Genomic DNA, 461,373 nt, shown 5'->3' on the forward strand with positions numbered 1-461,373 from the left:
AAAGCATCGCAATGAGCCTTTTATCCCCGTTGATCACAGGGAGCTGGTCGATACGTGCCCGCTTCATCTTCAGGGCACATTCGCTGACCTCCGCATTCAGAGGAACAGCGACGACGTTCTTCACCATTGCGTTCTTGACCGCCTTCTTCGGCAGCTGCACCTTGCTGATACTGTAACTGAGCGTATGATTGTCCCTGATACTCTCCCAGGTCCACTCATCATCGTCAGTTCCATTGGAGAAGTCGCTGACCCCGACACTGTCCTCGATCACCGTCGACCGGATCAGGTCGCGTTCAGAGATGATCCCTTTGAGGGTATTCTCGGAATCGAGGATCGGAATTGCATCGAACCCGGAGATCTCCATCACCTTGCCGACGACGGTCAGGGGGGTTTCTTCCCAGATCGCGAAGGTCTGGCTCGTATAGGTCCCCTTGATCACGTCAGTGATCTTCATATGTGCAATCGCATGGATCAGGTCTGAGACACTGATCAGCCCGATCAGGGAGTCATCCTCAACAACCGGAAGCCTGCGGATATTATGCTTGACCAGCAGCCGTGCGGCATCCCGAATCGTTGCACCGGGCCCGATCGTGATCGGGTCGGGTGTCATCAGCAGACCGAGTTGCGTCTCGTCTGGCTTTCTGAGCAGATCCTTCCGGGTGATGATCCCGATCAGACGCCCTTCCTTGATCACCGGAACGCCACTGATCCCGGTCCTCTTTAAGATCTTCAGGACATCGTCGCGGTTGCCTGGAATCTCCACACTGACCACATCAGAGGTCATGTAGTCCTGTACAAGCGCCTCCGTTATTCTCTCACCACCATTGTCGTTATCCTGCTGTTCATCACAACAAATGAACTGACACTCCCGAGGAGCAACCGTTCGATGTTACTCTTTCCGAGGGACCCGACAACGATCAGATCTACTGATATCTCTTCGGCAAGGGTGATGATCTCCTGGCCGGCATGTCCCTGTTTCAGATGGATGGTCATCTCAACCCCGACATCAGCAGCTTTCTTCGTTGCAGCGGAGAGAATCTCCTTTCCTTCCTTCTCCAGAAGGCTGTACATGACCTCCCAGGTATTGTCTACCGGGAGCGATGAGAAGAGACCGATCTCGACGACATATATCGCATGAAGTTCGGCATTCCAGGTCTTCGCCTCATCGATAGCCCGCTCCAGAGACTTCAGACTCTGACTCGACCCGTCTATTGCTACAAGTACTTTGTGGAACATATACACCTCTGGAAAACAGCCAAGTACTATTCCTTTTTTTGTTTTATAAGAGTATTGGACAGAACAGACCGGTCGACCCTTCTCACGATGCTCGTCACCATATCCTGGGAATGGATTAAACTCGTATTATGAGTATTTATCAATAAGAACTCTGCAGCACTCCCTTCTTTGATGTAAGGAGAACTGCCGGTCAGCAATGCTCCGTCGATCGCCGCATGCAACAATACGCGCGGATCTATCTGGTAGATCATCGATGTGAACGCCATCTCAGAGAAGAGGTCAGGTTCAACGAACATCACATTGTCGGTCCCGAGCAGTACCCTGCAGCCGGCATCGATCATCCTTCTCAGCGGCGGGTGATCCCGGGAGTCGGTGACCCCCAGCATCCAGTTTGAACGCGGACAGACAGCGATCGGTATCCCCTGGTCCGCGGCCTTTCTCAACTGTCGATCGGTGGCATGGGTCATATGGATCAGCAGGTCCGGATTATAACTGAGTGCTCTGTCGACATCAAACCGATCCCGTTCACCTGCATGGAATGCGACAAGTTTTTTGGCTATACGGGATCTGCTGACCGTTCCCTCGACATCCGGGCAGTCCCGGACGCTTGAGATTCCTGCCCCGTCGGCCACAGCCTCCCCGCCGTCCCGCCCGAGGATCACCGGTCGGCACGGGAGTCCTGTCGCGGCCTCCTTCAGAGCGGTCACCCCCTCGGTACCGCCCTCACGGAAATCGGCAAACCCGTGTATCCCGGCACTGATCATCCGCTCGATGCTCTGGTGCATTCCACAGGTCAGCGACTGGTGGCTCGCCGCCCGGAGCAGTCGGTGCTTGAGCCCGTCTGGCGGGGTCACCAGGTCAGTCAGATCGCCTTTTGCTGGACAATCCATCGCGATCGTATCGCCGAGATGGGTGTGGGCATTGAAGAAGGACGGGCAGATCCAGATCTCAGGTGCGGCACGAACCTCCTCTATCCGGTGGATGATCCCATTCAGGACTGAGATCTCCACGCACCGCTCCTCGAGGTCCTCCCCGATCAGTGCTCGTCCGCAACAGGTCTCTTCTGACATCTCGTTCCTCGGTGATTATTTAATATATTGATAAGGTGAAATATATCGGTATGGCAAAAAAGAAAGGCGGACGGTTGATCTCATCTGCCGGTCTTGTCAACTACTATGAGAGTGAAGACCGCAGGGCAATCCATATCGATCCGATGATAGTCATAGCGGTGGCAGCCGCAGTCGGTGTCATCATCTTTCTCCTGAACTATCTTGTAAAATAAGGGTATCCCTTTTTTCACAAATTTGTTATTCCTTCTGCTCATTTGCAGCCTGACTGGTCAGCGCCCTTCGAGTCAGATCTTCGTTCCGGTTGAAGTACAGGTTGTCGTGTCCTGACCAGGTCTCGCATCCCCTCACAACGACCACCGGCACACCGTTGTTGCTCTCGCCCATCACAAAGTTGGCGAACCCTGCAATCTCATCGATCACGGCTTCTTCGGTGATTGCAAGTTCATGACCGAAGAGATCGGTATCCCCACGGAAGTCACGGATCGCGGTCATCCCGCTCCAGCCGATCGCATGGCCCGTCTGCCCGCGTCGAAAGGACCGTCCGCAGGTGTCGGTGATGATCACCCGGATCTTCCTGCCAGTCAGTGCCTGCACCTGCTCCTGCACCTCGGCTGCGGCGCCCATCGGGTCGGATGGGAGCAGAATCACCTTTCCATCCTCGATGTTGGAATGGTCGACCCCGGCCCTGACCCCGATATGCCCGCATGTCAGGGCAGAGAGGATGAACGGTTCTTCAAGGATCAGTTCCTCTGATGCATCCAGCACCGCCTGCACAAACCGGGGATCTTCCCCGTTTCGTGCTGCCAGATGCTCTGCCTGTGCTCCTGGCTGTATGGTCGAGAGGTCCCGGGTATTTCCCTTCGCCTTGGAGTAGACGGTCGAGGCGATCACCAGGATGTCGCCGTCCAGAAGGGGGATCGAATCGGTGATCATCTTTTCGAGGTTATCCCCTGCTCTGATCAGAGGAAGGCCCTCCACCGGAAGGACGGTGATCGGTTGCATGGGTAGATTATCTGTCTGGATCCCGATAAATGGATAAGTTCCCTGCTGGGTATGATCGACCTCTGGAGTATTCTAACCTGTCCGGTTGCTTTTTGGCCGACACACCTTCTGTCAGAACACCCCTCCTCTGTCGATGGAATTTCTAGGGCTGATCTTCATCAGCGCGGTGATGAAGATTCTCCTGATACATATCTCCACCGGTCCTGACCTTCACCAGATGGTCTACCTGGTGGATTAAGGGATCCCCAGGTTGTTTGGGCTCATCCTCTTCAAAATTATAGCCGGACATCGCCTCTTTTCAGAGTTCGTTGAATTAGAGTTTTATTGTGGTAATCTCGTGGCAGGGTCATATCATCTTCGAGGAGTATCGGAATGAACTCATGATGCAGGTAGACCATGCCGGCGTATGCCAAATTTATAAACACTCATAGAAGAGAATTTTTATGAAATGGAGGGTCAGATGACTCACGTGGATCTCAAAGACTACAGAACATATCTAATTCCACTGCTCGTTGCTGTCTTTACGGCATTTGCGCTCTGGATCCGGATCCTGCCCGCTCTGCACATGGGCAGCTCCGATATTCTCAACTTTGTCGGCAGCGACGATCCGATCTATAATGTCAGGCTCGCCGAACTGATGGTCAATAACTTCCCGAACTATCCCTGGTTCGATCCGATGACCTACTTCCCGCAGGGGACGCATATCTTCTGGGGACCCCTCTTCACCACGATCATCGCTTCACTCTGTATGCTGACCGGGGCCCACACCAGTTCTGCGATCATCTTCGTCGCACTGCTGGTCCCGCCGCTGATGGCCGCGGCCATGGTTCCGATCACCTATAAGATTGGAGCAGTGCTCGGGAACTGGAAGACCGGTCTGTTCGCCGCGGCGTTCATCTCGGTGGTCTCAGGCCAGTACTTCTATCGTTCCCTCTTTGGGTACAGCGATCACCATATCGGCGAGGTCCTCTTCAGCACAATCTTCTGTCTGGCCTACATCTATGTGGTCCGGTACACTAGAACCCATACCGTTGATCTGGCAGACCGGTCGACATTGATGATGCCAGCTCTTCTCTCAGTTGCTGCCGGGATTGCCTATTTCCTCGGCCTGTTGCTGATGCCGACGATGATCCTGTTCGCGATGCTGGTTGGGATCTTCACGATCGTCCAGTTCATGATCGATGTCTATCGGAAGCATGAGACCTTTTCGCTATTGTTGATCAATACGATCACCTTCGGCGTGGCGATCATCTGCTTCCTGATCTTCGGCGTGAAATCATCAGGATTTGGGTTTGCTGCATACACCCTCGGTCACCCTATCGCGTATCTTTTGTTGATCGCGATGACGGCAGTGCTGTACCTGCTCGCCCAGAGACTTCACCTCAAGGAGGTCTACTATTATCCCCTGGTCCTTGCCGGTATTGCAATCGTCGGCGGGTTGATCCTGTTCCTCGTCATGCCTCAGGTCTATGGAGCGTTGATGGATAATCTGCTCGGCTTCTTTGGACAGAACTACATGTCCACCACCATCCAGGAGGCCCGGGGGTGGAGTGTTGAAGCGGCCTGGTCGACGTTCCATTTCGGCCTGCTGCTGATGTTCCTCGGGTTTGGCGTGCTCTTCTACCGGTGCTGGAACGAGCACCGCCCTGAGCACCTCTTCGTCCTCATCTGGTCGGTGGTGATCCTCTTTGCAACGATGCAGCACATCCGGTACGAGTATTACCTCGCTGCAAACATTGCGATCGTCGGAGGGCTTGCTGCCTCTACCTTCCTGGAACGCGGGTGGAAGGATATATCCCTGTTGCTCGGGATCAACGGCAAGAAGGCTGAAAAGCCGGCCCTGGTTGCTGATGTTGCCGGAGAGTCCCCAAAGAAACAGAAGAAGGCGCCGGTGAAGGCGAAGCATGTCCCTACCGCGTCAAGGGTCAACACGGTGAACCTCGGGATTTTTGTGGCGATCATCATCGTTTCCCTTCTGTTCGCCTACTGCTCGCTCTTTGCGGTGGATCTCAATAAAGACGGTTCCTCTGACTTTGTCCCGGCCTACTCGACAGCGAACTCCAATGTCTTTTCGATGAACGGGGACTGGCGTGAGGCGCTCGAATGGATGAAGGCCGAGACTCCCGATACCGGCATGGATATGAAGAAGATCTACAACGCAGAGAACTTCACCTATCCGCAGCAGGCCTATGGCGTGATGTCCTGGTGGGACTACGGTCATATGATCACCTACATTGCGCAGCGGATGCCGAATGCAAATCCATTCCAGGAAGGGGTCGACGGACCGACTGGGGCTGCCGCCTACTTCATGGCCACCAATGAGTCTGATGCTGACAAGATCCTCGATACGCTCAAGACCCGGTTTGTGGTGACTGATATCGAGATGGATGTCAGCAAATTCTGGGCGATGTCGACCTGGTACAACAGCACCGCTGCGTCGACCCCCTATCAACCGACGATGCTCACCACGACCTCATCGAGTTCGAGTTCGTACCAGACGGTGACGATCAACAACCAGTTGTATTATATGACCATGATCGCCCGGCTTCACACCTTCGATGGCTCGATGACCGATCCGACGACAGCCTACTACATCGAGTACAAGGACGCGGCCGCTGCCAAGACCAATTACCCGGTGATCACCAAGGCCGAGAGTCAGAACGCGACCGAAGCCCAGAAGAATGCCGATGCGTACAATCTCAAACCCGCAGCAGGCATGCATGCGATGGTTGGGAACCCGAACAACTTCCTGCCGGTCGGGCAGGTTCCTGCACTGCAGCACTACCGGCTCGTGCATGAGTCCTCCACCAATGGCGCTCAGAGCCTGATGGGTACTCAAACGGGAGTGCCTGACATCAAGTATGTGAAGGTCTTTGAGTACGTGAAGGGAGCGCATATCAAGGGAGATGGTGTGATCGAGGTGCCGGTCGTTACGAACACCGGCAGAACCTACACCTACCGACAGCAGAGCGTGAACGGTGAGTTCATCGTTCCGTATGCCACATCGGGCAACCCCTATGAGGTCAAAACGACCGGGTCGTATCATATCGTCGGCTCGGACAAGTCGTACGACGTGACCGAGTCTGATATACAGACCGGAGCCACGGTCGCCTGAATGCCCGACTTTCCTCTCTTTTTTTTGATTACTGTCGTGTATCACCACAGTCCTTTTCATATGATCCGGAAGAAGATCATCATTGATTTTTATCATTGGTGGAACCCAGCGATGGAGATACTCTGATGTTTTGGATCTCTCTCATTTTCGTCATGCTTGGTAATTGAAGAGAAGGAAATGGTTCTCTTCCCTTGTCGGTGCAGCCTCCCAGAATCATCGGTTACATATCAGAAGAGAAGAAATATCGGAATTTCTTAGAGGAGAGATGTATCGACACCACGTCAGCGTATCTTGGAAGGGTCAGTCCCAGTCAGGAAGAATAGAATGGTGTGGATCTTCGACAAGACCCCAGCAGAAATGTTCACGTAAAAAAAGAGTATAATATGAGAAAAATTGAGTATTACTATCCGACCACGGTCGGGTAGCCGGCATCCTTCCATTTACCAATGCCGCCCTTCATATTATAGATCTGAGTATAACCGAGGTCCTGCATGATCTTGGCCGCTGTGGTGCTCCGCGTCCCGCTCTGGCAATAGACCAGGTAGGTCTTTGACATATCCATCCCCTTGCTCTTCATCTGGTCGCGGAAGACTCCAGCAGTGACGTCACGGTTGATCGCCCCGCTGATATGTTCTGCCTGGAACTCGGCCTGCGTCCTGACATCGAGGATTACCAGCTGATCGCTGTTGCTGTTCTGCTGTATCAGGGCGCTGGCCTCCTGGGGGGTGATATCGCGGATCGTTGAATTCTGGGAACTGTTCGCATCTTGTGAGGTGGTGCCCTGCAGTGCAGTACACCCGGCAAGGGCCACCACCACACCGATGAGGACAAGCACCAGGATCATTGAAAGTGCCGGCCTGGTCTTCATTGTATCAGTAGTAGTCTATCACCTGTTCACATAAGTCATTTATCTGTCGAGGATCGCTGAAGAGATCCCTTAAATACAGGCGTCACCCCCTATAGATCAGGGTGAAATAACGTGGATATCATCTCAATTGTTATCATTGCAGTCATTCTCCTGATCATCATCGGGCTTGTCCTGTATGTGGTCGGGATCTATAACCGGTTCTTCAATCTGAAGAACTCGGCCGAAGCGACGCTTGGACAGATCCGGGTCGCGATGAAGAAACGGCTCGATATGATCGAGCAGCTGCTCGGCTCAGTGAAGAGTTATGCGGCGTTTGAGAAGGATACGCTCGAGAAGGTGACCGGTCTCCGGGCCAGTGTCCTGAAGGCTTCTCCAGGGGAACTGAACGCCATCGAGCAGCAGTCCCGCTCCTTACTCGGCAGCCTCTATGCAGTCGCAGAGAACTATCCTGACCTGAAGACGTCGACGACGGTGCAGGAACTGATGAGTGCGATCAAAGGGGTGGAGGATGAGATCGCCCGGCAGCGGTACACCTATAACAATATCGCCCAGCAGTTGAACACGATGACCGACACGATCCCCTCCAACATCGTCGCACGGATGATTGGGATGCAGAAACTTGAGTATCTGCAGTTCGAAGAGGCCATTGAGAAGGCACCGAAGATTGAGTTCTAGACGGGGCTTGTGGTGAGTGAAACACGGCAGCTCGTGGTCCTCCTGGCGATCACCCTTCTCATCGGGTGTGCTGCCCTCGGGATCACGACATATCTCCCTCAGATGACCGAGGGAAACCTGGTTGTCGATCAGTACAGTGCAGTCTACTCTCCCAACGGGACACTCGTCGAGGAGTACACCTACCAGGTCAAAACATCGGGTTCCTACCGGATGCTCTATCGTGACTTTGACGATCAGTTGACCACTGTTCTGACCAATACGTCACATATTCAGTTCGTGGGGATGAAGGGGCCGGCCGGGTTGACCGGGTATGTCAGGGACGCCTCCGGCACGGTGACTCTGTATGATCCGGATACCGGGGCAGCGATCTCGTCGGCTCCCGGAAGTGGACTGATCGCTTCGCTTGCAGAGAAGAACGAGGTCGGGATCTTCAACCCCCAGTACTTTTCGGCCGGCACCTACACCGTACAGTTTGTCTATTCGGTAATGCCGCCGGTGGAGTATGATGCATCGGCGGTGCATATCAACCTGAAACTCGCCCGCCTGCACATCCCATACCGGAACGTGGCGATCACGCTCCCTTCGGACCAGGTCCAGCATGTCTATGCCTACCCGCCAGGACTCAAGGAGTCGCAGTCCGGATCGACGATCAATCTGGTCGGTTCGGCGGGCAAGGACGAGACGATCGCCGTCGAACTCCTGCTGAATCGGGACGCCCTCTCGACAGTGACTGGGATCCCATCGGTGGTGGAAGATGTATCTGGAAAGGCTGCGAGTGCGAGTTTCTGGTACAACGTCCCGTACACCCTCTCGCTCGTGCTGAAGGTAGTGGGTGGAGCGATGGTGCTCCTGATGCCGCTGCTGTTGCTGCTGATTTACCGCAGGTTCGGGCGGGAGAAGGTCTTCACCGTCCCTGAATACCTGAGCACAACGCCGAACAATACGATCAAGCCCTGGGCGGTGAACCTGCTCTTCAACAAGAACGCCGGTTCGTTCGATCAGGACGGATTCTATGCGACCCTGCTCGACCTCCACCGGAGAAAGATGGTGCATATCACCGAGCATCCGGATGAGAAGGCCAGCGGCGACGGTGGGGTGAAGATCGAGGTGCTGCAGAGCACTGCAGATGACAACTACGAACAGCGGGTGCTCAATTACTTGAATTTTGTGGGGGTCGACGGCGTGGTCGAGACCGGCCGAATCGCCACGATGGCTGAGCAGGCGAAGAAGGACACGAACCTGGCTGGGACCGTGGTAAAGTTCCAGACCGAGCTGACCAGCATCACCTCCTATGCCGATGCCAGGACCTTGAACCGGTATGTCGCAGACGGAAAGGTACATGTTCTCCCGCTGGCCCTGGTGGCCGCGGTGCTGGCTGCAGTGATCGTCGCCGTGATGGTCCTGCTCCCGCAGGGGCAGTCGCTGATGGTGATCCCCCTCTTTCTCTGGCTGGTCGTGCTGGCGCAGGCCGGCATTGCACTGGCCACGCCGGCCACTCTCTTTGGGACCTGGAAGGCGGATACCTACAAGGAGAAACTTGAATGGGATGCCTTCCGGCACTTCCTCTCAGATCTTGCGATGATCAAGCAGTACTCGCCTGCTGATCTCTCGATGTGGGGCGAGTGGCTGGTCTACGGGACGGCCCTTGGTGTCGGCGACCGTGTCGCGGCGGCGATGAAGGATCTGAAGATCTCGATCCCCAACGACGATATCGCTCCGTTCCATCTGAATATGGCCTTTGCACCGATCATCTTCTTCGCACCCCCCAGCCAGGGTTCTGGCGGAGGATTCGGCGGTTTTGGTGGCGGTGGCTTCGGCGGTGGTGGCGGATTCGGCGGCGGTGGCGCTGGAGGCCGATGAAGACCTCCCTTCCATCCCCGATTTTTTAACGAATTAAAAAAAGATTTTTATGAGATCTTCTGCCTTCTTCTCTGATCACTTGAAGTATGGTTCGCGCTGCATCACTGCTTTGGAGAAACACGCTTTGAGTTCTTCTCCATGAAGCCCGCGGATATCGATCAGATTGTCATTCCTGAGCAGACACGGTTTCAACTTCCCGTCCGAGGTCAGACGGAGGCGGTTGCAGAACGAACAGAACTCGGTGTTATGGAGCGGCCGAACCACCTCGACTTCGGCACCGTCGATCAGATACTTCTTCCGATGGTGCATCCGCCGCGTAACCACCTCGTCGGCCTTGCCGGCGATCAGTTCTTCGAGCCCTTTTACATCTCCATGGTACGGACAGTTCCGGAACTCCATCAGTTCGATCAGTTGCAGGATCAGGTTCTTGTCTCCCCTGACAAAGTCGATGAACGAGTCGATCTCATCCTCATTGATATTCTCGAGCACGACCATGTTCAGCTTCACCGGGGTCAGCCCGGCGTCGACCGCCGCCTCGATCCCTGCAAATACATCCGACAGGCAGTCCTTTCCGGTGATCTGCTTATAGCGTTCCGGGATCATTGTATCAAGGCTGATGTTCGCCCGGGAAAGGCCAGCATCGTGCAGGTCGTAGGCCTTATCGGCCAGATGCGTCGCATTGGTGGTGATGGAGGTCTCGATTCCGGACGGTACTGCCTGGATGATCGAGGTCAGATCCTCTCTGAGCAGCGGCTCTCCCCCGGTGAACTTTACACTTCGGACTCCGAAATCTGTTGCAACCCGGATAATCTCACCGATCTCCTCTGCAGAGAGTTGAACTGAGGGATTCACCTCACCCTCTGCATGACAGTAGATGCAGTTCAGATCGCAGGCCTGGGTCAGGCTGACCCGAAGGTTCGTGACCGGTCTATTGAATGTGTCCCTCAACATCTCCTGAACTCCCGATAAAGTTCTTTGCAACGATATAGATCTCTGTGGACCCGCGCCTGGTCGATTTGGTATGGAAGGTCTTTACTACGTAGAAGTGTTTTTTGACCTCTTCAAGGAGTTCATGGAACATCTCTCCCTGGAAGGACTTCATCGCCATATTGCCGCCCTGCTTCATGGTCCTGGCCGCGAACATCAGCGCATCCTCCCCGAGACCTATCGCTCGTGCCTGGTCGTAGCACTTGTGCCCGCTCAGCTTCGGAGAGGCATCACAGAGCACCACGTTCACAACCCCGACCAGGTCCTTCACCTGTTGCTGGACCTCTGATGTGGTCAGATCCCCGACAACTGTCATGACCCCATCGATCGAGGGTATCGGGTTGAGGTCCACCCCCAGCACCTTCCCTTTGGTCAGCGTCCGCTCGACCTGCAACCAGGATCCTGGTGCAGCCCCGAGGTCGACGATATTGTCATCTTCTCTGATGATCGAGAACCGTTCCTGGATCTCCTGGAGTTTGTATGCTGCCCTGGACCGGAACCCCTCGTTCATCGCTCTTCGATAGACTTTGTCTTTTCCCCACTGTGAACCCATATTGACTGACCTCAACCTCTGTCTTTTTCCAGAGTTGATACAGAACGGAGGTATTGTCAAAGCCCGACGATTGTCATCTCATTCGGGCTTCTTCAACAGTGGTGAGCGCAACGCCATGTATCGTGCACGCACAGATTTTCATCTGGTATTTGTACACGTTTTTGATACACGTCTCATTTCGATCCGGTCAAAAAATGCTCGCGCATTGCCTGATTTGTCTGAAATGTTGCGTTAACCACAATATTTTCTCCGATATTATTAAAACTATGATTATATAGTTTATAATAGAGTTTGTTAAGGGAGTTCATGATGTTGGATGCTACTATAGATGCAGACGTCTTCAGAGAGTCGGTGGATGCGATCGCAGCGCTGGTGACCGAATGCCGCCTGCATGCCACAGAGCAGGGACTGCGGACCAGGACTGTCGACACGGCGAATGTTGCGATGATCTCGCTTGAGCTGGATAAGGATGTCTTCGAGTCATATCAGGCCACCTCCAGCGAGATGGGCATCGATATTGTGAAGATCAAGAATGTCCTCTCGATGATGGGCAAGGGGGATCCGGTTCACCTTGCGCTTGCAGAGGAGAGCAGGAAACTGGAGGTCAGTTTCCAGAGTTATCAGTATTCGATCACCCTGCTCGACACCAATACCATACGCAAGGACCCGAACGCCCCGACGATCGAACTGCCCGGCAAGGTGGTAATATCCGGGGCGGCGCTCAGTGCAGCAATCAAAGCCGCCTCAGTGGTATCGGACAAGATTGCACTTGGGATCGACCCTGAAAAGGGGATCTTCTATATGGAGGCTGAGGGGGATACCGATCATATCCGGCTCGAACTCGGGGATGACAAACTGATCTCTCTGGTGCCGGTGCAGGCCCGCTCGCTCTTCTCGCTCGATTATCTGAAAGATATGGGCAAGACGATGAGCAAGGCCGAGAAGGTCGAGATCAGCCTCGGCATCGACCACCCCGTGGAGTTCACCTTCGATATTGCGGACGGCAAAGGGCACGTGATGTACCTGCTCGCCCCCCGTATCGAGGCAGACTGATATGCAGGTCCGGCTCGATATCAAGGACCTTGCACGATACCCATTTTTAAAAGAATCACAGCAGTATGTCGGGACGCAATCGGAGTCCCTCGACCAGTTTCTCGCCGGCAGCCAGGGGGGACTGGCGCTGGGGAAGGCCGCTGACCGGGTGAACCTGGCCATCACTTTTCGCAGATCAAAGGATGAAGGAGAGAAACGTCCTGAGGTCCCTGCGGACGATATCCATGTGAAACTTGAGATCTTCAGTTACGGGCTCGCACGGGTGCTGGTCTCCTGCATGAAGGACCGGACGCTGATCGACCGGCTGGCGAGGTATGAGGCACGGCGCGCCGCCCAGTTCCTGGCTGATGAAGATCCTGATAAGAAGGCCTACGTCGCAGAGAGCCTGGGGATGGATCTCAATGAGGCCCGGATGCCGCTGGTCGCCTACGTCGACCTGGTCGCGCCGCTCCGGGACGAACGGTGGCGCCTGGTGAACCGTTCGGTGCATTCCGGGTCGGTCCTCCTCAGGGGTGATGATGAACAGAGGGAGATCGATGAACTGCTGGCCGAACGGATCCGCGTGGTGCTGCTCAGACAACTTCCGCTTCAGGTTCCGCCTTCGGTCTGTGAACAGGTCAGGCCGATCACCGAGCACCTGAACGCCACCTACCAGCAGCAGATGCTGCGGGACCTCGGTCCGATCGACGAGGGACGGTATCCCCCCTGCATCAGCGCCCTGATCACCGCGGTGACCGAAGGAAAGAATCTGACCCATCCGGGGAGGTTTGCGATGACCGCTTTTCTGCACACAATCGGGATGTCCTCGACCCAGATCGTCGAACTGTACTGTCGGGCACCCGACTTCGACCTGCAGACCACGATGTATCAGGTCGGACATATCACCGGCGGAGGGGGTACCGAGTACTCGCCGCCGTCGTGCGCCACGATGCAGACCAATGGGATCTGCATCGGGAAGAATGCGCTCTGCTCCAGGGTGAGCAGCCCGCTCGGGTATTACCGGCGAAAGAAAGAGTGAAAGGGGAGATCGAAGATCTCAGGCGATCTTATCGTTGATCACATACCCTGCCCCGCTCATCACGAGCAGGAACCCGGCGATCGCGACCAGATATGCAATGGCATGGGGCATGACCAGCGGTAGCCCGACGATCAGAACGACAAAGATTCCAAAGGCAGCGAGCCCGGTGATCAGATCCAGCAGCGGTCCATCCATCTGAGTAGTATCATCGTTGCAGGGATAAAAATTCTTTCTGCGACAAATATCCTTTTAGGATCGCGATCAATATCAGCATCATGGAACTTGTTGATACACTCCGAACGTTTCTTGAGTCTGGTGATGACTGGGAACGCAAACAGACCTCTGTACCGGGGCTTTCGATCATCAAACTGCCCAAGACCCGGACGCGCCCCGCCTCGCTCGCCCTCGAATTGAATCCGGTCGGTGAGAACGGTCTGCCCATGAAGAGGAAGGGATATATGGTGATGAACACCACCGAGCTCGCTGCCCTCCGCTCCCTGGTCACCAACGAGAAGGTCGATTCTCTCTTTACCGCGATCACGGAAGTCATGCCTGAAAAGCGATCTGTACGAGCTGTGAGTGATAGTATCCTTGAGATCTGATGGTTCTTCCTTTCAACCGCACTATGCGGTGAGGTCGTTGCACCTTGGCTACCTGTCACCAGCCGGAATTCCGGAGGCCGGGTCACTCCTGGTGATCGTGCAGGGCGGTCAGGTGCTGGTGGACGAGCAGGTAAACTCGATCTTCTTCCCGTTTGGATCCCCTGCGATCCCCGCTGTCGACCAGATGGTCGGGATCGGCTGGGTGAACGACCAGCCCTGTTATGTGGCCCCGGCTCCCGAGATCTCCGCCCGTCCAGGTACCCGTTTTGTCGACCTTCGTGAACTCTTCAATCTGGTGGACGAGGAGTCGCTCGGGATCGCTGGCAGGGCCGTACAGATCACGGCGTTTCTGGCGACCCGTCGTTTCTGTGGCAGGTGCGGGGCACCAGCCGCTCTCGCCGACCAGGAACTGGCGATGGTCTGTCCGGTCTGCGGGCAGACCGAGTATCCACGCCTCTCTCCGGCGATCATTGTGTTGATACGGGATAACGACCGGTGCCTGCTCGCACGCTCCCCCCGGTTTCCCGAAGGGATGTACAGTGTGATCGCCGGTTTTGTCGAGCCTGGCGAGACGATCGAGCATGCAGTTCACCGAGAGGTGCAGGAGGAGGTCGGGGTCAGTATCCGGTCTGTGCAGTACTGGGGTTCTCAGCCCTGGCCGTTCCCCAACTCGCTGATGATCGGATTCACCGCCGAGTATGCAGGTGGCCAGATTGCCATCGATAATCGGGAGATCGAGGCTGCGGGCTGGTTCCACCGGGACGATCTGCCGCAATTGCCCGGACCGATGAGTATCGCCTATGCGCTGATCAATGATTTTTTAGAAGAGGGCCGGTAACCGGCGCCTGATGGCCGGGCCTGAGTCGGGTGACGATCAGGGCCGAAACGGCCCCTGCATCCGGCGGGTTCCGGCCATCCGCACCGCAGCCTGTCTGGATGGATCGAAGGCCGGGTCATCGAAGAGGTCTGCCGGGCCGATCAGTCTACCCCTGTTCAGAGCGAATCCGAACGCCGTGATCCGCGAAGGGCTGGTTGCTTTTGTGGTGTGAGCGTCACAGATGCTGACCGGCATCAGGGTCATCCCTGCCATCAGGTGGGGGGAGAGGAAGGGTGCAAGCACCTCGTCGACCGACGGAAACGATCCCTCAGTTCTGATGATGATCGCCCCTCCTGTCCTCTCTATGCCGGCCACCGCTGCTATGGTGCCATCCTGTTTTAGTACCCTGATACCCTTCATCTCCTCGTCTGTGAGGCATCCTAGGAGTTGGTATGTCTCTCCTGGGGTGGTATAACGGTGCTGTACCCCGTCCAGCAAGGTCAGTTCGAAGACGAACCCTTCCCGTAAGCACGGGTCGCTGACCAGCCGTGTTGTCATGAGTGGGTCAGCGAAGATACGGTACAGGATCTGGGCGACCGTCCTTCCCGTGTCCGTCATCAACACCAGCACCGGCTCGTGCTCCCGCTCGGTGAGGGTGAGTTCGAGGGTCAGGGAATTACCCTGTGATGGACAGAGGTGCAACTCCGTCGCCTCGTTCTGGCCGGCCGTAAAGGTCCGTTCGATCAGATCATCTGGTATCGCACCGGTCAGGATCAGTCCGAGCAGGTCTCCGCAGTGGATGATCCCTGAGTCAGTGACCGTCCCGGCCTTCACCTGCTCCTTTACTACTCGTGCTGCCCGTTCGAGCACCTTCGGATGGATCCGGGCATGCCCCGGGTACCCCCCGACCGCTCGTACAGCCACGGTGATTGTGGAAATTTCCTCTCCTCCCATGGGTTTCAGGTGCAGAGCGTCCCGTTCACCTTCTCGATCAGCCCCTTTGAGCCGACGTAGAGGGGAGTCTTCTGGTGGGGTTTCTCCGGGTTGATCGTCAGGACGTTCATCCTGCCGTCACAGATCGCTCCCCCTGCCTGGGTTGCGATGAACCCGATCGGGTTCGCCTCGAACATCAGCCGGAGCTTGCCCCGCTCCTTTCCTACCACGGCCGGGTAACAGTAGATCCCGCCGTACTTCAGGATCTGATGAAAGTCTGCGACAAACGAACCGGAGTACCTGAGTTTGTACCCCTCCTGCTCGCAGGTGTCGATGAACCGGGCATGCTCCTCGGTCCAGACGGTCCGAAGCCCGCCAGAACCGTACAGGTTTCCCTCCGGCATTTTGACGTCTGCTTCGAGGAGCACGTACTGGTTGTTGTTATCGAGGGCAAAGATCTGGACCCCCTCGCCGACGGTCAGGGTCAACACAGTCATTGGACCGTAGAGCATATACAGTGCGGCACGCATCTTCTCGCCTGGCTGCATCACGGTGCCGTGGTCGTAGATCCCGACGATCGTGCCGACCGCCAGGTTCACCTGAATCAGTGACGAACCATCGAGCGGGTCCATCACGACGGCGTACTCCCCGTGGGACTCTGGGATCTTCAGAATGTCGTTCTGCTCCTCAGATGCAACCTCTCTGACCAGACCCGATCTCTGCAGTACCTCGGTGATATGCCGATCCGCCCAGGTGTCCATGGCGGCCTGCTCCTCTCCTGACTGGTTGGTGGTACCTGCATAGGTCTGGTTGGTCAGGAATGCCTCCCGAATCGGGGTGGCCTGGGCGGCGATCAACCGGACCAGTTCTTTCAGTTCCTGTTCGGCACCGGTGCCATCGAGGTACTCTTCAAGGGTAATCATCTCTTCTCCCACTGTTCCTGCTCTCTTATGCAGCAGGGCTGGTCCCCTTACAGATCTTGATCGCTTCCTCAACCGGGATGTCCTCAACGGTCACTGCGTAGATGGCGTCGCACATCCGAACCGCATCTTCAAGGGATTTCTGGTGAATGTTCCTGCCGGTGGCGTTCCCGGCGGTCCCTCCGATATGGATCTGATCGTACAACTGCTGCAGGAATACCTCCTCTGATACGCTCGAACCGCCTGCACAGACAACCTTCGTCTTTCCAGCGGCCTTGGTCGCCTCCTGCATCAGTTCTGAGGAGACTGCACCCTCCTTCTTTGGTGCATTCACCTTGACGAAATCACTGCCAAGGGCGGATGCGACACCGACTGCCCCTGCGATCAGGTGCGGATCCTTCTCGTCCTTCACCGCCTTTCCGCGGGGGTAGATCCAGAGGACGGTGATGAGGCCGTGCTGGTGAGCCTCATAGACGATCTGGGCTGCCTGCCGGAGCATCTCCGGTTCCTTCTCGCTGCCCAGATAGATGGTATACCCGACAGCGGTGATATTGAGCCCGCTTCGGTCACGGAAGTCCACGATCTGCTGGATCGAATAGAGGGCCGTGCTCATCGGATCCTTCTGCTCAGGTTTGACCAGGTGTGTCTTGGAGTTGACCTTGACGAGATACGGGACCTCAGGATAGTCCGCTCCATAACGTGCAATCAGCCCGAGCTGCGTTGCAAAGACTCCAATCTTCCCCTGTGCTGCGATCCGGAAGAGATGTTCTGGGTCCGCGTCGTCGGGATGGATCTTCTCGCCATAAAAGTCATCGTTCAGATGTTCGACCTTCTGGTCCCCGGCAAAGAGCATCAGCCGTCCGGTCTTATGAGTGATCGTCTCATAGTTCCTGACATAGGTGGGACGAACACGCTTTGGCACATCCAGTGGTACGAAGACAGTCTCTGACATACAGACCCAGTTTTTCTCTCTTTACTAATCTAATTAACTCTTCTTTGGAATTGCATCAAAGGACTGTATGGAGAGGGGCACCAAAAAAGATAGAGTATTGATAAATGGATATCCTGGTCAATCGGTCGATGTTCCCTGTTCCTGTTCGTCGCCGGGTCTTCTTCTCCCAAGCATGATCTCCAGGATTCCGTGCTTGAATGATGTCTGCATTGGGACCAGGTGACGGTGTGGAAGGTTTGCCTCCGACCGATAATGCAGGTGATCCTGATCTGCAATGATCTGAAGAGACTGTTCCGAAAGAGCCATCCTGATATTTTCTACATTCATACCTGGCAGTTCGGTGACCACGATCACCGTGTCATCGATGGTCGTGATCTCGGCCTCTCTCTCAATGACCTCATCTGCTGGTGGAAGATCGAGGATTGAATCGGCAGGGGCGTAGATCACCCGAAAGCCGAAGGCAACCGGCACCCGTCCCCTCCTGTTCTGGAGGGTATAGGTGACCAGTTGCCGAATCAACTGCTCGACTTCATCGTCCTGGTCCAATGGCGACGTGCTCATAATGATGTCCTGTGCTCACCCGGTCCCGTCAAGGTGCCCCTTCACCTGTGCTGTTCTCTCCTTGATCAGACCGAAGTCCTTCGTCTGTCTGTATAACGCTGTTCTGAGATCTTCTATCTCGCTCTTCTGGCTATCAGGTACCGTGGTGCCGATCCCTTTGAGTTCGGCACGCTTGATGACAGCGGCCGCATCCTCAAGGATCATCCTCTGGTCCTGGTTGAAGAGGATCTCCCAGGACTGCCGTTCGGACTGCTCGGTCGTATCGCGGTCCAGGGATCCGTTGACCTTAAGGAGTGCGTCCTCAAAATGCTTTCCGGTGATCCTGACGTTCCCGATCGCTTCGGTCCTCTCCAGTTCGGTCTTCCCGGTCATTACGCCGATGAACTCACGCATCGCTGAGAGCTTCGCCTCCCTGACCAGTGCCTCGATGTCTGCACCCACGAACCTCTCGGTCTTCTCAACCAGATCGTCGATCTTCACATCCCCTGAGAGGATCGCCTCGGCATGCCGCAGGTAGACCTCGAAGATCTTCTTCCTCCCCTCCCTGTCCGGCGGTGGGACGTAGAGGTGCCGGTCGAGCCGGCCTGGCCGCATCAGCGCCTTGTCGATCATGTCGGGCCTGTTGGTGGCTGCCAGCACCACCACGTTCTTCAGTTCCTCGAGCCCGTCCAGCTCGGTCAGGATCTGGCTGACCACACTCTCGGTCACATGCGAGGAGCCCGTGTAGGATCCCCTCGACGGCACCAGGGCATCGATCTCGTCGAAGAAGATGATCGACGGAGCAGCCTGCCGGGCCTTTCTGAAGATGTCCCTGACCCCCTTTTCTGATTCACCGACCCACTTTGAGAGGAGTTCGGGCCCCTTCACCGAGATGAAGTTGCACTGGCTCTCGTTGGCGACCGCCTTTGCCAGCATCGTCTTGCCGGTGCCTGGCGGGCCGAAGAGCAGAATCCCCTTCGGGGCACTGGTCTCGAGCTTCTCAAAAACGTCCGCGTACTTGAGCGGCCACTCCACCGTCTCGGTCAGGTCCTTCTTCACCTGTTCGAGTCCGCCGATGTCCTCCCACTTCACGTCCGGCACCTCGACCAGCACCTCCCGCATCGCACTCGGGTCGACATGTTTTCTCGCCTCGGTGAAGTCGGCATTGGTCACTTTCAACTGGTCGAGCACCTCGTCCGGGATCCCCTCGTCATCCTTGATCTTCGGGATCACCTTCCGAAGGGCGTGCATCGCGGCTTCCTTGACCAGCAGGGCGATATCGGCACCGACGAATCCATGCGTGGTCTCTGAGAGATCCTTGAGGTCCACATCTTCGGCGAGGGGGACACCCCTGGTGTGGACCTTGAAGATATCCTCCCGGCCGTTCCGGTCAGGGATCCCGATCTCGATCTCTCGATCGAACCGGCCGCCCCGCCGGAGTGCCGGGTCGAGCGCATCCGGAAGGTTGGTGGCCGCGATCACGATCACCTCGCCACGCCCCTTCAGCCCGTCCATCAGGGCGAGCAACTGGGCGACCACCCGGCGTTCGACCTCGCCCTTGGTATCCTCCCGCTTGGGTGCGATCGAATCGATCTCATCGATGAAGATGATCGTCGGGGCGTTCTGCTGGGCCTCCTCGAAGACCTGGCGGAGGTTTCCCTCGCTCTCACCATAGTACTTGGAGATGATCTCCGGACCTGAAAGGGTGATGAAGTGGGCGTCCACCTCGTTGGCCACCGCCTTCGCTATCAACGTCTTGCCAGTGCCGGGCGGCCCGTACAGCAGCACCCCCTTGGGCGGCTGGATCCCGAGCTTCTCAAAGATCTCCGGGTGGCGGAGCGGCAGTTCGATCATCTCCCGAACCTGCTGCAGTTCGCGGCCGAGCCCGCCGATATCCTCGTAGTGGATGTCCGCCGTCGCCGCTTCCTTCTTTCCCTCCTCCGGTTTGTAGGGGGTCTCCTTCAGTTCGATGGTGGTCTCATCGGTGACGACCACGATCCCCTTCGGTGTGACTTTGGCGATCACAAAGGTGAGAGGATTTCCGATCACGTCGACCCGCAGACTCTGCCCTTCCATCACCGACCGACCATGCAACAACCTCCTCAGGTACTGTTCGCCACCGACGAGCCGGATCGGCTGGGTCGGCTGGATCACAACCTTGGTTGCGACCGAGGCCTGCACCTTCCTGATCCTGACGGTCTCGTCGACCCCGGTTCCTGCATTGGATCTTATGTTCCCGTCGATCCGGAGGATCCCTCTGCCGGTGTCCTCCGGAAATCCCGGCCAGACGATGGCGTTCGCCTTCCTCTTGCCCTGAATCTCGATTACATCCCCGCTGACGAATCCGAGCGCTCTCATCACGTCCATCGAGACACGTGCGATACCCCGGCCGGCATCATCCCGTGCGGCTTCCTTCACCACGACGTTGACATAATCATTATCTGCCATAATTATCATCACCTGAATCTATGATTTACCTTAAGTTAGTGTATTATTTTATATAACAATTTCTTATGCTGCATTCTTTCTGCAACAGATGGTTCCCTGCTCTGTTATGATCCAGTCCATCCGAATATCGTTCTCATCGGCAGGGAGAGATGAGACCTCCTGGCATGAGAAGGCCAGCCCGATCGTCGGGATATCCTGATGTCGAGCAAGGAATCGATCATAGTACCCGGCGCCGTATCCGAGTCTGTTCCCGGCGGAGTCGAAGGCCAGCATCGGCACGATCACCACCTCTATCGCCGATGGGTCGGCAGGGATCTCATGGCCGATCGGTTCCGGAACCTGGAAGGTCGAGGGGACCAGCACGGCCGGGTCGACAAGGCAGGAGAGCCGGAGCGAGCAGTCCTCCCGCTGGATGATCGGTACCACCACGGTCTTCTCTTCTTTGAGCAGCCATTTGATCAGCGGCATCGTGTCGACCTCCGGGCACTTGGAGGCATAGACCAGCACTGTCTCTCTCTCTTTGAGAATCGGGATCAGATGGTCCCGGATCCTTCTGCTGTAATCGCTGATCTGCGCCTCGTCGAGCGTTGCCCGCTGGATCTTCGCCACCTGGCGCAGGGCCATCTTAGAGTCAGACATCTATGGTAGTGTATCCGGTCAGTCTCTGATAAACCCCTCTTTTTTCTATTCTGCGTACTATTATGGTACCTGTACGATCATCTCTTATACTGAGGGTTCCTAGAATCTTCTAACGAGACCTTTTTGGAGGATTTCATGACCAGTATACAGGAATCATTACCTCGCGGCACGGCCGCGCTCGATCAGGCGATGGCAGGAATCACTGCAATCCCTGGCTATGATGAGACCGCCTATCACCTCCCGATCTCATTTGCGGTCACCGGGACCGTGGTTGAGGATGCCTCCTCGGCAGATGAGGCTTACCAGAAGTCCGGAAAGAACCCGCTGATCGCCTGGGAGTGTCTGCATGCCTCGCTGCATCAGCCGCTGGAGGAGCCGTACACCGGGTTCATCGCCGACGCAGTGATCCGGAAACTGGGCTACTCGCTGGTCGACGGTTCGATCCTCGGGCTCGCCCTGATCGTCGGGACCCCACAGGGAAAAGACCTGGCTGCTGCGATCGCCCGGGAACTGCAGGAGAAGTACATGCTCACCTTCCTGGCCGGCGATGTGGTCAGTTCTCTCTCTGGGGCGGGTGTCAAGGTCGGACTCGACTATCGACTGATCCCGCTCGGTCCGTCGGTCTCGCATGGCATCCACTTCGCCGACCTTATCGCCCGGGTCGCGATGATCTTCGGCGGGGTCGCGCCGGGCGATGCGGGACGGCTGCTTACCTACGCTAAGGAACGGGCCAAGGCCGTCGTCTTCGCGTTCCCGGGGATGACCGACCAGGAGATCGCCTGTATCGATGCACTCAGGATCCTCGGGATCCCGATCATCAGCCTCGGCGGCTACGAAGGCGGGGAGTGGATCGCCCCGACGCCCACCGAGGCGGTCAAGCAGGGGATGGATCTGCTCGGGATCCGGGTCACGGTCACCGCGATTCCGATCCCGATGGCCTGTTCCCCGGCCTTTGAAGGGAAGAGCATCCGGAAGGAGGAGATGTATGCCGAGTTCGGCGGCGGAAGGTCCCCGGCGTTCGAACTCCTCCGGGTCCGCCCGGAAGCAGAGGTCGAGGATGGAAAGGTGACCGTGATCGGCCCTGAGATCGAGACGATTCCGGAAGGATCGGCCGCCCCCCTCGGGATCGTGATCGAGGTCGCCGGCAAAACGATGAAGAAGGAGTACGAGCCGGTGCTCGAGCGGCGGATCCACAACTTCGTCAACTATGGCGAGGGGTCCTGGCATGTGGCGCAGCGGGACCTGATCTGGGTGCGGCTCTCCAAGGAGGCTGTCAAGAATGGTGTCCGGGTCGAGCACATCGGAAAACTTCTCGCCAGCAAGTTCCGGATCGACTTCCCCGACCTCCTCGATGCGGTGCAGGTGACGCTGATCACCGATCCCGAGCAGGTGCTGACGGCAAAGAAGGAGGCAGAGGCGATCTACGATGAGCGGGATGCACGGATCAAAGGGATGAAGGACGACGACGCCGATACCTTCTACTCATGCACCCTCTGTCAGACCTTTGCCCCTGATCATGTCTGTGTCATCACCCCCGAACGGCCCGGACTCTGTGGTGCGATCTCCTGGCTCGACGGGAAGATCGCCTATGAGATCTCCCCGGCCGGCGCCAACCAGCCTGTCCAGAAGGGAGGGCTGATCAGTGCGGAGAACGGTGAGTTCGAAGGGGTGAATCGATTCGTCAGAAAGGCCTCGCATGGGGCGATCGAACGGTGCCAGCTGTACAACTTCATGGAGTACCCGATGACCGCCTGCGGCTGCTTTGAGGTGATCGCACTGGTGCTGCCTGAGGTGAACGGGATCATGGTCGTGAACCGTGAGTATAAGGGAGAGACCCCGTCAGGGATGTCGTTTTCAACCCTTGCCGGCACCATCGGCGGCGGGGTTCAGACCCCCGGGTTTGCCGGGATATCCAAGAGTTATATTCTCAGCGATCGGTTCCTCCAGGCAGAGGGCGGCATCGATCGGCTGGTCTGGATGCCCTCGGTGCTGAAGGAGGAACTGGCGTCACGGCTGAAGGAGAGGCTGAAAGCCCAGGGGAAGGGCGACCTCTTTGAGAAGATCGCAGACGAACGGAATGCAGAGACCATCGAGGCACTGACAGAGTTCCTTGCCGGTGTCGATCACCCGGCACTGACGATGGATTCGATACTGTAGGAGACGGTACCTGAAATGACAGATACAACATCATCTGAATGGGAAGGAGCGATCGGCACGGTCACCCTCGGGGCGACTGCCGGGGAAGGAGGAACCCGAACGGTCTCGTACCGAATCGGGGGCGATCAGGGGCTGCCCTACACCGGTGCCTTCCGGCCGGGCGAACACCAGCCGCTGATCGTCTTTGAGATCTGTGACGACCCCTCGATCTGGTCGCCGCTGGTGAAGAACGCGGTCGGTGACCAGGTCAACGATCCCGGGGACTGGGCTGCTACAGTTGAGAAGACGTATCGGGCCGACATGGTCCGGCTGGTGCTGACCAGTACCCGGCGTCGTGGGTTCGAGGACTTCCCCTCTATAAACCGGACCGTCGAGCAGGTCCTTTCGTCGACAGGCCTTCCGCTGTCGATCGAAGGGCCCAGCGAGCCGGCGATCGAGAGCGAGGTCTTTCAGCGGTGCGGGGAGGCCGGTCAGGGCGAACGGCTCCTCCTCGGCACCGCCGAAGCGACGCGGTACCGGTCGGTGGCGGCAGCAGCCCTCACCTATCACCACGCGATGATCGCCCAGTCCCCCATCGACATCAACCTCGCCAAGCAGTTGAACATCCTCCTCCGCGAGGTCGGGGTTCCTGCAGATCAGATCGTGATCGACCCGTACACCGGGGCGCTCGGCTATGGGTTTGAGTACTCGTACTCGGCGATGGAGCGGATCCGGTTCGCGGCCCTGAAGGGGGATTCGGATCTGGCGATGCCGATGATCTGTGCGGCTGGAGATACGCTGAACGTCAAGGAGATCCGGGACGCACCTGCGGATGAACAGGATCAGATGGCGATCCGCTGGGAGGTCTACTCCAGTCTCGCGGCTGCGATCGCCGGGGCCGCGGTCCTCTGTGTCCGCCATCCGGGTTCGGTCCCGGTGCTTCGGCAGGCGCTCGATGCCCTCTGGGTCTCCCGGCAGGAGGTGAAGGCCGATGGCACTTAAGGCTCTCGATATCTACAAACTGCTTCCGAAGAAGAACTGTAAGGAGTGCGGCGTTCCGACCTGTCTGACCTTTGCGATGAAACTCGCATCAGGAAAGGCTGAACTCGACCTCTGTCCGTACCTGGATGAAACAGCCCGGTCTGTGCTCGGGTCGTCGACGCGACCGCCGATTCGGAAGGTGAAGGTCGGGGTTGGGGAACGGTCTTTCACCATCGGGGACGAGACGGTCTTCTATCGGCACGAGAAGACCTTCTATCATCAGCCGGGGATCGTCTTCTCGATCACCGACGAGATGGACGACGGCTCGATCCGGGCGGTCGTCGGGCGGGTCAGGGACGAAAAACTGACCCGGGTCGGCGCCGACCTGATGATCAACGGGATCGCGGTCGAGCATACCGCAGCAGACCCTGCTGCGTTCGGCCGGGCTGTTGCGGTGATCGAGGAGATCGCCGATCTGCCTGAGGTGCTGATCACGACGGACCCGGTGGCCCTGGAGGCTGCACTGGGGCAGTGCGGTGGGTTCCGGCCGCTGATCGCTTCGGCGACGGTGGAAAATTACGTCGCCTTCGCCGCCCTGGCCAAGAAGTTCGGCTGCCCGCTCGCCGTCAGTGCGCCCGACCTCTCTGCGATGAAGGACCTGGTCACGAAGGTGATCGCCGCCGGCGTCGAGAACCTGGTTCTGGATATTGTTCCGGCCTCGCCCGGCGCATTCATCGCCACCTCCTCCCTGGTGCGGCAGCAGTCGCTGGCACGGTCCGTGCCTGAACTCGGGTACCCCGTGCTCTATACTACTGCCACCAGCAGTTCTCCTGACGCTGCGATCGTCGCCGGGATCCTGAAGTATGCCGGGGTGATCGTAACGGCACCGCTCTCGAAGGCTGAGACCTACGCAGCCCTGACTCTCCGGCAGAACATCTATACTGATCCGCAGAAGCCGATCCAGATGAACCCCGGACTGTACCGTATCGGGTCGCCGGGAATGGACGCCCCAGTGCTGATGACGGTGAACTTCTCGCTGACCTACTTCACCCTTCAGGGATACCTGGAGGGGACCCGACTGCCCTGCTTTATGCTGGTCGTCGACACCGAGGGGCAGTCGGTGCTGACTGCAGTGGCTGCAGGGAAACTGAACGAGACGCTGGTTCGTGACTCACTCAAGAAGTTCGACGTCGAGTCCCAGGTCTCTCATAAGAAGATCATCATCCCGGGCTATGCCTCCCCGCTCTCCGGTGCGATCGAGGATGCGACCGGCTGGAAGGTGCTGGTCGGGCCGCGGGACGCAGCAGAGATCGGCGAGTTCCTTGAGAAGGAGTGGAAGGCGTAGATGCCGATCGTCACCTTTCTCCCGTCTTATCGGAAGGCGGAGGTCGAGTTCGGGGCTACGATCCTCGATGCCGCCCAGCGGGCAGGGCTGAACATAAACGTGGTCTGCGGCGGCCAGGGCAAGTGCGGTAAGTGCATCGTCTACCGTAAGAGCGGGAGGGTCGCCTTTGAACGTCAGCAGTACAGCCGGTTCTTCTCGCATGGAGAACTGGAGAAGGGGGCTCTGCTGGCCTGCGAAGCGTTTGTGAATGGGGACCTGGAGATCGTGGTCCCTGAGAGCTCGCTGATCCAGGAGCAGAAGATCCTGATCGAGGGGCTCGACCTGACGACCGCTTTTCGGCCGTCGGTGATGAAGTATCATGTGACTCTCTCGCCGCCGACGCTCGAGGACCCATCCCCTGACCTGACCCGGCTGCTGGACGGGCTTGAGAAGGTGCACGGTCCCACCACCGATCTGATCTTCGTCCCGCTCGGGGCGCTCAGGTCGGTGCCGCAGATCCTCCGGGACGGAAACTGGGATGTGACCGCGACGGTGGCGCTGATGCCGCCGGGCCGGTTCTGGTTGATCGACCTCGAAGAGGGGGACACTTCGCAACGGCTCTATGCGGCTGCGATCGACCTCGGGTCGACGACGGTCGTGGCCTGTATCTGGGATCTGGTCAAGGGGAAGGTCGTCGGTATCGCTTCCAACTATAACCGGCAGATCAGTTGCGGTGAGGATATCCTCTCCAGGGTGAACTTCGCCCGAAAGAACGGCCTCTCCAAGCTGCAGACACTCGCCACCGAGAGCATCAACGCGGCTCTGACCGCTGCAGCCAACAATGCCGGGATCGACCGGGACGACATCTACGAGGTGATGGTCGCCGGGAATACCGTGATGACTCACATGCTCCTTGGGATCGATCCGGCCTACATGATCGCCGAGCCCTATGTCCCGGTGATGCGCCGATCGATCAACACCGAGGCTGCGTCGATTGGTATCTTTGTCGCCAAGAATGCGGGGCTCTTCGTATTCCCGGGGGTCAGTGATTATATCGGCGGGGATATCGTCGCCGACGTGCTCGCCTGCAGGATGGGCGAGCGGGAGGAGATCTCGCTGATGATCGATATCGGTACCAACTTCGAGGTGGTGCTCGGGAACAATGAATGGATGTTCTCCTGTGCCGGGGCTGCCGGCCCCGCCCTGGAAGGGGGGGAGGTCCTCTTTGGGATGCGGGCCAACCCAGGGGCCATCGAGAAGGTCACGATCGACCCCGACACACTGAAACCGACCTACTCGACGATCAACCAGGTGAAGCCGAAGGGGATCTGCGGGTCCGGGCTGATCGACCTGCTCGCCGAGTTGCTCACCGCCTGCGTGATCGATCGGAACGGTCTGATCGATACGACGATCGAGAATCCACGGGTCAGGAAGGGTGAATATTTCGCAGAGTATGTGGTGGTCTGGAAAGAGGAGGCCGGCACTGAGAAGGACATCGTGATCACTCAGAACGATATCAAGAATCTGATCATGTCCAAGGCTTCGGTGCTTGGGGCCTGTACGACGCTGATGAAGGTGGCCGGGATCACGCATGAGGAGATCGATACGATCTACTTCTCCGGGGGTTTTGGGAACTACCTGAACAAGCAGAGTGCCATCACGATCGGACTGATCCCGGAGGTTCCGCTCGACCAGATCAAGAACATCGGGAACGGAGCGCTGATGGGTGCGAACATCGCCCTGATCAACCGCGACCAGCGGCGGACTCTCGAGTTGATCGCCCGGAACATCGCGTATATCGAGTTGAACGCGGAGCCCTCCTTCATGGACGAGTACACCCAGAGCAGTTTTCTGCCGCACACCGACCTCTCGCTCTTCCCGAACGTCTCGACCCTCCTCGACCGGTGCCGGCTGAACCATCCGCATCATTCGTTGAACGGGGGTGTCTGATATGGCCTCTCATATCCCTTCTCCCTGCTACCTGTCGACCGGGATCGGTGCGTTGCCGCATATGAACCCGGAGACGGCATGCAGGGATGTGCTGGCGGCGTTCCCCGAGGTGCCCTATATACCGGTGCTTCCGAACCGGGGGCTGCTCGAAGGGATCGTCTTCAACGACTCCGGGCCGCTGCCCGGCCGGGTGATCACCGAGGAGAGGCTCTTCATCGACACCGTGGGCGATCACTCCGCCGCGATGGAGCAGATCTATATGGACTTCGTCGAGGGGAATGTGGCACCGTATTCGGCCGGTGAGGAGTACGTCTCGGCTCTATATGCGATGAAGCAGCACCCGCTCGACGGAACGACCATGGTGAAGTGCCAGGTGACCGGCCCGGTCACGTTCGGCATGCAGGTGGTGGACGAGCAGAAGCGGCCGATCCTCTACGACGAGACCTATGCCGACCTGCTCGGCAAGATGCTCGGCCTCCGTGCCCGGTGGTTCGAGCAGGAACTCCGGTCGATGGGTGCTCCGGCGACGCTGGTCGTGCTGAACGAGCCGTACCTCGCCTCGCTCGGCTCATCGGTGGTGCCGGTGGACGCCAGCACGGTGCAGGCGGAGTGGGAGGACATCGCCTCGATGCTCGACGGGGGGCTTGGGGTTCACTGCTGCTCGAACACCGACTGGAACTTTGTGATGGACCTGGACCCGGCAGTGCTCTCGCTGGATGCGTATGCCAACGCCCGGGAGTTCCTCCTCTACTCGGACCGGATGGTCCGGTACATGGAGGATGGCGGGGTCGTGGCCTGGGGGATCGTCCCGGCCGACCACCGGATCTTCGCGCAGGAGACGGTTCAGTCGCTGACCGAACGGTTCCTGGCGATCCGGATGACCTGCGCCGACCTGATGGATGTGGGGGTCTTCGACCGGCAGTCGATGATCACGCCGAGCTGTGGGATCCGGTTCGCCGATGAGGCCGGCTCCCGGGAGATCATGCAGGCTGCAGCGACGATCGCACGGACGATGCAGAACACGATGGATGAGTGAACGATGGCTGAGATGACAGTACCCAACAGAACAATCACTACGGAACAGAAAACAGAGACCAGTACGAAGGCCAGACCATTCATGATCGCCCTCTCGGGCAAGGGGGGGACCGGCAAGACGACGGTCTCCTCGCTCCTCGTCGACAGCCTGATCCGGGCCGGTGAACGGCCGCTGCTGGCCGTCGATGCCGATCCGAACGCGAACCTGCACGAGGCGCTCGGGCTGACCGTCACTGAGACGCTCGGTTCGATGCGGGAGGAGGCCTTTTCAAAGGCGATCCCTGCCGGGATGTCCCGGCACCAGTATGTTCGGTTCCGGTTCAGACAGGTGCTGGTCGAAGGGAAGGGTGTCGACCTGCTGGCGATGGGCAGGCCGGAAGGGTCTGGGTGTTACTGTTTCAGCAACGATCTTCTCACCGAATCGATCGAGTCCCTGCAGCAGGACTACCGGTTCATGCTGATGGACACCGAGGCCGGCATGGAGCACATCAGCCGGGGTACGCTCGGCAGCCCGGATGTGCTGCTGATCGTATCCGACCCCGGCGCCCGCGGGATGCGGACCGCCACCCGGATTCGGGAGATTGCGCTCTCGCTCGGTCTGCCGGCCGACCGGATGTACCTGGTGCAGAACAGGGTCAAGGCTGGAGTTCCCTGCACTGACGACGGGCCGGTTCCTCTGATCGCCTGTGTCCCAGAGGATCCTGCGATCGAGGCCGCCGATCTGGCCGGGGTTCCGCTGGTCACGATCCCCGACGGATCGCCGGCACGGGTGGCTGTCGCTGCGCTGGCCGAACGATTGCGCGAGATGGCGGCCGGCCGACGGGCGTGAGTCCCCTGGGCTCAGCCCGGTCATTACTTTTAATAGGATAGAATGAGGATATTATGAGGTAGCGCCGTTGTGGCTTAGGGGTATAGCGGCTGATTCGTAATCAGCAGGTCGAGGGTTCAAATCCCTCCGACGGCTTCATTGATTGCATTTTTTTCTCTATGATATCTTTCGCATGAACCTCGATCCTGAATAATTTCTAATTGTTAATTCTATCACTGATATGCATACCTGGGGGATTTTCCCTGCATTAATACCTGTCAAAGAGATGAATCTCTATATGAGATCATTGGGGGCGAGTCGATCCTGTTTGACCAGAATCTCCTGATGGGGGAATGCGGCATCACCGGTCCTGGGTGGATATGGTCATCAGAATCAAAGGGGTCTCTCGGGTAGTTTGTAAGCGATTGATATGTTGAAAAATGGTAAAATTCGTTGGATCCCGTTAGATCTGTTTGTGTGGTTGGGGGCGCCTCTTGTCGCTCACTGTAGTGGATTTTGGGACTCTCTGTATCCTGAATTATTTGTGGTATATTACATAAAATACGCCGAAATTGAGAATAAAATCTTGTTTTTTCAGTTTTATGGATGAATCCAATGATGCCCTATTTTAAATATGCGCAATGCATATTGTCATAATGAACTGCATTGCATATTTGCTGCGCACGGCAGTTCTTGGAGCGTATCGAATATGATAAAGCATCGCATCATAATCGCACTGATTGCTGCAGTCCTTCTCATTGGATTGACAGGAGCAGCCAGTGCAACAAGCGTTGACATTGCTGCAATCAATAGTCAGGAAAGGAATTCCGCACAGTACTTCTGTGATGGATCGAATGATCAGATTGAGATTCAGGCGGCTATCAATGCCGTATCTTCAAACGGTGGTGGGGATGTTCTTCTCCGTGACGGTACCTTCTCTATTTTGGGGGATATCACACTTCCCAATGGTGTGAATCTTATCGGCAGGGGTGCAGGCACAACAACTCTCAAGTTTATCAGTGAGGGTTCGGTTCAGGTCAATGGAAATAATTCCGTCCGGAACCTTCAGTTAACAGGGCCGACTGGGTTCTTCATAACCGGCAGTCATGTCACGTTCAACACCGTGACTGTCAGAGACTATTCCCTAAAGAGAGGTGCATTCTATATTTATGCGAATGACCAGGCTCTGAGTGACTTCGCCTTCACCACCTGTCGTGCATCCGATGGTTCGTCGAGTGGATTTATCAATGCCGGCCAGGGATCATCGAGCAGTATATCTGGGGTTACCTACACTGATTGCAGTGTGATCAATGCGGGCCGGATGTCTCAGTTCGATCCGTGGGTAAGTGGTTTTGACCTCGCTGAGCTGACCACAATCAGCAATGTTCTGGTTCAGAACTGTAAGGCAAATGGTTGCTGGGAATCCGGGTTCTACCTGGCAGATGGTGTGACTGCGAACAATGTAATTATCAGAGACTCCTCCAGCGTTGACAACGGACAGAAGAAGACCCGTGATATCCCCGCTTCAGGTGCAGGGTTCTTTGGTGGCAGTTCGACCATGCAGTTCATCAACTGTGTCTCGCAGGGCAACCAGAACGGGTTCACCCTTAAGACTGGAACAACCATTATCGGATGTAAGGACACTGGATCAAAGAATGGATTTGTAACGACAGAAAATTCAGAGATATTGATGGCCGATTGCTGGTCTGATAAGGCTCAGCAGTGGGCGCTTCAGGCGCTCAGTTCCCATGATGTGACCGCTACGAACTTTAAGGTCACCAACCCGAGTTCCAACCCGGCCCCGGCAATTCTGGCGGGAAATACTGAATATCCATCCTATAATATGAATATTCAGATTGCTGGAAGTCCGGTATCAACAGCAGTTCCAACCACTGTGTCAACTCCAGTACCGACTGCAATTCCAACCACTGTGTCAACTCCAATACCGACTGCAATTCCAACCACTGTGTCGACTCCAATACCGACTGCAATTCCAACCACTGTGTCGACTCCAATACCGACTGCAATCCCAACCACTGTGTCGACTCCAATACCGACTGCAATCCCAACCACTGTGTCGACTCCAATACCGACTGCAATCCCAACCACTGTGTCGACTCCAATACCGACTGCAATTCCAACCACTGTGTCGACTCCAATACCGACTGCAATCCCAACCACTGTGTCGACTCCAATACCAACTGCAATCCCAACCACGGTGGCCACGATCGGACCTGTCACCAATGGTGTTGAAGCAGCAGCGTATGCGAATGCCGCATACACTCAGGGGAATACTCGCCTCGCCCAGATGCAGCAGGCCTATCGGGCATGGGTTGTTCCCTCTCGACCGGACCTCGTTAAGATTGCCACGAATGTCAGGTCATCGGGGCTGAAAGGCGATGGTGTCACCGACGATACTGCTGCCCTCCAGTCGCTCCTCACCAACCTCCCATCCGGGTCGACGATCTACTTCCCTCCCGGTCATTACCGGATCGATGGACCCATCAGCATCAACAAACCCTTCACCCTGTTCGGTGAATCGGGAACCGTGTTCGACTGTGAAAAAGCGACACAGTATGTCTTCACCCTGAATGCCAAAGGCACGTCCGCATCGCCGATGACGGGCATGACCATCACCGGAATCGTCTTTGAAGGTCCCGGGATTGAGACAGACCCGGCGATGATTGATGCATATTATCTCCAGAACTTCCATGTATCCTATGTAAAGTTTCATAATATCGGATATGCTGCAATCCGCGTGAACACCTGCACTGATGTGACGATTGAAAAGTCGATCTTCGATAACGTCTTCCAGTCTGGACTGGGATATGGGGTCAGCATCACCGACCGCAGCGATCGAATATACATCCATGACAACTTCTTTGTCACCAAGGGAAGGCACAGTGTCACAACCGGAACCAGCCAAACCGACCTGCCGGTGGCAGATTATGTCCAGAGCGTCACGGTTGAGAACAATTACTTCGAAAATACGACAGAAGGAGCAATCGACGCCCATAAACCGACCACCGGTCCCTATGTCATAAAGGGTAATGTCATGAACAACTGTGTCAAAGGGGTAGAACTCGGCAGTGGTACGGCACAGATCAGCGACAATGTGATCGTAAACTGCAAAGGTGGTGTTGTATTAACAAACGTATACGCCGACCCAAATAATCTGCCAGCCAAAGTTGATCAGATTGTTGACAATACCATGATCAATATCCTCTATGAGGCCATAGATGTCGACCGGACCAATATCCTGATTCAGGGAAATGTTGCGAAAGGCACGGGTAACGGCGGGACTGGGATCTACCTCGAACCCTATGTCCCGAACGTCTGCAATATCAACGGGAATGTAATAGAAAGTTATGCTCGTGGATTTCAGGCAAGTGCGCCCAGCTCAACAATTTCACTGGTGAACAACTTCCTCAAGAGCAGTGGAAGTTATCAGACCTTCTAATTCTTTTGGCAGGTTCTTCAGAATCGATCCTTTTTTTCTATAAGTCTCTGATCACAGACCTCCCTGATGCAGGGGATCTGGTGTATTGTTCCTTTTTTACAGGGTCGACTGTCTATGTCTCCAGAAGTTCAAATCAATTGTGCACGCATAGTTCTCATTTGCTCTGATTGACGAGTATCTGATGACAATTGTACGCTAATGGAACTGGTTCGTTTTCTTCATCGGAGATGAGTTCTGGCAGAGTGTCATGGTAGAGGCATCTCCTCTGTGGGGACCAGAACTCTATCTTGGGAATGCATCTCTCTTGTGGAGATTGTCGACGGAGTTTCCGCTGATTCTGGCGTGGTGTGGAATTGACGTGCTTGGTGCGCGAACTGAGTATTAATAATCTCGATAGGATCCATCACTATCCATTCATGATAAACGGGGCCTATTTGCGTTCTTCTGGATTTCCACGTTTTGGATGCATTATGAGTCCCTGAGTCGTCCAGGTTATCTCTGTTGTTCATCTTCTTTAAGGAAAGGTTCTATTCGTAAAAGTTGGGATGAAAGGGATAAGGTTATAGATCTTATATTCCTATTGTGTCTTATTATATCTTTTTGGATCTTTTTATATCATTGTAGTGTTTAACCTAATATATCTGACAGGTCTCTCAGAATGACTCAGATCCTCTAAGGCACGTGTTGTTCTGCCTCTTTGGGCTCTATAACATCGTGGCCCCGTGGCCCTCCTCATGAGTTGTGAAGGCATTGAACTGACCTCAATGATTATTGGACGATGATTCTGATGAATGAATATACGGGTTCTCTGGTAATTATGACTGCAGTATTCATTCTGCTTGTTACAGGTTCTTCGGCTGCTTCAGTATCTATTGAGAAGGATCAGGAGGTACTGTCTGGCCAGTCTGTGATTGTCAGTATACCGACAACCTTGCCAACCGTGCCGCTCACATTTGGACCGGTAGATGATGCTGTTGAGGCAGCAGCGTATGCGAATACCGCGTATACTCAGGGGAATGCCCGCCTTGCCCTGATGGAGCAGGCCTATCGGGCATGGGCCGTTCCGTCCCGACCTGATCTCGTTGAGATTGCCACGAATGTCAGGTCATCAGGGCTGAAGGGGGATGGTGTCACCGACGATACCGCTGCCCTTCAATCGCTCCTCACCAGTCTTCCATCCGGGTCGACGATCTACTTTCCTCCTGGCCATTACCGGATCGATGGGCCTGTCAATATCGATAAACCCTTCACGCTGTTTGGGGAGTCGGGAACCGTATTCGACTGTGAAAGAGCGACACACTATGTCTTCACCCTGAATGCCAGGGGCTCGTCCACGTCGACGATGACGGGTATGACCATCACCGGGATCGTCATCGAAGGCCCCGGGATTGAAACCAACCCGGCGATGATTGACGCCTATTATCTCCAGAACTTCCATGTATCCTACGTAAAGTTTCATAATATCGGGTATGCTGCAATCCGCGTGAACACCTGCACTGATGTCACGATTGAAAAGTCGATCTTCGATAACGTCTTCCAGTCCGGACTGGGATATGGGATCAGCATCACCGACCGCAGCGATCGGGTATACATCCATGACAACTTCTTTGTCACCAAAGGAAGGCATTGTGTCACAACCGGAACCAGTCAAACGAACCTGCCGGTGGCAGAATATGTCCAGAGCGTCACGGTCGAGAACAATTATTTCGAGAACACGACAGAAGGAGCAATCGATGCTCACCTCCAAACGACTGGTCCCTATATCATCCGAGGAAATATCATGAGAAACTGTGTCAGGGGAGTTGATCTTGGGAGCGGACTAGCGAAGATCACTGATAATGTGATGATCAACTGTAAAAGTGGAGTTGTTTTAACAAATAAAAACGTAGACCCGGATAATCTGGGGTCGAAAGTTGACAATATTATTGACAATACGATGATCGATATCCTCTACGAAGCCATAGATGTGGACCGGACCAATATCCTGATTCAGGGGAATGTTGCGAAAGGCACGGGGAGCGGGACAGGAATATACCTTGAGCCCTATGTCCCACAGACCTGCTCTATCATTGGAAATATAATGGAAGATTATACTCGTGGATTCCATGCAAGTCTGCCAGGTTCGACGATCTCACAGGAGAATAATTTCCTAAAATCTGGAGAAAAATACTATAGTCTCTAATTTTTCCAGATGGTGTTATGATCGGGTAGTCCTGGCATTGCCCTATTGATCCGCTCAATGAGACCTTTGAGAGGCTGTATCGTATTTATGGTACCATCTATGTGTTCTGATTGAACAGCACGGCACATCTCCATCCCTGTCTTGGATGAGGTACGATGTATGATAATGGATAACGAACAAGGTGGAGGGGTCCAGTCTTGTTTTGTTCAGCTCATGAATCTGATACAATTCAGGCATGAAACGTGATCGATCTGTTTCTTGAAACAATTCCACCAGATCTCTCCCCGCCTTCATTCAACCTGGATACCTGTGGCAAATTTCATTGGGTGTGGAGAATACAGCCCCTAATTTGAGAGCATTTTGAATGAAGTGGTCCAATGATGCTATATATGCAGGCGATAACCTTCCAGGATGAGCTTGAAGGGTCATGACCCCTCCTCCTCTCTGTTTAAGTTCAATCAAACATTCTGTCCAGATTTCCCCAATTTTTAATGCTTCATTTGGAGAGAACCTGGGTCCCTGGGAATCAACGATGAGAGAATAGTCCGTAATTCCCTGCGTTGGAAACTCCAGCACTTTCGGAGTGATGTAGAAGGGGAAAGGTAGAGATTTATTGTATCCATTATAGACTGATCCGATGATCTTCAAAAAAGGTCTTGCAATCGGATAAGATTTTGTGTATATATATCTTTTTTCATAGAACGGAATGCGTTTAAACACTATCTCAAATCTTTTCTTGCTACAGTCATATTTTAACCCGGCTTTTTCAACTGCAAGGTAGGTATTTTGATTATGGCAATGCAATGGAGATCGGAAGCCTTCAATATTCAGGTCGAAATCGTGATAAAATGACTTAATCATGGTCTTCAGTCGCTCGATCTGGATGGATAGAGATTGATGAAAACCTATGTGAACATCTCCATGTCCTCCAATCACATGGTGCTGTTTGATAATATATTCTATGCGTTCTGGATACTCTTCTGCACCTTTAGAGGTAATGAATAACTCTGCTCGAATGTTATTTTTATGTAATATCGAAAAGTATCGCGCCAAACATTCAATGGTTTCTGAACAGAAATCATCAATATCACCAGTAATACAAACAATCAACTCACCATGTTCAGGCGTATCCCTCTTTTTTTCTAACATATATACCTCAAAACCAATATCTAATCACCGATCTTTAGCGTAAAATACCTGCTCCGATCGTTTTCGACGTTTTTTGCGATTATATCTCCTTTGACCGGTTGACCCCTGGCGAACTATCCTGTTCGAGTTTTGAACTATGGGGCTGTTCCCTTCTCATGGTACTACCTCGGTGACGCGACATTCATTCAGGTCATTCCATTGATTGTATCACAGATAGTCTCGAGCATCGGGTTGGTAATATTCGGGTGAACCGGGACGGAGAGGACTTCCCCGCATAATCGTTCTGCAACCGGGCACGATGGAGATTTATTTGAATCAAGGTACACGGGCTGCCTGTGGATGGGTATTGGGTAATGGACTGCTGTCCCAATTCCGTTGTTGTGCAGGTTCTGAATCAGTTCATCTCTGTTCAGCGAACATTTGTCTGTCACCCTGATCACATACTGATGATATACCGGATCTGTTTCTGGTAAGTGGACTGGGGTGACAAGACCGGGGAGATGAATATGAGTGTCCAGGTAGGTAGCGTGAACGATCCTTTTTTTGTTGAACCCGGGTAGTTTTTGCAACTGTACCCTTCCGATCGCACCCCCGATATCAGTCATTCGATAATTGTACCCAATCATCGTATGCAGATATTTCTCACTCTGACCATGGTTGATGAAACGCCGAATGGTTCCTGCGTATCCATCATCATCGGTCGTGATCATTCCCCCTTCACCAGTCGTCATGTTTTTGGTCGGGTAGAAGGAGAAACAGCCGGCCTTCCCGAACCCCCCAACGCTCTTATTGTGGTACCGGGCGCCATGGGACTGGGCTGCATCTTCGATGAGAGCGATATTATGATCTTCGCAGATGTCAGAGATTGGATTGATATCGAATGGCTGACCGAAGAGGTGTACCCCGATCACTGCTCTGGTCTTTTGAGTGATTGCTTCCATGACACATTCTGGGTTGATATTGAAGGTCGTGGGGTCTACATCGACAAAGACCGGTTCTGCTCCACAGATCGATGCACAGCTCGCTGTGGCAAAGAAGGAGAAGGTCGGTACAATCACCTGATCGCCGGGTCCAATTTCTAAACCTGCTAATGCAGCATGAAGGGCTGCAGTGCCGCTATTAACTGCGATTGCATGACGAACACCACAAAAATCTGCAAATTCATGCTCAAATGCTGCCACTTCAGAACCCTGAGCCAGCATCCCAGTTTTTAAGACCCTCATCACTGCTTCGATCTCTTCATCTCCTGTTGTCGGTTGGGCTATGGGGATCTGTATCATAATCGCCTCATCTCCTCAGGGAGTGGTCGAAGGCGTGCTGGAGCACCTATGGCAAGCATTCCTGCCGGGACATCCTTTGTAACGATCGATCCGGCTGCGACTGCCGCCCCTTCTCCAATATGTATACCAGGCAGGATTGTGACGTTCGCTCCTATTGTTACTCTATCCTCAAGCACCGGTCCCTTGAGTTCTGATCTTTTGGAAGGAGGGTAGCGGTCATTGGTGAGGATGGAATTAGGTCCGATGAAGACATCGTCCCTGATTATGGTGTCGGTTGGAAGAAAGACCATGCTCTGGAGATGCACATTTTTACCCAGTACGCAGTCTCCTTCAATGACGGTTGATGTTCCAATTGCCGTATTATCTCCAATTGATGTATTTTCCCGGATTATTGTATTATGTCCGGATGAAAAATTATCTCCAATGATAACATTGCAATAAAGAATTGTTCCGGTTCGCAAGATAGCATTCTTCCCGATTATCGTTCCCTGATACTCCTCTACACCAAGATATTCTCTTGAAGGGAACCCCAAGATGACCGGTTCGAAGATCTGTGCACCGTCACCCAGGATATTACGCCCATATTGGATCATAACTCACCTGAATTCCAGTGATATCCTTTATAGTAATTGAAGGTATGGGTGATTCATCATATCCCTTTTTCCGCAATCTTGACTATGTTTTCTCCGATATCTCTTATATGCACATCCCTTTTTGGTATTAACTCTTAAAATATGGGTGGATTTGAACTGCATAGAGTTGGATGTCGAAGCGCAATCTACAGAAGTGAAGCAATCCTTTTCAGAAAAGTTAATAGACCTGGTCGTATATTGTTCTCTGGAGACTGGAACTATGTTGGGAATAGGAGTGATATCCATTGAGAATAGGTCTCATCCGGTCTTCTTGGATACCTGGAGAAAGATACTGCTTATTGCTGGGTTTTGCCTGATCATCTTCAATATCAAACTTCTGTATTATCAACAACCTCCCGGTTATGTCGTTGATATCTATTCTGTTCTTCCACTGTATTTTTATGGTGCATCGATTCTCTGTTTCTTTTTCGCCTCGTTCGCGTTGTTTTCAAAACAGGATATCGTAAAAGAACTGGGTATATTATTATTGATCATTAATCATGCGGTCATTCTCATGATCCCCTACATGCTCGGGTATTATTCCATGGGGCGTGCCGATGATATTTCTTATATCGGTGAATATGTTCATATTAGCCAAACTGGTTCTATTCAGGGATGGGATATCTATCCTGCGGCCCCCATTTTAGGTGCCGCGCTCAAAACTCTGACTGGACTTCCTGTAAATTATATATCCTTCATAATGCCGATTTTATTTTCCTTTATCTTTATCGGAGGACTCTATCTGTGCTGCCACTTCTTCCTAAAAGAAAGGATAATATTGAATATTGCGATAATCGCCTCTTTTATTCTCTACCTTGGCCCTTATAACTTTCTTAACACTCCCCATGCGATGTTCTTTGCATACATGCCCCTCTATATTTTTGTCCTGAGCCGTTTCATTCAAAACTCAACATTCGAAAATGCCCTGTTAATTTTTATTCCGACGATCTTAGTTCCTTTTATGCACCCCTTCATCGTCTTCTTCATCTCTTATCTGCTTCTGGTATTGATCGTAGTGGGTGGCCAGCTCAATCGTATATTCCCTGGAAATTATCGATATGCCAGCAGACCTTTATTAGTATTAGTAATCGGGTTTCTCTCCTGGTTCATCTATTCACAATCCCTCCTTGGTAATTTCGCACAACACTATCAGAGTTTCATTGAAAACTCCATCGAACCGGTATTATTTGAAACAACAGATAAATTATCACAGATAAATGTCGATATATTCAAGATAGTAAAACTCTTATTTGTTTATTATTCTCGTTATTTTATCCCATTATTAATCATCATTCTTGGATTTGCGTACCTCTATGTGAATCGTGACAAAATGTCAGATCGTCTTAAAAAATCGATGTTTTTTTTTGCATTCTTCTATATCGTGTTTCTGTTCGCTGAGGTAATTCTCTTTCTGAATCCATTCGTTGCACATCAACCGGATCGTATCACCAATTTGAATTTTATGGTATATGCTCAGGTTCCTCTGTGTGCTCTCTCCCTCTATGTCTTATCCCAAAAAATACATTCAATCAACAGGCGAACGATACTGCTTGTACTCCTTCTTACCGGAATATGGAGCCTGAGTCTCTTTGGTGTATTTAACTCACCAAATATTTTCAAGGCAAACGACGGGCTTACCTATAATGAAGTTGAGGGCATGACGTGGTTTTATGAGTCAAAGGAATATGTGAATACCATCGTTCCCATGAGCCAGATTGAGCGGTTCCGGGATTTATTTGATGAAAAAAAAGGACTTGACAAGAACATTGCTATGCCCGAGATATCAGATCATTTCGGTTACCAATCATCAGATAACTCAACATTTGTTGATCTCAATCTAAAACAAGGGCAACAGAGTAATGTTGTTCTGTTAACAATTGATGAACTCCTTTATCAGAAGGTGCCTGGTTATATGGAGGTTGGCAGATTCAATGCAGATGATTTTATCAGATTAAGAGAGGATCCATCGATAAATTTGGTTTATCAAAATAAAAACATCGAGATCTATACGACGGTATAATCTTTTTTATCGCCTCTCCTCTGTAAAATTTCTGTCTGGCATTTAAGGCCGGTATCTGCCAGATTATCGCCAGATCCCGGTTGGATTCAGAACTATCTACAACTCCCCGCCTTTCTGCTCTTTTTCCGGTAGGATGGAGAGTTGAATGGTGATCTGCTGATCTGATTCCTTAAGTCGAATCCTGTCGATCTGAACCCCCTGGTGAAGTCCAGTCACACATATGCAGAGGACGAGGCTGCAGATGGCGCAGGGAGCGAGTTCGCAGCACCGGGGGGATTCCTGCTGAACGCAGGCACAACCAGCATAGAGGGAGGTGCCGGCAAGGGTGATGGTCAGATTATCTCCAGTTCGGTAGGCCTCAACCCGTTCTGCGATCTCAAGGAGGTCTTCTCCGACCTCTGTTATGCATGCGAATAACTCCTTTTCGTCCCCGGGAACGTGAAGTCCGTGTCTCTGCTGGAGATAGGCGAAGAGGGTGCTTCCGGCAGGGCGAGTCAGTACTCCGTTCATCTCTCGATCAGTAATAAAGGTCTGATCTCCATAAAACTCAAAGGGAACATATTGACTGACCGGATTCCATTGACTGATCGTTCCACCTGTCGCCTCTGGAACAAGTATACAGGCATTTCCCTGGATCCCGAGGTCAGTCAGTATTCGCGAGAAGCTTACGATCTGGTCGACACCAAGATAACTGACATACTCAGTATCCATTCCGGGCTTCGAAAGGAAGGTGATGATCAGGATGCCGGTCAGGAAGCAGATGACGCCGGCCAGCACGAGGACGGCGCTCGGAAGATCCCCCCGCCCCTGAATGATCACAATTCCGAGCAGAAGGGCGGAGACAGAGAAGAGGAGACCTGGCAGAAGAAGGTTCCCTCCCTTTTCAAATCCTTCTTTCATGCTGACCTTCATGCTGATCCTCCATACCTTCTCTTCAACCGGTACTCCTGAAGGCTGATACCACCTACAGTCACCAGTGCGATGGCAGAGAGGATGATGGCAGGGACGATCATGTGATGGAATTGTGAGATCCACAGCGTTATCATCCCCGCTCCGAGAAGGAACAGAACGAATCCCATGGCCTGGCCTCTCTCCCTGAGCGCCCCATCTGGAATGATCAGGGCAAGGAGCAGGAGAATCTGTACCAGGAGAGCGAGGGGCATCGAGATCCATCCTGTTGCCACCACACATGCCTCTCCAGCACAGAGGGTATAAAACCAGAACCTGGTGAAGTCCTTCCCGATGCACAAGGAGAGGAGGAGGAGAACGGTCGCTGGAATCATCCCGATAGACCACTCTGGATGCGTGAATGATGTAGTGAATCCAATCATTCCTGCGGCAAATACGATGATCGAACTGATGAGACGAGCCTTCATCGCATCATCTCCAGGGTTACATGATCAAACGCGAGGAAGTCCGTCATTCTCCTGCAGCGGGGACTATCGGGGAGTGAGAGCGAAACCCTCGTCCCAAACTTCAGTGTGGTGAGAAGCAACATCCAGATGTGGCTGAGATCTCCCTCACAGAACCCGAAATAATAGACCCTGGAGTTCCGCGAAGCCTCGACGATACGGTTCAGTTCCCACTCAAAGGATGTGGGTCCAGCTACCTGAGTCGAGGAACGGAGAAGACCTTCCACCCGATTATGATAGATCCTGACCTCTTCCGAGAGATCTGATTGGTCGGTTCTGGTTAAGGAAGAGAGAGTCCGGGCGGCATAATACGATCGGTACAGGCGATGAAGGCGATCGAAAGGGGCGAATCCCCCCACCATCTGCTCCATTGCCCGGATATCCCGGCTTTTATTCTGCATGTTTAGGATATTCGGTCCGGATATGACCACCAGCGAACATGAACCATACTCCTGGATTGCGTGTTCAATGGCACTGGCGACTGCTGATGTGAGCATCTGCCGAACCCCGTCACTCCCCGGGATGATCTCATCCGGTCGGTCGGCGACGATGAGGGGTGTATCATCTGCTGTATCTCCATGGACTCTGATATATTTTTTATTGAACTTTGCAGTGAGTTTCCAGTCGACAGAACGGAGGTTGTCTCCTGCCCTGTATTCTCGAAATGACAGGATGCCCGTTCCTTTGAAACCGCTGTTTTGATGATCGTTCTCTCGCGGACCGAACCCATATCCCTTCATCAGAGCAAAGGTGGGCGACACCTGAACAAACAGTTCCGGTGCCTGGAATGCCTTCTCCCCCATGATGACGATATTGGAGAAGAACCGATCGTCAATCCGGCATTTGATGCCGCCGAATGACAGAAATCCTGAAGAGGAGAGGGATAATTGATACGTTCCCATCAGAGTCTCTCGGTCGACACCGCCTGCAGTGAATACTGTGTTCCCTTTTATCATCTGACTGTTTTTTGGTGGAATATCGCTGATTTCCACCCGGCACGATGAATGGTTCTTCAGTGTAACGGTTCCAGAGACCTCGAGCATCGTTCCCTGCCGGATCACCGATTTATCCACGGTTCTTGTGAAGTTGAGGGATGAGAGGATATCTGTCACGGAACGAGAGAAGACGATCACACGATATAGGAGGAAGAGTCCGAGAACTGATGAAGCGATGAGACAGGAACGATCGTCAAATATCAGTGCACAGAGGAGAAGTGCTGAAGCGAGGATGATGATCCCCCAGGCCCTCCGCGTGGGCTGCATGATCTCACAACACCTCGATTGACGAAAGGATCTGTTCTATCACCGATATTGGGGTAATCCCGCCGATCTCGGCCACCCTGTCCAGAACTATCCGGTGCTGAAGAACAAACGGTGCGATCATCTTTACATCATCAGGGATGACGTAATCCCTCCCCTGAAGCGCTGCATACGCCCGACTGCCGCGGATAAGATAGATTGACGCCCGTGAACTGGCACCTGTCCGGAGGTCGCCATGTGATCGGGTCGCCATCACGATATCACGGATGTACCTGAGCATCGGTTCCTCCACCCTGACATGCGTCATCGAGTTCTGGAGGCGCTGAATTACTGCTGGGTTCAGTACGGGGCGGATCTGCCGGCTATACGTATCCCAATCCAGGGATCCTGTTGATTCGCGATGGATGAGTTCGAGTTCCTCATCGGCATCCAGGTAACCAATGGGTATGCTGAACATAAACCGGTCCTTCTCTGCTTCAATCAGGGGAAAAGTACCTTCGAATTCACTTGGATTATGCGTTGCGACAGCGAAGAATGGTTCATTGAGCGCGTGGGTCTCCCCATCGATGGTCACCTGGCGTTCGCTCATCGCTTCAATAAATGCGCTCTGTGCCCTCGGGGTCAGTCGATTCAACTCATCGATCAGCAGGAAATTGGTGAAAATCGGTCCTTTTTTGAGATCAAACTGTTGTATCTCCTGATCGTAGATCCGCACCCCGAGGATATCTGCCGGCTGGATATCGACAGCGCATTGAATTCGTTTGAATTCACAGTCTGAAAGGTGTGCGATAGATTTTACGATTGTTGTCTTCGCAGTTCCCGGTATCCCTTCGATCAGGACGTGTCCCCGACTGAGCAGTGCCACCATCAGCAGATCCAGGGTCAACTGGTTCCCGACCAGGAATGTTCTGACCTGTTCAACGATCTCATTGTACACATCTGTAAGTATTATCTGATCCTCATCATTCTGTGTCATTTTTCAAAACCTTCTTCTCTTTTTGACCGTTTGTTAAACACCCATGCAATAATGAGCACCAGACTTCCAATCAGGACGAATTTTACAGGATAATTTGATCTACTGGAGTAGAACCAATTAAGGATTTCTGTCGTCTTCCCGGTTGCAGAATGACGGGTGTCGACGAGGATGGGTGGTTGAATCCCAATGATATTCTCAATGAATCTCTGGTTGCTCCACTGGTCTCCACTGCTCACCATCCCATTGATGAAGATGCTCGGATCAGCGATCACAATCAGTTCTCCGTCTCCAAAGGTCTCATTCGCCATGATCGTGTACTGCCTGAAGTTCTCATCGTTGTCGGGATGGTGATCTCCATCGGTATCGATCCAGCTCAGGCGACTCGTCGCCATCAGGGGATTCCCGCCGAGGATGGCAGCAGGGCGATCCAGACAGAGTGTGTCGACCCCCCTCAAAAGGGTGTGACTCTGATTGGGGTAAGCGAGTACCGAAGTCGATTCAGTATATCCGGTATCAATACTTGAGAGGTTGTCCTGGAGAAGGGTGATTCCACTGTTCATCCCTTGCAGGAGAGAGTTTCCTGTTCCAAAATCATCTGCCAGGATGAGTGTGTTTCCTCTCATGAGGAAGGTTCTGATCGCTTCAGCCTCGCCTCCTGTGTAGTCCCTGGTCGGGGCGATGATCAGGAGTGTTGCGTTGCTGTATGAGTTCAGTGTGGAAACGTCGGTCACGTCTGTTCCGTCAATTTTTCCAAAGAATTGTGATGTTCCGTTCCACTGGACGTTGGTACTGCTGAAGTCGATCGGTGTGGTGGTGAGATACCAGGTGAGGGAGAGTATGGCGATGCCGATGATGATCGCCACAACTCCCTCCTCTGTCTTAATGATGGTCACCTCCCAACCATGAGAGGATAGCCTGGAACCACGAGATGATGGGTTCTTGCCCTTTATCCGGGAGGCGCATGCCACCGTACCTGATCTTTTCGTAGGTGTCAATGAACGAACGCATATCCTCTCCCCCCCCATCATGCCTGAGAAGACGCATGAGTTCACGGGGAGTCAGTGCCGGGATAAAGACTCTGGGATGAACGTGTGCTGCCAGTGATACCAGGTATTGATAGAGATGATGCATCGCGTCCGATTGTTCATCTGCAAACAGTCTCTGCGACTCTGCGATCACGTCATCCGGGTGCAGGTCATCCCAGGGGCTGGTTATACGTCCTTCTGAATGAATGGGATTTTCCATCATTCGATCTCCAGATGGCAGTTCTCGCACCTGAGGAAGCCAGAATCTTCTTCGGTGAATGTATCGTGAGGCCCCACCGACTGCGAGCAGGACGATCCCGCCCATCAGAAGATATTTCAGTATCTCCACTCCTATCGACTGGGCTGATATCGGGGCTTTGACAGATATCTCAGCGCTCTCTGACTGGTTCAGGGGAAGATCCAGACTTTCGAACCGTGCTTTCATCTGATGATCTCCCGGCGGCAGAGTAATATTTGTATGATACTCCCCGGATGGATTGGTGAGAACATCGGTTCTGCCGGCGCTGTCCCAGCTAATTCGTACAGGAGCTCCCGTAACCGGTATGTCCGAGACCGTCCTGAGGGTCCCGGCTATCGTGATGTTCGTACTGTCTCTCTGCTCTTCCTCTCTGATGGTGAGCACCGTGTCAGATGGAATAATATTAAATTCACTCTCTTTCGCCGGAAAGATACTACTTCTGGCATACGCAATGTGAGTTCCAGCGCTGAGGTTGCTCATTACGAGTGATACCTGGTAGGTGCGATCCGGGTTTGGGGTAATGATGCTCCATGGTGCTCCATCGACGCCAATCTCGATATTCTGATCGATTCCATCCAGATTCTGCAGGGTTCCTGAGGCATTGATGATCTCACCGTACGAAGCGGATGTCTGTGACAGACCAAAGGTGAGCACTCCTCTCTCATTGAGTGGGATGGACCCCGGGTTTTGCTCAACCACCTGATTGTCCACCGTCAGATTTCCAGCATTCTTCTCGAATTCAGTCGTATCGAGATCGAATTTTTTTGAAAGGCTGGTGAATGATGAGTTTGGTAACCCTCTGTAGGTTAGAGCATTCTGTCTGATCCTCTGATTGAGCGAATTTTCTTCAAAATTCAGGGTTGTCAGATCGCCAGACGAATTCTGGCTCCGAACCTGAGCCTCAAGCGTTTTGATCTCCTCTAACTGTTTTGTGTCATTGACGAGTAGGGTCAGATTAATTCGGTTTTCGTAATTCTCCTGTCGCCAGATCTCAAGTTCACTATCAGACAGGTTCAGGTCGACCACTGCCTGGTCGAGTGAGTGCGAAAGATCCAGGTATTCCCTGAGATCGCGTTCTGCTGCATTGGTATCGTTATGGTTCATATTGAGGACAACTGAGCCACTCAGATCGAGAATCTCCTGCATCATGGGCATGACCTTCTCATATCTTTCAACTGAGAACTTCTGCATGGCACCAGGGTTGATATGGGATCTGGTGCTGTCTGCCCCTGATGGGGAGTACAGGATAGGAGTAAAGGCGAAATGAATGATGAGAACGAGCACGAAGACTGTGGAGACGACCGTGATCGCAAGGGGTAATTGTCTCTTCATAGGTTCAGGATCACCTTCACTTTCACTGCAATGATGATCCCAAAGAGCATGATACCTATCGCGACGAGATACCTGTTTTTTTGGACTGATGGGGGCGTACTGAACTTCATGCTCGTCAGCTCAACAGCGACAATCAATCCAATCAACCAGAGAACAAAAAAGAACTCGAGGTTTATCGTTCCGGAGAGGATCATGAAGAAGGCGATAAGCAGAGTCCATATCGTCAGAGCGACAATTGCCATTTTCTTCCTTACAGATCCCATGAGGACGCCATCCTTCCGAAATTGATAGATTCGAATGCTATCGTTTTGTTGCTTACGACAAGGTACTATTTTAGTGTATTGTTATTGATGGGCAGAACTCTCTCCGAGGTGTACATCCCGAAGCGATCCTGATGGAGTGCTATGCCATGGGGCCCTCGCTTCCCTCTTCAGTGCGGAACTGAACCGATTTTGGTCACCTGTATTGATGGATAGAAGAAGACCCTGATGGCCTTAATGCAGGTCTGACAGATTGTTTAGAGAAAGTGAGGTGTTTTGAAAGATCCTGATGCCTTTTACCTGAGGAATCATAACTGGTTTTATTTGAATTCCTGGGATAACAATCTCATCCGGTCCTCAAAGAAATTTAATTATTGTGGCGGCCAGATCGTGACCCAGAGATGCAGGTTATGGATACTCTGGGTGATCCTGTCCAGCCCTTCTACGGTATCATCCGGGAGAGACTCATTGAACAGGAGAAATTCAACTTGGTTATATCCATCTTTTTCAGGTGAGATATTATACGGTAGGATACGTGTTTCGTTATGGGAAACTGAAACATTAAACCGATCGAGACGGTCCATCGCCACCAGAGTTGATCGATTCGTTGATTCATTGAGCGTCATATTCACGAGATATGTCTCTACCGTATAGGTGATTGGACGGTATTCGTGATTGGTGATGCCGATAAAGAGGGATGTGTTCTCTCCGACCGTCAGATCTTTGGGGTAATCAGCGATCTTCTGATCGTCTCCGAGAATAAAAAAACCTGTGAACTTCTCTCCTTCTTTTGGGAGAGCAACCGCAAAGATCACGGTAACCACTGCGGCGACAACTGCAATGACGAGGATTATGGAGATGACCCGGTCGATGCGGGAGTTCTCGCCTTCTATAAAAAGATCCGCTGATAATTTTTGTCGAAGTGCACCGAGCGGAAGGGTCAGACGCTCCTCCTGCGGTAGTTTGGCCCTCCGGTAATGAGCTATCAGACAGAGGCAGATGGTGAGAAGGCTGATACAGATCATCATGGGGGTGAGGTGAATGCCCCAGGGGGTATAACTCAGCCCCAGGCCGAGAAGTGGTATGATTGCTATGGATATGCCAAAGGAGAGAATGATGCGTATGATCCCGTCAAGATCCCTGGCACCTGGAAAGAGGCTGGCGATCAGGATATATCCTGGGATGAAGAGGACCATCGGCAGGCTGAAGATGACCCGAACGAACGATTCGTTTAAGTAAGGGAGGTATAATGCGAGGAGCGTCCCTGCCAACCAGAGTTCGCAGATCACGAGATCGGCGGTCTCTCTCGTGGTGACAAATGCCTCGATAATCGTATCGTAAGGGTTTTGCATCCGCGCCATGTATCTGAATTGTGGTTTGATCTAATATATATGGCATGTCCCAGGGTCTGTGTCTTGACACATTTCCTGTTTTTTAAAAGAACCGGTACTTGGTATCAGGATCACGTAGTTTCTCTTCTGTACCATACAGGGGATGGTTGTTCTTATCCCCACGCCCGATACCCTTGTATACGAATCCCCGGGTTATGAAGGGATCCGGGTCAATAACATTCCTGCCATCCACAATCACCGGATGGTCCTGCCCACACAGGGCTTTGATCTCATCCGGCTGGAGTGTGCTGTAGCGATCGTGGCCGGCGAAGATCACCACGGCATCCGCCCCGCTCACCACGGTTGTGAGATCCCGCTCCACCGGTCCCCCCGGGAAGGACACCACCCAGGGGTCGTGAACCGGGACCATCGCCCCGGCTTCCATCGCACTCTTCCAGAAGGGCTCTGCAGGTGTGTTCCGTGCATCATCTGAATTGGAGATGAACGCCCAGCCGAGGAGTGCAATCCGGGATCCCTTCACAGTCTTTCCGATCCGTTCCAATCCCTGTCGGGTGAGCGTGAACATGTGCTGGGGCATAAAGTCATTGATATTCCGGGCCAGTACAAAGAGCGAATCTTTGCCTTTGGGATAATCGAGTTCTTTACCCATGACTCTGGCCCCTCGTTCAAGGTGATAGGTATCCTTGGTGAGGCAGTGGCCTCCCACGCCGGCTCCCGGCCAGAGGATGGCCCGAGTAATCCCATCTCCTTTTAAGGAGGCGATCCCCTCCCGAACATCATAGACATTGATCCCCATCGCCTCGCAGTAGAGTGCGAGTTCGTTCACTGCTGCGATCTGGAGATCCCGGAAGGTATTCTCTGCAGTCTTGGTCACTTCTGCAGCCGATGCTGTCATCGGAATTGTCCGTCCGCTGGTTAGCACCGGGGAGTAGAGTTCCACAGCGCGTGTCGTACTGGCCTCGTCGATCCCACCGACGATTCGATCATGCTCCTGGATATTGCGGATCAGCCTGCCGACCATCACACGCTCAGGGGCATGGGCAAGAGCAAAATCCTGGCCGGCTCTCATCCCGGACTCTTCCTCCAGGATCTGTCGGGCGATGCCCGTGGTGGTTCCCGGGGTGATTGTCGACTCCAGGACGACGAGTGCACCTGGTGAGATGTATCGACCGACCTGCCGCAATCCCTCGAAGAGGGCAGAGAAGTCAGGGATCAGATCCTTTGGATCGGCGAATGGGGTCTGGATCGAAAGCGTCACCGCGTCACAGTCCGCAATCTTCGAAAAATCCGGGGTGCAGATAAACTTCTTTTTTGTCACGACCTCGTGGAGTAACTCGGGCAGGGCCGGTTCTTCGCCTTTTAGTGGACTCTCTCCACGGTTCAGCATCTCGATCTTGTACCCGGAAGATGGAGACGCCCGCTGGAATCCATAGACCTGCGTGAACGCTTCCGAGGCGGCGAAGAGGACTGCAGCTGGAATACCGACATATCCCATCCCAACAACTCCGACAGTGTGGATGGGTCCCCGTTGGGCGAGAGAAGAGGATAGGAGTGCATTCATCATAAGAACCTCCTATCCCGTTAAATTCTGTGATATCTTCTCTGCCACCTGCAGATCGAGCAAGGCCTGTTCAGGGGTGACCACGAACGGTTTCTTCGCAGATGCGCAGGTGAGAAAGGTGATCAGTTCTCGTCGTAATGGCTCCTGTTTGGGGACCAGCACCTTCTCAATGATGTTCTCCTGCATATAGCGATCATTGTCGATATTGTACTGTCCTGGTTTTCGGTACACTGCGATCTCCTGGCTCATGTAATCACCCTCGATCGTGCAGTCCTCCTCTTCGATATAGATCGAACGGATCTTCTTGGATGCCTTCCTGCTTGCAGACATGTAGATGGTCGTCCCGTTCATCTTGCAGAGTGCGCCACAGGCATCCACCGTCCCGGAGCTCTGTAACCGGTAATTCCCGTTGTTGAAGAGGTTGAAGACGACATCAATATCATGGATCATCAGATCCTCGACGACCGAGGTTCCCGATATCCGTGCCGATGCAGGGTTATGCCGGTTCGTTTCAATGTACAGGGGTTTCTTGACAATCCGGCGGAGTTCATCAACAATCGGGTTAAAGCGTTCGATATGACCGACCCCCACCGTCAGGTCCCTGGGGATCAGGGGAAGCAGTTTCTTTGCAAGAGTAGCAGAACTGCAGATCGGTTTCTCAATTAAAGCATGGACCCCTGCCGCAAAGACAGCAGTTGCTACGTCATGATGATACTGGGTCGGGACACAGATACTGACGGCGTCGACCTGATCCAGGAGTTTTTCGACCGTTGGGCAGATCCTTCCCCCATTTGAGTGTGCAACCTCTTCTGCGGCTTTGGTGTTCAGGTCGGTCACCCAGAGTGAATCGACCTGTTTGAGTTCTGAGTACAGGCGGGCGTGATTTCTTCCCATCACTCCAACGCCAATGACACCAACATTCATTCAAGTCACCCCTTTGAATATTTCACAGAATGTCACTGCATATCTATTGTTATCAATACCGATCAACCACCGGAAAATAGTTTTTTCTCTCATGGAAACGCCTCACGTCTGTGGCTGGTAATGGAGCCAATCTATTTATAACTAACCATTACCAATTCAATTTTATTTACCGTCCAATCAAACCAATCCCTGAGTTCACGATCTGGGAACGAGTATACGCTCATTGTGGAGGTGAAGACGTGAATTGGGTTTGGGATCTCGTGAAGAGTTTATAATCTGGTACGACGATTGACCGTCAGGTCGTCTATTTTTTTGGGCCGTACCCTGATCGATCTTTTCTTGAAAGTGTTTAAATATTAATACGTATATTTCCCTCCATTCTTTGAGCCGTATTGAGGTCCCCACTATTCCGAGAAAAAAAGGATCATATGATCTCTCTGGAGACCTTGGCGGTTGCGGGTGGTGGTGTCGTATGGATATGGAAAGAATACCGATTCGTGCTGAAGTTGCGGGGACTGCTGCATATACAGGGACTTTTGTGCCCAACGCACTCCCCAAGTATGAGGAACCCACATATCGAGGAAAACGGATTGCAGTCGTTGTTCCTGCGTACAACGAGGAGTTACTGATTGGCGAAACACTTGGAAAAATTCCTGATTTTGTTGCCCGGGTATATGCCGTGAACGATTGTTCAACCGATCAGACCCAGAAGATCCTTGATTCATTCGCTTTACACGATAAATCCCTCATTCCACTACGGCATGATGTGAATAAAGGGGTTGGTGCTGCGATCGTCACAGGATATAAAAAAGCATTGGAGGACGGGATGGACATTGTCGCAGTGATGGCAGGAGATGACCAGATGGATCCATCATTTCTGCCAGATCTCCTTGATCCCATTGTCGATAACAAATGTGATTACACCATGGGCAACCGGTTGATCAGCACCCCCTACCAGAAAGGGATGAGTTTCTGGCGATTTTTTGGCAACAGCACCCTCACCATGCTCACCAAGATCGCTTCCGGCTACTGGCAGATGATGGATCCCCAGAACGGGTACACCGCGATCTCCAGACGCTCGCTCGAACAGATCAACCTCGATGATGTCTACCCTCGTTATGGATACTGTAACGACCTGCTTGTCAAACTCAATGTCAATGGTTTCCGGGTCATCAATGTCCCGCATCCGGCACGGTACGGTCTGGAGAAATCGGGGATCAACTACAGCACATATATTCTGAAGGTTTCAAGACTGCTGCTCTGTGACTTTCTCTGGCGGTTAAAGATGAAGTACCTTGTGCTGAGTTTCCACCCGCTGGTCTTCTTCTATGGGGCAGGAACTTTATTTTTAACCATCAGTGTAATTGGAGGCCTGTATTCGTTTTATTATAAATTTATCCAGCATCAACCGATCTTTATTCCTCTGGTGTTGTCTCTCATCATCTTTGGAATAGGGTTACAGGCGCTCTTCTTTGCGATGTTTTTCGATATGCAACAGGAGATGGAGGAGAACCGGTGGTATACATAATCCGATGGACTCATCGAGTCATGACTCGACCCTGAGATGATCCTCACGTGATCGGGTCACCCTTTTTTTGCATCCTTGACAGGATGTTCAGAGATCCGTGATAGAAGAGAGGGTTTTGTTTGAGAATGAAATGGATGAATCTGGAGAGGTGAGTGGTAATTATCGGTTGAGGAGATACCTGATTCTCCGGTTCATCCATATTTTGAGATGAACTCATGGGTGGTCTCTGTTAGTCTCAAAAAATATGATGATATCTTCCAATTCAGGGTTTGTTATGTGGTGGCAGAGTATTGAAACGAGACATTCTGATAACTACCATTATTGTTCTTAAGATAATTATTCACCAGTGAAATTGATGGACTCGGTTTACTCGCCTGGAATCCCTGGATATAATTTTCCATGACATTCCCGATAATATCACAGATCTTGGGGACATAGGGGTCGAGGTAGATTCCCGATCCACTGTTCATGCCTTTCGCAACATTCCCCTGAATCAGGATATTGGTCCGGTCCACAACCATGGCCTCATAGAGGATATTGATCATCGTATTGTTCACAATCCTATCCACTTTCGGCCCCAGATTATCCGGATCGACGTTCATATTGGTTAAAACGATTCCACTCTTACAGTTGATCATCACATTATCGGTGATCTCTGCTGAACCATTCCCAAGGTCGACTCCCCGGGCACAGTTGTTCATGACATTTCCCCTGATGATATAGGGTCCTGTCGTCACCTTCTGGGCACTGACCGCCTGTTCTGTCGTGTTTTCGAAATAATTGTTCTCGACCGTGACACTCTGCACATATTCTGCCTCAGGCAGATTTGAGGTACATGTACCCGTTGCAACTCCCTGCCTTCCCCTGGTGACAAAGAAGTTGTCATGGACGTATATCCGATCGCTGTGGTCGGTGATACTGACCCCATATCCCAGTTCGGACTGGAAGACATTATCGAAGATTGACTCCTCAATCGTGACATCAGTGCAGGTGTTCACGCGAATTGCTGCATACCCGATATTATGGAACTTTACATAGGATACATGGAAGTTCTGAAGATTATATGCGTCAATCATCGCCGGGTCTGTCTCAATCCCGGGACCTTCAAAGACGATCCCGGTGATGGTCACGCCCTTCAACCTCGACGTGGATGAGCCACCAGCATTCAGGGTGAAGACATACTGTGTCGCTCTTTGACAGTCGAATACGGTACCCGACTCCCCGAACAGGGTTACCGATCTGTTGATACTGATGGGCCCATCGATCCGGTACTGACCGGGAGGGAAGTAGATCGTCGAACCGGATGGGAGTTTCGTAAGGAGTGATTGAAGGGCGGCAGTATCGTCGGTGACACCATCCCCCTTCAGCCCTGATGACCTGACATTCGTGGCAATCTTAACGAGATCAGGTCGGGACGGAACGGCCCATGCCCGATAGGCCTGCTGCATCTGGGCAAGGCGGGCATTCCCCTGAGTATACGCGGTATTCGCATACGCTGTTGCCTCAACCGGATTTGTAACAACAGGTGCACTTGTTGTTCCCGATATCGTCGGTTCGCTGACAGTTGCTTGTTGATCGGACGCTGACTGATTGCTTTCAATAGTTACTGGAATAGCAGAAGAACTCGTAACTAGCAGGACGAACACCGCAACCACAATTATCAAAGATTTGATATATCCATTCATAACAATTACCTTCACCACCTCACTATGCGCAATTGTATTTATTATTATCCAAAACACTGCTGTGTTTCTTAAATTATGAAGGTTTTTCGTTCAAGAAAATGGACGTCGCGGCGTTTTTACCATTCGGTTATGCCAAATAAAAGATGGTAGAGGCGGTTGCATGATGGTGCTTGCGAAAGCGTGACCTTCCTCTATCGGGATGGGAATCTGCAGCACTACAGCAGAAGAACTTAATATGTGGTGTGCTATTACCATCCAATTATTTCAGAGATTCTGTCATCTGATTCAGGAGAGAACTCCGGATTGTATATAGAGGGAAACCCGACCAGCGATCTGATTCCATGGCCCTAAACTCGCCCCCCAAAAAAGATACTACCAACAGCCGTTTTGCCGCCCAACTCCCCCTGAACCTCGCGGCAAACATCGCCTACTTCCTAGTCAACGTTGTCATCGGGGTCCTCCTTGTACCATATTTCATCAGTACCCTCGGTGTTGCGGCCTATGGGCTCATCCCGCTGGCGACCTCGATCACCGGGTACGTGGCGATCGTGGTCCAGTCGCTCAACTCCGCCGTCACCCGGTTTCTCACCGTCGACCTTCAACGGGATGACTTTGCGGCAGCGAATCGAACATTCAATACCGCCCTCTTCGGCCTCTCTGCGATCATTCTCCTGATGGTTCCGGTCGTCCTCGTGGTAGCATGGTTTGTCCCGACGATCTTCAGCATCCCGGCCGGACAGGAGAACGACGCAGTCCTCCTCTTCCTTGGAGTATCGGCCGCTTTCATAATAAGGTCCTGGAGCGGGAACTTCACGGTTCAACTCTTCGCTTACAACCGCCTCGACCTTCAGAACCTTGTCAACCTCACTAATGTCCTTGTCCAGACCGGGTTTATCGTCCTCTTCTTCGTCCTCCTCGGTCCGAATCTCGCCTTCATCGGCGGGGCCTATCTGGCCGGAGCCATCATAGCATCTGGTGTTTCGATCGTCCTTGCCCGACGAGTCTCTCCAAATCTTTATGTCTCGATCCGCTCCTTTGATCGCAGAAGGGTTCGGGATCTCTGCGGGATGGGGTGGTGGTCGGTGGTCGACCAGATTGGTTCCCTTCTCTTTCTCCAGATCGACCTCATCGTCGTGAACCTTTTCTTTGGGGCGACATCTGCAGGGGAGTACGCGATCGCCCTTCAGTGGGTGGTGCTCCTGCGGGCGATCTCAGGTGTGCTCGCCGGGGTGCTGACCCCGATGTTCCTCACCTATTATGCGAAGGGGGAGATCGAGACCCTGATCCGGGTCTCGAAGAGTGCCGTCAAACTGATGGGGCTCGCCATGGCACTCCCGATAGGACTGGTATGCGGTTTTGCTCCGCAACTCCTCACGGTTTGGGTTGGTCCCGACCTGGTTTTCCTCGCTCCTCTCATGATCCTCCTGACGATGCATCTCGCTGTAAATCTTGCAGTACTCCCTCTCTTCTCGATAGAGGTTGCCTATAATCGGGTGCGGGTGCCGGGGATCGTAACCCTCTTTGGAGGAATCGGAAACTTCACCCTGGCGATCTCCCTCGCCCTGTTCACTGGTTGGGGGTACTATGGTGTTGCTGTTGCGGGTGCGATCGTGCTCACCCTGAAGAACACCCTCTTCACCCCCCTGTACTCGACCCGAATCCTCGGTGTTGGTGTTCACACCTTCACCCGATCGATGCTCCCCGGGATCGGCGCCGCCATCCTCCTCGGAGTTCTGGCTACTGTCCTGGGCACGCTCTTCTCCCTCACTGCTCTGATCCCCCTCACCATCGCTGGCGGGTCCCTCGCTCTGGGATACCTTCTCCTCGTATGGAGGTTCGGACTGTCATCATTTGAACGCGGGTTGTTTGGATCTTATCTCCCCGAGAACCTTCGGAGGTTTCTTCAATGAAATCCTCGGTTATTGCCACAGTGGTTGAGAACGGTCTCTGCATCGGCTGTGGTCTCTGTGCAGCCCTCTGTCCGACCGGATCGCTGACAATGCAATGGAACCTAAACGGCGAGTACAACCCGAAAGAGACGAAGCCGTGCACGATCGCGTGCGGCCTCTGCCTGAGGATCTGCCCCTTTGCCGATACGGGTGAAGACGAGGATTCGATTGGGAAAGGACTCTATGGGGGTGTGCCGGGGATCGACCACCGTCCGGAGACCGGCTACTACCTTGCCGTGTACAGGGGTTACTCGGAGCGGTATCGGCCGGCAAGTTCCTCGGGTGGGGTGGCAACCTGGATCCTGGACTCTCTGCTCGCTGCGGGTGTCGTCGACCATATCGTCTGTGTCGTTCCCACCGGTGACCCGGAGAGACTCTTCGCTTTTCAGGTCTTCGAGACTCGGGAGGACGTGCGCTCAGGCGCCGGCTCGGCATATTACCCGGTTGAACTGTCTGCAGTCGTCAGACATATCCTCGAAACACCGGGACGGTATGCCGTCACCGGCCTGCCCTGCTTCATCAAGGCGATCAGGCTCGCACAGCAGAGAAACGCAACGTTACGGGAGCGAGTCGTCGTCTGTGTCGGCCTCACCTGCGGGCAACTGAAGAGCAGGCACTTCACTGATTACATCGCCTCCCTTGCTGGGGTGACGGGGAAGGTGACGGGGGTGTGCTACCGGGGGAAGAGCCCGGACCAGCCGGCGAGTAATTATCACTATCGTTTCACCACCGCTGACAGGAATGAACGAAAGATATTCTGGAACGATGGGATTGCCGAGGCATGGACAAATCTCTGGTTCACTCCGAAGGCCTGCTGTTACTGTGACGATATCTTCGCCGAGTGTGCCGATGTGACCTGTATGGATGCCTGGTTGCCGGAGTATTCGAGGGATTATCGAGGGACAAATCTGGTGATTATACGGTCGCCCCTGCTCCAGGATCTCATCTCAAGGGGTATAATGGATGGAGAACTACAAGCAGATCCTGCTCATATTCAGGATGTCATCCGCAGTCAGGCTGGGGTTATAGAATTCAAGCGGCGCTCTCTGACATATCGATTGCATCTTGGTTTGAAGAGAGGGGAGAAGGTCCCGGGAAAGCGGGTTGGCCCCGAAAGACCGCCTCGTTTCATTCAGCGAGAGGTCGTTATGAAAGACCATGTGCGTGCGTCAGTTCAGAGCCTGTGGATAAAAAACCCGAGTGCAGAACACCTCAGAGAGAAGATGTGGTTGAGTATGAAACTGTTAGCATTCAGAAGCCGAATGATCAGGATAATAACATTGCCGATGAGAGGAACGAGACATATTTATCGTACGAAAATCCCGGGAATTTTAAAGAAAAATTCCATTAATGATTCTTATATACAATCCCCCTCCCATGCGACGATACTTCAAAACGCCCGCGAATCTTTGAATATCCCGACATATGATGGATCAAATCAGATGGTTCATCCCTCGGTCATAGATTTTCTTGCAGAGCACGGTCTCCCTCAGTGGGGAGGTTTCCGCTTCTGGATGGTGATCACACCGTATCCCTATGGTAATGATGCCTCCGAGAATCCATCCATCTATACCAGTAACGATGGAATAAACTGGTTTGTACCACCCCGTATCAACAACCCGATTGATTATGCACCCGGAGGATGGGATCAGGGGTTCAATAACGATCCGGATATGGTGTATGATCCCGACCAGGATGAGATTCGTGTCTATTTCAGATTTGCATCCACCGATCACCTGAACGTGAAACTCGTCAGAATATCGAATGATCACGGTGTCAGTGAACCAATTACGGTGATATCCCAATCTCCATGGACTCAATCGGATAATACCCACCGTTCGCTCTGTATCTGGAGGGAATCATCCCGTCGATGGCATATGTGGGGTGGGGGAGGAACAAAAACTCCGCCATACAATCTCTTCTATCGGTTCAGCGAGGACGGGATTCATTGGGAATCCCCCATCATCTGTCTGAATGATGAAGGGAATGATCCCTTTCAGGCTCTGGGTTACTCAAGCTGGCATATCTCCTGTAAACCCAATTATTGTGAAGATCGGATAGAATTTTTAAGTTATGCAACACCGGTTTCATCAGAAGGTAAAGGAGTCCTTCTCTATGCCGAATGCTCTATGGGGAGTCCAACGCTTTTTCGAACTCCGATTGTTCAACCTATCCTACGCCCCTCGGAGTATGGTTGGGACAACGGCACCCTCTATCGGTGCAGTTTTTGCATAACCAACACGGGGGGTTGTTATTATTACCGAATCTGGTATTCTGCAGAATCCCATAACAATATCTGGAAACTGGGGTATACCGGGGGGTATATTGGAACTGAATACAATAATGACCAGAAATCACCGGTTCATGAAAAGAATGGAGAACCAACGTCTTGTCATGGGAGATTCCGTGATTCCATCCAGGATCTGCATTGTTCTTTTCATTCGAGGGACACGGGAGGTGATTTCTGATGGATGAAGAAAGACCATTATTTCTTCTTGCAGGGAATGGCCCCTATGCAAACCGTGGGTGCGAAGCGATCGTCCGGGGAACGACGAAGATCCTTCGGGAGCAGTTCAAGGATCCCCGTTTCATCTGCTTCAGTCACTTCCAGTCTGAAGAGCAATATCAAGAACAGTCTCTTTTGGAGACCGACGGGGCGATCGTCCACCTCGCCTCCAGTCTGCTCAATAAAAGATGGGTGATCCAGAATTTCTGGAAACCAGAGACCTGGCGCAGGGTCTTACACTACTCTCTTGACCGTGATGCCTTCTCCTATGCCGACATGCTCCCGCATCTAGGTGAAGCGACTGCCGTCCTCTCTGTTGGAGGGGATAACTATTCTCTTGACTATGGAATGCCGGCCCGCTTCGTCGCCCTCGACGATCTTGTGCTTGCGCATGAACGGGTTCTGGCGATCTGGGGGGCTTCAGTCGGCCCGTTTGGTGCAATGCCTGACTATGAACGATATATGGGCGACCATCTCAGGAGGATCCCTGGCATCTTTGCTCGTGAGTCGGCCACCATCGAATACCTGAAGAGCATCGGAGTTAAGGAGAATGTGTATCCTGTTGCAGACCCGGCATTTCTCATGGATCCGGTGCGGCCGGAGGAGGAGATGCCCATCGAGGAGGGTGCGATCGGTCTCAACCTCAGTCCATTGATGGCGAAGTTCGTCACTGGTGGCGATCTGGAACGGTGGAGAGTGATGGCGGGAGCGATCATTGCGGAAGTGGCAGGAAGAACGGAGAGACCAGTCTATCTGATCCCTCATGTGGTAAATCTTGATTCAAATGATTATTCTTTTATGCAAAGCGCACTATCCGAGATTCCGGGGGAAAAAAAGAATATTACCCTGGTCCCTCCCCGATACACTGCCGCTGAGACGAAGTGGGTCATCAGTCAGATGACACTCTTTGCCGGGTCACGGACGCATTCAACGATCGCCGCCCTCTCGTCGGGTGTGCCGGCCCTGAGCTTTGCGTACAGCATCAAGGCTCAGGGGATCAACAGGGATCTCTTTGGTCATAATGACTACTGTGTGGATCCCCATGATCTCGATGTGGAGAGAACTACCGATCGGATCGTGTCGATGCTGGATGAAGAGGCTTCGATCCGGATGGAATTGCGAGAGCGTATTCCTGGTGTTCAGAAGCTGGCACGAGATGCTGGAATAGGGCTGAAACGACTGATCGGAGAGGAGTGATATGCCAGATATACCCACTGTCTCGGTTGTCATCCCCCTCTATAACAAAGAGCCTTATATCGCCCGTGCACTGAACTCGGTCCTTGCCCAGACCGTTCAGGACTTTGAAGTGCTCGTCGTCGACGATGGCTCCACCGACGGCGGGGTGAAGGTCGTCAGAGGGATGAGGGATCCGCGGATCCAGCTGGTTCAACAGGAGAACTGTGGGGTTTCTGCTGCGAGGAATAGGGGAATTGAGGAGTCGAGGGCGGCGTTGATCGCATTCCTGGATGCGGATGATGAGTGGCTGCCTGCCTTTATCGAGACAATTGTGCGGTTACAGGCATTGTATCCTGATGCCGGCCTCTTTGGGACAGCATATGAGGTCGATTTTCCTGGTTCTATGGTGCCGAGGATCTATAGGAAAAGCCTGGGAGATAGGCTGCTTTCATCATATTTTGGTGCACTCGTACAGTTTGGATCCATGATCTTCAATTCATCTTCGTTTGCTGCTCCAAAGGATGTTCTTATGGATGTGGGGGGCTTCCCCTCTGGTGTACGATGGAATGAAGATGGTACGCTGTGGGGGAAGATTGCACTTCACTATCCTGTCGCCTATAGCCCCGATGTTTGTTCTATTTACCACCAGTACTCAGCAAACAACTCTTCTGGAATTACAGAATATCTGAAGAATCCATTTCTTCAGTATATTTCCACCATTCCCCCTGAAAAAATGATGAATCGTGACGATGCAGGAGACCTCATGGAGTACAGCGATCTCTGTCGACTTGCAACCATTTCATACAATATCAACTCCGGTTATGGGAAAAGAGCAAGGGCGGAGTTATTATCGGTGACATCCCCTCGCTATACCTGGAAAAAGTACAAACTTCGGGCTATTTCGTATCTTCCCCCCCCAATAATGGGAATGATACGTAACCATGCAAAAACCCTGTCGTACCTGAAGAGAAAAATAATTCACACGTGATTTTAAAGACAACGTCATGAGTAGTTGATGGTTGTTTGGACACGACTTCCTCTCAAAAACAAACCGTCTTTCTGCTCGATCAGTGGCATCGGTCAATATGGGATTCCCCCATGGTAGCGGGTCAATAACAATTCTTTGAAACCCGACAGGTTCACCTGGAGACGATCGATATCCCTCTGGTGTGCGCCAGTTCTGGGGATGTCACTTTTTATTAAAGGACAATTCCTGTAAAATTGGGAATTTTTAAATATTAATACGTATATTTCCCTCCACTCCAACATATCTTCATCCGAGGATATGATCTCAAATGAAAATGAGGTCGGTGCACAGGGATCTTCTCGGACGAGAAATCTGCCTGGAAGAGAGTATGGATCTCTAATCTCCCTGAACGATCGGCCTCTTGAGGACTGGTTCATCATGAATAAAAGGAATGCAAGTCTTTCGGTAACTGTTGATATTGAGGATTGGTATCATATTCCTTCAGTCTGTGGCTCCTCATTTTCTACCTATCCAGATGTAGATGGTTTTTTTAAGCACTGGCATGGGCGCTATGATTACTTGACAGAACCAACCATGCGGGTCTTGACCCTCCTTGACCGCTATCATATCACGGCAACCTTTTTTGTCGTGGCTGATGTTGTTGAACATTATCCTGGATTGGTTGAATCAATTGTCGATCAGGGACATGAAATTGCCTGTCATGGATTACATCACGAATGCAAGATAGATTCTGTAACAAAAAAACCTCGTTTTGGAAGGGACGATTTTGAGGAGAGAACCAGAAAAGCAAAGCGAATTCTGGAGAAAGTATCTGGCGAGAGGGTGGTTGGTTACCGGGCTCCGAATGCACTCATCGGTGGATGGATGCTCGATTCCTTGGAGAAAATAGGTTTTCTTTATGATTCATCAGTATGCGTCAATTCATTTTACAATAAGACTGATTCTATGTTGAACGGTGTATCCACAGATCCATACCATCCGAAAATTCATGGTTTGGAATCGACCATAAATTCTGATAGATCTTTTATTGAATTTCCATGGGCACATTTAGATATTGGAATGAAAATTCCCACATCCGGTGGACCTATGTTGAGATTTTTGGGTGCACACATTATTCAAAAAGGGATTCATCAGAGTTTAAGCCGTGGTCATACTGTATTTTATTTTCATCCCATCGATCTTTCCCATGAAACATTTCCAAAAGTTGGCAATAAAAGGCGATTTTACTGGATTATTAAAGGGAGCGTTGTTGAAGATCGAGTGAAACAAATACTGGATGGCAATAGTAGCGTACAATATACTTGTTTAAGAGATTATGTGGAGGACGGATATGGATTATAATCTATCGTATGTTTCAGATAACCATTGTCAAAAATGGGATGATTTTCTTCAAAAAAATGATGATAGCAATGTATTTCAGCAATTCGGATGGAAAGAAATTATTCGGAAGGTTTATGGTCCTAAACCCTATTATCTGGTAGCAGAGGATGAGTCTGGCACAATCTGTGGAAGTCTGCCCTTATTCCTTGTAACCGGTCTTCTCTTTAAGAAAAAATTAATATCCGTCCCTTATGTACCTTATGGTGGAATCTGTTGTACTGATGATACGGTACGAGAAAAATTGCTCCTTGAAACGCTCTTATTAGTTGAAAAATTGAAGATTGATAACCTTGAGATCCGATCCGATCATTGTCAAATCTCTCCTTTTGATGACATCAACTCCCCCCTGTCGATGTATACCAATTATTCAACTTTTTTTCTGGACCTGTCAAAAAGTGTAGATCAGGCCTGGGCGGATATTGGTAAGAATAAAAGGAATAGGGTTAGAAAAGGAGAAAGCCTGGGGCTTAAATATGAAATATGTAATGGAGATAATGATTCGATCGATGAATTTTACGAAGTGTACTCTGTGAACATGAGAAGATTGGGCACCCCTGTGCATGATAAACGATTCTTCAGGGCAATCTCCAGTACGTTTAAAGATACAATGTATGTAGCGAACGTGTTATTTCATAACGATGTCATTTGTTCTCAGATTCTATTGGGGTATAAGGATATCTTAATCTCTGGGTGGGGTTCGTCATTACCTGAGTGCCGGAAATTTTCTCCAACCAATCTCTTGGACTGGAACTCGATAAACTTTGGGCATGAAAATGGCTACAACTGGTTGGATTTTGGGAGAAGCCCGGTTAATTCTGGAAATTATAATTATAAAATGAGATGGGGTGCTCGGGAAGTTCCATTACATTATTACTACCTGAAAAAAAAGGGATATATCTCAAATCAAAATAAATATTCACATCTATCGAGATACTGGAGTAAAATTCCCCTGTCGGTTACAAAGATTGTTGGACCTCTGATAAGAGGAAAAATTGAATGAGGTGATAACTGGGCATCATGACCCTCCTTCACCAATCTGTCATTTCCAATTGGTATACCTTATTTTTGATTATCGGCTCACTTCGTTTTGCTCCTTATCACTGTTTCTGGCACCGCCTTCCTCTGTGAAATAGATATATATACATATTTTGAGTTCATCTCACTACTCATCCTACGCTTCTCATATCGGTGGAGTGCAGTAGTACTCAATGATATGAGGGCTGCGGAATACTATGAGTTTGGGACGGCCTCAATGACTGCTGTTAGGTGGTTCTGATGGATGGGCATAGTAGATCCATTATACTTGTTGCCGTTATGTTCATTCTGATTGCTGTTGGGTTCTCTACTGTATCAGTTATTATTGATGTGCCTCAATTTCTGTCAGAACATATCGAAAATGTCGATAATCCGATCACGATGGGTTCTCTATTTACCACTGTTGAGGCGGTGACAAAAGCGAATACTGCATATACCATGGGGAATACCCGCCTTGCCCAGATGCAACAGGCCTATCAGGCATGGGCCGTTCCCTCTCGACCGGATCTCGTTAAGATTGCCACCAATGTCAGGTCATCCGGGCTGAAGGGGGATGGTGTCACCGACGATACTGCCGCCCTTCAATCGCTCCTTACGAAACTCCCATCTGGTTCGACGATCTACTTCCCTCCCGGTCAGTACCGGATCGATGGACCGATCCGCATCAATAAACCAGTAACTCTGTTCGGGGAGTCGGGAACCGTATTCGACTGTCAAAGAGCGACACAGTATGTCTTCACCCTGAATGCCAAAGGCTCGTCCGCGTCGAGGTTGAAGGGCGTGACCATCACCGGGATCGTCTTTGAAGGCCCCGGGATTGAAACCGATCCGGCGATGATTGATGCCTATTATCTCCAGACCTTCCATGTATCCTATGTAAAGTTCCATAATATCGGGTATGCAGCAATTCGCGTGAACACCTGCACTGATGTCACGATTGAGGAGTCAATCTTCGATAACGTCTTTCAGTCCGGACTGGGATATGGGGTCAGTATCACCGACCACAGCGATCGGATATACATCCATGACAACTTCTTTGTCACCAAAGGAAGGCATAGCATCACAACCGGAACCAGTAACACAAACCTGCCTGAGGCAGAGTATGTGCAGAGTGTCACGGTCGAAAACAATTATTTTGAAAATACAACCGAACAGGCGGTCGATGCACATAAACCAACCGCTGGACCCTATATCGTCAAGGGCAATGTCATGAACAACTGTGCCCAGGGAGTCGACCTCGGGAATGGTTCAGCGGAGATCACCGATAATGTGATGATCAACTGTAAGAGTGGAATCGTTTTAACCAATATGAACGTTGATCCGGATAATCTGGGGCCTAAAGTGGATCGGATTGTGGACAATACGATGATCAATATCCTCTATGAGGCCATAGATGTCGACCGAACCAATATCCTGATTCAGGGAAATATTGCGAAAGGTACGAAGAGCGGGTCTGGAATAATAATCGCGGAGTACTCCCCCGACTCCTGTAAAATTGTTGGAAATATATTGGATGATTTTAATCGTGGGATCCAGATCGGTATTCCCGGTCCAGGGATTTCATTGGAAAATAACGCTGAAATTTCAACTCAGTAGCAACCCTCGGTGTTCCAAAATGGTATAATCAAAAAACCTCGTTCTTGAGGGTATATTTTTAAATTAATTATAAATATTCGAACCGATATGTTACCATAACCATGATATGATATTCTTTGGACTTATGAGTAAACCTTAAAAAAACGTACCTGATCGTTTAAGGAATTGACATTTGATCTGAAGATACAAATGCATGATAGTGAAGGTGTGATGAATGAATATTTTGATAAATATCGGCCATCCAGCGCATGTCCATTTTTTCAAATATTTCCTCTGGGAAATGCAGAAGAAGGGACATAACTTGGTGGTATATGCTGTTAACAAAGACGTCTCATTGGACCTTCTGAAGAATTATCATATCGGCTATGAGCTCTATGGAGACATCAGTTCAAATTTTTTTGGTCAAATCCTTGAGATTATCAAAGGGGATTACAAAACCTACAATATGCAAAAAAAATATGATATTGATATTATGATTGGGATTGCAGATGCATTCGGAGCTCATATCTCAAAGATTACGCATGCAAAATCCATTGTCTTTACCGATACCGAGCATGCCACATTGATAAATGCAATTACGTTTCCGTTTGCAGATGTTATCTGTACTCCAGCCTCCTATAAAAAAAACCTTGGTAGAAAGCAGATCCGATATAATGGATATCATGAACTGGCCTATCTTCATCCACATTACTTCATACCCGACCCGTCTGTCCTCACAGAACTCGGCCTCACTGAGGACGATCCGTTCATCATCGTCCGCTTCGTCTCCTGGAAAGCGAGTCACGACGTCGGCCAGCACGGTGTTCGAGACCGGGTTGGACTGGTGAAGGCACTGGAGAAGTATGGCCGGGTGCTCATCACTTCAGAGGGTGTGTTGCCTGATGAACTGAAGCCTTACCAGATCTCGGTCCTGCCGGAGAAGTTGCATGACCTGCTGTACTATGCTACGTTGTACGTGGGAGAGGGTGGGACGACGGCGTCGGAGGCTGCAACGTTGGGAACCCATGCCATTCACATCTCTACAACCGGAAAGTATTGTGGAATATTCTCCGATTTAAACAGGTATGGATTGCTCTGGACATCGGAGAGCGATGAGGATACGATTGAAAAAGCGATTGAACTCCTTCAAGACCCAGATCTCAAGGATCTGGGGCAGAAGAAACGGAACCGTCTGGTTGATGAGAAGATCGATGTGACAGCCTTCATGGTCTGGTTTGTCGATCATTATCCCGAAAGTGCAGGGATCATGAAAGGAAAGACCGATTTTCCGAATGATGATGCATCGAGAAGGCTATTATGAAGATCTTAGTTCTGTCTCCTCATACTGATGACGCTGAGCTTGGTTGCGGTGGTACGATTGTCAAACTCTTAAATGGTGAAAATGAGATCTATTGGGTTGTTTTTTCGACTGCTGAGGACTCCTTACCCGATGGACTTCCTAAGGATACCCTGAAAAGAGAATATCGTACCGTGACCCGGGACCTCGCACTCAGAGAGGAGAACTGCAAAGTTTTTGATTTCAAGGTACGGAACCTCCATCAATATCGTCAGGAGATACTTGATGATCTGGTCAGGATCCGGAATCAGTTTAATCCAGATATCGTCATCGGCCCATCATTGAACGATCTCCATCAGGATCATCAGGTCGTTGCACATGAGATGGTCAGAGCCTTCAAGACCACGTCGAGCATCATCTGTTACGAACTGCCCTGGAATCATGTCACCTTTAATACACAGTTTTTTTGCAGGTTGAGTACCGATCAGATCGAGAGAAAGTGCGAGATTCTGAGGAACTACCAATCCCAACTTCTTAAGGGGAGGCAGTATTTTTCAAAGGAATTCATCTTCGGCCTGGCAAAGACACGAGGAATTCAATGTAATGCAGAATACGCTGAGGCTTTTGAGGTTGTACGATGGATGCTTTAACAGTTCTTGTTACCGGTGCCGGGGCTCCTGGAATAAAAGGTACGCTCTATTCTCTAAGAGAAAATTTTGACCAGAGAACCATTCGGACGATCGGAACGGATATCAAACCGGAGGTTATTGGAACATATCTGTGCGACAGATATTATCGCATTTCAAGACCTTCACAAGCGGATTATCTGGACCAGTTGCTCTCAATCTGTGAAGATGAGGAAGTCGATGTAGTATTACCTCAAAACACTCTTGAATTGTCTGTTCTGGCCGAGAATAGATCTTCATTTTCCAGTATCGGGACGTCTATTGCCGTTTCAGATGCTTCTGCAATCTCTATCGCCAACGACAAATTTAAACTCATGAAACTGGCCGAGCGGATCGGTATCCCCGCTCCGAAATGTTCTCTTGTGGATACTTTTGATAGCCTGAAAAGATCTGCCGAAGCGTTGGGCTGGCCTGAAAAACTGGTCGTTGTTAAACCGCCGCTCTCCAATGGTTCGAGAGGGGTACGCATCATCGATGAATCCCTTGATCTCAAAAAGTTGTTCTATTCAGATAAACCGACGTCTCTTTTTTTGAAGATGAATAATCTCTATGACATATTAGGGTCAAGTTTCCCACCATTATTGGTTATGGAATATTTACCCAATGCAGAGTACACCGTCGATATCTTGAAAGCTCGGAAGTATACGATCGCTCCACGGAGGCGAGATATCATTCAGTCGGGCATCACGTTCCAGAGTACACTTGAGTATCATGAAGAACTGATCGACTACTCGCAGCGACTCAGTGAAGCCGCTGGATTGGAGTTTGCGTTTGGTTTCCAGTTCAAGATGGATGAGCATAACATCCCCAAATTGTTGGAATCCAATCCCCGTGTCCAGGGCACGATGGTTCTTTCAACATTTGCAGGTGCCAATATCATCTATGCTGCTGTAAAACATGCGTTGGATGAAGATGTTCCTGATTTTCAGATCCAGTGGGGGACAAAGATCATCCGATACTGGGGAGGTGCGGGGATTCAGAACGGAGATGCTATGGCATTCTTATGAAGGCCTGGAGAAAATATTCCCCCTATCTGTTGTCTGGGGAATGGCACATTCATACGAGTTATACCGATGGCCATAACTCTGTCGACGAGTATTGCAGGAGAGCAGGGGAACTGGGAATCCCTCTTGTTGCGTTCACCGAACATGTACGCAGAGACCTGAACTATGATTTTCATGCATTTCTCGATGCTGTTGATCGGGCACGGGATGAGTACGATCTGATCATCCTCTCTGGATGTGAAGCGAAGGTTCTCCCCGGTGGGACACTTGATGTCGACCATGATCTCCTGATCCAGGTCGATTATCCGATATTTGCTTTTCATTCATTTCCAAAAGATTTCGACCTCTACCTCGATGCACTTTACGCAGTCCTGAGCAATCCCTATGTAAATGCCTGGGCGCATCCAGGTTTATTTCTCAGAAAAACAGGATTTCAGATGCCTGAAGATGAATTGGATACAATCTTTCAGAAGCTCAAAGATAATGATGTCCTGATGGAATTGAATAAAAAATATACCCTTCCTCCGGCTGAATGGATCAATTCTGGTAAGAACTATCCATTGAATTTTGTCAGAGGCAGTGATTGTCACAGGGTTGAGGAGATTGGATGAGGGAGCATCAAATATGTGCAGCGTCGTGTACTGAGCACCCTCATTCTTTGGTCTTCTCTGGAGGTTGGGTGGAAGGAACGTTTCAGAGCCTCGCCGGTGGTTGTGATGGGGAAGGATCTGTCTGATGAAATGAAGATATCGCTCTCTCACGGATGGGGAAAACCAGAGACTATATTAATTGTAATGCTTCTAATGAACAACATCCTGGCAGGAAACGTATGGAGATATCATGTGCGGTATTAATGGGTTTTCATGGGAGGATTTCAGTTTAATAACTGAAATGAATCAGATAACGAAATATAGAGGACCGGACGACCAGGGGGTGTACTGTGACCACTCGGTCTCATTGGGACATGCACGACTTTCGATCATCGATCTCTCCGAACATGGTCATCAACCCATGTCCAATGAAGATCAGTCTGTATGGCTGGTCTACAACGGTGAGATCTATAATTTTCAATCGTTACGTGCTGACCTCATCGAAAAAGGCCATCTTTTTAAGAGTAATACCGATACTGAAGTGATAATCCATGCCTATGAGGAGTACGGACTCGATTGTGTAAAAAAGTTCAATGGCATGTGGGCCTTTTCCCTCTTCGATCTGAAAAACAATACGATTGTTCTTGGTCGCGATCAATTTGGTATCAAACCACTTTATTACTATGCTGACGATGGGAAGATCATCTTCTCATCCATGATATCGGCACTCCTCTGTCATACCATTCAGGTCTCTCCTCATGAACGTGCAATAATGGAGTATCTTGCGCACAATTTGGAAGACCATACCGATTATACCTTCTTCACCGGTGTAAACAAAGTTCCTCAGGATTCATTATTAATCTACGATCTCTCAAAGAAACAATATCGTTTACATAAGTGGTACTCTCCTGCTAAGAGGAAAGAAGCAGATATTCAGACAATTCGTGAGTCCTTCGTCGAGAGCATACGATTGCGAACGATCGCTGATGTACCGATAGGAAGCTGCTTGAGTGGGGGCATCGATTCCTCTGCGATTGTCAGTATACTCAACACGTTGCTATCTGATCGATTCAATACCTTCTCCCTTGTCGTTCCTGGCTTTTCACTTGATGAGAGCAAGTATATCCTCGAGGTGGGAAAGAATAACAACGTTCAACAATACTTTACACAGATATCCGAAGATAATTTTTTAAAGGAGTTTCGGGACTTTGTTCTTTCCCAGGAAGAGCCGGTGACCGGCTTGAGTCCCTATGCACAGTACTCTGTTATGAAACTCGCTCATCAGCACAAAGCAAAAGTATTGCTCGATGGTCAGGGTGGAGATGAAATTTTTGCAGGCTACAGTTATTATTTTGCTTACTATTTCTATGAATTATTACGTGGAGGAAATTTTTTAACCCTTGGACGAGAGATGCGAAAATACCGAAAAAATTTTAAGGATCTCTATTCCCTCAAGATGTTCGGATTCCTGCTGCTCCCCGAATTTCTCAAATATCGATTCTGGAAGATAATTACGCCATCCTGGATCAATCATGAGTATTTGATGGAGAAATGTGATGGAGAGATGGACCCCCGATGGCGAAGGATGACACTTCCTGAGGGTCTTTCTCTCACCCTCTACTCGACGGCGATTCCCCATCTCTTACGATGGGAGGACAAAAATTCGATGCGATGGAGTATAGAGAGCCGACCGCCATTTCTTGATGTCAACCTGGTTGAGGCTGCCATGTCCCTCCCTTCGGATAAAAAGATTGCACATGGACGAACCAAGGTGATCTTTGTAGATGCAGTCAAAGACTGCCTCCCCGCGATGATCAGGGATCGAACTGATAAGGTTGGGTTTGCCGCTCCGACCGATGAATTTTTCAGAAAGGAGGAGATCATTGATTTTTGTAAAGGAATTATCTACTCGGATAGTTTCAAGAGCCGGCCGTACTGGAACTGGGAGGAGGTTGAGAACCACTATACCCGGCATCTTCAGGGTACGATCAACATCGGTGATACCATCTGGAAATGGATCAATCTTGAGATCTGGCTGCGAGAGTTCTTCTCTGAACCTGCTCAAAAAACCGGTGATATCATCTCAAACGGAAGCGTCGAAGCACAGCCCGGGATGCCGGTTGGGGTCATCCCGGCGAAGAGCAGTCTCTGATCGGGGCTTTTCGGTGGTGATCGTGAACAATGGTGAACAGGGTTGATGATGAAGGGGAACTGTCCTGGGGGCGCTCGAAGGTGGAGCACCCAGGGGGTCGTCTGGATGATCCCCTCTTGACTGACGGGATAAAAGATAAAAATTTGTTCGTGATCTGCCATTCCTATAACTATTTCCAGAAGGATCCCTTCGATCTGATCGCTCCGCATGTTGCATCGATATACGTATCCGTGAGGACAAATCCATTTGCGGAGATCGGGAAACACCTTCCTATCTTAAGGAATGAGATTTTTTCCTCGGTTGATAAAATCGATCGGACCAATACCCCGGAGAATACACACGTCTATTCCACTCCCATCTGGTACCTTCCGACGGACAGGGGATACAAAAACCTGGGTCAGAAACAGTATAATCGGGTTACGTCACTGATACAGAAGAAGGAGATAATCTACGATCTCATCCACTGTCATTTCGTCTGGTCTGCAGGCTATGCCGGCGCTCGACTCAAGGAGGAGTTTGGCGGTCCCTTCGTGGTCACCGCACATGGCTACGATATTTACTCACTCCCGTTCATGGATGACGAATGGCGTGAGAAGATCGAGTACGTGCTGAACACTGCCGATCATATCATCACGGTCAGTCAGAGCAACCTCGCGTGTATCAATAGATTGAACGTCTCCACACCGGTTTCTGTCATACCGAACGGCTTTCGAAGTGATATCTTCTATCCACGCGATGCCGTTTCGTGCAGAACTCTCCTCAATCTCCCCCACGACAGGAAGATTGTCCTGACCGTGGGGTATTTTGACCCGATAAAGGGTCATACCTATTTGATCGAAGCCGCCCGAGAGATTATTTCAAAGCGAAAGGACGTTCTCTTCGTAATTGTCGGTCTCGGAAAGCTCCAGACGACCCTTGAGGATCAGATTCGATCCCTTGGGCTTGAAGATCACTTCCTGTTTGCAGGGGGCAAGCCTCACAGCGAGATTCCCCTCTGGATGAACGCATCCGATATCTTTGTCCTGCCGAGCCTCAATGAAGGCAATCCTACTGTCATGTTTGAGGCTCTCGGTTGTGGGTTACCGTTTGTGGGGACGAGGGTCGGCGGGGTGCCGGAGATCATCACATCTGAGACCTGTGGTCTGCTGGTTGAGCCTGCCGACCCGAAGGGTCTGGCGGAGAAGATTCTGCTGGCGTTGGAGAAGGAATGGGACCGGGAGGCGATCCTCGCCTATGCTGATCAGTTTGCCTGGGAGAGTATTGCAGAGCGGATCATCGGTGTATACAACCAGGTCCTGGAATGAACCGGTAACATCATCCTGGCTACTTCAGGTGTGGGAGAGGGACTTGGACCTGAGAAGGTCTTAATAGATTGAGATCCTCAAGGTCCTCAGGGTGGTTTTGAATGGGGCATGTATTCAGTACGACCTGTGTCCTGGTGCTGGTGTGCTGCGGCGTTCTGGTCGCGGCGGTATCTGGGGAGTATGTGTACTCGGCTCAGTGGGGTAGTTCCGGTGCCGGGATCGGGCAGTTTGATCATCCTGGTGGCGTTGCCGTCGACAGTGCCGGCAATGTCTACGTGGCGGACACTGAGAACGATCGGATCCAGAAGTTCACCTCCTCAGGCACGTTCGTAACAGTGTGGGGGAGTTCTGGCACCGGGATCGGACAGTTCGCCCATCCGGACGGAGTCGCCGTCGATGGTGCCGGCGCTGTCTACGTGGCGGACACTGAGAACGATCGGATCCAGAAGTTCACCTCCTCTGGTTCCTTCCTTGGAGGATGGGGTAGTTCCGGCTCGGGGGCTGGGCAGTTCAACGCTCCGACCAGCCTCGCTGTCGATGGTGTGGGAAGTATCTATGTTGTCGATTCGTGGAACGATCGGGTCCAGAAGTTCACCTCTTCCGGTTCCTTTCTCGCAGCGTGGGGGAGTCACGGGTCCGGGGTTGGAGAATTCGACGAGCCCTTTGGCATCGCGGTCGATGGAACCGGCAATGTCTACGTAGCCGATACGTATAACAACCGGGTTCAGAAATTCACGTCCGCTGGCCTCTTCGTCTCCACCTGGGGCACCTCCGGCACCGGGACCGGACAGTTCAACTGGCCCTGGGGTGTCGCTGTTGACAGTGCCGGCGCCGTCTATGTGACTGATGTGTGGAATAACCGGATCCAGAAGTTCACGTCTGCCGGTCTCTTTGTCTCCACCTGGGGCACCTCCGGCACCGGGCCCGGACAGTTCACCTGGCCGTATGGCATCACGATCGATGGGGTCGGCCAGGTCTATGTGACCGATGAATGGAACAATCGGATCGAAGTTTTTGTTTCATCTGGAGAACCGACCCCGACGCCGGTCCTGGTCACGGTCATCCCAGGTGGTGTGGGGGTCCCGACCAGTCCCGATAATGACGGGCTCTTCTGGGATCTGAACGGGGACCAGAGGGTCGATTTCAATGATGTGGTGCTGTACTTCAACCAGATGGATTGGGTCGCGGATAATGAACCCATCAAAGCGTTTGACTTCAATAAAAACGGTGTAATCAACTTTGATGATATCGTTCTCCTCTTCAATCGTCTGTAGAGCGTGATCCCTTACTACTCTCTTCTCTTTTTTTGGTATTTTTTGGTATCAGAGTATGAGGCTGCCGATATCGGCCGATCAACGCGCAGAGAGTTTTCGGGTTGGTTCATCTGTCCTCTCTCCATTTTTGATCTTGTGGCCGGCAAATTCCATTCTGGATGAAAAAAACGGTTTATTCCAGCAAAAGCGGTATATACGAATATTGCTGATGGAGTTACTATTCAGAGATCTCGTGGAGTTATGGTCGTCCACTGGATGGGGAGATGGAGGCGGGAGTTAATGAAGACTGTTTTTGTACGGGCTGAGCGCTGTATCGGCTGCAGGCACTGCGAGGTGGCCTGTGCCGTTGAGCACTCTGCGAGCAGAGAACTGTTTGGCGCACGGAACGAGGAGCCGATCTCAAGACCACGCGTTCATGTTGAGGTTGTTGACTACCTGACCTTCCCGAACCGGTGCCGGCACTGCGACCCGGCCCCGTGTATGCAGGTCTGCCCGACCGAGGCCCTGTACCGGGACCTGTCGACCGGTTCGGTCGCGATCCACTACAATCGGTGCATCGACTGTGCCGTCTGTGCGATGGCCTGTCCGTTCGGGGTGATCCGGTTCCAGCGGGTGCGGCAGGTGGACCTTCCCCGCGACGTGAATGCAAAGTGTGACAACTGTATCGACCGGCAGCAGAACGGTGTGATTCCTGCCTGCGCCGAGGCCTGCAAGACCGGGGCGCTGGAGTTCGGAGAGGTCAACGACCTGATCGAAAAGAGCAGCCATGACTTCTCGATGAAACTTCTTCTCTCCCGGGAACCGGCCAGGGAACCGGTTGGCGAGGTTCCCTCGATGCCCGAGAACATCCGGGCGTTCCGGGAGATCATGGGAACACTGGCGGATTTATAATTCCGGAGAGCGTGGAGGGTGAACACAATGTATGATCCAATTGCGATAAAGAAGGTGGCAGAGAAGCGGGCGCTGGACAGGACCAGCCAGATGATGATCGAGAAGACGATCGAAGACGGTGTCGAGACCGCCTGGGACCGGCTGCAGGCGCAGCAGCCGCAGTGCGGGTTCGGGCAGCTCGGGCTCTGCTGCAACAACTGCTCGATGGGACCCTGTCGGATCGATCCCTTCGGCGGAACGCCGACGCGGGGTGTCTGCGGGGCGACGGCGGACACGATCGTGGCGAGGAACCTGCTCGACGACCTCGCCGTCGGTGCGGCCTCCCACTCGGATCACGGCCGGGAGGTCGTCGAGACGCTCCTCCATACCGCAGAGGGGAAGGCCCAGGGTTACCAGATCACGGATGCGGTGAAGTTGCACCTGATCGCCGAGGAGTACGGGATTCCGACCGAGGGCCGGGATGACGCAGCGATCGCCGGCGACCTCGCCCGGGGGATGCTCGAGGAGTTCGGATCGATCAAGAACCGGATCCAGCTGGTTGACCGGGCCCCGGAGAAGACCCGGAAGGTCTGGCAGGATCTGAACATCACTCCCCGGGGCGTGGACCGGGAGGTCGTGGAGGCGATGCACCGGGTGCATATGGGGGTCGACGCCGATTATCTGAACATCCTGCTGCATGCGATGCGGACCTCGCTCTCTGACGGCTGGGGCGGGTCGATGATGGCGACCGACTGCTCCGATATCCTCTTCGGGACCCCGACGCCGGTCACTTCCTTGGCGAACCTGGGCACGCTCAGCAGGGATAAAGTCAATATCGTCCTCCACGGACACAACCCGGTCCTCTCCGAGATGATCCTCAAGGCGGTGGAGGAGCCGGCGGCCAAGGAGGCGGCCCGGGCGAAGGGTGCGGCCGGCATCAACCTGGTGGGGATGTGCTGCACCGGGAACGAGGTGCTGATGAGGCACGGGATCCCGATCGCCGGCACGATCCTGGACCAGGAACTGGCCATCGCCACCGGAGCCGTGGAGGTGATGGTGATCGATTACCAGTGCATCTTCCCGTCCATCACGGCGACGGCCAGCTGTTATCACACGAAGGTCGTGGCGACCAGTGAGAAATCCAAGGTGCCGGGTTCGATCTACAAGGAGTTCAGGCCCGAGACGGCGCTGGACACGGCCAGGGAGATCGTGGGGATGGCGATCGAGAACTTCGCCGCCAGGGACCCGAACCGGGTCAGGATCCCGGACCGGCCGGTCCAGATGATGGCCGGGTTCTCTGAGGAGGCGATCAGAAAGGCCCTCGGAGGTACCTATAAACCTTTGATCGATGCGATCGTCGCCGGCACGATCAAGGGGGTTGTCGGGGTTGTCGGCTGCAACAACCCGAAGATCAAACAGGACTCAGGACATATCGCCCTCGGCAGGGAACTGATCAGGCGGAACATTCTCGTCGTCGAGACCGGGTGTGCGGCCATCGCGAGCGGAAAGGCCGGCCTGCTCGTCCCCGAAGCGGCGGACCTGGCCGGGGACGGGCTCAAGGCGGTCTGCAAGGCCCTGGGGATCCCGCCGGTGCTGCACATGGGCTCATGTGTCGACTGCTCCCGGATCCTGGTGATGGCCTCGCATGTGGCGGACGAACTGGGCGTTGGGATCGGCGATCTGCCGCTCGGGGGGGCCGCCCCCGAATGGTACTCGCAGAAGGCGATCGCGATCGGGACGTACTTCGTCTCGTCGGGTGTCTACACGGTGCTCGGGATCCCCCCGAAGATCTTCGGCAGCCAGAACGTCCTCTCCCTCCTCGCGAGTCAACTCACAGGCGTGGTGAACGCCTCCTTCGCAGTCGAACCGGACCCCGTCAAGGCGGCCGACCTGCTCGAGGCGGAGATCGATCGGAAGCGACAGGCGCTCGGGATCTGACCGCCAGAACTATTCCTTTTTTTGCGAGGAGACGATGGAAGAACAGGTACTCGATCAGATCATCGCCCGCTACGCCTCTCCCACCGGAAGGGTGCTCGGGATACTCAGCGAAGTCCAGCACCAGGAAGGGTATATCCCCCGGGACGTGCTGGAGACCCTCTCGCAGAAACTGGACCTCCCGCTCTCGGACCTCTACAGTCTGGTGACCTTCTATGCCCTCTTCAGCCTGAAACCAGTGGGCGAGCATGTGATCACAGTCTGCATGGGGACGGCCTGTCATGTGAAGGGGGCGGTTTCCCTCCTCGAGACGCTGCAGGACCTGCTGCACCTGGAGGGCGAGGCCGCCGATGAGGACGGGAAGTTCTCCCTCACGACGGAGGACAACCGGTTCACGCTGGAGATCGCCCGGTGTTTCGGCGCCTGCAGCATCGCGCCGGTGCTGCGGGTCGACGGGAATCTCTACGGGTATGTCACCCCGGAGAGCCTCCCCGGGATTCTTGAAGGATACGGGTGGCAGCGATGAAGATCAAAACAGCAGACGATCTTGAGAATGTCCGGCAGGCCGGCCTCCGAAGACTGATTCCGGACCGCCCCCGTATTGCCGTGGGGCTGGCCACCTGTGGAAAGGCAGTCGGTGGCGACCAGGTCTACGACCGTCTGCGCCAGACGATCGAGTCAGAAGGGCTGGACATTGCCCTCACCCGGGTGGGATGTTTCGGCTACTGCCGGGAGGAGCCGCTGGTGAACGTCGCGATCCCTGGAAAGCCGCTCGTGATCCTGCACCGGGTCACCGTCGACGACGTCGAGGCGATCATCCGGGCGGTCCTGAACGGAGAGGTGCCTGTAGAACTAGCCCTATGCCGGATCCCGACATGGGACCCGATCATCGGACCCCCGCTGGTCTTCGGGGACGGGTTCCCCGACATTCCGCTCTATGCCGACGTCCCGTTCTTTCGATACCAGCAGAAGGTGATCCTGCGGGCCGCCGGGCTGATCGATCCCGGGGATATCGAGGAGTATATCGCCGTGGGCGGCTACTCGGCCGCCCTATCGGCCCTGACGACGATGGAGCCGGAGGCCGTCATCGATGTGGTGGAAAAATCCGGGCTGCGGGGCCGTGGCGGCGCCGGCTTCCCGGCCGGGCTGAAGTGGCGGATCACGCGAAAGGAGACGGCTACGGAGAAGTACATCATCTGCAATGCCGACGAGGGCGACCCCGGGGCTTACATGAACCGGAACGAGATGGAGAGCGATCCCCACATGCTGATCGAGGGGATGATCCTCGGCGCCTACGCCATCGGCGGGGTGAAGACGGGGGTGATCTACATCCGGGCCGAGTATCCGCTGGCCATCGAACGGCTGACGAAGGCGATCGAACAGGCACGGGAGTACGGGCTGCTCGGCGACGACATCCTCGGCACCGGGTTCAGTTTCGACCTGCACCTCGCCATCGGTGCCGGGGCCTTCGTCTGCGGGGAGTCGACGGCGCTCGTCGCCTCCATCGAGGGGAGGACCGGCCGGCCCCATCCCCGGCCGCCCCGGCTGACCGACAAGGGGCTCTGGGGGAAGCCGACCGACCTGAACAATGTCGAGACCTGGTGCAACGTCCCGGTGATCGTCAGCCGGGGCGCCGGCTGGTACGCGGCGATCGGGGCCCCGGGCAACACCGGCACCAAGGTCTTCTCCCTCGTCGGCAAGGTCGACCGGGTCGGGCTGGTGGAGGTGCCGCTCGGGACGACCCTCGAGCGGATCGTCATCGATATCGGCAACGGCGGCGCTGGAGGGAAGGCGGTGAAGGCCGTGCAGACCGGCGGCCCCTCGGGGGGATGCATCCCGGTCCGGCTCTTCGATACGCCGATGGACTACGAGAGTCTGAACCGGGTCGGCTCGATCATGGGCTCCGGCGGGATCGTCGTGATGGACGAGGATACCGGCATGGTCGACATCGCCCGGTACTTCATCAACTTCGCCATCGGAGAGTCCTGCGGGAAGTGCGTCCCCTGCAGGGAGGGGTTGAAGCACACTCTATTATTGTTGAACCGGCTCCTGGCCGGCAAGGGGACCGGGCAGGATCTGGAGACGCTCGCCCTCCTCGCCGACACGGTCGCGAAGACCTCGCTCTGCGGCCTCGGGCAGTCTGCGCCGAACCCGGTGCTGACCACCCTCGAGTACTTCAGGGACGAATACGAGGGGTTGATCGAGCGATGATGCACAGGGAGGTCTGCTGATGGACGAATCGAAGCGGTTGGTGACGGTGACGATCAACGGGGTGGATTGCCGGGCTGAGGAGGGCGAGATCCTCCTCTCGGTGGCGACCCGCGAGGGGATCGCGATCCCGCACCTCTGCTATGAGGAGGCCCTCGACCCCTACGGCGCCTGCCGGCTCTGCATGGTCGAGGTGGAGAAGCGGGGGAAGCGAGAGATGACCACGGCCTGCACGCTGCGGGCCCTCGACGGGCTGACGGTGGTGACCGATACCCCGGAGATCGAGCGGCACCGGCGGATCATCCTTGAGCTCTACCTCGCCCAGGCCCCGAAGGCGGATCGGATCAGGGAGATGGCGGCCCGGTACGGGGTGACAAAGACCCGGTTCATCCGGAAGGTCGACCCCACCGATCCCCTCGGAAACCGGTGCGTCCTCTGCGGGCTCTGCGTCCGGGCCTGTCACGAGCTGATGGGTGCCGGTGCGATCAATTTCATCAACCGGGGGGCCTACACGGTGGTGAACACCCCCTTCTTCGAGGCGAATCCGGTCTGTCTGGGCTGCGGGGCCTGTGCCCGGGTCTGTCCGACGGACGCGGTCAGGATCGAGGATATCGATGGCGAACGGGTGATGCAGTCCTGGGGTTCGACGAGGGTGTCGCTGGCGCAGTGCCGGGTCTGCGGGGAGTACTTCGCGCCGGCCTCACTCGGCGAGCGGATAGCCGCACGCATCGATCCGCCCCTGCGTGACGACCTGCACGGGGTCTGCCCTGCCTGCAGGGCGAAGGGGATAGCACGAAAGGAGATCCTGGCGCAGACCGGGGGAGTGATCAGGCATGTGTGAGGAGCATCAGCATTCGAGCCGCGAAGACGGAACTGTTCAGAGCGATGATCATACAAAGACAGAGCAGGGATTCCGGGTCGTCATCACCGGCAAGGGGGGCGTGGGGAAGACCACGCTGACGGCCCTCCTCTCCCATCTCTTCACAGAGCGGGGGTTCACGACGCTGGCCGTCGACGAGGACCCGCAGATGAACCTGCCCTACGCGGTGGGGGTTCCGCCGGACGAGAGCGATCGGGTCGTCCCGCTGACGAAGAACCTCGACTATGTGGAGGAGAAGACCGGCGCCCGTCCCGGGGCGGGATGGGGGTTGATGCTCTCCTTAAACCCCGACGTCTCCGATGTCGTGGAACGGTTCGGTGTCGAGGGGCCGGGCGGGGTGAAGATCCTCGTGATGGGGACGGTCGTCGCAGCGGCCGCCGGCTGCCTCTGTCCGGAGAACGCCCTCCTCGAGTCGGTGATGCGCTACATCAACCTGCGGGAGCACGAGGTGATCCTGATGGACACCCAGGCCGGCGTCGAGCACTTCGGCCGGGCGATGGCCGAGGGGTTCGATCAGGCGGTGCTGGTCACCGATCCGACCTTCAACGCCGTGCAGGTGGTGAAGCATGCCGCGACCCTGGCCCATGAACTGGGGATCCCCACCATCCACCTGGTCGTCAACCGGGTCAGGTCCGAGGGGGATATCCGGAAGGTGCAGACGATCCTCGGCGACTCGCTCGACCTCATTTCAGATCAGTTCTACCTGCCGTACGAGGAGGGGCTGCTGGCCTGCGAGCCGGATGTCCGTCCCCTGCTGACGAGCAGTCCGCCCTCGCCGTTCATCGAGCAGGTGGCCGGCCTGCAGCGGGCCCTTGAACGGGATGGGATGGTTGGTCATTCAGATCACCATTCCTGACTTGGGGGAAATTTGCATTCCGGAATGGATTTGAGATTGGAGGTGGTGCAGGTGAATTATCCTTTTAATTGCGAAGGACATTTTTCTGTTAGATCGGTATTTGGAAAATTGTTTGATCTAGATTTTCGTAAATAATTAGACTCCTTCAGGGCGTTTCATGTGGCATGTTTCTCCTAAATTTTGCCAGATCTTATCCTGGAATCCCCAATGAATTCATAAGACCTACCGATCCAGGTTTGCGATCGAGTCGTCGTACAGGATGCGTAACCAGGTCAAACCTAGGACATCAGCCCGAAATCCGGTGATCCGATATCTCTTTGCTATCATCTCGTTTCTTCTCAAAAACATCTGGATAGCAGTGCTTTGGACACGATTCTCACCCGTGAAACAAGGTCCTGGAACCATTGAGATGGGCGCGTTCAGATTTGATCAGTTCAAGTTGTTTGTCGGGGAGGCTGTACGAGTAACCTTAAAGGTCGTGGTAAAAATTTCTGCCCTCAGAAACCCAGTATAACTGAAGGAGACTTGGAACACTGATGAATGAAAAAGACACGGAGAAAAATTAGTTAAGTACTGAGTTCAGACTCTCAATTTTGCCCATCTAATCCATATAATTTGATAAAATTTAAATGAGGTATCAAAATCTAAACATTACTTGTATACCCCATTTATGACAAAACCAGCCCAAAAATATGGATTGACAAATGGTCCAGGAATTGGATTCCCTCTTTTTGATATACAAGATGAAGAGTTGGCTTGATCCTGGTTTTCATTTGGTTCTTGTATTATACACGAGTAGTCCCTATCAATATCAAGAGAGATATTTCCGTTACACATAAAGTTCACAACTTCCTGATTCGTTGCATTACGAATAAATATTTGCGCCTCTCTCAATGCACAAACAGGAGATAAACCGTCTATTAAGTGTGAAGAATACAATTTCATCATCAACATACTGGTAGCTACATCATTCACTGCCCAGAGAGAACTAATAACACAGGAAGCACCAGCATGCAGAAAACCTGCAGATATACCAATATATTCATCAGGGATTTTTTGATACTGAGGAATGCCTGATTCACACACAGATAATGTTACCATTCTAGCAGCTGCAATATTGAGGTCAGATAAAATATCTGCAAGTGTCCACATCCCATCTTCAAGTACTAGACCAGATTGCATAACATTTTCCTTCACAAAATAACCATGGGTGGAAAAGTGCAGGTATTGTTTATTTTGAGCAAACTTTACCACCATATCCTTGACTGCGTTTTTATCTTCGAGTGATTTAACTTTGTCAGCACCAAAAAGACTGGTGATTGCTTTACATTCAACTGTTGAAAAATAGAGATTATTATGGTTAGGTTTTACCATTAGCAATCGATCCTTTTCAGATTTCTGGATCGGTTTCATTTTTTTTATAATACTAATTGTCGTTATACTTGGAGCATACGATATCGTGTAATCATCAAGAAAAGCACGTAATAACCCATTTTCTATCCGATAAGCTGCATGGAGCGGAAGAAGTTTTAAAAGTCCGGGTGGAGTTATCAGAATTGGAGTTCCCAATTGGACATCCAGAGATTTGAGATGGGTAAAGATGGGTCCGATAAATTGATCCCATAATCTTTTTGAAATATCCCCTATTGTTGAGATCCAATCCTCAAGAGCCTTCCTTTTTATTTCTTCACAATTGGACTCAAGTGATTTGACCCTTCTGTTGTACGTTTGTAGCCACCCTGTATGATTCTCGTTGCCATGCATGAGTACATGAAGAGCTGTACTATCAAACTCATTTAACCTCAACACATTATGAGGGGCGATTGTGATGGTTCCAGAGGGTACGATGAAAACTGCTCCTCCCTGGGATGTAATCAGCGGAACTACAATTGCTCCTTTTTCGGGGATTTCAGCGAGGATTGTCGTAAGATCTGGATTTGTCCAAAGAAAATCCGGATTATTCACCTTGATCTCTTTCACAAGTGCTTTCAGTTTATTTCGAGCCTTTTTTATCCTCTTCGATGACATGGGATCATATTTATAAAAGTTTCTTGTAAAATCCAAGGGCATTTCTGTCATACTCTCTTTTAATTCTTTTCGTATCTTAATGAAACGCAGTTGCTTATCAGAAGGTATATTGTTTAGGTCTTGCCCAATTATCGAGAGAGTCTCATTAAAAAGACGGGTCTTCCCTTTTTCACAAGTTACTAGAGCTTCAGGCAGATGTCCCATTGATATCTGGCAATACGCAAGATTTGAATAAATATTTGCAATTTTACCAACTTCATTTTGGCGTCCTCTCTCTGTGTACGCTTCTATGATGAGGTTATCGCTGATCTCACATGCTTTGTAATATGCGATACAGGCATCATTCCAGTTTTGCAGTTGAAAATATGAATCTCCAATTTTTTTCCAGGTATCCCTATGTTCTGCTGGATGATCATCATATGTCCAGACTTTTTGTGCTAACTGAAAGTGCGATACTGCTTCCTGAATATTTTCTTTTTTATTCCCGGCAATTCGATTGGAATATGCGATACCCAGATTATACTGTGTTCTGGCAAATTCATGAGGATAGGCCTTTAAAGTGTAAACTTCTCCAATTAATGAGTAAATATCGATAGATGTTTCAATATTATCAGAAGGATCACCAAAGTTAAGGTTTTCGAATGCAATTGCGAGATAATTTAGAGTTGATGCATATTTTTCAGGGTCAGTCTCTGTGGTAAATACTTTAAGGGCCCAATTTGCATGGATTATGGCCAATTTAAGATTTTCAGCCCTCTCTTCTCTCTCATCTGTAACAAGGAAGAGATAGGCCATGGCTAAATTGCTATGGATCACAGCCATTTTCTCCATAATCGCGTTTTTTGTGTACACACTGAGAGCATTATTGAGATGAGTGATAGCAGTCTTAAGGTTAGTATCAGAATTTTCTTTTTGTTTCTCGAGAAAAGCCAATCCAAGATTGTTATGTGTTATTGCCCAATCATTAGGAAACTCATCCTTGTTTAAATGGTCTAGAGCAAGATTTGCATGATAGATAGCTGTATCGATGTTATCTGTCTCTTCCCCACAAATCTTATTAAGATAGGCAGTTGAAAGAGTGTTCTGAATTCTGGCATAGTCCAAAGCATATCTATCAGGAATAAATACCTTAAGAGCATTCTTTGCATGTTTAATTGATCTCTCGATATTTTTGACCTTATTTCCTCGGATTCTCTCCTTATAGGCTATTCCCAAATTATGTTGTGTTCTTGCCCATTCTTTAGGGGATGCTTTTCGTTTCCTCACTTTTAATGCTGATATTAGTAGAGTAATTGCAATCTCAATATTATCTGCTTTTACACCATAACACCGATTTATATAAGCGATGGCTAGATTATTTTGTGTCATTGCCCAATCTTCAGGATATGCACTTTGGGTGAATACCTTTAGGGCAAGTTTGTAATGACAAATAGCCTTTTCAATATTATCTGCAGAGCTCTCATTGATACGTTCCGTGTAGGCACCAGCTAGATTACTCTGTGTTGTTGCCCATTCTTCAGGAAACTTTTCTTGAGTGTAAACTTCAAGATTCTGCAAATAGTATTGAATCCTTTCTTCAATATACTCTTTTTTATCATTCATGATACTTACCCACTGTATCGATGTGCCTGTTGTTGATATTTCTCAAAGGCTTATTTGTAAAATAAAATTACAACATCTGATTCAGGCATTATGAAAGAGATTTCAGTTTCAATAAATCCTAATTTAAAGAAACGATGACTCAAAGAAACTCATATATCCTTAATATTCAATCATAAAGTCATTCAAAAAGGGTTGCTTGTTCTTATGGTCGGGCTTTAAAGATCTCATCGGTTATTTTTTTGGCTGCTCGTTCTCCACTCTCTTGAGAAAAACCGTACTCTGAAAATATTTTTTGTATAGTCTCTTTTATCTCTCCACTCTGGGTTTTAAAGCGAGACTTTACATACTCAACGTTTATTTGGTTACAAATAAATTTATCAGCAACGTGGAGAACAATAGCACATACCATTGCCTCAAACCACGGTTCTAAAGAACCAATATCAGGTACAGGACATCTCTCTTGTTGATAACTACGAACAAATTCAGCGCTAACCTCTTCTCTTAGGCTTTGATCACAACTACCGAAGATCTCTATTGAAATCTTCTCTACTATAGAGGTAGATATTGTTAAAACCTCATTGGGAGAAAATTTTTCCATACATAGAATTGAAACAGAATTTATTATAATTTATCATTTAAAAATCTGTTAAAAAAATAATCGATTTACTTAATTAAAAATTTAAGTCATAAATTAGCTAAGAACTGATTATCATCAATGCTATGCTCATGAGGGTTGCGGGATCCGATGCCGTGGAAGTCTATACGGCAGGCGAGCGGCTCATCATGTTCGCGATCATTCCACTCATCGGGATCGAGATGGCGGTCGTATCAGTCGCCGGTGCTGCTTATGGCGGGAGACACTACGACAAGCTCCGGGTCATTCACCACTTCTCGATCCTTCTGGGACTTGTCATTGCTCTGTGCACAAGCATAATCACGTGGCTCTTCTCGTCGCAAATAGCCTCGATTTTCACCTATTCTGTCGAGACAGCATATCTTGCTCCGTCCATTGCAGCATTCCTGGTTGTCATGTGTTTCTTTTATCCGTTCCTTCCACCGGGTATGATGTCAAGCTCGATCTTTCAAGGTGTGGGCAAGGGTATGACTTCATTTGCGATCACGGTCTTGCGTGAACTTGTCTTTGTCATTATATTTGCTTGGATTTTCGGGTTCGTTCTCGGTTTTGGCGAGTTGGGGATATGGTGGGGGATAACCGCGGGGGACATTCTTGGATGTGTCGTGGCTTATGTCTGGGCCCGGACGTATTTCCAGAGGCTTCGGGCCAACACCTGAAGAATGCTGCAATCTGAGGAAATCATGCCGGATCTCTTCATTCAAATAATTTTTCGGCCAGATCGGGGTTTTATCTTTAGGTCATCTTCATGTTCGTTCCCAAGGATATCTGAACAGTTACGGACTTTCCAGTTATCCGCCTTGAGAGACATTCTTGTCTAGGTTCCTAATCACTAAACAAAGGAGGCTACTCTTTCAGTCCATCAGCAGTTTCGAGGCGTCACTGGCTACTGCAGAGATGCTGAACCGGTACTTTGGGGAGAAGGATCAAAAAGACAGCATCGAACAGATCCTGGAAGGGGCAACCTATTGTTCTGATCTCTTCTATCGAAAGAGAGTGGATGAACTGGACCAGCAGATTCTGGATCTGGGTCCGGAGGCCCCTGCAGAGAAAGTGAAGGAACTCCAGGCAGTTTGGGACGCCTACGCGAAAAATATCGTGAACGACCTGATGAAGAAGAAAAAATGAGATCACCAGGGTTGGAGTGCCTGAATGGGTGTCGTCTGGTTTGTGAGACCATATTAGCCGGCCTGTCAAGAAGAACAATCATCATTATACTCAATCATTTGGCGAGTCAAGCACGCCTGGATCCTTTTTCCCTATGAACGACGCAGGCTTATCAGTTCGACCGTTCTGTCTGTTTCCTTGACCTGCAGGTTCAGGGAATGGGCCGCCGATCAGAGATGTATGCCCATCTGTATCCTGGAAATATATATGGCTCCGCCGGCAACAGGTTGATGTGGTAACCTGCCCCGGAGACCTCTCACAGAGAAGGACCACCACCCTCCGGGCAGTTTATTATCACAGTACACCCGGTCACATCTGCAGGAAGAAGAGGGACAGATCAGCATTCTCTCACGAAGCGATGTCTTGCCGACCGATCGGGCATATGGATAGCCAACAGGAATCGACAGCAGAAGTACCAGAACCGGACAAGCATAACTATCAGGACCCTTCAGCAGGTTTTCGAGCGTACACCGAGGCTCTCAAACCAGAAGTGCTGAAGGGTCAACCAGTACATCTGGATACATAATAACCCTGAAAAATTCCCATTCCCACACCTTTTCCGATATGTACAGGTCCAATTCAGGACCTGTATGTCTCACATTGTTCACCTGGAGTTCGTCCTGAAAACTTATCTTCACCGATCCCTCTGGGCCTCCGTCTGCCTCTCCTCGAATGGACGATGATCTCTGGAATCATATGCTTCCAGCAGGCCGTCCTCGTGCCGATGAGGAGATCAGGGGCCTACTCTGGCAGTGCAGCCTTCGCCTTGTTCAGCCAGTCGACTGATGCAGCCAGGTCGGTATCAGATTCACGTTTCGGGGATGCGGCCTCCGCATTCTTGCCGGCCTGCGTGAGCGTGATACTTGTTGCCCACGCTTTCCAACCGGTCGAAGCGTTATTCAGGTGGCGAACATAATCGTCCCGAGCAGTGACATAGGACGAAGAGACCTGCATCCCGTGAAACACTGGACTCTCTTTTGTGGCGTAATCTGAAATGTTTGTTGCGAGATCTGCGGCTTTCACATGGTCACCGGCATTTTCAGCGGCAATGGCATCGTTTGCCATCTGTCCAATGGTTGCTTGAGATGTCTTCATCGAATCAGTAAACGCCTGATCCCCTGAACTGACACAGCCAGAGACGACGAGGCTGGCCATGAGAAGCAGGAAGAGTAACCCAGAGATGTAACGCATCGGCGAATATATCGCGTGCTTCATGATAAGTATGTCGAAATGTAGCAGGGAGCATCGGAAGATGTTTGAAGAGATCTGGGAGATGAATAATATACCTTTTGACCTGGTATGGTGATTGATGAACTGTAGGGTGGAATGTAAAACGTCCGGGTTACCGTGCTGGAGGATCTGATCGTCTCAGGTGGAGCGATCAGTAATCTCTCAGATGTGCCGGTATCTCATGATCCTTCCTCGAAGATCGCGGTTCTTCATAGTATCTCTCCTGAAGGGGAATGTCGAAATCACTGTACGATCGACGGTCCGTTTCCTTGACCTGCTGGTTCAGGGGTTGGACCGTTGATCAGAGGAGTATACCCACTGGTATCCTGGAAATATATATGGCACCGCCGGCAACAGGTTGGTGTGGTAACCTGCCTCGGAGACCTCTCACAGAGAAGGACCACCACTCTCCGGCAGTTCATTATCACAATTCACCCGGTCATATCTGCAGGAAGAAGAGAGACAGCCACTATGGGATTACTCTCACGAAGAGATGTCTTGTCGACCGACCGGGGGATATGGATAGCATCAGGAATCGATAGCAGAAGTACCAGAACCGGACAGCACATCATTCAGGACCCTTCAGCAGGTTTTCGAGCATACACCGCGGCTTTCAGACCAGAAGTGCTGAAGGGTCAACCAGTGCAACTTGATAAAATAATACATGGAAAATTCCCATACCTTTTCTGAGATGTACTCGTCCGTTCAGGACCTGTACATCTCAATTTTCACCACGTTCTTCCTAAAAAATTATCTCTCCTGATTCCTCGTGTCGACGAACGGGGTCCGGTCAATGGCATCCTATCCACGAGTCTCCACCAGGTGAGCCAGTGACATCCGGTCTCATCGTCGTTTTTGGACGAGTCGTCTGAATAAACGTTTTTACGCATTCCAACCGATATCCTCCTGAATTATTCAATCTCTCATAGTGATGCACATGGTAAAAAATCAGGAACCCTCTATCCGGCTTGTCACGCAGGACGATATTCCCAATCTGGCATATCACCATCGGGCGATGTTAGAAGAGATCTGGGTGAAGAAGAACAGAGCCTCAGACCCGGCACTCCTATCTGCCCTTGAAGAAGAATACACCAGAAAATTGGCTGATGAATTGAAGAGTGGAACGTGTATCGCCTGGGTCACCGTGCTGGAGGGTCGGATCGTCTCGAGTGGAGCGATCAGTATTCTCTCAGATGTGCCGGTACCTCATGATCTCTCCTCGAAGATCGCGTTTCTCCACAGTATCTATACCGAAAAATCGTATCGAAATCACCATTATGCTCAGGGGATAACCTGTGAAGCGACCCGGTACTGCAGACAGCAGGGAATCAAGCGACTCTATCTCTTTTCCAGCGATGACGGGCGGAGTATCTATGAAAAGAACGGGTTTATGCCGGTTGATAATGTCATGATGCTCTATCAGTGAAACCGGAGGGACTGGTGTGGTGCCCCTTCGTGGTATCTTTAGTTGAAGAGAACTCCCCTTCTCAGTTTTTACCCGTGCGATCGGGCGGTCCGTTTCCTTGACCCGCTGGTTCTGGAGTTGGACTGCCGGTTAGAGGAGTATGCCCACTGATTGGAAATTTATATGGCACGGCCGGCAACAGATTGGTGTGGTAACCTGCCCCGGAGACCTCTATCGACCGGCTAAAGGAGCTCTCCGGCCGGACCTATCTCTGCCAGTCCGGATGTTGCTGGCTTTACGTCACCGTGAACCTGTTTGAAGGAATCCTATAGAGGTCTTTATCAGGACAGTCGGGAGCGGAGGCTGCGGCGCAAACAGCAGTGCCCTTGGCCATGCGATCAGTACGGGTCTCGATAATGGCGTACCATACGGGAAATTCGTAAAACCGTTTGCGAAAGTGAATTGTATCACGTCCATCAAGAATCCCACCTCGGAAGGACATTCCTGCGTGGAGTTGTCGGAAAATGCATCGAACTCTCGGCAAAAAACCAGAGCATTCCGACCCTCAATGACTGGAGCATTAGAAAGACCTGAGTGAAACAGCTCTGCCCCAAGTGCCGCGAACCGCTGGATTTCGGCGAGGGTTGCAATCAGGGGATCTGTAAACACTGCGGTTGGTCTGGATGCAGTTGATAATTCCTGTGTATCGCCAGTAATTCGTTGATAAATATTTAGTTGGGTTGCCAGGAAAAATGTCTGAGGTAAATATGACCCTGCTGGAAATTTCAAATCCGTATAGGCCACTCAATTATGCAGTTAGTTCCGGCAATGGACGACGGCCCCCTCCCTCGATCTGATCCCGGCCCCGCCCCACTGCATGCGACCGGCAAGCCGATACCAACACTCTTCAGCGCCCTGGTCCGGAGAAGCACGACGGCTCCCTCCCAATCCGGCCCTGGGTCCATCAACCAAAAGAGAGGACGGATCCGTACCACACGCATGCATCCCCAACCAGGACCATTCGTAATTTCTCAATTCGATACGCATATTTCATTATAACCCAGATGAATTATACATTTACACGAACGTCGAAAAAATACGATCTGTATGAAGGACTGACCGAATGACTGAAAAATATTCTGCAGGAAAAACCGGCAGACCAGCAAAAGTCCCGGGTGAGAAACATACCCGGGAGAAGATTTTCGACGCTGCTGTCGATCTGTTCGCAGAACGCGGATTCGACAGGACATCTGTTCGAGATATCGCAAAGGCCGTTGGGGTCACGGAAAGTGCGGTCTACCGGCATTATCCCGGTAAAGACGCAATTCTTGAGGCAATTTTTGTCTTCATGGAAAACCGGGTATATACTCCCCTGTCACCGGTCCACGAGGCTGGTGAACTGGATAATAGAACAATCTTCCGCGACATGCTGGAAGGTCTGCCCCGGTTCATCATGGCTGACCCTGTCCTCGTAAAGACCGCACATATTATGTTCACCGAAATGTACCATAATGAAAAAATACGAGATTACGTGAAGAAGGAATATGGTAAGAGAGCAGATGATTATACAGAAAAACTGTTCAGGAAACACGTGATGGATGGAACGATCCGGCCTTGTGACACCAGGGCACTGGCAATTCTTTTTAACTCGTTCCGCTTTGCCTGGATGTTCAAGACATTCATTCTTGATTATGGAGAGCCGATGGACATCGGCAAGATGGAAAAGAGCTTACAAGCCCCTATCAAATTATTCGAAGACCTTTTGAAATCTGAACATAGTCTCACTCGTGTCTGAATTTTTTAATTGATTTCGGTTACGATCTCGTAGTGACCATGGTGACACAGCCATAACCGATAATCTTCAGGAACATTCTATAGGTACAGTCCCTATCAAACGATGCCTGCGAATTGGTCATCGGGAAAAAGAATTGAGCCGGGACTTCTCCGGCATCGTAAAGTAAGTGATCGTTAACTTTTTTATACTACTTAGTCCCCAATAAGTAAGTGAGCGTTTACTTATCGGATTTTTTCCGGGCCCTGACATCCGGGACAAGGGATGAAAGACGAGATGAAACCGCGATCAACGGGAGAAATACTATGAAGATACTTGTCATCATGGGAAGCCCACGGAAGGGTAATACGTTCCGGGCATGTGAAGAGTTCCGTGAGATCCTGCAGCAGGATTGCGCAGCAGAATTTGAATACCTCTGGCTTAAGGATAGGCACCTGCTACCCTGCAAGGGATGTCTTTCCTGTTTTAGCCGTGGAGAAGAAAAATGTCCCAACCGCGACGAAGTACCTACGTTAGAACAAAAATTGCTAGAGGCTGACGCCGTAGTCTTCGCATCACCGGTCTATGGTTTCAATGTGACCGGACTGATGAAGACCTTCATTGACCGCTTCAGCTATGTCTTCCATAGGCCCCGGTTCTTTGACAAAAAGGCATTTGTTCTGGTAACGGCTGGTGTACTCGGGCTCAACGATGCTATCAGTTACCTGGAAAAGGTTGCCGGGTTATGGGGATTTGAAGTTGTGGGAACAACCGGGCTGATCATGACAAATGATAATCCGCCCCGTTCCCTTGCGGAAAAAAATAAAAAAATTCTGACGAAGGCCGCAAAGGAATTTTTAACCGCTTTACAACGCAACAAACGAAAAAGTCCGGGAATTATGGATGTGATCGTATTCCATTCCGGGCGGGCGGCGTTCTCACAACTGGAAAAGGTATCACCCTTTGATTACCAGTACTGGAAAAATAAAGGTTGGTTTTCACCTGGCAGACAATATTTCGTCGACATACCAGTCAACCCATTATTCCTGGCGGCCGGGAGAATTGCTGGATGGATGACGATACGACAGATTCGAAAGGATACTGTACTGGATTGACAACGTGGATGGTTCAGGTGCATCTTCGTAAATTATTTAATATCGGTCCGCCTCACGTATATGTCCCGACCCTTCCATACAGGCCATTCATCAGTGCCCTCAGTACCATGGATGAAACGACGGCCTCGGTACCAACCCGGTTCCGGGTCCGCTCAATCAGTGCAAACCCGACCCCACCCTCATCTGCATCCCAGGCACTGCCCTCTTTTTATATATCCCTGGATGAGGAAGAGAGTAAGTCCCCGCTGATCATTCTCCGATGGAGAAATTTCAGGAGTGGATTCCGGAAAATCCACTCCTGAAATATTCGGCAGTGGAAATGGTGTCAATACCCAAAGATATTCTTCGAACTTGGTCCCGGAATTTCAGGCAGAGGAGCCCTACGATCCCGATCGATGCGTCCCGATGCCCACCTCCTGCTGGAAGGGACTGCCGGTCGCCCACCCGATCGATTCAGCGACCCGGTCGGCGAAGAGCAGGTGGCCGATTCCGCCCCAGATCATGGAGAGGCCGAGGCCGCAGACGAGCTGCCACATCAGGACGATCTCCAGTCTTCGGTGCGCATCAGCAGTCTTCCGCTCTTTTGCCAGGTGCAGCAGGGCGACGACTGCCCCAATTAGTGGAAAGAGAAACGTCCAGATGATCTCAAAAAGATTCAATGGTGGAACTGAAGATGGACGAAAACGTAACGCTGCTGTTCTGATCCTGCGTTAAGATCCCGCTTCCTTCAACAACGATCCGGGGTATGAGGGATCCCCTTCAGAACAGGGATCCCTGGTACCCCCCTGGAATCATCATTCTGGATTCCAGGGAGGTTCCGGATAAATCCTTACAGTGCGTTGAACACTATCACGACATCATCGAAATCGATCCGGCCGTTCCTGTTGAAGTCAAAGGCTCTGACCGGTTCATTGTCGGCTATCCAGTCCATCTGGTTGAAGAAGAGGACTACGTCGTTGAAATTCAGAACCCCATTGCCGTCGATATCCTCATAGAGCCCGTCGTTGTTGAGGTCCCGGGGGGCGGTTACCGACGGGGGTACCGGTTGCATCGGAGAGACGATGGCCGAGACCTTTTGTGTACTGCTGAATCCTGCGGCATTGAACGCCTGCAATGTTGCCGAGTAGATTCCCACGGTGGTATAGGTGTGCGACGGACTCTGTTGTGACGATCCAGCGGGTTGGAGCCGCCACGTGTCGTTCCGGATGGTGGAGTCGTCCAAACCGCCCATGAGTACGATACTTCCGTCCGGCATCGCTACGCTGGTGTGATGGAATCTTCCCGACCAACCGGCATTTTGTACCTGCGCCCATGTTTCGCCCTTGTCGGTCGACCGCCACAGATCGTTCAACAGGGCGGTGTCGTTCAAACCTCCCATGAGTACGATGCTCCCGTCCGGCATCACTACGCTGCTGTGACTGTACCGTGCCGACCACCCGGAACTCGCGTTCACGAGCGTCCACGTTCTGCCGTTATCAGTCGACCGCCATACGTCGTTCAGGGGGGTGGTGTCGTCCCAACCGCCCATGAGTACGATGCTTCCGTCCGGCATCGCGACCGCTGTCTGGCAGTCCCGCTCAGACCATCCGGAGTTCGGGTTCATCAGCGTCCAGGTTTTGCCGTCATCAGTCGACCTCCACGTATCATTTGTGAGATTCCCGCTCTCATCCCTACCGCCCGCGAGTACGATGCTTCCGTCCGGCATCGCTACACTGCTGTGATAGAATCTTCCTGACCACCCGGAGTTCGCGTTCATCAGCGTCCATGTAGCGCCGTCATCGGTCGACCTCCATGTGTCGTTCATATAGGTGGATTCATTACCACCGCCCATGAGTACGATGCTTCCGTCCGGCATCGCTACGCTGCTCAGTCCGGCCCTTGCCGGCCACCCGGAACTCGCGTTCATCAGCGTCCACGTAGCGCCGTTATCGATCGACCTCCATGTATCATTCAAAATGGCTCTTGATTCATTACTATAGCCTCCCATGAGTACGATGCTCCCATCCGGCATTACCACGCTGCTGTGACTGAATCTTTCCGACCACCCGGAATGTGCATTCTGCTGCGTCCACGGTTGGGTATACGTCTCATCACCGAAGAACCATGACCAGCCGGTTGGACTGCCGGTCGATGTATCGGTGAAGTTGACGGTCAGGGGTACAGTGCCGTTGATCGGCGTGCTGCTGAATGCTGCTGTCGGGGCACCAGCAGCGCTGACCGTGCCGACTAGCAGCAGAAGAACAGTGATTAACAGACATGCCGTCATCAGAGGCATGTTCTTCGGATGATATATCATAGGGATTGAATGGAATCCAGGATAGATATATATTATTCCGGATTTCGTGATGGTGCGTAAAACCCGAGTAGATCCTCATGTCGGAGAAATGGGTGTTCTCTACGAGATTTGCTTTTGAAGACGATGCCTGATTGAGAGACGGATCGTGAGGAATGGATGCGGAAAAGAGAAAGTCCGCGTTCCTCCTGGTGCGGTCAGGGGGGACCATCCCCCGATCACTTCCACTCCCTGCGAGGAGGGCCGGCGGTGTTCAGATCTCCTGTATCAGGCGACTCGCTGTATCCTTCCGTCGACGGTTCTGTTCACCGGCTGGGGGAGCGATCCGATATAGTCTGTCAGGGCATCGATATCCTCCTGGCCGAACGTGACGTTCTTCCCTTCGGTGAAGGTCGTGTAACCGTCACCGCCGGTGGCGAGGAAATCATCCGTCGCAACGGTGTAGGTCGCGTTCAGGTCGAGCGGAAGATCATGTACCGTCACATTCGTCACCCTGCTGCCGGCAGGTCTGGCTGCATCATAGGAATACACCAGCCCTGAGACCATGAGATTGTGCGGGGGAAGGGGCTCCTGCCACTGCTCTTCAAGGATCTGCCGGATCTGGTCGCCGGTCATGGTCATCGACACGACCGTGTCGGCGAAGGGCTGGACTGAATAGAGGTTGCCCCAGGTGATCGTTCCTCTTGTAAGATCGGCCCGAATCGACCCGGCGCTCACGAACCCCACATCCGCCTTCATCGAGTTCCGGAATTCATCTGCGATCAGGTCCCCGAGCGCTGATTCCCCTGCTGGGTTCTGATCCCGGGTGATATTTTCGGCTGCTTCACCGATTGTTCGGTTCACGATCGGTGCGATCGTCTTCTCATCGTCGGCCAGGAACGCAGCGGTGGCGGGGTCCGGGCTGGTGCCCGGGGACTGATCCGCATAGACCGGGACGATCCGTGCGGATTTGTTCGTGATCTCCCTGCCTGTCCGGTCGATCGTGAGGTCGACATCGGCGAAGCCCGTGCTGTACATGTATGCCTGGGTGACGAGCACCTGGTTTCCGCCGGCGTTCTTCAGATAAGCGTTGGTGAACTCATGCGTATGACCGGAGAGGACCACGTCGACATCGCTGTCGAGCCGGGGGATGATCTCGGCCACCCGCCCGGTCACGGTTCCGTTCGCCTGGGTGGGACCGTCGTAGGGGGTCTGGTTGCCGCCCTCGTGCAGGAGGACGACGATCGCATGGACGCCCTGCTGCTGAATCTCCGGGATGTACCGATTGATGGAGTCGGCTTCATCCAGGAAGGTCACATCCTTGATGGCGTCAGCTTTCTGAACGAGGGGGGTGTTCATCGTATCCGCACCGATGAACGCAATGGGGACCCCGCTGACGTTTTTGATCGTATAGGGCGGGAGGACGGTGGTGTTGTTGGCCTTCCAGACCACGTTCGCCGAGACATAGGTGGAGTTCGAGGCGGGATACGGGTCGACGAGGTGGGTGATGTTGCTCGTTCCATCTCCGCCACCGATCATTCTCATCAGTTCCGATGTCCCTTTATCGAACTCGTGGTTGCCGAGTGTCGCTACGATCGTACTGTTGTGTATTGCAGAGAGCGGGGTGCCGGTGCTGTTCTGCCCTGCTAGGGAGTCGAAGAAGAGCATCGTCGGCTCGTCGAGGAGGAGCCCGGACTCGGGAGGCGAGGCTCCGATGATATCCCCGGGCAGGGCGATGATGGTGCCGTCGGCCTTCTCCGATGCCATCGTTGCATTCAGATAGGAGGCCAGGACCGGCGCACTGCCGGCCTGCCGTTTATTCAGTTTCTGTCCGGGGGGCAGCTGCCCGTGAAAATCGTTGACCGCGAGGATCTTCACGTGGACGGTTGCACTGGTCTGCGGTGTCGTCACCGGACCGGCCGGATGCCCGGCGAGAAGGATCGGTGTCAGGATGAGGAGCCCGAGGATGCAGAGTCCGATGAGGAACTGCAGGCTGTTCGGGATCGTGTTCTGCCGGGGTTCAGGCGTCATAATTATGAAACTTTGGCAGGTAATGGGATAATTGTTGTGTTCTCTGGTAAGAGGGAATAATCAGGATGGTACCGTGAAGATGCTCGTGGTGAAGTCATCCCTTATTTGTTCAAAATTTAATATACGGTTTTATCAAAAAAGCGTATATATTTAAATATATTTTGGGCTAACTGGTATTCATGGCACATCAGTTACATGGAGTCAGGATACTGACCCCCCGGGAGTACGAAGCTCTGCTCAGTCAGATCCATAAATCATCTCTGGTGAAGCTCGTTCGAGTCCTCATGCTAACCGGCATGCGGTATGAGGAGGTACTGAAACTGAAGGCGAACCCGGACCACTTCAGCGAGGCTGAACGGTCTGTCTGGGTCAAGTCCGGGAAACTGAAGGCGAAGAGTCCTGAGCGATACGTGCCGCTGACTGAGGCAGGCACCCTGGCGGTGAAGGCATTTCTGGCCGATAAGCGAACCATCTATCCCGCAGCATCGGTGATGAGTAAAAATCTCACGTCGTGGGCTGTAAAGGCAGAACTGACACCGATCCTTGCGGGCCAGATGAAGGACCTGTCCGGAGCAAACGTCGGCAAGGAGAGAAAGAATGTGTACGGCATGTCGGTGAAAATCTTCCGGCGCAGCTGGGAGAACTGGCTCCTGATGATCTATCCTGACCGGACCATGGACATTATGAAAGCGCAGGGGCATGACGTGATGTCCTCCTCCAACCACTATGCCGGCGCTGTATTCTCTGCCAACGATGTCGAACGGATCAGAGCGTATGTTGCCGATTGGCAGCCGTCTTTCAGACCGCGTGCAGTGAGTGACTGAGCGATCCGGGGGGTTTGGGCCGGCTCCCTTTTTTCCCTGTACCGGCTCTTGCAGAATACTTCCCCCTGCAGGAGACCCTCGAAGGGTTCTGGATGGATGATACAAACCGGGAGGCCGCAACCTGGACTGAACACCGGAATACCACTACTGTTATGCTTGCGGTCAGCCTCGCTCTGGACGGGTTTCTGGAGATCTGACCGCTTTTTCTCTCCGGGTCTCCTGGATGTGTTTGGTGAGCGGACCGTGCCAGAATTCTGTCCGGTCTCCAGCCAGAGGCAGAGCTCTGCTGGTGAGAATGTAGTTCTTCAGGCCCCCGTGATGAGTCGTTCCGGGTGGGCGAATGACTGCTCATACGTTCGAGCTCCACTGCAGTTCAGATATTTTTGATAAATCCTGGTACCTGTAATCCCCGTCACCGGGGGTGAATGGATCGAGCCAGGAGCTATCGTCATCCTTACGTGCGGCGAACTCGTCAAGACTTGTTGCGATGTAGACGATGACCATTCCCGTATACTGTCGAGTGAGTATGCCGGCCAATAATATAATCCAGAATATAATCCTGAATCCGGCACGCGGGGTGTGGAGCCGGCTCGCTTATGAGAGGAGGCGGTGGCGGTGTTTTGGATGGAAAAATGATGGTACAATATGGCGCTGTATTGGTGAATTATTATTTCAGGTATAAGGAGTGGTTTTTAACATGGCGAGACTCGGAAAAAAATGACCGATAACAACTTGCGATCATCATACCTATCTGACTCTCATGAATGAAGAAAAATCTCAGTCTCCTGAGGTTGAGAACATTGTTGATTCAGAATCTATCTCCGATACCATCGATCTCGAGGTAATTTCCACGAAAATCTTTACGGGAGGGCTGACACTCAACACAGTGTCATCTCTTCTGGTATATCGACAGGATCTCAAACTTACATCTGAATCTATGGATTACGCTGCTCTGGTGATAACATCCATTGAAGAGAAAGAGGACGGATCGATTTCGGTTAATCCTCTCGCTCTTGCAGCTACATCGATGGATCATGTCAGTCAATTTTCCGGGATTGTTGAGTGGATCCAACTCCGGTTCCTTCCTCTGCCAGGTACCTGAGCCGGTTCCTGATAGATTGTAACGAGTGAATGGATATTTTCGTTTATCTTTATCACGGGGTATCGAATCCTGGAAGTACCTTTTTTTGGTTTTCGGTATGATTCTCGAGAGTAGTGCCCTTGACCTGACCCTTTGACCGATAACAACTTGCGATCATCATACCTATCTAATCTTCATGAGTGAAGAAAAATTTCAGTCTCCTAAGATCGAGAATATCGTTGCTTCGGGATCTATCGCTGATTCTATCGATCTTGAGATGCTCTCTGCTAAACTGGAAAACTGCGACCTCAATACAAAACGATTTCCTGGAGCAGTATTCCGACTTCAAAAACCCAAAATCGCGGTACTCATATTTTCTTCCGGAAAGGTAGTAATAACTGGCGCCAGAAGCCACGAGGATTTACTCCAGGGTCAGGAGATTCTCATTCAGACAATGAAAGATGCTGGAGTCATCTGTCATGATACGCCGGATGTGGCTGTTACAAATATGGTCTGTTCGTATGACCTCGGAAAGTACATTAACCTGAATAAGGTAGTTATTACGCTTAACCTGGAAAATATCGAGTACGAACCGGAACAGTTTCCCGGGTTAGTATATCGTATATCTGATCCAAAAATTGTTGCTCTTCTCTTTTCATCAGGAAAAATAATTCTGACGGGGGGGAAAACTATGGAAAATATTGAGAGAGGAGTTGCATTCCTTGAACAAATGTTAGGGAATATTTAATTGTAGTATTTGGAATGAAATCTCGATACCATTCATTCTCTCACTCCATCAATATTCACGAGAGTACACAAATCCATCATCTATATTGATGTAGATGAGGGTACCTGGATGTGTTATGAGAGGGTTTCAACAGAGCCGAAAAAAGGTGATTAATATCCAAGGTTCAAAAAAACGAAGAAATACCAATACCTGCCCTGGTCGTACTAAGGTCGCAACGCGTTTTTTAGAATTCTTCGTAATTTAATGGTACAATAGTGATAATGAAATGAAAAGTGAGTGAATTGAACCAAAATTTCTTTTGACAAGGGTTTATTCCTTATCACCGGCACAAACGATGCGAAGCGATAATACATTTTTTTATGAATCAGAACGAAATGGAACGATTCAATGGCACAAACAGAACAATCAGAGATGGAAAAAAGATATCATACCGTATCCATATGGTTAGCCACAAAAAGCACGGATAAATTAATTATTTTCTTAAAAGCGGCTTTTAACGCCAAAGAGCTTGGCCGGGTATATACTCCAGATGGTTCGATAGGTCATGCTGAAGTACAGATCGGTGATTCAAAAATATTAATGTTTGATTTAAAACCTGGTTGGCCTGCCTTTCGTAGTCTGATTCATTTGTATGTAGATAATGCGGATGAGATGTACGAAAACGCACTTAACGCTGGCGCCAAATCTATGACCCGGTTAACGACTCATTTTTGGGGAGACAGAGGTGGACGGGTAATAGATCCTTTTGGAAACATATGGTGGATAAATTCACATGTAGATGATGTGAGTGCAGAAGAAATGGGAAAGCGTGCAAAACAACCAGAGTTTATAGAGGCCATGGATTATGCACAAAAAAGCTTTACTCCGTTTTTACCGGCTGATTCTTTGTAAATTCAAAATGAAATTACATGGGGATCAATCAGATGGAGAAGAGATAAAAGACTGCTTTTCAGTTTCATATGAAACGTGTAATGTGTAAGGGATAGACTGGATGGGGTGTAGGTACGGGCACTCGCTACCCCGTTAGACTCGCCCTGAGGAGGAGGGCCGCGATCATTATTACGAAAGTTTGTTTAAAATTTCTTCGAAAATGGGGGTCCGGGGGGGCTTACCCCCGCAAGCTGCCTCTCCCTCCGGAGGAGAGAGGGGTCACTCCCGCAATTTCTCCGATTGCTTGAAATTAGCGGACGATTCAGCAGAACAAGGTTTATGATTCACACCGGCTTGTAGTGCCCCCACTTGCCGAGGACTTCTTTGAGTTCCTTTGCCTTCTTCGCCTTCTCTTCGAGCGTAACGCCTTCCTGCCACACCTCGATCGCTGTATGGTCCCCTGGGCACCGGCCCGGGTGCCCTTCGGGGGGCCGTGGATGCCGCCTAATACCAGGAGCACCATCTCGGTGCCGTAGATATCCATCACGTCCGGCACCAGGCCGGGGTGGAGCCTTCCCGAAGAGACCTGGAACGCGGTCTTGATCTTTCCCCAGTTCTGCTCGAGATCCCTGAGGGCCGCAGTACCTGTAACGGTGCGGTGGGAAAACCGCCTAGTATGTCGAGAAATTTACTGCAGAGCGAAAAGCCCGCCCAAAGGACCAGCAAAATGCACGGCGGATTTACAAGGTCTGTTATCTCGAAGCGGCCCGTAAGTACCGGGGCGGGACCCCGCCCCTTCCCAGGATAATCTCCCTGGTATCGATGGGGCGGATCTCCAGCAGTGTGGGCAGGTGTTCGGTCTGCGATCTGGCCCCGGCCGAGTATCCCGATAAGTGGGACCGGTGTCCGTCTCTGCGAAGCCTGCTATTTCAAGGGAGGCAATGCATCAGACGCAGAAGAGACGGGTGGGAGGAAAACCATGACGGTCCCGCCCGCACTGCTATCGCACGAGAGCCCCGAACACTACACTCCTCTGTACATCCTCTATGCGGTGATCGCATTCCTGGATAAAATCGATCTGGACTCGTGTAGCAACAGCCAGGTGATCCCGAACGTGCCGACAGCGAGGCACTCCACTGTTTGGGACACGGCCTCGTGCAGCCATTGGTCGGGAAGCTCTTCATCAATCCGCCATTCAGTCACGACGTCGAGCAATGGTTCTCGTAACTTTACCTGGAGCGGTTGGAGGGCCGGACCATGGAGGCGATTGTCCTCTGGAAGTCTGCGACCGAGACATCAGCATGGAAGACGCTTACCCAGCTCTCGTGCCGGGTGTGCTTCCCTTCGTCGCGGATCCAGTTTGTTGGCCCTTCCGGAAATGGCGGTCCCGGGCCGACGTTTTCGCCGGCGCTGTTCTATGTAGGGGATCGGCCCGGGCGAAGTGCAGGAAGTATTACCAGAACAGGACCGAGAAAGGGAAAAAGAAATGAAATTGAAATCCCGATTCCCGCCATTACTTGCCAGTTCAACCCTAAAAAAAAGGGTCCACTGGGAATTAGTATGTCATGTGCGGTAGCCATCACCAAGGCAGTCGACGACCGCGTCGGCAAGGTTCTGCGCCCGTGGTTCACCAATCCAGTATGACCACAGATTCGTGACGTAGCCAAAGCCGACACCGGCATCGGGGTGACCGAACGACCCGGGCCCGACCCAGGGCATCGGGCGGCAGGCCCGCCAGAACCCGAGCGACATGTTGAAGGAGCGGTCGGCCGGAATATCCAGTCTCGGCGGTAGCCCGTGCATCCGCGTCCTGTTGGTCTGGACGACGGTCATCCTCTTGATCGTCGCCGGATTAAGCAGCCTCACGCCGTCGACCTCGCTCACCGTGGCCGCATACATCCGTGCCAGCGATCGAGCGTCTGTGAACATGTTGCAGCAGGGGAACTCAGCCGCACGCCAGGCACGCGTGGTCGTATAGCCGCTAGTAGGATCCATAGCCCCGCCGAGCACGCCGGCGCGGGCTTGCACGGAGTCCGGGCCCCACACGGCGTTCATCCAGACGATGACCGTGTCCCTATCGAGACCGGTGGTCTCGATCATCCCGGCGGTCATCTCCTCCATAGTGAACGGAGCGGCGTACTCGATCCGTGCCACCCGTCCCTCTTCCTTCTCAGGCAGCCCGATCCAGGCGCTCATCCCGAGCGGGGCAGCAACCTCGTCGGCAAAGAAGCGACCGAGCGACTTGCCGGTGATACGGCGCACGAGCTCCCCGACCAGGAATCCGAAGGTCACGCTGTGGTAGACATGCTCGGTGCCCGGTTGCCACTCCGGCTTCTGCGCCTCTAGTGCCCGGATGACCGGATCCCAGGCGCAGGCTTCCTCGAAGGTCAGCGGCCCATCGATGACCGGCAGACCGGCCTGGTGTGAGAGCAGCCAGCGCACCAGGATCTTCTCCTTCCCGGCAGCGCCAAACTCCGGCCAGTACTTGACCACTGGAGCGTCAAGATCCAGCAAGCCGCGCTGTACCAGCAGGTGGGCGCAGATCGCGGTAGCCCCTTTGGTCGTGGATGCGACGGCGACGATGGTGTCCTTGTCCCACGGCCGGTTCGTCTCGCGATCGGCGAGGCCGCCCCACAGATCGACGACGGGACGACCACCGACGTAGACGCAGCATGCAGCGCCGACCTCGCCGGGTGTCCCTTCGAAGTTCTCACGGAAGGCATCGGAGACTTTCTCCCAGCCTTCCTCGACATGTCCCTGTACTAGTGTTCCGCTTGTCGTTCCCATTATGCTGCACTGTCTTTCAGGTGGATTGTTTGGTTTTGCATATTCCCCTCTTTATATAACAGTAACCTTTGACAAATCGGCCCCCATGCCTTTGAGGGAGTTGTAGGTCAGTTTATCCATCATCGAGCCGTCAAACCTGATGGTCTTGATGGCATTGTAGTATTTCTTGGTCTTGGTCAGGGAAAACGGCGGTGTAAAGGACACATTTTTAAGTGTCGCACCCTTGAACGTAACTTCGTTCAGCATCGCCTCGCCAAACTTGACCCCGATAAAGGTCTGCCCGTCCAAGGACAAGCCCCGCAGGTCGCAATATTTGAAGTCAACGCCGTTAAAAATACAGCTTTCAAAGATCGTTTTTCTCAGGTCGCTCATTGTTATGCTGACGTCAGTCAGCTTTACGTCGATGAATTTGGCTCCGGCCAGCTCCGACATGCTGAAATTGGTTCTCACAAGGATTGATTGATGGAAGCTCGCACCAGCCAGATCAAGAGTGGAAAAGGTGCAGTCTGTGAGATTTGCGCCGTCAAAATTCGCCTCGCCCACATCGCTAGCCTTAAACAAGCTGCCGGTCAGGTCCGCGCCTGAAAAGTCGGAGCCGCGCAAAGCGCTCGCTTCAAATTTTCCTTTATGCGCTGTAACTCCGGCGAAGTCGCTCTTCAGCAAATTGCTCGCGCTGAAGTTGATCAACAGCTGCCGCTCCAGCGAGCGGGAAAGGCCGGCGGCCTCCCGCACCGTTTGCTCAATGTCGCCGATGCTGTCGATAGTCATCTGAAAAGCCGTTTTATCGTCCTTGCCCTCGGCTATGAGCTCACGGAACCGCTCCTGCAAATCAGAGAGCAGGTCGGCCTTTAGTTCATCGATGCTTTTTACCCCATCGTACGGCGCAAAAACGCCATTCAAATAATTTGTCAATTTCTCATTCATAACATCAAATCTCCCTTACAATAATTTATCGAGAACGCGCTTTGCATACTCCCAATTGCCTTTGTTGCTGGCGTACGTGGCCCTCCCTTTTTCGGTAATCCGAAAATACTTACGCCGTCCGCCCTGAGATTCATCGCCCCAATACCACTCGATGTCACCGTCCGCCTCAAGCCGCCGGACGCTGGAATACATCGTGGCTTCCTTCAATTCATACTCGCCGCCCGAGCGCTCGGCAATCAGCTTGACGATTTCGTAGCCATAACGATCCGCTTTGGATAAAAGACGTAAAACCATCGTGTCGGTATGTCCGCGTAGCAGGTCGGATGTGATCTTGTTCTCACTCATATCATCACTTTGGATTGATATCATATGTCATATTACCATGACTGCCAATATACCTTTGCAGTCATATATTATTCTTCGCATTGATATTATATACATATTACCATGACTGTCAGCATAATTTTGCAATTATATCTTATCTTGCAAAAATTGATTCTCCAAAAATCAAACAGGGCAAATATTAGTACACTTGCCCTGTTTGCAAATCTACCCCCAAACCCTTGCTATCTTCGGACCAAGGTGGAGGTGTTGACAAAACCTTATTTACCTTAAAATCAGCACGCAGTTATGTGGGTTTGCAGGTCCAATTTTTGCGAAAAGATCTCTGTTGAAATGCTTCACCTATGATGACGATCACGACTGATTGAATCACCTTTGTGAGGGTATGGAGGATCATTTTGATCCTGCCCGTCGGATTGATGAGTTCGACCACATCGCGATAGTCAGTACCAAGGGCTTCACGGAAGAGAAGGATCGCCATGAACTGGTGTTGAGTATACGTTCTCCTGGAATATTTGCAGGAATAAAGAGGTAAGTGGGAGGATCGTAGTACTGAACAGATGTATCTGATACGTTTGATATTCCGGTTCGTTGACATAATCTCTGCTCCTTGTTGTTGGTTTGAACATTAACTCAAGGAGCAGCGATTCTTATAGATCTTTGCCGTATCGTGGGATCATAGTACCAGAGGGTTTCAACAGAACCGTGTTTTGAATGATCTCTCTTGAAATTGAGGTTTCGTGAGAGTAAAATCCCCGTAGCGAGTTGTGAGGGATCGGGATCGAGAACCGTTTTGATAGAAGTCTCTCACAGCTGTTCGCTCGTAACGATTGGCCCCATCCTTCAATTTTATTGAGCCAGATTTTTATCAAATAAATCTTGAGATTTGTCTGATTGTCTATTTTGCATTGGTCATGCCCTGACAAGTGGCAGAAATATGTCGTCGACGATCTCATCGATCGTTGTATCGGCTATCGGTTCATGGGTGGTGAGGATTTCATATTGCAGCAGAACAGCGGGCAGGGAAATAACCCGAGGACTGATCGTATCCAGTTTGACCTCTCCTCGCGTATCAGCGTTTTTCAAAATCGTCATCATGGCTGTTGTCAACCTGCTTTCGGTTCCCGGATGCATTCTTTGTGGAAATGAAGAGATCATATCTTTATCCAGATATTCGACCATGAGGCCGTGCATGGTTTCAGCACCGATTATTTGCAGGGGCTGTGCTATTCCGTGAAGCAGGATCAATACATCATTACGCAGATCGCCGGTGTCTGGAACATCACCCGTAGGTCTCGGCACATGTTTGCTTATTGCTGCAGCGACCAGTTTGGCCTTATTGGCCCAGCGACGATACAAAACTGCTTTATTTGTTCGTGCCCGTGCAGCAACTCCCTCCATGGTCAGATGGGTATAGCCACCATCAAAGAGTTCATCCCACGCAGCTTGAAGTATTGCAGCTTCGAGAATTTCACCGCGGCGTCGATTACCGGTATGGCGACGCTCATCACCAGTGGACCTGTCTGGTCGGGAGATCTGATCGCTCTTCTGCTCTTCCATAGTACTCTCCTTCTTTCACCGTCGTTAAAATTAGCTATTGCATTTCTTGTTGGCTTACTCTATCATGTCCAAATAAGGAACTAACCGTTTCTTATTTATGGTCTCCAATGGTACTATGATAGGAGTTCACATGATAAAAAAATCCACAGATTTCGTAAGCCCTCAGAGGGAAAAACTCGACCCGAAGATACTCAGGGTATCCGTCATTATGGTGATCGGTGCTCTGGCGCCGTTATTGGATTCGACCATGGTCAATGTGGCCATAAATATCATTGCCGGCGACCTGAATAGCACGATTTCGATCATCCAGTGGGTTATCACGGGATATATTCTGGCGATGGCTTTAGCAGTTCCAGTTTCAGGATGGGCTGTCAATCGTTTCGGCGGAAAGCGGGTGTATATGTTTTCACTCTTCGTATTTTTCGCAGGCTCGGTCCTTTCATCCCTCTCATGGAATATTGACAGCCTGATCGGTTTCAGACTCCTCCAGGGGGTTGGTGCCGGTTTAATGATACCAACGTTGCAAACAGTGCTTGTTCATATAGCCGGTAGCAGAAATTTGGGACGTGTGATGTCGATTGTCAGCATTCCTGCATTGTTGGGGCCGATTCTTGGCCCGGTGCTGGGAGGGGTTATTGTAAACAGTTTAAATTGGCGCTGGATCTTCTATGTCAATATTCCAATCACCATCATCGCTCTCCTGTTGACCTGGCGGGGTGTACCGACTGATGAACCTTCCACCAGTAAACAGTCCCTCGACATCATCGGCATTCTGCTGGTCTCTCCCGGGTTTGCTCTCCTCATCTACGGCATCTCCCAGATCAGTTCTCATGGCGGCTTCACGAGCAGTGCGGTGCTTATTCCGCTGGTGATCGGCCTGCTCCTGATGGTCGCGTTTATTGTCTATGCCCTGCGTACGAAAAATGCGCCGGTGATTGATGTGCGTCTGTTCAAATCGCGTAATTTTTCCGCTTCGACTGCTTTACTTTTCCTGTCCGGCATCATCACGAATGGCGCCATGCTTCTTCTCCCTTTATACTACCAGCAGGTGCGTGGCGAAAGCGTCCTGTTTGCCGGCCTGTTGTTGATTCCACAGGGGGTTGGGATGTTATTGACCAGAAACTGGGTCGGGAGACTGGCCGACCGCATCGGTTCGCGCAGCATCGTCGCGATAAGCCTCGTGGTGACCATGATCGGGACGGTACCATTTGCATGTGCTGGTCCAGAGACAAATCAAATTCTTCTGGCAGTGGCATTGCTGATTCGAGGAGCGGGTCTGGGTGGATTGCTCATTCCGATCATGGCTTCTGCATATCAGGGATTGAGCAGAGATCAGGTCCCTCATGCCAGTAGTGCAACGAGGATATTTCTGACCATCGGGGGAGCATTCGGGTCGGCTGTTCTTGCAATACTCATCGAGCATCAACCTTCCGGTCTTTCGGTCCTCGATATCCACACCGTTGTAAGTGCATACAATGGTGCCTTCTGGTGGTTGATTGGCTTTACCGTAATTGCAATAATTCCTGCACTCTTACTACCACTGCGTAAATTTGAATCCGTGATACAATAGACCTGTCTCCTGTGCACTTCTTGTAGGTGTTCAGTGAATGGCCGTGAGTCAGGTCAATTTCAAAACCCCGGAAATATCCCAAAGATCGGTGCCCTACCGGCACCGCCTCTTTTTTCCCATGCCTGGCAACGACCGTATCGTGCGCTGGAGGATGGGGGATGTTGCCGGCCCGGTCTTCAGTGGATCCGCTGTATCCTCCCATCGATGGTCACGTTCACCGGCTGTGGAGAAGATCCGATATAGGCGGTCAACGCATCGATATCTTTCAGAACGAAGGTGACGTCCTTCCCCTGGGTGAAGGTCGTGTACCCATCACCACCGCTGAGGAGGTAGTCGACCGTCGCAACGGTATAGGTCGCGTTCAGGTCGAGGGGACGATCGTGTACCTTCACCTCCGTCACCCTGTTGCCGGCGGGTCTTGTTGTATCATAGGTGTACACCAGCCCCGAAACCATCAGATTATGCGGAGGGAGTGGCTCCTGCCACTGCTGTTCAAGGACCTGCCGAATCTGGTCGCCGGTGAGGGTCATCGACAGGACTGTGCCGGAGGACGGCTGAACGGCATACAGATCGCCCCAGGAGATATTTCCCTGAGTGATATCAGCCCGTATCGACCCGGCGCTCTCGAATCCGATATCCGCCTCCATGGTGCCCCGGAGTTCATCGGCAATCAGGTCCCCGAGCGCCGATTCGCCGGCAGGGTTCTGGTCCCTGGTGATATTTTGGGCTGCTACACCGATCACCTGTTTCACCATCGGTGCAACGGCCTTCTCATCGGCGGCCAGGAGCGCAGCGGCGGCAGGGTCCGGGCTGGTACCGGGAGCCTGATCTGCATAGGTCGTGATGATCCGGGCGGACTTGTTGGTGATATCCCCGCCAGCCCGATCGATCGTGAGATCGACATCGGCGAAGCCCATGCCGAACATGTACGCCTGCGTGACGAGGACGGGTTTATTGCCCGAGTTGTTCAGGTAGGTGTTGGTGAACTGATGGGTGTGGGCTGAGAGGACCACGTCGACATCGCTGTCGAGCCGGGGAATGATCGTGGCCACCCGCCCGGTCACGGTTCCGTTCCCCCGGGTGGGACCGTCGTAGGGGGTCTGGTTCCCGCCCTCGTGGAGGAGGACGACGATCGCATGAACGCCCTGCTGCTGAATCTCCGGGATGTACCTGTTGATGGAGTCGGCTTCATCCAGGAAGGTCACATCCTTGACGTTGGCTGCTTCCTGAAGCCCGGGGGTGGTGATCGTATCGGCGCCGATGAATGCGATCGGAACCCCGCTGACGTTTCGGATCGTATAGGGCGGGAGGATCGTGGTGTTGTTGGCCTTCCAGACCACGTTCGCCGAGACATAGGTGGACCTCGAGCCCGGGTACGGGTCGACGAGGTGGGTGATGTTCGTCGTTCCGTTCCCGCCGTTGATCTCTCTCATCAGTTCCGGCACCCCTCGATCGAAATCCTGGTTGCCGAGCGTTGCAATCATATTCCCTGAGGAATTCGGGGAGGAGGACAGGGTGGTCGTATTCTGGTCTGCAAAGGAGTTGAAGAAGAGCATCGTCGGTTCGTCGAGGAGGAGCCCGGACTCGGGAGGCGAATTCCCGTAGACATCCCCGGGGATGGCAATGATGGTGCCGTCCGCTTTCTCTGACGTGATCGCTGATTTCAGGTAGGAAGCCAGGACCGGTGCTCCCCCGACTGTGCGGTTATTCATCGTCTGTCCGGGGGGAAGGTGTCCGTGAAAATCGTTGACTGCGAGGATCTTCACATGGACGGTTCCATTGGCCAGGGGTGCTGTCACCGGACCGGCCGGATGCCCGACGAGGAGGATCGGTGTCAGGATGAGGAGTCCGAGGATGCAGAGCCCGATGAGGAACTGCAGGCTGTTGGGGATCGTCTTCTGCCGGGGATCGAGTGTCATAATTATGGGACTTTAGCAGGTGATGGGATAATTGTTGTGTTCTCTTGGAAAATTGGCGAGGTGGAAGAATGGTGGGTCTGATTATATCTGGCGTCTTCAAAGCATCTGATCGGTTCGTGAAGTACCGGACATGAAGCGTTGTACCTCTTATCTGAGATGATCAGGTCAGAATGAGAGAGAACTGAGATGGAATCGTGTCAGAAGTGAAGCGACCAGGGTATTTCGAAACGATGCCAGATATTATGCTCTCCTCATGTGAAGTTCGAGCTTCAACGCTTTCTTTTCCGATCTTTGAGGATACCTATCCCCGGCTCTCCCCCTTTTATGAATAATTCTGGCGTTCTTTTGAATTTCTGACATTTTCACATCTTTCAGACATTAAAATCATTTCCGCAACCATCGCACCTGCTATGACCGAGCATGATCTCATTGAAAATCACGAACATCTGGCGTCAGTAAAAACGTACAGGACCTGTTGCTCTGACTATTGTGAGGAAGGTGACCTCTCAATCTTTGGTATTTGTAAGAGGTGTATTTACAAAATTCTGGCAGTACTGGTATGTACCATGGTCGTCATCTCGTATGTGATGTGGTACCGATTATTCTGATCGTTTTCCTGACACTTCCATGATCTGTGGGGAACGATTATTGAGCCCCCTCCAGTCCAAAAGTTCAGATCCGAATGCGGAGTGAACTGAAAAATGATGTTCTCAGGAGGCACAAAGGGGCTGTCATTCTGCATCCTCGATCTCTTCAAGGGAGCACCCGGTCATTTCTACCGGTAGCGTGCAAAACGTGATGTAACAGTAAAAAAGCCCTGTTTCCAACCTAGGATTCCTTTTATCGTCCTTGTCGCCGGCCTCGTCTTCACGATCTGGTACCCGAAATCTGCACAGAAGAGACATCCCCCAACATCCCCTCTCACTTTCTGCTATCTCCTGTGGTGTCCCCCACTCCCTGCCAGTCCCCAGCTTGCGTTCCGCGAACTCGGTCTGTCGATCGGGCTTGGAGGGATAAGACCGATGTCGGTATGAATTGGAGAGAATCCGGAAGAATCGTACTTATTGAATTCTGAAACCTCAGAAGAACGAGGGAAAAATGTTCGAAAACGATCTGTAGAGTGATGTATTATATCTGATGAAGACAGGAGAACCTTGATAGGAGTCTTACCAACTGTGGACGAATCATATGCAGGTGCAGCGATGACAGGTGCAGAATCAGGACTGGCAGATGATCTCGTCTTCCGACGGGCCACGATTCTCTTTGGTGCCCTTGCTGCTGGAGTCGGCGTTCTGGGGCTCGTGGGGCTTGTGTTCAATATCACATTGTTCAAAAGCGTCTTCCCGGGGTACAAGACGATAGCATTCTCCGCCGCCCTGCTCTGCACCCTGTTCGGGGTGATCCTTGCATTTCATCCGATACGCCGGTTCAGGGGGAAAGCTCGAGTCGTCGTACTGCTCGTCGTCGCAGCGGTCGCCGTCATTGAAGCACTCGAACTTCCTTTCAATATCGCCGGGAGTCATTTCTTCATAGAGGCCGGAATGGTCCGTATCGGAGATCTCCTCACAGGCCAGCCCACATCCGCAGTATCTCCGATAGCTGTCTCCCTGTTCATCCTTTCAGCGATTGGGTTGTTTATTCTGTTCTGGAATCCGGATCCCGCAGAGGGGTGGGTCAGAGATCGCTCTGCCGTCAGCGTCATCGGTCTGATCGTCGGACTGGTGGGCTTCACGTTCCTGCTCAGTTATGTCTACGGGGCCCCATACCTCTACGGGACACTGCTGCTCCCCATCGCAGCACCGGCGGCATTCGCGCTGGTCTGTATCGGGGCCGGCCTCATGGTCGGTGCCGGTCCGGAAGCGTTTCCCCTCCGGTTCTTCGTTGGTCCATCCACCGTTGCCCTCCTGCTTCGCACGTTTCTTCCACTGGCACTGGCCGTCGTACTCTTTGAAAGTTTCCAGAATGTGACCCAGTCCTTCCTCAATAGAACCCATGACGCGCTCGAGGTATCGGCTACCCTCGTCGTGTTCTCCCTGATCACCGGGTATCTGGTCATTCGGGCTGCCAGAGGACTCGGGGGGACTCTGGAGGTCGAGGAGCGGAGACGGAAGGCGGTTGAAGAGGAACTTGCCCGGAATAACATGGATCTCTCCGCCACGAACGAGGAACTCACTGCCACGGAGGAAGAACTGAGGGCAAACCTCGATGAACTCGCCCGGGGAGAGCACGAGTTGCGGAAGAGCGAGGAGAAGTACCGTTCGCTCTTTGAAAACCTCCCGGACGGCTTCGCCTATTGTCGCATGATCTATGACAAGGATGGGCTCCCGGAAGATTTCGTCTATCTCGAAGTCAACCCTGCGTTCAACGAGATCACCGGGGTGGGGATTGTCATGGGAAAGCGGGCGACCGAGGTTTTTCCCGGGATAAAGGAAGCATTCCCTGAACTGTTTGAAACGTATGGCCGGGTCGCCCTGACCCGGAAGCCTGAGGTATTTGACCTGGATTTCAAACCGATTGGAAAATGGCTGCAAATCTCAGTCTATTCTCCATTGGACCTGCACTTTGTTGCGATTTTTGAGGATATCACATCGCGAAGGAAGGCTGAGGAAGCCCTGACGCTCTACAAGATCTTCACTGAAAACGCCAACGATATCATTCTCTTCATCCGCAGGAACGACGGTCGAATCCTTGAGGCGAACAAGGCCGCGATCGTGACCTATGGATATACAAGGGAAGAACTGCTCGGTTTGACTATATTTGAGATCAGGCCTTCTGACAGGGTCGATACCATCACCCGTCAGCTGGACAAGGCCGCACAGGACGGGATCGTATTCACGACGCTCCATCGGAAGAAAGATGGCAGCGGCATCCCGGTCGAAGTCAGTTCGGTCTCGATGATCTTCGAAGGCGAGCAGGTGATCGTATCGATCATCCGCGACATCTCCGAGCGCAGACATGCGGAGGAGGTCCAGGCTCTCCTCGCGTCGATCGTCACCCATTCGGAGGATGCCATCTTCAGCAAGACCCTCTCCGGGATCATCACCAGCTGGAACGCTGGTGCGGAGAAGATATACGGGTACACCTCGGAAGAGGCGATCGGAAAGCCCGTGTCGTTCCTTGCACCTGCGGAATACGCGGACGAAATTGAATTTATCCTGGAGAAGGGCAGGGCCGGGGAACCGGTTGAAAATTATGAGACGACGCGAGTGAGAAAGAATGGTCAGCGATTCGCGGTATCGATAAGTGTTTCCCCGATTCGGAACACAAGTGGTGAACTCATCGGATCATCGACGATCGTCCGGGACATCACCCTGCAGAAACAGGCAGATGAGAAGATAAAATCATCCGAGATACGCTACCGCCGGCTCTTCGAATCGGCAAAGGACGGGATCATGATCCTGAACCGGGATACTGGCGAGATCATCGACGCCAACCCGTTTATTGGGTCCCTGACCGGTTACCCCCAGGAAGAGCTTGTCGGAAAGTATCTCTGGGATATTGGATTCTTTAAGGATCTGGTCTCATCAAAGATTGCCTTTTTGGATCTGCAGACTAGGGAATATATCCGGTTCGAGGATCTCCCGCTTGAGACGAAGGACGGACGGAAGATCGATGTCGAATTCGTTAGCACTGTCTATCCCGTCGACCATACCTCGGTCATCCAGTGCAACATCAGGGATATCACCGAACGAAAAAAGACACAGGACGCCCTCTCGATCGCGAACAAGAAACTGAACATCCTGAACAACATCACCCGGCACGATATCCTCAACCAGCTCACCGCGATCGAGGGATACCTTGAACTCTATCATGATGAATGCCAGGGGGATGCGAAGGCCCAGGGGCATTTCAACCAGCTGATCGGTCTTGCAAAGACCATCGAGAACCAGATCTCGTTCACCAAATATTATCAAGATCTGGGAGTGCAGGCTCCGATCTGGCAGCGGGTGCAGGATGTGGCCTGGAGCGCTGCGCGATCGGGAGGGTCTGGCGATATCCAATTTTTCATTGAAGATATGCCGCTCTGGATATTCGCCGACCCTCTGCTCGAAAAGGTGTTCTACAACCTGTACGACAATTCGCTCCGGCATGGCGAACGTGTTACGGAGATCCGTATCAGTGCACAGTTTTTGGGCGATGACTGCATCATCACCGTGGAGGACAATGGTGTCGGCATTCCGGCAGAGGATAAGGAGCAGATCTTTGACCGGGGTGTGGGAAAACATACCGGTCTTGGCATGTTTTTAGTGCGGGAGATCCTCGCGATCACCGGGGTGACGATCCATGAGACCGGCGAACCGGGCAGCGGTGCTCGATTCGAGATCGTGGTGCCGAAAGGTGCATACCGGTCCTGAGGGGTATCTCCGGGCCGGCAGCGTCTCTTTTATGAAACAGTCCCTCCGGGAAACTATCGAAGAGTTCTGGCTGGAGGATACAAACCGGGAGGCCGCACCCTGGACTGAACACCGGTAGATCACTCCTGTCATGCCTGCGGCCAGCCTCGCTCAGGACCGGGTTTCTGGAGATCTGGCCGCTCATGATGTGAATGATGAAGGCAGACCTGATATACGGCAGGATTATGGTCCGTGGATAAAAAAACCCCGGCAGAATGGCATGGATACCTCAGTGTCTTCCTGATCCTCAGGTCTTCTGATCTTTCGAATTCGGGACGTAGAGCAGTTTCACGATTCCCGTACTATACGGCGAGGCTGTTATGAGATGTAAGGAGACTTCGCTCTGGAGTCCCGTGAATAACGGGATTCCTTCCCCCAGGATCACCGGGACGATGAAGAGTTGAATCTCATCGATCAGTCCTTCGTTGAGAAACCGGGATATTATCTGACCTCCGCCAATAATATAGATGTCTCTCTTCGATTCTCTCCTGATCTTCTGGATGAGTTCGGAGAGCGGACCGTGCCAGAGTTCTGTCCTGTCTCCAACCAGAGGCAGGGTTCTGCTGGTGAGAATGTAGTTCTTCAAGCCGGTGATGAGTCGTTCCGGGTGGGCGAGCGATTGCTCGTACGTTCGGGCTCCCATGACTGCCGTTCCGCTCTTTTTGATAAAATCCTGGTACCCGTAATCCTCGCCACTGACGCTGAACGGATCGAGCCAGGAGACATCGTCATCCTTACGTGCAATGAACCCATCGAGACTTGTTGCGATATAGACGATGACCTTTCCCATATTCTGTCGGATGAGCGGTGCCGGCTATTAATAGTATCTGAAGACCGGCACCTGAGCGCAGAACTGGCTGGTCATACATCTCCACCAGGTGTCTCACTCAGGCACTGTATGACCGATGTTTGGGCCATGGGATCGGGAACCGAGGAGGAGCGTCGCATGGAACCAGAACCTCCCTGGACCACCGCCACCGACCGTCCTCGATGTCGGCTGTGGGACGGATGCCATGGGCCTTCTCTTTGCCGAGATGGGGGTTCGGGTGACCGGGGTCTTCGCCGGACCCCTGGCGGTCATTATGAGAGAGATCCGAGCAGGCTTCCCTATGATCGGGGGTACCGATGGAAGCGCTGGTCATCATCAGGGATGAATCATCGAATCCGACATTTCTTCTGTGCCGGAAAAAGTTTTTATTATTCTGCCACCTTAAGGAGTTTGTGATGGTCTGATGTCAACGATTGTCCATTTTGATGTACCCACAGAGGATGTCGAGCGAGCGAAGACGTTCTATTCCGAACTGTTCGGATGGACGTTCGAATCATACCCGGAGATGGGGTACAACCTCGTCACCACGATGAACCTGGATGGAACACCGGGGGTCGGTGGGGGTATGGGAAAGCGGATGGAGCCATCGCAGCGGATGCTCAATTATTTCGGGGTGCCCTCCATCGACGCCGCGATGCACCAGGTCGCAACACTTGGGGGGAAGGTCCTTACCGAGAAGATGGCGGTCCCCGGGATGGGGTTCCTCGCCACCTGTATGGATACCGAGGGGAACACGTTCGGGCTCTGGGAGGAGAACGCCCAGGCCCGATAAGCGTGTGTATCCGTCTACGGCCGGACCCGCATGCGGGAGGGCGATGATCGACCGGCGAGAGCCTCCCCGATGGGGGATTTCGGTGTCGTTTCATGTATCTTCCGTTTCAGGAAACATGAAAAAGAGCGAGCGGTTCGGGAAAGACGCTCCGGACCTGATCGCTCTTAAAGAATAGAGGAATTATTCCCGGACACCCCGATCGCCGGCAGAGCCCCTATAGATGAACTGTTGTTTCCGGTCCATTGATCCAGCCAGTCAAGGACCGTATCGTGCCATTGGATACTGTTCTGCGGTTTCAATACCCAGTGGTTCTCATCAGGGAAGTAGAGGAGTTTGCTCGGGATGTTCCTCCGCTGAAGGGCCGTAAACACTGCGAATCCTTCTGTCTCCGGTACCCGGTAATCCTTCCCGCTCTGGATCACCAGGGTGGGTGTCTTCCAGGCATCGACATGCTCTGCCGGATTATACCGGGAATATGCCTCAGGTTTCTCCCATGGAGTAGCGTTCTGATTCCATTCCGGAAACCAGAGTTCATCGGTATCGAAATATGAAGACCTGAGATCAAACGGACCGTCATGCGTCACCAGACACCTGAACCGGTCCGGCCAGGCCCCCGCTATCCAGTTGATCATGTAGCCCCCGTACGATGCACCGAGTGCAGCGACCCGATCCCCGTCCATCCAGGGGTAGTGTTCAAGCGTTGCATTCAGACCTTTCTGGAGATCCACCAGCGGTTTTCCACCCCAGTCCTCCTGTATCGAATCGGTGAACGTCTGCCCGTATCCGGTCGACCCGTGGAAATCGATCGCGACCACTGCGTAGCCTCTGCCGGCATAGGTCTGGGGATTCCAGCGGTAACTGAAGTCGTCCGAAAATGAACTCTGGGGACCGCCATGGATCAGAAGGGCAACCGGGTATCGCTTTGTCGGATCGAAGTCCACCGGCTTCACCACGTAGCCATAGACGGTTTCGTTGTTCCAGCCCGAAAAGGAGAACTGCTCATAGTCCCCCATCCGAACCTGTGCCAGCCGGTCCCCGTTGATCTGCGTGATCCGTACCGGCTCTGTTCCATCGGGATCGATCGTATAGAGATCGGCCGGCGAGGTCTGGTTTGCCAGGCTGTAGACCAGGCGGTTTCCGATGGTGCCGACCGAGGAGACCGTCCCGTTCCCGACCAGTGTCCTGACCGCTCCTGTAACGGGATCGATCGCAAACAATGCGCTGTTCCCACGGTCCATGGCGGTCACATAGAGGGTCTTCCCGTCCTGCGACCAGATGATGGAGGAAGGAGAACGGTCCCAGGACGCAGCAACCTCCCGGTCATCCCCGTCGGGCCAGGATCGGAGCATGATATGGTACCGGTCGGCCTCATAGCCCGGATGGGTCATGGCAAGGTACGCGAGTGTGGTGCCGTCCGGTGAGAAGGCCGGCTGGGTAATCCAGGCCCGGTTTGCCGGCGTGAGATTGACCGGCTGACCTGTCCCGGCGACCGAGGCACGATAGAGATTGTGTTCGGTACTCCACATCGCTTCGCTTCCGGTATCTGCCGCCGAGAAGACAATCCCGGTATTGTCTGGCGTGAACGTATACTCCTCCGGCCCACCGAATGGCTCTGAGGGGCTGTCGGCGTTCATCGCCTTCATGAGATCGACCGGTTCTCCGGTGGCGAGGTCCAGAACAAAGAGATGGTTCCGCCGGCCGTCTTCATACGTATCCCAGTGGCGGACCGGGAGTGTCGTATAAATCTTTCCTGATGCATTTTGCTGTTCGATCGCTGTCAGGCGTGCGGTCGTCTCTTCCATACTGGTGTTGGGAAATACCCCCATGGAGAAGGCCAGGTCCTTCCCGTCAGACGAGATCTTCAGGTTCGAACAATCCAGCGAAAAGTTCGTGACCTGCACGGCATCTCCTCCGGAAGGGGAGACCTTCCACACCTGTGAACTGCCCGACCTCGTCGAGAGATAATACACGGTCGAACTGTCGGGAGACCAGCAGGGGTTCGCGTCATCTCCCGGTTGGAAGGTCAGCTGATGAAGACCGGTTCCGTCGGGCCTGACGATCCAGAGGTTGGTCAGTCCTTTGTTATCGGCCAGATCGGTGCTGCGCAGAGGAAAAACGATCCAGGTTCCGTCCGGTGACGGGGAGGGTGCGCCGATCCGCTGAAGCGTTACCAGGTCGTTTACGGTGAATGGGTGTGTTGCCTCAGCGGCGAGAACCGGGACGGTGGTCCCGAAGAGGACGCCGGCTGTCACAAGACAGAGCAGCGCAGCTCGTTCGATCCTTCTGATCTTCATTTATGATACTCACAAATAGGGAATTTATGTTTTGTGTGACGAGAGCGGTCGCGTGCTCCTCCTGTATGACGAGCGATTTCTCCCACAGGAGCATCCCGGTGCTGTCGAGTTCCACCATCCAAGGCCGCAGCCCCAACGAATCTGTGGATTGTGGGCGATAGGGGGGCGGTCTCTGGGGAGAGAATGTGTTTGAAGATCGAGATCCTGTCCTCAAATCAGTTTTTAGTGATCTTCGAAGAGTGAGTGTGAGGAGAGCCGGTCTCCTGTGGTCGGGGGAGTCGACCCCCACAGGTCAGGAGATTCCGGTCCTTTCACCGGGCATGGAGGGTGAAGGTATCTCCAATATCCCATGAATGTGTCAGTGGATTGAACACTTTCTGCACTCCGTCGAATGTCCCGCTGTCTTCATGGACGGTTACGAGGAGGTAGCCGATCTTCTGATCATTTATAGCGACTGCATTGAGGGGATATTCTATCGTCAGTCCCGACTCGACGAGCGCAGGATCGAAATTCACCATATGTGCCCCGCCATTCCCGCAGACGATCTGCTGGACGCCCTGCGATACGCCTCTGGCATAGGTATGGATGTGCCCGCAGAAATACGCAGAACTGTTGTTGTTCACCAGGCTCTTCCAGAGCGCATCGCGCTGTGCCGGATGGACCGAGAGGCTGAACGGGTTCTCGTCTGACTTCACGTCGGACTCGTTGTCCAGAAGGTAGGCAGGGGAATGACCGAAGACGAACATGAATGGCCGGGTGTCCTGCGTGAGCTGTCCGTCGACCCAGGTCTGGTTGACCGTCTCCTTGATGCCATCATGTGCATAATAATCGTCGGTGACGATGAATTTTGCACCTTTATGCGTGAATGAATAGGTCAGTTTCTCCTCTCCCGGCGGTCCGTTTGTCGGCATATCAGATGCCACGGTGGAGAGATAGGTGTCGAGGAGGGGAGTAACGGTCTGGTTCGGACCGTCCTCGTGATTGCCCCGAAGGACATAGAGCGGGATTCCGGTGCCGGTCGTATAATTATAGATCGGAGAGACTGCTTCCATCCAGTTCTCGAACTGACCAGAATAGTTGCCCATCATCGGGGATACATTGGTCAACTCCCAGCCGTTGATGAGATCGCCATTATACATGACCAGGTCCGGCTTCTCTGCGGCAACTGCCCTGGCAATCGGGCTGAGGTTCGGGCTGACGCCGGTTGTCGTGTTTGCCGCGGGATCAGGGGAATCCCCAAATACTGCAAATGTCCAGTTCCCGGAACCGGAGGAGGTCGTGGATGTCGTTGTATTCTGGACCGGGACCGAAGATGGACCCATGCATCCGCAGATGCCTACAGCAAGTATCAGAACCAGGAAGAGTGTCAATCGATAAAATCGCATGGAGGTAGATTCAAATATGGATATAAAAATGCTGTGATATTTTTATAAAAAGATCAGGCTCTGGTATCCGCGGAGGGGGAGCAGTACATTCGATTCGACTTCGACAGAACAGTGATGTGAGCGATGAACGGTTTTTCAAAAACCTCCAGCAGGTGAGGCCGGCGCCGGCTCTTCATGATCCTTCTCCGTGGACCTCTCTCCTCTGACACGGTCGCCGGCAGAACCTCTTTGTTCACTGCATGGCAACTATCCGTCTGTGCTGAAGGACGGAGGTGATGCAGGTGAGTTGTACGAGGAGTCAGCCCCGGGCATGCAGGATCGTAATCGACATTCATTTCGTACCTTCAGAGATCTGCATCCATCGCCAGGTATATTTCCCCCTTCGATACACTGGTGACTATGAATCAAAAACTGGCCGGCATAGGGATTCTGGTCTCCCTTGTCATCGCCTCTCTCCTGATCTCGGGCTGTACCGACCCTGCACAAAAACCTGCCGTGAACGCTTCACCGACCAATTCCCCGCAGGAAACACGTGTCACAACGACGGTTCCCGTAACAACAGAATCCGGGAATGCACAGCCGGTGGAGTCCGTGGCAGCGGCAAACAACCAGTTTGCGTCAGACCTGTACACAGCCCTTGCCAAAAACCCTGACAACGCCGGGCATAACCTGTTCTACTCCCCGTTCTCCCTTTCTTCCGCTCTTGCCATCACTGGAGAAGGGGCGAAGGGAAGAACCCGGGACGAGATCTTCTCGGTGTTCCACCTCCCAAAGAATGATACGGTCCGTCAGTCGGGCTTTGCCAGAATTAACGAGGAGTTCAATGCCGCAGATGCCGGGTATACCTTCCGGACGGTCAATGCACTCTGGGCGGAGAAGAGTTATCCCTTCCTCCCGGCATTTATCGATATTGCCCGGAAGTATTATTCCGCTGAGGTGACAAACCTCGATTTCAAGACTACTCCGGAGGAATCCCGCGCAACGATCAATCAGTGGGTCGAAGAGAAGACCGAGAAGAAGATCCGCGATCTTCTACCTTCCGGCAGTATCGATGCTCTGACACGGCTGGTCATCACCAACGCCGTCTACTTCAAGGGGACGTGGGCCCGGCCGTTCGATGCAGCCCGGACGAAAGAGGCGGATTTCCGGACCGGAACCGGAACATCCGTAAAGGTCCAGATGATGGAGAACACCGGTTCTCAAGCGAGATACCGGTATGCCGAGACCGCTGGCGTCCAGTATATCGAGCTGCCCTACATCAATAATTCCTCAAAAGCCCTGTCGATGATCGTGATCCTCCCGAAGGGTGATGATCTGAACCCTGCTGAGGCCGTTCTGAATGACGATAACCTGTCGGCCCTCCAGGACTCTGCGAATTTCCAGCGTGTGGATCTCTATCTCCCGAAGTTCCGGATGGAGACCGAATACCGTCTGCCCCAGACCCTGAGTGCCATGGGGATGCCCACGGCATTTACCGAGGGGGCAGCGGATTTTTCCGGTATGGACGGGACGACGAACCTTTCCATCAGCGATGTCATCCACAAGGCGTTCATCGATGTGAACGAGAACGGGACCGAGGCTGCTGCTGCGACTGCGGTTGTCGTTGATCTTGCAATGGCTTCTTCAGGTACGAGTCAGCCGGTACCGGAGTTCCGGGCCGATCATCCGTTTGTTTTCCTGATTCAGGATAAGGAAACCGGAACCATTCTCTTTATCGGTCGGGTTGTAAACCCGGCCGGCTCCTGATTTTTTTACCAGGTTCCGATCACTCTTCAAAAAAGTCCGGGAACCGAACGTTCCGGGTTCTATTCAGGACCGGCTGGTGACAATCACCTTCCCGCCCATCGGCCCGTGGTTGCACCTCCTCACGAGACCTGGCCAGCTCCTGGCTTGCCCTCTGTTTCTTCCCCTGTGGCTCTCGTTCCTCTGCCACGGCCGGCCGGCAACGTCTCTTTTTTTATCGCATGGCAACGACTGGATCTGCAGTGGCGGACGGTAATCATGCCGGCGAGTCGTGCGAGGGGTCGGCCGGGTTAGGGTGTGTCCCTGTCACGAGAGATCGATCTTTCTGTCTGTCGTGGCCGGGATCACCCGTGTTATGGTGAACCCTACAGCCCCGGTCGGGTTCACTTCAAGCGTGAACTTCTTGCCCGGGGTGAGCGGTGTTGATGGTCTGATCTCGATCGTGACCAGGTCGTTGACACCGAGATGACCGGTCTGCCCGTTAGTATCGCCGATCCGCTCGTGGATCGTCCACTGGCCTGAAGCAGGATCTGATAGATCCGTTCCTTTATGAAGGGTCTCGATTGTCGAATCGGTTGAGATAATGAAGGTGGTCTTGTTCAGATCGACGGATCCGTAGGGAACCCCGTTCTTCAGCATGATCGTCAGCATGGTCACCGGGCCGCCGGGGGAATCGGCGCTGCCATAGACATCTCCAGAGATCTGGAGGGTGCTCCCTGTCTGGTCGACCCCTGCATGCACGACCTCCTGCACCTTCTGCGTGGCGTAGAACCCTGCACTCAGTACCATATACGAGAACACCGCCGAGACGACGACAAATGCTATAAGCACAATCGCTGCTTCAAGGCCGGTGAATGCATCATCCATCTCTGTCATCTCTGATCTTGAACCCTTCTCGCAAAGAGGGTTTTGTCGTTTTATTGAAAGAATTATTGTTTGAGTATAAGAGCACGTTGCGTTTCACACGTGCTTTCACTATGTCGCTGTTGTAATTACAATTCTGTAGTATTTATGCCCGATTATAGGGGATGAAAATGTTCTGTTGTCGCAATCTCCTCTGTGAAGATATTTTAGCGCTAATCGCCCCTGCGACCACCCAACCCCCCTTACCCCCAGCGTCAAACCCGCTTTAGGGGTGCCTCTGAAAAAACCCCGGGTTAAACCCCTCGTCGCTCCTTGCCAGGAAACGTTGACGTACCTGCATTGGTGATGCACCTGGTAAAAAAAGAACAATCGGCCGCCTTTCGTGTTCAGGCGGGAATGCCGGCTGGAGAGCCGGTTAGAATTTCGGAGCATCGGCCGGGAGCTTCGAAGAGTCAATTCCTTCGCGCAGTGCATTGTCCACCGTCAGATTGCCCATGGTATCGATCTTCACTGTCCAGATCGTGTCATAGTCGTTGGACGGCCAGGTTAAATTCGGGGCCAGGGCAGTGCCGCCATAACTGTCGACAAGGTATTTTATCAGAGAAGGGAAGTGCTCATGCTCCCATGCCACCAGGATCGTCTGGTTGGATAGGTTGATTCCGGTACTGTTCGTAAAGAAGAAGTTACTCGCGTTTTCCGCCGCTGTTTCTGATGTTGCATTTATGCCCAAAAGAAAACTCGCAGCAAGATTGACGGACAGATTGTTGGCGATAGCATAGGGAAATACCGTTAATGAGGGCCTGGCATAGGAACAATTGAGAATTGGGAAGGATTGAGCGGGGTCGATGGAATAAACCATCGTGGGACTCCTCTGGCCACGCAGGGCATTGGGGAGAAAACTGGGAAGCGCCAGCGCCCGCCACTGTCCGGCGCCCACGTAGTTGCCGTCTTCAAAACTGCTCGACGGATGCGCTTCTGCATGCCTGATCAGGTAAACCGTCTCGTTGGTGTTGATCTTCGCCGGAATGGTGGCACCGTCAACCCCCGCCGTCCGGTTATAGCTGAAAGGGGTCTGGAGTGTAGATGAAGCACGTGCGACCGGCGAGGGGAGTTCTGGATACGTCGCAGACGGGTTCAGTCTGCTGTCGAGCGTGGCCAGGCTGGCTTTTCCGGCCGGTGTAACGGAGAGGACATAGACAAAATTCGATCCCTTGTATGACGTGGGAAGCGTCAGATTGTACCCCTTGGCTGTATTGATTCTCGTCAGCAGGTCGCTGATGGTCTCCCAGGGAGCCGAGAAGACATAGGACCCCGGCTTCTCTGCGTCTATGATACCGGTCAGCAGGGCAGCATTGTTTCCGTGGGTGTCGTTGAAAGCCAGTCCCTGGGCGGCGGGCACGAACGGACTCGGCTCGGCGACTCCAGTGGGCACATCCCCCGGTGCATACCCTGCATAGAGCGGGTAACTGTTGCCGGTCGTATTCTGTATCGTTACCTGATTGAGGAGGGCGAACTGCTGAATGAACCCGATCGCTGCCATATCAGGGGAATTGTTCACGGTCTGGAGATGGGTCATCGGTTCAAGGGCGTAGATGGCGGTTACGTTACCTGTTCCCACACGTTGCTTCAGGTACGAACCCATGAGGAGCGAGCGCTGGAAACCCTGATTGTTCAGGTTTGCCGTATCCGGGTTTATGTCTCCCAGCGGGTCGTTGGCCAGGTCCGGGGTTATCACGAAGATCATGTTGACGTTTTTTTCACTCATCTGGAGTGTAGAACCGGAAAAGAAACCGATTCCCCAGCCTGTGAGCACCATCAAGCCAAGAATCAGAACAATAATGCCAGCAAGGTAATTCTTCTTCATTTTAACCATTCTCCTTCAGTATTGTTCTGATACCGCCTATTGACCCCGGGTATTTGAACATTTATATCCTGCGTGCTGAGGATGATACATTTACTCTTATTTATCATCTATTATCCTTCAGCATTTCAAGGAAATTATGAGAGAGATCTGACCCTATCAGGATGCACGTATCCGGCTCCTCGAAAAAATAAATTATGTGAAATCCGGACAGATGAAGAATAGCGGCGAACCATTTGGAAAAATTCTGGATGTCGTTGTTTATCAAACAGAAATCAAACTCTTCTCTCACAATCCAAAAAGTTCCCATTCGCGGATTTTATCGGCCCTCTCAATCCGATGCCGGCTCGCCCTGCTTCTTCTCCGGGGCGGTCTTCGTCGGAAGCCCGGCCGGCAACGCCTCTCTGTTCATCTCATGACACCGACCGGATCCTTGCGTTGGCTGACGGCGGCCATGCCGGCGAGTCGTGCGGGGGGGCCGTCTCTTGATTATATTTCTTCTCTGGATTACTCATCACTTTTTTGTCTGTAACTATGGTCGGCCATAGTTACACGCGATTCTTGTGGCTAACTATGGTTGACGGGAAATGAGGTACTGATGCCGGCTCCCATGGGGTGATCATCAGTCAGATCACGGGTGGGTTCGTGATTACTGTGCGGAAAGCCCGATGAGAAAATTGTTCAGAAAAAATTACGAAAAGAAGCGATCACGGTTTCATGCCTCTGGCAGCAGGAAGACACAAAATTATGGGAAAACACGGTAGATTTCTTCCTGGCTTTTTACCCGGTAGAATATGATCTCGCCGTCGGATGAAATCGTACAGCCGATCCGGTACTGTCCGGTACGGATGCGATAATACCTGTCATACCCTCTCATCTTCTGAATATCAAAATCCTGAAAGATGTTTTCTGATGCCGGGATCTGGTCAAATACAAGTTGTTCAATCCGTAAACGATTGCGTCCGGGAAGTGCAGCGAGATCTTTTAAGAAGATCTTCTTGTATCCGCACGCCGGCATTTCAATCCTTTTTCATCGACCGGTAGTGTTTCTTTGCTTCATCCATAGAGAGACTCATCCTCTTCTGCCTCTTCCATGAATTTTGCAAGTCCGTTGTCTTCGATGATGGATTCCATCCTGTTGAAGGTTTCCAGGTCGACAATAACTGCCTGCTTCCTGTTCCTGGCATCCGTGATATATTTCCGGGGTATTGCATTCATGCCTGTATTATTCCTGTGTTTACCTGGGAGCGTATAAAGGAGCTTGTATGGATCCGACGGTTTGATCTGGAGGGTCAGCACCGGCTCACCGTGTATCTTCCCTGTTGGCTCTCTCTCCCCTCGGGGTCGGCAGTGTCCCTTTGTTCATCGCATGGCAACGACCTGATCGTGCGTCGACGGGCGGTGGCCATGCCGGCGAGTGATGCGAGGGGCCGAGCGTCGGTGGTAGTCGCTGGGGGGTACTGTCCAGATAGACCTGAACGAACAGAGCCAGAGGGAGGGGAGTTCTATCTCTCTTAAAGGGATTGCCAGAATCCAGTATTTCGATTTCTTTAGGGAATCAAATCTCATTGGTTGATACGATTATAGACTATGGAAATCAATATCTTCTCGTACTCAGTAGCCCTATTCAGTAATACCCACTCATGTGTACTACCATAAGATCCAGGATGGGAAGACCTGCGATCCCGAGGACCACCAAGCAGGATCAGGAGAGAATTATGACTGACACCAGGAAGACTGGATCTGAATTAACCTGCGTTCCCCTACAGGAATCAGACCGACGGCGGTTCACGGTCAGGATGTCTCCGGGTGGTAGAAAAATATCTGAGGAGATAAAATGGAATGAACGGGGATTCGTTCCCTCCTTTGCGGTTACTGATAAAATACTGATGGTAGCCGCCCGCCGGGTCTATACTATCCCCGGTGTATCTGATCGATGAGGGATTTTTACCTTTTTGCCGGACCTAACGGGTCAGGGAAGTCCACGATCATCTCCTCCTATCTTGAAGATGAGAACCTCATTTATCTGAATGCAGATTACTGTGCCCGTGCAGATCCTGAAATTATTACTATGCCGGATGGTCTGGATAAATCAATCCGGGCATAGAAGGAGACAGAAAGACAACTGCATACGATGATCTCAAATGGCCGGTCTTTTGCGTGGGAAACGGTTTTTTCCCATGAGAGCCGCCTGGAGATCATGGCGTCCGCGAAGAGACACGGGTACTTGATTCATCTCTTTTACATCACCACCAAGAACCCTGACGTCAATGTTGCCAGGGTCAGAACCCGTGAGAACCTGATCGATGCTGGCGAGCCCAATCTTCAGGCCGATGGCGCAGGCGGTGGCCGGATAGTTTCCAGTGATCATGGCCACCCGGATCCCCGCAGTCCTGTGCTCGCCGACCACAGCGGCCGCGTCGGGACGGACCGAGTATGAGAACCCGACCAGGGGGAAGGATCGGATCTGCAGTGTACACTGTGTTTTTGACAACTACCCCGGATGCCTGACAGAGATAACCATAAATATCCAGATGAGCATAATCGGATCAACCTCACAATGGACTTCGGACTTTTCCTCTCCATCACTCTGATCCGTCTCAACGCTGGCAACCAGTCCCGTGCCCCTTGAGGAAGAGCGATCACTATGTCCTCATATACATTCATAGTGCTTCTGGCGGCGCTGGTTCTCCTCCTCGCTTCCGGGGGTGTTCTGGCCGCTGACCCCACGACGGCCGCTGGCGAGCCGATTCCGATCACAGGTTGTACGGAGATCACGAATCCCGGCACCTACTACCTCGCAAGCGACCTGATCGATCTGGGGTGCGAGACGGCGATATCGGTCCGCTGCTCCAATGTCGTGATCGACGGCCGGAACCACCATGTTGAGGGGAACGACTCGCCGGCCACGGTCGGAATCGATATCCGCTCCCAACAGGGTAACCCGGGTATCACGAATGTCCTGGTGGAGAACATCCAACTCTCTGGCTGGGATCAGGGGGTAGTAGTATCTCCCGCAGGGGGTGAAGCCTCACCGCCTCCTTATGTGCGGCTGAACAACGTCCATTCCCAGAACAATACCGAGGGATTCGACCTCTGGGGGCCGGGCACCATAACGCTCGATGGCTGCACTGCCACGTCGAACCTCCAGAAAGGGATCCGTGCCGACGGCATCGAAGGCGATCTCGCGGTTGCCCTGACAGACGTCCAGATCCAGGCGAACGGGGATGATGGGGTCTACGCCCGCTTGACCGGTATGACGATAAACAACTGCCAGATCTCTTTCAATGGCTGGCGCACTGCGGAGAGCAGTGGGTTCCGACTCAATAAGGGCTCTGCGATCATCAGGGACAGTCTCTTCGAGCAGAACCGCGGGGCCGGGATCTTCTTCGAGACCGCGACCAACGGCACGGTTACCGGTACCAAAATCCAGTACAACGGGGTTGGTATCCGGGACTCAAGCGGGGACGGGACCGTGAACATCTACAATAATTACTTCCGAAACGACCGGAACGTCGCGCTCGAAGGCCAGGTCGACACCTGGTCCGTCCAGAAACGGGTCGGACCGAACATCGTCGGCGGCCCGTCGATCGGCGGTAATTACTGGGCCTCCCCGAACTGGACCGGTTTTTCGGAGATGCACCTCGACGTCGATGGAGACGGGTTCTGCGATGAGCAGTTCGTGATCGATGGCGGCAATGTCGACCACCTTCCCCTCGCGATGCCGCCGGCGATCGTGCCGGGTGGAACCGGAATCCCAACCTCGACGAAACAGGACGGCAGATTTGATGATGTGAACGGGAACGGGGTGCTCGACTTCAACGACGTCATCCTCCTCTTCAACCAGATGGACTGGATCCGTGAGAACGAGCCGGTCGCCGGCTTCGACTTCAATGGGGACGGTCAGATCACCTTCGCCGACGTTGTCTGGCTCTATGGCATGCTCTGATGGAGCGTATCTCTTTTTTCCTGATGAGACTGGAAAATTCCCCGATGCCCCTTCGCCCTCACTGCTCCGGCCACCGATGGTCGGCTGTTTGTGGTTTTTTAAGGTCGCTCTGGGGATGGCTTCGGATGCCGATATCCTCATCGACCGGGATATGACCGCGAGGTGTGCCCCGCAAAAATGAGGGAGAATGATAGGGCCGGCAGCGTGAAGAAGAACGTGCTGCCCTCGCCGGGCGTCGACTCGACGCGGACTCTCCCACCATGCCGTTCGACGATCTTCTTGACGATCGCGAGGCCGATCCCGGTCCTTGCATACTCGGCCTTGGGTGTGGAGCCGCTGGAACATCTGGAAGATCCGATCAAAGAATTCGGGGGCGATCCCAATCCCGTTATCCCCCACCGCAAAACGCCAGCATGTCCCTACCCGCTCGGCCGAGACCGATATAGCGGGGGGACCCCGGGCCGGCAACGCCTCTTCGTTCATCGCATGGCAACGACCGGATCCGTGTTGGCGGCCGGTGGCCGCGCCGGCGAGTCGGGTGAGGAGTCAGCCGGGTTGTGGAAGGAGAGGGGTGGCGGTCTTTGTGAGCAGGGACCGGGGGATTCGGGACCGGCGGTTTTGGGGATGTGTACCTGGTGTTTTTATTTTTATGTGCCGGGATGGTGATCACTGCATATCAGCAGTTGGTCGCAGCATCTTTGCAGTTTTTGCTGCTGACTTTAGAAGGATAGTGCAGGCCTTAATTTTAAATCCCGTGGCGGATGCAAGTATTTATTTTTAGTCAGCAGTTTTTCCCGGAGCACACACACCCGCACACGCACTCCACTCATGTGAAGGTGCGGGGTGCGTGCTCTTCATTTCTGCTGCGTTTAACGATCCTTCTCTCTGTACGCATAATGATGTACCATCCGTTTCCGCAGACGGGGCAGGATTATCGGTTTTCATGGTCGCAGTTGAAACTGCGTTTATGCTGCGTTTATGCTGCTGATGCTGCTGACAAGTGGTCGACCGCAGATCGTGATCCGGTTCCCTATCTCCGGGTTCGGCCAATCGACCACCTGGCCGCCGGTTCGCCAGTGCTGATACACCCGGGTTTCACCTGTGTACGAAACAACACGCCGCCGGCCTGTACCCTCACCGGCCTCGTCCCTGGTGCCGATTGACTTCCCCAGCGTACTGACAGCCCAGCATCTGTCGAGAAGCACGGGTCGGCTGTCGCCCTCCGTCGCGGGAACGGCCGGCCGGCAGCGCCTCTTTGTTCATCGCATGGCAACGACCGGATCCTTGCGTTTGCTGACGGCGGCCATGCCGGCGAGTCGTGCGAGGAGCCGACCGGGTTGTCGAGAGGAGGGGTGGCGTTCGTCGTCATCAAGATCTGTGTTTCGTAGGGGAATTTTTCGGTGATTGATTGGGTGTTGTTAACAACAATTTATAGAAACAATCCAAAGAAAATTAGTCTAATTGTCCACTGATATGAGCAGTGTACCTTCCGGATTCTGTGATTGAAACGTAAACGCGTGTACCTTCCTTTTTACGATTCACAAATCCCTGTTTCTCCAGTTTGGATAAAATTGTTTTATCCAATTTCATTAACTGATTGCTCTGCAGAGTCCGCATTCTACTTTTTTCAACTTCATCAAATAATTCCTCGAATCCCATTACATTTTCTGATTTTAGAAAATCTAAGATCTCCTTCATTTTTTTTCTCTTATTCTCATTACACAAAAAAAGTAAAATTCTCAAACCGATTGGATCTGGCATTACAATTTGGAAATTACTTAATTTTTCTGTTTTACCTTCTCGACAAATACTTAATCCATGTTTTTGACGAAGAATTTCTTTTGAGGGGTAATCATCTGAGTGGACATAATAGACATTAGTATCATGAGCCATACCAGCGAGTGTAGCAGCAACTGATGTAAGGCGACCAGCTGCCGACATATTGACAAAAATTCGATTGTTTTGTTTCTTTTCTTTGACTATTATTTTTGATACATTTTTCATTACATCCAGAAGATCAAATAAATCTACTTTAACCATTGGTTGGACATCAATTCCTTTGGCGACTAAACTCTTTCTGACTTTTTCATAATAGTAATGTTGTTTTTTGCTCATCTCGTCATCAGAGTTAATATCATTCCAATTGGTGAGAAGATAAACACGGTCAGCTTTGATTTTTTCAAATGGTTTTATTGCCCGGTCGATTTCGTGACCTAATGGAATAATATGAACAGTTTCTTCGATGTTCGTCATATGCTAACAATGCTAAATGTGCTAATTATGCTAAAATAAAACTGTCCATATAAAATTGTGACAAAATATTCTAAGAGGTCATCCCAAAACTTCCTTTCATCTCCATATCAGCTGATTATAGGTCATTCCATCGGCGAGACAAAGGGTAGTGATTTGTTTTGGGATAAGATCTAAGAAAATTCAATTACTCACAATTATCTGAAACGTGGAATCGCGTTTGAAACGAGAAAAGGCCAAGAGCATTGTGTTATCAAGTTGGTGTATTTGATTGACTTCGGTATCTATCATAACTAAATTTTTATGGTGAAGAATATGGGAATTTCAGAGAAACAGTTAGAAACTTGGTCTAATCAAGGTGCAATAATTACCTCACAAAAAACACACGAATCGATTAGAAATGCATTGAATAATTCAGAACTCCTAAAAGAAAGGAATTATGATGTGTATCTTCAAGGATCTTATCGGAATTCAACAAATATATACGGTGAGAGTGATGTGGACGTAGTGGTTCAACTGAATTCTGTATATAATTATAACATTTCAGGATTGACACAATCAGCCCAATCAAAATTTCATGAAGAACATGATTGTGTTACATATGGATACGAATCATTTCGATCCGATATTCTCAATGTATTAATTGAGTACTATGGGGCTTCGGAAATTGCTGATGGTAATAAGTCAATAAAGATAGCAAGGGGGTCTAACAGATTAGCCGCAGATGTCGTTGTATGTACGCAATATCGGTATTATACAAAGTATAATGGAATTAATGATGAGAATTATATTGAGGGTATGGCATTTTATCCGCAAAACGGATGTCAAAAAATTGTAAATTATCCAAAATATCATTTTAACAACGGGGCAAAAAAAAATAATCCTCAAAATACGAATGCTTGGTTTAAGCCAGTTGTTAGAATGTTTAAAAATGCTCGAATAAAATTGGTGAATGACGAGAAAATTTCCAAAGGGTTAGCTCCTTCGTATTTTTTGGAATGTTTACTCTATAATGTACCGAATTCAAAATTTGGTAAAAACTATTCTGACTCATATCAGAACATTATCAATTGGTTATCTGATTGTAATCTTGACGATTTTTTATGCCAACACGGGTTATATAAATTATTTGGATTCTCAACAGAGCAATGGTCAAAAGAGAATGCAGAGACGTTAATTAAAAATTATGTGGATCTTTGGAAAGATTGGTGAGATTTTGCATTCTTATAGTATAGATACCGATGAAAGGAAAAAAATTCCAATTTATTTAGCAATTGTAAGTGTAGTTCTGATAGGAATTTTCTCCTATATGATGAGTATCATCAATATCTCACTTCCTTGGTTCCTTGAACCCTTATACCTGAGTGCACCATCTGCAATTACACTTTCTTTTTTCCTGTCCTTCCATTATGATAAATATCTCTGGAGATTACCAATATTTCAACTATTAGGTATATCTAAAACTCCAAATTTTAACGGAAATTGGTTTGGAATAATTAATACCTCGTATGATGGTCACAATGAATCACATGATGTAAAAATCAATATTACTCAACAATGGCAAACCATTAGTATTGTTCTCGAAACTCAATATTCAGCGTCTCATAGTTTTATTGCAGGAATATTGATTAACGAACATCGAGGAATTACCCTTCATTACGGGTATAAAAACGAACCATTTTCGAACGCTGTTCAAACGATGCATGCACATCGTGGAACAACTTGGTTGATTTTTAATGAAGAAACTGACTCATTAGAAGGAGAGTATTATTCGGGACGAGATAGGATTACACATGGAATATTAAAGTTAAAACGTGAAAAATAAACCTAGATATGAGTGAGGAAAAAACCAAATCTGTTTTTTCTTGTTCCTGTATTTGACATATTTTTTTAACAATCATCAGGTTTGATTTCATGTATATCCAATGAAATTCTCTGAACCGCGCTGTTCGATAGCGGGATATTGTACGACGTTGTTAACTGGATCTAATCTCCCTTTCGAGGAGTTCCCCAGAAATGCCTTCGAAGAACTCTGATGAGTTCTTCTCAAGCCTTCTCCGTCATAACATCCCAGTCGAATGCACTCGAAGAACTCTGACGAGTTCTTCTCAAGCATTTTCGGTCAGAGTCTGCCCGAAAATGCTTTTATCATCACCGCCTGCGTCAACCGCTCACACCGCCGGCCGGCGGCCACCACCTCACGCTCGATCGCATCCGCACGCTCAAACAGCAAACCGACACGGCGGACAATCTCGTGCTGTTCGGAAATGGGTGGGAGGGGGATTGGCAATTGAGCAATCTTTTTCGTGCTCAATGTGTAGAGCCCAGAAGTTGTGACCGCCGCTCCAGATGACAGCTCACTCCCCAGAGGTGAATTCCAATATAAATTGACATACTGCGGTAAAAATTTCCTAACCCGTACTCGGATTATATGATTTTGGTGAACACAATTCTCGATTTCTCCATTCCAGATTGCACTTCGACCAATTTCCGAAAAACTACCATTTCCTTCAACAATTAGAATATCATTTAGTTCTAGGTGGTACCTTTCTAATTCTCCCGCAAATAATTCCATATTTTTTATTTCATGAAGATCTAACGATCCTCTTAAAACATTAGCAACTCTAAGGTATGGATAAAAGTTTCTTTGGGGAGCACGCATAGGTTGTTTTTGAATACCGCCACTAATATCGGCAATCTTCTCAATCGTTGACCAGATCCAAGTATTAGGGATCTCTATCGGATTCTCCGTGATATTTACTTTAGAGTCAATTTTAATTTTATTTATTCCATGTTGAAGTCGATAATTTTGAATATCTTGTAACAATAATTTAGGATCTTCAAAATTATCCTTATCCTCCCTCCACTCCTCCGTCAACCTTCCGGAACACGCAGCCGCCAGCACCGCCTGCCGGAACCGCTTCATGATCAACGGCACCCGGCTCAACCGATCGCCGGCGGCGTCGACGTGCGACAACAGGGCTTCGATACGGGCGACGATGCGCCTCTGTTCGGCGAGCGGGGGGAGGGGGATAACACTCTGTTTGATGAAATCCGTCGGGACTCTTTTTTGGCCGACCGATCCGGTAAAATGGGATTCCGCTTCATTCCGGAAGGATTTCTGTCTGATGTAATAAAAAAGGTACTCTGGCAGAATTTCACCTCGTGATCTCATCACGTGAAATTCCGTTGATCCAAAGCCGATCCCGTTCTTCATTCCACGAACGATCGCGGCCTTTCCATTCTCCATGCAGGGAGTGATCTTCGCCATAATCACGTCGCCATCGCGGAAAGATGTGAAGCCATTTCGTACTTCCAAATATGGTTTGATCTCTGGATTCGTGATCGCTCCCATATCAGCATCAACCGCCGGCATCGGGACGAACGTCACCGGCGCATCAGCAGGAAGAAAATCTCTGGGCGGCTTCGGTGGATTTACTTCACATGCATTAAGAATGGTTACTAATTTCCATCCTTCCGGTACCTCGTCATCAGAAAAACAACGGGGCTCCACGGAAATTGCAACCGTTTTTTTCATTGCTTCCCTTCGCTCGCTGCCGAATCCCCATTCTCCAGCAACACCAAAACCCGCTGAAGCTCGTCCACCGCCAGCCGCAGTTCCCCGATCGCCTCGACCGCTAACTCCTCCGGCTCCGGCAACGAATCCGCATCATCGAGCGAATCATCCTTCAGCCACTTCAGCGAATCGATCTTGTAGTTCCGCTCCTTCACCTCAGAGATGGGGAACGAGTGCCAGCGGTCCTCCTTCGAGTCCGCTTCACTTCGCTTCGAGCCGCCGTTCGGGTCGACGCCGTACGCCCGCTCGAACTCCTCGAAGTACGCCGGCGTCAACGGCCGGTCCTTCTTGGTGATCCCCGGCACGTTCGTCCGGTCGTCGTACACCCAGAGAGTCTCGGTCGGGAACCCCTTCGTAAAGAAGAGCACGTTCGTCTTCGTCCCCGGGGAGTAGGGCGTGAAGGTGCCGTTCGGGAGCCGGAGGATCGTGTGCAGGTTGCAGTCCTCCATCAGCACCTTGAAGACCTCGCCGGCCGCGTCCGCAAAGAGCACATTGTCCGGCACCACGACCGCAGCCCGTCCGCCGGGCTTGAGGATCGTCATCACGTGCTGCACGAAGTTCAGCTGCTTGTTGGAGGTCGAGATCGTGAAATCCTCGCGGTCCGGCGCCTGGTTCGCACCCTTCGTCCCGAACGGCGGGTTCGTCAGCACCACATCGAAGCGCCGGCCGTCCGGGTTCTCGTAGATCGAGTCCCCGAATTTGATCGAGGGTTCGACATTGTGCAGAAACAGGTTCATCAGCGCAAGCCGGCGGGGACGGGCGACCAGTTCCTGCCCGAAGTACGTCCCCTTCTTCACCCGGAGCGCCACCTCGCGGTCCAGCGCCCCGCCCTTCGTCTGCTCCAGCAGCCACTCGAACGAGCAGACCAGGAACCCCCCGGTCCCGCACGCAGGATCGCAGATCGTCAGGTCCGAGCGCTTCCGGGGATCGGGCTTCATGCACCGGACGATCGACTGGATCACGATACGCGGCGTGAAGTACTGCCCGGCCCCCTTCTTCCCCTCGCTCGCCGCCTTCTCCAGCAGCCCCTCGAACGCCTCCCCCTTCACATCAATATTCAGTTCGGTCCACTCGGTCTCATCGATCAGACCGATCAGACGCTTCAGGTTCACCGGGTTCGTGAACTGCGAGAGGGCGCCGGCAAAGATATCGCCGAGCAGCCCGTGCTCTGTCCCGAGTGTCCTGAGCAGATCGACATAGTGATCCGTCAGGTCCGTCCCTGACCTGGAGACCAGCGCCTTCCAGTCGCAGCCCTCCGGAAGTGCAACACTCCGCTCATCCGCCATCTTGATGAAGAGGAGATAGGTGATCTGTTCGATGTAATCCCCGTAATCGATCCCGTCATGCCTGAGGGTGTGGCAGAATCCCCATAACTTCTGAACAATATCACTCAAACTGCAATCGCCTCATTCCACTGCTGGATCAGCACTGGCAACTCCCCGTTGAAGACCCGGTTCGCCTTCCCCCATCCGCCTTCGTTGGCGAAGATCGGAATGTCTTCGAAGTCTTCCTTATTGATTGAGAGGTTTGCGATTAAATGCTCGCGGATTCTGTCAATCCACTGCTGCTGCTCCGGGGTCAGCGGGGACGAGAGGGCCATCCGGTCCAGGACCCGGTGGATCCGTTCCTCCGCAGTATAGAGCGGCTCCTCCTCGCGGGCGGCGTGCTTCACCATCGAGATGATATCGACGAGCGCCTTGTCGTACCGCACCTTATACGCATTCTGGAGGTTCTCGACCGTGAACCGGTACCGGGTGGCCGCCAGTTTCTGCTTCAGCTCGGAGAGGGCTTCCGTTCCCCAGTCCCTCGGCCGGTCCAGCAGGATCCGGATCGCCTCGATATGCTCGGGATTCTCCTTCACAAACTGTGAGAAGGCCGACAGGTAGTCCTCCGGCTTGTACTCGTGTCCTGCCGAATCGCGGATCAGATACTGGGAACTGACCTCATCGACCGTGTCATACGCGACCAGAATCGAGCGTGGGGGTCGGGGATAGTGGACCAGCAGGTGCTGGAACTCCGGGTTTCGGAGAAGCGTCATCGTCCCCGTGAAATCCTCCTTGAGGGCGTGCTGCAGCCCGGCGGCATAACGTTTCAGGTCGCCGGAGGGGACATACGCGGCGAACATGTCGCGTCCGTCGCCGCTCATCTCCTTATCGATCCGCTGTAACCGACGGACCAGCACCCGGGCGTTGTACTCCCGGTCCTGGTTATCCCAGATCTCTTTGATCACCTGCGCAATCGGCCGGGTCTCCTTCTCGGGCGGCTCTGCGGTGATCCCGGTCGCCTGCCGGAAGTATTCGAGCAGCGTCCCGCCGAAACCGTCGAAGACGACAAAGTGGGACTTGTCCGAACACCGCTCGCCCTTCCGGGTTCCCCGCCCGAGCATCTGCTCGAAGAGGATACGGGACTTCACCGGCCGCAGAAAGACGATGAACTCCAGGTCAGGAATGTCGACGCCGGTCGAGAGCATGTCCACCGAGACCACGACGGCCGGCATCGGCCGGTTCCGGAACTCGCGGATATGCTGGAGCGGCCGGTCCACCTTGCCGGTGATCTTCTGGACGAACGAATCCCCCTTCCCGAAGACATCCCGGGCGAGATCGACCAGCTGGTCCGCATGGGAGGTATGGGGGAGGTCGTTGACCGCGAAGATCAGGGTCTTGGGGAACCGCCCGAACCGCTCCTCGTGCACTTCTGCGTACTTCCTGATCTCCTCAAGGATCTTCCGGTTGGAGTCAGGCGAGGTGATCGTCCGCTCCACCTCCGTCGTATCGAACTGCCGTTCGTCCTCCAGGTTGTCGAACGACTGGGCACCGGTCCGGGCATCGATCACCCCGACCTGCTCCCCTGCCTGCAGGAAGATCCCGTTCATCCGCACATTCGAGTCCAGCGCTACCGCATCGTAATCGACCAGGAACCCTTCCCGCACTGCCCGGGCATAGTCGTACCGGTACACGATCTCTCGGAAATAGGCCATCGTGTGAGCCGCCGGCGTGGCGGTCAGTCCGATTTTGATCGCATCGAAATGGTCCAGCGTCTTCCGCCAGACCGACTGTTCCGCTGCCGTATACCCCCGGTGGCATTCGTCGGCGACGATCAGGTCAAAGGCATGGATCGGGATCTCCATCTGTTCGGCATCCTCGTCGATCGGCTCGTCGCAGGATCCCAGACCTGCATTCCGCCCGAAGAGGTTGATCGTCATCCGCTGGATGGTGCAGATATAGACGAACGCATGGCCTGGCTTCGGCTCCAGCAGGTACGAGGAGGGAATCACCGATGGATCGAACTTCTCATCGGCCTCGAAATCCTCCCGGAAGAACCGCTGGCTGTAGACTTCGTAGGTCTTGTCGAACTTCAGCCCCGGCCGGCCTTCAAAGGACGCGAACGCCTTGACCGCCTGTGCGGCGAGGGCCCGGCGATCCACCAGAAAGAGGACCCGCCTGGCCACGCCGGCCTCCATCAGCCGGAAGATCTCGTTGACCATCGTGTAGGTCTTGCCGGTCCCGGTGGCCATGGCGACGAGCATCTGACGCTTCCGTTCGCGGATACCCTGCTCGATCGCCGCGTTCGCTTCGGCCTGGTACGGACGAATCATCGGGTGATTATTCACCCGGTCGGCGAGACGCCGGCAGGAGTCATCGATATTCTCCCTGAGCCGTTCTGCGAGGGCTTCCGGGGTATGGAATGTGGCGACCGTCCGGGACCGGTTCAGCGGATTGCGGAGATCGTGATACCAGATGATCTCGCCATTGGTCGAATAGATGAACGGGACCCGGAACTCGGAATAGTTGAATGGACTATCGGAGATGCCGGCAGCGTACCGTTCTGCCTGGGTCAGGATGTTCTGCGGGCCGAGGGAGACCTTCTTGGCTTCGACGATCGCAACGATCACGCCGTCCACGCAGAGGGCATAATCGGCGGGACCGTTCTCGGTGGGGAACTCTTCGAGAGCGACGTTGTTAAAACTGGAGAGATCCATCCCCACTTTGAAGGGAGTGATCCTCCACCCTGCAACCTTCAGTAAGGGATCGATCCGCTTCGTTCGCGTGACTCGCTCGCTCTCTTCAGTCCTGACGCAGTCGTGACGTCCCGTAATACTATCAGTAATATCTGATCAGTACAGAGGCTGAACCGTTATGTGTTGCGGTTTGGTTCCAGCGAGATCGTGGAGAAGAGCATCACCTGTTTGAGTGAATCTGGTGCAATCGACGTTTTCACGAAGTTCTTTCGTGTCTTTCCCTCCATCAAATGGAAAAAAAGGGAATCGTGATCTCACAAAAGCCGGCATCGTGGTATCCTGTACCCGTCAAATATAGAGCGCTGTAACCAGCAGGAGCGTCGGAACGATCAGATACAGAGCCCCGGGAATGAAATGCGCCCAGAAATCGGGGCGAAGTTCGAAAGCCAGCTCCCTCAGTTCGTCCTCCGGGAAGAACATCTCGGGAGACCGGTGCAGAAACCCTTCGTAGATTCTGAAATAACCGAAGGTGAAGAATGAACTGATGCTGATGAGAATAATCCGGAACACCCCGTTGATCGTCGCATCGAACGGAACATCGAACGACCCGAGGAGCGTAAACAGGATCGCGAACTGCGTGACCGGTAAGATCATCAGGACGATCCATGCCAGGACCAGACGATTGATGTTGTGGGATCGTCCCCGTATCGCCTGGTACGTGTCCCACGGCCTGTAGGTCTGGTGTGAGCGTTCGACAATCATAAAAAAATAGATGGCAAAGAAGAAACTGAATATCTGCTGGGCATCATTGAGCGTCATGATAATGGTCCGACACGGTTCGCACTCGGTAACGGTTCGGCCGGGGATCGTGCATGTCTATCTGTACCTCACTCCTTGGGTGGAAGCATCTCGTTGTTCGCGTAGGCACCGGAGGTATCGAGCAGGTTCCCCCAGCTCACCAGGTGTTCGCGGAAGATCATCGCATAGGGCCACCCCTGCGACTCGTCCCGACGCCAGTCTGCTTCGAGCTCGGCCCCGACAGACCACCAGTTCCGGATCTTCACCCCGGCCTGGGAGAGCGTGGCGATCGTGGCGTCGCGTTCGTGCGTGCTGACGGCTCCCGACGCGTCGATGACTGCATGGACGTCAAACCCTTCCTTCACGGCATCGAGTGATGGGAATTGCAGACAGGTCCCGTCGCTGATTCCTGCGATGATCAGCTTCTTCCGACCGGTCTCTTCGACGGCCCTGCGGAATGCCGGCCACCGCCAGGCGTTGATGACCCCTGTCCGTCGGATCACCGTAACATCCGGGAAGATCTGCTTCAATTCAGGAAGGATCGGAGCGTTGGGTCCATAATCCCTGCTCGTCGTCAAAATCACCGGCAATTTGAAATGTTTCGCAGTCTTTGCAAGCCCGAGGATGTTGTTCTTGAACTCTTCAGGAGTCATATCCCGGATCAGTTGCATGAGTCCGACCTGGTGATCGATCAGCAGAAGTGCGGCGTTCTCTGATGTGAGAACATCGGATGGTCCGATATTTTCCAGATATCTGTCTGTCATTCCTGGTTCCTCCAGATGGTGACCCTTATACGAGTGTCAGGAGATAAGGATTTTGTAACATATGTCGGGGGAGATTGCGGATCAGAGAACAGTAATCATCTAATTTTTCTCTGTGTATTTTTCATTCATCCGCTGGATGGTGAAGACATAGACATATCTATCACCCATTTTTCTCAAACCTCTTTTGAATTAAAAAGGACTCTATCGTGAATCTATCGTTATGGTTCCGAAGATTTCAGCGCCAGAGCGATCCCCTTTGCCCAGTCATCGATGGCATGCCAGTCCCGGAAATCCCCCTTTTTGAAGAACTGCCCGGGCAGCCGGCAGCGTGCGCAGAGCCCTGAGTACAACCCCGCACCTGCCCGGGTTCAGGGCACCGGGGAAGATTTGGTGTTCCCGGGGATGGACGGTATTACTTACTTCAGGGCCTTTTCAGGTGCCCATCGCCCCTGTCCGAATTCCTGCGTCTCTGTTCAGGTCTTCCCCTCAGCCCGGAGGGCGGTGAACCGCCGGGCGAGCCGGGCATCCTCCTCCTTCGTCCACGGTCGACCACGAACGCTTCGTTCCGGTTGTAATACTGGTGGAGTTTGTCCCCGTTCTGCTTCATTGTTCAGGCGAAGTCATGATGCGATGACGTATCATCCGATCGGAGAAGGGGAAGACGATAATCCCCGTCAATCGGAGAGATCGCAGCCGACCCAAAAGGGGACGATCATATCGATTCGATCCCATGATCTACCGCTCTTGAGGAGCAGTTGAACGGTTTCTCAACCGGGTCAAGCCATTCAGAAAGATCTCACCTGGACACGAAGAATCATTTCGAGCGTTGGTCATCATCGCCTGCATATTAGAGGAGACTTTTGGGATGAAATCTTTGAGATGAGGACATAATCGGGTTATCCAACACCGCAAACAAAAAGGAAAGTCTATATGGTTCCTAATTAGAATTTCTTCTGAAATATGAGGAAAGCATCATGACACTGATACACAGAAGGATGACATGGCCGCTTCTTATGCTGGCCATCATCTCATGCCTGTTGATGATCGCACCGGCATCGGCTGAATCCTTTCATCTGACCGGAACCCTGATCAATGGATCCATCAATGGGAACACCAATCAGCCAATAGCAAATACGAATGTCACATTCCAGATAAATTCACCTTTTTTTCAAGGGACTATCAATGGGACAACAGAGACAGATAATCTCGGAAACTTCGATCTCTCCTTTGACCCGGGAATTGGTATACCCCCTTTCATTTCGATCACGTGCTCTGCCACAACGATTGGATATTCTGTATACCAGTCCCAGGCTCCAATCATAGTGATGGTAGGTTACGCTAATATTGGCTCCATCTATCTCACCCCACTACCAGTTCCGATAACTCTGACGGGAACTGTTGTTGATAAATTCTCCGGTCTACCAGTGCCTAATATGCAAATTGACTCCGGCAGCGCCTCGGACACCTCCAAACAGGACGGGAGTTTCACCCTCTTTGAAGCTCCGGAGACAGGAGGTTCCATGGACTTCGAGATCTATGCAGATAGATACTATGAAGGTCACCAGGACACATTATCTGTCTCTGAAGAAGAGATCGCACGTGGATCAAAGGACCTCGGAACCGTCACTATCACGCCACATTATGGAGGTTACGTCACTGACAAATCCACCGGTCAGCCTTTGTCCGGCGTCCAGCTCACCATCACCAACGATCCGTCATCGCAGGTTGGAAACGGGGGGACGGGAACATCTGATGAAACGGGATATTACCGGATAAGACTGCCCGCGAAGGGCATCTCTTCGAACAATAGCCTGCGTGATACTGGTGCTGACAATTCTGTTCGGTATCTGGTTGCAGTCAAGGATGGATATCAGCTCTATTCCGCCAATGTCACGATACGGGATGAAGAGGCCCCCTTTAACGTCGCGCTCTCCCCGAGCTTTGCAGCGAACTTCCTCGCACTCGGCCATGTGGGCCAGGCCCCGTACTCTGTCCGATTCATGGACCAGTCGACCGGCTCGCCGACCGCCTGGAAGTGGGACTTCGGCGACGGCACCACCTCGACCGAGCAGAACCCGACCCATATCTACAACCAGACCGGTGTCTACAACGTGGCGTTGACGGCATCGAACGATAAGACGAGCGACACCTGCACCCAGTACCGGTGTATCATTGTGAACGCCGTACCAGTGGCGAACTTCACCGCGAACGTGACCGCCGGGCAGACGCCCTTCACCGTGCAGTTCACCGACCAGTCCACCAGCGGTGCGGACGGGTTTCAGTGGCAGTTCGGCGACGGGACCACCTCGACCGAGCAGAACCCGGTCCACACCTACACGAGCCCGGGATCGTACTCGGTGATGCTGACGGTATCAGTACCTGACTACGGCAGTGTCTTCGCTCAGAAGACCGGGTACATCTCGGTAAGCGGTCCGTCATCGGTCGGGTTCACGGCGAACGTCACCGCCGGCCTCTCCCCGCTCGCCGTGCAGTTCAATGAGTCGACGAACGAATCGGTCCAGTATTCCTTCTGGCATTTCGGGGACGGGGCCACCTCTGCAGAGAAGAGCCCGGTCCATGTCTATGATGCAGCCGGCAGTTATTCGGTCTCGCTGATGACCGTCGGGTCGAACGGCACCGAGGTGAAGACGGTCGATAACTTCATCAATGTCAGCGCACCGGTGACCCCGACGGTCACGCCCACAGCGACTGCCACGGCGACGGTGACCCCGACGCCGACCGGAGCCCTGCCGGTGGCCAACTTCACGGTCACCACCGGAGCCCCGGGGTCGTCCGACATCACGGTCACCGACGCCTCGACGAACGCGACTTCGGTCCACTACAGCCTCGGTGACGGTGCCACCACCGCCTATCCGACCTTCCGGTACACCTACTGGCAGGCCGGAACCTATACGATCGAACAGACCGCAACCAATGCGGTTGGGTCCTCGAAGAAGAGCATCGTCGTAACCGTACCGGTTGCGGCTCCAACAACAACGGTGACCCCGACGGTGACAGTCACAACCACTGTCTCGCCGACGGTGACGACGACCAGTCAGGCTTACAACGGCCCGCACACGATCCCCGGGAAACTGCAGGCTGAGGACTACGACCTCGGCGGTGAAGGGGTCGCCTACTATGACACGACCCCTGGGAATGAGGGCGGGGTCTACCGGCATGACGATGTCGATATCGAGCAGCTCGATACCGACGGCTCGCCGAACGTCGGCTGGATCCGATCCGGTGAGTGGATGGCCTACACGGTGAACGTCGCCAGCACCGGCACCTACACCGCCGGGTTCAGGGTCGCCTCATCACACTCCGGTTCATCCATCAAAGTCTATGTCGACGACGGCACCACCCCGGTGGCGACCGTGAACGTCCCGAACACCGGCGACTGGCCGTCCTTCCAGACCGTCTCGGTGCCGGTGACGCTGCCGGCAGGACAGCACCGGCTCAAATTCTCATTCCCGACCGACTATGTGAACATCAACTGGGTCACCTTCGCCTGAAAATCGGCGAAGAACGGTCATCCCTTTTTTTACCGCATGGTAACGACGGATCGTGCGAGGGGCCGGTTTTCTGATGTGAGCACAGGGTATTTGGGCTCTTTTGATATCCTCCAGCGCTACCCCAATACTCCATTCCTCCATCGGCCAGGGATGCACATCTGTCCAATTGTGAGGGTTTCAACAGAGCAAAAAAAATATTTTTTCGTAATTTACAACGGTTTCTCTGGAATCGTGAAGAGGAATGTGCTCCCGCTCCCTTCTTCAGACTCGACCCAGATCCTGCCGCCGTGCCGCTCCACAATCCGCTTGACGACCGCGAGGCCGATCCCGGTGCCAGGGTATTCTGCCTTGGTGTGGAGCCGTCTGAAGATCATGAAGATCTGCTCGTGATATGCAGGATCAATCCCGAGCCCGTTGTCCTTCACTGAAAAGGTCCAGCCCTTTCCGGTACGCTCGGCATTGATCCAGATCTCCGGCTCCCTCTCCTCCGGGCAGTACTTCATCGCATTTCCGATCAGGTTCTGGAACAGTTGGACCATCTGGGAGAGGTCCCCCTGTATCGATGGCATCGCTCCCCGAGTGATCCTGGCATTACGTTCACGGATGGGAATGATGAGGTTTGATATGGCTTCTTCGATTGCATGCTTCATATCAACCCGCTCGACCGGTCGCATCCCCTGATTGATACGGGAATAGAGGAGAAGGTCATTGATCAACGCCTCCATCCGCAGCGCACCGTCGACAATGTAGCCGATGAACTCATCAGCATCTGCATCCAGTTGTCCTTTATACTGCCTTTCGAGAATTTGTGAGAAACAGGTCACCATCCTGAGCGGTTCCTTGAGGTCATGGGAGGCGATGTACGCAAACTGTTCCAGTTCCTGGTTGCTCGCTTTCAGGTTATCGGCGATGGTCTTGAGGACCTCTTCGGCCTGCTTGCGCTCGGTGATATCATTGAAGAGGATGGCGACTCTTCGACTCTCCGGGCCGCCGACCCGATATGCGGAGACCTCATACCAGCGATTCAATGCTTTTGCTTCATTCTCAAATCGGACCGGTTCGCCAGTCAATGCGATCGTTCCATAGATTTCAAACCAGTGTTCCTCATGGTTCGGAGCAAGATCACGCATCAATCTCCCCTGGGCCTCATGCAATCCGGTCTGTCTCTCAAACGCCGGATTGATCTCCAGGAAGCGGTAATCGATGGGACGTTCGTCTGCATCGAAGAGCATTTCGATGATGCAGAAGCCTTCGGTCAGGGTGTTGAAGAGCATGCGATACTGCTCTTCCGACTGGCGCAGCGCCTCCTCTGCCCATTTCCTTTTGGTGATGTCCTGTCCCTGTGCAATCGTCGACTGGACAGTCTCTCCATCTGCTCCAAAGATGGCTGCAGAATTCCAGAGGACGGTTCTGACTTCCCCGTTCTGGTGGAGAATGGGGATCTCCACGACCTCCATCCTCTCTCCGTCGTTGGTCTTTCTGATGATCTCCAACACCGGTTCGGCGAATTTTTTGGGGAAGAGGAGTTCGAGCGGTTGGCCGATGACATCTGCCGCCTTCCTGCCGATCAGCAGTTCGAAGGCATGGTTGAACCTGGTGATCCGGAACGCCGGATCCCAGACGATGATCGGGGCGTTCGCGTACTGGATCAGGTTTTCGAGGTACTGGCCCGTCTCCCTGAGTTCATGCTCCATGGTCGTCAGCTCGTCGATGCTCTGGCGCAGTTCCTCCTGGGTTGCCGTCAGTTCCTCGTTGAGCTCACTGAGTTCCTGGTTCTTCTCGAGCAGGTCTGCCTCAGCACGATCCCGTTCTGTAACATCCAGCACCTGAGAGAGGATCGAAACGAGTTCTCCTGTTTCGTCCCGCAGGGCCGAGTTGTACCATTCGCAGGTGATGACCGCCCCGTCCTTTCGATAGTTGCGGTTGGTATGCTTGTTCCGCGGGGCCTTTCCGTTCATCATATCAGCAGAGATGGAGGCGACCCGATCCACGTCCTCTTCGTATACCCAGGGGATTTCGTCGATCGTTCTCCCCATGACCTCTGCCATGGTCCAGCCAAACACTTTTTCCGCTTCATCCGACCAGCGGGTAACACGGAACTGTGCGTCAAATTCCACGACCGCCAGGGGAGAATTCTCTATATGATGGGTAAGGCGGAGGTGGGCTTCGTGCAGTGCCTCCTCGGTTCGCTTCCGTTCGGTGATGTCCTGTCCCTGTGCGATCGTCGACAGGACAGTCTCTCCGTCAGATCCAAAGATGGCTGCAGAATTCCAGAGGACGGTTCTGATCTCTCCGTTCTGGTGGAGAATGGGGATCTCCACGACCTCCATCCTCTCTCCCCGGGTGGTCTTTCTGATGATCTCCAACACCGGTTCGGCGAATTTTTTGGGGAAGAGGAGTTCGAGCGGTTGGCCGATGACGTCTGCCGCCTTCCTGCCGATCAGCAGTTCGAACGCGTGGTTGAACCGGGTGATCCGGAATGCCGGATCCCAGACGATGATCGGGGCGTTCGCGTACTGGATCAGGTTTTCGAGGTACTGGCCCGTCTCCCTGAGTTCATGCTCCATGGTCGTCAGCTCGTCGATGCTCTGGCGCAGTTCCTCCTGGGTTGCCGTCAGTTCCTCGTTCAGGATATGGAGACCCTCGTTCTTTTTGAGGAGTTCTTCATCAGCCTGCCTGATCCCGGTGATGTCCCGGCTGAAGGCAGCAATGCTGCTCACTGCACCGGCCTCGTCAAAGACCGGGCAGAAGGTGTGGATAAAGATGGTGCCGGCCCTTATATCTTCAAACTGGACCGATCGGCGTGAGCTGATCACCTCTTCGATCCGTGCCCTTCGTGCCTGAGCCAGTTCAGATGTCATGAACTCAGAGTACTGGTGACCGATGACTTCGCCTGTGTCCTTCCCGCCCAATCGTACCAACGCCGTCGGATTCGCCATCAGGATGGTGTCATCGGTGCCGAACAGCCAGATCGACTCCTTTGCAGCTGCGAGGATCGCCTGTGCGGTCTTCTCCTGTTTGCGAAGTGCTTCCTCTGTCTGTACCCGGACGATCGAGGCACCGAGGGCATAGGCCACCTGTTCAAGCACCCTGACCTTCTCCGCCGATATCATCCCCTCCTGGTGATCAGCGAGGTGGAGCAGCCCCATGATCTGGTCCCCTTTCCGGATCGGAATGAGCGCGACCGATTCGTATCCGACCATAGTGCAGGTGTTTCGGGTCTTTTCCTTCTCCTCATCAGATTCGGTTGCGCGGAATTTTGTTGTGGCGTTGATCATGAACGACCCGCCGGCAGTGTAGAACGGCAGGGAGGGATCGGTCGTGCCTTCGATCACGTTGATACAGATGCAGTGATCGGTCCTGACCGAGAGCGGGTTCTCCTGTTCGTAGAAGTCGCGGGAGAAACCAGCGTACGCCAGGTAAGGGATGTTCCCCTGTTCATCGAGGATCCGGACCCCGATCGAGTCGCATCCGGTGTACTCCTGCAGGGTGCGAATGTACTCTTCGAGGAGCGGCTGGAGGGTATGGTGTTCCTCCGCACTGTGCAGGACCCGGTTTGAGAGGGAGAGGATCTCGCGGTTACGCTTCTGCTCGGTGATATCGGTGATGAAGGAGTAGTAATACTGGGGGTTTCCCTCTTTGTCTGTGACGAGGTGAACGAGGAGTTCAATGGCGACCCGTGTGCCGTCTTTTTTGATATACTCCTTCTCGTACCGGACTGGTTTGCCTGTGCGGTGGAGTTCTTCAAGATTTTTCCTCTCAACATCCAACCATTCCGGAGGGGTCAGCGTTGCCGTCCAGTCCATTTTCTGCAGTTCGTCTGCTGTATAGCCGGTCAGCTCCTCGAATGCATGGTTGACGATCCCGAGTCTCCCGTCCAGGTATCCGACCCCAAACGGCTGGGACGATCTGTCGAGGATATCTGAAAGGAACGTGTTCCGCTCTAGGCTCTCCAGGAGCGCTCTCTCATTGGCGAGCAATTGATCATTGTTCGCCTGCAGTTCCTCACTCATCGCGATGAGCTCCTCGTTGATGGCAACGAGGTCTTCGTTCTTGTGAACAGGCGTCTCTTCGGCCTCGTCGAGGTCTCTGCCGATCCCGTCGGAGAACCGGGGGTGACCCCTGCATCCATTACCCGGCGGTCCTGTCTCCGGGCACCGGTAGGAGCAAGACGGGAGAAGAGCGCGAGGCTCGCCGGGATGATCCGGGCAGATGCAGCAGGTGATATCAGGGTGGTCGGGTGACCAGAGCGTGTGCTCACGATCTGGACCAGACAGGTCTCGCCGACAGAGTGGCTGCCCCTGAGGCTGAACCCGAGTTCGCTCGCTTCAAGGATCGCGATCCCGGCGAGCGTGGCGGTGACAAAGCCGGCGGCTCTGGTTATTCTCCAGGGGTTCATATCACCCCATCCTGTAGTGTTCTCGGAGGACCGTCCGAACCCTGCTGTTTTTGAACCTTCGTCTCGAGCCATCTTTCCTCTTTATCCAGAGATCTTAGTCAAGGAATGTATTTTATCCATCCGATATGACCCAAGGACATATCTCCCCTTTCCCACTTTTCTGCCCCAACCCTGGTCCTCACTGTGACCAAGCGAAGAAGTCGAGTAGCCAGCCCCGATTAAACAGGAATAATTCGAACAGTATTATCGTCCTCTGTTGCACATAAATATAACATTCCGCACAATTTTTCCAGTACGACCGGGTCGTGCGTTGGCGGACGGTGGCCATGCCGGCTGGTTTGTGCGAGGGGCCGGCCGGGTTGTGGGGGGGTGGCGGTTTTTGTGAGCGGGGATCGGGGGGGAGGGGGCCGGCGATTTATCCTACGTCTTCTCAGGATTATCCGTCTCGATTTCGCCTGTAATCCTGGTTAGACGGAGTTCACGCGGCGATGGTGGTTTAGTATGGTTAATTGGAATTAGGTTGTGATGCCGGCCTCGAACACAACGATTGTTGAGCGTCTGATGTCTACCCTGTCATAGATCCCCGCAATAATTCCGATATGGTCCGGTGATTACCTAGCAGTGATAATCAACGCAGATATAGCAGTCATTATGGATTTTTTTATGATGTGAATAAAACGATCTATCTGTCTCGCTATTGTAAGAGTGGGATAGAATTTATTGCGGAAAGACTGATATCATGTTCAAGAGAAGACAATCATAATTTTACTGATAATGGGCATTATTGCGAGAGATGAACGATGGGAACCAGTGGCAGAAAGTGATCTAGGCAGAATTCACCATCAAAGACAAAAAGACTCAACTGGTGATCAAGAAGATGTACAAATCCTGTGTTGCAAAACCCGATCCTTTTCATGTCCAGTATTTCTATAAGTCCACGCTGCTGAGGACACAGGATGAGATTTGCGTGAATATTCAGAATCTGGAGAAAGAGACTGAAGGATTACTAAACCAGATCGTCCTGTAGAATCATTACAATCACAATTATGACTATGAAAACAACCTCTGCCAAGAGAATGACAACAATTGGAATATTTGTCAGTAGTGTGCAAAAGGAATTGAATGAGGAGAGGATAGCAGTTCGTGATTATATTAATACGAACCCGCTTCTCAGGCTATATTTTGACACATTTCTCTTTGAAGATCTCCCAGCACGTGATTGTAAACCGGACGAATTATATTTGGATGAAGTCGATGGATGCTCGATATATCTGGGGATTTTTGGTAATGAATATGGCTTGGAGAACAACCAGGGTGTTTCTCCTACAGAACTTGAATTTGAACGGGCAACAGAGAAAAGTAAATACCGGTTAATTTTTGTTAAGGGGAAGGATGATGTCGAGCGTCATCCGAAGATGCAGAATCTCATCAACCGGGCAACACCTCATGTTGTGCGAAAACGTTTCATCAATACAGATGAATTGAAAGAAGAATTGTTTAATGCATTAGTTCAATTTCTGTGTGACAGCAAAATAATCCCCAGTACACCATTCGATGAATCCGCCTGCCCCGGATCGACATTAAAGGATCTATCCTATGAAATAATTGAGTGGTTCGTCGCCGTTGCAAGAAAAGAACGGCATTTCCCTCTCCAGATAGATACTCCTCCAGAATTGGTTCTGCGACATCTCGAACTGCTCGATGGGACACAACCGACCAATGCAGCGGTTCTCCTCTTTGGGTCAAATCCCCAAAAATTTTTGCAAACTGCAGAAGTCAAATGCCTTCATCTTCATGGTTCGGTTATCGCAAAGCCAATTCCTTCGCATCAGGTTTTCACTGGAACTGTTTTCGAACAGGTTGACAAAGCAACCGATTTCGTTCTTTCAAAACTAAATCGTTTTGTCCCGGCCCGTGATGAGGCCCCGGCCAGTGAAACCAGTTACGAGATTCCCAAAGAAGTAATCAATGAAGCCATTGTCAATGCCATCGCTCACCGGGATTATACATCTTCGGCGAGCATTCAGGTCTATGTTTTTTCTGATCGTATCGAGATCAGAAATCCTGGCGAGCTTCCTCCGGACCTAACCTTTGAAAACCTGAAAATAACTCATAACTCCAGGCCCCGTAATCTCCGGATTGCGAATGCATTATTTCTCTCGCACTATATCGAAAAAATCGGATACGGAACTCTCCAGATGATTGCTGGATGTAAGGGCGCTGGTTTGCCGGCGCCGGATTTTTCTCAAAGTGGTAGCGATTTTGTTGTTACGCTCTGGCGCGACTGGCTGACTGATGAGGTTATGACAAAGCTGGGGATCACTACCCGACAAAGAATTGCTATTCAATTAGCGAAAGATTCAGGACGTGTGAACAGTACTGATTATTCGAACCGTGCGGAGATTTCACGACAGACTGCAGTGCGTGACTTGAAGGATCTCATTGGTAAAGGTATCCTTGAAAAGAAAGGAGTAACCGGAAAGGGTACTTATTACTCATTGTGCAAAGGACTGAGAAAGGCACCATACGATTCAGAATCCGGAGAATGAGGATCGTACATTCTCACGCAGTATGTCGGTACCCTGTTCAATCAAACGACTCATAATGGTAACATCAGAATCAGGACACCATCTGGAATATCCTGGTTTAACTGGGTTGGATAAGGGTCTAAAGAGATCTGCGCCGGTATTTCGGGTCAACACATTCCTCATCTCATTGACTCATATGGTGCATATCATTCAGGACCGCACCTGAATTCTCACCGGACGATAAGGCTGGAAGGGGTATTGGGGTCAGGATAAATGAGACATAAACCGGCCCCCCCCTTGGGGGGTATGCACTATCCCTCTCAAACTATAACTGGAGCGTTGCGCCCGTATCCGGAACACTACGAGTGTGGGGTCGAATTCTTGAATCCGCGGTGGTGCCAGCACCGGCTTGCCCTGCTTCTTCCTCGTGTCTTGTTCCCCTGCCACGGCCAGCCGGCCTCTTTGTTCACCGGATGGCAACGACTGGATCGTGCGTTAGCGGATGGTGGCTATGCCGGCGAGCCGTGCGAGGGGCTGGCCGGGTTGTGGAAGGAGGGGTGGCGTTCTTCGCCACCGTGTACCGGGGGATTCGGGGCCGGCGGTTTTGGATGTGTACCTGGTATTCGAAAGCGCCAAAAAATCAGAGTTTTACAATTCCTTCATCAAGATAAAATTCCCTGAGGGTTTCCCCGTTCATGGAACAATCGACCAGTTCACAAAACTGTTCGTGGGAGAGTTTGAGTTGTTTCGCCATTTTATGCATCAATTCATCGCTGATCTCTTTTTTCCCATGACTGATGAATGTGAAGATGGATGTCTTCTTTCCATCAATGAAGAATATCAGGTGGGTATGAGACGTATTTTTTTCCTTAAACCCTTTCTTAAGCAGGGAATTTGCGATGTTGTAGTTTTTACGCGTTCCCAACAACATCGCCTTCCCGTGCAAAAAATGACTTTAGCATTAAACGGAATTCAAATGCGTCCTGCGTGAGCGTATCAGCGTCGACTTCCACATAGTCATTCCAGAGTTCAGTAAGTTCTTCTTCAATCTCCTGTATTCCCAGTTTGAGAGATGACGATGTGGCAAGAAGGTGGAACGGTTCGTTGGACAGGATATATTCATCCAGATCATACTGAACGTCAAGGATTATCGGCTCTTTGAGATGAATCCGGCTATTTTTAAAATTAATTTCCTGAAGAGGGAGATGGGGGATCTGTTCGATCGCCTTCTCTGAAGAAATTTCAATACCATTGTTCTTTTTCATCTGTCCGATGATGCCAACCATGGTACCGACATAATGCTTCATCGACTTTTCCAGTTCCGGGGTATATGTGCAGGTGAATTCACCCTCTGGCGTATCAATCCTGCATTCGTGCTTCTTGTCGACCCTGATCTGGATCAGACGGCCGACAATTGTTTTTTCAGTTGCCTCTGGCACTTTATGGAGTGCCCGCTGGATAGCGGGTTTGCGTGAAGGGTTGAGTTGGAAGGACCTGGGCTGGCCAAAACCAAGCTGGATGCTGAAGGGAGAACGATTATCCGGCCAGAGATGATCGATCTCCTGAATGAGACGGTGTGCTCTCGGCTCATCTGGTATTTTTTCTGCAATTTTTTTCGAGATATCATCATCAGACTGTGCGATATGGACGATCTCGTTTGTAAGATCGATTGCCTTCTCCCCATTTGTTGGGATTTGTGGAAAAAGCCCCTGCTGAGAATCGGCGATCCCGAGCGTTGCCCCGACGCTTCCGATTTTTAGTTCACGGACGACGAGGGTGAATCGCTCTTTAACTGATTTAGGGAAATCTCCGCTGGTACGGTATTTGTTCCCTTCAAGAAAGTCCCCGACCACATAGAGGAGATTCTGGAGGCTCTGGAATTTTTCTGCAACGAGTAAAGCAGGGATGGGAGAATTGGTATCCCCTGTGGATGTGATCGTGAGTTCAATTTTTTTTGTTATGGCGGGCGGCATCCTGGGAACCTCATCATGCTCTGATGAAAGAGTATCTGAGTATATTCATGACACTTGGTTTCTGGGGTATTAAGGATTTTTAGTCGTGGCAAGACTGTTGAAATTGTGCCTTGCCGAATACCATGTAACAGAGAGATGAAGTGATTTGATCCTGGCAGTATGTATTGCTTGGGGACACGGTAGCAGGGGATCCGAATCCTGATCCAGCTTTCTCTGTCAATGCTTTTCGGAGAAGGTATTCGAGCCGCTCGGTCATGCTCGGGAAGCACGGGTCGGCTGTCGCCCTCCGTCGCTGGATCGGCCGGCCGGCAGCGCCGCTTCGTTCACCGCATGACAACGACCGGATCCTTGCGGTGGCGGACGGTGACCATGCCGGCGAGCCGTGCGAGGGGCCGGCCGGTTCTTGATCCTGCATCTTCACTGGATTATCCATCTCAGTTTCGTGTGTAACTATGGTCAGCCATAGTTACACACGATTATTGTGGCTAACTATGGTTGACTGGAATTAGGTTGTGGTACTGGGATCAGAAATAGAGAATTATTACCCAAATAAAATCAAGAACAGAATTATTATACCAGGAGACTAATGAAAAAATATGACGATCCAGCTGACAGATGATATGATTGGATCGTTGCTCGCTGAGCGGAAAGAATTACCTGATGATTTCCTACTTCATTCAAAGTTAAAATCCAGACACGGACACAAAGAGTTTGGAAGAGAAATAATCGGAGAGAAGGGATCACTGTTCCGTCTTGTCTACCGGCAGAGCGAGTTAAACCAGCTGGATTTTTCAATAATTCTTCTGTACATCCCAAAAGGATCGAACCAGCAGTTCCGTCTGCGCAGATATAATGGAAAAAGTCATGAACATACGAATCCTATAGAGAAAAAAACCTTCTATGGATTCCATGTCCATACTGCAACCGAACGCTACCAGCAGTCTGGCAATCGGGAAGATACCTATGCTGAGGAGACGAATCGGTATGCAGATTATCACGGTGCGATCGAATGTATGTTGGAAGACTGCGGGTTTGTGAATTCGACGAACGACCGGAGCCTTTCACAATGGGGGATGAACTGATGTCAGTCCAGACAATCACACAGAATTTCCGGCAGAAAGTGTGCGATCAGGTTCGCGTAGAGGCCGAAGGTGTCGACCGGTACCGGGTGTTCACTCCGTTCCTTTTTGAGGATGGGGATCATCTCGTTGTCGTTCTGAAACTGGAGGAGGGGCGATGGGTGCTCTCTGATGAGGGACATACTTTCATGCATCTCACCTACGACCTGGACGAGAAAGATCTTCGAAGCGGGAGCCGGCAGAAGATTATTTCAAATGCCCTCGCTGCATTCTCTGTCGAGGACCGCAATGGAGAACTGATCCTTTCAATCAACAATGAGCAGTTTGGCGATGCCCTGTACAGTTACGTTCAGGCGCTGCTCAAAATTTTTGATATCTCCTATCTGTCACGGGAGCGTGTCCGATCAACATTCATGGATGATGTACATGATTTTGTTCAGGAACATATTCAAAAAGGGCATGTTCATGTTGACTGGCATGATCCGATCCATGATCCTGACAGTAAATATAGTGCGGATTTCATGATCGAAAGTGAATCCGGGCCGATTCTTGTGTACGCGTTATCGAATGATAGCCGGGTGAGTAATGCAACGATCAACCTGCTCATGTTTGAAAAATGGGGGCTGAAATTCCGGTCTATTGGTATCTTTGAGGACCAGGAAGAGATCAATCGGAAGACGCTTGCGAAGTTCACGGATGTCTGTGAGAAGCAGTTCTCCAACCTGTATGGGAACAAGGACCGGCTCCTGAAATATGTACAGGAGTCAGGCGGAATGGTGACGGCATAGTATTCCCGGCACTGTCTCGCCATGCTTCTTCCCCGTGTCTCTCTCTTCCCTGACACGGCTGGCCGGCAGTGCCTCTCCTTTCACCGCATGGCAACGACCGGATCCTTGCGTCGGCGGACGGTGGCCATGCCGGCGAGCCGTGCGAGGGGCCGGCCGGCTCAATCTGAAGATGGAGACATCACCCAGAACCCCGATTCCGGTGAAGATGATTTGCTGCATTTGCTGCATGTTTCCTGCACGTTTGCTGCATCTGCAGCAAAGAACGAAAACACAAATCCTGCCTCTGTTTACGGAACAGATGAAGTATCATCATGTGTACAGGAAGATGGATCGTTGTTTGCTGCAAATCCGGAGAACGAAGGGCGATCGGTCGATCGTGCCGGCGTCTCTCTCCCTCTCTCTCATGTTCCTGACAGTTGCAGCAAACACGATCGGAATGTGGAGGATATCGCCGGGATAGGAGATCTAGACCCTGAACCGGCTCCGTCGGTTTGCTGCAGTCTGCAGCAAACTGCAGGAAACGTGCAGCAAATAACTTCTCCTGCAGCAAACAACCAGGAGCAGGAGCCGGCTGCAGCTCTGGACATATCTTCCCTCCCGGAGGTGGCACCGGCTCGCCATGCTTCTTCCCCGTGACTCTCGTTCCCCTGCCACGGCCGGCCGGCAGCGCCTCTTCGTTCACCGCATGGCAACGACCTGTTCGTGCGTCGGCGGACGGTGGCCATGCCGGCGAGTGGTGGGAGGGGCCGGCGGTTTTGGGGATGTGTGCCAGGTATTCGATAGATCTAAAAATCAGAGTTTTATAATCCCTTCAGCAAGATAAAATTCCTTGAAGATTTTCCGTTCATGGAACAATCGACCAGTTCACAAAACTGTTTGTGAGAAAATTTGAGTTGTTTCGCCATTTTATACATCAATTTAGGATTATCCATGCTCTGCCAGGCACAGTCTGGGATATTGTTACGCTCGTTGGGTCCCTGCATGAGATTGATACTACGGACAAAACCTTTATCCTCGGCAGGGGTTTGTGTCAGAGAAGAATAAGACAGCATTGATTGATACACACTTCTCATTTGTTCTCCTCTTTTGACGAAATACCAGCCATTATGGGACAAGGATCCATCTCATCGACATGGGCTATTTCTTCTATCAGAAACGGCTCATTCATGATAAAAACGAGAACTCAATGGAGGATGATCTCCTTGAAGGTGTCGATCTGGCCGAGGATGAACATAAGGCACTGTATCGGTTGCTCGATGACGGTGAGATTGATCGATCCACGTAAGGTCGAAGGCTGAAACGAGTTGGTAAACCCCTGATTCTTTCGAATCAATTATATTTACGACGAAAAAAGGTTTATGAAGGGTCCCGAATCAGGTCAGAGAGATCACACAAAAACTCGGAGGGAGTATATTCTCTAATGAAAGAGGTGTTTTGGCTTTAATGCCCCTCTGGTGACAGTCGGGGTTTAGGAGAATGGAAATCGAGAGATCCTGGGAGCCCGGATTACTGCCATGTGAAAATGATAGTTTCTGGTCCGGGCTCTTCTATGAGATGAAAGAACGAGGATTGAATAGCGTACAACTGGTCATATCTGATTGTCATCAGGGAATCCAAACGGCAGTGTCTACGGTATCTTGGGAGTATCAAGATAAATTCCTGATGTGCATGCAACCCATGCAGTTTTGAGGAATATTCCTAAAAAAAACCAACGGGAGGCTACTAAACAACTCAGGGAAGTATATGGATTCGAACAGAAACTCCAGATGTTTGCCGATTCACAGAATTCACAAAATTACCAGAGAACTGCCAACACTATCGAACGATACTTTCCAGGATTCCTGAACTACATGGCATTCCCTAAACAGCATCACAAAAGGAATGGGACTACCAATGTCATGGGATGGGGTCAATGAGGAATTGAAACGTGGAACCAAAATAGAAGGTGCGTTCCTCAACGATGAGTCACTCCTCAAAAATATAGGTACCTCCTCATGGACGTGAATTAAGAGTGCATGACTGGCAGAAAGATTTGGCAATGGAGAAGGGATAATCAGGCGAGGATACTGGGCTCGTTGAAATTACAGTAGGTATGGCACATTTCTGGTTAAAAATTGACCTTAAAAATCGATTATTTATTATAATCTAAATCTTTATTTATTCGTATGGTTTTGAAAGAGTTTAATATACTGTTTGCCGGCGAAAAAGTTAAAAATGAATTATTCTATTGTGATAAATATGAGAATAATTTGATAAAAAACAATTTGGGCATTCATGAACAATATACACATGTTTCTGATGATGGTGGAGTAGATATAATTCCTAAATTATTGGATTATCTTAATCCCTCGACTTCAAATCCTGACAGAAAATATAACAGTTATTGCCTGGGGAGTACTGAACACTATATTTCTCGAGAAATAACAAAGAAATATAGTCAAAAATTTTCATGTAAAAATTTAAAACAACTTAATCACATTGTAGAATTTGAAGAATATCGTGGAGAGAAATTTCTAGGAATTGCAGCTAAGAAATCTGATAATGATACTTCAAATGAAGATAAACAAAAATTTGGGAATGGAGATGAAGGATTTAATCAATATAAAGACTTGAAAGATTTGAACTCTGAATCTGCTAGATATTTATTTATTGACGATCTTGGATATTCTTTTGCTTCGGATTCTAAAATTTTTAATTTATTAAATTCCCTCAAATTTGACAACATAATTGTTTTTTGGAAATTATCCTATAATACCATATTAAAATTATCAAAAAGTGACGATGGGAAAATTGATGATGGGAAAATTGATGATGGATATAAATCCTTATTAAATGGAAAAAATGTTGTAACCTTTTTAAATGCAAGAGATCTTCGTGCTTGCGGTGCAAATATTTCTTATAGATTATCTTGGGAGAAAACTACAGAAGAATTGTTTGATCAAATGAAAAATAACCCAGTCTTTGATTCAATAATGAATTATTCTAAGATAATAATAATCAGAATTGGATTAGAAGGGGCACTTGTCATTATAAAAAAGGGTGAAGAATTAGAGTCATATTTATTTTTTGATCCTTACTGTTTAGAGGATGAATTCATTGAAAAACATGTTGGTAATGTTCAGGGGATTTCTAGCGCATTTTGTGCTGGTTTTATAGATTCATTTATTGATGATATAAATGAATTAATTCATTTTTATGATGATGAAAATAATAATAAAAATAAAAATAGAGAAATGGAGATTTTAAATAAATTCAAAAATGGAATCCGCGATGGTTTAGGATTTTCAAGGAGAATGTGGTTTTGGGGGTATGGAAGAGATGATAAACCCACTCGAATCGCTGATGAATTTGTATTATCAACAAAACCATGTGAATCTGGAGATTTTTGTTTAAGTAAAGAGGAGATGAATATAGTAAAACAAGATGTATCTTTTAAATTCTCCTCATTTAAAATTCCAGGGGATATTTTAGATGAACAAAAAGGTACATGGACAATTCTTGAAAAAAATAGAAGGGCAATATCTTCGCAAAAATCATTTGGAGAAATTGCATACAAAATCGTTGATATGGGTATTGAAAAATTCAGCGAGAACAATACTATAAACGAAGAATCACTTTTTCCAATTTATGAAAAAGGAGGTTTAATTTCTGTCGATCGAAGTGAAATTGAAAGTTATCAAAGTATAAGAAATATTATATCTGAGTATGTAGATTCAGAGAATATAAAAAATCCTCTTTCAATAACAGTTTTTGGTCCTCCGGGGTCAGGAAAGTCATTTTCAATTGAAAAAATAATTGAGAGTTTAGATAATGATAAAATTGATTTTAAAACATTCAATTTATCACAGTTTACAAGAAATGAACAGTTAACAACTGTCTTTCATATAATTAGAGATGTTTGTCTTAAAAATAAAATACCTGTAATATTTTTCGATGAATTTGATTGTAAAGTGAATAATAATAATCTAGGTTGGTTAAGGTTTTTTTTAGCCCCAATGCAAGATGGATTATTTTTCGATGGAGAAAATTTTCATCCCATAGGAAGAAGTATTTTTGTTTTTGCAGGGGGAATCTACAAAAGTTATGAGGAATTTATTTCAGTTGTGCGAAAATCAAAAAATAAAGATCTAAAATTGTCAGATTTCTTAAGTAGATTAAAAGGTCATATAAATATAATCGGTTGTAATAAAACCGGAGAAGATGAATATTTATACAAAATTAGACGAGGGATATTACTTCGTTCTGTTATTAAAAAGGTTAGGCCAGATTTGATTATTAACGGTATCCTTTCAATTGATCAATGTGTTGAACGTGCATTTATTAGTTCATCCAATTATTATCATGGTGCTCGTTCAATTCAGGCAATTGTTGAAATGAGTAATTTAAACAGTTTAACGAAAATTGGTCCATCCGCTCTGCCTCTGGATGTACAACTTGAACATCATATAGATGCTGAAATATTCTTAAATTTAATACATCGAGAACTTCATCTAAACAAATTAATCAAGAAGGAAATTCCTAATTTAAATCTGAATGAAGTAGAAAAAATGTTTGTTGATAGACAACGTGGATATTTCAAACGTCCAAACTTAATAAATAAGTTAATAAAGTCATCAGCCGAATTATGGAATTTAATAGTTGAAAATAAACCTAAAAGAACTCTATCTGCATTGACATTTCCAAATAGGTACTATTTAAAATGGAGTGATCTGGACATATCTAGAAGAATTGTCATTTTTAAAGAAATATTAAAATTGTTAAATTATTTAATTCAAGATAAGCACTACAATAAGAAAAATAATTATCAAATTAATCAAACAATAATATTAAATTCCATATCTCAATTTAAAACCAGAGAAAATTCCTTTATTTGCGATTTTTTTCTTTCGGGTTTGAAAGATAACATTCTTTCGCATAGAATGATTGATATAATATCTGACATGATGTATTCTGGAAAAGATGCTCATAGGATTAGATCCTTTGATACATATTTTTTAAATATTTCAAAGAATCTGTCAACAGAGGATCCATCAAGGGAGGAGCTGACATGGATTGCAGATATCCTTATTCAAAAGAATACTGATGATGCCCCTTCAGTTCTTTCTGAAATTGACAAAATAAATGATATTATTAATCAACTTGATTTAAATGGATTTCAGGTATATAAATCCTAATCCATTTTGCTATGTTGTATCTGTCTTTCCGCAGTAATTTTTATCCCACTTCAACAATAGATGGTCAAACAGAAAGATCATTATATTTAGAATCAAAAATAACTCAAGAATAGCCGCCGTTTCAACACCGATCTTCACCGCACGAGGATCTCTGGACCATCTTAGAATTGTTGCTAGGATCTATGAAAAATTGGGTATCGGTTCAATCATTGATCGGTGTGTTCCCAAGACTCAGTAGTTCGCTAATTTTGTAAGGCATCCAAATGTACTTTTGATCATAAATAATTCAACAAAATAGGAAAATATACCTTTGATCATAAATAATTCAACAAAATAGGAATATATATATACACTTTTCTGGCTGCCCTTTATGGTCTCACAAACCGGGAGTAGACCCTGTACTGATGTTTCTTACATTCATCCGAAAGAATGTTGCGATCTGGCTGTAGCGGCTCTGAACCGTCAGGTGAATATTCTGATTCAGGGATCCCTGACCCAAACTACTATCTTTCGTACACTCGTTGGGATAGCCATGGAGCGACAGTCAATCCATTCGATCAGTTCGCTTCTGGAGAAGAGTCCGTGTGAAACCTCACTTCGGTATCATCTTTCCAAACTCCACATGGATGACCTCGAAGTCACAAATTCGGCGATTCTAACTCATTCGATCTCCTCGGTCCTTATGCCTGGAAAGGCATACACGTTCGCCATTGATTACACCAATGATCCATATTATGGGACGGTTTCACCCGAGAATGAGGGATACGTCATCCGAAGTCGGCTCAAGAAATCAACGAACGAGTTCTATTCCTACGTTACGGTCTATGCAATCACCCAGGACCGCCAGGTTACCCTGGCGGTCTACCCTGTGACACGGGGTACATCCAAGGTCGCATATATCGCCCGCTGTCTGGATGCAATCACGACAGCGGGTCTGAAAATTCGGGCACTCTGTCTGGATCGGGAATTCTACGCACGAAAGGTAATCGACTTCCTGACAACCGTTCAGATCCCATTCATCATCCCAGTCCGAAAACACAGTCGAGCGATGAAACAACTCCTGAACGGAACAAAATCACGGTTTGAAGAGTATATTATGCGTGGAAAACCCTCGCTTCATCTGAACATTGCGATAAACGTGAAGTATGCAAACGGAAAATGAGGGAAACATGGGGTCGAGAACCTTGGGTATGTGGTACATGGCATATCCTGGGATCCCCAGCGGATATTCATAAAACCTACTGATCCAGGTTTGTGATCGAGTCGTCGTACCGGAAGCGTAATCAGGTCAAACCCAGGACATCAACCCGCAATCCGGTGATCCGATATCTCTTCGCTATCATCTCGTTTCTGCTCAAGAATCTCTGGATAGCGGTGCTTTGGACACGATTCTCACCCGTGAAACAAGGTCCTGGAACCATTGAGATAGGCGCGTTCAGATTTGATCAGTTCAAGTTGTTTGTCTGGGAGGCCGTACGATTAATCTTAAAGGTCGTGATAAAAATTCCTGCCCTCAGAAACCCAGTATAACTGAAGGAGACTTGGAACGCTGATGAATGAAAAAGACACGGAGCAAAATTAGCTAAGTACTGAACAACCAGTTTTATGGTTTGCCCGCAAGGGAAAATCCACAAAACACGCAAGTGTCTATACACTTGCCCTGCTTGCGGATTTTTCTTCGGGCAAAACCGTAGCGATTAATACTGACTTCGAGCGTTGGATAAAAATTTTGAGTTAACTCGACAAAGTCAAAATATATATGGTAGTATAATCATATTATCCAATCATCCTATGTTTAGAAAGGAGTAATTGATAGATGGCGATTCAAAAAGCAAGCCGTTCCACCCTTGTCGGACAAGTGGCGGAGCAGATGGAACAGATGATTGAAAGCGGCCAGTGGCAAGTCGGAAAAAAGATTCCCGCTGAGCCGGAATTGATGGGCCAGTTTGAGGTCAGCAGAAACACGCTGCGAGAGGCAATCCAGTCTTTAGTCCATGCCGGACTGCTAGAAACTCGGCAGGGTATCGGCACTACCGTAAAGTCAGACAGTGACTTAGGCGTTGTGCTGGAACGGAAAATTAAAAAGAGCGATCTTTTGGAAACTTTAGAAGTCCGTTTGGGATTTGAGCGTGAGGCAGCCCAGCTTGCCGCTGAACGAAGGACTGCGGAGGATCTGGAACAGATTCAGTGTTGCCTTGATCAGTGTAAGCAAGCGTCTGAAAACAACGATTTATTCCAATTCGTTAAGATGGATATTGCTTTTCATAAATCCGTTGTGAAAGCTACGCATAATGGAATGTTCATTGAGCTTTATGAACATATCACCGATGCTTTACAAAATTCCATCAACGAAATTATGCGCATTAAAAATACGGTCCATGTTGAAAATGAAATTCATATCGATCTTTTTCAAGCTATCCATTCGGGAGATCAACAATTGGCTTTGGATTGTGTCAATAAATATTTGAACGATGCAAAGGAGTCGCTAAGCCTTATGCTGAACGAGTAAATTTTTCGCGTTGACAAGGTGATATACTTGAAGCAACTCAACAACAATCACGAAAAGAACGTTTCTTTAAAGCCATCAAAATCTACATCACTAATGCTGATTATCGGAATTGTATTTATTGCGGCGAATTTACGGGCACCTTTAACATCGGTTGGTTCCTTAGTTGATCTGATTCGTGGCAGCTTGCATATTTCAAACACATTAGCGGGTATGATCACAACCCTTCCGTTATTTGCTTTTGCCGTATTTTCACCTTTCGCGCCAAAGTTAGCGCGTCGGTTCGGAACGAAATTGGTGCTGCTTTGGTCGCTGATCTTCCTGATGTTCGGAATTATATTACGCTCATTATCTGGAGTATTTGGACTCTTTCTCGGAACAGCGATTCTAGGGTTGTCTATCTCTGTCGGCAATGTACTGATACCCAGTTTGATCAAGGGGGAATTCCCCGAACGGGTTGGGGTAATGACGGGCATTTATTCTGTTTCCATGAATGTATTTGCAGCGTTGGCATCGGGTATCAGTATCCCTATTGCAGGAATGGGATTGGGATGGGCCGGAGCTTTAAGCATTTGGGCTGCACTTACTTTCCTATCCATTATCCTTTGGATACCTCAAATTAAACGCAGAAAACACGAAATGACCATCATCGAGGAAACGGCCGATATTGAGATCGAAACGGATAAAGAAGACATCCAAGAGGAAATCGAAAAAATAGAAGTTGTTAAGGGAGAAGTAGTTGAAAAGGTAAATTTGTGGAAATCGCCTTTGGCGTGGCAGGTAACGATATATATGGGCTTACAGTCCTTAGTGTTTTATTGTATGGTTGCATGGCTGCCGGATATTTTAATTCATCAGGGCATGGATTCGGGTAAAGCGGGATGGATGCTTTCTCTCATGCAACTGGCGTTGATCCCTATTACGTTTGTGGGTTCTGTCCTTGCGGGACGTAAGGCCAATCAGCGTTCCCTGGTTATCATTGGTTCTCTCTGCGTCTTGGTAGGATTTTTCGGGCTGCTGTTCGGGGGATCGGGATTTGCATTCCTATGGATTATTATATTGGGCATCGGCGGCGGATTTACTTTCAGCCTTTCCATGATGTTTTTCAGCCTCCGTACGAGAAATGCGGATGAAGCGGCGAGGTTGTCCGGTATGGCACAATCTATAGGTTACCTACTTGCCGCTTTTGGTCCTATGCTTTTAGGGTTTCTGTATGATTCGACAAACAATTGGACACTGCCGCTTATAATGCTGATCGGGGTTGCCGTTGTATGTTTGTTTAGTGGACTGGGCGCATCGCGCGATCTGTACGTCGGTTTATCGCAGGACAGCAAGACAACCAGAAAATATATTGTTTCTAATTCTGACTAACCAAGTAAATCACTTCACAAGGATTCGGGGGCAAGAGTGTGGAATCAGCAAAACAATTTATCAGCACGGCGGTCATGAATAAAGCCTACAAGTATAAGAGTACACATAGGAAAATTGTCCGAATTAGGTGTCACCAGATATCAGAGGAAATACTGATTTCTACTGCACGTGTCTCCTCCCGTAACACGCGCTTGGGATGTGGATCCGGGAACCCGGGACGGAGGGCCGGCCGTTCTGCTGATCGAAGAAAAAGAAAGATTACTGTTCTGGACGATCGGAGGATCCGCCTTCCCGTGACTGTTTCCCCTACTTCGGATCCCGCTTCTTCAGAGCCTTCTCAAGGGCCCATCGCCCCCGTCCGAACTCCTCCCCCAGTTCGGCCAGCGTCTCTGTTCTGGTCTTCCCCTCATCCCGGAGGGCAGCGAACCGCCGGGCGAGCCGGGCAGACTCCTCCTCGGTCCACGGTCGACCGCGGTTCTTCGTCTCCCTGATGGTGGGTGTCCTGAGCGTGGGGATCAGATAGCCCGGGGAGATCCGCTCCAGCTCCCTGATCTCGGTATCGTACATCTGTCTGGAGATCTCGAACCCGACCGCCCGGCGGGTTCAGACCGATGGCCACCTTCGCCGTCGAGAAACCCCCGAGGAAGAAGTCCGCCACCAGGTCGCCTTCATTGCTGCTGTACTGGATCATCTTTGCGAGCAGTTTGAACGGGAGCTCGTTCTTATTCTTGACCTGGCTGGGCTTGTACTCCCGGTTGATGACCCAGACATCCTCCCGGTCGGCATTATTGCAGGACCGGCCGTCCCCGGTCTTCTCCACGAGCCCGAACCGTGATTCGAGATTGAACGTCCGCCGGCCGCCCGGTTTCTCATAGAAGAGGATGTGGTAGTGGGACGAGACGAACTTCTGCCGGGTGAAGACCCCAAAGGAGTACTTCCAGATGATGTGGTTGACCTCGGTGAGACTGGTCCCCCGGAGGGCGTTGAGGATGTCGACCAGGTTGGTATACCCTGAAACGATGTAGATCGAACCCCCCGGCCGGAGCACCCGCTCGGCCTCTCTGATCCAGTTCACGCTGAAATCGGCGTACTCGCTCTGGGGAATCTCAATATACCCGTCGACCACGAACGCCTCGTTCCGGTTGTAATGCCGGTGGAGTTTGTCCCCGTTGATCCCGTAGGGGGGATCGGTGATGATCAGGTCCACAGAATTATCGGGGATGGCGGCAGCCGCCCCGCTGATACAGTCGCCATGATAGAATGTGCTGTTGTGGAGGGTCACCGGTGCCATGGTTTGTGAGGGATTGGTACTGCATAGTTGGGGATGATGGTATTTTAGTGATGAGTATTGGGGGGAACGTGAGGTGAAGGAATAGAATTTTCGGAAAGAGTACGGGAGCAATGAATGGTTCTTCCGAAGAACCGCCGGCCCGCCGTCATCTCGCCAGGCGAACGGAAGGCGGTCGACTGTGAGTGGAGGCGGGGAACCGACCCGCATCGGTCCGTGCCGTGTCGATCGATAGCCGGCTGGAAGAACGGGATACCGCGACAACGGGGATGGTGAATTCCCGACAGCCTTCAACTCTTCGACAGAATATATCCGTTCGGCAGCCATACCATCACCTATGACCGAACAGGAACTGATCGAAAACCACGAACACCCGGGACCATTACAAACATGCAGGGTATGTTCCTCTGAGTACTGTCCCGAATGCGACCGCTCCTTCTTTGGTATCTGCGAGAGGTGCGGGTACAAAATCCTGATAGTACTGGTCTGTGTTATGGTTGTCCTCTCGTATGTGGCGTGGTCCTTTCTGTACTGATGGTCCTCCTGCCACTGACTGCTGGAGAGGCCCGGGGTGGCAACGGATATGAAAACAAAATTTTTTCCAGCAGAAACCTGATGCCACCAGAGAGAAAGGGCAGACTGGCTCATCGGGATCCGGTTCTCATCGGCACTTTTCAGAGGAACCCTCGATGCCGGCACCCCATACGACCGCCCGGTTCATTTTCTTGACCGACTGGTCCAGGGAATGGACCGATGAAGAGAGGAGTATGCCCGATCATATCCCGGGAATATATATGGCACCGCCGGCAACAGGTTGATGTGGTAACCTGCACAGGAGGTCTCTCAACGAGAACCACCGCACCTCCGGCAGTTCATTACCACAGCTCACTCCGAGTTTCGTCCGCAGGATACGGGGAGAAGTTCAGGATAATTCTCCCACAACGAGCATCCTGTCGACGACCCGAGAGCGTATCAGAACGGAAAGCAGGGACATTCATCGCCAGTCTGATCGCAGGGACGCCCTCATACCAGCGTCATCGTGAAGATCCGGCGGATCAAGCACAGTCTGCAGATCCAGAACCAGATCAGCAGTACCACTGGAGAACCAGCCACAATATCTTAATCGAGAGCATCTGAATCAATTTCATACGAAGAGATTTCATCCTATTCGACACCTTTTCTGGGTCGGACAGGTCCGGTCTGGACCTGCCCGTCTCATCTTCCTCCATCCCGGAGAAAGGACTATAACTATTCGACACGGTCATCATCACTATGGACAGACGAGTGGTGTGGGTGCCAGCGCTGGTGATCCTGGTGATCGGCCTGGTAGTGGCAGGGTGCATGACGTACCCGGTCAACAACGCGGGATCCAGTGGAGCCAGTCCGCCGGTGACCGATGTATACGTCGGGACGACCAGCGATCAGAAAGCGGTGGCCCCGGTGTCGACGGCGGCTTCGGATTCGGTCTCCAGCGCCAATACCGCGGAGACCGGTGTCGTGGTCGATCAGAAGATCGTCTATACCGCCCAGGTGGGCCTGGAGGTGAAAGACGTCCTGACGGCCGTCGACACCTTGAAGACCATCGCGGCCGGGCGAGGGGGGTACCTCGCCTCGTCCAGTCTCACCACGCAGGGCGAGACCCGCTCGGCGAAGGTCGTCTTCCGAGTGCCGGCCGCGGCGTTCGAGAACGCCCTTGCTGACGTGAAGGCGGCCGGGAACGTCCAGTCCGTCTCACAGAGCGGCGAGGACGTGACCGCTGATTACGTCGACCTCAACGCCCAGAAGACCTCCTACCAGAACCAGCTGACGCAGTACAACGAACTGATGAAGAAGAGCGTGAAGGTGGAGGACATCATCGCCGTGCAGGAGCAGATCGACCGGGTCCAGACCAATCTGGACCGGCTGGAGGGAAGGCTGCGAGTCCTGAACAACCGGACCGCTCTCTCGACCATCACGGTGAACCTTAAAGAGCCGGCCCCGATCGGCGGGAGTTCCGGCAACAGCATCATCGATACGATCAATACGGGGATCGCCGGGTTCTTCGGTATGATCGAGTGGCTGATCATCGCCTTTCTGACCCTGCTCCCCCTCTTCATCGTCGGGGGGGCAGTGTACGGGGTCTACCGGTGGCGCCGGTCGAAGAGAGGAGAGATCCCTGTCGCCCCGGTGCAGGAACCGCGGGAGAAGTGAAGGGCGGGGAGACGTCACCGGCGGGTGCCGGCCGCGATCTTTTTGGCGGCCAGCGCCCCGGTGGAGAACGCGGCCTGGAGGTTGTAGCCGCCGGTGTCCCCGTCGATGTCGAGCACCTCCCCGGCGAAGAAGAGATGCGGGACGAGCCGGGACTCCATCGTCTTCGCGTTCACCTCTGAGAGATCCACCCCGCCCCTCGTCACCATCGCCGCCTCAAACCCCTCGAGGTTCTTCACGACGAACGGGCACTCGGTGAGCAGGGTGATCAGGTGCTTCCGCCCCTCTTTTGCGAGATGCGCCGCCGTCATATCCGCAGGGATGCCGGCCATCTCCACCAGTCTCCGCACCAGCCGTTCGGGGAGTTGGTACTCGGCGAGGACGGTCCTGACCAGCCGGGTGCCGTTCGCTGCGATCCGGGCGTTCAGGTCGCCGGCAACCCCGTCCCGGTTCATGTCGGGCAGAAACGAGACCTTCAGTTCGTCGCCGGGGAGGATGTGCCGGGAGAGGTCGAGGATCCCGGGGCCGGAGAGGCCGTGATGGGTCAGCAGCAGGTCGCCGGTATGCTGCCTGACTCGTTTTGTATCCCTGAACAGGGAGATCGTCACCCCGGCAAAGGAGATCCCTGAGAGGTCGGCGAACGGGTAGCCGTCGACCATCACCGCCGCCAGGGCCGGGGCGACGGGAGCGATCGTGTGGCCGAGGCTCCCGGCGATCCGGTAGCCGTCCCCGGTGGAGCCGGTGGCCGGGTAGGACGCCCCCCCGGTGGCGATGACCAGCGAGTCCGCATGGTAGGTGCTGGCCTCCGTCCGGACCAGGAACCCGTCCTGCTCCCGACGGACCTCCTGCACCGGTTCGTTGCACCGGACCTCCACGCCTCGTTCCCGGCAGCAGTTCAGCAGGGCGTCCAGCACCTCGGTCGCCTTCCTCGACTCGGGAAAGACCTTCCCCTGCGGTTCGGTGATCGTCCGGACCCCGTGGTCGGCGAAGAATCGGATCAGGTCGAGGTTATTGAAGTTCATCAGGGCCGGCCGCAGAAACGTGCCGTGGTCCCCGTAGTGCGGGAGAAACTCGCTGACCGCCCCGCCATGCGTCAGGTTGCACTGTCCGGTCCCGGTGATCAGCAGTTTTCTCCCGCATGCGTTCTTCTTCTCAAGGACGACGATCCGCCGTCCCACTCCAGCCGCCTGCAGTCCACAGAAGAGCCCGGCCGGCCCTCCCCCAACGATCAACACGGTATCCACACAGCACCCCCCGGATAGCAGCAAGCGCTATCGGGTTCTTCCGAGTACCTGTGTGCCGTCACTCTTCATAATGACGACTGCACCGCTGGTCGGATAAAAAAAGAGAAGGGATCCCCTGTCAGTGTTCGATGCCGGTCCTGGTGATCTTCTTCTCAGGTTTGATCGGCTCGGGCTGGTTGGTATGAGGAGGAAATTCATCGGCCTCTGGCTTGGTATGGGTGTCATGCTGGGGCGGCAACACCGACATGTGCTGGGGATGGTGCGGGAGCTGGGGCATATGGTGGTCCTGGGGATGGTGCTGGTCCAGTTCGATATGCCTGATCTCGTCCGGGCTGGTAGCGGCCTGCGGAGTCTTTGGATAATCCGGCTGGCGATCCGGTCGTGGTCTCGGTGACATAGCCTTTCATCTCGCTCTCGCCTGATAATACAATCGTTCGGGGAGGAAGATCCGGCCGGCCGTCACCAGGCGATTGGAAAGCCGAAACAAATACCGTCCTATTATAACAGAGGCAGACAATGATCTTTCATTCTCATTGATGGAGTTTAAGCATGGTTTCACATACAATTTCTGATAAGACCGTCTGTGTCGTCGGTCTCGGATATGTCGGACTGCCGCTCGCAGAAGACTTCTCCCAGCATCTCCGGACGATCGGGTTTCGCAGAGACCAGAAGAAGGTCGACGAACTGAACGCGACCGAGGGGAATCGGATCGAGGCGACGACCGACCCCGCCCGGATCAGAGAGGCAGACTTTGTGATCATCGCCGTCCCGACCCCGGTGAATAAAGCGAAGGACCCCGACCTCGAGCCGGTCGAGTCGTCGGCGAAGACGGTCGGAAAGAACCTGAAGAAGGGAGCCATCGTCGTACTGGAGTCGACGGTCTATCCGGGCGTGACCGAGGGGATCATGGGCCCCATCCTGGAACGGGAGTCGGGCATGGTCTGCGGGAAGGACTTTGCGATCGGCTACTCCCCCGAGCGGATCAATCCGGGTGATGAAGAGCACGTCCTCGCACGGATCAACAAGGTCGTCTCCGGAATGGACGCACCGACCCTCGAGGCCCTGACAGAGTTGTACGGCCTGGTCACCAACGTCTATCCCGCCCCGAACATCCGGACCGCCGAGGCGTCGAAGGTGATCGAGAACGTCCAGCGGGACCTCAACATCGCGCTGATGAACGAACTCTCGATGATCTTCTCCAGGCTCGACATCGATACCGAGGAGGTGCTGAAGGCCGCCGGCACGAAGTGGAACTTCCATCACTACCGTCCGGGAATGGTCGGCGGTCACTGCATCCCGGTGGACCCCTATTACCTGGTCAAACGGGCGAAGGAGGTCGGATATCACGCTCAGGTGATCCTCGCCGGCCGGTCGATCAACGATTCGATGCCGAAGTACGTCGCCGATCTCGCCGTGAAGGGCTTGAACAAGGTCGGCAAGACGATCAACGGATCGAAGGTGCTGATCATGGGCCTGACCTACAAGGAGGATGTGGCCGACATCCGGGAATCCCCGGTCGAGAATATGGTCCACGAACTCAAGGAGTTCGATGTCCAGGTCTACGGCTACGACCCGCTCCTCTCCGACACGGTGATCGAACACTTTGGGGCCATCCCGCTGCCGAACCTCGATCAGAAGATGGACGCGGTGATCATCGCCGTCGCCCATCAGCAGTTCAGGCAGATGCCGGTGGAGACGATCCGGGCGCTGATGAACGATCACCCGGTGCTGATCGATGTCCGGGGGATGGTCGACCAGGAAGTCTGCAGAGACCAGGGGATCTACTATCGGAAGCTCTGACGGGGTTGGCACTCGTCGGCTCTCTCAGAGTCTCCCCACTTTTATGACGGCGGTTCTCCGTTCCTAACTGCCGGTGGTCACCAGTCCGTACTTCTTCTTCAGCAGCAGATACTGGGCGTAATGATACTCATCGAGGGTCCTCCCCATACTCTGCAACCCCCGCCACTCTTTCGCATCGGCTGACTCATCAGCGATGCTGGTGAACGCAGCCCCGTCGGCGAGTGGGATCACCGTCGGGGTGGAGGAAAGTTTTCCGACACCTGCGTAGTTTCCGCTGCTGTCGGTGATGATCGAGGGCTCGGTCGACTCGACGAACGCGTAACCAGAGCCGGCGAAGTCGTACCCGGTCGGGCACCGGATCCCCACGGCCATGTGCCGCTCGCTCTTGAACTCGAAGAGCGCGACCCCGAACCCGAGATCCCGGAGGAGCGACGCGAGCAGCACCGACTTCTCCCCGCAGAGCCCCTGATCGTCGTACAGCACTTCGAGCGGGTACCGGTCCCGCCGGTCCGTGGTGTTGAGTTCTGCCTTGGCGGTATCGTACGGAATATGCTGAACCGCACTGATTGCAATCCTGGCCTGATCCTCTGGATCGTCGGTGATCGACCGGATCTCTGCTGCGAGAGCCGCAAGGTCGGGCCGCTGCACCGGGTCATTGAGGATCTGCTGGTAGTACCGCTGCTCGTCTCCATAATACTGAATCTCCTCGGCGGTTGTCTTCTGGTACGCCGAGCGATGGACCTGGAAGGGGATCGTCCCCTGCCCGTTGTCGAGGATCCCGCCGCGGAGGACATAGGTGAGCGTCCCGTTCAGGATATTTGGATCACCAGGCGTCACCTGGGCGATGGTGGCGACCTGAAGGTTCATCGCCGTCTGGGTGAGGGTATCCCCTGTGGGATCCTGAGTGAGAACAGCCTGGAGCAGTGGTCCGGCAAAGAGGGTGACGAGGAGGATCGCCGCGATGAACAGCAGCCCCCCCATCCGGTGAGGGTGCGGCCGGCGCCTGCTGGTGGATGGACGGGCCGGCGGTATTCTCGGTTCTGGGGAGAGGACGGCCCTGATCCGAAACCCGCACGACTGACAGTAGTTGCCGCTGTCGGCAGGAGATTCTGTTCCGCAGTAGGCACAGACCCTCATCGCGGCCTGTGGATGATTGTCCAGCCCTGTCGGGACCTCCCGCAGGTCTCCTCTGCAGTAGGGGCAGATCTTCCATTCCTGCTGGACGGGTCTCTTACACTGGGAACATCGATCGATAGTATCGCCTGAACAAAAGAGAGAATGACATCTGATCAGAAGAACGTTTCCGGTCGCCCATCTTCATTCCAGGTAGGCTTCGAACAGCCCCTGCCCGTACGCTGCCGTCTTCCTGGTCGGGACATAGTTGTAGACCCTGGTCCGTTCGAGCAGCGCTTCGATGATCGCCGCTTCATCGTGCAGATCGAGTCGCCTGACTGATTTAATGATCTCATCGAGCCGGTCGATCCCGGTCGGCTTTCCTTCGACGACGATCTGTTTGGTTTCAGAGGGTGGCAGCCCGCCGCAGATCTTACAGTAATTCCCTTCATTCCCTTCGGACATCATTTCCCTTCTGGAGATGACCGCTCTGAACGGGGCTCGGTCTCTCTCCTTTCTGATCTGTATGGCGTTCCCGGGATATCACTCTGATCCGGCTGGATGGTGTGACCCTCATCCTTATGATCGACGAATCTGAACGCTCCTTCAGGGATCAACAGATCGAACTGCGCCCCCTCGCCGAAGGTTCCGGTCTCCTGGATGGTGATCCCGGTGATGTCCAGGATGTCACGGATGATGAAGAGCCCGTACCCGGTATTCTTCCCGAACCCCCGTTCAAAGATCTTCTCCTTCTCTTTTAGAGGAATCCCGTTCCCATCATCTGATACCGAGATGATCAGCCCCTCTGGAACATCTCTGCAGGAGACCGTGATCCTGGTCAACAGTCTGGCATGCCTGAGGGCATTGTCCAGCAGGTTGTAGAAGACCTCGGTGATCAGCGGATCTGCATAGATCTCGAGCCCCCCGATGGTATTCTCCACTACGACTTTCCCTGAATCGAGCCTTGATGTCACATAATCGAGGATGAGGCCGATCCGGTGCCATCCCGGCGCCTGTATCCCGATGTCCTGGTAGTCCCTGGTGAACTCGATCTGCAGCCGGATCGTCCGGGCTACCTTCTCGATCTGTCGAAGGTAGGGACCGGTCGTCTCACTGATGCCGGCATCCTCTGCTGCGTCCTCGGTGAGCGTCAGATATCCGCGAAGCACCGTCAGCTGGTTCAGGATGTCATGCCTGGTCACACTGGAGAGTATGTTCAGTTTCTTGTTCGCCTGGTTGATCGCATGCTCGGCCTTGACTCTGTCGGTGATGTCGACGAACGATTCGAGGAGGTACTGATGACCCTGAATCCAGAATGGAGAGACCGATTTCAGGATCGAACATCTCGTTCCGTCAGCTGTGATCAGCACCCGTTCAGAACGGTCCATGATCATCTTCAGATCGGTGATCGGGCATCGTCCCCTCTCGGCCGGGCAGATCGCATCCTGGCAGCGGGACCCGATCAGTTCCTCGGCGGGGGTGCCGATCATCCAGGCGGCTGCGGCATTGATATCCACAATCCGGTGATCCTTTGCGTCGATCAGCATTACGCCGGCAAGGATCGAGTCCATCATCGCCTGGTAATGCAGATCCTTCCCCTTGGCACTGAACGAGGGGAATTTGCTCCCTGTCTTTTGGAGAACCAGCATCGTCGCCGGCTTCTTCTCCAGGACGATGGAATGAGCGATCGATAACGCATGGACGATATTGCCATCCTTTCGATGCAGTATCACGCCATTCGCCTGGTCCTCATCACCCAGGTTCTGGAAGTCCAGTGATGTATGGAGGATCTGGTGCAGGGGCATCTGCTGCAGTTCCTCTTCGGTATACCCAAGCAGTTCCGTTGCAGCCCGGTTCCCCGTTTCAATCAGTACCTGGTCCCCCTCTCCAATCCGGGTGATCAGACACGGGTCGTTCTGGGTGGAGAAGAGTCTGGTAAACTGCTCTTCGTAGTGGACACCCGCCTCCTTATAATTCTCCTCTGCCGTGATGTCCTGAAGAGAGACGATGTTGGCTGGTTTCCCCCGGTACTCGATCATCGTCCCGATCGACTTCACCCACCGCTTCTTCCCGGTGCAGGTCTGCAGCCTGTACCGGGCCTCGTACCTGCTCTTCCCGGCCAGCACGTTCGAAAGATCGTCGATCACCTGCCCCTGTGACTCGGGAGCGATGAACTCAAAGGTGTTTCTTCCGATCATCGCAGCAGGATCATCGAATCCGACCATCTCTGTGGCCATCCTGTTCGCGGACAGGATCGTGCCTGTAAAGTCCTGGATCATCACGCCATTGAGTGAGTAATCTGCGAGAAACCTGTACTTCTCTTCGCTCTCTAACAGTGCCAGTTCGGCCTGCCACCGCTTCACCGACTGCCAGACCATGTTCCTCAGTTCGGCAAACTGTGCCTTCGGGTCGCCGCCCTTCTGCAGATAGAAGTCTGCACCTGAGTTCAGCGCATCGATCGCAACATGTTCGCGTCCCCTGCCGGTGAAGATACAGAACGGGGTCTTGCCTCCGGCCTGTCGGAATCTCTGCAAAAATTCGATCCCATTGATCTCTGGCATCTCGTAGTCCGATACGATGGCGTCGAACTGCCGTTCCGTAAGAAGTTTGAGGGCGTCGGAAGCGGATGAGCAGGTGATTGCTCTGATCTCGGGATCCTGTTCAAGAAAGAGTTGGGTCAGGTCCAGGAGATTGGGTTCATCGTCAACAAGGAGTACAGTGATCATAAGGTTATCCTCTGCCATCTGTGGATGAGTATGCAGCCGGCAGGTGAACGCTGGAGAGGCGTTACGTTCTGATGATCTACTATCATCTGATGGAGTTTATATTAACCTTCCTTTTTGATTGCCTCCTCATCTTTCAGGCGATGATTATATAGGATTACATGAGTATTTCGGATTAGGGGGATGAACGAGATGGAACCGGTTGTGGGGAGACTCTGGTGAGGAAGAGGAACAGCAGAACCTCTGGGAAGCGTCGAGATCAAGGCCTGGACTCCAGAGACCCAGTTCGAGGCGCTGGAGTTGATCGATCGGCATATCCCACACCTTTTCTCCTGGTCTGCAGGATCGTCAGGTTCCTGACCGAGGCCGACGACCCTGTGGTTCGGGAGCAGGCCGGGGAGTTGCGGGTCTGATGCAGTGAGAACTACTGTTTCTGACCCTCATCGAGCCCCTCCTCAACAATCTTCGGGAGTTCCGGAAGAACTCGATCGCCCCGATCCTGACGATGCAGGCACGGGTGCGGAAGATGCAGCCCTTTCTTGAGTATGCGATGATCCCCCTCTCAAAGTATTATAGTTCATGGATGGAGAAGATCCCCTCGTTCACCCCGTCACGGTCCAGTAACAGCCTCATCCTCGACCGGATGGAGGAACGGATACGGCGGCTCAGCGAGGAACTGGAACTGGTGAGGGCCGAGGCTGAGATGAACCATGACGAGTTCGAGGGGCTGAAGAAGATGTTTGAGCACCTGGAGTTGGAACTGGACGGTTCCTACCAGTATCACTGAATAAACCACTGAAAAATGAACACCGGACCGATCTTCAGGTCCGCAGAAAGAGCGCGGCCAGTTGCTCCAGGGTGAACCTGACCACGGTCGGTCGTCCGTGAGGACAGGTGAACGGATCCTCGGTGGCAGCCAGCTGGGCGAGCAACTGCTCACCCTGCTCGTTCGTCAGCGCCGCCCCCGCCTTCACCGCCCCTCTGCAGGCCACCCTACTTGTGATCGCATTTCGCGTCGCCGTCTGATCGCCGGGTTCTTCACCGATCACCCCGGCGATGATCTCCCTGACCTGTTCGGGGTCTTCGATCCGTCCGAAGATCACCGGCACCGCAGAGACCGCAAAGGAATCCCTGCCGAACTCCTCGATCCGAAACCCCTCTCGTTCGAAGATGGGGGTCGCCTCCCTGATCGCCTCTGCCTCCTGCAGCGTGACCGTCAGCAGCACCGGGGTGATCAGCTCCTGGGTCTGGACGGTCCGGTTCCGCCGGATCTGGTCGTAGAGGATCCGTTCATGGGCGGCGTGCTGATCGATCAGGCAGAGGGTCTGGTCCGGGGTCTCTGCGATCAGATAGGTGTTCGCCACCTGGCCGAGCACCCGCATCTCGGGAAGATTGCTGTGGCCGGGTGCACCCTCCTCGGGGGATACGGGCCGGCTGGTCAACCTGAGCTGCTGGGTGGTCAGCAGCCTCGGGGCTGTGGTCTGCTGCAGGCGGCGGGGGGATGGTGATGACGATGGCGCCGGCGTTCCTGTCCGCGCTGCACCGCTGGAACCGGCGTACAGTGCGTTCGTCTCTCCGACCCCTTCGGCCTTCTGCCCGGCAGGGTGATAGGTGATCGGCCGATAGAGCAGGTCTGCTTCATCGAGTGCAGCCCGGATCATGGCCGTCACCGCCGCCGTGACGGTCTGTTCCTGGTCGAGCCTGACCTGCCGCTTGGCCGGGTGGACGTTCACATCGACGAGCGTGGTATCGATCGTCAGGTCCAGGAACGCGACGGGGTATCGGTCCTTCGGGAGGAGCGTTCCGTAGCCCTCACGGATCGCATTCAGGAGGGCCCGGTTGTAGATGTCCCGCCGGTTGATGCTCAGGTGGACCTGGTAGGGTTCGAGCCTGCTGATCGCCGGTGGGGAGATGAATCCCTCGATTTGGACCGGACCGTCTGACGCACTGACCGGGATCAGCCCCCTGGCCAGCTCCGGACCGTACAGTCCGACGATCGTGTCGCGCTTGTTGGAGGACCGCTGGGTGGTGATCCGTCCGCGCCGGTTCAGCAACAGCCGGAACCCGATCCCGGGGTTGGCCAGGGCTATCCGCTCGACGATCCCGTACAGATGGCCGAGTTCGGTCTTCAGTGACTTCTGGAACTTCTTCCGTGCCGGGGTGTTATAGAAGAGGTCGTCGACGGTGACCGTGGTTCCGAGAGCAGACCCGGCCTCGGCCACCTCGTCGATCGCCCCGCCGCGGATCGAGACCCGGGTCCCGGAGGTGCTCTCCTTCTGGCGGGTCACCAGCATCATCGCTGAGACGGCCCCGATACTGGCGAGCGCCTCACCCCGGAACCCCATCGTGTGAATCGTCGAGAGGTCGTCGAGGGTCCGCAACTTGCTGGTGGTGTGCGGGAGGCAGGCGATCGCCGCGTCCTCCCTGCTCATCCCCCGGCCGTTGTCGACGATTCGGATCCGGGTGATCTCCCCGTTCTCGGTGGTCACCTCGCACCGGATCTGGTCCGCCCCGGCATCGATCGCATTTTCGATCAGTTCCTTCGCCACCGAGGCCGGCCGCTCGATCACCTCGCCGGCAGCGATCTGGTTGATCGTCGCCTGATCGAGCTGCCGGATCACCTGATCGCTCATACCCCGCCCCCTCGGAGATGCTCTTTCAGGGCGTAGAGCGCCTGCAGGGCCTGCAATGGCGTGAGGTCGTCCGGGTTGATCCCCCGGAGGGCCTTGACGGCCGGGTGCTCGACCGCCTCGGATTCGGGGCTGATCAACAGCATCTGCGTATACCGGGCCTTCTTCGGGGTCGTGCTGTACTCCCTTCCCATCACCTCGGCCAGGATGGCGGTCGCCCGGTCGGTCACCTTCCTCGGCACCCCGGCCAGGGTGGCGACATGGATACCATAACTCTTGTCGGTCGCCCCGGGGATCAGCTGCCTGGTGAAGATCACGTCGGTCCCGGTCTCCTGCACGGCCAGGTGATAGTTCCGAACCCGCTTTAAGGTCGCCTCGACGTCGACCAGCTCGTGGAAATGGGTCGCGAAGAGGGTCCGCGGCCCGCTCTTTCCCTTGCCGTGCAGGAACTCGAGGACGGCCCGGGCGATGCTGTATCCGTCCACTGTCGATGTCCCGCGACCGATCTCGTCCAGGATCACCAGGCTCTGCGGGGTCACGTGGTTTAAGATGTTGGCCAGTTCGACCATCTCGACCATGAAGGTGGACTGCCCGCGGGCCAGGTCGTCGAACGCCCCGACCCGGGTGAAGACCCGGTCGACCAGCCCGATCGTCGCATGGTCGGCCGGGACGAAACTGCCCATCTGCGCCATGATGCAGAGGATGGCGAGCGACCGCATATATGTGGACTTGCCGGCCATGTTGGCACCGGTGATGATCAGGATCTGCTCCTCCGCTCCGTCCATGCTGGTGTCGTTCGGGATGAACCCGCCCTCGACATGCTGCTCGACGACCGGGTGCCGCCCGCCCCGGATCAGCACCTTCGGTTCGTCGATGATCACCGGACGGGTGAACCCGTCCTGGACCGCGACCTCGGCGAGGGCCGAATAGAGGTCCAGCCAGGCCACCGATGCGGCGTTCTGCTGGAGCATCGGGACCGAGCCGGCCAGAGAGGTCAGCAGTGCTGCAAAGAGCATCGTCTCCCGTTCCAGCAGGTGCTCTTCGGCCTCGGCGATCTGCTGCTCCTGCTCCCTGAGGGCCGGGGTGGTGTAGCGCTCGCCGTTGGTCGTCGTCTGTTTCCGGTCGTACTCGGCCGGAACCAGCGCGGCGTTCGCCTTGGTGACCTCGATGTAGTAGCCGAAGACCCGGTTGTAGGCGATCTTCAGCGTCCGGATCCCGGTCCGTTCCCGCTCCTTCTGCTGCAGGTCGAGGATCCAGTCCTTCCCCGACCCCGAGAGAGACCGGAAGTGGTCGAGGGTCTCGTCGTAGCCGTCCCGGATCATCCCCCCGTTCCTGGTGTTCGCCGGCGGGTCGTCGACGAGGGCCCGCTCGATCAGGTCCGTGATCGACCCGGGGTCCTCGATGCCGGCGACGGCCGTGGCCACCTCGGCAGGGACCGTCACCTCCGGGTCGCTGAGCAGGGAACTGATCATCGGGAGGACGGTCAGCGAGCGGTTCAGGGTGACCAGGTCCCGCGGGGTCGCACTCCCGTAGGCGATCCTGCCGGCGATCCGTTCGATGTCTGCAGAGCGGTGAAGCAGACTCCTGACCTCGGAGCGGACCATCGGGTGGTCGACGAAGAACGAGACCGCATCGAGCCGCTCCTCGATCTGCTCGCGGTTGAGCAGCGGGCTGACCAGACAGGACTTGAGCAGCCGTGCCCCCATCGAGGTGCCGGTCCGGTCGAGCACACTGAGGAGTGTTCCGTCCTTCGCCTCGCCCCGGATCGTCGAGACCAGCTCCAGGTTCCTGAGCGTGATCTCGTCCAGCACCATCCGCTCTTCCGCGGTCCGTGTCGAGAGGGTCGTGATATGCGTCAGCGGGGCGTGATGCATCTCTAGGGCATAGGCGAGCGCCGCCCCGGCCGCCCCGATGGCCAGGGGAAGGCCGGCACAGCCGAACCCTTCGAGGGTGGCGGTCTGGAAGTGATGCTTCAGCAGTTCGTTGGCGGTGCCGGGTGCGAAGGACTCGTCCGGATACGGGGTTACCACCGGGCAGATCTCCCTGGCCGCGGCGATCAGATCCGGGTCTGCCGAAGCCGGAACGATCACCTCGGTCGGGCCGATCCTGGCCAGTTCGGTCCGGAGACCCGAGCAGTCGGACCCGGACCTGGTGACCAGAACCGAGAAGGCCCCGGTCGAGACGTCCAGCGAGGCCACCCCGATCTGGTCTGTCCGCCGGTCCAGGGCGACCGCCACCAGCGTTCTGGCCTCGGCCGACCCGAGCAGCTCCGACTCGATCACCGTTCCCGGCGTGATCACCCTGACCACCTCGCGCCTGACCAGCCCTTTCGCCTTCTTGGGATCCTCGACCTGCTCCCCGACGGCGACCTTGTATCCCCGCCTGACCAGCCGGGCGATGTACCCGTCCGCAGCATGATAAGGAACCCCTGCGAGCGGAATCTTCTTACCTGCGCTGTCTGATGATCGCGAAGTCAGTACAATATCCAGTTCGCGTGCGACGATCTCTGCGTCCGCACCGAACGTCTCGTAAAAGTCGCCCATCCGAAAGAGGAGCAGAGCATCGGGATACTGTTGCTTTGCAGCCTGATACTGCCTCATTCCTGGACTCAACCCCCCGGTCATTGGCACTCTCTTATCAATTCATATCAGAGAGATATAAGGGCGACGTTTGTGCGTCCTGATCCTTGATCATTTATCAGAGGAGCGCGATACTCTCTCTGAGACAGATGGAGAGAGAGGAGAGGTTCTCATTTATCGCCCGTGTTCCCGATGAACCCGGAGCGTTGCACCGGGTCGCTGCGATCATCACCGAGTTCGGGCTGAACATCACCCGGACCCAGTACGACCAGCGGATCGACAGAGAGACGGTCTTCTTCGAGGTGATCGGGGACGCCGGGCAGTACCGGCAGGTACTCGATCACCTGAACCTGGCCGGCCTGCTTCAGACCTCGCTGCCCAAGATTCGTATCCTGAAACTGTATGTCTACCTGCCGCACCAGGCAGGTGCCCTGTCTTCGTTCCTCGATCTGGTCCGACAGGGCGGGGCGAACATCTTCTTCATCGACTTCGACGAGCGGGGCCGCCACCCCGAACGGGTCACGATCAGCCTGAACCTGGACCAGAACGGGGTCGTCGACGACCTGCTCGGCCAGCTCAGTTCAGCCTATAAACTCGAGGTCGTCGAGTACGACCCGACCGGCCATCACCTGGACGACACGATCTTCTATGTCCGGTTCGCCCAGCGGGTGCGGGAACTGATCGGCGATGGAGCGGACGACTCGTTCCTGCTCCAGTTCCTCCATGACATCAACCACACCGTACAGGAACTGATGAACCGGGGGCGGGACCCCCAGGAGGTCTTCGCGAACGTCCTTTCCGCCGGCCAGACCCTGCATAAGACGAGCAAAGAGGGTTTTTACTCTGATATTCAGCAGATACAGGTCAGCGATCTGGTCACGCTCTTCTGTTTCCAGATGCCCTGCGGGGGGAACGTCTTCCTCTTCAAGACCGGCGACGAACTGGTGCTGGTCGATACCGGGTTCGGGATCTACCATGACGATATTGTTCAGATGTTAGCACGGTATGGATTCACCGATCTTTCGAAACTGACGCGGATCATCATCACCCATGCGGATGCTGATCATTGTGGTGGATCCGGCCTCTTCCCGGTTCCCTGTTACATGCATCCCGGGACACTGGAGGTGATCCGGCAGGCGAACCGGGCATACGGCTCCCGATCGGAGGGTTCGGTCCTCGAGGAGGTCTATACCACGATGATCAACCTCTTCTCCAGATTCGCCATTCCCGAGGACGTGCACCTCTTCTCGTCTGAACCACAGGGGATGGTCGGGCCGTTCCCGATTGTTGGGGAGGTCACGATCGGCGACCTGCAGTTCCTGGTGCTCGAAGGGCTCGGCGGACATATGTATGCGCAGACCTACCTCTTCTGCAGAGAGGCAGGACTCTTCTTCGCGGCCGACTGTGTGATCAACTTCGACAGCCTCACCCAGGCCCGGCGAGACTACAGCACCCTCGCGGTGCTGCTGGTCACGTCGGTGAACGTGGATAGCGACCTGGCCCGGACCGAACGGAAGGCGGTCGTACAGATCCTGAACGACCTGAATCATACACGCGGTCAGGAAGAACGGCCCTGCCTGATCTGTGGCGGTCACGGTGCCGTCTCGGTGCTGGACCATGGACGGCTGGTCCCCTATGGAACCGTCACCCATTACGCTGCAAAAGAGTAGTTCTCTGCACTCCTGTTTGAAAATAGGACTGGGGATGGGATGATCGGTCCTATCCCATTTTCATGCAAACATGGCCCCTGACGTATTGATCAGGGAGTCCCGTTCAAAGTCGTTGGAGAATTTTTCGATCGATTGTTCAAAATCCTCCAGTGTCACCATCTCATGGTCCGATCTGATCGCGAACATCCCTGCTTCCATGCAGATAGAACGCAGATCTGCCCCGTTTTTTCCATCGGTCCGTGTGGCGATATCTCTGATGTCGACTTTTTTGTCGATGTTCATCCCGGCACAGTGGATATTCAGGATCGAGACCCTTCCTTCGATATCTGGAGCCGGGATCTCGATGATCCGATCGAACCGTCCCGGCCGAAGGAGGGCGCGGTCGAGGATATCGATCCGGTTTGTGGCCCCGATGATCCGGACATCCCCACGGTTGCTGAACCCGTCCATCTCGGCCAGCAACTGCATCAGGGTCCGATGCACCTCGCGGTCTCCGGAGGTGTTCGACTCGGTCCTGGAAGCTCCGATGGCATCGATCTCATCGATGAAGATGATGGAGGGGCTCTTCTTCTTGGCCAGTTCGAAGAGCTCCCTGACCAACCGGGCCCCCTCGCCGATGTACTTCTGCACCAGTTCAGACCCGACCACCCGGAGAAAGTGTGCCTCGGTCTGGTGAGCGACAGCCCGAGCCAGCAGAGTTTTCCCGGTTCCGGGCGGCCCATGGAGGAGTACCCCCTTCGGCGGCTCGATCCCCATCTTCCGGAAGACCTCCGGCTTCTTCAGGGGTAACTCGACAGCCTCCCGAATCTCGTTTATCTGCTTCTCAAGCCCACCGATCTCCTCATAGCGTTCGGAAGGCGCTTCGATCACCTCCATCCCGTAAATCTGTGCATCATAGTTGGTTGGGAGTATCTCGACGATCGCAAGCGACTGCTGGTTTAAGGTGCAGCGGGCCCCTGGTTTGATCTCTTCGATATTGAGACTCTGCGATATCCCGACCAGAAATCGTGGGCCAGCGCTCGATCTGACGATCACCCTGTTCTCATCGATCAGGTCGGTGACCGTCCCGATCACGAGGGGCGGGGACTTCATCTGCTCGATCTCCCCCTTGAACTTCCGCACCTCGCGTTCGTATCGTACCTTCTGGGTTTCAAGATAGCGCTTATCAGCTTCGATCTGACGGAGCTGTTCCCGGAGTTCCGTATTCCGATCCTCCAGGTTTGTCACCCTTTCGAGGAGGTACCGATAGAGATCCTCCCCTTTTTGAGGTTCAGGTAAATGATTCAGGGTGTCGGCCATCGTGTCCCTCTCAAATAGATATATAGGTGAAAATGACTATAAAGATTTTTGCGAAGTAGTATGCATTGTGAATTATGTGGATCCGTGATCACCGGCCCCTCTGCAAAACGAGTCAGAATTGAAGGTGCAGAGCTCGAGGTCTGTGGTCAGTGTGCCAAATACGGGGTTGAAGTGCAGCAGCCAAAGAAACCTGCACTGAAGCGGAATGTCCCCGGAGCCAAAGCAACGCCAGTTGTTCATCACAGGCGCGATGCCTTTGATATGATGGACGGGGAGATTGTTGATGACTATGGCGAGCGGATCAGGAAAGCCCGGGCAGCGAGGGGCATGTCCCAGAAGGATCTCGCGCTTGCGGTAAAAGAGAAGGAGATGCTGATCAAGAAGATCGAGAAGGGCGACCTGATCCCTGAGGACGATGTGCGTAAGAAGATCGAGAAGGAACTGCTGATCAGGCTGGTCGACTCGCCTGAGGATCCGATCGAAAAGAGGCGTGCCGATCAGGTGAAGACGACGTTCGGCGACCTCATATCCATCAAGCGACAGCCCTGACGGGTCTTTCGATACCATACCGGGATCCCCGGCAATCTCTTTTTGCATGACCCTGTACGTCTGACCATGGCGTACTGTGCAGGATCGTCACTATTTCATGAGCGTTCATCTCAAATGTTCCATTGCATGCATTCCACTTCTGCGAGTGGTCTCGGTGGGAAGATGCACAGGGGCAGTTTAAAGAAGTACATAATCCATCTACCCGTATTGATGCATTCGATGATCCCGGGACGGAGAGGAGAGTGACCTTGCTGGAAATGCCTCGGATATGGTGCACCGTTGTTCTGGCAATGCTGGTGGTGGTTCTCGGTTTGTCGGCGGGATGTACTGGCCGTGATTACGTCCCCAATAGAGACATCGTGGTCCTCAAACTGACCCCTGACTGCTCGCTTGAGTGGACGAGGGTCATCGATGATGGATTCGATGACGCGGCTCTGGATCTGATCGAAATTTCAGGCGGGGGATATGCGATCGCCGCGCAAAATTCGAGTTCGCGGTTCGGCCCATCCCGACCTGTGCTGATCCGGCTCTCGCAAGATGGTGCCATTGATGGGGGGAGATTCGTCACGGATGGACTGGACGTCGCCAGGGCAGTCATAGCGACAGGTGACGGCGGTACTGCCGTGCTCACCGGGAACGGAACCGTCGTCCGGTTCGATCCCGAGGGACGGATGCTCTGGGAAAGGGCCACCGGGATCCCGGAGGCATATATGCTCCTGTCGACCTCTGATGGGGGCTGCCTCGTGGGTGGCCGAATCATGTACCAGGTCCCGGTGAACGATACCGCCGGCGTCGGCACCGTCCTTCCGGCCCCGGTCAGGACGACGGAAACAGGGCTGAGCAGCGGAGGCCCGATCCTTGCAGAGGCAGCCGACCCGTCCATACATCCCACGCTCCTTGAGGTCCCCCGTCGCTTCACGATGGTGAGAATGGCGATGGTGATGAAACTGGCCCCGGACGGAGCGATCGACTGGGAGCGCCAGTACGACGATCATGGCCTCACCAGCGTGGAATCCTTAACCGAGGGACCTGAGGACGCGGGGTTCCTGCTTGCCGGAGAGGGTACGCTTCCGAACGACAGTTTCAGCACCCCTCTGCTCGTGCTGCGTCTCGACCCCGAGGGGACGCCCGGCCAGGTCATACAGTTCGGTGAGGCGACCTCCTTTCCATGGTCGGTCAGGATGAAATCGGATCCCCGCGGATACCGGATACTGTACCAGCCGATCCGGATCTCGCAGGAAAATTATTATCGCAGCGTTGTGGACGTGGTGCTCGATCGCGACGGGCGCGAGCTCGAACATCGCACTATCGACGCGAGCATCGCCGTCACCTGGACGGAGAACGGGGGATATTTCTCGGTTGGCATCCCACCTGGAGAGGATAGGACCGGTTACGACGTCAGCTGCGGCCTGAACGGTAGATGTTCTTTCCACGCTCGCGTCTTCGACAGTCAGGGAATGCTCGTCCTGGACCGTGTACTGCCGACCACGACATTTAGCGAAGTAACAAAGGTCGTGCAGACAGTGGACGGCGGGTATGCGATCCTCGCATTGCGGCAGAACGAATAACTATCGAAAAGCGTTACCTGGACATTTGCGGACCTGGTGGCTCGAATGAAACGCCCGGTTGGCACAGCCACGCCATGACCATGCTGGCGACCCGGTCTATAACAACCCAGCCAACGATCGGCGCCCGCCAGGGTGTCATCATTTCTTTTGATCAGTTGTGTTTGCTGAGGGAATTTCCAAAAAATAAAAGGGGACTGCCGATCACTCGCGCTTGGCGAGGTGGTGGTCCAGGTAGAAGAGATGCCCCGGGACATCGCCGACGGTTTTGATCTGTTCAAGGATCGCCAGAGCGTTCCCCTCCTCCTCGATCTGCTCGGTCACAAACCACTGGAGCGCCGCTGCCGTGGCGTAGTCTTTCTTCTCGAGGGTCAGGTCCATCAGTGCGGAGATCATCGCGGTCACCTTCTGTTCATGATCATAGACCTGCTCGAAGACCTCCTCTGTCGACTTCCACTCCTCAGGCGGCGCCTCGATCGGCTGGAGCAGAGCCCTCCCGTTCATCGCGATCAGGTGGTCGTAGAGTTTCATGCCATGGGCCAGTTCCTCGCGGGCCTGCACCCGCAACCAGTGGGCGAACCCTTTCAGGTTGATCGAATCAAGGTACGACGACATCGACAGATACAGGTACGCAGAGTAATACTCCCTGTTGACCTGCTTGTTCAGCGCCTCTTCAATTGATTTTTTGATCATGTTCAGTACTCCATCTTTGACCTGACTCCGCGCTCTTCATCTTTAAACCTTGTCACGGTTCTATGGGATGGCCGGACGATACAGGGATTGAGAAAATGTGATGGAAAAAAGATCGATGCTGGGATAGAACCGGCTTGCTGGATCTCCCCCTCTGGGGTAGTATCACTTTTCGACGAGTGATCGGTACAGGGCGAGATGCTGCTCTGCGATCGTCCTGAGGTCATGTTTTTCGGTCCATGCCCGGGAGGAGGCCCTGATGGTTCTGAGCTGCTGTTCGTCCTTGAGCCGGGTGTTCACGTCAGCCAGGTCCTTGAAGTACAGGACCTGGTCTCCGAAGATCTCCCGGAACTCGGGAATATCCCGGGCGATCACTGGCAGCCCGCTCGCAAGGGCCTCGAGAATCACCAGTCCGAATGTCTCCGCGTGCGATGGCATCAGGAAGAGATCGGCGCCGTTATAGGGATCGGCGATCTCGTCGACATACCCGGTGAAGATGACATTGTCCCCTGCATTTTCACTCATCTCCTTGATCCGCCGGTAATCCTTGGAGACCGGGCCATAGGGTAGTCCCCCGACCCAGACCCACCTGATATCCGGATGAGCCTTCGCCAGTGCGAGAAAGTCATAGATTCCCTTCCGCGGCGTCATCTGGGCTACGGTCAGGACCACCTTCTCATCGTCGCCGATATGGTAGTGTTCACGGAACCGTTCCCGCCGATCCTGGTCCGGGCGGAAGTAGGTCCTGTTCACTCCGTTCGGGATCAGCGTGGCCGGGACGTCCGGGGCCATCGTCAGCACCTCCTGGTGGCAGGACTCGGAGATCGTGATGATGTGATCGAACCGCTGGTAGATCTTCGGGTAGATTCTGTTGATGGTTTTATAAAAGGCGATGTTTCCGTTGTTGATCCGGGGAGTCGAGTGGGCTGTCAGCACCCGGACTCCGGTGGCCAGCTGGCAATGAGCCATGGCGAGGGGGCCGAAGGTGTGGTAATGGACCAGGTCTGCATTCCCGGGCATCCCCTTCCAGGTCATCTCCAGTTCCCCAGTGGCGACGAGCTCGCGATAGAGCATCTTTGCCACTGTCGCACAGCCGATGTATTTGAAGAAGAACATATCTTCGACGTAGAAGTCGACCTTCATGGATGCTTCTCCAGGAGGTCGAGGACGTGCCGGATGCAGCCGTCCATATTCAGGTACTCGAACTCGGCGAACCTTCCGACCAGTTCGATCCCTGCCCTGCTGCAGAACTCTCTAATCGTCGCGATATGTGCGGTATACTCCAGATCATAGATGACGTAGGCGTACTGCTCCCGCTCGACCCCGGTGAAGATCACCTGGTCGGCTCTGATCACGCCCATCGTATCCAGGGATCCGACCACGTGTTCGATCATCTGTTGATCGGACATGCCGGCCACCTCGTCCCCGTTCCGGTAGGTGATCTCGGCGAGCACTGAGGAGCATCCCGGTGGGGCCACCTCGCTGCTGTAGTTGGACGGAAATGAGATCCGGTTGAACCTGCCGACGGCCGGGTCTGGGATATATGCCCAGGAGTGGTCGGGGACCGCTCCTTTCACCCCGATATTCACGCAGCAGACCGAGTTGTACTGGAGTCGATCGCAGGCCTGCTGGACCGCAGGAGGGACATCTGCCAGGCAGGGGAGGAGGACCTGCAGTGGAATGGTCGCGATCAGCCGGTCCGCCCGGATAACCTCCTCCCCGTCGCTGATCTCCCAGCCGTTGTCATTGCGCCTGATCGACCTGACCGTAAATCCAGTCCTGATGCGGTCCCTGATCGGTTCTGCCATCGCCGTGACCAGCGCCTCGATCCCCCCGGCGGTCGGGTAACTGAAGATCGCCTGGTGGGTATACCCCTCGGTCTCGATCCCGATCGCCGACCTGATGATATCATCGACCGGCGGCCGTGGGATCCGTCCGTCCACCCAGTGACAGGACATCCGGTCGACGGGGTACTTCCAGATCTTCTCATTGTATGGGATCATGTAACAGTCGGCGATCCCCTGCCCGAACGTCGCCAGGATCCAGTCTTTAAAGGTAGCAGGCGGGGGAACCTCCCCCTTCTCGGAGGCGATCAGGGTTCTGATGAACTCGCTGATACAATAGTACAGATCCTCCTTCGGCAGGTCCGCGAGCCCGTTCTCGAATGGATACTTCAGATACTTCCCTTTATAGAAGATCTTGGTCGAACGATGACGGACAGAGCGGTTCTGACCGAGGATCGCGTGCATGAGTTCGAGCACCTGCTGGTCCCGGCTGAAGATGATATGGGAGCCGCCACGGTCGAAAGTAAACCCTTCTGCAGTGACCGAGCGACAGAGCCCTCCAATCCGGTCCTCCTTCTCCAGCACCACCACGGACTGTCCTTCTGCAGCCAGTAGACGTGCGAGCGTGACACCGGTGAGCCCTCCCCCCAGAATCGCTGTTTTCACAATTAATGGTTGGAGGGCTCGGTTAATATGGTTGACCATATCTCGGAGTCGAATGGCGGGATCAGACACTAATACTTGGAACGGCTAGAGTATCTCACTGGCAGGTGGATTGATGGATGGACATGGTGGGATCAAAAAAGATGAAGAAGAGCAGGTTCTGACCCCTGCAGCGTGCGAAGAGAAGGGGGAGTCGTTCCTCGACGAGGATGACTATATCGAAGCGCTCTTCTGGTATGACCGTGCAGCAGAACTGGCTCCCCTCTCTGCAAAGGGGCTGTTCGGCCGGGGATATGCGCTTCGGAAACTGGGGAGGCTGGTGGAGGCACTCGCCAGTTTTGATCAGGCCCTCCAGCTCGACCCTGAGTCGATCCCGGTGGAGGCCAATAGGGGATATGTTCTTCGGGAGCTCGGCCGGCTTTCCGAGGCGGTGGCCGCCTTTGATGCAGCCATCCTTGAGAACCCGGGACATATCAAGGCGATGACCGGTCGGGGAATGGCCCTGGTGGACCTGGGCCGGCTTGAAGAGGCACGGGATCAGTACCTTCAGGCGCTCAATCTGAACATGATGAACGCGTTCGTCTGGCATCAGTTGGGGATCGTCCGGCAGCTCCTCGGGGAGGAAGAGGCTGCCAGTGAGTGCTTCCAGAAGGCTGACTCTCTTGGGTATTATCGGGAGGGGGCTGGAAACCAGATTCCGATTTAAAATTGAGGAATTCGGCAAATCGCGAAGATGCTGGTTGCATTGACATAAAGTATTAAGTGCTGGTGGGACGAATATCAGAGCGCAAGCACATTGGTTGCAGCGGGTTGATGCAGACGTGATGGAGACAATTCTGACAATTATACCAGGACCGGGGTTCGTTTCATTCAGAATGGACGGGTACACAGCTACGGTCTTTGCATCTTCCAGAGTGGAGGTTTGAACCGTGGCTTCGCGGATGCATGCCCCCCATACCACCTGCCCGGGTTGCCGGGAGGAGGTCTTTCTCGACGAGTTGATCGGAGGACGGTGCCCGCTCTGCGGCTGTTCCTTCGAAGAAGATGAGGAAGGAACCGAGGAGTTCGATGAAGCGATCGAGCGGGCAGATCTTGCCTACCTGGTCTTTCACTACTTCCTCTTTAAGAAATTTGACCGGCTCGGTGTGGAACCGTTGCGGGTGCTCCAGATGATCACCCGGAACGAGGATCCCGGTACGGACTCTCCGGCAGCCTTTGAGAAGGTGAAGTACTCGTTCGAGGTGCCGATGAACCTGCTCGACCGGGTCCGGCCCAAGCGGTGCCATGACTGTGGAAAATTCTTCCTGCGTGGCGGAAAAAAAGTTGTATCAGGGACGCTCGTACGCCCGCAGCATACGACCAGATATCACTGTGATACCTGCTCTGGCAGGGGTCAGTAACTCCGCCCTATAAGGGTGGTGGTTCCGGCCCTGCCGCAGACCAGGCATCGTCCTTCTGTTTTTGAAACCAGTGACGACCGTACCTCGGTCCCGAGGACGCTGGCTTCGGTCTCCTCTTCGATCCGGTCGGCGCATGCCTTATCTCCACACCAGTGGACGATGGCCACCCCTTCTTCGATGGCCACCTTCAGGTCGTCCATCGTCTCGACCTGCTTCAGATGTGCAGCGAGGTGCTGGCCGCCGGTCGTGGCCAGGGTGTTTCTGACCTGTTCGAGCAGTGCCTGCACTCCCTCGATCAGGGATGCGGCAGGAATCGTGGACTTCTCCTTGGATCTGGTCACCGCCGTCACCACGCCGTTGTCCAGGTCACGGGGACCGAGTTCGACCCGCAGGGGAACCCCCCGCATCTCCCAGTGGTAATACTTGGCGCCCGGACGGATCTCACGTTCGTCCAGTTTCACCCGGAGGCCGGCCGCTTCCAGCTGATCCCGGATCGTCCTGGCTGCAGCGAGCACCTCGTCACGTCGTTTTCCGACGATGATCGGGACCACGACCACCTGCACCGGTGCGACCTCCGGCGGGAGGATCAGCCCTTTATCGTCGCCGTGCATGCTGATCAGGGCGGCGATACATCGTTCCGAGATCCCGTAACAGGTCTGATATGCCAGTTGCTGCTCTCCGTTCTGGTTCTCGTAGGTGATATCGAAGGTCCGTGAGAAGTGATCGCCGAGATGGTGGACCGTGCCGATCTGCAGGGTCTTGCCGTCCGGCATCACGGTGTCGACGGCCATTGTATAGTCCGCTCCGGGGAACTTGTCCCATTCGGGCCGGCGGGAGATCAGGATCGGTACGCAGAGGTGCTGGTAGAAGGTGGTGTACAGGGCCAGGGCGTCCTCGACCTGGGCGGCCGCCTCGTCCCAGGTCGCGTGGACGGTGTGAGCCTCCTTGAACGAGGTGATCTCGCGGAGCCGGATCAGCGGCCGGGTATGCTTGGTCTCATACCGGAACGTGTTCACGATCTGGTACAGTTTCAGCGGGAGGTCGGCATGCGACCTGACCCAGAGGGCGTACATCGGATAGATCGCCGTCTCGCTCGTCGGCCGGAGGGCCAGTTTCACATCGAGCTCGGTGAGCCCTCCATGGGTGACCCAGTAGACCTCCTCCTCGAACCCCTTGATGTGCTCGGCCTCCTTCATGAACTCCTGTTCCGGGATCAACAGCGGGAAGAGGGTCTCCTGGTGGTCTTTATCGAGCAGCTGGCGCAGGATCGCGTAGGTCAACTTTCTGATCGAGAACCCGAACGGAAACCAGACATAGACCCCTTTGACCGGGTACCGGACATCCATGATCTCGGCACGCCAGAGCAGGTCATTGTACCAGGCGCTGAACTCTTCTTTTGGCGGTAAGGCGGTAGTCTCTTCTTCGGTCTGCACGTTTCTCCCCTTTAACTGACTAAATGTATAATCTGAGGCGTAATAAAAGCCTCTACAAACGCCGCGACGACGATCAGCGGGACCACGACGGAGAGAAAAATGCGTCCGAGACGCCGGGTTGTATCCCCTGCATCCTCATTCCCGTGCCAGTCCCCGACCAGGGCGCCTGCCAGCATGAACCCGAGGGCTGCGGAGATCAGAAACGCCGGGATCTCAAAGATCCCATGCGGAAGGATCGCCGCTGCGACATACAGGACTCCCCGCTGCGACCTGACCATCTCCAGCACCGCTCCGATCAGCACCCCGTTGGCACCGAGCACGACCAGTGAGATGATGCCGGCCGTCACCCCGCCGAGGAAGAGGACCAGGCAGGCCACCAGGTTGTTGAGGAGGATCTTCAAACAGAGTATTCCTGTCTGATCGTTCATGATCTGTTTAACCACCTGGTCGCGGAACGCAGCAATCATGGAGGTGCCGATCGACGGGTCCAGCCTGACCATCACGATGCCGACGATGAATGAGGTGAAGAAGAGGGCAGCAGCAAAAATGATGTATCGATTCAGGGGCCGTTCAGACATAGAGGACCATCCTGATCATATCCCGAAGACCGGGGGCCAGTCCGACCACGATCATCGCAAAGACGACCAGGTGCCAGAACGCACTGGCTCCTTCCTTCCGATAGAGTTCCAGAATATAGATCCCCGGGATCAGGACGGCCAGCTTCAGCGGAAACATCACGAAACCGGTACCGGTTGCGGCGATCAGCGATGAACCCACCACGTGCTGCTCGACGTAGTGGAGGGGATGCAGGCTGATGCCATAACTGGTCGAACTGGCGTCGAGCAGGTGGCCGAGCAGGAGCAGCACATAGATCGGGTCCGAAGCAAACTCCCATTTGAGCACATAGCGGAGAAACGCCCAGACCAGGGTCGTGGTCGTGGCGGCCATCAGGAGAATGGTCAGCAGAACTCCGAAATCGATCCTGGTGACGGTCAGCCCGTACCAGCAGAGCACCGCACCGCTGATCAGACAGGCGATGATTCCGAGCCCTGCAAAGCCCCGATGGTAATCCTTGAGCAGCCCGTAGTGTTCGGCAAGCCTGGAGACGAAGAGGCAGGCTATCGTGAAGAAGAAGATGGTGAAGAAGATCAGCGGGGTCACGAGCAGGAACTGGAGATCCGATGTGATCATCCCGGTGTCCTGTATCACCCGAAGTAATGAACCGAGCACCACAAAGGGGAGCAACGAATAGATGAACGAACGATCGATGCTGATTTTGGTCCTGTTCAGCCACTGATAGATCAGGTACAGGGAGACGATCAATATCAGGGCATAGGTCAGGGTATCGACGATCGTATAGGCCCCTCCATACCGGATGGGATCGATGTAGTATTTGTATATGAACTCCCTAATCATCTCTGATCTTAATGAGTGCAGATGGTATAAAATTACTCAGGACCCCTGGTTTTGACAAATCCAAGTGGATGCAGCTCCCACGGGATGTCGTGATCGGGCACAATGCACTCGACCAGTTCCCGGCCGTCTGCCAGGACCTGAAGATCGGGAGATCGGTGATGCTCTTCGCCGGGAAGAGTACGATGCAGGTGGCTGGGAACCGGATCGAGGAACTGCTCGCACCATCCTTCGATATATCGACGTTCCTGGCAAGAGAACTGACCCCTGAATCGATGAAAGAGGGGGAGGAGGCCGCCTGTGGGGTCGATCTCATCATTGGGGTTGGGGGTGGACGGGTGATCGACACGGCCAAGATCGTGTCGTTCAACCTGGACCTGCCGTTCATCAGTGTTCCGACGGCCGCTTCGCACGACGGGATTGCATCAGGGCGGGCGTCCCTCCAGACCAGTGAAGGTTCGGCCTCACTGACTGCTCACCCCCCGCTCGGGGTTGTCGCAGATACCGGGATCATCGCGGCTGCCCCGCACCGTCTGCTCGCTGCTGGGTGTGCGGATATCATCTCCAACTACACAGCGATTCTTGACTGGGAACTCTCGAACCGACTTCGAGGGGAACCGATCAGCGAGTATGCGATCACCCTTTCGAGGATGACCGCTGAGATTCTGATGAAGAACGCTCCCATGATCCGGCCGCATCAGGAGGAGAGCGCCTGGATGGTGGTCAAGGCACTGGTCTCCTCAGGGGTCGCGATGGCGATCGCTGGATCGTCCCGCCCTGCTTCGGGCGGCGAGCACAAGTTCAGTCATGCCCTCGAACGGCTGGCACCAGGGAAGGCTCTTCATGGGGAGGCCTGCGGGATCGGGACGATCATCATGATGTATCTGCATGGCGGGGACTGGCGGGGGATCCGGACGGCGTTGCAGCAGATCGGTGCCCCGACAACCCCGGCCGAGCTGGGGATTCCTGATGAGGTGGCTGTTGCGGCCCTGATGATGGCAAAGACTATTCGTCCGGAACGCTTCAGTATACTTGACAGCGGTCTGACCGAGGAGTCTGCGACCGCACTCATCAGATTGTTGTATGGGGAGTAGGGAATGGCTGAGATAAAATCAAAGGTGACACTGATCGGTGCCATGCTGGCACGTCCAGGGCTTGAGTTCATCTATGAAGGGGAACTGCCGGCCTGTGAACAGTGCAAGGTCAGAAAGGCCTGTAACAACCTGAAGGTGGGCAGGAAATATCGGGTTCTCTCCATCAGGGCCACGGTGCACGGCTGCAGTGTGCATCTGAACGGGGCCTGTGCTGTCGAGATCGTCGAGTCCCCGATGGTCGGGTTGATCAAGGCCGACCTCGCGATAGCAAACTCGCGGATTCTCCCTGACCTGAGTTGTACCCAGAGTGAATGCAAGAGTTATCCGCTCTGCCACCCGGACGGGGTGGTCAGTGGAGAGCGGTACATGGTCAGCGAGGTGCTTGGTAATGCCCCGGATCACTGCGATAAGGGACGTTCGCTGAAACTGGTCGAACTCCTTCCTATCTGACGTTTCTCCCCTGACATTCAAACCCTCCTCTTTTGGATCATCTTACGGCTCTGCGATCAGGGTCAACTGGTCTGCGGTCCAGAGCAACTGGTTCAAACCCTGCAGTACCGATATCCAGCGGCCCGGAATCGCTGTGATCCCCCAGCAGGCGCCGGCCAGCGCTCCGCAGATCGCACCGATGGTGTCGGTGTCCCCGCCGATGCTGACCGCATGGACGACCGCATCCTCAAAAGACTCTGCCTCCAAAAAGAAGCGAAGGGCTGCATGTGTCGAGAGAAGGGCATCGAGGGCCGGCTCAGGCTGGTAATCCCGGTAATTTCCGAGCATCTCTGCAACCTCCGGCTCTCTGCAGCGGTCGCAGGCATGACGGTGGGCGGTTCGCCGATCAACCCCTCTGCAGAGGTCGCTGATCATCTGGTTTACAAACGCCGAACAGGCCCCGGGCACCGGGTCCGCGTGGGTCAATGCCGCGCAGAGCAGTGAGATCTCCTGCACCTGCCCGGAGTTGTACATCACCCCGATCGGCGGACCTCTCATCACAGCCCCATTGGACCGTGACCGTCGCCTCTTTCCGGCCTCAGCCGCTGCCTGCAGGGGTGATCTTCCGGCCAGGATCAGGTCGAAGACCAGCGAGGAGGTCGGACCGTAGAACTCCGGGTGCCGGCGGTAGCCTCTGATCATCCGGATCATCAGATCCTCTGCAGAGAATCCCCGGCAGGTGATCAGGGATTCGGCCACGGCGAGCATCTGCAGGGTATCGTCGGTCCACCCTCCCTTCACCCGATTATGCGGGCCTTCCCCCATCATTTCAGTCACCAGGCCCCGGGATGGGTATCCTTCAAAGGGCGCACCCAATGCATCCCCAATTGCAACGCCAACGACCGCTCCTCTCGCCGCATTCAGGTCGAATATAAAGATCACCGGTAACATATATCCCGTCGTGGAAAAAACTACTTGCTATTGAGAGGTGGTCATGTGCAGAAAGAGGAGTTACTTCATTTACATATGCTGATGGTCCATATCAAAAAATATTATGAGCATATTTCAGGCGAGTCAGTACCCACGGAACGGTACGAGGCGCTTGATGTCTCTCCTGTCCATATCCATAAGAATAAGAAATTGCATAAGGATGCGCTGCTGATCCTCGGTGAAGAGATCGTCTCACAGATCAGGTCCCATAAGGCACCGATTGTTGAATATTCGAGCGAGATGGTTGCTGAAACTGCTGCAATCGAACACTAACCCCCTGCATGGATAAAACTGAAATCTATCGGGAGATCCTCTCCCTCATCTCTTCTGAATCTGCAGATCCGTACCAAATCCTGCAGATCAAACGTGCAGTCTGTGGCCGCTATGAACTCCCGGAGGTGCCGAAGAACTCAGCGTTGCTCGCCGCAGCCCCTCCTGAAGAGTATGAACAGTTTCGGCGCCTGCTGCTGGTGAAACCGACCCGGACCCTCTCCGGGGTCGCACCGATCGCGGTGATGACCTCTCCCTCTCCCTGTCCGCATGGGAAGTGTCTCCCCTGTCCGGGGGGTCCGGACCATCCGTTCAAATCCCCGCAGAGTTACACGGGTGAAGAGCCGGCCGCAAAGCGGGCACGTGAGCATAACTACGACCCGTATAACCAGGTCTTGGCCCGGCTCGATCAGTTCAGGCTGCTTGGCCACCACGTCGACAAGGCAGAACTGATCGTGATGGGCGGTACGATGACCGCCCGGACCCCAGAGTACCAGGAGTCGTTCGTGGCAGCCTGTCTGCAGGCGATGAACGAGTCCGGGACCGGGGTTCGAAGAGAACTGCAGCCGCTGGAGACGGTTATGCAGGCGAACGAACGATCGGATGTCCGGTGCGTCGCCCTGACCTTTGAGACCCGGCCGGACTGGTCCAGACGGGAACATATCGACAGCATGCTCCGCCTCGGTGTCACCAAGGTTGAGCTTGGGGTTCAGCACCTGGACGACGAGATCCTCACCTTCAACCGTCGCGGCTGCACCGTCGCCGACATCGTGGAGGCGAACACGTCCCTCCGGGACGCCGGGATCAAGGTCGGGTTTCACATGATGCCGAACCTGCCCGGTTCGACGATTGAGAAGGACCGGGCGATGTTCCGGACCCTCTTCGACGATCCTCGATTCCGACCGGACTTCCTGAAACTGTATCCCACGCTGGTCACACCCTATTCAGAGATCGAAGACCTGCTGAACCGGGGAGGGTATGCGCCGTATGCAGAGGACGATCTGATCGACCTGATCGCCTACGCCAAGGAACTCCTCCCTGAGTACGTCCGCCTCCAGCGGGTCCAGCGGGACATTCCCGCCAAGCTGATCGTTGCCGGCTCCCACCACAGCAACTTCCGGCAGCTGGCAGAGGGCCGGCTGCACGCCGCCGGAAAACGGTGCCGGTGCATCCGTTGTCGCGAGATAGGCCGCTACCCGCCGCCCAAAGGTGCAGTGGCTGGGATCCAGACCCTGGCCTACGACTGTTGCGGAGGGCGGGAGTTCTTCATATCGGCGGTGGCTGGCGACTCGCTGATTGGGTTCCTCCGGCTGCGGTTTCCGGGGAATCCCTGGCGTGAGGAACTGGCAGATGCAGCTCTGGTTCGCGAGCTGCATGTCTATGGAATGGTCGTCCCGATCGGCGATGAGGCTGAGCCTGCCGAGTACCAGCACCGACAGTTCGGGGTGCAACTGCTCGCCGAGGCGGAACGCCTGGCCGGCGACGCCGGTTTCTCTTCGCTCGCTATCATGAGCGGGATCGGGGTGCGCCCCTACTACCAGAGACAGGGATATATGCGAACCGGCCCCTATATGGTAAAACGACTTGTATGAGACCAGCCACCCTTGAGTTCATCAAACAGCAGTTCACCGGTTATTATCAGCGGGTCTACCCGGTCACCCCTGATGCACTGCTGCAGCGGGAGTGGGGTTTCATCTTCTTTGATGCTGGCCGCGAGGTTCGGATGCGCAGGCATCTGGCCTTTGGGGAACGGCAGGAACTCACCGAATATCTGAAGACGATGGTTCCTGCGCATGTCTTCTACTCGTCGGCATACTACGAGTCTCCCGGCGCGCCGACGATGGCGGAGAAGGGATGGTCGGGGGCCGACCTGATCTTCGATCTCGATGCAGATCATATCATGCACGGTTCGTACCAGGCGATGCTGGCACGGGTCAAGGAGGAGGTGCAGAAGCTGCTGGCCGTCCTGACCGACGAACTGGGGTTTTCGGAGAAGTACTGCGAGGTGGTCTTCTCCGGCGGGCGCGGGTACCATATCCATGTGAACGACCTGGCGGTTCGTTCCTGGGGGAGTGCCGAACGGCGCGAGGTGGTCAACTATGTCTGCGGGATCGGTCTCGATCCCGGACTGCTGATCCGCGCTGGGACCGATCTGTCGACAGGCTGGCCCCGGCGGTACCTGGGCGCGCTGGACGGATATCTCGCCTGGTTGAAGGTAAAGAACCAGAAGGATGCCCTGCTCCATCTTTCGTCGATAAAGGGGGTTTCGCGAAGTTCTGCGGCAGGATTGCTCAAGTCCCTCGATCAGGTTCGTGCCACCATCGGGGGTGATCATCCGGAGAAGGTACTGGGCGACCGTGTCCTTCGGGCGGTCACGACGAATGATAACCCCGATTGGAAGAAGCGGTTGCAGGAGACCGGGGTGCAGGCCGATGAGCCGGTCACCACCGATATCAAGCGGCTGATCCGGATGCCGACCTCGCTCCATGGCGGGAGTGGTCTTCGGGTCGTTCCGCTCACCATCAGCGAAGTCCAGGAGTTCGATCCCCTGATCGATGCGGTCGTCTTTGGGGATCGGGACGTGCAGGTCACCGCTGAGAAGACGTTGACGGTGTCACTGCTGGGAAATACGTACGAGGTCAGTGCCGGTACACAGACGGTTCCTGAGGCCGTTGCCGTCTTCCTCTGCTGCAGAGGACTGGCCGAGATTGCAGAGGGGAGATAGATGGAACTGGAACTGGATGAGCTGCGCATAATTCTGCTTAAAGAACGGGAAAGCGGGAAACTGACCCAGATCCCGCCTGACCTCTATCAGAACGCCTCGGCGTCTCTGGCAGCGCTGATCAAGACTCTGTATGCCAGTGAGGACCGGTTCTTCTCTGTCCAGGCACAGTTGACGATGGAGGAGGTCAACAGCATTCGTGAGACGATACAGGACATCTTCCGGATGCGTGCTGAAAAGATCCTTCTCCTCGCGAATGCCGAGGCTGAGGGGGAGACGGCTGCTCGCGATGAGGTGAAGAAGATGCTCGTCTCTGAACGGCAGATGTATCGGGAGATCACCGAGTCCGTACAGGCCTGCAGGCGGGAACTGCTCGACGCCGCCAGCGACCCTGAGACCTTGGCATCCGGGCATTCCGGGATTGATGCGATGACCGAAGAAGGTCCCGGTTCTCTCTCCGGGGTGGCCGAAGATCGGCCATCCCTGGTGCTGGCGCGGATACTCGAGGATGTCGAGCCGTTTATGGCGGTTGATGGGAGGGTTTATAACCTCCTAAAAGAAGATCTGGTGACACTTCCTGAACAGAACGCAGAGGTTCTGCGCGAACGCAACATACTCTTAAGTATCGGGCTTCACAAATAATATTGCTGTTTGGAAGACAAGTGAGGGACTATATTCATGAAGATGCCAGGTAAATTCAAAACCTACTGCCCGTTCTGCAAGAATCACCAGATGCATGAGGTCGAGAAGGTTAAGAAGGGGAAGAGAAACGGGCTGCACTGGATTGACCGGCAGAAGGACCACAGAGGGAAGGTCGGAAATATGGGTAAGTATTCGAAGGTTCCTGGTGGCGACAAGCCGACCAAGAAGATCAATGTCAGGTACAGATGCCTGACCTGCGGGAAAGCCCACCTGCGCAAGGGATTCAGAGTAGCTAAATTCGAACTGACGGAGTGATCCTGTGGTACGACTATACAGAGAGAACAGATCAAAATTTTACCGGGTCAAGTGCCCTGACTGCGAGAATGAACAGATAATCTTTGAGAAGGCAAGCACCGTCGTAGACTGTGTTGTCTGTGGACATGTCCTTGCCGAACCGCGCGGTGGACGAGCCGCTCTCAAGGCAGAGATCCTGGCCGAACTTGAGTGATCAGATTATGCATGAGAGAGACTGGCCTGAAGAGGGAGAACTGGTCGTCTGCACCGTCGCGACAGTCAAGGACTTCGTCGCGTTTGTGCAGCTCGACGAGTATCACGGTCGAGAAGGCCTGATCCCGATCTCAGAGATTGCAACCGGGTGGATCAAGTACATCCGGGACCACATCTCTGAAGGGCAGAAGATCGTCTGCAAGGTTCTGCATGTCGATACCCAGAAAGGTCATATCGATCTCTCTCTCAAGGATGTCAACGATCATCAGCGGCGCGAAAAGATCTGTGAATGGAAGAATGAGCAGAAGGCACATAAATGGATCGAATTCGCTGCTGAGGCCTCCGGCGCTTCCATTGAGGAGATCGAGAACGCCCTGTACCATGAGTACGGCGTCCTCTTCGTCCCCTTTGAGGAGATGGTGACCAATGAGCCGTCGATCCGTGAGAAGGTCTCTCTCTCTAAAGAGATTCTCGATGCACTGATCGCCGTTGCCCATGAGAATGTGAAGATCCCGAAGGTCACGGTCAGCGGAGTGCTGCACCTGACCTCGACAAAGCCTGACGGAGTGAATGTGATCCGACGTGCTCTGCGCAGTGCAGAGCCGAAGATCCCCGACGTCGGCATCGATATCTTCTACATCGGCGCACCCAAGTACGGTATCAAGATCACGGCCCCCGATTACAAGACTGCACAGAAGGCGATCGACCGCGCAGCAGCAGCAGCGGTGGGTGTCGTCGAGCGTGCAGGTGGCGAGGCCAAGTTTGTGCGCAAGCAGAAGTCTGGTAAGGTCTGATGAAGGGCCGGATCAGGCGCTGTTCTGCTGATCACACCTATACGCTCGCTGCGCAGTGCCCGGTCTGTAAAGAACCGACCGAGACTGCGCATCCTGCCCGTTATTCCCCGGAAGATAGATACGGGCTATACCGTAGACTGGTGCGATGATGGAGCAGGTCACAGTAACTTTTTTTGGGGACCCTTTTAGGAATAACGACCGTGAGGTCACGGGTTCCGCGATTATGATCGAAGGACTTCCCGGGATCGGTCAGGTCGGCAAGGTGGTGGCAGATTATCTGATCGAGGAACTCCATGCCGAGAAGATTGCCGAGATCCATTCAATCTTCTTCCCTCCCCAGGTGATCCTTTTGGATGGCGGGACGGTCCGGCTGGTAGGGAATGAGGTCTATCGATACCGGACCGCAGAACAGCTGGTCTACTTCCTGGTCGGCGACTGTCAGAGCCTCTCAAACGAGGGGCACTACCTCCTTGCCGAGCAGTACTTGCAGATCGCAGCCCGTCTCGGAGTCACCAGGATCTATACGCTCGGTGGTTACGGAGTCGGCCACCTGGTCGACGAGCCGCGGGTGCTCTGCGCGGTTAATGATCCCGCACTCCGTGGGCCGGTCGAGGAGGCAGGCGGGATCTTCACCCGGGACGAGCCCGGGGGAGGTATCGTCGGCGCTGCCGGGCTGTTGCTCGGCCTCGGTGCCGGCCAGGGGATCGATGGAATCTGTCTGATGGGGGAGACCTCGGGATATCTGATCGATCCCAAGAGTGCCCATAACCTCCTCTCCCTGCTCTGCAGGGTCACCGGGCTGGTGGTGGATACGAGCCGGCTGCATGAACGGGCCGATGACCTGGAGCAGGTGCTCGCCGAGGTGCGTGAGAGCGAACAGGTCAGAACGAACGATGAGCTGCGGTACATTGGGTAACTGACATGCATCTCCGTGCCGATCTGCACATCCACTCGCCGTTCGCGCTGGCAGTCTCGAAGCATATGCTCCCCGAGCAACTGCTCGCTTCTTCAGCGATCAAGGGGATCCAGGTCATCGGGACCGGCGACGGTCTCCACCCGACCTGGCGTTCGCTCTGGCGTGAGCACCTCGTCAACCCGGAAGGTATCTGTGTGGTCCCGACCGCCGAGGTCGAGGGGCTGCACCGGATTCATCACCTGATCCTGATGGAGGACTTTGATCAGTGTGGTGCACTGCATGACCTGCTGAAGCCGTACAGCAGCAACATCGACCGGAACGGCCGGCCGCAGGTCAAACTGGATGGTGAGGAGATCGCTGCCCATGTTCATTCGGTGGGGGGTATGATCGGTCCTGCCCATGCATTCACCCCCTGGACCTCGCTCTTTGCAACCTATGATCATATCAGGGACTGCTATGGAGACGAGCCGATCGATCTCCTCGAACTCGGTCTCAGTGCCGATTCATCGTACGGGGCAGGGATCAGCGAACTGCGCCAGGTTCCGTTCCTCTCGAACTCCGATGCCCACTCCCCGCAGACCAACAAGTTCGGTCGTGAGTTCAACCTGCTCGATGTCAACGACCTGACCCCTCGGGCTGTCCTCTCTGCAATCAGGGAGCAGCGGATCCTGATGAATGCGGGGTTCTTTCCTGAGGAGGGGAAGTATAACCGGACGGCCTGTATCGAGTGCCTGCACCAGTACACGCTGGAGGAGGCGATCGCCCACCACTGGCGGTGTCCTGTTGACGGGGCACGCATCAAGAAGGGGGTTGCCGACCGTGCGCGTGAACTGACTGACGGTCCTTCGTCTCATCGTCCGCCCTACCTGCACCTGATCCCACTATCGGAGATTATCCAGCGGGTGCTCGGGACCGCCTCCCCCTCGGCAAAGAAGGTGCAACGTCTCTATAATGAGTTTATATCCCGGTTCGGGGACGAGATCACCGTGTTGATAGATACTCCAGAAGATGAGATCAGCATAATAAACCCTGCGGTCGGGGCGGCGGTGCAGGCTCTTCGGGCGGGGAAGGTCGAGCTGCACCCCGGTGGCGGCGGTTCGTACGGTTCTTTTTCCTTCCGATAATGAGTAAAGATTATTGGAGAAGCGCCACCAATATGATACCAATGCTCAAGATTCATCGCGATGTGTGTGGATATTGTGGGGCCTGCGTGTCGGTCTGTCCAGAAGGCGCCCTCGAACTGATCGATGCCTACCTGACGGTGGATGAGTCCTGCCGTACCTGTGGGATCTGCGTTAAGGCCTGCCCGCTCGGAGCCCTGGAGGTTATCAATGAAGACAGAGTATGATATCCTGATCATCGGGGCCGGTCCTGGTGGGGCTATGGCTGCGAAGACCGCAGCAGAAGAGGGGCTCTCGGTTCTTATGGTCGAGAAGCGGCCCGCGATCGGTACGCCGGTCAGATGTGCTGAGGGTGTCGGGAAGGAACTGCTCCATGAATTCATCGGGCCTGATCCCGCCTGGATCTCTGCAGATATCGAGCGAGCCACGATTGTCGGCCCGGATGGTACCTCGATGTCCCTTGAGGCACAGAGGGCCGGCAACGAGGTCGGGTATATCCTGGACCGGAAGGTCTTCGATCGTGCACTGGTCTGGCAGGCGGCCGAGGCCGGCGCCGAGGTACAGGTGAAGACCCGGGCGATCGCACCGATCCTTGAGAACGGTTTTGTCAGGGGAGCACGGCTGCAGGGGTATGGCACGACGACCGATGTCCGGGCCAAGGTCGTGATCGCGGCGGACGGAGTCGAGTCCAAGTTTGCCCGGTGGTGCGGTGTGGACACCGCGGTTCCAGTGAATGAGATTGAGACCTGTGCCCAGTACCTGCTGACCGATATCGATATCGATGAGTCGGCGACGGTCTTTTACCTGGGGAACGAGATCGCTCCCGAGGGCTATGCCTGGGTCTTCCCGAAGGGGAAGCGGACGGCGAATGTCGGGCTCGGAATCAGCGGGAAGAAGAATCTGCCCGGCAACCGACCGATCGACTATCTGAACCGGTTCGTCGAAAAGAACTTCCCGAACGGGAAGACGATCGAGTGTATCGTCGGCGGTGTTTCGGTCTGCACGCCGCTGGCCTCCACGGTCAGCGACGGTCTGATGATCGTCGGTGATGCGGCCAGGATCAGCGATCCGCTGACGGGTGGCGGCATCTACAACGCCATGTACTCGGGGAGGCTCGCAGCCCAGGTCGCGATTGAGTGTATCAAACGCGGCGACTGCAGCCGGGCAGCACTGGCTGCCTATGACCAGCAGTGGCGTGTGTCGGCGATGGGGAAGGCCCTGGACCGCAACTACAAGATCAAGGAGTACTTCATCAGACAGAGCGATGAGAAACTGAACGCACTGGCCCATTCGTTCAAGAAGATCAATATGGAGAAGTTCTCAACGCTCGAATTGATCAAGGAACTGATCAAACATAATCCAAAACTCCTCTTTGAACTGAAGACGCTGCGGGACTCACTCAACTCCTGATGCGTCTGAGGAGCAATATTCTTTTTTTGGTATGCTGATGCCGCTGATCTGTGGGGTCGACGAGGCCGGAAAAGGGGCCGTGCTCGGACCGATGGTGGTGGCCGGGGTCGCCAGCAGGGATGTCTCCGCTGTCGCAGCACTGGGTGTCAGGGACTCCAAGCAGTTGACCCGACTCAAACGGGAGGACCTCTATGATCAGATCAGATCGATCTGCACCACCACCGTCACCGTCCTCTCTGCTGCAGATATCGATCTGGCCCGTGAATCGGCGACGATGAACATGATCGTGGCCAGGGGGCATGCCGCTGTGATCAGCACTCTGACCCCCACGCTCGCCTATGTCGACGCCTGTGACGTAAATGCTGATCGGTACCGGGAGACGGTGACGGCCCTCCTCGAGCCGGCTGCTTCCTGTCAGGTGATCGCCGAGCACCGGGCGGACAGCACCTATCCGATCGTGGCCGCGGCCAGCATCATTGCCAAGGTCACCCGTGACCGCCTCGTCGATGCCCTGGCAGATGAGTGCGGTCAGATCGGGAGCGGGTATCCATCGGATCGGTACACCATTGCGTATCTATCTGATTATATCAGGCGCCATCATGCGCCACCTGCCTGTGCCAGAAAAAGTTGGAAAACGACCATTCATCTGCTCGAAGAGCGTGCGCAGCGTGATATTCGCTCATATTTATGAGACTGGTAGCAGCCAATAGTTTATGTAGTCTGCCCTCGAAATGACTAAAGAATGGAATGGCTTTCAGTCCTGATTCTTCTTGTCCTGCTGTATACGCTGATTTCAGTGTACGTTGTGTTGCATAATCGCGCCTACCAGCGGCAACTCTTAAAATCTGAAACGACGCAGGATGATCGGGCTGATGAGAAAGAACCTGGAGAAGAGACCGGCGATTGGATCTATGATCATATATCGTTCTTCGGTCCGATCATGGCTATCCGGACCCATAAAGTCGGAATATTCGATTTTTTTGCAAAATTCAGTCTCTTTTTTCGGATCTACGGAACGCTCGGCGTCCTGATGGTGATCCTGGTCTCGATCTTCTTCACGATCAGCCTCTTCCTCTCGCTCAGGTATACACTGACCTATAAACCGACACCGACTGGAATCTATGAGCCGCAGAACCTGTTGCTGATCCCGGGGGTGAACCAGTACGTTCCCGGAACGGTGGCTGTCTGGCTCGCTCTGGTGTTGACGCTGGCTATTCATGAGTTCGGGCACGGGATTCTCGCTCGGGTCGAACATATGAGGGTTCGGAGTGCCGGCCTCCTCCTCGCGGTGATCCCGATCGGTGCCTTCGTCGAACCGGATGAGCAGGACGTCGCAGCGGCGAAGGGGATGCCGAAGATCAGGATGTTCGGCGCCGGGATCACCAATAATCTGGTCTTTGGGCTGGCCTGTATCTTCCTGATGATCACGCTCTTCGGGATGGCGGCCCCGACAACCTCCCCGGTGATCTATGGCATCTATCAGGATTACCCTGCTCATCAGGCCGGGGTGCCGCAGGACTCGATCGTGACTGCGATCAACGGAACGCCGCTGTCGACCCGTGAGCAGGTGGCATTGTTTCTGAACGGGACGAGACCGGGTGATCCGATCACCCTCGAGGTACAGAAGGATGGGATCGTCTCCACCTATCCGATGACACTCGCGATGAAGCCTGGAACCAACAGCACTGACGGTCCGGGGTTCATGGGTGTCATATATTATGACGCTCCCGGGCTGGTCACTGCTGTCAAGGGGTCGTTCACCCCGATCGGACTGCTCAAGTACCTGGTGTTGCCCTTCGACCAGTCTGAGGAGGGACAGTTCCTGCGGGTCCTCGGTTTTGAGACCACGGACACCCAGTATTACTCCGCTCCCTTCCCCGGGTTCTGGGGTCTGATTCACCTCCTCTTCTGGAGTGGCTGGATCAGTATCAACGTTGGGATCTTCAACGCTCTCCCGATGGTTCCGCTCGATGGGGGCTACATCATGCAGGAGGGGATCCAGCGTATCTCTGCCCGGTTTAAACTTGAGCGTTTTGCGTCGTCCCTTGCAGCCGGCATCAGTGCCCTGGTGATGACCACGATGGTTGCATTGATCGCCCTCCCGTATCTGCTCCATCTCTAACCGATGCCCCCTCTCATATGAACCCCTTTTTTTACCAGGGTTGACCGGAGGATTCAACGAGCGAATCGGAAATCCCAAATCCAGAGTCTCCCTATATCATACATGGATGACCCGGCAGCGATCATTACGACGCGATATGCTCAGGGAGAGATCACGAAAGAGCAGTATGATGAGATGATCCGTACGGTCGGTTCCGCCCCGAAGGTCGGCACCGCCCAGAAGAAGAAGACTGATTACTCAAGTCTCTATAAACTGGTGATATTTCTTGTTCTGGTGGCAGTTATCTACTCTGGATTCTCCACAGGAATCCCCCATTTCTGGGTCATCGCCGTTGTTCTTGGGTGTCTCCTTGCCTTCGCCCTGAAGACGGGAGGGAAGATAGAATAGATCGGTTGTCTGATCAATAAATTTCAGGTGAATCTCAGCCATCTCTTCTTTTTTACCCACCAGTTATAGGTCCTGGAGATGTTCTTGAGAATGATTGAGGATCTCAATGTACTGCGTGGTGATGGTCGGAGCGGAGAATACGAACCTCTTATGATCATTACTCAGGGAACCCACCGTAAGGAACTGTTGTCGGTTCAGTGATCATAAGGAGAGTCTATGAGGCGATCAGATCCTTTCCCTTTTAGATACTGTCGACGGTTAATTTATCGGAACTTCTGATGCGGGTAATACCAAAAATTCAATAATCATTATGAATGAAGTATGTAAGAAAATATTGTTTCATCATCTCTAATATCGGTCCCATGTTAAAACGGTTTAAATACAAATTGTCAATTGAGGAGGAGAAAGAATCCTCCATAACCATTTTGAAAGATGAACCATTTTCAGGTTGCCGATTTCAAACCAATGAAGAAGCAATTGAGATACATTCACTTCTTGCTCTTGATTGGAATCGGGTGCCTGTGATGGTTTGTTCATACTGGATTGAATAAACATGGGTCAGTTAATTCGATCAACGTAGTGGGTGTAGCAGATGGCAGATCTTACTGATTATCAACAAATTTTTGCAAAAAGCCCCATGGCTCATGTTCTTCTCGATAAGGAACTGAAGATCGTGGATGGCAATGAGAGTTATTTCCAACTTGTCGGGTACACACGTGAGCGTGTTACCGGGATGCCTTTCTCCGATTACCGGACAACAGGAATGCTCAATTATATCAAGGAGACCGGCGGTACGCTCAAAGAGTCGTTTGATAAAAAGATTACCATCAGCGGACAGACCAAGATGGGATCTCCTACCGGGGTGTACGATCTCATTCGGACGTATGTTCCGATCCTCGATGAACATGGCGATATAAAATATATCTATATTGCAAATTTTGATATCACCGAAACCGTCAGACTGGGTGAGGAAGCGGTCGACAGGGCTGTTTATTACGAGTCGATTCTGGATGCAATTCAGAATCCTGTCACGGTGACCGACCTTGAGGGGAAAATGACGTTTGTCAATAAGGCCGTCGAAGATCAGCTCAAAACGCCTCGGAAGGAACTCATTGGTAAGCCCTGTAACAAACGGGGAGGGAGTACCTGCACGACCGATCAGTGTGGTATCACCCGGCTGAAGCAGGGGTTCACCACCACCAGCGTCGAGCAGGATGGTGGATTCTTCACCTTCGATTGTTCATATATCCAGAACGCAAAGGGTGAGAACGTTGGGCATGTCGAAGTGATCTCGGATGTTACAGCACTCACCGAAACACAGAATTATATTGAGACCGAGATCGCAGAACTCTCAACACGGTACGAATTGATGGCTGCGGGCGATCTCACGATCCGCTATGACCTGACAGAACCCGATGATCAGACCAGAATCATCCATGATCACCTGGAGAAACTCCATAGTGCGGTCCGTTCTACGATCACCAGCCTTCAAAAGAATATCGGTGATGTCAACAAAGAGATGATCGACCTGACCACCACGGCAGACAACGCGAACAACAGTATTCTGGATGCGAGTAAAGGGCTCCAGCAGGTGGCTAAAAATGCCGGCAATGTCTGTTCTGATGCAGAGAAGGCTTCTGATGGCGTTGAACAGATCTCGAAGGCGATGCAGGACATGAGTGCTGCCGTTGAAGAGATCACCTCGAGCATGGAATCGGTCTCAGTTCTCTCCCAGGAGACGAATGTTCTCTCCCGGAAGGGTGCAGAACTGGCCGGCAAAACAGAGAAGAGCATGGTGGAGATCACGAGTTCATCTGCAAAGGTGTTCGATATCGTCACTGATGTTGAAAAGCAGATGGGTGAGATCTCCAAGATCGTCGTTCTCATTCGCGACCTCGCCAACCAGACCAACCTGCTCGCACTGAATGCAGCGATCGAAGCGGCCCGAGCCGGGGATGCCGGTCGCGGATTCGCCGTGGTCGCCACCGAGGTGAAGTCCCTCGCCCAGGAATCCCGGAACTCGGCAGAGCGCATTGAGGAGATGATCGGTAACCTGAAGAAGAATACCCAGCATGCCTCCACTGCGATGGGGGAGGCGAAGGGTACTGTTGAACAGGGCTCACAGATGGTCACCGAGACGCTGCAGTCCTTCAATCAGATCGCACTAGAGGTCGGAAAGATCGCTAAGAGTGTGTCAGAAGTGGCAGCTGCGACCGAGGAACAGGCTGCGACGACGGAGGAGGTCACCGCCAGTATCACGGAAGTCGCCCGTTTGGTGGACCAGACTGCACGGGAGGCCGGTGATGCAGCGGCGGCCACTGAAGAGTCCACTGCTTCCCTTGATGAAATCACCCGGATGGTTGGTGAAGTGAATAAAGTCGCAGTCAACGCAATGGAAGCAAACAAGAGATTTAAGGTGGACTAGGGGGTGTGCACGTTCTATGACGGGTGATTTAGGGATGGCAGAGCCGGGATCCAGGGGTACGGTCGCTTCTGTTGGGAAGAAACGGGAGAGTATCCAGGTGGTCGAGTTTGTTCTGGGAAAGGAACACTATGCCATCGATCTGTTCGATGTGAAAGAGGTGGTCGAGTACACCTCGATCACCAGACTTCCCAATGTTCAGGATTATATCACTGGAATCATCGATCTTCGAGGGGAGATCACAACCATCATCGATCTCAAACACCGGCTCAACATCAGTGAAACCAGTATGGTCACGACTGAATCCTCACGGATCATCGTCCTCGATGATCGGATGACGCGATCAAAGGTTGGAATCCTTGTCGACGATGTCTCCTCGGTCTCGACATTCGAGGGAGACCTGGTCGACTATACCTCGGCATCGGTGAACCGGGAGGATACCACGATCATCGGAATTATTAAGCGTAAGGTGAGGGTCAGAGACAGGGAGACGACAGAACTGATCATCTGGATCGATATCAAGGCGTTGCTGCGGGATATCATGTCCATAACCTGATGGATACCTGCAACCGCCTCGGATGTCTGATCGTTTATAGAATCAATCGGGTGGAACTCTAAACCCTCTCTTTTTTCATCTCCCCAAGTGGAGATCTCCCTATACCTGTTCGTTCTCCGATCCTGGTAATCGCGGTCTCGATATTAAAATTGCATTTGTGTATATATTTATTATATTTGTTTTCTATTGATTTAATTATAATATTATTGGGTTCAACGATATCCAGTGGACTGCATTGTCATCTATGTTCATTGGTGGGGGGAAAAATAGTGAAAGATCTGTCTTTAAAGATGAGGTCCTGACTCAACAAACAACCGTTAATTGAAAATACATTATGTATTGCCGTTTTACAATGATTCAATAGTTTTTGTGGAAAATTACTGAACCAGCATTATTGGAAACTGAACCGATTCCGGATTGAAGAAGATGGACGGGTGTAACAGATGGTAGAATGTACTGATTATCAACAGATATTTGCAAAAAGCCCCATGGCTCATGTCCTTCTCGATAAGGAACAGAGGATTGTCGACGGCAATGAGAGTTATTTCAACCTGGTGGGCTACAGCCGGGAGCGTGTCACAGGCATGCCCTTCTCAGATTACCGGACTAAAGGAATGCTCACCTATACCAACGAGACCGGCGGTTCGCTCAAAGAGTCGATTGAGAAGAAGAAAAAGATCAGCGGACAGACGACGATGGGATCTCCGACCGGGGTGTACCATCTCATACGGACCTATGTTCCAATCCTCGATGAACACGATGAAATAAAATATATTTATATTGCAAATTTTGATATCTCTGAAACCGTCAGACTGGGTGAGGAGGCTGTTGATAAGGCTGTATTCTATGAATCGATTCTGGATACCATCAAAACCCCGATTATAGTCTCTGACCTCGACAGTAAATGGACGTTTGCCAACAAGGCCGTTGAAGATATAATTAAAAAGCCCCGTAAGGATCTGATCGGCAGGCAATGTAGCACCTGGGGTGCGTCCATCTGCAATACCGATCAGTGTGGTATCGCCCGTCTGAAGAGAGGGTTCACCTCCACCGAATTCGAACAGGCAGGCGGTTTCTTCAGGGCGGATTGTACGTATATCCATAATAAGAACGGAGAGAACATCGGACATGTCGAGCTGGTCACTGATGACCGGCTCTCAAGGGCACAGAACTATGTCGAAACCGAGGTTGCAGCACTGGCAAAATGCTATGAGATGATGGCTGCGGGCGATCTGACGGTTCGCTACGAGATGGCGGAACCTGATGTTCAGACCAGAGTGATACACGATCATCTGGAAAAACTTCAGTATGCAGTTCGTTCTACGATCACCAGCCTTCGTCAGAATATCAGTAATGTCAACAAGCAGATGGTCGATCTGACCACCACAGCAGACAACGCGAACAACAGTATTCTGGATGCGAGTAAAGGGCTCCAGCAGGTGGCTAAAAATGCCGGCAATGTCTGTTCTGATGCAGAGAAGGCTTCTGATGGCGTTGAACAGATCTCGAAGGCGATGCAGGACATGAGTGCTGCCGTTGAAGAGATCACCTCGAGCATGGAATCGGTCTCAGTTCTCTCCCAGGAGACGAATGTTCTCTCCCGGAAGGGTGCAGAACTGGCCGGCAAAACAGAGAAGAGCATGGTGGAGATCACGAGTTCATCTGCAAAGGTGTTCGATATCGTCACCGATGTTGAAAAGCAGATGGGTGAGATCTCCAAGATCGTCGTTCTCATTCGCGACCTCGCCAACCAGACCAACCTGCTCGCACTGAATGCAGCGATCGAAGCGGCCCGAGCCGGGGATGCCGGTCGTGGATTCGCCGTGGTCGCCACCGAGGTGAAGTCGCTCGCCCAGGAATCCCGGAACTCGGCAGAGCGCATTGAGGAGATGATCAGCAACCTGAAGAAGAATACCCAGCATGCCTCCACTGCGATGGGGGAGGCGAAGGGTACTGTTGAACAGGGCTCACAGATGGTCACCGAGACGCTGCAGTCCTTCAATCAGATCGCACTAGAGGTCGGAAAGATCGCTAAGAGTGTGTCAGAAGTGGCAGCTGCGACCGAGGAACAGGCTGCGACGACGGAGGAGGTCACCGCCAGTATCACGGAAGTCGCCCGTCTGGTGGATCTGACTGCACAGGAGGCAGGTGATGCAGCAGCGGCCACTGAAGAGTCCACTGCTTCCCTTGATGAAATCACCCGGATGGTTGGAGCGGTGAATAACGTCGCCGTCACTGCGATGGAAGCGAACAAGAGATTCAAAGTGGCGTAGAGAGATTGTATGGCGCTCGGGTCAGAGGTGTTTGAGGCTCAATCCAGAAGTACGGTCACATCGAACGGAGAGAAACGGGAGAGTATCCAGGTTGTCGAGTTTGTCCTGGGAAAGGAACACTATGCTATCGACCTGTTCGATGTGAAAGAGGTGGTCGAATACACCTCGATCACCAGACTTCCCAACACGCCTGCTTATATCCAGGGGATCATCGACCTTCGGGGTGAGATCACCACGATCCTCGATCTCAAGCACCGGCTCTCTATCAGTGAAACCGGAATGATTGCTGACGAAGCATCGCGGATCATCGTGCTCGACGACGGGATGGCCCGATCGAAGGTTGGGATCCTCGTCGATGACGTCACCTCGGTCTCGACGTTCGAGGCGAATCAGGTTGATCATGTCTCGACATCGATGAGCCGTGAGGAGACCGCGATCATCGACATTCTTAAACGAACGGTGAAACTCGCGGATAAGGAGACGACAGAACTGATCATCTGGATCGATATCCGGGCGTTGCTGCGTGACATCATGATCATTACCTGATGCTCTCGTCTGGAACGATCCGGAAACTGATCACTGGGATGCTGAAAAAACCGTCCTAATAAAAGTTATTCGGTTGGGAGGTCAACCTTCTCTTTTGTCTTCATCTCCCCAGTTTCAGGTGTATCAGGGATGTTCTTGACGATATCCTTCAGGATCTCATTCACCTGAACGGTCTGGGGACTCGGTCCGAGGATACTCTCATCGAGGATTCCTCCAAAGGGTGTCTCCTCGTCGGGAAGATCCTCGGTCGCTCCGAGGAACCGTGCACTCTGCTTGATGAGCGACGAGATCTCGAAGGGGAAGATGATCTTGGTGGCCTGTCCCTGTGCCATCTGCTTCAGGGCATCGAGTGAGAGGACGGTGATAGCACGCTTGTCGAGCGGACGGGCTCCAACTGAGACGATCCGAAGCCCCTGTGCCTGTCCCTGTGCCTCCAGGATCCTGCTCTGTCGCTCCCCCTCGGCACGGAGGATCTTGGACTGCCGTTCACCCTCGGCTTCGAGGATCATCGACTGCCGGAGACCTTCGGCTTTGAGGATCGCAGACCGCTTTTCACCATCTGCACGGAGTATCGCGGCCCTCCGTTCCCGCTCGGCAGAGGTCTGCTCGGTCATCGCCTGCTTGACGGCACCGATCGGGTCCACCTCCTTGATCTCGACCCGCTCGACCTTGACCCCCCACTGGTCGGTCTCCCGGTCCAGCATATCCCGGAGCCGGGCATTGATCACATCCCGGTTGTAGAGCACCTCGTCGAGTTCCATATCCCCGATCACACCACGAAGGGTGGTCTGAGCCAGGGCCACGGTCGCACCTTTATAATTTCCGACCTGGAAGAATGCTTTCTCCGGATCGATCACCCGTATGAAGACGATCGCATCCACGTTGGTCGGCGAGTTGTCCTTGGTGATCACCTCCTGCGACGGAACCTCGACGACCTGTGTCCGGAGGTCCAGTTTCTCAACTCTGGTGATCAGTGGGACGACCCATTTGAATCCCGGGTTCAGCCTTCCGATATATTTTCCGAGCCTGATCTGAAGCCCCTGCTGGAAGGGTTGAATGATCACGACCCCGCGTGCAAAGACGAAGACGATCACCGCGATCAGGATGATCGTGATCACTGTATCAAGTAGTGCCATCGTGTGTAATCTCCTTAACTATGATATGGACGCCTTCAGACCTGACGACCCTGACGTGAGTTCCAACAGGAATCGTCCCGGTCTCTGATATCGCCGACCAGGTGTTCCCCTCGATCTCTACCTTACCATCGAAGTTCGCGGTGTCCACCACCCTGGTGACCACCCCGGTTCTGCCGGCGAACGAGTCCCTGCTCAGGGCTGTTGTCGGCCGCTCATCTGGGGTGATCCTGCTGTACAGCAGCACGGTCACGATGGCAGCTGCCAGGGCTCCCCCGACACTGGCCACGATCCCCCATTCTGAATTGAATATGTCGACCCCAAGCAGGATCAGGGCTCCGAGCAGGATCAGGACGGTCCCCGGAACCGTCAGAAAGAATCCTGGGGTATAGGCCTCTGCGAGCAGCACCAGCGCACCGATCACGATCAGGATCCAGCCGAGTTCGACTCCTCCGAAGAGTACCATGACACATGATAGGTTTTTCAGAAGATAAAGCCCGTGGATCAGAAAGGGGTTGAGGGATTCCTCCTTCGCTGTGAAGTCCTATATCGCGACCACACTCCCGACGAGCGGGGTCTCCACTGGACCTCTGTCGAGCAGGTCCTCCAGCGCTGTGATCGCAGTGGTCCCGGTGCCGGCCCTGTCCAGGCCATAGGTATCGCCGATCGTCTGTGACGACACATAGGCGACCGTGTACTCCTGCAGGGGGTCGAGCCTGCCTGTGGCGGTGAAGATTCCCTGCACCCGGTACCCGGGTGGATTCTCCAGTTTGCAGTAGACCGTCAGCCCGCTGCACCGTTTCATATACCCGCCCATCTGTGAGAACGGGTCGGACGAGAAGGTCTTCTCCAGATTCTCCTCGAAGAGAAAGGCGATCTCTGATCCGGTCAGCGACACGGTCCTCACCTCCGGATTGGTCGGGATCATGTTCCAGAGATCGTTCCTGGTGACCGGGCCTGCCGGTACCGGGGCCCCGTACCGCCAGCCATGAGAGAGGGCGATGGTGGCGCCGGCTGCTTTCTGCACGGCAGCGAGGAGCAGGTTGTCCATCGTCGACTCGAGGATCGTCGCCCGGTTGAGCGGGATCCTTGTCGTGCCGACGACCGTTCCGAGGTACTCCCGGTATGGTTCGACGGCTCTCTCCACCAGTTCCCGAACCAGCGAGTCCTCTTCAATCCCAATGATCGGGATCAATTCATGCCTGGCTGATCGTATCTGTTTGTTCTGCACAGTGAGGTCCACCTGGCCGACGAACGAACCGTGGCATCCGGACTGACAGATCAGCGTGTTGTTGATCCTGATCGGTTCATCGAGCCGGTTGTGGGTATGACCGCTCAGGATCAGATCGATCCCCACGATCGTCTCGGCCAGCCTGATGTCCTGCGGCAGCCCGAGGTGCGAGAGGAGCACTATCAGGTCCACCCGCTCCTCTGACCGAAGGTCGGAGATATACTGCGGCAGTTCTTTCCTGCCGTCGGTGAAGAAGAGCCCGGCGGAGAAGGAGGGCGGCATCCCCTTGTCGACGATGGCGGACGCGATCCCGATCACTCCGATCTTCAGGTTCCCGACCTCCTGGACCAGATATGGGGGGAAGATCAGCCTGCCGCTCGAGCGTTGATAGCAGTTGATGGCCAGTACCGGATAGTTCAGATCAAAGGAGAGGTCTCTGAACCGTTCAGGGCCGTAGGCAAACTCCCAGTGGGCGGTCATCGCATCGACCCCGAGGGCGTTCATCACCGGCACCAGCGCCTGCCCCTTCGTCTGCACGGCCGGGTAGGTGCCATGGAACGTGTCCCCCGAGTCGAGCAGCAGTATCCGTCCTTTCTTCTCATCCCGGGTCTGCTGCACCTGGGTTGCGATCGCCGCATATCCCCCTGCGACCCGGTACTCCATTCGTCCACCAGCAGCGAAGACCTCGACATGAGGTTCAAGATACGCATGGGTATCGTTGATCTGCAGAACAGTCAGATCCCCGGAGTGATTGTCCATATGGACCCTCCGTTGCCGTCACACTATTAATACCCTGCCCAAAAAAAGGAGAATGTTCAGATCTTCTCGACAGTGACCCGAACCCGGTCGCCGGCTATAAAACCGTGACCTTTCGGGACGTCGATGTTGAACCAGAGGACTGAAGGGTCGTTCTGGGTATTGTCCTGCGCCATCAGGCAGTCCTTCATCTCGTTTATGTTTGCAACGAACTCTATTGCAGACAGTATCTCTACCTTGTCAGTCATGGACGCTCCAGGTGTTCTATCGTTTAAACCGCTTTCGGGGTGACCATCCAGGTTGTACTGTTAGAGTACGACCAGCGGGTGATCGTCAGGTCATCGCAGATGTCGGCGAGAATCGCCATATTTGTCCCGACCTCTTTGGAGGAGAGACCGAGGTCCATCGCGATGTACTTGGACTTAAAGTAATGCTTCCCCTTTGAGAGACCGGACCGAAGGTACTGGACGATCTGGTCCTGGCTCTCATTGTATCGGTCTCTGATCCGTGTTGTTGTAGACATAGATCTATCCCATTCAATACACAGTGGATTGTATATAAATGTCTGGTCTGTGCCATACTCATTTGTTATGGTCCTGATGGAGGCAACGCTCCAGGAAGACCCGCTGGTGGATGATTCGCCAGGCCAGAATCAGTTGGACGACTTCGGTCGCGGTCATATAGTCATGGTCATGAAAGTCGGATATCGGCCGGACCTGTGTCTGTTCCTCGATCGAGGTTTCAAGTCTCTTCACCATGCGGGTGCTCAGTTCCCCGTCGAGGATCAGTTCCCCGGTCCGTTCATCGTTTCGCTGTTCATGGCTGAACTCGATCAGAAAGTTCCGATCAGAGAGGGAGAGGAGCGAGAAGAGATCGATCGAGAGGTCTACATCTTCGATCGACTTGGTGATCCGATTCTGGGAGAGTGAGACCTGATAGATCTTCTCTCGAATCCCACGCTCTCTGCCGTACTTGGAGAATCTGACCCTGACTACGACATCGGCATACTTCTGTTGCGGGGCGATGAACCTCTGATAATCCCTCTCGCGGGGTTCAAGTTCAGCCATCACCTGTTCCCTGGTGTACCCCCGGTTGTTGATATCCCTCCTCATCTTCCATTCTATCTTGACCTCCGGGTCCGGTTCGACGAAGAGGGTGAAGTCCAGGTGCTCCCGCAGCGCTGGCGTGAAGAAGGTATGGAGCCCTTCGAGGATCAGAATCTTTCCCGGTGTGAACCTGATCGGAGGGGCAAACCGCCCGTTCGCGTGGTTGTATACCGGTTTATCAATGGTGCGTCCTTCAGTGAGTTCCACCAGATCGTGTTCGAGCTGGTCTAGCCTGTTCGCTTCAGGGTTAAGCGGGGTGATATGGCGCACCTTTCGCTCTTCGCGATCATAGAGGTGGTAGTCGTCAAGTGTGATCGTTGTGACCAGATCTTCCCCGAAGATATCCCTGATCGACTGGGTGAACGTGGTCTTTCCACTGCCACTGTCCCCGGCCACCCCGATCGTGAAGACACAGGGTGAGGACGCGATCCTGTCCTTGAAATTTAATCCTCCGGTGCCAGGGCACAGGTCCGGTTTTTCTCCAGTTTTTCCCTCAGTCTGCATCATTCATACCTTCTCTGCTGTTCGATGGCTCTCTGTATGATCATCTTCATCTCTATTAAGATCATGCCCACTCCCGGTCTTTTGACCGGTGATTCGTTGATGCCGGCACGGTGCAGGGTCCATCCGGGCCGGTTCGCATCAACAGTAGTCCTGGCGTCAGGGGTAACGGCGAAGTTTGAATAGATCCCGATACCTATCTGTATATATGCACCAGGGGGTAATCACGTTCTCAAGGAACGTATTTCTACCATTGACTACTGTCTGTCAGAACCATTGCGGGTACTGCAGTTTCTGGACTCCTATACAGAAAGGGTGCATAATGGGGAGAGAGCAGGTTATCGAGACACTCCGGCTGGGCGCAGGTGCAGGATGCACGGAAGCGCTCTTCACATTTGGCGAACGACCGGAGATGGTCCCGGGTTTCTCAGAACACCTGGCTGCGATCGGGTATTCTTCAATTCTCGACTACTGCTATGACCTCTGCAAAGAGGCACTTCGGTTCGGGATCCTTCCGCATACCAATGCCGGGGTGCTCAGCACAGGCGAGATGGAACGGCTTCGCGAGGTGAATGCATCGATGGGCTTGATGCTCGAGACAACGGCTGATGTGCCGGCTCATCAGGGTTCAATCGGGAAATCACCTGCTGAGCGTCTGAGCATGATCGCGCGCGCAGGAAAACTCAGGATCCCGTTCACAACCGGGATTCTGCTGGGGATCGGTGAGACGACCCGCGACCGTGAAGAGTCTCTGGAAGCGATCGCCGACCTGCAGCGGGAGTACGGCCATATCCAGGAGGTGATCGTCCAGAACTTCTGTCCCAAGGAGGGGACACCGATGGCGGATGTCACTCCTATCACCACAGAAACGTTCTGCGAGACGGTTCGAATGGCCAGGGCTATCCTCCCGGAGGAGGTGGCGGTTCAGGTCGCGCCCAACCTTGCCGATGCAGGTGTGCTCGTCGGGTGCGGTGCGAATGACCTCGGCGGCATCTCCCCGGTTACGATCGATTACGTGAACCCGGAACACCCCTGGCCTGCTATCGACCGTCTCACCGAGGTTGCAGGCGATGCAGTGCTCAGAGAGCGGCTCTGTATCTATCCCCAGTATATCACGCAGGGCTGGTATCCTCCTTCGATGGAACCGCTGATCAGATCATTATCAATAAAAATCCAGGAGAGATCTCTGTGAACGAAGAGAAGTTACTCTATTCAGGCAAGGCCAAATCGGTGTATCTGTCCGATGTGGACGGTGAACTGATCGTCAGGTTTCGGGATGACATCACTGCATTTGACGGTGGAAAGAAGGATGTACTGCAAAAAAAAGGGGGAGTACAATGCGAGTGTCTCGGCCTACTTCTTCCCGCTCCTCGAGGAGCACGGGATCCCGACCCATTTCATCAGGATGACCGATCCCTCCACGATGATCGTCAGGAAGCTGACCATGATCCCGCTCGAGGTGATCGTCAGAAACCGGGCTGCGGGTTCGATTGTGAAGCGGTACCCGTTTGAGGAGGGAGCGATCCTCGACCCGCCGGTGATCGTGATCGATTACAAGGATGATTCCCGGCATGACCCGATGCTCAACGACGACCTGATCCTTGCACTTCACCTGGTTACAAGAAGCGAACTCCGCCGGATCAAGGAGATGGCCATTGCGATCAATGCGCTGCTCGTCCGGTTCTTCGACTCGATCGGGATCACACTCGTGGACTTCAAGATCGAGTTTGGGAAGGCTGGCGAGTCACTCTATCTTGGTGATGAGATCAGTATGGACTCGATGAGGCTCTGGGATATGACCACCGGTGAGTCACTGGATAAGGATGTCTACCGATTTGACAAGGGGGATGTGATGGAAGCCTATGAACGGGTGGCTAAGCGGATCCAGGCCACGGTGAAGGGTGGAGGACAGTGATGAAGTTCACTGCGACGATCACGATCGCACTGAAGCCCGGGATGCTCGATCCTGAGGCACGGGCGATCCAGCAGGCTCTCGGCTCGATAGGGCATCCCACCGAATCTCTCTCGACCGCACGGCTCTTTCGTCTGACGATCGAGGCGAAGGACCGTGAGGAGGCTCTCCAGCAGGCCACTGCCAGTTGTGAGCGACTGCTTGCGAACCCGGTGATCCATACCTATGTGGTTGAGGTAGCCTGATGCGGTTTGCTGTGGTCCAGTTCGGCGGTTCCAACTGCGACCTCGACACCTTTCATGTGCTCGATCAGGTGCTCGGTATCGAGACCGATCTGGTCTGGTACCACGATGACCTCCAGAAATCTTATGATGCTGTGGTGATCCCTGGCGGTTTCTCGTACGGCGACTACCTCCGTGCAGGGGCGATCGCCGCCAGGACCAGGATCATGGATCAGATCAGAGAGCATGCAGCAGCCGGCGGGCTGGTGCTCGGGATCTGCAATGGTGCCCAGATCCTCGCCGAGAGTGGACTCGTCCCTGGCATCTTCACCAGAAACGAGGACCCCCGGTTCATCTGCAGGGAGGCGCTGGTCAGGGTCGAGAACGTCGACACACCGTTCACCAGTGCCTTCTCAGTCGGCGAGGTGATCCGGCTTCCTATCGCCCATGGTGAAGGACGCTATGTCGCTGCTGACGAAGATTATGCGGCCCTGAAACGCGAACGAAGGGTCGCGTTCAGGTTCTGCGAGGAGGACGGGACAGTCGCGCCCTCGGCTAATCTAAACGGATCGTTCGAGAACATCACCGGTGTGCTCTCAAATGACCGGCAGGTCCTCGCCATGATGCCGCATCCAGAACGGGCGTCGGAGGCGGTGCTCGGTTCGACGGATGGTAGGCGGATCTTCGAATCGATGATCGCGTATCTCCATCGATAATCTCAATAGAATGTATCACCGATAACGATCTACGATACCATGGCTACAGATGAGATAGATACCACAGCACAGGGGGAGTGGGCGTCGGCGTATGCTGATCAGCATGATCTCCGTCTGAACCCGGACCGTGCGCAGTTGAAGAATGTGCTCCGCGGACTGGTCCGGAACAAGGAACGGTTTGGCGAGCAGTACTGTCCGTGCAGGATCAGAAGCGGGGATCAGGAGAAGGATCGGGCGATCATCTGTCCATGCATCTATCACACCCAGGAGATCGAAAAGGATGGTCACTGTCACTGTCATCTCTTCTTTAATAAACAGCAGTCTTGAGGGATTGCTGACCTCCGAAACATTTTTCCCAAAGAAAGAGAATGACTCTCCGATCTGGTATGGAACGAAGATATCTATTTCTGATCGGTCTTCTCGTGGTTCTGGGAGCCACGGCGATGATCTCGACTGCAGCGACCACCTCGTCAGGTGTACCCCAGACCGATCAGTCCACCGATCGGCTGATCCACACGCAGGCGACCGGAGAAGTACAGACAGCCCCGGACCGTGCCGAGATTCTTTTCTCGGTTGAGACTCAGAATGCCGATGTGAAGGTAGCACAGGCCGAGAATGCACAGCAGATGAGTACCTGTATGGAGGCGCTGAAGAAAGCCGGCATCCCCAATGAGTCGTTGCAGACGACCGGATACTCGATCACCCCGATCTACAGTGACCAGTCCAGTTCATCGTCGATACCGGTCACCACCACCGCCAACACGACGATCCAGTCGTACCGCGTCACCAACACCCTGAAGGTGGAACTGACCGATGTCACCCGGGCCGGCGAGGTGATCGATCTGACGACTGCTGCGGGGGCCAACCGTGTCGATTCGCTCAGTTTCAGTCTGAGTGATGCACAGACCGCGATCTATCGAAAGCAGGTTATCACCGAAGCCGTCAACAAGACCCGCCCTGATGCAGAAGCAGCAGCGGCGGCGCTCGGGGTGAGCGTCGGCCAGGTGCAGGATGTCTCGATCGACGGCCTCAGCACACCGGTCACCTACGCCTCGCTGACAAAAAGCACCTCCATTGCGCCGGCAGCGACCGTGTCGACCCCGATCACACCAGGGACAGTCAGCGTGACGGCCCAGGTCGCGGTCGTCTATCGTATCGGTTGATCCAAACCTTCCTTCTTTTTTGGAATCGTCTGGTGCTCTGGTGTTCGCTCATCGTATGAGGCGTAGGTGATCGGTCCTGGGATAAGACCTTATCGTGCCTGATAATGACCCTCGGCGGGAGTGCGGAACTTATTTTCAGAATGGAAACAGAGTATGATTGATGGTCTTTCAGTCGCTTCTGTTATTTCTCGTCGCTGGGGTATGTGAAATTGGGGGAGGGTACCTGATCTGGCTCTGTCTGCGGGAGGGCAGGGGCATTGAATATGCGGTGCTCGGTGCGATCATACTCGTGCTCTATGGGATCATTCCGACATTGCAGGCCTCAAATTTCGGGAGAATATATGCAGCATATGGAGGAATTTTTATCGCACTTGCACTGCTCTGGGGGTGGCAGATCGATCACGTCGTACCGGATCGGTTTGACATCATCGGCGCCGCAGTCGCTCTGATCGGTGTCTTCATCATTATGTACTGGCCACGGACTGCAGCCATCGTTTGACCTTTTCTCCCGATTTTTGAAGATGCCAACCCGGGGATGAATCTGCTCATCTTTCATCATCATGGCCTGAATTCAGAGAATAGTGAGGCATATCTGGATTGTCCTTCTGAAGAGAGGAAAGGAAAAAAAATTATTAAAAAACGGGTTCCCTGAGTGGGATCAGGGAGAGGTAGAGCGTGATCGAGTGGACTCGCGGATCAGACCTGACATGCTCGATCGTGCAGGTGATCCCAAGTCCTTCTGCGAGGATGCAGGCGATGAGGCTGCATATCGGGCAGGGGTAGATCTTGCAGCAGGTTGGGAAATCGTCCTTGATATCTGTGCAGATCGACATCAGCCGGAAATTGTGCAGTTCTATCAGGATGAACCCTTCCTTTCGCACGGCATCCACGGTGTCCGCGATCTCGATCACATCCTCACAGATCTCTTTGATCGCCACCAGTAACGCCTCCTCTTTGACGGGGAGCCGCAGGTCGTACGACTTTCTGAGCATCTGAAGGAGCGGGTACCCGCTCGGGACCATGAACTGTCCCCGGACCTGTTCGCCATTGATGCAGGTCACGACCGCCTTGGACGGAGCCGGCTTCTCCACCGACTCTGGAACGAACTGCATCACACTGCTCCCCTCCTTTTCAGGGGGAATATAATACGAGACTGCGTCCTCCCGCATTCGCCGACAGTCATGCTCGTCTGAGACAGCCAGCGCTTTCTGCATCATCTCTGACGAGATCCCCTGCGAGTTGTTCAGCACGATCGCACCAATGAAGACCGATACGACTCCGAGCAACGAGGTAGCGATGATCAACACCTGCTCCAGCGGGATGTACGATCCGATCAGCGGAATGCTGATCCCGGGAAGGCCTGTGATGAATTGCTCAAAGAAGAGCGCAATGAAGAGGAATGCTCCGAAGAACCGAACCAACAGCAGTTTTTTTGCATACCTTGGTTTCGAGTAGATCGGAGTGATCAGGATCGCTACCACCATCAGCCCGAGCAGCCCGAGGACGAAATAGATCTCAGAATTGACATTGCCTGATATGATCATCAGCACAATGACAAGGAGCAACCAGCCAAGGAGCCCGCTGACTGCAAGGAAACGTTTCTTCATTTTGGGTACTTATAATCCGAGCCCTGGAGGTATAATAATATCGAACCCAAAAAAAGAGAGGATAGAACGGTGGAAACTGCCGACTAAACCCAGAGAAGTTTACCCTGGATTCCAACGATCGTAGTTCCTGACATCTTCGGTACCAGGTTGATCATCATGGGAATCACAGAACCGTCCTTTTTGATCAGATGAAGTTCGATCCCTTCGATCTCCTCGCCGGCATGCATCAGCCTGAAGAATTCGTTCGAGAGCGGGATCTCAGCTTCCTGGATGAGATCGCTGATCATTCGTCCCCTGACCTCTTCCAACGAATACGATGTGATTCTTTCGAAAGAGGGGGATACCTGCGTGATCTTTCCCTCAGGGTCGAGCCCGAAGAGCAGGTCCAGTGACCGCTCTGCGATCTCTCTGGTCCGCTGTACACTGGTAAAGACCACCTCATCGACCCTTTTCTGTTCGGCGAGTGCCTCCTCGACTCTCCTCCGTTCAGAGATGTCTTCGTAGGTGATGTAATGATTCTGGTCCGAGAGTCTGACCGTCCGGAAGATCACCTCCTTCACCTCGCCGGATCTGGTGGTGACCTGGAAGAGCCGCGGACTGATCGGCCTCTCCCCTGCCTGTTCGATATCGGTGATCCAGGCATGGATCACCTGCTTCCGATAGGTCTCGTCGGGGTACGCAGCACTGAACCAGTCCCTCCCACTGGTGATCTCATCCCTGGTATACCCGAAGACTTCGGTGAACTTGCTGTTGATGAACAGATACGTACCGTGCGGATCGATGATCGAGATCGGGTATGGTGAGACCTCGACCATCTCCCGAAACCGCTGTTCACTCTCCTTCAGAGCAATCTCTGCTCGTTTCTGGCTGGTGATCTCTTCGAGGATGATGGTGACCCCCGGAGTACCATCATCGAAGACCGTCGATATCAGTTTCACCCGGAAGAAGAGATCTCCATCCTCCTGTGTGTACTGGACCTCCAGCATCACCTCCTTCTTCGTGAAGGTCTCCTGGATCTTATCCATGATAATCTGTTCGGAGACGATCGGTATCACCGTCTCTTCGAGCGTCTTTCCCAGGTAATAGTCCCGGTCCTCCTTGAGAAATACGAGGAACCGGTCGTTGATCTGGATCACCCGGAGTCCGCTGTCCAGCACCAGAATAAATTCAGATGTATGGTTCAGCATGGCTCCGAGCGGGACTCTTTGAGAGAGAAAATAGACCTTGGCAGGGCCGAAGGTCCGCATCTCAACCTGTCCGGATATTGAGAGGATGTCCAGGTACTTGGCGACAGAGTTCCTGTTCATCTTCAACTTGTGTGAGATGTCGGTGACGGACATCCCTTTTGGGTTGTTTTTGAGGATGCTCTTGATCTGGGAAAGGAGATCAAACGAGACAATCGTCCCCTCGTCGGATGGCATTGCTCTTCAAATAAGCGTTCTGGTATTAAATAGTTCTGCTCTGCACTGCACCAAGACTGTGCAGATCCGCCATTCAGATGGGTCTTTTCTTTTCATCGGTTCCAAAACCCTCTCTCCGGATGGAATAGAATTCTGATGGTGAGGTATGAAACAGACTGAAATGCTGGTTTGTCTGGTATGATACCCAGGTAGGAGGGAAATAATCTCTAGTTGATCAACAGTTTTATTACTGGAGAAACCAAATTTTCTGGGTTAAAAGGGCCCGTGGTCTAGTTGGTTATGACGTCGCCCTTACACGGCGAAGATCGCCGGTTCGAATCCGGCCGAGCCCATTCTTTGTTCTTTTCATCAATATGAGTATGTTGTTCCAATCCTTTCTGTCGTGTGACGTGTTATGTTCGTTATAGGATCGACCCAGCTGGTCTGGTTGATGTCACACGCCTGATATAGTTCCTGCTGGAGAAGAAGAGATCGTTGTGGGTTTTCCTGATCATCCGATGATGTTCATCATCGATCGGTAGCCCTCACCAGAGTGGTCGTCACACCTGACCGCGGTGACCTGTTTGAGGTCCACCTCGTTCGTGGCGCGCTCGCGCATGCAGTAGGCCCGCGCCGGCGAGGTGACCCAGGCGTTCTTCAATTGGAATGCCCGTGAGTGGACACAGAATCGGCATCGGTCCAGGGTCACTTTTTCAGTATCGGTGCACTGGACCTGCTTGTCTTGCACTGGAAGTTCACGCATCGTCTGTTCCGTCATAGATCTTCACCTGGTATCCTGCTCTTCTGAGTATCGTTCCGGCCTGCTGCCGCCATGTCCCGTCGTCCTGTGATGTGAGGGGTCTGATCTGCTGCTCCCAGCAGGCCAGAAGCTCCGGGTTGATTGTCGACAGTGAACGTCTGCCACTGACCTTTCCGATCCGTTCTCCCTGCTGGTTGGCGATCTGCATCGCGATGCACTGGTACTCCCTGCACCACCGTGGACGGGTCGTGTACACGGTACAGAGTGCACCGCCCTCTCCATCCGCAAGGAACGGACAGATCCCGGACTCTATCGGTTCGTCCTCATCTGGCAGGGAGAAGCCAGGGTCGAGATGGACCAGCGATCGCTCGCCGGTCAACCGAAACCTGCAGTAGCAGTCCTTTGCTCCCAGTCGCCGCTCGATCTCGATCTGCGGACCGATCGCCCTGCAACAGTTGCCACACCTCGTGCAGACGAAGACTGCCATGAATCATCTGTATATCGCTGCTCTGGTTTCAAGGCTTTGTCCAGGCCAGAGGCTGTCGGCCGTTTGTCGATCGACACGAAAGAAAGATGTACTCGATCTGCTCATAGAATCTGTAGTCGGGTGAAGATCATCGGCGCTGTTATTGTTGCAGAGGATCTGCTCAAAAAGTTTGGAGAGGCCGTGGCTGTAGACAGGATCTCGTTCACCGTGCAGGAGGGGGAGGTCTTTGGGGTGCTCGGACCCAACGGGGCCGGCAAGACGACGACGATGCGGATGGTCGAATGCATCTCCCCACGGTCAGGCGGGAACCTCTCGATCTTTGGGATGGATCCGGTGAAGGATCAGCGGCAGATCCGGGCAATGCTCGGAGTTGTCCCGCAGGAGAACAACCTGGACGGCGAACTATCGGTCTATGACAACCTGCTGATGTACTCCCGGTTCTTCGATATCCCGAAGAGAAAGGCTGCAGAACGGGTCGAGGAACTGCTCGATTTCATGCAACTGAAGGAGAAACGGGACATGGTGATCGAGACTCTCTCGGGGGGGATGAAACGGCGGCTGATCCTTGCCCGGGCGCTGGTCAACGAACCGAAACTGATCGTCCTGGACGAACCGACCACCGGTCTCGACCCCCAGGCCCGGAACCTGATCTGGGAGAAACTCCATACCCTGCAGAGAGAAGGGGTGACGATCCTTCTCTCGACCCATTACCTTGACGAGGCCGCCCGATTCTGTGATCGGCTGATCATCATGCACCATGGCGGAATCCTGGTCGAAGGACCGCCTGCCTCGATCGTCAGCGCCTCCATGGGCAGTCATCTGGTCGAGACCAGGGCCCTGCCGGTTGTGCTCGCCTGTCTCGATCAGCAGGACCTGGTATACGACCAGGTCGGCGAGGCTGTCTTCATCTCCACTGAGAAGCCCGACGAGGTAACCGGCCTGCTACTGGCTACCTGCGGTCCGCTGGAGATTGCCGTCCGGCGACCGACCCTTGAGGACGTCTTTCTGAAACTGACCGGTAGGGGGCTGGTGGATTGATGGAACTCCTTTCGCTCCCTTCGGTCTCGCACCGGGTCTGGACGGTTCTGTATAGAAACGTCCTGGTCTTCATGAAGACCTGGAAGGTGAACGTCTTTCCGCCGCTGATCGAGCCGCTGGTCTTCATGGCCGCCCTCGGTTTCGGGGTCGGCAGTTATATCGGCGGGATCGAAGGAGTTTCATACGCCCGGTTCGTCGCCCCCGCGATCCTTGCGATCGCGATGATGAACTACTCGTTCTTTGAGTGCACCTACGGCTCGTTTGTCAGGATGTACTATGAGAAGACCTTCGACGCGATCACCGCGACCCCAGTCACCCTTGAGGAGGTGATCGTCGGGGAGATCCTCTGGGGGGCGACCAGGTCTATGATCTATGTCGCAGCGATGCTGTTCGTCCTCGCCATCCTCGGTGTGCTGGCCCTCCCGATCTCCCTGGTGCTGATCCCGTTCGCATTTCTGGCAGGGCTGCTCTTCGGGTCGCTCGGGATGTGCTGCACCGCGCTCTCGCCGTCGATCGATACGCTGAACTATCCGTCGTTTCTCTTCATCACCCCGATGCTCCTTCTCGGTGGGACCTTCTTTGAGCTCTCGCTTCTCCCCCTCCCTCTGCAGTACCTGGCGTACGCGCTGCTGCCCCTGACTCACGTGGTGCTGATCAGCCGGGGTATTGCGCTCAACACGGCCGGTCCGGAGTTACTGCTCAGCCTCGCCTGGATCCTGGTGGTTACGGCCCTATTGCTCGTCGTCGCAGTGAACCTGATGAAGCGGCGGCTGATCGTCTGAATTGGTGAGGGGGAGGGGCACCTTTATCTCTGCTCTCTTCAAACCCTCCGGCGGTGAAACGATCAGAATGGAAGCGATACTTTGTTTATAGGTCATTTTGCAGTTGCATATCTACTGCTCGCACTCTTTCCGTCTGTCCCCCCGCTGGTATTGTTGATCGGGGTCTCTCTTCCCGACCTGCTCTGGCCGATCCTGGTCTTCTGTGGCGTCGAGAAGGTCGAGGTCGACCCGGTCTCTCCCCTCGTGAAGGACGTCTCGTTCCTGCACTACCCGTACTCTCACTCCCTGGCGATCGGGGGGCTGATCGCCTGCCTTCTCGGTGGAGTCGTGGCTTACCTCTTCACACCACTGGCCGGTGCCCTCTTCATCGCGGCTGCGATCTCACACTGGCTGCTCGATCTGGTCATGCATAAACAGGACCTGCCGGTGCTGGGATTCGGGTCAGGGGACAAAAAACTCGGGTACGGACTCTGGAATAATCCACGGGCTGCATTTGCCTTTGAATTCCTCCTCTACGTGGTGGTCACGGTGATCGTTATGCCGATCGGGCTGATCGTACCGCTGCTGATCCTTGGAACCGTCTTTCATCTGCTCAATGCGAACTCATTCTTTGGGTTCACTCCCAGAAGAGCGGGCCACTCGCCAAAGGTCGATGCGGCGATGGCACTGATCGGGTTTATTGCGTTCATCGTTCTCGCAAACACCGTGATCCTGTACGCCTGGTTCTGATCCGGAAAAAAGGGTTTCCGGGTGCTCTGCATCAGAGCACGGCACCCGGCACTCATTGTTTTTGTCTAGAACTTCCGTCTGAAGATGCCGAAGAGGCCGAGTGCCCCCAGGACGATCAGCGGCGAGACCGGTGACTTCTTTGTCGGTGTCACGGTTGGTATTCCTGCCGAGGCCTGTGCCATCTGTGTCTTGGCCGTATCCAGGTTGTGCTGAGCCGCCTTGTTCTGTGGATTGATCGAAAGTGCCGTCGTATAAGCATCGATCGCCTCTTGGTATTTTTTCTGATACAGGAGGGCGTTTCCTTTGAAGTAATAGATCTGATCGTTCTTCTGGTCCGTGGCAAGTGCCTGGTCATAGGCCTGAATGGCCTGATCATACTTCCCCTGGTCTGCGAGTTCCTGTCCCTTTAAAAACAGGTCTTCTGTCGTCTCTGCCATCACCGGCTGGATGACCAAGCAGGTCAGGAGTCCAACCAGCACCACTATGCCGATAATTCCTTGCCTCATCACCTCACTAGCTCCATTTTTCTCTACTTAAGGGTATGGTTTTATCGTACCCTCTCTTTCTATGATCCCCTGCGAGGGATCATCCATCTTCCTCTGATGATCACTCAGATCCCGGTTCATCCCTCTTCACCTCTTGAAAAATACGCGATCCTCATGCCGAATGCTTGCCTGTTTTCACTATACAAGGAATGCGGTCATTCGAAGAAGCCAATCGATCCATCTCGGTTCGTCTTTCTCTTGGGGGAGATTGATACAAAATGATGGATATTTTTAAACAATGTTTACAGAATCACCAAAAAAAAGGATATCTGGTTGCTGAGTAACTCAGAGCCAGTCCTTATATTTCCGGGATCCATCTTCATTCTTCTCTTCAACATTCTCTTCTCTCATCCCGTCTCCCTGCTCTGGTGTTGAGGCGGGGGGGGTCTGGAGCCGCTCGACGAGTTCGTTCATCGTCATCACCCGGAGGTAGGACTCCTCCTGGATGAATGGGGTGTAGAAGAGCACATCCCCGCTCCGGTCGATGGCGATCACCCGGTATCCGATCTCTTCAGCCCAGTGGGCGATCGAGTCGGGCACGGGCAGACTTGGGACTGAAGAGAGGTTGAGGATCTGGGTCAGCCGGTAGTCCTGGTTTCTGGACTGCATCCACTCGTCCTGCTCGACCTGATGAAGCAGGGCGGCCAGGGTGTCGACGTTTCCGGTCTGGGGATCAAAGGCTGCGACCTTGTCGAGGGCGATCAGGGTCCGCGGTGAGAGGGAGACACCTTCCCCGATCACGAGCCCAGATGGCCTGACCTCTCTGGCCACGCCATGCTGTGGTCTGTGGGGCTGCCCCTTAGAATTGGTTTTCCCCCGTGTCTGGTAGATGATCCCGGCCGCTGCGATCAGAAAAACCACAAGGAGGGGATAGATCAGGTATCCGGTCCATGGGTGCTTCTGGTCTGCATCTGCTGCACTCGCATCGACCGGCTGTTGAGACTGGACCGGCTGGACGGTGGTGGCGTTGGTGGTGACCGTCGACTTCTTTGTCAGGGACGTGACCAGTAGGGCTGTTGCGACTGCGGTTGGAGCGCTTGTCTGGATCGCTGCATTTGCATCGACAGTGGTAGCCGGGACCAGCGTTGACCCGTCGAGTGGTGTCAACGTGAACTTCAGTGGTGTGGTGATCGTCTTTCCTATCGTGTCGATACCCTCCGGACTCCAGTAGGCGTGGTGATGGTAGTCCAGCTCGGTCTCTGCCCAGATCTGGTATTCCCCGGGTTCATACAGGGAGTTGCCGGTATCCCAGGCCGTCCCGTCGGTCCCGGAGACCAGGAAGGAGTTGGAGGTGATGGTCAGGGGGTCCAGCTGGGTGGCCACCCCCTTTGTATCGATCACAGAGGTGAAGATGGATCCTGTCGGGCTCTCGATCTTGATCGCAACCTGAGCCCCGGTCTGACGGGTGAGGAACCCTTCCAGGTTGCTTGTCAGGACAAAGGAGATGTGCCGTCCTTTCAGCACGGTATCTCCCTGAACCGGACGATTGGCTGTCACATCCATGACCGTCAGCGCCAGGGAGGGGACTGCAACCGTAAAGACCGGGGTCTTTGGGGTAGAGTTCAGGTTGTACCAGATCCCGGGATAGGCCGATGGGTGGACTGCGAAGTCAGTGACGTCGTTGACGATCATCATCTGCGCCGGTGCGCCGGTCTGCGGGTCGACCCCAGTATTGAAACAGCCGAGCGTGTAGCCGTTCTGGACCCCTGTGCTGACGATGTTCAGTCCGATCTCCCCAGCATACACTGTCGACCCTGCGGATCGGATCACATTCACTCCTGTTGCCGTGACCCCTGATGTTGCAGCGGTCTGGACTGATGCTGCATTGACCAGCCCTGTATTGAGTTTTATCGGGGAGGTTGCCACGGGAGCGGAGCTGGGCAATACCTGGGGGGTAGAAACAGATGCGGTGCCTGGCTGATAATTGGTTGTCAGCTGTTTTCCCTGAACGAAGGTCGGAGATTGATACTGTGTGGTCTGTGTCTGGACCTGGGTAGTTACTGGTGAAGGTGTCGGGGAAGGAGTTGGCGTTGGCGTTGGTGTCGGCGTCGATAACACCTGAGTCAGTGCTGCATACCACTTGGCCGCGATCTTCTTCTCCCCACTCTCATCCGGGTGAACCCCTGCGGACTGGGTGTCTGCGATTCCATCGAACCCGGTGTACATGTCGACGACCGTTATCGGCGACTGAGCGGTGCTTTTCTGGGCTGCAAGCACGGGTATCGCGGCATTCAGGGCGAGCAGGTTGTCCCGGGAGACGGCTGTTGGTGGTATCTGGGCCAGCAGGATCCGGACGTTCGGGTTCTTCTGCCGAATCGTATCGATGATCCGGCCAAGGCTGTAGATGCTGTGCTGTGTCGGGACATCGTTCAGGACATCATTGGTCCCGAGCATCACCAATGCGACGTCTGGCGTGTAATGAGTCAGCCAGTCTGACAGGTGTCCCTGTGTATCTCCATCAACACCATCCAGGATTCCTGAGGTTGTATACCCGCCATGCCCTTCATTGTCCTGGTCGAAGTCCAGGTTAAAGTTCGGGTCGGTCCAGCTCCCGACGAAGTCCACGTCATACCCTGCTGACTTCAGTTCGTTCCAGAGCCAGTATCGATATGTCGGATGGCTCGCAGCCTCAGTGGTATCGGTCAATCCTTTGGTCAGCGAGTCCCCAAGTGGCATGATCTTCACCGTGGCCGTAACTGCCGGCGTGAATGCAAGTCCCAGGCAGAACACCAGTGCGATCATTAGAAGCAGTGCGAGCGTTTTCTGTTTCATACCTTGCCAGATCCCTTCTCAGTTGATTATTCTGATTTGGGATATGGATGGATTAATCTACGGTTATGATACGGTACCTGCGTCTGAAATCGGTTCATCCTGCTCATATTTGCGCAGGCGTCTGTTCTGCCCCCACGCGAAGGTAGTTGTACTTTCTGTTGAAATGTATATTCTGTATTCAGAGGTCCCTGATGAGTTCACCAGTACAGCAGACCACTATTCGGGCTGCTATCTTCGATATGGACAACACGCTGTTCGATTTTATGTATGCCCAACGGGCGGGGTGCAGCGCGGTCCTTTCGGTGCTCGGTCATCCGACTGACCCGAGCGTGCTCTTCCGCTACTTTCTTCGCCCTGACCATGGGTTTGAAAGCACGCAGAATATCCGGGATTATCTTGTGGATCTCGGTCATAACGATCCGAATCTCTTCCGGATCTGTGCGGCCCAGTATGAAGCGCGTAAACTCCAGGCGATCACTCCGTATGATGATGCACTGTCGACCCTTGAAGCGCTCAGGGATCTTGGAATCCCTCTGGCGCTGGTGACCGACGCCGATACCGACCATGCCCGGGGTCGGCTCAAGCAGGCTGGTCTGGAGAGGTTCTTTCCGGTGATCGTCACCCCCGACCAGACCGGTTCGCGAAAGCCCTCCCACTGTCAGTTTCTGTCAGCACTCGATCAGCTCCGGGTAACCCCGGCCGAGGCACTGATGGTTGGGGACAGTCTGCGCCGGGATATCTACCCGTGCACCGAACTCGGGCTGATCACGGCGTACGCGGCCTATGGCGATCAGAGCCCGTTTCCTTCGCCGGTCTGTACCCCCGATCTGGTTCTCGAAAGACTGGACCAGATCCTCGACCTCTTCCCAGCATACTCCGGTGCTGTTCGTCAGGCATGAGGATGTGGTTCGGGTATGCCTGATTCACTGGTCAGATCGTTTTATGCAGAGCAGGATCGTGGTTCGGCCCGTCCGGCTGCTATGATCAGGGAACAGTTCCTGGTACCCTTCTTTTGTGCCCTTGGATGGACGGATAATTTTCCAGCATTCCCGGTGCTGGTCCTCGACGAGGGGGGACAGGCCCAGCCTGATATGATCCAGAACCTGATGCGGGACGCCTTCTCTGCTGCAATGTCTGTTGCGGTGGTGACCAATTTTGCCTGGATGGAGATCTATGACCTGAGTCCTCCTCCCCTCCCGGGTTCGGCCCCCCCCATTCCTGTGCACATTACCGCGGGTGAGTACGCGGAACGGTGGCCTGAACTGGTGGCCTGCCTCTCTCCATTCGGATGGCCGGCCCGGGGCATGCGGCCCGGGTTGATTGCAGTGCTCGGGGACCTGATCGCCGGCTGGCGGCTGGTCCTTGGACGGAGTCTCTGCCGGGAATATCACTTCCTCTCTGATGAGGATCTGAACCTCTCGGTGCAGCGAACGATCGATCTTCTCCTCCTCCTCTGGATCCTCCACGAGCGGGGGTATCTCATCCAGTTCAATCCTCTCCAGGACCGGGATGAGACTGATCTTCAGCATCACCTGATCTCCCAGGCGGCAGCATTCATCGATCCCGTCAGGATCACCCCGCCGTTCTGGCCGGGAGATGAGGCAGTGTTGGAGGTGATGCGTGTACTCACCAGTCCGGCCTGCCCGGTCTCCTTTGGCCAGGTCAGCCCGGAATCGCTGGCGGTGGCCTTTGATGCGGTCCTTCGGATCCTCCTCGTTGCGGACGGTTCAAGGATGACATCACGTCCGAACCGATTGATCACGGCGGTCGACGGTGCTGCAGAGGTTCCCGACCGGATGCTTCGGACGGTTGCGGAGGTCGCCCTTCTTCCGCTCCTCAAGGGTCGGTCCCGGGTGGAGCAGACGGCACTTCGTGTGGTCGACCCCTGCTGTGGAACAGGAAGGCTGCTGATCGTGACCTGCCGGCTTCTCCTCTCCGCCGCTCACACTCCGGCGGAGACGCTGTCCATCGTCTCCGGGATCGAGCAGGATCCGTGCCAGGCCGAGGTCGCAGCGCTGCTGCTGGTGCTGACTACCCTGGATCATGCTCCCCTCTCTGCAGGATCGGAGGTGACCCCGGCGATCTGGCGGGGAAATCCGCTGGTCGGTTCGGACTTTCTTGGAGATCCGCTCGCCTGTCTCCTCTCCGGACGCCGTCTGCGCAGGCTGGCCCCATTCGACTGGTCCACTTTTCCAGTGCCAGACCGGGGGTTCGATGCGGTGCTGACCTCGGTACCGGTAGCCATGACCCGTCTGTTTCTGGGGGAGGACACCTACCTGCCAGGCCATTATTCCACCTTCCAGACCGGAGGGGATCGGTCCATATGCCTGGTCGAGCGGATGATGCCGATGATCGCTGCAGGTGGAGCTCTCACAATCCTCTTCTCTGATCGCTGGCTCCACGGGGACCGGTCCGGTCTCTTTCGTGCATGGCTAACCGGTCAGAGGCTGCACCTGGTCGCAGAGATTCCTGCCCTGCCTCTGGTGGGGACCGACAACCACCTCTGCCTCCTCAAGGTCGGTCCGGGAGAACCAGCACCGACCGTGGCTGCTGCGATCCTCGAAGGTTCGACCCTGCCGGATTCGGCAGGTGCCCTCGTCAGAGAGACCCATCTTTTTCCGGTGGCCGACCTCTCCACACAGGGATGGGTGCTCGAGGACCGGCGATATGCAACCCTGATCGAGCGCCTGACTGCAGAAGGCCGGCCGCTCGATGACCTGCTCTTCGGGGGGATTGTGGATGGGGAGGCTGTCCCCAACCAGTTCCCGGCCGGTCAACGCAGGCAGTTGATCCGGTGGGATCGGCGGATCCGCCCGCTCTGCAGGCCGGTGGTCACAGTCGATCGGCCGTATACCCTGCCGGTCAGGGAGGGATACTGCATCCCCGATCCGGGTCGAACGCTCCCAGAGCGGGTCGACCGGCAGCTGCGACGGGGGGGTGTGATTATTACCGGGAATGGACAGGATCCCCTCTTCTGTCAGGGCCAGAAGATCCTCTGTTCAACCCGGACCGGAGTATGCACCTTCGATGAGGATGGCACTGGAATCCTGGGACCGGATACAGTGGCGCTGATCACCTCAGATCTCTTCCTGCTCGGGTTGCTGAATTCAACCATTGGGGGCGGTTTGCTCACGGGTCAGCACCCCGGAACAGGGGGTGACCAGATGCTGAACGCCGACCTCGTCTCCAGGGTTCGGGTGAGGGTGCCGGATTGTTATGATCCTGTCGAACAGGGGCTGCATGACCAGGTCGTTACGCTGGTCGGCCGACTGCTCGGTCTGTACTCTCAGTCAGCCCCGGCTGGGCTGGCCGAACCGCTGATCGAGCGGGTCGACTGGTGTATTTGCACCCTTTATGGGGTGTCGGATGAGGAGATCGCGGTGTTGAAGAGGTAACCGTCTTGCTCATCTCTGGCTACCACTTTTTATATGAACCCTTTCATAATCAGGGACAGATGTTCAGAGCGCAGGAGAAACCGGCAGAACGTTCTCTTCTCGGGTCCACCAACAGGATCTGCGTCCGAGCCATGCTACCGGTCTGGAGGGCGGTCTGATGGCTCCTGGAATTGAGATGTACCTGCTCAGATTATATGTGGCTGGTGAGACTCAGGAATCTGCCCGGGCAATCCAGAACCTTGTGCGTATCTGTGAGACATACCTGGTGGGACGGTACGACCTGGAGGTGATCGATATCTCCCGGCATCCGAGTCTCTCACGGGATGAGCAGATCGTTGTGACCCCGACGCTGATCAGGAAGGGGCCGGCTCCTGAGCGGCGACTGATCGGCGACCTGTCAGACACCCGGGTGGTCCTTCGGGGTCTTGGTTTACCTGAGGGGGGGCTTCAAAACGAACCGAACGATTCAGGATCTTCTGCAAACCCGCAGGTCATAAAACTCTGTGAACGTTTGCGGGAGACTGGCGTCGATAGGATGGATATCTGGACCGGCCAGGTGGATGGAATCGTCGTCCCGACCTCTGATGAAGACAGGCTATTCATAAACCCCGGGGGGGCATCTCCGTACTGGACCTTTGTCGAGACGATGAATGAGGGGGCGGTGGTCATCGATCGGGCCGGAACGATTCTGTACTGCAACCGACGGTTTGCTGCGATCATCGAGGCGCGTATGGAGATGATCTCAGGTTCATTCTTCGATAGTTGGGTATGTTCTCATGATCACCTCCTCTTTGAAGCACTCTCTGTGGCCGGTGCAGATCGGCAATCTTCAGGGGATCTGCAGATGGTCAATACCCGGGGGCGCCTGGTCCCGGTTCATCTCTCGCTCAGCCCGTTTACGGGCGGAGGGGTCTCTGAAATTTCTATCGTGGTGACCGATCTGACCACGCGGAAACATAACTGTGCGTTGCTTCGATCCGAACATCTGGCCCATTCGATCCTCGAACAGGCCGCCGACCCGATCGTCGTGATCAACGCTGAAAAGGTGATCATCAGGGCCAATACCGCGGCAGTGGAGATGGCCGGGACCAACCCCCTTCTTGCACAGTTTGATTCGGTCTTTCCACTCTTCCAGGTGATTGGGGATGAAGAAATACCCTTCTCACCGTCCAGAATCTCCAGTGCCGGCAAGCAGTTACAGGGGATGGAGGTTCTCTTTCGAAGAACGGACAGGTCACTCTTTTCCTTGCTGATCAGCGCGGCACCGATAATCGGAGAATTCGGGGAATCGCCCGGATGCGTGGCTGTGATGACCGATATCACGGCCCAGAAACAGGTCGAAGGGGAACTTCGAAGGACACTCGACGACCTGGCCCACTCCAATCAGGACCTGCAGCAGTTTGCGTACATCGCCTCGCATGACCTGCAGGAACCACTCAGGATGGTGGCCAGTTACCTGCAGCTCCTCGAGCGAAAGTATCGGGACCGGCTCGATTCGGACGCCCAGGAGTTCATCGGGTTTGCGGTCGAGGGTGCGAACCGGATGCAGCAGCAGATCAACGACCTGCTGGCGTACTCGCGGGTCACGAGCCGGGGCCAGCCTCTCAAGCCGGTGAGCGCCGAAGAGGCATTGGCCTCTGCACTGAGTCACCTGGCCCTGAAGATCGAAGAGACTGGTGCCACGGTCACCCATGACCCACTTCCGATGGTCAGGGCCGATCTCCCGCAGCTGGTTCAGGTCTTTTCGAACCTTCTCGACAACGCACTCACATTCCTCCGTCCCCAGGTCGCCCCGGTGATCCATCTCTCGGTGGAAGATCAGGCTGGCTGGGTGGTCTTTTCTCTGCACGACAATGGGATCGGGATCGACCCGGAGTTCTATCAGCGGATCTTTCAGATGTTCCAACGACTTCACTCTCGCGCGGAGTATCCCGGGACCGGTATCGGGCTTGCGATCTGCCAGCGAATTATCGAGCGGCACCATGGGCGGATCTGGGTCACTTCGGTTCCCGGCAGTGGATCGACCTTCTCCTTTACGATCCCTGGTGTTAATGGTCACCTTCATGGTCCTGATCGCTGATAGTCGACGTCGATTTTTTTTACCTGATTTATGCAGTATCTTCCAATCTGGAATGAACTGATGAAGATCGTTGGAATCAACAGAAGTCCGCGTGGAGATATGAGTAGTACCCGGCGACTCGTCCAGTCAGTCCAGGATGGGGCAACGGGAGGCCAGTGCAGAGACCGAACTGATCGATCTCTGTGCCTCTAATCTGCAGAACTGTGCCGGAGGTTGGTCCTGTTACGTCAGGGGGAGTGTGTGCTTGCCGATGACTTTGAGGGATCTACCAGAATATTCTCGATGCGGATGGGATCGTATTCGGTTGCCACTACTGGCGGGGCAGGCCATGATGAGGTGATCGCATATCTTCAGTGGATTCAGAACCGGCTCGGTGCGATCTTTGTTGGGGGGTCGGGGCCGCCGCGTTTTTGGCGTCACCCTGGTGGAGTTTATCCGGATCTGCAGGTATTACCCGGAGCAGGAAGAGATTCTGGTGGTCCACTGACCCCTATATGCTCGAAGGGCTGACTTATAGTATGAGGTCAGGCTCACCTGCTTGGGTGATGATGATGTGAGAAGAGTTCTAACGTTTGAGGATCGGGTGTAATTGTAGGTTCTCTTCATCTGGATTCAGGTTCAGAAAGATCTGCGCTGGGGCCTTGCAGATTTCCCTGAAGCGTTGATGATCCCGAACTTGGCAAACTCATCGGTGTCGACGAGAAAACCGTTTCCGTACCGCTCAGCTCGCAGGATACTGCTGTTCAACAACATCCGCACAGAGGGTTCATCGGTATGCATGACCCGGGCAAGCTGGCTGATCGAGAAGAACTGCTGCATGGTTACCGCTGACTCCTGATCTGCATCTTCATCTTTGTAAACCTATCAGCCTTTGCATCTTCACATTCATACCCAAAACCAGTACATACCATTGTGCGCTGTGAATATAAGAGACCGTTATTCTGCGGTGTGAAAATGACTAGGTCCATTTCCGCTGGTGTCTTATTGAGATGATAACAGAAACAGAGAACTCATCTGTGATCAGATCTCTTTTGATGGAATGGGTTGTGCACCCGGATCAGTCATCTGATCCCGGGCAGGAGCCGATCGGATATATAAGGCCCTCGAAGAGACTGCGGATCATAGAGGGTTCCGGTGCAATATTCGCGCTGGTGGTGGTTCCCTCTCTGCTGATACTTCTGCCTGGTGTCCGGTCCGATCACCTGCTCGCGCTGATCGGTTCGACGGCGCTGATCGAGTCCGGTGCCCCGGTGGTCGGGGTCGCCCTGGGTTTACCTCCTGCCGTAGTGCTCGTGCTGGTCTGTTCAGTCGCCCTCGGATTGATCCTGCTGATCTATACCCTGCTGGACACCCTGGATGCCGAATCCCCAAGGGTCAGTCACCTCCTTGTATGGGTCCGGCAGCGGTATACTCGTTCAAAGACCCTGCAGACCTATGGGATCTACGGGCTTGTTCCGGGGATGGTGATTCTCGGGGTGTGGATCTGCCCGCCCATCGCCTGGCTGGTGGGCTGGGAGCGGAGACGGGCCGTGCTGCTGATGATGATCGGGTTCACGATCGCTGCTGCAGGAACTCTGGCTGTCGCCACCGGATTAGTCCGGATCCTGCCGGCTTACCTATCCTGGTGACCCTGGATCTCCCGGCCACCGTGCCTGTTCCTCATCTCCTGTTCTTCTGGTCCCGTCCCGGTGCCGGTGCCCAGGGTTGCGGAGTCCCCTTCTTCATCTCGTCCGAGTCGTCACGATCCATCACGGTCCCGTCCGGGTTGAGACCGTGAAACTGTTCGTCAGGGTTCTTTGCAGTCCCTGAGACCTCTTCACTCTGTTTCTTCTCTTCTGTATGCTGGTCATCAACTGTCATAATGCGTCTACCATTCATCTCCCCCCAGATAAGGGTATGCTCACCAGAGAAGGAGCGCATCTATACCTGGAAAGGTGCTATATCCTGGTATGACCAGCAACCCGTTCGAACAGTTTATGCAGGAATGCCCGACCATCGCCGGGGCTTATGGCGCTCTCGTCCAGGCACAGGCCGCAACAGATGCACTCGACCCACTGACCAAACAGTTGATCAATATCGCGATTCAGACCGCTCAGAAGAACCCGGTCGGAGTCCGGCACCACGCCGCAATGGCCCGGGATGTTGGAGCCGGCAGGGAGGCGGTGATCGCTGCCGTCGTAATGAACCTGCATCTCTCCGGTCTTGGTCCGGTCCTTCTCTCACTCCCTGCGGCGATCGAGGGCTGGGAAGGGACCGGTCCGTGCTGAATGATCGGTATTATATAATATAGGAGTTATTACGCCTTATCATGCCAGATAAGGACAGTCCTCCCAGGATCCACCGGAGAGTCAACGACAACCAGAGGAGGCGAGAGAAGGTTGCCGAGGGTGCGGAGTCCGGGACACGGAAGCATGCAACGACCGATGAACCTGGAGGGAGATTGAACCGGGTCTACACAGACGTGAGGACCCTGGCCCATCACACCAATGCCGAGTTGAAGATGATGCGGGAGCGGAACTTCAGCGTCGATGATCAGCACAGGAAGTTCTGATCGTATTTCACCACGATCATCTGCTGATGCCTGGCCCTGAACTCATCTTCTTTATGATCTGGCCTTCTGGTATTCCAGTACCTCCCGGCAGTTCACTGTTGTCAGGTGAAGATCTTCTCACCATTCGATCTCGTCGACGAAGGGCATCAGACCTGTCAGAAATGGTGTCTTCTCTCCATCTGAGAGTTGCCCGATCTCTATCACCTGGATCATCAGGGGAAAATCGACCAGTCGCTGAGCAAACGTCGGATCAGACTCTCTGGCAAAGTTGAGGAATGTGCCCACTTCGATGAACGGCCGTTCATAGACCGGTACATGGGCGTGTTCTGCAAGGTCATGTTCATACTGGCCTTTTCTGACCAGGTCCTCCTCGAAGTACAGCACTACCTGGACGCCGTACCGATCATGCAGGATGTTCAGATCCTGAATATCCACTTTGTCTCCAACCTTCACCCCGAGGTGTGCCAGCTGCTCGACGGGTGTCGCCCCTTCGACCTGATCCAGATTCTTTCTCTTCATGGACTTCAGTCTGACATATACATGTTGTCAGGTTAATAATATCTTGGATATTTAGGGGTCATTTGAACGCGATGACCTGCCTGGGTGTGACCAGCCAGTGGAGATCCCCGGCGAGGTCTTCTGAGACAGTGAGATGCTTGATCCTGGCCATACCCCCTTTAGCAAGCAGGATTGAAGCCCGATCATCTCCTGCGATCACCTGGCTGATGAAGGTCGAGAGGAGAGGTTCATGCCCCACGATCAGCAGGGACTCAACCCTTTCATGGCGATAGATCTCCTCGACAAGAGCATTTCTATCACCTTCTGGTGCGAGCGACGGCCAGATCTCAACCTCCACCCTGTCTCCTGATACAGCGGCGACGATCTCTGCTGTCTCCCTGGCCCGTTTCAGGGGGCTGGTCGCGATCAGGTCGAATGAATAACCGGCAGACCTGGCCCACGCCGCGACCTGTCGTATCTCCTCCTGACCGCGGCTGGTGAGGGCACGATCGAATTCAACGATACCGGCTGCGCGAGGTTCTGCCTGTCCATGTCTGAGAATGAAGAGATCCATGAGCACTCAAACCCTCTCTTCACTATTGATTCTTTCTGGTTCCATTACCAAAGATCGTTCCTCTGGCCGTCAGTACCCCAGGAAGGACTCGACATAGACCCGGTCTTCTGGAATCCCCTCTGCCTGGAGTACTCTTTCGAGGTCTTCGACGAGAGCAGGGGGGCCGCAGAGATAGAAGGATGCGTCCTGATAATCGGGAACCTCCTCCCGGATCGTAGTGAGGTCAAGATGCCCGCGTCGTCCCTTCCAGGTCTCTTCTGGACGTGAGAGGCTGTGGACGATCCGCAGATTTCTATTTTTCTGCATAAAATTGGCCAGTTCCTCTTTAAAGGCGGCACTCTCTTCAGATCGGTTCCCATACAGGAGTGTGATCGCGGCGGGGATCCTGTTGTCGGTGCAGTAGCCGATCATGCTCATAAACGGGGTGATCCCGATCCCGCCGGCGATCATCACGACCTTTTGGTACTCTCCGGTGAAGGTGAATTTCCCATGCGGCCCGTTCAGGTAAACCGTTTCCCCGACCTGCAGGTTGTCGAGAGCCTTCGAGAACTCATGCGAGGTGATCCGTTTCGTGAACTCGATATACTCACTTTCAGTGGGACTGCTCGAGATGGAGAAGTATTTGGTCTTCTTCTCCCCGTTGATACGGATCGTCACCATCAGAAACTGGCCTGGGAGAAACTGAAATGATGCCGGCCGACGAAACCGGAAACTCTTCACTTCACTGTTTCTTCTGATGATCTCTGCAACCGTTGTCTCAAACTCCATATCCTTCCTCCACCAACCCTGGTAATCTCCTATTCGTATCTGCTCTCTGACACTCGGGCAAACACGGGGACTGCATCTATCCCGAAGTTATATATTTCTCTCCAGTAGTGATCATACCTCCTTACCAGGGCCTTTTCGTCTGAAGCCAGACAATCTCTGGCATTTTTGACCAGCAGGACCATCAGGCAATAGGATCAACCCAGATATCAGTACTGATAGAAGGATTTGAACTGATGAACACCGCATCACTCACCAGGCAGCAGACCTCCCCTCCGTTTCTGGAGTTTGAGAACGTCACTGTCTTCACTGAAGGGAAGAGGATCCTTGACGCGATCTCAATGACGATACAGACCGGGGAGAATGTTGCGATACTGGGGCCGAACGGCTCCGGGAAATCATCGTTGATCAAGACCATCACCAGGGAATATCACCCCGCTTTCCAGAAGGATGGATATACCTGCAGGATCTGGGGGAGGGATCGGTGGAATATCTTCGATCTCCGATCCCGCCTTGGGATCGTCTCGAGCGACCTGCAGCAGGCCTTCGCTCAGGAGATGTCAGGGCGGGAGGTGATCCTCTCAGGGTTCTTCAGCAGTGTCGGTCTCTTCAACCGCATTGTGACGCCGGCGATGGAGGAGAGAACAGAGGAGATCGCTGCATTCCTCGATGTTTCCCACCTGCTGGATCGGTCGATGACCGGGATCTCTACAGGCGAGGCCAGAAGACTGTTGATTGGCAGGGCGCTGGTTCATGACCCTGAGGTGCTGATCCTCGACGAACCGACGAACAGCCTGGACCTGCACGCCCTCCACACCTTTCGGGGCACCCTTCGCAAGGTCGCCAGGTCCGGTACCGGGATCGTCCTGGTAACGCATACGCTCTCGGATATCATCCCTGAGATCTCGCGGGTGATCATGATCAGGAATGGACGTGTGTACGGGGCCGGCCCAAAAGCAACAGTTCTCACCGATCAGCAGATCGGGGAACTCTTCTCGGTCCCGGTAAAGATCCGTGAAGAGGGCGGGTATTACTACGTCACCGGATACTGAGAGGTCCTTTAAAACCGACCGGGTTCTTCGATCTCATTTTTTAACAGATTGAAGAACTGGTCCCGCGCCTGCCGCTCCTTTCAGGGGGTATGTCCGCATGCAGGGAGGATGTGGACACTCAGATCGACGCCAGCCCTGGTGAACGGTTCGACCACCCCCTGGACCGGGTGAGGGTCAGAGGCTCCATGGATCACCACCACCGGGCAGGTGATCGATCTGATCTTATCGATGAAGTATCCCGATGCCCGGAGTGCGGCCGCCTCCTCCCAGACCTGTCGGTGAACGGTGATCATCGACCTAAGATTAAGATCGGAAGGCTCGTCCGGGAGCGGGTCGACCGAATCAGCTTGGGAGATCAGTTCCCTGAATCGGGCAAGGAGGAAAGTGTCTGAGAGAACGGATGGATCGTTCAACTCTTTCATCAGAGTGAAGGCCTCGGTTCTCTTCTCATGAGGGAGTCTATTGAAGCGGGTCTCCAGGATTCTGACTGCAAATGCCGGGTCAAGCGGTCCGGAGTCGATCAACACCAGTTTTTTTCACTGAGGTGGGGTATTGTGCAGCGAAGAGGAGACTGAGCGTCGCTCTCATGCCAGCAAATTTGAATTAATTCCGGATAAACACTCTCCTCTTTTCTGTCTGGCTCTCCGGAACATTCCCCGTGGCATCACGATCTCGAACCGTGCCCCCGCCCCGGGAGTTCCGGTCTCAGTGATGGTGCTGTTGACGAGGGAAAGGATTTCGCGGATCAGGAACGTCCCAAATCCGGTGTTCTTTCCATAGCCTCGGTGGAAGATCTTCTCTTTCTCCTTAAGAGGAATGCCGACCCCATCGTCCTCCCATACGATCACCTGGTTGTTGACAGATTCGACAGTGGAGACCCTGACACTGGTCACTCTCTTCCCATGCCTGATGCTGTTGTCGAGCAGGTTGGAGAAGACCTTCTCAAGCAATGGATCGGTGTACACTTCGATGCCATCAAGGTCTGCCTGAAACAGGATGGTCGATGGAATGGACTGGGTGGGCAGGAGGTCGACGAGATGATGCCAGGTGGGCCAGTTCTCTTTATGGTGCTGAAAGATGGTGACGAACTCGATCTGGGATTGTATCTCCCTGGTTGCCCCCTCAAGATTTTCGATCAGTGAGGCGATACTCTCTTCATCCAACGTTTCGTTCCGGGCAAGATCCAGGTATCCCTGCATCGCCAGGATCTTGTTCCTCATATCATGGTGTGTGACGTTGATCAGGAGGTTGAGCTGCTGGTTTCTATGGCGGAGGTCCTTCTCAATCCGTTTAAGATCAGCAATCTCCTGGGAGACTTCTCTCTTCGAACCCCGTTCATCATAACCTGGCATAATTTTTCGATCCTCCGCAACTGGCTCTTCTGTCCCTGGTCTGAAGCAGGGGATTTGAGCATGTTTCTTCTCTCGGATCGTCGACTTTGAGGCCGAGGGTGCCATCCTTGCTTGCGATGGGAAAGAGATCCTGGACCAGGGAAAAGAACTGTTCCATTTCATCGTTCCCCTGCAGATCCTCATCTTCTGCCCTTCTACGTTTGATGATCTGATCGGTCAGTTCAGCGAATCTGGCAACCGGGTTACCCCTCTTCTGCAGGTAATAATCGGCGCCATTGGCGATGGCTTCGGTCGCCACCTCCTTGCTGCCATGTCCGGTGAAGAGAATGAAAGGGACCGGCCCGGTGATCATTCTCGTCTCTTTGAGGAAGGTGATGCCGTTCATCTCTGGCATCTGGTAATCGGAGATGACCATATCAAATGTGGACTCCTGCAAGAGAGAGAGCGCTTCTGTGGCTGATGGGCAGGTTCTGACGGTGAACTCACCTGTTCGTTCCAGGAAAAGTTTCGCGATCTCAAGGAAGTCCGGTTCGTCGTCGACATACAGGATAGAGATCATGGTCATCACGTATTGTATGTTATATTATACATTTAGCAATTTATAGATTTCTAAAATACACCTTAAAATTACTTTTTGTATATATACTCTACTTTATCAGAAGCACTGTTTCATGGTATGGGTTTTTCATCTCATGCCGGAGAGGAACAGTCCCGACACGTCTGCCAATGGTATTTCATCACGTACACCAGGTCTCGTTGTTTTGTGTGCAGGAGAGTGTCCTCGTCATGGTGGAACATGTCAGAAGTGCAGGTCAAACAATGTGTCCCCGATGATTATCACCCTGTTCATGATCAAAAAGGTGGCATCAAATTGGGTTATCACGAGTAGATCGTTTTATCACGAATGTATCAATGGGAAATAGACTGAAAGGAGATTCAAAAAGAAGAACTCTTCAAGAGAGTCTCTGGATGCTGCGAGTGGGATCCGAACCCACGACCTCCAGATGTCTCAGATTCTGGCGCCTCATATGCTCGTTAAACCCTATGAGTCTGGCGCCCTGACCAAGCTAGGCTACCGCAGCTCGCACAATGTGCACAATAAGAACGCTACAGAACCAGATAAAGATTCTGTTCGTCGGCACACCTGATTGATAAAAGGAATGCCCTGTCTCACAGCCGTGAGAAGAGCGCGGCGACGTCGCCGAAGTCGATCTGCTGGTTGCCGTTGAAGTCGAAGAGCTGCACCGGTTCATGGTCGGCGATCCAGTCCATCTGGTTGAAGAAGGTGGTCACATCGCCGAAGTCGAGCTTGCCGTTCCCGTTCAGATCCTCGTAGAGCCTGTCGTGATCGGGATCGGTCGGGTCAAGCTGGTTCGGCGGGATCGGCTGTGGACCAGGGTTCGCATAGGCGACGAGGGGGAACTGGTCCATGGTGCCGGCTGCGATCTGGTTTGGGCTGTCAGCGAATCCGTCCCGGTTCTGATCGACTGCAAGGTCGGAGAACCCGGTCTGTGTGGGGTTCCCCCAGTAGTTGCCGCCCAGGTACGGGCCGCCTGCCAGGTTCTGTCCGGTGGTCTTACTGGTGTTCCAACTTGTCGTATTGACCCACCCAGAGATGATTACGTTCTGTCCGTTAACAATCTGGTTGTCTGCGATTAAACTCTGGTTCATTGAGAGGAGGTACAGCCCGGTATTCAGACTTTCGGTTATCCTGTTGTGCTCGACCCTGATATCGGCTGTGGAACGGGAGAGGAGGCCGCGATAGTTGGAGGTGAGTGTGTTGTCAGCGATTGCGAGGTTGGTAGTTTCTCCATCCAGGAAGATTCCGGCATACGAGCAGTCGGAGATGGTGGTATCATTCACCGATCCGTTGGTGGCATGATACAGGTAACACCCGTCCTCCCAGTTTGAGATGGCCAGGTTGGTGATATTCAGTCCATCGACAGGGTCTCCGTTGTTGTACGCGAGGATCCCGACCGATCCCTGCCGGCCGGAGCCCCGAAGGAGGTGTCCCTTCCCGTCGATCGTCACATTCTGTGCCGTGACCAGGATCCCCGTATCGGCGTCGCTGCTGATCAGATCCTTTGCAAGGTAATATTCACCGGGAACCGAGCAGGTGTACGGGAGGGAACTGATCTCCTTCGGCGCCGGTGATGGGGTGGCTGCAAAGTTGACGTCCAGCGTCTGCCACACCAGGGCAGCCCAATCATCATTGTCTCTGAACTGCATTGTCGCAGAGTAGTCCATGTCCATCGAAACTCGGAAGACGCCGCGTGGATGCCCATCCGAGACTCCCCAGGAGTTGACCATGATCCAGTACCTGTTCGTCGGGTCGGTGTCATTGTATCCGACGCAGAGTACTTCATGCCCCCCGCCCTCGTTTTCATTATAGAGTGTGTTCTGCCAGGGGGTCATGTTCCATGCGGTCTCCTCCGAACTGTTCATGAAGAACTCTATGAAGGATCCCCAGGCCGTAGAATTGGGGAGATTGAACCCAAAACCAATGGCACGGTTCTGGTCGAGCACAGCCTTAATGTTGCTGATCGCCTGCTCGTTGCCAATATGTCGTGTCTCGATCCGTTGCGCTTTGATCTGATAGATCTGGTAGTGGGGTTCTGTGGAGATTGCAAAGGCAGGCTCGTAGGACCGCTGTTCTGTCCCTGACCATGTGGTCCCGTCCTGGTACTCAGCGTTCAGGTTGGACCAGGGAACTGCTATCCCGGTTGTGGTATAAAAATTAGCGAGATTAAAGAAATCTCCTCCAGTCCCTGCCCATTTATTCCCAGAACCACCATTATAGTTGGCGTCCAGGTACGAGATCGAGAATCGGTCCTTCACCCCGTTCTGGACGGCATGGGCGATCTCCATCACCCCGGTTCCCGCCCAGACCCAGCAATTCCCGATCGATCCTTGATTTCGTTCAGCCGGGATGTAATCCAGGTAAGGGAGGAGATCCTTGTATCCGCCCACAGATGTGGTATTATTCTGGAGCTGGCTGGAAGAACCGGTAGCCGGCACCGACACCAGGGGTAATGCATTGTACTGAGCATCCCATTCCTTGAGCTGCTCGGATGAGGGGTGCATCACCGTGTAGACTGGTGTCTCGTCGGTGGCGTGGAGATCTACCCCCCTGTTCTGAATATCCGAGAAGAATGCCGGCATTTTCAATGATTCGTTCACCGTTTCGGCTGCTGCCGGGAAAATGAGAAGGCTGCAGCAGATGAGAAGGATGAGGAGAGACCTGAGCGAAGGATATGAAGACATCTGGATGGTTGATCTGATGCTATAGAATTTGAATGAACTGGATGTGATAGTTCGATCCGTCTGCAAAAGTTCTCGCCATAGTTTCAATCTCCTTCTGAAAGAAAACCATGATTCTCACCTCGATATTCGGGTATTCCGATTGGAAAACTGTTCGCCGGCCCTCATAATAAAATTAGGGAATATTTCTCATCATAATCGTGAGAAGAGCGAGGCGATGTCGCCGAAGTCGATCCGCTGGTTACCGTCGAAGTCGAAGAGCTGCACCGGTTCATGGTCGGCGATCCAGTCTATCTGGTTGAAGAAGGTGGTCACATCGCCGAAGTCGAACTTGCCGTTTCCGTTCAGGTCCTCATAGAGCCGATCGTGATCGGGATCGGTCGGGGCGAGCTGGTTCGGCGGGATCGGCTGTGGACCAGGGTTCGCATAGGCGACGAGGGGGAGCTGGTCAATGTTGCCGGCTCCGATCTGGTTTGGACTGTCTGCGAATCCGTCCCGGTTCTGATCGGCTGCAAGGTCGGAGAACCCGGTCTGTGTGGGGTTCCCCCAGTAGTTGCCGCCCAGGTACGGGCCGCCTGCCAGGTTCTGTCCGGTGGTCTTACTGGTATTCCAGGCGATCGTGGTGACTCCAGTGGGGAGAGCCAGGTTTATTTTATTAATAAACTGGTTGTCTGCGATCAAACTCTGGTTCATTGAGATGAGGTCCAGACCGGCATTCTGGTTCTGGGTGATCCGGTTGTGCTCGATCCTGATATCGGCTGTGGAACGGGAGAGGAGACCGTAGTAGTTGGCGGTGAGCGTGTTGTCAGCGATCGCGAGGCCGGCAGTGCCTCCGTCCAGGAAGATTCCGGCATACGAGCAGTCGGAGATGGTAGTATCATTCACCGATCCGTCGGTGGCATGATACAGGTAACACCCGTCCTCCCAGTTTGAGATGGCCAGGTTGGTGATATTCAGCCCATCGACTGGATCTCCGTTGTTGTATGCGAGGATTCCGACCGATCCCTGCTGGCCTGAGCCCCGAAGGAGGTGCCCCTTCCCATCGATCGTCACATTCTGTGCCGTGACCAGGATCCCGGTATCCGCATCGCTGCTGATCAGATCCTTTGAGAGGTAATACTCACCCGGAACCGAACAGGTGTACGGGAGGGAACTGATCTCCTTCGGCGACGGTGACGGGGTGGATGCAAAGCTGACGTTCAGTGTCTGCCACAACTGAGCTGCACTATCATCACTGTCTTTGAACTGCACCGTCGCCGAGTAGTCCATGTCCATCGAAACCCGGAAGACGCCGCGTGGATGGCCCTTCGAGACCCCCCAGGAGTTGACCATGATCCAGTACCTGTTGGCCGGGTCGGTGTCATTGTATCCGACACAGACCACCGCATGCCCCCCGCCTTCCGTATTGTTCCAGAAGGTATTCTGCCAGGGGGTCATATTCCATACGGTCTCCTCCGAACTGTTATCCCAGAAGTCGTCGAAGGAATCCCAGGCCGTAGTATTGGGGAGATAAAACATGATGTCGACGGCACGGTTCTGGTCGAGTACGGCCTTGATATTGTTGATCGCCTGCTCGTCTCCAACATGCCGTGTCTCGATTCGTTCAGTCTTGATCTGATCGATCTGGTAGTATGGTTCGGTGGAGATTGCAAAGGCGGGCTCGTAGGACCGCTGCTCTGTCGCTGACCATTTGGTCCCGTCCTGGTACTCAGCGTTCTGGTTGGACCAGGGGACTGCTATCCCAGTTCCAGAATAGAAATCGGCCACAGTGGAGATGTAGCCTCCGTTTCCTGCCCAGGCATTCCCTGAACCACCGTTATAGTTTGCATCCAGGTACGAGATCGAGAGCCGATCCTTCACCCCGTTCTGGACGGCGTGGGCGATCTCCATCACAGCGGTCCCTGCCCAGACCCAGCAGTTTCCGATCCGTCCCTGGTCTCGTTCTGCCGGGGTGTAATCAAGATATGGGAGAAGATCTTTGTATCCACTCACAGATGTGGTATTATTCTGGAGCTGGCTGGAAGAACTGGTAGCCGGCACTGACACCAGGGGCAATGCATTGTACTGGGTATTCCATGCCTTGAGCTGCTCGGATGAGGGGTGCATCACCGTGTGGACCGGTGTCTCGTCAGTGGCGGGGAGATCTACCCCCCGGTTCTGAATATCCGAGAAGAATGCCGGCATCTTCAACGATTCGTTCGCTGTTTCGGCTGCAACTGGAATAATGAGAAGACCGCAGCAGATGATTATCAGAAGGGTAAGATACCTGATCGATGGATATGAAAACATCGTAATAATCAATCCGATGTCGAAGAATTAGAATGAGCTGGATCGGATCCTTTGGATCCAGTTCACTGTTTGGTTGACTGCAGATAAACATTGACTGCCGCTGATACCGCAGCCATCTCCTTCCCCTGCCGGAGAGAGGTGGCCAGCGTCTGCATTCTGGTCTCCTCCTCGCGGATGAACCTGGAGAGGTTCCGCTGCACATGCTCCTCCTGCAGGAAGTGGGTGTGCGTGTCCCCTTCGACAAAGTGGGGGTTGTGCATGATCGCATGGTGGAGGGGAAGTGTTGTCTTGACCCCGAGGATCACATACTCATAGATCGCTCTCCGCATCCGCTCGATCGTCTCCTGCCGTGTTGCACCGTATGCACAGAGCTTGGAGATCATCGAATCGTAGTTGGTCGGGATCGAATACCCCATATGGATCCCGCTGTCCACGCGGATCCCTGGACCACCTGGCGATCTGTACCTGACGATCTTACCCGGGTCGGCAGCAAAGTTATGAAGCGGATCCTCAGCGTTGATCCTGCATTCGATCGCATGCCCCCGTATCGAGATATCCTGCTGATCAAAGGCCACATCCTCCCCCGAGGCGATTGCCATCTGCTGCCTGACAATATCGATCCCGGTAATCAGTTCGGTGATCGTATGCTCCACCTGCAGCCGGGTGTTCATCTCCATAAAATAGTAGTTTCCGCCGGAGTACAGAAATTCCACCGTTCCTGCATTCGCGTAATGGCAGGCCTTGGCGACTGCAATTGCAGATGCCGACATCCGCTCGCGCAGGTGTGGGGTCATGATCGGACATGGCGCCTCCTCGACCAGTTTCTGGTGCCGCCGCTGGATTGAACATTCCCGATCATAGAGGTGGACTACATGCCCCCGCCGATCCGCCAGCACCTGAAACTCGATATGTCGGGGCTTGATCAGGTACTTCTCGATAAAGACGGTCGGATCCCCAAATGCGGACTCGGCGATCCGCATCCCGGTGGAGAGTGCTGATTCGAGTCCGTCCTCGTCATTGACGATCTGCATTCCGATCCCGCCACCGCCTGCAGAGGCCTTGACGATCACAGGATACCCGATCTCAGCCGCGACCTTCTTCGCCTCATCGATAGAGGTTACCCCATCAGGGGTCCCTGGGAGGACTGGAACACCGGCTTTACGCATCATGTGCTTGGCGCCGATCTTCGATCCCATCGCTTCGATCGTCTTCCAGAACGGACCGATGAAGACGATACCCTCTTCAAGGCAGCGCTTTGCAAAATCTGCATTCTCGGCAAGGAACCCATACCCCGGATGGATCGCCTCGACACCTGACTTCTTTGCGATGTCAATGATCCGTTCGATATTCAGATAACTCTTCGAAGGGGGGGCCTCACCAACGAGAAAGGATTCATCTGCGTACTTGACATGGAGTGAATTCTGATCCACGGTCGAGTAGATTGCTACTGATTCGATCCCGAGTTCCTTACAGGCCCTCATTACCCTGATTGCAATCTCACCACGGTTGGCGATCAGCACCTTGTCGAAGTACTTCATTCTCATTCCATCACCAGCAGCACATCGCCGTTCTGGACGACGTCACCTGCATCGACGAAGATCTCGGTGACTACCCCATCCCGTGTGCTGTGGATCGGGTTCTCCATCTTCATTGCTTCAAGCACCAGCAGCGTGTCCCCCTTCTTGACGACAGCCCCCCTGCTCGTCATCACCTCAAGAACCATCCCCTGCATATTGGACTTGACCCCGCCGACGATCTCGCCCCGCGGGATCTTCTCAACTGGTCCTTTCTTTCCGACCTGGGATCCCTCGACTGAGATAATCCGAATATTGAAGATCTCGCCGTCCACCTCCACCTCCATCTGGGACGGGACTGTGCTGCTTGCTTTGGCCACTGGCTCTGAGGAAGGGATCGCCTCCGCCTTCCGTTCGCCCTTCAAAAACGATGGGGCGATCGCCGGGTACATGATGTACGTGAGCACATCCTCCTCGGTGGAGGCAAGCCCGGCCAGTTTCGCCTGTTCAAACATTTTATCATAGGTCGGTTCGAGCAGGTCGGCTGGCCGGCCCGTGATCACCTTCTCCTCCCCGATGATCAATCTTCTGATCTCGTCGCTGATAGGGGCAGGTGAACGGCCATATAAACCTCGCACATAATCCTTCACCTCCTTGGTCACGTTCTGGTAGCGTTCGCCACCGAGCAACACGTTCAGGACAGCCTGTGAACCCACAATCTGGCTGGTCGGGGTCACCAGGGGTGGATATCCAAGGTCGCGCCGGACCTTTGGCACCTCGGCAAAGACATCATCGAGCCGGTCGAGAGCGTCCTGCTCCTGCAACTGCGAGACCAGATTTGAGATCATCCCGCCAGGGAGTTGATAGATCAGTACATCCGAGTCGACCCGTTCTGAGATCGGGTTGACCAGGGCATTGTACTTCTCTCGGATTTTCAAGCAGTTGTTCCGGATCTTCCGCAATGTCAGCAGGTCGATTCCGGTCTCCCTCTTTGTTCCCTGCGTCGAAGCGACCACACTCTCGGTCGGGGGCTGTGAGGTGCCGAGCGAGAACGGGGACATCGCGGTATCAAGGATGTCGACCCCGGCTTCGATCGCCGCCTGATAACTCATCGGTGCAATCCCGCTGGTGGAATGGGAATGAAGACAGACCTTGATGTCGACCGTCTTCTTGATCCCGGTGATCAGTTCCCGTGTTGCCTCCGGCATGATCAGTCCGGCCATATCCTTGATGCAGATCGAGTCACAACCCGCTGCATACAGTTCCTCTGCCATCGCGATGAAGGTCTCAGTGTTATGAACCGGGGAGAGCGTATACGAGATCGCACCCTGCAGATGACCACCGACGTTCTTAACCTGATCCATTGACCGCTTCATATTCCGGATATCGTTCAATGCATCGAAGACCCGGAAGATATCGACACCGTTTACGGCCGAACGCTCAACAAACCGGTCCACGACATCGTCAGAGTAGTGCCGGTACCCGACCAGATTCTGCCCCCGCAGTAGCATCTGAATCGGAGTCTTTGGCAGCGCGGCTTTTAGTTCCCGAAGACGTTCCCAGGGATTCTCATTTAAAAATCGGATACAGGTGTCAAAGGTCGCACCTCCCCATGCCTCGGCTGAGAAGAAGCCGGCCCCGTCGATCAGGCGGGCGAGAGGTAACATATCCTCAGTCCGGAGGCGCGTCGCGATGAGTGACTGATGGGCATCCCTCAGCGTGGTATCGGTGATATAAAGTCTGTTTACAGGATCTGCAGCACTCATTGGATACCTCTTGGCCTCGTTGTAGCGATAAAAGCCTCAGAGTGGTTCACTGTAAAAGTATAAAAACATCGCGAACAGGCACGATTACAAGCAATCCAATCAGAATCGCAACAGTTGCAGGGAGGAGATCTGATCGGGCTGTCTTAAACTTTGGGCAGAGTGACCCCCCGCCGACATACCCGCGCAGGGCGAGTAGCGAAGCGAGGTCCCTTGACCGTTCCAGCTGGGTGTGGACGAGGAGTGTTCCTATCAACAACAGGGACCGGATCCCGGCCCCCTTTCCTTTCAGGGTCAGGGCTACCCTGATCCTCCGAAGGTCCTGGTGTGCGATCTCCAGGGACTGGATTGCGATCTCTGCGAGCAGCCCAATATCGAAGCCAAGGTGCCGGCCAAAGAGCCAGACCGCGAGGTCCAACATCTCCCCATCGACTCGTTCTTCATACGCCCATGATGCGATCAGCAGCACGACGGTGATCCTGAGCAGGTAACTTCCGCCATCGCCGCCGGAGAAGTGCGTTATGATCGCTGAGAGGCCGATCATCGTCCCCATCGCGAGGATCACACCTTTCTTTGGGAGGGCTCGCCACGACCGGGTGAAGAGCAGCCACCAGACCAGGACCAGGGCGGCGGTCAGCATCGATGAATACGCCGCCCATGAGAGGATGAGGGTCGCTCCAAGTCTTATCCGTTGATCCTGCATGCCGCCTCCTTCAGGTCCTCTGGGGTCAGATTCTCCGGCACGACACCTGCACGGAGGAGCATCAGTACCGGAGGCGGAGCGGTCTGCCATGTTTTTATTCCCTCAGGCACCGGGCCACAGCAGACCAGTTGATGATCCCGGATCTCCCAGATCATGTCGACCCTTGGAAAGGTCCACTGTTCGTGGGTGAAGAGGATTGTGATCCTGCTCTGTCGTTCACCGAGCCTTCTACAGACCCGTTCCTTCTCCATGCAATCGAGCGAACTGAGTGGTTCGTCCAGCACCAGCAGGTCATGGTCGCTGGCAAGAATGCAGGTGAGTTGGAGTCGTTTCTGTTCGCCGCGGCTGAGTGTGAGGGGGTCTCGCTGCTCCAGACCAGTCAGTCTCGCTTCGGCGAGGATGAGGTCCGGGTCGATCCCCCATGATGTAGCCTCGGCGTGGAGTGTCCGCTGGGTTATCTGGTACTCCGGGAACTGGAGCGAGAGCATCGTCTTCTTGATTCCATCAAGTCTTACCCTCCCTTCTGCAGGCTGGGCGACCCCGGTCATCACCTCGGCAAGTGAAGACTTGCCTGCACCGATCCGCCCGGTGATCAGGTGGACACCTGGGGTGAAGGTGGCATCACACGAGAGGGACCAGTCCTCGTGCCGGATCACGACCTTCTCCAGCGTCAGGTGCATCGGCCCCCCTCCATCCAGAAGAAGAGGGGGGAGAACCCCTCTGTCCTGATCTGGTTGAAGACAGCCCCGGGTCTGCCGGAAGCCAGGACCTGACCGTCTTTTAAGAAGATCACCTGGTCTGCTGCTGATGCGAGAGCCATGTTCTGGGTGCAGAAGAGCAGGTACCTGACTGAGGAAGGCTGAATCAGCCTGGTGATCCCGGCCAGGGTCTGATGATCGAGGTATGCATCGAACTCGTCCAGGATCAGCACGGTCGGTTCCTTCACCAGCGCAGTCGCCAGTGCCACGACCCCTTTCTCCCCGCCTGAGAGTGTTCTGGTCAACCGGTCGAGGAGGTGGACGATTCCGAGCCGGTCGCAGACCTGTTCGACGGCGGACTCTGTCTCCTGGCACGAGAGGCCGGCGAACCGGCATGGGGACGCCACTTCGTCCCTGACCGTTGAGAAGAGGATGTTCCGGTCAGGAGATGAGGAAACCCATGCGACCTCCATCTCTCGTGGCGGTGTTCCATCGATCAACACGGTCCCCTGTGTGGGGGTCGTGAGCCCGGCGCAGACCTCAAGGAGTGTGGTCTTGCCTGACCCGTTCGGGCCGATAACGGCGGTTGCTCCCCTATCGATCGAGAGGGTGGGTATCTTTACCACCCGCTGGTTGATCTGTGAGAGTGTGATCATCTGATGCGTCTTTCGATCAGATAGGCGCCGAAGGCTTTGAGGATATCTCCTGGAATGAATGGGAGGACACCCAGGGCCAGCGCCCCCGCGACAGTCATCCCCGTAGAACTGACCATCCAGAGAGTTCCGCAGAGGTAGATGATCAGGGTCCCGGCGGTAAGTCCGCTGATCCGGATCCCGGTGCGTTTCTGTTCATAGGCGAGCCCAACGATGGCCGCCGCTGGAATGAATCCGACGATGAATCCTCCGGTCGGGCCGAGCAGCACTCCAACACCAGAGAGGCCATTATGAAAGACTGGTATGTTCAGTACTCCAAGCAGAAGATAAGCAAGCGGCGGCAAGAATCCATACCGTTTCAGCAGTGCACCGGAGAGCAGCACAAAGAGCGTCTGCAGTGTCAGGGGGACTGGTATGAATGGGATCGAGATCCACCCCCCGATTGTTATCAGTGCGATACATGTCGCGGTGGTGGTCAGCACCCGCGCCCGATCGATGTTGCCAAACATTCGTCAACCTCTAATTATTATTTTGGTTGACGGTAAAAAGAGGTTATGTATGAAAGCAGTCGCCTGCTATGACCCGCTCTATCTTACCGTTCTCTTTCCTGACGATCAGGGCACCGTACTCATCGATGTCGATCGCTTCACCTTCGAAGCTGTTCCGCATCGTGTTCACCCGCACATGCTGTTCGAGCGTATACGACATCGACTTCCACTCACGGAGGATCGCATCGTACTCCCCGCTCTCCAGCACCTGGTAATGCCGTTCGAACTCACGGAGGACCCTGGCCAGAAACGCCGCCCGATCCACCTCGTGTTCCAGTTCCTCGCTGATGGTGGTGACCCCACTTCGGAGTTCAGGCGAAAGTGTATCGAGTTTGATGTTCACATCGATCCCGATCCCGAGCAGGCAGTAGTGAATGGAGTCGGACTCCGCTGCCAGTTCCAGCAACAGCCCGGCGACTTTTTTATCGCCGATATAGACATCGTTCGGCCATTTTATCAGGGCGCCGATGTCGAACTCTTTTCGAATGGCCCGAGCGATGGCAACCGCACCGGCCATCGTGATCATAAAGACATGATCGATCGGGATCGTCGGTTTCAGAATCAGCGTGATCCAGATCCCGCCCTGCGGTGAGACCCAGGCCCTGCTGAGCCTACCGACCCCACCAGTCTGCTCCTCGGCGATGATCACAGTGCCGTGTAGTGCTGCGACGTCTCCCTCGGTGGCCAGGGTTCTGGCCACATCGTTCGTCGACGGGGTCGTCTTCAGATACTGCATCTGGCGTCCTATCACCTGAGTCCTGAGGTGCTTCTGGATCTCGTATGGAAGGAGCATCGTGCTCGCACTGATCAACTGGTACCCTTCCTGCTGAGAGGCGTTGATCTCGTACCCCATCTCCCTGAGATCCTTGATATGTTTCCAGACCGCCGACCGGGTGATGGCGAGTGATGCACTGAGCGACTCTCCTGATATCGGACCTCCTGCTTCCTCAAGGAGTTTGAGTACTCTAAAGACAGATTCTTTCATGATCGATTACCTTTTTGCGCCGATCTGCTCGCCTGGGAGCGGACACGGATCTTTCCCGCAGACTTGTTTTAATATTTCGGACTGATGCTCCATCAGATTTGCAAGGTCAAAGATGCCGGTGATATCCACGACACCGATGGCTGCGATCGCCTCGCCATCCTGGTCCCGCACTGGCGTGACCACCACCGGCACCCGAACATAAATTCCTGATGCAGGCGTTCTCTTCACGATCTGGTTCTTCTCCAACACTTCTTCAAGAACCGGGCCTGTGTAAGCAGCGTCCACGACCCTGCCATCTTCGATCCTGATCCCGTGGTGTTCACGAGAACGTGCCGTAACCGGGAGCCGGTTCAGCAGTTCATGCATCGCCATCATGATCGGGATCAGATCATCGGGCCCTGCACTGGCAGAGATCGTGTACTGGTGCATAAAACCTCGTAAAATTCATTATTATGCAGATAAAATAATGTTTCGGTCTCAGGCAGCCCCGGGTCGCACAACTCTCTCGAATAGTTTTCCCCTGGCAACGCTCCTGCTGCCCATACGATGACCCGGTTAACATGGGGCGGGAGATTCCTGCCAGGATGCCTGATTGGAAGCCCGGGCAGGAGCACGCATGCTTAGGAACCGGTATCCGGTTAGAAGATTGTCGCTTCTCCGCTGCAGAAGGTGGCGAGGATATCCCTCGATGGGTACTCGTGGATAGTGGTCACTAAAACAGTTCCGCGGCTGATCGTCGCCTCCACCATCACTGCATTTCCATGGGCAGAGGCTATGACCATACCCTCGTATGTTGGGAACCAGCCATCACATTCGAGGTGGTCGTGATCATAGCCTTCAAAGAGGGTTGACCAGTGTCCGGCGTCGTTGAAGGTCACCGATTGCTCGCCATACTGATGATGGTACGTGAGCTGAAACGGCAGCCAGTCATAGGCATCGGGCCGGTCTGCTGCCGCCCCGAAGACGATCAGAGAACCACCGCCCTCAACAAACCGGCGGATCCGCCCGCTTGATGCTCTGAGGGCAGGGAGGAGGTGGGAATACTCCCTGTTGCCGAACCCGGTCGGCACCACCAGCGTTGAAAAACTGCCGCGGAAGAACGGGGTCGCGACCAGCTGGGGGGTCACCAGTTCACAGTTCACTCCACAGTCCTCGATGAACCTGGAGAGTACCTGCGGCTGGTCCCAGAGCAGCCCTGCCCGGGGAGTGCTCATCCTTTGATCACTCCGAGTGGATCCAGCCTGGCTACCCCAGCCGAGAGGCCGGCCTCGATCACCACCCTGATCACCTCGCCGCTCGGTTTGTACACGCCGGGCGCCTCCTCGGCGATGGCAGCATCGTTCGGGGCCCGAACCAGGATCCCGCTCTCCCCGAGGCGGGCCTTCACCTGCTGCCCGGTGAAGGTTCTCTTGGCTTCAGACCGGGACATCACCCTCCCTGCCCCGTGGCAGGTCGAGCCGAAGGTCCGCTCCATCGCAGTACTGGTCCCATGCAGCAGGTATGAAGAGGTCCCCATCGAGCCGGGGATGATCACCGGCTGTCCGATCGAGGTCAGTTCTGGGGGCAGGTCTGGAGATCCCGGGCCGAACGCCCGGGTTGCCCCCTTCCGATGGACGCAGACCTCTGTTGCGACCCCGTTGACCTGGTGCGTCTCAAACTTGGCGATGTTATGGGCCACGTCGTAGACCAGCGGCATCTCTTCAGGGCTGATCCGGAAGGCCCGGGAGAAGACCTGCCTGACCTGGTGCGTGATCATCTGCCGATTGGCCCAGGCATAGTTGGCGGCCGCGGCCATCGCCCCGAAGTAGGCGGTTCCTTCAGGTGAGTCGAGCGGAGCACAGGCCAGCTGCCGATCAGGAAGGTTGATCCCGTACTTCTTCGTCGCTGCTTCGAGAGTCTTTAAATGGTCTGTACAGACCTGGTGGCCGAGTCCCCGAGACCCGCAGTGGATCATCACACAGACCTGCCCCTGCTCGACTCCGAACAGGCCGGCTGCTTTGTGATCGGCGATCTCCCCGACCACCTGCACCTCAAGGAAGTGATTGCCGGCACCGAGGGTCCCCGGCTGTGGGATGCCGCGCTGCCGAGCTTTCTGGCTGACCGCGTCGGGGTTTGCCTCCTTCATTCGCCCCTGCTCCTCGCACCGGACCAGATCGTGTTCGGTTCCGAACCCCTGCTCGACCGCCCAGCCGGCTCCATCGGTCAGGATTCCGGTGAGGTCGCTGGACGAGACAGGTCTGGCCGACTTCGCCCCGACCCCCGTCGGAACCGCATGAAAGAGTTCCTCGATCAACGCCTTCTTTGAAGTCAGGTCCTTCACCTTCAGCGGCGTCGTGATCAGCCTGACCCCGCAGTTGATATCAAAACCGACCCCGCCCGGGGAGATCACACCATTTTCACGGGGAAAGGCCGCGACCCCGCCGATTGGAAATCCATATCCCCAGTGTATGTCTGGCATCGCCAGGGAATGGTTGATGATCCCTGGCATCGTCGCCACATTGGCGAGCTGCCTGATGGCCCCCTCCTCGAGCGTCGCTTCCAGTCCGTTGGAGAGGAAGAACCGGCCCGACACCTTCATCCCCGGGACGTACCCGATCGGCACCTCCCACTCCACATCGCTGATCTGTGTAACTCCTTTCAACATATCCCCACCTCAGACATCAAACAGTATATCGAGTTGATAAGCATTCTCCACCGTTTCAATTGAGAGACCATAGAACGAGATCCCTTTCACCTCGCTGCCGGCATGAAGGGCCTGGTCGAAGGGTTCTCCCGTGAGGATCGCGCTCAGGGTCTGTTCGCCTTCATGCTGGGCAAGACTGACCTTTACATGGCAGAAGACCAGCCCCTTCACCTCGGTGAGGTAGAGCACCTCTGAAAGGAACTCCTGCATCAGGGCCACCTGGTCGGCGGCACTGACCGTACATTCGCAGGTATGATCCCCGCCTCCCTGGCATCCGCCATAGATCGTCTGCATCAGCGCCCTGACAGCCTCAGCATAGAGGAGGGGCAGGGTCGGTGCATTGATCCGGTACAGCACGTCCGCTGTATGTTCAAGTTCGGTGATCGTCATCAGTACCAGTCAGGATCCTGTCTGAAGAATGAGGATGGGATCAGCCCGGCATGGATCGTCTGCAGGTCGCGCGCCTGGTAGATGGAGACATAGATCACCTGACCGCCAAGGTGTATCTGAAGGTCTGAGGGCTTGGGGGGCCTGGCCGTGACCGGCAGCAGCACCGGGCCACCACAAGAGGTACAGATCCGAAAATCGCAGTTCCGCTCTTTAATATAGGCGATCACATCTTCATTGACGGTGATCTCTGCATCGGATACTGGCTGATCCCTGGGGATAGACATGGTGCTCTATCAGTCATCAGGCAAAGAGAAAAACGTAATGGTAAAGGAAAAATAGATACGGGCTATACAGCAGACTGCATGACCCGAGTCACTAGATCGAGGTATTTCTCTTTGAGTTCATAGACGCAATTGTTCCCCTCGATCGGTTTTCTGACATGGAGAATCCCGATACGCGAGGCAATCGTCCCGACCATCGAGGCGATCGAGTGATAAGTGATCGCATAGTGTTGCTGCATCTCCTCAAAGATCAGAGGTACTGTCAGTGACTTGATCCTGACAAAGAGGTTCAACAGTTCTCGTCTGATGCCGGTATGATCCCGTGAGAGATAACCCCTGAGGCGATCTTCGATACTGCGTTTGATATCCCCCGGCGATCTCATGGGAGCATATTCCGCATGAATTAATAAATATCTTCTTATTTCATCCTGAACCAGTTGCTCATGTGAAAAGTGAGATAAATTTTAATAGAATATTTTGCATGAGTGGGGCTGACTGCCCATCTAAATAGTCGGTGTCGTCTTATAATTTCGGAGAAGGTCCAATCCTTCAATGAATCCGAACTCTTTAATCTTTCACGAGCAAAAAAAGGTACATGGGATTTTTCAGTTACGATATCAACAAATATCCTCCCAAGGAGATGATGACAATCCCACTCGTCATCCTCGTTATCGCACTGATCATCCTTGGCATCAACATGGCCCATACTGGTATGCCTGTGACGCCGGGGATTGACTTTGCAGGGGGGACTGCGGTGACCCTCTTCACAGCAGACAGTAAGGATACTATCCAGTCCTACTTTACGGATTACCCAATCCTTGAGGTTGGAGAAGGGGTTGGCGGTGGGAAATACCTGACCTTCGGGCCGCTCGATGACACCCGTTTCCGCGCGCTCTCTGCACTGATCCTGGAGAAATACCCGGATGCGAAGATCGATCAGGTCGGTGAATCGTTCGGGAAGTCTTTGCAAGAACAGGCTGTGCTGGCGCTGATCCTCTCGTTCATCGGGATGTCACTGGTCGTCTTCCTTGCATTCCGGACCTTTGTTCCGTGTCTGGCTGTGGTCGTCTCTGCGTTCTCTGACATAGCAATCGCCGCAGCTCTGATGAACCTGACTGGCGTCCCGCTGACCCTTGGAACGGTGGCTGCTCTGCTGATGTTGATAGGATACTCGGTGGACAGCGATATACTGCTGACCAATCGGGTGCTCAAACGGCAGGGGAACCTCCGCGACAAGATGGCGGGGGCGTTCACCACCGGGATCATCATGACCTCGACCGCTATCGCCGCGGTCGCAGCGATGTGGATCGTCTCCTATGTCGGGCAGGTTCAGACCATCAATGAGATCAGTACCGTGATCCTGTTCGGGCTCTTTGCCGATGTATTCAACACCTGGGTGCTGAATGCGGGTCTGCTCAGATGGTACATGGAAGGTAAGGAATCCAGGGGGAGAGCATGACCAAGCGAGAGAAGATTAAGAGAAACAGTGAGACCGAAGCGGTTCCTATGACCCGGACGGGGAAGGGGATCGATTGGAAGGCACTGCTGACCGACTGGCGTGTCGCATTGGTGCTGATACTGGTTGTGCTCTCAGTGATTGCAATCTATCCTCACTTCGACAGCGATGGAAAACTCACTACCGACATACAATACGGCCTTGACCTGCAGGAAGGGGCTTGGATACAACTTGAACTGAAGTCAGAGGTCGTCACGTTCGAGACCACCAACAAGACTGCAGACTTCATCGCAGCCCTCGACAAGCAGCTCGATACCCAGGTGGAGTCGACGGGAGCGAACCAACTTGAGATTAGGAAGGCGTTCACGCAGGATCAATTGACCACAGCCTTCCAGGCGGCCGGTGGCAAACTGGATACATATCAACAGGGTGTCACCAAGTCGACAGCTGAGGATGTAAAACGGATCCTTGAGAACAAGATCAATAGCCTCGGCACCAAGGACGCCAAGGTGAACACCCTCTCCGGCCTGAACGGTGTCACCCAGTATATTCGGGTTGAACTCGCTGGCGTGGATATGAACACGGCTCAGGAGATCGTCGGAAAGCAGGGTAAGTTTGAGATCAGGATCAACACCACAGATAACCAGTCTGAGCATGTGCTCTATGGTGATTCGATCACCAGCGTCTCGATGCCCTCACAGAGTCCGGTTGGCTCGGGCAACTGGGGTGTCGGGTTCACGCTCTCTGATGCCGGCGCGGCCGCGTTCAGAAACGGTTCGATCCAGTATGGGGCCGTCGATGACCCATCCAACCACAACCTGGTGATGATACTCGACAATCAGTCGGTATACAGTGCCCCGCTCAGCAGCGACCTTGCTGCCAAACTCCGTGCATCGCCGAGTGTCAAAGAACTCTTTGCCTCGACCGGTTCCGGAACAGATGGGCAGAACTCAGCGCAGAACCTGGAGATCCACCTCCGTGCCGGGGCCCTCCCGGTCGATGTCTCGGTCGCCGGGTCTGGTTCAGTTTCTGCCTCCCTTGGCGAGCACTTCAAGCTGATGTCCATTCTGGCCGGGCTCTTCGCCTTGATCACTGTCGGGCTGGTCATCTTCTTCCGGTACCGGGAACCCCTGATTGTGCTCCCGATGATCGGGACCAACATGGCAGAGATCGTTATCCTGCTCGGGATCGCCCGGTTCACACAGCAGCTGGACCTGGCAACAATTGCAGGGTTGATTGCTGTGCTGGGTACAGGGATCGACCAGTTGATCATCATCACTGACGAGGTGCTCCATGAGGGGAGGGTTCCTTCGCCGAACCTGTACCTGAAACGGCTCTCACGTGCGCTTGGGATCATCGTCATATCGGCGCTGACGGTCTTCATGGCCATGCTCCCACTGGCGGTGATGTCCCTCTCGACATTACGCGGGTTTGCGATCATCACGATCCTCGGTGTGTTGATTGGTGTGATCATCACCCGGCCGGCATATGGGCGGATTATCATGGCGATTCTGTCACGATAACCCTACAAAATATTTATCTTCTTTTTGAGCAAGAGATTCCTCACAAGAGGAAGTGCACATGTCAAAACCAGTACTGATTGACTTTTATGCAGAGTGGTGCGGACCATGCAAGATGCAGTCCCCCCTGATCGACCGTTTGAAGGAGAAGATGGGCGATGCCATCGAAGTGCGGAAGATGGACGTCGACCAGCATATGAAGGAGGCTGGTGAATATCAGATCAGTGTGGTGCCGACGTTGATCATCGAGATGGATGGCAAGGTCGTGAAGAGGCTCGAAGGGGTCACCAGTGCAGAGGACCTTGAACAGATGCTCCGCCCCTTGGTGACAGATTGAGGATCGGGATCATCGGTGGGACCGGGGAGATTGGTGAAGGGATGGCGATGCGCCTCTCCCAGAAGCATGATGTGATCCTCGGTTCCAGAGACCAGGCCAAGTCTGAAGAGGCGAGCCGCTGCTGCTATGCCACGCTCGCCGACCTGGGTCTTCCCTGTTCATGTTCAGGGGTCACCAACCAGGAAGCGGCTGATTTTGGTGATGTCGTGATTCTGGCCGTCCCGTTCAAACACCTAAAAGGAACGCTTGAATCACTTCATGGGCTCGAAGGAAAGATCGTGGTCAGCCCGGTGAACCCGATGGAGAAGACGGATCACTTCATCAATAACCCGCCGCCTGAGGGGTCTGCGGCCCTGCTGGTTCAGAAGATGCTTCCCGACTCAAAAATTTGCGCTGCATTCAATGTGATCGCAGCGAACCGATGGAAGAAGATCGAGGAAGAATTGAATTACGCTGTACCGGTCTGTGGTGATGACCCGGCCGCCAAGTCGCTTGTGATGGATCTGGTAAACGGTGTCTCACACCTCAAAGCCTATGATGCGGGACCTCTGACGAGTTCCAGTCTGATCGAGTGTATCACACCGCTTCTTCTTAATATTGCACGATATAATAAGATGAAGGATGTTGGGATCCAGTTCATCTGATACTGATCGCGAAAAGACCGCTGAATTGGTCAGAAATCTGGGTGCAGTCTATGGACCCCTGGCCTGGTGGAGCGATGATCCAGAACTGGTGATCATCGGGGCGATGCTGACCCAGCAGACCCGGTGGGAGCATGTCGAGCATGCTCTCGATAAACTGGGTGCGGCGGGACTCCTGTCGCTGGCCACCCTGGCGAGAGCAGATCGTGTGGTCCTGGAGCAGGCGGTCTACTCCACCGGCTTCTATCGGGTCAAGGCAAGGCGGCTGAAGGCCCTGGCTGGTCACATGATCGATCGTTACGGCGGGGTAAACGGGATGCGGCGCTGTCCAACAGAGGATCTCCGTGCAGACCTCCTCTCCTGCGAGGGGGTGGGGACCGAGACTGCGGACTCGATCCTCTGTTATGGTTTTGGTCGATGCACGTTTGTGATCGATGCTTATACGACCAGAATCTGTTCCTGTGCAGGTGTCCGCCAAAAAGGCGCCCGTCTGAAGTGCCTCTTTGAAGAAGTGCTGCCGGCGAGTGTGGCGGCGTACCAGGACACCCATGCTCACATGGTTGAGTTTGGAAAGGAGAACTGTCAGAGACAGAGGTGTGAACAATGCTGGATCAGGAATTTGAACGGATAGGAAAGCGGCTCTTCTCTGAAGGGCTGGTCGGTGGGAACTTTGGAAACATGTCGGTCAAGGACGGTGGGTCGTTCCATATCACCCAGACCGGCAGTTATCTCGATGAACCAGGGTCTCCGATCAAGGTGCCGATCATCGGGCAGGTGCCGCCGAAGGCATCGAGCGAGTACAGGGTTCATCGCGCGATCTATCTGGAGACCCAGCATACCGCCATCGTTCATGCCCATCCAGCCCATGCGGTCGCACTCTCGTTGTTGATCGACGAGATCGTCCCGGAGGACAGTGAGGGGCAGATGCTCTGCCCGACGATCCGCGTGGTCAGCGCACCACCGGGGTCCAAGGAACTGGCTCATGAGGTCGGGTCTGCGCTGCAGCTTCGAAACGTGGTGATCGCCAGGGGGCACGGGACGTTCGCTGCGGCCTCGTCTCTGAATGAGGCATACCTCTTCACTTCGCTCGCCGAGCATGCCTGCAGGGTGCTATTCCTCAAGGAACAGTACCTCAGGGATCGGGGGTGAGGAGATGCTCGGTATCATCGGGGGGACGAGCCTCCTCTTCTGCGACCTGCCGCCGCTAAAAAAAGAGATCATTGCGACACCCTATGGTTCTGCTGAGGTGCACACTGGAGAGGTTCCCCTGTTGCTCCGCCACCAATTCCAGCGGCCGCCGCACCGGATCAATTACCAGGCCAATCTGGCCGCTCTGGCCATCCTCGGGGTCGACCAGGTGGTTCTGGTCGGATCGGCAGGGTCGTTGAAGCGTTCCATCCCGCCGGACTCGATTGTGGTCCCCGACGACTATCTGAGTGTGGCCCCGGTTCCGACGATCCATGACCATGCGATCGAGCATATCTGTCCTGGCTTTTCGCGTTCGATGCGACGGGAACTGGTCACCTGTGATGACAGGATGATCGAGGGGGGAACCTATGTGCAGACCTGCGGTCCGCGGATCGAGACCCGGGCTGAGGTGCAGGGTCTGGCGGCTGTCGGGGATCTGGTCGGGATGACCATCGCCTCGGAGGCGACGATCGCTGCGGAGCTCAAGATCGCCTGTGCTGCGGTCTGCACCGTCGACAACTATGCGCAGGGGCTCTGTGCCGAGGAGGTCACCTACGAGATGATCCTCGCCTCTGCAGAGGCGAACCGGGTCCGGACCCAGGCGCTGATTCAGGCGATTGTAACGACAATGGGATGAGTTTATGGTTGATAGAATGGGAAGAGAGAAAGCGTGCCTGATCACAGGCACCTGTATTGAAGGACGGCCTGTTGAGATTCTGATCGATGAGACCGGGACGATTGCTGCGATCGATGAGAAGATCAGCGGGTCGGAGCGCTCGAATGCCGAGGTGATCATCGATGGGTCTGGGACCCTCGCGATGCATACGCTCGCGAACACGCACACCCATGCCGCGATGTCCCTGCTTCGAGGGTACGCCGACGATATGATCCTGCAGGACTGGCTCGGGCAGAAGATCTGGCCCCTCGAAGCCTGCCTGACCGGGGAGGACGTGTATTGGGGAACCCGACTCGCCTGCATCGAGATGATCCGGAGCGGGACCACGGCCTTCAATGATATGTACTTCTTCATGGAGGAGGCGGCCCGTGCCGTCGATCATGCCGGGATCAAGGCCCAGCTCTGCTATGGGTTCATCGACCTGAACGATCACGACAAGCGGGAGCATGAGATCAGAGCGACCGAGGCGCTGGTCACCTCGATCAAAGGAATGCAGAACCCGCGGATCAAACCGGCCGTCGGGCCGCATGCTGTCTACACGGTCTCACCGGAAGGACTTGCATGGCTGGCCGCCTACAGTGCGTCGGAACAGATCGGGATCCATGTCCACCTGTCAGAGACCGAGCAGGAGGTTCTCGATGCGCAGAAGAACAGTGGAAAGCGGCCGCCGGCGATTCTCGACCAGGCCGGGTGCCTGACCGACCGGACGATCGCAGCCCACTGCTGCTGGCTCGACCAGGCGGACTGCCGGCTGCTTGCAGAGCGGGGGACAACGGTCTCGCATAACCCGGCCAGTAATATGAAACTGTCTGTGAACAGGGCAATGCCCTATCCCTGGCTCGTTGAGGCCGGGGTTCCGGTCACCCTCGGCACCGACGGTTGTGCCTCCAACAACAACCTGGACCTCTTTGAGGAGATGAAGATCGCGGCCCTGCTTCAGAAGTTCGCCCAGAACAACCCGACCTGCCTGCCGGCAGAAGAGGCGCTCTCCATGGCCACTGTAACTGGAACCCGGGCTCTCGGGTTCGGGAGCGGCCTTCTTGTAGTCGGGGAGCCGGCGGATATCATGCTCATCGACAGAATGGTCCCCTGCAACACGCCCCTCCACCACCAGACCTCGAACATGGTCTATGCCTGCAATGGCGGGGCCGTGAAGACGGTCCTCTGCAATGGGCGGGTGGTGATGCAGGATGGGGTGATCCCTGGCGAAGAAGAGGTGCTCAACAACGCCTCACGAGCAGCAGCAGACCTGGTCAGGCGGGCTGCCGATCAGGCTGAGTGACGGGGTGCGTCATGAGCGGGAGTAACCGGACGCAGGGAAAGAGGTCGAACCCTGATCAAAAGAGACGGAAGGGAGCGCTGGTCATCTCCCTGGACTTTGAACTGCTCTGGGGGGTGCGGGACAAGCGGAGCGTTGAGACCTACGGAGAGAACCTCCGCGGGGTGCGGCGGGTCGTACCAGGTCTTCTCAACCTCTTCGACATCTACGGGATCCATGCCACCTGGGCCACAGTCGGGCTGCTCTTCTGCAGAGATCGGGACGAGATGATGGCCGGCCTTCCATCGGCCCAGATGCAGCCGCAGTACGATGACATGAACCTCTCGCCGTACCCGACGATCGATGAGGTCGGAGCCGACGAGGCGGAGGATCCCTATCACTATGCTCCGTCGCTGATCCAGGAGATCCTTGCTCATCCCAACCAGACGATTGGGTCGCATACTTTCTCGCACTACTACTGCCTTGAGAAGGGTCAGACCGCCGCCTCGTTCGAGGCCGACTGCGAGGCCTTCTCCAGGGTCGCAGCGGTTTACGGGTTGAAACCGACCTCGATCGTTCTCCCGCGAAACCAGTTCAACAGGGAGTATGTCGGGGTCTGTAAACAGTATGGGATCACCGCGGTCAGGGGGAACATGGACCACTGGCTGTACCGGGAGAAGACCGAAGAGGAGGAGACGACCCTGCGGCGGGCCCTGCGCTATGGAGACGCCTTCATCAGCCTCTCCGGCCCCCGGGTCTTCCCGCTGGCTGCCATCGATCCGGTGGTGCCGGTCACTATCCCGGCGACCCGGTTCCTGTATCCCCACAAATCCTTCACGGCGGCCTTTGACTGGCTGCGGCTGCTTCGGATCAGGAACGAGATGACCTATGCCGCGAAGTTCGGGTTCGTCTATCACCTCTGGTGGCACCCGCACAACTTCGGGAAGGACTACGAGGTGAACGCCGCCTTCTTTGAGAAGATCCTGCAGCATTACCATGCCCTCCATGAGCGGTACGGCATGGAGAGCCTCTCCATCGAGGAGGTGGCTGAGCGGGTGATCGAGAGGAAGATCTGATCATTTCTGGCTGGGACTGTACCCGGCAGATTCCCCTTTTTTGCGCGCACCACTGCTTCGATAAGAGAGTCGATGAGGTGCTTCACATAAGAAACGCCCCTACAGGCTGATGACTTCAACAGGATCAGAAGATTGAATCATAAGAAAGGAGAGGATCATCCTCTCCATACCGTTTACTCCTGATGCCCGGCGCGGAGGGTATGACGGCCTACCGTCACATCCTCCGAATGGACCGGGGCGAACCATTTCTGGGCGATGAAGGTCGGGATCACCGCACTGGCGATCACCACACCGATCAACAGCGAGTACTGCCCTGCATCGATGTACCCCATCGAGAGACCGAAGACGCTGGCGATCGTTCCGAAGGTCAGCCCTGTCGACATCAGCAGCGTCGTATACATGCTGCCGCCAGGGATGTACTTCCGGGCGAGCAGATAGACGCCGGCGAACTTCATCGCGATCTTGATCACCAGCAACGCAACGAAGAGTCCGATCGCTCCTGTGATCTGTGCGATCGAGACGTTCATTCCCCCGACGATAAAGAAGATCGGGGTGATCACGGCATAGGCGATCGTCCGCAGTCGCAGCGCGATCCCGCGGTCGACCAGCGATCGTCCCATGAAGAGGCCGAGCAGGAATGTCGGGAGCACCGCCTGGCCGTCTCCGATGCCTGCGAAGTAGATGAAGATCAGCAGGAGGAGGAAGACAAACTTCACTTCAGGTTCGACGACGGCCGCCCTGATACGGGGATTATCGAAGAGCAGATGTGAGTATCTGGTTGCCAGGGCGATCACCAGAGCTGAGACGCCGATGAAGGCCGCGGTGTACACGGTCGGACGTATGAAGAGGACGCTCAATGCGATGGCCGTGCCCATGTCGGTGAAGAAGGTCGCGGCCATGATCAGTTTGCCGATCTCTGTTTTGCAGAGGCCGGTCTCGACCAGCACCGAATAGACCACGGCCAGCGACGTTGTCGAGAGGGCCGTGCCGGCGATCATCGAGGCGGAGAGACTCCAGCCGACGACGAAGTAGGTGTAGGTTCCGACGCCGAGGAATGGAACTACAAACGAGAAGAGACCGATCAGAAAACTTCCTTTAAAGTTGGCCCTCATCAGGTCGGTGTCGATCTCGGTGCCAGCCAGGAAGGTCAGGATGATACCGCCAAGGGTCGCGATATAGGTCATCCAGGGTTCTGTATGGATCAGATTCAGGTTGCCGGAGACGGCCCCGAGCAGGATCTCGATGATTGCAACCGAGAAGCCGAGGCGGATCGAGATGAGGCTTGCGAGAAAGATCACGAGCCCCAACAGTAGGGGAACAATGTCTGTTTGCATGTGATGACTCCATGGTGTGATGGATAGGGGTCATCAGCGAAGAAACGCGGTTTATTGTGGGTGAACCCCATCACCCTGACGAAGACGTCGTATCTGGTTCACGTCCGGATCTTCAACGTTTTACTTTGCATTGGTAGAGATCCTGATAGTGAACTATGATGATATGAGGGGGGTGTAGTCCCTCATATTCGATTCAGAGAGATTAGTAGGAGTCATCAGCTCGTACACGAGCGGTTAATTGAGGTGGACCCCATCACCTCATCCATCACCTCATAATTGGATGATGTGATTACCTGTTCCACCTAAATATTATTTAATGATTTCGTTTATCGATCTCTCCGACACGGGGTGAGGTTCGCCTTAACATATCAGGAAGAATGCTGGCAGAGCACAATCGTTTCTCTAATTGGATAAAAAAGGGGTTATGCGGTCTTTATCGTCGAGGCTTCGCCGAGATTCAACTCCTCGATAGCAATCTTTCGCATCTCGAACTTCTGGATCTTGCCAGTCACCGACATCGGGAAAGTGTCGACGAACTTGTAATACCGCGGGATCTTATACCGGGCGATCCGATTCTTGCAGAACTCTCTGATCTCATCCGGGGTCAGCGTCTCCCCCTTCATGATCGAGACCCAGGCCATCAGTTCCTCGCCGTACTTCTTGTCGGGCACCCCGATCACATAGACATCGCTGATCTTTGGATGGTGGTGGAGATACTCCTCAATCTCGCGGGGATAGACGTTCTCACCGCCGCGGATCACCATATCCTTGAGTCGACCTTCGACCTTCAGGAACCCCTCCCGGTCCATCGAACCGAGGTCGCCGGTATGGACCCAGCCGTTCGCATCCAGCGCAGCCCGGGTGGCAGCGGGGTTGTTGTAGTAACCCTTCATCACCATATACCCACGGGCACAGATCTCTCCGATCTCACCACGCGAAACGATCCGATGGGTGTTCGGGTCGACGATCTTCAGTTCGGTATGCGGGAAGGCCTGCCCGATCGTCGAGACACGCCGCTCGAGGGAATCTTTGGTGGTGGTCATCGTGACTCCTGGTGAGAGTTCGGTCTGGCCGTACACGATCACGATATCCCGCATGTTCATCAACGTCGCGACCTCCTTCATCTTCTCGATCGGGCAGGGCGAGCCGGCCATGATCCCGGTTCGGAGCGTCCCGAGGTAGTAGTTCTTAAAGTTCGGGTGAGCGAGTTCGGCGATGAACATCGTTGGAACTCCATGCAGGGCGGTGCAATGTTCATCCTGGACGGCCCGGAGCACCGCCTCCGAATCGAACGCCGGCGACGGGATCACCATCGTTGCGCCGTGGGTGACCGAGGCCATATTGGAGAGGACCATCCCGAAGCAGTGATAGAACGGGACCGGGATGCAGAGCCGATCCTTCTCGGTGAAGTTCATCCCCTCGCCGATGAAGAACCCGTTGTTCATCACCGAATGGTGGGTCAGCACGACCCCTTTTGGGTATCCTGTGGTCCCGCTGGTGTACTGAATGTTGATCGCATCGTCAAAATCGAGCGACTCCTCACGTTCAACCAGTTCGTCTGGGCTGATCACCTCGCCTTTTTTGAGCACCTCGTTCATCGTGAACATCCCGTTGTACGGGATATCATCGAGGAAGATCACGTTCTTTAAAAACGGAAACTTCTCACTGCTGATCCTGCCGGGGCTGCATTCATAGGCCTCGGGGCAGGCCTCATAGAACATTCCGACATAGTCGGAGGACTTGAACCGACCCTGCAGGATCAGGGTCTGCACCTCTGCCTGTTTCATGGCGAATTCGAGTTCGACGGTTCTATAGGCCGGGTTGATGTTCACCATGACCGCGCCGATCTTCGCGCTTGCAAACTGTGCGACGGTCCACTCGGCATAGTTCATCACCCAGATGCCGACCCGATCCCCCCGCTCGACACCAAGGGCCATCAGCCCTTTCCCCAGCGCGTTCACCTGTTCGAGGAACTGGGCGTAGGTCCATCGAATATTCTGGTGTAGCGAGATAAGGGCATCGTTTTCGGGAAATCTTGCCGTAATATCGTTCAGCATCGCTCCGATCGTCTTCCCGATCAGCGGGAGATCAGAGATTCCGGTCGCATAGCTCGCTTCAACCATTCTTAGATCATTGAAAGGATGAAGATATATTGCTGCTGATTCCTGTCTAGGAGGCGCAAAAAAAAATCACAACCCTTATAAATTTCAAAGGAGACGTTGTAACCTGCACCGGGGGTCGTGGCCTAGTCCGGAATGGCGACGGGCTCCAGCGGTCTTGTGCGTGTGATGAACAATGGGTCTGCTGAATTGGTGATGACCCGTTGGAGCTCTGACGCATATCGGAGAGACCCGTCGATCGTGAGTTCAAATCTCACCGACCCCACGTTTTTCAACGATCTCATTTCGAGCGTAGCTCCTGTATTCCCGAGAGATCAAAACCGGTCATGCATGGATAAACCATCAGTAAGGCCTTCTGCTTTTCCGCCGGTTCATTCCCTCCCTGGCTGAAATCTCGTAACGATGGACTGCAGTCCGTGATGGTTGAGGCGATGGAGGAGAGGGCTGTACGATATATACCCCAGCATTTCAAAGTATCTTGACGAACCATGGCGATACCCAGGGAGATCAGCGAACAGCTCTGTGCTGGCGGCGGGGTGGATGGACTACAGCGGCAGATTCCGTCGAACGAGGATCTCTCGTTCCAGGCCCGATTTCATCATGCCCTCTCCGATCCGGTTCGGTTGAAGATCCTCTATGCCCTGCAGACACAGCCGCTCTGTGTCTGTGTGATCAAGGAGATCATCTCTATTGCAGACTCTCGTCTCTCCTATCATCTGAACGTGCTGAAGACGGCCGGGTTGATCAGCGGGGCGCAGCAGGGGAACTGGATCATCTATACCATCACCGATTTCGGGAGATCCGGGCTCAGGTGAGATCTGGGTATAACAGAAAGTTTCAAATTATTTTGAATTGATCACTCTTCTGTATGTCAGTGAAGTACGAGAGTGTGACCGATCGATCTGAACCCGTTGCAGGGTCATGCACCTGTGGCAGTACCGGGGCAGATCTGTCGACACCATCAGAGATGGGATGCTGCTCCACCGCCTCTGTTCCCCTGGGATCACCCTGCAGCCCGTCTGCGATGATGCAGACCACCTCCAGACTCTCTTCTGCAGACCGACGTGACCATCTGCTCGCACGGCTGGGCGTCGATCGCATGGGTCACCTGGTCAGACCCGGCCTGTATGAACTCGGCCATCCCGATCGGACCGCTCAGGTGATCGTGACCGCGAACTATACACTCACCTTCGATGCGGTCCGTTCGGCTCTCGATGGGATCGATGTCTACCTGCTCGTCCTCGATACCTATGGAGTCAATGTCTGGTGTGCCGCCGGGAAGGGGACATTCGGGACTGATGAACTGGTCCGCCGGATCGAAGCGACCGGTCTCGCCGGGGTCGTGGATCACCGCCGGGTCATCCTCCCGCAGTTCGGGGCACCTGGTGTCTCTGCGCCTGAAGTGGTCAGGCGGTCGGACTTCCGGGTGGAGTGGGGGCCGGTCAGAGCCAGGGATCTGCCGGCGTACCTGGCAAATCATACGGCCACACCTGAGATGCGGCAGGTCCGGTTCCCCCTCCGGGACCGGCTTGTGCTCATCCCGGTCGATCTCCGTTCTATCCTGCTGATGATGGTGGCCGGAGCCGTGGTGCTCTGGCTGCTGGCCGGCCTGGGTACAGCACGGGACCTGGTGGTTGCCATGCTCACAGGCACCATCCTCTTCCCGATCCTGCTTCCATATCTCCCGACCAGGGATTTCACTACCAGGGGATACCTCCTTGGGATGCTGGTGATGATCCCGTCCGTTCTCCTCGATCTTTCACAGGGCGGGGGATGGCTGGTGGAAGCTGGCAGAGTCGTCGTCGACCTGACCGTCTTCCCGGCGATAACAGCATACCTCGCGCTCCTCTTCACTGGTGCGACCCCGTTCACCTCCCGGACCGGGGTGCGGCGTGAGATCTTCAGGTACATCCGTCCGCTGGCAGGGATTGCGGTTGTGGGGATTGTAACCGCCGTGGCACTTCGTCTGGTCACCGGAGGGGTCTGATGATCTTCGACTCGTACAGCGAGAACACGCTCGCCTATGACTCGGAGCAGTGTGTCAACTGCGGGGCCTGTTCGACGGTCTGTCCGCACCGGGTCTTCACTCCGGGGAAAAAGGCTGCAATACTGACCACGCCTGCGGCCTGTATGGAGTGCGGGGCCTGTCAGGTGAACTGTCCGACCGGTGCGATCACCGTCGAGAGCGGTGTCGGGTGTGCTTCCGCGCTGATCCGCGTCGCCCTGACCGGCAAAGGGGAGGAGACCTGCGACTGCTGTAGTGAACGGGAGCTGGCAGATGAGCGTTCATACTGTGAAGGTGGGTGCAGTGAGACCGGCTGTCGGTGACGTCGGTCGACCTGTTGAGAAGGGAGGTACCGGTTTTTTTAATACTGTCTTCCTACAATACAGGCAGGAACGTGGGGAGATCTATGTATCAGATAGGTGAAGCACTCGTCGGCGATGGCGCAGAACTCGCGCACATCGACCTTATCATTGGAGAGAAGTCAGGACCAGTAGGGATCGCGTTTGCGAACGGACTGTCCCAGCTATCGGCAGGGCACACCCCGCTGCTGGCTGTGATCCGGCCGAACCTGCTGACAAAGCCAGCCACGCTGATCATTCCGAAGGTCACTCTGAAGAACCAGACGCAGGTAACCGAGATGTTCGGCCCGGTGCAGGCCGCGATCGCCAAGGGGATTGCAGACTGTATCGAGGAGGGGACATTCAAGGAGTACGACATCGAGGACCTCGTGATCCTGGCATCGGTGTACCTCGCCCCTGAAGCGAAGGACTATAACAAGATCTACCGCTACAACTATGGGGCCATTAAACTGGCGCTGAACCGCGCACTCGAAGGGTTTCCCCCCGAGAAGACGATCCTCTACGAGAAGGATCGCGGGGCACACGCTGTCATGGGATTCAAGGTCCAGAGGCTCTGGGATGCCCCATATCTGCAGGTCGCTATGGACCTTGTGGACATGGGCAAGGTCGCGAAGGTACTCAAGGAAGTGCCCGACAACGACCACGTGATCATCGAGGCCGGCACCCCGCTGATCAAGCGGTTCGGTCTGAGTGTTATCAGTGAGATCCGGAAGCTCCGGCCGAACGCGTTCATCATCGCGGATATGAAGATCCTCGACACTGGGAACCTCGAGTCAAGGATGGCCGCCGACGCCTCTGCCGATGCTGTCGTGATCTCCGGTCTCGCCCCGGCCTCGACGATCGAGAAGGCGATCGAGGAGACCAAGAAGACGGGTATCTACTCGATCATCGATATGCTGAACGTGCCTAACCCGGTCGAGCTGATTGCATCGCTGAAGATCAAGCCCGACATCGTCGAACTGCACCGTGCCATCGACTGCGAGACCTCCTGCCATGCCTGGGGCGACATCGTGGCCATCAAGAAGGCCGCAGGCGGCAAACTGCTGGTCGCGACGGCTGGTGGGGTCCGTGTCGAGGTCGTCAAGGAGGCACTCGCATCAGGAGCCGATATCCTGGTCGTCGGCAGAGCGATCACTGCGAGCAAGGACATTCGCCATGCTACCGAGGAGTTCCTTGAGCAGCTGCACAAGGATGAGATCGACCAGTTCAGGGTCATGACCGATTTCTGATCGGTCATTGTAACTTTTTTTAGGTTTTTAACCTGTCAATGTGCAGCCCTCGAACTGAATGTGCTGCGTTGCAATCGGTTTATCGTTCACCTAATTCAGATGATCGATGCTCGTTGTCATATACTGGTGGTCGGTTTAAATAAAACTACAAAAGAAGAAGGTATTTCTGAATCTGTGGTAGGGGTGATTTATGCTGGTTTGGACATTTTCTGAGGGGAATGTGGTATTTTTCAGTGTAATCTGTTAGATGGTGAATCGAACTATCCCACCAACTGCCTGATTGCATCAGTCACTGCGTCCGGCCGGTCGAGCTGAAGTGAGCGAGTGGTATTCTGGATCGTCATCACCTGCCCGTCGGCTGAGTTACCGACGAGACCGCGTTGCAGGTTCCGGAACGTTCTGTATCCTTCCGGTACCGACCCAGATCCCTCTGTTTGCAGAGCAGGGTCTGTGGAGAGAAGTATCCTGACCGGTACCCCGAGATGCATCCCGTTCAGTTCGGACCTGACCGTGGTGAAGAAGCGATCGGTTCCCTTCCATTCATCGATCTGTGCCAGGGTGAACGCTGGGTGGGACACGATCAGGGCCCTATCGGTCTGCTGGTCCTGAAGCGAAAGATGTGGACTCACGGTGACCAGTCCCGGGTTTCTGGCGAGGTATCCACTGTCAACCGCTCCAACTCTCTTTTCAAGCGCCAGGACCAGATCCGTGATCTGCTGGTGCCTGACCATGGAGTAATCAGCGTTGCTGCTGAATTCGTTCTCGACTTCTGGTTCGACCAGGACCAGCCCGGCCACCTCTGCCGGGTACCGGTGGGTGAAGAGTCTCATGATGGTCGCCCCCCGCCCCTGCCCGATCAGCAGATACGGTGGGGGGAGGCCGGCATTGTGAAGGGCGAGATGCAGGTCCGAGACATCGGCCGTTGCATTCGCCGGTCCAGTCCTTGGATCAGACCAGCCCAGCCCTGCCCGGTCGACTGAGACCGCAGTGGTGAACTCGCCAACCTCCTGCTGGACCTGTGCCCACGAGAGGGCAGAGTCCCCGGTGCCGGCCTCCATCACCACCACCGGCCCGCCGATCCCGGATGTCTGCAGCGCAATTCGCCGACCGTCCCCGACGTCGACCCTGTGCCCGGTTCTGACCGAGGCCCCGGACGCCCTGTCGAGGGCTACCAGGGCATGCAGATGGTTCGGCGAGGGACCGAGTGCAGGAACCGGGGAGACGTTTCTGGCCTCAGTCACCAGGGTCTGCTCATCGGTCAACCACCGGTTTCCACCGGCGATCACCCGATCGGTGCAGTTTACGATGCTGAGCCCGGCCGGGCTCCCACCTGCCGCATTGTTCAGGACGAGCGTCCTGCCAGTTTCTTCGAGGTACACCGCGGCTATCTGGTTGCCATAGAGCAGGTTCGTCGTGATCATGTTCTGCATTCCGCCGCTGATGGCGATCCCCGGGTACTGGTTCCATGCGGCCTGGCAGTTGTTGATCGTCGTCTTGTCGCTCTGCTCAAGGAATATTCCGTTTAATCGATTCTCTGAGGCAGTGCAGCGATCAATGATGGTCCCGGTGGCATTGAGTAGATACATTCCAACATCCCCGTTTTGAAGGGTTTGCGTTTCTGTCAGCCGGCATTTTGTCGATTCATTGATGGCGATCCCGGGTAACCCGTTCTGGAGGGCCTGGCAGGAATCGATGCTGATCCCACTGCACCCATCGAGGAGGAACCCGTTCTCTGTGCAGTTCACGGCAGTCACCCCATTGATCCGGCCTGAACTGATCGACTGGAATCGGATGCCGGTGCCCCACGATCGAACTGACAGGTTCCGGATCGTCACGTTCTGTTGTGCTCCCTTCACGACAACACCGACTGATCCCTGTGATGAGGTTCCAACCACCTGATATCCGCCCCCGTCGAGGAGGACATCTGAACTGCTGATCACGATCCCCTGCTGACCCCCGCCTACTGGGTCATGGTCAAGGATGTACTGACCGGGGGCGGTGATCATCAGGGGGCCGTCCCCCTGTCCTGCTGCCGGGACCACAAGCAGACAGAAGACGAGAATGAGAAGACCCATGGAGGGGCCTGAAAGAAACATATCGTTCATGTCCCTTCCTCATGGACCAGCGTGACACCATCGGTACATATCCGGTCATCCTGAATTCTGTCCTCCCTGGCCGATTCGCCTCTCATCTCCTCACTATCCGTCTGCCACCACACAGATTGTCCATCCGATCACCTGCACTGGTGAGTGATATCATCAACTAACTAGATAAACCCGGCGAACTGTATCTTCCGAAGGTCTTACTGAGGTGATCATGATTATATGTTCAGGCACAGATCATTGATCAATTCACTATGTCTCTCATAACGCCAGAAACTTCAGCCAAGGTCGCTCTGTTTGTCTTTTGTTCCGGTATCGTCCTGACCCTGGCTCATACTCTCCCGGATATCGCACCGCTGCTGCTTCGAGCCGGTTTCTTTCTGGGGGTCATTTCCTATATCTGGGATGCCCTTCGCTTCTGGTATTATGGGAACTGGTGGTTCTCTGCCCTGATGATCGGGGTCCCACTTCTCTTCTCCCTTATCTCGTTCAACACCTCTGGGTTTCACCTGGGTGAGCAGATGGCCTTCATCGTCCTTCCCTGGATAATGGGTATCCTACTGGTGCTCTTTATTCTCAACCTGTTACATCGGGCTCTCCGTCCACGGAGGGATTCAGTCGCTTATCTGTCCTACCTGCATGAGCACCCGAGTTTTATCTGGGCGTTAATCGGTCTGGTTGTGATCGGCAGTCTCTGCCTGGTCGGCACCCTGTATCGGGACGATCCCTCCCTTTTCACTCAGAGCTCGGTGAACTGGTCTGTACCGTTCGTGCAGCCGCTGGTGATTCAGACTAATCACCAGCTGCCTGGTATAACCAGCACAATCTCCGGCCGTTCCTCCCTGAATGATCAGGTTCTGATATCTTCGCTGTTGACGTGATGGTTCTTCTTTTGGTGAGGGGTGGATCAGATGGGGAGAACCGATATCCTGCTCACGACATTATCTTCTATCTGTTTGTGAGATCGGTATCCTGGTAGGTTGACAAAATTTTTCGATACAAACGAACGGTCCTGCTCTTCAATCTGACGATCGTTGATTGGTCAGAACCTGTTGGAGAGATGGGCTGGGGAATTCCCGGTGATTGGTAAAAAAAGAAAAAGAGATGATGTAATTATTCGTTCTTTCTCTGCCGTGCAGCGATCAGAGCAACCCCTGCCAGTGCTGCAACACTCAACAGGCCAAACATCGACCCTGATTTCTTTGCGGTTGTGGTGGTGGTGATCGACGTGTTGTTTGCTTTAAATGAAGAGTCCTTCTGGATTCCAAGGTTGTTCTGAGTCGGTGGAATCGTGGTCTGCGAGGTCTCGATCAGCGAATTGAAGTTCGTAGAACTGGCTGAACCAGAACCGTTTGGGTTATAGTTCTGGCTCTGACCGCTGTCTGCGACAAAGGATTGGAAACTCATGTTGCCATTGTTCTGAATACCAGATGAACTGTTCTGATAGACTGACTGGTATGTCTGGACTGTCTGATACACCGTCTGGTTCGATGTATTGGTTACTGGAGGCCAGACCGTTGCAACCGTACCCGGAAAGAGTGTCGGGATTGTGGTGGCCGCTGCCGGCGAACCGGACGAGGCGCCCTGTTGAAGTCCCTGCTGTGCAGCCACGGTCACCTGTTGACCGGGGAGTGGCCAGCTCTGCTGCTGGGTCGTGGCCGGCCAGGTCTGGACCGTCTGAGTCACTGGAGCCAGGGTGACATTCTGCTGGACGGTTGGTGTTGTGGTAACGGGCAGGACAGTGGTCTGTGTGAGTGTTGGAATCGTACCGTTGAGCGCATCGCCGGCGATAGTTATCGTCGTGGCCTTCACATCGGTCTTGCCGGAGATATCGTTCCCTTCGAGATCGTTCATACTGTGAACCCGAACCTTTGGTGTGGTCTCACCTGGGCCGATTGCGACGAACGTAACCACAGCCATATCATATTCTCCATTCTTGAACCCGTTGGTGGAATCAGCCAGCATCAACTCGAGGGTACCCTTGCCATACTGTTCTGTAGATGTGGTATGGCCGACCTGAAAATCGGTCTTCATGTACTGGAGCATGGTGCCGTCCCAGTCGAGTACGAGGTCCATATCAGATGCTAATGGGTTCAGATTGTTGTCCACGGCGATCGTTGCGGTCACTACATCGCCCGTGTTCACATGCTCTGGAGCGGCGACTTTGAACATGGCCATGCCGCCTGCACTGGCCATTGTGATACAACTGATCATTACCAGCCCGATGATCAGCAATGATCTGTACAGTTTCATGGCTGCAGCCTCCTTAGAGAAGCAATACCGAGGGGACGTATATCATTCATAAGAGTAAGTTTGTTAAGTCCATGCAGATAAATGATTGCAGTCATACATCCTCACAGCGCCGCGCAGACACTTAAATATCAGTATCAGGGGTTGAATTGCCCCTTTTTCATCAGGATATACTCTTCCCGGGCGGCGCTTCCATTGTCCCTACCTGGCCATTCGGGATAGGTCCTCTAATGGCCTGGTTGGGGCCTGCTCTGCAGGGGCAAGATGGAAGTAGCAGGAGGACCAGTATGATAAGGAGAAGAGGTACTGTGAGCGATACAATAGAGAAGATATCCAATACTGATACGCCGGCCGAACCTGTTACCAATGCATTCGAGGCACTGGGTATCTCAAAAGAGATCCAGAGAGCCATCGTTGATCTCGGGTTCGAAGAGCCGACCCCCATCCAGCAGATGGCGATCCCCCTGATTCATCAGGGATTTGATGTGATCGGCCAGGCCCAGACTGGGACTGGTAAAACGGCGGCTTTTGGAATACCAACGCTAGAGAAGATTGATCCCCTGGATAAACATGTCCAGGCTCTGATTCTCAGCCCAACCCGTGAGTTGACCATCCAGATCGCCGAGGAACTGAGCAAACTGGCCCGTTACCGACGCGGGATCGCGATCCTACCGATCTATGGCGGTCAGCCTATCGAGCGGCAGTTCGATGCTCTCAGACGGGGCGTTCAGGTCGTGATCGGAACCCCAGGCAGGGTCATGGACCATATGCGTAGGGGAACGCTGGTCTTCGACCACGTGAAGACCGTGGTCCTCGACGAAGCGGACGAGATGCTGGATATGGGCTTCCGGGATGATATCGAACTGATCCTCAAGACGACGCCGTCAGACCGGCAGACCACGCTCTTTTCAGCTACGATGTCGCAGCCGATCCTGGAACTGACCAAGCGGTTTCAGAAGAGCCCGAAGATGGTCAAGGTCACCCACAAGGAACTGACGGTCGCGGCAGTTGAACAGATCTACTACGAGGTTCGCGAATCGCTGAAGCTCGAGGCGCTGGCCCGCCTGCTCGATATTTACAATCCGAAACTGACCCTGATCTTCTGCAACACCAAGCGGCGGGTCGATGAACTGGTCGGACAGTTACAGGTCAGGGGATATGCTGCGGAGGCTCTCCATGGAGACCTAAAGCAGTCACAGCGCGACCGGGTGATGGGCAGGTTCAGATCCGGTGGGATCGATATCCTGGTCGCGACCGATGTCGCAGCCCGTGGGATCGATGTCGACGATATCGAGGCGGTCTTCAACTACGATATTCCGCAGGACGAGGAGTATTATGTGCACCGGATCGGCAGGACCGGACGGGCCGGCAGGACCGGGCGTGCGTTCACCTTCGTCTCGGGTAAGGAGATCTGGAAAATCCGGGATATCCAGCGGTACACCAACACCCGCGTGATCCAGGCCCAGGTGCCGACCCTCTCGGATGTCGAGGAGATCCGGACCACACTCTTCATCGACAAGGTGAAGACGATCGTCGATGCAGGTGGGCTTGAAAAGTACGTCTCGATGATCGAGAAACTGATGCGTGACGACTACGCTTCGCTTGATATCGCAGCAGCACTGCTGAAGATGCGGATGGAGCGTGATACCAAGGAGGAGACCGCCGCCGAGCCGGACTTCAAGAATACCGGTGCCGAGGCTGGCATGGTCAGGTTCTTCCTCAATGTCGGCAGAAACCACAATGTCCGGGCGAAGGATATCCTCGGTGCGATCGCTGGCGAGACCGGGATTCCTGGAAAGTCTATCGGTGCGATCAACATCTTTGACAGTTACTCGTTCGTCGAGGTGCCGCTTGAGCACGCAAAGACGGTCTACCAGATCATGAACAAGAACCAGATCAAAGGGAATACGATCAACATCGAACCCGCAAACCAGCGGTAATTCCCCTTTTTTAGAGTTGAACGCAACATCTTCGACCAATCGTTAGATGAAAAATTATAGAATACTGGTCTATTCAAGGATTAACTGCGTGAAAGACCTTCGATGAATTCAGCGAATTCTTCTCTCATCCGATTTCCCCTATGGGTGAACTGGATATTTACGAAAACCTGGTATGTATCAATTTTCAGGATTTCGCTATAATGGTGTAGCATTCGCGATGAAGACTGAAAAAAATTAAAAATTTACCGGTACCTGCTATCCAGATGCCGGATCAACACCAGTCCGACAGCGCCGATACCGACGAACATGGCTGCCTGTAGATAATATCCTGCACCGAGAAGAAATGTTGCTAACCCAAGACCGACTATTAGCCCGACCGGCATACCAAGAACCACATTCCACCGGACATTCCCTGGTTTTGGGTTGTGGGGGATTAGCATCCTGAGTGACGAGTCCAGGTGATCGAGCCGTCTGCCACATGCCTCGCAGTAATTCTTTCCTTCAGCGACTGGTTTACCACAGTTATTGCAGAACGGTATGATCAAACCTCCAGATATCTTTCTCGTCTCAGACAAGGATTAACCTTCCGTATCTTTAGTATCTGAACGCTGTTTGAAACAGGCACCGCCCCTATCTATCCATCAGGGCTATTATCCCCTGGGCCGTATATCCCATGAAGATGATGAAACCCTATGATGTGGTGGTAGTCGGTGCCGGACCGGCAGGGACTGCAGCGGCTGCATCCTGTGCCGCAGCCGGCCTCTCAACGCTGGTGATTGAGGAACACGGGACGATCGGGTATCCGGTCCAGTGTGCCGGTCTCCTCTCGGAGGCTGCCTTTGCCGAGTGCCGGGTATCAGAACGGCCGGTGCTGAACACGGTGCGTGGCGCCCGGATTGCTTCGGATCTTGGTGGTTCACTCCTTTTTGATGCAGGAAAAACCAAGGCTTTCGTGGTCGATCGGGGTTTGCTCGACCGTGAGATGGCAGTCGCCGCCGCAGATGCAGGGGCCGAGTTCATGCTGAAGACCGGGTTCACCAGTATATCGGGGGACAGAGTCATGACCTGTGGGATCCATGGAGAACAATCGATTGGGTATCGCCTCCTGATAGGGGCCGACGGTCCGCGGTCGATGGTGACACGATCGCTCGGCCTGCCCCGTGCTCAGACCTATCTTTCAGGGATTCAGGCAGACCTCGCGGTGGCTGATCCGGTTGACCCCAGGTTTGTCGAGATCTATCCGGACGCTTCTCCTGAGTTCTTTGGCTGGCAGATCCCGCTCGCACCCCGGAGGATCCGGGTCGGGCTCTGTGGAACCTGCGGGGTCAGAGAGAAGTTTGAACGATTCCAGGCACGATTTCCGGGTTCGTGCCTGCATCTGGTTACCGGTACGATCCCGCTCGGTGTGATTGGGAAGACCTATGGTAAACAGGCTCTGATCGTCGGAGATGCGGCAGGGTTTGCAAAACCGACCTCCGGTGGCGGGGTCTACACTGGTATCCGTTCCGCCCGTCTGGCTGCAGAGACTGCTATCGCCTGTATTGAGGAGGGGCGGTTCGATGACGCAGCCCTGAGCAGGTATGAGAAGGCCTGGCAGGACGATTTTGGAAAGGAACTGGCAGTCGGGTACAAACTGATCACCGCACGCCAAAAAATGACCAGCCTGGAGATCGATCAGATTCTCCGGGCGATGAACGACCCCTCGATCATCGAGTCGATCGTCAACTTTGGGGATATGGACCGCCCCTCGGCGCTGATCCGAAAACTGATGTTGAAACCCGCGCTCTGGGGGGCGATGAAGATACTGCTCAATTCAGGGATTCGACAGATCTTTGGGTGATCCCTTTCTTCATATCTCTAATGGGCTACTTCCGGATACAGGGGGACCTGTATCTTTGAAGTATCAGGTGCATTTTGAACTTATTTTAAAGAATATTACAAATGAATTTTGTTCTTGTAAAATTATAAATAGCAACATTATTTAATCATTTGATGTTACATTGTATCAAATTAGTATTACTTGATGAGGTGAAATCACGCACATTCCAGACGCATTCATACCGATTGATCAAGGCGTAGTCTACTGGATCATTGCTCTGGTCTTCGTCGCTCTGGCTCTCCGCTGGGCAAAGAACGAACTGACTGAAGAGAAGATACCCCTGGTCGCGGTGTTAGCTGCCGGGATCTTTGCGATCATGGCCTTCAACCTCCCGGTTACGATGGGGACGAGCGGGCATCTGCTCGGTGGGGCGCTCGCAGCGATCCTGCTCGGCTCCCCGTTCGCTGCGGTCTTCATCCTTTCGATGGTGCTGATCGTCCAGGGAGTGATCTTCGGTGACGGTGGGCTTACCACGATGGGTGCGAATATCATCAACATGGGTGTGATCGGCGGGTTCGTCGGGTTCTACTCTTTCCACGGGCTGATGAGAGTCACCAAGAGTTTTAACCTATCAGCCTTCATCGCAGCCTGGCTCGCCTGCTTTATCCCGGCGCTTGCCTGTGCACTTGAGCTGTTTATTGCAGGCACGTTCCCCCTGGTACCAGGGATGATTGCAATGGGTACCTACCATGCCGCAATTGGTCTCATCGAGGGAGCGATCACCGTCGTGGCTCTGCATCTCGTCATGAACGCTCGTCCTGATATTGTTGTGACGCAACAGGGGGCGCCTCTTCATGGATAACCGTACCTTTCTTATTGCAGGGATCTTCGTGGCAGTACTGATTGCGGTGGTCGCAGTCTTCCTCGCTTCGAGCGATCCCGATGGGCTGGAGAGTACAGCCCTGATCATCCAGGGGGATAAGACCCTGACTGGTGATACCCCACAAGGTGCCCAGGTGAACGAGGATGTCCCCGACAGGTTCGTCTATGAGGCGCCGATGAAGGATTACTCACTCGGTGGCCGTCTCGGGTCGACCGGTGGCATCATCGCAATGGTATTAGGTGTGCTTCTCTCCCTTGGACTCGTCCTTGGGGCGACAAAGATACTTGCACGTCCAAATAGATAGAAGACCAATTCTTTTTTGAGTTCTACCATGCACCTGATCGAAACCAGAAACCTCTCGTACCAGTACACATCCAGCCGAAAGGCCCTCGACGGTGTCAACTTTTTTGCCCCCCGGAATTCTCGGATAGCCGTGATCGGTTCGAACGGTGCCGGCAAGTCGACCCTCTTTCGGCACTTCAACGGGATCCTGACACCGAGCAGCGGTCAGGTGCTGGTCAGAGGCGAACAGATCACCAAGAAGAACCTGAAGGAGATTCGAAAGTTCGTCGGCCTGGTCTTCCAGAACTCGGATGATCAGATCTTCTCCCCGACTGTCGAACAGGATATCGCATTCGGGCCGACCAACCTCGGCCTCGATACAGAGACTGTGGAGCACCGGGTCAGTTCTGCACTCAAGATGCTTGGGATCGAGCACCTTCTGGATCGCGTTCCGCACCATCTATCGGGCGGGGAAAAGAAGCGGGTTGCCATCGCCGGTGTGATCGCGATGGAACCAGAAGTGCTGGTGATGGACGAGCCGACGGCCGGCCTCGATCCCGAAGGGAGGGACGATCTGATCCTGTTCATGAACGATCTCGTCAAGACCTATGGGATGACGGTGGTCTTCTCGACGCATGAACTCGACCTGATTCCTTCAATGGCGGATTACATCTACGTGATGGACAAGGGCAGGATCTGTGCACAGGGGACCGTTGAGGAGATCTTTCTGCAGGAGGACCTGCTTCGACGTGTCCACCTGACGATGCCGGTGCTTCCAAAGTTGATCCGAACCCTGCAGAACCAGGGAATCGAGATTTCGATGGCCTATACCTACGAGGAGGCTGAGGCGGCCTTTTTGGAAGCTTTCAACGGACGAGCATGATCGAAGAACTCTTCGCCATCGAAAAGGAGGCGTTCCGGGAAAGCCCGCTTCACCGACTCGATGCCCGCGTGAAACTGATCATGACATTTGCAGCCATCATCGCTCTGGTCTCCTATCCGATCTCCACCCCGGTGTACCTGCTCGGTGCTGTCTTCGCTCTTTTCTACCTGGTACTCTGGGTGATCTCGGGCCTCTCTCCGCTGGTATATCTGGCCCGGCTGCTACTGATCCTCCCGTTTGGCCTCTCGATCATGGTGCTCCAGGTCTTCTTTCCGAACCGGTTCTTCCCTGGCACCGATGCACTCTTCTCCCTTCCGTTCGGAATTACGGTCTATGCGGGGTCAGCGCAGTTCGCCCTGATCCTGTTTGTGAAGTTTCTGCTCTGCATCTCGTTCATCATCCTGCTCTCGTCGACGACCAGGATGCAGGATATGCTCGTCGGTGCCCGGAGGCTTGGCTTCCCCTCTGAGTTCACGCTGGTCATGGGGATGATGATACGGTACCTGTTCGTCTTCGGGCAGATGTTCTTTCGGATCAAAAACGCGCTTGAAACCCGGTGTTTCAACGCGTTCGATCGGTCGCTGCCTTACCGGTACCGGTTGCGACAGTTGGGCTACACGATCGGGACGATGTTCATCCGCTCGTACGAACAGGGGGAGCGAACCTACGTCTCGATGCTCTGCCGGGGATATGGTAAGGACGCGTTCCTCTTCGTCCCGCCAAAGTCTCTTCAGGTAGGTGAGTGGCTGGCGCTCATCGTCGGGCTTCTGGTCGTGATTGTAGCACCGGTCGCGGTGTATCTGTTCCATTGAAATTTGGAATCACCTGATATTCAATGATCCATCGAAAGGGGATCTGGTTCCAGTCGCCCAGAGCCAGTTCCTGTTGGCGAACTGATAAAAACCAAAGCATATTTCTAGGGCGGAACTGTATCTGCATCTATGACGAGTAAGTTTGGACATGGGTTTGTGGTGAACCTGGTACTGATCGGACGACATCTGGCTCTCCCCCCGGAGCAGGCCTTCCTGGGCCTCGCCGATCACCTGGACCAGATGGTTCTACCGGATCAGTTCAGGGGAACCGGCGTTGAGACACTGTACGATCAGATGCGAAAACGGATCCTCTGGCATCAAGCCGGGTCTATCGATAAGGAGGAATTGCCCGAGGTGAAACGGCTCTTTGATCGACTGATCGTAGCCGTCGACCAGGGGCTTGGTATCCATGATGCCGACCTTGGATCGTTTGCCTGATCGCAGTATGTCAATCGGTGCGCAGCGTGCATGATTTCATCAAAAAGCTCCCATTTTTTCGTACACTGACCTGGATAGCGAAGTATAAGTGCTTTTAATAACAATATATAGTCGAACAGAATAGTCCATTTCTGGACGTTTCTTTTACTGAGGTCTTCCATGACAGAATCCTACGATGCATCTCATATTACTGTACTGGAAGGGTTGCAGCCAGTCCGCGAGCGCCCTGCGATGTACATCGGCAGTACCGATACCCGGGGGCTTCACCATCTGGTCTATGAAGTGGTCGACAATGCGGTCGATGAGGCGCTTGCAGGTTTCTGCGACCTGATCAGCATCACGATCAACCGGGACGGTTCCTGTACGGTGGATGACAACGGCAGGGGAATCCCCGTCGATAAGATGCAAAAGAACGGGAAGAGCGCCCTTGAGACGGTTCTGACGATCCTCCATGCTGGCGGCAAGTTCGACAAGAACACCTACCAGGTTTCTGGAGGGCTGCACGGCGTCGGTGTCTCGGTCGTGAACGCCCTCTCGGTCTCTCTCGTCGCCGATGTCTTCCGCGACGGAAATCGATACCGGATGGAGTTCGCACAGGGGAAGGTGGTCTCCCCGCTAAGTGTCCATAAAGAGACGCTCTCTGAACTGCTTGAGCGGTACCGGCGGCGGTACAGGAGCGAACCCCCACGGGAGGTGGAGACAAAAGAAGCGCTCTTTGCGGACGAAGGGGCAAAACTGAGCGGAACGATCATCACCTTCCAACCGGACGATTCGATCTTCGAGACGGTCACCTTCGACTATGATGTCCTGGTCCACCGCCTCCGAGAGATGGCATTCCTGAACCGTGGGATCACCATCAGAATCACCGACCTCCGGTCCGGCGACAAGGACGAGTTCCACTACGATGGTGGCCTCCGCGAGTTTGTTCAGTACCTGATAGATGGCCGGGAGGTGCTCCATCCTGATGTGATCGACCTCTCTCGAAAAGACGAGGAGAACAAGCTCGAGGTCGAGGTGGCTCTCCAGTACACCCAGAGTTATACCGAGACGGTCTACACGTTTGTGAACAGTGTTAACACTCGTGAGGGAGGGACCCATCTAGAAGGGTTCCGGAGTGCGATCACGAGGGCCATCAACAACTCGGCACGGAAGGCCAACCTGATCAAGAACAACACCCTGACCCTCCGGGGCGAGGATGTCCGTGAGGGGTTGACCGCCGTCATCAGCATCAAGCTGGCAAACCCACAGTTCGAAGGGCAGACCAAGATGCGGCTTGGCAACTCCAATGTGCGGGGGATTGTCGATTCGCTGGTCTATCAGTCGCTCTCTGAGTATTTTGAGGAGAATCCAAAATCCATCGCAGCAATCTTTGAAAAGGCAACCGTGGCTGCACAGGCCCGTGAGGCGGCTCGGAACGCCCGTGAACTGGCCAGAAGAAAGAGCACCCTGGAGTCATCAGGGCTGCCTGGAAAGTTGGCAGACTGTTCGGAGCGGGATCCGGCCAAGAGCGAGGTCTATATCGTCGAAGGGGACTCTGCAGGGGGCTCTGCTAAGCAGGGCCGGAATCGGCGGTTCCAGGCCATCCTCCCCCTGAGGGGGAAGATTCTGAATGTCGAGAAGGCCACCCAGCATAAGATGATCAAGAGCGTGGAGATCCAGGTGCTGATCTCGGCTATCGGGGCCGGCATCGGGGACAGGATGGACGCAAACCGGGCCCGGTATCATCACATCGTGCTGATGACCGATGCCGATGTGGACGGGGCTCATATCCAGACCCTGCTGCTGACCTTCTTCTACCGGTACATGCCCGAACTGATCGAACGCGGGTACGTTTACATCGCCCAGCCTCCGCTCTTTCGGATTGCAAAGGGAAAACAGGTGCGGTATGTCTACCGTGAAGAGGAGATGCAACAGATCTCTGCAGAGTTCGGGGACAAGGGTGTGACCGTCCAGCGGTACAAGGGCCTTGGTGAGATGAACGCCGATCAACTCTGGGAGACGACGATGAATCCTGATACCAGGGTCTTAAAACAGATCCGGATCGAGGATGCCGGCTATGCCAACGAGATCTTTGAGAAACTGATGGGAGAGGATGTGAGCGCCCGGAAAAATTTCATTCTGCGGCATGCCAAGGAGGTGACCAACCTTGACATCTGAGCCGGTCGTCGAGAAGATCATCCCCAAGGTGATCCCGGTGAACATCGAGGATGAGATGAAATCCTCGTATATCGATTACGCAATGAGTGTGATCATCGGCCGTGCAATCCCGGATATCCGGGATGGGCTCAAGCCAGTCCATCGCAGGACACTCTACGCGATGTGGGAGGAGGGGAACACCTCCGACAAGGCGTACAAGAAGAGCGCCAGGGCCGTTGCGGGCACGATGGGTAAGTACCACCCACACGGGGATGCCTCGATCTATGATACGCTGGTGAAGATGGCCCAGCCATTCAGTTATAGAATTCCGCTCGTCGACGGCCAGGGAAACTTCGGCTCGATCGACGGCGACTCTGCTGCGGCGATGCGATACACCGAGGCCCGGCTGACCCGGTATGCTGAGGAACTGCTGGCTGACCTCGACAAGAAGACGGTCGATTTTACTCCGAACTTCGACTCCTCCACCGAGGAGCCGACGGTACTTCCGTCCAAGGTCCCGAACCTGCTTGTCAATGGGACGAGCGGGATCGCGGTAGGTATGGCAACGAACATGCCGCCTCACAACCTCCGCGAGGTCTGCTCTGCAGTTGAGATGACGATCAAAAACCCTGACTGTACAGTCGAGGACCTGATGCAGGTGATGCCGGGTCCGGACTTCCCGACTGGAGGGTTGATCACCGGCACTGAAGGGATCGTCAGTGCCTATCATACCGGGTATGGAAAGTTGACTGTTCGTGGTGTCGCTGAGATCGAGGATGTTGAGACCAAAACTCCCAAGATCATCATCTCTGAGATCCCGTACCAGGTGAACAAGGCCAGGATGGTCGAATTGATTGCGACCCTAGTCAAGGAGAAGAAGATCGAAGGGATCTCCGATCTCCGTGATGAATCAGATAGGGACGGCCTCCGTGTGGTCGTTGACCTCAAAAAGGGCGTAATCCCGACGGTGGTCCTGAACCAGCTGTACAAGCACACGCCACTCGAGTCCACGTTCGGGATCATCAACCTGGCGATCTCAGATAACCAGCCCAAAGTCCTCGGCCTAAAAGCGATAATCTCCGAGTTCCTGCACCACCGTGCGACCGTTGTACGCCGGCGCTGTGAGTTCGACCTGAAGAAGGCCAAGGACCGGCTGCATATCCTGCTCGGGCTGTTGGTCGCCCTCGATCGGATCGACGAGGTGATCGCAACGATCCGGCAATCGGCCTCATCAGAGGCCGCACAGAAGGCCCTGATCGCGACGTTTGGTCTTACCGAGCCACAGACCGTCGCGATTCTGCAGATGCAACTCCGCCGGCTCGCGGCCCTTGAACAGGCCAAGATCCGTGACGAACGAGACTCGCTTGCCCATGTGATCGCCGAACTTGAACGGATTCTCTCGTGCGAGGCGAACATCTATGAAGAGATCAGAAAGGAGATCGTGGATGTCGGGGAACGATACGGCGATGACCGGCGGACTGAGATCACCTGCAGCCAGACGATCCTGGAACGGGAGGACCTGATCGAGGACAAGCCGGTGTTGATCTCCATCACCACCCAGAACTATATCAAGCGACTCCCCCTCGAGACCTACCGTATGCAGCGGCGGGGCGGTCGGGGAGTCATCGGGATGGCGACCAAGGATGAAGACTCGGTCGAGGACATCTTCGTCGCCTCGATGCATGACTACCTGCTCTGCTTCACCACCGACGGTCGGGTCTACTGGCTGAAGGTCTACAACATCCCCGAGGCCTCTAGGACCAGCAAGGGGAAGGCGATCGTGAACCTGCTCGAGCTGCAGGATGAACTGATCACAGCGGTGATCCCGATCCGGACGTTCAGACATGACCGGTACCTGCTCTTCTCCACCGAACAGGGGCAGGTCGTGAAGGTTCCGCAGGACCAGTTTTCCCGACCGAGGAGCACCGGGATCAATGCGATCTCACTCCGCGAGAATGATTCGCTCGTGGATGTCAAACTGACCGATGGTACCAAGGAACTGATCCTTTCGACGCGGAAGGGCCAGTCCCTGCGGTTCCATGAACAAACCGTCAGGACAGTGGGCAGGAACGCCAGCGGGGTCCGTGGGATCAAGTTGAAGTACGGTGATCTGGTGCAGGCCGCGACCGTCGTGGAGAAAGATCACCTGTTGACGATCACTGAACTCGGGTATGGCAAGCGGACTGAGTTCGACGAGTTCCGCGGTCATGGCCGGGGCACGATGGGAGTACGGAACATCCTGACCGCCCCGCAGAACGGAGTCGTTGCGACCAAGGCGGTCAGCAGTGATGATGAGATCGTCGTGATGAGTGCCCTTGGGAACGTGATTCGGATGAAGGTATCCGATATCTCGGTCCAGAAGCGGTCAGCCCGTGGTGTGCGGATCATCCGGCTGGACGAAGATGACCGGGTGGTCGGGCTGGCGGTGCTGCAGCAGGAGATCCTCTCTGCTTCGTTCGATGACGAGGCGGAAGAGCCGGTTGTCAATGATCCGGATGTCGAGGAGCAGTCCCTCCTGGATCTTTAAGGCAACCCTTTTTTTTGTGTCCTCGCCGGCATGTTCTTCTCGTTTTCGTTTTAATGGTGCCGGCCGTTAGTGTGGTGTTATATTCTGGTGCCGCCCACGGACCGTTATGTACCAACGAACAATCCTGCTGTCAACCTCTGGAGAGGGAACAGTGATCGATCTCTCTGTCGATGTCGCTGCTGTTGTCGACGAGAGTGGTGTATCTGATGGACTGGTCTCGCTCTTTGCCGTCGGCTCGACGGTTGCCCTGACGACGATCGAGTACGAGCCGGGGGTGCTCGAAGACCTGCGGGATGCGCTCGCACGGATTGCGCCGGCTGGGATTTCTTATGCTCATGACCGGGCCTGGGGTGACGGGAACGGCCGCTCTCATCTGAAGGCGGCACTCATCGGCCCATCTCTGATGGTCCCGGTGAGCGGGGGACGGTTGATGACCGGGCACTGGCAGCAGATCGTGCTGCTGGAACTGGATACCCGGCAGAGCAGGGAACGGTCCGTGGTCGTGACTGTCTTTTAGAGGGGTCGGCCGAACCAGGTACCTCCGACATACAGTTCACTCGTTCTGATGGAGGGGGTGAGCAGGTGAAGAAGCAACGGTGCAATCAGCAGAGTGATCAGGGCGTTCCCAGTAAACCAACTGATGGCTGTTGCTGGGGCGGCAGCTCCGGTGATAAGGCCACTTAAGTACAGGGTTCCAACTCCCCAGAGCGCACCTGTGATGTTGTTCACCAGCACCCCGAAGACAAGGAAGATGCGTGCATCCCGCCAGGTCTGGAGTGAGATATCCGCATGCAACAGTTGGAATGCAATGAGTGGAATCAAAACCTGAAGCAGGTCTCCAATAGACCAGTACAGGTTAACCCCGGCAGGAACCCCTCCCAACAGCCCTGCTCCGATGAAGCAGCCCCAATAGGCCGCAAAGGCTCCCCCCATCCCAAACCAGAGCGTGAAGACGATCATGAACGCGACGCTCAGGTACAGGGACGAGACTCCGGTTGAGGCCGGGGAGATGAAGACCATGAACTTTGCAATCAAGGCGTCGACCAGGGTGAGCAGCAGAACAAAGGCGACGAGCACCGGGATGGGAAGAAGGGACTTCTGGGGCATGTGATGATCATCAATGGGGCAGTATTGTGTATTATCTCTGCTGCCGGTTCAATTCCTCCGGTAGTTCTTTGGATAAAGCATGAGTTGTCTGTTTTCCAGATATCCCTGGGAGAAGAGCGCGGATACCTGAAGCAGTGTTCTTTCCCTTTTTTCATGGAAAAAATGTTTTTAGATTGTACTATTCAGAGCATCCTCATCGGTGCCTGACTGGTAGTCCGGGTGCACTTCCTGTCGTGCGAGCAGGGTGAGGATGAGGATGATGACCGCAATAACCAGTGAGAAGAAGAAGGCAAGGTCAAAACCAGCAGTAATCAGGTGCAGTTTGATGTTAACCGGTGCGCTCTCCGTGATCCCCCGGTTGTCAGCAATTGCTGTGATCCCCTGAATAAAGACCAGGTTTGCAAAAGCAATCCCCAGGGTCAACGGTGCGAATCGTTCAAGGCTCGTGAGGCTGGAGACCATCCCCTGGTATCGCTTAGCAACCGAGTTCATGATCATATTCGATGCCGGTGTGATCATCAGGCCAAGGCTGAAACCGAGCACGAGCAGACAGAGAATCACAAATCCGATTGAGGTGTCGACCCGGAGGAGGGTCATCATAAAATAACCGGCAACCAGGAAGATCCCCGAAGCGATGCAGAGTATCCTGCCACCAACCCGGTTATACAGCGCTCCTGAAAGAAGGCCGGAGACCATCATGGCAACCGATAGGGCGGTAATTATCATCCCTGCATCTGAGGAACTGAACCCTTTGATGTACTGAAGATAGAACGGGAGCAGGTAACTGATACCGGCAAAACTGAAGAAGACCAGCGAAAGGACAAGATTGGTCATCAGGAAGTTCTTGTTTTTAAAGAGACGGAGTTCCAGCAGAGGGTCAGCGGTCCTGAGTTCGTGCCATACAAAGTAACCGAGTGTAATGAGAGCGAGGGCAAGGGAACCGAGGATCACCGGGGAATCCCACCCAAGCGACTGCCCTTCTGAAACCGCAAAGAGCAGTGCAGCGAGGCCGGTGAAGATCAACAACGCGCCGGCTCTGTCAAAGCCGGCATTTTTATTGTGGGGCTGAGTGGTGGGAATAACACGTAACCCCAGTATGATTGCACAGATTCCCACCGGTACGTTGATGAAAAATATCCAGTGCCAGGAGATGTACTGGGTGAGGACTCCACCGATGGTCGGTCCGATGGCGGTCCCGAGTGCAGCGACGGTCATAACGATTCCCATCGCTTTTCCTTTCTGCTTCATGGGGATGTATGCAGCGATCATCGCCGGCGCAATCGCTGTTATCATGGCACCGCCTATTGCCTGGAATGCACGTGAACCGATGAGCGCGAAGAATGAAGATAGGAGGTCCGGGAGCAGACCGCATAAGAACGATCCCAGGGTAAAGATTACAAATCCTGATAGGAACATTCTTTTAAACCCGACACTGTCCGACAACTTACCGAAGATCAGGACGCAGCCAGCCATCACCAGCAGGTAAATGGTCGCAACCCAACTCACGGTACTCGAAGAGATATTGAACACCGAAGAGATGGTCGGCAGGGCGATATTGACGATCGTTCCGTCCAGTGACGACATGAACGTTGCGAGGGAGATGGAGAGGATCAGAAGGTTCAATCCTTTCTGATCCGTTCCCTGACTGGTACTTTCCATGGTAGGTATAGGGTGGTGGGATAAAAAAAGAGAAGGTATTTTTTGTATAGGATTTGTGGTTGACTTCAATTCCTACCGATTAGAACCTGGTCGAATCATTCTGGAAAATTTGCTGTTTCTGTTCTATGTTATAGCCCTGATTATCGCTCTCTCTTCCCGTATTCCGCTCATCTCTCCGGAACTCAGAGGTGATATTAAAAAAATGGGGTTTATGGTGTTATTTGTTGAGGGGGGACTCATCCATACCGAGGAATGTGAGTGCGTTCTCTCCGTATTCAACAGGTGCGTAATGGGATCCGACATGTGGGAGATCCTTGAACCGGACAAGCCATGATCCATTGATCTGCCCCGCCATCTGGACGGCAACTGAATCTGGAGTCAACACATCTGCGGTACCCACAACCAACATGACATCCTTATGAATACTGGAAAGATTGTCATAGGACCCGTTCCATGCAAGGTTTGCCTGTGCTTCTTCCTGGATGCCCTGAGGCAGGGATGTATTGACGGCGGCCGAATCGATGGCGTTGAATAGTTTTTTGGTTTCAGGGAGCCGTATACTGTATGATACGGAATCCAGGACCAGTTTTCGTACTCGTTCAGGATGATCGATGACCAGTTGCTGGGAGATGGTGGATCCCATCGAGACTCCGTATACGTGCATACTGTCATAGCCGAGAGCACTCATCAGTGCAGCGGCATCATCTGCATACTGGGGAATGGAGGGTGTCGCATTATTGTCGCTACTGTACCCCATCCCCCGATGGTCATAGATATAGACATGGTACTTCGAGGCAAGGATGCCGATGAAGGTCTCGTTCCAGTCACCCATGGTATTTCCGAATCCAGTGATCATCAGGAGCGGTTCACCGGATCCGAATTCACGGTATCCCAATTTGACCCCGTTGACATCTGCATACTTGACGGGTGTCGCGTTGAATGATACAGCCTGGTGTTGTCCGACGGCGACTGTCTGACCTGCGGTCTGACCTGTGCCGGATGTCCCAATACATCCGGCTGTGATAAGAAGACAGATGGTGAGAGCAAGTGCCAGGGTTGATAAATGTTTTTTGTTCATGAAAAATCTCCGAAACCGATTGATTATTATAATAAACTGGGATTATAATCTGTTTATGCCGGATCTAATAATTATTTCTGACCCCTCGGTTTGAAAATTTTGGTTTGAACAAGAAAGAACAGGCTTAAACTCCTGCACAGAATTCAAGTGTGAGCAGGACTACGCTACCATCTTTTCGAGTAGAGACTAAAAGGCGTGCTGTCTCTTCTGATTCTCCATTCTTCCGAATGATGTCTGTCGGACGTCGGTTTGTCTGCGTCCCGGTTTTGTATGTTTCATTTACGGACGTCCTGATTGTACAATCGGGACAGTTTGGAGTCTTCCCGCAACCCTCAGGAAGAAACGCATTGATACATTCAAGGACATCTCCACAGATGTGTCCTGTCGTCTCTTCAATTGGTTTATTGACGGCTGCGAGGGCAAGAGAGTTCGCCGCAATAATGTTGACATCCTCATCAACGAGAAATACGGGAGCCTCGAGCATATTGAGGAATTTCTTGAGATTGAATCCGTATTCAGTGAGAATTCTCGTGTAGCAGTATTTACAAACACCATGGCTAACTTGGTCTTCAGCAGATCTCCCCGGACTAATGACGGTATTACAAAATGAGCAGATAATTTTCATCCCAGGCAACGTGTGTATCTATAAAAAATTTGATTTATTTATAGATATTGTCTGAGAGTTTTTGAAGTTAAACAATGAATTCGTGCATTTTTGAGATATTATGGATTCCCGCCCCTGAAATTGAAATCTTCATCGTGCTAAAATAAAAATACCCCTTCTTTCTGGAGATTATACGAACGGAGAAAGAGATGAGTCCTGGATATTTTTTCTATGACGGGTATCAAAAAAAGAAAAAAAAGTTCAGACGTGTCTGTATTTAAAACTGCACGATCCTGTCCCTGTATGGGGAAGAGTTGATGTGTGCAATACAGCAGTTTCTCCTGATATTATAAATGCGGTGCCGTGACAACTATCTTCAGGAGAACGTGCGGGTGAATGGGGAGGTGAAAGGCCCGGTGGTGAACAGAACGGGGTGGAAGGCCTGGTTTTTCCGACCGGTTCCCCATGCGGCACTGATCGCAGCCGCTTCCTTGCTGGTATTGTTCCCCTACTGGTGGCTTGCAATTCGGTGGTTCGCTAACTTCAACCTCACCTCGGAATCCACCTATGCATTCACCTCAGTTACGCTGATGCTGGTGTTGATCACGGCAGACTCCCTGTTTCTCTTCGTCTACTTTCATGACGCCGGGAAGCTCGCAATCGAAGGGAGAACCCGGGAACTCATACAGCAAGAGGCACTGCTGCGGCGTGAACTGAACCTGAACCGGGCGCTGGCCGACCTCGCCGGTGCACTGGTCACCCCTGGACGGATCATCGAGGAGGTCACAATGCTGGTACTCTCCTCTGCCAAAGAACTGACCGGGAGCCCGCAGGGCTTTGTCTCGGTGGTCGACGAGAAGACCGGCTTGATGACCAGCCCGACCCTGAACGCGATGGTGGCTGAAGGTGGGTCTGAATGCTCTTCGTCTGATCAGACGACCCTGTTCTCACGCAGACCTGACGGAACATATTATGGACTGATAGGTCACTGCCTGAACACCGGTAAACCCATCTTCACCAATGCTCCGGATCTCCACCCATCTACACCTGACCTACCAGAAGGACATTTTCCGGTCACCTCGTTTCTGGCAGCACCGATCGTACAGGTCGATGCGACCGTTGTCGGTCAGATTGCATTGGCGAACGCTCCTGATGGGTATACTGACTGGGAACTGACTGCGGTCAGCAGGCTCACAGAACTGTTCTCCCTGGCGATCCAGCGGGAACAGGTCAACTCATCGTTTCGGTCCAGGGGCAAACAACTCTCACTGATCATCGACGGTGTGCCGGCCCAGATTGGGTACGTGGATGCAGATGAACGATACCTGTATGTGAACCAGGCGTATGCTGACTGGTACGGGTTTCCGCGGGATTCGTTCGTTGGAAGAGGGATATGGGAGGTTCTGGATGAGGAGACCTACCGGAGTTCTTCGGCCTGCTTTAGCAGGGTGCTGGCCGGAGAGTCTGTGAAGATGGATTATTATACAACAGGGCGGGACGATTATCAGCATTACCTGCATGTTGGTTTCATGCCTCAGCGGGATGAGGCCGGGCAGGTGGTCGCTTTCTTTATGCTGACCCAGGATATCACCGATCAGAAGCGGGCTGAGGAGGGGCTTCGGCAGGCGAATAGAAAATTAAATCTACTCTCCGGGATCACCCGTCACGATATTCAGAACCAGTTGACAGCCCTGCTTGGATATATAGATCTCTCTCTGGAGATGACTGATGATAATAACCTGCAGGTGATCTTCCGTCGGGAGAACGAACAGGTCGCTCAGATCCGATCAGAGATCACCTTCACCAAGGGCTACGAAGAGGTCGGGGTCCATTCCCCTGAATGGCAGAAGGTGGGGATGCTGATTGAGAATGCGGAACTGATGATCCCTGCTGGGGCAGTCCACCTTTATTCTACGCTTGAGAACCTGGAGATCTATGCAGACCCGTTGTTGATGCGGGTTTTTTATAATCTGATCGAGAACGCTCTCCGCCATGGTCACAGTGTCACCGAGATCCGGTTCTCCATGCGTCCTGGTGACGCAGGCACGCTGGTACTGATCTGTGAGGATGATGGCGACGGAGTATCGGAAGATACAAAAGAGCGGATCTTTAACAAAGGTGTCGGTTCCAACACAGGGCTCGGACTCTTCCTGACCCGGGAGATCCTCGCAATTACTGGCATCACGATCACTGAGACCGGGACGCCTGGTCGGGGTGCACGGTTTGAGATGGTCCTGCCGAAGGGTGGATACCGGAACTTTGTTTTTTCCTGATCCTGATAGGTTGAACGAATCTGAATGATTCAGGAATGAACTTATTCCTTTTTTAACGATGTGAACCGTGTATGGGAAAAACCCTGTAAATTGTTGAGAGGTACTTGTTGTACCACCTGAAGATGAACTGTGGGATCACAGAACATCAAAAAAGGGGGATCGGTTTACGTCTCTTCAGACTGGGCCTCTGGATGGAGGGGCGGGCTTGGATCCTTCCCACCGAGCAGCGCCAGGACGGCCGGCATCACTACGATTGCGCCCATCACTGAGAAGGCGACTGAGAGGACCGTCACCACACCGAAGTTGCTGATGATATTGAAGTTGGAGATGATCAGCGCTGAGAACCCAAAGACCGTGCAGAGCCCCGAGACGGTGATCGCGGTTCCGATCTGCTTCATCGAGTGGGTGATGGCCTCCAGATGCCCGAGCCCCCAGGTCCGCTCCTCGTAGTACCGCTCCATCATCAGGATCGTATACTCTGCGGCGACTCCGATGGTCATCGATCCGAGCACTGCGGTCAGAGGCGAGTAGTCGATCCCGAGGGAATACATGATCAGCCCGTTCCAGCCGACGATAAACATGATCGGGATCAGCGGTGTGATCGCCTTGGCGAACTTGCGGTACACCAGTAGCAGGAACCCGAAGATCATGCCGAACCCGAGCAGCGTCATCGTCATCTTCCCGTTCTTGATATCCTCTATCAGGCCGGCGAACATCTCGGTCTGACCGGTCAATCCAGCGGAGATACCGGGTGGAAGGGTCTTGAATTGCAGTTCCTGTTTCATCTGGGTGATCAGCGACTGTGCCTGCTGGACCGTCATCGTCACGGTTGTGAACGAGATGACCGCCTCCTCGTTGCCGCTCAGATACTGGTTTCTGGTTCCCAGGGGTACCTTGGCCAGGGCATTATCCACCTCTTCCTGGGTGGTTGGGATCTGCCCACCGTTGTACTGGACCACATAGGTTGCAATCGACGATGAACCGGTCACCTGACTATTACTGGACGCGGCATAGTTCTGGAAGTCATACATCCATTTGATCACTTCAGGGCTGGTCACCTTGTCCCCCTGCACCATGATCGGGATCGAAGAGGTCGACCCCATCGTCCGTGAGACCTTGTCGAGGCTGATCTTGGATGCCATATCTGAGGGAACGAACGAGTTTTCATCGGTGTTGATCTTGATCTCACCGTCCATCTCGAACCCGACCAGTGCGACCAGCCCGCAGATTAACAGGATCGGCACCGGGTTATGGGCAATCTTCGTCACCAGGCTCACAAGCGCGTGATCATACCTGTCGACAACGCTCATCTTCTTCGGTTTTGATGAGGTACTCTTCACTTCATGAGCCCTCTCTTTGGGTTTATACCCGATCAGCAAGCCGAACGTGGGTACTGCGATCAGGGCCACCAGGTAGCAGCATACGATTCCAATCACACAGATCAGCCCGAACCCCCGAATCATCGGGAGGGGTGAGATGAACATGGCGAAGAACCCCATCGAGGTGGCGAGCATCGCATAGAGGATCGAAGGGCCTGACCGGGTGATCGTCATAACCACCGCCTCCGGGAGCGTCCCCCGCCGCGTCTCTTCATCAAACCGGGAGTGGACCTGAATCGCATAGTCGATCCCGAGCCCTATCAACACTGGGAACGCACTGATCGCGACCATGCTCAGGGAAATCCCCGAGAAACCGACGACCCCGAATGTCAGGATCAGTCCGGAGAAGACGATTGCCACTGAGAGGAGTCGGTACCTGACATGCCCGAAGAGCAGTCCGACCGCCAGGATCATTAACAGCATCGCGGCCCCAATCAACATCCCCATTGAGGTTCCCATCGCTGTTGACATATCCTTCTGGAATGCCGGTGACCCGGTGACCGTCACGGTCGTGCCGGCCGGCCTGTCAGAGAGACTGATCCTTTTGTTCAGACTGTCGATCACACTGTTCTGACTGGCCTGGGAAAGGCCTGGCTCCAGGCTCACGATCGAGATTGTCATTGACTTTGACGGAACATATTTCGAGAGGATCGCCGCTGGCACTGCTGCTTCGGCTGCCTCGATATCCGCCTTCGATGTCGGCACTTTGCCGCCGTTCACCTGCTCGACCAGATCGACAATACTGGTCACTCCTTCAACATTTCGTTCTCCACGAACCTCGTTCTGGAGTGAATCGATATACTTGAGTACATCCGGACTGAGCACGTCGTCAGACTCGACCAACAACATGATACTGTTGGATGAGAACGTATCGGTGTACTCGTTGAGAAGGACGCCACGTTGAGAGTCCTTATCAATGTAGGTGTCACTCCCGGTCGCCATTGTGACCGTCGTCGCCCCGACCAGAGCAACAATGATCAGCACTACCGTGATCGCGAGCACGGTCTTTGGCCGTGCCACGATGGCGTTGGCGAGCATCTCAAATGGTGATTTCACTAGTAAACTCTCCTTATATATTCAGGTGCTCTGTCATTAGATAAACCATTTGTTGCGTTTAAGACGACACGCATGGATAGAGGAGGTCCTCATCTCACATCTCCTCGGAAAGAAGTGTCCACTGGAAATTTTTCCGGATTTCTTTTGGATCTACGTGTTTGTAGGTTTTATTCCTTGAAAATGGAGGAATCTGACGATCCCATGTGTTGACTCCAGTGATCAGTCGGAAAAGGAAAGAACAATGTTTATATCGTTCCGTTTCCAGGATCTCAGGTAGGGAGCAGATACTTGCAGGATAATTATGGCGAAATGTGATCGGTGCGGACGAGAGATGGGGCATGCTGGAGGAATCTGTCAGTTCTGCCTGAGTCGGAGTCAGATACCCCGCTGCCCGCAGTGTGGGGAGGTAGCGAAGGGGAAACTGGATACGATCTGTGCCCGTTGTGGAGCCTCTCTCCATCCTGAACGTGGTGTAGTAACCACACGCAGGCGCCGGTATGCACGGAAGATTACAGACAATCCAATTCCGACGGTGTTGCTGGCTGTGCTGTTGGTCGTTGTGGTTGTGGTCTTTCTCGGCCAGATCATTCGCACGGATGACACCACCCCTGAGATGAGTGCGTTCACCCAGGCGTTGAGGGAGACCTCGCAGGCCCCTCCGACCCCATATGGGCCCCAGTTGAACCGATCAGGCGATGCAGCGGTTCAGGTTGCCGAATCGCTCACAGATCGCGGCCTCTCGGTCCGGATCCGGGTCGGTGCGACTGACCATGCGATCAGCAGTATCACCGAGGTGACCGATGCCTGGGTGATGGTGGAGACCACATCCCGCCGTTGGGTGGCCGGCGACCCATTGATCGGTGCTGTCATCTCACCACAGGAGAAGCCGTATTATTATCGGGGGTGGGACTTCGCCACTACAGCACAGTTCAACGACTTTATGAGCAGATTCAGCCTGTACAAGCAGAAGAAAGCGACCTATGATGCGGCGAATGCAACCTACCAGCGACAGATGTCGTCAGGCGCAGATCAGAGCATCCTTGATACGCAGATGGCGCTCCTTCAAGTGGCCAATGCAGAAGAGCAGGCCGCTCTCGATCAACTGCATCAACTGGTTCGGGACCAGTCCTCGCTTATCATCATCTGACTGGGGATATCTGGTTCTGTATGAACTGCAGAACCGGGCCTTCGCAAGGCCTGGTTTTGTGCAGTATTTGGAAAAAAGGTGTTTTCCTCAGTCAAGGGGAACTGATTCGAGCTGCGAGACCAGTTCCCAGATTCGAGTTCTGGCATGAACTGGCATATTGGGATCATTACTGACCTCGTCAATCATCGAAATTGCGGTGGCCGCTCGAAGGCCGATCGTCTTTGATTCATCCATCAGTACGCTCCTGGTCTCATCTGCAACGCGTCTGATGTTCCGTGGTATTGTGTTATCCTCCATTATGTGTTGCAGCATCTGAATACAGGTGTTTATTGTATTTTCCTGTCCTGTCATAGTATCACTCCCCCTTAATATCCTCTTATTATTACTCCCATCCGGACATATATACCTTGACGAAGAATACCTACTGTTATGCCAGCAAAAGCAGACGAGATAATGGCAGAATACCTGCTTCGGGGTGGAAAGATGCTCTCCAAGGGATGCAGGGTCTGCGGGAGCCCGCTCTTCTGTATCAAAGGTGAGGAGTGCTGTGTGGTCTGCGCCGAGGAGGAGAAGCAGCAGCGGGAGAAGGCGTCTCAACCCGTTCTGGAGCCCGAGAGGCTTCTGACGATGCCAGCCCTCGAGTCGGTGAAGTCCCAGGATCTGTCGGTGGTCGGGACTGTGGAGCGGAACCTGGTCGCTGAAGAACTGCAGGCCACCGTGGTGAACCTCTGCAGACGGGTGCAGGGTGAGCCCGACCCTGAACGATGTGCGGTACTGCTTGATTGTGTCAGAACCGCCGTTTTGACCCTGAACGAACTCCGATAGGACCCGATTCAGGGCTCGTACTGACGATTGGCCAGTTCAACAATCCGCTGGGCGGTCTTCTCGCCGATCCCTCTGATCGAGGAGAGTACCTCCTCATTGGCATTGATGACGGCCCTGACCGATCCGCAATAATCCAGGAGAAGACGGGCGTTCTTGAGCCCGATATCCGGGAACGCCGCGACCACGTACTCCTGCTGTTCTTTGACCGACTTGAAAGATTTTCTGTGATGGACAGACCGCTCGCCCCGTCCCCCTTCCTCACGGCGGGCGAGCACGAAGAGCATCTGGGCCGTCTCGTCGGCACTGGCTGTATACAGGATTGAGATCCCCATATCGATCGCAATCGCGGCCAGGGCCCCCCTGATAGCGTTCGGATGGATATCTCGTTTTGTGTAGAGGTCCCCGCCCTCGATGATCAGTACCGGTCGGATGGCCACACCGGCCATCTCTCTGAGCTGGCCGAGCAGGTCCCGGTCCACCAGGGTGTCGACGAAGTCCTGCGTCGTCTTTCGTTCCACGAGGATCCGATCTCCGATGGCGTAGTCCCCATACTCGAGCCGTGAAAGGGTGATCACCGCTCCGAGCCGGCTCAATCCTTCAGCCACCCGGGACGAGGTCTCCCGGTCGTCGACCGTGATCGCCGGGCCGCTCTCCAGGTACTGGTCCAGCGAGCCCTGCCCAGCAGGGAAGGAATGTACAACTGGGGGGAGGGCCGGCGGTTCTGCCGGAGTTGCGGCCTGATGGGCCCGAATAGCCTTCATCCCAGCTCGCATGCTCTTCTCCCGGGCCTGGCTCACATATCGGAACGTCTCGTCCTGGGTTCCCTTGGTCACCAGCACGATGATCGATCCCTCCCCGCTCCTGCCGGTCCGCCCCTTCCGCTGGATCGACCGGATCTCCGAAGGGACCGCCTCGTAGAAGATCACGAGGTCGGTGGAGGGGACGTCGAGCCCCTCCTCGCCGACCGAGGTGGCGATCAGCACTCGGAACTCGCCGTCCCGGAACCTCTGCAGGGCAGCGATCTGCTTCTTCTGGGTCAACCCCTTCTCGGAGTCCTTCTTGGCCTGGCCGACGAATCGTTCGGACTCGATCCCGATATCGGCCAGGTGGTTGACGAGCTGCTGGACAGTGTCACGGAAGGTGGCGAAGACGATGATCCGGCTCTCGGGGTGCTCGAGCAGTTGCTTCTGTACGAGTTCGCCGACGAGCCCGACCTTTGGGTGGACCTCGCCGGGGAACGACCGGCATCGTTCAAGCAGGTCCTGGAAGGCCGGCTCTTCGGCGAGGTGGCGCGAGGCCTTCGACCCGCTTCCCGACATCCCTTCGAGGGCGATCTTCTCAAGGAACGCGGTCAGGGCCATGGACCCCTGGGCTTCGGCCAGGGTCAGGGCATGCCGGAGTTTCATCAGTTCGGCATAGAGTGAGGCGGCCGCAAACCCTGCCGAGTCTCGCTCCCCGATCCTTGTCTGGATCTGGGCGTTGAGGCCGTGCAGTTCCCTCATCGAGAGCCGTTCCCTCGGCGGGACCATGAACTTCAGTTCCCGCAGGGTGTCGAGCCGGTCGTCGAGAAGCTGGTTGATCCGATCCCGCGCCGTCTTCAACTCCTCAGGGAGGACGACGCTGACATAATCGAGGGAACGTTCATGGACATAGGGCTTCACATCGGGATCCTGCTCGACCCGACTTTCGATGCAGGAGATCCCGAGTGTCTGCTGTACCTCGCGGACCTTCTCCTGGTCTCCGCCAGGGGAGGCCGTCATCGCGAGGACAAGCGGGCGGCGGGCGGTCTCCAGGTACCGTTCTGTTATGAACCCGTAGGCATAGTTGCCGACCGCCCGGTGGCACTCGTCGACGATCAGCAGGGTCACATCGGCCAGCGAGTACCTGCCTGCGATACAATCGTTCTTGATCACCTGTGGGGTCGCAAAACAGAGCGTCGCCTGTTCCCATCCGGCTTTCCGCTCTGCAGGCGGTGTATCGCCGGTGAAGAGGACGGCGGGGAACGACTCCCCTTCCTTTGTCTGAAGAAACTTTGAGAAGAAGCGGAAGTGCTGTTCGACCAGTGGCCTCGTTGGGGCCATCACCAGCACCTTTCCCTGATGGTTGAGGAGGCGAGAGGCCGCGACGAGCAGGGCGATCGCAGTCTTGCCGAGACCAGTCGGGAGGACGACCATCGTGTTCTGCTCGAGGGCATGGACGGTGATGGCCAGTTGGTACTCCCTGGACTCGAGCGACTCCGGCCGGATCAGCGGGTGCTGGATAAAGGGGGTCATGATGGCCTGGTCACGAGATCTCTTCGAAGTGGAGTGTCCTGGTGGTCAGACGCCTGACCAGTTCCGGCACCTCACCCAGGGGAACCCTGACCTGACGCATCGAGTCCCGGTCCCGGAGGGTGACGGTTTGGTCCTCGCGGGTGTCGTAGTCGATTGTGACAGCGAATGGGGTCCCGATCTCGTCCTGACGCCGGTATCGCCGGCCGATAGCCCCTGAGTCGTCGTACTCGGCCTGCACACCCAGGTGCTTCAGGGTCGTGGTCAGGTCCCAGGCGATCGTGTCCAGGTCGTCCCGATTCATCAGCGGAAAGACGGCCACCTGCACCGGTGCGACCTCGGGCGAGAGGTGGAGGACAGCTCGTATCTCGCCGTCGACCTCCTCCTCGTCGAAGCAGTTCTCAAGGATGGCATAGCAGATCCGATCGATACCGTAACTCGGCTCGATCACATGCGGCATCACCTCTTCCCCGCGGACCTCGATCTCGACCTCGCGAACCTTGTAGAGGTCGGGGGTGATCAGCACCTGTTCGCCGTCGACCTCGACCCAGACCCCCTCATCGGTCGGCGTGGAGTTTGCGATCGCATCGGCGACGGCCTTTGCCTTTCCTCTGAACCGGGGGCCGAGCGCCCCCATGTCGGCGACGATCTGCCGGCGCGACTCCCGCTTCACCTCGTCGAACGGGATGAAGACCGTGAACGAGTCGCCAGACTGGGCGGCGTGGGCTTTCAGGTCATAATCGGTGCGGTCGGCGATCCCGACCGTCTCCACCCATCCGAACCGGTCGGAGAGGATCTCCGCATCCCAGCAGTCCTCTGCATAATGGGCCAGTTCGTCGGGGAGGTGTTGACGGAATCTGAGCCGGTCCGGGCGGATCCCGAGCCGTGTCAGCATCTGATGGGTCAGTGCAATATAATAGGCTACATACTCGTTGGCGATACGTCCCTCAGCGACGGCTTCAGCCATCGAGATGGTGACCGCCGGTTTACATGCCAGCTGCTCCGGGTAGCCGAGCAGGTCCATCGTGTAGTCGGCGTAGCGTTCAAAGTGCGGGTGCTTCTTCTGCTCTGGATGGACGAAGATCTCGGCCTCGGCCTGCGTGAACTCCCGAAGCCGGATCATCCCCTGCCGGGGGGAGATCTCGTTCCTGTACGACTTCCCGATCTGGACGGCACCAAACGGCAGTTTGTCCCGATAGAACCGGAGGAGCCGGGTGAAGTCGGTGAAGATCCCCTGGGCAGTTTCAGGCCGCAGGTACCCGGTCCGCTGTGATCCCGGGCCGATACTGGTGGAGAACATCAGACTGAAATTGAAGACATCGACCGTGCCGATCGGCTTTGTACAGAGCGGGCACTCGATCGGTGCGAGTGCTTCAGCGAGCGCTTCGGCGCTCATCGTGCCCGCATTCACGATCTCGCCGGCCCCTTCGACGACATGATCTGCACGCAGAAATTCTTTGCAGTGCGGGCACTGGAACATCTTATCTGAGAACCCTTTCACATGCCCTGAGGCGATGTAGATGGCCTCCTGGCCGATGGTCGGGCACTCGATCTCGTAGTACCCCTCCCTGACCACATAGAATGCACGCCAGACATTCTCGATGCGCCGTTTCATCATCGCACCGAGAGGGCCGTAGTCGATGAACCCGGCGACGGCTCCATAGCACTCTGATGTCGGCCAGACAAAACCACGCCGCTTTGCAAGATCCATCACTTTCTCATAGACATCGCTCATAGGGATCACCTTCAGTCTGTATCATTCTCTTTTGAGAGTATTATAAACCCTGATATTCCTTCATCTCTTCTCACGGGTCTGCAACGGGAATGGGAATGGCAAAAGACTATCTCTGTAATGCCATGCAGTGATGCAGGGTTTTTCGAGGGTTGGGTGAATAATTAGGACATATGTCGCTTTTTTTAAGATTTCTCCAAATATTCAATCTCCTCGCAACCACAAAGTATATAACCTTACCCCCATAGTATATTCTCGTATCTCACTGTGGTGCACCATGCCTGAAGACACGAGAAAAGGGCAGCTATTGCAGCTGTTCACCGATATAACCAGCAAGACGCAGATTGTCGAGCCGATGAAGAAGATTCATGGCACGCTCAGGGACCGCGATGCAGTTGAACGTGAGATCGCGCTTGTGATGCGTGAGATCCTGGATCAGGGTTTCTTCAAGACAAAACTGAAACCATTACAGCTGGCAAAGCTTGTCTCCGCTTATTACGCGGGAAAGAACGACACCGAGATCGCCCGTGACCTCGGTGATGAGAAATTGAGCAAGACCGTGGCACGGGCTCGAGTTCGCCTGAAACTGTTCAGGGAACTTGATTTTAAGATGCCTTTTGATCGGGTCACGATGGAGACGCTGTTGAACTCCGGGAGAAATATGAAGGATATCAGCGATGACCTGGGGGTCAGTCCTTCTACGCTCCGCGAGTACCGGCACGTGATCGAGCAGGAGGCGGATCATACGATCGATTACTTCCTTGAGCGGATCAAGGATGTGATGGAGGACCGTGACCTCACTGAGCAGATGACCAGGAGTGCGACCAACGACGGGTTGGGTGAGGCGATCGATATCACTGAAGCCGAAATGATCGATATCACCTAAGACTACCATACGCTCCTACCTGTCTGCTGGTGACCCCCTCACCACAAGACACTTATTTTTTGGCTCATCATTCCTGCAGTATGAGACTTACCTGGCCAGGACATGCCTGTGTGCTCCTCGAAGGGTCACAACGAGTGCTGATCGATCCGTATGTACTGAACGGGACGATCCCCAAGGACCCCGATCTGGTCGTACTGACTCATGGCCACTTCGATCACTTTGGCGAAACACTCACCCTGGATGCTCCAACGGTGGCGGTTAACGACCTTGCCAAGGCCCTCTCTGCCCTGGGGATGCAAGCCACCGGGTTGAACTTCGGCGGGAGTATCACCATCAATGGTGTCACCGTCAGTCTGACCCCTGCCGTCCATTCTGTGTCGATGCTCGAACTGGACGGAACGAAGATTATGTGCGGGGAGGCGGCTGGTGTTGTGATCCGGATGGATGGGGTCACCGTCTACCATGCTGGGGATACGGCCCTCTTCTCTGATATGAGATTGATCGGCGAGTTGTACCACCCTGATGTGGCGCTTCTCCCCATAGGCGGCAGGTTCACCATGGACAGCGCTGCAGCGATGATGGCGGCCGCGTACATCGGCGCTCCAATGGTGATCCCGATCCACTACAACACCTGGCCGGCGATCGAGCAGGATGCCGATGCGTTCAAGGAGGCGATCGAGCGGACCACCGATATGCAGGTGATGGTTCTCCCGTCTGGTGGATCGATTGAGATCTGATGGTCATGGACTGGAGGTCTTATTCCAGAACCTTCATTGTGGTTCACCTCCAGATATGTACCCATTAAGGCGATCCCGATGAAACAATGTCCCACCTGCGGTGCGGAGGTCCAGCCTGAATGGACGCTCTGTCCTGCCTGCATGTCAAAACTGCCCTCTCTGGCAACTTCTCCGACGGTGGTATCACCACCGCCCCCCGGGCCGGTCGCCTTCGATGCAGCAGCCGATGTCCCTGAGACTCCCCCGGCCTGGAGCAACCCATCCACCCCACCGGGTAAACCAGCGTCTGCTCCAGCACTACAAGAGGAACCGTCGGCCGGGAAGCCGCCGGAGAAACGCGATCTGATGGAGACCCTCACGCACCCTGTGCTGCTGGGGCTTGTCGGTGCCCTGGTGATCTTCTTGGTGGTGGGGATGCTGCTTCCTGGTGGTTTCTCCGACATGTTCGGTGGAAAAAGCGTCGACGCCCGAACTGTCGCCCCGATCACCCCCGGAACCACGCCGTCCCTGGCAGTGAATACCGTGGTCCCCCTGACCCCGGCGAACACCACGATCAATGTGACCGCCGTTCCCCAGACCACCCTGACCACCATTCCCACAGTTCAGCCCTCGCAGACTGTGGCTGTGAATCAGACCCCTCATGTCGATCACACCCTCTCGCCCTACCTGCAGAATGGAGGTGGCGGGGGCGGGACGTGGAAGTACGAACCGACATCGGTTGGGACGATCGCCAATCTCCAGACTGCCGCTCCGATCGTCACCTGGACCACGCCGGTCACGTTTCCGATCATGCCCACACCGACGTTGCAGGTGACGACGGCGACTCCATCCCAGGTCTACCCGGTCGTCACCGCTATCCCGATCCAGTCCGTGGCCGTTGTGACCACCACGGTGGCCCAGGGCGGTCATTCGACGGGATCTCTGGCCTGGGCCGGGACCGGGAACTACGCCTCCGACCTCTTTGACCTATCGGGCGGGGTCGTCAAGTTGAGCGTCACAGCCGACCAGTCCGCGGTGGTGACGGTGATGGACAGCACCGGAAAGACGATCGGCTTCACCACAGCGGGGCCATTGGCCGGCTCCAACGCCATCCCGATCCCTGCAACCGGGAAGTACCTGGTGGACGTGAGTTGTGCCGGCACCTGGACGGTCACGGTCAGTGTGCTCTCCACTGGGACTGCTACAACGGTCCAGACATCCATACCAACGTCAACGGTCTCGACTCAGACCACCTGATTATCCATTTTTATGAACGTTCCATCAGGACCCGGAAGGGGGATGGTCTGCTTCCAAACCTTCATTGGTTTTGAGGGCAATGGTCTATCGTGCAAACGGATCAGACAAACGAATGTCCGCACTGTGGCCGGAGGGTCAGGGCGGACTGGAGAATATGCCCGTTCTGCAGGGAGAGTCTGCGGGATGTAGTACAGGCAGCCCCTGTAGCGCCGGCTGTCCCGGTTGTACCCGCACCTGTGGCCGCACCTATTCCTGCTGAGATTCCAACCCGGCCTGATGCTACACCAGCGCCGGCCCGGGTGCCCGCCCCCGTTGTGGAACAACCTGTAGTAGTTCCGCCTCCAGAGGCTGTTTCGTCGGAGGAGGAGAGGCTTAACGAGCCGGCGGCATCGACTCTGTCTTTCTGTCGGACCTGTGGTACGGTGAATGCGCCCGGCGGCCTCTTCTGTACCGCCTGCGGCGCATCGCTGCAGGGCAAGGAGGAGTTGACCGCGTCACCCGCACCCGAACTGGTGTCTCAATCGGTGTTAACACCCATTATCACTCAGGTCTCTGAACCGGAACCTGTGCAGGTGCATGAGTCAGATCCTGTTATCCCATATGAGCCTGTGGTCCCCCCCACCTCCTCTCCTCCTGAACCGGTCCCCAAACTGGCATCGACGCCCATCATCACACCGGTTTTTGGACAGGTACATGAATCAGTGCCTGAGCCGACCCCGGAACCAGTCGTCCGGTCGGTGCCCGCGGTCGAGCCGGTGAGTCCAGTACTATCTGAGAAAAGGTTTTCTGCTGCCGGGATCGGACCCTGGCTTCCGTCGTTGATCGGGTCCTTTGGGGGGCTGCTGCTGATCGTCGGCACCTTCACCCCGATGATGCAGTTCGCCACAGCCCCGGTGTCGACCTTCAACACCGACGCCGGGATGGGGGTCCTCTTCATCGGGTTTGGGATCGGGGCGCTGCTGCTCGGGGCATTGAAGTGGTTCCGCGAGCTTCAGGTCCTTGGGGCCGTCACCCTCTTTCTGATCGGTTTTGTATTCTGGCGGATCAATTCAACTTTTGCAGGGATCGGGTCGGCGACGGCCAGTTCCGGTCTCTCGTTCCAGTGGGGGTGGGCTGTGCTCGTCCTTGGAGCAGTGCTCCTCCTCTCTGCACGGCTGGTCGCATTGCGCAGGTCGTAATCCCACTCTCACTTTTTTTAAGTCGTGTCTGAAATCATCTCCTGTCGTATTAGTTTCCTGGTACTGTACTTCTTATAGTCGCAGGGAGAGGTGGATGTCTGAGGCAGAGGGATGGTGCAGGTAAATTGATCAGGTCCGTCAGTGACGAGGTCTCACGACACCGCTCGCACCGTTTTTCAGATCGGTCAGCGAAGCCCTTATCTGGATCCCCTGCCGATCTCTTCAGAGATTCTTACAGGAGACGAGGTCATTGACCAGAAATAATCCATTCATGACCAGGGAAGCGTGCGAGGCGCTGATTGACAGGCTCGGTGCGATCAAAGTGGGGGTCAATCTCCCCGATCTGGTCGAACTCTTGAAAGAGAACGCTCTGGTCTTCTGTGATCGGCAGGAACAGGCAATCGAACGGTGTGATGTCGAGGACGCCCTCTATGAATCCGGGGCCCTGAACATGGTCCTCTCGTTGCTTGAACTGATCTGTGAAGTTCCGGACGAGGAGGAGCAGGTGGCGGATCGGCACGATGAAGACTTCAATTCATCTCGAACCCCCAGGTCGACACCACAAGCTGTCATCTCCCCGGTAGTGAAGGAGTCGCTCCGAATCCACGCCCTTCTCTACCCGGAGTCGGCGGACACCTGTATATTTGCACGGATGGACGACGATGAACTGCGAGCTGCCCTCGACGAGATGATCCGGACGGGTGATCTCGACGACCCGATCGACTTTGAGAATATGGCCTCGATCTATGCGGTGCTTCACCGGAGAGGGGTCTTCTGACCTGTTCTTCTCCCTCAACCTTTTCTCCTCTTCAGAAGACCAATTTCTCCTGGCTTGTTCTCGCTCCGTTGTGTGGGCCAGTGAGCTGATGACGTTGTCGATCTGGTCTCCTGATCCTGTATGGAGAGCGAGCGATACCGCTCCCAGATCTGCTTGAAGTTGTTGATCTGTGCGATCTTTCTTTGCATCGCACCTTTTTTGGGCGACCGCTGAATGAGGCGGGCCTCCCCCTATTTTCATTGGAATTTTGCCCCCGAGAGTGTTGGGCTCGTCGTAGAATGCCCCACTGATCCCGGTCGTGTACTGCATGGCGCCATCCCTCTGATTATCTTTCACCTCGATCATTGGATGGGTTTGACTGGGATCTGCAGATAGTTCTATCCCGAGGATCAGGAATGCCGAGCAGAATGCAGCCTGCCCGACCTCGGCAAAGTAGTTGTCTGGGTTTCTGTTCAGTACTATCCTGCTAACTGGCATCAGGGGGTACTTCTCCTCTGGCTCGGTTCTGGTTGCATCGAGGGGATCGAACGTCTGGGTCTCTTCGTCGGCAAACTCCATCGCCTGCATCATCAGTTCATACCCGACAATCCCTCCCATGGCGATCGTATCGTGAAGATCGCGGGGGCGATGTAAGGGTCCTCGTCTGTGAACCGTGCGGCCTCGTGACGATCGATCATTTTGATCCCTGCATCTGGTTTCCAGTGATACTTAACAAGGATTCCCTTCTCCCCCGGTGTTCATCCAGATGTACGTGTTCACCCCAACTCCCTTCATATTCCGGGAACTCTTCACGATGCCGCGGTCTGAGAAGAGCCGGATGATTATATCTGTCGACTCGGGTGTCGGCGAGATGAAGTCCCAGAACCGGTTGTTCGCCGAGAAACTAGTCAGGATGTTGGTGTCAGGTGCGGGCTTGAACGTGTGAAGCATATCCGGGAACTTGATTGTGTCGCGGATGAAGAAGGTCGGGAGGTTGTTTCTGACGAGACCATAAGTTCTTTCCCAGGTGTAGAACTTCACGGTCACTTCGCGGATCCCGCAGCGTGTCTGCAGAGTCGCGTCCCCTAAACACTATGAAAATCGGGCGAGGACTGGGTTTTTCTCACCGGGGTTCGGGAGGAAGTACGCTCGAGTGTATTTCGCCATGCTTGAATGGACCTGGAAATAGCCCGGTGTGCCGGCCCCTCTGGCATGGAAGACCCGTTCCGGAATCCGTTCGCGGTCGAAGTGTCCCAGTTTCTCGATCAACTGCACATCCAGAAGCAGTACCAGACCTCGGGGGCCGGCCGTGAGGGTGAGTTCTGGTCGTCTGTGACCGGGAAACCCTGAACTGTTATAAGGATCTCTTTCTTCATGGACTGCCATGAGGGAAGGGGTACCATGGTCGTCATTTTATGGTTTGGTTAATTGAACCGCAGTGCTGCCATAATTAAAAATCGTCCATTAGCCTTGAATGATTGGGTAAAATTTGCCCAATTCTAATTACTATTTAGGTCATGTCAGACAATAACTCAATTATAAGATTCACAGAAAAAAAATTTATCTATTTAGTAAATAAATTTTATTTGATTAAATATTTTTAGTAAACCATCCAGTAGTGCAAAGCTGCTAATATCTTGCTGAAAAACTGAGATAGTCAGCCCGGCACTATCCCTTCACCTATTAAGAGATACTGGAAATGGAGAAGTAATCATTGAATGAGGCAGAAAACATGGATTTTCAACAGTGTACTAATGAACTTGATACAACAAAAGAAAAGGCACAACAGTTTGAGTTCCTCTCAGCCGGGGTCAATCAACTGCCGATCCCACTTCATATCATCGATACCACGTATACGATCACCTCTATTAATGAGGCTGCAGCAACGCTGATTGGAAAGAAACGGGAAGATGTCATCGGTAAACGATGTTCCGATATTTATCGGTCAGGGGCCTGCAACACCCCGGAGTGCCCATGCAGAATTGCGATGGAGAAAGGGATCCCCCATCACTGCGAAATCACCCTCGGTGAGAGGATCATCGACGGGACCGGAGTACCGATGACCGATAGCACTGGGAGAGTGATCGGTGCGATCGAATACTTCTCTGACGTGACCGGACAGAAAAAAGCAGTCACCGATATTGTCCAGGTCACTGAAAAGGTGAAGAGCGGGGACCTCCTGGCACGGACGGATCTCACCATCCACACCGGCGACTTCAAGAAGATGGCCGAAGAGATCAACAGCCTTCTTGACATCTTCGTCGAGAAGAACACCTGGTACAAAGCGATCATCGACGCGGTGCCGTTCCCGATTCACGTCACCGATATGGAGATGAAGTGGACACTGATGAATTCAGCCTTTGAGAAGGTGCTGATAGACCAGGGAGCAATTAAGGACCGTGATTCGAGCATGGGGATGCCCTGTTTCACGGCCAACGCGACGATCTGTAACACGGATAATTGTGGGATCCGGCAGCTGCAGAAGGGGGTTCCTGAGAGTTACTTCGACTGGGGCGGGAGGAGTTTCAAGCAGGCCACTTCATTCCTCAATGACAAAAAAGGCGTTCATATCGGGTATGTTGAAGTCGTGCAGGATCTCACCTCGATCCTTGCGGTCAGAGACTTCACCAGGGCCGAAGTGGACCGGATGGCCGCGAACCTCTCCCTGCTCGCAGAGGGGAACCTCAATTTTAACCTCGACGTCAGGCAGGTCGACGAGTTCACCCTGGCAGAGCATGCCGACTTTTTGAAGATGAACGAGAGTCTGCAACAGGTGCAGCAGGCTGTCAGCACACTTATCAACGACGGGATCCAGCTCACCGAATCAACGGTAAAAGGAAACCTTTCGGTTCGTGCAGATGCATCCAGACACAAGGGAGACTTCAAACGGATCATCGAAGGATTCAATGATACACTTGATGCGATCATTCTCCCAATCGAGGCGGGTAACAAAGTCCTGTGCCAGATCCGGGGCGGTGACCTGAGCGAACGTATGGAGATCGAGTGCTCTGGCGATCATCAGAAGATGAAGGACGCGATCAATGGCGTCCATGCATGGTTGAATGACCTGATCGCATTTATCACAAAAATTGCCAATGGTGATCTCACCGCGAATATAAATAAGTCGTCTGAACATGACCAGGTCCATGAGTGGCTGATGCTCCTTAAGGATAACATCAATGCGCTCGTCGCCGATACAGAGATGCTCTCAGGTGCGGCAGTCGAAGGAAAACTCGCGATCAGGGCCGATGCAACAAAACATCAGGGTGACTTCCGGAAGATCATCGAGGGATTCAATAAGACGCTCGATGCCGTGATCGAGCCGGTCAACGAGGCGATGCGGGTCGCGAACGAGTTCTCCCAGTACAACTACAAGGCTAGGACCGACAAGAATCTCAAAGTAGCCGGAGACTTTATCAAATTCAGGGATGCCCTGGACAATATTGGGATCTCGATCTCGGCTGCAATCGGAGAGATCAGCGTCCAGGTGACCGATCTTGCAGCCTCGGCAGAGGAGGCGAACGCCAGCATTGAGGAAGTGATCTCAGGTGCACAGCAGGTCGCTGAAAGTGCCGGCAAGGTCAGTTCCAACGCCGAGAAAGGGAATCAGGGTCTCGAACAGGTGCTCAAGGCGATGGAGGACCTCTCTGCCGCCGTCGAGGAAGTGACCGCCAGCAGCGAGTCTGTAGCCACCCTTGCAAACGGTGCGAACACCCTCTCCAAGGACGGGGCCGAGCTCGCACGGAAGGCCGAACAGGGGATGGTCGGGATCACCCGATCCACCACGGAGGTTGACCAGATCATCGGCGAGATCAAGGTCGAGATGCAGAAGATCGGAAAGATCGTCGGCCTGATCTCGGACCTGGCCAACCAGACCAACCTGCTCGCCCTGAACGCAGCCATCGAGGCCGCCCGGGCCGGCGATGCCGGCCGTGGGTTCGCCGTGGTCGCCGCGGAGGTGAAGTCCCTCGCCCAGGAGTCGAGGACCTCAGCAGAATCAATCGCCGAGATGATCGGCGGTCTCCAGCACAAGTCAGAACTGGCCGCACAGGCGACCGCATCCGCCTCAAAAGAGGTCGGTGAGGGGTCAGCGGTCCTCTCTGAGACTTTGAACATCTTCAACAGAATTGTCGGTGATATTGAGAAGATCACCCGCTCGGTCGAAGAGGTTGCAAGCGCCTCCGAAGAGCAGGCAGCCACCGTCGAGGAGATCACGGCCAGTGTTCATGAGGTGAGTTCCCTGGTGGACGGAACGGCCAGCGATGCAGGGGATGCAGCAGCAGCCAGCGAGGAGTCCTCGGCGGCGATCGACGAAGTCGGAAAGATCATTGAAAACGTGAATATAGTCGTCGATAAAGTCTCCATGGGGATAGGCAGGTTCAGAGTCTAGAAGGTGAGGTTTCGATGACTGACTCCATTCAAGAGGATCAACCAGAATCCTGGAGAGGAAATACACGAGGAGAATTGATGGCCAGTGCTGCGGAGAGCGTCCAGGTGGTGGAGTTCCTGCTCGGAAGAGAACACTTCGCCATCGATCTCTTCGATGTCCGGGAGGTGGTGGAATATACCACCATCACCAAACTCCCCAACACCCCTTCCTACATCAAGGGGATCATCGATCTCCGAGGGGAGATCACCACGATCATCGATCTGAAACAGCAGATGAACATCCCGGAAGAGACCGAAGTGCATGAGGAGGACTGCAGGGTCATCGTCCTCGATGATAAGATCACAAAGTCCAAGATCGGGATCATGGTCGATGACGTCTCTTCAGTCTCCACCTTCTCCCTGGCTCAGGTCGATAAAACTGCCATCGCAGAGACCAGTGCAGACACCCATATCATCGGTATCATCAAGAAGCAGTCCCGGTTTAAGGATAGAGATATCACGGAACTGATCATCTGGATCGATATCCGTCATCTACTTGAGACCATCAACCACACGGTCTGAATCCCCCTGCCTATTCGCCTGCTGGCTAGGAGATCGACCCCACCTTCAGGAGGGATTCGCGAGCCTTTGTGGGACCGGGCAGGTTAATATTAGGGGACCTGGGGTTGGCTCAGGTGGCAGAGCGTCACCAGGATCAGATCTGACCTCCCCTTTTAATCGATCCGGAACGTCGGCAGCCAGCCTGAAGACCGGGATAAATCTCTCCAGTCTCTTTTTCATCCTATCCACCTGCATATAAGAACTCCGACGATCTTCAGTTTATCCACAAGAAGTGACACGTTGGTGCCGAAGTGCGATTTCACACAACCTCATCTTCTTCCGCTGGTGGCTGGAATATCCTGGGAATGGGTGAATCTGACCGTGTATCTCCATACCGGTTGACGTACCTTCGATACGAGATCATCCTTGTTCAAGGATTTTTATGAATTAATAAGTATGAGCGAATGAACCAGCAAATCTTTATTCATCGGTAATTCAGACAGAGGTAATTGTTGTTCACCCAAATCCCCAAAAATCAGTTATTTTCAATGAAAAATGACGTAATATTCGAATATCCAAACATATAAACTTCCATACGGATATGGATACATTATGGCAGATGGCGTGAGAGTCCTCTATGTCGATGACGAACCGGCTCTCCTCGAAATTGGAAAGATATTCCTGGAACGTTCCGGGGAGTTTCATATAGGAACCTTCCTATCTGCACAGGAAGCACTGGCCTCCCCGTCAATTCAGTTGTGGGATGTCATCGTCTCTGACTACCAGATGCCAGGTATGGACGGGATCGCATTTCTAAAAACGGTCCGGAAACGGTTTGGCGATATCCCGTTCATCCTCTTCACCGGCCGGGGCCGCGAAGAGGTTGTGATCGATGCGATCAACAACGGTGCGGATTTCTATCTCCAGAAAGGCGGCGACTCACGGGCCCAGTTCGCCGAGTTATCCCACAAGATTCGGCAGGTTGTACGCCGGCGGGATGCGGAGCGGGAACTGCGGAAGAGCGAGGACCGGTATCGCTCCATAGTCAACGACCAGACGGATATGATCGTTCGTTTCACTGCTGATGGCACGGTCACGTTCGCCAACGAAGCCTTTCATCAGTATTATCATGCCATACTGGGGTTCACCGAGATTGAGGGAGAGAAGATCCACGACCTCGTGCAGGTGGGGAATTATCAGAATATGGATACTATTCTTAGATCACTCACCCCCAAAACGCCAATATTACATCATATCGAATACCAGGTCAAGGACAGGGACAATACGACGTACTGGCAAACTTGGTCGGTCCGGGCCCTCTTCGACAAGGTGGGTAAATTCGCAGAATACCAGGTCGTCGGAAGGGACATCACCGAGCAGAAGCGATCTTCAGTTGCACTGGCAGAGAGCGAGTCCCGGCTCCGTTCATTCATCGAATCGACCCAGGAAGCGGTCACCCTGGCGGATGAAGAGGGAAAACTGATCGAGTGGAATGCTGCAGCTGAACAGATTACCGGCATCCGAAAAGAAGAGGCTCTTGAGAGTTCCTTATGGGACCTGGCCTTTCGGACAGTCCCCCGTGAGTTCCGTACTGAAGAACGCCGTGCAGGGATTGAACAAATGATTCATACTTCGCTTGAGACGGGCATTCCAATCTTTGAAGAAACCCGAATTGTTGAAGTAGAGCGTCCCGATGGCAGTCGGATCTACACACGACAGACCATTTTTACGATCAAGACCGATCAAGGATTCCGGATCGGTTCGACTGCGATGGATATAACTAGGGAGAGACTGGCGGAAGGTGCCTTAATAGAGAGTGAAGAGAAGTACCGCGAGCTTGCAGAACTCCTCCCACAGATGATCTTTGAAATAGATCTGAATTTTAGGGTAACCTATGCGAACCGGTATGCGCTTACCGTCCTGGGATTGACCGAACAGAATCTCAAAGACAACATAAATGCCATCTCCTTCTTCGATCCATCCCAGCATGCAATAATAGTGGACAACATGCAAAAAGCCCTGAAAAGGATGATCTTTGAACCACGGGAATATATCGCCCTGCGGAGGGATGGCAGCAGATTCCCGGTGATCATCTATGCAGCCCCGGTTTACCAGGATCAGACACTTACTGGATTACGCGGGGTCATCGTCGATATCTCTGAACAGAGAAGAATTGAAGATGAACTCCGGGTGAATGAAAATAAGTTCCGCTCGCTTATTGAGACCTCGCCGGATATGATCTGGGAGATAGACCGTGAATGGAAATTCCGGTACATCAGTCCCAGGGTTTTCACGATCATGGGCTACACGCCGGAAGAGATCATCGGACGATCGGTAACCGATCTGGTCCAAAAAGACGCAATACCGTTTGTTATGCGGGAGATGGCTGGGTATGTCTCTTCGGAGGGTTCTTCTGCCCCCCTGGTAGTACCCAGTTTCGACCGAAACGGGAGAGATCTGATAATCGAGATCCGAATGTCATGGATTATGGACGGTGAGGGCACATTGACTGGATTCTATGGTGTAGCCCGTGACATCACCGAGAGCAGGAAGGCCGAAGAGGCACTCCGACAGAATTATGACGAACTGAGCAAAAAGGAAGATGTGCTCCGTATCAGCGAGGAGAAGTACCGAACCCTTGTCGATCTCTCCCTCGATGGTATCGTTATCATAGACTTTTCGGGTAACCTGCTCTTTGTAAACAAAGCGGCCGGCAGTATCATCGGGGTTGCGGATTCTCAGGCGATGATCGAAAAGAGAAACGTGATGGATTTTATTGTCCCCGAATCACAGGCCGACGTACTTCGGGATATCAGCCAGGTTGCCCGGGGTATCGATACGTACCTTGTTCACTATAAACTGATCACGGAGACAGAGGGGGAGGTCTGGGTTGAGTGTATCGGTAAGAAGATCCCGTTCGGGGATATTTCCGCAATGCTGGTCTCTGTCCGGGATATAACGGAGAGTAAACGGGCTGAGGATATGCTGCGGGAATCAGAGAATAAATTCGCAACGCTCTTCAAGTACAGTCCGGTCTCGCTCACGCTCGTATCCGCAGTCGAAGGGATCTTTAGTGATGTCAACGAGGCTTTCCTGAGAAGCACGGGGTATTCCCGTGACGAAGTGGTTGGCAGAAGGGCGGAGGATCTTGGGATCTTTGTCGACAGGAGTGAATACGAGCGCTTCGTTTCCGTCCTTCGGGAGCGGGGGACGGTCTTCGGCATGGAATTGAAATGCCGGGTAAAATCTGGAGAGATCCGGGACTGCAGGTTCTCCTCAAGTATTATCCTGATGGGTGAAAAACCATACATTTTCTCGACTGTCGATGACATCACTGAACACAAAACTACCGAACTTGCAGTTCAGGCACTGGTCCGGAGCATGGTGGACTCAACCGGGCTTGACGCTCTGAAGAAGATCGCAGAGAATCTCTGCTCCTGGTTGAGCACCGATTGCGTCATGATCGGAGAGATCCAGCCCGACGGAGAGACTGTGAAGGTTTTATCCATGCTGCTCGACGGAGAGGAGGTTCATGGCTTCTCCTACTCGCTCAAAGGCACCCCCTGCAAGAATGTCTGTGAGAGGGGGTTCTGCATCTATCCGGATGATACTCTACGACTCTTCCCGGAGTGCAAGGATTTTGTCGACCTGAATATCCGCGGGTACATCGGGACACCCCTGCGGAATTCCAGAGGTGATGTATCCGGAATTCTCTGTGCGCTCTCCCGCAGTCCACTCACACCCTCCCCGACCATTCAGAAGATCATGGATATTATTGCAGTGAAAGCCGCGGCTGAGATCGAGCGTGTCCAGATAGACCGTATGCTCAAGGAAAGCGAGCATATGCTCAAAGAGGCGATGGACCTGACTAACCTGGTTCACTGGGAGTACGATAGCAGAACTGACCAATATATCTTCAATGACCGTTTTTATGCCCAGTACGGCACTTCAGCGGAGCAGGAAGGAGGATACCGGATGGCCCCGGAGCACTACCGTCGGGAATTTGTTCACCCAGATGATCGGGATGCAGTTGCCGCGGCGTGTCTTAAGTCCCTGCCACCAGTCGATGGAGATGTGCCTGATGCTGATTTAGAGGTCAAGATTGAACACCGTATCGTCCGCAGGGATGGAGAAATTCGCCATATCCTGGTACGAATTGGGTTTATGAAAGATCCAAGAACAAAAATAACCCGATTATACGGCGCAAATCAGGACATCACCGATCGCAAGAGAGATGAGGAAACGTTTCAGCAGGCGAACCGGAAACTCAACATGCTCTCAGACATCACCCGCCATGATATCAGGAATCAGCTCCTGAAACTGGATGGGTTTGTTGAACTGTTACAGATGGAAGCACCTATCCCTTCCTTTGAGAATTTTCTTTCCCATATCACTGCTGCGAGCAACCAGATCGCGAATCTGATCCAGTTCACTGGAGAATACGAGAAGATCGGTGTGCATGCCCCGACATGGCAGGATATCCGGACCTTGGTGGATAAAGCGGGGGTGGATGCGGTGGCTGAACTGGTCACGCTCAAAAATGATCTTCCTACCAACATGGATATGTACGCCGATCCGATGATTGTAAAGATCTTCTTCAATCTGGTGGATAACGCCCTGCGTCATGGCGGTACTATCACAACAATCCGGTTCTCTTTAGAGGAACGAGGTGAGGATCGGATCATTGTATGCGAAGATGACGGTGTTGGGGTAGCCACCGATGAGAAGGAGAAGATTTTTGATCTGGGGTATGGGAAGAACACTGGTTTCGGCCTGGCCATCTCCCGGGAGATTCTCGATATTACCGGAATCACCATTAAAGAGACCGGAGAAGTCGGCACAGGGGCTCGATTTGAGATTATCGTACCGGCAGGTCAGTACCGGTCGACATAATACTAATGTATAAGAGTTCGTTTCAACCTCAGCTGGCCCTGTTTCGGCGTTCCTGTTTCAGCCTCTCCCCATCACCAGCGGACGAAGGAGATCCATGAGACGGGCGATATGGTTGTGGCAGAGGGGGGCCCCGATGATCGAGACCTCCTTCTCCCCGATCTGGTTCAGGTACCGGATCCAGACGGCTCGGTTGGCCAGGAAGTCGACGGGTTCGATGGCGATGATCGCCTGTATTGGGATATCGAAGACAGGCGTTTCTCCCCTGTAGAAGATTTTCGCGAACTAGGGCATCGTTCCCCGCCCGTAGAGACACCGGCTGGTCAGGACGACCTCGGTATTGTTCCGTCGGGACCAGACAAAGAGATCGGGGCGTTTGAATGCGATCGAGATCCCCATCGGGCCGAACCGGTAGAGATTCTCCTCTCCACTCGGATCCATGGTTCTCATGGTGTGTCCCGTCCAGGGGATGAATTTACTCCACGCACTATGCGTAGTGATACATTCAAACTACAATCCCTGGATTCCATTCTCATCGATCACTATTTCAAAGATCCGATGGAACCTGCCGGCAGAGATCCAGCAGACATCTAAAATTGAAGAAGAGAGTGGGTTATGCAGTCACTCGACCTCGGCCTCGGCGATCTTCGCGATCAGCCCTTCGAGGACCTGGTCCCGCATCCCTTCGACGAATTTGATCGAGCCGACGACCAGGTGGCCGCCGCCGCTGATCCCGCCGCCGCTGATCTCGGTCCGGAGTTCCCTGACCATCCGCGGGATGTTCATCAGCACACCCTTGGATCTGAGCACGGCAAAGTCCGGCCCGAATCCGATCGTGACCACCGGTTCGCCGGCATGTTGCTTGCAGAGCCGGTCGTGTACCTCGCCCGAGGTCTTGCCGGGCGGCGGGAACGTGAACTTGTGGGCATGGATCTCTACATCGAGCAGGAATAGGTTGGCCCCGTTTGAGAGGGTCTGCTCCCGAACATGTGGCATCGTCGCGGACATCTGGTCCTCAATGGCAGCGTTCGCCCCTTCGACCAGCAGCCGCACGAACTCGGTGTGCCGCTCGTTCTTGCCGGTCAGGTCCAGGATCTCCTTGATCAGTTCGCGGCCGTCGTTGAACCGGAGCCAGAACTGTTCGTAGTCGAGGGCCAGGGCCATCGCCTTGCAGTCATCCTCGCTGTACTGCTCCTTGATCAGGTCCAGGTACCGCTGTCGTTCGGGGGCTTCGCTCCGGTCCCCGACCCCGGCAATCGCCGGCAGGTGGCGGATCAACGACTCCACTGACGGATTGATCAGCCGTGCGATCTCGGTCCCGAGCATCCCGGCTGTGATTCCGAAGTCTCCGCCGGCATGGTAGGGGTTCACATGTCCGATCAGGTACTGATCGATCACGGCGTCCGGGTGGTGGTGGTCGACGACCAGCACCTCGAGCCCGAAGACCTTCGCCAGCTTCAGCGCCGGTTCGTCCTCCTCGGTCGACCCGTTGTCGGTCAGCAGGATCAGCGGCATCTTCTGCCCATACCTGATGTTGTCCTTCAGGGCAAAGTCGAGGTCCCGAGTGATGTCCTCAATCTCGTAGAACGGCGCCTTAGATGGGGCACGCTTGAAGAGGAAGTAGTCGGCATCGAAGTCTCCGCCGCTCTGCTTGATCAGCGAGACGACGGCCTGTTCGATGGCTACGGCCGAGCAGATCCCGTCCGCATCTGCATGGTGGCGGAGCACGATCGGTTGAGAAGTGAAGATTGCACGCCTGATGGCCTTTGCAATCCGTCGCATCTCAGGCCGAAGTTCGGTCATGACTTCGCTCTCGACCATCAAGGGGATCTCTTCGGGCTCTGCCCGGGCATCGAGCGCCTGCTCGATCCGTTCGGTCACCTCAGCGGCCTCGTCTCCGGTGAGTACCGAGATCGCCCTGACTTCGATCTGCAACTGGTTGTTCCGCTGCATGACCTGGCCTTCGAGCTGGACCAGGGATCCGAGTTCTACCTCCGGGTACGCCCTGACCCCGGCTTCGACGAACGCCGCTGCGTTCTCGCTCCCGGATTCGTCGACGACGGTGAAGATCGTCGGCCCGGAGGTCTGCTTGATCTGGGCGATCTCGCCCATCACCGTCACGGTCCTTCCGATTCGGTTTCCAAGGTCTGCGAGTCTGGTGACGGTGACGGTCCGCGTGACGGACTTCACCTCGTAGGACGGCAGGATCACTTCTTCAAGATCGATGTTCCCGTTCGGCCGGATCGCCTTAACTCTGACCAGGATCTCATCCCGTTCAGCGTGTTCGGTCCTGACATTGGTCTTATGGACGAGCCCCTTGACCCGGTCACTGAGCATCACAAAGGTTCCGAAGTTCGCAAACCCCTGCACCTTTCCTAGATAGATCGCACCCTCTTCGACATCGCCGAGGTCGCATGAGGGTCCGAGCCGGTATACCACAACTTCTGATGATTGATTCATATCTGATCTCTCTTATGTGTCCATATTTTTGAGTGGACGAGGCGTCCTCATCTCTGGTATAGAGAGTGTGCAGACACCCTTTATATTGTCTCTGGCATGAATGCACACGTCGCCAGGTTCCGCCTGGCAGGGAAAAAAGAATATTACTGGGTATTATCCACCGGAACGCGCTCGATGACCAGACGGGCTGGTGACGGCAGTTTGTATCCACCGTGCCGCAGTGCATCCTTTGACTTTTCGATGTACTGCTCGTTGGTGTAGACGGTGAAGACTTTCTGCTTGGGTTGAACCCTGGCTGCAGTCCCGACTGCCTTTCCAAAGGCCATCCGCATTCCTTCCGAGACACGGTCAGCCCCTGCCCCGGTCGCCTGCTTGTTCTCCCTGAGGACGTGGTGCGGGTAGGTTCTGATCTTGAAGTGGAAGTTCGCCCTGCCGACCTGGTCCATCATCTTTCTGTTGATCGCGATACGCGCCGCCTCAAGGGCTGTATGCCTGATCTGACAGGACTCGAGCACTTCAAGCGAGATCTCGACCGGAAACTCCTGACTCAGATTTCCCATCTCGAACTGAACAATCTTGCTGCCGGGCACACCTCCCATATATTTCCTGCGAGTATATGCCTTCTTTGCAAGGTTCCTATACATTTTGCCTGGTTTTCGTACCATATTTCAAAACTCCTCGCTATAATAACGTGCTTTATAAAATGGAGACTGTGGGTATTAAATCTTACTGGCTTTGTGCCCGTTCCTCGATCAGACCAAGCACATAACGTCTCACCTTCGCGAACTCCACGTCGGTCCGGTCGCGGGGCCGGTCCATCCCGACCGGAACGATCTCGCGGATCGTCCCCGGGCGTGAACTGAGCACCGCAATCCGGTCTGCCATGTACACGGCTTCGTCGACACTGTGAGTCACAAAGACCACCGTCTTCTTCGTCTCTGCCCAGATATCCAGCAGTTCCTGCTGCATCGTATTCCGGGTCTGGGCGTCGAGCGCCCCGAACGGCTCGTCCATCAGGATCACGGCCGGGTCGATGGCCAGTGCCCTGGCCACGGCCACCCGCTGCCGCATCCCCCCGGAGAGTTCGTTCGGGTACCGGTCGGCGAAGGCCTCCAGCCCAACCAGTTTCAGGTACTCCATGGCGACCCTGTACCGCTCCTCCCTGCCGATCCCCTGCAGTTCCAGCCCGAAGGCGGTGTTGTCGATGACGCGCCTCCAGGGGTACAGCGAATAATCCTGGAAGATCATTGCGAGTTGTCGGCTCGGACCCTCAACCAGCGTGCCGTCGACCCGGACCTCCCCGATGGTCGGCGTTTCCAGGCCGGCCAGAATTCGGAGCAGCGTCGTCTTCCCGCATCCGGACGGGCCGAGGATACAGATGAATTCGCCTTCTTTAATCTCCAGGTCAATCGACTGCAGGGCTGTCATATGTTCGCCCTGGTCGGTGATAAACTCCTTATTTACGTTCTTTACCTGGAGTTTCATCGTTCAAGTTCCCTCCACATAAACCACCGCTTCTCAACCGTGCCGAGGAGCAGGTCGACACCGAGGCCGATCACACCGATACCGATCATCCCGGCGATAATCACCGGAACCTGCCCGAAGTTGTACGAGTAGAGGATCAGGTAACCAAGCCCCGATGACGTGCCGGGCATCATCTCTGCGGCCACCACACACATCCATGCGATGCCGAATCCAACTCGGAGACCAGTCCAGATCGTCGGCAGTGCTGCCGGCAGCACCACGGTTCGCAGCATCTGCAGTTCGTTGGCTCCGAGGATCGCAGCCATCTCGATCCAGGTCTTCTTCACCGATCTGACCCCGTCGAGGGTGTTCAACAACACCGGGAAGAAGGTTCCGAGGGCGATGATGAAGACCATTGAGGTGAGCCCGATCTTAAACCAGGCCAGGGCCAGCGGAACCCAGGCCAGTGGTGGAACCGGCCGGAAGATCTGGATCAGGGAGTCGAAGAGGTCATGGACCAACGCCCACCTGCCCATCGCAATCCCGAGGGGGATTGCAATCACCGATCCGACTGCGAATCCGACGATCACCCGCTCAAGGCTGATGATTGCATTGTCGACCAGCGACCCGGTCCCGAGGATCGGGGTGAACGGGCTGGCGATCACCATCAATACCGACTCCAGCCGCGGGAGGATGAACTGATTGTTGATCACTATTGCAACAAGTTCCCATAAAAAGATCAGGAGTATCGGCATGGCCGCTTTGAGCAGCCATCGCCGGTACCTGTTTCCGTGTTTCTCTGAATTATACTTTGAAAACCAACTCATTAGACCTCTTTCACCACCACGCCGCTGTCCTTCAGGGCGAACCGGAGCATTACGTCCTGGATCGAGCCCTTGCTCGGTACAGCGATCTTCAGCGGGTTTCCTGCGGTCGAGCGCTGCTGTGCCCATCCAATGAACGAGTTCCAGTCGCCTGCCGGTGAAGACGCAGCAGCAACAAGTCCTGATCCTTCATTATTGATTGGCATGAGTACTTTTATAGGCATTCCTGTGTCGATGGCTGCGATCGCAGGTGGTACTCCTGCATAGCCCATCTGGACGCTCGAGGTACCTTCCAGCTGCATCAACTGCGGGCCGGCATCGGCTGAAACCAGTTTCACCTCAGCCACCTTTTGGCCGTTCACGATCAGATCGCAGACATCGGGCTTGGACTGGGTTGGGTCCTGGGGCTTGAGGGCGATGCCGTAGGTGTCGCTCATGTACTGCCACTTCTTGATCGCGACCAGGAGTCCGGCAGAGTGCATGTCACCCTTCAGGTAACCGACACCGATCTGCCCGTCGATCTTCGCAGGGGTTACAAACTTGTTCTGGCTGATCATCGTTGTCGCGTTCTGGTACGGCCCGAAGTTGAAGAGCAGATTGTCCACCTGGTCTGGAGTGGCGTTGTTGAGCTTCCCGGAGAGCAGGCCGAGAGATTTCTGGGCTGTCACGAACTGACGGGTCCCGTTCTTCCAGGAATCCGAGGGAGTCGTGGTGTACTTCACGTTTTTGATCGCACCACTCACCGCACTGCCCGAGGCGACGGAGACATTACCATAGGTCAGATTACCCCGGCCGGCCAGCCAGTCTGCCATAATGTCGGCGGATTCATCCTGATGGTCGGTAATATACTGGTCACCAAGGATCGTCAGGGCGCTCATCGTGTTCACAAAGTCGGGATGCGCTGCGATCAGGTCATCCCGTGCCGTCACGACGCAGCAGGGGTGATCGTTCCAGGATGCGTTGGGCGGGAAATTCTGCGAGAGGGAGACCAGCTTCGCGATATTTGCATCGAGTCCAATCTGGACGAACGGTTGCCAGGCGATATAGCCGTCGATCTGGTTCATTGCGAGCAGATTCGGCATCGGACCGACCCCACCGCTGTACAGGAGATCGACCTCGGTGACCCCGGATGTCGTGTTGTTCGTCTTGGTTCCATTCTGCTGGGATGTAGTAGTGCACCCTGCAACCATGAGTGCCACGATGACCGCTGCGATCACCATGACAAGCAATTTTGTACGTGCCATGCGGTACCATACGATCCATACTAATTTAATAGCTTCTTCTTTATCCAAAATTTTTCTCGTTTAAGGATAATTATCTATTGTTATTGTAAACAATTGTCTAATTTTATCTATCTTTCGTCCAGCAGCAACAGAGGGGTTCCTGGGAGGTGCTCTCTGATATTTTTTCCGGGTAATGGCTCGTCCCATCGGGATAGGTGCCTTTAATCGTCTCTTGATACCATGCGTATAGTATTAGGAGAGGTGCGTATCGTTGGGTATGATACATGATGTTGTACGGGAAGGACGACTGAGTGGGGTTCGATCAGGGGAGGTTGCAGCCTTCCTCTCATCACGGAATGCGGATCACTGGATCGCAGAAGCAGACGTACTGGTGGATATTGCTCACCTGTTGATGCTGTACCGGCAGGGGATCATCGAACCGGAACCAGCCGCCGCTGTGATGGATGTCCTCCTCCGATTTTCGGCAGATGGGGTCCCTGAAGAGGCGTTCGATGAACAGTTCGAGGATATTCATGCAGGGATAGAATCGCTGCTGATCGCTGAGGTCGGGATCGAACAGGGCGGGCGGCTCCATATCGGCCGGTCCCGAAACGACGAGGTTGCGACCTGTCTGCGCCTCCGGCTCTGCGAGGAACTGCTGGTGATCGGGGATGCCGTGAACGGTCTCTGTGAGGTGCTGGTCTCGCTCGCCGGGGAACATACTCATTCAGTGATGCCGGGATTCACCCACCTGCAGCATGCACAGCCGACCACGCTGGCCCATCATCTGCTCAGCTATGCGCAGGCCTTCAGCCGGGACCTGGAGCGACTGCTGTCGACCTACCAGCGGGTGAACCGGTCGCCCCTTGGGGCAGCTGCATTTGCGTCGACCGGATATCCCATCGATCGGGAGTTCACGGCCACGATGCTCGGCTTTTCTGGAGTGCTTGAGAATTCGATGGATGCGGTCTCGACCCGGGACTTCGCTCTCGAAGCGCTGGCCGACTGTGCGATCCTGATGGTGAATGCCTCGCGCTGCTGTGAGGAACTGATCCTCTGGTCGTCGTCGCTGGTCCGGTTTGTCCAGCTCGACGATGCCTACTGCTCGACCAGTTCGATCATGCCGCAGAAGAAGAACCCCGACACCCTAGAGATCATGCGGGCCCGGGCTGGATCGGTGATTGGCGCCTCGACGGCGGCGCTTTCGATCGTGAAAGCCCTACCAATGAGTTACAATCGCGACCTGCAGCAACTGACCCCCCACCTCTGGGAGGGGATCGGGGATGCGGGAGCATCGATTCGGATCCTGGCCGGGGCTCTTTCGACCGCCACCTTCAACACCGAGCGGATGGAGACCGAGGCCGGTCGGGGATTCTCGACTGCCACCGAGCTGGCTGATATGATGGTTCGGGAGTGCGGTCTTCCGTTCCGGACCGCCCACCACATCGTCGGCAGGGCCGTCCGGTCGGGGAGCCTGACCCTTGTCTCGCTGAAGAAGGCCGCGACCGGCGAATCGATCGATCTCACTGCCCTTGGCCTGACTGAAGAGAAAGTCCAGGCCGCTCTTGACCCGGTTCATGGGATCGAGGCCAGGTCCGTGCTCGGTGGGCCAGCGGTCGCATCTGTCAGCACTGCGATCGAAACACTGCAGGAGTCCGTAAAAGCCGGCAGGACTGCTATCGCAGAAGAACGATACCGGCGGACCACCGCGATCACCACCCTCATCAAGGAAGCACGGAGGCTGAAAACATTCCATCAGTAAGACTGCAGACCGGCGACCGGGTTGTATGCACCTATGCAGGTTCCCGGCTCGAAGGAACCTATATCACCGAACGGGACGGGATGCGCGTCCTGAAACTGGACAGTGGGTATAATATCGGTGTGCCACCAGCGTCCTGCCAGATGCTTGAGCCGGCCACGTCCATCGAACAACCCGAACAGATCCTGGTCGACCAGGACAGGTCGCTGCCACACCTCTCGATCGTCTCCACTGGGGGGACAATCGCCAGCAAGATCGATTACCGGACCGGGGCCGTGACCAGTCAGTTCACGGCCGCCGAGTTGATGCGGGCGATCCCGGGGCTCGGCTCGATCGGACAGTACCGGACGGTGCAGCTCGCCTCGATCCTCTCTGAGAACATGACTCCCTCGCTCTGGCAGGAACTGGCCCGGGCTATCTATCAGGAGATCAAGGACGGGGCAGAGGGGGTGATCGTCACCCACGGAACCGACACGATGGCCTACTCTGCGGCAGCAGTCAGTTTCATGCTTAAAACCCCGGTACCGGTCGTCTTCGTCGGCTCGCAGCGGTCTGCCGACCGCCCGAGCAGTGACAATCTGATGAACGGACTCTGCAGTGCCAGGGCCGCGGTCAGCGATCTCGGCGAGGTGGCGGTCGTGATGCACCAGACCAGTTCGGACGACTTCTGTGCGATCCACCGGGCGACACGGGTGCGCAAGATGCACACATCCAGGCGGGACGCATTCCAGTCGATCGGCAGTTCTCCGATCGGGACCATCGCATACCCGTCCCTCGAGGTAAACCTGACCGCCGACGCGGTCCGGCGACAGCCGATCGAGCCGGAGCTCGCTGACCGGCTGGAGGAACGATGCGGGCTGCTCCAGTTCGTTCCCGGCCTCTCCCCGGACATTCTGGCGGCATATGATGGTTACCGGGGGCTGGTTCTCTCAGGGACCGGCCTCGGGCATGTCTCGACCACCTGGTTCCGGCAGCTCGGTTCGATGATCGAGGACGGGACCACCATCGTGATGACCTCGCAGTGTCTGTCCGGTCGGGTCTGCGATCGGGTTTATGATACCGGTCGGGACCTGCTGAAGATCGGTGTGGTCGAGGGGGGGACGCTCCTCCCCGAGGTGGCGCTGGTGAAACTGATGTGGGTGCTCGGACAGGAGAAGGATGAGGAGAAGGCGAGGATGATGATGACTATGGATCTGCGTGGCGAGGCGCCAGGGAGGTCTGCACATGGATTATAAGGCGATCGGGCTGAAGGCGGGGATCGAGATCCACCAGCAGCTGGACACCGCCCACAAACTCTTCTGCAACTGCCCGACAAGGGTTCGTGCAGTCGACGAACACAACGGAGAGTTCCGGCGGTACCTCCGGGCTACCGAGAGTGAGATGGGCGAGATCGACCGGGCCGCCGAGGAGGAGATGAAGCAGGCCCGGTTTTTCACCTACTATGCCTACGACACCACCTGCCTGGTCGAGAACGATGACGAACCGCCGGCGCCCCTGAACCAGGAGGCGCTCGATCTCGGGCTAACGATCGCCAAACTCTTTGGGATGACGCCGATCCCGCAGGTGCACATCATGCGCAAGCTGGTGATTGACGGTTCCAATACGAGCGGGTTCCAGCGGACCGGACTTGTGGCGATCGATGGGACTCTTCCGAACGGCGGGAGTATCGAGAGCCTCTGTCTGGAGGAGGAGGCCGCTCAGCGGGTCGAAGGGCCCATCTTCTCTCTCGATCGGCTCGGGATCCCGCTGGTGGAGATCACCACATCGCCGTGTATGCACACCCCTGATGAGGTGGCCGAGGTGGCCGCGTACATCGGGATGGTGCTCCGGTCCACCGGGCAGGTGAAGCGGGGGATCGGGACGATCCGACAGGACATCAACATCTCGATCCCAGAGGGGGCCAGGGTGGAGATCAAGGGCGTGCAGGAACTGGACCTGATTGCCGAGGTTGTGCGGTGCGAGGTGCAGCGGCAGCAGCAGCTTCTCTGGATTCGGGATACCCTGATCGAGCGAAACGCCTCGATCGATCCGGTGGTCGAGGACGTGACTGCCCTCTTCAAACAGACCGACTCGTCGATCCTCAAGAAGGCGAAGGTGATCCTCGCGATCAGGCTCTTCGGGTTCGGCGGGCTTGTCGGGCATGAGATCCAGCCTGGTCGCCGGCTCGGCTCAGAGCTCTCCGACTATGCGAAGAAATGCGGGGTCGGCGGAATTTTCCACACCGATGAACTGCCGGCCTATGGAGTCACCGCCGAAGAGAAGGCAGCCCTGATCGAGCGGATGAAGGCCGGCGAGCAGGACGCCGTGGTGCTGGTCGCAGCAGATAAAAAGAAGGCGACCTGTGCGGTCCGGCAGGTGATCAAGCGGGCAGAGATGGCGTTCCTCGGGGTCCCCGAAGAGACCCGGAAGATGCTCGAAGAGGGGTCGAGTGCGTACATGCGCCCGCTGCCCGGGGCCGCACGGATGTACCCGGAGACCGATGTGCTCCCGGTGCCGATCACCGCAGAGACCTGGGACCAGGTCTGTATCCCCGAACTCCTCTCATCACGGGCAGAGCGGTTTCATCGGGACCTCGACCTGGATGCCGGGCTGGCCCGTCAGATCGCCTTCTCCGAGCGGCTGCCGCTCTTTGAACAGGCGGTCGACGAGGGGTTGAAGCCGACCCTTTCGGCGCGGACCCTCCTCTCGACGCTGAAGGAGCTCTCCCGTGACGGCGTGGCGATCGACCGAATCGGGGACGATCAGGTGCTTGCTGTGCTCCACGCCATCGAGGACGGGAAGGCCGCGAAGGAGGCGATCGGGGACCTTCTTCGGGCGCTCGCCGGCGGAACATCCCTCGATTCGGCTCTCAAAGCGCTCGGTCCATCTATATCGAAGGACGAACTTGCCGGGATTGTTTCGAGGATCGTGGGCGAACGAAAGGAGTTTGTCGCAGAACGGGGGATGGGCGCGCTCGGTCCGCTGATGGGGATCGTGATGGAGCAGGTCCGGGGATCGGTGGACGGTAAGGTCGTCAGCGCCCTTCTCCGTGAAGAACTGAAGAGGCAGGGGTGAGGATGAGGGGGCAGAGGCGCTACCTTTATTCCTGCACCTGCATAATACCATAAGGAGTTCGATTCATGGGAAAGACAGGAATTACCTCATGGGTACAGGTCAAGGGCGCGAAGGGTCAGCTCAGGCTTGTACCGGCAAAGGAAGGGGAACTGAAGAAGCCAGGGCCAAATCAGCGGTTCAAGGCCGGAATCAACCTTAAAAAGGTCGATCAGGCCAGCGAGGCCCACGGTGGCCAGCGGAGAGGCGGACAGCGGAGAGGCGGTCGCGGCGGTCGCGGCGGTCGCGAGAAGAGCCCGGCAGAGATTCTGGTCCGGTCCCGTCTTCACCGCCCGAAAGTCTCGGTCGTCGGTGCAAAGCAGAAATCGAGCAGATAGGCTTGATTTAAGCCAAACAATTTTTAATATCGGACGTTTTAATTAGCCTATGGATCCAAAGGATGCTGTACAGCGTTTCCAATATGGCGAACATATCAAGACCGCTCTGATCACAGCCTCGCAGCTCGAGATGTCGTTGCCCAGTTACCCGGAGAAGGACCGGGCCGGAGGACAGAAGATGCTGATCGCCCTGCTCGAGGGGATCAGGGGCGATGCTGGGGTTGCGTACCAGCGGACCGAGGAGATCATGTTCCAGAACAGTTCAAGCCAGCTCTCGACGGCGATCAGTCAGATCGAGAGCGGGGAATACGAATCGGCGGCCGTAACGATCGGTGGTGCAGTCAGTTCTGCGACCACTGCGGCTCAGAAGGCATGGGAGTATCTCGCTGAACATGGACTCATCTGAATTTCTCATATTCTTACAGGATCGCGCCTCGGTCAGGGAGTTTCGGGATTTCCCGCTCGCTGACGACGAGATCGCCTATATGCTGGCCTGTGCACGGACCGCCCCGACTGCAGGGAATCTGGAGTCCTGGGATCTGGTCCTGGTCACCGACCCGGAACAGCGGGCGGCTCTCGCAGAGGCGGCCCACGATCAGACTCAGATCGTTCAGGCAGGGGCGATCTTTGTGGTCTGTTCCAACTATGTGCGGGGAATGGCCCGATTTCAAGAGCGTGGGATTTTATACGCGCTCGAAGATGCGACGATTGTCTGCACCTATCTGATGCTCGCGGCCCATGCGCTGCATCTGCAGTCGTGCTGGACCGGTTCGTTCGATGATGAAGATGTACGGACTGTGCTCGATCTGCCCCCCCACCTCCGTCCGGTCGCGCTGCTCGCGGTCGGGAACGGTGCCAAGGGAGGGGTCTCTCCTGAACGGAGACCGGTCGATGAGCATGTCCACCAGGATTTCTGGTAAGGAGAGTAGAGTATGCCTGACTATATGGTGACGCTGGAATCGGCGTGGATAATCAAGGATGTAAAGACGATGGACGACGCGATCAGTATCGCCATCGGTGAGGCAGGCAAACGACTGAATCCTGCAGCAAAGTATGTGGAGATCGAGACCGGGATGATGGTCTGTCCGCTCTGCAACAAGGCACTCAACTGTGCGGTGGTCGTGGCCAACACGGCGCTGGTCGGGCTGACGCTGCAGATGAAGGTCTTCCGTGCAGAGAGCGAGGAGCATGCGGTCAGGATCGCGAAGTCGGTGATCGGCAAGGCTCTCCGGGATGTGCCGCTGAACGTTCAGGACGTGCAGGAGTTATGATCTCAGTCGTTGGACACACAGCTATCGACCATATCAGCCGTGTGCCCGACCTGCCGAAGAAGAATGGGTCGACCTCGATCACCGACCGGAAGATCTATTTCGGCGGCGGGGCGGCCAACATCGCGGCAGGGATCGCGACCCTGGGCAGTGCGTGTACCCTTGTATCTGCAGTCGGCGGGGATTTCTCCGGGAGTGATTACGACCGGGAGATGCAGAGACTCGGGATCGTGCAGCAGTTTTTTGTGATGCCTGAAGCTAACACGCCGACGGCGTTCATGTTCACCGATCAGGCGGGGGACCAGATCACTTTCTTCGAGTGGGGCGCATCAGAGGCCTTTACTAGGTCTGAAGCCCCGGCTCTGGACTTTGTTCACATGGCGACGGCCGACCCGTCCTTCAACCGGCAGGTCGCCGAGAAGAGCCGGTTCGCTTCGTTCGATCCCGGGCAGGACCTGCACCTGTATCTGCCTGAGGACCTGGCTGCGATCATCGGTCATATCGATATCCTCTTTGCCAACCAGCACGAGGCCGCGATGATGGCGCAGATGCTCGACACCACCCGGGAGGAGATCGCGGCACGGGTGCCGCTGACCATCTTCACCTGCGGGGGAGAGGGTTCGAGCCTCTTCATTAAGGGAGAGGAGACGAAGATCCCGGCGGTACCGGTCACGCTGGTCGACCCGACCGGTGCCGGGGATGCCTACCGGGCCGGGTTCCTCTCGGCCTTCGATCGCGGCTACGATCCGTTGACCTGCTGTAAGGTCGGGACGGTCACCGCTTCGTTTATCGTGGAGAAGACTGGCTGCCAGACCAACCTCCCTGACTGGGAGCGGATGACCGTCCGGTACAGCGAGCACTTCGGTGCTCTCAAGGGGGCCTGATTCATGGCCTGGGCTGCGCTGACCTCGGGCGGGAAGGACTCGGTCCTCTCGATCCAGAAGGCGATCGATGCCGGCCTCGATGTCGAGTACATCGTCGCAGTCCGATCGGAGAACCGGGACTCATACATGTTCCACTCTGCCAACATCGATGTTGTGAAGACGATCGCCGAGGTTTCGGGGCGGGAGTATGTTGAGATCCGGACGCACGGCCGGAAGGAGGAGGAGCTCGCAGACCTGGAGCAGGGTCTCGCCGCCCTCCCGATCGAAGGGATCATCGCCGGGGCGGTCGCCTCGGTGTACCAGCGGGACCGGGTGGCCGCGATCGCGGAACGGCTGATGCTGAAGGTATTCACCCCCCTCTGGGGGATGGAGCCAGAACAGGTCGTCAGCGAGGTCGCGTCGAGGTTGGACGCGATGATCATCGTCACCGCGGCCGACGGGCTGGACGAGGGGTTCCTTGGGGCTCACTTCGACCAGCACCTGATCGACCGGCTCAAGCAGGTCTCCGCCCGTCGCGGGATCCATCTGGCCGGCGAGGGCGGGGAGTACGAGTCGCTGACGTTGAACGCCCCGTTCTACTCCCGTCCGATCACGTACACCTCGTCTGAGGTACATACCTCTGCAGGGCGGAGCGAACTGATCCTGCGAGGGTTTACCTGATGGGTGCGTCCACTGATGTCACGATCGCCAGGCTGACCAAGTATCTCTTTACGGCCCCGTCCTGGCGCCGGTCTCTTTTCATCATCGTCCTGCTCGGGTTGATTGTCGACGGGGCGTCGATACGACTCGGTGCCCATGGTCAGTTTCTTGGGACCCTCGCATTCACGCTGCCAGCCCTGGTGGCGACGCTGCTGACCAAACCGCTGATCAACCGCCTTGGCAAGCAGATAACCTGGAACCGGTCGGCACTGCTCGCGATGGCCTGCACGGTCTTCTGCGTGATCATCACGCTCTGCTCGGCGCTCGCCTCGTTCAATTTGGTGCCGCTCCTCTTCGCCTGTGGTCTGGGTTTCATCTTTGCGATCCGGCTGCTGGTGCTGGTCGCGATCGCCGATTACCGGGTGCCCCGGATGGTCGTGCCGGCGCTGATCCAGCCGGCGGTCGGGGTGATCGTCGGGACGCTCTGGTTTTCGCAGCCGTTCTTCCTCTTCTCGGTGGTGCTGGTGCTGGTCTTCGGGCTCGGGTGCGTCGCCCTGATCTGGCTGATTGAGCGGCCACTGTACAAGGCGTTCCATATCAAAGGATTGAACTTCATCAACGCGTTCATCGCCCACAATACCGACGGCTCCCGTTCGATGGAGGATTTCTTCCGGGAGATCGGGGAGGAGGTCTATGTCCCGCAGGTCAGTCTCTTCTTCAAGCGGAACGAGAAGAACGGGGTGATCATGACGGTGCCGAACGTCCACCCCGGGCCGATGGGGGAGATCGGCGGCGGAAATCTGCCGAAGGTGATGACCCGCTCGTTCACGGAGACGGTGCTGGTCCCGCACGGGTGTGCGACACATGACTTCAACCTGGTCTCTGAGAGCGAGGTCTCGAAGCTGGTGGACGCGGTCAAGGCGACCCAGGCCGGTCTCGAATATGAAGGGCGGGCGTCGATCGCCTACCGGGTCACGTTCGGGTCGGTGGATCTGATGTACCAGCGGTTCGGGGAGACGATCCTGATCGTCTCGACCCGTTCGCCGGCGAAGACCGAGGACCTGGACTTTCCGCTGGGTCTCGCGATCATGGCTGAGGGGAGGCGGGTGTACAAACACGTCGTCTTCATCGACGGGCACAACTGTATGACCGAGATCACGTCGCCGGTGATGGCCGGGTCGTTGATTGCGACCGAGTACCTCCGGGCGGTCCGGACCGCGGTGGAAGCCGCGGCGAAGGTTCCGCAGCGGATGGTGAAGGTCGGGGTCGCCGAGGTGCCGATCCCGTTCACCCGCGAGCAGGGGTTCGGGGACCTCGGCGTCCAGGTGCTGGTCGTGGAGGTGGACGATCAGCAGACCGCCTATGTCCTCCTCGACGGGAACAACATCGAGGCCGGCGTCCGCGAGGTGATCCGCGATGCGGTGCTGGAGATCGTCGACGAGGCCGAGGTGATGACGACCGATTCGCATGTCGTCAACACGATCACCGGCAAGAATCCGATCGGGCTGAACGTGCCGGTCGCAGAGTTTCTGCCGTTCATTCTGCGTGGGGTCGATGAGGCGATCGCGGACCTGTCGACCGCCGAGGTGGCGGCGTCGACGGCCTGCTGCGAGCAGGTGGTGGTCTTCGGGTCGAACCGGATCGCCCAGCTAGCCTGCACGGTGAACGCGATGCTGGTCTACATCGCGCCGCTCTCGTTTGCGATCCTGCTGCTGGCCTTCCTCCTTTCGCTCTTTGCGTACCGGGCGCTGCTCTAGGTTTTTACCTTCCCTGTCTTTTTTTCCCGGTCTCTTTTTGAGATGGTCCTGCTTTCCATCGGTCGATTCCGGATGGCGGTATTCCCGGCTCTGGTCTCCGGTCCGTACTGCCTGACGGTGGAACGGACCCTTTCATCGCAGGAACCGAGGACGGGCATTTTTCCTCTGTACCATGAGTTAAATACGTGATAAGCGAACGTTTACTCTATGCCAATCATGGACTGGACCGACGATCTGAGTGTCGGGGTAACGGAGATCGACAACCAGCATAAGCGTCTCATCGAACTTATCAACAAACTGCACGATGCGATGAAGGCCGGGCAGGGGAAACAGATGCTGGAGACGACCCTTCAGGAGCTCGCCGCTTACACCGTCTATCACTTCCAGGCCGAGGAGAAGTACATGGTGGAATACAACTATCCCCGGTATCATGCGCATAAGATCGAGCACGATGCCTTTGTGAAGAAGGTCACCGATTTCCAGAAGGACTTTGTCGACAACCGGCTCGGTCTCACCCTCGACCTCATGAAGTTCCTCAAGGACTGGGTGAACAATCACATCAAGTCGACGGATAAACAGTACACGGCTCTCTTCAACAAGAGCGGGCTTGTGTGATGGGGTGAGAAGATCGCCGGCCCGTTCCTTTTTTTGAGCGGGCTTCTTCGATCGGCGATCTGTTTCCGATCCCGGACTCATCGATTTTTCGAACGGATTCTGCTCTGAACCGTCAAAGAGTTTTACTATCTTTACAACCAAGATTGTTAGGCGCGAGGGTAGCCAAGCCCGGCCAAAGGCGCTGGACTTAAGATCCAGCCTCGAAGGAGTTCAAGGGTTCGAATCCCTTCCCTCGCATAAAAAATTTTTGGACATTAAACAAATTATATATATTATTATGCAAGAGAGTGAGGAAGGAGTTGTTGTGGGCATGGTCTTTGAAGATAATGATGAAAATTAATTTTATTTCTTTTTAATTTCTCATGGTTGATATTTTAGAAATATTCAAAAAATATCGAAGCGTAGTTTCGGTAGTCGCTTCAATTTCTATCGGGTATTTGATAAATTCTCTACTTAGTGGTATTTCTACTACCGAATCTGTGAATAAGCAATATTTAGCAATTGAGTTGATTATAGCCATTATAATAATAATTTCGACATTTTTAGCATTTTTATGGTTAATTGACTATTTCATAGAATGGAAAATAATTCAAAATATTAAGGATGAAAATACAAAACTTCCAAAAGATGTTAGAACTCTATTATTTAAAAAAATAATTATTTTTGATAATAATTCAATAACAACCCATGAATCCACAACAATCGTGGAGAGAACAATAAAGAATGATATGAAAAACCAAAACTATCCTGAATATCGGATTGAACAAATCTCAAAGGTGGACGTTCCGGAATTTTCGAAAATTAAATTTACAAAAGATGGAAAAGATTTTGATAAAATTACTGAACAGTCTTCGAGAGCTAGCTTATATGATGTAATTGAAAAGCCTTCTAATGAGATAATTTCAAAGAAATTAAGATTCTGTTTTCCAATAGATCTAGCTCCAGAAAAGGAAGGATCGTTTTCAACAGAATATAAAACAAAAGCCTTTAGCGCGGCAATAGAAGGTAATTGTGATTACACTGCAATAACTTCCCGGCGAGTAATAAATGAGATAATTTTTGAAATTAGATTAGATGGACCAATTAAAGACACATATGAACTAAGTAAATGCATAGATCGTAATGGATCTGAGCCGTATATTTACCAAATTGTGGATGAATCAATGGAAAGAATGTGGCTTACGGAAAACGAGGGAGGAAAAAATAACGAAATCCCTGTTTTTCATAAAGATAAAATTACTTGGAATATCAAACATGTCAAAGTTGGTTACGAATATCGTTTATATTTCACTTTATTTAAGAAAAATGGCACAATTTTAACCACTTAATCGTTTTAAAATGAAATTTTTCTTGTATTACAATTTCTTACAGAACTTGCCATAATCTGTCTTTCCGCAGTAAATTCCTGACATTCCGTACTAATTTTTCGGTGACCCAAGAAGCAACTGGTAATGGAAATACTTTCAATAGGTAGAATATTTGCAATGCGGGGGGGCAATTGCTCAACGAATTTCATTCAGATTTTCTGAAGTGAATTATCAGTTACATCCAGAGTCACCACCAATCGATCTGGACTCGTGCAGCACCTGCCGGGAGATCCCGAACGTGCCGGCAGTGATGCGTTGCACATTTCAGGACCATGGGCTCGTGTAGTTGAGGTTGGGGGCTGATTCTTCATCCTCCATTCAGGGCATAGGCCGGGCGGTGGTTCTTAAAATTACATCAGGAGTAGTTAAAGTGGGGGAGTATTTTAGAATGAATAGATTTTTTAATCAATTTCTTTGTCAGCAGTATATGCATTCAACAGCGCCCGGAACATCTTGCCGTGATTGGGATATTTCAGGTGAAGCAGTTCATGGACAATGATCTTTTTCCGTTCGTCTTTGGATTGTTGTAAAATTGCCGGGTCGAATGTTAATCTGCCTCTGCTTGAACAGCTCGCCCACTTATTTTTCATTTTGCGCAGGTGGATCTCTTTTATTTCGACATTGCAGATTTTCGCCCATTCACCAACCAATTGTTTGAAGGATTCTGGTGAGATCATGTAACTACCCGATTGAGAACTTTCATGATCTGGTCAATGATCTTTTTGATCTCTTTGATGTCACGGGTTTCGGAATGCAGAATTATCGAATACAATTCCTGTTTCACATCGCGAGCCTGTTGTTCGCTGATTCTCCAGTGGGGATAGTGGTTCAGAATATTCTTCATTTCATGGGCTTTCGTTTCCGGATCGCTAACACCAGCTTTGTTGAGAAGCCAGAAGATGGAGAATTCTGCCATGGGGATATTACGCTTCTCCTGTTCGAGACGAGCTGCGTTGATCTCTTCAATGATCGTCTTGAGTTCAGCGAGGGTTTCCTGCGTAGTATTCTGGCGGTCCTTGTAGAGTTGGATCACCGCATCCGCCTTTTCACCAATGGAGATGAGGTAAGGAGATTCTTCTGCTTGTTTCTGTACGAGATGAGAAATCCCTTTGGTTAGATTGAAGACCTTTTCGATGTCTGAATCCGGTTGCTCATTGATATACCAGATAACCTTGTCGTTAATCTCATAGATTCCGCCTGGGTTCCCGATCTCGCTGCTGACGGTATGGTCCTGTACGAGTCGAGCCACCTTGCGGGAGAACTCCCGGTCAACTGAGATACCGGGATCAAAATTTTCCCGGACCATGCGGTACATTTTCGCTAGTTTGTCCACATCGTCGAGGTACGGTCTCAGGAACGCATCGGGGGAGAGGATTTCGTAGATATCCGAGAGTTCGTGGAAGAATGCGTAGAATGTTTGGCGGATTTCTTCGTTCAGGAAATATTCAAGCACGGCTTCGACTGCCTTGTCGCGTTTCTTTCCTCTGGCAAGCCCGAGATACTGTTGTGCTTCCTGTCCCATCAGCCGGGTGAACTGTTTTTTAAGAACGTCCAGATCATCGATGATACCTTCGATATCACTGGAATCAAAGGCGAGCGCTTTTTTGAGGTTATTGAAGATCCCGACAATATCGAGTACGAACCCAGAAGGTTTTTTGCGTCCTTCTTCATCTTCAAACGGCCTGTTCACGCGGGCAATTGCCTGCAGGAGGACATGATCCCGCATCGGTTTGTCGAGATACATACAGTAGAGAACGGGGGCATCAAACCCTGTGAGGAGTTTTTCCGTAACAATGAGGATCTTCGGGTCTTTTTCCGGGCTCCGGAACGCCTTACGGATGCGTTTTTCATCCTCATCAGTATGATAATACGCTCGGAGATTGTCATCATCCTTGGGATTTGGACTGTAGATGACTTCCGAGTACTGCAGGGGGAGATGTTTGTCGAGTTCCTTTTTGTAGAGTGCACAGGCCTCCCGGTCGACAGCGACAAAAAACGCCTTGTATCCCATGGGCTCCACATTGTTCCGGAAGTGATCTGCCACGAACTGCGCCACTTTCGGCACCCGTTCCGGACTCTTCATCATATTTCGGAGGTTGACCGCTTTTTCAAGGACTTTGTTGAGCTCCGTGACATCGCTGATACCTTCCGTCTCGGCCAGGTCAAGGAATTCCTGTTCGAGGGTCTGACGGTCGACGAGCAGATCGTTGGGAGCGAGGGTGTAGTGGAGCGGGACGGTGGTCCCGTCACTGATGGACTCTGCGATACTGTACTTGTCGAGGTAACCGTATGGTGGGTCGTCTCGCCCGAACGTGATGAAGGTCCCCTGTCCGTATGCGGTCCTGTCGATGGGGGTGCCGGTGAACCCGATGTAGGTGGCATTCGGGAGTGCACCCATGAGGTAGTTACCGAGTGTGCCGGTGGTGGTGCGATGGGCTTCGTCCACGAGGATGAAGATCGTGTCCCGGGTATTGATCTCTTCCGGCATCCCCTCAAACTTATGGATCATTGAGACGATGAGGCCCCGGTGATCAGCTGCGAGGAGTTCTCGCAGATCCTTTTTGCTCCCTGCGACTTCGACATTTCCAATGCCGGCAGAGGTGAGGTTACCGAAGAGCTGGGTTTCGAGCTCGTTCCGGTCCACGAGCATGATCACGGTCGGGTTCCCAAAGACCGGTTCACCGAGTATCTTCTGTGCCGCTACGATCATCGTGTAGGTCTTGCCCGATCCCTGCGTGTGCCAGACAAGGCCGCGTTTCTTCCAGGCATCCTGTGCCCGTCCGAGCAGCTTGTCGACGGCCCGCATCTGGTGCTGGCGGAGAATGACTTTCTTTAACTCCTCATCCTGTCTGGTGAAAAGAATCCCGTCGCTGAGCAGGGTGAGGAACCGTTTCCGGTCACAGAAGGTCTTGACCAGTGTCTCGAAATTCCCGCCGGCTTCATCCTTCCAGTTGAAGAGTGTCTTCTTTGAGGTATTCCAGGTGGCACTGTAATAATACCGGATGATGTGGGTGAGGGCGTAGATCTGGAGGATGGCGAGCAGTTCGGGGCATTCGCGGTGGTAACGTCGGATCTGGTCGAGGGCTTCCGCGATCCCCTCCTTCTTGTGGGCTGCCTTTGCCTCGACAAAGAAGACCGGGATCCCGTTGACGAGGAAGACGACATCCTCGTGGATCGTCTTAGAACCGTTGGTGAACGAAAACTCGTCTGTGACATGGAAGGTGTTGTTCTCGATATCCTTGGTGTCGATGAACTGGACATTGCGTTCCCGTTTCTCTGCAGGGACAAAGATTGTTTTTATTCCTTTGAGATATTCCCATGCCACGAGGTTTCCTTCGATGGTGGGAGGGATGCGCCCGATCCGTTTTATGAGTTCGGTGGCGAGCTCACGGGTCATGAAGGAGTCGTTGAGCCGGCAGATCTGTTCGATGAAGATCTCTTTGAACAAGATGCCGGTGGTGCCGCCCCGTATTGCTGTGGCCCGGTCCTTCGGGACATATTCCCATTTTTTGGATTCTGCATAGTCGATGAACGGATTCTGCACCGACCCCCGTTCGCCGCCGAGTGTCATGTCTCACTCCTCTTCCGGAACAAGGATCCAGATCCGCTTTAATGGCAGATCCGCTTTGATTTCATCAGGAATTTTATCATAGTTGGTCTGGATCATCTGGATGAGATCATCCGCATTCCAGAGTCTGATCTCGAAAAATTTGGTTGCCGTCTCTTTTGGCACCGCCCCGCTGTAGCCACCCCATGATACCAGCAAGCCATGTTCAGCCTGGAAATTTTTCATTACCCCCTGCAGTTCCCGTACAATCTTCACATCACACGGACTGTCGCTGGACTTGACCTGAACAACCAGACGGGGATGATCAAACCCCAGCGCACCTTTTCCTGCAATGATGTCGACACCCCCGTCTGCGCCGGGTTTCGCGATACTTATTGTGTATCCCTGGGCCTCAAGAATAGCGCCGACGAGCCGGGTTAAATCATGGCCCCGGAATTTCCTGCTGATCAGTTCCCGGAGCTGGTCTGTTGCCATCTCCTCAATATTGAGAACAAGCTCAACATCCCCCTCGGCTTCTGGGGGTTTTTGTTCTCCTGCCTTTATTTTCCCTGATGGAGTCTTTCCTTCCAATAATTCCAGAATTCGTTCTTCGGCATTGTTCCGCTGAATCCGGCATACGGTCATGAATGCGCCGAGCGAATAGAGGAGATCCTGATCGAACCTGTCGCGGGGAATCTCTCTTTTCCATTCAATCTTGCGACTGTGGCGTGCATTCTCTGGAAAATTCTTTTGATAACTGTAAGGTCCAGTAATCTTTCCGAATGCAATAGAAGACCTGCCCTTCAGGGGCATTGCGATCAGATCCCCGATCGCTATGTCATGCAGAAAGCGCCAGATCTGGCTTTCCCAGTTGATGAGAGTCTTGGGTTTATCGTCTGGATAGGTTTTTTCAAGGAGTGCTCGCAGTTGTTCCCGGGTCTCGATCTTTGAGAGGTCCGGCAATTCATTCCAGCCGATGACGGCGACTTTATTTTCAAGGGCAAAATCTTCCCGTTCACCATACCGGCCACTGCGAACCATCCAGAGTGTCATGCTAAATGTCTAATTGTACGTATCAAGCGATATTCTTAACCCGTATCTTCACGGTCATGAGATCATGCAGAAGCGATGCGAACAGGATTTCGAGTGCTTCTTTGCGAGATTGTTCGGTGGCGGTTTTTTTGTCGATTGAGGAGAGGATTTCAACAATAATTTTTTGATCCTCTATATTAGGCATGGCAATTTTCAAAGCATGCACATAATTTCTATTGAGTGTCGGGTTCGACGTTCCTGTATCTAGTGATTTCAGATTCAGCGTTGTAAGTAAATAATAAACAAATTTTGGATTATTCCCTTTGAAGTCCTTCACCCAAAGTGATGTATCGTGTGGCCAATAAGGACAATCAACGTAAAAGACCTTTCCAAGTGTTCCTTTTCGTCCTATTACCACACCAGGACCATTTGCACGAGATTCATTGTGAAAACTTTTAATACCTGAAGATGAAACAACCGGAACAATCCCGTCATGTTGTTCATCCTTTGTTATGTCATAACCTCTTTGAAGCAAAATGAATTCATCAAAGCGTCCCTCTCTCCATCTTTCTGGGTAACATCCGATATCTGTGTCCTTAAGCGTTACTCGCTCCGCATCCTCCAGTCGCACCGGACCGTACGTGAACAGGTGCTTCATCATCGCCGCCTTAAGCGCTTTCGTCGCCGCGATCACGGCATCGGTCTTCTCTTTTGCTTCCTGCACGGTGTGGAGGGTGGTGGCGATGGCGTGTTGTTCGGGGAGTGGGGGATATCGAAATTTTTCAGACGGGATTGTGAAAGATTTGGAATCGTTGTTTTGTTCCCTTCGTCTTGATAAAATCCAAGAATTTTTATCGCTGCCTGCATCCAGAACACTACAAATTCCGGATATACATCACAATTCTTAACACGTAATCGATGGATGTGATTCTGATAACCACAGGATTCGAGTTCACCTCGCCAAATCGCACTCCTTCCGATATCTCCACCTTCGCAGACTAAAAGATCCCCAGGTAATAAATTCAGTTTTCCAATCTCCTTCTCTGAAAGATCCATATAATCGAGTGTCTTTAAATCAATACCACTCCAAAAAACGTTCAGGGTTCTGAGAAATGGGTGTTTGTTTGGTCCATTCCTCCGTGCCGGGGACATTGATATCCCTTGCTGTACGTTGAATAAATCCCCAATTTTTTTTATTTGCCACGTTTCCGGAAATACTCCTAAATTCGTCACTTGATAGCCTTCCTAAACCTTGTTTGAGTCGATCATTTTTTTCAAAAAATGTATTGATTATTGCAATTTAGATCTGACTTGCCCTAAATAGTTATCAAACGCAGTTTTGCATTCATCAAATCTTTCAGGAGATCCATTAAAAAAACCTGCTTTTAAAAATCCCCAATTTTTCTCTTCAGCAATTCCTTTTTGGAGAAAATCATCAATCGGGGTTGGGATTTTTGAATATTTATACGTTCGATTATAGCACCAACTGAATCTTCCTATGGGAACCCAACGTTGTCCATTCGGTAAAACAGGGTTTTCTAAATCAAGATAAACCAACCCTAAAATGTACTCGAAGATGTTGAATGATCTTTCAAACTGGTGGTAGTCGGGAATTAGATGACTCAAGGGTTTGTGTAATTCATTTAGTAAATAGTCACTTGAAAGAGTTTCAGAATTATTCACATTATCCTGTGGAATCCATTTATTTGGGCAATTGGAGAAGATCTCCCACACATTCAGAATTTTTGGAATTGATTCTGTTCTTCCATAATCGTTATATTTTTTAGTCAGCAGAAGTGCTGCAAGAGTCTCATAATTTTCAGATTCTATTGAGGTAACTCCGATTGAATACAATAATAGGAGAGCAGGATATCGTTGGAGATCTATAAACTGGCCATTTTCATGAGGTCGTTGTGCCAGCCTTTCGATATTCTTGGAAATGATTTTTTGGGTATTGCCATTGTCGAAATACGTCGCAGTGCTAAAAATTCCAATAATCTTTGGTAATATTTCTTCATATTCCCGAATTCGCTTCTGAAATTCAACTTTAAAATTTTCATTAGTAATCGTGAGCCCCTCTGTTTTAAATCGATCAGAGTTGAGTTCCCGACATAATTTATTCATTTCCTGTTGGATTAAGTCATGAAGCTGAACGCGATACTTATCCTCAGAAACAAATTTTTTTACAAGGGCAATTGCTAACGGAACAGAAAGAGGATGAGGACGTTCAAATGTCGTTAATGCCTCGATATTTTCCGAAAGTTTTTGGAAAAATTTGTCTGCATTTTCGATTTGTATTGGAATTGCATGAAGATGATTTTTCAAGTTCGAAGCATCGATGCTCAAATCTCGCCGGTGTGCCCAATATGTAGAGAATCGCCAATTATGTCTTCGATCAAGTGCATCTCGCAAAGCGATATCCCATTTTGCTGACCAGCCGCAGATAACCAGACCAAATTCCTCAAAAATTCTATCGAGAAAGGCATTCATTTTCTCACTGTATTGGGCGAGTTCTTCTGGAGTATTTTTAATTCTGGTGTCCAGATAATCGCCATGGAGCTTAATGATTGTACACTCTGAATGGACATAAGGCATCGCTCCTTCAAGCGAATCCTCGTTAAAAATAACGATTGGTGTGACTCCTATGTCCTTCAATGCGGTTTCGAGTAATTGATCAATATTTGTTGTCAGAATGACACGAACAGCACCAATTTTTACGAGTTGTGCAATTGCTTTATGGGAGTGAGTGGGGACTTTCTTACCCTGCTCTCGCTCTTCTTCGTTTGGCTCAATATATTTTTTTAATAAATTCCTTCGATCGGTTTTCGTTGGTGCAATCCTTTCAATCAGGAATGAATATTTTGGGTCTTCATGATATTTCTCTTTAAACCATTGTTCTGGATTTTCGATATTGGGCTCGCCTTCAAGAGTCGCTAGTTTCTGTATGAGATCAAGAACGATATCCCAACCCGTAGGAATTCCAGCACCCTGTGATATCCCAGAGCCGAGAAGAAGAGATAAAGTGCCTGGGCCAGAGTGCATTGAAAATGAGAGATTAATCAGGGTATCGTTTTGATCAGGCATTCAGTCAACTCATACAAATATCGACATTCGAGGTTATTGTAATCTCTCTTTATGGTTCGTTGTGTTTTTCCCAAAATGCCGATGACCCTGAGATAATCTGGTAGCAGAAGTTCAGGATGTTCCGCAAGGAAATGATGTAAAATCGCTTCTTTGTCACACTGATGTTCGGACATCGGTATTATCCATATCCCGTTGCATTTCTGTAGCAAAAACGATGGACTCTTCAAACACCTTGTTCAAACTATTTTTTTAACCCCAGCCCCGCCAGCACTTCCTTCAACTGTTCATCCGCTTCCTGCCGCTCCTCCTCGGCTTCCCGCAACAGCACCACCGCATCCTCCAGGGGGAGCGTCTCGTCTTTACCGTTCTGCGCAACGTACCGGGACGGGCTCAGGTTGAAATCATTCTTTGCAATATCAATGGCAGAAACAATCGTGCTGATCTCGTCTACAGCTTTCCAGTCCCGGAAAATTCCGGCAACCTGTGCTATACACTCATCAGGTATGAAGTTCTTAGGCCGTCCCTTCTGGAAGAGTTTTGAGGCATTGACCAGCAGGATCTCGCCTTTGTGCAGTTTCCCCTGGTTAATGACGAGAATGATGCCCGGTGCCGTTGTGTTATAGAACAGGTTCTCCGGCAGCAGGATGACCGCTTCAACAAGGTCGTGCTCGGCAAAATTTTTCCTGATGTCCCGTTCCCGGTTCTTCCCTGTATTTCCACTACCCCGCGATACCGCTCCGGTGTCCAGCACAACGGCCATCCGCCCGTTCTTCTTGAGCGAGGCGAACATGTGCTGAATCCATCCCCAGTCTGCGCTGCTTGACGGCGGGTAGCCAATCGTGAACCGGTTATAGGTGTCGGTCTCGTAGATCTTCTGTTCGAAATCCTGGTTCCACATCGGGTTGGCCGTTACGATGTCGAATAGCCGGAGTGAACCGTCCCTGTTCAGGAACTGAGGAAACCTCATCGTATCCTGAAGAGCGATCTGTGCCTCCATATCATGGATGAACGTGTTCATCTTCGCCATTGCAAACGTGGAGTGCTGGTTCTCCTGTCCGCAGAACTGAAGCGGGGCGACTTCCGGATCGTTGTGATACCGCTCCCGGAAGTACATCGCACACTTGATCAGCAGTCCCCCAGACCCGCAGCACGGATCATAGACTTCTTCACCTGGTTTTGGATCGAGGATCCGTGCCATGAGGAGGGCGACCTCACGCGGGGTATAGAACTCGCCGGCACTCTGCCCGGACCCTTCCGCAAATTTCCGAAGCAGATATTCGTACGCATGGCCGATGATGTCCGGCTCGACGTCTGCAAGGCCAAGCCGGTATTTTCCCATGACTCCTATCAGCGTTCTGAGTGAGTCATCGGGTATGATCCGCTGCCCTGCTGCCGTAGCGTTAAAATCCACAATATCAATCGAGCCCTGGAGTTTGGGATTCTCGCGGGCGATGGATCGCATCGCATCTGTAAGCAGTTCTCCGAGCCCTGTACTTTTCTGGGCTATCGCATCCCAACGGGATTCCGGTGGCAGGTAAAAACGGACAAGCTGGTGATCCTCTGCAAGGATTTTTTCCACAAGATCACGATTACCGTAGGTCCTCTCCATCTTTTTCGCTTCGTCATCAAAAACATCGGACAATCGCTTCAGAAAAATGAGCGGCAGAATATAATCCTTGTATTTCGGGGCATCGATCTCCCCACGGATTTTGCAGGCCGCCTCCCAGAGCCAGCTCTCAAGGACGGTGATGTCGAGTTTAGTATTAAGTTGAGATTGTGCCATTGAGGTCCTCAGTATAATAATATCGTCAAGATACGATGAATAATAATCTGAGGTTATTGAGACCATAAAGAGGAATTTAGTATTATCATCCACCCTCCCTTCAGCAAAACCTAAACCCTACCTTTCAACACAGAGTTCTATTTAGCCCAAAGGTGAGATGGTATCAATGATGGCTGGCGTCATGAACAACCTGCCGGCAGGCAACGTGATGCTCCCCATCTTTTCATTCCCCCCCGACGCCGGCCTCCTCCCCCTGCTGAAGCGAGGCGTCGACATCCCGGGTGGAGGACCCCCGGTCGTTCTATTCTCTCCCGAGATGACCGCCATCTGAATCGGAACGCTGACCCGGCCTGACCTGCGCCTGAGACCATGCCGGCGCCGGCAGGATCAGTGCCCCGACCCGGCGTGTTCGCTGAGTTCGTGGGGCTGGCCTTCTCCAAGAGGTGAAGTTTTGTCCTCTTACCACAGGGATTCACCTGTGTTGAAGGTATCAACCATCTTAAATATCGGAATAGAATATCTGTACTGCAATCGGGGAGTAACTATGGATTTTAAAATTACGCTGGAACAGGATGAGGACGGCTGGTTCATCGTCACCGTACCCGCACTCCCGGGCTGTGTATCCCAGGGAAAGACCGAGGAAGAGGCAAAGAAAAATATTGCCGAAGCAATTGAACTGCACCTCAGCGCACTCGCCCGCGATGGTATTCCCCTCTATCATCGTCCGGGTGTGAAGGAATCATTTGTAGCTGTCGATATATGACGGGCAAACTCCCCATCCTTTCCGGCAAGGATGTGATAAAAGCCCTCGTCAAACTGGGTTACACGATCAATGACCAGAAAGGAAGTCATATCCATCTCCGGCACCCGGTCAGACGCCCGCTGACCGTTCCCAATCACCCGGAGATTGCCCGTGGTACATTACGGATCATCATCATGGATGCGGATCTTACCATTGAAAAATTCCTTGAATTGTTATAATACCAGTTCCCGGAGATCATTGATGCCCCAGAGAAGGGAGACGCCGGACTTTCTGGCACCGGGCAGGTGCATGACAAACCACTTCATCTGCCGGCCGTAGGCGTCAAAGATAAATGGGCCGGCCGGTCAGATCTTCAACCGTACCCTCTGGGGCGCTGTTGTTGTTCCGGATGTCGAGTGGGTGCTCGGGTGTAGAACTGAGTCACATGTCACTTATCTGATTCAGATGGCCCTGGGAGTCACACCGTAAAATTATCCTCGCTTGCTACTTTGGCCCATATGTGGCCCTTTTTTTATCGAATAATTGGCCATTATTCTGAATCATATATTACATATCTGAGTCATAATCTGTGAGGAGATCAGGGACAATCGGGTCCTGCATACACATCAAAACTGATTGCTTATTCAGAATTATCACTGATATCTTTATTACCCTATCTCTAAAATGCGATAATAACTGTTGTGTTGCATCAAAGTGCTTTCCTCGGATCGAAGTTCTCCTTCACATTTCCCCGGGAGATGGAAGCTTGTGCCGATGGGCTCTATCGGTCCCGGAGTTCAACAATCTACTATGTTTTATTCTGGGGACCCTTTATGAAATAGAACGGCCAGAAGAGCGAAACCATGGGGAAAGTTATTCTCGGCATGACCATATCCCTCGACGGTTTCGTGAATGACCGTGACGGAAGGGTGGACCGACTGTATCCCGATCTCGCGGAGCTGGGAAAGACGAAGATGCTCAGGGACGCGATCAGGACGACCGGTGCAGTCGTCATGGGCAGGAACGCGTACGCGATGGGAGACCCGGATACGTTTGCGGACACCTACGAATTCCAGACCCCGATCTTTGTTCTCACCCACGTTCCTCCAAAAAAGATGCCAAAGGAGAACGATAACCTGAAGGTCATATTTGTCACAGACGGGATCAGGAGTGCGATGACCAGAGCGAAAGCTGCCGCTGGCACGAGGAACGCGACGGTGATAGGGGGTGCCAGCACCTTCCAGCAGTGCCTGCGGGAGAGACTTTGCGATGAGGTGCAGATCGGGATCATGCCGGTCCTGTTTGGCAGGGGGCTCCGGTTGTTTGAACATTTGGAGGACGAAGATATCCGGCTTGAGAAGGTCCGGATGGAGGAATCACCCGGTGGCAGGACCGACATCTGGTTCCGGATTGCACCATCCTCATAGGAGGTTGGGGTGAGCCAGCCACGGGCACTTCGCAGATGAATGCATTGGAATTCCCGACTTGAACGCATCACAAAACTCAGAATAGTCCTTCAACGATTCATTCCGTTACCGGACACCTTCCGATTTCGTCCCGCGGTCTCCACTCTTTTTTGCCGGTACAGTCCCAGCGCAAAAACGAACAGCCAGATCATGAACGGAATAATGATTCCCCGCTGGATAAGGCCGAGCCAGGGCTCGAAAATTTCCGGCGCGAGCGGCAGCTTGGTGACGAGGGTCAGCAGGATGACCGATGCAGCGATTATCGCTCCCGCAGCAAGGGTCGGACCCCGGAACCATTGCCACTTCGGATCTTCACGGAAGCAGCGCAGGAATACGAAACAACTGACGGCCATGCAAATAAATACAATCCCTCCGAGAAGACCGTGGACCATCCCATGCAGGCTTTCGGTGCCGCGGAGAGTGCCCATGGGGTCCATCACGAAAGGACCTGAGAAGAGAAGACAGACCGCGATGATCCCGAGGAGCAGGGCGCCGGTCTTCGATGCCTTGCCTGTGGGAAACTCTGGCGCGATGCCCCATGCAAAGATCAAGAGCAGCGATCCCGAAATGACGAAATTTCCCATCTGGATCCAGCCGGAAGGGCCGAGTGACAATACGCTGACGTACATGCTGAGCGGGTTGTAACCGGGATGAAACCAGCCCTCTATCGTGAAGGCACCTGCAAAAAGCATCGACCCGGCCATGCCCGCGAGCGCCGCAACCATCGTCCTCGTCATTGTTATCTCTGGTTCCCTCTCCTGAAGAGCGAGTTTATTATTCTCTTTTCCTGAGTTTGACATCTCGACGACCTCCTTTTCAGCCATCATTCCGGGCTCTTCTTCGACCCTTTCCGGCCCGGGTTACCTGGCACGGATTCCTGGCGGATTGCGGTGAACAGTTCTTCGAGCGCTCCCGGTTCGAAGACCTTGAGGGAACCGGACGGAGCCCCGAGGATACGTTCGACTGAATCGGTATACGCGTCCATGATCATACCTGCCTTCTGGATGGGATCTCTGTCAGGTTCTTGAGAACGTAAAACCTCGATGACGGCATCCGAGATACTCAGGGTGACCTGTGCGACGATAACGGCAACCTGCTCTGGGAACTCAGTGGTGAAAACCCGTTCCTCTACGCCTTCCCGGATAATCGACTCATAAATCCTGGAGATGTACCTGATCGATTTTGCCGTCATCTTCTGCCGGAACAGGGCGTTTCCATCGGCATACCACATCCGCAGGAGACTCCCTATCAGCGTCTTCTGGCTCGTCTTCCAGCGTGTGGATAGTTCAAAATACCTCCGGAACTTCTCGAGCGCCAACAGGTCCGGGTCCTGAACGATGGAGAGTAACGACTGTTCCGTCTCTTTTGCCATGCGGTCGATCAGATCTTCGAGAAGGGACTGCTTCGAATCGAAGTAGTGATAGAATGCCCCCCGGGAGATTTTCAGCTGGTCCAGGATGTCCTGGATCGCCATCTGCTCATACCCCTTGGAGTAGATCAGGGCCAGTGCGGCGTCGAGAATCTCGTTCCGTTTTGCGGTATATTCTTCTTCCTTGACAAGTCGTGCCATGTTTCTCTCCTTTCTAAACTAAAAAAACGTCAGAATTCATAACGGAAGTGCCGCACCATCTTCTTCACGAACGGGCCCATGAGCCGGGACATCGCTCTCCTGGCCCGTGAAGGCGATAGCCGTTCGACGAGTTCGGGCATGGTTAAAAACGAGATCTCGGTAACCAGCCTGAGGCGGGGAACGGCCGTCTCTAACTTCCGGGGATCGCCCATCCCCCAGAGGAGGGAGGGGCGGGACCTTCTGGCAGCGGCGAGGAGCATGACGAACCGTATCATGTTCAGACTGTACGCGTCGAAAATAATCTGGCCCTTCGGGAATTTTCCGGTGATCCTGGAGAAGAGCGCAATCACGTCCTGTTCTGTCAGGTATTGCAACAGTCCCTCGGCGACGACGATGACGGGTCTGTCTCCCGGAATACTATCCAGCCATCCCGGGTCGGTGACAGACGAGCCGATAAGGAAGCAGTCGTGGCATTCCGGGTACAGGTGCCTTCGCAGCTCGATCACATCGGGCAGGTCGACATCGTACCAGCGGATGCCGGCCGGAGGATCGATCCGGAAGACCCGGCTGTCCAGACCGCATCCAAGGTTCAGTACGATCGAGTCGGGGTGGGCAGCGAGGAACTCCCGGGTCCATCCATCAAAGTGCTTGGCCCTCACGGGGAGGGAGACTTCTGCGCCTTTCGGGGTCTTCAGTTTTTCAAAATCAAAGTCTATTTTGCGGATCACAGCGTCTGCAAACGTATCGTTCAGGATCGGGTTCTTCGTGCGGCTGTCCAGCGCCTTGCCGTACAGCGTGATAAGGTACGTTTCGTTCTCTTTCTTCAGTTGAATCTTTTCCGTTTCCATTTTTAGCGCCCCATTGGTTGATCGATGAAAAAACTACAATGCGCATGACGTATCTCCGTCTTTATTCACCCGTGCCGATACAATTGCAATACCATCAGGTACCACACGCCCGGCATTCGGACCGGTGAAATACCGCCGCCTGAGATCTTCAAGTGTAACGTTGCGCACATCGCAGAAACCGCGCTGGTTAAGGAAAGCCCCGACTTGGCTGCGGTCGATCCCGAACAGGTATTCCTCACCGGTCATCTTCGCCGCCCGCCGCAGGTTCTTCCCTTCTTTCCGGTTCGGGTCGTGCAGGACCTCTTTATAGAAATAGTCGAAGATCACGGCACTGCCAGGACCTGAATGGTTCGCAATGAAACCGAGTGTGTGGTCAACGGCTTCGGCCGTTAGGAAATAGGTCACTCCCTGCCAGATAAACAGCGTCCTGCCTTTCTCATTATAGCCGCTGCTCTGCAGTCGCTCGCCGAGGTTTTGCGTATTAAAATCCACGGGGACAAAGGTAACGTGGCCGGGAAGAGGATCAATGATCTTATTTAATTTTTTAAGCTTGACCTCCTGAGTGGCGGGGTGATCGATCTCGAAAACACGTGTCTTCCCAATACCAGGAATACGGTACGCACGCGTGTCGAACCCGACACCCAGGATGACGACCTGGTCGAGCCCTTCGCTCAGGCATGCCCGGAGGAAATCATCGAAGTACCTCTCCCTGAGAATAATAAATGCCATCGACCCCCGGGCCATTCGTTCGTACAATCCGGTGTCAACGAACAGATGTTTCATAAAAAAATACACAATTCCAGGTACGAATGCCCGGGCGTAGGGATCATAGCAGATCCGTTCTGCCTCCGGCCTTGTCGCTTCGATCGCGCGAAACGCTGCGACACCCATCGCCGATGCACTGGACTGGTTCTTTTTCATTCCCTTGCCTCAACCATCATGACAACTTGTAGGTTTAAAATTAATAGACTGTTTGACTGTTTATTTATCTAACGTCCTGATCCATTAAAGATATTCCTCTAATTTTTTTCATCCGGCATCTTTTCCGGTTCCGCCCCTTGCAACCGACCCAACCTTCCGGACCCGTAATCAGGTGCGGGTTCCGGCAGTTGCCGGCGGCCTCTTCTCACAATCGGGTCCCGGTTCCTCACGGCTACACTGATTTGAGGGGAGGGCCCCTATCTTGCTCAGTATGATGCCGGAACAATGCGGCCCCAACCGCCATCGGGCGCATCACAAATTATTTGAGATAATAGACTCACACTGTCCGTTCAGCGCTGATTGCAGAGTACGACGGTTGCCACCAGCTGTGTGGCCCCACCAATCGTTTCAGGCAGCGCAGGAGAAGCCAGCCATGCAACCAACAACGCCCGAACCCACAAAGAGCGGCCATGCCGCGGTCAACGGAATCAGTTACTACTATGCGATCTACGGCACCGGCGAGCCGCTGTTGCTGCTTCACGGTGGCCTCGGCCAGATCGAGATGTTCGGTCCCAACCTGACCCGGCTCGCACAGCACCGGCAGGTGATCGGCGTTGATCTGCAGGGCCATGGCCGGACCGAGCTGGGCGATCGCGAGATCAGCCTGGTCGACATGGGAAACGACATGGCCGGCCTGCTGGAGCAGCTCGGCTACGAAATGGTCGACGTACTCGGCTACTCGATGGGCGCCGGCGTCGCGTTCCGATTCGCCGTTCAGCATCCGGAGATGGTCCGCCGCTTGGTGCTCGCCTCCTGCCCGTTTGCGCAGGATGGGTTCTATGCCGAGATGGTGCCGCAGCAGGCTGCAGTCGGCTCCGCTATGGCAGAGCAGATGAAGGAGACGCCGATGTACAGGTCGTACCTGGCAATAGCGCCGCACCCTGATGAGTTTCCGAAGCTGCTGGACAGGATGGGAGCGTACATGCGCACGTCGTACGACTGGTCGGCGGACGTCAAAAATCTCACCATGCCGGTGATGCTCATCTACGGCGACAGTGACATGATCCGTCTGGAGCATGCAGTGAAGTTCTACCAGCTGCTCGGCGGCGGACTGAAAGACGCCGGCTGGCAGCGCGAGTACATGTCGCAGAACCGGCTGGCGATCATACCGAACCTGACGCACTACGAAATGGGCATCGCCCCGCAGCTGGTCGACACCGCTCTGCCGTTTCTGAACGGCGAAGGTCGTCCTGTGAGCTGGGATAAAGTGGTGAGCGGGGCGTAATCTCAAGCCTGGCCATAATATTTTTGAGATATCGATCGAACTTATGAAGCGAATGAACCCGTTTTGATCTCCCCGTCACGTAAATAGGATGCAATGATGACCCCTTTTGGGGAAACTTCACATTTTTGCAACGTGAAGGCTTCTGGAAGAGTACCTTCACCAAATAATCTTTTGCCGGCGCCAAGGGTGACCGGGAAGATCTTCAGCCAGAACTCATCGATCAGATCGTGCTTCAACAGCGTCTAGATAAGATTACTGCTCCCGGAAACCTGTAACTCCGGACCATCCATCTCCTTGAGTTTCTTTATCTCCGCAACAACATCACCGTTGATAACGATGGTATTTTCCCAGGAAGGATTCTGAAGCGTCTTCGATACAACATATTTTCTCGAGCGGTTAATTATCCCGGCAAGAGGTTCCTCATTCGGATTGGCATGCGGCCAGTACGACGCAAAGATCTCATAGGTCTTCCTCCCAAGGAGTGCTTCGTACGGCCGGCTCATCTGGTTCAATATTTCCCGCATCAGAAACTCGTCGCCATAGTTGACCATCCACCCTCCGTACCTGAAACCTCCAGAAGGATCTTCCTCTGGTCCGCCGGGTGCCTGCATGACTCCATCGAGGGAAACAAAAGTGAGGACAATAATTTTTCTCATTCCAAACCTCATGCCGGTGGACACGTTCCTCATTTAAATAAATTATCGCGCCTCTCTACCTGACAGACCCAAACTCGATTGAGATCTCTCCCGGCGATCTTCAGCCTTTCCATTTCGTGCCGCGTTGTGCATTTTTGACAATCTCAGTACAACCGTTGTCAAGTTTTGATGGGTTTGCGTTCTGGTCTCTCTCTGATCTGCTCTGGATCCATGTGTTACTCGTAATAGCAGAAAAGGAACCGGTCTGGTGAGGTTCGGTTGTTCAGCCGAGAAGAGAATGGCAACGTTGCATCGCAAACAGGCTAGCAATCAAACATCAGCCAGCACACATCGTTGCGTAACCGTTGATCGTCAAGTACAAGCTCCCGAATTTCGTCTGGAAGTTGTTCGCGCTGCCACCGGCACTCCTGACGGCCTGCCTGCTCCCCCTCGCCCTTCGAAGCAGAAACCTGCGCTGCCTTGATCGCATAGGCGGCGGCACCGAGTTCGTGGGCTGCAACGTGGGCGACTGCTGCGGCCTGGCCGGCGGCGTGGGCCGCGTGTCTCGCAGCTCCGGACAGTTCCCGTGCTGCGTCATTGGCATAGCCCGCTGCCGAGCGTGCTTGCATCATCGTGATTTCGCCGCGTGTCCACGCCCGAGCCAGCTCCACTGCACGGCGGGGCCTCGGATCCAGGGGCTGGGCCGCTTCGAAGAGAGGCCATACGTGCTCAGCGCATTCAGCCGCCCATAGTGCAAGCAAGTGGTGATTGGCATCACTCAGCGTGCCTCCGCGGCGTATAGTAATAAACCTGGGATCGCGGGACTCGGAAAATATCATAGTATCTCTTATATCACATGGTCTCGCTGTATCGGCATCACACATATGAGCTGACGAACGTTCGTGGCTGATCCCGTTTTTTTATCTGGAGGCAAATCCCCTGTCAACCCCCATCGTATTGTTACCTTCTCCTTCATAATCAGAAGACATAGGTCTCCGACTGCATAAATGGCACCGACGAAGACAGCTGCGTAAACGGATAATGCAATCCGAGATGGATAGTGTTCCTGGGAAATGGTGAGGTATACCGGTCACGACCTCTGCCATACCAGAGATGATCAAGGACTGCGACGAGAATAATCCCGAAAGGCCGTTTGATATTTTTCAACAACACCCTTCTTCAATACCCACTTTTGCTTTCTTTCATATTTTCAGCTACCCTGAACGTGACGATCTTTTTCACAAGTTCATAGGGAACCGGCTTGTCCAGCGGGAATTGAACAGAACCCTTCCCCTGTTTGTAAAGTGATAACTCTTTTTTAAACGCTTCAATCCCGGAAGGAATCGGATAAAACCCTATATGATTTTTGAATGCGGCGAAGTGTACAAGATTTTTATTATTAAGCCTGAACGTGGGCATCTGATATCTGATCGCCTCAGTTGCTTCAGGAGCGACTTCCTGAATGGTCTTCTTCATTTTTTCAAGTTCTATTTGAACCTCCGCCGGAAAAGTCCTGATGTATTCATCTATCGTTTTAAATTTTTCTTTCAATTCTTTCATGACGTGATTCTCCAAGCTAATTTCAGGATGATAGCGTGCATCCTGTATAAAAATAATGAAGAGGAATCTCATTGTTTGATTTTTTTCGAGGTGCACCCCCTCCTCAATTACCAACGATCCCCATTCCCAATCCGGTTCCGGGTCCGTCGGACAAAGAAGCACGGCCCCCTCAATCCCTTTTAGGGATTCAGAAATTCTGTAGATGGGTGATCTGTATCAGGTTGCCGCAGGTGTCATCTAGGATTGCGATGGTCGACGGCGTACCCGGTAGCTCTGTTGGCTCCAGGGTAAACTTCACCCCACGTTTTTTCAATCGTTCATACTCTTTCTGGATATCATCCACAAAGAAGGATGCTGCGGGAATGTTCTGCCGGAAAAGATCTTCCTGATAAGCCTTTGCAGCGGGATTTTCGTTTGGCTCGAGGACCAGCTGGGTACCATCCCTGTCTTCGGGCGAAACAACTGTCAGCCACCGGTAGTTATCGGCGATTATATCTGCCATTTTTTCAAAGCCAAGGATCTCCGTGTAAAACTTCAGCGCCTCAGCCTGGTTATTCACGTAAACACTGGTGAGTCTGATTCTCATGAAATGCTGATAACGAGTGAGTTGATATAAAAAAGTTGCGCTGCATTGATGAGGAAGCACTCCTTTCTAAGAAGAACCCGGCACGTACCGGCGCCAGGACTGCCGGGCTGATATCATGTGTCCGGCCATCACGTATCAGAAGTCTGGCGTGGGGTATGTTTTAAGTGGCGAGTTTCTTCATCAGGATCGTCCTGCCGGTCGGTATGGTGCTCGGGCTGGTCACAATCTTCCGTGAACGCATCAATTTCTCGGGAATATCAGCAGATTCCTGCCCAGCCACGCGTACACGCTCCTCTTTTTCCACGTGCCGGCAGGCAACACGATGGTCTCCATCTTTTCATCCCTCGCCGGCGCCCTGACCCGGCGTTGCGCTGAGTCGTGGGCCGGCCGGCCGGTGCTCAGGAGAACGCATCGGCACACCCTGGCCAAGTGCGAGTGCCGTGTATCCACCCACTCGAATGCCTGAGGATCGGAATGGCATCCGTTGCCGGCACATCTCCTTATAATGACGAACCAGTCAAGAGTCCAGGAACCGACTCACCTGTCATCGCTACCTTTACCAGTAACCTTTATATTGTCAACCCACGTGAGTCGACTTTGCAACTATGCTTACATGAAAAAATGGTTCGAGTTCTGGAAGCTGCGGTGCGACTGCATCCCGACCATCACCATCGCAACGAGCCTTGGGAAATCCCGGCAGGCTGTCTCGAAAGCCCTTCTCGCGATCAACGGAAGGAGGTAAGAGTTAATGAGTAAAACGAAAACCATCGCTGTGATAGCGCTTGGAATTATCGTGGGGGCGCTGCTGGCATCATTCGGCATTGGAGGTACTCTCATTTACATTAAGGCACACACCATGGAAACGACGGTCAATGGCTGGAGCACCACCCTGAATTACGGTGAATGGGGTAACAACATTCTCTTACGAGCAGCGTTTGCCCAGGTCCTTCCCGCCGCGAACGTGCCAGAGGAGGCAGTGTACTGGACGACAACCGTGGACAGCATGGGTAGCAAGCTGAACGGGACACATGACTATATCCTGCACTTCCCAGCTGGCGGGCTCCCTCCCAACGATGTCTTCTGGTCGTTGACAATGACCGACTTACAGAGTTACATGGTGAACAATTCGATAAACCGCTATAACGTCGGTTCATTGTCGAACCTTACACCGAACGCTGATGGGTCCGTTGACATTTTCATACAGAACTCACCGCAATCCGGCAACGAGTCCAACTGGCTGCCGGCGCCCGCAGGCACCTTTAAGTTGTGGCTTCGCGCCTATCTGCCGGGCCCGGCAATCTTGAACGGTTCGTACCAGGTGCCGCCTGTCGTGGAGGTGAATTCGAAATGATATTCGAAGATCTGTTTATATTCAGTTCGGTCATGGTCGTGGCATGGTTCCTTTTCATCTACAAATGGCCAAGCCTGATTCTATACGTGTACAAGAGAGCGATCCTCGTTAAAGGGTTCGGCGAAGGCCCCATCCCCGTTAATACGCTCTATACGGAGCCCCAAAAATTATTTGCAGAGCCAATTATTTCGCAATCTGCATCGGGCTCGAATTTGATGACTGTTGGCGTGAACCACGACACGCTCCCTACAGTCGGCTGGCTCGACCTCAGTAAAGGATCACAAGTCCTGCACGTTCCGGATATGAATGGCCGTTACTACAGCGTGCAGTTCACGAACCCGTCGAACAACACCATTTTTGCCTACGTCGGCAAACGCACCACGGGGACCGAAGCCGGCGACTACCTCATCACAGGGCCGAACTGGAAAGGACAGGTGCCGAGCGGCATGAAACAGATATCCTCGCCGAACCGCTCGGTACTGGTCATCGGTCGAGTGCTCGTGGAGAGCGACAACGACCTACCGACCGCCCATCACCTCGCAGAACAAATACAGCTCACACCGCTAAACCAGAAGGGATCACTATGAACAGCAAAACATACGCTATTCTTACGGCACTCATCGCCGTGATAATCGTTTATTTCATCATCAATTCGTTCATCTTAAATCCCACTTCAAGAAATGTGCGTAATGACGTGATTCAGGGTTTCCTCATCGGTTTTGGGCTGGCGTTTGTTACGACCCAGATTTATGCGAGGATCAAGACCAAAAAGATCAACGGCTGGACCACAATGTTTGGATGCGGCAAGCCCGGCAATGGCTTTCTGTTCAGAGCCGCGTGCGCCCAAATATTTCCTGGCCCGATAAACGTACCGCAGGAGGCGATGTACTGGACTACGGACGTAGATGGCGCGGGTCACCTGCTGTCCGGGGAGCATGACCACATCATGCATTTCCCGGCTGGACAACTCCCGCCAAACAATGCATTCTGGTCGCTAACTCTGGGTGATGCGAGAAATCATTTTGTGCTAAATTCGATAGATCGATACAGCGTCAGCGACCGCTCCGGCCTCGTTCCGAATGCCGACGGTTCTGTCGACATTTACATCCAGAATGCCGCTCGGGCAGGTCATGAATCTAACTGGCTGCCGGCACCTGCCGGCACCTTCAAGTTGTGGCTGCGAGCTTACCTGCCGGGCCCGGCAATCCTGAGCGGTTCGTACCAGGTGCCGCCCGTCGTGGAAGTGGACTGATGCTAGATATCAAACACAAGCAACTGCGCATTTTCGCCTTGACAGTGCTCATAGTACTGGCAATAGGGATCCCCCTTTACATCTACTATTATCCACACCTGATTTACAACGCGTGGGATAATGCGATAGTCAAGAACGGCGACGGAGCAACGCCAAATTCCACCGGTATTCCCGTCAATACGCTCTACACACTGACAACCCTCGCTTCCCCATCTACACATAATAATCTGGCAGGTGGAAACCACGACACGCTCTACACGATAGGCGTGCTTGATCTGAGCAAAGGGCCGCAGGTTCTGCACGTGCCGGATATGGATGGACGATACTACAGCATCGAGTTCGTCGACCCCTGGGGAGACGCCTCCTATGTCGGCCAACGCGCCACAGGTACTCAGGCGGGGGACTATCTCATCAGCGGACCTGACTGGAAGGGAAACCTGCCTATGGGAACGACACAGGTAGCCATTTCGGACAACCAGGTACTCGTCCTCGGAAGGGTGCTCGTGTATAATGATACTGACCTGACGACTGCCTATAACCTTTCGAAACAGATACAGCTCACGCCATTGACATAGAGATTACTAGGTGTTTATCAAGGCGTATACAATCATTCATGGAATGGACCGAACCTTTCAACATCCGATATTATTGCACCTACCTTACTGGGCGATGAGAAAGGAGAAATCCAAATATTTTTTATATGAAAATCGGGAACTCGCCGGTTCCCCCTGAAATTTTCATCTTGTATGCTTGTGGCCTTCGGCATCGTGTCTGTTTAATGAGAAAAAATGGGTGATCCGGCTTTACTCTAAAGTCAATTCTGCGCTAAACAACGAGCTCTGCACCTAAAGTGCAATTTTTGCACCAACAGTATGGGTTGCACCGAAAGTCCGATTTCTACACCTAAAGTCTTGAAAAATAGGTACTTTAGGTGCAAAGCCACTAAAAAAAAGATCTATATAGTCAATCCACCTAAGTTGTCACTATGACGCGAACGAAACATAACCAGGCAATGATGGTGATATTCCTTAACCTCCTAGAGGGAGGGGTTATCTACCTCAACCTTATTGTCCATCCGGATGCCAGCCGGGCCTGACCCTGCTTATAACCTGCATTTTTGCTATTGCCGCTGGACTCTCCATATGGTACTCGACAAAGGTCAGAGGTATAATTTTTACCTGATGCACGGGAACTGCTTTGGGGCAATACCGACGAGCTGGAAATTCCCTTATTCCAACTGCAGATCCTACGAAAATGGCAGAAGAACTATTCGCGAAAGTGAAGGAGATTGCATGAGATTGAACCTTTCTGAAATTGGTCACTGGACTGACTGGTGCCAGAAAAACAAAAATCGCAGACAATTTCAGCCCAGGAATTCTTGGGCATTAATACTGGAGAATTCGCGATGGATGCAAAAAAAGATGAAGGTAGCGTGCCATACGTATTGTAATTTCAACAAACCCTGTATCCGCGACAGATCATCTCTCCTCCATTGTCGAATACTTTCTGCCAGTCACCCACTCCTCGTTAATGTCCATGAGGATTGCTCCTGCAAGCCTGAGGAGTGAATCTTCGTTAGTGAACGCACCCACAACGCCGGCCTCCGCTTCATGTTGAAGAGCGGCGTCGACTCCGTCATCGAGAGGTCTCGGGTGGAGGGCACAGGCCGTTCTGTTATTTCCAGAGATGACCGCCATCGGAAACATCCTGCCGGCATGGTTTCGCCGGCCGGATTTGTAGCGTTCTTGGCACGTATCTCCTGAATTTCCATAATTCCCGTGAACAGACCTTTATATCTAGGAAATAATAGCAGAACTCATTGGGATGGAGTCCCGTGCGGGGAAGAGTAACAACTGAAACAAAATCAGACTCGATCTCTTGAGATACTGACAGCCAACTCATACCTGCTGTTCTGATATCCTCATATGGATCGTCTGTGGCATTGAGCGGATAGCCTTCCAGAACCGGAACAACACATGGAGGAAAGAATGATAGAAGTCATTACAATTATCGAGGGCATTGTCATCATCATCATTGGTATCGCCCTCATTCTCGTATCATCTATGCTCATAATTCAATTAATTGGGGCTTTCGTGATTCTCATGGGCCTGATCCTTATTGCTAAAGGATTTGTAAAAAAATTCAGAAATCCTTGAACGAAAGGGCTCTGTTGAAACCGTCTGGTACAATTATTCCATAATAAGGTCAAAACTATAAAAAATATGAATCGTTGTTCCCTGGGTTGATGACGAAACCAACCCTGGGGAGCAGCGGATCGCGATCGCCCGGGGCGCTCATCACCTCGCCAGCCCTCCTCCTTGCGGACGAGCTGTGTACGAATCTAGATAGCCTGACCTCCACCATGCATGGTCCTCGCCCTCTTCGCTTCGATCAACCGGGACCTCGGCCAGACGGACCTGATGGTCAACCACGAGGAGGCGCATCGGCGTTACTTCAAGCGGGTGGTTCGGCTGCACGACGGGCGAGTCACGGAGGGGTCTGAAGAGGTGTCGGATACCGTTGGATGAGGCCGGTTGAGGTGCTTGTTCCTGGAGAGGTTTCGTGAAACTGATGAAGAATAAATCCCGTTCTCTTTTTCATATGAAAAACTTCAATCTTAAAAAATGGTAAGTTCTAATACCAAAATGTAACTAATTGGTTACATGCACTCTCGCAAAAACAGAACCATAAAAGGGAGCATCCCCTCATGAACGGCATTCCCCCTGCATTCAGGAACGGCCGTTTCATCGTCACGCTCACTGCAGCCCTCTGTCTGATCCTGCTCGCCATCGTCCTGAAGAATGTTCTCCACGTCCCGGCAACCCAGCTCTCGTCCGACATGATCCTGTACATCATCCTCTATACGGGCTTCATCGTCTCGTTCCAGTTCACGGACAATGCGCTGCCCATTTCGTCCACGCAGACAAAGATCTGGACCGCCGTAAGTATCCTGATGACCCTTGGAATCATCGCGGTCTACGCTATCTGAACGGAGAGTCTCTTATGCGGAAAAATCATGCCACCATAGTTGGGATCGTGGTCTTCATCGCCATGTGTGCCGGCATAATGTATGGAGTGCGGTCAGGCAACGCGGCGGTCTCCGTCTTTTCGTTCCTCGCCGGTGCTGTCCTTATTTCCCTGCTGAAGAGAGGTGTCGACTCCGTCATCGAGGACGAGTGGACCAGGCTCGTTGAACAGAAGACCGCAAACCTGACCCTGAACGTCACATCAATCCTCTTCGCGATCATCGGTCTCGTCCTCATCACCATCAGCGGCCCTGGCCAGAACTTCGACCAGGCCGTCTTCGCTATCGCAGGTTTTCTCATCACCCTCGCCATCGTTCATATCGCGACCACCATCTATTACTCTCACACCCTCCGTGGGAACGGGCCATGAAGAACAACCTCAGAATCTTCCGGACGGTCAACAACCTGACACAGGAAAAACTGGCAGAAAAACTCGGGGTCACAAGACACGCCATCATCGCGATCGAGAACGAGCGTTATGACCCTTCTCTCAGTCTCGCCTACCGGATCTCCGACCTGTTCGGTGTGCTGATCGAGGATATTTTTATCCATGAAAAAATGGAGTGATGCTTCCCCTCAAATCCTGCGGAATTAGGGTCTTTCATGTCGGCCCATCTCATCGATCATTCTCAACGAAGCCATAATTCATAACATATATTAATAAGGTGCGTCACCATCACTCCATGATGGTGCTTGCAGGAAGTGAATACATCAACATCTATGATGGATGGTTCATTCTTCGCGATGAAAAAGGTGGATTTTCATGACATGATGAGGAGGAATGAGTATTCCTACCGTGTACATCACTCTGGAAATCCACGCATCTGATCATAAGGGAGGTAGATGATGGGATATCTTGATGATACAAGCAGGAATAATCTATTTATTAATGATAATTCCGCAAATCCGGCACCGCTCGGGCTCTGTGCATTCGGCATGACGACATTGTTGTTGAGTTTTCACAATGTGGGAATAACTGCACTCACCAGCACGATCTTCGCGATGGCTCTCTTATATGGGGGACTGGCGCAGGTCATCGTGGGGACGATGGAATGGAGGAAAAGTAACACGTTCGGCCTTCTGACATTCGGGAGTTTCGGCTTTTTCTGGATCACCTTCGCCACGCTGCTCATACTTCCAACACTGGGTCTGGCAAAAGCTCCTGGACCCATTGAAATGGCCCTCTTTCTAGGGGTATGGGATATTCTGGCAATCGGACTCTTTATCTGTTCACTCAAGATGGATAAGGTGTTGCAGATCACCCTCCTTGCTCTTGTGGTGACGTTTATCCTGCTGATGGCAGCTCAGATCACCGCCAGTAGCACAATTCTCACCCTGGGTGGAGCAGTTGGAATCATAACAGGTGCTCTTGCACTCTACCTGGGCCTTGGCCAGGTCATCAATGAGGTCTATGGGAGAAAAGTGGTTCCAGTCTGAACCATTTTTGGATACCTGTATATTTCAATCTTCAGTCCTGCCCCTGTTTTGTGAGGCCATGGAGGACAGAGTGAGAGAATAGTGGGCATGATTTCTGCTCAGATCCTGATGATCAATCAAACAACAAGGGCGATTGATAGATTGAGTGGATGACTGGTTCTGGAAATTCTCATCCAGGACCAAAAAATCCTCGCTGGAGTATTGATTATTTACTTTTCAGCCACGACAAAGATGGTATTGTACACATTCTCTATTCCCCTGACTGTTGCATGTTTATTCAGTTCGGTCTGGATCTCCTCATGTGCAGATCTCTTCAGGTTCTTTGGGACATTCGACAGAAAGGTTCCGCTGGTACTTGCCTCGACATCTTCAAGACATTTGAGAGGACTTTCAAAGTAACGTGGATCTTTTTCTGTGGTGATATCCAGTATGGAATAGCCGGTAGCATGTAACAGGGAGACCATCTCCAGCACATTGACCGGTTTGCTCGATGCCCTCCCTTGTTGTGCAGACCTCGCATACTTTGGCTGTGTAAGAATCCTATCGGCGATGATCGTAACGGTGTGTGGCTGATCCCTGTTTCCCGTTGTGATCCCCAGAAGCCCTCCGGGTTTGAGGACCCGATAAATCTGGGAGAGGGCATCTTTTTTGTTATCAATCCAGTGGAACACAATATTGAGGTAGACAATATCAAAGCTGTTGTTTTGGAAGTGATACAGGGAATTCGCATCCCCAATTTCCAGAGAAATATTTGATCTGGGTGAGTCCGGAACATTTCTTCTGGCAATCTCTATTCGTTCTTTGGATGGATCGATACCGATGACCTGTCCGGTATCACCAACGATCTTTGCCACACGGGATGTCAGCCGGCCGGTTCCGCATCCGATGTCCAGTACGGTCTGTCCTTTCTTCACGCCCAGGTTTGCAATGAGTGTGAGCCCGTTATTGTACTGACCCTCACTGACCTGGTCGTAGCGTTCAGCGAGTTCGATGGTATCATGGTGTGCTATGCTTTTTATCATGGATTCACCCCTGGTTTTTCTGGACCAGACGGTTCATGGGATTATGGATAGTATCTTGGCATGAAGGTGGATTATCCCATGGAATCCAGCAATACCTGCCCCATTCATTATAAATTGGAAACAGATTTGGTGTCCCGATCCAGGCATCTGCTCTGGGCCCGGAGAACATCTCTGACTTCCACGGTTATTCATTCGGTTGTATTAATTTTTTATGGTGAACCTGTAGGAGGTGAAGACCAGCATGATCACGGTAAAAGCGATCATGATGCAGAGATCCAGCCCCATCGGAAACTGCCCTCCTCTGAGAATCACCTGTCGCATCGCGTCGACCCCATAGGTCATCGGGTCCAGGTCACTGACGATCTGCAACCAGCGAGGTGCGTTGGTCAGCGGAAAGAGGGCCCCGCTCAAAAAAAACGTCGGCATGATGACAAAACTCATGATGGTCTGAAATCCTTCATAACTCTCGATGACAGAGGCAATGGAGAGGCCAAAGCCGTCAAACCCGAGGGAGATGAGCAGCATGAGCGGGAGGACGAGCACGATCTGGAGCGGTGTCAGTGAGATTCCCACGAAGACCGAGAGCAAGAGCAGGATGGTCCCCTGGATCATCGCGTTGGTTCCCCCTCCCAGTGCCTTTCCCATCACAATGGATGTCCAGGAGATAGGTGCTACGAGGATCTCTTTTAAGAATCCGAACTCCCGGTCCCAGATGATCGAGATGCCGGATCGCATGGATGTGAAGAGCAGGGTCATCCCGATGATTCCCGGGAAGATGAAGGCATTGTAACTGGTATTGATGGCTCCGGTCCGCAGGTTGATACCCATCCCCCCGCCGAAGACGATGAGCCAGAGTACCGGTGTTACCATGGTGCTGGCAAACTGGGTTCGCTCCCGGTAGAACTTGGTGAGTTCCCGCAGCCAGATGGTGTAGGTGGCTTTCAGTTGTTTTCGGAGTGTTCTCATCGCCCCCTCCTCTTTTCGTCCCGTGCTTTGCGCTTGTACTTTTTCAGAAAATTATCTCCGTCCTCTTCCCGGATCTCCTTGCTGGTGTGGTACAGGAAGACATCGTTCAAGGACGGTTCCTCGATCACGATCGAATCCACTTCGATTCCGAGGTCTCTGGCAAGGTTCACAATTTTTGGTGCGTTCTCCTGCCCGTTCCTCACACTTATCTGCAGGGAGGAGTCACCTGTGGTGATTCCAAGGACATACGCCTGGCCGGCAAGTCCGTGGGCGAGGGCTTCAGGCTGTGCCGTTCTGACGGTGACCACATCCTCCTCAAGGAGATTCTTGAGTTTTTCCGGTGAATCCCGCACCTTGATCACTCCATGGTCGATGATTGCGATGTCATCGCAGAGCTGATCGGCTTCCTCCATATAGTGTGTCGTCATGACGATGGTCAGGTTCTCCCTCTTTGTCCTGGTCAGGTTCTGAATATAATCCCAGATGTGCTCCCGTGTCTGGGGGTCGAGACCGACGGTCGGTTCATCGAGGAAGAGAACCTCCGGGTGGTGCAGGAGTCCGCGTGCCATCTCGAGCCGGCGGATCATCCCCCCCGAATAGGTCCGGACAAGGGAATCGGCCCGGTCTTCCAGTTCGAGGAGTTGAAGCACTTCATCGATCCGATCCTCGATGGTCTCATTCGGGACATCGTAGAGCATGGCGTGGAAACGCAAATTTTCCCGGCCAGTGAGTCGGTCGTCGACACTGATACTCTGAAATACGATCCCGATGCTCTGGCGAACCATTTCGGATTCCCTGATGATATCGTATCCATTGACACGGGCCGATCCCGATGTCGGACTGGCGACCGTACAGAGCATGGGCAGGAGTGTGCTCTTCCCGGCACCGTTTGGACCGAGCAGGCCGAAGATCTGCCCTTTCTGTATTCTTATATTCAGACCGTCGACTGCGGTCAGGTCGCCGAATTTCTTGGTAAGATTTTCTGTTTCAACAGCATACATAGTATCATCTCCTTATCTCAAACCAAAATGACATTCTCTTCAATGTCATTCAAAAAAGAATCCAGGATTTGGGGAGATTTCCTGGAATCTGGTGATATGCTGTCAATCCTTGGTGAAAGGTTTTGCAAGGATCTCGAGGACGTGGAAATCGAAGAAATTGTTTGTATGTGCCGGCAGAACGACAAGTGCCGTATCGGCGCCTCTGCCGGTCGCCCCGGTTCCACCGACCACGATGGTCTTTTCCAGGGTGATGGCACCGCTATCCAGGGCCATGATACCAATCTCGACTCCCACTTTCGTCCCCGGGGAGAAGAGCGTCTTTAACGATTCGGCCAGAATCTCACTGTGAGAGATTCCAGAAAACCTCTCGGTGAAACTCTTCTCAAGTCCTGAGAGGGCATGAGTATGACGAATCACGCGGCCACCCAGCCTCTTGATCTTCTTCTCATTCGCAGGATCGAATTCCCAGACCCCCGGCGTCTTCGAACCTGGCTTTGTGGAAATGATCACCAGGTTGGTCTTTTTCCCCAACGCCTGAGCGAACGTCACTCCGGTTGCACCGCTTGTGCTGGCAACAACGACATTTTTGATATCTCCCTCTTTCAGTCTCTCGTCGACGATGGCGAGGACCGCTTCGGTGTTCCCGCTCCCGCTGTGTTCAAAATATGTTATTGATTTTGTAGCCATTTCCAAAACCTCTTTTAATTTTTTGGTACCTACTCTTGAAATGTAGAACCGTAGAATCAAAAGAGATGAGTCAATCAGCAAGTACTGCCGGCTTTATTAAAAAAACGTAGTATCTGGGCTGGCACACCTGTCGATCGTTCCTGAGAAGAGTATCTGTTAGCCGGGCTTTTCTGCGATGATCAGAACCCTGCTCCGTTTCATGAAAATACCGGTACTGGTCTGAAGTTCTGACAATTTCTTTGTAATTTCTAACCTGACCTGATCGCGGTGTTCTTCTGGCACCTCCGAGAGATAATTTCCAAAATGGCTCGATTCTGCAGCGTCGATTATCGCCTGCGCAGAATCATAGCGTTCTGGATTTTTGATATATTTCACCTTCTGTATCCAGAATCCCGTATACCTAAGCAACGATTCAAGTTCTGCCGGCGTGATTCCATCATCATCTTGGGAATGAACGCCGTACTTTCCCAGTACCTCATGGGTGATGGTCCTCAGGATACTGGGAGAAGTCTGATCCGGATCTGACAGACCGATCTTTCCCCCAGGTTTTAGAATCCGGCGGACCTGGGTCAGTGCTGATTCCTGTCCCTTGTGGTCTTTGATATGATGGAATGCAGAATTCAGGTACACTGCATCAAAACTGTTATCTGGAAAATTTCCGAGACTCAGGTCACTACCCACACGGAATGATAACTGAGGAAACAATCTTGATTTTTCCAACGCGAGTTTGATCCGGTGATCTGAAGGATCCAGCCCGACGACAAATCCGGTCTTACCGGTAATTTCAGCGACATGTCTCGCGAGACGGCCGGTCCCGCATCCGAGATCGAGGACACGATCCCCATTATTGATCCTCAGTTCTGTTATGAGGTGGATACCGTTTTCATACTGGGCATCACTGGTCTGATCATAGTGCTCTGCCAGGTCCTGGGTATCAGATGGTGCGATGCTTTTGGTCATGATAATACTACATTCCTCCATTGATCATCCTTACATCTCCATACTCTCTGTTTCCTTCAGGTATCAGACCATACAAATCAGCAAGATTTGCCCAGACTATGCAGGATTGCCGGTCGGGTCTGTGGAGATGTTTTTTCCTGCAATGAAATAATAGAGGGACATGATACAGAAGATGGGGATGGATATTAAGAATATATTTTGAATTTGAAATGCATCCTTTTATTATCTCATCGTCGACCTGTCCGAGAACCGCGTCCGCATCGACTTTGATTGCGACTTTTTTAACATTGGTGATCGTCGACCCCAGATTTGAACATGCACCTCTCATGATTGCTGCTGATACACCCCTGCCTCTGGTGATACTTCGTTGGTCCTCACATCCTTCTGGAAAAATGTTAAATTAATTATTTGCTTTCTTCTGGGCAATAACAAAGATCCTGCCGAGGGTATGCTCCACACCCTTTTCGGTCTTATAGTGAACCAGTTTTTCTGCAATATCGGACTTTATCAGTTCTCGCTGATCTTCTGGAATTTCCGATAAGTATGTTCCAAAGTTACTTGCTTCAGAGAACTCGAGTGCGTCCTGAGGAGTAGGATAATACCGGGTCTTCGTTACCTTGTCTAATTTCACTATATCCAGTCCGGATGAGATAAGTAACGAACTCAGGCTCTTCGGGGATATCAGTTTCTCTTGTTTATAGTGTAACCCGTGCGACTCCACCACTTCTTTTGTGATGTCTCTGAGAAGGCCGGGAACATCTTTATTGGGGTCTGATATTCCCAGTTTTCCGCCCGGTTTTAGAATTCTATGAATGTATACAAGGGCTGCAGCTTTCGCCGCGACGTTTGGGATGTGATGGAATACAGAATTGATGTACACAATATCAAAACTGTTGTCTGCAAAATTGTGCAGATCCTTATCACTTCCGAGTTGAAATGTTACATTGGGAAATGGGGTAACCTTCTGTTGTGCAATCTTTATGCGATATTCCGATGGTTCAAGGCCGACGATCTCGACCGAGTCCCCGAATGTATTGATGATGTGCTCAATCAGTCGACCGGTCCCACATCCAACGTCGAGAATCCGATCCCCTTTCTTTATTCCCAGTTCCTGTATGAGTTGGACTCCATTATCGAACTGACTGTCACTGATCTGATCGTATCGTTCAGCCAGAACTGGAGTATCAAACTTGGTAATACTTTCTGTCATGTGGTTCAACAAATCCTCTACGTTGTTCAGTAGATTTCTCTTCTAAAAGGTGTGTTATGATAAGGTATTACCCTTAAGAAATCAGCAACTCTCACCGCTAATTTTCCAAAAGTGGAATTCATCTGACCAAACACTCTTCGCTCTAGGGACGATTAATTTTTTAGATGAATAGTTCTGGAAATATTTCCAGCAATATTCTGTTTCCTGCCGATAAACAGATAGAAGCATGCCATGGTCACGAATAGGGGAATAAATCCCAAAAAAATATTCTGCACTCCAAACGTGTCTCCGATAAACCCGCCGTAAACAGGTCCGAATATTGCGCCAATGCTTGTCCCGATGGCAAATATTCCAGCTATTTTTCCGCGTTCTCCTTCGATACTCCCCACATTGGTGAAGGTAAGAAGTGTCATGAGCCCGGAGAAACTGCCCATAATCACCGCCGCAGCGGCTAGTATAATGATATTGGAGTTAGTTCCAAAGAGAAGCAGGCTGATTATGATCATAATGTAACTGATGAAATACAGATTATTATGGTTCTCATACAACAATCGGCCACAGAAGATCACTACAAGTATCTGGGCAATTCCACGTAATGCAATTAGTATTGCTGCAATGCTGGGAGATAACTCGAAATTTACAACAATTAACACGGTTACAAATGTGGAGAATGTCATAAAACAGGCTGAGTTCATGCACTCAGTCAAGGTCGCGGACACCAGCAGTTTATTCTTTAGGAGGTTGCGGTAATATCGAAGTGATTCCCAGAGATGGAGTTTAGGACCTGTATCCGATGATTTTTCCCCATTTGTTGAAAGGTAAAGGACAACAAGAGGGACCAGCAGAAAAGCACTTGCCAGAACGAAGTATCCTGGATACGTCAGGAAAATTATCGCAAACCCCCCGATGAGAGGGCCGATAAATTGAGCTCCTGCAGTCATCGCCCCCTTAAACCAGCCACCTTTCCGTATACCGATAGCATTCATGTTACTAAAAAAGGAGGCATTGAGAGAGGTTGTTCTCAGCGAACGCGAGATACCATAAAAGATCATAAGCCCCAGGAGCATCGTAGGTGATTGTGCAAAGGACATCACAAGAATCATGAATGATCCAAAGAGACAGGCAACCGTGTACATCTTTTTGGTGCCGAAATAGTCAATGAGAAATCCGGCAGGCAGGACGATGAGGATATCTCCTACCCCCATCATACCCTTAATAAGTCCGATTTCTGCTGTTGTTGCATCAAGGCTTAAGGAGAACAGGGGGAGGATAAAATTTACCATACCCACCGCGATTCCTGAACCAATATTCATTGCCATGAATCGGGCAATGAGTTCATTTTCTTTGAGGAATCGCATCAAAAAATGTTATTTTGAATGGGATAAAGCGATATAGAATTGAGCAAGTATTGCCACTTCGGTTCGAAATACTTGATAAATGGGCACCGAATTCTTGGTGCCCCTCTTCTCATCTCTCTATAACTCTACCGGGTATACCGGTACATCCTTTTATTCAATGGTAGACTGAACCGGATCAGTTAAGCCTTAATTTTCTTCAATGCACCTGCGTTGGGACTGGTAAGCGATGGTGCCGATGCTCTCTCGCTGCATGCTGTAACTGGGCAGGCCCTGCACAACTCCTGGGCTTTATCAACCTCATCTTTTAAAGTCGCCCAGAGGATGTGACGAACCCTGACATATTCCTCTGTGCTCTGGACATCCTCCTCCAGTCGCTGCTTGTGGGAGATGGGTATCTCGACGATTTCTTTTATCTTTCCTGGCCGGGCGGTCATGACTGCTACCCGGTCTGCGAGGAAGACAGCCTCATCAATACTATGGGTAATGAAAATCACGGTCTTTTTTGTTTCATCTTTGATCCTGAGAAGATCCCGCTGCAGGATCTCCCGGGTCTGTGCATCAAGTGCAGCGAACGGTTCATCCATCAGAAGAACATCTGGATTCAGAGCCAATGCCCGTGCAATGGCAACACGCTGCTTCATTCCTCCGCTGAGTTCATAGGGATAACGGTTCTCAAATCCGGTTAGTCCGACAAGGGAGAGGTAATCTTTTGAAATAGCATGCCTCTTATCCTTTTCGATTTTTTGTGCTTCGAGACCGACCTCCACGTTCTCCTGGGCGGTTCTCCAGGGGAAGAGGGCATATTGCTGGAATACAATACCCCTATCGAGCCCCGGGCCCTTTACCTGCTTACCGTCAATGAAGATTTCGCCTTTGTCAGGTTGGGACAATCCGCCAACCATATCGAGAAATGTGGACTTCCCACATCCACTGGGGCCAATGATCACAAGGAACTCTCCGGTTTGTACATGCAAATTAATCTGTTCTAGGGCGATCAATTCACTACTGACTTCGGGATCTTCTGAGTTTCCATTACCGCGTATTTTGTATGATTTTCCGATATTCACAGCTCGTATTTCAGTCATATTCAACGTTCCGCTATTCCGTAGATGTAAGTATCGCGATTATGGTATTATATTGTCCGGAAATCAGCAATTTTTGACCCGATATTGTTGATTTCAATCGATTAACGGCAAACTATTAAGTCGGTACCTGTATAATAAACACAATTTTAACCATTTTCTAAGATTTTACTGTATCATGCAGGGCGAACTCGTCATTGGTATCGTTTTGGATACAGTACTCATTTGAGATAACTGCGGTAATTGTTGCTGATTTCTCCTGGAGGATATAGTGTCAAAACAACAGTATCCCTGTCTGGTGGTGATGATATGTTTCCAACATTATCCAAAATAAAGGAAGATTCAGGAAATTCTGAAAGCGGGAACGCAGTTACTCATGGTACGAAGAGTGAGTATTGGGGTACTATATCTGCCCTGAAAGGAGATGATTTTGTTTTTCCAAGTCCGGTGAATCTGCCGAAATGGCTGGAAAGCGCTGCGGACTGGCTGGGAGACGCCTCGTCTATTTTGGAAATCGGTCCTGGAAAAGCAGACCTTGCTTATAATGTAATCTCGGGGAAACGAAAGACCGGTCATTATTTTATCGCAGATCTCTCAGAGGGGATCCTGGAACATGCAAGGAACCGGCTTGATTCCGTCTCCTCCTCTATTGAAGTCACCTACATCCATGATGATCTGAATCTGCCGGAGGCCTTGCAGGAGATATCTGCAGGGTCCATCGATAAAGTTGTACTCATCAATGTCCTTGGATATCTTGATCCTGATGTTGCATTTCAAAATATTTCTCGGGTATTACGCCCAGGGGGATTCGTCAGATTGACGCATGGAGATCATAAATTTTTTACCCTTTACTCCAAGGAGCAACTTGTAGATATTCTGAACCGGAACGGATTCGCTCTGGAACAATTCAACTCGGTAATTATTCCATTAGAGTTCATTGAGAAGGTTCGCTCGATTCAGGGCGATGTCTGGAGTTTATCCCAACAGGAACTGGATCTGCTTCACAGGCACGGTGGCCGCCCGACTGTGGATCTCATTGCAAGAAAGAGTTAATTCGGTGGGAATAACTGGATATTTTTCCAACAACGACACACACATCTTTTTGATTCATCTTTCGGCTCTGTTGAAATTCCTTAACCTATTCTCATATGTTGCCCTTATTGATGTAAAGACCGAATCATAAGGGTTTAAATGAGAGATTCAACAATGTCCTCTTTCATTATTTTTTTAATATTATGATGTTTCGTTTGACCTGATCTGAATCCATCATTGGGGGAGGATCTGGTAAAAATCAAAAAAAGGGATTGTGGTTAAAAAGAGATTATTAATCATCACCTGAATGATCTACTTCTGGTAATATGGATTGAATTCATTTGTATAGACATCAGATGGTTTGATCTGTCCCTCCTTGAGAAGCCCTTCTTTAACCATGACATCTACCCAGAACTGGACATCCTGGTCATTAATAGTGGGGGGACTTCGAATTGCCCAGCCATTATGGAGTGCCGCCAGTTTCGTATTGCCGTTGTTCTTTTCAAGGTATTCTGCGAGAAGAACCTTTGACTGATCCCGGTTTTGTTTGTCCCATTCAATTGCCCGTGTTGTAGCATTGACAAACTTTCGTACAATATCCGGGTGCTCTTCGATGAAATCTGTGGACATGAATGTTGCAGATTTTACCTGATCGCCGGTTACTTCTGCATCTGTAAAGAGGGCACGAACCCCCCCATCTGATTCCGCTTTCTTCAGGTAATTTCCATTTGGTGCAATAACATCAACTTGACCCTGTCGTAAAACCTGTTCTTCATTTTCGATAGGGAGAACTACCAACTGGACATCAGATGGGGTCAGATTATGCTGATAGAGATATGCCCGGGTAACGAAATCTGCCTGAGCTCCCAGGGTGTTAACACCGATGGTCTTTCCCTTGAGATCACTTGCTGTTTTAATGGAACTCGTATTCAGAACGAGCCATTTGTAATCCGGTTCAGTTAAACTGGTTCCTATAGAGGGTACAACGACCTTGATTTTGGTTCCCTTTGCAATAGCATTTACAATCGCTGAGAACGCTGACCCCCCGACATCATTGCTTCCTGATGCAACAGTCATGATATTCTGGGGTCCTCCTGTCGAAGTGCCTGTCCGTTCGATGATGATACCGTTATCCCGGTAATATCCCAACTGGTCAGCCAGATCGATCACGGCAAGTGAAGACGAGAGCGGTGTTCGTAGGGTAAAAAAGTCCCCACTCTGATTTGTTGAAGTATTTCCGACGGTCTTGACATTGGACGAGTTTGTCGTCTGCGTACCACTGTTTCCTTGTATCTGGGTCGTTTTGGTATGGGGGGAACCCACTGTCCCGGTCAGGATTAGTCCGATGACGATACCTATAACAGCAATCGCAACAATTGCGGTGATTATAATTTTTAGTTTCTTTTTCATAGTATAATCTCCTTAAAAATTGGTTTTATTCTGGATCCCGTCAACAATGATCAATTTTATCCTGATATCATCTCAATAAAGGCTCCGAGTCGGGTCTTTGACTGTTCCTCTCCCAATAAACTGGGGCCTCCTCCAGCAGTTCCCGTATCCATGACCGGGATACCTGCTTCATCCCGCACAATATCACAGATCATCCTCGCAACAGAAGACTGGAAGTTGCACCCCCAGGTATGGGTAAAGATCAACCCATCAGCCCGAGATTTTTTCACCTGTTCAATGGTCCATGCTGCCCGTTCCTCGGTGGGAAGTTCCATTGGGAATGAGAGGATAGCCCTGGCGAGATTCCGATAAGGATTGTTTCCCCCTTCATCCACCAATGTGCTGATCTCACTCCACTGGTCATCTTTTCCAACGACAACGCCGTCAACACGGTCGATATGTCCAGGGTCGGCGCTTTCCGTCGCGGCCGGCCCGCAGATATAAATCCGTACCGGGTCATCTGCCACGCCGACACCTTTCACCCCGTTCCGAACCCGCTCCTGTAGTTCGGCGCATGCATCTTTCAGGACCGAATACGCTCCATTCGGATCGCCGCTGAACTCATTTCCGATTCTGAACAATCCGGCCGATGTATTTGATGTACCGACGAAATCCGAACTGTTGGTTGGAGGTACGGGGGCGTTCCACCAGAGGTGAACAATATTCTGAGTGAGTTTTCTGACCTTGTTCTCATACCGGATCTCCTCGGCAAGCACCTGATCGTTCACCTCTTTTCCTGACAATTCACTGACTTTTGCCGTCAGGTTCCGGAGCATTGTCTCAAGATAGTCAATTGCCCAGTCTTTTTCATTCTGTTGATCGATGGGATAATCGATCAGCATCAGGGGAATGTTCTCCTTAAAGTACGGTCCACGGGAAGCAGGGTTCAGATATGCTTCGACATTTTTACGATTCCGGTAGGATTCGACGAGGTACTGTTTGTCTGAACAGCGCAGACAGAGGTACGGTGCGACGAGATCGACGGGAACGATACCCCGCTGTGCAGTGACGTGAGCACCCACAATCGGGCACGATTCTGTGGAGATCAGTTTATTTCCAAACTCCAGTTTCTCCTTCCGGCTATTCCCCAGCTCATTGACTGTCTGTCCTTCAGTGAGATCATTTGCGAAACGTGAGATCAGGCCTGGACGCAGGGGGATTCCGCCGGCGGTGTAGTAAGGTTCAAAGGTCTGGCCACCCTGTGTGAAGATGATTGGTACCCCATTCTCGTGAGCGTTCAGAAGCCGGTCCTTGAGAGAGAGCCGAAGATATCTGCTCTTTATTCCGGTCAAAAATCCGATATCAGCAGATATTTGATCCCGAAAGTATGGATTGACCTCGTAGGCGTACGGGTACCTCCGGGGAGCATCCACGGTCATGAAATGCCAGATCTCTTCCGGGGTGACCGTTTTAGAGTACCGGAACTCGATATCACTGGTTTGCAGGAATCTTTCTTTCAGTGATTCGGGGTACTGGAACAGTTTGATAGCACTCTGCGTCATTATGGTAACCTCACTTCCTTTCCATCGAGGAATGGAATGTCCGAATTCAGACTCTTGGTATCAGTGACGAACGTACTACACAATGTTGTCATCATGACGACTATCATATGACTTAATTATTCTTGGACTGCCTTATTATCCTGAAGATATCAGTAATTATTGATGTATTTCGTCGACAACCTACAGATATCAGACAAACGTTACCTGTATGATTCGTTTTCTGTTCCCAATTCTCCAATCCCTGCTTAAAAAAGACAAAAAATCCAATATTCCGGCAGTAATTTCGGAAATGCGTGGATCCATCTGAATCATCTATTCCAGATCCTATTTTCAAAGAATTGATTTTATCCCGGCAGGATATATTATCGCGTTAAAATTATTCTTCATTCCCGACGAGTGTCTGATACGCTTATGGGAGACACTCCCAGTCTCTTAAAAAAGGTGATTGATGCATCAAAACAGAGAGATTTTACTCCTCAATTACGTTCATCTGGTTTTGACGCAATTGCAAACAGCGTTACATTTCCAAACTCGATAGAGGTCTGGTTATGGTGAGTTTCGAGTTCTCTGGTAATCTCCTGTCGGATCTCTTCTCTGATCTCTTTGGGGACCTTTTTCAACAGGAGCCCTGACCGATCCTTCTCTTCCAGATACTTCAGAAACTCCTCTGGGGAACCATACCGCCGTGGTGTGTTCCTCGGCTCGACAGAGATACCTGTAAAACCAGCGTCTGAAAAGAGATCATGAAGTTCTGGAGCCGTGACCCTTTTGATCCCTCTCTGCAGTTCATCCCCCCTTTCGATGTTGTATTTTGAAAACAGGGGATCTATCAGTGACCGTATCGTGTCTGGACTGTCTCTCTCTAGTGTCGTCATCCCCACCCGGCCCCCAGGCACGAGCACCCGGTATATCTCCTTGAGAGCAGATCTCTTGTCATCAACCCAGTGGAATGAGGAACAGAAATAGGCACGATTGATGGAATTGTCCGGTACCTCACCTAGATCCTCGGCCTGGCCCACCAGAAAGCGAACATTTTTTGTGGGTTCTCCAGCAAATTTTTTTCGAGCAAGTTCTATCCTTTGCGTGGATGGATCGATACCCGTCAGCCGGCCGGATGGTCCGATGATCTCCGAGACATTCAGGGCCTGCACCCCGGTCCCGCAGCCGACATCCAGCACGGAATCCCCCTTCTGGATCTTCAGAATCTCCATCAATGCTTTGCCTTTCCGAAACTGATGATCGCAGTTTTTGTCGTACCGGTCGGCACTCTCCGGGGATTCCCAGTCAATTTCGCTCATATTCATACACCTTTAATAATTTTTTATAAATTTGAGAAGGACCGTGTGATATCTCAAATAGGTCCATTATTTCAGTAATCATCCTGATATCATCTCGATAAATGCCGCGACCCGGGTCTTAGACTGCTCCTCCCCGAGTCCTGAGGAGTTTCCACTGTTATTTCCTGTATCCATGACTGGAACACCTACTTCATCCCTGATGATGTCGCAGATCATACGGGCAACGGACGACTGGAAGTTGCATCCCCAGGTGTGTGTGAAGATCACGCCGTCAGCCCGGGATTGTTTCACCTGCTGGATTGCCCATTCAGCCCGTTGTTCTGTCGGTAACTCGATCGGGAACGAGAGAATTGCTTTTGCAAGGTTCTGGTACGGATTGTTTCCGCCTTCATCGACCAGCGTGCAGATCTCGCTCCACTGGTCATCTTTTCCTACGACCACGCCTCCCTGTTTGTCAATATATCCCGGGTCCAGTGTCTCGGTGGCCGCAGGGCCGAGGATATAGATCCGAACTGGATCATCAGATACTCCTGTACCTTTCACACCTGTCCGGACCCGTTCCTGCAGTTCGGTATAGGCATCTTTCAGGACCGAGTAGGCTCCATTCGGATCCCCGCTGAACTCATTTCCGATCCTGAACAAGCCGGCAGAAGTACTTGACGTCCCGGCGAAATCCGAACTGTTGGTCGGGGGAACCGGCGCACTCCACCAGAGATGGACGATATCCTGGGTGAGTTTTCTGATCTTGTTCTCAAACCGGATCTCTTCGGCAAGGTCCTTATCCGTAACCTCCTTTCCGCCAAGTTCGGTGATCTTCGCGGTCAGATTCCTGAGCATTGTCTCAAGATAATCGGTTGCCCATTCCTTCTCGTTCTGGTTATCTATCGGGTAATCGATCAGCATCAGGGGAATATCCTTTTTGAAGTAGGGTCCACGTGACGCGGGGTCATCGTATGATTCGACATTTTTTATGTTCCGGTATGACTCCACCAGGTACTGTTTATCGGAACAGCGCAGGCAGAGGTACGGTGCGATAAGATCGACTGGGACAAGCCCTCTCTGGACTGTGACGTGCGATCCGACAATACCGCAGGATTCCGTATGGATCAATTTATGTCCGAACTCAAGTTTTTCCTTCTTATTGTTTCCCAACTGATTCAGGGTCTGCCCTTCAACAAGATCGTCAGCAAACCGGGAGATCAGGCCGGGTCGCATGGGAATACCGCCTGCGGCATAGTACGGTTCGAATGTCTGCCCTCCCTGTGTGAAGATGATCGGTACTCCATTATTGTGGGCCCCTAAGAACCGATCCTTCTGGGAAAGTCGCAGATACCTACACTTAATCCCAGTCAGAAAATTGACATCCGCAGATATCTGGTCCATAAAATAGGGGTTGACCTCGTAGGCGTACGGGTACCTCCGGGGAGCATCCACAGTCATGAAATGCCAGATCTCTTCCGGGGTGACCGTTTTTGAATACCGAAACTTGATATCACTGGTCTTTAAGAATTTCTCTTTCAGTGATTCAGGATACTGAAATGATTTTATAGCACTCTGCGGCATTATGTGGGCCTCCCTTCATGGTGGTTCGAGTTTTCGGGTGTACCCAGAGAATAAAGACCCTGTTCCGGGATGTTTAAATGTCGATTCTCGGTTACAATGATGTAGGTATTCCATGATGTTGCCATCATGGTGAATCTCCGCTCATATCTATTAGATATTCATTGAATGCCATATCAGTCTGGAGAAATCAGTAATTATTGACGTATTTCATCGATTATCCGCAGAAAACTGACAAACATTACCGATGTCTATCCAATAGTGCTCTATCGAATGAAATCTCCCTTCTACGCTTGGTTTGCGAGAAATTTTTTGTCATGTGATCTGCCTCCGAATCCAAAATCCCCTCGCATCATGTTTGTTCGCCGGAACAATAACGTAGTCCTGACCATATCAAGACAATGATAAGGTTCTAACTACTCGGATTATTGAGTTTCAGATGAAACCGGTATGTCCATCGGCACAAGGACGACCCGTTGAGAACTGGTGTGGGAAGCAATCGGTATGGTTTAGCGAGCATCATAAATTTCGATGGAGATCATATGGGGGGCCCTTGGGGAAAAATTGAGATAAAAGTTTGGGTAGACCTCTGGAAAATTCTTCCGGCCCTCATCCTTTCTCGATAATAACGATGAATGTCTCCCCCTGGGGAGACACCTTGACGATCGTGTGCCCTTCATCTTTCAAACTCCGAGGTACATTGAGTATGGCATCTCCTTCGTCAAGAATTACCTCCAATTGGTCGCCCGGTTCCAGTTCCTCAAGGGCAAGTTTTGTTTTTACAAAATTGATGGGGCAGATGACCCCATGCAGATCCAGTCTCTTCTTTATCTCATTTCCCATGTAATATCTCCGCTTTCACAGTCTCAAGACCGATCCGATCGATCATGTGCCCGAACCGCTCCTTTTTCCGGCCATTCTCCCGGTAATAGGTGACGGCACGTTTGATGAGTTCATAGAGCCGCTCCTTGGACTCGATCACACCATCAAGCCGGCTTGCCAGACGGGGGATTTTTCCCATGGTCCCCCCGATCCAGAGAATATATCCCTTCTGGACAGCCACCCAGGACCCGGTTGGACAACTGGCGGTACAGATGCTGCAGTTAATACATTTATCCAGATCCAGGCTATAGGAGGAACCCTCTCGTGAGATTGCCCCGGTGGGGCAGATATTCACACACAGTCCGCAATCATTGCACCCGAATTCCAGCCATCCAGGTATGATTCCTCCCATCACTCCGATATCATTCTCTGTCGCCTTTGCACAGTTGTGGGGACAACCCGTTACTGCCATCTTGAACTTATGCGGGGTCTCCTCCCGGAAATAGGTTGTATCCAGGTAGCCAGAGATCTCCTTCGTATCAATAATCCCCCATCGGCATGTGAGAGTGCCGGGACAGGCGGTGATAACCCTGATACGGGGGCCGCATGCTCCCATTGTCACGCCAACTGCTTCGAGTTCGCTCTTCGCTTTTTCGAGATCGGCACCATGTACAAAGTGTATCTCAATTCCCTGTCTGGTGGACAGGTGGATCTGTCCCTTGCCGAAGGTATCTGCAATTTCTGCAATACCTCGTATCTGTTGCGTGGTGAAATCACCACCTACGGAGTGAAGTCGCAGGGCAAAAAATTCCTTCTGTTTCTGCTGGATCATGCCTGTCTTTTTCAGAGCTGCCAGATCAATAATCTCATTGGTCATTGGTATTTTCCCCGATTGTCAATGGTTCTTCAACAACCTCTCCTTTCCGGATATAAAATCCACGTACGGTTCTTGTGTCATTCATGAGTGAAATAATAATATACACGATCGTCGGGTCATATGCCAACCGGACGTCTTCTGGTGATGGTCGTGCAGGCGAAGCCGGATGGCTGTGATACATCCCGATGATGCTGAGTCCCTCCTGCCGTGCCGCTTTCAGGGTGGCAAACTGTTCCTGCGGGTCGAACGAGAAGTGATCCTCTTTTCCATCGATGTTGGTCAGTGGGAAATGACGGGTGATCTGCCCATCCGTACCTGCGAGATACCCACAGGCCTCGATCGGGGCTTCATACTCTGCTTGGGTAAACAGAGATTCCATGATATCTGGTTGAAGGATCATTTCCGCAACTCACAAACCTTTTGTTCATAATCGATGAGTGAGGTGATGGTCGGATGTTCTCCACACACCGGGCATTTTGGATTCTTTTTAATCTTGATCTCCCGGAAATTCATCGGAAGCGCTTCGAATACAAGAAGTCGGTTTGTCAGGAGGTCTCCTATCCCGAGGAGGTATTTGATCGCCTCCATCGCCTGGAGGGTTCCGATGACTCCGGCCATACTCCCGATAACCCCGGACTCGCTGCAACTGGGAACCGTCCCCACTGGCGGTGGGGTGTTGAAGATGCAGCGGTAGCAAGCACTCTTATCAGGGATCACCGTTGTCGTCTGGCCGTTGAACCGCAATATTCCAGCATGGGAAAATGGTTTCCCCAGAAGGATGCAGGCATCGTTGATCAGGAACTTTGCTGGGAAATTGTCTGTACCATCAATGATAAAATCATAGTCGGTAATGATCTCCCGTATGTTCGATGAGGAAACCATCTCCTTATGGATCTGAACCGTTACGTCCGGATTGAGTTGAGTAATCTTATCTCGGGCAGAATCTGCCTTGTAGGTACCTACATCCGCAGTAAAGTGTATGACCTGCCGCTGGAGGTTGCTCAGGTCGACCCGGTCGCCATCGACAATACCAATCGTTCCCACTCCGGCTGCTGCAAGATAGAGAGCGGCTGGAGAACCCAATCCACCGGCACCGATAATTAGAACCTTTGACTGAAGAAGACGTTCCTGACCTTTTCCTCCAACCTCTTTTAAAATTATATTTCTGCTGTATCGTTCTATCTGTTCATCTTTCATGATTCACCAAGTGCCTGCCGAATATCGGCGATGATGTCATCCGCATCTTCGATCCCGATGGAGAGTCTGATGAGCGTATCATCTATGCCAAGCGTCTTCTGTTCATCGGTATTTAATCCTGCAAAAATCGTCGACGCAGGATGCAATGCAAGGGTCTTGTTGTCCCCCAGATTCGATGCCCGTTTGATGAGGGAGAGTTTATCGAGGAACCGGAAGCAGGCTGTTCTGTCCGAGAGTCCGAATGCCAGAATTCCTCCGCACTTTCCGTTCAACTGTTTCTTGGCCAGTTCCTGAGATTGAGATGAAGGGAGACCTGGATAGAATACCGTTGTAACAACGTTCTGTGCCTCTAGAAATTCAGCTACAGCCTGTGCATTCTTGCATATCTGTTCCATACGGAGGGCAAGCGTTTCTAATCCCAGACTCTGGAGGTATGCATCATAGGGGGAGAGGCAACTTCCCGTCTCCTGGTACACCTCTTTTCTCAGCCGTGCCAGAAAGGCCATCTCTTTATACCGATGATATTTCTTCAGGGCAGGGACAAAAGACCAGTCAAAATTTCCCAGGTCGACGATCGCTCCTCCCATACTGGTAGCACCGCCTGAGATGTACTTCGTTGTCGAATGAATGACGATATTTACTCCGAAACGCCGTGCCGGGAAGAGGTACGGGGTCGTTGCTGTACTATCGGCAACCACCACGACATGATGCCGGCTGGCGATCTCTGAGATCCTCTCAAAGTCGGGAATCGTGGTGCAGGGATTGGAGATCGTCTCCAGAAACAAAACCCGGGTATTCTCATCGATCGCTGCATCCAGGCCGTCGAGATCCGTTATTGACACGAATTTTACATTTATACCGAGAGGTTGGAACACATTAATAAAGAGAGAATAGGTTCCTCCAAAGAGGGATGAGGCGGCTACGAGCGTGTCCCCTTCGGTAAGCAGGTTGAGCAACGTGTTTGAGATGGCTGCCATGCCTGATGACACCGCGACGGTTCCTAATCCATCCTCCAATGCGGTAATTTTTCGCTCGAATGCCGAAACCGTCGGGTTCGCTATGCGCGAATAAGCAAATGCAGCTTTTCGACCTGCAAAAGTATCTGCCATTGTTTCAGCAGTCTCGAAGTCGTGGGCTACCCCTGCATAGATCGGAAACTGAAGGGCATGGTTGGGATCTTTTCCTGTAAGGGGTCCATGAACTGCCCGAGTTGTGAATCCGGGGTGTTTCATTGAGATGATCCGCCTCCGATGAAATAGAGAAATTCCACGGTATCATTCTCTTTGACGGTGACATTCGTAAAGTCGTTTCTGCTGATTATGGTTCCATTCAGTTCCACTGAGACCATATCCGGCGATTCGACATTTTTTGTAACAAGAAGATCCTGGATGGTCAGTTCACCTGCAATCTCTTCTTGATTTCCATTGATGGTAAGTAACATGGTAACTCTTCAGTAAGCATCAAATTCATGTTCATAATCCATGCCCTATTGAAAGAGGAGATCAAATTCTTAAAACTCCTCGATGGGTATTGGAGGATTCACTGGAATTCAATCCAGGTTTTGCTGGAACTACGTCGTATTAAAAATGGTCCTGATCCCCTCACCGGGGATACAAAGACAATTGATTTTTAACACTGGTGCTCCTTTGAAATCAACTCCCTCTAGGCGTATGGGTTGAATTCATTGGTGTAGATGTCAGAGGGTTTGAGCTGTCCCGTCTTCAGAGTCCCTTCTTTTACCATCACGTCTATCCAGAACTGAACGTCAGAATCTGTAATAATCGGGGGAGTCCGTATTGACCAGCCACTGAAGTATGAGGCTAGGGTTGAATTACCACTATTCTCACTGAGGAACTTTGCTAAGAGGACCCGGGATTGGTCTCTGTTCTGTTTGTCCCATTCGATGGCTTTCGTGGTCGCATTCACAAATTTCTTTGCGATGTCCGGGTGTTTCTCAATGAAATCAGTCGACATGAATGTCCCGGTTTTAACCTGATCCCCGGTCACTTGAGCATCGGTAAAGAGTGTTCTGACTCCACCGTCTGCTTCTGCTTTCTTCCAGAAATTCCCATTTGGTGCAATAACGTCAACCTGTCCCTGTTTTAATGCCTGTTCCATGTTTTCATAGGGGAGCACGACCAGTTGAACATCTGCAGGAGTCAGGTTGTTTTGATACAGATAGGCTCGGGTGACGTAATCTGCCTGAGCTCCGAGCGTGTTAACCGCGATGGTCTTTCCTTTGAGATCGCTGGCGGTTTTAATGGAACTTGTGTTCAGTGCATACCATTTGTAATCCGGATTGTCGACGGATGTACCTATCGAAGGAACGACAACTTTGATCTTTGTTCCTTTCGCAATAGCGTTCACTATCGCTGAGAACGCCGACAATCCGACATCGTTACTGCCGGATGCCACGGTCATGATATTCTCCGGTCCTCCGTTCGTCGTTCCAGTATATTCAATGGCGATACCGTTCTCTTTGTAATATCCGAGTTCATCTGCCAGATTAATGACGCTTACTGACGACATTGATGGAGCTCGTAGTTTGAACAATCCCGTGTCTGAAGTGTTTGATGCGGTCGATGGAGAGCTTCCTGATGCTTGGTTCGTTCCGGATACTGTCTGGGTCTTTGTCGTACTTACCGTTTTATTTCCGGTCAGGGATATTCCTAAAGCGATACCGATAACCGCAATTACGAAAATTGCGATGATGACATACTGTATTTTTTTTTCCATTTTAATCCTCATGAATAATTTTTTTTGGTTCAATCCTTTCTGTTCCCGTTGATCTCTTCCTTCCAGCGAGTGGCTCTCTTCTCAAACCAGACCAGCAGATAATTGGATGCCAATCCCAGAATGACCAGACAGATGATTGCAGCATACATCTTTTCAATCTCGAAATTGTACTGGGAGTTTGTCACAAGAAACCCGAGACCAGATTTTGCGCCCATCATCTCGGCAGCCACCAGTACGAGAATTGCTGAAGTAGCTCCCAGTCTCATTCCAGAAGCTATCTGAGGTACTGCCGAAGGGAAGATGACCTTCTTGAAGATCTCAAGATCCGAAGTAACGCCAACGGACCGTGCTGCTTTGACAAGCAAAGGATCGACACTTTCCACTCCACTGATGGTGTTAATCAGGACCTTCCAGAGCGCTGCATAGAATATGATCGCCACTTTCGATACTTCTCCTATACCCAGAAAGAGAATCAGAACAGGATACAATGCCAGTGTGGGAATGTTCCTGAGTGTTTCGATCAGCGGGTTCAACAATCGAAAGAATTTGGGGTACCATCCCAGCGCCAACCCTAAGGGGATGGCGATCAGGACCGCTAACCCAAACCCGAGTATTGATCGTTCAAGGCTGATGAAGAGGTGGGTGAATATTTCCCCCGACAAAGTCATCCCTATCAGGGTTGTTAAAACCACTGAAAAGGGGGGCAAAAATGCCGCGTTGATTATTCCCGCCCTCGGGAGAATTTCCCACAGGCCGATGACAATTAACAGGGCGATTCCACTACTGAGTAGTCTTCCAATTTTTGCCAGGTCAATCTTATGGTTCGCCTGCCCTGACACTTTTGAGTATAGGGTACCGAAATTAATCATCCATTTACCATCTCGATAAAGGCTCCGAGCCGAGTCTTTGACTGTTCCTCCCCTTGTGCATTGAAACCGCCTGCTGTTCCCATATCCATAACTGGGATTCCAGCTTCATCCCGAACAATATCGCAGATCATACGTGCCACAGAGGACTGGAAGTTGCAGCCCCAGGTGTGGGTGAAGATCAGCCCGTCTGCCCGGGACTGTTTGACCTGTTCGATGGTCCATTGCGCCCGCTCTTCTGTGGGGAGTTCCATCGGGAACGAGAGGATTGCCTTTGCTAGGTTCCTGTAGGGATTGTTTCCTCCTTCGTCCACCAGCGTGCAGATCTCACTCCACTGGTCGTCTTTTCCAACGACAACCCCGCCGATACTGTCGATAAACCCGGGATCTGTTGTCTCTGTCGCAGCCGGACCGCAGATGTACAGCCGGACTGGATCGTCAGAGACCCCGACGCCTTTCACACCAGTCCTGACCCTCTCTGCAATTTCCGTATATGCATCCTTCAGGACAGAGTATGCACCGTTCGGGTCACCGCTGAATTCGTTCCCAATCCTGAATACGCCGGCCGATGTATTTGATGTCCCGGCAAAATCCGAACTGTTGGTCGGAGGTGCCGGGGCTTTCCACCAGAGGTGTACGAGATCCTGGGTAATTTTCCTGACCTTGTTCTCGTAATGGATCTCTTCAGCAAGGACCTTGTCGGTAACCTCTTTTCCGGACAGTTCACTGACTTTTGCCGTCAGGTTCCTGAGCATCGTCTCGAGGTAATCCGTCGCCCATTCCTTATCATTCTGGTTATCGATGGGATAATCTATCAGCATGAGCGGAATTTTATCCTTGTAGAAGGGTCCGCGGGACGCAGGGTTCTTGTAAGACTCAACGTTCTTGGTGTTTCTGTACGATTCAACCAGGTACTGTTTGTCAGAGCAGCGCAGGCAGAGGTACGGAGCGATCAGGTCGACCGGAATGAGACCTCTCTGGGCGCTGATATGTGGACCGACAATCGGGCAGGATTCTGTAGTTAACAGTTTGTTCCCGAACTCCAATTTCTCCTTATGATCCTGGGAGGTCTGGAGCAGTGTCTGCCCTTCGGTCATATCATCTGCGAACCGGGCGATAAGACCTGGTCGCAGGGGGATGCCGCCTGCGGCATAATACGGTTCAAAGGTCTGGCCGCCCTGGGTGAAGATGATGGGAACGCCATTATTATGGGCCTCTAAGAACCGATCCTTCTGGGAGAGCCGCAGGTATCTGCATTTAATCCCGGTCAGGAAACCGATATCTGCGGATATCTGGTCCATGAACCATGGATTGATCTCGTACGCGTATGGATATCTCCGGGGAGCATCCACGGTCATGAAGTGCCAGATCTCTTCAGGAGTGACCGTTTTTGAATATCGGAATTCTATGTCACTGGTTTTGAGGAACCTCTCCTTCAGGTATTCTGGATATTGGAACAATTTATTAGCGCTCTTATGGGCACCCTGTGCTACACTTTCTGTCATTAATCGAACCTCCGGCTCCGTTCATCCCGTATCATTTCAAGGAACGCCTCAACCCGCGTACGGACTCCTTCAATATCAGATCCAGCGTATTCGGTGTGAAGTTCCATGAAGGGAATTTTCAGGAATGTCTTTGTTTCGTTTCCCTTGAACGTGAATGCGTCACAGAACCTGAGCGTATGATAGATCATGCCATCCGGTTGGAACTGCTCCACGAGATTTGAGAGGTTCGCAAGACGCCGATCCGTTTCCAGTTCCTTGAGGTAGGGCAAGGATGCGCAGGGCACTTTGTCGAGATAGGCATCTGCAATACCCTGAGTTGTTGCATCCTTCACATCAATGTCGAGGTAGGGTCGAAGACCGAAGCAGAGATCGTCTGCAACAATCCTGCCGCCCATCTCTTCGATCAGGTTGATGATCTTGTTATCGCCAGGGGGAATTGGACTTCCAGAGATGATGATGCGGGGTCTGTCGTCAGGTTTTGGATCTGCCTGTAATTCCTTGAACTTCAGGTCGATTTCAGCAAGGAGCTGGTCGAGATAGGTGAGATACTGATCCCTGTCGAGATAATATCCTGCCTGGATGACATCAGAAACCTCACGCCAGGTGATAGGAGAATTTTCCTTGGCCTGGATGGTATAGATCTCCCCGATCTTTTGCCTGATCGACTTAAAGAGTTCTATGGACTGTGTGAGTCTCTCTGGATCCAGGTTCTTCCCTGCGAGTTTCTCCAGTTTCTCGGCAAACCACCTGACTTCATTTCTGAAATAGGTCCTCCCTTCATCAGTGTAGAAGTTCCTTGGAACCCCCAGGACGATCGTGTCTGTCTTGGCGTAGTACTTGAGCAACTCTGCTGCCCGGAACATCTGCATGCATGATGTGGATATCGCAACGACGTCAGAGTTGTTGACATAGGGGTTTTCCTTTTCAAGGAACATTCCCAATGTCTCCCGTACGAACACACAGTTCTGGGTGGAGATATAATGGCCACCGAGTTCGACAAGTCGCTCATTTCCTCCAATACCAAGCCGGACTGGAATGAGATCGAGAGCATGAACAATCTCTTCAGGGATATAGCAACAGAGATACCCCACGACCTTCGACCCATTTTTTCGTGCCTCTGCCAGTTCTGCCGGGCGTCTATTTACGGCATCCTGGATAGCCGTTATGGTTTCAAGCGTCATTTGTCTCTTCGTTCCTTCTTATTTTTTACTTCCGTATTTCTGGGCTAAGATTGCAGCGCCGAGTGCCCCGGTCAACTGGGGGTCGTAGTCTGGGACAAAGATCTTGGATTTAAGGACTTCTTCGAGAGCAGTTCTCATGCCGATATTCTTCGCCACCCCTCCGGAGAAGTAGACATCATTATGGATCCCGACACGCGAGAAGAGGCCCGTAATCCGATATGCAATAGCATTATGAATACCCCGAATGATATTGGCGGGCTTCTCTCCCCGTGCGATCAGGGAGATGGTCTCTGACTCGGCGAAGACCGTGCAGGTGCTGCTCATGGGGACTGCTTCCTCAGCAGTCAGCGAGAGGGGGCCGAGTTCTTCAAGAGGTACTTTGAATACATTGGCCATGATTTCAAGGAACCGTCCTGTACCTGCAGCACACTTGTCGTTCATGGCAAAGTCGAGAACATTTCCCTCTTCGTCAATACGAATGGCTTTGCAGTCCTGTCCTCCCATGTCGATAATAGTCCGGGTTGTTGGGTGAAGGTGGTGTGCACCCTTGGCATGGCAGGTGATCTCTGTTACGGTCTTGTTTGCATAAGGAGCCGAGATTCTTCCATATCCAGTCGCAACGATATATTTCAGGTCGTCCTGAGAGAGATTTGAAGATGCCAGCGCCTCTTGTAAGGCAACACGTCCGCTCTCTTCGGTATCGATCCTCGAGCGGATGAGGCTTGAACCTATGATCTTTCCGTCAGCAATGATGATTGATTTCGATGCAAGTGAGCCAACGTCCACACCTGCGAATGCTTGAATGCCATTCGATGTTGTTGTCATGGTATCTCCTATTTCTTAACAACATTTCACGGCAGTCGATATTACCTTAGAGAAATCAGTAACTATTGCCCCAATTTATCGTTTTTCAATCAATATCTTACAGTAATTCTGATTTTCTTTTGTTCTTTCTGATCATTTCTAATTAAAAATTTCTGAAGATCTTCAACGTCATTTTTACGTTCTTTTCGACAAACAACAGGTACTGACCAGATCTGAAGTCCATCTCTTTCTACCTCTTGATAGTTCAAGTGCCTTGTTTCACAGGTGAAAATATGTTCAGTGCATAACCACCTGGGGGTTCTGAATAAGAACAGAGATGAATATGATGGTTTTTAGATCTCAGGATTGCAGGCCGATGTCCTGAGTGTGATTGGGTTGTATATCCGGTATGACGACTCGATCGAAAACTAGAATTGACCAGTCTTGTGAAACTGGCGGAGATTTCAGGTTATATGTCATATTCCCCATACCTGTTCTCTTGACCTCAGGTCTACCCCATTTTTCATTGGATCTGTCAGTTCTGTGAAGTGACGGATAATTTGCACCAGATGTATTCTTCGAACCTGGAATATATACTGTCCAGACGTTTTTCATTTCCCGATAGGATTTCTTTACCGGAGGGTTGAATTGCGTTCTGATGAAGGTTCAGTAGTTGAACATCGTTCTCGCGTGGGTTTTTTATCCGGACAATTTCTGCTAAATTACCGGATTCTGGACAATATTATCGGGTTCATCTGGTTTTATTCACAGAGATTTCCAGACTTTCGCCAGTGAATCGCCGAGAACCTGTATCCTGAACTCGTTGAGATACCCGAAGGGGGTCATGGTTGTATCCAGTCCCCGGCTTATGAGTTTCTCCTGAAGTGCCAGAAAAATATCTTGGGCACCAGTACTTTCGGACTTGCTATCAGATAGGTGAGCGAACGAATGGAGAACAACTCTCTTTCGACCGGTCTTTTTTGCGAGCCAGGTGATGTTATCTGTGGCTTTTTTGACAAGCCGTTCTTTTCTCTCTATATCGTTCTCTTCAATATGGATGAAGATGACAAGGGAATTTTCTACTGTTTTCTCTATATCCTCATCGTTATCCTCGTTCAGACTATTCTTGAATGTCCTGAACCAGAACTCGTGGGTATTGAACATTAGCAGTTTCATGTGAATCCGATCCTCTGTATATTCCGGGATCTTTGCCGGCATCTTCGAGAGATCAGGAGTGGAATTCCACATCCAATAAAAACGAATTTTTCGGCAAAAAACGCCGCGATAAATTTTATTTTACATACTTTGGAGACTGGATTATTTCATAATGTCGATTTTTTCTATCTCTATCGCGGCATTGTTTGCCGAATTATATAGAATTATCATATGAACTGTCGAAATTAAAATCACATACTAAAAAACAGGGACTATGAACGAAACTGGCAGAGAATTCAGAAATACCAAAGGGTACCGCATCTGGATTGATGAGACCGGGACTGGCCATATCCGAATAGTTAAACGGGTCAACTTCAGCACGTTCATTTCGATCTGTCGGGAGACCTATCTTGAACTCGCGAGAACACCGGAGTTGTCGCCCCGTATCATCATTTACGTCCCCCGTTCTCTCAATGATGTAATGTCGGAAAATGTCAGAGAATTTATAACATTCTGCCAATCCTGCACAGATACGGAGTTCGAACTGAGTGTGATCGGTGAATGAAAGTTTTTAGCACCTGGTTAGAAATGTTCGGATTTTCCGCATCCCCTTTAAAGCAATCCTGATCATTATCCCGAGAAAAAAGGATGGGTTTGATGGTGTACAAAACCCTGATGGTAGGGAGTCATCGGAACCTTGACCATCATCATATCCCGCAATATTTATTCGTCTTCCCCATTCAGTAATACTTCATCCATGCTCCCGGAGCGATAACCTTCGAGATCGAGCGTGACATAGGTAAATCCTATCGATTTAAAGGTCTTTACAAGACAATCCCGTATGCTCAGCAGTTCTGGGAGATCGTCGTTCGTGATTTCAAGGCGAGCGATGGATCCATGCATCCTGACCCGGCACTGAGAGAACCCGTTGAGGTGCAGGAATGCTTCGGCCTCCTCGATCATACTCAGTTTATGAGGAGTGATCTCATCCCCGTAGGGAATGCGGGATGAGAGACAGGCCGCTGACGGTTTATTCCAGAATTGCAATCCAAAAGATTGTGCAATCTCGCGTATGTCTGCTTTAGTAATGCTGGCCTCTAAAAAGGGGTGGATGATCCCTTCTTCCGTACTTGCTACGAGCCCGGGCCGGTGTTCGCCTTTATCGGAGACATTGATGCCATCGGCAATGCAGGCGAAGTGCAGGATCTCTTTTTGCCATTTCAGCACCTCTGCTGAGTTTTTTTTGCACCAGTAACAACGCTCTGCAGGATTTTTTTTAAATCGTTCATCATCCATGACTGGAACTGGGATTATCTCCAGTGACAGATGATAATCCTGTGCGATCTGTTGTGCTTCTTCGATTGCAGCGCGTGGAACCACCTGACTGTCAAGCAGTATACACCGGGCATTGCTGCCCAGTACCTCGGTTGCGAGCACCGCAAGCAGGGCGCTGTCCACTCCACCAGAATAGGATACGAGCATGGACCCCTTTGATGCGATGATCTCTTTGAGCGTTTGCGTCTTTTCTTTGATATTCATAAAGGCACCTGAATTCCATACCTGATCTGACGGGTGCGCACTGTCTCTCCCGAACCTTACTGTTTTGGGACTGGTTCGGCACATCCGCCCTCACCTTCGCGGAGCTGTCGACAGATAGCACAGATACGTTCGGTAACCTTGACCTGTTCTTTCTTGTCGATGAGATCCCGTGCCAGCGAGTTGATCGCCTTCTTTACATCGTCTTCGAATTCTATCCTGTACCCACGTTTACCGGAGAGGTACTGCGAGACTGCAGACGGTGCAATCCCGAGCATTCGAGCTGCTTCAACCTGGGAGACCTCACACTTGACGAGTTCAACGACGATTGCAGCCCGAATTGCCGGCAGCACATCCCAGACTATTCGCTGACAAGGTGCGTCCATGGTATCACATCGTTTACAATTTCGCAGAGGTTTCTCCAGGGCAGATAAAATGAACGAGTGTTCTGGAACGACCTCACAATTTTTTCAAGATTCACAATTGTGAATTGCGCTGGGAAACAACAAAAAACTTTGTGTTCAGGATCCTGTCCGCGGTTTGAGATCGACGGAGTCCCTCTGGAGAGAAAAACCATCTGAAGGGAATCAAATAATTCATCATCTCCTCCATTTTGCATATTTCATCACCACCCCTGCTCCCTATCAGATATCCAATGCTTCAAGGCGCCGGCAGGCCTCGGTCAGGGTCTCGTCTTTTTTTGAGAAGGTGAACCTGAGTTTTGTCTCTCCTCCCTCATGGTAGAAGGAGCTTCCCGGAACCGCTGCAACCCCACCTTTTTCCACGAGATGATGGGCCAGCTCTGTATCGGTCATGCTAAAATCGGATATATCCGCGAAGATATAGTATGCACCTTCAGGCAGCCGGCAGGTGAATCCAGCGTTTCTGAGCCCATCAAAGAGAATCCGCCGCTTTCGATCATATTCCTGTGCCAGGTCATGGTAGTAGGATTCCGGCAACCAGAGCGCTGCGATACAGGCGTGCTGGAGGGGAGCCGGCGCACCCACCGTCAGGAAATCGTGAATCTTGCGGAGGCGTTCGGTGATCTCCCTGCCTGCCAGTGCATACCCGACACGCCATCCAGTGACACTGTACGTCTTGGAGAAACTCCCGATCGTGATGGTTCGGTCTCGCATACCGTCCAAAGATCCGATTGAGACATGTTTTCTGCCGTCATACAGGATATGTTCGTATATCTCGTCTGTGATTGCGATCACATCATGGTCGATACAGAGGTCAGCGATGAATGACAGTTCCTCTCTGGAGAGGACCTTGCCGGTCGGGTTGTTGGGGGAGTTTAAGATGATGGCCCGGGTTTTTTTCGTGAACGCGGATTTCCATACCTCTTCGTCGATTGAGAGATCATCTTTGAATTGGACGTACTGCGGAACCGCGCCGGAGATCTGTGCGTCGGGTCCATAATTCTCGTAGAACGGCTCCGGGACGATCACTTCGTCTCCGGGCTGGATGAGGGCGAGCATCGATGTCATCATGGCTTCTGTCGAGCCGCAGGTGACCGTGATCTCTGTCTCCGGGTCGAAGGTCATGCCGTTGTAGTCTTTCACCCGGGTCGCCAGCGCTTCGCGGAGGTTCTGCTCTCCCCATGTAATCGCATACTGATTGTAGTCATCGTTGATCGCCGAACAAGCCGCAGTCTTCAGTTCAACAGGGCAGGGAAAATCAGGAAAGCCCTGAGCAAGGTTGATCGCATGGTGTTTTATGGAGAGCCGGGTCATCTCCCGGATGACTGATTCGGTGAAATGATCCGCCCGGGAGGGATGAGTGGAGAAAAAACGCGTCGGGGTCTCTTTCCGTGACGATTGAGGAATTCCAGGCATTTTGAGACTCATATGGAATACGGTTGACGCAGGGGGACATAAGGTATCGGGTTTGCGGTAAGATCTGCCGGAAACCTCCGATAATTCAAAGGTAATTAGTTGGACGATCCTGATTGGCGTGATATACCTGATTGCCGCCAGCCGGCCAGGTTTGACATTGAAGTATCTGTGATACGATTTTCACCAGAAGAAAGATAGCGGCAAAACCTGACGCATAATCAGGGTATATTACCCTCTCTGCGCTATACTGAGTGTCAACAACTATGAACCGGAGAACAGTCCGAAACGTCCTTGATGGGAATTTGACTGGACCTACAGTTCACCCGGATCTCGGAATGCCCCTGATCGTGCCGGGGAATATCGAGTGATGATGTATCCTGTGTCAGGGTCCGGTCAGTATCGGTCAGGGGACTCTACGCGTTCTGCTGGATCAACCACCTTCTTGGGATTAATCCGAGCATGGTGCAACTGATGGAAGAACAGATTTCACATCGTGGATAGTATGCTCTCAAAGAGAATTTTCGAGACCGATTTCACCGCTGCGCTGAATGAGGAACTGGCGAAAAAAAATATGACGGTACGGGAACTCGCGGATCTCACGGGCATTCCTGTTTCCACGCTCTATAAAATTTCCCTGGGTGAACGCGATCCCCGCCTATCGACGATCAAGAAGATCGTCGCGGTCCTGGAGCCGGTACGGAACCGGTTCATTGCGATCATCGCTGCAAAATTTCTGCTCGATAACCTTGCGATACATGAGTTTGATCTCCAGGGAAAGAAGATCGGGATACGGGGATATTCAGCCAATTCACTTGAGGATTGTATTATTGCCGCAGTTCACGCAGAAAAAGAAGGGGCTTCCGGTATTATCTGTGCACCTGTCCTCGCATCGATCGTCGAGAAGATTGTGGATATTCCGGTCGGGATGCTCCGCCCCGAGCAGTCCGTGGTCAGTGAAGCGATTAAGACAGTAGTGAAACGGGTCGAGTGAATCATGTCTGCTCAACAATCTCTCAGAATCGGCCATCTTTCAACGATGTACCATACTGCATTCCTGCTGCGAGGCTCGCAGATTCTCGAAGATCGCGGCATTGAAGCGACCTGGAAACTATTTCCATCTGGCCCTGACATCATCAAGGCCATGCAGGCCGGGACCCTTGATCTTGGATATATCGGTCTCCCCCCAGTGATCATCGGGATCGATCACGGGCTGCCCCTTGCCTGCATCGCAGGCGGACATATTGAGGGTACGATCATCATCGCCGGTGAGGAGATCCTTCCTCTTACTGCGTTTTGCAGCATGTCCGAGTTTCTCGAACAGTTCTCCGGTAAAGCGATCGGCACCCCTCCACAGGGATCCATCCACGATGTTATTGTTCGCGAGTTACTGCGGGAACACAGTATTGACGATGTTGCAGTGAAGAATTATCCCTGGGCAGACTTTCTTCCCGATGCTCTCGCTAAAGGGGAGATTGCTGCCGCTGCCGGTACCCCTGCCCTTGCTGTAACCGCACGGCGTTATGGGAGAGCGAATCTGATGGTTCCTCCGGATAAAATCTGGCCCTTCAATCCGAGCTATGGGATCGTGGTCATGCGGCGGATGCTTGAACAAAAGGATCTCCTCTTGCACTTCCTTTCTGCCCATGAAGACGCATGCGAACTGATCCGGCATGACCCGCGATCTGCAGCCGGCATTGTGGCGAGAACAACCGGCATGGTTGACTTGGAGTTTGTGATGGATACGTATGGCATATCCCCCAAGTACTGCGCCTCCCTCCCTCCAGAATACATCTCCTCCACCCTGAAGTTCATGCGCACCCTGTATGAACTGGGATATATCTCACAGCATGTGGGGGAAGATGCGATCTTTGAACCATCCCTGATCCGTTCAATCCACCCCGGCCCCCATCACTACAATGATGGGATCCTTCACTGATACAGATTGGTAATCTGGTTCCTTTCACGTGCGTAGAATTGGTATGATCCTGATCCCCTCAGATCCGGTCCTGAAATTATCATCATGTAGGTGAATTTCTGGACGGATGGATGGTCACGCTGATCTGGCGATACGATTTACGAGCCGGCTTTCGATACCGATCGTTATCCAGAACTCATGAGTCTTTGCTCACCGGTTGTTCTGGATTGAACGATCAGTGCAAAACGAATGAAGGTGAATCACCATGCTATCACAAAAAGGAGGGGGTTCCCTGATTTTTTAATACAGCTCCGGCTGGAACCTCATGCACCTATTCATCCTCTGTCTGATATAATTGTTATGAGACACTTGGACTGAATTTTCTCTGGGATTCAGATGGATCCCAATGCCTGATCGAGATCTGCAATGAGATCTTCCACGTTTTCGATACCTACGGAGATCCGAACCAGGGAATCGCTCACGCCCACTTTTTGGCGTTCTGCATATGGAATGGACGCATGGGTCATTGTTGCCGGGTGCTCGATCAGGGACTCGACCCCACCAAGGCTCTCTCCGAGTGCGAATAACCGCAGGTTTCTGAGGAACGTCTTCGCCTCTGCCTCCCCGCCCTTCAGTTCGAAGGAGAGCATACCTGAGAAGCCGGTCATCTGTTTTCGTGCCAGTGCATACTGGGGATGCGATGCAAGACCCGGATAATGGACTGCAACAACTTTTTTGTGCGTTGATAAGAACTGCGCCACCAGAAGTGCATTCTTCTCATGCCGTTCCATCCGCAATGCCAGTGTCTTGATCCCCCGGGAGACGAGAAAACTGTCGAACGGAGAGAGAATCGCCCCCGCCGCGTTCTGGTGAAACCGGAACTTTTTGTTCAGGTCTTCATCGGATGTTATCAGCGCCCCGCCCACCGAATCGCTGTGGCCATTGATGTACTTGGTCGTGCTGTGCACCACGACGTCCGCCCCTCGTTCGATTGGATGCTGGAAATACGGGCTTGCAAATGTATTGTCCACGACGACGAGAGCCCCGGCTTCATGGGCGATTTTCGCGATCTCCTGAATATCACAGAGTCTCAGTAAAGGATTTGTCGGCGACTCCAGCCATATGAGACGGGTGTTTTTCCGGATCGCTGCCTTCACATTCTCCGGGTCCCGAGCGTCGACGAACGAGAATTCGATATCGAACTGTTCCTGAAACACCTGGCTAAAAAGGCGCCTCGTCCCTCCATAGAGATCGTCAAAGGCGACCACATGATCGCCTCCCCTGAGCAGGCTCAGGCAGAGCGTGGTCTCGGCTGCCAGCCCTGAGGAGAATGCCAGGCCAAATCGTGCGTTCTCAATCGCAGCAAGTTTCTGTTCAAGTGCAAACCGCGTGGGGTTTCCGCTTCGGGAATATTCAAAGCCCCCGGTTGGCTCATCGACATCCCGGCGGGCAAATGTGGACGCCAGGTGAATCGGAACGACGACATCTCCGCTGGGATGTCCTGTAAGGTCCGGTTCTTCGCCGGCATGAATTGCTTTTGTATCAAACCCCATTCTTAAATCACATCCAAAAATCCATTCTCTCTCATCCAATCATCGTTGAAGATCGTAGTCATGTAATTGCGTCCGGTATCCGGGAGCAGCACCACCAGGAGATCATCTTCTGAAAGATTCTGTGCAACAGAAGCTGCCGCAACCATGGAAGCTCCGGCCGTCCCGCCGACCAGCAGCCCCTCCTCGCGAGCCAGCCTTCTGGTCATCTCAAATGCATCTTTATCCTCAACCACGATCACATCATCGATCACGGTCAGGTCCACGGTCTTCGGGATGAACTCCTCCCCGGTCCCTTCAACTTTGTAGGGGTGGGATTCCGGCTCGGTCCCGTAAAAAACGTGATGGTAAATGGAGCCTTCGGGGTCGACCCCGATGATCTTTATATCCGGATTTTTCTCCTTGAGATAGCGCCCGATTCCAGATATGGTGCCTCCTGTCCCGATACCGGCTATAAAATGGGTGATACGCCCGTCGGTATCCTTCCAGATCTCAGGACCGGTTGTGGCATAATGCGCAGCAGGGTTGTTGATATTCTCAAACTGGTTTGGAAGGAACGATCCCGGTGTTTCACGCCCCACTCTCTCAGCAACCTTGTAATAACTGCGTTCATCTTCAGGAGGCACGTTGGTCGGCGTCCTGATCACCTCGGCGCCGTACACCTGCAACAGAATCTCCTTGTCTTTGCTCATCTTATCTGGCAGGGTAAAGATCGCCCGGTACCCGCGTGAAGCAGCAGCAATCGCTAACCCCACCCCGGTATTTCCTGACGTGGGTTCGACGATCGTTCCCCCTGGATGGATCTGCCCGGTTCGTTCCGCCTCAAAGACCATATTGGCGGCAATCCTGTCCTTGACACTCCCCCCGGGGTTGAGGCTCTCGACTTTTCCAAGCACCAGCGGACGTGTTCCTGCCGGCATCACATTCCTGATCCGAACAAGCGGCGTATTCCCGATCAATTCTAAAATATTGTCATAATATCTCATTCTCATCCATCCATTCGTTCATGTTCTGGTCCTCTTTTCTGGTTCTCACGGATTCCTGTTTTTTAGAAAAATACTTGCACTCGGGATCACGTCATAATCCGGCTTTTGGTAAAAATTCCGGAAAACGCAATCCTTACATTGGTGGTTATCCACAACAAGCAGGAATCGGGGAGAAAAATTGGAAGAAAGAAGGAGTAGCATGGTTACGTTGGGTGATTGCCATAGACACGTGGTCGTACCTGAAACCTATTGTATTGGTGGGAATTCCATCCCGGGATTCTGGTTGATGGGGTATCGGTGTCATGTTCACGATCGTGATGATTGGTTACTACTTGTTTCTGTATGTGGTTATAAAAATATTGTTATTGGGGAAATTTCATCATCCCGCCCCAAGGGCCTGGCGAACGAATCCATCCTGTGTGAACTTGGATACACCTCCTGAAAAGGATCTTTGCCCATATCATCTGAAGAATGAACCTGTCTATATAAAAAAGAAACATTCCATCAAATACTGCCTAAACACGATGTTTAATTGCTAGAATGGTCCTACCTTTGTAGGTAAGTGGGATCAGCGGGATTCTTTCCGGAAATCTCATAGTGAAGATAAATTACTTATGCCGGTGTGGCAGAACGGTTAATGCCTTCGTCTGCAAAGCGAATGTTCGGAGGTTCGACTCCTCCTGCCGGCGTTTTATTCTGGGAGCTTGATATCATGGAATTATACAGTACGTTGTTGAGAACCGTAGAACCCCTCGTGACCCTCAATCCGAACAGGGTTTCGATGTTCGTCTGTGGTCCGACGGTGTATGACTACTCGCATCTGGGTCATGCCAGGACATATGTGGTCTTTGACGTACTGGCCAAATATCTTCGGTGGACTGGAAAGGAAGTCTTCTATCTTCAGAATATCACGGATGTGGATGACAAGATTATCAACCGTGCGAATGCGGAGAACGTTTCCCAGCACGATCTCTCAAGAAGGTTTGAGATTGAATATCTGAGGGATATGCGTGCTCTGGGGGTCGACTCGGTCAGTTATTATGCCCGTGCTACCACCCATATTCCGGAGATCATCAACCAGGTGGAGCGTCTGATCTCTCGTGGTGCGGCTTATGTCACCGAGGGAGGTGTCTACTTCAATGTGGGGACATTCGAACACAACGGAGAACTGTCCCATCAGCACGGGACGGATCGTGTCAGTCGCATAACTGATGAAACAAAACAGAACTCCCTGGATTTTGCGCTCTGGAAACTCGGGGAGTTTGGGGAATATACCTGGGATTCTCCATGGGGACGGGGTCGACCTGGATGGCATATCGAGGATACGGCGATATCTGAAAAATACTTCGGGCAGCAGTATGATATCCACGGTGGAGGACTGGATCTAATTTTCCCCCATCACGAAGCAGAGATTGCGCAGATGGAATCGCTGGAAGGAAAGCATCCGATGGTCAGGTACTGGCTGCATACGGGATTTCTCACTGTGAAGGGCGAGAAGATGTCCAAATCTCTTGGGAACTTCATCACCATCCGGGATGCGCTCAAGACCTGGAATAAGGATGTATTGAGGTACTTCATCCTGCTCTCACATTACAGTTCTCCGCTCCAGGCGACTGATGAGGGACTTGATAATGCGGCACGGGCGCTCGAACATATCCGGGCAGTGGCACAGAAAGATACCGGGGAGAATCCAGAAGGAAGGAAAGCGTTTACCGACGCCATGGAGTCGGATCTCAATACGCCGAATGCATTAGCAGCAATCCAGACCCTTGCCGCCAGCGGGGATATTCTGGCATTAAAAGAGTTTGGCGAGATCCTCGGGATAAATTTCCTCCGGGAGACCAGCGCACCGTTAAGTATCCTTCAGGAGATCAGGGCTGAACTGCGTGCGAACAAACAGTTTGCGGTTGCAGACATGATCCGCGAACGTATGGTTGCCGCCGGGATCACCATAACCGATGCGCCCCTCTGATCGGTCCCCTTCAGATGGCCTGTCGGAAGACATTCCTTCTTTCCTGAGAAAAACCTGGACTCATCACATTCGATACTGGTAGGGACTGACTTCCCTACTCTATGTGGGATGGTTCTCATCCCATCCGAACACCCTGTTGATCATTGTCTTCAACTTCATCGGGTTGTGCACGGCCCTGTCGACAATGATCTCGCAGGGAAACTGTATCGCATCTGCGAGCGGCCCGGGATCTTTTCCAAAGACAATCACGACCATTTTGCGTTCTGGCAACAGATAGCGCATCGTCGCCGCATACGTGATCGCTGCATCGTTGTGTGCAAAGACCACACAGAGATCGCAGTCCCGTTTATTCTCGATCACGTCACCGATGCACTGTTCGAGGGTCATCGTATTCGTGATGTAATGCTTCTCCGGATCCGAGACTTTCAAGAGATTGAGGACGGCAGGGTTGCCAGCAATGAGAACTTCAGCCCCCCTCTTTTTCAGGTTGTGCGCCACATGAAGTGCGAGCGCCTGTTGTGCTGAAGCCTCCGGGCACCCCAGAATAATGAGCCCTTTTTCCGATGTTACTGGGGGACCCGTCATCTCTTTTCTCCGATTTTTGCCTGTCGTTCAGAATAGATTCCTGCATGGTCGGCGGACTGCCGGCCGACCTCTTCCGCATCCGCTTCCTGAAAGGGGTGATGGCAGTACGGGCAGGTGAAATCACATTCGGTCCCTTCATAGGGGCAGATCGTCATCGAGAGATCGGCGAGCGGGTGTCCCTTGCCTCTGATCTCGAACTCCTTGTACCAGCCAAATGGTGCCCGTTTCACTTCTATCTGTTCACTCTGAAATATATCTTTGAGTCCTTTGAGAATCGAGAGCGCCACCTGGGGCGACCCGAGTGAACTCGTCAGGTGTGCATAGGGATAGATCAACACTTTCCTGACTTTGAGGTTGTCGAGTCGCTGGAGAATATTCTGATGCGCACTCATGATCACACGATCAGGGTTATTCTCATCGAGTTTCTCGATGCAACAGAAGAGGACGACACATTCCTCCATCCGGTCCTCGCGGACGATTATGGGCTCCGCTAGTTTTGTCTTTCTGGTTGCATGGTACCACATCGAAGACGCATGGATGGAGAGGATTCTCATCCGGTTCCCCTCCCAATGAGCATACTGATTGCATCACTGGTGATGAGGCCGATGAGATGCTGATCGGCATCGACAACGGGTAAGGCCGAGATGGAATGCTCTTCCATCTTCTTTGCAGCAGATTCGATTGGTTCATCTGGGGCAGTCGTGATGACATTCTTTGACATGATCTCATCCAGCCAGAGGAAATTCTTTGCCACAGCGTTTGCGATATCCCATGATGTGACGATCCCCACCAATCGATCGCTTCGAGATAATACGGGCAGGTGATTGACCTCCTTGTTGACCAATCGCCGTGCTGTCACCGCAGTTGTCGCCCCTTCCTCGATGGTCGGGAAATCTCTTATCATGACATCCCCGACGACGGTTCTCGAGAGGAACTGGGAGATCAGGTAATTGATCTGGCCGGATTCCAGCAGGAAACCGTCATGGCCGAATTTCGAGTGGATCTCGCTGTACCTGACTTTGCGGTCGTTTGCCGTCAGTGCCGATACGATCTCCTGCGACTGGTATGGAGGGTAGAGCCAATCGGAGGAGACTGATATGACGAGGAATGAAGCGTGTATTCCTGCAAGCCCTTTTGCGAGAGAACCGTCATCTGTCAGGTCAAAGTAGTCGATCGCCTTGGTGATATAGAGGTACGAGTTGGCATCGAACCGATGGGTGAACGTATCACCCTGATGGTGGAGATAACTCTCAACGGCAAAATCCGTCGAGAAATCGAACCCGATCCGATCCTTCTCCTGAAGGGAGCGTCCGAACTTCGAAATCATCGACTCATCGGAGAGATAGGTGATATGGCCGACCATTCGAGCGAGCGCGAGGCCCTTGACCGGACCCTGCGCTTCATCCGTTTTTGAATGGTAATAATTTCCATTGTTCCATTCGGGGTCTGAGGTAATCGCCTTTCTTCCGACTTCGTTGAATGCGATCTGCTGGGGTGTGGATGAGCCTGTCGCTGCGATTACGATCGCCTTTTTCATCAGGTCCGGGAAGCTCACCGTCCACTGGAGTGCCTGCATACCCCCCATCGATCCACCTGCCACTGCATACAACTGTTTGATTCCGAGATGGTCGACGAGCAGTTTCTGGGCCTGAACCATATCCCTGATGGTGATAACTGGAAACGTTGCTCCATAGGCTTTGTCGGTCACAGGATTGATCGAGGAAGGACCGGTCGATCCCTGACACCCGCCGATTACGTTCGAGCAGATCACATAATACCGGTCTGTATCGAAAGCTTTCCCTGGACCGACCATGGAATCCCACCATCCCGGCTTCTTATCGTTCTCATGGAATCCTGCGACATGAGCGTCACCCGAAAGGGCGTGGCAGATGAGAATTGCATTATTCTTGTCGCGATTAAGTTTGCCGTAGGTTTCGTAAGCAATGGTGAGAGAAGGGAGGGTCTCCCCACCCTCAAGTACGAGCGGTGAGGAATGATAATAATACTGTGTTGTTACAGATCCTGGGGACCCTCTGATCATCGACACTTCCTCTGCTGTTCCAACGTACTATCTATAAAAATGTGGATCCGTGAGGGGTGTTGCCTCACGGTGTCGCTTCCAGTGCCTGCTTTAGATCGTCGATGATATCCTCGATATCCTCAGTACCGATGGAGAGCCGAACAAAGTCCGGTGTGATACCGGTCTTTTTCTGTTCCTCGACGGTGAGCTGCAGGTGGGTGGTCGATGCCGGGTGGATGACCAGGCTCTTGGAATCTCCGATGTTCGCGAGGTTGCTGAAGAGTTTCAGGTTGTCGATAAACTTCCTCGACGCCACTTCTCCTCCTTTGATCCCGACACCGACAAGAGGCCCGAATCCTCCGGTGAGATATTTCTTCGTGAGTTCGTGGTTCGGGTCTTCGGGAAGCCCGGGGTATGTCACCCAGGCAACCTTTGGGTGGGTGCTCAGGAATTTTGCAACCGCGAAGGCATTCTCCGAGTGCCGGGGAACCCGCAGGTGCAGGGTCTCGAGGCCGATGAGGAAGAGCCACGCATTGAACGGGCTGAGCACTGCCCCGGTATCTCTCATCAGTGAGACACGGATCTTGAATACAAAGGCAACATTCCCGAGGCCCGGGAAATTCCCGAATGTATCCCAGTACTTCAGACCATGGTAGCCGGGGTCGGGTTCGGTGAACTCAGGGAATTTACCATTGTTCCAGGCAAATTTGCCGGAGTCAACGATCACTCCACCGATGGAATTTCCGTGCCCGCCGATGTACTTGGTCGCCGAGTGTACAACGACATCCACACCGAAATCGATGGGACGAACCAGGCCTACACCGGTGGTGTTGTCGACGATGAAGGGTATACCGTTGTCATGAGCGATCTTTGAGATAGCCTCTAAGTCCGGAGTATCCAGTTTTGGATTTCCAATGGTTTCGGCGTAGAGAGCTCGGGTATTTGGAGTAATCGCCTTTTTATACTCCTCTGGTTTCGTGGAGTCGACAAAGATGACATGTCGCCCGAACTTCGGGAGCGTGTAGTGGAAGAACTCGAATGTCCCCCCATACAGATTATCGGCAGAGACGATATCGTCGCCAGGCCGGGTGATGTTCAGGATCGCATAGGTGATAGCTGCTGCTCCTGATGCTGTCGCAATCGCTCCGGTTCCTCCTTCAATGGCTGCAATACGTTTTTCGAACACGTCCGTGGTCGGGTTCATAAGTCGGGTGTAAATGTTCCCGAGTTCTTTTAAGCCGAACCGGTTTTCTGCCTGTTCCGTATCTTTGAATACATAGGAGGATGTCTGGTATAGCGGTACAACCCGGGATCCGGTAGTCGGATCGGGTACCTGCCCTGCATGGAGGGAGGTTGTTCCAAGGCGGAATTTCTTTTCTGTCATGATTTTTTCCTCAATTTTATCTGTAATTTTCGTAACTTTCGTTGGTGCTTCAGTCGGGGTGTCCTCCCTTGAACTGAAGGGATTGATTTTCGATAGGATGTTAACGATATTTGGGGTCATACTGTGTATCACCTGTTGCGTTAAACCGGGTTCGGTTGAATTTTTTCCTTTTGAACGGGTAATTCATACTTCTCTGCGATCTCTGTGAACGCGTCTGCCAGGTAATGGACCTGGTTCCAGTTGAGACCGTAGGTGTTGAGTTTCCAGGTTCGTGTCGCCCCTGCAAACTCTCCGACGATTCCATGTGCGGTCAGTTCGTCACTGAAGAAGAAACCACGACGCTTATGGGTTTGAGCGACCGTATCATAACTTCCGGTTGTGTCGACCTTTGTGAGGGTATGTTTTCTCGGGTACTCGGACAGTACCTTGCTCCCTTCGACCCGGAGGAGTGCGTCGATGAAATAATTCGACTTCTTAACCTCCTCATCCCAGTGAAGCACACGTTCTTTGACTGTTGGGAACGATGCCATCATAGATAGCAGGGTCCCGCCCATCAGCGTGCACCCGAGCAGTTCAACTTCTTTAATCCCGAACTTGCGCTTGGTCAGGTCACCGACCATGGCAGTGGTCCGGAGTGTTTTCGGGGCGAAATCATCGTTTATTGCGAGAACCCCGGACGGCGCCACCGATGCCATACTCTTGTGTCCGGAGCCGACGACAAAGTCTGCTCCGATCTTCTTTCCGTCGACCGGCTGGACGCCGACGGTATATGCTCCGTTGTAGAGGAAGGGAATGTCATACTGGTGGGCGACTTTCCCAATAGCAGTGATCTCGTGTTCGTTGGCGAACTGGTAATCGTAGTGGTCGATCATGACGAGCACTGGAAGTTTTCCGGTCTCGGTCTTGACCTCCTCGATCTTATCGGCTGTGGCCTCTGCGGTCACAATGTTTTTGTCATTGAGGGGAACTTCTTTGACAATCCCCCCTGCCCCCTCGACTGCGAGGAATTCGGTGTAGTGGGCAAGTGCTGACACAATGACGCTGTCTCCTTTATTTACGAGCGTGGATGTGACTGCCTGGAATCCCCGGCGTGCACCGGGTACGACACGGGCCTGGTCCATGTTGAGCCACTTTGCGAGATCTTCATGGAAATCTGCGATGCTGGGCCGGGTGATCTTGTCAAGCCTGAACGGTTTTCGGCAGAAATCGCAGGTGGAATATCCATCACCATACGAGATGAGCGCTTTTCTTGCCTCATCGGTCAATCGCCCTGCTGCCTGGATCGGGTGGATATTGATGTACTGTTCCTCACGAGAACGGACATTCAGAGTTCCTGCAATCTTGGTTACTTTAGGCGTCCCGGTGCCAGCTTCAAGATCAGCAATAATTGCCTTGAGCTCAGTGATCTTTTTCTGGAGTGCCGCCTCCTCTTCGGCATTGAGCCCGGTGGGGACTGCTTCTCTGAAGATTCCCCGGATCTCTTCAAGTTCGAAGAGTGCTTCGAATGTTTTTTGTATTTTGATACTCATGGGAAGACCCCAAGCCAGAGCCCGGAATCGAACCGGGATACGCTGATCTGCAATCAGCCGCGTAGCCACTCCGCCACTCTGGCATTATCATAGAATTCACGATTGTGAATCTGACTATATTACATAACAATTGTGAACATATTATAATTGTGGATACGGCGAATATTTCCTGAATCATTGGATACCTTCACGTTGTGACGCAAATTGTGCTGATCTTTTTATGGGGAGCATTGGAAGCGCTGCGCAGTACTGTGCAAAAATTCAATAATTTCCTGATATTTGCTTTGATTAAAGAATTAAGAGATATCAATCTCCTATGTAAAAACTGGGAAACCAGACATGCTGACACCGGTCAGATCGCATCTGAGATCAGAGAACCCTTGTATAAAAAATGATCAACGTTCTCCTCATCGAACTTTTACAGATCCCGATGCGGGGTAAGATCACACCCAGTGCAGGGAAGGCACATCGTCTGGGCCTTCATCACATCGAGTCCGTGACGATCGAGTGCAGCCTTGTTGATCCCTGTCAACTTGAGTAACCTCTCTGGCGATGGACGTTCGACAACGATTTCGCCTTTCCTGAGTGGGTGAGGTGAGATTGGGCGCAGATTCGGGATCACTCCCATGCTGGCGAGTGTCTCAACACCCTCCAGAACACAGGCATCGCTCTCGCCAAGTCCGATAATAAAATTTGAAGATACATGATTTCTGCCAAAAATTTTGACTGCGCCTTTCAGTGCGAGAAGAATCTTGTCAAGAGAAAGTTCCGGGCAGACTCTGTCGAAGATCGATGGATCCATCGTCTCGACATTATATTTAATCTCTGCAGCCCCTGCTGCATAGAGATCTTCAGTTGAGGTCGGTGTCGGATAGATGGATACGCCGATGGGAAGATCATATCTTTCTCGTAGGTGCCTGACGATCTTTACCATATACTGTGCCTCCTTCTCTGGAGATTCAGAAACACCACTCGTAAGAGAGATTGCTTTTACAGTGCCCCGGGTCACCGCTGCGTCGACCAGCGCGGTTATCTCATCAATGGTTTTTATTCGTCCATCCAACAGGGGTACCGGGCAGAATTTACAGTTATAGATGCATCGCTCGCTTACGGTGATATATGCCTGCTCCGGGCAGTGACAGAGGGGCAACTCCAGTGTTCCATAGGCAATGATGTGCCCATCCCTCTCCACTCCAACACCTTCTCTCCATGGAATTACTTTTAATGGGGATTCCTTCTTGAGCGAGAGGCGGACACGGTGAGTGCCGGATCTGATGAAGAATGACGTCCCGCCCGCACCAGGACCTGCAGTTGCAACAGTTTTTAAGTCTGCAGGCAGAAGTGTCGAGTCCATATCCGCGCTTCCGATGCTGATCAGGAGCGCCTTTGTTTCAGCAGTGAGTCCCTCTTCCATTTGTATCAACTCTGATAAAAAATAAAAAACATTTCCGAGATTCAGGTTATCATCTTCCGGAATGAAAAAAAGCCAAGGTCCGGACTTGAACCGGAGTGTAGCTGATCTGCAATCAGCCGCGTAGCCGCTCCGCCACCTTGGCATCGACATTCACAATTGTGACTTGGACATACTATCGTTATCCCGGGAAATATTTATAGATTAATTTACTGGCAATTTTGTCCTCATCTTTCAGATTGTATGACGCCTGTTCGTCAAAGAGTGGAATCGTATTCTGGGAATATGGGTGGATCTCCTGGATTGACACGGCCTGAGTAATGGATTCATTGCGTTCAAGGATTGCATTGTTGATCTCTCCTATGTGCAAAGAGGCCAATGCCTGGTTCCCTCCCATTCAGGAAATGTTTGAAGTGCTGGCGCATCTAACCTCAGGGATATCTTTTCCCAGTGGACAGCGGGGATTTTTCGGCAGCCAGTACCGGACTGGTGCTTCGTCGACTGTACTATGGGGTGAGTAAGACATTCCACCCATGTTAGATGTTCCAACAATGAAACCTGTAATGCGCGGAGGAGATTTAATTCTCAATTATTATCTCTTATGTGCATAACAAGAAATTTATCAAAATTGTGAAAATTCAATGAATTTCGAGTGAAATTAAAATATATAGCGAAATTTTCTTTTTTTTTACGTGAATCCACTGATCACGATCTGATCTGGGGAATCGAAATAGTTAACAATTGTGAACTCTAATGTTGGTATGGTGATCCACTATGAGGGATCGTTTTTGTTGTAAATGCAAACGGGAATAACACAACTATCGCACAGATCGGGCACCTGCCTCCATCGGCAAAGCTTGTATACAAAGTGCTGGAATCGGGTGGACAACTGACACAGAAGGATCTCATCCGCGAGACCTCCCTGCCATCCCGGACCGTGCGGTATGCATTGAACAGGTTAAAGGAAGAGCAATTCCTTGTCGAGCGTTATTATTTCATTGACGCCCGACAGAGCCTGTACAGCCTGAACCAATCACAGAGGGAGGTGGTTGCTGTATGATGCGGCCCCACATGTGTCCTACAAACGCGAAAAGCCATGTCTCCAGATGCGGTGTTGATGCCAGCACCATCGCCCCATCTCTCTTTTTTCAGGTAATTCCCAGATCTCTCTTTCAGCAATCCGGTATGCATCTCCCTTTGACTTGAATCGTGGGATTGAAAAATAATTATCTCCAATTTTTGGAGATCCCGTTTCGCGGAAATTTAACCTGAGTAACAGTCTCCAAACACTGTGATTCTACCGATGAAGGTAACCATGACGGGCAGATACAAGGACTATTTGGCGACATGGCCGTTGTTCCTGAAAGACTCTAGGGGTCTTTCGACAATAACACTGTCAGGGCTACGCTGGTTTTCAAGGTCTTTATCGATTCCTTGGTGTCTGGTTTGCATTACCAATCCTTGCGGAGTGGCATGTGGGGATGCGACTGGTTATTATTCAAGCGTCAAAATTCTCAAACCCATCAACTTTCCATGTATCCTGAATGTCTGGAAAAAATCTGCACACGTATCATCCACTCCAGACTTGACGTTAAGACCTCAATTATCCTGCATCTGCAGAGTGTTCTTCCGCCAAAAGGCGTACAAAGCGAAATGATAATTGGCCAGAGAACGAATGGTTATAGATAAAGGACCGTCCTCAATCTCCAGAATTTCATCAGAACAATTGGAAAACGATTACCGCGCCGGGAAAGGAGAATAATGATATCAGTACTCTATGTAGATGACGACCCGGCGCTGCTGGAGATCGGAAAGTTATTCCTTGAAAAGATGGGGAATTTTTCTGTTGAAACCTGTCTGTCGGCACTGGAAGCACTCGTTCGGCTGAAACAGAAATCCTACCATGCCGTGCTCTCGGATTTCGACATGCCGGAGATGAATGGCATCCAGTTTCTCAAACAGGTTCGGGCTGATTACCCGAAACTCCCATTCGTCATCTTTACCGGGAGGGGACGGGAGGATGTCGTTGTTGAAGCCCTGAATAATGGTGTGGATTTCTACCTCCAGAAGGGTGGTGAAGCGAAGTCTCAGTTTGCTGAACTCTCCCACAAACTCCGTCTCGCAGTCCAGAGTCGACGATCTGAGGAACAGATCCAGCATCTCGCTCGATTGTATGCCGTCCTCTCCAAGACCAATGAGGCAGCGACTGGTCTTCGGGATCGAGATGCGCTGCTCGCAGAAGCATGTCGGATCGCTGTGCATGAGGGGGGTTTTGTGATGGTATGGGCAGGACTCAACGATCCCCAAACTCACACGATTAATCCGATCGCCCATTACAGCATAACGGGGAATCCCCTGCTTCCCCCGGCCGAGCCAGGTGATGCCCTCCCGGTTGATGCCCCTCCAACGGATATCGCATTTAGAAAAGGGCTTTATAATATTGCTGCTGACAACCGTGACGATCCACGGCTTCTGGACTGGAGAGATGCATTGCTCGCATATGGGTTTGGTTCAAGTGCTGCATTTCCCCTTCGTTCTGGAGAGCAGGTTATCGGAGCCATGACATTCCATGCCCATGAGCCGCGATTCTTCGATGAGGAGGAGGTGCAGTTGCTCATTGAACTCACGGATAACCTCTCTATCGCGCTTGAACTCATGGAGCGTGAGCAGGATATAACTGAACTCAAACAGATGAGTGACACCCTCTGGTCTGCCAATCGGAAACTGAATCTCCTCAATAATATCATTCGTCATGACATCCTCAATACTGTGGCCGGGCTTATTGGTCTTGAGGATATGGCGCTGGATATTATTCAGGAACGAGAAGTGGCAGGACTCCTGAAAGAGATCAGAGGCTCGACTCAGAAGATCCAGCAGCAGATAGATTTTACCCGGGAGTATCAGGATATCGGAGTCAAAGCCCCTCAATGGCAGAATGTAACTGATATTGCCTCCCGGGTTGGGGAAGCCCTTGACCAGAATGGCCTCCGGCTCGATGTCGAGTTCGGGGATGTGGAAGTTTACGCAGATCCTCTGTTGGAGAAAGTCTTCTTCAACCTCATGGACAATGTCATCAGGTATGGAGTGGGTGCAACTGTTATCAGGTTCCACTCCCACCAATCTGGAACGGATCTCATCCTTTCATGTGAAGATGACGGGGTTGGTGTGCCGGATGATGTGAAAGAACGGATCTTCGAACAGGGATATGGAAATAATACCGGGCAGGGATTATTTCTGGTACGGGAGATCCTTGCCATAACCGGGATCTCGATCACAGAAACAGGGGTGTATGGACAGGGTGCCCGATTTGATATACGTGTTCCACAGGATGGATATGGGGTATTGAGGAGGAAAGAACCACACCAGAGTTCCTGCTCTTTATCTGTGCACGAGTGAACTTGTACGAAAATTCCTTCAATCTATCTGGAATAGGTGTCTGGCAGTCAGGATTAACGGTTGGGGTGTATGTGGGGTGAACGCACTTACTACACAATCTCTCCTGGCCCGCACCCGGTTTTCTCTCAGTTATAGTATGAGGGCATGATTTGTTTCCAATAAAACCATACCAGGATACTTCCTATAATTCTCTGTCTTCCTGGAAACAGATCTGGACAGAGAGTTGATCCGGTGGGCAGGATAATTTCATCCAAAAGATTTCAGGTAATTCCCGTCGATGATAAGGATCTCATGGCATCGATCAATAGTGCTGTCTGAGTCCCTGATAGTGACGTATTTTCTCATGGTTCAGGTGGATATCCCTTGTTCAGACGCTCCAGTATCTTTGCTGATGTTTCAAACCGGGGTTTCTCCTCCCACTGGACCTGCTGGTAAAATTCGCAGTTGAGACAGTTGCCGATCTTTGAGGCAAAGGTCCCCTGTACCTTCCCGCCACACATCGTACCACTGATCGCCCAGCAGGCCCGACCTCCGTTTTTTCCATGATTCACACCATCAGTTTGTATTTCAGTTGATGCAGGGCAGATCCCAAGATCCGATACATTCACTCCTCCAGGCTCACGCCCACATTTTTTGAACTCCCAGCAGTTTATATGAGTCATCACAGTCCTTCTACTATGGGATATTGATTCAGATTTATCGATCAACAGAACTTTTGTACGATTGTTTTTCTATCAGATAGGACTATAGATTGCGGCGAAAATTGCTTCTTTTAAATGGCTGCATAAAAATGAACAGGTACTCTGGCATGAGGCCGAAAGGGCGGGTTCACCTCTGAATGCCTGCTCTTTACTGGCATACTGGTGGACCTGTCCGGTTATTATCCTTATGGATATCAACCAGTGAATATCGTTACGAAGGTCAATGGCATCTCAATCCTATATACCTGTCAACAGTGATTGATTGAGAGACGATCTCACTGACCGAATTTTACAACCCAACCGAAAACTGGATAAAATTATCTGATGAGATGCATCTCGTGGCAGCGATTGATATTATTGCCTGATTCCCAGATGTCGACGTATTTTCTTATGATTCTGGTGGGAATCCCTTGTTCAGACGCTCCAGTATCTTTGCTGATGTTTCAAACCTGGGTTTCTCCTCCCGCTGTACCCGCTGGTAAAATTCGCAGTTGAGACAGTTGCCGATCTTTGTGGCAAGGGTTCCCTGCACCTTTCCACCGCACATCGTACCGCTGATCGCCCAGCAGGCCCGGCCCCCATTCATTCCATGATTCACACCATCTGCTAATGTTTCAGTTGATGCAGGGCAGACCCCAAGTTCCGATACATTCACTCCTCCAGGCTCACGCCCACAATTTTTAAATTCCCAACAGTTTTCATGAGTCATAAAAATACCCCCTGCAATGGGCTGATTCAGATTGATATCTGCAGGACAGGAACAATGTTGATTTTTCTATCAAAAAAAAGGGACTATTGTCGACTGTTTTACGCGGACTTTCATTTGACTGAGAGAATGTACAGGTAACAACGCTGGAGAATTCTGACCTGGGGTCTTGAGTCATACCTTTCTGACGGAAGAAGACCAGTTGATGCAGTGTGTTCCCTCCACTATTTGCATGTTCATCAGCAACTTTTGCCTGTTTTGAAGTCCTTATCTTTTGGTATCCCTAATATAGAAAATACTAAATCCAGAACAACGTACTTCATCTTTAATCCAAAATGGAGTATCCTGAAAGATGGTTTCGTAGTCATTGTTGGAATCTGCTTTCAGGAGAGAGGTGAGTTGTGTGGAACAGGTACATGAAAATCTAACTCATCTGGAGGTTCCATGGTGTGTCGTTATATGTGTACACAGTCCTTACCCAATAGATCGATGAAGAATATTTAGCAATTCGGGCAGAGAATACGCCCGGGAGGATCTCTTTATGACAACAATCGCATTATCAAAAAATATTCAATTGGAAATCTCAACATCATCCATTTCCGCTCGTAGGAGTGTGGATCTCCCATGTCCGATCGGGGCTCTTATGACACGGGCAGAGATTGAACGGAACGAATGGCTGGATAAATAAACCGGCCAGATCGCACATCTCCTGTATCCTTTCAAATCTCTGGCGGGTCAAAATGAAGGTCTTTTTCCCTGTGAATCTGAAGATGTCCCCAATCATTTTTTTCCATGTGGGTATATACTGAGTGGAGCCCGGATTCCCGATTAATCTGGGATGAAATTGGGGAATAAAGACTGAACATTGATCAATGTGGCGAATGTAGCCGGAACAATGAGTGGTATGGTCGATAAAAATTGTTGGGAGTTTAAGAGATGCGGAAGAGAACCTGGGGGCATCAGAGTTGAAGACCTCGGAGCCTGTCCTGCAGCAACTGAAACTCGCGCTGATGGAGTAAATGGCGGGAAGAACGGAGGTCGGACCTGCTGGGCGATCTGCGGTACGATGTGCGAAGGAAGAGTCCAGGGGACCTATGCCGCAAAGATCGGGAATTGCCGTTCCTGTGAGTTCTATCTGAGTGTACAGCGGGATATTCAGACACGTGATCTTCCTCCATCTGAACACCCGTCAAAGGTACTGGATCTTGTCCTGGATCGGACTGCCGCTCTTGAACTGGAGATTGAACGGCGAATGCAGGTTGAGGCTACCCTCCGTCAGGTCAATTCAAAGTTAAACCTCCTTTCAAGCATTACCTGCCATGATATGCTCAATAAAATACATACTCTTGGTCTTCTCACCGACCTCTTGAGTCAGACATATTATCAGGATCCTGTCCTTCTGGGATACCTGCAAACACTTGATCAGCAGATCCAAGATCTGACGGAGATGATCGTATTCACTCATGACTATCAGGATATCGGGGTCCAGGCACCAATCTGGCAGCAAATCCACCAGGTGATCGCTGGAGTTCAGGAATTGGTTCATTCCGTTCCGATAGAGGTGGATCCTGGTCTTGGTTTGTATGAGATTTATGCGGATCCGCTCATTTCACGAGTATTTTATAACCTTGTGGATAATGCAATCCGCCATGGTGGGCAGGTGCACCAGATCCAGGTTTGCGGCGTGGAACTGGCAGAGGGGCTGGTTGTTGTCTGGGAGGATGATGGCGTGGGGGTTCTCCAAACTGAGAAAGAGAAGATCTTCAAGAAAGGGCATGGGAAGAACACAGGGCTTGGGCTCTTCCTTGTCCGGGAGATCCTGTCTATCACCCGCATTGAGATCCAGGAAACCGGAACATTTGGGGCAGGGGCGAGATTTGAAATAACCGTACCGAAGGATTCATACCGGCTTGTCAATTCCGGATCAAATTGAACTGAGCGAACTATAAGAACTGGAGCGCCCCTGCATTCTCCTGTGATCTGGTCATGGGATAGAGCAAAGAACTCTACAGAGTCCTTCGATGGAACTGAATATATCCTGCATGACAGGAATAGCATCTGTAGGATAGGTGGTATACCTTTAGCCCAGAATTTTCTGCTGAATCATCAAGAGTGCAATACTGATCAGGAGGATTCCAAACACTCTCTTGATATGATCTGCCTGGATTCGCGGAGCAAGAGATGCTCCAGCAAATGCACCGAGAACTGCACCAGCTCCGTAAACTACCACGTAGGGTAGGGAGATATTTCCGAGAGCGATGTGGGTGGCAGCTCCTGTGATCGAGGTGGGGATGATCGTTAGAAGGGATGTCGCAACCGCCAAATGTATCGGGACTCCAAGGACGACGAGGGCCGGGACAAAAAGCGCCCCACCGCTGGTTCCAGTAATCCCGCTCACCAACCCCCCCATCGCTCCCCATATCACAAGGTGAATGCAGGGAACCCGGATCGGTTTGCTATGTTCACGAGAGACCGACGGGTTGATTGCGATGGATGGCCCCCATGTGATCGCCGGGACAAAGCAGAGGGAAGGAACAAGCATCTGCAGGGACATGAGGATCAGTACGAGTGCAAAAAGGATGACCAGGATCCTCGCGTCGAAATACACGGTGATGAGCGAACCGAGCATAGAAAATATCATTGCGGGCAGGGTCAGGAGTGCCGCAAGAGTAATCAGAATTTTTTTCTGTCTCCAGTATATGAGTGTAGCAGTACTCGATGAGAAGATCATCGCTGCAAGACTGGTTCCAACAGCTGTCTTCTGGTCCAAACCGAAGAGCAGTGTGAGCGTAGGGACATAGAGAAAACCTCCTCCCATTCCAATAATGGAAGCGATCAGGCCGATCCCCCCAGCAATGAAAAACGCAATACTGTAACCGAACACGATGGTTACTTCCTCTGGGCTATGGCCAGGTCATGTGCCTTGTGGTAAACGTCAGGAAAATCTGGTTGTGGAATGCTGAAATTTTCCTGTCTCTTCTTTCTATAATGCAGATTTCCGTCGAGATGTTGCTGGAATCGAAGTGGGTCTATCCTGAAAGATGGGCTGGTTGATGTTGTCGTCTGCATTGTTTTACCACGGGCTTCTATCTCTTGTGGACAGAGATCCTCAATTCACAATTGTGAATGTTATTGGGGCGGGTGCATTAAAAAACTTGTGAAGGGCACCATGTGGCATCTTCTGGAATATGTCGATTTCGTACAAACAGGGGGACTTGCCTATGTTCGAGGAATGATGGTACTGAAATTCTCCAAGCGGAAAAAAGAATATTTGAGAGAGTCTGAGAAGAATACAGGGCAGGAATTCTTCCTTGTTCTGGAGATGGTTTACTTCCCGCATCCATCGGATGATCGGGGAATGTGTATGTCCGCACAGCACTCCTTTTTCCTGGTTGGTGCGCAGCAGATTCCACCGTTCCGGATATGCTCGTGTACGATCTGCTCTGCCACCTGGTATGCATATATGGATAACATCTCATCCGGCACTTCATCAACACCAAAGGGGAGCGGTTCATCATATTTTGTATCGGCCTGCACGACTGTGGGTGTGAGGTCTGGCAGCACGCCGGCCATCATCCGCGATGAACACGCGATAAAGCAGCTCTCAATCGCGATCACCTCTTCTGCCCGTCGAACGAGATTCCGTTGGCCAGTATCCTTCGTGAATGCACCGCCAAGACAGATCCGGACGGTCTCATCGCGGGAGAGGCGGTGGGCGATTATATTTGCAACCCGGCGGGGCACTTCACCCTTTGCACACGCCCCTTCGCATGCCATAACTGTAATCTTTGGTGGAGTTGTCGCATTCTTCTCTGCGTATTCTTCACAGGTCGGACATTTTCCGATCATTTTTGCAATCTTTACGATCTCGAATTCCATGCATCTCACCTCTGAATTATCATGGGTGTGTGGTGCGCCGTATATATCCTGGAACCAGATATCAAAAATAATTGAAATTAAACGATCCTGGATTATCAGAATGTTTGGAATCTTTTGGATCTGATGGCCGGATGCCTTAATTTTTTGCCTGATAAGAGCTTCTCGGTAGTAATGGAAAAACGCGTACGATGCTGCCCTTCGGACTGTGCTGTCAGAAGCGACTGGGAGCAGGAACTCGGTCATGAAAAGGAACTCTTCGAGAGCGAGAACATTAAAAGAACGAGCGCAACACTCAAACTTATCAGTCTCCGATCCGGCTTAAAATAATTCTGATGCTTCTCAACCGGGATCACTGCGTCTGTGAATTCTGGTATGTTTTTGCCGAACCTCAGAATCTTTTGTTATATACTCTGGGTGTGCTGAAGATGGGTGGCCTTGTTGAGTCGTATTACCGGTCGAAGCATAAGATGTACATATTGAATGAATCAGCAGCACCGTTCCTTCGACAAATTGGAATGGAGGTGGATATCTGAATATAATCGGCTTTCATTTAATGGTGTTCGATCAGTTTTTCCATGATCCTTTTGGAGATCCGGTAAGAAAAAAGAGTATCCTACCGGGAGGAGCGAGACATCTCTTCCCGGATATCACAGCAGGTGTGTGCTGTGTGTTGCATGAGGAGATTTATTCTGGTATGTATATTGACTCTGACGGAGGAGTGTGAGCCCGAATGGCACTTCCGGTAGAGTACGAGGACGTGAAATCAGGATATCTATTTCACGAACGCATACCACGGACAGCAGATCGCCCACACATCAGGTGTAGTGCAATCACTGGTGAGTCTGTCCTTTTCAGTTCCATTGGGCGACAACGCTGCCCGAAGCTTCGGATATCGCTGAACTGTTTCACGGGCCGTTCCGACTTAATGCCGGGATAGGCACGGGCAGCAGAGCCGGATATGGCCGGGTTGACTGCGAGTCCATCGTTATTCGCATGGTATATGTTCATAGACGCTTTCCTGTTCACTGTTGTGAACACATTGTATTGGGCGGGGTGAGTAATATACCCTGATTTTGCGTCAGGTTTTGCCGCAATCTTCGTACTCTATCGCAAATTTTTATGATGAATCTTCCTTTCGTCTTCCTCGATTTTTCCCCTCATTCCGGAATCGATTGTAATGGCCATGGTCGATCGATCTCGCTGGGTTGGTTTGATGTCGCGACCACTATTCATCGTCATGGGGGGTGAATTGAGATGTACGACCCAATATCTCCTAAATCTATATATAATCCAGAATCCATTCACCCATTAGTATTCGTGATTCATGAGTCCGCTTGTGTTTCAGATAATACTAAGGGATGCTATAATGTCAACCGTAGAGGAAAATAAGCGTCTCATGCAGACGCTGGATGATGCCTGGAATTCGCAGGATTGGGAAACATTTGATAAACGCCATGCATCACATGTCGATGTCTTCTGGCCAGGACAGGCAGATCCGACGCATGGCCGACTGTCCCATAGGGAAGAAGCAATTGCATTTTTTAAGATCTTTCCCGATAACAGAGTTGGAAACCGGCCTTACAAAGTGCTGTTCGGTCAGGAAGACTGGACCTGTTCTGTCGCCGAGTTCACAGGTACCTTCAAAGGTCCGATGACCACTCCCGATGGAAAGGTGATCGAACCAAACGGAAAGAAGTTCAGTGTGGAGTTCTGTACGGTTGCCCATTGGAAGGATGAGGAGATCATTGAGGAAAAACTCTTCTACGACAAGATCTCTCTGATGCAGCAGATCGGTCTGATGTGAGAATATCTGGATAATCCCCCCTTTTTTAGGAGAGATAAAGAACATTTGAGTCGAGGACTTCGTGTGTTCTCCCTGAAAAATCAACAATCTGTATCACACAGATACCTGATCATATAAAAGGACTGAATCTGACTATGACAGAAGAAAATCCAAAATCATCGAAGATCAGAGACGATGCAATGAAGATCACCGTGAGCAGGGACGGCCCCTATATCGTAACTGGTGGGGTGCCTCTCACAAGCGAAGAGATCTGTAATGATGACGAGGGCTATTGCCGGACCTGGCGATTGGTGAAACGATATCCCCTGCAGGAGCAGTATGCCCTCTGTCGATGCGGCCACTCTAAGAACAAGCCTTTCTGCGACGGGACGCATGCCAAGATTCACTTTGATGGAACTGAAGCAGGGGACCATGAACCCTACCGTGATGGTGCAGAGGTGATCGAGGGTCCTGCTCTCTCCCTGACCGATAACGAACACCTCTGTGTCCACGCCCGATTCTGTATGCGGGCCGGGGGGATCTGGAATCTTGTTCAGCAGTCTGGAGATCCAACTGCCCGGGATATCGCCATCGAGGAGGCCGGTAACTGTCCATCGGGCCGGCTCGTCGTCTATGACAATACGACCGGCGAAGCAATTGAGCCTGAACTTGAGAGATCGATTGTCGTTATCGAGTACCCACCCCGGGATGAGCATGGGCCACTCTGGGTTCGTGGCGGCATCCCGGTCATATCTGCTGATGGCGATTCGTATGAGGTTCGGAATCGGGTTACCCTCTGTCGGTGCGGAAGATCGGGAAATAAACCGTTCTGTGATGGCAGCCATGTGGAACGATGACGTAAATTTACATAGAAGGAATGTGAGTCTAAGAAAATGAGGCTGATGCATCGTACATCAGTTGAAGAATTCCTTATGATTCAGGAACCATTTATGGAGGTATGAATATGGCAAATTTAAACGATGAAAATCTTGCATTACTTACCAATCTGAACAGCGCGCTTGTCCTCGTGGACTTTCAGCCCAAGATGATTGCAGGTGTTGCTTCTGGTGATAAGACAATCATACGAAACGCCGCATATTGCGCCGCAAAGGCGGCACGTATCCTGGGTATTCCAGCCGTGCTATCGTCAATTGGGCCGCAGAATAACGGAGAGTTCTTCGCGGAGATTACAGGTTTGTTCCCCGACCAGGAAGTGTTCGCCCGGACTATTCCCAGTTTCGATGCGTTCGAAGACGAAAAGACCTGGAATGCATTTAAAAAAACCGGCCGGAAGAAGATGGTTGTTTCAGGGCTGTGGACAAGTATGTGCTTTGCGTATACAGCTCTCCATGGTTTAAGAGAAGGATACGAAGTCTACGGGCTGATGGATGCAGCCGGCGATTCTACGTCTGATGCCCACAAATTTGGTATTGAACGGATGATTCAGGCAGGGGTGGTTCCCATCACGGTGGAATCTCTGGTATCTGAATGGATGCATGACTGGGGTAACCCGAAGGCAGGTGAACTCGTTAAGGAAGTATATTCTAGGTACGGTGCCCTGATTGGGCTTCAATAACCAAGCCCAATGTTGATTCATTTTTTGATTCGATGAAAGGGGAATCGAGTTGTTCCACTCATATGTGGAGTACGAATGAGTGAAGTTATAACACCGAGAAGAGGTGAATATCATGAGCAGATACCAGATTGCGGTTATTATTGGAAGTCTCCGTAAGGATTCATTCAACCGGAAGTTAGCAAACGCCATAGTTAAACTGGCACCCCCGGAATTTTCGTTCAAGCAGGTGCAAATCGGGGACTTGCCCCTTTATAATCAGGACGACGATGGAAACCAGGCCGAATCAGTTAAACGCCTGAAGGATGAGATCTCTGCAGCTCAGGGACTTCTATTTGTTACGCCCGAGTATAACCGATCGATACCTGGCGTTCTCAAGAACGCAATCGACCATGCCTCGCGTCCTCACGGTCAGAATGTCTGGGCTGGCAAGCCGGCTGGTATTCTTGGCGCTTCGACTGGTGCTGTTGGGACGGCCCTGGTTCAGCAGCATTTACGCAATGTTCTTGCACATTTGGATGTGCCAACGCTTGGACAACCCGAAGCATTTATCCAGGTTCGGGATGGGTTGTTCGACGAGGTCGGTAATATCGGTGAAGGAAGCAGACATTTCCTGCAGAACTGGATGGACCATTATGTCGCCTGGGTGAAAAAAATTGCTGCCTGATGCAGTGGTTCTGTCTGTGAATTTTGTATTATGAACGATCGACGGAATTTTTATCGTTGGTGCTCTCCACTCATCTTTTTTGAACAGGTGTCCGGCTTTGTCTGGGGGATCTATATTCATCCTAATGCGGAATAAAATGGTATATTGAATTTATGAAGCAATTTATTGCAGAAACCCGCTCTTTTTTCAATCTGCTTCACTTGTTAGGAACTGCATAACCTGTTCTATCACAATAGGATTTTTGGGTAGGTAAATGTGGCAGTACTGGTCTGGTGTCAGATGATCCACCTGTTCTAGGGGTGCTGAGAGGATATCGAGGGGTATGCCTGATAGGGCAGACTCCCTGTGCGCCACAATACCATCGCCGTTCAGTGTCTTCTGGTATTTCCCATCTTCAGCAATCTCCCATGTTTTTCCTTCAAACCAGGGGAAAAATCCAGGGATATTATTTGGATTTGCGGTCACGATAATTCGGTAAATTATATCGGACCGTAAGCCGGCGGCACAAAGGCTGTGTATGAATGTACTTCTGGGACGTACGTCCTGTACGAACGGATCAACGGCTGGATCAAATTCCTGTGGAATAAAAACACCGGTGAGCTGTTCGATTATTTTCTTACCAGATTGTGGATCGTTAAAGAGTTCCGCGAGTGCCGAGCCGTTGTTGGTTGGGCCTAGACATATCAACTGCCTGACTGTGTGTGCTCGCTCTGTCCCATCCATTACCTCAAGGAGGTAACGGACGATACAGGCTCCGAGCGAATGACATACTATGTCGATAGGTCCAGACCAGCCATTATCATCCTGTACTTCTTGGAGGTAATGATGGAGTGATTCAGAGATCTCCGGCAATGTTGAACACTTCATTCCTGTATGATCAAATCTCCTGTATGGAATGCTGGCTTCATCTAGACGACTCACCAGTCTTTTCCAGATGCCTGGATGGCTGTTCCATCCATGCACCAGAATCACAGGGTATCGGTTATCACACATTGTAGTATTATTTGGTGCTGTGAAAGAAAATGTATGCGATCGGGTTGAACTCTCAATTCTGTACCTGGTGATCCTGTGAATGAAAATGATTTTTTGATATCATCGCGCGTAAGAAATACCTCAAGATAGATGATGCTGGCCAATTCCTGCAATTCCGGTTCAGATCCTTGGAATTCAGAATAACTTATATAAGTATCAACATGCAACATAAGTATCTCGCGTTGCGAAGTCGACACGAGTGATTGTGAAGGGCGTCTTCAGACTCCGATTCGACGAATCGGGATTTGAAGTAAAGTATATATGTCCGAGCGTTCAACATAAGTATCTCGCGTTGTAATGGAATGCGAGTGATTGTGAAGAGCGCATGTATCGTTTGCTTCAATGAATCGATTGATACTAAGGTATATATGGCTCAGCGTTCAACATAAGTATCTCGCGTTGTAACAAACAACGACCGCGAGCAAACGTCTGCATGAGAGTGCAGATAGTTTACGGTAATACCATAGAATATTACCCTCTGTGATGGAGAATCGAGTTCCCCGGCGTGTTTCGGGATCGGTTCTGACATTGATACTGGCAATGTGGAATTTTGTTTAGTAACTGCCAATTCCATAAAATTTCAGATAGTATAGTGTGTATTTCAACTTAATTCTGGTTGATCCTGCCAGAGGCCACTGCTATCGGAGTTCGATTAAGCCATGCGAGTCGAGAGGTGCAAGACCTCGGCATACTGCTCAGTAACACGTGGATAACCTACCCTAAGGTGGGGGATAACCCCGGGAAACTGGGGATAATACCCCATAGTCTATGGAGACTGGAATGTCCTATAGATAAAAGATTCATCGCCTTAGGATGGGTCTGCGGCCGATTAGGTAGTTGTTGGGGTAACGGCCCAACAAGCCATTGATCGGTACGGGTTGTGGGAGCAAGAGCCCGGAGATGGATTCTGAGACACGAATCCAGGCCCTACGGGGCGCAGCAGGCGCGAAAACTTTACAATGCGGGAAACCGTGATAAGGGAACTCCGAGTGCCCGTAAACGCGGGCTGTCCATCTGCTTAAAAAACAGGTGAAGAAAGGGCCGGGCAAGACCGGTGCCAGCCGCCGCGGTAATACCGGCGGCTCGAGTGGTGGCCACTATTACTGGGCTTAAAGCGTCCGTAGCTTGGTTGTTAAGTCTCTTGGGAAATCTGTCGGCTTAACCGACAGGCGTTTAAGGGATACTGGCAATCTAGGGACCGGGAGAGGTGAGAGGTACTCCAGGGGTAGGAGTGAAATCCTGTAATCCTTGGGGGACCACCTGTGGCGTAGGCGTCTCACCAGAACGGCTCCGACAGTGAGGGACGAAAGCTGGGGGAGCAAACCGGATTAGATACCCGGGTAGTCCCAGCCGTAAACGATGCGCGTTAGGTGTATCGGTGACCACGAGTCACCGAGGTGCCGAAGGGAAACCGTGAAACGTGCCGCCTGGGAAGTACGGTCGCAAGGCTGAAACTTAAAGGAATTGGCGGGGGAGCACCACAACAGGTGGAGCCTGCGGTTTAATCGGACTCAACGCCGGAAACCTCACCGGATAAGACAGCGGGATGATAGCCAGGCTGAAGACTTTGCTTGACTAGCTGAGAGGAGGTGCATGGCCGTCGTCAGTTCGTACTGTGAAGCATCCTGTTAAGTCAGGCAACGAGCGAGACCCACGCCAACAGTTGCTAGCATGTCCTTCGGGATGATGAGGACACTGTTGGGACCGCCTCTGCTAAAGAGGAGGAAGGAATGGGCAACGGTAGGTCAGCATGCCCCGAATTATCCGGGCTACACGCGGGCTACAATGGGCAGGACAATGGGTATCGACACCGAAAGGTGAAGGCAATCTCTTAAACCTGTCCGTAGTTCGGATTGCGGGTTGCAACTCGCCCGCATGAAGCTGGAATCTGTAGTAATCGCGTCTCAAAATGGCGCGGTGAATATGTCCCTGCTCCTTGCACACACCGCCCGTCAAACCACTCGAGTGGGGTCTTGATGAGGCTGCGGTTTTCGCCGTAGTCGAATCTAGGTTCCGCAAGAGGGGTTAAGTCGTAACAAGGTAGCCGTAGGGGAATCTGCGGCTGGATCACCTCCTAATGAATTTGGGATGGCAGTTGCTGAACAGAACACAAAATAGCCAGTGTCAATTAAAGCAGAGGGCTCATAGCTCAGTTGGAAGAGCGCCACCCTTGTGGGGTGGAGGCCATAGGTTCAAATCCTATTGAGTCCACTTTCGATGCACCTGGAGATGTGAATCATCAGGGAAGGGCTGAAGGTTAATGACCTGACGATGCCGTGTAATGGTTTAGCACTCTGGACGTTAAATGGGTTCAACATCAAAGAGTACTAGAATTAAGCCTATCAGTGGATGGCTCGGTTCGAGAGCCGATGAAGGGCGTGCCAAGCTGCGATAAGCTTCGGGGAGGCGCACGGAGCCAACGATCCGAAGATACCCTAATGGGACATCCTGACACTTTTGTGTCGATCCGTAAGGATTGGAAACGCCCCGAATTGAAACATCTTAGTAGGGGCAGGAGAAGAAATCAATCGAGATGTCGTTAGTAGAGGCGATCGAACACGACAGAGTTCAAACTGAATCCCGCAAGGGAGATGTGGTGTTGTAAGCTCACTGTTATGCTTGTGTCTGTTAAGTGAAAGTCGTCTGGAACGTCGTACCATAGAGGGTGATAGTCCCGTACACGTAAACCGGCACAAACTAAGTGAAGTCTTGAGTACCGTGGGTCGGAATTCTCGCGGGAATCTGGGAGTCACTAACTTCCAAAACTAAATACTCCTCGAAACCGATAGCGTATTAGTAGCGTGAGCGAAGGCTGAAAAGTAACCCCAGAAAGGTGGTTAAAAGTGCCTGAAATTGATAGGTGATAGCGGGTTATAGCGTTAAAGGATCTTCCATGCGAAGGAACCCGTCGCGAGGCGGTAGTACGGGTATGGTTGCCAATGTTATAACGTACGTTTTGAAGAACGGGCCAGAGAGTTTATTCTGTTGGCGAAGGTTAACCCGAAAGGGGAGCCGAAGGGAAACCAACAAGTCTGTAGCCTTCGGGTGTGAGACGGCGTATTAAAAGTGCGCGGAGTCAGCAGGATAAGACCCGAAGCCTAGTGATCTATGCGTGGGCAGGTTGAAGCGTGACGAAAGTTGCGTGGAGGACCGAATGGGGTTTTGATATGCAAATCATTCCCGTGACCTGTGTATAGGAGTGAAAGATTAATCGAACTAGGCATCCGCTGGTTCCTCTCGAAACATGTCGCAGCATGACCTGGCTGGAGATCGATAGTGAGGTAGAGCACTGATTGGGGGAGCTGGGCGGGAAACTGCTCACCCCCCTGTCAAACTCCAAACTCCCTATCATCGTAGAAGGCTGGAAGTCCGGGCTACGGGGTAAGCTTGTAGTCCGTAAGGGAGACAACCCAGACCGAGGTTAATGTCCCTCAATGTAGGTTAAGTGTCAACACTGAAAGCGGTCCTAGGCCAAAGACAACTGGGAGGTGAGCTCAGAAGCAGCTACCCTTTAAAAAGTGCGTAACAGCTTACCAGTCAAGGTTTAGGGCACTGAAAATGGACGGGGCTAAAACCTACTACAGAGACCTCGGGGCACCGCAAGGTGATCCAGTAGAGAGGCGTTCTGCATGGGTGGAAGTTGGGGCGTAAGTTCCAATGGACCGTGTAGAAATGAGAATTCTGGCAATAGTAGAAGCATAGTTGGGTGAGAATCCCAACCGCCGCAGGGGCTAGGTTTCCTTGGCAATGTTCGTCAGCCAAGGGTTAGTCGGTCCTAAGACGTACCGTAATTCGAGTACGCCAACAGGGAAACAGGTTAATATTCCTGTACCATCTAGTTTTAAGCGCAAGCCCTGACGCTTTGGGATATGCTGGGCGGAGTTATCGCTCCGTCTAAGCGTCGAATTCTGTGGAGTACCGTAATGGTGAGAAGCAGAGGAATACGTGATGGGGAAACCCAGCAAATTCCTGGAGCCCGTGAAAAGGGAATTAGATGTCCGTACCGAGAACCGACACAGGTGCCCCTCGCTGAAGAGGCGAAGGCGTGTCGGATTTAATTGTGTTAAGGGAACTCGGCAAATTGGCCCCGTAACTTCGGAATAAGGGGTGCCTGCCTGGAGATCAGGCAGGTCGCAGTGACCAGGGAGCTCTAACTGTCTAATAACAACATAGCAGACTGCAACTCCGTAAGGACTAGTATAGTCTGTGATTCCTGCCCAGTGCAAGTATCTGAACACCCGGTTCAACGGGACGAAGGACTTGTAAACGGCGGGGGTAACTATGACCCTCTTAAGGTAGCGTAGTACCTTGTCGCTTAATTGGCGACTTGCATGAATGGATTAATGAGAGCTCTACTGTCCCTAACACAAATCCGTTGAACTTTTTGTCCTAGTGCAGAGACTAGGGACTCCTAATGGGAAGTGAAGACCCCGTGGAGCTTTACTGCAGCCTGTCGTTGAGTTACGGTGTTACTTGCGCAGTGTAGATGGGAGGTGTTATATCCGTTCTTTTCGGAGGACGGGGAGCCAACAATGAGACACCATCCTTGTTACTCTGTAACTCTCACTCCTTTGTGAGGACATCGATAGGTAGGCAGTTTGGGTGGGGCGCCACACCCTCGAAAAAATATCAAGGGTGCCCTAAGGTCAACTCATGTGAGTCAGAAACTCACAGGAGAGTGTCAAGAGCATAAGTTGGCCTGACGCGATCATGAAAAGCAAATGATCGCGAGAGGAAACTCGGGTCTAACGAACCAATATGTCCTTTTGGTGAGGGCTATTGACTACAGAAAAGCTACCCCGGGGATAACAGAGTCGTCGCCGGCAAGAGCACATATCGACCCGGCGGCTTGCTACCTCGATGTCGGTTCTTTCCATCCTGGCTGTGCAGCAGCAGCCAAGGGTGAGGTTGTTCGCCTATTAAAGGGGATCGTGAGCTGGGTTTAGACCGTCGTGAGACAGGTCGGTTACTATCTATTAGGAGTGTCAGGAGTCTGAAGGCAAGAATGAAATAGTACGAGAGGAACTTTCACTCGTCGCCACTGGTTGATCGGTTGTCTGACAAGGCAATGCCGAGCGGCTACGCGATAAGGGATAAAAGCTGAAAGCATCTAAGCTTGAAACCCAGCCTAAAAAGAGACTCCGTTGAGGACATGGATAAAAGATCCGTTTGATAGACTTGGGATGTAAGCACGAAGGTTACGACGTGTTCAGTCCGCAAGCACTAACGTCCAAACTCTAGTACTTGCAAACTTGAGTTGAACCCAGACGAAATCTGGAGTGCTAAATTATACGAAACCATTATGTTTATTGCTTATCTAAGCGATAACTGTATTGGTTTTCTTTACACGGCTGCCAAGGTGGCGGAGCGGCCACGCGGCTGATTGCAGATCAGCTACACTCCGGTTCAATTCCGGACCTTGGCTTCGGGTAATAGCGGCCATAGCAGCTGGGACACACCTGGACCCATTCCGAACCCAGAAGTTAAGCCAGTTCACGTACTATATTGTACTGAGGTACGCGAGTCCTCGGGAACTATAATACGCTGCTATTACCCTTCTTATGCATCGATAAAAAGTATGCTGTTTTTCGTAATTGTGATTCGTGAAGAGTTACAACGTTTCTGTTCATTCCACTATTCGTCTGATTCTCGAATGGATATTCTTACTGATCATCATCATCATCATCATCATCATCATCATCTTCGATACTGGCGGCCATAGCAATCGGGATACACCTGGACCCATGCCGAACCCAGTAGTTAAGCCGGTTTACGTCGTATGCTGTACTGAGGTACGCGAGTCCTCGGGAACCATACAACGCTGCCAGTATCGTTTCATACCAAATTGCTATTTTATCGAGTTTTTCGGGAAAGAGGATTGGCATATGAGCCAGTCCCTGCCATTGTGATATCCACTCATTTGTAGAATAGGTTTTTTTAGAGGGGATATTTTTCATACCTAATAGTAATTCATTAAGTTTCGGTGATTGGATTATTTTTTACCACAAGCACTTTACTGGTTGCCGATCGAATCACCGTTTCAGCTACACTTCCTAGGAGGAGTCGTTTGATACCGGTTTTTCCCTGTGTTCCTATTACGATAAGATCGATACTGTTCTCTGCTGCAAACTCCACGATCTCGGTTGCAGGTCTACCTTCAAGGATCTTAGTCTCTAACGCAAGGTCTCCACCCAGTTTTCTTACTCGATCGAGAACCGTATTTGCTTCGTTCTGGAGCAGCAGGTATGTATCCCTCATCCCAACATCTGCTGGTAATGACTCGAATGTCCGCATATCGATCACGTATACAACGTATACATTCGAACCACAGGCCTGAGCTATCTCAATTCCCGTTTCTACAGCTGTCTGGTTGTTCTCTGATCCATCAGTTGCTATCAGTATCTTTTTGAATAATGTCATGATCTCATCGCTGCCGAACGTTTGATATACTAATCAATCTGTCTGTTGACTACTTATTTTCAATCAATTCTTATTGTTCCTCACTCTTGAGTTTTTCTATAGATCATCTTTGCTCAATATGATTATATCGAAAGGGTGGATGGTTTAAATTGGAACATTGATGGTGGGATCCCACACAAATTCGTGAGGTTCTCGTATTTGTATTAATGAATTACGACACCGTGCTCCATGCAGGATCTTGAATTGGTACCTGGATCTCAGTCAACAGTTCCTCTTCAGAGGCTGTTGCCGGATCGTTCAGATAGATTGCACGTCCCGGCTCGGCGGTGACGAAATTTTTTTCATCTGCATACGTGTAGATCCGTGTCCTGGCGTCATTGATTGCTGGGTAAGGTCCCTTGTAGATCAGAGAGAGGAATGTTCCGCCAGGCAGGTTCTTTATCTCAATTGAGGGATCATTCACAACAACGCGTCCGGTAACAGGGATGGCACATTCAATATCAGCATCTTTCTCCCTGTAATCACCGTCATGGAACAGCGTCATCACCGGTCCGGTGATCTTTACCCCTGCATTCTGGTTCTCCTGAGTGGATAACTGGGTATGGAGTCCGTTTATCAGATTTGAGATCGTTTCAGCGTAACTTCCTTTACGACCGGTTCAGACATTGACATATACATCATCTCCAGTGAAGCGTCTGTCTCTTCAAGGATCGCTTCAATTTGCTGCAACCTCTGGACTTCAGACCTGATCTCCCGCCGGCGTTCCTCAAAAAGAGTTTTGATCAGGGAGATATCATTTTGTTCCTTCGCTGAAAGAATCAGATCAATCTCATAAGTGGGAACCCGATCCCACAGAGGGTCTTGATCGAGACTCCCCGGATGATCTGGGCGCGGGTATAATATCGGTAACCCGTACAGTGATCCCGTGTCTCTGGAACGAGCAACCCCCGTTCGTCATAGAGCCGAAGCGCTTTCTGTGAGAGTCTGGTGATCAGAGAGAACTTTCCGATGGTGATCTGGTCGAGAGCCATTGTTACAGTAATCTATGACGCAGGAAGCGATATAGGATGTTGGAGTCTGCCGTAGGGTAAGGTTGAGGGATTCCCCCTATCTTGAGAAACGGTTTTTATAGGTGTGTTGCCTACAGGAGCATCGGCTGATCACCCCCGTCGACCGGAGGGGAAGCCGTGGAGATGGGATCTATGAAAATTATTGGAATAAATGGAAGCCCCAGGAAGGAAGCGAGTAACACCAGAAAACTGGTTAGATCAGTCCTTGACGGAGCAGCAGAGCAGGGAGCTGAGACCGAGCTGATCGATATCGCTGACCAGATGATTACCTTCTGTTCTGGGTGCCTGACCTGTTACACAACTGGCTCGTGTATATTTGATGATGATGCCCAGGAGATCTTCGCTCTGATGCAGGAGGCTGATGGAATCGTGCTCGGCTCGCCGGTGTACATCCTTTCGATCACCGGCCAGTTGAAGCAGTTGCTCGATCGGCTCACGGATGCGATCCACTGTCAGATGCTCAGTGGAAAGTATGGGTGCTCAGTGGTGACGACTGGGGGCAGTTCAGATCAGGAGGTGCTTGTATATCTGAATCGTACATTGAACCTATTCGGAGTTACAGTGGTCGGCGGTGAGCGGGTAGCGATGGCATCGGGGCCTGAAGCCTTCCATGAAGCTATCACTGATTCTCGCATTCTCGGCAGAAACCTGGCCGAAGCGATCGCAACGAAGCGGCGCTACCCTGAACAGGAAGCGGTTCTGACTTCATTACAGAAACTCTTCTCCCAGTATGCAGAGGTGGCAAAGGAGATCTACCCTCATCAGTATGACTTCTGGCAGGCGAAGGGTGAGACCCACAGGTGAAAGAGCGCGGTCCCATAATATACTGTGAGTGAACTGGTCGATCCCTCTACAGAAGCAGGATCCCCTGTATCTTCTGTTCTGGTTTGATGGCCGGCAGCAGTTCGCTCCAGGCCTTTTCAAGAAGGCTGATATAGTAGGCATGATCCATCTCTCTAGCCTCCCAGACCGGATCTGCCAGACCTTTTTTTGCATCTCTGACCACATACTGAAGCGTCATTCCAGGTGCAACCTGGACGCCGGCCCGGCGATACCCGGCGACGGCCCCTGCTTCAGGGCACCGGCGTGAATAGGTGACGGTACTGATCCGTCGGGAGATGAGGAGATCGGCTATCTTCGTATGAGCTAGCCCGGAACGGTACTGTTCATACACCCCCTCAGCTTCCCCTGTGAGTGCCTGCAGGTCCAGAACAGACCTGGCTTTCTTCATTACGCCGAGCACGGCCTGCTGCATCTGTGCTACATACCGTGGACAGTCGCCGCGCCGCATCATAATTCCCCTGACCTTCACCGATCCATCGTCCAGTCTCCCATAATATCGGTTGTAGGCCCCCGAACCGTCCTTTTGCTGGAGAAAGACCAGCCAGTCGTACGTCTCCACCTCGGTCCGAAATCCGGTTTCCTCCTCGACAGCCAGCTTCAGAGCTCTGATCGGTTCGCCCTGCACCCAGAGGCAGTCGACGATTCCGTGCAGCACGGTGAATCCTAACTGTTCAGCGATCGCTTTGGTCTCGATCAATACCTCCCTGGATATCCCGGTGATCCGTTCATGGACATCGACCCTCCCGAATTTCGCATTTCTGTACCCCGTGTATCCAAAGCAGGTGACCAGCATCCACTTCAGCATTGCGTCGACCCCGGTCACCGTGGGATCGCACCTCTTCTGTTCTTTGGTTGCAATCCGCATTGAGAGGAGTGGATCCAGCACCGTGGCGAGAAAGCCCTGTAACTCTGGATGTTCAACCGTCTCCGGGGAGAGGTTGTGTTTGACGATGATCGCAGGGTACAGCGAGGTGAAGTCGATCTGATAGGTCCGTCCATAAACCCCCGGTTCCGGCTGAAACATCATTCCCCCCCGATCAACAGCTCGAAGTGACCCCATGGACTTCACCCGATCAGCATCGGTCTTCTGCCAGGGGACTGCGATTCCGCGGGTGAGGGCTTCGTAGACCTCATAGGTGGAGATCAGCGTGCCGGGTGTACAGCGGGCCGTCCTGTTCGGCGGGAGGCCGGTGAGCCGGGCTGCGATCAATATCCCTTCGAGCCCGGCTTCTTTATAGATGAACGACTGAGCGGTATCGATCAGTACCCGCCCTTCAGGGAGCATCGCTTTTGGCCTGTGGTACATCCTGCCGTACGACCAGTACGACCGGGAGTCAAGGGTTGCAAATCGTTCTGTTCGAGAGATCGTCTGCCTGATCCCATGCCTTCCAGCAGCGGCGATCACTCGCTCCATCCAGATGTCGGCATTTGGAAAGAGAAGCAGGTCCGGGTCGACGGCCTCGATCAGCCCGAAGAGATCGGCGAGCACGGTCTGCTCGTCCCCGCTGAACCGGGATCTCTGGTGATCGCAGATGACCGTGCAATCGGTGATCGCCCTCTTTTGCAGGGGATCGCCTTTGATTGCGATCTCCATCGTCACCAGGTCCTGGTCGACAGTGGCTGAGAACCGGTCGATTCCTCTCCCTCTACAGGGAGAATGGCGGTGCTCGGCGAGGTACCGGAGATCCCGCCGGAGATCGACGTTGAAGAGACGGGCGGAATACTGTGTCTGTACTGCGATCATCTCTGCTACAGATACGCCGGCATTGATCTGAAAACCTTTGAGGGGGCCGTAGATGGTCTGGATAGTCACCTCGCTGACAGGAAAGGTTTCGGTCAGCCCGTCAACCATCTCCCAGTGCGATGGCAGATCTGGCAGGTTAAAGAGGAATGATGAGGGTGCCCTGACTCGTTCGATCGCGCCACCAGGTCCCCAGAGGACCACCTCGTCCTTTCGGAGACTGCTATCGAGGATCCACATTATCTATCCAATTCAGTGTGAACCAGTCCGATCAGCGCCGATATCACCGCCGCCTCGAGTGGGTCGTCGAATGCGTAGAATCCTTCACTGGCGTACTGCTTCGCCATCTTTCCAAGGTAGTCTGCCGCAATCTGGTCCTGCTCCCGCATCAACACTCCGCACTGTTGCCAGTTCCTGGCGATCCGCTGCACTGCCATCCTCGGACTCAGAAAGACCCGGCCCATCACCAGCCCCCGGCCAGCGTCCGCTGGGCCTGCACCCGCTGCGGGCCAGGCTGTGCCCTACCCTGACCGGATTCTGCCTCGTCGGGCAGATCGGCGTAGACCACCACACAGTCCGCATAGCGTGCAATCGTGGTCATAATTCTGTCGAAACGGAGGGTGGTGAGGGTCACCAGTGCGGATGAGCGTTCGGCCAGGTCATGGAGTGCCTGGCCGATCTCTTCGATCAACAGCCGCTGATCGTCGTCGAGTGCGGCGAACATCTCCTCATCATACTCGACCAGCACGACCGTGGCCGAGACCTCCCGGATCACCTGCAGTAACTGGTGGGCAGTACAACTGCTCTGCACCTCAACACCCCCTATACCCCGTGGAAGCCTGTACAGAATCCGGGAGGTCGTCCCGTACAGATAGAGGGTGAGGAACCGGGTGGATGCGGCCATGATCAACAACTGCAGTTGGATCTGTGGTGGCCCTGCGATGATCGTGAACCGCCCTGATGCCAATTCGATCCCGGGTTGGAGATCAAGCCGCATTCTTCTCCCCCTGCTTGATCAGGCAGATCAGGACGGCCACGAACGCTGCCTCAAGGGGATCGTCGAACGCCTGGAACGTGACCTGAGCATGCGTTTCGAGCATCTGGATCAACCGGTCCATCGCCGGCTGATCCTCTGCCTTCAGTGCCCGCTGCATCCGTCTCCATCGCTGTAGAAGTGCAGGGTACTCGGCACGTGCACTCACGGTCCCATCTCCCTGTCTGCTGGCAAACCATTATCCTCATCAAAGGACGAGATATGTACGGATCCCTTCCGTATTCCGTTTCGAACCCGTGAATAGGCGGAGGGACCCCATTTCTTTCTCTGTTGCATACAACTCACTCCACGCAGATCACCTCGATCCCGAGGCAGAGGTGGTTCTTTAACGTATGGGCATCTCTCTATTTGAGGGGTCAACCATGCGGGGTGAAAGTGATATCCGGGCTTATTTTACCACACCCTGCTCTTATCGGAGAGAATCAAGATCTATAAAAATGATTATATAGTATCAGGCGCTGTAGAAGATATCAGCGTGTTCTGTGGGTTTTTTGGAAGACAAATCTCCCATTGACGTCGAAGTCACTGGCTGCATGGAGAACTGTTTGATGCAACTCCATCTGGTGACACTCCTGAATGTTCAGTGTCATCTCTGGTTGATCCCGGTCACACGTGGAGGAATGGAAATGGGAAAGATATCGCTTGGTACCAACATGTACCTGTACCCAATGTCGATCAATCTGATCGGTACTAAGATCGGAGAGAAAGTGAACTTCATGGCCGTTGGCTTTGTCTCTCGTCTTGATATGAGCCGGCCACTCATCGGGGTGAGTATTAATCGGGAGCATGAGACCTATCATACCATCATGAAGACACAGGAGTTCAGTATCAATGTACCTTCCGCTGATCTGGTTGAACGGGTCGACTACTGTGGCCTGGTCTCTGGGAAAGACGTCGATAAAACCCCAATATTCGATATCTTCTATGGTATATTACCAAATGCGCCGATGATCCAGGACTGCCCTGTCTCATTTGAGTGCAAGGTAGTCAACACTCTGGATTTTGGTTTGAATACACTGGTGATTGGTGAGATCGTGGCTTCATATGCAGATGAGCAGTCACTGACCGATGGTCATCCTGACGTGACAAAGTTCAAACCTATCCTTCTGACCATGCCTGACAACCGCTACTGGACCATCGGTGAATCCCTGGGTGATGCCTGGAAGATCGGTAAAACAATGATCTGAACTGTATCTAATTTTTGGAGGGTGATACAGACTGGTCGCTGGCCGGGCCTGTGCTGCTCGGTGTCAATTAGTGGTTCGTTTGTCGACGCGCTCGGGTACTTAACGGACCTTGCACCGTGCTGGGCTTCCGGATATTCGATGATATCAGGAGATGTTTCCCTGCTATCTATTGAATGCGTGAACATGGTTCAACTGGCATTCAGTTCCTGGTCCTTGTCAATTGATTTCAGAAATATTTACAAAGAAACTCGAAATCACTACAACTATCTCTCGTTGGAGTGACAGCCTTTACTCCACACGGGCAGTGAAGTACGACCGCCGCTTCGAAACGAAGCAGCCATGAGGAATTAATGCACTTCATCTCATCAGATAGGGGGTGCTTGTGCACTCCTGTACTGGTGGCTACGTTGCTGCTCTGGCGCTTTGCCTGTTCACCGTCGGCGTACAGGCTATAACCGGCCCGTTGGACATGAACGAGATCGATCCCGGCTGGGGCTGCCGATCTTTCGATGCTCACGGACACGAACGTGACACAAGGGACGCCGACGCCCACCCAGGTCTCTTATGCAGATGCATACCCGAGGCCGAATTTCACCGCCGACAGGACGAACGGCACGGCGCCGTTGACCATTCGCTTCACCAATGAATCGTCGGAGTGGGCCTATAACTGGCGTTGGACCTTTGGGGACGGCGGGTCCTCACGCGAGCAGAACCCCGTTCACACGTTCCAAAATCCCGGCGCCTATCCAGTCATCCTCTCCATCGACGAGCATGACCACTGGAGTGGCGGCACCTTCGTCCACTTCTGGAACTTACCCGATCACGAAGACGGTGCTGGTGATCGTTAACAGCACCGAACCAGTCGTCACGCATACGGTGCCCGGTCGGGATCGAGGCCGAGGACTACGACACGACAACGGTGGTGAAGGTGTCGCGTACCACGACACCACGCCGGGCAATACTGGAGGTGCCTATCGGCAGGACGACGTTGACATCGAGACTGCTGGCGGCATCACGAATGTCGGATGGATCCGCAACGGTGAAAACCTGACCTACACGGTGAATGTCCAGTCAGCTGGTTATTACAACATGACGGCTCGGGTGGCGAGCCCTACCGGCGGACGGTTGGTCGAGCTCTCCATTGATATGCTCTCCATCGTGGACTTTTCGTCGATGAGCGTGAATATCCCGGACACCGGGTCGTATACGATGGTGATCGCCTGACCACCTCTTCAGACTCCGCGGACGTCGTCTGGTATCCATCAGTCGGAGAGGATCTCGCAAGGCGTCCTTTCCCTGTCCGCTGCAAACCTGGTGGAATTCTATCAAACGGGCACTCTCATCTAGTCTCATGCCACAGGTGCTGGTATCCTCGCTTCTCCAGCACCTCGCCGTCGAGCAGCACTCCGGGCTGGTCGGTCACTGCTCCGATCACGGTGGCATCAACCCCGGCGATCGGGTACCGGTCCTGCGCACAGGTGAAGAGGAGTTCAAAGTCGCCGCCACCAAAGAGAGCCAATTCGAGTCCTTCTGCCGGCGGTACACCCGCCGGCCGCCTGAGCAATCGGGAACGAATCGTATACCCGACCGACGGATTTGCAGTCTGCAGATCGTACAGCGAGAGAGCAAGGCCGTCGCTGACGTCCATCATCGCACTCGCCCCTGCTCTGCCGATCGCCTGCCCCTCGGCGACTCTTGGCTGCGGTTCGATCAGGGTGTACCAGTGCTGTTTGAAGCCATGCAGCCCGGCCTCTGCCTCCCCCGGCACTCCGGTCATGCAGATCAGATCCCCGGCCCTGGAGCCCTGTCGCCGCACGACACGGTCTGGCATCACCGCCCCGATCCCGGTGGTGACCACCGTTAACTCCTCATGATGGTCGGTGTCCCCGCCGACGAGCCGGCATCCAAACCGCTCGCAGCAGGCGTAGGCCCCTGCCGTGATCCCGGCGAGCCGTTCACCCCGGTCGAGGCCGGCAGCCAGCAGCAGCCAGCACGGGGTGGCTCCCATGGAGGCGATGTCACTGATTGTGACTGCTGCACTCATCCACCCGATCTGCCAGTCGGTCATTCCGGTCGGAAAGTCGGTGGACTCGTGGAGCATATCGGTGGTCAATACCAGGCAGCGGCTGTCACATCTCACCACTGCACAGTCGTCAAGGGTCTGTTCGCTCCCGATGATCGCAGCGACCCCGGCGAGGAGAGCCCGATCATCCATGCCGCTGCACCTCCTTGCCGCGTTCACTCCTGTACTCCAGGAATATCCCCTCAAGCAGATCTTTCTTCTTCTCCCGCCGGTACTCCTCCTGCCCGGTCTCCCATATGAGCAGTGCCACATCGACCTTCACCCTCTCTGCGAGCACGATTCCTCCTTTCATCACAGCCCCGGTCTCCTCACCCGTGAGGAGCGGGAGTGCGAGTTCCCTGCAGACCTGCACCAGTTGAGGATCCATCTTTTCGTCCCCTTTCCCGACGATCAGCCCCCGAACACCGAGATCCACCAGGTCCCTGACCGTCGTCCTCCCCCAGCCGTCGACCTGCCTGATGAAGACCAGATCCCCGGGCTTGACCCCGACTCCGGCGGTCAGGGTTCTGACTGCGTCCCTGGTGAACGCAGCGAGGATCTTCACAGGGACCTGTTCCTCTGATTCGTCCTGCTGGATCGTCTCGATCTCTTTCAGCCGTTCGACCCGTTTCTTCAGACTTCTGGAGGTCCGCTCCTCCTTTCGAAGCCGTTTCTTCAGACTCTGGATCTCGGCATCCTTCCGTGCGACCTCAGCATCGGCCCGGATCGCCCGTCCCTGCACAGACCGGTCCCGGCTGAGCCGGTTCTGCAGCCGGCGGATCTCACGATCCTTCCCGTCCAGTTCATTCTGCATCTCCACCAGGAACCCACGCATTCTTTTAACTACGCCGTCGAGGTGGCTGACCTTTTCATCCAGAAGAGCGACTGCCGCCCCAGCAGCCTCGGCCGAAAGTTCAGGGGCACGATGTGGTGGGGGCGGTGATGCGGGTACTGCAGGAACGGCACCCCGTGCTCGAAGCCCGCCGATCACCTGTTCGAGGGACTGGCCCCGGATGACCCCAGCCCTGACCTCGTCCAGATCGTAGCCCGCAGGCACCCGGCGGAGCAGACTCTGGAACTTGTTCTTATACTGCCGATACGCGTCCAGGGCCGCAGAGAGCGAGTCACGTTCATGATCGTTCCTGTACGGATACGGGCGAGCCAGTTCCAGTTTGTTCTCCACGGAGAGGTCCTGCCTGGGCGAATACCCGACCGCGCTGAATGACCGTCTGATCTTCTCCACCGAGAAGGGCATCACCTCGACATCTGAGGCGATGACCAGTGGTCTGCCGGCCTTGCAGAGTTCTTCGACCAGGTCGGCGGATGTCATCTGGCGCGAACTGTTCAGTATAACCAGATTCCCGTCCAGGTCGAGGGCTGCGTACCCGATCGTGGTCCCGGGGTCGACCCCGACGATCAGATACTTCGGCTTGCCGGTCAGCGGTTCAAACCGGATCCGCTCCAGTTTTTTGCCGCTGATCCGGACCTGCACATCTGCACCCCGATAGGTGCTGACCGGGATCCGGTCCCTGGAGGCAGCTACTTCAAAGGCTACCCGTGAGGCGCCGCCGAACGCCCGCATCTCCTTCTTCTGATACTTCAGCCCTGCATTGATCAGGGCCACCTCGACGTCCCGGCCCCAGCGCTGGACCCCGCCGTGTATCTTTCTGACATACCGGTTCTGGCTCCACCCCCCTTTCCCTGGGGAGCGATGCCTGGAGACCACGATCTCGGTGGCGTTCTCAAACGCGATCACCTGTGCCCCTGCCCCGAGCGAGGCGACCTGTCCGATCGTCCTGGCCTCGTCGAATGGCGAAAGTTTGTTAAATTTGATGTTGAACCGGCCTGCCACCTTGGCCAGACTCTCTGTCCGATCGCCGCCGGTCACCTGGACCAGCCTGGTCTGTGGTGGCAGGACCTGGAGCAGGGCATAGAGTTCACGCTGGTCAGCGGCCAGTTCCTGGATGCTGTCGACTGCCAGGATGTCGGGTCGTTCGGTATTGAGCAACCGGAGCAGGCGGAACTGCGAGACCTCCTCCTCTGCTACGATCTCCCCGTCCACGAGCCGGACCAGTGCATACATCGGTCGCCTGGACCGGGAACGAACAGATCCTTTGATGATATCGGTTGCAAATATCGTCAGGTGATCACGCATTGCACGATCTCTTCCAGTGCATATGAGAGATTATACTTTCGTTTGAAGTAGGCGATCAGGTTGCCGAGATCGTTCTCCAGTATGGGGATCGCATTCGGATGTGCCGGCTCGATCCACTGCGGCCAATCGATCAGCGTGACCTCCCCGTCGCTGACCATGATATTGAACTCGCTCATGTCTGCATGGATCACTCCGCACAGGTAGGCAGCCCTGATGTTTCTGATGATCTCGTCGAAGACCTCCTCCGGAGCTTCGAGTGTGCACTTGTTCAGGTTCACACCCGGGATGAACGACATCACGATCACATGCCGGTTATGGTCGATCGGTAGCGGGACGTTGACCGACTCGTGAAGTATCTTTAAGGCTGCGAACTCACGCTCTGCAGAGAGGCGGGAGGCGTAGAGCCATGAGCAGTGGGTCGACCCGGGCATGTACTCCCGGTTCACCCTGGCCGACTGGAACGAGCGCTGTCCGACCCGATGGAACTTCAATGCAACCGGACCGAGCCCGAGCGCCTCGAAGACCCTGGACTCCTTTCCCTCTCCAATCAGGCAGCCGAGCGATGAGATCGTCTTTTTTTTGGCCAGGGCATGAAGGGCCATCGAATCGTACCCGTTGAAGATCAGCGAGTAGCCCTCGTACGGGACCACGTCGTACCTGATCATGTCCCGGGCGATCAGCCTTCTCAGCCTGAAATCCAGTTCTGAATCGGAGAACTTGGTCGCCTTCTTAATAATTTCAAGCGGAACCCACTGGTAATGCTTCATCAACTGTTCGAGGGCGAGCAGGATCTTGACCTCATAGGGATGGAGAGTCCTGATGGTATCTGCTGAAAGTGGCATGTACTCTACACCCTTTATGTGGGAGGAGATAAAAGAGTGATTGCATGCTCCCCATCCCCGGTACCACGTGCTCCCGGTGCAGGCGCCCGGCCGTGATCGTCCAGCAGTACTCCGGTCTCTCGCTCTGCGAGGAGCACCTCCGGCGTGATCTTGAGACCAAGGCCAAGCGGCTGATCCGGCAGCACCACTGGGTCCGGGCGGGTGGTTCCATCGCGGTCGCACTCAGCGGACGTATCGCGAGCAGTGCTCTCCTCCTCTTTCTCCAACAGCTCCTTGCCGACCGGCGGGATCTGACCCTGATTGCGTTCACACTCTATCAGGGGGATGCAGCCTCACCTGCCCTGCTGCAGGCGTCAGCCCTGGCCAGTGCGCTCGGGATCACCTGGCAGCCGATCCTGTGCAGATGGCTGGCGTCAAATCCGGGAGATTTCGTTCAGCACTGTTGCTCTGCAGCGGCAGTTCTTGGGGCTGATGCGGTCGCTGTCGGGGAGACCCTTGATGATCGGGCTGTAACGGTCCTCACTAAGGTCTGCAGCGGTGAGCAGCGCACCCTGGTCGGGGCCGGCCCTGACTGTGGAATAAGGGATCGTGTGTCGGTGATCACTCCGTTTTCAGGGATCCCATTTGACGAGGTGGCGGTCTATGCGGGATCACTTCCGGTTGTTCCACTGCCGTCCCGGGTTCCTGACCCCGGAAGCCTTAGTGGAGCGGTCGATGCGATCGTTGCCGCGTATAGTGTCAACCATCCGAGCACCCGGTATGCCCTTCTCTCGGTATACGAGCAACTCGCGGTGCTGAATAACCCTGGGGATGGGACGCCGTGATCGTCTCCACCCTCCGTTCCATCAGCCGCTGGATTACCCGCACCGCTTCGACGCAGCGGATCCGAATATATCTGGTCATCTTTCTGGTTCAGATCACCGCATACACACTGATATTTCATGCCCTCTACCCGCTGACCGAGCAGAAGCCCATCTCCTGGGTGGGAGCCCTCTTCTTTGTCATAGAGACCATGACCACGACCGGCTATGGGGACCTCCTCCCGTTTTATAACCAGATCACGCAGGCCTTCTCGATGGTGATGATCGTGACCGGGGTGGTGATGATCTTCATGGTGATCCCGTTGCTGTTCACCCCGTACCTGACTCAACTGGTCAAGCCCACACCCCCGCGTCGCCCTCCTCACATCCTCCGGGATCACGTAGTGATCATGGGATACGACGATCAGGCCAGGTCTCTGATCGAGAGCCTGATGATCGAGGAGATCGACGTCGTGATCGTGGAGGCTGACGAGGAGACTGCGATGAGGGCCACGATGCGATACCGAAGGCACGCATATGTGATCTGGGGGGAATACACCCACCCAGCCACCCATGCTCATGCCTGTGTCAGCACTGCACGTTATGTGATCGTCAATGGGGACGAGCGTTCGACGGCCAACATCATCCTCGGGATTCGGGAGATCACAGATGCCCATATCATTGCGGTCGTGGATAATCTCTCGTTTGATCGGTATCTTCGGTATGCCGGTGCCGAGTACGTCTTCTCCCCGAAGAACTCGACCGGCAAGATCCTGGCTCGCCATGCGCTCGTGACCCCGGACATTGCGGCGGTCGTCGATGTTATTGGTTCGGATCTCCCGTTTTCACTCGCCAATCCGCAGAGTCAGTCGCTCTGGCTGATAAAGATCCCAATCCTTCCCGGGACACGGGTTGTGAACCGAACGATCCGAGAACTCGATCTCTTTCAGCGTTATAACGTCAATATCGTGATCCTCTGGCATGCCGGGGAATTCCTGCTCACCCCTGATCCTGACAAGGTGATCGACACCCGGACAATGCTCTTTCTCATCGGGAAGGCGGAGGATATCGCCAGCGCGATAGAAGCACTCTTCCTGCCCCCCGATGGAGATAAAACCTTCGCCGTGATCGCCGGGTTTGGGGATGTCGGGGCAGCGGCCTATAAGGAACTGACCGGAAAGGGGATCGAGTGTGTGGTGGTCGATCAGCACCCCCAGACAAGCCCGTCGGTGATCGGTAATGCAGAGGACGAAGAGGTCCTCAAGAAGACGCATCTTGAGAAGGCACAGATCTGCATCGTCGCTCTGAACGATGACAGTGTCAACATCTTTACGACCCTGATGGCACGAAATATCAACCCGGATCTGAAGATCTTTGCCCGTGCCAATCATGCAGGGTCTGTCGACAAACTTTACCGGGCAGGAGCCGACTTTGTCGCGCTTCAGCCGACGATCGGCGGGCAGACGATAGCAGGGATTGTCCTCGCAGATCATGTGAAGATCCTGCTCGATCTCCCTGGCGGGCAGAAAGTGGTGATGAAGCACTGGATGAAGAGCCATGCTCGGACGGTCAACTGGCTCGAGCGGAAGAGCGGCGTCCGGGTGCTCGGGGTCGAGGGCTCGAGCCGGTCCCTGGTCCGGCCGAACGGTGATGAAGTTCTGCTCGAAGGGGATAAGGTGATTCTGATGGGTGAGGTTAAGATGTTGAAACGGTGTATACAATTAATGTAGGTGAAAGAGCATTGGCAACAGAAGAACGCGGATGTGTACTTGGACGGATTGAGCAGATGATACGTCATACCATCTGGTCCAGTGGATCAGAGGGGCTCGTGGTCGGACTCAGCGGCGGGATCGACTCGGCAGTGGCCGCGGCGCTCTGTTGCAGGGCTGTCGGACCTGAACAGGTGCTTGGCGTCAGCCTCCCGACCAGTGTCACGCCTCCTTCGGACATGGAGGATGCGGCCGACCTGGCCGCGGCGCTTGGGATCCAGCATCTCATCCAGCCGATCGATCCGATCCTGGCGGCCTATACCGGCCTGGAGGGATACCGGGAGACGCCGTACCTGAACGGGAACCTGATGGCCCGGACCCGGATGACAGTGCTGTATTACTATGCCAACCGGGACCACCGCCTGGTCTGTGGAACCTCGAACCGGACCGAGTACCTGCTCGGATACTGCACAAAATTCGGCGATAACGCAGCAGATCTGCAGCCTATCCTTCACCTCTACAAAGAGGATGTCTATACCCTGGCGGCAGATTTTCCGATTCCACCGGCGATCATCAGCAAACCTCCTTCGGCCGGCCTCTGGCACGGGCAGAGCGACGAGCAGGAGCTTGGTCTGACCTATCCTGAGATCGACGCAGCGCTCAGGTCCCTGCAGGCACATCAGTGGGTGGCCAGCGGACCGGTCGAGGAGCAGATCCTCGCCAAGGTCAAAAATTCAACGCATAAGAGGGTGGCCTGCCCTAACCTTTTAGCAGGTCACGAAGGGCCAGAGTAAATTTATCCGGGGCATTTAAGACTTCAAGGGCCTGGTAGTTTCCGATCAGGTCATAGAGTCGTCCGGTTGTCGGGATCTGGAGCGGTTCCAGCGAAGGGGGGGTGATCCGCCGGAGTGGCGGTATTGCAGGATAGTATGGGTTCTTCACAAACTCGCCCCCTTCCATCTCGTAGTAGGCCCCTCCTTTCAGTTCCTCGTAGATTCCGTACTCGCTCTGAAACCTGGTCGAGACGAGGTTTGCCATCACCAGCGTCTCGTGGACCGGGTTGATCGTCACATGCCCGTACTCAGGTGGGATCAGCACCATATCCCCGGCAGCGGCGTCAACGACCACGATATCAGTGAGATCCTTGCGCTGGAGCAGGTAATGGGCCCGCCCCTCCAGCACCTGGTACATCTCGGGATAACTGACTCCAGCAGGGCCGGCCGGGTGGTAATGTCCCTTGGTCTTGGCGTACTCGATACCACAGGTGCCGGCCGGGATCACCGTGATGTCGTACCTGAGGGTATGATCCTGTAACCAGGTGCGGTCTGTGTCTGATTCGGTCACATCCCGGTACATGGTATACAGTGGTCCGCTGATCGAGCAGTTGGGATCTGCCATCACCTCTCGCATCTCCTCACCTGTTCTGACCTGAGGTTCTGGTAAGTGCCCTCCCCGCCACGATATCATCATTTCCTGTTCATAGGCGTTCCTTATTGATATAGGCTTCCGAAATTGAAGGATCCAGAACCAGATGAACGAAATACTATCCAGGTAGGTTTATGCCTTTGGATGAATACAGTCATCGTGTACATGAACGATCACCACGATGTCGACCTGAAGGGTATTGCATGGAATGCTATGGGGAAGTATGGTTTCTCCCCTGAGTTCCCTCATTCTGTCATCAGGGAGGTCAACGCCATGGATGCGAGGCTATCCCAGAAGAGTCTGATGGATGTCAGGGATATGCGGTCCCTCCTCTGGTCGTCCATCGATAATAACGACTCGCTGGATCTCGATCAAATAGAGTACTGCGAACGCAGGCCGGATGACGAGATCCTGGTCTGGATTGCGATAGCGGATGTTGATCGGTATGTCCGGAGACAGTTGCAGACCGATCTTCACGCCGCCCATAATGGGACCTCGGTCTATACCGGGATAGAGACCTTTCCGATGCTCCCGGACCGGCTCTCAAAGGGGATATCATCCCTTCTGCCCGGCCAGGACCGGATGGCGATCGTGATCGAATATACGGTTCTCCCGGACGGAAGCACCCGTCATGGCGAACCGTACCGGGCTCTGGTGACCAACAGGGCGAAACTCATCTACGAAGAGGTCGGCGACTGGCTGGAGGGGACTCGCGGTGTTCCCCAAACGGTCAGAGATATCCCCGGTCTGGATGATCAGATCCGCCTGCAGCACGAGGTAACCGTGCGGCTGCAGGGATACCGGAGAGAGCAGGGGGCACTGGTGCTGAACACCGTCGAGGCCCAGCCGGTTGTGAAGGGGGGCGTGGTCAGGGATCTGGTGATACAGAGACAGAACCAGGCGCGGTGCCTGATCGAGGAGTTCATGGTCGCAGCCAACGGAACCTTGGTGGATTATCTGGGGAGAGCCGGCGTACCCATGATCCAGCGGGTCGTCCGGGTACCAAAAAACTGGGATGGGATTGTGGTGACGGCTGCGCGGTACCATCAGTCCCTGCCCCGAAATCCGGATGCAAAGGCTCTCTCAAAGTTCCTGATCCGGCAGAAAAAAGCAGACCCTGAACGTTTCCCCGACCTCTCGCTGACAATCGTGAAACTTCTCGGGGCTGGAGAGTACATGATGCTCGCACCGGGTAGTGAACCATTTGGTCACTTCTCGCTGGCCGTCACCGACTATACCCATGCTACAGCCCCAAACCGGCGGTATGTCGACATCATCAATCAGCGGCTCCTCAAGTCGGTCCTCGATAGAGAACCATGCCCATACACGGTGGACGAACTGGTCTCCCTCTCCACCTGGTTGACCGGTCGCGAGAAGGCATCCAAGAAGGTCGAACGGTTCATGCGAAAGGCTGTGGCCGCTGTGCTCCTGCATGACAGAATAGGTGAACACTTTGCGGCGCTGGTCACCGGTGCCTCTGAGAAAGGTACCTACGTCAGGCTCATCTCACCTCCGGCCGAGGGGAGGGTACTATCCGGTGAAGGCAATCTCCTGGTCGGTCAGAAGATCACGGTCCGGCTGGTGAGGGCCGATCCCTACAGCGGTTTCATCGACTTTGCATGCATCGGCAGAGAAGCGAGTCGAACTGGACCGCGGGCATTCTCCGGTCACACAGTTGTCCCGCGCCGGCACACCCCCTGACGTTTGTTAAGCACTGTCTGGCCAGTTCCACATCCTGTTCAGCCATGCCGGGTGTTAACCTGCTGTCTCTGAAATATTCAGGAGATCAATTAAAGGTGGTGAGGGGAATGACTTATCGAATCCATTTCACCAGAGGGGCCTTCTTTTCCGGGGTCTCTGGTACATCCGCCGGGTACCCGAAGATGATGGTACCCACTGGTCCATAACCCTCTGAAATCTCGAACTCTGCCATGATCTCCTGGTTGTCAAAGGCAACATCTGTCGACCCAATCCAGCAGCTACCAATACCAAGGGCATGGGCGGCGATCATCATATTCTCAGCACAGAGTGCACAGTCGATCTCTTTGAACCTGTTGCTGATCGAACCGCAGATCATGATGACGGTCGGCGCATGGTAATAGATTGAATATCCTTCACTCTTTATCATGGAAAGGAAGGCCTCTGACATCCCGCCTTTTGCATGCTCCATCCCTTTGATCATAATAGGTATACAATACTCAGAGATACGGTTCAGAACATCCTGGTTCTGTACAACAACAAACCCCCATGGCTGAAGTCCGAGTGCAGATGGTGCATATCTGCCGACTGTGATAATTTTGTCCAGTATTTCATCAGGGATCTGTTTGTCCTGAAATTTTCTGACACTTCGGCGTGTCATCAGTGCATCCAATGTATCCATAGCCCTCTCTCCCCTTCCTGGGATGATAAAGGTTTACCTGAACAGCCACGCAGTTCGTGAAAAAGTAAAAAAAGGGTTAGTTCTGTTTCTTCCTGGTGTAGAGGAAGTAGCCGACACCGATTATGATGGCCGCGATCACGGCAAGGATAATCGGGTTGCCGAGGATTGCACTGGTCCCTGTCTTGGCCACGACGTTCACCGGGACCTTCATGGTATCCGAGATCTGGGAGTTGTCGAGTGCATCGCGGTACCGTATCTCAGAGTCGAGGCCGTACTGCTTGATGGTCGCGTCTGATGTGGTCGATACCTCGAAGTGTGCCATCACCGAGTCGCCGGGCTTTATATCCCCAAGGTAGGCCGTGTCATCGTTGGAGGTGAACGGGTCCACCGCTGAGAGTCGGGCCTGGGCGCTGTAGACGGTGGTCGCACCGACGTTGGTGTACTGGACATCGAGCACCTTCTTCTGGCCGGGGTTGATCGATGGTGCCTCAGAGCTGACCTTGAAGTCTATCTTGCCGCCGATCGGGACGCCGATCGTCTGGAGCCGGGAGGTCCTGTTAATCCCGTCATGGTCCTCATAGGCGACGATGACGTCGACCGGGTAGGTCTGGGCGGCTGCCTCGGTGGAGACCGCGACCCGGTACCTGCAGTTCACGACGGCGCCCTTTGCAAAGTCACCGATGTAGACCGAGGAGTCGGTCGGGGTGATCGGGCTGGCACCGTTTCTGACGATCTTCACGATGGCATTCTTACCATTCTCGTTCCCGGTGTTCTGCAGGGTCAGGTTCAGATATCCCTCAGTGCCGACGTTCAACTGCTCTGCCGAGATCTTCTGGACGTCGACGATCACTTCGGACCTGATCGTGACGGTCAGGGGGATGATCAGGCTCTTGGTCACATAGTTATAGTTCAGCGAATCGGTCCCGACCTGTTCTGCAGACTCGAGATAGGTGTAATTCACTGAGACCGGCAGGGTGTAGGTGCCTGATGGAGCATCGGCTTCGACCTTAACATTGAACTTGGACTGCCCGGAAGCACCTCCGAGGATATCCCCGATCATCTGCGGATCCGACTGGATCGTGACCGGTGCGCTACCGGAACCAAGCCCGACTGTCACCGTCTTGGCGGTGTTCGGTAGATCGGTCCGGTCGACCAGTCCGGTCTGGGAGAACTTGGAGTCGATCAGACCACTGTTCTGGACCGTCACCTGCAATGGCACGGTCTGGCCGGAGATCAGTTCGTTGGTGCCGGTGACCGCCGCTGAGAGCGACGGGCCGCCGGAGAGATACTTGGTACCGGCCATGGCTGGAGAGACCAGCACGCAGGCGATGAGTACGATTAGGAGTGGAATAATGAAAAACTTACGAAACTTCAACTGTCATCACCGTGTTGTTATTATTATAACAACATTTATAGCCGGGCAATATTTATAGATATGGTAATGAATGAGTCAGGAGATAGCGTGCAAAGCCCGGCTGAAGCACTCAAATCACTCGGTCTCACCAAATATGAGGCTCTGGTTTACATTGGACTGCTGCGGGTGAATGAAGCGACAGCGACCGAGGTGCATGAGATTTCTGGGGTTCCCCGCGCATCGGTGTACCCGGTACTTGATCGTCTTGTTCAACGTGACATCGTCAGTGTCTCGCATACCTCGCCTCGTCGTTTCTGTGCGTTCCCTCCAGAGGATGGGGTCAAACGGTTGATGCATCGGATTGAGGACCAGGCAGAGTATGTAACAGGAGCACTGCAGGAGATCTATACCGAGCGGAGTGAAGTCGACCGGGGCGCCCAGGATCTGATCTGGACGATCTATGGAACTGAAAATATCATGAGCCGGCTGGCCGAGGCCCTGACCCATGCTGAGGAAGAGGTCTGGATACTCTCCTGCTGGAAAATGATCGAAAAATCAATCCTCCCAATGTTGATGGAAGGGATCGAACGGAATGTCAGGATCGAGATCGCGACCGATCGGTGGGAGGGAGATGTGCCTCCTGGACTGGTGGTACGTATTAAAAAACCGCCGAAGGGGCATGATCGGTTCGGCAGGGATGCAGGTGGCGGGCTCTTTCTGATCGATCAGCATAAGGTGATGGCGATTGTCAATGCCATGGGGGAGAAACCGACCGCCCTGTACTCCGAGTCAGATGGTTTCCTCAAACTCTTCATGCAGTTTTGGAATATCATCGAGCGGGTAGAGGACAAAAAAGACAAATATCAGTAACTGCTGGTGCTAATCTCCTCCATTTCGCTGACATCAAGCAGCCCTTTCATAGCCCGGGTGATCACAGGGTATCCGGCCTCTTTAACCGCAGCGATCGGATTCGTGCCGCCGACTGCGACCATCCCGATGTACTGCGGTGAGATCTGTACCCCGAGCAATGGAGAGTTGGGCATCCCCACCTCAAGCACCCCGGTGAATCTGCTATCTGCGAGGTCGTCGAGCAGTTCGGCTACCAGTGGTTCAGCTTCCATATGACATTCCCTGATGTTTGCAAGGATTGTTCCGTTTCCTGTGCTGATCACTCTGGATATCGAGGTGATGTCCTGCGAGGCCAGCACCTGGAGTGGGTCGATGGTGGTGTCCTCATACCTGATGATCTGGGTGAATCGCCGTGGAATCCTGTCGACGATCTCGATAACCCCACCGCCGATAGGGTTCAGCGGCACCCCTCTCTTGAGCAGCAGTCCGTCGAGTGTGATCGAGCAGACTGTGCAGATCCCGGTCGAACCGGGTGGGATCTTATATCCATCGAGGCTCTCTCCTTCGGGGATGAACTTTACCAGATCGCTGACACAGACTCCTGACCTGCAGGCGCCTCTGATGATCTCAACAGCAGGAGCAACATCGCAGGTCCGGAACACGGAGAGGTTGTATACAACCTGCCCGGTTCCTTCTGTCGGATTGTAGGTGACCTGTATGGCAAAATCCTCGATACTGTGGTTGATGAACTTTAGGAGCCTGGGCATCAAGGATAATCGTCCATAAAAATAGAAAAATTGTTCTATCCTGCAGTGGCACATGTTTACTTACGATGGATAACCAGACACGGGTCAGGGCCCGGAATGAGATCAGACAGATCCTTGAGGCGGCCTCGTATGACGTTGAGGTGATGGAGGAGCCACTCGATCTCTCCGCGATCCGGGATGGGGAGTGCATTCTGGTTCTCTGTTCCGATGATCCTGTTGAGATAACTCAGTTCGATCAGACGGCCTTCAAGGTACAGGCAGGCGAAGAGATTATAATCTGTAAGAAATTGCTCTTCTCGCTAAACGAACAGGTTGAGTTGACGGATTGTCTCTGGTGGGGGGCTGCAGCGTTCATCGATTTTGCTGGCAAGGCTGCCTTTGCACGGGTGCTCAACCGTGTGATGAAACTCGATCCGGAGCATATCACCGATGTGGTTCAGCGCAAGGACCGATGTGAAGGGGGAATTCTTCATCTCCCTGTGCAGATCACAGAACAGAACGCACGGATTCTGGCAGGGACTGAAGGGGTCGCGACACTCAGGTTCATTCCGCACTGGCTGATCCATTACCGCTGCGAGGGCGGACTGACCTATAGAGATGCACGGATCTCATTTGATGCAGATGGCTGGGCCGGCATCAATGCGATCAATGGTACCTGGGTTGAAATCGAGGATAACTGTGTGGATGATGGCGCACTCCCACAGGAGAGCGAAGTGCTCCAGGCCCAGATCTCTAAAGAGCAGGCCGAGGAGCAGATGGTCGATCTGCTGGTCAAACAACTGACGAAGAAGGTGCGGATCAAACAGGAGAAACGTGATGCGATCTTCTATGAGGATAAGGCGTTTCGTCCGGATCGATCTGCAATCAAACTTGATATCCGACGGATCTTTGTTCCGATCTGGCAGATCCGGGGAAAGCGAATTGTTGAGATCAATGCATTCAGCGGTGAGCCCCTCTCGACACCGATGGATGACGGTGTCGAGATCCTGTGAGGATGAAGGCCATGATCACAGTTGTCGGCGGTGGACCTGCCGGGCGGATCGCAGCGATGCACCTCGCCTCTGCAGGGGAGGAGGTCCGGCTGATCGAGCGAGACCAACTTGGCGGGCAGTGTCTCCACTCCGGGTGCATGCTGGTCTGTGCCCTGAACGATGTGGCTCGAATTATCCGATCTGCGAAGGGTCTTGAGGAGATGGGGGTGATCATGAACGCCCCACGGGTGCAGATTCCCGGGATCTTTGAAGGGGTAGTACAGGTCCAGCGGACGATCGAGCAGGTACTGGATAATGAGACTGCAACTGCAGGGGTCACAGTGTTGAAGGGGGAGGTGACGGCGATCGATGGTCTGCAGGTCACCCTTGAGGGCACGGTGCTCGACTCCGATGCGGTGATCATCGCGACTGGTTCGCGCCCCCTAATCCCGGATATCGAAGGGATCACGACCCCTGGTGTCTACACGCCGCAGACGCTGGTGCAGATGGAGACGGTGCCAGAAAAACTGGTGATCCTCGGCGGAGGAATATCTTCAGTGGAGATGGCGTATATCTTCGCTGCATTTGGGTCAGAGGTGCATCTCTGCGCACGTTCTACCCTGCTCAAGACGCTTCATCCACATCTGGTAGCAGAGGCGCGAAAGGAACTTGCCGGTGTTCATATCCATGAGCAGACTGCGGTCATCTCGGTGAACGGAGGTGACCGGGTCAGGTCAGTGACGGTGAAGGCCGGCTCGGATGAATACGACATCGCGGCCGATGCGGTGCTGATCACGGCGGGACTGGTACCGAACACCGGGATGGTGACCGGTGTGTTGAAGCGGGCTGATGGTGCGATCATCGTCGACGATCATATGCGAACCAGCAATCCGTCTGTCTATGCCTGTGGGGATGTGAACGGGAGGTTGAACCTCACCCCGGTGGCCAGGCGAGAGGGGATCGTGGCAGCCGAAAATATCCTCGGAAAGGATACTACAATGGATTATCGCACTATTCCACACTCCCTGGCGCTTGGGTATGAACTGGCATGGGTCGGAGAGCCGGAGGAGGGGCAGCAGCGGTTCCGGATCCCCGGTCCGGCAGGACCTGGTTCGTTCTGGTCGGTACCCCGACAGGGAGCGACCGGTTTTGCCGAGGTGCAGGTCAGACCTGATGATGGGGCGATCACGGGTATCTGGACTGCAGCCCCTTCAGGCGCTGCAATCGCCGCCTACAGTGCTCAGTTGATCCGGGACGGGCAGAAGGTCGCTGACTTCGAACAGTTCATCGAGGTCCACCCGGTCGCTGACGGAGTGTACGGGCTGCTGAAGTACGCGGCCGTTCAGCGGTCCCGCCGCTGAACAACGAGGCTCCTATTTCGATTCTAAAAAAAGAGAGAGATCAGGTCAGATCAGATCCCGATCTCTTCCTCGATCTCTTGTACCAGTTCAAGTTTTGCCTTGGTGCAGGGCATCTTCGGGACTGCTCCACATCCTCCGGCCTTTGCAATCGAATCCTCAAATGTCCCGATCTTTCGGGCGATGCTGATGATCTCGGTCTTGTCAAGTCCGATCAGTGGTCGATAGATCGGCATTGTCGTGGCATTCGTCAGCACGGTCATATTATCTAGGGTCTGCGAGGCGACCTGTCCGAGTGACTCCCCGGTTACGATACCGATCGCTCCAACCTCCTCTGCAAATTTGGTGGCCAGTCTGTACATCCTTCGCTTGCAGAAAACACAGGTATATTTTTCGAGTTTTCTGGCAACGAGTGCCTCTTTGGCCTTGATCAGATAATCATCTGAGATCACATGCAGTGCTATATCCGGTTGGTACTGACGGAGGCATTCGATCACCTGCTCAGCCCGTGCAATGTGTTTCTCAGTCAGAAATGAGTCCAGTGCGACATAGATCGGGATGATCTTGCACCCGCGCTTCATCATCATGTATGAGGCGACCGGTGAGTCGATCCCGCCTGAAAACAGCGCGACCAGCGTTCCCTCGACACCGGCCGGCAGACCGCCTGGTCCCTCTTCGACGGTTGTGAACAGGTAGCACCGGTCCTGTCTGATCTCTATGGAGACCTCCAGTTCGGCGTGGTCAAGGTCGATCTTGAGGTTCGGGTACGGTTCTAAAACCAGATTTGCAAGTTCAATCTCCTTTTCACGAGAGTTGAACGGATGGTTGCCGACTCGCTTGACCCGGAATGCAAAGGACTTCGCGTCCTTTATTCCATGTTCCTCAAGGTAGTTCGGGAGCACCTCGGCAAGGGTGTCGAGCGTACATTCGGTCACCTCAGAGAATGAGACGATCCCAAAGATTCTGCGCAGACACTCGGGCTTGACATCTCCCTCAACCCAGACTCTGCCTCGCTCAACACTGACGGTGACATCGGGCATCCTGGAATAGATATCATGCACCAGCACGCCCTGCCAGATCCGTTTCACCGGTTCTGATTTTAAGAAAATTTCAGAGTACCGAACTAGATATAATGTCATAATTTCACCAACTAATTTTTGAATGTTATGGACCCCTACCGATCAACTTGCTGAGTCCATCGCTTGAGATTAGTCCGATCACATGCTGTGCCTGGTCGATCACCGGGAGGGCTGATATCCGATGCTGCTCCATACGGGATGCGGCCACCTCGATCGTCTCGTCTCCTGTTGTTGTGATCACCTGTGAGGACATGATCTGATCGAGGCTGGTATATCCGCAGGCTACCGCGTTTGCGATATCCCATGAGGTCACAATCCCAACTAGACTCTGATCCGGGGCGAGAACCGGGAGGTGGTTCACTCCCTGTGTGATCATCATCCGGGCAGCGACAGCGATCGTCGACTGCTCGCTGATCACCGGCACCTGTGTGTTCATCACATCCCTGACCAGGGTGTGGTCGAGGAATCTACTGATACTGTAGTTGAGTTGCCCGGTCTCAATCAGGAACGCATCATGCCCGAACTGGGAGCGGAGTTCGCAGTAATGAACATCGCATTCGTTGGCCGAGAGGGCCGATACGATCTCCTGTGACTGATACGGTGGGTACAGCCAGTCCGAGGTGACCGATATGATCAGCACCGTCGCTTTCGTTGGAGCGAACCCGCTGATCAACGAGTCGTCGACGGAGAGATCGAAGTAGTCGACAGCCTTGGTCAGATACAGGTATGAGTTCGCATCGAACCGTTTGGTGAAAGAGGTGCCCTGGTGGTGCAGATAACTCTCGACCTGAAATTCGGTGTCGAAGTCGAACCCTCTGAACTCCCGGTCCTGCAGGGCCCGTCCGAACTTGGTGTGCATTGAAGCATCGCTCAGGTAGGTGATATGGGCGACCATCCGTGCGAGCGAAAGCCCCTTCACCGGGTGCTCCTTTCCATAGTAGTCACCACCACACCATGCAGGGTCGGCAGTGATCGCCTTCCTTCCTACTTCGTTGAACGCGATCTGCTGTGGGGTTGAAGACCCTGTTGCCGCTATGGCGATCGCCTTCCTGACCATCGATGGATAGGAGACCATCCACTGCAGCACCTGCATGCCTCCCATCGATCCGCCGGCGACTGCAAAGAGCTGGCTGATGCCCAGGTGATCGATCAGTGCCTTCTGTACGTTCACCATGTCCCGAATCGTCACTACCGGGAATGAGGTGCCGTAGGGTTTTCCTGTATCAGGATTTTGTGATGCCGGCCCGGTCGTCCCCTTACAGCCCCCGAGGACGTTCGAACAGATCACAAAATACTTATCCGTATCGAAGGCCTTTCCCGGGCCGATCACCCCGTCCCACCAGCCAGGACGTGACTCGTCCCCATGGTGGCCTGCTGCATGGGCGTCACCAGTCAGGGCATGACAGACCAGGATTGCATTGCTCTTATCATGGTTCAGCGTTCCATAGGTCTCGTACGCAATCTGAACGGAGAACAGTGAAGCACCACTCTCCAGTAGGAGGGGTGTGGCAAGGGTAAAGGTTGAGGTGGTACTGATCCCTACTGAGCCTCTCTGCATCACTCGTCACCAGCGAGCGCCTGATCCAGATCCCGGATCAGGTCGTCTATATCCTCAAGTCCGATGGCCAGCCTGATGAAATCTCCGGTCACCCCGGTCGAGCGCTGTTCTTCTTCGGTCAGTTGTTGATGGGTGGTTGAGGCCGGGTGGATCACGAGGCTCTTCGCATCTCCAATGTTGGCCAGGTGCGAGAAGAGTTTCAGCCGTTCGATCACGCGCTTTCCCTCCTCGGCACCACCCTTCACCCCGAACCCGACCAGGGGTCCGAAGCCGCCGTCCAGGTATTTTTTTGCAAGTTCGTGGCTCTGGTGGCCGGAGAGGCCGGCATAGTTCACCCATGCGACCTTGGGGTGTGTGCTCAGGAAGGTGGCGACCTTCAGGGCGTTCTCAGAATGCTTCTTCACACGAAGCGGGAGCGATTCGAGCCCCTGCAGGAAGAGGAATGAATTGAACGGCGATAGGCATCCTCCGAGATCCCTGAGGATCTGCAGACGCAGTTTGAAGACCACTGCCACGTTGCCCATCCCTGGGAAGTTACCGAAGGTCTCCCAGAACTTCAGTCCGTGATACCCGGGGTCTGGTTCTGTGAAGCCCGGGAACTTGCCGTTGCCCCAGTTGAAGGTTCCTGCGTCGACGATGACCCCTCCGATCGAGGTGCCGTGCCCTCCGATGTACTTGGTCGCCGAGAAGACTACTATGTCTGCACCATGTTCGATCGGGTGGACCAGGCCAACCCCGGTGGTGTTGTCGACGACCAGTGGGATACCCGCCTCGTGGGCAATCTTTGCGATCGCTGCAAAATCCGGGATATCCAGCTTCGGGTTGCCGATGGCTTCGATATAGATCACACGGGTTTTATCCGTGATCGCGGCTCGAAATGCCTCTGGCTTTGTTGAGTCGACGAACGTTACGGTTCTGCCGAGCCGTGGGAACGTGTAATTGAATGCCTCGTACGTGCCGCCATACAGGTTGTCACCTGAGACGATCTCGTCGCCGAGTTCGGTGATCCCGAGCAGTGTGTTCGTGATCGCGGCCATCCCTGAAGCGACTGCAAGCCCTCCTGTGCCGCCTTCGAAGAGCGCCATCCGCTTCTCAAAGACGTCATTGGTCGGGTTCATCAGACGGGTATAGATGTTCCCCAGTTCTTTGATTCCAAAGAGGTTCGCGGCCTGTTCGGTGTCCTTGAAGACATAGGACGTGGTCTGGTAGATCGGTACGGCCCGTGACCCGGTGGTCGGGTCCGGAACCTGGCCTCCATGAACGGCCAGGGTCTCTTTTCCATACTGTGTGCTGGTCATCTCTTTTTCTCCTCGTTGAGTATGTTGATCTCGTACTTCTCTGCGATCTCAGTGAATGCATCGGTCAGGTAGTGGATCTTCTTCCAGGACAGGCCGAAGGTGTTCAGTTTCCAGGTTTTAGTCGCGCCTGCGAACTCTCCGCCGATGGATCTCTTCGAGAGTTCATCGCTGAGGAAGAATCCTCGCCGTTTGTGGGTCTGTGCCACCTTATCAAATGAACCGGTTGTGTCCACCTTGGTCAGCGTGTGCTTGCGTGGGTACTCGCTCACGACCTTGCTTCCCTCGATTTTGAGCAGATGGTCGATGAAGTAGTTGGACTTCTTCAGTTCCTCGTCCCAGTGGAGCGTCCGCTCTTTAACAGTGGGGAATGAAGCCATCATCGCGACCAGGGTTACACCCATCAGGGTGCACCCGAGCATCTCCACTTCCTTGATCCCGAACTTGCGTTTGGTCAGGTCACCGACCATCTGGGTGGTCCGGAAGACCTTATCAGCCCACTCGTCGGTCGTGGCCAGCACCCCTGATGGTGCGGGTGAGGCCATGCTCTTGTGGCCTGACCCGACGACAAAGTCGGCTCCGAGTTTCTTGCCGTCGACCGGCATCACACCGACGGTGTAAGCTCCGTTGTACAGGATCGGAATGTCGTACTGGTGGGCGACCTTTGCGATCCCTGCGAAGTCATGCTCGTTGGCGAGCAGATAGTCATAGTGATCGATCATCGCCAGCACCGGATAGGCTCCGGTCTCCTGCTTGATCTGTTCGATCTTATCTGCTGCCGCATCGGCCTTCAGGACGTTCTGCTCATTCACCGGAATCTCACGGATGATTCCACCGGCATTTTCAACTGCCAGATACTCGGTGTAGTGAGAGAGTCCTGATACGAGCACACTATCCCCTCTGTTCACGATCGTCGAGGTGACTGCCTGGAAGCCCCTGCGTGCCCCTGGCACGACCCGGGCCTGGTCCATCCCGACGAAGGCTGCGAGATCCTCGTGAAAGGTGGCGATCGGAGGTTTACAGATCTTGTCGAGCCGGAACGGCTTCCGACAGGCGTCACACGTTGAGTACCCGTCGCCATATGAGATGACCGCCTTTCTGGCTTCCGGGGTCAACCGCCCTGCCGCCTGGATGGGCTGGATATTGATCAGATTCTCTTCACGGGTCCGAAGTTCGATGGTCTCTGCGATCCTGGTCACCTTGGGATGACCGGTGCCCGCTTCGAGGTCTCCAAGAATCTCCCTGATGGAAGCGATCTTCTCTGTAAACCGCGTCTCTTCCTCCTGGTCGAGCCCTGATGGCAGGGCCTGACGGTAGATCTCCCTGAGGTCCTCAAGGGCGAACAGCCCCTCAAATATCTTCTGTACCCGTATATCCATAATACATCTCTCCTGAATGTCTAGAATGAGAATTGAACTCATCATCTGATTTAAGATTAGAGGCAAGGCCTCTCTGCCATCCAGGTGACTCAACCAATCATGTGTTCACAATTGTGATGATAAAGTTCACCTGATTCATATATAACCATTGTGAAAATGGTGAACGATGATCTTTACCTGGATGGTGGTCTTTCCCCAACGTGCCTTGGAATCCACTGATATTTGCCGGAGTACGAGATGAATATTTCCCCTGGTACTAACTCTGGATGGAAAGGGTAGTGAGAGCCTCGATAGCATCGAGCCTCTTCTGATCTTCACCGTTCTTCTGGACAAATGAAAGAAAAGCTTCCCCCGACTCTCCCGATCCGGCGATGATTGAGGCATACGTTCTATCCGGGAAGTACATCCCCCGTCCGCAGGCGAGAATTGCTGCAGCTGCCTCCGGGAGCAGGATCCCAGCTTTTACTGCCAGATCCAGGTTGTGCCTGATGTTCACGAGGGGTTCAGAGAGATGAAGGTAGGTCTCTGGATCATAGATCAGCGCGACCTCATCATCTGAGACCACGATTCCATCCCGATAGAGCCGGTAGACCTCGCCGATGCCGATCATCCCGAAGGTGTCGAGTTCGGAAGCTCGGAGAGCACCCATACTTGAAGCTCCAATCACCGTCGTCCCCAGTTTGATCGCAGCGAGAACCTCCCGGTGGCCGACCGAGCAATCCTGAAAGAAGACCCCGTCGATCAGCACGATCGTCTTGGCCCCTTCCTTTGCGGCCTGCAGCAGGTCACCGCGCCTGGCCGGTGGCCTGTACTCGGCGTCGAGGATAGCCCTGGCCGTGGTCAGATCAAGACTCGGTCCGAGAAAGACGATGATGTCGTGCATGTCTGCACCGTTCTCCGCGTCGTTCATTATCCATAGCATAGGTCTCAAGCCCTGGTACCACGACCCTGACCACGTTCACACCGGTTTCAGGTCGGGTGAGGTCGCTTACGATAACACGATCCAGCCCGACTGCTGCAAGTCGATCGGTCACCACCCTGATATCGTCGAGGAAGTCCTCGGTATCACAACTCGTAAGTGCTGCGTAAGGGACTGTGCTCTTCCCTTCGTACCAGTAGCGGTTCAATCGTTTGACCCGATCATACCCGATCGAACGGCGTTCGTCGGCTTCGGTGGTATCCTCGCGGGCGCCATGGATCTGGGTGACCCTGCTCTGCGCCACTTCAGTCAACGCCCGCAGTGTAGCAATCGCGGCAGAGGTGTGTGTCCCCATCCCGAGAGTCAGGAGACGGGGATCTCTGAGCACCGGATCGTCTGATGCGGCAGCGATCGTTGGGATCCCGATATCGCTGGTCAGGTCGTGGAGGACGATATCGACCCCCGCCGTAGAGAAAGCGTCGAGGAGCGAGCAGGCGGTCGGATCGGTCACATCGGTGATGACCGGTCCGGTGTCATGCAGCACCTCTGCGATCGACCAGGCATCCCGCTCTATGATCTCAGCCAGGGCATGGAAGGTGGCCTCTTCAAGGGTATTCCCTGAGGCGATGCCGTTGGTACTGGTCCGAAAGAGGGGTGCCGCCCCCTGTGGCAATGGGTGGAAGACCGCGTGAGCAGGAAGGAGCACCTCCTCATGCTGGACGATATCAAACCCCTTCACCCAGGAAAGCACCCGGTCTGGGTCGGCATCGTTGGGAAGGATGAGGTCACGTGGGTCGACAACGTTTCCCTGCCTGGCAAGGGAGTCATAGGTTCCCGTGATCAGGGGCCGGTCATGTACCTCAGCAGAGTACCGCTCGATCCCCTCCATGATGGCAGAGACCCTTGCAGCGATTGGCGTTGCTCCTTTGCCGTTGTAAACCGAGATCGCCCCGTCTGCCGCTGCAGGACGCATACATGAGAACACCGGGATCCCGATCCGATCGAGACCCGTGATATCGGCGACCCGAGTGATCCCGGTCGTCGGGAGCAACCGCTCGATCCGTTCGAGCGTTATTGCAGGGTCAACCGCACGCTGAGTCTCATTCCGGTATCCCTTCCTGCACGAACTGAGTTCCATGCGCCTTTCACCTAGGAGACCGCAAGCATCCGCTCGAGTGCTCTGCGTGCCCCTTCCGCGATCACCGGGTCCACCTGGACGATTGGTGCCTTTGCCCTGATCGCCGCCTCAATCTTCTCAACGGTGATCATCTTCATATCTGCACAGCTGAGTAAGGGTGAGGCTGCCACAAAAATCTTGTCCGGCGACTCCTTCTTCAGGCGGGTCAGCATCCCCACCTCGGTGCCGACAATGATCACCTTCGCCGTGGTTGTCTTTGCATGCCGGGCCATCGCAGAGGTCGAGCCGATGAAGTTGGCGACATCCTGCACCTCGGGGATCGTTTCTGGGTGCACGATCACCTCTGCACCCGGGTACTCGGCGAGTCTGTCCTGGATGTCCTGCACGGTCAGGGAATGGTGGACCGGGCAGCATCCGAGTGCTGGCACCGGGATCACCTGTTTATCGGTGTTACGTGCGACATAGAGGGCGAGGTTCCGGTCTGGTGTGAATATTATCTGCTTCTCTTCCAGACTGTTCACCACCTTCACTGCATTCGCAGAAGTGCAGATGATATCGGAGACTGCCTTGACCGCTGCAGAACTGTTCACATAGGTGACAACCGCTGCTTTGGGATAGTCCTTGCGTGCCGCCAGGATCATCTCGGGGGTGACCCTGCTCGCCATCGCGCACATCGAAAACGGTTCGGGGTGGATCACCTTCTTGGATGGATTGACGATCGCGGCCATCTCTGCCATGAAATCGACACCTGCAAAGATCAGGTACTCGGTGGTGACTAATTTTGCTTTCTGTGCCAGTTCAAGACTGTCGCCGACAAAGTCTGCCATCGCCTGAACCTCGGGCCGCACGTAATTGTGGGCGAGGATAGTGAAATCTTTCATATTACTCTCACACTGCTCCGGAATATCACAATCGTGAAGTTAGTTTAATGTAGTGGGACGATTTAAAAGTTATCATAATATGGTCAAAGCACCCTGTCAGGAGGTTGTCTGGGAACTGCTCCCTGCGATCAGAGCTGCGCTTGCAGCAGAACTGGTGAGACGGGGAATGTCGCAGCTGGCTGCATCCAGGGTCCTCGGGATGGCGCCGTCGGCAGTATCTCAATATCTCTCAAAGAAGAGGGGATACCGGATCGAATTCGAAGGAGAGGTAAAGCAGACGATCGAGCACCTGGCTGAGGATATCAATCAGGGGAAGATCGAAGACGTATCAGCAGCATTCTGTGATATTTGCAGGTTGATCCGGAAGGACCAGGGTCCCTGTCAGAAAAAACCCAATGATTAAGTACCACCAGGGGGCATTGCTGCAGAGATGGAATATATCACAGAGTTATCGGCACTGAAGGATGTGATCAGAGCACGCGGTTCATTGTTGATCGCGTTCTCCGGTGGGGTGGACAGCAGCCTGCTGGCGGTGATTGCCCGTGAAGTCCTGAGGGATCGGATGAACTGCGTCCTGCTCGACAGTCCCCTGTTGCCGCGAAGAAGTTATCGGGAGGCGATTGCACTCGCCGGGGAGTATGACCTTCCCCTGACCGTTCTCTCCTTCTCTCTGCTCTCAAGGGATGATATTCTGAGGAACTCCCGGGATCGCTGTTACTTCTGCAAGAAGGGAACGGCAGAACTCTTCCACAATGAACTGGTACGGCTTGGTTTCTCTGGGGTTGCGGATGGCGTGAACCTGTCCGATTATGGGGAGCACCGGCCTGGTTTGATCGCCTGCGAGGAGGAAGGGATTCTCCATCCATTTGTCGAGGCCGGCATCACCAAGCCGATGATCCGGGCGATCGCACGGTCGATGAGCCTTTCCTTCTGGAACAAGCCTTCGGCGGCCTGCCTGGCCTCGCGGCTCCCGTATGGTGACGAGATCACGCCGGAACGTCTGCATATGATTGAGGTGGCCGAGGACGCTCTCTTTGATCTGGGATACCAGGGTTTTCGGGTGCGCATGCATGGCACCATTGCCCGGGTTGAGATGAGGAGGGATCTGATGGAACAGGCCTTTAAAGACCGTGATGCGATCCTGGCGGCTCTTAAATCTGCGGGTTTCCGGTACTGTACACTCGATCTGGAGGGATACCGGACGGGTTCAATGGATGAGGTGCTATGAAACTCGAACTGGCACGGGAGGACTTCCCGCTCTTTGCTGATGTCACCTACATGGACAGCGCTTCGATCAGCCTGACGCCGGTCCAGGTGGTGGAGGCGGTCACGGACTACGACCTTCACTACCGGGCCAATGTTGGTCGGGGTGTTCATCGGCTCGCACAGATCGCTTCGCTCAAGTACAACGAAGCGCACCGGAAGGTCGCCGGTTTCATCGATGGGGGGCAGGGGATCACGGCGTTCGTTCAGAACACCACGGCAGCGGTGAACATGGTCGCTGCCGGTTTCCCCTGGAAGCGAGGCGATCATGTGGTCACCACTCTTCTCGAACACCACTCCAACCTGCTCCCCTGGATTCGGCTCCGTGAGCAGGGAGTTTTGGTGACGGTGGTTCCCCCCGGTCCGGATGGAACGATCAGTCCGGCCTCGATCGAGGCCGCGATGACCCCGGCAACCAGGCTGGTCGCCGTGACCCACGCCTCCAACGCCCTCGGCACAATCGTGCCGATAGAGCAGATCGCAGCGATCTGCCATGCCCATGGAGCACTGCTGCTGGTGGACGGGGCCCAGACTGTTCCTCATCTCCCGGTCAGTGTGCAGGCACTCGACTGTGACATCCTCTGCTTCTCCGGGCACAAGATGCTCGGACCGACCGGAACTGGGGTGCTCTGGATGAAGGATATCTACATCCGGCCGTCGGTGCTCGGCGGCGGGATGGTCGAGACTGCAACCACGAATGGGTTCACCCCGGTGCAGGGGTACCGGCAGTTTGAGGCGGGCACTCCGAACATCTCTGGCGCGATCGGCCTCTCTACGGCAGTCAGTTACCTTGAAGAGATCGGGATGGCGGCTGTTCGAGTCCATGAGCAGACACTGACACGGCGGCTGGTCGACGGCCTCCGGGGGCTTGGGGGGGTGACGGTCTATGGGCCGGAACGGGCGGAGGACCGGATCGGCGTGGTCTCGTTCACGGTTGACGGTGTCCACCCCCACGACGTGGCGCATATCCTCGATGAGGCATCCGGCGTGCTGGTCAGATCTGGCCATCACTGCTGCATGCCCCTGATGCAGGCTCTCGACGCCCCGGATGGTACGGTTCGGGCGAGTCTGTACCTGTACAACAGCATTGAGGATGTCGACCTGCTGATAGCGACCGTCGAGGAACTGGAACGGAGACAGTGATGATGTATAAGGAGATCCCCTGTATCAAGAAGAACGGTGATGAGTATACGGCTTCAATGCACCCGGTCGTCGAGGAGGTGCCGGTTGCCCTGTTTGTGAACGGCAGGCATGCGGCGACGGTGATGACCAGTCCGACGATGCTGAAGGAACTGATCGTTGGGTTTCTGCTGACCGAAGGGGTCATCAAATCGCTCGACGAGATCGAGGCGCTCTCTGTCGACGATGATCGGGCCGAGGTGCTGACGAAGAACCCGTACAAGATCCTCTTCTCGAAGAAGACGGTGCTGAGCGGGTGCGGGGGCTCGTCATCGTTCCTCGACATGAAAAAACTTCCGAAGATCCAATCAGACCTGACGGTGACCCCAGCACAGGTCTCAACCGGGCTCAAGGCGGTGCTGAATTCACCGCTGCATATGCTGACCGGCGGAGTGCATGTGGTCGGTCTGATCCAGGGGGATCACCATCTTGCGATCGTCGAGGATATCGGGCGGCACAACGCGCTCGATCGGGTGATCGGGTACGCAGCGCTGAACGGGATCGATCTCTCGCAGACGTTTGTCGTCTGCACCGGCAGGATCTCTTCAGAGATGGCACGCAAATGTCTGATCGCGAACATTCCGATCATCGTCTCGCGTGGGGCGACGACGACGCTCGCGGTGGAGATCGCCAGGGCCGGCGGACTGACGGTGATCGGTTTTGTCAGGAGCGATAAGATGAATATCTACTCCGGGGAGGAGCGGGTGAGCGGGGCCGGTTCACTGGAGATTCCCGCGCCTGTCGAGTAGATCTTCTATTTTGCAGCGCTGGCAGATGGTGCCGGAGCAGGGCGCCCCACAGCGGTCGCACTTCGACAACGCCGATGGTGGAACCATACCGCTGACCGTTCGTTTCAGGTCTGCCTCTCCTTCCACGATTCGAAGCATGGTACCGGGGAACCGATACTCAAGTACCCCGAGTGCACGCCGCACCTCGGCCCTGAGGGCATGGGCCGTGTACGGGCACTCCGGAAGGGGTGAGAGGAGCGATGCGACCATTCCATACACGACCACCTCCTTCTCGCTGACCCGTCCGAGCGGTTTGATCCGCGGAATGTACCCGGTCCCCTCCGGCAGGGTGCCGGCGATCCGGGTGAGGTCTCCGCGCAGGTAATTCATCAGAACCGACTGGGCCTCGTCGTCCAGACAGTGGCCGGTCGCGAGGACACCCGCCCCTGCCTCCACGGCAGTCTGCTGCAGTGCCTGTCGCCGGTAGACTCCGCAGACAGAACAGGCCCGTTCCCTGTTTCCGATCAGCAGGCTATCGAGGTCGGCTCCGAAGAGATCCTGAAACGAGACGATGATATGCCGGATCCCGAGCCTGTGGGTCAGGCGCCGTGCCGCTGCCAGTGTCTCATCGCGATAGTCTCTGATCCCTTCGTCGACGGTGATGGCGACCAGGCGGTCTGCAGCCCTCTTCCCGAGCAGCATGTTCATAAGCCAGAGCAGCACCGTGCTGTCCTTGCCGCCGCTGAGCGCGACTGCTATCCGTTCGTTATCTGCAAGGGTGTATGAGGCGAGCATGCCGGCAGTCTTCGCCTCCACCTTCTCCATCAGGTGTGCTCCACAGAGGTGCGCCCCATCTCCCCGGGAGAAGTAGACCGCGTGCTCGTTGCAGCGATCGCAGGCGATCATCTATCCTCCATGGACGATGCTGATCACACGGAGATGGTCGCCATCGGAGAGGGGTGTGTCCTCAGGGAGGAGTACACCATCCCTGACCACGATCACCTCTGCAGGGTTCACCCCTGCGGCCACAAGCAGTTCCTCGATGGTATCGCCAGAAGGTGAACAGAGTTTTCTGGTCAGATCCGGGAGTTCAAGGGTAATCATCTGATGTACGATTGGGAGGACCGGTGGTTTAACAGTGCTGAATGAGGATAAGAGGAGTAGATATTTATCTCATAGTAGAGACCCTAACTACCGGATTGATGCTCTGCCGATAGCAATCCTTATCCCCGTTTCAGAATAATCACAATTGTGATTTCTGCTTTGGTAGAAATTTCCGGAATCTAACAGTAAGAGGTTGATCTATGGGAAAAATTTACAACAACATCACAGAGACCATCGGGCACACCCCGTTGGTCAGGTTGAACCGGCTGACCGAGGGGATACCGGCAGAGATCGTCGTCAAGGTGGAGTCATTCAACCCGATGTCGAGTGTCAAGGATCGGATCGGGTTAGCGATGATCGAGGCGGCGGAGCAGCACGGTCTGATTGGGAAAAATACGACGATCGTCGAGCCGACCAGTGGAAACACCGGCGTAGGACTGGCTTTCGTTGCAGCAGCACGCGGATATAAGATCCGGCTTCTGATGCCCGATACGATGACCATCGAACGGAGGAAACTCCTCAAAGCACTCGGGGCAGAACTGGTCCTGACCCCAGGCAAGGATGGGATGAAGGGAGCAGTCAGCGCTGCAGAGGCGATGGTCGCAGAGAACCCGGACCTGCTGTATATCCCTCAGCAGTTTCGAAACCCATCGAATCCTGCCATTCATCGGAGAACCACTGCCGAAGAGATCTGGACAGATACCGATGGAAAGGTGGATATCGTTGTGGCCGGCGTCGGGACTGGTGGGACGATCACCGGTATTGCAGAGGCTATCAAGGCCAAAAAACCGGAATTCAAGGCAATTGCCGTTGAGCCGGCGACGTCCCCGGTCCTCTCAGGAGGAAGTCCTGGACCGCATAAGATCCAGGGGATCGGTGCCGGGTTCATCCCGGATGTGTTGAGGATGGACCTGCTCGACGAGATTGTTCCGGTCAGCAACGAGGATGCGTATGAGATAGCCCGGCGTCTCGCCAGGGAGGAGGGGATCCTGGCAGGGATCTCATCTGGTGCAGCCCTCTATGCGGCTCTGCTGATCGCAAAACGCCCGGAAAACAGTGAAAAAATGATCGTGGTGATCCTCCCGGACACTGGTGAGCGGTACCTCTCCACCGATCTCTTTGATGCATAAGTGACCTGATCATGCTCCTCAAACACCTCAGGGAAGATATCCAGACCATCTTTCAGAAGGACCCGGCAGCCCGATCGATACCGGAGGTGCTCTTCTGTTACCCCGGGTTGCATGCAATCTGGAGTCATCGGATCGCTCACTGGTTATGGGTCCACCATCTCTTCTTTGCAGGACGGTTTGTATCGCATATCGGTCGGTTTTTGACCGGGATTGAAATCCATCCCGGGGCAATGATCGGTCGTCGGGTCTTCATTGACCATGGCATGGGTGTCGTGATCGGGGAGACGGCTGAGGTTGGGGATGATGTCCTGATCTATATGGGGGTCGTGCTTGGTGGGACTGCGCTGGTGAACGAGAAACGTCATCCGACCGTTGAGGATCATGTGATCATCGGTTCAGGGGCCTCGGTGCTCGGTCCGATCACCATCGGAAGCGGGGCTAAGGTCGGGGCCGGTTCGGTCGTGGTTCGGTCGGTACCCCCAGGGGCAACGGTCGTCGGGGTTCCCGGCAGGATTGCCGGGCCCGAGTGTAACCAGGATAGAGATGGGGACCTGGAGGCACCGATGCCGGATCCGATGCTTCGGGTGATCTCCAGGCTGCTCGATCGGCAGAACCAGTTCGAGGAGCGGATCCGGATCATGGAACAGGTGATCCCTGGGCCGCTTGGTCTGGAGAAGCGGGCCGAACTGGAGATGGAGGAGCAGATCAGAGACGCGCTCCGCGAGGTGATCGACCCGGAGGTTGGAATTGATATCGTCGACCTCGGGCTGCTCCGAGATGTGCATGTCACCGCGGACGGGCGTGCAGAGATCGATATGGTGTTGACGACGAAGGGCTGCCCGTTGGTCGATTACCTGAGCCAGCAGGTTCGGCGGAAGGCCGAGGGGATCCCCGGGATCTCCTCGGTTGATGTGAGGGTGCTGGACGAACCCTGGGACTGGAGCAGGTTCGTCCGTCAGAACGGGCAGCTGAAAAAGGTATAGCCCGTGCCGTTGAAGTACTGCTGATGGATAGTCGCGATGAGATGTACGGCCGCTTCTCAGTTGCCCTCGCAAAGCTTGAGGCGTGCAAGGAGTTTGCGGCGCTGATCCCGGAGGTACGGACCAACCTGGTCTATGCAACCGGGGACGCGAAGGAGAGGAGTGATGTGCTCGCTGTTGAAGGGCGCGTGACCATTATCGGTGGAATGCCGCATGCCTCTGGGAAGCCGGTCTTTGGGGCTTCAAGCCATATGGCCAGACTGATGATCGAACTGCGAAAGGTCGATCCCCGTGTGCGGGCCGGCGTGGACTTCGCCAACACGCCTGCGCTGGCAGCATGGCTTGAGGACTACTGTCGGGAGAAACGCTGGATCTTTTCTATGATCGATCGGAGGAACGAGCCGGATTCTATCAAAGAGGAGGAGTGCGCTTCGATGCCATGGAAGGTCGCCGAGGCGGTCAGGGCGGCCGGGAATCGTGCCCCCAAGATCTTCTATGAGACCGGTGCCATCGGCAAGGAGCCGGTCAGTGTGCTGGTCGGCGGGGATCCGATCGAGGTCGTCGAGCAGGTCTGCGAGATTGCGCGGAGGTATGCAGATGAGCGATGAGAAGATCGGGAAGATCGATGCGGCGACTTTCGCCTCGTTCCTGCTCCACCGAACAGGTGCGGCAGATCCCTCGGTGATCGTGCCGCCGACTGCGGGGATCGATGCAGGGGTGGTCGACCTCGGTAACAACAGGGTACTGATCGTGGCCGAGGATCCGATCTTCGCCATCCCCAACCAGCCATACGATCTCTTCGGCTGGCACACGGTCCATATCGGGGCCAGCGATGTCGCCGTGATGGGGGTGAAGCCGCAGTACATGACCTATTCACTGCTGATGCCCCCGGGTACGCCCGACCAGGACTTCCGGACGATCGTGGACGCGATCGACTTGGCTGCAAAGGATCTCGGGATCGCGATCGTCGGCGGACACACCGGGTACTATCCCGGGTTCGCCGCCCCGACGATCGGCGGAATTACGGTTTTTGCGGTGGCAGAGAAAGGGGAGTACATCACCTCTGCAGGTGCTCGACCCGGTGATGATGTGCTGCTGACCAAGGGGCCGGCGATCGAGACCGCGGCTCTCCTTTCAGTGCTCCGTGAAAATGAACTGAAGGCGAAGTACCCGGCCTGGCTTGTGAAGGCTGCGCAGGATCTCTGCTGGCAGATGTCGGTTGTGGCGGATGCGGCCCTCGCCCGTGAGGCTGGCGAGGTGACAGCGATGCATGATGCGACAGAAGGCGGGGTGATCGGCGGACTCTTTGAGATTGCAGCGGCAAGTAACACCGGGATGGTGATCGATGAGGCGCAGATCATCTATCCGAAAGAGGTCAGAATGGTCTGTGAGCAGTTCAACCTGGATCCTCTGGCATCGATCGCCGAGGGGACGCTCCTTCTGACTGCAGATCCGTCCAGTTCTGATGCGATCATCGACCTCCTGACCCGGTCCGGGATCCCGGTGTCGGTGATCGGGAAGGTCACGGACAATCCTGGGGAGCGGACGATCCGACGGGTCGACGGTACCATTGAAGAACTCCATATCCCAGAGCAGGACCCCTTCTGGCCCGTCTTCTTCGAGAGTACGTGCTGAAGGAGACGACTTTTTTTAAGCGTCCATGTCTCATGAGATGGCTTTAGAAAAAATGCGCGGATTATTTCGTCTGTATCTGCCGGAATACCTCGGTGAAAGTCGACTACCGATAAATATCATCATCAACTAATTATGATGATCACCATGCCTGTCCCTGTCAGTGAACTTATGGGCCGAATGAGTCGTTTTAGAACTCAGATGGATAAAAATCATCCTGATTGGGAGATTGTGGCCATTCTCGGAAAGGTCGACCTTTATTACTTCACCGGTACCATCCAGGACGGCATTCTCCTCATTCCCCG

Annotated in this window: 432 protein-coding genes, 10 tRNA genes, 4 rRNA genes, 5 pseudogenes and 2 riboswitches (2 of these 453 cut by a window edge); of the genes and pseudogenes, 228 read left to right on the forward strand and 223 right to left on the reverse strand. The window is 53.3% G+C overall.

Going from position 1 to position 461,373, the window contains the following annotated elements:
* The 3 genes in view from MPAL_RS03970 to MPAL_RS03980 are tightly spaced (at most 26 nt apart) and all read right to left on the reverse strand, a layout consistent with a single transcriptional unit that may run on beyond the window.
* A protein-coding gene (locus tag MPAL_RS03970; protein WP_012617460.1) for a CBS domain-containing protein crosses the window boundary here: on the reverse strand, positions 1–784 show its 5' portion. The gene continues 35 nt to the left of window position 1, outside the view; 784 of the gene's 819 nt are visible here — the first part of the coding sequence; it begins with the start codon at positions 782–784; its stop codon lies beyond the left edge, outside the window.
* 23 nt (positions 785–807) lie between these two features.
* Positions 808–1,236, reverse strand: a complete 429-nt coding sequence (locus tag MPAL_RS03975) for a universal stress protein (protein WP_012617461.1) — start codon at positions 1,234–1,236, stop codon at positions 808–810.
* 26 nt (positions 1,237–1,262) lie between these two features.
* Entirely contained in the window at positions 1,263–2,306 is a 1,044-nt protein-coding gene (locus MPAL_RS03980) for an amidohydrolase family protein (protein ID WP_012617462.1), read from the reverse strand.
* A 50-nt stretch (positions 2,307–2,356) separates the two neighbouring features.
* Between MPAL_RS03980 and MPAL_RS03985 the strand changes: the two genes are divergently transcribed.
* A complete protein-coding gene (locus tag MPAL_RS03985) occupies positions 2,357–2,518 on the forward strand; it encodes a preprotein translocase subunit Sec61beta (RefSeq protein ID WP_012617463.1) in 162 nt (53 codons plus the stop codon).
* Between the two features lie 25 nt (positions 2,519–2,543).
* Here the strand turns inward: MPAL_RS03985 and MPAL_RS03990 are convergent, their stop codons facing one another.
* Positions 2,544–3,308, reverse strand: coding sequence for a coenzyme F420-0:L-glutamate ligase (locus MPAL_RS03990; protein ID WP_012617464.1), 765 nt, complete (start codon positions 3,306–3,308; stop codon positions 2,544–2,546).
* 460 nt (positions 3,309–3,768) lie between these two features.
* On the opposite strand from MPAL_RS03990, the gene MPAL_RS03995 reads away from it, so the two are divergent.
* Positions 3,769–6,423: an oligosaccharyl transferase, archaeosortase A system-associated gene (locus tag MPAL_RS03995; RefSeq protein WP_012617466.1), complete on the forward strand. Its 2,655-nt coding sequence runs from the start codon at positions 3,769–3,771 to the stop codon at positions 6,421–6,423.
* 403 nt (positions 6,424–6,826) lie between these two features.
* Here MPAL_RS03995 and MPAL_RS04000 read toward each other — a convergent pair whose 3' ends face one another.
* Positions 6,827–7,291, reverse strand: coding sequence for a rhodanese-like domain-containing protein (locus MPAL_RS04000; protein ID WP_012617468.1), 465 nt, complete (start codon positions 7,289–7,291; stop codon positions 6,827–6,829).
* 111 nt (positions 7,292–7,402) lie between these two features.
* On the opposite strand from MPAL_RS04000, the gene MPAL_RS04005 reads away from it, so the two are divergent.
* Together MPAL_RS04005 and MPAL_RS04010 are read left to right on the forward strand one after the other, a co-directional pair.
* Positions 7,403–7,966 carry a LemA family protein gene (locus MPAL_RS04005; protein ID WP_012617469.1) on the forward strand — a complete coding sequence of 188 codons (564 nt, stop codon included), beginning with the start codon at positions 7,403–7,405 and terminating at the stop codon, positions 7,964–7,966.
* A gap of 12 nt (positions 7,967–7,978) precedes the next feature.
* Positions 7,979–9,826, forward strand: a complete 1,848-nt coding sequence (locus MPAL_RS04010; RefSeq protein WP_048145661.1) for a DUF2207 domain-containing protein — start codon at positions 7,979–7,981, stop codon at positions 9,824–9,826.
* A gap of 75 nt (positions 9,827–9,901) precedes the next feature.
* Here the strand turns inward: MPAL_RS04010 and moaA are convergent, their stop codons facing one another.
* Both moaA and MPAL_RS04020 read right to left on the reverse strand, forming a co-directional pair.
* Complete coding sequence (gene moaA / locus MPAL_RS04015; protein ID WP_012617471.1) at positions 9,902–10,777, reverse strand: GTP 3',8-cyclase MoaA; 876 nt, start codon at positions 10,775–10,777, stop codon at positions 9,902–9,904.
* The gene (locus MPAL_RS04020; protein ID WP_012617472.1) at positions 10,755–11,366 is read right to left on the reverse strand and encodes an RlmE family RNA methyltransferase; all 612 of its coding nucleotides are present in this window, start codon (positions 11,364–11,366) and stop codon (positions 10,755–10,757) included. The genes moaA and MPAL_RS04020 overlap by 23 nt, the downstream gene beginning before the upstream one ends.
* A 309-nt stretch (positions 11,367–11,675) precedes the next feature.
* Here MPAL_RS04020 and MPAL_RS04025 point away from each other — a divergent pair, with 309 nt between their 5' ends.
* Both MPAL_RS04025 and priL read left to right on the forward strand, forming a co-directional pair.
* Positions 11,676–12,419 (forward strand): DNA polymerase sliding clamp, encoded by a 744-nt coding sequence (locus tag MPAL_RS04025; RefSeq protein ID WP_012617473.1) that lies wholly within the window; start codon positions 11,676–11,678, stop codon positions 12,417–12,419.
* A gap of 1 nt (position 12,420) precedes the next feature.
* A complete protein-coding gene (gene priL / locus MPAL_RS04030) occupies positions 12,421–13,437 on the forward strand; it encodes a DNA primase regulatory subunit PriL (protein ID WP_012617474.1) in 1,017 nt (338 codons plus the stop codon).
* 18 nt (positions 13,438–13,455) lie between these two features.
* On the opposite strand, the gene MPAL_RS16440 is transcribed toward priL, so the two are convergent.
* Positions 13,456–13,632, reverse strand: a complete 177-nt coding sequence (locus tag MPAL_RS16440) for a hypothetical protein (RefSeq protein WP_012617475.1) — start codon at positions 13,630–13,632, stop codon at positions 13,456–13,458.
* Positions 13,633–13,712: 80 nt separating this feature from the next.
* Between MPAL_RS16440 and MPAL_RS04035 the strand changes: the two genes are divergently transcribed.
* On the forward strand, positions 13,713–14,039 hold the full coding sequence (locus tag MPAL_RS04035; RefSeq protein ID WP_012617476.1) for a hypothetical protein: 327 nt from the start codon (positions 13,713–13,715) through the stop codon (positions 14,037–14,039).
* 28 nt (positions 14,040–14,067) lie between these two features.
* A complete protein-coding gene (nudC, locus tag MPAL_RS04040; protein WP_148208128.1) occupies positions 14,068–14,877 on the forward strand; it encodes an NAD(+) diphosphatase in 810 nt (269 codons plus the stop codon).
* 36 nt (positions 14,878–14,913) lie between these two features.
* On the opposite strand, the gene MPAL_RS04045 is transcribed toward nudC, so the two are convergent.
* From MPAL_RS04045 to MPAL_RS04070, 6 genes are all read right to left on the reverse strand, one after another.
* Positions 14,914–15,810, reverse strand: coding sequence for a fructose 1,6-bisphosphatase (locus MPAL_RS04045; RefSeq protein WP_012617478.1), 897 nt, complete (start codon positions 15,808–15,810; stop codon positions 14,914–14,916).
* A gap of 5 nt (positions 15,811–15,815) precedes the next feature.
* Entirely contained in the window at positions 15,816–16,712 is an 897-nt protein-coding gene (locus MPAL_RS04050) for a class 1 fructose-bisphosphatase (protein WP_012617479.1), read from the reverse strand.
* A gap of 25 nt (positions 16,713–16,737) precedes the next feature.
* A complete protein-coding gene (locus MPAL_RS04055; RefSeq protein ID WP_012617480.1) occupies positions 16,738–17,661 on the reverse strand; it encodes a beta/alpha barrel domain-containing protein in 924 nt (307 codons plus the stop codon).
* A gap of 117 nt (positions 17,662–17,778) precedes the next feature.
* On the reverse strand, positions 17,779–18,222 hold the full coding sequence (locus MPAL_RS04060) for a hypothetical protein (protein WP_012617481.1): 444 nt from the start codon (positions 18,220–18,222) through the stop codon (positions 17,779–17,781).
* Positions 18,223–18,237: 15 nt separating this feature from the next.
* On the reverse strand, positions 18,238–20,649 hold the full coding sequence (locus MPAL_RS04065) for a CDC48 family AAA ATPase (RefSeq protein WP_048145164.1): 2,412 nt from the start codon (positions 20,647–20,649) through the stop codon (positions 18,238–18,240).
* A 63-nt stretch (positions 20,650–20,712) separates the two neighbouring features.
* Positions 20,713–21,288, reverse strand: a complete 576-nt coding sequence (locus MPAL_RS04070) for a 5-formyltetrahydrofolate cyclo-ligase (protein ID WP_012617483.1) — start codon at positions 21,286–21,288, stop codon at positions 20,713–20,715.
* A 123-nt stretch (positions 21,289–21,411) separates the two neighbouring features.
* On the opposite strand from MPAL_RS04070, the gene acsB reads away from it, so the two are divergent.
* The 9 genes from acsB (at position 21,412) to MPAL_RS04120 (ending at position 35,164) form a co-directional block, all read left to right on the forward strand.
* Positions 21,412–23,445, forward strand: coding sequence for an acetyl-CoA decarbonylase/synthase complex subunit alpha/beta (gene acsB, locus MPAL_RS04075; protein WP_269078475.1), 2,034 nt, complete (start codon positions 21,412–21,414; stop codon positions 23,443–23,445).
* 15 nt (positions 23,446–23,460) lie between these two features.
* A complete protein-coding gene (locus MPAL_RS04080; RefSeq protein WP_012617485.1) occupies positions 23,461–24,426 on the forward strand; it encodes an acetyl-CoA decarbonylase/synthase complex subunit delta in 966 nt (321 codons plus the stop codon).
* On the forward strand, positions 24,416–25,750 hold the full coding sequence (gene acsC, locus MPAL_RS04085; RefSeq protein ID WP_012617486.1) for an acetyl-CoA decarbonylase/synthase complex subunit gamma: 1,335 nt from the start codon (positions 24,416–24,418) through the stop codon (positions 25,748–25,750). The genes MPAL_RS04080 and acsC overlap by 11 nt, the downstream gene beginning before the upstream one ends.
* Positions 25,751–27,679, forward strand: coding sequence for an ASKHA domain-containing protein (locus MPAL_RS04090; protein WP_012617487.1), 1,929 nt, complete (start codon positions 25,751–25,753; stop codon positions 27,677–27,679). It begins immediately after the preceding gene.
* A gap of 1 nt (position 27,680) precedes the next feature.
* Positions 27,681–28,715, forward strand: a complete 1,035-nt coding sequence (locus tag MPAL_RS04095; RefSeq protein ID WP_012617488.1) for a uroporphyrinogen decarboxylase/cobalamine-independent methonine synthase family protein — start codon at positions 27,681–27,683, stop codon at positions 28,713–28,715.
* Between the two features lie 3 nt (positions 28,716–28,718).
* Positions 28,719–29,543, forward strand: coding sequence for an ATP-binding protein (locus MPAL_RS04100; protein WP_012617489.1), 825 nt, complete (start codon positions 28,719–28,721; stop codon positions 29,541–29,543).
* 63 nt (positions 29,544–29,606) lie between these two features.
* A tRNA-Thr gene (locus tag MPAL_RS04105) sits at positions 29,607–29,678 on the forward strand.
* Positions 29,679–30,231: 553 nt separating this feature from the next.
* Entirely contained in the window at positions 30,232–32,982 is a 2,751-nt protein-coding gene (locus MPAL_RS16805; RefSeq protein ID WP_012617490.1) for a glycosyl hydrolase family 28-related protein, read from the forward strand.
* 817 nt (positions 32,983–33,799) lie between these two features.
* Positions 33,800–35,164, forward strand: a complete 1,365-nt coding sequence (locus MPAL_RS04120) for a glycosyl hydrolase family 28-related protein (protein WP_048145166.1) — start codon at positions 33,800–33,802, stop codon at positions 35,162–35,164.
* A 294-nt stretch (positions 35,165–35,458) separates the two neighbouring features.
* Here MPAL_RS04120 and MPAL_RS04125 read toward each other — a convergent pair whose 3' ends face one another.
* From MPAL_RS04125 to MPAL_RS04135, 3 genes are all read right to left on the reverse strand, one after another.
* Complete coding sequence (locus MPAL_RS04125) at positions 35,459–36,313, reverse strand: polysaccharide deacetylase family protein (RefSeq protein WP_012617492.1); 855 nt, start codon at positions 36,311–36,313, stop codon at positions 35,459–35,461.
* Positions 36,314–36,498: 185 nt separating this feature from the next.
* Positions 36,499–37,593 (reverse strand): DegT/DnrJ/EryC1/StrS family aminotransferase, encoded by a 1,095-nt coding sequence (locus MPAL_RS04130; protein ID WP_012617493.1) that lies wholly within the window; start codon positions 37,591–37,593, stop codon positions 36,499–36,501.
* On the reverse strand, positions 37,590–38,186 hold the full coding sequence (locus tag MPAL_RS04135; RefSeq protein ID WP_012617494.1) for an acyltransferase: 597 nt from the start codon (positions 38,184–38,186) through the stop codon (positions 37,590–37,592). Before MPAL_RS04135 ends, MPAL_RS04130 begins: the two co-directional genes overlap by 4 nt.
* 166 nt (positions 38,187–38,352) lie before the next feature.
* Between MPAL_RS04135 and MPAL_RS04140 the strand changes: the two genes are divergently transcribed.
* The gene (locus MPAL_RS04140; RefSeq protein WP_148208130.1) at positions 38,353–40,245 is read left to right on the forward strand and encodes a hypothetical protein; all 1,893 of its coding nucleotides are present in this window, start codon (positions 38,353–38,355) and stop codon (positions 40,243–40,245) included.
* A 96-nt stretch (positions 40,246–40,341) separates the two neighbouring features.
* Here the strand turns inward: MPAL_RS04140 and MPAL_RS04145 are convergent, their stop codons facing one another.
* From MPAL_RS04145 to MPAL_RS04190, 10 genes are all read right to left on the reverse strand, one after another.
* Positions 40,342–41,157 (reverse strand): hypothetical protein, encoded by an 816-nt coding sequence (locus MPAL_RS04145; RefSeq protein WP_012617496.1) that lies wholly within the window; start codon positions 41,155–41,157, stop codon positions 40,342–40,344.
* Positions 41,154–41,621 (reverse strand): hypothetical protein, encoded by a 468-nt coding sequence (locus MPAL_RS04150; protein ID WP_012617497.1) that lies wholly within the window; start codon positions 41,619–41,621, stop codon positions 41,154–41,156. Before MPAL_RS04150 ends, MPAL_RS04145 begins: the two co-directional genes overlap by 4 nt.
* A complete protein-coding gene (locus MPAL_RS04155) occupies positions 41,618–42,919 on the reverse strand; it encodes a DUF58 domain-containing protein (RefSeq protein ID WP_012617498.1) in 1,302 nt (433 codons plus the stop codon). The genes MPAL_RS04150 and MPAL_RS04155 overlap by 4 nt, the downstream gene beginning before the upstream one ends.
* A 4-nt stretch (positions 42,920–42,923) precedes the next feature.
* Entirely contained in the window at positions 42,924–43,892 is a 969-nt protein-coding gene (locus MPAL_RS04160; protein ID WP_012617499.1) for an AAA family ATPase, read from the reverse strand.
* A complete protein-coding gene (locus tag MPAL_RS04165; protein ID WP_158303623.1) occupies positions 43,889–44,785 on the reverse strand; it encodes a DUF4350 domain-containing protein in 897 nt (298 codons plus the stop codon). Before MPAL_RS04165 ends, MPAL_RS04160 begins: the two co-directional genes overlap by 4 nt.
* Positions 44,772–46,508: a DUF4129 domain-containing protein gene (locus tag MPAL_RS16145; RefSeq protein ID WP_012617501.1), complete on the reverse strand. Its 1,737-nt coding sequence runs from the start codon at positions 46,506–46,508 to the stop codon at positions 44,772–44,774. Before MPAL_RS16145 ends, MPAL_RS04165 begins: the two co-directional genes overlap by 14 nt.
* Complete coding sequence (locus MPAL_RS04175) at positions 46,505–46,750, reverse strand: hypothetical protein (protein ID WP_012617502.1); 246 nt, start codon at positions 46,748–46,750, stop codon at positions 46,505–46,507. Before MPAL_RS04175 ends, MPAL_RS16145 begins: the two co-directional genes overlap by 4 nt.
* A gap of 389 nt (positions 46,751–47,139) precedes the next feature.
* Complete coding sequence (locus tag MPAL_RS04180) at positions 47,140–48,129, reverse strand: DUF1616 domain-containing protein (protein ID WP_012617503.1); 990 nt, start codon at positions 48,127–48,129, stop codon at positions 47,140–47,142.
* Between the two features lie 73 nt (positions 48,130–48,202).
* Positions 48,203–49,681: a nucleotide sugar dehydrogenase gene (locus MPAL_RS04185; protein WP_148208271.1), complete on the reverse strand. Its 1,479-nt coding sequence runs from the start codon at positions 49,679–49,681 to the stop codon at positions 48,203–48,205.
* Positions 49,682–49,693: 12 nt separating this feature from the next.
* Positions 49,694–50,605, reverse strand: a complete 912-nt coding sequence (locus tag MPAL_RS04190; protein WP_012617505.1) for a Gfo/Idh/MocA family protein — start codon at positions 50,603–50,605, stop codon at positions 49,694–49,696.
* Positions 50,606–51,077: 472 nt separating this feature from the next.
* On the opposite strand from MPAL_RS04190, the gene MPAL_RS04195 reads away from it, so the two are divergent.
* The gene (locus MPAL_RS04195) at positions 51,078–52,133 is read left to right on the forward strand and encodes a glycosyltransferase family 2 protein (protein ID WP_012617506.1); all 1,056 of its coding nucleotides are present in this window, start codon (positions 51,078–51,080) and stop codon (positions 52,131–52,133) included.
* Positions 52,134–52,405: 272 nt separating this feature from the next.
* On the opposite strand, the gene MPAL_RS04200 is transcribed toward MPAL_RS04195, so the two are convergent.
* On the reverse strand, positions 52,406–53,788 hold the full coding sequence (locus MPAL_RS04200) for a glycosyl hydrolase family 28-related protein (protein WP_236610425.1): 1,383 nt from the start codon (positions 53,786–53,788) through the stop codon (positions 52,406–52,408).
* Positions 53,789–54,159: 371 nt separating this feature from the next.
* Here MPAL_RS04200 and MPAL_RS04205 point away from each other — a divergent pair, with 371 nt between their 5' ends.
* The 21 genes from MPAL_RS04205 (at position 54,160) to MPAL_RS04295 (ending at position 79,483) form a co-directional block, all read left to right on the forward strand.
* A complete protein-coding gene (locus tag MPAL_RS04205) occupies positions 54,160–55,728 on the forward strand; it encodes an oligosaccharide flippase family protein (protein ID WP_012617508.1) in 1,569 nt (522 codons plus the stop codon).
* Positions 55,725–58,235 carry a Coenzyme F420 hydrogenase/dehydrogenase, beta subunit C-terminal domain gene (locus MPAL_RS16630; RefSeq protein ID WP_012617509.1) on the forward strand — a complete coding sequence of 837 codons (2,511 nt, stop codon included), beginning with the start codon at positions 55,725–55,727 and terminating at the stop codon, positions 58,233–58,235. Before MPAL_RS04205 ends, MPAL_RS16630 begins: the two co-directional genes overlap by 4 nt.
* A complete protein-coding gene (locus MPAL_RS04215) occupies positions 58,235–59,470 on the forward strand; it encodes a polysaccharide pyruvyl transferase family protein (protein ID WP_012617510.1) in 1,236 nt (411 codons plus the stop codon). The genes MPAL_RS16630 and MPAL_RS04215 overlap by 1 nt, the downstream gene beginning before the upstream one ends.
* A 1-nt stretch (position 59,471) precedes the next feature.
* A complete protein-coding gene (locus MPAL_RS04220; RefSeq protein WP_012617511.1) occupies positions 59,472–60,437 on the forward strand; it encodes a glycosyltransferase family 2 protein in 966 nt (321 codons plus the stop codon).
* Between the two features lie 297 nt (positions 60,438–60,734).
* On the forward strand, positions 60,735–61,778 hold the full coding sequence (locus MPAL_RS15000; RefSeq protein WP_236610426.1) for a polysaccharide deacetylase family protein: 1,044 nt from the start codon (positions 60,735–60,737) through the stop codon (positions 61,776–61,778).
* Positions 61,768–62,817: a GNAT family N-acetyltransferase gene (locus tag MPAL_RS04225; protein ID WP_012617513.1), complete on the forward strand. Its 1,050-nt coding sequence runs from the start codon at positions 61,768–61,770 to the stop codon at positions 62,815–62,817. The genes MPAL_RS15000 and MPAL_RS04225 overlap by 11 nt, the downstream gene beginning before the upstream one ends.
* A 416-nt stretch (positions 62,818–63,233) precedes the next feature.
* A complete protein-coding gene (locus MPAL_RS04230) occupies positions 63,234–64,448 on the forward strand; it encodes a glycosyl hydrolase family 28-related protein (protein WP_236610427.1) in 1,215 nt (404 codons plus the stop codon).
* A gap of 214 nt (positions 64,449–64,662) precedes the next feature.
* Positions 64,663–65,748 (forward strand): DUF354 domain-containing protein, encoded by a 1,086-nt coding sequence (locus tag MPAL_RS04235; protein ID WP_012617515.1) that lies wholly within the window; start codon positions 64,663–64,665, stop codon positions 65,746–65,748.
* Entirely contained in the window at positions 65,745–66,374 is a 630-nt protein-coding gene (locus tag MPAL_RS04240) for a PIG-L deacetylase family protein (RefSeq protein WP_012617516.1), read from the forward strand. The genes MPAL_RS04235 and MPAL_RS04240 overlap by 4 nt, the downstream gene beginning before the upstream one ends.
* Positions 66,362–67,417 (forward strand): ATP-grasp domain-containing protein, encoded by a 1,056-nt coding sequence (locus tag MPAL_RS04245; RefSeq protein ID WP_012617517.1) that lies wholly within the window; start codon positions 66,362–66,364, stop codon positions 67,415–67,417. The genes MPAL_RS04240 and MPAL_RS04245 overlap by 13 nt, the downstream gene beginning before the upstream one ends.
* Positions 67,414–68,025 (forward strand): PHP domain-containing protein, encoded by a 612-nt coding sequence (locus MPAL_RS04250; protein ID WP_012617518.1) that lies wholly within the window; start codon positions 67,414–67,416, stop codon positions 68,023–68,025. The genes MPAL_RS04245 and MPAL_RS04250 overlap by 4 nt, the downstream gene beginning before the upstream one ends.
* A gap of 105 nt (positions 68,026–68,130) precedes the next feature.
* The gene (locus tag MPAL_RS16150; RefSeq protein ID WP_158303624.1) at positions 68,131–68,268 is read left to right on the forward strand and encodes a hypothetical protein; all 138 of its coding nucleotides are present in this window, start codon (positions 68,131–68,133) and stop codon (positions 68,266–68,268) included.
* A gap of 37 nt (positions 68,269–68,305) precedes the next feature.
* Entirely contained in the window at positions 68,306–70,156 is a 1,851-nt protein-coding gene (gene asnB, locus MPAL_RS04255; protein WP_236610428.1) for an asparagine synthase (glutamine-hydrolyzing), read from the forward strand.
* 29 nt (positions 70,157–70,185) lie between these two features.
* Positions 70,186–71,460 carry a glycosyltransferase gene (locus tag MPAL_RS04260; protein WP_083766989.1) on the forward strand — a complete coding sequence of 425 codons (1,275 nt, stop codon included), beginning with the start codon at positions 70,186–70,188 and terminating at the stop codon, positions 71,458–71,460.
* 101 nt (positions 71,461–71,561) lie between these two features.
* A complete protein-coding gene (locus tag MPAL_RS04265; RefSeq protein WP_012617521.1) occupies positions 71,562–72,734 on the forward strand; it encodes a dockerin type I domain-containing protein in 1,173 nt (390 codons plus the stop codon).
* Between the two features lie 279 nt (positions 72,735–73,013).
* Complete coding sequence (locus tag MPAL_RS04270) at positions 73,014–73,625, forward strand: 4Fe-4S dicluster domain-containing protein (RefSeq protein WP_012617522.1); 612 nt, start codon at positions 73,014–73,016, stop codon at positions 73,623–73,625.
* Between the two features lie 27 nt (positions 73,626–73,652).
* A complete protein-coding gene (cooS, locus tag MPAL_RS04275; RefSeq protein ID WP_012617523.1) occupies positions 73,653–75,542 on the forward strand; it encodes an anaerobic carbon-monoxide dehydrogenase catalytic subunit in 1,890 nt (629 codons plus the stop codon).
* 34 nt (positions 75,543–75,576) lie between these two features.
* The gene (locus MPAL_RS04280) at positions 75,577–76,065 is read left to right on the forward strand and encodes an NADH-quinone oxidoreductase subunit NuoE family protein (protein ID WP_012617524.1); all 489 of its coding nucleotides are present in this window, start codon (positions 75,577–75,579) and stop codon (positions 76,063–76,065) included.
* A complete protein-coding gene (locus tag MPAL_RS04285) occupies positions 76,062–77,750 on the forward strand; it encodes a (2Fe-2S) ferredoxin domain-containing protein (protein WP_012617525.1) in 1,689 nt (562 codons plus the stop codon). Before MPAL_RS04280 ends, MPAL_RS04285 begins: the two co-directional genes overlap by 4 nt.
* A gap of 19 nt (positions 77,751–77,769) precedes the next feature.
* Positions 77,770–78,588 (forward strand): 2Fe-2S iron-sulfur cluster-binding protein, encoded by an 819-nt coding sequence (locus tag MPAL_RS04290; protein WP_012617526.1) that lies wholly within the window; start codon positions 77,770–77,772, stop codon positions 78,586–78,588.
* On the forward strand, positions 78,581–79,483 hold the full coding sequence (locus MPAL_RS04295; protein WP_012617527.1) for an ATP-binding protein: 903 nt from the start codon (positions 78,581–78,583) through the stop codon (positions 79,481–79,483). The genes MPAL_RS04290 and MPAL_RS04295 overlap by 8 nt, the downstream gene beginning before the upstream one ends.
* A gap of 651 nt (positions 79,484–80,134) precedes the next feature.
* Here MPAL_RS04295 and MPAL_RS14230 read toward each other — a convergent pair.
* Both MPAL_RS14230 and MPAL_RS04310 read right to left on the reverse strand, forming a co-directional pair.
* The gene (locus tag MPAL_RS14230) at positions 80,135–83,113 is read right to left on the reverse strand and encodes a CHAT domain-containing tetratricopeptide repeat protein (protein WP_012617528.1); all 2,979 of its coding nucleotides are present in this window, start codon (positions 83,111–83,113) and stop codon (positions 80,135–80,137) included.
* A 202-nt stretch (positions 83,114–83,315) separates the two neighbouring features.
* Positions 83,316–83,711: a hypothetical protein gene (locus tag MPAL_RS04310; protein WP_048145169.1), complete on the reverse strand. Its 396-nt coding sequence runs from the start codon at positions 83,709–83,711 to the stop codon at positions 83,316–83,318.
* Between the two features lie 113 nt (positions 83,712–83,824).
* Between MPAL_RS04310 and MPAL_RS04315 the strand changes: the two genes are divergently transcribed.
* Together MPAL_RS04315 and MPAL_RS04320 are read left to right on the forward strand one after the other, a co-directional pair.
* Positions 83,825–84,406, forward strand: coding sequence for an MATE family efflux transporter (locus MPAL_RS04315; RefSeq protein ID WP_269078479.1), 582 nt, complete (start codon positions 83,825–83,827; stop codon positions 84,404–84,406).
* 154 nt (positions 84,407–84,560) lie between these two features.
* Positions 84,561–84,875: a hypothetical protein gene (locus tag MPAL_RS04320; protein WP_148208133.1), complete on the forward strand. Its 315-nt coding sequence runs from the start codon at positions 84,561–84,563 to the stop codon at positions 84,873–84,875.
* A 780-nt stretch (positions 84,876–85,655) separates the two neighbouring features.
* On the opposite strand, the gene MPAL_RS04325 is transcribed toward MPAL_RS04320, so the two are convergent.
* Complete coding sequence (locus tag MPAL_RS04325; RefSeq protein ID WP_048145170.1) at positions 85,656–86,105, reverse strand: hypothetical protein; 450 nt, start codon at positions 86,103–86,105, stop codon at positions 85,656–85,658.
* Positions 86,106–86,507: 402 nt separating this feature from the next.
* Between MPAL_RS04325 and MPAL_RS15685 the strand changes: the two genes are divergently transcribed.
* The 5 genes from MPAL_RS15685 (at position 86,508) to MPAL_RS04345 (ending at position 90,435) form a co-directional block, all read left to right on the forward strand.
* Complete coding sequence (locus MPAL_RS15685; protein WP_148208134.1) at positions 86,508–86,834, forward strand: hypothetical protein; 327 nt, start codon at positions 86,508–86,510, stop codon at positions 86,832–86,834.
* A gap of 247 nt (positions 86,835–87,081) precedes the next feature.
* Complete coding sequence (locus MPAL_RS04330) at positions 87,082–87,570, forward strand: GNAT family N-acetyltransferase (protein WP_048145171.1); 489 nt, start codon at positions 87,082–87,084, stop codon at positions 87,568–87,570.
* Positions 87,571–87,889: 319 nt separating this feature from the next.
* A complete protein-coding gene (locus MPAL_RS17675) occupies positions 87,890–88,147 on the forward strand; it encodes a TSCPD domain-containing protein (RefSeq protein ID WP_449406367.1) in 258 nt (85 codons plus the stop codon).
* 525 nt (positions 88,148–88,672) lie between these two features.
* Entirely contained in the window at positions 88,673–89,344 is a 672-nt protein-coding gene (locus tag MPAL_RS04340; RefSeq protein ID WP_012617534.1) for a TetR/AcrR family transcriptional regulator, read from the forward strand.
* A gap of 302 nt (positions 89,345–89,646) precedes the next feature.
* Positions 89,647–90,435 carry a flavodoxin family protein gene (locus MPAL_RS04345; protein ID WP_012617536.1) on the forward strand — a complete coding sequence of 263 codons (789 nt, stop codon included), beginning with the start codon at positions 89,647–89,649 and terminating at the stop codon, positions 90,433–90,435.
* A gap of 380 nt (positions 90,436–90,815) precedes the next feature.
* Here MPAL_RS04345 and MPAL_RS04350 read toward each other — a convergent pair whose 3' ends face one another.
* The 3 genes from MPAL_RS04350 to MPAL_RS04360 form a co-directional block, all read right to left on the reverse strand.
* On the reverse strand, positions 90,816–91,094 hold the full coding sequence (locus MPAL_RS04350; protein ID WP_012617537.1) for a DUF6790 family protein: 279 nt from the start codon (positions 91,092–91,094) through the stop codon (positions 90,816–90,818).
* Between the two features lie 170 nt (positions 91,095–91,264).
* Entirely contained in the window at positions 91,265–92,731 is a 1,467-nt protein-coding gene (locus MPAL_RS04355) for a kelch repeat-containing protein (RefSeq protein ID WP_012617538.1), read from the reverse strand.
* Between the two features lie 264 nt (positions 92,732–92,995).
* Positions 92,996–94,738 (reverse strand): bifunctional metallophosphatase/5'-nucleotidase, encoded by a 1,743-nt coding sequence (locus tag MPAL_RS04360; RefSeq protein ID WP_012617539.1) that lies wholly within the window; start codon positions 94,736–94,738, stop codon positions 92,996–92,998.
* Between the two features lie 179 nt (positions 94,739–94,917).
* On the opposite strand from MPAL_RS04360, the gene MPAL_RS04365 reads away from it, so the two are divergent.
* From MPAL_RS04365 to MPAL_RS04385, 4 genes are all read left to right on the forward strand, one after another.
* Positions 94,918–95,562, forward strand: a complete 645-nt coding sequence (locus MPAL_RS04365; RefSeq protein ID WP_012617540.1) for a site-specific integrase — start codon at positions 94,918–94,920, stop codon at positions 95,560–95,562.
* A gap of 760 nt (positions 95,563–96,322) precedes the next feature.
* On the forward strand, positions 96,323–96,664 hold the full coding sequence (locus MPAL_RS04375; protein ID WP_048145174.1) for a hypothetical protein: 342 nt from the start codon (positions 96,323–96,325) through the stop codon (positions 96,662–96,664).
* Positions 96,665–96,839: 175 nt separating this feature from the next.
* A complete protein-coding gene (locus tag MPAL_RS04380) occupies positions 96,840–97,391 on the forward strand; it encodes a TATA-box-binding protein (protein ID WP_012617543.1) in 552 nt (183 codons plus the stop codon).
* Between the two features lie 387 nt (positions 97,392–97,778).
* Positions 97,779–98,282 (forward strand): VOC family protein, encoded by a 504-nt coding sequence (locus tag MPAL_RS04385; protein WP_012617544.1) that lies wholly within the window; start codon positions 97,779–97,781, stop codon positions 98,280–98,282.
* A 475-nt stretch (positions 98,283–98,757) separates the two neighbouring features.
* Here MPAL_RS04385 and MPAL_RS17455 read toward each other — a convergent pair.
* The 7 genes and pseudogenes from MPAL_RS17455 to MPAL_RS04410 form a co-directional block, all read right to left on the reverse strand.
* A pseudogene (locus tag MPAL_RS17455) lies at positions 98,758–98,949 on the reverse strand (hypothetical protein); the annotation flags it as partial.
* An 875-nt stretch (positions 98,950–99,824) separates the two neighbouring features.
* Positions 99,825–101,048 (reverse strand): EstA family serine hydrolase, encoded by a 1,224-nt coding sequence (locus MPAL_RS04390; RefSeq protein WP_012617546.1) that lies wholly within the window; start codon positions 101,046–101,048, stop codon positions 99,825–99,827.
* 51 nt (positions 101,049–101,099) lie between these two features.
* Entirely contained in the window at positions 101,100–101,972 is an 873-nt protein-coding gene (locus MPAL_RS04395) for a pentapeptide repeat-containing protein (protein ID WP_012617547.1), read from the reverse strand.
* A 15-nt stretch (positions 101,973–101,987) separates the two neighbouring features.
* Entirely contained in the window at positions 101,988–102,317 is a 330-nt protein-coding gene (locus MPAL_RS04400; RefSeq protein WP_012617548.1) for a PadR family transcriptional regulator, read from the reverse strand.
* A gap of 382 nt (positions 102,318–102,699) precedes the next feature.
* Positions 102,700–102,912: pseudogene (locus tag MPAL_RS16810) on the reverse strand (IS5/IS1182 family transposase); the annotation flags it as partial.
* Positions 102,913–103,008: 96 nt separating this feature from the next.
* Positions 103,009–103,161: a transposase gene (locus MPAL_RS17460; RefSeq protein ID WP_158303625.1), complete on the reverse strand. Its 153-nt coding sequence runs from the start codon at positions 103,159–103,161 to the stop codon at positions 103,009–103,011.
* Positions 103,162–103,226: 65 nt separating this feature from the next.
* Positions 103,227–103,874, reverse strand: coding sequence for a TetR/AcrR family transcriptional regulator (locus MPAL_RS04410; RefSeq protein ID WP_012617550.1), 648 nt, complete (start codon positions 103,872–103,874; stop codon positions 103,227–103,229).
* A 130-nt stretch (positions 103,875–104,004) separates the two neighbouring features.
* On the opposite strand from MPAL_RS04410, the gene MPAL_RS04415 reads away from it, so the two are divergent.
* Positions 104,005–105,444: a DHA2 family efflux MFS transporter permease subunit gene (locus MPAL_RS04415; RefSeq protein WP_012617551.1), complete on the forward strand. Its 1,440-nt coding sequence runs from the start codon at positions 104,005–104,007 to the stop codon at positions 105,442–105,444.
* A gap of 176 nt (positions 105,445–105,620) precedes the next feature.
* On the opposite strand, the gene MPAL_RS04420 is transcribed toward MPAL_RS04415, so the two are convergent.
* Positions 105,621–107,363, reverse strand: a complete 1,743-nt coding sequence (locus MPAL_RS04420; RefSeq protein ID WP_012617552.1) for a bifunctional metallophosphatase/5'-nucleotidase — start codon at positions 107,361–107,363, stop codon at positions 105,621–105,623.
* Between the two features lie 1,202 nt (positions 107,364–108,565).
* On the opposite strand from MPAL_RS04420, the gene MPAL_RS14240 reads away from it, so the two are divergent.
* Complete coding sequence (locus tag MPAL_RS14240; RefSeq protein WP_012617554.1) at positions 108,566–111,718, forward strand: PAS domain-containing protein; 3,153 nt, start codon at positions 108,566–108,568, stop codon at positions 111,716–111,718.
* Between the two features lie 286 nt (positions 111,719–112,004).
* On the opposite strand, the gene MPAL_RS04430 is transcribed toward MPAL_RS14240, so the two are convergent.
* On the reverse strand, positions 112,005–112,547 hold the full coding sequence (locus tag MPAL_RS04430; protein ID WP_012617555.1) for a dihydrofolate reductase family protein: 543 nt from the start codon (positions 112,545–112,547) through the stop codon (positions 112,005–112,007).
* A gap of 115 nt (positions 112,548–112,662) precedes the next feature.
* Here MPAL_RS04430 and MPAL_RS04435 point away from each other — a divergent pair, with 115 nt between their 5' ends.
* Positions 112,663–112,911, forward strand: a complete 249-nt coding sequence (locus MPAL_RS04435; RefSeq protein ID WP_048145176.1) for an SAM-dependent methyltransferase — start codon at positions 112,663–112,665, stop codon at positions 112,909–112,911.
* Between the two features lie 78 nt (positions 112,912–112,989).
* On the forward strand, positions 112,990–113,358 hold the full coding sequence (locus MPAL_RS04440) for a VOC family protein (RefSeq protein ID WP_012617557.1): 369 nt from the start codon (positions 112,990–112,992) through the stop codon (positions 113,356–113,358).
* Between the two features lie 164 nt (positions 113,359–113,522).
* Here MPAL_RS04440 and MPAL_RS04445 read toward each other — a convergent pair whose 3' ends face one another.
* On the reverse strand, positions 113,523–115,652 hold the full coding sequence (locus MPAL_RS04445; RefSeq protein WP_012617558.1) for an alpha/beta hydrolase family protein: 2,130 nt from the start codon (positions 115,650–115,652) through the stop codon (positions 113,523–113,525).
* Positions 115,653–115,963: 311 nt separating this feature from the next.
* The gene (locus MPAL_RS04450) at positions 115,964–116,974 is read right to left on the reverse strand and encodes a metallophosphoesterase family protein (RefSeq protein WP_158303626.1); all 1,011 of its coding nucleotides are present in this window, start codon (positions 116,972–116,974) and stop codon (positions 115,964–115,966) included.
* A 462-nt stretch (positions 116,975–117,436) separates the two neighbouring features.
* Between MPAL_RS04450 and MPAL_RS04460 the strand changes: the two genes are divergently transcribed.
* Positions 117,437–118,783: a serpin family protein gene (locus MPAL_RS04460; RefSeq protein WP_012617560.1), complete on the forward strand. Its 1,347-nt coding sequence runs from the start codon at positions 117,437–117,439 to the stop codon at positions 118,781–118,783.
* 19 nt (positions 118,784–118,802) lie between these two features.
* On the opposite strand, the gene MPAL_RS16155 is transcribed toward MPAL_RS04460, so the two are convergent.
* The 3 genes from MPAL_RS16155 to MPAL_RS04470 form a co-directional block, all read right to left on the reverse strand.
* Complete coding sequence (locus tag MPAL_RS16155; RefSeq protein ID WP_158303627.1) at positions 118,803–118,970, reverse strand: hypothetical protein; 168 nt, start codon at positions 118,968–118,970, stop codon at positions 118,803–118,805.
* A 116-nt stretch (positions 118,971–119,086) separates the two neighbouring features.
* Positions 119,087–119,647 carry an archaellin/type IV pilin N-terminal domain-containing protein gene (locus MPAL_RS04465; RefSeq protein WP_012617561.1) on the reverse strand — a complete coding sequence of 187 codons (561 nt, stop codon included), beginning with the start codon at positions 119,645–119,647 and terminating at the stop codon, positions 119,087–119,089.
* Positions 119,648–120,059: 412 nt separating this feature from the next.
* Positions 120,060–121,508: a hypothetical protein gene (locus MPAL_RS04470; protein WP_012617562.1), complete on the reverse strand. Its 1,449-nt coding sequence runs from the start codon at positions 121,506–121,508 to the stop codon at positions 120,060–120,062.
* Positions 121,509–121,844: 336 nt separating this feature from the next.
* Between MPAL_RS04470 and MPAL_RS16160 the strand changes: the two genes are divergently transcribed.
* Positions 121,845–121,994, forward strand: a complete 150-nt coding sequence (locus MPAL_RS16160) for a hypothetical protein (RefSeq protein WP_158303628.1) — start codon at positions 121,845–121,847, stop codon at positions 121,992–121,994.
* Positions 121,995–122,250: 256 nt separating this feature from the next.
* On the opposite strand, the gene MPAL_RS04480 is transcribed toward MPAL_RS16160, so the two are convergent.
* From MPAL_RS04480 to MPAL_RS16165, 3 genes are all read right to left on the reverse strand, one after another.
* The gene (locus MPAL_RS04480) at positions 122,251–122,523 is read right to left on the reverse strand and encodes a type II toxin-antitoxin system RelE family toxin (RefSeq protein ID WP_012617565.1); all 273 of its coding nucleotides are present in this window, start codon (positions 122,521–122,523) and stop codon (positions 122,251–122,253) included.
* 38 nt (positions 122,524–122,561) lie between these two features.
* Complete coding sequence (locus MPAL_RS04485) at positions 122,562–122,804, reverse strand: hypothetical protein (protein ID WP_048145180.1); 243 nt, start codon at positions 122,802–122,804, stop codon at positions 122,562–122,564.
* 841 nt (positions 122,805–123,645) lie between these two features.
* Complete coding sequence (locus tag MPAL_RS16165) at positions 123,646–123,999, reverse strand: haloacid dehalogenase-like hydrolase (protein WP_048145181.1); 354 nt, start codon at positions 123,997–123,999, stop codon at positions 123,646–123,648.
* A gap of 153 nt (positions 124,000–124,152) precedes the next feature.
* Here MPAL_RS16165 and MPAL_RS16815 point away from each other — a divergent pair, with 153 nt between their 5' ends.
* Entirely contained in the window at positions 124,153–125,454 is a 1,302-nt protein-coding gene (locus tag MPAL_RS16815; RefSeq protein ID WP_012617569.1) for a NosD domain-containing protein, read from the forward strand.
* Positions 125,455–125,591: 137 nt separating this feature from the next.
* On the opposite strand, the gene MPAL_RS17465 is transcribed toward MPAL_RS16815, so the two are convergent.
* The 4 genes from MPAL_RS17465 to MPAL_RS04515 form a co-directional block, all read right to left on the reverse strand.
* Positions 125,592–125,858, reverse strand: a complete 267-nt coding sequence (locus tag MPAL_RS17465) for an ATP-binding protein (RefSeq protein ID WP_394295841.1) — start codon at positions 125,856–125,858, stop codon at positions 125,592–125,594.
* Positions 125,843–126,124, reverse strand: coding sequence for a hypothetical protein (locus MPAL_RS17470; protein ID WP_201763859.1), 282 nt, complete (start codon positions 126,122–126,124; stop codon positions 125,843–125,845). The genes MPAL_RS17465 and MPAL_RS17470 overlap by 16 nt, the downstream gene beginning before the upstream one ends.
* Before the next feature lie 360 nt (positions 126,125–126,484).
* Positions 126,485–126,823: a hypothetical protein gene (locus MPAL_RS15695; protein ID WP_148208135.1), complete on the reverse strand. Its 339-nt coding sequence runs from the start codon at positions 126,821–126,823 to the stop codon at positions 126,485–126,487.
* Positions 126,824–126,906: 83 nt separating this feature from the next.
* Positions 126,907–127,707 (reverse strand): HFX_2341 family transcriptional regulator domain-containing protein, encoded by an 801-nt coding sequence (locus tag MPAL_RS04515; RefSeq protein ID WP_012617571.1) that lies wholly within the window; start codon positions 127,705–127,707, stop codon positions 126,907–126,909.
* A 312-nt stretch (positions 127,708–128,019) separates the two neighbouring features.
* On the opposite strand from MPAL_RS04515, the gene MPAL_RS15025 reads away from it, so the two are divergent.
* On the forward strand, positions 128,020–128,916 hold the full coding sequence (locus MPAL_RS15025) for a nucleotidyltransferase domain-containing protein (protein WP_148208136.1): 897 nt from the start codon (positions 128,020–128,022) through the stop codon (positions 128,914–128,916).
* A complete protein-coding gene (locus MPAL_RS15700) occupies positions 128,891–129,529 on the forward strand; it encodes a Cap15 family cyclic dinucleotide receptor domain-containing protein (protein WP_012617573.1) in 639 nt (212 codons plus the stop codon). The genes MPAL_RS15025 and MPAL_RS15700 overlap by 26 nt, the downstream gene beginning before the upstream one ends.
* A gap of 297 nt (positions 129,530–129,826) precedes the next feature.
* Here MPAL_RS15700 and MPAL_RS04520 read toward each other — a convergent pair whose 3' ends face one another.
* The 7 genes from MPAL_RS04520 to MPAL_RS15710 all read right to left on the reverse strand — a co-directional run bounded on the left by MPAL_RS04520 (position 129,827) and on the right by MPAL_RS15710 (position 137,408).
* Entirely contained in the window at positions 129,827–131,242 is a 1,416-nt protein-coding gene (locus MPAL_RS04520) for a restriction endonuclease subunit S (protein WP_012617574.1), read from the reverse strand.
* Positions 131,239–132,675: a class I SAM-dependent DNA methyltransferase gene (locus MPAL_RS04525; protein WP_012617575.1), complete on the reverse strand. Its 1,437-nt coding sequence runs from the start codon at positions 132,673–132,675 to the stop codon at positions 131,239–131,241. The genes MPAL_RS04520 and MPAL_RS04525 overlap by 4 nt, the downstream gene beginning before the upstream one ends.
* Complete coding sequence (locus MPAL_RS04530; RefSeq protein WP_174255666.1) at positions 132,672–135,260, reverse strand: type I restriction endonuclease subunit R; 2,589 nt, start codon at positions 135,258–135,260, stop codon at positions 132,672–132,674. The genes MPAL_RS04525 and MPAL_RS04530 overlap by 4 nt, the downstream gene beginning before the upstream one ends.
* A gap of 327 nt (positions 135,261–135,587) precedes the next feature.
* Positions 135,588–136,058 (reverse strand): hypothetical protein, encoded by a 471-nt coding sequence (locus MPAL_RS04535; RefSeq protein WP_012617577.1) that lies wholly within the window; start codon positions 136,056–136,058, stop codon positions 135,588–135,590.
* A gap of 68 nt (positions 136,059–136,126) precedes the next feature.
* Positions 136,127–136,801 (reverse strand): isochorismatase family protein, encoded by a 675-nt coding sequence (locus MPAL_RS04540; RefSeq protein ID WP_012617578.1) that lies wholly within the window; start codon positions 136,799–136,801, stop codon positions 136,127–136,129.
* Positions 136,802–137,019: 218 nt separating this feature from the next.
* Positions 137,020–137,151, reverse strand: coding sequence for a hypothetical protein (locus MPAL_RS17170; protein ID WP_269078476.1), 132 nt, complete (start codon positions 137,149–137,151; stop codon positions 137,020–137,022).
* Between the two features lie 71 nt (positions 137,152–137,222).
* Positions 137,223–137,408 carry a hypothetical protein gene (locus tag MPAL_RS15710; protein ID WP_148208137.1) on the reverse strand — a complete coding sequence of 62 codons (186 nt, stop codon included), beginning with the start codon at positions 137,406–137,408 and terminating at the stop codon, positions 137,223–137,225.
* A 367-nt stretch (positions 137,409–137,775) separates the two neighbouring features.
* Here MPAL_RS15710 and MPAL_RS17295 point away from each other — a divergent pair, with 367 nt between their 5' ends.
* A complete protein-coding gene (locus MPAL_RS17295) occupies positions 137,776–140,313 on the forward strand; it encodes a PKD domain-containing protein (RefSeq protein WP_012617580.1) in 2,538 nt (845 codons plus the stop codon).
* A 209-nt stretch (positions 140,314–140,522) separates the two neighbouring features.
* On the opposite strand, the gene MPAL_RS14250 is transcribed toward MPAL_RS17295, so the two are convergent.
* Positions 140,523–144,326, reverse strand: a complete 3,804-nt coding sequence (locus tag MPAL_RS14250) for a PAS domain S-box protein (RefSeq protein ID WP_012617581.1) — start codon at positions 144,324–144,326, stop codon at positions 140,523–140,525.
* Entirely contained in the window at positions 144,323–144,784 is a 462-nt protein-coding gene (locus tag MPAL_RS04555) for a hypothetical protein (protein ID WP_148208139.1), read from the reverse strand. Before MPAL_RS04555 ends, MPAL_RS14250 begins: the two co-directional genes overlap by 4 nt.
* Before the next feature lie 980 nt (positions 144,785–145,764).
* On the opposite strand from MPAL_RS04555, the gene MPAL_RS04560 reads away from it, so the two are divergent.
* Positions 145,765–147,261, forward strand: a complete 1,497-nt coding sequence (locus MPAL_RS04560) for an ATP-binding protein (RefSeq protein WP_158303629.1) — start codon at positions 145,765–145,767, stop codon at positions 147,259–147,261.
* A gap of 619 nt (positions 147,262–147,880) precedes the next feature.
* Here MPAL_RS04560 and MPAL_RS04565 read toward each other — a convergent pair.
* Both MPAL_RS04565 and MPAL_RS04570 read right to left on the reverse strand, forming a co-directional pair.
* A complete protein-coding gene (locus MPAL_RS04565) occupies positions 147,881–148,165 on the reverse strand; it encodes a type II toxin-antitoxin system HicA family toxin (protein WP_148208140.1) in 285 nt (94 codons plus the stop codon).
* Complete coding sequence (locus MPAL_RS04570; RefSeq protein ID WP_012617586.1) at positions 148,152–149,213, reverse strand: hypothetical protein; 1,062 nt, start codon at positions 149,211–149,213, stop codon at positions 148,152–148,154. Before MPAL_RS04570 ends, MPAL_RS04565 begins: the two co-directional genes overlap by 14 nt.
* A gap of 254 nt (positions 149,214–149,467) precedes the next feature.
* Between MPAL_RS04570 and MPAL_RS16175 the strand changes: the two genes are divergently transcribed.
* The 10 genes from MPAL_RS16175 to MPAL_RS04615 all read left to right on the forward strand — a co-directional run bounded on the left by MPAL_RS16175 (position 149,468) and on the right by MPAL_RS04615 (position 160,131).
* Positions 149,468–149,620: a hypothetical protein gene (locus tag MPAL_RS16175; RefSeq protein WP_012617587.1), complete on the forward strand. Its 153-nt coding sequence runs from the start codon at positions 149,468–149,470 to the stop codon at positions 149,618–149,620.
* A gap of 189 nt (positions 149,621–149,809) precedes the next feature.
* On the forward strand, positions 149,810–150,295 hold the full coding sequence (locus tag MPAL_RS04575; protein ID WP_012617588.1) for a hypothetical protein: 486 nt from the start codon (positions 149,810–149,812) through the stop codon (positions 150,293–150,295).
* A complete protein-coding gene (locus MPAL_RS04580) occupies positions 150,295–151,080 on the forward strand; it encodes a DUF1828 domain-containing protein (RefSeq protein WP_048145683.1) in 786 nt (261 codons plus the stop codon). The genes MPAL_RS04575 and MPAL_RS04580 overlap by 1 nt, the downstream gene beginning before the upstream one ends.
* Before the next feature lie 333 nt (positions 151,081–151,413).
* Entirely contained in the window at positions 151,414–151,716 is a 303-nt protein-coding gene (locus tag MPAL_RS15715) for a hypothetical protein (protein WP_148208141.1), read from the forward strand.
* 840 nt (positions 151,717–152,556) lie between these two features.
* Positions 152,557–152,769: a transposase gene (locus tag MPAL_RS17475; protein ID WP_052292191.1), complete on the forward strand. Its 213-nt coding sequence runs from the start codon at positions 152,557–152,559 to the stop codon at positions 152,767–152,769.
* On the forward strand, positions 152,745–152,996 hold the full coding sequence (locus MPAL_RS17480; protein ID WP_158303631.1) for a transposase: 252 nt from the start codon (positions 152,745–152,747) through the stop codon (positions 152,994–152,996). The genes MPAL_RS17475 and MPAL_RS17480 overlap by 25 nt, the downstream gene beginning before the upstream one ends.
* A gap of 249 nt (positions 152,997–153,245) precedes the next feature.
* Entirely contained in the window at positions 153,246–156,254 is a 3,009-nt protein-coding gene (locus tag MPAL_RS04600; RefSeq protein ID WP_012617593.1) for an ATP-binding protein, read from the forward strand.
* A 622-nt stretch (positions 156,255–156,876) separates the two neighbouring features.
* Positions 156,877–157,416, forward strand: coding sequence for a hypothetical protein (locus tag MPAL_RS14265; RefSeq protein WP_052292193.1), 540 nt, complete (start codon positions 156,877–156,879; stop codon positions 157,414–157,416).
* 654 nt (positions 157,417–158,070) lie between these two features.
* Positions 158,071–158,763, forward strand: a complete 693-nt coding sequence (locus tag MPAL_RS04610; protein WP_012617594.1) for a FadR/GntR family transcriptional regulator — start codon at positions 158,071–158,073, stop codon at positions 158,761–158,763.
* A 27-nt stretch (positions 158,764–158,790) separates the two neighbouring features.
* A complete protein-coding gene (locus MPAL_RS04615; protein WP_048145685.1) occupies positions 158,791–160,131 on the forward strand; it encodes a CynX/NimT family MFS transporter in 1,341 nt (446 codons plus the stop codon).
* Between the two features lie 406 nt (positions 160,132–160,537).
* On the opposite strand, the gene MPAL_RS04620 is transcribed toward MPAL_RS04615, so the two are convergent.
* Entirely contained in the window at positions 160,538–161,422 is an 885-nt protein-coding gene (locus tag MPAL_RS04620; protein ID WP_012617596.1) for a DNA-methyltransferase, read from the reverse strand.
* Positions 161,423–161,536: 114 nt separating this feature from the next.
* On the opposite strand from MPAL_RS04620, the gene MPAL_RS16185 reads away from it, so the two are divergent.
* The gene (locus MPAL_RS16185; RefSeq protein WP_158303632.1) at positions 161,537–161,695 is read left to right on the forward strand and encodes a hypothetical protein; all 159 of its coding nucleotides are present in this window, start codon (positions 161,537–161,539) and stop codon (positions 161,693–161,695) included.
* A gap of 996 nt (positions 161,696–162,691) precedes the next feature.
* Positions 162,692–163,609, forward strand: coding sequence for a DUF4349 domain-containing protein (locus MPAL_RS04625; RefSeq protein WP_012617597.1), 918 nt, complete (start codon positions 162,692–162,694; stop codon positions 163,607–163,609).
* A 14-nt stretch (positions 163,610–163,623) separates the two neighbouring features.
* On the opposite strand, the gene MPAL_RS04630 is transcribed toward MPAL_RS04625, so the two are convergent.
* A complete protein-coding gene (locus MPAL_RS04630; RefSeq protein ID WP_012617598.1) occupies positions 163,624–164,850 on the reverse strand; it encodes a BaiN/RdsA family NAD(P)/FAD-dependent oxidoreductase in 1,227 nt (408 codons plus the stop codon).
* A 118-nt stretch (positions 164,851–164,968) separates the two neighbouring features.
* Positions 164,969–165,247, reverse strand: coding sequence for a hypothetical protein (locus MPAL_RS15720; protein ID WP_012617599.1), 279 nt, complete (start codon positions 165,245–165,247; stop codon positions 164,969–164,971).
* A gap of 152 nt (positions 165,248–165,399) precedes the next feature.
* On the opposite strand from MPAL_RS15720, the gene MPAL_RS04640 reads away from it, so the two are divergent.
* Complete coding sequence (locus tag MPAL_RS04640) at positions 165,400–166,650, forward strand: nucleotide sugar dehydrogenase (protein WP_012617600.1); 1,251 nt, start codon at positions 165,400–165,402, stop codon at positions 166,648–166,650.
* 63 nt (positions 166,651–166,713) lie between these two features.
* Here the strand turns inward: MPAL_RS04640 and MPAL_RS14275 are convergent, their stop codons facing one another.
* The 3 genes from MPAL_RS14275 to MPAL_RS14280 are packed head-to-tail and all read right to left on the reverse strand — an operon-like array spanning position 166,714 to position 170,489.
* Complete coding sequence (locus tag MPAL_RS14275) at positions 166,714–167,943, reverse strand: double zinc ribbon domain-containing protein (protein ID WP_330217443.1); 1,230 nt, start codon at positions 167,941–167,943, stop codon at positions 166,714–166,716.
* A 24-nt stretch (positions 167,944–167,967) separates the two neighbouring features.
* A complete protein-coding gene (locus tag MPAL_RS04650; protein WP_236610429.1) occupies positions 167,968–168,231 on the reverse strand; it encodes an NAC family transcription factor in 264 nt (87 codons plus the stop codon).
* A complete protein-coding gene (locus MPAL_RS14280) occupies positions 168,228–170,489 on the reverse strand; it encodes a PAS domain S-box protein (RefSeq protein WP_012617603.1) in 2,262 nt (753 codons plus the stop codon). Before MPAL_RS14280 ends, MPAL_RS04650 begins: the two co-directional genes overlap by 4 nt.
* A 502-nt stretch (positions 170,490–170,991) precedes the next feature.
* Between MPAL_RS14280 and MPAL_RS04660 the strand changes: the two genes are divergently transcribed.
* A complete protein-coding gene (locus MPAL_RS04660; RefSeq protein WP_012617604.1) occupies positions 170,992–171,273 on the forward strand; it encodes a hypothetical protein in 282 nt (93 codons plus the stop codon).
* Between the two features lie 34 nt (positions 171,274–171,307).
* Here MPAL_RS04660 and mutL read toward each other — a convergent pair whose 3' ends face one another.
* Positions 171,308–173,119, reverse strand: a complete 1,812-nt coding sequence (gene mutL, locus MPAL_RS04665) for a DNA mismatch repair endonuclease MutL (protein ID WP_012617605.1) — start codon at positions 173,117–173,119, stop codon at positions 171,308–171,310.
* On the reverse strand, positions 173,116–175,740 hold the full coding sequence (gene mutS / locus MPAL_RS04670) for a DNA mismatch repair protein MutS (RefSeq protein ID WP_012617606.1): 2,625 nt from the start codon (positions 175,738–175,740) through the stop codon (positions 173,116–173,118). Before mutS ends, mutL begins: the two co-directional genes overlap by 4 nt.
* A gap of 104 nt (positions 175,741–175,844) precedes the next feature.
* On the opposite strand from mutS, the gene MPAL_RS04675 reads away from it, so the two are divergent.
* Complete coding sequence (locus MPAL_RS04675; RefSeq protein ID WP_012617607.1) at positions 175,845–177,365, forward strand: MBL fold metallo-hydrolase; 1,521 nt, start codon at positions 175,845–175,847, stop codon at positions 177,363–177,365.
* A gap of 60 nt (positions 177,366–177,425) precedes the next feature.
* On the opposite strand, the gene MPAL_RS04680 is transcribed toward MPAL_RS04675, so the two are convergent.
* Positions 177,426–178,664, reverse strand: a complete 1,239-nt coding sequence (locus tag MPAL_RS04680; protein ID WP_012617608.1) for a proteasome-activating nucleotidase — start codon at positions 178,662–178,664, stop codon at positions 177,426–177,428.
* Positions 178,665–178,748: 84 nt separating this feature from the next.
* Here MPAL_RS04680 and MPAL_RS04685 point away from each other — a divergent pair, with 84 nt between their 5' ends.
* A complete protein-coding gene (locus tag MPAL_RS04685; protein WP_236610431.1) occupies positions 178,749–179,213 on the forward strand; it encodes a multiprotein bridging factor aMBF1 in 465 nt (154 codons plus the stop codon).
* Positions 179,214–179,470: 257 nt separating this feature from the next.
* Positions 179,471–180,781: a hypothetical protein gene (locus MPAL_RS04690; protein WP_148208142.1), complete on the forward strand. Its 1,311-nt coding sequence runs from the start codon at positions 179,471–179,473 to the stop codon at positions 180,779–180,781.
* Between the two features lie 201 nt (positions 180,782–180,982).
* On the opposite strand, the gene MPAL_RS04695 is transcribed toward MPAL_RS04690, so the two are convergent.
* The 3 genes from MPAL_RS04695 to MPAL_RS04705 all read right to left on the reverse strand — a co-directional run bounded on the left by MPAL_RS04695 (position 180,983) and on the right by MPAL_RS04705 (position 183,957).
* Complete coding sequence (locus MPAL_RS04695; RefSeq protein ID WP_012617611.1) at positions 180,983–181,471, reverse strand: ferritin; 489 nt, start codon at positions 181,469–181,471, stop codon at positions 180,983–180,985.
* Positions 181,472–181,633: 162 nt separating this feature from the next.
* Positions 181,634–182,611, reverse strand: a complete 978-nt coding sequence (locus tag MPAL_RS04700) for a glycosyltransferase family 4 protein (protein ID WP_012617612.1) — start codon at positions 182,609–182,611, stop codon at positions 181,634–181,636.
* Positions 182,608–183,957: a protoporphyrinogen/coproporphyrinogen oxidase gene (locus MPAL_RS04705; RefSeq protein ID WP_012617613.1), complete on the reverse strand. Its 1,350-nt coding sequence runs from the start codon at positions 183,955–183,957 to the stop codon at positions 182,608–182,610. The genes MPAL_RS04700 and MPAL_RS04705 overlap by 4 nt, the downstream gene beginning before the upstream one ends.
* A gap of 73 nt (positions 183,958–184,030) precedes the next feature.
* Between MPAL_RS04705 and MPAL_RS04710 the strand changes: the two genes are divergently transcribed.
* Positions 184,031–184,621 carry a tetratricopeptide repeat protein gene (locus MPAL_RS04710; RefSeq protein ID WP_012617614.1) on the forward strand — a complete coding sequence of 197 codons (591 nt, stop codon included), beginning with the start codon at positions 184,031–184,033 and terminating at the stop codon, positions 184,619–184,621.
* A gap of 223 nt (positions 184,622–184,844) precedes the next feature.
* Complete coding sequence (locus tag MPAL_RS04715) at positions 184,845–185,315, forward strand: hypothetical protein (RefSeq protein WP_048145189.1); 471 nt, start codon at positions 184,845–184,847, stop codon at positions 185,313–185,315.
* Here MPAL_RS04715 and proS read toward each other — a convergent pair.
* From proS to MPAL_RS04730, 3 genes are read right to left on the reverse strand one after another with little or no spacing between them, the layout of a single operon-like run.
* On the reverse strand, positions 185,309–186,748 hold the full coding sequence (gene proS / locus MPAL_RS04720; RefSeq protein WP_012617616.1) for a proline--tRNA ligase: 1,440 nt from the start codon (positions 186,746–186,748) through the stop codon (positions 185,309–185,311). The genes MPAL_RS04715 and proS overlap by 7 nt on opposite strands.
* Before the next feature lie 11 nt (positions 186,749–186,759).
* The gene (locus MPAL_RS04725) at positions 186,760–187,326 is read right to left on the reverse strand and encodes a stage II sporulation protein M (protein WP_012617617.1); all 567 of its coding nucleotides are present in this window, start codon (positions 187,324–187,326) and stop codon (positions 186,760–186,762) included.
* A complete protein-coding gene (locus MPAL_RS04730) occupies positions 187,319–188,164 on the reverse strand; it encodes a DUF63 family protein (protein WP_012617618.1) in 846 nt (281 codons plus the stop codon). Before MPAL_RS04730 ends, MPAL_RS04725 begins: the two co-directional genes overlap by 8 nt.
* A gap of 11 nt (positions 188,165–188,175) precedes the next feature.
* On the opposite strand from MPAL_RS04730, the gene MPAL_RS04735 reads away from it, so the two are divergent.
* Both MPAL_RS04735 and MPAL_RS04740 read left to right on the forward strand, forming a co-directional pair.
* Positions 188,176–189,255 (forward strand): NAD(P)-dependent glycerol-1-phosphate dehydrogenase, encoded by a 1,080-nt coding sequence (locus MPAL_RS04735; RefSeq protein ID WP_012617619.1) that lies wholly within the window; start codon positions 188,176–188,178, stop codon positions 189,253–189,255.
* A 3-nt stretch (positions 189,256–189,258) separates the two neighbouring features.
* Complete coding sequence (locus MPAL_RS04740; protein WP_012617620.1) at positions 189,259–189,705, forward strand: UPF0179 family protein; 447 nt, start codon at positions 189,259–189,261, stop codon at positions 189,703–189,705.
* Between the two features lie 42 nt (positions 189,706–189,747).
* Here the strand turns inward: MPAL_RS04740 and MPAL_RS04745 are convergent, their stop codons facing one another.
* On the reverse strand, positions 189,748–190,626 hold the full coding sequence (locus tag MPAL_RS04745; RefSeq protein WP_236610433.1) for an ADP-ribosylglycohydrolase family protein: 879 nt from the start codon (positions 190,624–190,626) through the stop codon (positions 189,748–189,750).
* A 54-nt stretch (positions 190,627–190,680) separates the two neighbouring features.
* On the opposite strand from MPAL_RS04745, the gene MPAL_RS04750 reads away from it, so the two are divergent.
* The 19 genes from MPAL_RS04750 (at position 190,681) to MPAL_RS04840 (ending at position 207,362) form a co-directional block, all read left to right on the forward strand.
* Positions 190,681–190,947, forward strand: coding sequence for a UPF0058 family protein (locus tag MPAL_RS04750; RefSeq protein WP_083766991.1), 267 nt, complete (start codon positions 190,681–190,683; stop codon positions 190,945–190,947).
* Positions 190,948–190,955: 8 nt separating this feature from the next.
* Entirely contained in the window at positions 190,956–192,536 is a 1,581-nt protein-coding gene (locus MPAL_RS04755) for a tRNA uridine(34) 5-carboxymethylaminomethyl modification radical SAM/GNAT enzyme Elp3 (protein ID WP_012617623.1), read from the forward strand.
* Complete coding sequence (gene priS / locus MPAL_RS04760) at positions 192,533–193,669, forward strand: DNA primase catalytic subunit PriS (RefSeq protein WP_012617624.1); 1,137 nt, start codon at positions 192,533–192,535, stop codon at positions 193,667–193,669. The genes MPAL_RS04755 and priS overlap by 4 nt, the downstream gene beginning before the upstream one ends.
* The gene (locus MPAL_RS04765; RefSeq protein ID WP_012617625.1) at positions 193,670–194,308 is read left to right on the forward strand and encodes a hypothetical protein; all 639 of its coding nucleotides are present in this window, start codon (positions 193,670–193,672) and stop codon (positions 194,306–194,308) included. It abuts the gene before it with no gap.
* 36 nt (positions 194,309–194,344) lie between these two features.
* Complete coding sequence (locus tag MPAL_RS04770; protein ID WP_012617626.1) at positions 194,345–194,623, forward strand: 50S ribosomal protein L44e; 279 nt, start codon at positions 194,345–194,347, stop codon at positions 194,621–194,623.
* A gap of 4 nt (positions 194,624–194,627) precedes the next feature.
* On the forward strand, positions 194,628–194,816 hold the full coding sequence (locus MPAL_RS04775) for a 30S ribosomal protein S27e (RefSeq protein WP_012617627.1): 189 nt from the start codon (positions 194,628–194,630) through the stop codon (positions 194,814–194,816).
* A 7-nt stretch (positions 194,817–194,823) separates the two neighbouring features.
* On the forward strand, positions 194,824–195,609 hold the full coding sequence (locus MPAL_RS04780) for a translation initiation factor IF-2 subunit alpha (protein WP_012617628.1): 786 nt from the start codon (positions 194,824–194,826) through the stop codon (positions 195,607–195,609).
* Positions 195,609–195,758: an RNA-protein complex protein Nop10 gene (locus tag MPAL_RS15030; protein ID WP_012617629.1), complete on the forward strand. Its 150-nt coding sequence runs from the start codon at positions 195,609–195,611 to the stop codon at positions 195,756–195,758. The genes MPAL_RS04780 and MPAL_RS15030 overlap by 1 nt, the downstream gene beginning before the upstream one ends.
* The gene (locus MPAL_RS04785; RefSeq protein ID WP_148208276.1) at positions 195,758–196,525 is read left to right on the forward strand and encodes a proteasome assembly chaperone family protein; all 768 of its coding nucleotides are present in this window, start codon (positions 195,758–195,760) and stop codon (positions 196,523–196,525) included. Before MPAL_RS15030 ends, MPAL_RS04785 begins: the two co-directional genes overlap by 1 nt.
* 5 nt (positions 196,526–196,530) lie before the next feature.
* Complete coding sequence (locus MPAL_RS04790; RefSeq protein ID WP_012617631.1) at positions 196,531–197,649, forward strand: endonuclease Q family protein; 1,119 nt, start codon at positions 196,531–196,533, stop codon at positions 197,647–197,649.
* Between the two features lie 41 nt (positions 197,650–197,690).
* On the forward strand, positions 197,691–197,873 hold the full coding sequence (locus tag MPAL_RS04795) for a 4Fe-4S binding protein (RefSeq protein WP_048145190.1): 183 nt from the start codon (positions 197,691–197,693) through the stop codon (positions 197,871–197,873).
* Positions 197,857–199,056 carry an NAD(P)/FAD-dependent oxidoreductase gene (locus MPAL_RS04800; RefSeq protein WP_012617633.1) on the forward strand — a complete coding sequence of 400 codons (1,200 nt, stop codon included), beginning with the start codon at positions 197,857–197,859 and terminating at the stop codon, positions 199,054–199,056. The genes MPAL_RS04795 and MPAL_RS04800 overlap by 17 nt, the downstream gene beginning before the upstream one ends.
* Positions 199,057–199,087: 31 nt before the next feature.
* A complete protein-coding gene (gene rnhB / locus MPAL_RS04805) occupies positions 199,088–199,747 on the forward strand; it encodes a ribonuclease HII (RefSeq protein WP_012617634.1) in 660 nt (219 codons plus the stop codon).
* Between the two features lie 51 nt (positions 199,748–199,798).
* The gene (locus MPAL_RS04810) at positions 199,799–201,178 is read left to right on the forward strand and encodes a site-2 protease family protein (RefSeq protein WP_012617635.1); all 1,380 of its coding nucleotides are present in this window, start codon (positions 199,799–199,801) and stop codon (positions 201,176–201,178) included.
* A 102-nt stretch (positions 201,179–201,280) separates the two neighbouring features.
* Positions 201,281–201,565 carry an SHOCT domain-containing protein gene (locus MPAL_RS04815; RefSeq protein WP_012617636.1) on the forward strand — a complete coding sequence of 95 codons (285 nt, stop codon included), beginning with the start codon at positions 201,281–201,283 and terminating at the stop codon, positions 201,563–201,565.
* Between the two features lie 592 nt (positions 201,566–202,157).
* Positions 202,158–203,990, forward strand: coding sequence for a methyl-accepting chemotaxis protein (locus tag MPAL_RS04825; protein WP_083766992.1), 1,833 nt, complete (start codon positions 202,158–202,160; stop codon positions 203,988–203,990).
* Positions 203,991–204,024: 34 nt separating this feature from the next.
* Positions 204,025–204,543, forward strand: coding sequence for a chemotaxis protein CheW (locus MPAL_RS04830; RefSeq protein WP_048145192.1), 519 nt, complete (start codon positions 204,025–204,027; stop codon positions 204,541–204,543).
* 443 nt (positions 204,544–204,986) lie between these two features.
* Positions 204,987–206,816, forward strand: a complete 1,830-nt coding sequence (locus MPAL_RS14285) for a methyl-accepting chemotaxis protein (protein ID WP_083766993.1) — start codon at positions 204,987–204,989, stop codon at positions 206,814–206,816.
* Positions 206,817–206,825: 9 nt separating this feature from the next.
* On the forward strand, positions 206,826–207,362 hold the full coding sequence (locus MPAL_RS04840) for a chemotaxis protein CheW (protein ID WP_012617640.1): 537 nt from the start codon (positions 206,826–206,828) through the stop codon (positions 207,360–207,362).
* 65 nt (positions 207,363–207,427) lie between these two features.
* Here the strand turns inward: MPAL_RS04840 and MPAL_RS04845 are convergent, their stop codons facing one another.
* The 6 genes from MPAL_RS04845 to MPAL_RS04870 all read right to left on the reverse strand — a co-directional run bounded on the left by MPAL_RS04845 (position 207,428) and on the right by MPAL_RS04870 (position 212,095).
* Positions 207,428–208,498 (reverse strand): SPFH domain-containing protein, encoded by a 1,071-nt coding sequence (locus MPAL_RS04845; RefSeq protein ID WP_012617641.1) that lies wholly within the window; start codon positions 208,496–208,498, stop codon positions 207,428–207,430.
* The gene (locus MPAL_RS04850; protein ID WP_012617642.1) at positions 208,485–208,961 is read right to left on the reverse strand and encodes an NfeD family protein; all 477 of its coding nucleotides are present in this window, start codon (positions 208,959–208,961) and stop codon (positions 208,485–208,487) included. The genes MPAL_RS04845 and MPAL_RS04850 overlap by 14 nt, the downstream gene beginning before the upstream one ends.
* Positions 208,962–209,039: 78 nt before the next feature.
* The gene (locus MPAL_RS04855; protein WP_012617643.1) at positions 209,040–210,485 is read right to left on the reverse strand and encodes a 5'-nucleotidase C-terminal domain-containing protein; all 1,446 of its coding nucleotides are present in this window, start codon (positions 210,483–210,485) and stop codon (positions 209,040–209,042) included.
* Positions 210,486–210,541: 56 nt separating this feature from the next.
* Positions 210,542–210,730: a hypothetical protein gene (locus tag MPAL_RS04860; RefSeq protein WP_012617644.1), complete on the reverse strand. Its 189-nt coding sequence runs from the start codon at positions 210,728–210,730 to the stop codon at positions 210,542–210,544.
* A 23-nt stretch (positions 210,731–210,753) separates the two neighbouring features.
* Positions 210,754–211,005: a DUF7123 family protein gene (locus tag MPAL_RS04865; protein ID WP_012617645.1), complete on the reverse strand. Its 252-nt coding sequence runs from the start codon at positions 211,003–211,005 to the stop codon at positions 210,754–210,756.
* A gap of 58 nt (positions 211,006–211,063) precedes the next feature.
* Positions 211,064–212,095 (reverse strand): phosphoribulokinase, encoded by a 1,032-nt coding sequence (locus tag MPAL_RS04870; RefSeq protein WP_012617646.1) that lies wholly within the window; start codon positions 212,093–212,095, stop codon positions 211,064–211,066.
* 21 nt (positions 212,096–212,116) lie between these two features.
* On the opposite strand from MPAL_RS04870, the gene MPAL_RS16190 reads away from it, so the two are divergent.
* The 8 genes from MPAL_RS16190 (at position 212,117) to MPAL_RS04905 (ending at position 216,600) form a co-directional block, all read left to right on the forward strand.
* Positions 212,117–212,275: a hypothetical protein gene (locus tag MPAL_RS16190; RefSeq protein ID WP_158303633.1), complete on the forward strand. Its 159-nt coding sequence runs from the start codon at positions 212,117–212,119 to the stop codon at positions 212,273–212,275.
* Between the two features lie 22 nt (positions 212,276–212,297).
* Entirely contained in the window at positions 212,298–213,281 is a 984-nt protein-coding gene (gene cofG, locus MPAL_RS04875) for a 7,8-didemethyl-8-hydroxy-5-deazariboflavin synthase CofG (RefSeq protein ID WP_012617647.1), read from the forward strand.
* A gap of 117 nt (positions 213,282–213,398) precedes the next feature.
* Positions 213,399–214,004 (forward strand): phosphoribosylaminoimidazolesuccinocarboxamide synthase, encoded by a 606-nt coding sequence (locus MPAL_RS04880; RefSeq protein WP_330217439.1) that lies wholly within the window; start codon positions 213,399–213,401, stop codon positions 214,002–214,004.
* A complete protein-coding gene (gene purS, locus MPAL_RS04885; RefSeq protein ID WP_012617648.1) occupies positions 214,004–214,246 on the forward strand; it encodes a phosphoribosylformylglycinamidine synthase subunit PurS in 243 nt (80 codons plus the stop codon). Before MPAL_RS04880 ends, purS begins: the two co-directional genes overlap by 1 nt.
* Positions 214,246–214,938 carry a phosphoribosylformylglycinamidine synthase I gene (gene purQ / locus MPAL_RS04890; protein WP_012617649.1) on the forward strand — a complete coding sequence of 231 codons (693 nt, stop codon included), beginning with the start codon at positions 214,246–214,248 and terminating at the stop codon, positions 214,936–214,938. Before purS ends, purQ begins: the two co-directional genes overlap by 1 nt.
* Positions 214,939–214,977: 39 nt before the next feature.
* Positions 214,978–215,265 carry a ferredoxin-thioredoxin reductase catalytic domain-containing protein gene (locus tag MPAL_RS04895; RefSeq protein ID WP_012617650.1) on the forward strand — a complete coding sequence of 96 codons (288 nt, stop codon included), beginning with the start codon at positions 214,978–214,980 and terminating at the stop codon, positions 215,263–215,265.
* 59 nt (positions 215,266–215,324) lie between these two features.
* Complete coding sequence (locus MPAL_RS04900) at positions 215,325–216,101, forward strand: SIMPL domain-containing protein (protein WP_048145193.1); 777 nt, start codon at positions 215,325–215,327, stop codon at positions 216,099–216,101.
* Positions 216,102–216,261: 160 nt separating this feature from the next.
* Complete coding sequence (locus MPAL_RS04905) at positions 216,262–216,600, forward strand: YnfA family protein (protein WP_012617652.1); 339 nt, start codon at positions 216,262–216,264, stop codon at positions 216,598–216,600.
* A 133-nt stretch (positions 216,601–216,733) separates the two neighbouring features.
* Here the strand turns inward: MPAL_RS04905 and MPAL_RS14290 are convergent, their stop codons facing one another.
* On the reverse strand, positions 216,734–217,708 hold the full coding sequence (locus MPAL_RS14290; RefSeq protein ID WP_012617653.1) for a hypothetical protein: 975 nt from the start codon (positions 217,706–217,708) through the stop codon (positions 216,734–216,736).
* Positions 217,709–217,791: 83 nt separating this feature from the next.
* On the reverse strand, positions 217,792–219,129 hold the full coding sequence (locus MPAL_RS14295) for a PAS domain-containing protein (protein ID WP_012617654.1): 1,338 nt from the start codon (positions 219,127–219,129) through the stop codon (positions 217,792–217,794).
* Between the two features lie 258 nt (positions 219,130–219,387).
* Between MPAL_RS14295 and MPAL_RS04920 the strand changes: the two genes are divergently transcribed.
* Positions 219,388–219,461 (forward strand) — tRNA-Val (locus tag MPAL_RS04920).
* 158 nt (positions 219,462–219,619) lie between these two features.
* Here MPAL_RS04920 and MPAL_RS04925 read toward each other — a convergent pair.
* Together MPAL_RS04925 and MPAL_RS16835 are read right to left on the reverse strand one after the other, a co-directional pair.
* A complete protein-coding gene (locus MPAL_RS04925) occupies positions 219,620–219,886 on the reverse strand; it encodes a hypothetical protein (RefSeq protein ID WP_048145195.1) in 267 nt (88 codons plus the stop codon).
* Positions 219,864–220,355: a YkgJ family cysteine cluster protein gene (locus MPAL_RS16835; RefSeq protein WP_012617656.1), complete on the reverse strand. Its 492-nt coding sequence runs from the start codon at positions 220,353–220,355 to the stop codon at positions 219,864–219,866. Before MPAL_RS16835 ends, MPAL_RS04925 begins: the two co-directional genes overlap by 23 nt.
* 120 nt (positions 220,356–220,475) lie before the next feature.
* Between MPAL_RS16835 and MPAL_RS04935 the strand changes: the two genes are divergently transcribed.
* From MPAL_RS04935 to MPAL_RS04945, 3 genes are all read left to right on the forward strand, one after another.
* The gene (locus MPAL_RS04935) at positions 220,476–221,393 is read left to right on the forward strand and encodes an ABC transporter ATP-binding protein (protein ID WP_012617657.1); all 918 of its coding nucleotides are present in this window, start codon (positions 220,476–220,478) and stop codon (positions 221,391–221,393) included.
* Positions 221,393–222,175 carry an ABC transporter permease gene (locus tag MPAL_RS04940; RefSeq protein WP_012617658.1) on the forward strand — a complete coding sequence of 261 codons (783 nt, stop codon included), beginning with the start codon at positions 221,393–221,395 and terminating at the stop codon, positions 222,173–222,175. The genes MPAL_RS04935 and MPAL_RS04940 overlap by 1 nt, the downstream gene beginning before the upstream one ends.
* 153 nt (positions 222,176–222,328) lie before the next feature.
* Positions 222,329–222,904, forward strand: a complete 576-nt coding sequence (locus MPAL_RS04945; RefSeq protein WP_201763860.1) for a hypothetical protein — start codon at positions 222,329–222,331, stop codon at positions 222,902–222,904.
* Positions 222,905–222,969: 65 nt separating this feature from the next.
* Here the strand turns inward: MPAL_RS04945 and MPAL_RS04950 are convergent, their stop codons facing one another.
* Positions 222,970–223,410 carry a tetratricopeptide repeat protein gene (locus tag MPAL_RS04950; protein ID WP_012617660.1) on the reverse strand — a complete coding sequence of 147 codons (441 nt, stop codon included), beginning with the start codon at positions 223,408–223,410 and terminating at the stop codon, positions 222,970–222,972.
* A 324-nt stretch (positions 223,411–223,734) separates the two neighbouring features.
* The gene (locus tag MPAL_RS14300; protein ID WP_012617661.1) at positions 223,735–226,221 is read right to left on the reverse strand and encodes a DUF3821 domain-containing protein; all 2,487 of its coding nucleotides are present in this window, start codon (positions 226,219–226,221) and stop codon (positions 223,735–223,737) included.
* A gap of 191 nt (positions 226,222–226,412) precedes the next feature.
* Between MPAL_RS14300 and MPAL_RS04960 the strand changes: the two genes are divergently transcribed.
* The 3 genes from MPAL_RS04960 (at position 226,413) to MPAL_RS14305 (ending at position 231,696) form a co-directional block, all read left to right on the forward strand.
* The gene (locus tag MPAL_RS04960) at positions 226,413–227,120 is read left to right on the forward strand and encodes an HAD family hydrolase (protein ID WP_012617662.1); all 708 of its coding nucleotides are present in this window, start codon (positions 226,413–226,415) and stop codon (positions 227,118–227,120) included.
* A gap of 15 nt (positions 227,121–227,135) precedes the next feature.
* A complete protein-coding gene (locus MPAL_RS04965; protein WP_012617663.1) occupies positions 227,136–229,616 on the forward strand; it encodes a hypothetical protein in 2,481 nt (826 codons plus the stop codon).
* 157 nt (positions 229,617–229,773) lie between these two features.
* Positions 229,774–231,696, forward strand: coding sequence for an ATP-binding protein (locus MPAL_RS14305; protein WP_012617664.1), 1,923 nt, complete (start codon positions 229,774–229,776; stop codon positions 231,694–231,696).
* Positions 231,697–232,314: 618 nt separating this feature from the next.
* Here the strand turns inward: MPAL_RS14305 and MPAL_RS04975 are convergent.
* Entirely contained in the window at positions 232,315–232,515 is a 201-nt protein-coding gene (locus tag MPAL_RS04975; protein WP_012617665.1) for a hypothetical protein, read from the reverse strand.
* A 215-nt stretch (positions 232,516–232,730) separates the two neighbouring features.
* On the opposite strand from MPAL_RS04975, the gene MPAL_RS04980 reads away from it, so the two are divergent.
* The gene (locus MPAL_RS04980; protein WP_048145197.1) at positions 232,731–233,324 is read left to right on the forward strand and encodes a small multi-drug export protein; all 594 of its coding nucleotides are present in this window, start codon (positions 232,731–232,733) and stop codon (positions 233,322–233,324) included.
* A gap of 31 nt (positions 233,325–233,355) precedes the next feature.
* On the opposite strand, the gene MPAL_RS04985 is transcribed toward MPAL_RS04980, so the two are convergent.
* Complete coding sequence (locus MPAL_RS04985; protein ID WP_148208144.1) at positions 233,356–233,556, reverse strand: hypothetical protein; 201 nt, start codon at positions 233,554–233,556, stop codon at positions 233,356–233,358.
* Positions 233,557–233,645: 89 nt separating this feature from the next.
* On the opposite strand from MPAL_RS04985, the gene MPAL_RS04990 reads away from it, so the two are divergent.
* Positions 233,646–233,963, forward strand: coding sequence for a carboxymuconolactone decarboxylase family protein (locus MPAL_RS04990; protein WP_012617668.1), 318 nt, complete (start codon positions 233,646–233,648; stop codon positions 233,961–233,963).
* A gap of 41 nt (positions 233,964–234,004) precedes the next feature.
* A complete protein-coding gene (locus tag MPAL_RS04995; RefSeq protein WP_012617669.1) occupies positions 234,005–234,247 on the forward strand; it encodes a hypothetical protein in 243 nt (80 codons plus the stop codon).
* Between the two features lie 117 nt (positions 234,248–234,364).
* On the opposite strand, the gene MPAL_RS05000 is transcribed toward MPAL_RS04995, so the two are convergent.
* The 3 genes from MPAL_RS05000 to MPAL_RS05010 all read right to left on the reverse strand — a co-directional run bounded on the left by MPAL_RS05000 (position 234,365) and on the right by MPAL_RS05010 (position 236,087).
* Positions 234,365–234,766, reverse strand: a complete 402-nt coding sequence (locus MPAL_RS05000; RefSeq protein WP_012617670.1) for a hypothetical protein — start codon at positions 234,764–234,766, stop codon at positions 234,365–234,367.
* Positions 234,767–234,824: 58 nt separating this feature from the next.
* The gene (sixA, locus tag MPAL_RS05005; protein WP_012617671.1) at positions 234,825–235,319 is read right to left on the reverse strand and encodes a phosphohistidine phosphatase SixA; all 495 of its coding nucleotides are present in this window, start codon (positions 235,317–235,319) and stop codon (positions 234,825–234,827) included.
* 69 nt (positions 235,320–235,388) lie between these two features.
* Positions 235,389–236,087 carry a ferredoxin--NADP reductase gene (locus tag MPAL_RS05010; protein WP_012617672.1) on the reverse strand — a complete coding sequence of 233 codons (699 nt, stop codon included), beginning with the start codon at positions 236,085–236,087 and terminating at the stop codon, positions 235,389–235,391.
* Positions 236,088–236,320: 233 nt separating this feature from the next.
* On the opposite strand from MPAL_RS05010, the gene MPAL_RS05015 reads away from it, so the two are divergent.
* Positions 236,321–237,136, forward strand: a complete 816-nt coding sequence (locus MPAL_RS05015) for an ABC transporter ATP-binding protein (RefSeq protein WP_012617673.1) — start codon at positions 236,321–236,323, stop codon at positions 237,134–237,136.
* Between the two features lie 80 nt (positions 237,137–237,216).
* Here MPAL_RS05015 and MPAL_RS05020 read toward each other — a convergent pair whose 3' ends face one another.
* The 19 genes from MPAL_RS05020 to MPAL_RS05110 all read right to left on the reverse strand — a co-directional run bounded on the left by MPAL_RS05020 (position 237,217) and on the right by MPAL_RS05110 (position 254,639).
* Positions 237,217–237,663 (reverse strand): alpha/beta fold hydrolase, encoded by a 447-nt coding sequence (locus MPAL_RS05020; protein WP_048145198.1) that lies wholly within the window; start codon positions 237,661–237,663, stop codon positions 237,217–237,219.
* Positions 237,664–237,720: 57 nt separating this feature from the next.
* The gene (locus tag MPAL_RS05025; RefSeq protein WP_052292196.1) at positions 237,721–238,488 is read right to left on the reverse strand and encodes a sensor histidine kinase; all 768 of its coding nucleotides are present in this window, start codon (positions 238,486–238,488) and stop codon (positions 237,721–237,723) included.
* Complete coding sequence (locus tag MPAL_RS14310) at positions 238,475–239,053, reverse strand: response regulator (protein WP_083766996.1); 579 nt, start codon at positions 239,051–239,053, stop codon at positions 238,475–238,477. The genes MPAL_RS05025 and MPAL_RS14310 overlap by 14 nt, the downstream gene beginning before the upstream one ends.
* Before the next feature lie 405 nt (positions 239,054–239,458).
* A tRNA-Met gene (locus MPAL_RS05035) sits at positions 239,459–239,570 on the reverse strand.
* A gap of 88 nt (positions 239,571–239,658) precedes the next feature.
* On the reverse strand, positions 239,659–241,752 hold the full coding sequence (locus MPAL_RS05040; protein WP_012617674.1) for a NosD domain-containing protein: 2,094 nt from the start codon (positions 241,750–241,752) through the stop codon (positions 239,659–239,661).
* Between the two features lie 189 nt (positions 241,753–241,941).
* Positions 241,942–244,038 carry a NosD domain-containing protein gene (locus tag MPAL_RS14315; protein ID WP_012617675.1) on the reverse strand — a complete coding sequence of 699 codons (2,097 nt, stop codon included), beginning with the start codon at positions 244,036–244,038 and terminating at the stop codon, positions 241,942–241,944.
* A 62-nt stretch (positions 244,039–244,100) separates the two neighbouring features.
* On the reverse strand, positions 244,101–245,576 hold the full coding sequence (locus MPAL_RS05050; protein WP_012617676.1) for an acetyl-CoA carboxylase biotin carboxylase subunit: 1,476 nt from the start codon (positions 245,574–245,576) through the stop codon (positions 244,101–244,103).
* 2 nt (positions 245,577–245,578) lie between these two features.
* Positions 245,579–247,318, reverse strand: coding sequence for a pyruvate/oxaloacetate carboxyltransferase (locus MPAL_RS05055; protein WP_012617677.1), 1,740 nt, complete (start codon positions 247,316–247,318; stop codon positions 245,579–245,581).
* A 46-nt stretch (positions 247,319–247,364) separates the two neighbouring features.
* Positions 247,365–248,018, reverse strand: a complete 654-nt coding sequence (locus MPAL_RS05060) for a hypothetical protein (RefSeq protein WP_012617678.1) — start codon at positions 248,016–248,018, stop codon at positions 247,365–247,367.
* Positions 248,000–248,698: an ATP-binding cassette domain-containing protein gene (locus tag MPAL_RS05065; RefSeq protein WP_012617679.1), complete on the reverse strand. Its 699-nt coding sequence runs from the start codon at positions 248,696–248,698 to the stop codon at positions 248,000–248,002. Before MPAL_RS05065 ends, MPAL_RS05060 begins: the two co-directional genes overlap by 19 nt.
* Complete coding sequence (locus MPAL_RS05070; protein ID WP_012617680.1) at positions 248,689–249,372, reverse strand: energy-coupling factor ABC transporter ATP-binding protein; 684 nt, start codon at positions 249,370–249,372, stop codon at positions 248,689–248,691. The genes MPAL_RS05065 and MPAL_RS05070 overlap by 10 nt, the downstream gene beginning before the upstream one ends.
* Positions 249,369–249,878 carry a biotin transporter BioY gene (locus tag MPAL_RS05075; RefSeq protein ID WP_012617681.1) on the reverse strand — a complete coding sequence of 170 codons (510 nt, stop codon included), beginning with the start codon at positions 249,876–249,878 and terminating at the stop codon, positions 249,369–249,371. The genes MPAL_RS05070 and MPAL_RS05075 overlap by 4 nt, the downstream gene beginning before the upstream one ends.
* 43 nt (positions 249,879–249,921) lie before the next feature.
* Positions 249,922–250,902 carry a biotin--[acetyl-CoA-carboxylase] ligase gene (locus MPAL_RS05080; RefSeq protein ID WP_012617682.1) on the reverse strand — a complete coding sequence of 327 codons (981 nt, stop codon included), beginning with the start codon at positions 250,900–250,902 and terminating at the stop codon, positions 249,922–249,924.
* A 6-nt stretch (positions 250,903–250,908) separates the two neighbouring features.
* Positions 250,909–251,331, reverse strand: coding sequence for a DUF2111 domain-containing protein (locus tag MPAL_RS05085; protein WP_012617683.1), 423 nt, complete (start codon positions 251,329–251,331; stop codon positions 250,909–250,911).
* 209 nt (positions 251,332–251,540) lie between these two features.
* Entirely contained in the window at positions 251,541–252,116 is a 576-nt protein-coding gene (locus MPAL_RS05090) for a hypothetical protein (RefSeq protein WP_012617684.1), read from the reverse strand.
* Positions 252,113–253,546, reverse strand: coding sequence for an RtcB family protein (locus MPAL_RS05095; RefSeq protein WP_012617685.1), 1,434 nt, complete (start codon positions 253,544–253,546; stop codon positions 252,113–252,115). Before MPAL_RS05095 ends, MPAL_RS05090 begins: the two co-directional genes overlap by 4 nt.
* Before the next feature lie 9 nt (positions 253,547–253,555).
* A complete protein-coding gene (locus tag MPAL_RS05100) occupies positions 253,556–253,975 on the reverse strand; it encodes an archease (RefSeq protein WP_012617686.1) in 420 nt (139 codons plus the stop codon).
* A complete protein-coding gene (locus MPAL_RS05105) occupies positions 253,975–254,259 on the reverse strand; it encodes a hypothetical protein (RefSeq protein ID WP_012617687.1) in 285 nt (94 codons plus the stop codon). Before MPAL_RS05105 ends, MPAL_RS05100 begins: the two co-directional genes overlap by 1 nt.
* Before the next feature lie 62 nt (positions 254,260–254,321).
* Positions 254,322–254,639 carry a DUF2551 domain-containing protein gene (locus MPAL_RS05110; protein ID WP_012617688.1) on the reverse strand — a complete coding sequence of 106 codons (318 nt, stop codon included), beginning with the start codon at positions 254,637–254,639 and terminating at the stop codon, positions 254,322–254,324.
* A gap of 212 nt (positions 254,640–254,851) precedes the next feature.
* Here MPAL_RS05110 and MPAL_RS05115 point away from each other — a divergent pair, with 212 nt between their 5' ends.
* Genes MPAL_RS05115 through MPAL_RS05155 form a run of 9 tightly spaced genes read left to right on the forward strand, consistent with a single transcriptional unit; the run spans position 254,852 to position 262,408 of the window.
* The gene (locus MPAL_RS05115) at positions 254,852–255,715 is read left to right on the forward strand and encodes a protein translocase subunit SecF (protein WP_012617689.1); all 864 of its coding nucleotides are present in this window, start codon (positions 254,852–254,854) and stop codon (positions 255,713–255,715) included.
* The gene (locus MPAL_RS05120; RefSeq protein WP_012617690.1) at positions 255,712–257,235 is read left to right on the forward strand and encodes a preprotein translocase subunit SecD; all 1,524 of its coding nucleotides are present in this window, start codon (positions 255,712–255,714) and stop codon (positions 257,233–257,235) included. Before MPAL_RS05115 ends, MPAL_RS05120 begins: the two co-directional genes overlap by 4 nt.
* A 52-nt stretch (positions 257,236–257,287) precedes the next feature.
* Positions 257,288–257,569, forward strand: coding sequence for a thioredoxin (gene trxA / locus MPAL_RS05125; RefSeq protein WP_269078477.1), 282 nt, complete (start codon positions 257,288–257,290; stop codon positions 257,567–257,569).
* Complete coding sequence (gene npdG / locus MPAL_RS05130; RefSeq protein ID WP_048145199.1) at positions 257,566–258,213, forward strand: NADPH-dependent F420 reductase; 648 nt, start codon at positions 257,566–257,568, stop codon at positions 258,211–258,213. The genes trxA and npdG overlap by 4 nt, the downstream gene beginning before the upstream one ends.
* A gap of 25 nt (positions 258,214–258,238) precedes the next feature.
* The gene (locus MPAL_RS05135) at positions 258,239–258,841 is read left to right on the forward strand and encodes an endonuclease III domain-containing protein (protein WP_236610435.1); all 603 of its coding nucleotides are present in this window, start codon (positions 258,239–258,241) and stop codon (positions 258,839–258,841) included.
* Complete coding sequence (locus MPAL_RS05140) at positions 258,814–259,359, forward strand: aldolase (protein ID WP_012617694.1); 546 nt, start codon at positions 258,814–258,816, stop codon at positions 259,357–259,359. The genes MPAL_RS05135 and MPAL_RS05140 overlap by 28 nt, the downstream gene beginning before the upstream one ends.
* Before the next feature lie 4 nt (positions 259,360–259,363).
* Complete coding sequence (locus MPAL_RS05145) at positions 259,364–260,035, forward strand: MTAP family purine nucleoside phosphorylase (protein ID WP_012617695.1); 672 nt, start codon at positions 259,364–259,366, stop codon at positions 260,033–260,035.
* A 4-nt stretch (positions 260,036–260,039) separates the two neighbouring features.
* Entirely contained in the window at positions 260,040–261,356 is a 1,317-nt protein-coding gene (locus MPAL_RS05150; protein ID WP_012617696.1) for an amidohydrolase family protein, read from the forward strand.
* Between the two features lie 11 nt (positions 261,357–261,367).
* Positions 261,368–262,408 (forward strand): polysaccharide deacetylase family protein, encoded by a 1,041-nt coding sequence (locus tag MPAL_RS05155; protein WP_012617697.1) that lies wholly within the window; start codon positions 261,368–261,370, stop codon positions 262,406–262,408.
* Positions 262,409–262,581: 173 nt separating this feature from the next.
* On the opposite strand, the gene MPAL_RS05160 is transcribed toward MPAL_RS05155, so the two are convergent.
* Together MPAL_RS05160 and MPAL_RS05165 are read right to left on the reverse strand one after the other, a co-directional pair.
* Positions 262,582–263,742 (reverse strand): cation:proton antiporter, encoded by a 1,161-nt coding sequence (locus MPAL_RS05160; protein ID WP_012617698.1) that lies wholly within the window; start codon positions 263,740–263,742, stop codon positions 262,582–262,584.
* A gap of 17 nt (positions 263,743–263,759) precedes the next feature.
* Positions 263,760–263,826, reverse strand: a riboswitch (Fluoride riboswitch).
* 115 nt (positions 263,827–263,941) lie between these two features.
* Positions 263,942–264,009: riboswitch (Fluoride riboswitch) on the reverse strand.
* A 155-nt stretch (positions 264,010–264,164) separates the two neighbouring features.
* Positions 264,165–265,865, reverse strand: coding sequence for an AMP-binding protein (locus MPAL_RS05165; protein ID WP_012617699.1), 1,701 nt, complete (start codon positions 265,863–265,865; stop codon positions 264,165–264,167).
* Positions 265,866–265,976: 111 nt separating this feature from the next.
* On the opposite strand from MPAL_RS05165, the gene MPAL_RS15725 reads away from it, so the two are divergent.
* The 5 genes from MPAL_RS15725 (at position 265,977) to MPAL_RS05185 (ending at position 269,455) form a co-directional block, all read left to right on the forward strand.
* Positions 265,977–266,127, forward strand: a tRNA-Trp gene (locus MPAL_RS15725).
* Positions 266,128–266,350: 223 nt separating this feature from the next.
* Complete coding sequence (locus tag MPAL_RS05170) at positions 266,351–266,677, forward strand: ArsR/SmtB family transcription factor (protein WP_012617700.1); 327 nt, start codon at positions 266,351–266,353, stop codon at positions 266,675–266,677.
* A 152-nt stretch (positions 266,678–266,829) separates the two neighbouring features.
* Positions 266,830–267,849: a mercury methylation corrinoid protein HgcA gene (gene hgcA / locus MPAL_RS05175; RefSeq protein WP_148208277.1), complete on the forward strand. Its 1,020-nt coding sequence runs from the start codon at positions 266,830–266,832 to the stop codon at positions 267,847–267,849.
* Complete coding sequence (gene hgcB, locus MPAL_RS05180; protein ID WP_012617702.1) at positions 267,849–268,190, forward strand: mercury methylation ferredoxin HgcB; 342 nt, start codon at positions 267,849–267,851, stop codon at positions 268,188–268,190. Before hgcA ends, hgcB begins: the two co-directional genes overlap by 1 nt.
* An 83-nt stretch (positions 268,191–268,273) precedes the next feature.
* Positions 268,274–269,455 carry a bifunctional 5,6,7,8-tetrahydromethanopterin hydro-lyase/3-hexulose-6-phosphate synthase gene (locus MPAL_RS05185; RefSeq protein ID WP_012617703.1) on the forward strand — a complete coding sequence of 394 codons (1,182 nt, stop codon included), beginning with the start codon at positions 268,274–268,276 and terminating at the stop codon, positions 269,453–269,455.
* A gap of 260 nt (positions 269,456–269,715) precedes the next feature.
* On the opposite strand, the gene MPAL_RS14320 is transcribed toward MPAL_RS05185, so the two are convergent.
* Entirely contained in the window at positions 269,716–271,560 is a 1,845-nt protein-coding gene (locus MPAL_RS14320; RefSeq protein WP_012617704.1) for an alpha/beta fold hydrolase, read from the reverse strand.
* 251 nt (positions 271,561–271,811) lie between these two features.
* On the opposite strand from MPAL_RS14320, the gene MPAL_RS05195 reads away from it, so the two are divergent.
* Complete coding sequence (locus MPAL_RS05195) at positions 271,812–272,438, forward strand: hypothetical protein (RefSeq protein WP_012617705.1); 627 nt, start codon at positions 271,812–271,814, stop codon at positions 272,436–272,438.
* 232 nt (positions 272,439–272,670) lie between these two features.
* On the opposite strand, the gene MPAL_RS05200 is transcribed toward MPAL_RS05195, so the two are convergent.
* Positions 272,671–273,810, reverse strand: coding sequence for a hypothetical protein (locus MPAL_RS05200; RefSeq protein ID WP_012617706.1), 1,140 nt, complete (start codon positions 273,808–273,810; stop codon positions 272,671–272,673).
* 284 nt (positions 273,811–274,094) lie between these two features.
* Here MPAL_RS05200 and MPAL_RS05205 point away from each other — a divergent pair, with 284 nt between their 5' ends.
* Positions 274,095–275,747 (forward strand): DEAD/DEAH box helicase, encoded by a 1,653-nt coding sequence (locus MPAL_RS05205; RefSeq protein ID WP_012617707.1) that lies wholly within the window; start codon positions 274,095–274,097, stop codon positions 275,745–275,747.
* A 242-nt stretch (positions 275,748–275,989) separates the two neighbouring features.
* Here the strand turns inward: MPAL_RS05205 and MPAL_RS05210 are convergent, their stop codons facing one another.
* Positions 275,990–276,292 (reverse strand): zinc-ribbon domain-containing protein, encoded by a 303-nt coding sequence (locus MPAL_RS05210; RefSeq protein WP_148208145.1) that lies wholly within the window; start codon positions 276,290–276,292, stop codon positions 275,990–275,992.
* A 128-nt stretch (positions 276,293–276,420) separates the two neighbouring features.
* On the opposite strand from MPAL_RS05210, the gene MPAL_RS05215 reads away from it, so the two are divergent.
* The 9 genes from MPAL_RS05215 (at position 276,421) to MPAL_RS05255 (ending at position 286,044) form a co-directional block, all read left to right on the forward strand.
* On the forward strand, positions 276,421–277,587 hold the full coding sequence (locus tag MPAL_RS05215) for an NAD(P)/FAD-dependent oxidoreductase (protein ID WP_012617709.1): 1,167 nt from the start codon (positions 276,421–276,423) through the stop codon (positions 277,585–277,587).
* Between the two features lie 193 nt (positions 277,588–277,780).
* Entirely contained in the window at positions 277,781–278,428 is a 648-nt protein-coding gene (gene cbiM, locus MPAL_RS05220; RefSeq protein WP_048145201.1) for a cobalt transporter CbiM, read from the forward strand.
* Complete coding sequence (locus tag MPAL_RS05225; RefSeq protein ID WP_012617710.1) at positions 278,421–278,753, forward strand: PDGLE domain-containing protein; 333 nt, start codon at positions 278,421–278,423, stop codon at positions 278,751–278,753. The genes cbiM and MPAL_RS05225 overlap by 8 nt, the downstream gene beginning before the upstream one ends.
* Before the next feature lie 27 nt (positions 278,754–278,780).
* The gene (locus tag MPAL_RS05230; protein ID WP_012617711.1) at positions 278,781–279,614 is read left to right on the forward strand and encodes an ATP-binding cassette domain-containing protein; all 834 of its coding nucleotides are present in this window, start codon (positions 278,781–278,783) and stop codon (positions 279,612–279,614) included.
* Positions 279,611–280,426, forward strand: a complete 816-nt coding sequence (cbiQ, locus tag MPAL_RS05235) for a cobalt ECF transporter T component CbiQ (RefSeq protein ID WP_012617712.1) — start codon at positions 279,611–279,613, stop codon at positions 280,424–280,426. The genes MPAL_RS05230 and cbiQ overlap by 4 nt, the downstream gene beginning before the upstream one ends.
* Before the next feature lie 129 nt (positions 280,427–280,555).
* The gene (locus MPAL_RS05240) at positions 280,556–280,864 is read left to right on the forward strand and encodes a hypothetical protein (RefSeq protein ID WP_012617713.1); all 309 of its coding nucleotides are present in this window, start codon (positions 280,556–280,558) and stop codon (positions 280,862–280,864) included.
* A gap of 159 nt (positions 280,865–281,023) precedes the next feature.
* On the forward strand, positions 281,024–283,021 hold the full coding sequence (locus MPAL_RS05245; protein WP_012617714.1) for a DNA topoisomerase subunit B: 1,998 nt from the start codon (positions 281,024–281,026) through the stop codon (positions 283,019–283,021).
* Positions 283,011–285,527: a DNA gyrase subunit A gene (gyrA, locus tag MPAL_RS05250; RefSeq protein ID WP_012617715.1), complete on the forward strand. Its 2,517-nt coding sequence runs from the start codon at positions 283,011–283,013 to the stop codon at positions 285,525–285,527. Before MPAL_RS05245 ends, gyrA begins: the two co-directional genes overlap by 11 nt.
* Before the next feature lie 106 nt (positions 285,528–285,633).
* Positions 285,634–286,044 carry a secondary thiamine-phosphate synthase enzyme YjbQ gene (locus MPAL_RS05255; protein ID WP_012617716.1) on the forward strand — a complete coding sequence of 137 codons (411 nt, stop codon included), beginning with the start codon at positions 285,634–285,636 and terminating at the stop codon, positions 286,042–286,044.
* On the opposite strand, the gene MPAL_RS05260 is transcribed toward MPAL_RS05255, so the two are convergent.
* The 4 genes from MPAL_RS05260 to MPAL_RS05275 form a co-directional block, all read right to left on the reverse strand.
* On the reverse strand, positions 286,041–286,634 hold the full coding sequence (locus MPAL_RS05260; RefSeq protein WP_012617717.1) for a hypothetical protein: 594 nt from the start codon (positions 286,632–286,634) through the stop codon (positions 286,041–286,043). The genes MPAL_RS05255 and MPAL_RS05260 overlap by 4 nt on opposite strands.
* 168 nt (positions 286,635–286,802) lie before the next feature.
* Positions 286,803–288,293 carry an MFS transporter gene (locus MPAL_RS05265; protein ID WP_012617718.1) on the reverse strand — a complete coding sequence of 497 codons (1,491 nt, stop codon included), beginning with the start codon at positions 288,291–288,293 and terminating at the stop codon, positions 286,803–286,805.
* A 217-nt stretch (positions 288,294–288,510) separates the two neighbouring features.
* On the reverse strand, positions 288,511–289,371 hold the full coding sequence (locus MPAL_RS05270) for an alpha/beta fold hydrolase (RefSeq protein ID WP_012617719.1): 861 nt from the start codon (positions 289,369–289,371) through the stop codon (positions 288,511–288,513).
* A 124-nt stretch (positions 289,372–289,495) separates the two neighbouring features.
* The gene (locus MPAL_RS05275; protein ID WP_012617720.1) at positions 289,496–289,996 is read right to left on the reverse strand and encodes a hypothetical protein; all 501 of its coding nucleotides are present in this window, start codon (positions 289,994–289,996) and stop codon (positions 289,496–289,498) included.
* Between the two features lie 332 nt (positions 289,997–290,328).
* On the opposite strand from MPAL_RS05275, the gene MPAL_RS14325 reads away from it, so the two are divergent.
* On the forward strand, positions 290,329–292,248 hold the full coding sequence (locus MPAL_RS14325) for a GAF domain-containing protein (protein ID WP_012617721.1): 1,920 nt from the start codon (positions 290,329–290,331) through the stop codon (positions 292,246–292,248).
* Between the two features lie 164 nt (positions 292,249–292,412).
* On the opposite strand, the gene MPAL_RS05285 is transcribed toward MPAL_RS14325, so the two are convergent.
* The gene (locus MPAL_RS05285; protein ID WP_012617722.1) at positions 292,413–294,683 is read right to left on the reverse strand and encodes an efflux RND transporter permease subunit; all 2,271 of its coding nucleotides are present in this window, start codon (positions 294,681–294,683) and stop codon (positions 292,413–292,415) included.
* A 301-nt stretch (positions 294,684–294,984) separates the two neighbouring features.
* Here MPAL_RS05285 and MPAL_RS05290 point away from each other — a divergent pair, with 301 nt between their 5' ends.
* Positions 294,985–295,830 carry a hypothetical protein gene (locus MPAL_RS05290; protein WP_148208147.1) on the forward strand — a complete coding sequence of 282 codons (846 nt, stop codon included), beginning with the start codon at positions 294,985–294,987 and terminating at the stop codon, positions 295,828–295,830.
* Between the two features lie 87 nt (positions 295,831–295,917).
* Here MPAL_RS05290 and MPAL_RS05295 read toward each other — a convergent pair whose 3' ends face one another.
* On the reverse strand, positions 295,918–296,181 hold the full coding sequence (locus tag MPAL_RS05295) for a UPF0147 family protein (protein WP_012617724.1): 264 nt from the start codon (positions 296,179–296,181) through the stop codon (positions 295,918–295,920).
* Positions 296,182–296,259: 78 nt separating this feature from the next.
* On the opposite strand from MPAL_RS05295, the gene MPAL_RS05300 reads away from it, so the two are divergent.
* Positions 296,260–296,655, forward strand: a complete 396-nt coding sequence (locus MPAL_RS05300) for an Sjogren's syndrome/scleroderma autoantigen 1 family protein (protein WP_012617725.1) — start codon at positions 296,260–296,262, stop codon at positions 296,653–296,655.
* Positions 296,656–296,663: 8 nt separating this feature from the next.
* Here the strand turns inward: MPAL_RS05300 and MPAL_RS05305 are convergent, their stop codons facing one another.
* Positions 296,664–298,928, reverse strand: coding sequence for a DEAD/DEAH box helicase (locus MPAL_RS05305; RefSeq protein ID WP_012617726.1), 2,265 nt, complete (start codon positions 298,926–298,928; stop codon positions 296,664–296,666).
* 10 nt (positions 298,929–298,938) lie between these two features.
* Positions 298,939–300,660, reverse strand: coding sequence for a glycine--tRNA ligase (gene glyS / locus MPAL_RS05310; protein WP_012617727.1), 1,722 nt, complete (start codon positions 300,658–300,660; stop codon positions 298,939–298,941).
* Between the two features lie 274 nt (positions 300,661–300,934).
* On the opposite strand from glyS, the gene MPAL_RS05315 reads away from it, so the two are divergent.
* The 3 genes from MPAL_RS05315 (at position 300,935) to MPAL_RS05325 (ending at position 303,516) form a co-directional block, all read left to right on the forward strand.
* Positions 300,935–301,543, forward strand: a complete 609-nt coding sequence (locus tag MPAL_RS05315; RefSeq protein WP_012617728.1) for a hypothetical protein — start codon at positions 300,935–300,937, stop codon at positions 301,541–301,543.
* A gap of 80 nt (positions 301,544–301,623) precedes the next feature.
* Positions 301,624–302,280, forward strand: coding sequence for a metal-dependent hydrolase (locus MPAL_RS05320; protein ID WP_012617729.1), 657 nt, complete (start codon positions 301,624–301,626; stop codon positions 302,278–302,280).
* 78 nt (positions 302,281–302,358) lie between these two features.
* Complete coding sequence (locus MPAL_RS05325; RefSeq protein ID WP_012617730.1) at positions 302,359–303,516, forward strand: zinc ribbon domain-containing protein; 1,158 nt, start codon at positions 302,359–302,361, stop codon at positions 303,514–303,516.
* A 100-nt stretch (positions 303,517–303,616) separates the two neighbouring features.
* On the opposite strand, the gene MPAL_RS15730 is transcribed toward MPAL_RS05325, so the two are convergent.
* On the reverse strand, positions 303,617–303,994 hold the full coding sequence (locus MPAL_RS15730; protein ID WP_148208148.1) for a hypothetical protein: 378 nt from the start codon (positions 303,992–303,994) through the stop codon (positions 303,617–303,619).
* An 88-nt stretch (positions 303,995–304,082) separates the two neighbouring features.
* On the opposite strand from MPAL_RS15730, the gene MPAL_RS15735 reads away from it, so the two are divergent.
* Entirely contained in the window at positions 304,083–304,694 is a 612-nt protein-coding gene (locus MPAL_RS15735) for a hypothetical protein (protein WP_148208149.1), read from the forward strand.
* A gap of 250 nt (positions 304,695–304,944) precedes the next feature.
* On the forward strand, positions 304,945–305,472 hold the full coding sequence (locus MPAL_RS16840) for an orotidine 5'-phosphate decarboxylase (protein WP_236610499.1): 528 nt from the start codon (positions 304,945–304,947) through the stop codon (positions 305,470–305,472).
* A 14-nt stretch (positions 305,473–305,486) separates the two neighbouring features.
* Here MPAL_RS16840 and MPAL_RS16845 read toward each other — a convergent pair whose 3' ends face one another.
* Positions 305,487–305,660 carry a hypothetical protein gene (locus MPAL_RS16845; RefSeq protein WP_236610500.1) on the reverse strand — a complete coding sequence of 58 codons (174 nt, stop codon included), beginning with the start codon at positions 305,658–305,660 and terminating at the stop codon, positions 305,487–305,489.
* A gap of 223 nt (positions 305,661–305,883) precedes the next feature.
* A pseudogene (locus tag MPAL_RS16850) lies at positions 305,884–306,837 on the reverse strand (catalase); the annotation flags it as partial.
* Between the two features lie 346 nt (positions 306,838–307,183).
* On the opposite strand from MPAL_RS16850, the gene MPAL_RS05350 reads away from it, so the two are divergent.
* From MPAL_RS05350 to MPAL_RS16195, 4 genes are all read left to right on the forward strand, one after another.
* Positions 307,184–309,841 (forward strand): methyl-accepting chemotaxis protein, encoded by a 2,658-nt coding sequence (locus tag MPAL_RS05350; protein ID WP_012617733.1) that lies wholly within the window; start codon positions 307,184–307,186, stop codon positions 309,839–309,841.
* Positions 309,842–309,918: 77 nt separating this feature from the next.
* Entirely contained in the window at positions 309,919–310,401 is a 483-nt protein-coding gene (locus MPAL_RS05355; RefSeq protein WP_012617734.1) for a chemotaxis protein CheW, read from the forward strand.
* A 591-nt stretch (positions 310,402–310,992) separates the two neighbouring features.
* Positions 310,993–315,273: a PAS domain S-box protein gene (locus MPAL_RS14340; protein WP_012617735.1), complete on the forward strand. Its 4,281-nt coding sequence runs from the start codon at positions 310,993–310,995 to the stop codon at positions 315,271–315,273.
* Between the two features lie 94 nt (positions 315,274–315,367).
* Positions 315,368–315,541, forward strand: coding sequence for a hypothetical protein (locus MPAL_RS16195; protein ID WP_012617736.1), 174 nt, complete (start codon positions 315,368–315,370; stop codon positions 315,539–315,541).
* A 14-nt stretch (positions 315,542–315,555) separates the two neighbouring features.
* Here MPAL_RS16195 and MPAL_RS16200 read toward each other — a convergent pair whose 3' ends face one another.
* The 6 genes from MPAL_RS16200 to MPAL_RS05385 form a co-directional block, all read right to left on the reverse strand.
* Positions 315,556–315,711 carry a hypothetical protein gene (locus MPAL_RS16200; protein WP_158303634.1) on the reverse strand — a complete coding sequence of 52 codons (156 nt, stop codon included), beginning with the start codon at positions 315,709–315,711 and terminating at the stop codon, positions 315,556–315,558.
* Positions 315,712–315,891: 180 nt separating this feature from the next.
* The gene (locus MPAL_RS05365; protein WP_012617738.1) at positions 315,892–317,730 is read right to left on the reverse strand and encodes a DHH family phosphoesterase; all 1,839 of its coding nucleotides are present in this window, start codon (positions 317,728–317,730) and stop codon (positions 315,892–315,894) included.
* Between the two features lie 143 nt (positions 317,731–317,873).
* Positions 317,874–318,395, reverse strand: a complete 522-nt coding sequence (locus tag MPAL_RS05370; RefSeq protein ID WP_012617739.1) for a 50S ribosomal protein L16 — start codon at positions 318,393–318,395, stop codon at positions 317,874–317,876.
* Positions 318,396–318,456: 61 nt separating this feature from the next.
* The gene (locus tag MPAL_RS05375; protein ID WP_012617740.1) at positions 318,457–319,215 is read right to left on the reverse strand and encodes an ABC transporter ATP-binding protein; all 759 of its coding nucleotides are present in this window, start codon (positions 319,213–319,215) and stop codon (positions 318,457–318,459) included.
* Positions 319,212–320,021 (reverse strand): ABC transporter permease, encoded by an 810-nt coding sequence (locus tag MPAL_RS05380; RefSeq protein WP_012617741.1) that lies wholly within the window; start codon positions 320,019–320,021, stop codon positions 319,212–319,214. Before MPAL_RS05380 ends, MPAL_RS05375 begins: the two co-directional genes overlap by 4 nt.
* Positions 320,021–321,262 carry an ABC transporter substrate-binding protein gene (locus MPAL_RS05385; RefSeq protein WP_012617742.1) on the reverse strand — a complete coding sequence of 414 codons (1,242 nt, stop codon included), beginning with the start codon at positions 321,260–321,262 and terminating at the stop codon, positions 320,021–320,023. Before MPAL_RS05385 ends, MPAL_RS05380 begins: the two co-directional genes overlap by 1 nt.
* 256 nt (positions 321,263–321,518) lie before the next feature.
* Between MPAL_RS05385 and argH the strand changes: the two genes are divergently transcribed.
* From argH to MPAL_RS05450, 13 genes are all read left to right on the forward strand, one after another.
* Positions 321,519–323,003 (forward strand): argininosuccinate lyase, encoded by a 1,485-nt coding sequence (gene argH, locus MPAL_RS05390; RefSeq protein WP_012617743.1) that lies wholly within the window; start codon positions 321,519–321,521, stop codon positions 323,001–323,003.
* 62 nt (positions 323,004–323,065) lie between these two features.
* The gene (gatD, locus tag MPAL_RS05395; protein WP_394295844.1) at positions 323,066–324,235 is read left to right on the forward strand and encodes a Glu-tRNA(Gln) amidotransferase subunit GatD; all 1,170 of its coding nucleotides are present in this window, start codon (positions 323,066–323,068) and stop codon (positions 324,233–324,235) included.
* Positions 324,225–326,054 (forward strand): Glu-tRNA(Gln) amidotransferase subunit GatE, encoded by a 1,830-nt coding sequence (gene gatE / locus MPAL_RS05400; protein WP_012617745.1) that lies wholly within the window; start codon positions 324,225–324,227, stop codon positions 326,052–326,054. The genes gatD and gatE overlap by 11 nt, the downstream gene beginning before the upstream one ends.
* A gap of 65 nt (positions 326,055–326,119) precedes the next feature.
* Positions 326,120–326,428, forward strand: coding sequence for a DUF5350 domain-containing protein (locus tag MPAL_RS05405; protein WP_012617746.1), 309 nt, complete (start codon positions 326,120–326,122; stop codon positions 326,426–326,428).
* A 49-nt stretch (positions 326,429–326,477) separates the two neighbouring features.
* Positions 326,478–326,834, forward strand: coding sequence for a hypothetical protein (locus MPAL_RS05410; protein ID WP_012617747.1), 357 nt, complete (start codon positions 326,478–326,480; stop codon positions 326,832–326,834).
* Entirely contained in the window at positions 326,821–327,348 is a 528-nt protein-coding gene (locus MPAL_RS05415; RefSeq protein WP_012617748.1) for a nitroreductase family protein, read from the forward strand. The genes MPAL_RS05410 and MPAL_RS05415 overlap by 14 nt, the downstream gene beginning before the upstream one ends.
* Positions 327,349–327,360: 12 nt before the next feature.
* A complete protein-coding gene (locus MPAL_RS05420; protein WP_012617749.1) occupies positions 327,361–327,699 on the forward strand; it encodes a DUF555 domain-containing protein in 339 nt (112 codons plus the stop codon).
* Positions 327,696–328,580, forward strand: a complete 885-nt coding sequence (locus MPAL_RS05425) for a carbohydrate kinase family protein (protein WP_012617750.1) — start codon at positions 327,696–327,698, stop codon at positions 328,578–328,580. The genes MPAL_RS05420 and MPAL_RS05425 overlap by 4 nt, the downstream gene beginning before the upstream one ends.
* Positions 328,581–328,583: 3 nt before the next feature.
* A complete protein-coding gene (locus MPAL_RS05430; protein WP_012617751.1) occupies positions 328,584–329,240 on the forward strand; it encodes a diphthine--ammonia ligase in 657 nt (218 codons plus the stop codon).
* The gene (locus MPAL_RS05435; protein WP_012617752.1) at positions 329,240–330,976 is read left to right on the forward strand and encodes a DUF2070 family protein; all 1,737 of its coding nucleotides are present in this window, start codon (positions 329,240–329,242) and stop codon (positions 330,974–330,976) included. The genes MPAL_RS05430 and MPAL_RS05435 overlap by 1 nt, the downstream gene beginning before the upstream one ends.
* Positions 330,977–331,192: 216 nt before the next feature.
* Positions 331,193–331,591 carry a bacteriohemerythrin gene (locus MPAL_RS05440; RefSeq protein WP_236610438.1) on the forward strand — a complete coding sequence of 133 codons (399 nt, stop codon included), beginning with the start codon at positions 331,193–331,195 and terminating at the stop codon, positions 331,589–331,591.
* Between the two features lie 152 nt (positions 331,592–331,743).
* Positions 331,744–331,828: transfer RNA gene (locus MPAL_RS05445), tRNA-Leu, on the forward strand.
* A gap of 125 nt (positions 331,829–331,953) precedes the next feature.
* Positions 331,954–332,919, forward strand: coding sequence for a hypothetical protein (locus MPAL_RS05450; protein WP_012617755.1), 966 nt, complete (start codon positions 331,954–331,956; stop codon positions 332,917–332,919).
* Between the two features lie 440 nt (positions 332,920–333,359).
* On the opposite strand, the gene MPAL_RS05455 is transcribed toward MPAL_RS05450, so the two are convergent.
* The 7 genes from MPAL_RS05455 to MPAL_RS05480 all read right to left on the reverse strand — a co-directional run bounded on the left by MPAL_RS05455 (position 333,360) and on the right by MPAL_RS05480 (position 342,404).
* The gene (locus MPAL_RS05455; protein ID WP_012617756.1) at positions 333,360–333,635 is read right to left on the reverse strand and encodes a M48 metallopeptidase family protein; all 276 of its coding nucleotides are present in this window, start codon (positions 333,633–333,635) and stop codon (positions 333,360–333,362) included.
* On the reverse strand, positions 333,632–336,529 hold the full coding sequence (locus tag MPAL_RS05460) for a type I restriction endonuclease subunit R (RefSeq protein WP_012617757.1): 2,898 nt from the start codon (positions 336,527–336,529) through the stop codon (positions 333,632–333,634). The genes MPAL_RS05455 and MPAL_RS05460 overlap by 4 nt, the downstream gene beginning before the upstream one ends.
* A 3-nt stretch (positions 336,530–336,532) precedes the next feature.
* Complete coding sequence (locus MPAL_RS05465; RefSeq protein WP_012617758.1) at positions 336,533–337,558, reverse strand: restriction endonuclease; 1,026 nt, start codon at positions 337,556–337,558, stop codon at positions 336,533–336,535.
* Between the two features lie 22 nt (positions 337,559–337,580).
* Positions 337,581–338,261 carry a restriction endonuclease subunit S gene (locus MPAL_RS14345; RefSeq protein ID WP_052292199.1) on the reverse strand — a complete coding sequence of 227 codons (681 nt, stop codon included), beginning with the start codon at positions 338,259–338,261 and terminating at the stop codon, positions 337,581–337,583.
* Complete coding sequence (locus tag MPAL_RS15050) at positions 338,228–338,770, reverse strand: restriction endonuclease subunit S (RefSeq protein ID WP_012617760.1); 543 nt, start codon at positions 338,768–338,770, stop codon at positions 338,228–338,230. Before MPAL_RS15050 ends, MPAL_RS14345 begins: the two co-directional genes overlap by 34 nt.
* Positions 338,771–338,827: 57 nt before the next feature.
* Positions 338,828–340,621 carry an SIR2 family protein gene (locus MPAL_RS05475; RefSeq protein ID WP_012617761.1) on the reverse strand — a complete coding sequence of 598 codons (1,794 nt, stop codon included), beginning with the start codon at positions 340,619–340,621 and terminating at the stop codon, positions 338,828–338,830.
* Between the two features lie 241 nt (positions 340,622–340,862).
* Complete coding sequence (locus MPAL_RS05480; RefSeq protein ID WP_012617762.1) at positions 340,863–342,404, reverse strand: type I restriction-modification system subunit M; 1,542 nt, start codon at positions 342,402–342,404, stop codon at positions 340,863–340,865.
* Between the two features lie 166 nt (positions 342,405–342,570).
* On the opposite strand from MPAL_RS05480, the gene MPAL_RS16205 reads away from it, so the two are divergent.
* The 4 genes from MPAL_RS16205 (at position 342,571) to MPAL_RS05495 (ending at position 344,573) form a co-directional block, all read left to right on the forward strand.
* Positions 342,571–342,735 (forward strand): hypothetical protein, encoded by a 165-nt coding sequence (locus MPAL_RS16205; protein WP_012617763.1) that lies wholly within the window; start codon positions 342,571–342,573, stop codon positions 342,733–342,735.
* Between the two features lie 213 nt (positions 342,736–342,948).
* Positions 342,949–343,167, forward strand: coding sequence for a type II toxin-antitoxin system HicB family antitoxin (locus MPAL_RS05485; RefSeq protein ID WP_012617764.1), 219 nt, complete (start codon positions 342,949–342,951; stop codon positions 343,165–343,167).
* Positions 343,164–343,385 carry a type II toxin-antitoxin system HicA family toxin gene (locus tag MPAL_RS05490; RefSeq protein ID WP_012617765.1) on the forward strand — a complete coding sequence of 74 codons (222 nt, stop codon included), beginning with the start codon at positions 343,164–343,166 and terminating at the stop codon, positions 343,383–343,385. Before MPAL_RS05485 ends, MPAL_RS05490 begins: the two co-directional genes overlap by 4 nt.
* A gap of 624 nt (positions 343,386–344,009) precedes the next feature.
* Positions 344,010–344,573 (forward strand): dihydrofolate reductase family protein, encoded by a 564-nt coding sequence (locus MPAL_RS05495; RefSeq protein ID WP_012617766.1) that lies wholly within the window; start codon positions 344,010–344,012, stop codon positions 344,571–344,573.
* 89 nt (positions 344,574–344,662) lie between these two features.
* Here MPAL_RS05495 and MPAL_RS14350 read toward each other — a convergent pair whose 3' ends face one another.
* From MPAL_RS14350 to MPAL_RS05515, 4 genes are read right to left on the reverse strand one after another with little or no spacing between them, the layout of a single operon-like run.
* A complete protein-coding gene (locus MPAL_RS14350) occupies positions 344,663–345,439 on the reverse strand; it encodes a DUF998 domain-containing protein (RefSeq protein ID WP_012617767.1) in 777 nt (258 codons plus the stop codon).
* Complete coding sequence (locus MPAL_RS05505) at positions 345,436–346,182, reverse strand: TetR/AcrR family transcriptional regulator (RefSeq protein WP_012617768.1); 747 nt, start codon at positions 346,180–346,182, stop codon at positions 345,436–345,438. The genes MPAL_RS14350 and MPAL_RS05505 overlap by 4 nt, the downstream gene beginning before the upstream one ends.
* A 29-nt stretch (positions 346,183–346,211) precedes the next feature.
* Positions 346,212–347,030, reverse strand: coding sequence for a class I SAM-dependent methyltransferase (locus MPAL_RS05510; protein WP_012617769.1), 819 nt, complete (start codon positions 347,028–347,030; stop codon positions 346,212–346,214).
* A 33-nt stretch (positions 347,031–347,063) separates the two neighbouring features.
* Positions 347,064–347,951, reverse strand: coding sequence for a class I SAM-dependent methyltransferase (locus MPAL_RS05515; protein WP_012617770.1), 888 nt, complete (start codon positions 347,949–347,951; stop codon positions 347,064–347,066).
* Between the two features lie 433 nt (positions 347,952–348,384).
* Between MPAL_RS05515 and MPAL_RS05520 the strand changes: the two genes are divergently transcribed.
* Entirely contained in the window at positions 348,385–349,236 is an 852-nt protein-coding gene (locus MPAL_RS05520) for an alpha/beta fold hydrolase (protein ID WP_012617771.1), read from the forward strand.
* 41 nt (positions 349,237–349,277) lie between these two features.
* Here the strand turns inward: MPAL_RS05520 and MPAL_RS16855 are convergent.
* The 4 genes and pseudogenes from MPAL_RS16855 to MPAL_RS05540 form a co-directional block, all read right to left on the reverse strand.
* Positions 349,278–349,925: pseudogene (locus tag MPAL_RS16855) on the reverse strand (dihydrofolate reductase family protein).
* Between the two features lie 269 nt (positions 349,926–350,194).
* Positions 350,195–350,755: a putative immunity protein gene (locus tag MPAL_RS17300; protein ID WP_330217440.1), complete on the reverse strand. Its 561-nt coding sequence runs from the start codon at positions 350,753–350,755 to the stop codon at positions 350,195–350,197.
* Positions 350,756–351,050: 295 nt separating this feature from the next.
* Positions 351,051–351,431, reverse strand: coding sequence for an iron chaperone (locus MPAL_RS05535; RefSeq protein WP_012617773.1), 381 nt, complete (start codon positions 351,429–351,431; stop codon positions 351,051–351,053).
* 187 nt (positions 351,432–351,618) lie between these two features.
* A complete protein-coding gene (locus MPAL_RS05540) occupies positions 351,619–352,017 on the reverse strand; it encodes a VOC family protein (protein WP_012617774.1) in 399 nt (132 codons plus the stop codon).
* Between the two features lie 322 nt (positions 352,018–352,339).
* On the opposite strand from MPAL_RS05540, the gene MPAL_RS16210 reads away from it, so the two are divergent.
* The 6 genes from MPAL_RS16210 to MPAL_RS05560 all read left to right on the forward strand — a co-directional run bounded on the left by MPAL_RS16210 (position 352,340) and on the right by MPAL_RS05560 (position 355,195).
* Positions 352,340–352,483, forward strand: coding sequence for a hypothetical protein (locus MPAL_RS16210; protein ID WP_158303635.1), 144 nt, complete (start codon positions 352,340–352,342; stop codon positions 352,481–352,483).
* Positions 352,484–352,603: 120 nt separating this feature from the next.
* Positions 352,604–352,759: a hypothetical protein gene (locus MPAL_RS16215; protein ID WP_158303636.1), complete on the forward strand. Its 156-nt coding sequence runs from the start codon at positions 352,604–352,606 to the stop codon at positions 352,757–352,759.
* A 6-nt stretch (positions 352,760–352,765) separates the two neighbouring features.
* Positions 352,766–353,368 carry a DUF1214 domain-containing protein gene (locus MPAL_RS05545; RefSeq protein WP_012617777.1) on the forward strand — a complete coding sequence of 201 codons (603 nt, stop codon included), beginning with the start codon at positions 352,766–352,768 and terminating at the stop codon, positions 353,366–353,368.
* Complete coding sequence (locus MPAL_RS05550; protein ID WP_012617778.1) at positions 353,365–353,955, forward strand: DUF1254 domain-containing protein; 591 nt, start codon at positions 353,365–353,367, stop codon at positions 353,953–353,955. The genes MPAL_RS05545 and MPAL_RS05550 overlap by 4 nt, the downstream gene beginning before the upstream one ends.
* The gene (locus MPAL_RS05555; RefSeq protein ID WP_012617779.1) at positions 353,952–354,620 is read left to right on the forward strand and encodes a DUF1214 domain-containing protein; all 669 of its coding nucleotides are present in this window, start codon (positions 353,952–353,954) and stop codon (positions 354,618–354,620) included. Before MPAL_RS05550 ends, MPAL_RS05555 begins: the two co-directional genes overlap by 4 nt.
* The gene (locus MPAL_RS05560; RefSeq protein WP_012617780.1) at positions 354,620–355,195 is read left to right on the forward strand and encodes a DUF1254 domain-containing protein; all 576 of its coding nucleotides are present in this window, start codon (positions 354,620–354,622) and stop codon (positions 355,193–355,195) included. The genes MPAL_RS05555 and MPAL_RS05560 overlap by 1 nt, the downstream gene beginning before the upstream one ends.
* Positions 355,196–356,098: 903 nt before the next feature.
* Here MPAL_RS05560 and MPAL_RS05565 read toward each other — a convergent pair.
* Positions 356,099–356,317 (reverse strand): hypothetical protein, encoded by a 219-nt coding sequence (locus MPAL_RS05565; protein WP_048145207.1) that lies wholly within the window; start codon positions 356,315–356,317, stop codon positions 356,099–356,101.
* A gap of 291 nt (positions 356,318–356,608) precedes the next feature.
* Here MPAL_RS05565 and MPAL_RS16220 point away from each other — a divergent pair, with 291 nt between their 5' ends.
* The 6 genes from MPAL_RS16220 to MPAL_RS05590 all read left to right on the forward strand — a co-directional run bounded on the left by MPAL_RS16220 (position 356,609) and on the right by MPAL_RS05590 (position 359,083).
* Positions 356,609–356,776: a hypothetical protein gene (locus tag MPAL_RS16220; protein WP_012617782.1), complete on the forward strand. Its 168-nt coding sequence runs from the start codon at positions 356,609–356,611 to the stop codon at positions 356,774–356,776.
* Positions 356,777–356,986: 210 nt separating this feature from the next.
* Positions 356,987–357,148, forward strand: coding sequence for a hypothetical protein (locus MPAL_RS16225; RefSeq protein WP_158303637.1), 162 nt, complete (start codon positions 356,987–356,989; stop codon positions 357,146–357,148).
* Between the two features lie 179 nt (positions 357,149–357,327).
* Positions 357,328–357,609, forward strand: coding sequence for a hypothetical protein (locus tag MPAL_RS05575; protein WP_012617783.1), 282 nt, complete (start codon positions 357,328–357,330; stop codon positions 357,607–357,609).
* A gap of 14 nt (positions 357,610–357,623) precedes the next feature.
* Positions 357,624–358,016: a DUF2178 domain-containing protein gene (locus MPAL_RS05580; protein ID WP_012617784.1), complete on the forward strand. Its 393-nt coding sequence runs from the start codon at positions 357,624–357,626 to the stop codon at positions 358,014–358,016.
* A complete protein-coding gene (locus MPAL_RS05585) occupies positions 358,013–358,213 on the forward strand; it encodes a helix-turn-helix transcriptional regulator (RefSeq protein WP_012617785.1) in 201 nt (66 codons plus the stop codon). The genes MPAL_RS05580 and MPAL_RS05585 overlap by 4 nt, the downstream gene beginning before the upstream one ends.
* A gap of 276 nt (positions 358,214–358,489) precedes the next feature.
* On the forward strand, positions 358,490–359,083 hold the full coding sequence (locus MPAL_RS05590) for an acetate uptake transporter (protein WP_330217441.1): 594 nt from the start codon (positions 358,490–358,492) through the stop codon (positions 359,081–359,083).
* Positions 359,084–359,292: 209 nt separating this feature from the next.
* Here the strand turns inward: MPAL_RS05590 and MPAL_RS05595 are convergent, their stop codons facing one another.
* From MPAL_RS05595 to MPAL_RS05630, 8 genes are all read right to left on the reverse strand, one after another.
* Positions 359,293–360,105 carry a class I SAM-dependent methyltransferase gene (locus MPAL_RS05595; RefSeq protein WP_012617787.1) on the reverse strand — a complete coding sequence of 271 codons (813 nt, stop codon included), beginning with the start codon at positions 360,103–360,105 and terminating at the stop codon, positions 359,293–359,295.
* A gap of 201 nt (positions 360,106–360,306) precedes the next feature.
* On the reverse strand, positions 360,307–361,071 hold the full coding sequence (locus tag MPAL_RS05600) for an ABC transporter permease (RefSeq protein WP_012617788.1): 765 nt from the start codon (positions 361,069–361,071) through the stop codon (positions 360,307–360,309).
* Positions 361,068–362,072 carry a daunorubicin resistance protein DrrA family ABC transporter ATP-binding protein gene (locus tag MPAL_RS05605; protein ID WP_012617789.1) on the reverse strand — a complete coding sequence of 335 codons (1,005 nt, stop codon included), beginning with the start codon at positions 362,070–362,072 and terminating at the stop codon, positions 361,068–361,070. The genes MPAL_RS05600 and MPAL_RS05605 overlap by 4 nt, the downstream gene beginning before the upstream one ends.
* Positions 362,073–362,174: 102 nt before the next feature.
* Positions 362,175–362,759 carry a pyruvate kinase alpha/beta domain-containing protein gene (locus tag MPAL_RS05610; RefSeq protein WP_012617790.1) on the reverse strand — a complete coding sequence of 195 codons (585 nt, stop codon included), beginning with the start codon at positions 362,757–362,759 and terminating at the stop codon, positions 362,175–362,177.
* A 156-nt stretch (positions 362,760–362,915) separates the two neighbouring features.
* Positions 362,916–363,719 carry a class I SAM-dependent methyltransferase gene (locus MPAL_RS05615; protein ID WP_052292200.1) on the reverse strand — a complete coding sequence of 268 codons (804 nt, stop codon included), beginning with the start codon at positions 363,717–363,719 and terminating at the stop codon, positions 362,916–362,918.
* 400 nt (positions 363,720–364,119) lie between these two features.
* Positions 364,120–364,929: a class I SAM-dependent methyltransferase gene (locus MPAL_RS14355; protein WP_012617792.1), complete on the reverse strand. Its 810-nt coding sequence runs from the start codon at positions 364,927–364,929 to the stop codon at positions 364,120–364,122.
* 152 nt (positions 364,930–365,081) lie between these two features.
* Positions 365,082–366,287 (reverse strand): MFS transporter, encoded by a 1,206-nt coding sequence (locus MPAL_RS05625; protein ID WP_012617793.1) that lies wholly within the window; start codon positions 366,285–366,287, stop codon positions 365,082–365,084.
* 179 nt (positions 366,288–366,466) lie between these two features.
* Positions 366,467–367,372 carry an ABC transporter ATP-binding protein gene (locus MPAL_RS05630; protein WP_012617794.1) on the reverse strand — a complete coding sequence of 302 codons (906 nt, stop codon included), beginning with the start codon at positions 367,370–367,372 and terminating at the stop codon, positions 366,467–366,469.
* A gap of 306 nt (positions 367,373–367,678) precedes the next feature.
* On the opposite strand from MPAL_RS05630, the gene MPAL_RS05635 reads away from it, so the two are divergent.
* Positions 367,679–368,422, forward strand: coding sequence for a class I SAM-dependent methyltransferase (locus MPAL_RS05635; protein WP_012617795.1), 744 nt, complete (start codon positions 367,679–367,681; stop codon positions 368,420–368,422).
* A 291-nt stretch (positions 368,423–368,713) separates the two neighbouring features.
* On the opposite strand, the gene MPAL_RS05640 is transcribed toward MPAL_RS05635, so the two are convergent.
* The 19 genes from MPAL_RS05640 to MPAL_RS05735 all read right to left on the reverse strand — a co-directional run bounded on the left by MPAL_RS05640 (position 368,714) and on the right by MPAL_RS05735 (position 388,739).
* A complete protein-coding gene (locus MPAL_RS05640) occupies positions 368,714–369,811 on the reverse strand; it encodes an ABC transporter substrate-binding protein (protein WP_012617796.1) in 1,098 nt (365 codons plus the stop codon).
* A 56-nt stretch (positions 369,812–369,867) separates the two neighbouring features.
* The gene (locus tag MPAL_RS05645; protein WP_012617797.1) at positions 369,868–371,352 is read right to left on the reverse strand and encodes a 2-hydroxyacyl-CoA dehydratase family protein; all 1,485 of its coding nucleotides are present in this window, start codon (positions 371,350–371,352) and stop codon (positions 369,868–369,870) included.
* A 476-nt stretch (positions 371,353–371,828) separates the two neighbouring features.
* Positions 371,829–372,650, reverse strand: coding sequence for a class I SAM-dependent methyltransferase (locus MPAL_RS05650; RefSeq protein WP_012617798.1), 822 nt, complete (start codon positions 372,648–372,650; stop codon positions 371,829–371,831).
* Positions 372,651–372,728: 78 nt separating this feature from the next.
* On the reverse strand, positions 372,729–374,213 hold the full coding sequence (locus MPAL_RS05655; RefSeq protein WP_012617799.1) for a 2-hydroxyacyl-CoA dehydratase family protein: 1,485 nt from the start codon (positions 374,211–374,213) through the stop codon (positions 372,729–372,731).
* Between the two features lie 606 nt (positions 374,214–374,819).
* Positions 374,820–375,053, reverse strand: a complete 234-nt coding sequence (locus tag MPAL_RS05660; RefSeq protein ID WP_012617800.1) for a sulfurtransferase TusA family protein — start codon at positions 375,051–375,053, stop codon at positions 374,820–374,822.
* On the reverse strand, positions 375,043–375,909 hold the full coding sequence (locus tag MPAL_RS05665) for a 4Fe-4S dicluster domain-containing protein (protein WP_012617801.1): 867 nt from the start codon (positions 375,907–375,909) through the stop codon (positions 375,043–375,045). The genes MPAL_RS05660 and MPAL_RS05665 overlap by 11 nt, the downstream gene beginning before the upstream one ends.
* Positions 375,899–376,288 (reverse strand): M67 family metallopeptidase, encoded by a 390-nt coding sequence (locus MPAL_RS05670; RefSeq protein ID WP_201763863.1) that lies wholly within the window; start codon positions 376,286–376,288, stop codon positions 375,899–375,901. The genes MPAL_RS05665 and MPAL_RS05670 overlap by 11 nt, the downstream gene beginning before the upstream one ends.
* A 17-nt stretch (positions 376,289–376,305) precedes the next feature.
* Entirely contained in the window at positions 376,306–377,106 is an 801-nt protein-coding gene (locus MPAL_RS05675) for a HesA/MoeB/ThiF family protein (protein ID WP_012617803.1), read from the reverse strand.
* Positions 377,103–378,338 carry an O-acetylhomoserine aminocarboxypropyltransferase/cysteine synthase family protein gene (locus tag MPAL_RS05680; protein WP_012617804.1) on the reverse strand — a complete coding sequence of 412 codons (1,236 nt, stop codon included), beginning with the start codon at positions 378,336–378,338 and terminating at the stop codon, positions 377,103–377,105. The genes MPAL_RS05675 and MPAL_RS05680 overlap by 4 nt, the downstream gene beginning before the upstream one ends.
* On the reverse strand, positions 378,335–378,547 hold the full coding sequence (gene thiS / locus MPAL_RS05685) for a sulfur carrier protein ThiS (RefSeq protein WP_012617805.1): 213 nt from the start codon (positions 378,545–378,547) through the stop codon (positions 378,335–378,337). The genes MPAL_RS05680 and thiS overlap by 4 nt, the downstream gene beginning before the upstream one ends.
* 221 nt (positions 378,548–378,768) lie before the next feature.
* A complete protein-coding gene (locus MPAL_RS05690; protein WP_012617806.1) occupies positions 378,769–379,842 on the reverse strand; it encodes an ABC transporter substrate-binding protein in 1,074 nt (357 codons plus the stop codon).
* Between the two features lie 29 nt (positions 379,843–379,871).
* Complete coding sequence (locus MPAL_RS05695) at positions 379,872–380,681, reverse strand: ABC transporter permease (protein WP_201763864.1); 810 nt, start codon at positions 380,679–380,681, stop codon at positions 379,872–379,874.
* Between the two features lie 26 nt (positions 380,682–380,707).
* The gene (locus MPAL_RS05700; protein WP_012617808.1) at positions 380,708–382,213 is read right to left on the reverse strand and encodes a 2-hydroxyacyl-CoA dehydratase family protein; all 1,506 of its coding nucleotides are present in this window, start codon (positions 382,211–382,213) and stop codon (positions 380,708–380,710) included.
* Entirely contained in the window at positions 382,213–383,394 is a 1,182-nt protein-coding gene (locus tag MPAL_RS05705; protein WP_012617809.1) for a 2-hydroxyacyl-CoA dehydratase subunit D, read from the reverse strand. Before MPAL_RS05705 ends, MPAL_RS05700 begins: the two co-directional genes overlap by 1 nt.
* Positions 383,395–383,412: 18 nt before the next feature.
* Positions 383,413–384,219: an acyl-CoA dehydratase activase gene (locus MPAL_RS05710; RefSeq protein ID WP_012617810.1), complete on the reverse strand. Its 807-nt coding sequence runs from the start codon at positions 384,217–384,219 to the stop codon at positions 383,413–383,415.
* Between the two features lie 744 nt (positions 384,220–384,963).
* Positions 384,964–385,416 carry a threonyl-tRNA synthetase editing domain-containing protein gene (locus tag MPAL_RS05715; protein WP_236610440.1) on the reverse strand — a complete coding sequence of 151 codons (453 nt, stop codon included), beginning with the start codon at positions 385,414–385,416 and terminating at the stop codon, positions 384,964–384,966.
* Between the two features lie 660 nt (positions 385,417–386,076).
* Positions 386,077–386,892 carry an ATP-dependent sacrificial sulfur transferase LarE gene (gene larE / locus MPAL_RS05725; protein ID WP_012617813.1) on the reverse strand — a complete coding sequence of 272 codons (816 nt, stop codon included), beginning with the start codon at positions 386,890–386,892 and terminating at the stop codon, positions 386,077–386,079.
* A gap of 56 nt (positions 386,893–386,948) precedes the next feature.
* Positions 386,949–387,275 carry a transcriptional regulator gene (locus tag MPAL_RS05730; RefSeq protein ID WP_012617814.1) on the reverse strand — a complete coding sequence of 109 codons (327 nt, stop codon included), beginning with the start codon at positions 387,273–387,275 and terminating at the stop codon, positions 386,949–386,951.
* A gap of 258 nt (positions 387,276–387,533) precedes the next feature.
* Complete coding sequence (locus tag MPAL_RS05735) at positions 387,534–388,739, reverse strand: pyridoxal phosphate-dependent aminotransferase (protein WP_148208151.1); 1,206 nt, start codon at positions 388,737–388,739, stop codon at positions 387,534–387,536.
* A 490-nt stretch (positions 388,740–389,229) separates the two neighbouring features.
* On the opposite strand from MPAL_RS05735, the gene MPAL_RS05740 reads away from it, so the two are divergent.
* Together MPAL_RS05740 and MPAL_RS05745 are read left to right on the forward strand one after the other, a co-directional pair.
* On the forward strand, positions 389,230–389,718 hold the full coding sequence (locus MPAL_RS05740; RefSeq protein ID WP_012617816.1) for a helix-turn-helix domain-containing protein: 489 nt from the start codon (positions 389,230–389,232) through the stop codon (positions 389,716–389,718).
* A gap of 3 nt (positions 389,719–389,721) precedes the next feature.
* The gene (locus MPAL_RS05745) at positions 389,722–390,663 is read left to right on the forward strand and encodes an ABC transporter substrate-binding protein (protein ID WP_012617817.1); all 942 of its coding nucleotides are present in this window, start codon (positions 389,722–389,724) and stop codon (positions 390,661–390,663) included.
* Positions 390,664–391,034: 371 nt separating this feature from the next.
* Here the strand turns inward: MPAL_RS05745 and MPAL_RS05750 are convergent, their stop codons facing one another.
* Both MPAL_RS05750 and MPAL_RS05755 read right to left on the reverse strand, forming a co-directional pair.
* Complete coding sequence (locus tag MPAL_RS05750; protein WP_012617818.1) at positions 391,035–392,195, reverse strand: cystathionine gamma-synthase; 1,161 nt, start codon at positions 392,193–392,195, stop codon at positions 391,035–391,037.
* A 2-nt stretch (positions 392,196–392,197) separates the two neighbouring features.
* Complete coding sequence (locus MPAL_RS05755) at positions 392,198–393,178, reverse strand: pyridoxal-phosphate dependent enzyme (RefSeq protein ID WP_012617819.1); 981 nt, start codon at positions 393,176–393,178, stop codon at positions 392,198–392,200.
* A gap of 20 nt (positions 393,179–393,198) precedes the next feature.
* Here MPAL_RS05755 and MPAL_RS15740 point away from each other — a divergent pair, with 20 nt between their 5' ends.
* The 3 genes from MPAL_RS15740 (at position 393,199) to cysS (ending at position 395,150) form a co-directional block, all read left to right on the forward strand.
* A complete protein-coding gene (locus MPAL_RS15740) occupies positions 393,199–393,465 on the forward strand; it encodes a hypothetical protein (RefSeq protein ID WP_148208152.1) in 267 nt (88 codons plus the stop codon).
* A 329-nt stretch (positions 393,466–393,794) separates the two neighbouring features.
* Positions 393,795–393,867, forward strand: a tRNA-Cys gene (locus MPAL_RS05760).
* Positions 393,868–393,890: 23 nt separating this feature from the next.
* On the forward strand, positions 393,891–395,150 hold the full coding sequence (gene cysS / locus MPAL_RS05765) for a cysteine--tRNA ligase (RefSeq protein ID WP_012617820.1): 1,260 nt from the start codon (positions 393,891–393,893) through the stop codon (positions 395,148–395,150).
* Between the two features lie 99 nt (positions 395,151–395,249).
* Here cysS and MPAL_RS05770 read toward each other — a convergent pair whose 3' ends face one another.
* The 8 genes from MPAL_RS05770 to MPAL_RS05810 all read right to left on the reverse strand — a co-directional run bounded on the left by MPAL_RS05770 (position 395,250) and on the right by MPAL_RS05810 (position 402,224).
* Positions 395,250–395,735, reverse strand: a complete 486-nt coding sequence (locus tag MPAL_RS05770) for a DUF1890 domain-containing protein (protein WP_012617821.1) — start codon at positions 395,733–395,735, stop codon at positions 395,250–395,252.
* Complete coding sequence (locus MPAL_RS05775) at positions 395,732–396,289, reverse strand: threonyl-tRNA synthetase editing domain-containing protein (protein ID WP_012617822.1); 558 nt, start codon at positions 396,287–396,289, stop codon at positions 395,732–395,734. The genes MPAL_RS05770 and MPAL_RS05775 overlap by 4 nt, the downstream gene beginning before the upstream one ends.
* Entirely contained in the window at positions 396,286–397,776 is a 1,491-nt protein-coding gene (gene metX / locus MPAL_RS05780) for a homoserine O-acetyltransferase MetX (protein ID WP_012617823.1), read from the reverse strand. Before metX (MPAL_RS05780) ends, MPAL_RS05775 begins: the two co-directional genes overlap by 4 nt.
* A gap of 64 nt (positions 397,777–397,840) precedes the next feature.
* Positions 397,841–399,139 (reverse strand): O-acetylhomoserine aminocarboxypropyltransferase/cysteine synthase family protein, encoded by a 1,299-nt coding sequence (locus tag MPAL_RS05785; RefSeq protein WP_012617824.1) that lies wholly within the window; start codon positions 399,137–399,139, stop codon positions 397,841–397,843.
* 140 nt (positions 399,140–399,279) lie between these two features.
* Entirely contained in the window at positions 399,280–400,668 is a 1,389-nt protein-coding gene (gene pscS / locus MPAL_RS05790; RefSeq protein WP_012617825.1) for an O-phospho-L-seryl-tRNA:Cys-tRNA synthase, read from the reverse strand.
* 12 nt (positions 400,669–400,680) lie between these two features.
* A tRNA-Cys gene (locus MPAL_RS05795) sits at positions 400,681–400,751 on the reverse strand.
* A gap of 335 nt (positions 400,752–401,086) precedes the next feature.
* Positions 401,087–402,082: a radical SAM protein gene (locus MPAL_RS05805; protein ID WP_012617826.1), complete on the reverse strand. Its 996-nt coding sequence runs from the start codon at positions 402,080–402,082 to the stop codon at positions 401,087–401,089.
* A gap of 70 nt (positions 402,083–402,152) precedes the next feature.
* Positions 402,153–402,224, reverse strand: a tRNA-Cys gene (locus MPAL_RS05810).
* A gap of 723 nt (positions 402,225–402,947) precedes the next feature.
* Between MPAL_RS05810 and MPAL_RS15055 the strand changes: the two genes are divergently transcribed.
* Positions 402,948–403,139 (forward strand): winged helix-turn-helix transcriptional regulator, encoded by a 192-nt coding sequence (locus MPAL_RS15055; RefSeq protein ID WP_236610442.1) that lies wholly within the window; start codon positions 402,948–402,950, stop codon positions 403,137–403,139.
* 701 nt (positions 403,140–403,840) lie between these two features.
* On the forward strand, positions 403,841–405,475 hold the full coding sequence (locus MPAL_RS14360) for a response regulator (RefSeq protein ID WP_012617828.1): 1,635 nt from the start codon (positions 403,841–403,843) through the stop codon (positions 405,473–405,475).
* Between the two features lie 341 nt (positions 405,476–405,816).
* Here the strand turns inward: MPAL_RS14360 and MPAL_RS05825 are convergent, their stop codons facing one another.
* Together MPAL_RS05825 and MPAL_RS17485 are read right to left on the reverse strand one after the other, a co-directional pair.
* Positions 405,817–406,137, reverse strand: a complete 321-nt coding sequence (locus tag MPAL_RS05825; RefSeq protein WP_012617830.1) for a two-CW domain-containing protein — start codon at positions 406,135–406,137, stop codon at positions 405,817–405,819.
* A gap of 427 nt (positions 406,138–406,564) precedes the next feature.
* Positions 406,565–406,885, reverse strand: a complete 321-nt coding sequence (locus MPAL_RS17485) for a two-CW domain-containing protein (RefSeq protein WP_012617831.1) — start codon at positions 406,883–406,885, stop codon at positions 406,565–406,567.
* Between the two features lie 892 nt (positions 406,886–407,777).
* Here MPAL_RS17485 and MPAL_RS05840 point away from each other — a divergent pair.
* Positions 407,778–408,815 (forward strand): sensor histidine kinase, encoded by a 1,038-nt coding sequence (locus tag MPAL_RS05840; RefSeq protein WP_083767002.1) that lies wholly within the window; start codon positions 407,778–407,780, stop codon positions 408,813–408,815.
* Between the two features lie 147 nt (positions 408,816–408,962).
* On the opposite strand, the gene MPAL_RS05845 is transcribed toward MPAL_RS05840, so the two are convergent.
* From MPAL_RS05845 to MPAL_RS05855, 3 genes are all read right to left on the reverse strand, one after another.
* Positions 408,963–409,766, reverse strand: a complete 804-nt coding sequence (locus MPAL_RS05845) for a sulfite exporter TauE/SafE family protein (RefSeq protein WP_012617834.1) — start codon at positions 409,764–409,766, stop codon at positions 408,963–408,965.
* Positions 409,767–409,771: 5 nt separating this feature from the next.
* Positions 409,772–409,951 (reverse strand): hypothetical protein, encoded by a 180-nt coding sequence (locus MPAL_RS15745; RefSeq protein ID WP_148208153.1) that lies wholly within the window; start codon positions 409,949–409,951, stop codon positions 409,772–409,774.
* 258 nt (positions 409,952–410,209) lie between these two features.
* Entirely contained in the window at positions 410,210–410,761 is a 552-nt protein-coding gene (locus tag MPAL_RS05855) for a putative zinc-binding protein (protein WP_012617836.1), read from the reverse strand.
* Positions 410,762–410,932: 171 nt separating this feature from the next.
* On the opposite strand from MPAL_RS05855, the gene MPAL_RS16230 reads away from it, so the two are divergent.
* The 5 genes from MPAL_RS16230 to MPAL_RS05880 all read left to right on the forward strand — a co-directional run bounded on the left by MPAL_RS16230 (position 410,933) and on the right by MPAL_RS05880 (position 414,784).
* Positions 410,933–411,088, forward strand: a complete 156-nt coding sequence (locus MPAL_RS16230) for a hypothetical protein (protein ID WP_158303638.1) — start codon at positions 410,933–410,935, stop codon at positions 411,086–411,088.
* Positions 411,089–412,085: 997 nt separating this feature from the next.
* Positions 412,086–412,565 (forward strand): ester cyclase, encoded by a 480-nt coding sequence (locus tag MPAL_RS05865; RefSeq protein ID WP_236610445.1) that lies wholly within the window; start codon positions 412,086–412,088, stop codon positions 412,563–412,565.
* A gap of 134 nt (positions 412,566–412,699) precedes the next feature.
* Positions 412,700–413,401 (forward strand): CDGSH iron-sulfur domain-containing protein, encoded by a 702-nt coding sequence (locus MPAL_RS05870; protein ID WP_012617838.1) that lies wholly within the window; start codon positions 412,700–412,702, stop codon positions 413,399–413,401.
* Positions 413,402–413,508: 107 nt separating this feature from the next.
* A complete protein-coding gene (locus MPAL_RS05875; RefSeq protein WP_012617839.1) occupies positions 413,509–414,120 on the forward strand; it encodes an isochorismatase family protein in 612 nt (203 codons plus the stop codon).
* A gap of 112 nt (positions 414,121–414,232) precedes the next feature.
* On the forward strand, positions 414,233–414,784 hold the full coding sequence (locus MPAL_RS05880) for an NADPH-dependent FMN reductase (protein WP_012617840.1): 552 nt from the start codon (positions 414,233–414,235) through the stop codon (positions 414,782–414,784).
* A 186-nt stretch (positions 414,785–414,970) separates the two neighbouring features.
* Here the strand turns inward: MPAL_RS05880 and MPAL_RS05885 are convergent, their stop codons facing one another.
* Positions 414,971–415,777, reverse strand: coding sequence for an esterase/lipase family protein (locus MPAL_RS05885; protein WP_012617841.1), 807 nt, complete (start codon positions 415,775–415,777; stop codon positions 414,971–414,973).
* Positions 415,778–416,425: 648 nt separating this feature from the next.
* On the opposite strand from MPAL_RS05885, the gene MPAL_RS05890 reads away from it, so the two are divergent.
* The 6 genes from MPAL_RS05890 (at position 416,426) to rrf (MPAL_RS05915) (ending at position 421,646) form a co-directional block, all read left to right on the forward strand.
* A 16S ribosomal RNA gene (locus tag MPAL_RS05890) occupies positions 416,426–417,892 on the forward strand.
* A gap of 62 nt (positions 417,893–417,954) precedes the next feature.
* Positions 417,955–418,027 (forward strand) — tRNA-Thr (locus tag MPAL_RS05895).
* Between the two features lie 111 nt (positions 418,028–418,138).
* Positions 418,139–421,062, forward strand: a 23S ribosomal RNA gene (locus MPAL_RS05900).
* Between the two features lie 107 nt (positions 421,063–421,169).
* A tRNA-Cys gene (locus tag MPAL_RS05905) sits at positions 421,170–421,241 on the forward strand.
* A gap of 6 nt (positions 421,242–421,247) precedes the next feature.
* Positions 421,248–421,369: ribosomal RNA gene (gene rrf / locus MPAL_RS05910) — 5S ribosomal RNA — on the forward strand.
* 155 nt (positions 421,370–421,524) lie between these two features.
* Positions 421,525–421,646 (forward strand): 5S ribosomal RNA (gene rrf, locus MPAL_RS05915).
* Together the 16S, 23S and 5S rRNA genes with 2 tRNA genes alongside form the textbook arrangement of a ribosomal RNA operon.
* Before the next feature lie 143 nt (positions 421,647–421,789).
* Here the strand turns inward: rrf (MPAL_RS05915) and MPAL_RS05920 are convergent.
* From MPAL_RS05920 to MPAL_RS16670, 3 genes and pseudogenes are all read right to left on the reverse strand, one after another.
* Positions 421,790–422,236, reverse strand: a complete 447-nt coding sequence (locus tag MPAL_RS05920) for a universal stress protein (RefSeq protein ID WP_012617842.1) — start codon at positions 422,234–422,236, stop codon at positions 421,790–421,792.
* A gap of 211 nt (positions 422,237–422,447) precedes the next feature.
* A pseudogene (locus tag MPAL_RS16665) lies at positions 422,448–422,873 on the reverse strand (GyrI-like domain-containing protein); the annotation flags it as partial.
* A 181-nt stretch (positions 422,874–423,054) separates the two neighbouring features.
* Positions 423,055–423,267, reverse strand: a complete 213-nt coding sequence (locus MPAL_RS16670) for a MerR family transcriptional regulator (RefSeq protein ID WP_052292203.1) — start codon at positions 423,265–423,267, stop codon at positions 423,055–423,057.
* A 171-nt stretch (positions 423,268–423,438) separates the two neighbouring features.
* Between MPAL_RS16670 and MPAL_RS05930 the strand changes: the two genes are divergently transcribed.
* Positions 423,439–424,110 (forward strand): flavodoxin family protein, encoded by a 672-nt coding sequence (locus MPAL_RS05930; protein ID WP_012617843.1) that lies wholly within the window; start codon positions 423,439–423,441, stop codon positions 424,108–424,110.
* A gap of 46 nt (positions 424,111–424,156) precedes the next feature.
* Here the strand turns inward: MPAL_RS05930 and MPAL_RS05935 are convergent, their stop codons facing one another.
* Genes MPAL_RS05935 through MPAL_RS15065 form a run of 4 tightly spaced genes read right to left on the reverse strand, consistent with a single transcriptional unit; the run spans position 424,157 to position 427,092 of the window.
* Positions 424,157–426,130 (reverse strand): type B DNA-directed DNA polymerase, encoded by a 1,974-nt coding sequence (locus MPAL_RS05935; RefSeq protein ID WP_012617844.1) that lies wholly within the window; start codon positions 426,128–426,130, stop codon positions 424,157–424,159.
* A complete protein-coding gene (locus MPAL_RS05940; RefSeq protein WP_012617845.1) occupies positions 426,130–426,354 on the reverse strand; it encodes a hypothetical protein in 225 nt (74 codons plus the stop codon). Before MPAL_RS05940 ends, MPAL_RS05935 begins: the two co-directional genes overlap by 1 nt.
* Complete coding sequence (locus MPAL_RS05945; protein WP_012617846.1) at positions 426,354–426,887, reverse strand: hypothetical protein; 534 nt, start codon at positions 426,885–426,887, stop codon at positions 426,354–426,356. The genes MPAL_RS05940 and MPAL_RS05945 overlap by 1 nt, the downstream gene beginning before the upstream one ends.
* Positions 426,877–427,092, reverse strand: a complete 216-nt coding sequence (locus MPAL_RS15065) for a hypothetical protein (RefSeq protein WP_083767004.1) — start codon at positions 427,090–427,092, stop codon at positions 426,877–426,879. The genes MPAL_RS05945 and MPAL_RS15065 overlap by 11 nt, the downstream gene beginning before the upstream one ends.
* A gap of 478 nt (positions 427,093–427,570) precedes the next feature.
* On the opposite strand from MPAL_RS15065, the gene MPAL_RS05950 reads away from it, so the two are divergent.
* Positions 427,571–428,131 (forward strand): flavin reductase family protein, encoded by a 561-nt coding sequence (locus MPAL_RS05950; RefSeq protein WP_012617848.1) that lies wholly within the window; start codon positions 427,571–427,573, stop codon positions 428,129–428,131.
* A gap of 226 nt (positions 428,132–428,357) precedes the next feature.
* Here the strand turns inward: MPAL_RS05950 and MPAL_RS15750 are convergent, their stop codons facing one another.
* Positions 428,358–428,648 carry a hypothetical protein gene (locus MPAL_RS15750; RefSeq protein WP_148208154.1) on the reverse strand — a complete coding sequence of 97 codons (291 nt, stop codon included), beginning with the start codon at positions 428,646–428,648 and terminating at the stop codon, positions 428,358–428,360.
* Here MPAL_RS15750 and MPAL_RS16865 point away from each other — a divergent pair.
* The gene (locus MPAL_RS16865; RefSeq protein WP_048145212.1) at positions 428,641–428,979 is read left to right on the forward strand and encodes a PKD domain-containing protein; all 339 of its coding nucleotides are present in this window, start codon (positions 428,641–428,643) and stop codon (positions 428,977–428,979) included. The two genes, MPAL_RS15750 and MPAL_RS16865, sit on opposite strands and share 8 nt — an antisense overlap.
* Positions 428,903–429,355 (forward strand): carbohydrate-binding protein, encoded by a 453-nt coding sequence (locus MPAL_RS05960; protein WP_083767005.1) that lies wholly within the window; start codon positions 428,903–428,905, stop codon positions 429,353–429,355. The genes MPAL_RS16865 and MPAL_RS05960 overlap by 77 nt, the downstream gene beginning before the upstream one ends.
* Positions 429,356–429,470: 115 nt before the next feature.
* Here the strand turns inward: MPAL_RS05960 and thiL are convergent, their stop codons facing one another.
* Genes thiL through MPAL_RS05975 form a run of 3 tightly spaced genes read right to left on the reverse strand, consistent with a single transcriptional unit; the run spans position 429,471 to position 433,190 of the window.
* Positions 429,471–430,346, reverse strand: a complete 876-nt coding sequence (gene thiL, locus MPAL_RS05965; RefSeq protein WP_012617849.1) for a thiamine-phosphate kinase — start codon at positions 430,344–430,346, stop codon at positions 429,471–429,473.
* A complete protein-coding gene (locus MPAL_RS05970) occupies positions 430,339–432,348 on the reverse strand; it encodes a DUF460 domain-containing protein (protein WP_012617850.1) in 2,010 nt (669 codons plus the stop codon). Before MPAL_RS05970 ends, thiL begins: the two co-directional genes overlap by 8 nt.
* Entirely contained in the window at positions 432,333–433,190 is an 858-nt protein-coding gene (locus tag MPAL_RS05975; protein WP_012617851.1) for an RIO1 family regulatory kinase/ATPase domain-containing protein, read from the reverse strand. Before MPAL_RS05975 ends, MPAL_RS05970 begins: the two co-directional genes overlap by 16 nt.
* A gap of 44 nt (positions 433,191–433,234) precedes the next feature.
* Here MPAL_RS05975 and MPAL_RS05980 point away from each other — a divergent pair, with 44 nt between their 5' ends.
* From MPAL_RS05980 to MPAL_RS05990, 3 genes are read left to right on the forward strand one after another with little or no spacing between them, the layout of a single operon-like run.
* Positions 433,235–434,014: a tRNA lysidine(34) synthetase gene (locus MPAL_RS05980; protein ID WP_012617852.1), complete on the forward strand. Its 780-nt coding sequence runs from the start codon at positions 433,235–433,237 to the stop codon at positions 434,012–434,014.
* Positions 434,011–435,720 (forward strand): potassium channel family protein, encoded by a 1,710-nt coding sequence (locus MPAL_RS05985; protein WP_012617853.1) that lies wholly within the window; start codon positions 434,011–434,013, stop codon positions 435,718–435,720. Before MPAL_RS05980 ends, MPAL_RS05985 begins: the two co-directional genes overlap by 4 nt.
* Before the next feature lie 11 nt (positions 435,721–435,731).
* Positions 435,732–436,493, forward strand: coding sequence for an NAD+ synthase (locus MPAL_RS05990; RefSeq protein ID WP_083767006.1), 762 nt, complete (start codon positions 435,732–435,734; stop codon positions 436,491–436,493).
* On the opposite strand, the gene MPAL_RS05995 is transcribed toward MPAL_RS05990, so the two are convergent.
* Positions 436,459–437,097, reverse strand: coding sequence for a glucose-6-phosphate isomerase family protein (locus MPAL_RS05995; RefSeq protein ID WP_012617855.1), 639 nt, complete (start codon positions 437,095–437,097; stop codon positions 436,459–436,461). The two genes, MPAL_RS05990 and MPAL_RS05995, sit on opposite strands and share 35 nt — an antisense overlap.
* 171 nt (positions 437,098–437,268) lie before the next feature.
* Here MPAL_RS05995 and MPAL_RS06000 point away from each other — a divergent pair, with 171 nt between their 5' ends.
* Positions 437,269–438,825, forward strand: a complete 1,557-nt coding sequence (locus tag MPAL_RS06000; protein ID WP_012617856.1) for an RNB domain-containing ribonuclease — start codon at positions 437,269–437,271, stop codon at positions 438,823–438,825.
* Positions 438,826–438,937: 112 nt separating this feature from the next.
* Here MPAL_RS06000 and MPAL_RS06005 read toward each other — a convergent pair whose 3' ends face one another.
* Positions 438,938–439,504 (reverse strand): nitroreductase family protein, encoded by a 567-nt coding sequence (locus MPAL_RS06005; protein WP_012617857.1) that lies wholly within the window; start codon positions 439,502–439,504, stop codon positions 438,938–438,940.
* Between the two features lie 76 nt (positions 439,505–439,580).
* Positions 439,581–440,879: a COG1361 S-layer family protein gene (locus MPAL_RS06010; protein ID WP_012617858.1), complete on the reverse strand. Its 1,299-nt coding sequence runs from the start codon at positions 440,877–440,879 to the stop codon at positions 439,581–439,583.
* A gap of 66 nt (positions 440,880–440,945) precedes the next feature.
* Between MPAL_RS06010 and MPAL_RS06015 the strand changes: the two genes are divergently transcribed.
* Positions 440,946–441,728, forward strand: coding sequence for a TrmB family transcriptional regulator (locus MPAL_RS06015; protein ID WP_048145214.1), 783 nt, complete (start codon positions 440,946–440,948; stop codon positions 441,726–441,728).
* On the opposite strand, the gene MPAL_RS06020 is transcribed toward MPAL_RS06015, so the two are convergent.
* On the reverse strand, positions 441,722–442,474 hold the full coding sequence (locus tag MPAL_RS06020) for a DUF128 domain-containing protein (protein WP_012617860.1): 753 nt from the start codon (positions 442,472–442,474) through the stop codon (positions 441,722–441,724). The genes MPAL_RS06015 and MPAL_RS06020 overlap by 7 nt on opposite strands.
* A gap of 65 nt (positions 442,475–442,539) precedes the next feature.
* Here MPAL_RS06020 and MPAL_RS06025 point away from each other — a divergent pair, with 65 nt between their 5' ends.
* Both MPAL_RS06025 and MPAL_RS06030 read left to right on the forward strand, forming a co-directional pair.
* Positions 442,540–443,466 (forward strand): hypothetical protein, encoded by a 927-nt coding sequence (locus tag MPAL_RS06025; protein ID WP_012617861.1) that lies wholly within the window; start codon positions 442,540–442,542, stop codon positions 443,464–443,466.
* A 2-nt stretch (positions 443,467–443,468) separates the two neighbouring features.
* A complete protein-coding gene (locus MPAL_RS06030) occupies positions 443,469–444,806 on the forward strand; it encodes an FAD-dependent oxidoreductase (protein ID WP_236610447.1) in 1,338 nt (445 codons plus the stop codon).
* Positions 444,807–444,856: 50 nt separating this feature from the next.
* On the opposite strand, the gene thiI is transcribed toward MPAL_RS06030, so the two are convergent.
* The 7 genes from thiI to nadA all read right to left on the reverse strand — a co-directional run bounded on the left by thiI (position 444,857) and on the right by nadA (position 453,052).
* Positions 444,857–445,942, reverse strand: a complete 1,086-nt coding sequence (thiI, locus tag MPAL_RS06035; protein ID WP_012617863.1) for a tRNA uracil 4-sulfurtransferase ThiI — start codon at positions 445,940–445,942, stop codon at positions 444,857–444,859.
* Between the two features lie 25 nt (positions 445,943–445,967).
* A complete protein-coding gene (gene metX / locus MPAL_RS06040; RefSeq protein ID WP_012617864.1) occupies positions 445,968–447,440 on the reverse strand; it encodes a homoserine O-acetyltransferase MetX in 1,473 nt (490 codons plus the stop codon).
* Positions 447,440–448,738: an O-acetylhomoserine aminocarboxypropyltransferase/cysteine synthase family protein gene (locus tag MPAL_RS06045; protein ID WP_012617865.1), complete on the reverse strand. Its 1,299-nt coding sequence runs from the start codon at positions 448,736–448,738 to the stop codon at positions 447,440–447,442. Before MPAL_RS06045 ends, metX (MPAL_RS06040) begins: the two co-directional genes overlap by 1 nt.
* Positions 448,735–450,114: an O-phospho-L-seryl-tRNA:Cys-tRNA synthase gene (gene pscS, locus MPAL_RS06050; protein WP_012617866.1), complete on the reverse strand. Its 1,380-nt coding sequence runs from the start codon at positions 450,112–450,114 to the stop codon at positions 448,735–448,737. The genes MPAL_RS06045 and pscS (MPAL_RS06050) overlap by 4 nt, the downstream gene beginning before the upstream one ends.
* Positions 450,115–450,370: 256 nt before the next feature.
* Positions 450,371–450,997, reverse strand: a complete 627-nt coding sequence (locus MPAL_RS06055; protein WP_012617867.1) for a TfuA-related McrA-glycine thioamidation protein — start codon at positions 450,995–450,997, stop codon at positions 450,371–450,373.
* A complete protein-coding gene (locus MPAL_RS06060) occupies positions 450,960–452,171 on the reverse strand; it encodes a YcaO-related McrA-glycine thioamidation protein (protein WP_012617868.1) in 1,212 nt (403 codons plus the stop codon). The genes MPAL_RS06055 and MPAL_RS06060 overlap by 38 nt, the downstream gene beginning before the upstream one ends.
* Before the next feature lie 11 nt (positions 452,172–452,182).
* Positions 452,183–453,052: a quinolinate synthase NadA gene (nadA, locus tag MPAL_RS06065; protein ID WP_012617869.1), complete on the reverse strand. Its 870-nt coding sequence runs from the start codon at positions 453,050–453,052 to the stop codon at positions 452,183–452,185.
* A 79-nt stretch (positions 453,053–453,131) separates the two neighbouring features.
* Between nadA and MPAL_RS06070 the strand changes: the two genes are divergently transcribed.
* The 4 genes from MPAL_RS06070 to fdhD are packed head-to-tail and all read left to right on the forward strand — an operon-like array spanning position 453,132 to position 456,243.
* Complete coding sequence (locus MPAL_RS06070; RefSeq protein WP_012617870.1) at positions 453,132–453,455, forward strand: transcriptional regulator; 324 nt, start codon at positions 453,132–453,134, stop codon at positions 453,453–453,455.
* A gap of 27 nt (positions 453,456–453,482) precedes the next feature.
* The gene (larE, locus tag MPAL_RS06075) at positions 453,483–454,280 is read left to right on the forward strand and encodes an ATP-dependent sacrificial sulfur transferase LarE (RefSeq protein WP_012617871.1); all 798 of its coding nucleotides are present in this window, start codon (positions 453,483–453,485) and stop codon (positions 454,278–454,280) included.
* Positions 454,277–455,458 (forward strand): cysteine desulfurase, encoded by a 1,182-nt coding sequence (locus tag MPAL_RS06080; RefSeq protein ID WP_012617872.1) that lies wholly within the window; start codon positions 454,277–454,279, stop codon positions 455,456–455,458. Before larE (MPAL_RS06075) ends, MPAL_RS06080 begins: the two co-directional genes overlap by 4 nt.
* Positions 455,458–456,243: a formate dehydrogenase accessory sulfurtransferase FdhD gene (gene fdhD / locus MPAL_RS06085; RefSeq protein WP_012617873.1), complete on the forward strand. Its 786-nt coding sequence runs from the start codon at positions 455,458–455,460 to the stop codon at positions 456,241–456,243. Before MPAL_RS06080 ends, fdhD begins: the two co-directional genes overlap by 1 nt.
* Here the strand turns inward: fdhD and MPAL_RS06090 are convergent.
* Both MPAL_RS06090 and MPAL_RS06095 read right to left on the reverse strand, forming a co-directional pair.
* The gene (locus MPAL_RS06090) at positions 456,214–457,128 is read right to left on the reverse strand and encodes a TIGR00269 family protein (RefSeq protein ID WP_012617874.1); all 915 of its coding nucleotides are present in this window, start codon (positions 457,126–457,128) and stop codon (positions 456,214–456,216) included. The genes fdhD and MPAL_RS06090 overlap by 30 nt on opposite strands.
* Positions 457,129–457,326, reverse strand: a complete 198-nt coding sequence (locus MPAL_RS06095) for a MoaD/ThiS family protein (protein WP_012617875.1) — start codon at positions 457,324–457,326, stop codon at positions 457,129–457,131.
* A 200-nt stretch (positions 457,327–457,526) separates the two neighbouring features.
* Here MPAL_RS06095 and cysK point away from each other — a divergent pair, with 200 nt between their 5' ends.
* The 5 genes from cysK to MPAL_RS06120 all read left to right on the forward strand — a co-directional run.
* Positions 457,527–458,456 carry a cysteine synthase A gene (cysK, locus tag MPAL_RS06100; RefSeq protein ID WP_012617876.1) on the forward strand — a complete coding sequence of 310 codons (930 nt, stop codon included), beginning with the start codon at positions 457,527–457,529 and terminating at the stop codon, positions 458,454–458,456.
* Between the two features lie 11 nt (positions 458,457–458,467).
* On the forward strand, positions 458,468–459,439 hold the full coding sequence (gene cysE, locus MPAL_RS17305; RefSeq protein ID WP_012617877.1) for a serine O-acetyltransferase: 972 nt from the start codon (positions 458,468–458,470) through the stop codon (positions 459,437–459,439).
* Positions 459,440–459,462: 23 nt separating this feature from the next.
* Positions 459,463–460,044 (forward strand): thiamine-phosphate synthase family protein, encoded by a 582-nt coding sequence (locus MPAL_RS06110; protein WP_012617878.1) that lies wholly within the window; start codon positions 459,463–459,465, stop codon positions 460,042–460,044.
* Entirely contained in the window at positions 460,034–461,071 is a 1,038-nt protein-coding gene (locus tag MPAL_RS06115; protein ID WP_012617879.1) for an AIR synthase family protein, read from the forward strand. Before MPAL_RS06110 ends, MPAL_RS06115 begins: the two co-directional genes overlap by 11 nt.
* Positions 461,072–461,203: 132 nt before the next feature.
* Positions 461,204–461,373: the 5' portion of a M24 family metallopeptidase gene (locus MPAL_RS06120; protein WP_012617880.1), read on the forward strand. It continues 1,027 nt past the right edge of the window; the window shows 170 of its 1,197 coding nt (coding positions 1–170); it begins with the start codon at positions 461,204–461,206; its stop codon lies off the right edge, out of view.

The sequence above is a fragment of the Methanosphaerula palustris E1-9c genome (assembly GCF_000021965.1).
Taxonomy (GTDB): Archaea; Halobacteriota; Methanomicrobia; order Methanomicrobiales; family Methanospirillaceae; genus Methanosphaerula; species Methanosphaerula palustris.

Coding starts and splice junctions, on each gene's coding strand:
- MPAL_RS03975 (WP_012617461.1), bottom strand. CDS start 1,236: ATGTTCCACAAAGTACTTGTAGCAATAGACGGGTCGAGTCAGAGTCTG.
- MPAL_RS03980 (WP_012617462.1), bottom strand. CDS start 2,306: ATGTCAGAAGAGACCTGTTGCGGACGAGCACTGATCGGGGAGGACCTC.
- MPAL_RS03985 (WP_012617463.1), top strand. CDS start 2,357: ATGGCAAAAAAGAAAGGCGGACGGTTGATCTCATCTGCCGGTCTTGTC.
- MPAL_RS03990 (WP_012617464.1), bottom strand. CDS start 3,308: ATGCAACCGATCACCGTCCTTCCGGTGGAGGGCCTTCCTCTGATCAGA.
- MPAL_RS03995 (WP_012617466.1), top strand. CDS start 3,769: ATGACTCACGTGGATCTCAAAGACTACAGAACATATCTAATTCCACTG.
- MPAL_RS04000 (WP_012617468.1), bottom strand. CDS start 7,291: ATGAAGACCAGGCCGGCACTTTCAATGATCCTGGTGCTTGTCCTCATC.
- moaA (WP_012617471.1), bottom strand. CDS start 10,777: ATGTTGAGGGACACATTCAATAGACCGGTCACGAACCTTCGGGTCAGC.
- MPAL_RS04020 (WP_012617472.1), bottom strand. CDS start 11,366: ATGGGTTCACAGTGGGGAAAAGACAAAGTCTATCGAAGAGCGATGAAC.
- MPAL_RS04025 (WP_012617473.1), top strand. CDS start 11,676: ATGTTGGATGCTACTATAGATGCAGACGTCTTCAGAGAGTCGGTGGAT.
- priL (WP_012617474.1), top strand. CDS start 12,421: ATGCAGGTCCGGCTCGATATCAAGGACCTTGCACGATACCCATTTTTA.
- MPAL_RS16440 (WP_012617475.1), bottom strand. CDS start 13,632: ATGGATGGACCGCTGCTGGATCTGATCACCGGGCTCGCTGCCTTTGGA.
- MPAL_RS04035 (WP_012617476.1), top strand. CDS start 13,713: ATGGAACTTGTTGATACACTCCGAACGTTTCTTGAGTCTGGTGATGAC.
- MPAL_RS04045 (WP_012617478.1), bottom strand. CDS start 15,810: ATGGGAGGAGAGGAAATTTCCACAATCACCGTGGCTGTACGAGCGGTC.
- MPAL_RS04050 (WP_012617479.1), bottom strand. CDS start 16,712: ATGATTACCCTTGAAGAGTACCTCGATGGCACCGGTGCCGAACAGGAA.
- MPAL_RS04055 (WP_012617480.1), bottom strand. CDS start 17,661: ATGTCAGAGACTGTCTTCGTACCACTGGATGTGCCAAAGCGTGTTCGT.
- MPAL_RS04060 (WP_012617481.1), bottom strand. CDS start 18,222: ATGAGCACGTCGCCATTGGACCAGGACGATGAAGTCGAGCAGTTGATT.
- MPAL_RS04065 (WP_048145164.1), bottom strand. CDS start 20,649: ATGGCAGATAATGATTATGTCAACGTCGTGGTGAAGGAAGCCGCACGG.
- MPAL_RS04070 (WP_012617483.1), bottom strand. CDS start 21,288: ATGTCTGACTCTAAGATGGCCCTGCGCCAGGTGGCGAAGATCCAGCGG.
- MPAL_RS04080 (WP_012617485.1), top strand. CDS start 23,461: ATGACAGATACAACATCATCTGAATGGGAAGGAGCGATCGGCACGGTC.
- acsC (WP_012617486.1), top strand. CDS start 24,416: ATGGCACTTAAGGCTCTCGATATCTACAAACTGCTTCCGAAGAAGAAC.
- MPAL_RS04090 (WP_012617487.1), top strand. CDS start 25,751: ATGCCGATCGTCACCTTTCTCCCGTCTTATCGGAAGGCGGAGGTCGAG.
- MPAL_RS04095 (WP_012617488.1), top strand. CDS start 27,681: ATGGCCTCTCATATCCCTTCTCCCTGCTACCTGTCGACCGGGATCGGT.
- MPAL_RS04100 (WP_012617489.1), top strand. CDS start 28,719: ATGGCTGAGATGACAGTACCCAACAGAACAATCACTACGGAACAGAAA.
- MPAL_RS16805 (WP_012617490.1), top strand. CDS start 30,232: ATGATAAAGCATCGCATCATAATCGCACTGATTGCTGCAGTCCTTCTC.
- MPAL_RS04120 (WP_048145166.1), top strand. CDS start 33,800: ATGACTGCAGTATTCATTCTGCTTGTTACAGGTTCTTCGGCTGCTTCA.
- MPAL_RS04125 (WP_012617492.1), bottom strand. CDS start 36,313: ATGTTAGAAAAAAAGAGGGATACGCCTGAACATGGTGAGTTGATTGTT.
- MPAL_RS04130 (WP_012617493.1), bottom strand. CDS start 37,593: ATGATACAGATCCCCATAGCCCAACCGACAACAGGAGATGAAGAGATC.
- MPAL_RS04135 (WP_012617494.1), bottom strand. CDS start 38,186: ATGATCCAATATGGGCGTAATATCCTGGGTGACGGTGCACAGATCTTC.
- MPAL_RS04145 (WP_012617496.1), bottom strand. CDS start 41,157: ATGAAGGTCAGCATGAAAGAAGGATTTGAAAAGGGAGGGAACCTTCTT.
- MPAL_RS04150 (WP_012617497.1), bottom strand. CDS start 41,621: ATGAAGGCTCGTCTCATCAGTTCGATCATCGTATTTGCCGCAGGAATG.
- MPAL_RS04155 (WP_012617498.1), bottom strand. CDS start 42,919: ATGCAGCCCACGCGGAGGGCCTGGGGGATCATCATCCTCGCTTCAGCA.
- MPAL_RS04160 (WP_012617499.1), bottom strand. CDS start 43,892: ATGACACAGAATGATGAGGATCAGATAATACTTACAGATGTGTACAAT.
- MPAL_RS16145 (WP_012617501.1), bottom strand. CDS start 46,508: ATGAAGAGACAATTACCCCTTGCGATCACGGTCGTCTCCACAGTCTTC.
- MPAL_RS04175 (WP_012617502.1), bottom strand. CDS start 46,750: ATGGCAATTGTCGCTCTGACGATATGGACTCTGCTTATCGCCTTCTTC.
- MPAL_RS04180 (WP_012617503.1), bottom strand. CDS start 48,129: ATGGCGCGGATGCAAAACCCTTACGATACGATTATCGAGGCATTTGTC.
- MPAL_RS04185 (WP_148208271.1), bottom strand. CDS start 49,681: ATGAATGCACTCCTATCCTCTTCTCTCGCCCAACGGGGACCCATCCAC.
- MPAL_RS04190 (WP_012617505.1), bottom strand. CDS start 50,605: ATGAATGTTGGTGTCATTGGCGTTGGAGTGATGGGAAGAAATCACGCC.
- MPAL_RS04195 (WP_012617506.1), top strand. CDS start 51,078: ATGGATATGGAAAGAATACCGATTCGTGCTGAAGTTGCGGGGACTGCT.
- MPAL_RS04205 (WP_012617508.1), top strand. CDS start 54,160: ATGGCCCTAAACTCGCCCCCCAAAAAAGATACTACCAACAGCCGTTTT.
- MPAL_RS16630 (WP_012617509.1), top strand. CDS start 55,725: ATGAAATCCTCGGTTATTGCCACAGTGGTTGAGAACGGTCTCTGCATC.
- MPAL_RS04215 (WP_012617510.1), top strand. CDS start 58,235: ATGGATGAAGAAAGACCATTATTTCTTCTTGCAGGGAATGGCCCCTAT.
- MPAL_RS04220 (WP_012617511.1), top strand. CDS start 59,472: ATGCCAGATATACCCACTGTCTCGGTTGTCATCCCCCTCTATAACAAA.
- MPAL_RS15000 (WP_236610426.1), top strand. CDS start 60,735: ATGATCTCAAATGAAAATGAGGTCGGTGCACAGGGATCTTCTCGGACG.
- MPAL_RS04225 (WP_012617513.1), top strand. CDS start 61,768: ATGGATTATAATCTATCGTATGTTTCAGATAACCATTGTCAAAAATGG.
- MPAL_RS04230 (WP_236610427.1), top strand. CDS start 63,234: ATGGGTTCTCTATTTACCACTGTTGAGGCGGTGACAAAAGCGAATACT.
- MPAL_RS04235 (WP_012617515.1), top strand. CDS start 64,663: ATGAATATTTTGATAAATATCGGCCATCCAGCGCATGTCCATTTTTTC.
- MPAL_RS04240 (WP_012617516.1), top strand. CDS start 65,745: ATGAAGATCTTAGTTCTGTCTCCTCATACTGATGACGCTGAGCTTGGT.
- MPAL_RS04245 (WP_012617517.1), top strand. CDS start 66,362: ATGGATGCTTTAACAGTTCTTGTTACCGGTGCCGGGGCTCCTGGAATA.
- MPAL_RS04250 (WP_012617518.1), top strand. CDS start 67,414: ATGAAGGCCTGGAGAAAATATTCCCCCTATCTGTTGTCTGGGGAATGG.
- MPAL_RS16150 (WP_158303624.1), top strand. CDS start 68,131: ATGGGGAAGGATCTGTCTGATGAAATGAAGATATCGCTCTCTCACGGA.
- asnB (WP_236610428.1), top strand. CDS start 68,306: ATGAATCAGATAACGAAATATAGAGGACCGGACGACCAGGGGGTGTAC.
- MPAL_RS04260 (WP_083766989.1), top strand. CDS start 70,186: ATGGTGAACAGGGTTGATGATGAAGGGGAACTGTCCTGGGGGCGCTCG.
- MPAL_RS04265 (WP_012617521.1), top strand. CDS start 71,562: ATGGGGCATGTATTCAGTACGACCTGTGTCCTGGTGCTGGTGTGCTGC.
- MPAL_RS04270 (WP_012617522.1), top strand. CDS start 73,014: ATGAAGACTGTTTTTGTACGGGCTGAGCGCTGTATCGGCTGCAGGCAC.
- cooS (WP_012617523.1), top strand. CDS start 73,653: ATGTATGATCCAATTGCGATAAAGAAGGTGGCAGAGAAGCGGGCGCTG.
- MPAL_RS04280 (WP_012617524.1), top strand. CDS start 75,577: ATGGAAGAACAGGTACTCGATCAGATCATCGCCCGCTACGCCTCTCCC.
- MPAL_RS04285 (WP_012617525.1), top strand. CDS start 76,062: ATGAAGATCAAAACAGCAGACGATCTTGAGAATGTCCGGCAGGCCGGC.
- MPAL_RS04290 (WP_012617526.1), top strand. CDS start 77,770: ATGGACGAATCGAAGCGGTTGGTGACGGTGACGATCAACGGGGTGGAT.
- MPAL_RS04295 (WP_012617527.1), top strand. CDS start 78,581: ATGTGTGAGGAGCATCAGCATTCGAGCCGCGAAGACGGAACTGTTCAG.
- MPAL_RS14230 (WP_012617528.1), bottom strand. CDS start 83,113: ATGAATGATAAAAAAGAGTATATTGAAGAAAGGATTCAATACTATTTG.
- MPAL_RS04310 (WP_048145169.1), bottom strand. CDS start 83,711: ATGGAAAAATTTTCTCCCAATGAGGTTTTAACAATATCTACCTCTATA.
- MPAL_RS04325 (WP_048145170.1), bottom strand. CDS start 86,105: ATGCGTTACATCTCTGGGTTACTCTTCCTGCTTCTCATGGCCAGCCTC.
- MPAL_RS04330 (WP_048145171.1), top strand. CDS start 87,082: ATGGTAAAAAATCAGGAACCCTCTATCCGGCTTGTCACGCAGGACGAT.
- MPAL_RS04340 (WP_012617534.1), top strand. CDS start 88,673: ATGACTGAAAAATATTCTGCAGGAAAAACCGGCAGACCAGCAAAAGTC.
- MPAL_RS04345 (WP_012617536.1), top strand. CDS start 89,647: ATGAAGATACTTGTCATCATGGGAAGCCCACGGAAGGGTAATACGTTC.
- MPAL_RS04355 (WP_012617538.1), bottom strand. CDS start 92,731: ATGATATATCATCCGAAGAACATGCCTCTGATGACGGCATGTCTGTTA.
- MPAL_RS04360 (WP_012617539.1), bottom strand. CDS start 94,738: ATGACGCCTGAACCCCGGCAGAACACGATCCCGAACAGCCTGCAGTTC.
- MPAL_RS04365 (WP_012617540.1), top strand. CDS start 94,918: ATGGCACATCAGTTACATGGAGTCAGGATACTGACCCCCCGGGAGTAC.
- MPAL_RS04375 (WP_048145174.1), top strand. CDS start 96,323: ATGAATGAAGAAAAATCTCAGTCTCCTGAGGTTGAGAACATTGTTGAT.
- MPAL_RS04380 (WP_012617543.1), top strand. CDS start 96,840: ATGAGTGAAGAAAAATTTCAGTCTCCTAAGATCGAGAATATCGTTGCT.
- MPAL_RS04385 (WP_012617544.1), top strand. CDS start 97,779: ATGGCACAAACAGAACAATCAGAGATGGAAAAAAGATATCATACCGTA.
- MPAL_RS04390 (WP_012617546.1), bottom strand. CDS start 101,048: ATGGGAACGACAAGCGGAACACTAGTACAGGGACATGTCGAGGAAGGC.
- MPAL_RS04395 (WP_012617547.1), bottom strand. CDS start 101,972: ATGAATGAGAAATTGACAAATTATTTGAATGGCGTTTTTGCGCCGTAC.
- MPAL_RS04400 (WP_012617548.1), bottom strand. CDS start 102,317: ATGAGTGAGAACAAGATCACATCCGACCTGCTACGCGGACATACCGAC.
- MPAL_RS04410 (WP_012617550.1), bottom strand. CDS start 103,874: ATGGAAGAGCAGAAGAGCGATCAGATCTCCCGACCAGACAGGTCCACT.
- MPAL_RS04415 (WP_012617551.1), top strand. CDS start 104,005: ATGATAAAAAAATCCACAGATTTCGTAAGCCCTCAGAGGGAAAAACTC.
- MPAL_RS04420 (WP_012617552.1), bottom strand. CDS start 107,363: ATGACACTCGATCCCCGGCAGAAGACGATCCCCAACAGCCTGCAGTTC.
- MPAL_RS14240 (WP_012617554.1), top strand. CDS start 108,566: ATGACAGGTGCAGAATCAGGACTGGCAGATGATCTCGTCTTCCGACGG.
- MPAL_RS04430 (WP_012617555.1), bottom strand. CDS start 112,547: ATGGGAAAGGTCATCGTCTATATCGCAACAAGTCTCGATGGGTTCATT.
- MPAL_RS04435 (WP_048145176.1), top strand. CDS start 112,663: ATGTTTGGGCCATGGGATCGGGAACCGAGGAGGAGCGTCGCATGGAAC.
- MPAL_RS04440 (WP_012617557.1), top strand. CDS start 112,990: ATGTCAACGATTGTCCATTTTGATGTACCCACAGAGGATGTCGAGCGA.
- MPAL_RS04445 (WP_012617558.1), bottom strand. CDS start 115,652: ATGAAGATCAGAAGGATCGAACGAGCTGCGCTGCTCTGTCTTGTGACA.
- MPAL_RS04450 (WP_158303626.1), bottom strand. CDS start 116,974: ATGGGTCCATCTTCGGTCCCGGTCCAGAATACAACGACATCCACGACC.
- MPAL_RS04460 (WP_012617560.1), top strand. CDS start 117,437: ATGAATCAAAAACTGGCCGGCATAGGGATTCTGGTCTCCCTTGTCATC.
- MPAL_RS04465 (WP_012617561.1), bottom strand. CDS start 119,647: ATGGATGATGCATTCACCGGCCTTGAAGCAGCGATTGTGCTTATAGCA.
- MPAL_RS04470 (WP_012617562.1), bottom strand. CDS start 121,508: ATGAAGAAGAATTACCTTGCTGGCATTATTGTTCTGATTCTTGGCTTG.
- MPAL_RS16160 (WP_158303628.1), top strand. CDS start 121,845: ATGCCGGCTCGCCCTGCTTCTTCTCCGGGGCGGTCTTCGTCGGAAGCC.
- MPAL_RS04480 (WP_012617565.1), bottom strand. CDS start 122,523: ATGCCGGCGTGCGGATACAAGAAGATCTTCTTAAAAGATCTCGCTGCA.
- MPAL_RS16815 (WP_012617569.1), top strand. CDS start 124,153: ATGTCCTCATATACATTCATAGTGCTTCTGGCGGCGCTGGTTCTCCTC.
- MPAL_RS15695 (WP_148208135.1), bottom strand. CDS start 126,823: ATGACGACGAACGCCACCCCTCCTCTCGACAACCCGGTCGGCTCCTCG.
- MPAL_RS04515 (WP_012617571.1), bottom strand. CDS start 127,707: ATGACGAACATCGAAGAAACTGTTCATATTATTCCATTAGGTCACGAA.
- MPAL_RS15025 (WP_148208136.1), top strand. CDS start 128,020: ATGGGAATTTCAGAGAAACAGTTAGAAACTTGGTCTAATCAAGGTGCA.
- MPAL_RS15700 (WP_012617573.1), top strand. CDS start 128,891: ATGTGGATCTTTGGAAAGATTGGTGAGATTTTGCATTCTTATAGTATA.
- MPAL_RS04520 (WP_012617574.1), bottom strand. CDS start 131,242: ATGAAAAAAACGGTTGCAATTTCCGTGGAGCCCCGTTGTTTTTCTGAT.
- MPAL_RS04530 (WP_174255666.1), bottom strand. CDS start 135,260: ATGGATCTCTCCAGTTTTAACAACGTCGCTCTCGAAGAGTTCCCCACC.
- MPAL_RS04535 (WP_012617577.1), bottom strand. CDS start 136,058: ATGACGCTCAATGATGCCCAGCAGATATTCAGTTTCTTCTTTGCCATC.
- MPAL_RS04540 (WP_012617578.1), bottom strand. CDS start 136,801: ATGACAGACAGATATCTGGAAAATATCGGACCATCCGATGTTCTCACA.
- MPAL_RS15710 (WP_148208137.1), bottom strand. CDS start 137,408: ATGAAGCAGAACGGGGACAAACTCCACCAGTATTACAACCGGAACGAA.
- MPAL_RS17295 (WP_012617580.1), top strand. CDS start 137,776: ATGACACTGATACACAGAAGGATGACATGGCCGCTTCTTATGCTGGCC.
- MPAL_RS14250 (WP_012617581.1), bottom strand. CDS start 144,326: ATGAGTGAGGAACTGCAGGCGAACAATGATCAATTGCTCGCCAATGAG.
- MPAL_RS04555 (WP_148208139.1), bottom strand. CDS start 144,784: ATGGCTCGAGACGAAGGTTCAAAAACAGCAGGGTTCGGACGGTCCTCC.
- MPAL_RS04560 (WP_158303629.1), top strand. CDS start 145,765: ATGAAAACAACCTCTGCCAAGAGAATGACAACAATTGGAATATTTGTC.
- MPAL_RS04570 (WP_012617586.1), bottom strand. CDS start 149,213: ATGCCGCCCGCCATAACAAAAAAAATTGAACTCACGATCACATCCACA.
- MPAL_RS16175 (WP_012617587.1), top strand. CDS start 149,468: ATGCTCGGGAAGCACGGGTCGGCTGTCGCCCTCCGTCGCTGGATCGGC.
- MPAL_RS04575 (WP_012617588.1), top strand. CDS start 149,810: ATGACGATCCAGCTGACAGATGATATGATTGGATCGTTGCTCGCTGAG.
- MPAL_RS04580 (WP_048145683.1), top strand. CDS start 150,295: ATGTCAGTCCAGACAATCACACAGAATTTCCGGCAGAAAGTGTGCGAT.
- MPAL_RS17475 (WP_052292191.1), top strand. CDS start 152,557: ATGGAAATCGAGAGATCCTGGGAGCCCGGATTACTGCCATGTGAAAAT.
- MPAL_RS04600 (WP_012617593.1), top strand. CDS start 153,246: ATGGTTTTGAAAGAGTTTAATATACTGTTTGCCGGCGAAAAAGTTAAA.
- MPAL_RS14265 (WP_052292193.1), top strand. CDS start 156,877: ATGGATGACCTCGAAGTCACAAATTCGGCGATTCTAACTCATTCGATC.
- MPAL_RS04610 (WP_012617594.1), top strand. CDS start 158,071: ATGGCGATTCAAAAAGCAAGCCGTTCCACCCTTGTCGGACAAGTGGCG.
- MPAL_RS04620 (WP_012617596.1), bottom strand. CDS start 161,422: ATGGCACCGGTGACCCTCCACAACAGCACATTCTATCATGGCGACTGT.
- MPAL_RS16185 (WP_158303632.1), top strand. CDS start 161,537: ATGGTTCTTCCGAAGAACCGCCGGCCCGCCGTCATCTCGCCAGGCGAA.
- MPAL_RS04625 (WP_012617597.1), top strand. CDS start 162,692: ATGGACAGACGAGTGGTGTGGGTGCCAGCGCTGGTGATCCTGGTGATC.
- MPAL_RS15720 (WP_012617599.1), bottom strand. CDS start 165,247: ATGTCACCGAGACCACGACCGGATCGCCAGCCGGATTATCCAAAGACT.
- MPAL_RS04640 (WP_012617600.1), top strand. CDS start 165,400: ATGGTTTCACATACAATTTCTGATAAGACCGTCTGTGTCGTCGGTCTC.
- MPAL_RS04650 (WP_236610429.1), bottom strand. CDS start 168,231: ATGATGTCCGAAGGGAATGAAGGGAATTACTGTAAGATCTGCGGCGGG.
- MPAL_RS14280 (WP_012617603.1), bottom strand. CDS start 170,489: ATGATCACTGTACTCCTTGTTGACGATGAACCCAATCTCCTGGACCTG.
- MPAL_RS04660 (WP_012617604.1), top strand. CDS start 170,992: ATGCAGGCACGGGTGCGGAAGATGCAGCCCTTTCTTGAGTATGCGATG.
- mutL (WP_012617605.1), bottom strand. CDS start 173,119: ATGAGCGATCAGGTGATCCGGCAGCTCGATCAGGCGACGATCAACCAG.
- mutS (WP_012617606.1), bottom strand. CDS start 175,740: ATGACCGGGGGGTTGAGTCCAGGAATGAGGCAGTATCAGGCTGCAAAG.
- MPAL_RS04675 (WP_012617607.1), top strand. CDS start 175,845: ATGGAGAGAGAGGAGAGGTTCTCATTTATCGCCCGTGTTCCCGATGAA.
- MPAL_RS04680 (WP_012617608.1), bottom strand. CDS start 178,664: ATGGCCGACACCCTGAATCATTTACCTGAACCTCAAAAAGGGGAGGAT.
- MPAL_RS04690 (WP_148208142.1), top strand. CDS start 179,471: ATGCCTCGGATATGGTGCACCGTTGTTCTGGCAATGCTGGTGGTGGTT.
- MPAL_RS04695 (WP_012617611.1), bottom strand. CDS start 181,471: ATGATCAAAAAATCAATTGAAGAGGCGCTGAACAAGCAGGTCAACAGG.
- MPAL_RS04700 (WP_012617612.1), bottom strand. CDS start 182,611: ATGAAGGTCGACTTCTACGTCGAAGATATGTTCTTCTTCAAATACATC.
- MPAL_RS04705 (WP_012617613.1), bottom strand. CDS start 183,957: ATGGTCAACCATATTAACCGAGCCCTCCAACCATTAATTGTGAAAACA.
- MPAL_RS04710 (WP_012617614.1), top strand. CDS start 184,031: ATGGATGGACATGGTGGGATCAAAAAAGATGAAGAAGAGCAGGTTCTG.
- MPAL_RS04725 (WP_012617617.1), bottom strand. CDS start 187,326: ATGTCTGAACGGCCCCTGAATCGATACATCATTTTTGCTGCTGCCCTC.
- MPAL_RS04730 (WP_012617618.1), bottom strand. CDS start 188,164: ATGATTAGGGAGTTCATATACAAATACTACATCGATCCCATCCGGTAT.
- MPAL_RS04735 (WP_012617619.1), top strand. CDS start 188,176: ATGAGTGCAGATGGTATAAAATTACTCAGGACCCCTGGTTTTGACAAA.
- MPAL_RS04740 (WP_012617620.1), top strand. CDS start 189,259: ATGGCTGAGATAAAATCAAAGGTGACACTGATCGGTGCCATGCTGGCA.
- MPAL_RS04755 (WP_012617623.1), top strand. CDS start 190,956: ATGGATAAAACTGAAATCTATCGGGAGATCCTCTCCCTCATCTCTTCT.
- priS (WP_012617624.1), top strand. CDS start 192,533: ATGAGACCAGCCACCCTTGAGTTCATCAAACAGCAGTTCACCGGTTAT.
- MPAL_RS04765 (WP_012617625.1), top strand. CDS start 193,670: ATGGAACTGGAACTGGATGAGCTGCGCATAATTCTGCTTAAAGAACGG.
- MPAL_RS04770 (WP_012617626.1), top strand. CDS start 194,345: ATGAAGATGCCAGGTAAATTCAAAACCTACTGCCCGTTCTGCAAGAAT.
- MPAL_RS04780 (WP_012617628.1), top strand. CDS start 194,824: ATGCATGAGAGAGACTGGCCTGAAGAGGGAGAACTGGTCGTCTGCACC.
- MPAL_RS15030 (WP_012617629.1), top strand. CDS start 195,609: ATGAAGGGCCGGATCAGGCGCTGTTCTGCTGATCACACCTATACGCTC.
- MPAL_RS04785 (WP_148208276.1), top strand. CDS start 195,758: ATGGAGCAGGTCACAGTAACTTTTTTTGGGGACCCTTTTAGGAATAAC.
- MPAL_RS04790 (WP_012617631.1), top strand. CDS start 196,531: ATGCATCTCCGTGCCGATCTGCACATCCACTCGCCGTTCGCGCTGGCA.
- MPAL_RS04795 (WP_048145190.1), top strand. CDS start 197,691: ATGCTCAAGATTCATCGCGATGTGTGTGGATATTGTGGGGCCTGCGTG.
- MPAL_RS04800 (WP_012617633.1), top strand. CDS start 197,857: ATGAAGACAGAGTATGATATCCTGATCATCGGGGCCGGTCCTGGTGGG.
- rnhB (WP_012617634.1), top strand. CDS start 199,088: ATGCTGATGCCGCTGATCTGTGGGGTCGACGAGGCCGGAAAAGGGGCC.
- MPAL_RS04810 (WP_012617635.1), top strand. CDS start 199,799: ATGGAATGGCTTTCAGTCCTGATTCTTCTTGTCCTGCTGTATACGCTG.
- MPAL_RS04815 (WP_012617636.1), top strand. CDS start 201,281: ATGGATGACCCGGCAGCGATCATTACGACGCGATATGCTCAGGGAGAG.
- MPAL_RS04825 (WP_083766992.1), top strand. CDS start 202,158: ATGGCAGATCTTACTGATTATCAACAAATTTTTGCAAAAAGCCCCATG.
- MPAL_RS04830 (WP_048145192.1), top strand. CDS start 204,025: ATGGCAGAGCCGGGATCCAGGGGTACGGTCGCTTCTGTTGGGAAGAAA.
- MPAL_RS14285 (WP_083766993.1), top strand. CDS start 204,987: ATGGTAGAATGTACTGATTATCAACAGATATTTGCAAAAAGCCCCATG.
- MPAL_RS04840 (WP_012617640.1), top strand. CDS start 206,826: ATGGCGCTCGGGTCAGAGGTGTTTGAGGCTCAATCCAGAAGTACGGTC.
- MPAL_RS04845 (WP_012617641.1), bottom strand. CDS start 208,498: ATGGCACTACTTGATACAGTGATCACGATCATCCTGATCGCGGTGATC.
- MPAL_RS04850 (WP_012617642.1), bottom strand. CDS start 208,961: ATGGTACTCTTCGGAGGAGTCGAACTCGGCTGGATCCTGATCGTGATC.
- MPAL_RS04855 (WP_012617643.1), bottom strand. CDS start 210,485: ATGGACAATCACTCCGGGGATCTGACTGTTCTGCAGATCAACGATACC.
- MPAL_RS04860 (WP_012617644.1), bottom strand. CDS start 210,730: ATGACTGACAAGGTAGAGATACTGTCTGCAATAGAGTTCGTTGCAAAC.
- MPAL_RS04865 (WP_012617645.1), bottom strand. CDS start 211,005: ATGTCTACAACAACACGGATCAGAGACCGATACAATGAGAGCCAGGAC.
- MPAL_RS04870 (WP_012617646.1), bottom strand. CDS start 212,095: ATGATGCAGACTGAGGGAAAAACTGGAGAAAAACCGGACCTGTGCCCT.
- MPAL_RS16190 (WP_158303633.1), top strand. CDS start 212,117: ATGGCTCTCTGTATGATCATCTTCATCTCTATTAAGATCATGCCCACT.
- cofG (WP_012617647.1), top strand. CDS start 212,298: ATGCACCAGGGGGTAATCACGTTCTCAAGGAACGTATTTCTACCATTG.
- MPAL_RS04880 (WP_330217439.1), top strand. CDS start 213,399: ATGTACTGCAAAAAAAAGGGGGAGTACAATGCGAGTGTCTCGGCCTAC.
- purS (WP_012617648.1), top strand. CDS start 214,004: ATGAAGTTCACTGCGACGATCACGATCGCACTGAAGCCCGGGATGCTC.
- purQ (WP_012617649.1), top strand. CDS start 214,246: ATGCGGTTTGCTGTGGTCCAGTTCGGCGGTTCCAACTGCGACCTCGAC.
- MPAL_RS04895 (WP_012617650.1), top strand. CDS start 214,978: ATGGCTACAGATGAGATAGATACCACAGCACAGGGGGAGTGGGCGTCG.
- MPAL_RS04900 (WP_048145193.1), top strand. CDS start 215,325: ATGGAACGAAGATATCTATTTCTGATCGGTCTTCTCGTGGTTCTGGGA.
- MPAL_RS04905 (WP_012617652.1), top strand. CDS start 216,262: ATGGTCTTTCAGTCGCTTCTGTTATTTCTCGTCGCTGGGGTATGTGAA.
- MPAL_RS14290 (WP_012617653.1), bottom strand. CDS start 217,708: ATGAAGAAACGTTTCCTTGCAGTCAGCGGGCTCCTTGGCTGGTTGCTC.
- MPAL_RS14295 (WP_012617654.1), bottom strand. CDS start 219,129: ATGCCATCCGACGAGGGGACGATTGTCTCGTTTGATCTCCTTTCCCAG.
- MPAL_RS04925 (WP_048145195.1), bottom strand. CDS start 219,886: ATGACGGAACAGACGATGCGTGAACTTCCAGTGCAAGACAAGCAGGTC.
- MPAL_RS16835 (WP_012617656.1), bottom strand. CDS start 220,355: ATGGCAGTCTTCGTCTGCACGAGGTGTGGCAACTGTTGCAGGGCGATC.
- MPAL_RS04940 (WP_012617658.1), top strand. CDS start 221,393: ATGGAACTCCTTTCGCTCCCTTCGGTCTCGCACCGGGTCTGGACGGTT.
- MPAL_RS04950 (WP_012617660.1), bottom strand. CDS start 223,410: ATGAGGCAAGGAATTATCGGCATAGTGGTGCTGGTTGGACTCCTGACC.
- MPAL_RS14300 (WP_012617661.1), bottom strand. CDS start 226,221: ATGAAACAGAAAACGCTCGCACTGCTTCTAATGATCGCACTGGTGTTC.
- MPAL_RS04960 (WP_012617662.1), top strand. CDS start 226,413: ATGAGTTCACCAGTACAGCAGACCACTATTCGGGCTGCTATCTTCGAT.
- MPAL_RS04965 (WP_012617663.1), top strand. CDS start 227,136: ATGCCTGATTCACTGGTCAGATCGTTTTATGCAGAGCAGGATCGTGGT.
- MPAL_RS14305 (WP_012617664.1), top strand. CDS start 229,774: ATGGCTCCTGGAATTGAGATGTACCTGCTCAGATTATATGTGGCTGGT.
- MPAL_RS04975 (WP_012617665.1), bottom strand. CDS start 232,515: ATGCAGCAGTTCTTCTCGATCAGCCAGCTTGCCCGGGTCATGCATACC.
- MPAL_RS04980 (WP_048145197.1), top strand. CDS start 232,731: ATGGAATGGGTTGTGCACCCGGATCAGTCATCTGATCCCGGGCAGGAG.
- MPAL_RS04985 (WP_148208144.1), bottom strand. CDS start 233,556: ATGACAGTTGATGACCAGCATACAGAAGAGAAGAAACAGAGTGAAGAG.
- MPAL_RS04990 (WP_012617668.1), top strand. CDS start 233,646: ATGACCAGCAACCCGTTCGAACAGTTTATGCAGGAATGCCCGACCATC.
- MPAL_RS04995 (WP_012617669.1), top strand. CDS start 234,005: ATGCCAGATAAGGACAGTCCTCCCAGGATCCACCGGAGAGTCAACGAC.
- MPAL_RS05000 (WP_012617670.1), bottom strand. CDS start 234,766: ATGAAGAGAAAGAATCTGGATCAGGTCGAAGGGGCGACACCCGTCGAG.
- sixA (WP_012617671.1), bottom strand. CDS start 235,319: ATGGATCTCTTCATTCTCAGACATGGACAGGCAGAACCTCGCGCAGCC.
- MPAL_RS05010 (WP_012617672.1), bottom strand. CDS start 236,087: ATGGAGTTTGAGACAACGGTTGCAGAGATCATCAGAAGAAACAGTGAA.
- MPAL_RS05015 (WP_012617673.1), top strand. CDS start 236,321: ATGAACACCGCATCACTCACCAGGCAGCAGACCTCCCCTCCGTTTCTG.
- MPAL_RS05025 (WP_052292196.1), bottom strand. CDS start 238,488: ATGCCAGGTTATGATGAACGGGGTTCGAAGAGAGAAGTCTCCCAGGAG.
- MPAL_RS14310 (WP_083766996.1), bottom strand. CDS start 239,053: ATGACCATGATCTCTATCCTGTATGTCGACGACGAACCGGACTTCCTT.
- MPAL_RS05040 (WP_012617674.1), bottom strand. CDS start 241,752: ATGTCTTCATATCCTTCGCTCAGGTCTCTCCTCATCCTTCTCATCTGC.
- MPAL_RS14315 (WP_012617675.1), bottom strand. CDS start 244,038: ATGTTTTCATATCCATCGATCAGGTATCTTACCCTTCTGATAATCATC.
- MPAL_RS05050 (WP_012617676.1), bottom strand. CDS start 245,576: ATGAAGTACTTCGACAAGGTGCTGATCGCCAACCGTGGTGAGATTGCA.
- MPAL_RS05055 (WP_012617677.1), bottom strand. CDS start 247,318: ATGAGTGCTGCAGATCCTGTAAACAGACTTTATATCACCGATACCACG.
- MPAL_RS05060 (WP_012617678.1), bottom strand. CDS start 248,018: ATGCAGGATCAACGGATAAGACTTGGAGCGACCCTCATCCTCTCATGG.
- MPAL_RS05065 (WP_012617679.1), bottom strand. CDS start 248,698: ATGCACCTGACGCTGGAGAAGGTCGTGATCCGGCACGAGGACTGGTCC.
- MPAL_RS05070 (WP_012617680.1), bottom strand. CDS start 249,372: ATGATCACACTCTCACAGATCAACCAGCGGGTGGTAAAGATACCCACC.
- MPAL_RS05075 (WP_012617681.1), bottom strand. CDS start 249,878: ATGTTTGGCAACATCGATCGGGCGCGGGTGCTGACCACCACCGCGACA.
- MPAL_RS05080 (WP_012617682.1), bottom strand. CDS start 250,902: ATGAAAGAATCTGTCTTTAGAGTACTCAAACTCCTTGAGGAAGCAGGA.
- MPAL_RS05085 (WP_012617683.1), bottom strand. CDS start 251,331: ATGCACCAGTACACGATCTCTGCCAGTGCAGGGCCCGATGATCTGATC.
- MPAL_RS05090 (WP_012617684.1), bottom strand. CDS start 252,116: ATGAGCACTCCCCGGGCAGGGCTGCTCTGGGACCAGCCGCAGGTACTC.
- MPAL_RS05095 (WP_012617685.1), bottom strand. CDS start 253,546: ATGTTGAAAGGAGTTACACAGATCAGCGATGTGGAGTGGGAGGTGCCG.
- MPAL_RS05100 (WP_012617686.1), bottom strand. CDS start 253,975: ATGACGATCACCGAACTTGAACATACAGCGGACGTGCTGTACCGGATC.
- MPAL_RS05105 (WP_012617687.1), bottom strand. CDS start 254,259: ATGTCTATCCCCAGGGATCAGCCAGTATCCGATGCAGAGATCACCGTC.
- MPAL_RS05110 (WP_012617688.1), bottom strand. CDS start 254,639: ATGAGATCGCCGGGGGATATCAAACGCAGTATCGAAGATCGCCTCAGG.
- MPAL_RS05115 (WP_012617689.1), top strand. CDS start 254,852: ATGGGATTTTTCAGTTACGATATCAACAAATATCCTCCCAAGGAGATG.
- MPAL_RS05120 (WP_012617690.1), top strand. CDS start 255,712: ATGACCAAGCGAGAGAAGATTAAGAGAAACAGTGAGACCGAAGCGGTT.
- MPAL_RS05140 (WP_012617694.1), top strand. CDS start 258,814: ATGCTGGATCAGGAATTTGAACGGATAGGAAAGCGGCTCTTCTCTGAA.
- MPAL_RS05145 (WP_012617695.1), top strand. CDS start 259,364: ATGCTCGGTATCATCGGGGGGACGAGCCTCCTCTTCTGCGACCTGCCG.
- MPAL_RS05150 (WP_012617696.1), top strand. CDS start 260,040: ATGGTTGATAGAATGGGAAGAGAGAAAGCGTGCCTGATCACAGGCACC.
- MPAL_RS05155 (WP_012617697.1), top strand. CDS start 261,368: ATGAGCGGGAGTAACCGGACGCAGGGAAAGAGGTCGAACCCTGATCAA.
- MPAL_RS05160 (WP_012617698.1), bottom strand. CDS start 263,742: ATGCAAACAGACATTGTTCCCCTACTGTTGGGGCTCGTGATCTTTCTC.
- MPAL_RS05165 (WP_012617699.1), bottom strand. CDS start 265,865: ATGGTTGAAGCGAGCTATGCGACCGGAATCTCTGATCTCCCGCTGATC.
- MPAL_RS05170 (WP_012617700.1), top strand. CDS start 266,351: ATGGCGATACCCAGGGAGATCAGCGAACAGCTCTGTGCTGGCGGCGGG.
- hgcA (WP_148208277.1), top strand. CDS start 266,830: ATGGGATGCTGCTCCACCGCCTCTGTTCCCCTGGGATCACCCTGCAGC.
- hgcB (WP_012617702.1), top strand. CDS start 267,849: ATGATCTTCGACTCGTACAGCGAGAACACGCTCGCCTATGACTCGGAG.
- MPAL_RS05185 (WP_012617703.1), top strand. CDS start 268,274: ATGTATCAGATAGGTGAAGCACTCGTCGGCGATGGCGCAGAACTCGCG.
- MPAL_RS14320 (WP_012617704.1), bottom strand. CDS start 271,560: ATGAACGATATGTTTCTTTCAGGCCCCTCCATGGGTCTTCTCATTCTC.
- MPAL_RS05195 (WP_012617705.1), top strand. CDS start 271,812: ATGTCTCTCATAACGCCAGAAACTTCAGCCAAGGTCGCTCTGTTTGTC.
- MPAL_RS05200 (WP_012617706.1), bottom strand. CDS start 273,810: ATGAAACTGTACAGATCATTGCTGATCATCGGGCTGGTAATGATCAGT.
- MPAL_RS05205 (WP_012617707.1), top strand. CDS start 274,095: ATGATAAGGAGAAGAGGTACTGTGAGCGATACAATAGAGAAGATATCC.
- MPAL_RS05215 (WP_012617709.1), top strand. CDS start 276,421: ATGAAGATGATGAAACCCTATGATGTGGTGGTAGTCGGTGCCGGACCG.
- MPAL_RS05225 (WP_012617710.1), top strand. CDS start 278,421: ATGGATAACCGTACCTTTCTTATTGCAGGGATCTTCGTGGCAGTACTG.
- MPAL_RS05230 (WP_012617711.1), top strand. CDS start 278,781: ATGCACCTGATCGAAACCAGAAACCTCTCGTACCAGTACACATCCAGC.
- cbiQ (WP_012617712.1), top strand. CDS start 279,611: ATGATCGAAGAACTCTTCGCCATCGAAAAGGAGGCGTTCCGGGAAAGC.
- MPAL_RS05240 (WP_012617713.1), top strand. CDS start 280,556: ATGACGAGTAAGTTTGGACATGGGTTTGTGGTGAACCTGGTACTGATC.
- MPAL_RS05245 (WP_012617714.1), top strand. CDS start 281,024: ATGACAGAATCCTACGATGCATCTCATATTACTGTACTGGAAGGGTTG.
- MPAL_RS05255 (WP_012617716.1), top strand. CDS start 285,634: ATGTACCAACGAACAATCCTGCTGTCAACCTCTGGAGAGGGAACAGTG.
- MPAL_RS05260 (WP_012617717.1), bottom strand. CDS start 286,634: ATGCCCCAGAAGTCCCTTCTTCCCATCCCGGTGCTCGTCGCCTTTGTT.
- MPAL_RS05265 (WP_012617718.1), bottom strand. CDS start 288,293: ATGGAAAGTACCAGTCAGGGAACGGATCAGAAAGGATTGAACCTTCTG.
- MPAL_RS05270 (WP_012617719.1), bottom strand. CDS start 289,371: ATGAACAAAAAACATTTATCAACCCTGGCACTTGCTCTCACCATCTGT.
- MPAL_RS05275 (WP_012617720.1), bottom strand. CDS start 289,996: ATGAAAATTATCTGCTCATTTTGTAATACCGTCATTAGTCCGGGGAGA.
- MPAL_RS14325 (WP_012617721.1), top strand. CDS start 290,329: ATGCGGTGCCGTGACAACTATCTTCAGGAGAACGTGCGGGTGAATGGG.
- MPAL_RS05290 (WP_148208147.1), top strand. CDS start 294,985: ATGGCGAAATGTGATCGGTGCGGACGAGAGATGGGGCATGCTGGAGGA.
- MPAL_RS05295 (WP_012617724.1), bottom strand. CDS start 296,181: ATGACAGGACAGGAAAATACAATAAACACCTGTATTCAGATGCTGCAA.
- MPAL_RS05300 (WP_012617725.1), top strand. CDS start 296,260: ATGCCAGCAAAAGCAGACGAGATAATGGCAGAATACCTGCTTCGGGGT.
- MPAL_RS05305 (WP_012617726.1), bottom strand. CDS start 298,928: ATGACCCCCTTTATCCAGCACCCGCTGATCCGGCCGGAGTCGCTCGAG.
- glyS (WP_012617727.1), bottom strand. CDS start 300,660: ATGAGCGATGTCTATGAGAAAGTGATGGATCTTGCAAAGCGGCGTGGT.
- MPAL_RS05315 (WP_012617728.1), top strand. CDS start 300,935: ATGCCTGAAGACACGAGAAAAGGGCAGCTATTGCAGCTGTTCACCGAT.
- MPAL_RS05320 (WP_012617729.1), top strand. CDS start 301,624: ATGAGACTTACCTGGCCAGGACATGCCTGTGTGCTCCTCGAAGGGTCA.
- MPAL_RS05325 (WP_012617730.1), top strand. CDS start 302,359: ATGAAACAATGTCCCACCTGCGGTGCGGAGGTCCAGCCTGAATGGACG.
- MPAL_RS16845 (WP_236610500.1), bottom strand. CDS start 305,660: ATGCAAAGAAAGATCGCACAGATCAACAACTTCAAGCAGATCTGGGAG.
- MPAL_RS05350 (WP_012617733.1), top strand. CDS start 307,184: ATGGATTTTCAACAGTGTACTAATGAACTTGATACAACAAAAGAAAAG.
- MPAL_RS05355 (WP_012617734.1), top strand. CDS start 309,919: ATGGCCAGTGCTGCGGAGAGCGTCCAGGTGGTGGAGTTCCTGCTCGGA.
- MPAL_RS14340 (WP_012617735.1), top strand. CDS start 310,993: ATGGCAGATGGCGTGAGAGTCCTCTATGTCGATGACGAACCGGCTCTC.
- MPAL_RS16195 (WP_012617736.1), top strand. CDS start 315,368: ATGAGACGGGCGATATGGTTGTGGCAGAGGGGGGCCCCGATGATCGAG.
- MPAL_RS16200 (WP_158303634.1), bottom strand. CDS start 315,711: ATGGATCCGAGTGGAGAGGAGAATCTCTACCGGTTCGGCCCGATGGGG.
- MPAL_RS05365 (WP_012617738.1), bottom strand. CDS start 317,730: ATGAATCAATCATCAGAAGTTGTGGTATACCGGCTCGGACCCTCATGC.
- MPAL_RS05370 (WP_012617739.1), bottom strand. CDS start 318,395: ATGGTACGAAAACCAGGCAAAATGTATAGGAACCTTGCAAAGAAGGCA.
- MPAL_RS05375 (WP_012617740.1), bottom strand. CDS start 319,215: ATGAAACTCCAGGTAAAGAACGTAAATAAGGAGTTTATCACCGACCAG.
- MPAL_RS05380 (WP_012617741.1), bottom strand. CDS start 320,021: ATGAGTTGGTTTTCAAAGTATAATTCAGAGAAACACGGAAACAGGTAC.
- MPAL_RS05385 (WP_012617742.1), bottom strand. CDS start 321,262: ATGGCACGTACAAAATTGCTTGTCATGGTGATCGCAGCGGTCATCGTG.
- argH (WP_012617743.1), top strand. CDS start 321,519: ATGATACATGATGTTGTACGGGAAGGACGACTGAGTGGGGTTCGATCA.
- gatE (WP_012617745.1), top strand. CDS start 324,225: ATGGATTATAAGGCGATCGGGCTGAAGGCGGGGATCGAGATCCACCAG.
- MPAL_RS05405 (WP_012617746.1), top strand. CDS start 326,120: ATGGGAAAGACAGGAATTACCTCATGGGTACAGGTCAAGGGCGCGAAG.
- MPAL_RS05410 (WP_012617747.1), top strand. CDS start 326,478: ATGGATCCAAAGGATGCTGTACAGCGTTTCCAATATGGCGAACATATC.
- MPAL_RS05415 (WP_012617748.1), top strand. CDS start 326,821: ATGGACTCATCTGAATTTCTCATATTCTTACAGGATCGCGCCTCGGTC.
- MPAL_RS05420 (WP_012617749.1), top strand. CDS start 327,361: ATGCCTGACTATATGGTGACGCTGGAATCGGCGTGGATAATCAAGGAT.
- MPAL_RS05425 (WP_012617750.1), top strand. CDS start 327,696: ATGATCTCAGTCGTTGGACACACAGCTATCGACCATATCAGCCGTGTG.
- MPAL_RS05430 (WP_012617751.1), top strand. CDS start 328,584: ATGGCCTGGGCTGCGCTGACCTCGGGCGGGAAGGACTCGGTCCTCTCG.
- MPAL_RS05435 (WP_012617752.1), top strand. CDS start 329,240: ATGGGTGCGTCCACTGATGTCACGATCGCCAGGCTGACCAAGTATCTC.
- MPAL_RS05440 (WP_236610438.1), top strand. CDS start 331,193: ATGGACTGGACCGACGATCTGAGTGTCGGGGTAACGGAGATCGACAAC.
- MPAL_RS05450 (WP_012617755.1), top strand. CDS start 331,954: ATGGTTGATATTTTAGAAATATTCAAAAAATATCGAAGCGTAGTTTCG.
- MPAL_RS05455 (WP_012617756.1), bottom strand. CDS start 333,635: ATGATCTCACCAGAATCCTTCAAACAATTGGTTGGTGAATGGGCGAAA.
- MPAL_RS05460 (WP_012617757.1), bottom strand. CDS start 336,529: ATGACACTCGGCGGCGAACGGGGGTCGGTGCAGAATCCGTTCATCGAC.
- MPAL_RS05465 (WP_012617758.1), bottom strand. CDS start 337,558: ATGACACTCTGGATGGTTCGCAGTGGCCGGTATGGTGAACGGGAAGAT.
- MPAL_RS05475 (WP_012617761.1), bottom strand. CDS start 340,621: ATGCCTGATCAAAACGATACCCTGATTAATCTCTCATTTTCAATGCAC.
- MPAL_RS05480 (WP_012617762.1), bottom strand. CDS start 342,404: ATGGCACAATCTCAACTTAATACTAAACTCGACATCACCGTCCTTGAG.
- MPAL_RS16205 (WP_012617763.1), top strand. CDS start 342,571: ATGATGGCTGGCGTCATGAACAACCTGCCGGCAGGCAACGTGATGCTC.
- MPAL_RS05485 (WP_012617764.1), top strand. CDS start 342,949: ATGGATTTTAAAATTACGCTGGAACAGGATGAGGACGGCTGGTTCATC.
- MPAL_RS05490 (WP_012617765.1), top strand. CDS start 343,164: ATGACGGGCAAACTCCCCATCCTTTCCGGCAAGGATGTGATAAAAGCC.
- MPAL_RS05495 (WP_012617766.1), top strand. CDS start 344,010: ATGGGGAAAGTTATTCTCGGCATGACCATATCCCTCGACGGTTTCGTG.
- MPAL_RS14350 (WP_012617767.1), bottom strand. CDS start 345,439: ATGATGGCTGAAAAGGAGGTCGTCGAGATGTCAAACTCAGGAAAAGAG.
- MPAL_RS05505 (WP_012617768.1), bottom strand. CDS start 346,182: ATGGCACGACTTGTCAAGGAAGAAGAATATACCGCAAAACGGAACGAG.
- MPAL_RS05510 (WP_012617769.1), bottom strand. CDS start 347,030: ATGGAAACGGAAAAGATTCAACTGAAGAAAGAGAACGAAACGTACCTT.
- MPAL_RS05515 (WP_012617770.1), bottom strand. CDS start 347,951: ATGAAAAAGAACCAGTCCAGTGCATCGGCGATGGGTGTCGCAGCGTTT.
- MPAL_RS05520 (WP_012617771.1), top strand. CDS start 348,385: ATGCAACCAACAACGCCCGAACCCACAAAGAGCGGCCATGCCGCGGTC.
- MPAL_RS17300 (WP_330217440.1), bottom strand. CDS start 350,755: ATGTGTGATGCCGATACAGCGAGACCATGTGATATAAGAGATACTATG.
- MPAL_RS05535 (WP_012617773.1), bottom strand. CDS start 351,431: ATGAAAGAATTGAAAGAAAAATTTAAAACGATAGATGAATACATCAGG.
- MPAL_RS05540 (WP_012617774.1), bottom strand. CDS start 352,017: ATGAGAATCAGACTCACCAGTGTTTACGTGAATAACCAGGCTGAGGCG.
- MPAL_RS16210 (WP_158303635.1), top strand. CDS start 352,340: ATGGTCTCCATCTTTTCATCCCTCGCCGGCGCCCTGACCCGGCGTTGC.
- MPAL_RS05545 (WP_012617777.1), top strand. CDS start 352,766: ATGAGTAAAACGAAAACCATCGCTGTGATAGCGCTTGGAATTATCGTG.
- MPAL_RS05550 (WP_012617778.1), top strand. CDS start 353,365: ATGATATTCGAAGATCTGTTTATATTCAGTTCGGTCATGGTCGTGGCA.
- MPAL_RS05555 (WP_012617779.1), top strand. CDS start 353,952: ATGAACAGCAAAACATACGCTATTCTTACGGCACTCATCGCCGTGATA.
- MPAL_RS05560 (WP_012617780.1), top strand. CDS start 354,620: ATGCTAGATATCAAACACAAGCAACTGCGCATTTTCGCCTTGACAGTG.
- MPAL_RS05565 (WP_048145207.1), bottom strand. CDS start 356,317: ATGGCGGTCATCTCTGGAAATAACAGAACGGCCTGTGCCCTCCACCCG.
- MPAL_RS16220 (WP_012617782.1), top strand. CDS start 356,609: ATGATAGAAGTCATTACAATTATCGAGGGCATTGTCATCATCATCATT.
- MPAL_RS16225 (WP_158303637.1), top strand. CDS start 356,987: ATGGTCCTCGCCCTCTTCGCTTCGATCAACCGGGACCTCGGCCAGACG.
- MPAL_RS05575 (WP_012617783.1), top strand. CDS start 357,328: ATGAACGGCATTCCCCCTGCATTCAGGAACGGCCGTTTCATCGTCACG.
- MPAL_RS05580 (WP_012617784.1), top strand. CDS start 357,624: ATGCGGAAAAATCATGCCACCATAGTTGGGATCGTGGTCTTCATCGCC.
- MPAL_RS05585 (WP_012617785.1), top strand. CDS start 358,013: ATGAAGAACAACCTCAGAATCTTCCGGACGGTCAACAACCTGACACAG.
- MPAL_RS05590 (WP_330217441.1), top strand. CDS start 358,490: ATGATGGGATATCTTGATGATACAAGCAGGAATAATCTATTTATTAAT.
- MPAL_RS05595 (WP_012617787.1), bottom strand. CDS start 360,105: ATGATAAAAAGCATAGCACACCATGATACCATCGAACTCGCTGAACGC.
- MPAL_RS05600 (WP_012617788.1), bottom strand. CDS start 361,071: ATGAGAACACTCCGAAAACAACTGAAAGCCACCTACACCATCTGGCTG.
- MPAL_RS05605 (WP_012617789.1), bottom strand. CDS start 362,072: ATGTATGCTGTTGAAACAGAAAATCTTACCAAGAAATTCGGCGACCTG.
- MPAL_RS05610 (WP_012617790.1), bottom strand. CDS start 362,759: ATGGCTACAAAATCAATAACATATTTTGAACACAGCGGGAGCGGGAAC.
- MPAL_RS05615 (WP_052292200.1), bottom strand. CDS start 363,719: ATGACCAAAAGCATCGCACCATCTGATACCCAGGACCTGGCAGAGCAC.
- MPAL_RS14355 (WP_012617792.1), bottom strand. CDS start 364,929: ATGACAGAAAGTATTACCAAGTTTGATACTCCAGTTCTGGCTGAACGA.
- MPAL_RS05625 (WP_012617793.1), bottom strand. CDS start 366,287: ATGCGATTCCTCAAAGAAAATGAACTCATTGCCCGATTCATGGCAATG.
- MPAL_RS05630 (WP_012617794.1), bottom strand. CDS start 367,372: ATGACTGAAATACGAGCTGTGAATATCGGAAAATCATACAAAATACGC.
- MPAL_RS05635 (WP_012617795.1), top strand. CDS start 367,679: ATGTTTCCAACATTATCCAAAATAAAGGAAGATTCAGGAAATTCTGAA.
- MPAL_RS05640 (WP_012617796.1), bottom strand. CDS start 369,811: ATGAAAAAGAAACTAAAAATTATAATCACCGCAATTGTTGCGATTGCT.
- MPAL_RS05645 (WP_012617797.1), bottom strand. CDS start 371,352: ATGACGCAGAGTGCTATCAAACTGTTCCAGTACCCCGAATCACTGAAA.
- MPAL_RS05650 (WP_012617798.1), bottom strand. CDS start 372,650: ATGAGCGAAATTGACTGGGAATCCCCGGAGAGTGCCGACCGGTACGAC.
- MPAL_RS05655 (WP_012617799.1), bottom strand. CDS start 374,213: ATGCCGCAGAGTGCTATAAAATCATTTCAGTATCCTGAATCACTGAAA.
- MPAL_RS05660 (WP_012617800.1), bottom strand. CDS start 375,053: ATGGGAAATGAGATAAAGAAGAGACTGGATCTGCATGGGGTCATCTGC.
- MPAL_RS05665 (WP_012617801.1), bottom strand. CDS start 375,909: ATGACCAATGAGATTATTGATCTGGCAGCTCTGAAAAAGACAGGCATG.
- MPAL_RS05670 (WP_201763863.1), bottom strand. CDS start 376,288: ATGGAATCTCTGTTTACCCAAGCAGAGTATGAAGCCCCGATCGAGGCC.
- MPAL_RS05675 (WP_012617803.1), bottom strand. CDS start 377,106: ATGAAAGATGAACAGATAGAACGATACAGCAGAAATATAATTTTAAAA.
- MPAL_RS05680 (WP_012617804.1), bottom strand. CDS start 378,338: ATGAAACACCCCGGATTCACAACTCGGGCAGTTCATGGACCCCTTACA.
- thiS (WP_012617805.1), bottom strand. CDS start 378,547: ATGTTACTTACCATCAATGGAAATCAAGAAGAGATTGCAGGTGAACTG.
- MPAL_RS05690 (WP_012617806.1), bottom strand. CDS start 379,842: ATGGAAAAAAAAATACAGTATGTCATCATCGCAATTTTCGTAATTGCG.
- MPAL_RS05700 (WP_012617808.1), bottom strand. CDS start 382,213: ATGACAGAAAGTGTAGCACAGGGTGCCCATAAGAGCGCTAATAAATTG.
- MPAL_RS05705 (WP_012617809.1), bottom strand. CDS start 383,394: ATGACGCTTGAAACCATAACGGCTATCCAGGATGCCGTAAATAGACGC.
- MPAL_RS05710 (WP_012617810.1), bottom strand. CDS start 384,219: ATGACAACAACATCGAATGGCATTCAAGCATTCGCAGGTGTGGACGTT.
- MPAL_RS05715 (WP_236610440.1), bottom strand. CDS start 385,416: ATGCCGGCAAAGATCCCGGAATATACAGAGGATCGGATTCACATGAAA.
- larE (WP_012617813.1), bottom strand. CDS start 386,892: ATGAATATCAAAGAAAAGACGCAAACGCTCAAAGAGATCATCGCATCA.
- MPAL_RS05730 (WP_012617814.1), bottom strand. CDS start 387,275: ATGGACGCACCTTGTCAGCGAATAGTCTGGGATGTGCTGCCGGCAATT.
- MPAL_RS05735 (WP_148208151.1), bottom strand. CDS start 388,739: ATGAGTCTCAAAATGCCTGGAATTCCTCAATCGTCACGGAAAGAGACC.
- MPAL_RS05740 (WP_012617816.1), top strand. CDS start 389,230: ATGCTCTCAAAGAGAATTTTCGAGACCGATTTCACCGCTGCGCTGAAT.
- MPAL_RS05745 (WP_012617817.1), top strand. CDS start 389,722: ATGTCTGCTCAACAATCTCTCAGAATCGGCCATCTTTCAACGATGTAC.
- MPAL_RS05750 (WP_012617818.1), bottom strand. CDS start 392,195: ATGGGGTTTGATACAAAAGCAATTCATGCCGGCGAAGAACCGGACCTT.
- MPAL_RS05755 (WP_012617819.1), bottom strand. CDS start 393,178: ATGAGATATTATGACAATATTTTAGAATTGATCGGGAATACGCCGCTT.
- MPAL_RS15740 (WP_148208152.1), top strand. CDS start 393,199: ATGTTCTGGTCCTCTTTTCTGGTTCTCACGGATTCCTGTTTTTTAGAA.
- cysS (WP_012617820.1), top strand. CDS start 393,891: ATGGAATTATACAGTACGTTGTTGAGAACCGTAGAACCCCTCGTGACC.
- MPAL_RS05770 (WP_012617821.1), bottom strand. CDS start 395,735: ATGACGGGTCCCCCAGTAACATCGGAAAAAGGGCTCATTATTCTGGGG.
- MPAL_RS05775 (WP_012617822.1), bottom strand. CDS start 396,289: ATGAGAATCCTCTCCATCCATGCGTCTTCGATGTGGTACCATGCAACC.
- metX (WP_012617823.1), bottom strand. CDS start 397,776: ATGATCAGAGGGTCCCCAGGATCTGTAACAACACAGTATTATTATCAT.
- MPAL_RS05785 (WP_012617824.1), bottom strand. CDS start 399,139: ATGACAGAAAAGAAATTCCGCCTTGGAACAACCTCCCTCCATGCAGGG.
- pscS (WP_012617825.1), bottom strand. CDS start 400,668: ATGAGTATCAAAATACAAAAAACATTCGAAGCACTCTTCGAACTTGAA.
- MPAL_RS05805 (WP_012617826.1), bottom strand. CDS start 402,082: ATGGAAGAGGGACTCACTGCTGAAACAAAGGCGCTCCTGATCAGCATC.
- MPAL_RS14360 (WP_012617828.1), top strand. CDS start 403,841: ATGATATCAGTACTCTATGTAGATGACGACCCGGCGCTGCTGGAGATC.
- MPAL_RS05825 (WP_012617830.1), bottom strand. CDS start 406,137: ATGACTCATATAAACTGCTGGGAGTTCAAAAAATGTGGGCGTGAGCCT.
- MPAL_RS17485 (WP_012617831.1), bottom strand. CDS start 406,885: ATGACTCATGAAAACTGTTGGGAATTTAAAAATTGTGGGCGTGAGCCT.
- MPAL_RS05840 (WP_083767002.1), top strand. CDS start 407,778: ATGAGTGGTATGGTCGATAAAAATTGTTGGGAGTTTAAGAGATGCGGA.
- MPAL_RS15745 (WP_148208153.1), bottom strand. CDS start 409,951: ATGCAGACGACAACATCAACCAGCCCATCTTTCAGGATAGACCCACTT.
- MPAL_RS05855 (WP_012617836.1), bottom strand. CDS start 410,761: ATGGAATTCGAGATCGTAAAGATTGCAAAAATGATCGGAAAATGTCCG.
- MPAL_RS16230 (WP_158303638.1), top strand. CDS start 410,933: ATGGAAAAACGCGTACGATGCTGCCCTTCGGACTGTGCTGTCAGAAGC.
- MPAL_RS05865 (WP_236610445.1), top strand. CDS start 412,086: ATGAGTCCGCTTGTGTTTCAGATAATACTAAGGGATGCTATAATGTCA.
- MPAL_RS05870 (WP_012617838.1), top strand. CDS start 412,700: ATGACAGAAGAAAATCCAAAATCATCGAAGATCAGAGACGATGCAATG.
- MPAL_RS05875 (WP_012617839.1), top strand. CDS start 413,509: ATGGCAAATTTAAACGATGAAAATCTTGCATTACTTACCAATCTGAAC.
- MPAL_RS05880 (WP_012617840.1), top strand. CDS start 414,233: ATGAGCAGATACCAGATTGCGGTTATTATTGGAAGTCTCCGTAAGGAT.
- MPAL_RS05885 (WP_012617841.1), bottom strand. CDS start 415,777: ATGTGTGATAACCGATACCCTGTGATTCTGGTGCATGGATGGAACAGC.
- MPAL_RS05920 (WP_012617842.1), bottom strand. CDS start 422,236: ATGACATTATTCAAAAAGATACTGATAGCAACTGATGGATCAGAGAAC.
- MPAL_RS16670 (WP_052292203.1), bottom strand. CDS start 423,267: ATGGCTCTCGACCAGATCACCATCGGAAAGTTCTCTCTGATCACCAGA.
- MPAL_RS05930 (WP_012617843.1), top strand. CDS start 423,439: ATGAAAATTATTGGAATAAATGGAAGCCCCAGGAAGGAAGCGAGTAAC.
- MPAL_RS05935 (WP_012617844.1), bottom strand. CDS start 426,130: ATGTGGATCCTCGATAGCAGTCTCCGAAAGGACGAGGTGGTCCTCTGG.
- MPAL_RS05940 (WP_012617845.1), bottom strand. CDS start 426,354: ATGGGCCGGGTCTTTCTGAGTCCGAGGATGGCAGTGCAGCGGATCGCC.
- MPAL_RS05945 (WP_012617846.1), bottom strand. CDS start 426,887: ATGCGGCTTGATCTCCAACCCGGGATCGAATTGGCATCAGGGCGGTTC.
- MPAL_RS05950 (WP_012617848.1), top strand. CDS start 427,571: ATGGGAAAGATATCGCTTGGTACCAACATGTACCTGTACCCAATGTCG.
- MPAL_RS16865 (WP_048145212.1), top strand. CDS start 428,641: ATGCTCACGGACACGAACGTGACACAAGGGACGCCGACGCCCACCCAG.
- MPAL_RS05960 (WP_083767005.1), top strand. CDS start 428,903: ATGACCACTGGAGTGGCGGCACCTTCGTCCACTTCTGGAACTTACCCG.
- thiL (WP_012617849.1), bottom strand. CDS start 430,346: ATGGATGATCGGGCTCTCCTCGCCGGGGTCGCTGCGATCATCGGGAGC.
- MPAL_RS05970 (WP_012617850.1), bottom strand. CDS start 432,348: ATGCGTGATCACCTGACGATATTTGCAACCGATATCATCAAAGGATCT.
- MPAL_RS05975 (WP_012617851.1), bottom strand. CDS start 433,190: ATGCCACTTTCAGCAGATACCATCAGGACTCTCCATCCCTATGAGGTC.
- MPAL_RS05980 (WP_012617852.1), top strand. CDS start 433,235: ATGCTCCCCATCCCCGGTACCACGTGCTCCCGGTGCAGGCGCCCGGCC.
- MPAL_RS05995 (WP_012617855.1), bottom strand. CDS start 437,097: ATGGCAGATCCCAACTGCTCGATCAGCGGACCACTGTATACCATGTAC.
- MPAL_RS06000 (WP_012617856.1), top strand. CDS start 437,269: ATGAATACAGTCATCGTGTACATGAACGATCACCACGATGTCGACCTG.
- MPAL_RS06005 (WP_012617857.1), bottom strand. CDS start 439,504: ATGGATACATTGGATGCACTGATGACACGCCGAAGTGTCAGAAAATTT.
- MPAL_RS06015 (WP_048145214.1), top strand. CDS start 440,946: ATGAATGAGTCAGGAGATAGCGTGCAAAGCCCGGCTGAAGCACTCAAA.
- MPAL_RS06020 (WP_012617860.1), bottom strand. CDS start 442,474: ATGCCCAGGCTCCTAAAGTTCATCAACCACAGTATCGAGGATTTTGCC.
- MPAL_RS06025 (WP_012617861.1), top strand. CDS start 442,540: ATGGATAACCAGACACGGGTCAGGGCCCGGAATGAGATCAGACAGATC.
- MPAL_RS06030 (WP_236610447.1), top strand. CDS start 443,469: ATGAAGGCCATGATCACAGTTGTCGGCGGTGGACCTGCCGGGCGGATC.
- thiI (WP_012617863.1), bottom strand. CDS start 445,942: ATGACATTATATCTAGTTCGGTACTCTGAAATTTTCTTAAAATCAGAA.
- metX (WP_012617864.1), bottom strand. CDS start 447,440: ATGCAGAGAGGCTCAGTAGGGATCAGTACCACCTCAACCTTTACCCTT.
- MPAL_RS06045 (WP_012617865.1), bottom strand. CDS start 448,738: ATGACCAGCACACAGTATGGAAAAGAGACCCTGGCCGTTCATGGAGGC.
- pscS (WP_012617866.1), bottom strand. CDS start 450,114: ATGGATATACGGGTACAGAAGATATTTGAGGGGCTGTTCGCCCTTGAG.
- MPAL_RS06055 (WP_012617867.1), bottom strand. CDS start 450,997: ATGCACGACATCATCGTCTTTCTCGGACCGAGTCTTGATCTGACCACG.
- MPAL_RS06060 (WP_012617868.1), bottom strand. CDS start 452,171: ATGGAACTCAGTTCGTGCAGGAAGGGATACCGGAATGAGACTCAGCGT.
- nadA (WP_012617869.1), bottom strand. CDS start 453,052: ATGAAAGATTTCACTATCCTCGCCCACAATTACGTGCGGCCCGAGGTT.
- MPAL_RS06070 (WP_012617870.1), top strand. CDS start 453,132: ATGGTCAAAGCACCCTGTCAGGAGGTTGTCTGGGAACTGCTCCCTGCG.
- larE (WP_012617871.1), top strand. CDS start 453,483: ATGGAATATATCACAGAGTTATCGGCACTGAAGGATGTGATCAGAGCA.
- MPAL_RS06080 (WP_012617872.1), top strand. CDS start 454,277: ATGAAACTCGAACTGGCACGGGAGGACTTCCCGCTCTTTGCTGATGTC.
- fdhD (WP_012617873.1), top strand. CDS start 455,458: ATGATGTATAAGGAGATCCCCTGTATCAAGAAGAACGGTGATGAGTAT.
- MPAL_RS06090 (WP_012617874.1), bottom strand. CDS start 457,128: ATGATCGCCTGCGATCGCTGCAACGAGCACGCGGTCTACTTCTCCCGG.
- MPAL_RS06095 (WP_012617875.1), bottom strand. CDS start 457,326: ATGATTACCCTTGAACTCCCGGATCTGACCAGAAAACTCTGTTCACCT.
- cysK (WP_012617876.1), top strand. CDS start 457,527: ATGGGAAAAATTTACAACAACATCACAGAGACCATCGGGCACACCCCG.
- cysE (WP_012617877.1), top strand. CDS start 458,468: ATGCTCCTCAAACACCTCAGGGAAGATATCCAGACCATCTTTCAGAAG.
- MPAL_RS06110 (WP_012617878.1), top strand. CDS start 459,463: ATGGATAGTCGCGATGAGATGTACGGCCGCTTCTCAGTTGCCCTCGCA.
- MPAL_RS06115 (WP_012617879.1), top strand. CDS start 460,034: ATGAGCGATGAGAAGATCGGGAAGATCGATGCGGCGACTTTCGCCTCG.